Annotated in this window: 407 protein-coding genes, 9 tRNA genes, 1 other RNA gene, 9 pseudogenes and 1 riboswitch (2 of these 427 running past the window's edge); of the genes and pseudogenes, 203 read left to right on the top strand and 223 right to left on the bottom strand. The window is 71.9% G+C overall.

The genetic code is table 11. The annotated features are described in order from the left end of the window. Together OG737_RS07730 and OG737_RS07735 are read left to right on the top strand one after the other, a co-directional pair. Positions 1-1,435 carry the 3' portion of a multicopper oxidase family protein gene (locus OG737_RS07730; RefSeq protein WP_405921334.1) on the top strand. It extends 236 nt beyond the left edge of the window, so the window shows 1,435 of its 1,671 coding nt (coding positions 237-1,671); the start codon falls outside the window, past its left edge; the stop codon is at positions 1,433-1,435. Positions 1,436-1,512: 77 nt separating this feature from the next. Next, positions 1,513-3,267, top strand: a complete 1,755-nt coding sequence (locus tag OG737_RS07735; RefSeq protein WP_328925395.1) for an NAD+ synthase — start codon at positions 1,513-1,515, stop codon at positions 3,265-3,267. Between the two features lie 78 nt (positions 3,268-3,345). Here OG737_RS07735 and OG737_RS07740 read toward each other — a convergent pair whose 3' ends face one another. Then, positions 3,346-4,374, bottom strand: coding sequence for an endonuclease/exonuclease/phosphatase family protein (locus OG737_RS07740; RefSeq protein ID WP_405921335.1), 1,029 nt, complete (start codon positions 4,372-4,374; stop codon positions 3,346-3,348). Between the two features lie 292 nt (positions 4,375-4,666). Here OG737_RS07740 and panB point away from each other — a divergent pair, with 292 nt between their 5' ends. From panB to OG737_RS07755, 3 genes are all read left to right on the top strand, one after another. Further along, a complete protein-coding gene (gene panB / locus OG737_RS07745) occupies positions 4,667-5,536 on the top strand; it encodes a 3-methyl-2-oxobutanoate hydroxymethyltransferase (RefSeq protein WP_405921336.1) in 870 nt (289 codons plus the stop codon). 126 nt (positions 5,537-5,662) lie between these two features. Next, complete coding sequence (locus OG737_RS07750; protein WP_328925398.1) at positions 5,663-6,685, top strand: ATP-binding cassette domain-containing protein; 1,023 nt, start codon at positions 5,663-5,665, stop codon at positions 6,683-6,685. Next, positions 6,682-7,539: an ABC transporter permease gene (locus tag OG737_RS07755; RefSeq protein ID WP_405921337.1), complete on the top strand. Its 858-nt coding sequence runs from the start codon at positions 6,682-6,684 to the stop codon at positions 7,537-7,539. The genes OG737_RS07750 and OG737_RS07755 overlap by 4 nt, the downstream gene beginning before the upstream one ends. Positions 7,540-7,596: 57 nt before the next feature. On the opposite strand, the gene OG737_RS07760 is transcribed toward OG737_RS07755, so the two are convergent. Continuing rightward, entirely contained in the window at positions 7,597-10,929 is a 3,333-nt protein-coding gene (locus OG737_RS07760) for an AfsR/SARP family transcriptional regulator (protein ID WP_405921338.1), read from the bottom strand. A 73-nt stretch (positions 10,930-11,002) separates the two neighbouring features. On the opposite strand from OG737_RS07760, the gene OG737_RS07765 reads away from it, so the two are divergent. Next, on the top strand, positions 11,003-11,800 hold the full coding sequence (locus OG737_RS07765; RefSeq protein WP_328925401.1) for a site-2 protease family protein: 798 nt from the start codon (positions 11,003-11,005) through the stop codon (positions 11,798-11,800). On the opposite strand, the gene OG737_RS07770 is transcribed toward OG737_RS07765, so the two are convergent. Continuing rightward, positions 11,797-11,988, bottom strand: a complete 192-nt coding sequence (locus tag OG737_RS07770) for a hypothetical protein (protein WP_328925402.1) — start codon at positions 11,986-11,988, stop codon at positions 11,797-11,799. The genes OG737_RS07765 and OG737_RS07770 overlap by 4 nt on opposite strands. Positions 11,989-12,083: 95 nt before the next feature. After that, entirely contained in the window at positions 12,084-12,788 is a 705-nt protein-coding gene (gene npdG / locus OG737_RS07775; RefSeq protein WP_328925403.1) for an NADPH-dependent F420 reductase, read from the bottom strand. 86 nt (positions 12,789-12,874) lie between these two features. Here npdG and OG737_RS07780 point away from each other — a divergent pair, with 86 nt between their 5' ends. Further along, the gene (locus tag OG737_RS07780) at positions 12,875-13,561 is read left to right on the top strand and encodes a hypothetical protein (protein ID WP_328925404.1); all 687 of its coding nucleotides are present in this window, start codon (positions 12,875-12,877) and stop codon (positions 13,559-13,561) included. Between the two features lie 27 nt (positions 13,562-13,588). Here OG737_RS07780 and OG737_RS07785 read toward each other — a convergent pair whose 3' ends face one another. Further along, positions 13,589-13,825 carry a hypothetical protein gene (locus OG737_RS07785; protein WP_328925405.1) on the bottom strand — a complete coding sequence of 79 codons (237 nt, stop codon included), beginning with the start codon at positions 13,823-13,825 and terminating at the stop codon, positions 13,589-13,591. Between the two features lie 72 nt (positions 13,826-13,897). Between OG737_RS07785 and map the strand changes: the two genes are divergently transcribed. After that, the gene (gene map / locus OG737_RS07790; RefSeq protein WP_328925406.1) at positions 13,898-14,755 is read left to right on the top strand and encodes a type I methionyl aminopeptidase; all 858 of its coding nucleotides are present in this window, start codon (positions 13,898-13,900) and stop codon (positions 14,753-14,755) included. Positions 14,756-14,897: 142 nt separating this feature from the next. Beyond that, positions 14,898-15,545, top strand: a complete 648-nt coding sequence (locus OG737_RS07795) for a biliverdin-producing heme oxygenase (RefSeq protein ID WP_328925407.1) — start codon at positions 14,898-14,900, stop codon at positions 15,543-15,545. A 7-nt stretch (positions 15,546-15,552) separates the two neighbouring features. Here the strand turns inward: OG737_RS07795 and OG737_RS07800 are convergent, their stop codons facing one another. The 3 genes from OG737_RS07800 to OG737_RS07810 form a co-directional block, all read right to left on the bottom strand. Then, a complete protein-coding gene (locus tag OG737_RS07800; RefSeq protein ID WP_328930252.1) occupies positions 15,553-16,233 on the bottom strand; it encodes a PhzF family phenazine biosynthesis protein in 681 nt (226 codons plus the stop codon). Between the two features lie 40 nt (positions 16,234-16,273). Further along, positions 16,274-17,665: an HtaA domain-containing protein gene (locus tag OG737_RS07805; RefSeq protein ID WP_405680009.1), complete on the bottom strand. Its 1,392-nt coding sequence runs from the start codon at positions 17,663-17,665 to the stop codon at positions 16,274-16,276. Positions 17,666-17,744: 79 nt separating this feature from the next. Then, positions 17,745-19,124, bottom strand: coding sequence for an HtaA domain-containing protein (locus OG737_RS07810; protein WP_405680008.1), 1,380 nt, complete (start codon positions 19,122-19,124; stop codon positions 17,745-17,747). Between the two features lie 137 nt (positions 19,125-19,261). Between OG737_RS07810 and OG737_RS07815 the strand changes: the two genes are divergently transcribed. From OG737_RS07815 to efeU, 6 genes are all read left to right on the top strand, one after another. Continuing rightward, the gene (locus OG737_RS07815) at positions 19,262-20,278 is read left to right on the top strand and encodes an ABC transporter substrate-binding protein (RefSeq protein ID WP_328925410.1); all 1,017 of its coding nucleotides are present in this window, start codon (positions 19,262-19,264) and stop codon (positions 20,276-20,278) included. 1 nt (position 20,279) lies between these two features. Next, the gene (locus OG737_RS07820) at positions 20,280-21,377 is read left to right on the top strand and encodes a FecCD family ABC transporter permease (RefSeq protein ID WP_405680007.1); all 1,098 of its coding nucleotides are present in this window, start codon (positions 20,280-20,282) and stop codon (positions 21,375-21,377) included. Beyond that, positions 21,374-22,264, top strand: a complete 891-nt coding sequence (locus tag OG737_RS07825) for a heme ABC transporter ATP-binding protein (protein ID WP_328925412.1) — start codon at positions 21,374-21,376, stop codon at positions 22,262-22,264. Before OG737_RS07820 ends, OG737_RS07825 begins: the two co-directional genes overlap by 4 nt. A 177-nt stretch (positions 22,265-22,441) precedes the next feature. Beyond that, positions 22,442-23,596, top strand: coding sequence for an iron uptake system protein EfeO (gene efeO, locus OG737_RS07830; RefSeq protein WP_405680006.1), 1,155 nt, complete (start codon positions 22,442-22,444; stop codon positions 23,594-23,596). A gap of 31 nt (positions 23,597-23,627) precedes the next feature. Next, the gene (gene efeB / locus OG737_RS07835) at positions 23,628-24,917 is read left to right on the top strand and encodes an iron uptake transporter deferrochelatase/peroxidase subunit (protein ID WP_328925414.1); all 1,290 of its coding nucleotides are present in this window, start codon (positions 23,628-23,630) and stop codon (positions 24,915-24,917) included. 24 nt (positions 24,918-24,941) lie between these two features. Then, positions 24,942-25,790, top strand: a complete 849-nt coding sequence (gene efeU, locus OG737_RS07840; protein WP_328925415.1) for an iron uptake transporter permease EfeU — start codon at positions 24,942-24,944, stop codon at positions 25,788-25,790. 51 nt (positions 25,791-25,841) lie between these two features. On the opposite strand, the gene OG737_RS07845 is transcribed toward efeU, so the two are convergent. From OG737_RS07845 to OG737_RS07855, 3 genes are read right to left on the bottom strand one after another with little or no spacing between them, the layout of a single operon-like run. Next, complete coding sequence (locus OG737_RS07845) at positions 25,842-26,405, bottom strand: GNAT family N-acetyltransferase (RefSeq protein ID WP_405921339.1); 564 nt, start codon at positions 26,403-26,405, stop codon at positions 25,842-25,844. Next, on the bottom strand, positions 26,405-27,268 hold the full coding sequence (locus tag OG737_RS07850; protein WP_328925417.1) for a PhzF family phenazine biosynthesis isomerase: 864 nt from the start codon (positions 27,266-27,268) through the stop codon (positions 26,405-26,407). The genes OG737_RS07845 and OG737_RS07850 overlap by 1 nt, the downstream gene beginning before the upstream one ends. A gap of 44 nt (positions 27,269-27,312) precedes the next feature. Beyond that, positions 27,313-28,083, bottom strand: coding sequence for an SDR family oxidoreductase (locus tag OG737_RS07855; RefSeq protein WP_405921340.1), 771 nt, complete (start codon positions 28,081-28,083; stop codon positions 27,313-27,315). A 108-nt stretch (positions 28,084-28,191) separates the two neighbouring features. On the opposite strand from OG737_RS07855, the gene OG737_RS07860 reads away from it, so the two are divergent. The 3 genes from OG737_RS07860 (at position 28,192) to OG737_RS07870 (ending at position 31,731) form a co-directional block, all read left to right on the top strand. Beyond that, positions 28,192-29,499 carry a multidrug effflux MFS transporter gene (locus OG737_RS07860; protein ID WP_405921341.1) on the top strand — a complete coding sequence of 436 codons (1,308 nt, stop codon included), beginning with the start codon at positions 28,192-28,194 and terminating at the stop codon, positions 29,497-29,499. Between the two features lie 52 nt (positions 29,500-29,551). Further along, positions 29,552-30,634 carry an IS630 family transposase gene (locus OG737_RS07865; RefSeq protein WP_328930173.1) on the top strand — a complete coding sequence of 361 codons (1,083 nt, stop codon included), beginning with the start codon at positions 29,552-29,554 and terminating at the stop codon, positions 30,632-30,634. 86 nt (positions 30,635-30,720) lie between these two features. Then, a complete protein-coding gene (locus OG737_RS07870) occupies positions 30,721-31,731 on the top strand; it encodes a small ribosomal subunit Rsm22 family protein (RefSeq protein WP_328925420.1) in 1,011 nt (336 codons plus the stop codon). 38 nt (positions 31,732-31,769) lie between these two features. Here the strand turns inward: OG737_RS07870 and ddaH are convergent, their stop codons facing one another. Next, the gene (gene ddaH, locus OG737_RS07875; RefSeq protein WP_405680005.1) at positions 31,770-32,660 is read right to left on the bottom strand and encodes a dimethylargininase; all 891 of its coding nucleotides are present in this window, start codon (positions 32,658-32,660) and stop codon (positions 31,770-31,772) included. A 70-nt stretch (positions 32,661-32,730) separates the two neighbouring features. On the opposite strand from ddaH, the gene OG737_RS07880 reads away from it, so the two are divergent. Both OG737_RS07880 and OG737_RS07885 read left to right on the top strand, forming a co-directional pair. After that, a complete protein-coding gene (locus OG737_RS07880; protein WP_328925422.1) occupies positions 32,731-33,342 on the top strand; it encodes a TetR/AcrR family transcriptional regulator in 612 nt (203 codons plus the stop codon). A gap of 170 nt (positions 33,343-33,512) precedes the next feature. Further along, positions 33,513-34,262, top strand: a complete 750-nt coding sequence (locus tag OG737_RS07885; RefSeq protein ID WP_328925423.1) for a bifunctional DNA primase/polymerase — start codon at positions 33,513-33,515, stop codon at positions 34,260-34,262. A gap of 193 nt (positions 34,263-34,455) precedes the next feature. Here the strand turns inward: OG737_RS07885 and yaaA are convergent, their stop codons facing one another. Continuing rightward, positions 34,456-35,259 carry a peroxide stress protein YaaA gene (gene yaaA, locus OG737_RS07890; protein WP_405921342.1) on the bottom strand — a complete coding sequence of 268 codons (804 nt, stop codon included), beginning with the start codon at positions 35,257-35,259 and terminating at the stop codon, positions 34,456-34,458. A gap of 102 nt (positions 35,260-35,361) precedes the next feature. On the opposite strand from yaaA, the gene OG737_RS07895 reads away from it, so the two are divergent. Beyond that, a complete protein-coding gene (locus OG737_RS07895; RefSeq protein ID WP_405921343.1) occupies positions 35,362-36,804 on the top strand; it encodes an RNB domain-containing ribonuclease in 1,443 nt (480 codons plus the stop codon). Between the two features lie 226 nt (positions 36,805-37,030). Here OG737_RS07895 and OG737_RS07900 read toward each other — a convergent pair. Continuing rightward, positions 37,031-37,285: pseudogene (locus OG737_RS07900) on the bottom strand (MerR family transcriptional regulator); the annotation flags it as partial. 15 nt (positions 37,286-37,300) lie between these two features. On the opposite strand from OG737_RS07900, the gene rnpB reads away from it, so the two are divergent. Further along, positions 37,301-37,703: RNase P RNA component class A (rnpB, locus tag OG737_RS07905), an RNA gene on the top strand. Positions 37,704-37,810: 107 nt separating this feature from the next. Beyond that, positions 37,811-38,149 carry a hypothetical protein gene (locus OG737_RS07910; protein ID WP_328925426.1) on the top strand — a complete coding sequence of 113 codons (339 nt, stop codon included), beginning with the start codon at positions 37,811-37,813 and terminating at the stop codon, positions 38,147-38,149. Positions 38,150-38,215: 66 nt separating this feature from the next. On the opposite strand, the gene OG737_RS07915 is transcribed toward OG737_RS07910, so the two are convergent. The 3 genes from OG737_RS07915 to OG737_RS07925 are packed head-to-tail and all read right to left on the bottom strand — an operon-like array spanning position 38,216 to position 41,144. Continuing rightward, positions 38,216-39,538 carry a bifunctional RNase H/acid phosphatase gene (locus tag OG737_RS07915; protein WP_405921344.1) on the bottom strand — a complete coding sequence of 441 codons (1,323 nt, stop codon included), beginning with the start codon at positions 39,536-39,538 and terminating at the stop codon, positions 38,216-38,218. After that, on the bottom strand, positions 39,538-40,281 hold the full coding sequence (locus tag OG737_RS07920; RefSeq protein WP_328930255.1) for a C4-type zinc ribbon domain-containing protein: 744 nt from the start codon (positions 40,279-40,281) through the stop codon (positions 39,538-39,540). The genes OG737_RS07915 and OG737_RS07920 overlap by 1 nt, the downstream gene beginning before the upstream one ends. Beyond that, positions 40,278-41,144: a Nif3-like dinuclear metal center hexameric protein gene (locus tag OG737_RS07925; RefSeq protein ID WP_328925428.1), complete on the bottom strand. Its 867-nt coding sequence runs from the start codon at positions 41,142-41,144 to the stop codon at positions 40,278-40,280. Before OG737_RS07925 ends, OG737_RS07920 begins: the two co-directional genes overlap by 4 nt. Before the next feature lie 233 nt (positions 41,145-41,377). On the opposite strand from OG737_RS07925, the gene OG737_RS07930 reads away from it, so the two are divergent. Next, entirely contained in the window at positions 41,378-42,454 is a 1,077-nt protein-coding gene (locus OG737_RS07930; RefSeq protein ID WP_405921345.1) for a hypothetical protein, read from the top strand. A 135-nt stretch (positions 42,455-42,589) separates the two neighbouring features. Here the strand turns inward: OG737_RS07930 and OG737_RS07935 are convergent, their stop codons facing one another. From OG737_RS07935 to OG737_RS07945, 3 genes are all read right to left on the bottom strand, one after another. Beyond that, a complete protein-coding gene (locus OG737_RS07935) occupies positions 42,590-43,531 on the bottom strand; it encodes a 3-oxoacyl-ACP reductase (protein WP_405680002.1) in 942 nt (313 codons plus the stop codon). 33 nt (positions 43,532-43,564) lie between these two features. Then, positions 43,565-44,641 carry a Zn-dependent alcohol dehydrogenase gene (locus OG737_RS07940; protein WP_328925431.1) on the bottom strand — a complete coding sequence of 359 codons (1,077 nt, stop codon included), beginning with the start codon at positions 44,639-44,641 and terminating at the stop codon, positions 43,565-43,567. Positions 44,642-44,824: 183 nt separating this feature from the next. Continuing rightward, entirely contained in the window at positions 44,825-45,679 is an 855-nt protein-coding gene (locus tag OG737_RS07945) for a MaoC/PaaZ C-terminal domain-containing protein (RefSeq protein ID WP_405680001.1), read from the bottom strand. Positions 45,680-45,911: 232 nt separating this feature from the next. Here OG737_RS07945 and OG737_RS07950 point away from each other — a divergent pair, with 232 nt between their 5' ends. The 3 genes from OG737_RS07950 to OG737_RS07960 all read left to right on the top strand — a co-directional run bounded on the left by OG737_RS07950 (position 45,912) and on the right by OG737_RS07960 (position 47,389). Further along, complete coding sequence (locus OG737_RS07950) at positions 45,912-46,271, top strand: DNA-binding response regulator (RefSeq protein ID WP_328930256.1); 360 nt, start codon at positions 45,912-45,914, stop codon at positions 46,269-46,271. An 89-nt stretch (positions 46,272-46,360) separates the two neighbouring features. Then, a complete protein-coding gene (locus OG737_RS07955; protein ID WP_328925433.1) occupies positions 46,361-46,795 on the top strand; it encodes a VOC family protein in 435 nt (144 codons plus the stop codon). A 144-nt stretch (positions 46,796-46,939) separates the two neighbouring features. After that, positions 46,940-47,389, top strand: a complete 450-nt coding sequence (locus OG737_RS07960) for a hypothetical protein (protein ID WP_328925434.1) — start codon at positions 46,940-46,942, stop codon at positions 47,387-47,389. A gap of 15 nt (positions 47,390-47,404) precedes the next feature. Here OG737_RS07960 and OG737_RS07965 read toward each other — a convergent pair whose 3' ends face one another. Beyond that, the gene (locus tag OG737_RS07965; RefSeq protein WP_328925435.1) at positions 47,405-48,592 is read right to left on the bottom strand and encodes a lipid-transfer protein; all 1,188 of its coding nucleotides are present in this window, start codon (positions 48,590-48,592) and stop codon (positions 47,405-47,407) included. Between the two features lie 11 nt (positions 48,593-48,603). Next, entirely contained in the window at positions 48,604-50,736 is a 2,133-nt protein-coding gene (locus tag OG737_RS07970; RefSeq protein ID WP_405921346.1) for an acyl-CoA dehydrogenase, read from the bottom strand. 138 nt (positions 50,737-50,874) lie between these two features. On the opposite strand from OG737_RS07970, the gene OG737_RS07975 reads away from it, so the two are divergent. Continuing rightward, on the top strand, positions 50,875-53,184 hold the full coding sequence (locus OG737_RS07975) for an MDR family MFS transporter (protein WP_405921347.1): 2,310 nt from the start codon (positions 50,875-50,877) through the stop codon (positions 53,182-53,184). 20 nt (positions 53,185-53,204) lie between these two features. On the opposite strand, the gene OG737_RS07980 is transcribed toward OG737_RS07975, so the two are convergent. The 5 genes from OG737_RS07980 to OG737_RS08000 are packed head-to-tail and all read right to left on the bottom strand — an operon-like array spanning position 53,205 to position 59,034. Beyond that, positions 53,205-54,827 carry a serine/threonine-protein kinase gene (locus OG737_RS07980; RefSeq protein WP_405921348.1) on the bottom strand — a complete coding sequence of 541 codons (1,623 nt, stop codon included), beginning with the start codon at positions 54,825-54,827 and terminating at the stop codon, positions 53,205-53,207. A gap of 35 nt (positions 54,828-54,862) precedes the next feature. Next, positions 54,863-56,437 carry a serine/threonine-protein kinase gene (locus OG737_RS07985; protein WP_328925439.1) on the bottom strand — a complete coding sequence of 525 codons (1,575 nt, stop codon included), beginning with the start codon at positions 56,435-56,437 and terminating at the stop codon, positions 54,863-54,865. Next, the gene (locus OG737_RS07990) at positions 56,434-57,963 is read right to left on the bottom strand and encodes a serine/threonine-protein kinase (protein ID WP_405921349.1); all 1,530 of its coding nucleotides are present in this window, start codon (positions 57,961-57,963) and stop codon (positions 56,434-56,436) included. Before OG737_RS07990 ends, OG737_RS07985 begins: the two co-directional genes overlap by 4 nt. 2 nt (positions 57,964-57,965) lie before the next feature. Further along, positions 57,966-58,226 (bottom strand): DUF397 domain-containing protein, encoded by a 261-nt coding sequence (locus OG737_RS07995; RefSeq protein ID WP_328925441.1) that lies wholly within the window; start codon positions 58,224-58,226, stop codon positions 57,966-57,968. Continuing rightward, complete coding sequence (locus tag OG737_RS08000) at positions 58,186-59,034, bottom strand: helix-turn-helix transcriptional regulator (protein ID WP_328925442.1); 849 nt, start codon at positions 59,032-59,034, stop codon at positions 58,186-58,188. Before OG737_RS08000 ends, OG737_RS07995 begins: the two co-directional genes overlap by 41 nt. Before the next feature lie 84 nt (positions 59,035-59,118). On the opposite strand from OG737_RS08000, the gene OG737_RS08005 reads away from it, so the two are divergent. The 8 genes and pseudogenes from OG737_RS08005 (at position 59,119) to OG737_RS08040 (ending at position 67,361) form a co-directional block, all read left to right on the top strand. Then, positions 59,119-59,529, top strand: coding sequence for an ATP-binding protein (locus OG737_RS08005; protein ID WP_405921350.1), 411 nt, complete (start codon positions 59,119-59,121; stop codon positions 59,527-59,529). A 57-nt stretch (positions 59,530-59,586) separates the two neighbouring features. Beyond that, positions 59,587-59,988 (top strand): annotated as a pseudogene (locus OG737_RS08010) (DUF4259 domain-containing protein); the annotation flags it as partial. 93 nt (positions 59,989-60,081) lie between these two features. Beyond that, positions 60,082-60,627: pseudogene (locus OG737_RS08015) on the top strand (SMI1/KNR4 family protein); the annotation flags it as partial. Positions 60,628-60,686: 59 nt separating this feature from the next. Further along, complete coding sequence (locus OG737_RS08020) at positions 60,687-61,328, top strand: class I SAM-dependent methyltransferase (protein ID WP_405921351.1); 642 nt, start codon at positions 60,687-60,689, stop codon at positions 61,326-61,328. A 72-nt stretch (positions 61,329-61,400) separates the two neighbouring features. Then, positions 61,401-62,336 (top strand): N-acetylmuramoyl-L-alanine amidase, encoded by a 936-nt coding sequence (locus OG737_RS08025; RefSeq protein WP_328925445.1) that lies wholly within the window; start codon positions 61,401-61,403, stop codon positions 62,334-62,336. A gap of 150 nt (positions 62,337-62,486) precedes the next feature. Then, a complete protein-coding gene (locus OG737_RS08030; RefSeq protein WP_328925446.1) occupies positions 62,487-63,314 on the top strand; it encodes a hypothetical protein in 828 nt (275 codons plus the stop codon). Between the two features lie 113 nt (positions 63,315-63,427). Next, entirely contained in the window at positions 63,428-64,438 is a 1,011-nt protein-coding gene (locus tag OG737_RS08035; protein WP_328925447.1) for an LLM class F420-dependent oxidoreductase, read from the top strand. A gap of 175 nt (positions 64,439-64,613) precedes the next feature. Beyond that, the gene (locus OG737_RS08040) at positions 64,614-67,361 is read left to right on the top strand and encodes a PKD domain-containing protein (protein ID WP_405921352.1); all 2,748 of its coding nucleotides are present in this window, start codon (positions 64,614-64,616) and stop codon (positions 67,359-67,361) included. 78 nt (positions 67,362-67,439) lie between these two features. On the opposite strand, the gene OG737_RS08045 is transcribed toward OG737_RS08040, so the two are convergent. Beyond that, positions 67,440-67,832 (bottom strand): hypothetical protein, encoded by a 393-nt coding sequence (locus tag OG737_RS08045; RefSeq protein ID WP_328925449.1) that lies wholly within the window; start codon positions 67,830-67,832, stop codon positions 67,440-67,442. Positions 67,833-67,845: 13 nt separating this feature from the next. Then, on the bottom strand, positions 67,846-68,490 hold the full coding sequence (locus tag OG737_RS08050) for a hypothetical protein (protein ID WP_328925450.1): 645 nt from the start codon (positions 68,488-68,490) through the stop codon (positions 67,846-67,848). A 112-nt stretch (positions 68,491-68,602) separates the two neighbouring features. Between OG737_RS08050 and OG737_RS08055 the strand changes: the two genes are divergently transcribed. After that, positions 68,603-68,905, top strand: a complete 303-nt coding sequence (locus tag OG737_RS08055) for a hypothetical protein (RefSeq protein WP_328925451.1) — start codon at positions 68,603-68,605, stop codon at positions 68,903-68,905. A gap of 30 nt (positions 68,906-68,935) precedes the next feature. On the opposite strand, the gene OG737_RS08060 is transcribed toward OG737_RS08055, so the two are convergent. From OG737_RS08060 to OG737_RS08070, 3 genes are read right to left on the bottom strand one after another with little or no spacing between them, the layout of a single operon-like run. After that, positions 68,936-70,024 carry a prenyltransferase gene (locus tag OG737_RS08060; protein ID WP_328925452.1) on the bottom strand — a complete coding sequence of 363 codons (1,089 nt, stop codon included), beginning with the start codon at positions 70,022-70,024 and terminating at the stop codon, positions 68,936-68,938. Beyond that, a complete protein-coding gene (locus OG737_RS08065) occupies positions 70,021-70,764 on the bottom strand; it encodes a class I SAM-dependent methyltransferase (protein WP_328925453.1) in 744 nt (247 codons plus the stop codon). Before OG737_RS08065 ends, OG737_RS08060 begins: the two co-directional genes overlap by 4 nt. Before the next feature lie 58 nt (positions 70,765-70,822). Further along, positions 70,823-72,142 (bottom strand): glycosyltransferase family 4 protein, encoded by a 1,320-nt coding sequence (locus tag OG737_RS08070; protein WP_328925454.1) that lies wholly within the window; start codon positions 72,140-72,142, stop codon positions 70,823-70,825. 205 nt (positions 72,143-72,347) lie between these two features. Here OG737_RS08070 and OG737_RS08075 point away from each other — a divergent pair, with 205 nt between their 5' ends. Further along, positions 72,348-72,971, top strand: coding sequence for a TetR family transcriptional regulator (locus tag OG737_RS08075; RefSeq protein ID WP_328925455.1), 624 nt, complete (start codon positions 72,348-72,350; stop codon positions 72,969-72,971). A 54-nt stretch (positions 72,972-73,025) separates the two neighbouring features. On the opposite strand, the gene OG737_RS08080 is transcribed toward OG737_RS08075, so the two are convergent. From OG737_RS08080 to OG737_RS08095, 4 genes are all read right to left on the bottom strand, one after another. After that, complete coding sequence (locus OG737_RS08080; protein WP_405921353.1) at positions 73,026-74,204, bottom strand: acyltransferase family protein; 1,179 nt, start codon at positions 74,202-74,204, stop codon at positions 73,026-73,028. Positions 74,205-74,353: 149 nt separating this feature from the next. After that, positions 74,354-74,887, bottom strand: coding sequence for a hypothetical protein (locus OG737_RS08085; protein ID WP_405921354.1), 534 nt, complete (start codon positions 74,885-74,887; stop codon positions 74,354-74,356). An 87-nt stretch (positions 74,888-74,974) separates the two neighbouring features. Next, positions 74,975-75,208: a ferredoxin gene (locus tag OG737_RS08090; protein WP_405921355.1), complete on the bottom strand. Its 234-nt coding sequence runs from the start codon at positions 75,206-75,208 to the stop codon at positions 74,975-74,977. Next, the gene (locus tag OG737_RS08095; protein WP_328925459.1) at positions 75,208-76,671 is read right to left on the bottom strand and encodes an aldehyde dehydrogenase; all 1,464 of its coding nucleotides are present in this window, start codon (positions 76,669-76,671) and stop codon (positions 75,208-75,210) included. Before OG737_RS08095 ends, OG737_RS08090 begins: the two co-directional genes overlap by 1 nt. Before the next feature lie 186 nt (positions 76,672-76,857). Between OG737_RS08095 and OG737_RS08100 the strand changes: the two genes are divergently transcribed. From OG737_RS08100 to OG737_RS08130, 7 genes are all read left to right on the top strand, one after another. Next, the gene (locus tag OG737_RS08100; protein WP_328925460.1) at positions 76,858-77,919 is read left to right on the top strand and encodes an MBL fold metallo-hydrolase; all 1,062 of its coding nucleotides are present in this window, start codon (positions 76,858-76,860) and stop codon (positions 77,917-77,919) included. 79 nt (positions 77,920-77,998) lie between these two features. Continuing rightward, positions 77,999-78,079: riboswitch (cobalamin riboswitch) on the top strand. A 130-nt stretch (positions 78,080-78,209) separates the two neighbouring features. After that, positions 78,210-79,472, top strand: coding sequence for a prenyltransferase/squalene oxidase repeat-containing protein (locus OG737_RS08105; protein ID WP_328925461.1), 1,263 nt, complete (start codon positions 78,210-78,212; stop codon positions 79,470-79,472). Then, positions 79,472-80,155, top strand: coding sequence for an SCO2322 family protein (locus OG737_RS08110; protein ID WP_328925462.1), 684 nt, complete (start codon positions 79,472-79,474; stop codon positions 80,153-80,155). Before OG737_RS08105 ends, OG737_RS08110 begins: the two co-directional genes overlap by 1 nt. A gap of 257 nt (positions 80,156-80,412) precedes the next feature. Further along, positions 80,413-81,561 (top strand): energy-coupling factor transporter transmembrane protein EcfT, encoded by a 1,149-nt coding sequence (locus tag OG737_RS08115; RefSeq protein WP_405681426.1) that lies wholly within the window; start codon positions 80,413-80,415, stop codon positions 81,559-81,561. Beyond that, on the top strand, positions 81,558-83,354 hold the full coding sequence (locus OG737_RS08120) for an ATP-binding cassette domain-containing protein (RefSeq protein WP_328925464.1): 1,797 nt from the start codon (positions 81,558-81,560) through the stop codon (positions 83,352-83,354). Before OG737_RS08115 ends, OG737_RS08120 begins: the two co-directional genes overlap by 4 nt. 8 nt (positions 83,355-83,362) lie before the next feature. Then, entirely contained in the window at positions 83,363-84,325 is a 963-nt protein-coding gene (locus OG737_RS08125; RefSeq protein ID WP_328930258.1) for an ECF transporter S component, read from the top strand. Positions 84,326-84,638: 313 nt separating this feature from the next. After that, entirely contained in the window at positions 84,639-85,043 is a 405-nt protein-coding gene (locus OG737_RS08130) for a transglycosylase SLT domain-containing protein (protein WP_328925465.1), read from the top strand. Between the two features lie 162 nt (positions 85,044-85,205). Here OG737_RS08130 and OG737_RS08135 read toward each other — a convergent pair whose 3' ends face one another. Then, a complete protein-coding gene (locus tag OG737_RS08135; protein WP_328925466.1) occupies positions 85,206-86,375 on the bottom strand; it encodes a steroid 3-ketoacyl-CoA thiolase in 1,170 nt (389 codons plus the stop codon). A 241-nt stretch (positions 86,376-86,616) separates the two neighbouring features. Here OG737_RS08135 and OG737_RS08140 point away from each other — a divergent pair, with 241 nt between their 5' ends. Further along, complete coding sequence (locus OG737_RS08140) at positions 86,617-87,861, top strand: cytochrome P450 (RefSeq protein ID WP_328925467.1); 1,245 nt, start codon at positions 86,617-86,619, stop codon at positions 87,859-87,861. A gap of 172 nt (positions 87,862-88,033) precedes the next feature. Here OG737_RS08140 and OG737_RS08145 read toward each other — a convergent pair whose 3' ends face one another. Both OG737_RS08145 and OG737_RS08150 read right to left on the bottom strand, forming a co-directional pair. Beyond that, on the bottom strand, positions 88,034-88,537 hold the full coding sequence (locus OG737_RS08145; protein WP_328925468.1) for a hypothetical protein: 504 nt from the start codon (positions 88,535-88,537) through the stop codon (positions 88,034-88,036). Between the two features lie 58 nt (positions 88,538-88,595). Then, positions 88,596-90,632 carry a bifunctional glycosyltransferase 87/phosphatase PAP2 family protein gene (locus OG737_RS08150; RefSeq protein WP_405921356.1) on the bottom strand — a complete coding sequence of 679 codons (2,037 nt, stop codon included), beginning with the start codon at positions 90,630-90,632 and terminating at the stop codon, positions 88,596-88,598. Between the two features lie 403 nt (positions 90,633-91,035). Between OG737_RS08150 and OG737_RS08155 the strand changes: the two genes are divergently transcribed. Further along, positions 91,036-91,374, top strand: a complete 339-nt coding sequence (locus OG737_RS08155) for a hypothetical protein (protein ID WP_328925470.1) — start codon at positions 91,036-91,038, stop codon at positions 91,372-91,374. A gap of 264 nt (positions 91,375-91,638) precedes the next feature. After that, positions 91,639-91,968: an antibiotic biosynthesis monooxygenase gene (locus OG737_RS08160; RefSeq protein ID WP_328925471.1), complete on the top strand. Its 330-nt coding sequence runs from the start codon at positions 91,639-91,641 to the stop codon at positions 91,966-91,968. 124 nt (positions 91,969-92,092) lie between these two features. On the opposite strand, the gene OG737_RS08165 is transcribed toward OG737_RS08160, so the two are convergent. Continuing rightward, positions 92,093-92,488: a nuclear transport factor 2 family protein gene (locus OG737_RS08165; protein ID WP_328925472.1), complete on the bottom strand. Its 396-nt coding sequence runs from the start codon at positions 92,486-92,488 to the stop codon at positions 92,093-92,095. 107 nt (positions 92,489-92,595) lie between these two features. On the opposite strand from OG737_RS08165, the gene OG737_RS08170 reads away from it, so the two are divergent. Next, the gene (locus OG737_RS08170) at positions 92,596-93,126 is read left to right on the top strand and encodes a GNAT family N-acetyltransferase (RefSeq protein ID WP_405679994.1); all 531 of its coding nucleotides are present in this window, start codon (positions 92,596-92,598) and stop codon (positions 93,124-93,126) included. Between the two features lie 31 nt (positions 93,127-93,157). On the opposite strand, the gene OG737_RS08175 is transcribed toward OG737_RS08170, so the two are convergent. After that, a complete protein-coding gene (locus OG737_RS08175) occupies positions 93,158-95,230 on the bottom strand; it encodes an MDR family MFS transporter (RefSeq protein WP_328925474.1) in 2,073 nt (690 codons plus the stop codon). A 224-nt stretch (positions 95,231-95,454) separates the two neighbouring features. Here OG737_RS08175 and OG737_RS08180 point away from each other — a divergent pair, with 224 nt between their 5' ends. Beyond that, a complete protein-coding gene (locus OG737_RS08180; protein WP_405921357.1) occupies positions 95,455-96,297 on the top strand; it encodes a peptidoglycan-binding protein in 843 nt (280 codons plus the stop codon). Between the two features lie 151 nt (positions 96,298-96,448). Continuing rightward, positions 96,449-97,132, top strand: coding sequence for an HAD-IA family hydrolase (locus tag OG737_RS08185; protein WP_328925476.1), 684 nt, complete (start codon positions 96,449-96,451; stop codon positions 97,130-97,132). 175 nt (positions 97,133-97,307) lie between these two features. Here the strand turns inward: OG737_RS08185 and OG737_RS08190 are convergent, their stop codons facing one another. Continuing rightward, entirely contained in the window at positions 97,308-97,889 is a 582-nt protein-coding gene (locus OG737_RS08190; protein ID WP_328925477.1) for a TMEM165/GDT1 family protein, read from the bottom strand. A gap of 578 nt (positions 97,890-98,467) precedes the next feature. Between OG737_RS08190 and OG737_RS08195 the strand changes: the two genes are divergently transcribed. From OG737_RS08195 to OG737_RS08210, 4 genes are all read left to right on the top strand, one after another. Then, the gene (locus tag OG737_RS08195) at positions 98,468-99,112 is read left to right on the top strand and encodes an HNH endonuclease family protein (RefSeq protein WP_328930259.1); all 645 of its coding nucleotides are present in this window, start codon (positions 98,468-98,470) and stop codon (positions 99,110-99,112) included. 141 nt (positions 99,113-99,253) lie between these two features. Next, positions 99,254-100,915 (top strand): alkaline phosphatase D family protein, encoded by a 1,662-nt coding sequence (locus OG737_RS08200; protein WP_405921358.1) that lies wholly within the window; start codon positions 99,254-99,256, stop codon positions 100,913-100,915. A 131-nt stretch (positions 100,916-101,046) separates the two neighbouring features. Beyond that, positions 101,047-101,679, top strand: a complete 633-nt coding sequence (locus OG737_RS08205; protein ID WP_328925479.1) for a VTT domain-containing protein — start codon at positions 101,047-101,049, stop codon at positions 101,677-101,679. 179 nt (positions 101,680-101,858) lie between these two features. Next, entirely contained in the window at positions 101,859-102,413 is a 555-nt protein-coding gene (locus OG737_RS08210) for a hypothetical protein (RefSeq protein WP_328925480.1), read from the top strand. 34 nt (positions 102,414-102,447) lie between these two features. Here the strand turns inward: OG737_RS08210 and OG737_RS08215 are convergent, their stop codons facing one another. The 4 genes from OG737_RS08215 to OG737_RS08230 form a co-directional block, all read right to left on the bottom strand. After that, positions 102,448-102,681, bottom strand: coding sequence for a DUF2277 domain-containing protein (locus OG737_RS08215; protein ID WP_328925481.1), 234 nt, complete (start codon positions 102,679-102,681; stop codon positions 102,448-102,450). A 15-nt stretch (positions 102,682-102,696) separates the two neighbouring features. Further along, a complete protein-coding gene (locus OG737_RS08220) occupies positions 102,697-103,353 on the bottom strand; it encodes a TRADD-N-associated membrane domain-containing protein (RefSeq protein WP_328925482.1) in 657 nt (218 codons plus the stop codon). A 38-nt stretch (positions 103,354-103,391) separates the two neighbouring features. Then, positions 103,392-103,892, bottom strand: a complete 501-nt coding sequence (locus tag OG737_RS08225; protein WP_405921359.1) for a hypothetical protein — start codon at positions 103,890-103,892, stop codon at positions 103,392-103,394. Positions 103,893-104,543: 651 nt separating this feature from the next. Further along, on the bottom strand, positions 104,544-105,299 hold the full coding sequence (locus tag OG737_RS08230) for a GntR family transcriptional regulator (RefSeq protein ID WP_405921360.1): 756 nt from the start codon (positions 105,297-105,299) through the stop codon (positions 104,544-104,546). 79 nt (positions 105,300-105,378) lie between these two features. Between OG737_RS08230 and OG737_RS08235 the strand changes: the two genes are divergently transcribed. From OG737_RS08235 to OG737_RS08255, 5 genes are all read left to right on the top strand, one after another. Further along, positions 105,379-105,657 carry a hypothetical protein gene (locus OG737_RS08235; protein ID WP_405921361.1) on the top strand — a complete coding sequence of 93 codons (279 nt, stop codon included), beginning with the start codon at positions 105,379-105,381 and terminating at the stop codon, positions 105,655-105,657. A 251-nt stretch (positions 105,658-105,908) separates the two neighbouring features. Continuing rightward, positions 105,909-106,133 carry a hypothetical protein gene (locus OG737_RS08240; RefSeq protein ID WP_405921362.1) on the top strand — a complete coding sequence of 75 codons (225 nt, stop codon included), beginning with the start codon at positions 105,909-105,911 and terminating at the stop codon, positions 106,131-106,133. Further along, a complete protein-coding gene (locus tag OG737_RS08245; RefSeq protein WP_405921363.1) occupies positions 106,130-106,858 on the top strand; it encodes a GntR family transcriptional regulator in 729 nt (242 codons plus the stop codon). The genes OG737_RS08240 and OG737_RS08245 overlap by 4 nt, the downstream gene beginning before the upstream one ends. After that, positions 106,855-107,202, top strand: a complete 348-nt coding sequence (locus OG737_RS08250) for a hypothetical protein (RefSeq protein ID WP_405921364.1) — start codon at positions 106,855-106,857, stop codon at positions 107,200-107,202. Before OG737_RS08245 ends, OG737_RS08250 begins: the two co-directional genes overlap by 4 nt. 324 nt (positions 107,203-107,526) lie before the next feature. Beyond that, positions 107,527-109,254: an AIPR family protein gene (locus OG737_RS08255; RefSeq protein ID WP_405921365.1), complete on the top strand. Its 1,728-nt coding sequence runs from the start codon at positions 107,527-107,529 to the stop codon at positions 109,252-109,254. A gap of 350 nt (positions 109,255-109,604) precedes the next feature. Here the strand turns inward: OG737_RS08255 and OG737_RS08260 are convergent, their stop codons facing one another. Then, positions 109,605-110,072, bottom strand: coding sequence for an NUDIX hydrolase (locus OG737_RS08260; RefSeq protein ID WP_405921366.1), 468 nt, complete (start codon positions 110,070-110,072; stop codon positions 109,605-109,607). An 18-nt stretch (positions 110,073-110,090) separates the two neighbouring features. Here OG737_RS08260 and OG737_RS08265 point away from each other — a divergent pair, with 18 nt between their 5' ends. The 12 genes from OG737_RS08265 (at position 110,091) to OG737_RS08320 (ending at position 117,513) form a co-directional block, all read left to right on the top strand. After that, complete coding sequence (locus OG737_RS08265) at positions 110,091-110,870, top strand: GntR family transcriptional regulator (RefSeq protein WP_405921367.1); 780 nt, start codon at positions 110,091-110,093, stop codon at positions 110,868-110,870. Between the two features lie 139 nt (positions 110,871-111,009). Further along, positions 111,010-111,354: a hypothetical protein gene (locus OG737_RS08270; RefSeq protein ID WP_405921368.1), complete on the top strand. Its 345-nt coding sequence runs from the start codon at positions 111,010-111,012 to the stop codon at positions 111,352-111,354. 5 nt (positions 111,355-111,359) lie between these two features. After that, complete coding sequence (locus OG737_RS08275) at positions 111,360-112,712, top strand: FtsK/SpoIIIE domain-containing protein (RefSeq protein WP_405921369.1); 1,353 nt, start codon at positions 111,360-111,362, stop codon at positions 112,710-112,712. Positions 112,713-112,797: 85 nt separating this feature from the next. Next, the gene (locus OG737_RS08280) at positions 112,798-113,463 is read left to right on the top strand and encodes a DUF2637 domain-containing protein (protein WP_405921370.1); all 666 of its coding nucleotides are present in this window, start codon (positions 112,798-112,800) and stop codon (positions 113,461-113,463) included. A 12-nt stretch (positions 113,464-113,475) separates the two neighbouring features. Beyond that, complete coding sequence (locus OG737_RS08285) at positions 113,476-113,664, top strand: mobile element transfer protein (RefSeq protein ID WP_405921371.1); 189 nt, start codon at positions 113,476-113,478, stop codon at positions 113,662-113,664. Positions 113,665-113,683: 19 nt separating this feature from the next. Continuing rightward, the gene (locus tag OG737_RS08290; RefSeq protein ID WP_405921372.1) at positions 113,684-113,839 is read left to right on the top strand and encodes a hypothetical protein; all 156 of its coding nucleotides are present in this window, start codon (positions 113,684-113,686) and stop codon (positions 113,837-113,839) included. Between the two features lie 25 nt (positions 113,840-113,864). After that, positions 113,865-114,194, top strand: a complete 330-nt coding sequence (locus tag OG737_RS08295) for a SpdD-like protein (RefSeq protein WP_405921373.1) — start codon at positions 113,865-113,867, stop codon at positions 114,192-114,194. A 90-nt stretch (positions 114,195-114,284) separates the two neighbouring features. Then, positions 114,285-114,476: a hypothetical protein gene (locus OG737_RS08300; protein ID WP_405921374.1), complete on the top strand. Its 192-nt coding sequence runs from the start codon at positions 114,285-114,287 to the stop codon at positions 114,474-114,476. Positions 114,477-114,480: 4 nt separating this feature from the next. Next, entirely contained in the window at positions 114,481-114,798 is a 318-nt protein-coding gene (locus tag OG737_RS08305) for a hypothetical protein (protein WP_405921375.1), read from the top strand. After that, positions 114,795-116,174, top strand: a complete 1,380-nt coding sequence (gene repSA, locus OG737_RS08310; protein WP_405921376.1) for a replication initiator protein RepSA — start codon at positions 114,795-114,797, stop codon at positions 116,172-116,174. The genes OG737_RS08305 and repSA overlap by 4 nt, the downstream gene beginning before the upstream one ends. Continuing rightward, positions 116,171-116,359 carry a helix-turn-helix domain-containing protein gene (locus OG737_RS08315; protein WP_405921377.1) on the top strand — a complete coding sequence of 63 codons (189 nt, stop codon included), beginning with the start codon at positions 116,171-116,173 and terminating at the stop codon, positions 116,357-116,359. Before repSA ends, OG737_RS08315 begins: the two co-directional genes overlap by 4 nt. Next, a complete protein-coding gene (locus OG737_RS08320; RefSeq protein ID WP_405921378.1) occupies positions 116,359-117,513 on the top strand; it encodes a tyrosine-type recombinase/integrase in 1,155 nt (384 codons plus the stop codon). The genes OG737_RS08315 and OG737_RS08320 overlap by 1 nt, the downstream gene beginning before the upstream one ends. Positions 117,514-117,581: 68 nt before the next feature. Here OG737_RS08320 and OG737_RS08325 read toward each other — a convergent pair. Continuing rightward, positions 117,582-117,656: transfer RNA gene (locus tag OG737_RS08325), tRNA-Val, on the bottom strand. A 21-nt stretch (positions 117,657-117,677) separates the two neighbouring features. Here OG737_RS08325 and OG737_RS08330 point away from each other — a divergent pair. The 3 genes from OG737_RS08330 to OG737_RS08340 all read left to right on the top strand — a co-directional run bounded on the left by OG737_RS08330 (position 117,678) and on the right by OG737_RS08340 (position 120,049). Continuing rightward, positions 117,678-119,006 carry a hypothetical protein gene (locus OG737_RS08330; RefSeq protein WP_405679990.1) on the top strand — a complete coding sequence of 443 codons (1,329 nt, stop codon included), beginning with the start codon at positions 117,678-117,680 and terminating at the stop codon, positions 119,004-119,006. Between the two features lie 70 nt (positions 119,007-119,076). After that, positions 119,077-119,805: a DUF4383 domain-containing protein gene (locus OG737_RS08335; RefSeq protein ID WP_328925487.1), complete on the top strand. Its 729-nt coding sequence runs from the start codon at positions 119,077-119,079 to the stop codon at positions 119,803-119,805. 28 nt (positions 119,806-119,833) lie between these two features. Beyond that, the gene (locus tag OG737_RS08340) at positions 119,834-120,049 is read left to right on the top strand and encodes a zinc ribbon domain-containing protein (RefSeq protein ID WP_328925488.1); all 216 of its coding nucleotides are present in this window, start codon (positions 119,834-119,836) and stop codon (positions 120,047-120,049) included. On the opposite strand, the gene OG737_RS08345 is transcribed toward OG737_RS08340, so the two are convergent. Genes OG737_RS08345 through OG737_RS08360 form a run of 4 tightly spaced genes read right to left on the bottom strand, consistent with a single transcriptional unit; the run spans position 120,046 to position 125,271 of the window. Then, the gene (locus OG737_RS08345; RefSeq protein WP_328925489.1) at positions 120,046-120,714 is read right to left on the bottom strand and encodes an O-methyltransferase; all 669 of its coding nucleotides are present in this window, start codon (positions 120,712-120,714) and stop codon (positions 120,046-120,048) included. The genes OG737_RS08340 and OG737_RS08345 overlap by 4 nt on opposite strands. Next, positions 120,711-121,532, bottom strand: coding sequence for an HAD family hydrolase (locus OG737_RS08350; protein WP_328925490.1), 822 nt, complete (start codon positions 121,530-121,532; stop codon positions 120,711-120,713). The genes OG737_RS08345 and OG737_RS08350 overlap by 4 nt, the downstream gene beginning before the upstream one ends. Next, the gene (locus OG737_RS08355; protein WP_405921379.1) at positions 121,529-124,096 is read right to left on the bottom strand and encodes a phosphoribosyltransferase; all 2,568 of its coding nucleotides are present in this window, start codon (positions 124,094-124,096) and stop codon (positions 121,529-121,531) included. Before OG737_RS08355 ends, OG737_RS08350 begins: the two co-directional genes overlap by 4 nt. Before the next feature lie 8 nt (positions 124,097-124,104). After that, complete coding sequence (locus OG737_RS08360) at positions 124,105-125,271, bottom strand: HpcH/HpaI aldolase/citrate lyase family protein (protein ID WP_405921380.1); 1,167 nt, start codon at positions 125,269-125,271, stop codon at positions 124,105-124,107. 194 nt (positions 125,272-125,465) lie between these two features. On the opposite strand from OG737_RS08360, the gene OG737_RS08365 reads away from it, so the two are divergent. Continuing rightward, a complete protein-coding gene (locus OG737_RS08365; RefSeq protein WP_405921381.1) occupies positions 125,466-126,245 on the top strand; it encodes a TerD family protein in 780 nt (259 codons plus the stop codon). Between the two features lie 45 nt (positions 126,246-126,290). Here OG737_RS08365 and OG737_RS08370 read toward each other — a convergent pair whose 3' ends face one another. The 6 genes from OG737_RS08370 to OG737_RS08395 form a co-directional block, all read right to left on the bottom strand. After that, positions 126,291-127,031, bottom strand: coding sequence for a Tellurium resistance (locus OG737_RS08370; RefSeq protein ID WP_328925494.1), 741 nt, complete (start codon positions 127,029-127,031; stop codon positions 126,291-126,293). A gap of 115 nt (positions 127,032-127,146) precedes the next feature. Then, positions 127,147-128,262: a DUF475 domain-containing protein gene (locus OG737_RS08375; RefSeq protein ID WP_328925495.1), complete on the bottom strand. Its 1,116-nt coding sequence runs from the start codon at positions 128,260-128,262 to the stop codon at positions 127,147-127,149. Between the two features lie 25 nt (positions 128,263-128,287). Beyond that, a complete protein-coding gene (locus OG737_RS08380; RefSeq protein ID WP_328925496.1) occupies positions 128,288-128,863 on the bottom strand; it encodes a TerD family protein in 576 nt (191 codons plus the stop codon). 161 nt (positions 128,864-129,024) lie between these two features. Beyond that, a complete protein-coding gene (locus OG737_RS08385; protein ID WP_030711348.1) occupies positions 129,025-129,600 on the bottom strand; it encodes a TerD family protein in 576 nt (191 codons plus the stop codon). A gap of 167 nt (positions 129,601-129,767) precedes the next feature. Continuing rightward, positions 129,768-130,226, bottom strand: coding sequence for a peroxiredoxin (locus OG737_RS08390; protein ID WP_328925497.1), 459 nt, complete (start codon positions 130,224-130,226; stop codon positions 129,768-129,770). Positions 130,227-130,370: 144 nt separating this feature from the next. Further along, complete coding sequence (locus tag OG737_RS08395; RefSeq protein WP_328925498.1) at positions 130,371-130,799, bottom strand: DUF3052 domain-containing protein; 429 nt, start codon at positions 130,797-130,799, stop codon at positions 130,371-130,373. A gap of 440 nt (positions 130,800-131,239) precedes the next feature. On the opposite strand from OG737_RS08395, the gene aceE reads away from it, so the two are divergent. Next, positions 131,240-133,972 carry a pyruvate dehydrogenase (acetyl-transferring), homodimeric type gene (aceE, locus tag OG737_RS08400; protein ID WP_328925499.1) on the top strand — a complete coding sequence of 911 codons (2,733 nt, stop codon included), beginning with the start codon at positions 131,240-131,242 and terminating at the stop codon, positions 133,970-133,972. A 70-nt stretch (positions 133,973-134,042) separates the two neighbouring features. Next, on the top strand, positions 134,043-134,858 hold the full coding sequence (locus tag OG737_RS08405) for a potassium channel family protein (RefSeq protein ID WP_328925500.1): 816 nt from the start codon (positions 134,043-134,045) through the stop codon (positions 134,856-134,858). Here the strand turns inward: OG737_RS08405 and OG737_RS08410 are convergent. Further along, on the bottom strand, positions 134,839-135,219 hold the full coding sequence (locus OG737_RS08410) for a peptidase inhibitor family I36 protein (protein WP_328925501.1): 381 nt from the start codon (positions 135,217-135,219) through the stop codon (positions 134,839-134,841). The two genes, OG737_RS08405 and OG737_RS08410, sit on opposite strands and share 20 nt — an antisense overlap. A gap of 199 nt (positions 135,220-135,418) precedes the next feature. Further along, positions 135,419-137,026, bottom strand: coding sequence for an MFS transporter (locus OG737_RS08415; RefSeq protein WP_328925502.1), 1,608 nt, complete (start codon positions 137,024-137,026; stop codon positions 135,419-135,421). A gap of 137 nt (positions 137,027-137,163) precedes the next feature. Between OG737_RS08415 and OG737_RS08420 the strand changes: the two genes are divergently transcribed. The 3 genes from OG737_RS08420 to OG737_RS08430 all read left to right on the top strand — a co-directional run bounded on the left by OG737_RS08420 (position 137,164) and on the right by OG737_RS08430 (position 140,117). Then, complete coding sequence (locus OG737_RS08420; RefSeq protein WP_328925503.1) at positions 137,164-137,844, top strand: TetR family transcriptional regulator; 681 nt, start codon at positions 137,164-137,166, stop codon at positions 137,842-137,844. 119 nt (positions 137,845-137,963) lie between these two features. Next, the gene (locus OG737_RS08425) at positions 137,964-139,199 is read left to right on the top strand and encodes an alpha/beta hydrolase (RefSeq protein ID WP_405679988.1); all 1,236 of its coding nucleotides are present in this window, start codon (positions 137,964-137,966) and stop codon (positions 139,197-139,199) included. Positions 139,200-139,274: 75 nt separating this feature from the next. Then, on the top strand, positions 139,275-140,117 hold the full coding sequence (locus OG737_RS08430) for a DUF4429 domain-containing protein (RefSeq protein WP_328925504.1): 843 nt from the start codon (positions 139,275-139,277) through the stop codon (positions 140,115-140,117). A 15-nt stretch (positions 140,118-140,132) separates the two neighbouring features. Here OG737_RS08430 and OG737_RS08435 read toward each other — a convergent pair whose 3' ends face one another. Both OG737_RS08435 and OG737_RS08440 read right to left on the bottom strand, forming a co-directional pair. Next, positions 140,133-141,158: an aldo/keto reductase gene (locus OG737_RS08435; protein WP_328925505.1), complete on the bottom strand. Its 1,026-nt coding sequence runs from the start codon at positions 141,156-141,158 to the stop codon at positions 140,133-140,135. After that, on the bottom strand, positions 141,155-141,553 hold the full coding sequence (locus tag OG737_RS08440) for a MerR family transcriptional regulator (RefSeq protein WP_328925506.1): 399 nt from the start codon (positions 141,551-141,553) through the stop codon (positions 141,155-141,157). Before OG737_RS08440 ends, OG737_RS08435 begins: the two co-directional genes overlap by 4 nt. 79 nt (positions 141,554-141,632) lie before the next feature. Here OG737_RS08440 and OG737_RS08445 point away from each other — a divergent pair, with 79 nt between their 5' ends. After that, entirely contained in the window at positions 141,633-142,451 is an 819-nt protein-coding gene (locus OG737_RS08445; RefSeq protein ID WP_328930261.1) for a serine hydrolase domain-containing protein, read from the top strand. Here OG737_RS08445 and OG737_RS08450 read toward each other — a convergent pair. Then, positions 142,448-143,104 carry a pirin family protein gene (locus OG737_RS08450; protein WP_328925507.1) on the bottom strand — a complete coding sequence of 219 codons (657 nt, stop codon included), beginning with the start codon at positions 143,102-143,104 and terminating at the stop codon, positions 142,448-142,450. The genes OG737_RS08445 and OG737_RS08450 overlap by 4 nt on opposite strands. 92 nt (positions 143,105-143,196) lie before the next feature. Here OG737_RS08450 and OG737_RS08455 point away from each other — a divergent pair, with 92 nt between their 5' ends. The 5 genes from OG737_RS08455 to fabF all read left to right on the top strand — a co-directional run bounded on the left by OG737_RS08455 (position 143,197) and on the right by fabF (position 148,111). Further along, entirely contained in the window at positions 143,197-144,414 is a 1,218-nt protein-coding gene (locus OG737_RS08455) for a helix-turn-helix domain-containing protein (protein ID WP_328925508.1), read from the top strand. Between the two features lie 89 nt (positions 144,415-144,503). Continuing rightward, on the top strand, positions 144,504-145,436 hold the full coding sequence (locus OG737_RS08460; RefSeq protein WP_328925509.1) for an ACP S-malonyltransferase: 933 nt from the start codon (positions 144,504-144,506) through the stop codon (positions 145,434-145,436). Between the two features lie 19 nt (positions 145,437-145,455). Continuing rightward, positions 145,456-146,460: a ketoacyl-ACP synthase III gene (locus tag OG737_RS08465; protein ID WP_328925510.1), complete on the top strand. Its 1,005-nt coding sequence runs from the start codon at positions 145,456-145,458 to the stop codon at positions 146,458-146,460. A 57-nt stretch (positions 146,461-146,517) separates the two neighbouring features. Next, positions 146,518-146,766 (top strand): acyl carrier protein, encoded by a 249-nt coding sequence (locus OG737_RS08470; protein ID WP_328925511.1) that lies wholly within the window; start codon positions 146,518-146,520, stop codon positions 146,764-146,766. Positions 146,767-146,845: 79 nt separating this feature from the next. Next, positions 146,846-148,111: a beta-ketoacyl-ACP synthase II gene (gene fabF / locus OG737_RS08475; protein ID WP_328925512.1), complete on the top strand. Its 1,266-nt coding sequence runs from the start codon at positions 146,846-146,848 to the stop codon at positions 148,109-148,111. A 66-nt stretch (positions 148,112-148,177) separates the two neighbouring features. Here the strand turns inward: fabF and OG737_RS08480 are convergent, their stop codons facing one another. Next, entirely contained in the window at positions 148,178-148,672 is a 495-nt protein-coding gene (locus OG737_RS08480) for a DUF3145 domain-containing protein (protein ID WP_328925513.1), read from the bottom strand. A gap of 249 nt (positions 148,673-148,921) precedes the next feature. Between OG737_RS08480 and OG737_RS08485 the strand changes: the two genes are divergently transcribed. Next, positions 148,922-149,818: an SGNH/GDSL hydrolase family protein gene (locus OG737_RS08485; protein ID WP_328925514.1), complete on the top strand. Its 897-nt coding sequence runs from the start codon at positions 148,922-148,924 to the stop codon at positions 149,816-149,818. Between the two features lie 87 nt (positions 149,819-149,905). Here the strand turns inward: OG737_RS08485 and OG737_RS08490 are convergent, their stop codons facing one another. Next, on the bottom strand, positions 149,906-152,395 hold the full coding sequence (locus OG737_RS08490) for a glycoside hydrolase family 3 protein (RefSeq protein ID WP_405679987.1): 2,490 nt from the start codon (positions 152,393-152,395) through the stop codon (positions 149,906-149,908). A 154-nt stretch (positions 152,396-152,549) separates the two neighbouring features. Here OG737_RS08490 and OG737_RS08495 point away from each other — a divergent pair, with 154 nt between their 5' ends. Then, positions 152,550-153,128, top strand: a complete 579-nt coding sequence (locus OG737_RS08495; protein ID WP_328925516.1) for a TetR/AcrR family transcriptional regulator — start codon at positions 152,550-152,552, stop codon at positions 153,126-153,128. Between the two features lie 10 nt (positions 153,129-153,138). Next, positions 153,139-153,840, top strand: a pseudogene (locus tag OG737_RS08500) (carbon-nitrogen hydrolase family protein); the annotation flags it as partial. 29 nt (positions 153,841-153,869) lie between these two features. Here the strand turns inward: OG737_RS08500 and OG737_RS08505 are convergent. From OG737_RS08505 to OG737_RS08515, 3 genes are all read right to left on the bottom strand, one after another. Further along, positions 153,870-155,453, bottom strand: coding sequence for a DUF2142 domain-containing protein (locus OG737_RS08505; RefSeq protein WP_328925517.1), 1,584 nt, complete (start codon positions 155,451-155,453; stop codon positions 153,870-153,872). 13 nt (positions 155,454-155,466) lie between these two features. Further along, a complete protein-coding gene (locus OG737_RS08510; protein WP_328925518.1) occupies positions 155,467-157,125 on the bottom strand; it encodes a hypothetical protein in 1,659 nt (552 codons plus the stop codon). A 214-nt stretch (positions 157,126-157,339) separates the two neighbouring features. Then, positions 157,340-157,669: a helix-turn-helix domain-containing protein gene (locus tag OG737_RS08515; protein ID WP_328925519.1), complete on the bottom strand. Its 330-nt coding sequence runs from the start codon at positions 157,667-157,669 to the stop codon at positions 157,340-157,342. Between the two features lie 102 nt (positions 157,670-157,771). Between OG737_RS08515 and OG737_RS08520 the strand changes: the two genes are divergently transcribed. Then, positions 157,772-158,677: an NAD(P)-binding domain-containing protein gene (locus OG737_RS08520; protein ID WP_328925520.1), complete on the top strand. Its 906-nt coding sequence runs from the start codon at positions 157,772-157,774 to the stop codon at positions 158,675-158,677. Here OG737_RS08520 and OG737_RS08525 read toward each other — a convergent pair whose 3' ends face one another. From OG737_RS08525 to OG737_RS08535, 3 genes are all read right to left on the bottom strand, one after another. Then, a complete protein-coding gene (locus OG737_RS08525) occupies positions 158,678-159,544 on the bottom strand; it encodes an EI24 domain-containing protein (RefSeq protein ID WP_328925521.1) in 867 nt (288 codons plus the stop codon). Between the two features lie 67 nt (positions 159,545-159,611). Beyond that, positions 159,612-160,034 carry an organic hydroperoxide resistance protein gene (locus tag OG737_RS08530; RefSeq protein WP_328925522.1) on the bottom strand — a complete coding sequence of 141 codons (423 nt, stop codon included), beginning with the start codon at positions 160,032-160,034 and terminating at the stop codon, positions 159,612-159,614. Positions 160,035-160,098: 64 nt separating this feature from the next. Beyond that, positions 160,099-161,121 (bottom strand): NADP-dependent oxidoreductase, encoded by a 1,023-nt coding sequence (locus OG737_RS08535; protein ID WP_328925523.1) that lies wholly within the window; start codon positions 161,119-161,121, stop codon positions 160,099-160,101. Positions 161,122-161,216: 95 nt separating this feature from the next. Between OG737_RS08535 and OG737_RS08540 the strand changes: the two genes are divergently transcribed. After that, a complete protein-coding gene (locus OG737_RS08540; RefSeq protein ID WP_328925524.1) occupies positions 161,217-161,642 on the top strand; it encodes a MarR family transcriptional regulator in 426 nt (141 codons plus the stop codon). Positions 161,643-161,651: 9 nt separating this feature from the next. Here OG737_RS08540 and OG737_RS08545 read toward each other — a convergent pair whose 3' ends face one another. Next, positions 161,652-162,284: a hypothetical protein gene (locus OG737_RS08545; RefSeq protein ID WP_405921382.1), complete on the bottom strand. Its 633-nt coding sequence runs from the start codon at positions 162,282-162,284 to the stop codon at positions 161,652-161,654. A 159-nt stretch (positions 162,285-162,443) separates the two neighbouring features. Between OG737_RS08545 and OG737_RS08550 the strand changes: the two genes are divergently transcribed. Further along, positions 162,444-163,034 carry a hypothetical protein gene (locus tag OG737_RS08550; protein WP_328925526.1) on the top strand — a complete coding sequence of 197 codons (591 nt, stop codon included), beginning with the start codon at positions 162,444-162,446 and terminating at the stop codon, positions 163,032-163,034. A gap of 221 nt (positions 163,035-163,255) precedes the next feature. Here OG737_RS08550 and OG737_RS08555 read toward each other — a convergent pair whose 3' ends face one another. Beyond that, positions 163,256-163,702 (bottom strand): DUF1772 domain-containing protein, encoded by a 447-nt coding sequence (locus OG737_RS08555; protein WP_328925527.1) that lies wholly within the window; start codon positions 163,700-163,702, stop codon positions 163,256-163,258. Between the two features lie 91 nt (positions 163,703-163,793). On the opposite strand from OG737_RS08555, the gene OG737_RS08560 reads away from it, so the two are divergent. After that, positions 163,794-164,372 carry a TetR/AcrR family transcriptional regulator gene (locus tag OG737_RS08560; RefSeq protein ID WP_328925528.1) on the top strand — a complete coding sequence of 193 codons (579 nt, stop codon included), beginning with the start codon at positions 163,794-163,796 and terminating at the stop codon, positions 164,370-164,372. 217 nt (positions 164,373-164,589) lie between these two features. On the opposite strand, the gene OG737_RS08565 is transcribed toward OG737_RS08560, so the two are convergent. Continuing rightward, positions 164,590-165,300, bottom strand: coding sequence for a triacylglycerol lipase (locus OG737_RS08565; protein ID WP_328925529.1), 711 nt, complete (start codon positions 165,298-165,300; stop codon positions 164,590-164,592). Between the two features lie 209 nt (positions 165,301-165,509). Between OG737_RS08565 and OG737_RS08570 the strand changes: the two genes are divergently transcribed. Both OG737_RS08570 and OG737_RS08575 read left to right on the top strand, forming a co-directional pair. Further along, positions 165,510-166,547: a rod shape-determining protein gene (locus tag OG737_RS08570; RefSeq protein WP_328925530.1), complete on the top strand. Its 1,038-nt coding sequence runs from the start codon at positions 165,510-165,512 to the stop codon at positions 166,545-166,547. Next, positions 166,544-168,135, top strand: a pseudogene (locus OG737_RS08575) (GAF domain-containing protein). Before OG737_RS08570 ends, OG737_RS08575 begins: the two are co-directional and overlap by 4 nt. Positions 168,136-168,177: 42 nt before the next feature. Here OG737_RS08575 and OG737_RS08580 read toward each other — a convergent pair. Next, positions 168,178-168,618, bottom strand: a complete 441-nt coding sequence (locus OG737_RS08580; RefSeq protein WP_328925532.1) for an Lrp/AsnC family transcriptional regulator — start codon at positions 168,616-168,618, stop codon at positions 168,178-168,180. Positions 168,619-168,687: 69 nt separating this feature from the next. Here OG737_RS08580 and OG737_RS08585 point away from each other — a divergent pair, with 69 nt between their 5' ends. Together OG737_RS08585 and OG737_RS08590 are read left to right on the top strand one after the other, a co-directional pair. Continuing rightward, the gene (locus tag OG737_RS08585) at positions 168,688-169,347 is read left to right on the top strand and encodes a LysE family transporter (RefSeq protein WP_328925533.1); all 660 of its coding nucleotides are present in this window, start codon (positions 168,688-168,690) and stop codon (positions 169,345-169,347) included. A 20-nt stretch (positions 169,348-169,367) separates the two neighbouring features. Further along, entirely contained in the window at positions 169,368-170,723 is a 1,356-nt protein-coding gene (locus tag OG737_RS08590; RefSeq protein WP_328925534.1) for a carboxyl transferase domain-containing protein, read from the top strand. A 15-nt stretch (positions 170,724-170,738) separates the two neighbouring features. On the opposite strand, the gene OG737_RS08595 is transcribed toward OG737_RS08590, so the two are convergent. Beyond that, the gene (locus OG737_RS08595; RefSeq protein ID WP_328925535.1) at positions 170,739-171,566 is read right to left on the bottom strand and encodes an AraC family transcriptional regulator; all 828 of its coding nucleotides are present in this window, start codon (positions 171,564-171,566) and stop codon (positions 170,739-170,741) included. 48 nt (positions 171,567-171,614) lie between these two features. Here OG737_RS08595 and OG737_RS08600 point away from each other — a divergent pair, with 48 nt between their 5' ends. After that, a complete protein-coding gene (locus OG737_RS08600; protein ID WP_328925536.1) occupies positions 171,615-171,980 on the top strand; it encodes a cupin domain-containing protein in 366 nt (121 codons plus the stop codon). Positions 171,981-172,028: 48 nt separating this feature from the next. Here OG737_RS08600 and OG737_RS08605 read toward each other — a convergent pair whose 3' ends face one another. Beyond that, on the bottom strand, positions 172,029-173,291 hold the full coding sequence (locus tag OG737_RS08605; RefSeq protein ID WP_405921383.1) for an MFS transporter: 1,263 nt from the start codon (positions 173,289-173,291) through the stop codon (positions 172,029-172,031). Positions 173,292-173,505: 214 nt separating this feature from the next. Here OG737_RS08605 and OG737_RS08610 point away from each other — a divergent pair, with 214 nt between their 5' ends. Further along, complete coding sequence (locus OG737_RS08610; RefSeq protein ID WP_328925538.1) at positions 173,506-174,663, top strand: glutamate--cysteine ligase; 1,158 nt, start codon at positions 173,506-173,508, stop codon at positions 174,661-174,663. 76 nt (positions 174,664-174,739) lie between these two features. On the opposite strand, the gene OG737_RS08615 is transcribed toward OG737_RS08610, so the two are convergent. The 3 genes from OG737_RS08615 to OG737_RS08625 form a co-directional block, all read right to left on the bottom strand. Next, positions 174,740-174,813 (bottom strand) — tRNA-Ile (locus tag OG737_RS08615). Positions 174,814-175,001: 188 nt separating this feature from the next. Then, positions 175,002-175,077: transfer RNA gene (locus tag OG737_RS08620), tRNA-Asn, on the bottom strand. A 5-nt stretch (positions 175,078-175,082) separates the two neighbouring features. Next, positions 175,083-175,155: transfer RNA gene (locus tag OG737_RS08625), tRNA-Asn, on the bottom strand. A gap of 145 nt (positions 175,156-175,300) precedes the next feature. Here OG737_RS08625 and OG737_RS08630 point away from each other — a divergent pair. From OG737_RS08630 to OG737_RS08645, 4 genes are all read left to right on the top strand, one after another. Next, complete coding sequence (locus OG737_RS08630; RefSeq protein ID WP_405679986.1) at positions 175,301-175,600, top strand: YtxH domain-containing protein; 300 nt, start codon at positions 175,301-175,303, stop codon at positions 175,598-175,600. 49 nt (positions 175,601-175,649) lie between these two features. After that, the gene (locus OG737_RS08635; RefSeq protein ID WP_328925614.1) at positions 175,650-177,098 is read left to right on the top strand and encodes an FGGY family carbohydrate kinase; all 1,449 of its coding nucleotides are present in this window, start codon (positions 175,650-175,652) and stop codon (positions 177,096-177,098) included. A 197-nt stretch (positions 177,099-177,295) separates the two neighbouring features. Further along, positions 177,296-179,029 (top strand): ABC transporter ATP-binding protein, encoded by a 1,734-nt coding sequence (locus OG737_RS08640; RefSeq protein ID WP_328925615.1) that lies wholly within the window; start codon positions 177,296-177,298, stop codon positions 179,027-179,029. Continuing rightward, positions 179,026-180,948, top strand: a complete 1,923-nt coding sequence (locus OG737_RS08645; RefSeq protein ID WP_405679985.1) for an ABC transporter ATP-binding protein — start codon at positions 179,026-179,028, stop codon at positions 180,946-180,948. Before OG737_RS08640 ends, OG737_RS08645 begins: the two co-directional genes overlap by 4 nt. 90 nt (positions 180,949-181,038) lie before the next feature. Here OG737_RS08645 and OG737_RS08650 read toward each other — a convergent pair whose 3' ends face one another. The 4 genes from OG737_RS08650 to OG737_RS08665 all read right to left on the bottom strand — a co-directional run bounded on the left by OG737_RS08650 (position 181,039) and on the right by OG737_RS08665 (position 186,152). Next, positions 181,039-182,169, bottom strand: a complete 1,131-nt coding sequence (locus OG737_RS08650; RefSeq protein ID WP_328925617.1) for an RNA polymerase sigma factor — start codon at positions 182,167-182,169, stop codon at positions 181,039-181,041. 140 nt (positions 182,170-182,309) lie between these two features. After that, positions 182,310-184,397 carry a molybdopterin oxidoreductase family protein gene (locus tag OG737_RS08655; RefSeq protein WP_405679984.1) on the bottom strand — a complete coding sequence of 696 codons (2,088 nt, stop codon included), beginning with the start codon at positions 184,395-184,397 and terminating at the stop codon, positions 182,310-182,312. Positions 184,398-184,582: 185 nt separating this feature from the next. After that, positions 184,583-185,353: a glucose 1-dehydrogenase gene (locus OG737_RS08660; protein ID WP_405679983.1), complete on the bottom strand. Its 771-nt coding sequence runs from the start codon at positions 185,351-185,353 to the stop codon at positions 184,583-184,585. Positions 185,354-185,420: 67 nt separating this feature from the next. Continuing rightward, complete coding sequence (locus tag OG737_RS08665) at positions 185,421-186,152, bottom strand: vancomycin high temperature exclusion protein (RefSeq protein ID WP_405921384.1); 732 nt, start codon at positions 186,150-186,152, stop codon at positions 185,421-185,423. Between the two features lie 314 nt (positions 186,153-186,466). Here OG737_RS08665 and OG737_RS08670 point away from each other — a divergent pair, with 314 nt between their 5' ends. The 4 genes from OG737_RS08670 to dnaG all read left to right on the top strand — a co-directional run bounded on the left by OG737_RS08670 (position 186,467) and on the right by dnaG (position 191,855). Then, on the top strand, positions 186,467-187,186 hold the full coding sequence (locus OG737_RS08670) for a sirohydrochlorin chelatase (protein ID WP_405679981.1): 720 nt from the start codon (positions 186,467-186,469) through the stop codon (positions 187,184-187,186). A 36-nt stretch (positions 187,187-187,222) separates the two neighbouring features. Then, positions 187,223-188,539: a deoxyguanosinetriphosphate triphosphohydrolase gene (locus OG737_RS08675; protein ID WP_405679980.1), complete on the top strand. Its 1,317-nt coding sequence runs from the start codon at positions 187,223-187,225 to the stop codon at positions 188,537-188,539. Positions 188,540-188,632: 93 nt separating this feature from the next. After that, positions 188,633-189,907: an FAD-dependent oxidoreductase gene (locus OG737_RS08680; protein WP_328925621.1), complete on the top strand. Its 1,275-nt coding sequence runs from the start codon at positions 188,633-188,635 to the stop codon at positions 189,905-189,907. Between the two features lie 34 nt (positions 189,908-189,941). Beyond that, positions 189,942-191,855 (top strand): DNA primase, encoded by a 1,914-nt coding sequence (dnaG, locus tag OG737_RS08685; protein WP_328925622.1) that lies wholly within the window; start codon positions 189,942-189,944, stop codon positions 191,853-191,855. Between the two features lie 35 nt (positions 191,856-191,890). Here the strand turns inward: dnaG and OG737_RS08690 are convergent, their stop codons facing one another. Next, positions 191,891-192,352: a gamma-glutamylcyclotransferase family protein gene (locus tag OG737_RS08690; protein WP_328925623.1), complete on the bottom strand. Its 462-nt coding sequence runs from the start codon at positions 192,350-192,352 to the stop codon at positions 191,891-191,893. A 273-nt stretch (positions 192,353-192,625) separates the two neighbouring features. On the opposite strand from OG737_RS08690, the gene OG737_RS08695 reads away from it, so the two are divergent. Both OG737_RS08695 and OG737_RS08700 read left to right on the top strand, forming a co-directional pair. Next, positions 192,626-193,168 (top strand): hypothetical protein, encoded by a 543-nt coding sequence (locus OG737_RS08695; protein ID WP_328925624.1) that lies wholly within the window; start codon positions 192,626-192,628, stop codon positions 193,166-193,168. Positions 193,169-193,460: 292 nt separating this feature from the next. Then, a complete protein-coding gene (locus tag OG737_RS08700) occupies positions 193,461-194,048 on the top strand; it encodes a class F sortase (RefSeq protein WP_328925625.1) in 588 nt (195 codons plus the stop codon). Between the two features lie 207 nt (positions 194,049-194,255). On the opposite strand, the gene OG737_RS08705 is transcribed toward OG737_RS08700, so the two are convergent. After that, the gene (locus tag OG737_RS08705) at positions 194,256-195,032 is read right to left on the bottom strand and encodes a sulfite exporter TauE/SafE family protein (protein WP_405679979.1); all 777 of its coding nucleotides are present in this window, start codon (positions 195,030-195,032) and stop codon (positions 194,256-194,258) included. A gap of 295 nt (positions 195,033-195,327) precedes the next feature. After that, a pseudogene (locus OG737_RS08710) lies at positions 195,328-195,861 on the bottom strand (ferric reductase); the annotation flags it as partial. 223 nt (positions 195,862-196,084) lie between these two features. Between OG737_RS08710 and OG737_RS08715 the strand changes: the two are divergent. The 3 genes from OG737_RS08715 to nirD are packed head-to-tail and all read left to right on the top strand — an operon-like array spanning position 196,085 to position 200,167. After that, complete coding sequence (locus OG737_RS08715; RefSeq protein WP_328925627.1) at positions 196,085-197,314, top strand: FAD-dependent oxidoreductase; 1,230 nt, start codon at positions 196,085-196,087, stop codon at positions 197,312-197,314. A gap of 1 nt (position 197,315) precedes the next feature. Then, the gene (gene nirB / locus OG737_RS08720; RefSeq protein WP_405921385.1) at positions 197,316-199,838 is read left to right on the top strand and encodes a nitrite reductase large subunit NirB; all 2,523 of its coding nucleotides are present in this window, start codon (positions 197,316-197,318) and stop codon (positions 199,836-199,838) included. Then, positions 199,835-200,167, top strand: a complete 333-nt coding sequence (gene nirD, locus OG737_RS08725; protein ID WP_328925629.1) for a nitrite reductase small subunit NirD — start codon at positions 199,835-199,837, stop codon at positions 200,165-200,167. Before nirB ends, nirD begins: the two co-directional genes overlap by 4 nt. Positions 200,168-200,183: 16 nt before the next feature. Here nirD and OG737_RS08730 read toward each other — a convergent pair whose 3' ends face one another. Then, positions 200,184-200,591, bottom strand: a complete 408-nt coding sequence (locus OG737_RS08730; RefSeq protein WP_328925630.1) for a VOC family protein — start codon at positions 200,589-200,591, stop codon at positions 200,184-200,186. Positions 200,592-200,704: 113 nt separating this feature from the next. Then, positions 200,705-201,172 (bottom strand): group III truncated hemoglobin, encoded by a 468-nt coding sequence (locus tag OG737_RS08735; protein ID WP_328925631.1) that lies wholly within the window; start codon positions 201,170-201,172, stop codon positions 200,705-200,707. 161 nt (positions 201,173-201,333) lie between these two features. Here OG737_RS08735 and OG737_RS08740 point away from each other — a divergent pair, with 161 nt between their 5' ends. Continuing rightward, positions 201,334-202,494: an alkaline phosphatase PhoX gene (locus tag OG737_RS08740; protein ID WP_328925632.1), complete on the top strand. Its 1,161-nt coding sequence runs from the start codon at positions 201,334-201,336 to the stop codon at positions 202,492-202,494. Between the two features lie 69 nt (positions 202,495-202,563). On the opposite strand, the gene OG737_RS08745 is transcribed toward OG737_RS08740, so the two are convergent. The 3 genes from OG737_RS08745 to dusB form a co-directional block, all read right to left on the bottom strand. Continuing rightward, positions 202,564-203,616: a winged helix-turn-helix domain-containing protein gene (locus OG737_RS08745; protein WP_328925633.1), complete on the bottom strand. Its 1,053-nt coding sequence runs from the start codon at positions 203,614-203,616 to the stop codon at positions 202,564-202,566. Between the two features lie 386 nt (positions 203,617-204,002). Further along, positions 204,003-206,711 (bottom strand): pyruvate, phosphate dikinase, encoded by a 2,709-nt coding sequence (ppdK, locus tag OG737_RS08750; RefSeq protein ID WP_328925634.1) that lies wholly within the window; start codon positions 206,709-206,711, stop codon positions 204,003-204,005. Positions 206,712-207,074: 363 nt separating this feature from the next. Continuing rightward, positions 207,075-208,235 carry a tRNA dihydrouridine synthase DusB gene (gene dusB, locus OG737_RS08755; protein WP_328925635.1) on the bottom strand — a complete coding sequence of 387 codons (1,161 nt, stop codon included), beginning with the start codon at positions 208,233-208,235 and terminating at the stop codon, positions 207,075-207,077. A 34-nt stretch (positions 208,236-208,269) separates the two neighbouring features. On the opposite strand from dusB, the gene OG737_RS08760 reads away from it, so the two are divergent. From OG737_RS08760 to OG737_RS08770, 3 genes are all read left to right on the top strand, one after another. Continuing rightward, positions 208,270-209,724 (top strand): MFS transporter, encoded by a 1,455-nt coding sequence (locus tag OG737_RS08760; protein ID WP_405679976.1) that lies wholly within the window; start codon positions 208,270-208,272, stop codon positions 209,722-209,724. Positions 209,725-209,856: 132 nt separating this feature from the next. Then, a complete protein-coding gene (locus OG737_RS08765) occupies positions 209,857-210,417 on the top strand; it encodes a carboxymuconolactone decarboxylase family protein (RefSeq protein WP_405921386.1) in 561 nt (186 codons plus the stop codon). Then, the gene (locus tag OG737_RS08770) at positions 210,414-211,265 is read left to right on the top strand and encodes an RNA polymerase sigma-70 factor (protein WP_328925638.1); all 852 of its coding nucleotides are present in this window, start codon (positions 210,414-210,416) and stop codon (positions 211,263-211,265) included. The genes OG737_RS08765 and OG737_RS08770 overlap by 4 nt, the downstream gene beginning before the upstream one ends. Before the next feature lie 25 nt (positions 211,266-211,290). Here OG737_RS08770 and OG737_RS08775 read toward each other — a convergent pair whose 3' ends face one another. Next, entirely contained in the window at positions 211,291-211,746 is a 456-nt protein-coding gene (locus tag OG737_RS08775) for a MarR family winged helix-turn-helix transcriptional regulator (protein ID WP_328925639.1), read from the bottom strand. 79 nt (positions 211,747-211,825) lie between these two features. Here OG737_RS08775 and OG737_RS08780 point away from each other — a divergent pair, with 79 nt between their 5' ends. From OG737_RS08780 to OG737_RS08795, 4 genes are all read left to right on the top strand, one after another. Further along, positions 211,826-212,182, top strand: coding sequence for a DoxX family protein (locus tag OG737_RS08780; protein WP_328925640.1), 357 nt, complete (start codon positions 211,826-211,828; stop codon positions 212,180-212,182). Positions 212,183-212,248: 66 nt separating this feature from the next. After that, positions 212,249-213,277, top strand: coding sequence for an aldo/keto reductase (locus OG737_RS08785; RefSeq protein WP_328925641.1), 1,029 nt, complete (start codon positions 212,249-212,251; stop codon positions 213,275-213,277). Positions 213,278-213,297: 20 nt separating this feature from the next. Then, positions 213,298-213,891 carry a TetR family transcriptional regulator gene (locus tag OG737_RS08790; protein WP_328925642.1) on the top strand — a complete coding sequence of 198 codons (594 nt, stop codon included), beginning with the start codon at positions 213,298-213,300 and terminating at the stop codon, positions 213,889-213,891. 141 nt (positions 213,892-214,032) lie between these two features. Next, positions 214,033-214,737: a VC0807 family protein gene (locus OG737_RS08795; RefSeq protein WP_328925643.1), complete on the top strand. Its 705-nt coding sequence runs from the start codon at positions 214,033-214,035 to the stop codon at positions 214,735-214,737. 76 nt (positions 214,738-214,813) lie between these two features. Here OG737_RS08795 and OG737_RS08800 read toward each other — a convergent pair whose 3' ends face one another. Continuing rightward, positions 214,814-216,196 (bottom strand): glycine--tRNA ligase, encoded by a 1,383-nt coding sequence (locus tag OG737_RS08800; protein ID WP_328925644.1) that lies wholly within the window; start codon positions 216,194-216,196, stop codon positions 214,814-214,816. Between the two features lie 155 nt (positions 216,197-216,351). Here OG737_RS08800 and OG737_RS08805 point away from each other — a divergent pair, with 155 nt between their 5' ends. Genes OG737_RS08805 through OG737_RS08820 form a run of 4 tightly spaced genes read left to right on the top strand, consistent with a single transcriptional unit; the run spans position 216,352 to position 219,487 of the window. Beyond that, positions 216,352-217,317, top strand: a complete 966-nt coding sequence (locus tag OG737_RS08805; RefSeq protein ID WP_328925645.1) for a metal ABC transporter substrate-binding protein — start codon at positions 216,352-216,354, stop codon at positions 217,315-217,317. Positions 217,318-217,346: 29 nt separating this feature from the next. Continuing rightward, on the top strand, positions 217,347-218,138 hold the full coding sequence (locus OG737_RS08810) for a metal ABC transporter ATP-binding protein (protein ID WP_328925646.1): 792 nt from the start codon (positions 217,347-217,349) through the stop codon (positions 218,136-218,138). Continuing rightward, entirely contained in the window at positions 218,138-219,004 is an 867-nt protein-coding gene (locus OG737_RS08815) for a metal ABC transporter permease (RefSeq protein ID WP_328925647.1), read from the top strand. Before OG737_RS08810 ends, OG737_RS08815 begins: the two co-directional genes overlap by 1 nt. A gap of 51 nt (positions 219,005-219,055) precedes the next feature. Further along, positions 219,056-219,487, top strand: a complete 432-nt coding sequence (locus OG737_RS08820) for a transcriptional repressor (RefSeq protein ID WP_328925648.1) — start codon at positions 219,056-219,058, stop codon at positions 219,485-219,487. Here the strand turns inward: OG737_RS08820 and OG737_RS08825 are convergent. The 5 genes from OG737_RS08825 to OG737_RS08845 form a co-directional block, all read right to left on the bottom strand. After that, a complete protein-coding gene (locus OG737_RS08825) occupies positions 219,484-220,044 on the bottom strand; it encodes a YcxB family protein (protein ID WP_328925649.1) in 561 nt (186 codons plus the stop codon). The two genes, OG737_RS08820 and OG737_RS08825, sit on opposite strands and share 4 nt — an antisense overlap. A gap of 37 nt (positions 220,045-220,081) precedes the next feature. Then, positions 220,082-220,903, bottom strand: coding sequence for an isoprenyl transferase (locus OG737_RS08830; RefSeq protein WP_328925650.1), 822 nt, complete (start codon positions 220,901-220,903; stop codon positions 220,082-220,084). Positions 220,904-220,914: 11 nt separating this feature from the next. Next, positions 220,915-221,661, bottom strand: coding sequence for a DNA repair protein RecO (gene recO, locus OG737_RS08835; protein ID WP_030009060.1), 747 nt, complete (start codon positions 221,659-221,661; stop codon positions 220,915-220,917). Positions 221,662-221,773: 112 nt separating this feature from the next. Beyond that, positions 221,774-223,336, bottom strand: a complete 1,563-nt coding sequence (locus OG737_RS08840; RefSeq protein WP_328925651.1) for a nucleobase:cation symporter-2 family protein — start codon at positions 223,334-223,336, stop codon at positions 221,774-221,776. Positions 223,337-223,960: 624 nt separating this feature from the next. Next, positions 223,961-224,656, bottom strand: a complete 696-nt coding sequence (locus OG737_RS08845) for a TerB family tellurite resistance protein (RefSeq protein WP_405679970.1) — start codon at positions 224,654-224,656, stop codon at positions 223,961-223,963. A 186-nt stretch (positions 224,657-224,842) separates the two neighbouring features. Here OG737_RS08845 and OG737_RS08850 point away from each other — a divergent pair, with 186 nt between their 5' ends. Next, complete coding sequence (locus OG737_RS08850) at positions 224,843-225,601, top strand: SDR family NAD(P)-dependent oxidoreductase (protein ID WP_328925653.1); 759 nt, start codon at positions 224,843-224,845, stop codon at positions 225,599-225,601. 64 nt (positions 225,602-225,665) lie between these two features. Here the strand turns inward: OG737_RS08850 and leuA are convergent, their stop codons facing one another. Further along, a complete protein-coding gene (gene leuA / locus OG737_RS08855) occupies positions 225,666-227,435 on the bottom strand; it encodes a 2-isopropylmalate synthase (protein WP_328925654.1) in 1,770 nt (589 codons plus the stop codon). A gap of 365 nt (positions 227,436-227,800) precedes the next feature. Here leuA and OG737_RS08860 point away from each other — a divergent pair, with 365 nt between their 5' ends. From OG737_RS08860 to OG737_RS08875, 4 genes are all read left to right on the top strand, one after another. After that, positions 227,801-228,877 (top strand): M4 family metallopeptidase, encoded by a 1,077-nt coding sequence (locus OG737_RS08860; protein ID WP_328925655.1) that lies wholly within the window; start codon positions 227,801-227,803, stop codon positions 228,875-228,877. A 10-nt stretch (positions 228,878-228,887) separates the two neighbouring features. Beyond that, positions 228,888-229,157, top strand: coding sequence for a protealysin inhibitor emfourin (locus OG737_RS08865; RefSeq protein WP_328925656.1), 270 nt, complete (start codon positions 228,888-228,890; stop codon positions 229,155-229,157). 27 nt (positions 229,158-229,184) lie between these two features. Continuing rightward, positions 229,185-230,003, top strand: a complete 819-nt coding sequence (locus OG737_RS08870) for a GNAT family N-acetyltransferase (protein ID WP_328925657.1) — start codon at positions 229,185-229,187, stop codon at positions 230,001-230,003. Positions 230,004-230,124: 121 nt separating this feature from the next. Then, the gene (locus OG737_RS08875; protein ID WP_328925658.1) at positions 230,125-230,769 is read left to right on the top strand and encodes a class I SAM-dependent methyltransferase; all 645 of its coding nucleotides are present in this window, start codon (positions 230,125-230,127) and stop codon (positions 230,767-230,769) included. Positions 230,770-230,778: 9 nt separating this feature from the next. Here the strand turns inward: OG737_RS08875 and era are convergent, their stop codons facing one another. From era to OG737_RS08895, 4 genes and pseudogenes are all read right to left on the bottom strand, one after another. Next, positions 230,779-231,729 carry a GTPase Era gene (gene era, locus OG737_RS08880; protein ID WP_405681424.1) on the bottom strand — a complete coding sequence of 317 codons (951 nt, stop codon included), beginning with the start codon at positions 231,727-231,729 and terminating at the stop codon, positions 230,779-230,781. 501 nt (positions 231,730-232,230) lie between these two features. Beyond that, positions 232,231-232,668, bottom strand: a pseudogene (locus OG737_RS08885) (WxL protein peptidoglycan domain-containing protein); the annotation flags it as partial. Beyond that, positions 232,665-233,993: a beta-xylosidase gene (locus tag OG737_RS08890; protein WP_405921387.1), complete on the bottom strand. Its 1,329-nt coding sequence runs from the start codon at positions 233,991-233,993 to the stop codon at positions 232,665-232,667. The pseudogene OG737_RS08885 and the gene OG737_RS08890, both read right to left, overlap by 4 nt. A 114-nt stretch (positions 233,994-234,107) precedes the next feature. After that, positions 234,108-235,145, bottom strand: coding sequence for a helix-turn-helix domain-containing protein (locus OG737_RS08895; protein WP_328925659.1), 1,038 nt, complete (start codon positions 235,143-235,145; stop codon positions 234,108-234,110). 71 nt (positions 235,146-235,216) lie between these two features. Here OG737_RS08895 and OG737_RS08900 point away from each other — a divergent pair, with 71 nt between their 5' ends. Together OG737_RS08900 and OG737_RS08905 are read left to right on the top strand one after the other, a co-directional pair. Next, the gene (locus OG737_RS08900) at positions 235,217-236,521 is read left to right on the top strand and encodes an MFS transporter (RefSeq protein ID WP_405921388.1); all 1,305 of its coding nucleotides are present in this window, start codon (positions 235,217-235,219) and stop codon (positions 236,519-236,521) included. Continuing rightward, positions 236,518-237,174: a class I SAM-dependent methyltransferase gene (locus tag OG737_RS08905; protein WP_328925661.1), complete on the top strand. Its 657-nt coding sequence runs from the start codon at positions 236,518-236,520 to the stop codon at positions 237,172-237,174. Before OG737_RS08900 ends, OG737_RS08905 begins: the two co-directional genes overlap by 4 nt. Positions 237,175-237,334: 160 nt before the next feature. Here the strand turns inward: OG737_RS08905 and OG737_RS08910 are convergent, their stop codons facing one another. From OG737_RS08910 to hrcA, 12 genes are all read right to left on the bottom strand, one after another. After that, positions 237,335-237,691 carry a cytidine deaminase gene (locus OG737_RS08910; protein ID WP_405679966.1) on the bottom strand — a complete coding sequence of 119 codons (357 nt, stop codon included), beginning with the start codon at positions 237,689-237,691 and terminating at the stop codon, positions 237,335-237,337. 61 nt (positions 237,692-237,752) lie between these two features. After that, complete coding sequence (locus OG737_RS08915) at positions 237,753-238,115, bottom strand: MmcQ/YjbR family DNA-binding protein (RefSeq protein ID WP_328925663.1); 363 nt, start codon at positions 238,113-238,115, stop codon at positions 237,753-237,755. After that, positions 238,112-239,416 (bottom strand): hemolysin family protein, encoded by a 1,305-nt coding sequence (locus tag OG737_RS08920; protein WP_328925664.1) that lies wholly within the window; start codon positions 239,414-239,416, stop codon positions 238,112-238,114. Before OG737_RS08920 ends, OG737_RS08915 begins: the two co-directional genes overlap by 4 nt. Beyond that, a complete protein-coding gene (ybeY, locus tag OG737_RS08925) occupies positions 239,413-239,910 on the bottom strand; it encodes an rRNA maturation RNase YbeY (protein WP_053689049.1) in 498 nt (165 codons plus the stop codon). The genes OG737_RS08920 and ybeY overlap by 4 nt, the downstream gene beginning before the upstream one ends. A gap of 13 nt (positions 239,911-239,923) precedes the next feature. Further along, positions 239,924-240,967, bottom strand: coding sequence for a PhoH family protein (locus OG737_RS08930; protein WP_328925665.1), 1,044 nt, complete (start codon positions 240,965-240,967; stop codon positions 239,924-239,926). A gap of 126 nt (positions 240,968-241,093) precedes the next feature. Continuing rightward, positions 241,094-242,191, bottom strand: coding sequence for a PfkB family carbohydrate kinase (locus OG737_RS08935; RefSeq protein WP_328925666.1), 1,098 nt, complete (start codon positions 242,189-242,191; stop codon positions 241,094-241,096). 364 nt (positions 242,192-242,555) lie between these two features. Continuing rightward, entirely contained in the window at positions 242,556-243,467 is a 912-nt protein-coding gene (locus tag OG737_RS08940) for a ribonuclease Z (RefSeq protein ID WP_405921389.1), read from the bottom strand. Positions 243,468-243,470: 3 nt separating this feature from the next. Beyond that, on the bottom strand, positions 243,471-243,830 hold the full coding sequence (locus OG737_RS08945; protein ID WP_328925669.1) for a histidine triad nucleotide-binding protein: 360 nt from the start codon (positions 243,828-243,830) through the stop codon (positions 243,471-243,473). Between the two features lie 64 nt (positions 243,831-243,894). Beyond that, positions 243,895-244,638: a 16S rRNA (uracil(1498)-N(3))-methyltransferase gene (locus tag OG737_RS08950; RefSeq protein WP_328925670.1), complete on the bottom strand. Its 744-nt coding sequence runs from the start codon at positions 244,636-244,638 to the stop codon at positions 243,895-243,897. After that, a complete protein-coding gene (locus tag OG737_RS08955; protein ID WP_328925671.1) occupies positions 244,635-245,726 on the bottom strand; it encodes a nitronate monooxygenase in 1,092 nt (363 codons plus the stop codon). The genes OG737_RS08950 and OG737_RS08955 overlap by 4 nt, the downstream gene beginning before the upstream one ends. 156 nt (positions 245,727-245,882) lie before the next feature. Further along, positions 245,883-247,022, bottom strand: a complete 1,140-nt coding sequence (gene dnaJ, locus OG737_RS08960) for a molecular chaperone DnaJ (protein ID WP_328925672.1) — start codon at positions 247,020-247,022, stop codon at positions 245,883-245,885. Continuing rightward, on the bottom strand, positions 247,023-248,039 hold the full coding sequence (gene hrcA / locus OG737_RS08965) for a heat-inducible transcriptional repressor HrcA (RefSeq protein WP_328925673.1): 1,017 nt from the start codon (positions 248,037-248,039) through the stop codon (positions 247,023-247,025). A gap of 147 nt (positions 248,040-248,186) precedes the next feature. Between hrcA and OG737_RS08970 the strand changes: the two genes are divergently transcribed. From OG737_RS08970 to OG737_RS08980, 3 genes are all read left to right on the top strand, one after another. Next, entirely contained in the window at positions 248,187-248,912 is a 726-nt protein-coding gene (locus OG737_RS08970) for an MBL fold metallo-hydrolase (protein ID WP_405921390.1), read from the top strand. Between the two features lie 28 nt (positions 248,913-248,940). After that, entirely contained in the window at positions 248,941-249,741 is an 801-nt protein-coding gene (locus OG737_RS08975) for a DUF3097 domain-containing protein (RefSeq protein ID WP_328925675.1), read from the top strand. 82 nt (positions 249,742-249,823) lie between these two features. Then, complete coding sequence (locus tag OG737_RS08980) at positions 249,824-250,492, top strand: ADP-ribosyltransferase (protein ID WP_405679962.1); 669 nt, start codon at positions 249,824-249,826, stop codon at positions 250,490-250,492. A 30-nt stretch (positions 250,493-250,522) separates the two neighbouring features. Here the strand turns inward: OG737_RS08980 and hemW are convergent, their stop codons facing one another. The 3 genes from hemW to lepA form a co-directional block, all read right to left on the bottom strand. Then, positions 250,523-251,755: a radical SAM family heme chaperone HemW gene (hemW, locus tag OG737_RS08985; protein ID WP_328925677.1), complete on the bottom strand. Its 1,233-nt coding sequence runs from the start codon at positions 251,753-251,755 to the stop codon at positions 250,523-250,525. 45 nt (positions 251,756-251,800) lie between these two features. Beyond that, complete coding sequence (locus OG737_RS08990; protein ID WP_328925678.1) at positions 251,801-253,693, bottom strand: AMP-dependent synthetase/ligase; 1,893 nt, start codon at positions 253,691-253,693, stop codon at positions 251,801-251,803. A 202-nt stretch (positions 253,694-253,895) separates the two neighbouring features. Beyond that, positions 253,896-255,761 carry a translation elongation factor 4 gene (gene lepA / locus OG737_RS08995; RefSeq protein WP_328925679.1) on the bottom strand — a complete coding sequence of 622 codons (1,866 nt, stop codon included), beginning with the start codon at positions 255,759-255,761 and terminating at the stop codon, positions 253,896-253,898. Between the two features lie 282 nt (positions 255,762-256,043). Here lepA and rpsT point away from each other — a divergent pair, with 282 nt between their 5' ends. After that, the gene (rpsT, locus tag OG737_RS09000) at positions 256,044-256,310 is read left to right on the top strand and encodes a 30S ribosomal protein S20 (RefSeq protein ID WP_266788134.1); all 267 of its coding nucleotides are present in this window, start codon (positions 256,044-256,046) and stop codon (positions 256,308-256,310) included. Between the two features lie 192 nt (positions 256,311-256,502). On the opposite strand, the gene holA is transcribed toward rpsT, so the two are convergent. Beyond that, on the bottom strand, positions 256,503-257,495 hold the full coding sequence (holA, locus tag OG737_RS09005) for a DNA polymerase III subunit delta (protein WP_328925680.1): 993 nt from the start codon (positions 257,493-257,495) through the stop codon (positions 256,503-256,505). Between the two features lie 61 nt (positions 257,496-257,556). Here holA and OG737_RS09010 point away from each other — a divergent pair, with 61 nt between their 5' ends. Continuing rightward, positions 257,557-257,799 carry a hypothetical protein gene (locus OG737_RS09010; RefSeq protein WP_328925681.1) on the top strand — a complete coding sequence of 81 codons (243 nt, stop codon included), beginning with the start codon at positions 257,557-257,559 and terminating at the stop codon, positions 257,797-257,799. 20 nt (positions 257,800-257,819) lie between these two features. Here the strand turns inward: OG737_RS09010 and OG737_RS09015 are convergent, their stop codons facing one another. From OG737_RS09015 to OG737_RS09080, 14 genes and pseudogenes are all read right to left on the bottom strand, one after another. Then, positions 257,820-258,701 (bottom strand): YceI family protein, encoded by an 882-nt coding sequence (locus OG737_RS09015; protein ID WP_405679961.1) that lies wholly within the window; start codon positions 258,699-258,701, stop codon positions 257,820-257,822. Between the two features lie 136 nt (positions 258,702-258,837). Continuing rightward, positions 258,838-261,072 (bottom strand): annotated as a pseudogene (locus OG737_RS09020) (ComEC/Rec2 family competence protein); the annotation flags it as partial. Positions 261,073-261,218: 146 nt separating this feature from the next. Further along, positions 261,219-262,217: a helix-hairpin-helix domain-containing protein gene (locus OG737_RS09025; RefSeq protein WP_405921391.1), complete on the bottom strand. Its 999-nt coding sequence runs from the start codon at positions 262,215-262,217 to the stop codon at positions 261,219-261,221. Positions 262,218-262,363: 146 nt separating this feature from the next. Further along, positions 262,364-263,209 carry a DegV family protein gene (locus tag OG737_RS09030; protein ID WP_328925684.1) on the bottom strand — a complete coding sequence of 282 codons (846 nt, stop codon included), beginning with the start codon at positions 263,207-263,209 and terminating at the stop codon, positions 262,364-262,366. Between the two features lie 99 nt (positions 263,210-263,308). Then, positions 263,309-264,070 (bottom strand): hypothetical protein, encoded by a 762-nt coding sequence (locus tag OG737_RS09035; RefSeq protein ID WP_405921392.1) that lies wholly within the window; start codon positions 264,068-264,070, stop codon positions 263,309-263,311. A 142-nt stretch (positions 264,071-264,212) separates the two neighbouring features. Next, positions 264,213-267,083, bottom strand: a complete 2,871-nt coding sequence (gene leuS / locus OG737_RS09040; RefSeq protein ID WP_328925686.1) for a leucine--tRNA ligase — start codon at positions 267,081-267,083, stop codon at positions 264,213-264,215. 257 nt (positions 267,084-267,340) lie between these two features. Continuing rightward, positions 267,341-267,413 (bottom strand) — tRNA-Ala (locus OG737_RS09045). Between the two features lie 132 nt (positions 267,414-267,545). Further along, on the bottom strand, positions 267,546-267,779 hold the full coding sequence (locus OG737_RS09050; protein ID WP_008738908.1) for a hypothetical protein: 234 nt from the start codon (positions 267,777-267,779) through the stop codon (positions 267,546-267,548). A 144-nt stretch (positions 267,780-267,923) separates the two neighbouring features. Continuing rightward, a tRNA-Ala gene (locus OG737_RS09055) sits at positions 267,924-267,996 on the bottom strand. Between the two features lie 135 nt (positions 267,997-268,131). Further along, positions 268,132-268,788, bottom strand: a complete 657-nt coding sequence (locus OG737_RS09060) for a histidine phosphatase family protein (RefSeq protein WP_328930266.1) — start codon at positions 268,786-268,788, stop codon at positions 268,132-268,134. Beyond that, a complete protein-coding gene (gene rsfS, locus OG737_RS09065; protein ID WP_328925687.1) occupies positions 268,785-269,231 on the bottom strand; it encodes a ribosome silencing factor in 447 nt (148 codons plus the stop codon). The genes OG737_RS09060 and rsfS overlap by 4 nt, the downstream gene beginning before the upstream one ends. Before the next feature lie 129 nt (positions 269,232-269,360). Next, positions 269,361-271,037, bottom strand: a complete 1,677-nt coding sequence (locus OG737_RS09070) for an LCP family protein (RefSeq protein WP_328925688.1) — start codon at positions 271,035-271,037, stop codon at positions 269,361-269,363. A 24-nt stretch (positions 271,038-271,061) separates the two neighbouring features. Continuing rightward, positions 271,062-271,679 (bottom strand): nicotinate-nucleotide adenylyltransferase, encoded by a 618-nt coding sequence (gene nadD / locus OG737_RS09075; RefSeq protein WP_328925689.1) that lies wholly within the window; start codon positions 271,677-271,679, stop codon positions 271,062-271,064. 62 nt (positions 271,680-271,741) lie between these two features. Further along, positions 271,742-271,909 carry a hypothetical protein gene (locus OG737_RS09080; protein WP_328925690.1) on the bottom strand — a complete coding sequence of 56 codons (168 nt, stop codon included), beginning with the start codon at positions 271,907-271,909 and terminating at the stop codon, positions 271,742-271,744. 140 nt (positions 271,910-272,049) lie between these two features. Between OG737_RS09080 and OG737_RS09085 the strand changes: the two genes are divergently transcribed. Next, positions 272,050-273,138 (top strand): M48 family metallopeptidase, encoded by a 1,089-nt coding sequence (locus OG737_RS09085; RefSeq protein WP_328925691.1) that lies wholly within the window; start codon positions 272,050-272,052, stop codon positions 273,136-273,138. Here OG737_RS09085 and OG737_RS09090 read toward each other — a convergent pair. The 7 genes from OG737_RS09090 to OG737_RS09120 form a co-directional block, all read right to left on the bottom strand. After that, a complete protein-coding gene (locus OG737_RS09090) occupies positions 273,122-274,267 on the bottom strand; it encodes a hypothetical protein (protein WP_328925692.1) in 1,146 nt (381 codons plus the stop codon). The genes OG737_RS09085 and OG737_RS09090 overlap by 17 nt on opposite strands. A 68-nt stretch (positions 274,268-274,335) precedes the next feature. Then, positions 274,336-274,887, bottom strand: a complete 552-nt coding sequence (locus tag OG737_RS09095; protein WP_328925693.1) for a hypothetical protein — start codon at positions 274,885-274,887, stop codon at positions 274,336-274,338. 77 nt (positions 274,888-274,964) lie between these two features. After that, entirely contained in the window at positions 274,965-276,242 is a 1,278-nt protein-coding gene (locus OG737_RS09100) for a glutamate-5-semialdehyde dehydrogenase (protein ID WP_328925694.1), read from the bottom strand. A gap of 132 nt (positions 276,243-276,374) precedes the next feature. Next, on the bottom strand, positions 276,375-276,818 hold the full coding sequence (locus OG737_RS09105) for a hypothetical protein (protein WP_328925695.1): 444 nt from the start codon (positions 276,816-276,818) through the stop codon (positions 276,375-276,377). A gap of 60 nt (positions 276,819-276,878) precedes the next feature. After that, complete coding sequence (gene proB / locus OG737_RS09110) at positions 276,879-278,006, bottom strand: glutamate 5-kinase (protein WP_328925696.1); 1,128 nt, start codon at positions 278,004-278,006, stop codon at positions 276,879-276,881. Between the two features lie 76 nt (positions 278,007-278,082). Continuing rightward, on the bottom strand, positions 278,083-278,508 hold the full coding sequence (locus OG737_RS09115; protein ID WP_328925697.1) for a GtrA family protein: 426 nt from the start codon (positions 278,506-278,508) through the stop codon (positions 278,083-278,085). Next, positions 278,505-279,500, bottom strand: coding sequence for a glycosyltransferase family 2 protein (locus OG737_RS09120; RefSeq protein WP_405921393.1), 996 nt, complete (start codon positions 279,498-279,500; stop codon positions 278,505-278,507). The genes OG737_RS09115 and OG737_RS09120 overlap by 4 nt, the downstream gene beginning before the upstream one ends. Positions 279,501-279,677: 177 nt before the next feature. Here OG737_RS09120 and OG737_RS09125 point away from each other — a divergent pair, with 177 nt between their 5' ends. Next, entirely contained in the window at positions 279,678-282,548 is a 2,871-nt protein-coding gene (locus tag OG737_RS09125; RefSeq protein WP_405921394.1) for a CDP-glycerol glycerophosphotransferase family protein, read from the top strand. Further along, positions 282,545-283,717 (top strand): glycosyltransferase, encoded by a 1,173-nt coding sequence (locus tag OG737_RS09130; RefSeq protein ID WP_328925700.1) that lies wholly within the window; start codon positions 282,545-282,547, stop codon positions 283,715-283,717. The genes OG737_RS09125 and OG737_RS09130 overlap by 4 nt, the downstream gene beginning before the upstream one ends. Before the next feature lie 76 nt (positions 283,718-283,793). Here OG737_RS09130 and galE read toward each other — a convergent pair whose 3' ends face one another. The 18 genes from galE to OG737_RS09220 all read right to left on the bottom strand — a co-directional run bounded on the left by galE (position 283,794) and on the right by OG737_RS09220 (position 307,942). Further along, the gene (gene galE / locus OG737_RS09135) at positions 283,794-284,807 is read right to left on the bottom strand and encodes a UDP-glucose 4-epimerase GalE (RefSeq protein WP_328925701.1); all 1,014 of its coding nucleotides are present in this window, start codon (positions 284,805-284,807) and stop codon (positions 283,794-283,796) included. Positions 284,808-284,853: 46 nt separating this feature from the next. After that, positions 284,854-286,470, bottom strand: coding sequence for a glycosyltransferase family 2 protein (locus OG737_RS09140; protein ID WP_328925702.1), 1,617 nt, complete (start codon positions 286,468-286,470; stop codon positions 284,854-284,856). A gap of 70 nt (positions 286,471-286,540) precedes the next feature. Continuing rightward, positions 286,541-287,986: a GTPase ObgE gene (gene obgE, locus OG737_RS09145; protein ID WP_328925703.1), complete on the bottom strand. Its 1,446-nt coding sequence runs from the start codon at positions 287,984-287,986 to the stop codon at positions 286,541-286,543. 167 nt (positions 287,987-288,153) lie between these two features. Then, the gene (gene rpmA, locus OG737_RS09150) at positions 288,154-288,408 is read right to left on the bottom strand and encodes a 50S ribosomal protein L27 (RefSeq protein ID WP_048480572.1); all 255 of its coding nucleotides are present in this window, start codon (positions 288,406-288,408) and stop codon (positions 288,154-288,156) included. A 13-nt stretch (positions 288,409-288,421) separates the two neighbouring features. Continuing rightward, positions 288,422-288,742, bottom strand: a complete 321-nt coding sequence (gene rplU / locus OG737_RS09155; RefSeq protein WP_030715748.1) for a 50S ribosomal protein L21 — start codon at positions 288,740-288,742, stop codon at positions 288,422-288,424. Positions 288,743-289,046: 304 nt separating this feature from the next. Further along, positions 289,047-293,060, bottom strand: coding sequence for a ribonuclease E/G (locus tag OG737_RS09160; protein WP_405921395.1), 4,014 nt, complete (start codon positions 293,058-293,060; stop codon positions 289,047-289,049). A gap of 234 nt (positions 293,061-293,294) precedes the next feature. Beyond that, a complete protein-coding gene (locus OG737_RS09165) occupies positions 293,295-294,074 on the bottom strand; it encodes a TIGR03936 family radical SAM-associated protein (RefSeq protein WP_328925705.1) in 780 nt (259 codons plus the stop codon). Positions 294,075-294,201: 127 nt separating this feature from the next. After that, positions 294,202-295,353 (bottom strand): hypothetical protein, encoded by a 1,152-nt coding sequence (locus OG737_RS09170; RefSeq protein WP_405679958.1) that lies wholly within the window; start codon positions 295,351-295,353, stop codon positions 294,202-294,204. A gap of 96 nt (positions 295,354-295,449) precedes the next feature. Further along, on the bottom strand, positions 295,450-297,375 hold the full coding sequence (locus OG737_RS09175) for a TIGR03960 family B12-binding radical SAM protein (protein WP_328925707.1): 1,926 nt from the start codon (positions 297,373-297,375) through the stop codon (positions 295,450-295,452). A gap of 73 nt (positions 297,376-297,448) precedes the next feature. After that, a complete protein-coding gene (locus OG737_RS09180) occupies positions 297,449-298,972 on the bottom strand; it encodes a CHAD domain-containing protein (RefSeq protein ID WP_405921396.1) in 1,524 nt (507 codons plus the stop codon). Between the two features lie 49 nt (positions 298,973-299,021). Beyond that, positions 299,022-300,221 carry a rod shape-determining protein RodA gene (gene rodA / locus OG737_RS09185; RefSeq protein WP_328925709.1) on the bottom strand — a complete coding sequence of 400 codons (1,200 nt, stop codon included), beginning with the start codon at positions 300,219-300,221 and terminating at the stop codon, positions 299,022-299,024. Positions 300,222-300,235: 14 nt separating this feature from the next. Next, a complete protein-coding gene (mrdA, locus tag OG737_RS09190; protein ID WP_405679954.1) occupies positions 300,236-302,407 on the bottom strand; it encodes a penicillin-binding protein 2 in 2,172 nt (723 codons plus the stop codon). Positions 302,408-302,420: 13 nt separating this feature from the next. After that, the gene (mreD, locus tag OG737_RS09195) at positions 302,421-303,128 is read right to left on the bottom strand and encodes a rod shape-determining protein MreD (RefSeq protein WP_328925711.1); all 708 of its coding nucleotides are present in this window, start codon (positions 303,126-303,128) and stop codon (positions 302,421-302,423) included. Between the two features lie 13 nt (positions 303,129-303,141). Next, positions 303,142-304,089, bottom strand: a complete 948-nt coding sequence (gene mreC / locus OG737_RS09200; protein WP_328925712.1) for a rod shape-determining protein MreC — start codon at positions 304,087-304,089, stop codon at positions 303,142-303,144. Between the two features lie 135 nt (positions 304,090-304,224). Next, complete coding sequence (locus OG737_RS09205; RefSeq protein ID WP_008738981.1) at positions 304,225-305,244, bottom strand: rod shape-determining protein; 1,020 nt, start codon at positions 305,242-305,244, stop codon at positions 304,225-304,227. 319 nt (positions 305,245-305,563) lie between these two features. Beyond that, positions 305,564-305,974, bottom strand: coding sequence for a nucleoside-diphosphate kinase (gene ndk, locus OG737_RS09210; RefSeq protein WP_215140040.1), 411 nt, complete (start codon positions 305,972-305,974; stop codon positions 305,564-305,566). A 64-nt stretch (positions 305,975-306,038) separates the two neighbouring features. Beyond that, positions 306,039-306,407, bottom strand: a complete 369-nt coding sequence (locus OG737_RS09215) for a DUF4233 domain-containing protein (RefSeq protein WP_328925713.1) — start codon at positions 306,405-306,407, stop codon at positions 306,039-306,041. Between the two features lie 2 nt (positions 306,408-306,409). After that, a complete protein-coding gene (locus OG737_RS09220) occupies positions 306,410-307,942 on the bottom strand; it encodes a bifunctional folylpolyglutamate synthase/dihydrofolate synthase (RefSeq protein ID WP_405679950.1) in 1,533 nt (510 codons plus the stop codon). 117 nt (positions 307,943-308,059) lie between these two features. Between OG737_RS09220 and OG737_RS09225 the strand changes: the two genes are divergently transcribed. Then, entirely contained in the window at positions 308,060-308,785 is a 726-nt protein-coding gene (locus OG737_RS09225; RefSeq protein WP_405921397.1) for a rod shape-determining protein, read from the top strand. Positions 308,786-308,802: 17 nt separating this feature from the next. On the opposite strand, the gene OG737_RS09230 is transcribed toward OG737_RS09225, so the two are convergent. Further along, positions 308,803-309,966 carry an ATP-binding protein gene (locus tag OG737_RS09230; protein ID WP_328925716.1) on the bottom strand — a complete coding sequence of 388 codons (1,164 nt, stop codon included), beginning with the start codon at positions 309,964-309,966 and terminating at the stop codon, positions 308,803-308,805. A 242-nt stretch (positions 309,967-310,208) separates the two neighbouring features. On the opposite strand from OG737_RS09230, the gene OG737_RS09235 reads away from it, so the two are divergent. Continuing rightward, positions 310,209-311,396, top strand: coding sequence for an IS4 family transposase (locus tag OG737_RS09235; protein ID WP_405677048.1), 1,188 nt, complete (start codon positions 310,209-310,211; stop codon positions 311,394-311,396). Between the two features lie 209 nt (positions 311,397-311,605). Here OG737_RS09235 and OG737_RS09240 read toward each other — a convergent pair whose 3' ends face one another. Continuing rightward, positions 311,606-314,227: a valine--tRNA ligase gene (locus OG737_RS09240; RefSeq protein ID WP_328925717.1), complete on the bottom strand. Its 2,622-nt coding sequence runs from the start codon at positions 314,225-314,227 to the stop codon at positions 311,606-311,608. 98 nt (positions 314,228-314,325) lie between these two features. Between OG737_RS09240 and OG737_RS09245 the strand changes: the two genes are divergently transcribed. Together OG737_RS09245 and OG737_RS09250 are read left to right on the top strand one after the other, a co-directional pair. Continuing rightward, positions 314,326-315,027, top strand: a complete 702-nt coding sequence (locus tag OG737_RS09245; RefSeq protein WP_405921398.1) for a hypothetical protein — start codon at positions 314,326-314,328, stop codon at positions 315,025-315,027. A gap of 106 nt (positions 315,028-315,133) precedes the next feature. After that, positions 315,134-316,045, top strand: a complete 912-nt coding sequence (locus OG737_RS09250) for a hypothetical protein (protein WP_328925719.1) — start codon at positions 315,134-315,136, stop codon at positions 316,043-316,045. A gap of 55 nt (positions 316,046-316,100) precedes the next feature. On the opposite strand, the gene OG737_RS09255 is transcribed toward OG737_RS09250, so the two are convergent. The 6 genes from OG737_RS09255 to OG737_RS09280 all read right to left on the bottom strand — a co-directional run bounded on the left by OG737_RS09255 (position 316,101) and on the right by OG737_RS09280 (position 321,269). Continuing rightward, on the bottom strand, positions 316,101-316,373 hold the full coding sequence (locus OG737_RS09255) for a hypothetical protein (RefSeq protein WP_328925720.1): 273 nt from the start codon (positions 316,371-316,373) through the stop codon (positions 316,101-316,103). Positions 316,374-316,542: 169 nt separating this feature from the next. Beyond that, entirely contained in the window at positions 316,543-317,829 is a 1,287-nt protein-coding gene (clpX, locus tag OG737_RS09260) for an ATP-dependent Clp protease ATP-binding subunit ClpX (RefSeq protein ID WP_328925721.1), read from the bottom strand. A gap of 153 nt (positions 317,830-317,982) precedes the next feature. Then, positions 317,983-318,654 carry an ATP-dependent Clp protease proteolytic subunit gene (locus OG737_RS09265; protein WP_328925722.1) on the bottom strand — a complete coding sequence of 224 codons (672 nt, stop codon included), beginning with the start codon at positions 318,652-318,654 and terminating at the stop codon, positions 317,983-317,985. 67 nt (positions 318,655-318,721) lie between these two features. After that, positions 318,722-319,339: an ATP-dependent Clp protease proteolytic subunit gene (locus OG737_RS09270; RefSeq protein WP_328925723.1), complete on the bottom strand. Its 618-nt coding sequence runs from the start codon at positions 319,337-319,339 to the stop codon at positions 318,722-318,724. Positions 319,340-319,615: 276 nt separating this feature from the next. Beyond that, complete coding sequence (gene tig, locus OG737_RS09275) at positions 319,616-321,004, bottom strand: trigger factor (protein ID WP_328925724.1); 1,389 nt, start codon at positions 321,002-321,004, stop codon at positions 319,616-319,618. Positions 321,005-321,192: 188 nt separating this feature from the next. Then, positions 321,193-321,269, bottom strand: a tRNA-Pro gene (locus OG737_RS09280). Positions 321,270-321,437: 168 nt separating this feature from the next. On the opposite strand from OG737_RS09280, the gene OG737_RS09285 reads away from it, so the two are divergent. After that, positions 321,438-321,508 (top strand) — tRNA-Gly (locus OG737_RS09285). Positions 321,509-321,582: 74 nt separating this feature from the next. Here the strand turns inward: OG737_RS09285 and OG737_RS09290 are convergent. From OG737_RS09290 to OG737_RS09305, 4 genes are all read right to left on the bottom strand, one after another. Beyond that, on the bottom strand, positions 321,583-323,157 hold the full coding sequence (locus tag OG737_RS09290; RefSeq protein ID WP_405921399.1) for an FAD-binding oxidoreductase: 1,575 nt from the start codon (positions 323,155-323,157) through the stop codon (positions 321,583-321,585). 322 nt (positions 323,158-323,479) lie between these two features. Further along, a complete protein-coding gene (locus tag OG737_RS09295; protein WP_328925726.1) occupies positions 323,480-323,611 on the bottom strand; it encodes a hypothetical protein in 132 nt (43 codons plus the stop codon). Beyond that, on the bottom strand, positions 323,608-324,999 hold the full coding sequence (locus OG737_RS09300; protein WP_405679946.1) for a vanadium-dependent haloperoxidase: 1,392 nt from the start codon (positions 324,997-324,999) through the stop codon (positions 323,608-323,610). Before OG737_RS09300 ends, OG737_RS09295 begins: the two co-directional genes overlap by 4 nt. 377 nt (positions 325,000-325,376) lie before the next feature. Further along, positions 325,377-326,630 (bottom strand): hypothetical protein, encoded by a 1,254-nt coding sequence (locus tag OG737_RS09305; protein ID WP_405921400.1) that lies wholly within the window; start codon positions 326,628-326,630, stop codon positions 325,377-325,379. A 379-nt stretch (positions 326,631-327,009) separates the two neighbouring features. Here OG737_RS09305 and OG737_RS09310 point away from each other — a divergent pair, with 379 nt between their 5' ends. Further along, positions 327,010-327,510, top strand: coding sequence for a DUF4231 domain-containing protein (locus tag OG737_RS09310; protein WP_328925729.1), 501 nt, complete (start codon positions 327,010-327,012; stop codon positions 327,508-327,510). Here OG737_RS09310 and OG737_RS09315 read toward each other — a convergent pair. The 5 genes from OG737_RS09315 to OG737_RS09335 form a co-directional block, all read right to left on the bottom strand. Further along, a complete protein-coding gene (locus OG737_RS09315; RefSeq protein WP_150519620.1) occupies positions 327,507-327,701 on the bottom strand; it encodes a hypothetical protein in 195 nt (64 codons plus the stop codon). The two genes, OG737_RS09310 and OG737_RS09315, sit on opposite strands and share 4 nt — an antisense overlap. Positions 327,702-327,877: 176 nt before the next feature. Beyond that, complete coding sequence (locus OG737_RS09320) at positions 327,878-328,333, bottom strand: HD domain-containing protein (protein WP_405921401.1); 456 nt, start codon at positions 328,331-328,333, stop codon at positions 327,878-327,880. Beyond that, positions 328,330-329,718, bottom strand: coding sequence for a pyridoxal phosphate-dependent decarboxylase family protein (locus OG737_RS09325; protein WP_405679944.1), 1,389 nt, complete (start codon positions 329,716-329,718; stop codon positions 328,330-328,332). The genes OG737_RS09320 and OG737_RS09325 overlap by 4 nt, the downstream gene beginning before the upstream one ends. A gap of 154 nt (positions 329,719-329,872) precedes the next feature. After that, on the bottom strand, positions 329,873-330,694 hold the full coding sequence (locus OG737_RS09330; protein WP_405921402.1) for an ABC transporter ATP-binding protein: 822 nt from the start codon (positions 330,692-330,694) through the stop codon (positions 329,873-329,875). 113 nt (positions 330,695-330,807) lie between these two features. Continuing rightward, positions 330,808-331,950: a PP2C family protein-serine/threonine phosphatase gene (locus OG737_RS09335; protein WP_328925733.1), complete on the bottom strand. Its 1,143-nt coding sequence runs from the start codon at positions 331,948-331,950 to the stop codon at positions 330,808-330,810. A gap of 117 nt (positions 331,951-332,067) precedes the next feature. Here OG737_RS09335 and OG737_RS09340 point away from each other — a divergent pair, with 117 nt between their 5' ends. Then, positions 332,068-333,303, top strand: a complete 1,236-nt coding sequence (locus OG737_RS09340) for a GNAT family N-acetyltransferase (RefSeq protein ID WP_405679943.1) — start codon at positions 332,068-332,070, stop codon at positions 333,301-333,303. Here OG737_RS09340 and OG737_RS09345 read toward each other — a convergent pair. Then, complete coding sequence (locus OG737_RS09345) at positions 333,300-334,106, bottom strand: DNA-formamidopyrimidine glycosylase family protein (protein WP_328925735.1); 807 nt, start codon at positions 334,104-334,106, stop codon at positions 333,300-333,302. The two genes, OG737_RS09340 and OG737_RS09345, sit on opposite strands and share 4 nt — an antisense overlap. 67 nt (positions 334,107-334,173) lie before the next feature. Continuing rightward, positions 334,174-334,659 (bottom strand): ribose-5-phosphate isomerase, encoded by a 486-nt coding sequence (locus tag OG737_RS09350; RefSeq protein WP_328925736.1) that lies wholly within the window; start codon positions 334,657-334,659, stop codon positions 334,174-334,176. Between the two features lie 218 nt (positions 334,660-334,877). Here OG737_RS09350 and OG737_RS09355 point away from each other — a divergent pair, with 218 nt between their 5' ends. Next, positions 334,878-336,314 carry an amino acid permease gene (locus OG737_RS09355; RefSeq protein WP_328925737.1) on the top strand — a complete coding sequence of 479 codons (1,437 nt, stop codon included), beginning with the start codon at positions 334,878-334,880 and terminating at the stop codon, positions 336,312-336,314. Positions 336,315-336,394: 80 nt separating this feature from the next. Here OG737_RS09355 and OG737_RS09360 read toward each other — a convergent pair whose 3' ends face one another. Beyond that, complete coding sequence (locus OG737_RS09360) at positions 336,395-336,979, bottom strand: biotin transporter BioY (protein ID WP_328925738.1); 585 nt, start codon at positions 336,977-336,979, stop codon at positions 336,395-336,397. A gap of 285 nt (positions 336,980-337,264) precedes the next feature. Here OG737_RS09360 and OG737_RS09365 point away from each other — a divergent pair, with 285 nt between their 5' ends. Further along, positions 337,265-338,662, top strand: a complete 1,398-nt coding sequence (locus OG737_RS09365) for an amino acid permease (protein WP_405679942.1) — start codon at positions 337,265-337,267, stop codon at positions 338,660-338,662. A gap of 71 nt (positions 338,663-338,733) precedes the next feature. On the opposite strand, the gene OG737_RS09370 is transcribed toward OG737_RS09365, so the two are convergent. After that, positions 338,734-339,516 carry an SDR family oxidoreductase gene (locus OG737_RS09370; RefSeq protein WP_328925740.1) on the bottom strand — a complete coding sequence of 261 codons (783 nt, stop codon included), beginning with the start codon at positions 339,514-339,516 and terminating at the stop codon, positions 338,734-338,736. Between the two features lie 171 nt (positions 339,517-339,687). Between OG737_RS09370 and OG737_RS09375 the strand changes: the two genes are divergently transcribed. Both OG737_RS09375 and OG737_RS09380 read left to right on the top strand, forming a co-directional pair. Further along, a complete protein-coding gene (locus tag OG737_RS09375) occupies positions 339,688-341,097 on the top strand; it encodes an amino acid permease (RefSeq protein WP_405679941.1) in 1,410 nt (469 codons plus the stop codon). Positions 341,098-341,257: 160 nt separating this feature from the next. After that, positions 341,258-341,914: a superoxide dismutase gene (locus OG737_RS09380; RefSeq protein ID WP_328925742.1), complete on the top strand. Its 657-nt coding sequence runs from the start codon at positions 341,258-341,260 to the stop codon at positions 341,912-341,914. Positions 341,915-342,037: 123 nt separating this feature from the next. Here the strand turns inward: OG737_RS09380 and OG737_RS09385 are convergent, their stop codons facing one another. Continuing rightward, a complete protein-coding gene (locus tag OG737_RS09385) occupies positions 342,038-342,685 on the bottom strand; it encodes a DsbA family protein (RefSeq protein WP_328925743.1) in 648 nt (215 codons plus the stop codon). 141 nt (positions 342,686-342,826) lie between these two features. Here OG737_RS09385 and pepN (OG737_RS09390) point away from each other — a divergent pair, with 141 nt between their 5' ends. Both pepN (OG737_RS09390) and OG737_RS09395 read left to right on the top strand, forming a co-directional pair. Beyond that, positions 342,827-345,385, top strand: coding sequence for an aminopeptidase N (pepN, locus tag OG737_RS09390; protein ID WP_328925744.1), 2,559 nt, complete (start codon positions 342,827-342,829; stop codon positions 345,383-345,385). Positions 345,386-345,560: 175 nt separating this feature from the next. Then, positions 345,561-346,520 carry a hypothetical protein gene (locus OG737_RS09395; protein ID WP_328925745.1) on the top strand — a complete coding sequence of 320 codons (960 nt, stop codon included), beginning with the start codon at positions 345,561-345,563 and terminating at the stop codon, positions 346,518-346,520. Here the strand turns inward: OG737_RS09395 and OG737_RS09400 are convergent. After that, on the bottom strand, positions 346,496-347,404 hold the full coding sequence (locus OG737_RS09400) for a pyridoxamine 5'-phosphate oxidase family protein (protein WP_405921403.1): 909 nt from the start codon (positions 347,402-347,404) through the stop codon (positions 346,496-346,498). The genes OG737_RS09395 and OG737_RS09400 overlap by 25 nt on opposite strands. Then, entirely contained in the window at positions 347,404-347,862 is a 459-nt protein-coding gene (locus tag OG737_RS09405) for a VOC family protein (protein ID WP_328925747.1), read from the bottom strand. Before OG737_RS09405 ends, OG737_RS09400 begins: the two co-directional genes overlap by 1 nt. Before the next feature lie 134 nt (positions 347,863-347,996). Between OG737_RS09405 and OG737_RS09410 the strand changes: the two genes are divergently transcribed. The 3 genes from OG737_RS09410 (at position 347,997) to OG737_RS09420 (ending at position 353,500) form a co-directional block, all read left to right on the top strand. After that, on the top strand, positions 347,997-348,557 hold the full coding sequence (locus OG737_RS09410) for a CGNR zinc finger domain-containing protein (protein ID WP_405679938.1): 561 nt from the start codon (positions 347,997-347,999) through the stop codon (positions 348,555-348,557). A gap of 282 nt (positions 348,558-348,839) precedes the next feature. Further along, complete coding sequence (locus OG737_RS09415) at positions 348,840-352,163, top strand: S8 family serine peptidase (protein ID WP_328925749.1); 3,324 nt, start codon at positions 348,840-348,842, stop codon at positions 352,161-352,163. A gap of 308 nt (positions 352,164-352,471) precedes the next feature. After that, positions 352,472-353,500, top strand: a complete 1,029-nt coding sequence (locus OG737_RS09420) for an aspartate-semialdehyde dehydrogenase (RefSeq protein ID WP_328925750.1) — start codon at positions 352,472-352,474, stop codon at positions 353,498-353,500. Between the two features lie 54 nt (positions 353,501-353,554). Here the strand turns inward: OG737_RS09420 and OG737_RS09425 are convergent, their stop codons facing one another. Next, positions 353,555-354,055 (bottom strand): DUF1203 domain-containing protein, encoded by a 501-nt coding sequence (locus OG737_RS09425; protein WP_328925751.1) that lies wholly within the window; start codon positions 354,053-354,055, stop codon positions 353,555-353,557. 138 nt (positions 354,056-354,193) lie between these two features. On the opposite strand from OG737_RS09425, the gene pepN (OG737_RS09430) reads away from it, so the two are divergent. Then, positions 354,194-356,776, top strand: coding sequence for an aminopeptidase N (pepN, locus tag OG737_RS09430; protein ID WP_328925752.1), 2,583 nt, complete (start codon positions 354,194-354,196; stop codon positions 356,774-356,776). A gap of 199 nt (positions 356,777-356,975) precedes the next feature. Here pepN (OG737_RS09430) and OG737_RS09435 read toward each other — a convergent pair whose 3' ends face one another. From OG737_RS09435 to OG737_RS09450, 4 genes are all read right to left on the bottom strand, one after another. After that, a complete protein-coding gene (locus OG737_RS09435) occupies positions 356,976-357,878 on the bottom strand; it encodes a LysR family transcriptional regulator (RefSeq protein WP_328925753.1) in 903 nt (300 codons plus the stop codon). A gap of 10 nt (positions 357,879-357,888) precedes the next feature. Continuing rightward, positions 357,889-358,815 carry a DMT family transporter gene (locus OG737_RS09440; RefSeq protein ID WP_405921404.1) on the bottom strand — a complete coding sequence of 309 codons (927 nt, stop codon included), beginning with the start codon at positions 358,813-358,815 and terminating at the stop codon, positions 357,889-357,891. Between the two features lie 42 nt (positions 358,816-358,857). Then, the gene (locus OG737_RS09445) at positions 358,858-359,799 is read right to left on the bottom strand and encodes an EamA family transporter (RefSeq protein ID WP_328925755.1); all 942 of its coding nucleotides are present in this window, start codon (positions 359,797-359,799) and stop codon (positions 358,858-358,860) included. Positions 359,800-359,868: 69 nt separating this feature from the next. After that, positions 359,869-361,140: an MFS transporter gene (locus tag OG737_RS09450; protein ID WP_405921405.1), complete on the bottom strand. Its 1,272-nt coding sequence runs from the start codon at positions 361,138-361,140 to the stop codon at positions 359,869-359,871. A gap of 106 nt (positions 361,141-361,246) precedes the next feature. Between OG737_RS09450 and OG737_RS09455 the strand changes: the two genes are divergently transcribed. Beyond that, complete coding sequence (locus OG737_RS09455) at positions 361,247-361,747, top strand: MarR family transcriptional regulator (RefSeq protein WP_328925757.1); 501 nt, start codon at positions 361,247-361,249, stop codon at positions 361,745-361,747. A 104-nt stretch (positions 361,748-361,851) separates the two neighbouring features. Here OG737_RS09455 and OG737_RS09460 read toward each other — a convergent pair whose 3' ends face one another. Continuing rightward, positions 361,852-362,088: a hypothetical protein gene (locus tag OG737_RS09460; RefSeq protein WP_328925758.1), complete on the bottom strand. Its 237-nt coding sequence runs from the start codon at positions 362,086-362,088 to the stop codon at positions 361,852-361,854. Positions 362,089-362,195: 107 nt separating this feature from the next. Continuing rightward, on the bottom strand, positions 362,196-364,238 hold the full coding sequence (locus OG737_RS09465; protein WP_328925759.1) for a 4-alpha-glucanotransferase: 2,043 nt from the start codon (positions 364,236-364,238) through the stop codon (positions 362,196-362,198). Between the two features lie 262 nt (positions 364,239-364,500). Between OG737_RS09465 and OG737_RS09470 the strand changes: the two genes are divergently transcribed. Continuing rightward, on the top strand, positions 364,501-367,497 hold the full coding sequence (locus tag OG737_RS09470; protein WP_328925760.1) for a beta-N-acetylglucosaminidase domain-containing protein: 2,997 nt from the start codon (positions 364,501-364,503) through the stop codon (positions 367,495-367,497). A gap of 57 nt (positions 367,498-367,554) precedes the next feature. Here OG737_RS09470 and OG737_RS09475 read toward each other — a convergent pair whose 3' ends face one another. Then, complete coding sequence (locus tag OG737_RS09475; RefSeq protein WP_328925761.1) at positions 367,555-368,091, bottom strand: HNH endonuclease; 537 nt, start codon at positions 368,089-368,091, stop codon at positions 367,555-367,557. A 297-nt stretch (positions 368,092-368,388) separates the two neighbouring features. Here OG737_RS09475 and OG737_RS09480 point away from each other — a divergent pair, with 297 nt between their 5' ends. The 14 genes from OG737_RS09480 (at position 368,389) to OG737_RS09545 (ending at position 387,249) form a co-directional block, all read left to right on the top strand. Beyond that, positions 368,389-369,468: a mechanosensitive ion channel family protein gene (locus OG737_RS09480; protein WP_405921406.1), complete on the top strand. Its 1,080-nt coding sequence runs from the start codon at positions 368,389-368,391 to the stop codon at positions 369,466-369,468. 135 nt (positions 369,469-369,603) lie between these two features. After that, positions 369,604-370,821: an ROK family transcriptional regulator gene (locus OG737_RS09485; protein ID WP_328925762.1), complete on the top strand. Its 1,218-nt coding sequence runs from the start codon at positions 369,604-369,606 to the stop codon at positions 370,819-370,821. Positions 370,822-370,929: 108 nt separating this feature from the next. Further along, positions 370,930-372,264, top strand: coding sequence for an ABC transporter substrate-binding protein (locus tag OG737_RS09490; protein ID WP_328925763.1), 1,335 nt, complete (start codon positions 370,930-370,932; stop codon positions 372,262-372,264). Positions 372,265-372,269: 5 nt separating this feature from the next. Continuing rightward, a complete protein-coding gene (locus OG737_RS09495) occupies positions 372,270-373,220 on the top strand; it encodes a sugar ABC transporter permease (RefSeq protein ID WP_328925764.1) in 951 nt (316 codons plus the stop codon). Next, positions 373,217-374,056, top strand: coding sequence for a carbohydrate ABC transporter permease (locus OG737_RS09500; protein WP_328925765.1), 840 nt, complete (start codon positions 373,217-373,219; stop codon positions 374,054-374,056). Before OG737_RS09495 ends, OG737_RS09500 begins: the two co-directional genes overlap by 4 nt. Positions 374,057-374,113: 57 nt before the next feature. Then, the gene (locus OG737_RS09505; RefSeq protein WP_405921407.1) at positions 374,114-375,379 is read left to right on the top strand and encodes a 6-phospho-beta-glucosidase; all 1,266 of its coding nucleotides are present in this window, start codon (positions 374,114-374,116) and stop codon (positions 375,377-375,379) included. Continuing rightward, the gene (locus OG737_RS09510) at positions 375,370-376,368 is read left to right on the top strand and encodes an N-acetylglucosamine kinase (protein WP_405921408.1); all 999 of its coding nucleotides are present in this window, start codon (positions 375,370-375,372) and stop codon (positions 376,366-376,368) included. The genes OG737_RS09505 and OG737_RS09510 overlap by 10 nt, the downstream gene beginning before the upstream one ends. Before the next feature lie 253 nt (positions 376,369-376,621). Next, positions 376,622-377,962, top strand: coding sequence for a hypothetical protein (locus OG737_RS09515; RefSeq protein WP_328930268.1), 1,341 nt, complete (start codon positions 376,622-376,624; stop codon positions 377,960-377,962). 68 nt (positions 377,963-378,030) lie between these two features. Then, a complete protein-coding gene (locus OG737_RS09520) occupies positions 378,031-379,059 on the top strand; it encodes a glutamate ABC transporter substrate-binding protein (protein WP_328930269.1) in 1,029 nt (342 codons plus the stop codon). 128 nt (positions 379,060-379,187) lie between these two features. After that, a complete protein-coding gene (locus tag OG737_RS09525; protein ID WP_328930270.1) occupies positions 379,188-380,435 on the top strand; it encodes a hypothetical protein in 1,248 nt (415 codons plus the stop codon). Positions 380,436-380,440: 5 nt separating this feature from the next. Beyond that, entirely contained in the window at positions 380,441-383,236 is a 2,796-nt protein-coding gene (locus tag OG737_RS09530; RefSeq protein ID WP_405922406.1) for a tetratricopeptide repeat protein, read from the top strand. A 3-nt stretch (positions 383,237-383,239) separates the two neighbouring features. Further along, positions 383,240-384,790 carry a protein phosphatase 2C domain-containing protein gene (locus OG737_RS09535; RefSeq protein ID WP_405921409.1) on the top strand — a complete coding sequence of 517 codons (1,551 nt, stop codon included), beginning with the start codon at positions 383,240-383,242 and terminating at the stop codon, positions 384,788-384,790. Between the two features lie 36 nt (positions 384,791-384,826). After that, entirely contained in the window at positions 384,827-386,161 is a 1,335-nt protein-coding gene (locus OG737_RS09540) for a vWA domain-containing protein (protein ID WP_405921410.1), read from the top strand. Between the two features lie 47 nt (positions 386,162-386,208). After that, positions 386,209-387,249: an FHA domain-containing protein gene (locus OG737_RS09545; protein WP_328925771.1), complete on the top strand. Its 1,041-nt coding sequence runs from the start codon at positions 386,209-386,211 to the stop codon at positions 387,247-387,249. Between the two features lie 15 nt (positions 387,250-387,264). Here OG737_RS09545 and OG737_RS09550 read toward each other — a convergent pair whose 3' ends face one another. Continuing rightward, the gene (locus OG737_RS09550; protein WP_328925772.1) at positions 387,265-388,254 is read right to left on the bottom strand and encodes a methyltransferase domain-containing protein; all 990 of its coding nucleotides are present in this window, start codon (positions 388,252-388,254) and stop codon (positions 387,265-387,267) included. A 115-nt stretch (positions 388,255-388,369) separates the two neighbouring features. Here OG737_RS09550 and OG737_RS09555 point away from each other — a divergent pair, with 115 nt between their 5' ends. Continuing rightward, a complete protein-coding gene (locus tag OG737_RS09555; protein WP_328925773.1) occupies positions 388,370-388,774 on the top strand; it encodes a globin in 405 nt (134 codons plus the stop codon). Positions 388,775-388,811: 37 nt separating this feature from the next. Here the strand turns inward: OG737_RS09555 and OG737_RS09560 are convergent, their stop codons facing one another. The 8 genes from OG737_RS09560 to OG737_RS09595 all read right to left on the bottom strand — a co-directional run bounded on the left by OG737_RS09560 (position 388,812) and on the right by OG737_RS09595 (position 399,010). Continuing rightward, positions 388,812-389,540, bottom strand: coding sequence for a hypothetical protein (locus tag OG737_RS09560; protein ID WP_405921411.1), 729 nt, complete (start codon positions 389,538-389,540; stop codon positions 388,812-388,814). Next, on the bottom strand, positions 389,537-389,992 hold the full coding sequence (locus OG737_RS09565) for a thioesterase family protein (RefSeq protein ID WP_328925775.1): 456 nt from the start codon (positions 389,990-389,992) through the stop codon (positions 389,537-389,539). Before OG737_RS09565 ends, OG737_RS09560 begins: the two co-directional genes overlap by 4 nt. A gap of 10 nt (positions 389,993-390,002) precedes the next feature. Further along, a complete protein-coding gene (gene ettA, locus OG737_RS09570; RefSeq protein ID WP_328925776.1) occupies positions 390,003-391,667 on the bottom strand; it encodes an energy-dependent translational throttle protein EttA in 1,665 nt (554 codons plus the stop codon). Positions 391,668-392,104: 437 nt separating this feature from the next. After that, entirely contained in the window at positions 392,105-393,583 is a 1,479-nt protein-coding gene (locus OG737_RS09575; protein ID WP_328925777.1) for a phosphatase PAP2 family protein, read from the bottom strand. 33 nt (positions 393,584-393,616) lie between these two features. After that, on the bottom strand, positions 393,617-394,804 hold the full coding sequence (locus tag OG737_RS09580) for a thioester domain-containing protein (protein WP_328925778.1): 1,188 nt from the start codon (positions 394,802-394,804) through the stop codon (positions 393,617-393,619). Between the two features lie 176 nt (positions 394,805-394,980). Continuing rightward, a complete protein-coding gene (locus OG737_RS09585; RefSeq protein ID WP_328925779.1) occupies positions 394,981-395,388 on the bottom strand; it encodes a single-stranded DNA-binding protein in 408 nt (135 codons plus the stop codon). A 99-nt stretch (positions 395,389-395,487) separates the two neighbouring features. Further along, positions 395,488-397,353, bottom strand: a complete 1,866-nt coding sequence (locus OG737_RS09590) for a GTPase (RefSeq protein ID WP_405921412.1) — start codon at positions 397,351-397,353, stop codon at positions 395,488-395,490. A 4-nt stretch (positions 397,354-397,357) separates the two neighbouring features. Next, positions 397,358-399,010, bottom strand: a complete 1,653-nt coding sequence (locus tag OG737_RS09595; RefSeq protein WP_328930271.1) for a dynamin family protein — start codon at positions 399,008-399,010, stop codon at positions 397,358-397,360. Between the two features lie 332 nt (positions 399,011-399,342). On the opposite strand from OG737_RS09595, the gene OG737_RS09600 reads away from it, so the two are divergent. Beyond that, a tRNA-Arg gene (locus OG737_RS09600) sits at positions 399,343-399,415 on the top strand. A gap of 229 nt (positions 399,416-399,644) precedes the next feature. Here the strand turns inward: OG737_RS09600 and OG737_RS09605 are convergent. The 4 genes from OG737_RS09605 to OG737_RS09620 form a co-directional block, all read right to left on the bottom strand. Beyond that, positions 399,645-399,770 (bottom strand): hypothetical protein, encoded by a 126-nt coding sequence (locus tag OG737_RS09605; RefSeq protein WP_328925781.1) that lies wholly within the window; start codon positions 399,768-399,770, stop codon positions 399,645-399,647. A gap of 97 nt (positions 399,771-399,867) precedes the next feature. After that, positions 399,868-400,695 (bottom strand): AraC family transcriptional regulator, encoded by an 828-nt coding sequence (locus OG737_RS09610; protein WP_328925782.1) that lies wholly within the window; start codon positions 400,693-400,695, stop codon positions 399,868-399,870. A gap of 167 nt (positions 400,696-400,862) precedes the next feature. Beyond that, a complete protein-coding gene (locus OG737_RS09615; protein ID WP_405921413.1) occupies positions 400,863-401,321 on the bottom strand; it encodes a phospholipase in 459 nt (152 codons plus the stop codon). Between the two features lie 150 nt (positions 401,322-401,471). Further along, positions 401,472-402,263: an alpha/beta fold hydrolase gene (locus OG737_RS09620; protein ID WP_405921414.1), complete on the bottom strand. Its 792-nt coding sequence runs from the start codon at positions 402,261-402,263 to the stop codon at positions 401,472-401,474. A gap of 133 nt (positions 402,264-402,396) precedes the next feature. Between OG737_RS09620 and OG737_RS09625 the strand changes: the two genes are divergently transcribed. The 5 genes from OG737_RS09625 to OG737_RS09645 all read left to right on the top strand — a co-directional run bounded on the left by OG737_RS09625 (position 402,397) and on the right by OG737_RS09645 (position 407,562). After that, positions 402,397-403,095: a 4'-phosphopantetheinyl transferase family protein gene (locus OG737_RS09625; protein ID WP_405921415.1), complete on the top strand. Its 699-nt coding sequence runs from the start codon at positions 402,397-402,399 to the stop codon at positions 403,093-403,095. 182 nt (positions 403,096-403,277) lie between these two features. Then, positions 403,278-403,694 (top strand): GNAT family N-acetyltransferase, encoded by a 417-nt coding sequence (locus OG737_RS09630; RefSeq protein ID WP_405921416.1) that lies wholly within the window; start codon positions 403,278-403,280, stop codon positions 403,692-403,694. 78 nt (positions 403,695-403,772) lie between these two features. After that, positions 403,773-404,954, top strand: a complete 1,182-nt coding sequence (locus OG737_RS09635) for a S8 family peptidase (protein WP_405921417.1) — start codon at positions 403,773-403,775, stop codon at positions 404,952-404,954. 200 nt (positions 404,955-405,154) lie between these two features. Then, the gene (locus tag OG737_RS09640) at positions 405,155-406,450 is read left to right on the top strand and encodes a hypothetical protein (protein WP_405921418.1); all 1,296 of its coding nucleotides are present in this window, start codon (positions 405,155-405,157) and stop codon (positions 406,448-406,450) included. An 83-nt stretch (positions 406,451-406,533) separates the two neighbouring features. After that, positions 406,534-407,562 (top strand): WxL protein peptidoglycan domain-containing protein, encoded by a 1,029-nt coding sequence (locus OG737_RS09645; protein WP_405921419.1) that lies wholly within the window; start codon positions 406,534-406,536, stop codon positions 407,560-407,562. Positions 407,563-407,673: 111 nt separating this feature from the next. Here the strand turns inward: OG737_RS09645 and OG737_RS09650 are convergent, their stop codons facing one another. From OG737_RS09650 to iolC, 4 genes are read right to left on the bottom strand one after another with little or no spacing between them, the layout of a single operon-like run. Next, positions 407,674-409,173 carry a CoA-acylating methylmalonate-semialdehyde dehydrogenase gene (locus OG737_RS09650; protein ID WP_328925790.1) on the bottom strand — a complete coding sequence of 500 codons (1,500 nt, stop codon included), beginning with the start codon at positions 409,171-409,173 and terminating at the stop codon, positions 407,674-407,676. 12 nt (positions 409,174-409,185) lie between these two features. After that, the gene (gene iolD, locus OG737_RS09655) at positions 409,186-411,060 is read right to left on the bottom strand and encodes a 3D-(3,5/4)-trihydroxycyclohexane-1,2-dione acylhydrolase (decyclizing) (protein ID WP_405921420.1); all 1,875 of its coding nucleotides are present in this window, start codon (positions 411,058-411,060) and stop codon (positions 409,186-409,188) included. After that, positions 411,057-411,959 carry a 5-deoxy-glucuronate isomerase gene (gene iolB, locus OG737_RS09660; RefSeq protein ID WP_405922407.1) on the bottom strand — a complete coding sequence of 301 codons (903 nt, stop codon included), beginning with the start codon at positions 411,957-411,959 and terminating at the stop codon, positions 411,057-411,059. Before iolB ends, iolD begins: the two co-directional genes overlap by 4 nt. 7 nt (positions 411,960-411,966) lie before the next feature. Beyond that, a complete protein-coding gene (gene iolC / locus OG737_RS09665) occupies positions 411,967-412,926 on the bottom strand; it encodes a 5-dehydro-2-deoxygluconokinase (protein ID WP_328925792.1) in 960 nt (319 codons plus the stop codon). Positions 412,927-412,986: 60 nt separating this feature from the next. Here iolC and OG737_RS09670 point away from each other — a divergent pair, with 60 nt between their 5' ends. From OG737_RS09670 to OG737_RS09680, 3 genes are all read left to right on the top strand, one after another. Then, positions 412,987-413,901, top strand: a complete 915-nt coding sequence (locus OG737_RS09670) for a sugar phosphate isomerase/epimerase family protein (protein WP_405921421.1) — start codon at positions 412,987-412,989, stop codon at positions 413,899-413,901. A gap of 23 nt (positions 413,902-413,924) precedes the next feature. Continuing rightward, positions 413,925-414,935 carry a Gfo/Idh/MocA family oxidoreductase gene (locus OG737_RS09675; RefSeq protein WP_328925794.1) on the top strand — a complete coding sequence of 337 codons (1,011 nt, stop codon included), beginning with the start codon at positions 413,925-413,927 and terminating at the stop codon, positions 414,933-414,935. Positions 414,936-415,175: 240 nt separating this feature from the next. Then, positions 415,176-415,376: a MerR family transcriptional regulator gene (locus OG737_RS09680; RefSeq protein ID WP_328925795.1), complete on the top strand. Its 201-nt coding sequence runs from the start codon at positions 415,176-415,178 to the stop codon at positions 415,374-415,376. Between the two features lie 81 nt (positions 415,377-415,457). On the opposite strand, the gene OG737_RS09685 is transcribed toward OG737_RS09680, so the two are convergent. Next, positions 415,458-417,692, bottom strand: coding sequence for an MMPL family transporter (locus tag OG737_RS09685; protein WP_328925796.1), 2,235 nt, complete (start codon positions 417,690-417,692; stop codon positions 415,458-415,460). A 131-nt stretch (positions 417,693-417,823) separates the two neighbouring features. Between OG737_RS09685 and OG737_RS09690 the strand changes: the two genes are divergently transcribed. The 3 genes from OG737_RS09690 (at position 417,824) to OG737_RS09700 (ending at position 421,269) form a co-directional block, all read left to right on the top strand. Then, complete coding sequence (locus tag OG737_RS09690; RefSeq protein ID WP_328925797.1) at positions 417,824-418,483, top strand: TetR/AcrR family transcriptional regulator; 660 nt, start codon at positions 417,824-417,826, stop codon at positions 418,481-418,483. A 189-nt stretch (positions 418,484-418,672) separates the two neighbouring features. Further along, positions 418,673-418,906: a heavy-metal-associated domain-containing protein gene (locus OG737_RS09695; RefSeq protein WP_328925798.1), complete on the top strand. Its 234-nt coding sequence runs from the start codon at positions 418,673-418,675 to the stop codon at positions 418,904-418,906. Positions 418,907-418,995: 89 nt separating this feature from the next. After that, complete coding sequence (locus OG737_RS09700) at positions 418,996-421,269, top strand: heavy metal translocating P-type ATPase (RefSeq protein ID WP_328925799.1); 2,274 nt, start codon at positions 418,996-418,998, stop codon at positions 421,267-421,269. A 387-nt stretch (positions 421,270-421,656) separates the two neighbouring features. Here OG737_RS09700 and OG737_RS09705 read toward each other — a convergent pair whose 3' ends face one another. Together OG737_RS09705 and OG737_RS09710 are read right to left on the bottom strand one after the other, a co-directional pair. Continuing rightward, positions 421,657-422,946 carry a citrate synthase gene (locus OG737_RS09705; protein WP_030229520.1) on the bottom strand — a complete coding sequence of 430 codons (1,290 nt, stop codon included), beginning with the start codon at positions 422,944-422,946 and terminating at the stop codon, positions 421,657-421,659. Between the two features lie 182 nt (positions 422,947-423,128). After that, entirely contained in the window at positions 423,129-425,378 is a 2,250-nt protein-coding gene (locus OG737_RS09710; protein WP_328925800.1) for an ATP-dependent RecD-like DNA helicase, read from the bottom strand. Positions 425,379-425,746: 368 nt separating this feature from the next. Between OG737_RS09710 and OG737_RS09715 the strand changes: the two are divergent. Beyond that, positions 425,747-426,244, top strand: a pseudogene (locus OG737_RS09715) (GNAT family N-acetyltransferase); the annotation flags it as partial. Here OG737_RS09715 and OG737_RS09720 read toward each other — a convergent pair. Then, the gene (locus OG737_RS09720) at positions 426,195-427,130 is read right to left on the bottom strand and encodes an EamA family transporter (protein WP_328925801.1); all 936 of its coding nucleotides are present in this window, start codon (positions 427,128-427,130) and stop codon (positions 426,195-426,197) included. The pseudogene OG737_RS09715 and the gene OG737_RS09720 overlap by 50 nt on opposite strands. An 82-nt stretch (positions 427,131-427,212) precedes the next feature. Here OG737_RS09720 and OG737_RS09725 point away from each other — a divergent pair, with 82 nt between their 5' ends. Both OG737_RS09725 and OG737_RS09730 read left to right on the top strand, forming a co-directional pair. Then, complete coding sequence (locus OG737_RS09725; RefSeq protein ID WP_328925802.1) at positions 427,213-428,109, top strand: LysR substrate-binding domain-containing protein; 897 nt, start codon at positions 427,213-427,215, stop codon at positions 428,107-428,109. Positions 428,110-428,177: 68 nt separating this feature from the next. Continuing rightward, positions 428,178-429,989, top strand: coding sequence for a glycoside hydrolase family 3 protein (locus OG737_RS09730; RefSeq protein WP_405921422.1), 1,812 nt, complete (start codon positions 428,178-428,180; stop codon positions 429,987-429,989). A gap of 28 nt (positions 429,990-430,017) precedes the next feature. Here the strand turns inward: OG737_RS09730 and OG737_RS09735 are convergent, their stop codons facing one another. Continuing rightward, positions 430,018-431,451: a S28 family serine protease gene (locus OG737_RS09735; RefSeq protein WP_328925804.1), complete on the bottom strand. Its 1,434-nt coding sequence runs from the start codon at positions 431,449-431,451 to the stop codon at positions 430,018-430,020. A gap of 84 nt (positions 431,452-431,535) precedes the next feature. After that, entirely contained in the window at positions 431,536-431,952 is a 417-nt protein-coding gene (locus tag OG737_RS09740; protein WP_328925805.1) for a hypothetical protein, read from the bottom strand. Between the two features lie 260 nt (positions 431,953-432,212). Here OG737_RS09740 and OG737_RS09745 point away from each other — a divergent pair, with 260 nt between their 5' ends. Continuing rightward, a complete protein-coding gene (locus OG737_RS09745) occupies positions 432,213-432,767 on the top strand; it encodes an EF-hand domain-containing protein (protein ID WP_328925806.1) in 555 nt (184 codons plus the stop codon). A 12-nt stretch (positions 432,768-432,779) separates the two neighbouring features. Here OG737_RS09745 and OG737_RS09750 read toward each other — a convergent pair whose 3' ends face one another. Beyond that, positions 432,780-436,640, bottom strand: coding sequence for an ABC transporter ATP-binding protein (locus tag OG737_RS09750; protein ID WP_405921423.1), 3,861 nt, complete (start codon positions 436,638-436,640; stop codon positions 432,780-432,782). A 178-nt stretch (positions 436,641-436,818) separates the two neighbouring features. Next, a complete protein-coding gene (locus tag OG737_RS09755) occupies positions 436,819-437,580 on the bottom strand; it encodes a GntR family transcriptional regulator (protein WP_405921424.1) in 762 nt (253 codons plus the stop codon). A gap of 166 nt (positions 437,581-437,746) precedes the next feature. Between OG737_RS09755 and OG737_RS09760 the strand changes: the two genes are divergently transcribed. Both OG737_RS09760 and OG737_RS09765 read left to right on the top strand, forming a co-directional pair. Then, on the top strand, positions 437,747-438,175 hold the full coding sequence (locus OG737_RS09760; protein ID WP_328925809.1) for an ATP-binding protein: 429 nt from the start codon (positions 437,747-437,749) through the stop codon (positions 438,173-438,175). Continuing rightward, positions 438,169-438,441: a helix-turn-helix transcriptional regulator gene (locus OG737_RS09765; RefSeq protein ID WP_328925810.1), complete on the top strand. Its 273-nt coding sequence runs from the start codon at positions 438,169-438,171 to the stop codon at positions 438,439-438,441. Before OG737_RS09760 ends, OG737_RS09765 begins: the two co-directional genes overlap by 7 nt. Here OG737_RS09765 and OG737_RS09770 read toward each other — a convergent pair. Together OG737_RS09770 and speB are read right to left on the bottom strand one after the other, a co-directional pair. After that, a complete protein-coding gene (locus OG737_RS09770; RefSeq protein WP_328925811.1) occupies positions 438,407-440,080 on the bottom strand; it encodes a thiamine pyrophosphate-binding protein in 1,674 nt (557 codons plus the stop codon). The two genes, OG737_RS09765 and OG737_RS09770, sit on opposite strands and share 35 nt — an antisense overlap. Positions 440,081-440,118: 38 nt before the next feature. Then, on the bottom strand, positions 440,119-441,084 hold the full coding sequence (gene speB, locus OG737_RS09775; protein ID WP_328925812.1) for an agmatinase: 966 nt from the start codon (positions 441,082-441,084) through the stop codon (positions 440,119-440,121). A 102-nt stretch (positions 441,085-441,186) separates the two neighbouring features. Between speB and OG737_RS09780 the strand changes: the two genes are divergently transcribed. The 3 genes from OG737_RS09780 to tesB are packed head-to-tail and all read left to right on the top strand — an operon-like array spanning position 441,187 to position 444,718. Further along, positions 441,187-442,593, top strand: coding sequence for a helix-turn-helix domain-containing protein (locus OG737_RS09780; RefSeq protein ID WP_405921425.1), 1,407 nt, complete (start codon positions 441,187-441,189; stop codon positions 442,591-442,593). A gap of 55 nt (positions 442,594-442,648) precedes the next feature. Next, positions 442,649-443,806 (top strand): acyl-CoA dehydrogenase family protein, encoded by a 1,158-nt coding sequence (locus OG737_RS09785; RefSeq protein WP_328925814.1) that lies wholly within the window; start codon positions 442,649-442,651, stop codon positions 443,804-443,806. 27 nt (positions 443,807-443,833) lie between these two features. Further along, positions 443,834-444,718: an acyl-CoA thioesterase II gene (gene tesB / locus OG737_RS09790; protein ID WP_328925815.1), complete on the top strand. Its 885-nt coding sequence runs from the start codon at positions 443,834-443,836 to the stop codon at positions 444,716-444,718. Here tesB and OG737_RS09795 read toward each other — a convergent pair. The 5 genes from OG737_RS09795 to OG737_RS09815 form a co-directional block, all read right to left on the bottom strand. Continuing rightward, on the bottom strand, positions 444,715-445,320 hold the full coding sequence (locus tag OG737_RS09795; protein ID WP_328925816.1) for a hypothetical protein: 606 nt from the start codon (positions 445,318-445,320) through the stop codon (positions 444,715-444,717). The genes tesB and OG737_RS09795 overlap by 4 nt on opposite strands. Beyond that, complete coding sequence (locus OG737_RS09800) at positions 445,317-445,607, bottom strand: hypothetical protein (protein WP_328925817.1); 291 nt, start codon at positions 445,605-445,607, stop codon at positions 445,317-445,319. The genes OG737_RS09795 and OG737_RS09800 overlap by 4 nt, the downstream gene beginning before the upstream one ends. An 85-nt stretch (positions 445,608-445,692) precedes the next feature. After that, on the bottom strand, positions 445,693-446,544 hold the full coding sequence (locus OG737_RS09805) for a DUF4253 domain-containing protein (RefSeq protein WP_405921426.1): 852 nt from the start codon (positions 446,542-446,544) through the stop codon (positions 445,693-445,695). A gap of 55 nt (positions 446,545-446,599) precedes the next feature. Continuing rightward, positions 446,600-447,412, bottom strand: a complete 813-nt coding sequence (locus OG737_RS09810; protein ID WP_328925819.1) for a phosphatase — start codon at positions 447,410-447,412, stop codon at positions 446,600-446,602. A 56-nt stretch (positions 447,413-447,468) separates the two neighbouring features. Then, entirely contained in the window at positions 447,469-448,047 is a 579-nt protein-coding gene (locus OG737_RS09815) for a TetR/AcrR family transcriptional regulator (protein ID WP_328925820.1), read from the bottom strand. Between the two features lie 99 nt (positions 448,048-448,146). On the opposite strand from OG737_RS09815, the gene OG737_RS09820 reads away from it, so the two are divergent. The 8 genes from OG737_RS09820 to OG737_RS09855 all read left to right on the top strand — a co-directional run. Then, positions 448,147-449,763, top strand: coding sequence for a carboxyl transferase domain-containing protein (locus OG737_RS09820; protein ID WP_328925821.1), 1,617 nt, complete (start codon positions 448,147-448,149; stop codon positions 449,761-449,763). A 16-nt stretch (positions 449,764-449,779) separates the two neighbouring features. Beyond that, positions 449,780-451,894, top strand: coding sequence for an acetyl-CoA carboxylase biotin carboxylase subunit (locus tag OG737_RS09825; protein WP_328925822.1), 2,115 nt, complete (start codon positions 449,780-449,782; stop codon positions 451,892-451,894). After that, complete coding sequence (locus tag OG737_RS09830) at positions 451,891-452,823, top strand: hydroxymethylglutaryl-CoA lyase (protein WP_328925823.1); 933 nt, start codon at positions 451,891-451,893, stop codon at positions 452,821-452,823. The genes OG737_RS09825 and OG737_RS09830 overlap by 4 nt, the downstream gene beginning before the upstream one ends. A gap of 7 nt (positions 452,824-452,830) precedes the next feature. Further along, a complete protein-coding gene (locus tag OG737_RS09835) occupies positions 452,831-453,991 on the top strand; it encodes an acyl-CoA dehydrogenase family protein (RefSeq protein ID WP_328925824.1) in 1,161 nt (386 codons plus the stop codon). Positions 453,992-454,137: 146 nt separating this feature from the next. Next, a complete protein-coding gene (locus tag OG737_RS09840) occupies positions 454,138-455,175 on the top strand; it encodes an ABC transporter substrate-binding protein (protein WP_328925825.1) in 1,038 nt (345 codons plus the stop codon). 41 nt (positions 455,176-455,216) lie between these two features. Next, a complete protein-coding gene (locus tag OG737_RS09845) occupies positions 455,217-456,116 on the top strand; it encodes a siderophore-interacting protein (RefSeq protein WP_328925826.1) in 900 nt (299 codons plus the stop codon). Between the two features lie 142 nt (positions 456,117-456,258). Beyond that, a complete protein-coding gene (locus OG737_RS09850; protein ID WP_405921427.1) occupies positions 456,259-457,749 on the top strand; it encodes a pyridoxal phosphate-dependent decarboxylase family protein in 1,491 nt (496 codons plus the stop codon). After that, on the top strand, positions 457,733-459,006 hold the 5' portion of the coding sequence (locus tag OG737_RS09855) for a SidA/IucD/PvdA family monooxygenase (RefSeq protein ID WP_328925828.1). Its footprint extends 28 nt past the window's final position; only the first 1,274 of its 1,302 coding nucleotides appear in the window; it begins with the start codon at positions 457,733-457,735; its stop codon lies off the right edge, out of view. The genes OG737_RS09850 and OG737_RS09855 overlap by 17 nt, the downstream gene beginning before the upstream one ends.

Consider the following 459,006-nt stretch of genomic DNA (forward strand, 5'->3'; position numbering starts at 1 on the left):
GGCCGCTGGGCCGGTCACCGAGGTCAAGCTCACGGCCGCCGCCACCACGCTCGACCTCGGCGGCGGCCGCACCGTCCGCTCCTGGGCGTACGGGGACCGGCTCCCGGGCAAGGAGGTGCGGGTCACCGCCGGCGGCACCCTCGCCCTCACCCTGGCCAACAACCTCCCCGAGGCCACCTCCATGCACTGGCACGGCCTCTCGCTGCGCAACGACATGGACGGCGTCCCCGGGCTGACCCAGCGGGACATCGCCGCGGGCGGCTCGTTCGCGTACCGGTTCGCGGTCACGCACCCGGGGACGTACTGGTTCCATCCGCACACCGGTGTGCAGCAGGACCGCGGGCTGTACGCCCCGCTCATCGTCGAGGACCCGAAGGAGCCCCTCTCGTACGACAAGGAGTGGGTGGTGGTGCTGGACGACTGGATCGACGGGGTGGGCGGCGCCACCCCGGACGCCGTCCTCGCCGAGCTCCGCAAGCGCCGGCCCGAAGGCCATGCCCACGGCAAGGCCCGCACCCCGGGCACGCCCGCCGGTCCCTCCGCCTCCGCCGGTCCCTCCGCCCCCGCCACCCCGGCGGCCAAACCGGGTGCCACCGGCGTGCCCTCGCACCTGCTGGTGGGCGCCGACAGCGACATCCTCGGCGAGGAAGCGGGCGACGTCGCCTACCCGTACTACCTGGTCAACGGCAGGGTCGCGGACGACCCGTCGGTCTTCACCGCCCGCCCCGGCGACCGGATCCGGCTGCGCATCATCAACGCCGGCGGGGACACCGCCTTCCGCCTGGCCCTCGGCGGCCACGAACTGACGGTCACCCACACGGACGGCTTCCCGGTCGAACACGCGACGACGGGCTCGCTGCTGCTGGCCATGGGCGAGCGGTACGACGTCCTGGTCACCGCCGGGGACGGGGTGTTCCCGCTCACCGCGCTGGCCGAGGGAAAGGGGAAGTCGGCGCTCGCGGTACTGCGCACCGGCAGCGGTACGGCGCCCACCGCCGGGACCCGGCCGACCGAGCTGGACGGGCCCCCGCTGATGGCGGACGCGCTCAAGCCCGCCGAATCGGCCGCACTGGCACCGCGCGAGCCGGACCGCACGGTCCAGCTCAGACTGACCGGCTCCATGAGCCGGTACAACTGGGCCTTCGACGGCGCTCCCTACACACCCGACCAGCGGCACCCGGTGAAGGCGGGCGAGCGGGTCCGGCTGGAGTTCAGGAACGCGACGCCGATGTGGCACCCGCTGCACCTGCACGGGCACACCTTCGCCCTCGGCGGCGGGGCCGGCGGGGCCCGCAAGGACACCTCGATCCTGCTGCCCGGCGGGACGCTGACGGCCGATTTCGACGCGGACAATCCCGGCCTGTGGATGACGCACTGCCACAACGTCTACCACTCGGAATCCGGGATGATGACGGTGCTCGGCTACCAGCTCTAGGCCCGGAGAGGCCCGGACAGGCCCGGAAACAGGCCGGAGCCAGGACATCGCGTCAGAAAGACGATTAGACTGGGCCCGTGCCTCAACTTCGTCTCGCTCTGAATCAGATCGACTCGCACGTCGGCAACATCGCCGCCAACGCCGACTCGGTCGTCCACTGGACCCGGCACTCCGCCGAGCAGGGCGCCCACCTGGTGGCGTTCCCGGAGATGGTGCTGACCGGGTACCCCGTCGAGGACCTCGCCCTGCGCGGTTCCTTCGTCGAGGCCTCCCGCACCGCGCTGCGCGAGCTCGCGGAGCGGCTGGCGGCCGAGGGCTTCGGCGAGCTGCCGGTCGTCGTCGGCTACCTCGACCGCACCGAGAAGGCGGCGCCCCGGCTCGGCCGTCCGGCCGGCTCCCCGGAGAACGCGGCCGCCGTGCTGCACCGCGGCGAGGTCGTGCTGCGCTTCGCCAAGCACCACCTCCCCAACTACGGCGTGTTCGACGAGTTCCGGTACTTCGTGCCGGGCGGCACCCAGCCGGTGATCCGGGTGCGCGGCGTCGACGTGGCCCTGGCCATCTGCGAGGACCTCTGGCAGGAGGGCGGCCGGGTCCCGGCCACCCGCTCCGCCGGGGCCGGGCTGCTGATCTCGATCAACGCCTCCCCGTACGAGCGCAACAAGGACGACCTGCGCCTGGAACTCGTCCGGAAGCGGGCCCAGGAGGCCGGCTGCACCCTCGCCTACCTGGCCATGATCGGGGGCCAGGACGAGCTGGTCTTCGACGGCGACTCGATCGTCGTCGACGCCGACGGCGAGGTCATCGCCCGCGCCCCGCAGTTCTCCGAGGGCTGCGTGCTCGTGGACCTCGACCTGCCGGCCGCGCGGGCCGACGCCCCCGAGGGCGTGGTGGACGACGGGCTGCGCATCGACCGCGTGATCCTCTCCGAGGATCCCGTGGAGCCGTACGACGCGGTCGTCACGGGCGGCTACGCCGACCGCCTCGACGACGACGAGGAGATCTACGACGCGCTGGTCGTGGGCCTGCGTGCGTACGTCAAGAAGAACGGATTCCGCTCCGTCCTGATCGGGCTCTCCGGCGGCATCGACTCCGCGCTGGTCGCCGCGATCGCCTGCGACGCGATCGGCGCGCAGAACGTGTACGGCATCTCGATGCCCTCGAAGTACTCCTCGGACCACTCCAAGGGCGACGCGGCCGAACTCGCCGAGCGGACCGGCCTGAACTTCCGGACCGTGCCGATCGAGCCGATGTTCGACGCGTACATGGGATCGCTGGGCCTCACCGGCCTCGCCGAGGAGAACCTCCAGTCCCGGCTGCGCGGCACCATGCTGATGGCGGTCTCCAACCAGGAGGGCCACATCGTGCTGGCCCCGGGGAACAAGTCGGAGCTGGCCGTCGGCTACTCCACGCTGTACGGCGACTCGGTGGGCGCCTACGGCCCGATCAAGGACGTCTACAAGACGGACGTCTTCCGCCTCGCCCAGTACCGCAACCGGTCCGCGGCCGAGCGCGGCGAGATCCCGCCGATCCCGGAGAACTCGATCGTGAAGCCGCCGAGCGCCGAGCTGCGCCCCGGCCAGGTGGACACGGACTCGCTGCCGGACTACCCGGTGCTCGACGCGATCCTCGCGCTGTACGTGGACCGCGACCAGGGCATGGAGGAGATCGTCCTGGCCGGCTTCGACCGCGAGCTGGTGGCCAGGACCCTGCGGATGGTGGACACGGCGGAGTACAAGCGCCGCCAGTACCCGCCGGGCACGAAGATCTCCGCGAAGGGCTTCGGCAAGGACCGCCGGCTGCCCATCACGAACGGCTGGCGCGAGCAGGCGTAACGCGTCGGTGCGGAGGTCGGGCCGGGGCCTGGGCCTGAGCCGGGGCCCTGGCCCGACCTCGTACGAGACCTGCGTGAGCTACGGCTTGACCGTGACCCGGGCCGCGATCGGGAGGTGGTCGCTGCTCGTCCGCGGGAGGGTCCAGGAGGCCTCCGGGCTGATCCCGCGGACCATGATCTGGTCGATCCGGGCCATCGGGAACTGGGCCGGCCAGCTGAAGCCGAACCCGTCGCCCGCCGCGCCCTGCGTGGAGCGCATCTGCGAGGTCACCTCGGACAGGGCGCGGTCGTTCATGGTGCCGTTGAGGTCGCCGAGCAGGATGACCTTCTTCAGCGGTTCGCCGGCGAGGGCGGCGCCCAGCGCGTCGGCGCTGTTGTCGCGCTGGTTGGCGGTGAAACCGGCGTTCAGCTTGACCCGGACCGAGGGAAGGTGGGCGACGTACGCGGCGACCTGCCCGTACGGGGTGTCCACCGTGGCGCGCATGGCCCGGGTCCAGCCCAGCCTGATGTCGACCGGCCGGCTCGCGCTCAGCGGGAACTTGCTCCACACGCCGACCGTGCCCTCGACCGAGTGGTACTTGTACGTGCCCGCCAGGGCCTTCTCGTAGACGGGGACGGCGTCCCCCTTGAGTTCGGTCAGGGCCAGCACGTCGGCCCCGGACTTCGCCACGGACTCGGCGGTCAGGCGCGGGTCGGGGTTGTCGGCGTCCACGTTGTGGGTGGCGACCACGAGGTTGCCGCCGGAGCCGGATTTGTCGGTGACCAGGCCGCCGAACAGGTTCACCCAGACCCCGGCCGTCAGCAGTATCGCGATGAGCGCGGTCGCGGAGCGGCGGTACACGGCGGCGCCCAGCAGGACCGGGACGGCCACCCCCAGCCAGGGCAGGAAGGTCTCTGTGAGGCTGCCGAGGTTGCCCACGTCGTTGGGCAGCTCCGCGTGGAAGATCATGACGAGCGAGATGAGCACGGCGATCCCGGTCAGTACCAGCCCGCGCCGCCAGATGCCCCGGTCTCCTCGCAGTTCGGCCAGCCGGCGCCGGAAGCGGGATGCGGAGGGCTCGGGCTCCGAGCCGCCGTTCCCCTTTTCCGTCATGTACGCCTGTGCCATGCCCCTGCCCTCACTGCCGTGCTCGCGCTCCGTCGCCGCCCCTTGACCCTAGGCGATGTCCGAAGCCTTACGTGTCCTGCGTCACCGACCGTCTCCTGTCACGGTCGTACGTCCGGGAGGACGAACGACCGTACGCCACGGGTTCCGCTTGTCACGAAACGCGCACATTCGGCCGCACGCGTCGGGCGTGCTGCCCCCGCCACTTCCGTCGCGGGCCACGTGGATGCCACCATGGTGAGTGAGTCCGGGGACGCCGTGAGGGCGCCTCGAGATGACACAAGGAGCAGTTGCAATGACGCATGCCGTTTCGCCTGCCCGCGAACCCGCTTCGACGACCTCCCCCACCCTGTACGGAGGCACGGGCACCCGGCGCATCACCGTCCGCGACCTGACCCTCGCCAAGGAACGCGGCGAGAAGTGGCCCATGCTCACCGCCTACGACGCGATGACCGCGTCCGTCTTCGACGAGGCCGGCATCCCGGTCATCCTCGTCGGCGACTCGATGGGCAACTGTCACCTCGGCTACGACAGCACCGTCCCCGTGACGATGGACCAGATGACCATGCTGTCGGCGGCCGTCGTACGCGGCACCAGCCGCGCGCTCGTCATCGGCGACATGCCGTTCGGGTCGTACCAGGAAGGCGCCGTGCAGGCCCTGCGCAGCGCCACCCGCCTCGTCAAGGAAGCCGGCGTGGGAGCGGTGAAGCTGGAAGGCGGCGAGCGCTCGCTGCACCAGACCGAGCTGATCGTCCAGTCCGGCATCCCGGTCATGTCCCACCTGGGCCTGACCCCGCAGTCCGTCAACGCCATGGGCTACCGGGTGCAGGGCCGCGGCGACGAGGCCGCGCACCAGCTGCTCCGCGATGCCAAGGCCGCGCAGGACGCCGGCGCCTTCGCGGTGGTCCTGGAGCTGGTCCCGGCCGAGCTGGCCGCCGAGGTCACCCGGTCCCTGCACATCCCGACGGTCGGCATCGGCGCGGGCGCGGAGTGCGACGCGCAGGTGCTGGTGTGGACCGACATGATGGGACTGACCGGCGGCAAGATGCCGAAGTTCGTGAAGCAGTACGCGAACCTGCGCCAGACCATGAACGACGCGGCGAAGGCCTTCGCCGAGGACGTGGTCGGCGGAACCTTCCCGCAGCCGGAGCACGCGTTCCACTGAGGCCACCGGCACGTAGCTGACCAGTAGTTCCTGCAGCTAGTTCCGACAGCCCGCCGACACGATGTCGGCGGGCTGCCGGCTGCCTGTCGGTCGGCTGTCGGTGGTTTGTCAGTGGCGGCTGGTCCCATGGTGGACATGACGCGAAACGACAAGAACCCCCACGCCGTGGAAGTACGGGGGCTGGTCAAGCACTACGGCGAGACCAAGGCCCTCGACGGTGTCGACCTGGACGTCCGCGAGGGCACCGTCCTCGGGGTCCTCGGGCCCAACGGCGCCGGCAAGACCACCCTGGTGCGCTGCCTTTCCACCCTGATCGTCCCGGACTCCGGAACCGCGGTCGTCGCGGGCTACGACGTGGTCCGCCAGCCGCGGCAGCTGCGCCGGACCATAGGACTGACCGGCCAGTACGCCTCGGTCGACGAGAAGCTCTCCGGCTGGGAGAACCTCTACATGATCGGGCGGCTGCTCGACCTGTCCCGCAAGGACGCCCGTCGCCGCGCCGACGAGATGCTTGAGCGGTTCTCCCTGACCGAGGCGGCCAAGAAAGCCGCCATGAACTACTCCGGCGGCATGCGGCGCCGGCTCGACCTCGCCGCCTCGCTGATCGGCAACCCGGCCGTGCTCTACCTGGACGAGCCGACGACCGGCCTGGACCCCCGTACCCGCAACGAGGTGTGGGACGAGGTCCAGCGGCTGGTCGCCGAGGGAGCCACCGTCCTGCTTACCACCCAGTACATGGAGGAGGCCGAGCAGCTCGCCAACGAGCTGACGGTCATCGACCGCGGCAAGGTCATCGCCAACGGCAAGGTCGACGAGCTGAAGGCCCGCGTGGGCGGCCGCACCCTGAAGATCCGCCCCATGGACCCCTCGGACCTGCCGGGCATGGCCCGTGCGCTGTCGGAGGCCGGGCTGGACGGCGTGGCCGGCTCCCAGGCCGTGCCCGACGAGGGTGTGCTGCTGGTCCCGATCCTGACCGACGAACAGCTGACCGCCGTGGTCGGCCTGCTGGCCGCGCGCGGGTACGCCATCGCCGATCTCGGCACCTACCTGCCCAGCCTCGACGAGGTGTTCCTGGCCATCACCGGCCAGAAGCCGACCGTCGCCGAGGACTCCGTCCCCACCGAGAAGACCGAGGAGGTCGCGGCATGAGCACCGTAACCACGACGAAGCCCACTCCCACTCCCGCCACCTCCGCCACGGCCTCGGCGGCGGCGCACCACGGCGAGGGCCGGATCGGCCTGCGGGGCAACCTGCGGCACATCGGCGCGCTGGTGCGCCGCAACGCCCTGCAGATCAAGGCGGACCCGGAGTCGATGTTCGACGCCGTGCTCATGCCGATCATCTTCACCCTGCTCTTCGTGTTCGTCTTCGGCGGTGCGATCTCCGGCAAGGGCAACCAGGAGGCGTACGTCAACTACGTCATCCCGGGTCTGATGGCCATGATGGGCATGAACATCTCCATGGCGGTCGGCACCGGCGTCAACGACGACTTCAAGAAGGGGATCATGGACCGCTTCCGGTCCATGCCGATCGCCCGGTCCTCCGTGCTCCTCGCGAAGATCGTCGTCGAGGTCGGCCGGATGCTGGTCGCCATCGCGATCCTGCTCACCGTGGGCTTCATCCTGGGCCTGTCGATCAAGACCTCCGTGCTGGACCTGTTCTACGCCATCGGCCTGTCGGCCGTCTTCGGCGCCTCGCTGATGTGGATCTTCATCCTGCTCGGTCTCACCATGAAGACCGCGCAGGCCGTCCAGGGCATGGCGATGCTGGTCCTGATGCCGCTGCAGTTCGGCAGCTCGATCTTCGCCCCGCCGACCACCATGCCGGACTGGCTGCAGTCCTTCACGGACTACAACCCGCTGTCCAACCTCGCCGACGCGGCGCGCGCCCTGATCAACGGGACGCCCATCGGCAACTCCGTGTGGATGACCCTGGGCTGGTCCCTCGCCATCACGGCGGTCACCATGCCGCTCGCGGTGCGCAAGTTCCGCCAGAAGACCTGACCCGCGGACCGATCCGTTCCGGATCGCGTCCCGGACGGACACCGGCCGGGGGCCGGGTCAGATGAGGGCGGTGGCCTCCTCCAGGGTGAAGCCACCGCCTTCGGCGTACGCGCTCTCGTAGGCGGCGTCACCCAGCGCCGCCCGTGCCAGCTCCTGCCCGCGGGCGAAGTCCTCACGTTCCGTCGTCACCGGGAAGTGCGCGGGCGGCAGCAGCGCGGCGTAGGCGCCCAGCAGCCGGGCCGCGTCGTACTCCCGGCGCGGGCCGCCGAGCGAGACCAGTGAGAAGGCCGCGGTCAGCAGGTAGACCGCCGGCATCTGCGGGGCCACCATGCGCGCCATCGGGTCGGTGGCCGTCTCCATGGCATGGCGCAGCCTGCCCAGGGCCTCCTCGTACAGCCCCTGCCGGTTGTCCAGCCAGGCCATCGTGCCGAGCAGGAAGCTGTCGAAGATGGCGAACGCTCCGAAGGCGAACTCGTCGCGCAGGGCCTGGAGCTGGGCGCGGGCCTCGGGGATCCGTCCCGTGCGGCCGAGGATGCCCGCGAGGAACATCCGGGCGGCGGGCATGGCCTCGTTGCCGTACCGCTGCGCCTCGGCGGTGATCTCGGTGAGGATCTGCTCGGCGTCCTCGATCCGGCCGTCCTCGGTCAGTGTCCCGGCCATCCGTACGCGCAGCACCGTCACCTGGGCCATGGCGCCGAGGCGTTCGGCGTAGGCGATCGCCTCGCGGTAGTCGCGGGCGGACAGGGCGTACTCACCGCGTTTCTCCCGGGCCTCGGCGCGGGCGGACAGCGCCTCGGCGCAGCCCCAGGCGTCGCCGAGTTCCCGGAAGAGGGCGAAGCTCTCGTCGGCGTCGCGGGTGGCGTCGCCCGCCCAGTCGGCCCTGTTGGCGAGGATGTTGGCGCGGAGCTGGAGGGCCGAGGCGAGCTCCCAGCGGTAGCCGAGGTCGCGGGCCGCGACGACGGTCTCGTCGACGGCCCGCTGGAGCAGGCCGGGGTCGCCCGCGATCATGACGGCGTAGATCCACAGCGCGCCCGGTGTCCGGCAGGTCTGCGGAAGGCCGGGCCGGTAGGTCGCGAGCACGGCGTCGACCCGGGCGCGGGCCTCCGGGCTGTTCCAGGTTTCGCTGGTCTGGTCCCGGGCGGCCAGCTGGAGCAGGTGGAGGGCGCGCCAGGCCTCGGTGAGCAGTTCGCCGCTGTAGGGCGGGGGCGTGTCGACGAGCCGCTCGTACACCGGCTCCGCGGGGACGACGGGCGGCGCGAAGGGGTCGGGGCCGAGCGTGATGGCCGCGTCGCACCAGTGCCGGGCCTCGGAGCGCAGGTCGTGCATGTGCCAGTACCAGCCCAGGGAGTGGGTGAGGCACAGCACTTCGCCGACGTCGCGGGCGGTGACGGCATGGCGCAGGGCCGTACGGAGGTTCTCGTACTCGGTGGCGAGCCGGTCGGCGGCCGCGCGCTGGCCGTGGCCGCGGAGCAGCGGCTCGGTGGTGCGGGCGAGTTCGCGGTAGTGGACGAGGTGGCGGCGTTCGGTGGCCTCCCGGTCGCCGTCGGCCTCGGCGAGGCGCTCGGCGGCGTACTCGCCGACCGTCTCCAGCAGGCGGTAGCGCATGCCGGAGCCGTCGGGGCCGGGGGCGGCCACGACGAGGGACTTGTCGACGAGGGAGCCGAGCGTGTCGGCGACGTCGAGGCCGCCTTCGGCGCACACCGTCTCGGCGGCGGCCAGGTCGCAGCCGCCCGCGAAGACGGACAGCCGGCGCAGGACGACGCGCTCGGGCGCGTCGAGCAGGTCCCAGGACCAGTCGACGACGGCCCGCAGGGTCTGCTGCCGGGGCAGCAGGGTGCGGCTGCCGCCGGTCAGGAGCCGGAAGCGGTCGTCGAGCCGGTCGGCGATCTGACGCGGGGTGAGCAGCCGCAGCCGGGCGGCGGCCAGCTCGATGGCCAGCGGCATTCCGTCCAGCCGGCGGCAGATCTCGGCGGCCGCGGCCGGGTCTTCGGTCACGGTGAAACCGGCGCGGGCCGCGGCGCCGCGGTCGTCGAGGAGCCGCAGCGCGACCGCGTCGGGCAGCGGCTCCACCGGGCGCAGCATCTCCCCCGGTACGCCGAGGGGCTCGCGGCTGGTGGCCATGATCCGGACGCCGGGGCAGTGGGTGAGGAGCCGTTCGGCGAGTTCGGCGGCGGCGCCGATGACGTGCTCGCAGTTGTCGAGCAGCAGCAGGAGCCTTCGGCGGGCGCAGTGTTCGGCCAGGCGGTCGAGGGGGTCGTCCCCGGCGCGGTCGGTGAGTACCCGCATCTCCTCGGCGGCGGCGCCGCGCAGCTTGGTCTCGCGCGCGCCGAGCGCGGCGAGCGCGGCCTCGGCCACGTCCTCGGGGTCGTCGACGGGGGCGAGCTCGACGAGCCACACCCCGTCGGGCCAGCCGTCCGCGTCCTGTGCCTCGGCGGCCTCCTGGGACAGCCGGGTCTTGCCGGCTCCGCCGGGTCCGAGCAGCGTGACGAGCCGGGCCCGGGCGAGGTCGGCGCCGATGGCGCGGATGTCGTCCTCGCGCCCGACGAAGGTGGTGAGCCGGGCCCGCAGGTTGCCCTGCCCGGGCTGGGCCGGAGCCGGCGACCGGGGCTGGACTCCCGGCCGGGAGACGGCGGGTTCGGGCGCGGCCGCGGGTACGGATTCGGCGTCGGGTGCGGGGTTCAGGAGCTCGGCGTGCAGGGCGCGCAGGGCCGGGCCCGGGTCCGTGCCCAGGCGGGCGGCGAGGTCCAGGCGGACGGTGTCGTACGCGGCCAGGGCCTCCGCCGGGCGGCCCGCGTCGCGCAGGGCCCGGATGCGCAGGGCCTGCAGGGGCTCGTCCAGCGGCTGTCGGGCGCACAGCGCGGTCAGCTCGGGCAGCGCCTGCTCCGCCCCGCCCAGGGCCAGGGCCGCGGCGAGCCGGCCCCGGCGCGCGTCGCCCCGTACGGCGTCCCAGCGCGCGGACTCCGCGGCCGGGTCGGGGAGGTCCGCCAGGGCCGGCCCGCGCCACAGGGCGAGGGCCTCGTCGTACAGGGCCGCGGCCTTGGCCGCCTCGCCCGCCTCCAGGGCCTCGCCCCCGGCGCGGGCCAGCCGCTCGAAGCGGTACAGGTCGATGTCCTCGCGGTCGGCGGCCAGCAGGTAGCCGCCCTCCGCGGAACGCACGGCCTCGCGCCCCAGCGCCCGCCGCAACCGCCCGACCAGCGCCTGCAGGGCGGCCACCGCGTCGGCCGGCGGATCGCCGTCCCACACCTCGTCGACCAGCAGGTGCGCCGGGACCGCCCGCCCGGGGCGCAGCGCGAGCCCGGTCAGCAGCGCCCGCAGGCGCGCTCCGCCGACGGCGACGGGGGTCCCGTCGTCACGTATGGCCTGGGTAGTGCCGAGAATCGCGTAACGCACCGGCCCATTGTCCCCGGATCCGTGCCCGGCCCCGACCCCATTTGTGTCAGGGCCCCGGGATAGGTTTCGCCGCATGGGTCATCAGGGCAGCCGCGACGAGCGGCGCATCAGTTCCGTATTCCTCGGCATCGCGGCCGTCATGGCGGTCACCGGCTGGGCCGTGTGGACGGGGTACTCGACGAGCACCGGGCTCGCCGTGTTCCTCTTCGTGACCTCCGCGTGGGTCGTCTCCCTGTGCCTGCACGAGTACGCGCACGCCCGGACCGCCCTGCACGGCGGCGACCTGACGGTGGGCGCCAAGGGCTATCTGACGCTGAATCCCCTGAAGTACACGCACGCGCTGCTCAGCATCGTCCTGCCGGTGATCTTCGTGATCCTCGGCGGGCTGGGCCTGCCCGGCGGCGCGGTGTACATCGAACTCGACCGCGTCCAGGGCCGCTGGAAGCACAGCCTGATCTCGGCGGCGGGCCCGCTGACCAATGTGGCCTTCGCCCTGGTGTGCACGGCCCCGTTCTGGCTGGACGCCCTTGACGGCGTCCCGCCGGCGTTCCGCTTCGCCCTCGCCTTCCTCGCCCTGCTCCAGGTCTCGGCGGCGATCCTGAACTTCCTGCCGGTGCCGGGCCTCGACGGCTACGGGGTGATCGAGCCGTGGCTGTCGTACCGGGTGCGCCGCGAGGCGGCGCCGCTGGCGCCGTTCGGCCTGATCGCGGTCTTCGCGCTGCTGTGGATCCCGGAGGTCAACACGTTCTTCTTCGACGCGGTGAGCGGTGTGCTGTCCGGGCTCGGCGTGTCGGACCTGGACACCTACTGCGGCCGCGACCTCTACCGCTTCTGGGTGGAGACCGACGGCTTCTGCCAGGTCCCGTCCTAGTTGGCGCCGCGCGCGGCGGCGGCCTTCTCGGCCTTCGCCTTGCGGATGTAGTACCAGGCCATGTTGGACGTGAGGCCGGCCAGCAGCACCCAGACGATCCCGATGAAGCTGCCCTCCACGAAGGCTACGACGGCCGCGGCCACCGCGAGAACGCAGACGACAACGGCGAAGACGGCAAGGCGGGGCATGGGAAGAGCTCCTCGGGAACACTGAACGGGGTCGAGCCCCTCCAGTGTCCCCCATGCCCCGCAGTGGTCCCGTAAGGACGGCCGGGCGTCCTCGCTCAGACGTCCGTGACGCGCAGGCCCGCGTGGGCCTTGTAGCGGCGGTTGGTCGAGATCAGGTTGGCCACCAGGGATTCGACCTGGTGGGCGTTGCGAAGGCGGCCCGCGAAGACGCCTCGCATGCCCGGGATGCGGGCGGCCAGGGCCTGGACGGTGTCCGTGTCCGCGCGGGACTCACCGAGGACCATCACGTCGGTGTCGATCTCGTCGATCGACTCGTCCTGGAGGAGGACCGCCGAGAGGTGGTGGAAGGCGGCCGTGACGCGGGAGTCCGGGAGCAGGGCCGCGGCCTGCTGGGCCGCGCTGCCCTCCTCGACCTGGAGGGCGTAGGCGCCCTGCTTGTCGAAGCCCAGCGGGTTGACGCAGTCCACCACGAGCTTGCCCGCGAGGTCCTCGCGCAGCGCTTCGAGGGTCTTGGCGTGGCCCTCCCACGGCACGGCGATGATCACGATGTCACTGCGCCGCGCGCACTCGGCGTTGTCCGCGCCCTCCACGCCGAGGCCCAGTTCCTCCGCGGCGGTGTGCGCGCGGTCGGCGGCGCGGGAGCCGATGATCACCTTCTGGCCGGCCCGGGCGAGCCGGTATGCCAGGCCGCGGCCCTGGTCGCCGGTGCCGCCGAGGACGCCGACGACGAGGCCGGAGACGTCCGGGAGGTCCCAGGGGTCCTTGGCCGGCGGCTTCTGCGTGCTGTCTGAGGAAGTCATGGGGGCGAGCGTACTGCCGAGTACCGCAGAGCCGAAGAGGAGGGAAGTGCTCCCGTTTGTCCCGTGCGTGGTGCAGGATGCCCGTCATGGATGCCGTGAGAGTCGCGCTGCTGCGCGAGGTCCTCGCCGGTACGCAGTGGCCGGGAGCGGCGCGCCGCTTCGCCGGCTCGCTGCGGCGCTCGGTCGAACCGGGCGGCGGGAGCCTGCTGCTGGTGGGGACCGAGCAGTACGAGCCCTGGCACCTGGCGGCGCACCTGGTGGACGAGGCCGCCTGGTCCGGGCTGCCGGAGCTGGCGCCCACCCTCGTACGCCACCGCGTGCTGCCCGGGGAGCCGCCGCACCTGTCGGTGGGCCTGAGCCGGCTGGAGGCGGCCCGGCGCGGGCACGCACTGCTGGTGGTGGCGCCGGAGAAGCCCGGCGAGGGGCTGCTGGAGCGGGTGCACGACGCCCGGCGCGCGGGGGCGACCGTACTGTCCCTGGACGGCGGGGACCCGGATCTGGGCACGCTCGCGCACGACACCCTCTCGGTGGCGGAGGGCTGCGCGGTGGGGGCGCCTCCCTGGGGGTCCCCCCGGATGGGGGCACCCCCAGCAGTAGCTGGGGGAGAGTCCGGGGGAGGTAGCTGGGGGATGGATCTGGACACCCTGCAGCACCTGGTCAGCGCGGCGGCCGGGGAGAACAGCCTGCCGGCGCGGCGCGGGCCGCGCCGCTTCCGGGACCGGCTGGCGCGGCTGGCCGATCAGCTGACCGCCCCGCCGCCCAGCCGCTGGTAGGAGCCTCAGGCCCGGCGGCCTGCCGCCCTACGCGGTCGTGCCCTCGTCGTCCTCGCGGGTCTTGTCGTTCCACTTGGGGTCCGTCTGCCATTCGAGGTTGCGTTCCTCGGCCGTCTGCATCGCGTGGGCCGCCTCCTCGGGGGTCCCGTACGGACCGAACCGGTCCTTGGCGGGGCACTCGGGGCCTTCCTCGACCTTCTTGTGGACCAGGCAGTAGTACCACTCGCCCGGTTTGCCCACCTGGCGCTTCTTGAACAGGGCCATCGCTGTCGGGCTCCTCTCGATACCGGTCTCTGCCGCCATGCTGCCCCATCCCGCCTGGATACACTCGCTTGCATGTCTGGCCAGTCGCTGCTCGTACCAGGCGAGCTTTCTCCCGTCCGTTCCGTTCCCGGAAACATCCGCCGGCCCGAGTACGTGGGCAAGCCCGCGCCCACTCCGTACACCGGACCGGAGGTGCAGTCGGCCGAGACCATCGAGGCCATGCGCATCGCCGGCCGGATCGCCGCCCAGGCGATGGAAGAGGCCGCCAAGCTGATCGCTCCGGGGGTGACCACCGACGAACTCGACCGGGTCGCCCACGCGTACATGTGCGACCACGGCGCCTACCCCTCGACGCTCGGCTACCGGGGCTTCCCGAAGTCGCTGTGCTCCTCGGTCAACGAGGTCATCTGCCACGGCATCCCCGACTCCACCGTCCTGCGCGACGGCGACATCGTGAACCTCGACGTCACCGCGTACATCGGCGGGGTGCACGGTGACAACAACGCCACCTACCTGTGCGGGGAGGTGGACGAGGAGTCGCGGCTGCTGGTGGAGCGCACCCGCGAGGCCCTGAACCGGGCCGTCAAGGCCGTCAAGCCGGGCCGCCAGATCAACATCATCGGCCGGGTCATCGAGTCGTACGCGAAGCGTTTCGGCTACGGCGTGGTCCGGGACTTCACCGGCCACGGCATCAACTCGTCCTTCCACTCCGGCCTGATCATCCCGCACTACGACAGCCCGCACGCCACCACCGTCATCGAACCCGGGATGACCTTCACCATCGAACCGATGCTGACCCTGGGCACCCACGAGTACGACATGTGGGCGGACGGCTGGACGGTCGTCACGAAGGACCGCAAGCGCACCGCGCAGTTCGAGCACACGCTGGTGGTCACCGACACCGGCGCGGAGATCCTCACCTTGCCGTAGGCACCTCGCTGCAGGCGCTCCGGCGCAGGTGACTTTTTACCGACAGGGCGTCGGGAACCCATTGACTTAGGCATACCTAAGTAGGAAGATCGGACGTGGCGGCCGTGCCGTCACGTCTTCTTCTCTTCCCTGGAGGTCCGTCTTGGACGCCTTCTCTACGGTCATCCGCGTCGCTTCGCACGAGCAGCACACCGAGGCCGAGACGTCGACCTTCATGAGCGACCTGCTGGGCGGGCGGCTCGGGGTGGACGCGTACACGCGCTACACCGAGCAGCTGTGGTTCGTGTACCGGGCCCTGGAGGACGCGGCCGACTCGCTCAAGGACGACCCGGTGGCCGGCCCGTTCATCCGGCCCGAGCTGATGCGCGTCGCAGAGATCGAGCGCGACCTCGCGCACCTGCTGGGGCCCGGCTGGCGCGGACGCGTGGCGGCGCTGCCCGCGACCGAGGCCTACGCCGCCCGGGTGACCCGGTGCGCGGCCGAGTGGCCGGGCGGTTACGTCGCCCACCACTACACCCGCTACCTCGGCGACCTCTCCGGCGGCCAGATCATCCGCGACAAGGCGGAGCGCACCTGGGGCTTCGAACGCAAGGGCGACGGCGTCCGCTTCTACGTCTTCGCGGACATCTCCAACCCGGCGGCCTTCAAGCGGACCTACCGCGAGCTGCTGGACGCGATCGCCGCGGACGACCTGGAGAAGCAGCGCATCATCGACGAGTGCAAGCGCGCCTTCGACTTCAACGGCGCGGTCTTCCGCGAGCTGGGCGAGCGCTTCCCGCTCTCCGCCTAAGCGACGCTTAGCCCCCGACGCCGACGCCGATGCCGCTTCCGCTGCGGCCACCGATGCCGCCCGGGGCGAAGCGGACGCGGCCGCCGATCTCGACCGTGCCGTCGGGGCCGGGGGCGGTGAGGATCTGGGAGCCGGCGCCCTGGGTGATGTTCAGGGCGCGGTTCAGCTGGGCCGTCAGCAGGATCGCCGCCGAGCCTGTGGCCTCGTCCTCGGCGATGACCCCGTCGGCGCGGCGCGGGAAGCCGCGGGCCCGGACCCGTCCCGCGGCCTCGTCCTCCCAGGCCCACGCGTACAGCCAGCCCTCGCCCGGCGGCGGCGCCGGCAGCGCCTCGACGTCGGCGGGGCTCGCGTACTGCTCGGTGCGCTTGCCCTCGACCCACTCGGGGCGGGCCGTGATCCAGGTGAACTCCCCGTCGTCACGCGCCCATACGGATCCGGCCGGCGGCTGGAGCTCCTCGATGTCCAGCAGCCACGCGACCCCGACCAGCGGATGTCCCGCGAAGGACATCCGCGTGCCGGGCGTGCGGATGTCGACGACCCCGCGCTCGGGGTCGTCGACGAACACCGTCTCGCTGTAGCCGAGTTCGGCGGCCAGCGCCTGCCGCGACGCGTCGTCGGGGCAGGTCCGGCCGTCGCGGACGACACCGAGCAGGTTGCCGTACCGGCCGTCACCCGCGCAGAAGACCATCAAGACGTCGAGATCGTTCACGCGGGCATTCAAACACGGCTCAGCGCAGGTCCGTACGCCGCCTGCGCGCGAGGTACACCGCGCCCGCGCCGGCCGCGACCGCCGCGCCGGAGGCGCCGAGCAGGGCCGTGGCCGGGATTTCCGCGCCGGTGGCGGCGAGGCTGCCGCCGACGGTGGCCGCGGTGAGGCCCGTGCCGCCGGTGCCGCCGGTACCGGTCACCGGGAGCGTGGCGTCCTTGTCCACGGCCACGGAGAGGGTCAGCGGGTCGATCGCGTCCCCCGCCTTGTACAGGGAGCCGGTGGTGTCGTTGGCGAAGGAGGCCGCGCCCTCGGCGGTAAAGGCCGCCGGTATCGAACGCAGCGCCAGCACACCGCCGTTGGTCCTGTAGTCGCTCTTCGACAGGTCGAGCGTGGCGAAGGGAACGGCCGCCTTGGTGCCGGCGGCGTTCTTGACGTCCGCGTACAGGATCCCGGTGCGGCCGGTGGCGGCCACGCGGACGTTGCCGAAGGTCATGTCGATGCCGTGGGCCGCGTACTGGAAGCGCAGGCTGCCCTCGAAGGAGGCGTTCAACGTCTGCTTCCCGGCGTCGAGCTCGCCCGTGCCGAAGGCGAAGTCGAAGAGCTCGCCGTTGCGGGCGGCTCCACCCGCCGGGGTGACCGAGCCCGCGCCCAGCACGTACCTGCGGAAGGACTCCTTCACTCCCCACGTCAGTTTGGCGCTGAGGATCTTCTGCGCGCCGTCGGCCGGGGCGGTGGGCTGCTTGGTGGGGGCCGTCCCGGTGGGCGCCGGAACGGGCTTCGTCGGTGCCGGGCCGGTCGGCGCGGGGCTGCTCGGCGACGGGGCGGGCTTCTCGAACTCCAGCTTCGCGGTGAGCGGGTCGCCCGCCTTGTTCTCGTACGAAGCCGAACCGAGCGCGTCCGCGGTCTCCTTGGTGAGCCTGGTCGCCAGCTTGTCCATCGACTGGCCGCCGAAGGCCACCGTGGCGAGCGGTACGTCCTCGGCCGTCGCGCCGCCCTTGATGACGTCCGCGGTGAGCTTCTTCGTGCCGGTGTCGATACGGAAGTCCGAGAGCTTGACCTCGAAGCCGTGGCCGGCGGGCGGGGCGGGCGAGGAGAAGGTGACGCTTCCCTTGAAGGCCGCCTTCACCACGTGGCCGGCGGCCGGTTCGTACTGACCGGTCGGCTCGCCGAACCGCAGGCTGCCGTCCTCGTTCTGCTTGGCGCCGTCCGCCACGGTGATGGAGCCCTTGGCCATGCCGGTCACGTAGGCGCGGTAACTGGCGAGCACCCCCCAGTCGAGGGTGCCGCCGACGATCTTCATCGGTGGGACGGCCGGTGCGGCAGTGGCCGGCACGGCCAGGGCGGTGGCGCCGAGAGCGGCGGCGGTGAGGACTGCGGCCGCGGCGGCGACCGGACGGCGGAGGGACGACATCGCTGAGAACTCCTGGGCAGAGGAAGGGGGAAGAAGGGAAGAGGGGAGGAAGGAAGGGACGGGAAGGGCAGCCGCGCCGCTACGGGGCTTCGGCCGACGCGCGGCGCCCCCGGACCACGAGGAAGGCCGCACCGCCGGCCAGGACCAGTACGGCCACGGCCAGCGAGACGTACAGCCCGGTGTGCGAGGACTCCGAGGCCGCCTGCTGGGCGAGCAGCGGCGCGGACGACGGCGGCGTGGGCGTGGCCGCGGAGCCCAGGTCCGGCAGGGCCGGGAGGTTCGCGGTGGGGTCGAGGGCGACGGCGAGCGAGACGGGGTCCATCCCGGTGCCCGCCTTGTACATCGAGCCGAAGGCCTGGGAGCCGCCCTCGGTGAGGGTGGCGGGGGCTTCGGCGAGGGTGGCGAGCCCGCCCTCGGTCTTCAGGGACGCGGCGTCGAACTCCACCAGCGCGACGGCGTTCTTCGTCCCGTCGCCGGTGGTGACGTCGGCGGACAGCACGCCCTTGCCGTTCTCCACCGTGACCGCCACCTTGCCGAGCTTCAGGTCCAGGTGGGCGCCGGTGAAGTGGACCGTGCCGGCGAAGGCCGCATCCAGGGTGCCCTTCGCGCCGTCGTACGTGCCCTTGCCCTGCGGGAAGCGGAAGAGCGCGCCGCCGTCCTGGGCGCCCTCGGCGAGGGTCCACGCGCCCTGGCCGACCGAGCCGGTGACGTACTCGCGGAAAGTACGGCGCACCCCCCAGTCGACGGCGGCGTCGGTGAAGGCGCCCGGCGCCCGCGGGGTCCCGGCGGCCGTGGTGTCCGGCTGCGCGGTCGGCTGCTGCCGCGAAGGATCCGCCGCCGGTGCGGCCTTGACGTCGGCGGACAGCGAGACCGGGTCGAGCTGCGCGCCCGCCGCGTAGTAGCCGGCGAAGGCCTGAGCGCCCTGCTCAGTGAGGGTGGCCGGGAGGTTGGTGAGGGTGAGCGGGCTCGCGCCGCCCTTCATGTCGACGCCGCCGAGGCCGAGGGTGGCGAAGGGCACCTGGGACCGGCTGCTGACCTCGCCGGTGTCCTTCGCCTTGCTGGAGACGTCCACGTACAGAGTGCCCTTGCCGGCGCTGATCCTGACGGTGGGCCGGCTCACCGTCATGTCCAGCTCGTGGACGCCGTCGGGCTTCTGGTGGCCCTGGAAGGTCACCCCGCCCGAGTAGGAGGCCTCGAAGGCGCCGGAGGCGGGGTCGTAAGAGCCGGTCGCCGAGTGGAAGCGGAAGAGGCTGCCGCCGACCGTGGCGGCGCCGCCCTTCAGCTTGAAACCGCCTTTCGCCACCGGGCCGGTGACGTAACTCTGGAAGGACGATTTGACGCCCCAGTCCAGTCGGCCGCCCTGCACGGTGCCCGCCCGGGCGGCGGTGGCCGGGAGCAGGGCGCCCAGCAGGGCCGCCAACAGGGCGACGGCGAACGCGCGGACGGGTCTTGCCGACATGAATGTCCCCTCCAGGGCTGGCGAAGTAAGGTTAGGCTAACCTAAGTTATTGCCGAGTGGGTGAGGAACCCCCCGGTCTCCGGAACCTCTCCGGAACCTCTCCGAAACCCCAGTCGGACGATCAGGACGGTGCCTTCGTGCCTACGCCCGCCGCGTCACACCGCTTTCCCCGTCTCGCTCCCGCCGTGGCAGCACTGGCCCTGGCACTCGCGCTGACGGGCTGCGGAGGTACGGCCACCACCCCGGGCCCATCCGCCCGGACCGCCGCCGCGGACCGGGTGGAACCGCTCGCCCCGGCGCCGCTGCCCGCACTGCCGGTGACCGTGCCCTCGGCGGACGGGACCCAGGTGAGCGTCACTTCGGCGGACCGGGTCGTCCCGCTGACCGGCAGCCTCAGCGAGATCGTCCACACGCTCGGCCTCGGCGGGCAGGTCGTGGCCCGGGACATCACCGCCACCTTCGAACAGGCCGCGCACCTGCCGGTGGTGACCCGCGGCCACGACGTCTCCGCCGAGAGCGTGCTCTCGCTGCGGCCGACGCTGGTGCTGGCGGAGACCACCAGCGGTCCCGCCGAGGCGGTTCAGCAGATCCGCGACGCGGGCATCCCGGTGCTGGTCGTGGCCCCGGCCAAGTCCCTGGACGACGTGCCGAAGCGGATCGCGGCGGTGGCCGCCGCGCTCGGCGTCGAGGAGGCCGGGGAACGCCTGAACCGGCGCACGGCCGACCGGATCGCCGCCGCCCGCAAGGACGTTCCGGCCGGCTCCGGGACAAAGCCCCGGGTGGCCTTCCTCTACCTGCGCGGCACCGCCTCCGTCTACCTGCTGGGCGGTTCAGACTCCGGGGCCGCCTCGCTGCTGGAGGCGGCGGGCGCGGTCGACACCGGCAAGGAGTCCGGGCTCGGCAAGGACTTCACCCCGATCACCAGTGAGGCCCTGGCGGGCGCCGCCCCCGACGCGATCCTGGTGATGTCCAAGGGCCTCGAATCGGTCGGCGGCGTCGACGGCCTGGTGAAGATCCCGGGCGTCACCCAGACCCCGGCCGGCATGGACCGCCGGGTGGTCACGATCGACGACGGCGTCCTGCTGGGCTACGGCCCGCGCACGGACCAGGTGCTCGCCTCCCTGGTCGCCCAGCTCTACGGCAAGGGCGCCTGAGATGCCGACAGCCACCCCCGGCGCCACGGCCGGCGCGACGACGGCCGATCCCGCCGCAGCCGAACGGCCCCGCCGCCGCACGGCGTTCGCGCTCACCGCCGCGCTGGTCGCCTGCCTCGTCCTCCTCGCCCTGCTCTCCGCGGGAGTCGGCGCCTACCGGATCCCGCTCGGGGACGTACTCACCTCCGTCCAGCACCGCGCGGGCCTCGGCGGGGCGCCGCTCGACCGGGTCGGGGAGAGCGTGCTGTGGAACGTACGGCTGCCCCGCGTCGTGCTCGCGCTGCTCGTCGGCGGCAGCCTCGGCTGCGCGGGCGCCCTCATGCAGGGCGTGTTCGGCAACCCGCTCGCCGAGCCCGGCGTCATCGGGATCTCGGCCGGCGCGGCCGTCGGCGCGGTCGCCGCCATCGGGCTCGGACTCAGCTTCCTCGGCGACTGGACGGTCACGGTCTGCGCGTTCGCCGCCGGCCTGATCACCGTCGGCTCCGTCTACTTCCTCTCCCGCGACGGCGGCCGGACCGAGGTCGTCACCCTCATCCTCACCGGCATCGCCGTCAACGCCTTCGCCGGCGCCCTCATCGGCCTGTTCGTCTTCCTCGCGGACAGCGGCCAGGTCAACCAGATCACCTTCTGGCAGCTCGGCTCCCTCGCCCAGGCCACCTGGCCCAAGGTGCTCGCCGTACTCCCCTGTGCCGCCGCGGGCCTGCTGATCGCCCCCTTCCACTCCCGCCGGCTCGACCTGCTCGCACTCGGCGAACGGCCCGCCCGCCACCTCGGGATCGACGTCGAACGGCTGCGCCTGGCCGTCATCCTGGTCGTGGCGCTGCTCACCGCCGCCGCGGTCGCCGTGGCCGGCGTCATCACCTTCGTCGGACTGCTCGTCCCGCACCTGCTGCGCATGGCGGGCGGCCCCGGCCACCGCTTCCTGGTGCCCGGCAGCGCCCTCGCCGGGGCCGTCGTCCTGGTCGCGGGCGATCTGGCCGCCCGTACCGTCGCCCAGCCCGCCGAACTGCCGCTCGGCGTACTGACCGCGCTGCTCGGCAGCCCGTTCTTCTTCTGGCTGCTGCGCCGCACCCGCCGCAGGCAAGGAGGCTGGGCATGACCGGCGCACCGACCGGGCTGCTCTCCCGCAGCAGGCGCACCGTCCCGGCCCGGCCCGCCCCCGGCGCGGCCTTCGCCGAAGCCGTGGGACTGCGGGTCCGGCTCGGGCCGCGCGAGGTCCTCGCCGGCATCGACCTGACCGCCCGGGCCGGGGAGGTACTGGCCCTGGTGGGCCCGAACGGCGCGGGCAAGTCCACCCTGTTGGCAGCCCTCGCCGCCGACCTCCCCGCCGCCTCCGGAGAGGTACGGGTCGACGGCCGCGCGGTGGGCGACTGGAGCGCCCCCGATCTGGCGCTGCGCCGCTCGGTACTCCCCCAGTCGACCGAACTGTCCTTCCCGTTTCCCGTGGAGGACGTCGTACGGATGGGGCGCGCGCCCTGGGCCGGCACCCCCCTCGCCGACGCGGACGAGGAAGCAGTGGCCGCCGCCATGGCCGCCACCGAGGTCACCGGCTTCGCGGCGCGCCCCTTCTCCGCCCTCTCCGGCGGCGAGCGGGCCCGGGTCGCACTGGCCCGCGTACTGGCCCAGCGGGCCCCGCTGCTGCTGCTCGACGAGCCGACCGCCGCGCTCGACCTGCGCCACCAGGAACTCGTGCTGCGGATCTGCCGGGAGCGGGCCGCCGCCGGGGACGCGGTGGTGGTCGTCCTGCACGACCTGGGGCTGGCCGCCGCCTACGCGGACCGAGCCGCCGTCCTGCACGACGGGCGGATCGCCGCGGACGGACCGCCGGCCGGGGTGTTCGAGGACGGACTGCTCAGCCGCGTCTACCGGCAGCCGGTGGAAGTCATTCCGCATCCGCGCACCGGGACCCCGCTGGTGGTGCCCGTACGCGAGGTGGCGCGACGTTCGGCAGTACGGAACGGTCGCCCCGACTTGACTTGCGCTTGACCCGGCCTTGGGGCTGTCGTGAATCGTCCGTGACGGCCCCGTGTCCGCCGCCGGAAGGTGAGAGCTGAATCACTGCACGAGTGGGTATGGGTCAGGTAAGCCTCGGTTAAGTTAGGTCCGCCTCACTGGCCTCTCCCCCTTGGGACGGCCCACACGTCCGACGCCCAGGAGCCCCCTATGCGCCCCGCCCGCCTCACCGTCATCGCCGCCGCTTCCGTGGCAGCAGCCTTGACCGCCGTCACCGGCTGCTCCCAGAAGAGCGACGCGGGCGGCGACGGCGCGATCAAGGTGGCCGCCTCCGACAGCGCCTGCGAGGTGTCGAAGACGGAGTTCCCGGCGGGCAAGGTCCAGATCGACATCGAGAACAAGGGCTCCAAGGTCACCGAGGTCTACGTCCTCTTCCCGGACGCCCGCATCGTGACCGAGCGCGAGAACATCGGCCCCGGCACCAAGGCCTCCATCACCGCCGAGATCAAGGCGGGCGAGTACGAGGTCGTCTGCAAGCCCGGTATGAAGGGCGACGGCATCACCCAGAAGGTCAAGGCCACCGGCAAGGGCGCCGCCGCGGAGAAGCGCAGCCCCGAGGCCGACGCCGCGGTCGCCGCCTACCGCGCCTACGTGGTCGCGCAGGCCGAGGAGACCCTCCCCAAGGCGCAGGCCTTCGCGGACGCGGTCAAGGCCGGCGACCTCGAGGCCGCGAAGAAGGCGTACGCGCCCTCCCGCATCGGCTGGGAGCGCACCGAGCCGGTCGCCGAGTCCTTCGGTGACATCGACCCGAAGGTCGATGTCCGCGAGGACGGCCTGGAGGCCGGCCAGGACCCCGCGAAGGACTGGACGGGCTGGCACCGCCTGGAGAAGTCCCTGTGGGCCGACAACAAGATCGACGACGGTGACAAGAAGCTCGCCGACACCCTGATCACGGACCTGACCGACTGGCAGAAGAAGGTCGGCCAGGCGGAGATCACCCCCTCCTCGATCGCCAACGGCGCCAAGGAGCTCCTCGACGAGGTCGCCAGCGGCAAGGTCACGGGCGAGGAGGAGCGCTACTCCCACACCGACCTGGTCGACTTCAAGGCCAACGTCGAGGGCGCGGAGAAGGCGTACGCGGTCCTGAAGGCGATCGCCGCGAAGAACGACCCGGAGCTCGTCAAGCAGCTGGACACCCAGTTCGCCGCGATGAACACGCTGCTGGACAAGTACCGCGCCGACAAGGCCTCCTACGACTTCACCGCGTACGACAAGGTCACCGAGGCGGAGCGCAAGGAGCTCTCGGACGGCGTCAGCGCCCTCGGCGAGCCGCTCTCCAAGCTCGCCGCAGCGGTCACGAAGTAACGGTCAGGGACGAAGGAGGCGGGAGAACACGATGTCCGAGTCGGAATCGGCGGCGCAGCAGCAGCCGGAACAGCAGGACGCCGTCGAGTCGGCGGCCGCGCCCTCGCGGCGCGCCGTCCTGGGCTGGGGCGGTGCCGGGCTCGCGCTCGGCGCGGCCGCGGCCGGCGGGGCGGTGGCTGCCTTCGGCAGCGGGCCGGACCTGGTCTCGGCCTCCGCCGCCGGAGCGGCCGTGCCGTTCCACGGCGAGCACCAGGCCGGTATCGCCAGCGCCGTGCAGGACCGTCTGCACTTCGCGGCCTTCGACGTGAAGACGAAGGACCGCGAGGAGCTGATCAAGCTCCTCAAGGAGTGGACCGAGGCGGCCCGCCGCATGACGGCCGGCCTGCCGGTCGGCGAGGGCGGTTTCGGCGGCCTCCCCGAGGCTCCGCCGGACGACACCGGCGAGGCGCTCGGCCTGAAGGCCTCCCGCCTGACCCTGACCATCGGTTTCGGGCCGGGCCTGTTCGCCAAGAACCGGTTCGGACTGGAGGGCAAGCGCCCCGACGCGCTGGTCGACCTGGAGCTGTTCCCGGGCGACAACCTGGACGCGGCCCGCTCCGGCGGCGACCTCTGCGTCCAGGCCTGCGCCGACGACCCGCAGGTCGCCGTGCACGCGATCCGCCAGCTGGCCCGCATCGGCTTCGGCAAGACCGTGGTGCGCTGGTCGCAGCTGGGCTTCGGCAAGACCTCGTCGACCACGCCCGATGAGCAGACCCCGCGCAACATGATGGGCTTCAAGGACGGCACCCGGAACATCTCGGGCACCGACAAGGCGGCCCTGGAGAAGCACGTGTGGGTCGGCGCGGGCGACGGCAGCGAGTGGCTGACCGGCGGCTCGTACCTGGTGGCCCGCCGGATCCGGATGAACATCGAGATCTGGGACCGCACGCCCCTGCAGGAGCAGGAGGACATCTTCGGCCGCGACAAGGGCGAGGGCGCCCCGGTCGGCAAGTCCAAGGAGCGCGACGAGCCGTTCCTGAAGGCGATGAAGCCGGAGGCGCACGTCCGCCTCGCGCACCCGGACAGCAACAACGGTGCGACGATCCTGCGCCGCGGCTACTCCTTCACGGACGGCTCGGACGGTCTGGGCCGCCTCGACGCGGGCCTGTTCTTCCTCGCCTACCAGCGCGACGTCCGCAAGGGCTTCATCCCGATCCAGCGCCAGCTGGCGAAGTCCGACGTCCTCAACGAATACATCCAGCACGTGGGTTCGGCGATCTTCGCCGTCCCGCCGGGCGTCCGCGACAAGGACGACTGGTGGGGCCGGGCACTGTTCGCGTAAGCCAGTCGGAGAGAAGGAACCGCCGTGTTCGGCAACTATCTGATCGGCCTGCGCGAGGGGCTGGAGGCCAGCCTGGTCGTCTGCATCCTCGTCGCGTACCTGGTGAAGACCGAGCGCCGGGACGCCCTGCGTCCCGTGTGGCTCGGCATCGGGATCGCCTGCGCGCTCTCGCTCACCTTCGGCGCGATGCTCGAATTCGGCACCCAGGAGCTGACCTTCGAGGCGCAGGAGCTGCTCGGCGGCAGCCTGTCCATCATCTCGGTGGGCCTGGTGACGTGGATGGTCTTCTGGATGAAGCGCACCGCGCGGCATCTGAAGGCCGAGCTGCACGGCAAGCTCGACACGGCGCTCGCCATGGGCACCGGCGCGCTGGTCGCCACCGCCTTCCTGGCCGTCGGCCGTGAGGGCCTGGAGACCGCGCTCTTCGTGTGGGCGTCCGTACGCGCCAGCGGCGAGGGCTCTTCGGCGCCGCTGATCGGTGTGCTGCTGGGCATCGCGACGGCGATCGTGCTGGGCTACCTGTTCTACCGGGGCGCCCTCAAGATCAACCTGGCGAAGTTCTTCAAGTGGACCGGCGCCATGCTGGTGGTCGTGGCCGCGGGCGTGCTCGCCTACGGGGTCCACGACCTCCAGGAGGCCCGCTTCCTCGGCGGCCTCGGCGACAAGGCCTTCGACATCAGCGCCACCATCCCGCCGGACAGCTGGTACGGGACGCTCCTCAAGGGCGTCTTCAACTTCCAGCCGGACCCCACCGTCGTCCAGCTCACGGTGTGGGCGCTGTACCTGGTGCCCGTGCTGGCGCTGTTCTTCTTCGACCGTGGCCGCCCGGCTGCCCCGAAGGCGCAGCCCGCGGACGCCGCGCAGGCCGGCTGACCGGCGAGGTATGACCGGCCGACAGGCTGTGGTGACGGGCTCGCGCGCCGGTCACCACAGCCTGTCGGTGTTCCCGGGGTGCAGCGGGACGCGGACACCGGTGAAGGCGGCCCGGTCCCGCTCCGGGGTGTCCGTGAAGAAGGCCGCCACCACCTCCTTGTCGAAGCCCGGCTCGTCGGTGGCCAGCGGCTCCGCGGGGGTGCCGCCGACCAGGACCGTGCCGGGCAGCCGCGTGAAGCCGGCCGCCTCGTAGAACGGCGTCAGCGGCCGGTCGCAGCTGAACAGCGCCAGGTCGACGGCCGGGTCCGCCGCCAGCCCGGCGCGGGCCGCCGCGACCAGCCGGCCGCCGAGCCCGCGGCCGCGCAGCGCGGGCCGTGTCACGACCGCGCTCAGCCCGGCCGCGCGGTACGTGCGGCCCGCGACCTCGATCTCCTTGTACAGCAGCGCCAGCGAGGCGGCCACCGCGCCGTCACCGTCGACGAGCAGCAGGGCGCGCGGCGCCAGGGCCGGGTCGTGCCCGGGTGAAGCGCCCGGCCAGGCCGCCGCCTCCAGGGCCTCGACCTGGCCGCCGAGCTCTGCCGGGAGCGCGGTGACCTCGTACGCCAGCACCCTCATCAGGGGATCCGCACGCCCGTACCGCCGACGCGGACCCGCGGGTCCCCGGCGCGCAGCTCCACCGTGAGCTCCCCCGGCCGGCCCATGTCCGCGCCCTGGTGGAGGGTGAGCACCGCGTCCTCGGGGACCAGCCCGAGCTCGCGCGCGTACGCGCCGAAGGCGGCCGCGGCGGCCCCGGTCGCGGGGTCCTCGACGACTCCGCCGACCGGGAAGGGGTCCCGTACGTGGAACTCCGCCGGTCCGGCCCGGTGCACCAGCTGCACGGTGGTCAGGTCGAGGCGCCGCATCAGGGCCTCCAGGCGGGCGAAGTCGTACGCGAGGTCCGCGAGCCGGGCCCGGGTGGCGGCGCCGAGCACCAGGTGCCGGTTCCCGGCGTAGGCGATCCGGGGCGGGAACGCCGGGTCCAGGTCCGCCTCCGGCCAGTCCAGCGCGGCCAGCGCCTCGGCGAGGTCGGCCGGGGCGATGTCCTCGACGTGCGGCTCCACGCTGGTCAGCGTGGCCCGCAGCAGCCCGTCCTCGGCGGTGACGGAGACCGGGACCGTCCCCGCCCGCGTCGCGAGGACCAGGTCCCCGGGGCCGATCCGCTCCGCCAGCGCCACGGCGGTGGCCACGGTGGCGTGCCCGCAGAAGGGCACCTCCGCCTTCGGGCTGAAGTACCGCACGGTGAACGCCCGCCCGGGCTCGCCGCCGAGCCCCTCGGGCGGGGCCGTCAGGAAGGCCGTCTCGCTGTAGCCCAGCCCGGCGGCGATCTCCAGCATCCCGGCGTCGTCCAGCCCGGCGGCGTCGAGCACGACCCCGGCGGGGTTGCCGCCTTCCGGGTCCGGGGAGAAGGCGGTGTAGCGCAGTACTTCGGTGTCGGTCATGCGGTCATGATCGTCACCCCGCCCGGCTCTGGCAACGGGGTTGTTCAGCCGCGCCCGATGTACGGCATGGCCGTCGCCATCACCGTCGCGAACTGTACGTTCGCCTCCAGTGGGAGCTCCGCCATGTGGAGCACGGTGCGAGCCACGTCCGCGGCGTCCATCACCGGTTCGACCGCCAGCTGCCCGTTGGCCTGGAGGATGCCGGTCTGCATCCGCTCGGTCATCTCGGTCGCCGCGTTGCCGATGTCGATCTGGCCGCAGGCGATCCGGTACGGCCGCCCGTCCAGCGACAGGGACTTGGTCAGGCCCGTCATCGCGTGCTTGGTCGCGGTGTAGGCGACGGAGTTCGGGCGCGGCACGTGCGCCGAGATGGAGCCGTTGTTGATGATGCGGCCGCCCTGCGGGTCCTGCCGCTTCATCTGCCGGAAGGCGGCCTGCGCGCACAGGAAGGCGCCGGTCAGGTTGACGTCCACCACCGAGCGCCAGGCCTCGTAGGTGATGTCCTCCAGCGGGACGCCGCCCGGGCCGAAGGTGCCCGCGTTGTTGAAGAGCAGGTCGAGGCGCCCGTACCGGTCTCGTACGGCCTCGAACAGAGCATTGACCTCGTCCGGATCGCTGACGTCCGTCCGGACGCACAGGACGTCCGCGTTTCCGGCGGACTGCGCCGCCGCGGCGGCCGTCTCCTCCAAGGGCCCGGTCCGGCGGCCCGCCAACGCCACGGCCCAGCCGGCCGCGGCCAGGGTCAGGGCCACGGAACGGCCGATCCCGGAGCCGGCCCCGGTCACCACGGCGATCTTCTCGGCACTTTCGCTCATGGGCCCGCAGGCTACGTCACACAGGGCTGCGGGCCCCGGACGTTCCGATAGCTGAGAACATGGGTCGGTCAGGGGTGCATGAATCAGATAAGAGGACTGGAGTCCCGCATGTCGGAGAGAGCCCCCGCGACGGCACCCACACCCGAGCCGTCACCCGAATCGCCCTCCGCCTCCACCGCCGTCGCACCCCTGACGGCCGCACGCCGCACCGGGCTGCTCGTCACCTTCATACTCGGCGGGCTCACCGCCCTGCCCCCGCTGTCCATGGACATGTACCTCCCGGCCCTGCCGCAGGTCACCAGCGTCCTGCACAGCCCGGCCGCGACCGTCCAGCTCACCCTCACCGCCTGCCTCGCCGGCATGGCGCTGGGCCAGCTCGTCATCGGCCCGATGAGCGACAAGTGGGGGCGCCGCCGGCCCCTGCTCGTCGGCATGACCGTCTACGTCCTGGCCACCGCGATATGCGCCCTCGCGCCGACCACCGAGCTGCTGATCGGCTTCCGCCTGCTCCAGGGCCTGGCCGGGGCGGCCGCGATCGTCATCGCCCGTGCCGTCGTACGCGACCTGTACGACGGGGTCGAGATGGCCCGCTTCTTCTCCACCCTGATGCTCATATCCGGATCCGCACCGATCATCGCCCCGCTCATCGGCGGCCAGGTGCTCCGCGTCGCCGACTGGCGCGGGGTCTTCGTCGTCCTCACCGGCGTCGGCCTCGTGCTCACGCTGACGGTCTGGCGCGGCCTCGGCGAGACCCTGCCGCCCGAACGGCGGCAGACGGGCGGCGTCGGTGCCGCGCTGCGGACCATGCGCGGGCTGCTCGGCGACCGCGTCTTCACGGGCTACACCCTGACCGGCGGCTTCGCCTTCGCGGTGCTCTTCTCGTACATCTCCGCCTCGCCCTTCGTGGTGCAGGAGATCTACGGAGCCTCGCCCCAGGCCTTCGCCCTGCTCTTCGGCCTCAACTCCGTCGGCCTGATCACCGTCGGCCAGATCAACGGCAAGCTGCTCGTCGGCCGGGTCAGCATGGACAAGACCCTGTCCGTCGGGCTCGGGATCATCACGACCGCGGCGGTGGCGCTGCTGCTGATGTCGACCGGGGTGTTCGGCGAGGTGGGGCTGACCCCGATCGCCGCCGCGCTGTTCGTGCTGATGTCGGCGATGGGCGTGGTGCTGCCGAACACCAACGCGCAGGCGCTGATGCGGACCCCGCACGCGGCGGGATCGGCCTCCGCGCTCCTCGGCACGTCGTCGTTCCTGGTCGGTGCGGTCGCCTCGCCGCTGGTCGGGATCGCGGGCGAGGACACGGCGGTGCCGATGGCGCTGGTCCAGCTGGTGTGCGCGCTGCTGTCGGTGGGCTGCTTCCTGGGCCTGTGCCGGCCCTGGCAGAACCGCGACCCGCTGGCGTCCGCCGCCTAGTGTTCTGAGTCTTGAGTTCTGTTCAGATGTGTAGGGTTGGCCTATGGCGCGGATGGGGCGGCCGAAGGCCGAGTTGACGCTGTCGGACGAGGAACGGGTCGCACTGGAGGGGTGGGTGCGGCGTCGTTCCACGCCGCAGGCGTGGGCTTTGCGGTGCCGGATCATCCTGGCCTGCGCCGAGGGTGTCTCGAACAAGGACGTGGCCGTCCGTCTCGGATCAACGCCTCAGGCGGTCGGCCGTTGGCGGGCCCGTTTCGTGCAGTACCGGATCGCGGGCCTGGGAGACATGCCGCGTTCCGGCGGCCCCAGATCGGTGACGGACGAGCAGGTTGCCGCGGTGGTCACCAGGACCTTGGAGTCCAAGCCGAAGAACGCGACGCAGTGGTCGACGCGGTCGATGGCGAAGGAAATGGGCCTGTCCCAGTCCTCGGTCTCACGGATCTGGCGGGCGTTCGGCCTGCAGCCGCACCGCTCGGAGACCTTCAAGCTGTCGACCGACCCGTACTTCGTCGACAAGGTCCACGATGTCGTCGGCCTCTATCTGGACCCGCCCGAGCGGGCGCTGGTGTTCTGCGTGGATGAGAAGTCGCAGATCCAGGCCCTGGACCGGTCCCAGCCGGTGCTGCCGATGATGCCCGGGGTCCCGGAGCGGTCAACGCACGACTACGTCCGGGCCGGCACGACCACCCTGTTCGCCGCACTCAACGTGGCCACCGGCAAGGTGATCGGCTCCCTGCACCGCCGCCATCGGGCCGAGGAGTTCAAGAAGTTCCTGGTCAAGCTCGACAAGGAAGTGCCGGCAGGCCTGGACGTCCATCTGATCTGCGACAACTACGCCACCCACAAGACCCCGGACATCAAGAAGTGGCTGCTCGGCCACCCCCGGTTCCACCTGCACTTCACCCCGACCGGGTCGTCCTGGCTGAACCTGGTCGAGCGATGGTTCGCCGAACTCACCAACAAGCAGATACGGCGAGGCGTCCACAAGTCAGTCCAGGCCCTCGAGAAGGACATCCGTGACTGGATCGCCGCCTGGAACACCGACCCCAAGCCCTACGTCTGGACCAAGACCGCAGACGAGATCCTCGAACGCCTCGCCAGCTATCTGAACAGAATTCCCGACTCAGAAGACTAGGGCTCTCGGCCGGGGGCCTGCCGGTCCGGGCCGCTTCGGTCCGTACCCGGACGGGGCCACGCCGCCCGGCGCCGTAAACTCGGCGGGTGAACGCCTTTGCCCCCACCACCGCCGAGACCCTCCGCAGCGCGCTCGGCGGGCTGCTCGACGGACTCCCGCCCAAGCAGGCCTCGGCCGCCGTGGAGCGGCTCATCGCCAGCTACCGGGGGCAGACCCCGACCGACGCGCCCGTACTGCGCGACCGCTCCGACGTGGCGGCGTACGCGGCGTACCGCATGCCCGCCACCTTCGAGGCCGTCCGGGCGGCCCTGGACGGGCTCGCGGAGGCGGCGCCCGGCTGGGCGCCGGGCTCCCACGTGGACGTGGGCGGCGGCACCGGCGCGGCGACCTGGGCGGTCGACGCCACCTGGGACGGCCCTCGCGAAACCACGGTGCTGGACTGGGCGGAGCCGGCGCTGGCGCTCGGCAAGGAGCTGGCGGCCCGCGGCTCGGAGGTCCTGCGCGGGGCGGCGTGGCGGCGGGCCGTCATCGGCTCCGGGCTGGCCCTGCCCGACGCCGACCTGGTGACCGTCTCGTACGTGCTGGGCGAGCTGACCCCGCAGGCGCGGACGGCCGTCGTCGCCGAGGCGGCGCGGGCCGGCCAGGCCGTGGTGCTGATCGAGCCGGGCACACCGGAGGGGTACCTCCGTATCCGCGAGGCCCGCGACCAGCTGATCGCGGCGGGGCTGCAGGTCGCCGCGCCCTGCCCGCACGACGGGACCTGCCCGATCGAGGTCGGCAAGGACTGGTGCCACTTCTCGGCGCGGGTGAGCCGGTCCTCGCTGCACCGGAAGGTCAAGGGCGGCTCCCTCCCGTACGAGGACGAGAAGTTCAGCTACGTCGCCGCGACCCGCTTCCCGGTCGAGCCCGCCGCCTTCCGGATCACGCGGAAGCCGCAGATCCGGAAGGGGCTCGTCCAGTTGGAGCTGTGCGGCCCGCAGAGCGGTGACTCGGCGGGCCTGACCCGGGTCAACGTGACCAAGCGCCACGGCGACCTCTACAAGGCGGCGCGGGACGCCGACTGGGGCCAGGACTGGCCGCCGCCGCAGGAGCGCTAGGCCGGGCGCAGGACCGGGTCAGACCGAGTCAGGCCGCGTCAGGGCCGCAGCTCCTGGGTGCAGCACTTCACGCTGCCGCCGCCCTTGAGCAGCTCCCCCAGGTCCATCGGGACCGGCTCGAACCCCCGGTCCCGAAGGGGCGCCAGCAGGCCGGTCGCCGCCTGTGGGAGCAGGACGTGCCGGCCGTCCGAGACCGCGTTGAGGCCCAGGGCGGCCGCGTCGCGGCCGTCGGCGAGCAGCGCGTCGGGGAAGAGCCGTTTGAGCACGGCCTGGCTGCCCGGCGAGAACGCGGCCGGGTAGTACATGACCTCGTCCCCGTCGAGGACGGACAGGGCGGTGTCCAGGTGGTAGTAGCGCGGGTCCACCAGGTCGAGGCCGATGACGGGACGGCCGAAGAACTCCTGGGCCTCGTCGTGCGAGAGCGGGCTGGAGCGGAAGCCCCGGCCGGCCAGGATGTAGGTGGCGGTGACGGCGAAGTCGCCCTCACCCTCGTTGACGTGGGACGGCTCGTGGATGTCCTGGTAGCCGTGGCTGCGGAACCAGTCCAGGTGGATCTCGGCCTCGGCGGCCCGTTCCGGATAGGCGAAGCGGGCTCCGAGCACCCGGCCGTCGACGACGAGGGCACCGTTCGCCGCGAAGACCATGTCGGGCAGCTCGGGGTCCGGTACGAGGGTCTCGACGGTGTGGCCGAGGGCGCGGTAGCGGTCCCTCAGGTCTTCCCATTGGGCGTGTGCGAGGGGCAGGTCCACCGGTTTCGTGGGGTCCATCCACGGATTGATGGAATACGTGACCTTGAAGTGTGCGGGTGGGCACATCAGGTAGCGCCGGGGTGTGGCGTCTCTGCGCAAAGAAGGCTCCTCACGACTTGCACTCGACTTACACGTCTCACGACGAGTGTGGAGAGAATCGTCCCTCCTGAAGCGGGACAACGCAGTGAACTGATTGGGTGGTTTACCGGGCAAGAGGAAGACGAGACGTCTCGGTTGATAGTTTCAGGACATGACCAGGACCCCTGACGCCAGCCGCCGCAGCGACCGCTCCCGGCGGGCCATCCTCGACGCGGCACTCGCCCTGGTCGGGGAGGTCGGCTACAACAGGCTGACCATCGAGGCCATCGCGGCCCGCGCGGGGGTCGGCAAGCAGACCATCTACCGCTGGTGGCCGTCGAAGGCCGCCGTGCTGCTGGACGCCTCGCTGGCGCTCACCGGGGACGCGGAGGCGGCGGCCGAGTGGGCCGGCTTCCCGGACACCGGGGACCTCGCGGCCGACCTGAAGCACGTCCTGCGGGCGACGGTGGACCAGCTGCTCGACGAGAAGTACGCGGCCCCCACGCGCGCCCTGACGGCGGCCGGGGCGACCGACCCGGAGCTCGGCGCCCGCTTCACCGAGCGGCTGCTGGAGCCGCAGCTCGCCCTGTACGAGGCGCGGTTGCGCACGGCCCGGGAGGCCGGGCAGCTCGCGCCGGACACGGATCTGCGGCTGACGGTGGAGATGCTGGTCGGCCCGCTGACGTACCGCTGGCTGCTGCGGACGGCGCCGCTGACGCACGCCTACACCGACGCCCTCGTGGACCGGGTGTTGGGTGGGGTGGCCAACGTCACCGCCCGTTAACGGACCGGCAACCTACGGCCGATCGAGAATATATGCCCGAATTCTATGGGTATGTAGGGGGCGTCGGTTACCCATCCCCAACCCCCCGGTCACGAAGACCGGTCACCCGGGGCTCAGGATGGTGGGACCATGTGAAGGTCCGCCGGGGATACGGTGAGGTGAGGGGATCGATGGGGTCTGAGTCCGGCCGCGTCAAACGCGGCGAGCAGAGCAGGATTTCCCAGTGGCTGCGTCGGCGGCCGAAACCCGTCGCCGAGGACCCCGGACGAGAACGCGAGGCGCTGCTCCTGGCCGTCGCCGCGGCCGGTCTGCCGCTCGCCCCCGCCGCCCATCCCGCCGGCTACCGGTGTTCGTGCGACCGGATCGGCTGTCCGACGCCCGCACGGCACCCCCTCTCCTTCGCCTGGCAGACCCAGTCGACCACCGACCGCGCACAGGTCGAGCGGTGGGCGCGCAACCAGCCCCAGGCCAACTTCATCACCGCGACCGGCATGGTCCACGACGTGCTCGACGTCCCGCTGGAAGCCGGCACCGGCGCACTCGCCCGCCTGCTGGAGGCGGGCATCGAGGTCGGCCCGGTCGCCGAGTCGGGCGGCACGGGCGACCAGGCCCGGATGCTCTTCTTCACCGCCACCCGCGGCACGCCGGAGGACGAGGACGAGTGGTGGCCGTGCGAACTGGACTGCCATCCCGAGACCATGGACGAACACCCGGGCCTGCGCTGGCACTGCCGCGGCAGCTACGTCCTGGTCCCCCCGGCGGCCCTCCCCGGTGACCAGGCGGTCACCTGGATCCGCGGCATGGAACACCCCCTCCCGGACCCCCTCACCCTCCTGGAGACCCTGACGGACGCCTGCGCCACGTACGCGGGCACCTCGCCCCAGACCCCGGCGGCGGTCGCCTGGCCCTTGGGCCGCTAGCCCTGGCCGGGGCTCGGTCCAGGGCTGCGCCCAAGCCCGGCGGGGTGCGGCGCCGCTGCGCAAGCGCCCCCGGGCTGCGCCCGGGCGCCCTGGGGCTCCGCCCCAGACCCCGCGCCTCAAACGCCGGCGGGCCTGGTTTTGGGCTGAGCTGAGTTCGCAGGAGTCCGGGGGCGAAGCCACCGCCAACGGCGGGTCAGTGGTGGATCTGGGTGACGACCACGTCGAGGGACCAGGCCTTGCCCGCCTTCGCGGGGGCTTCGGCCTCGACCGTGTAGCCCAGGTCGCGCAGGGCCGTGACCAGCTCGGCGGGCGACGCCGGGACCGCACCGGCCAGCAGCAGGTCCCGGACCAGACGACCCTTCGTCGCCTTGTTGAAGTGGCTCACCACCGACCGCTTCTCCACTCCGTCCACCACCCGCGAATGCAGCACCCGCACGGTCGCCGTCCGCCCCGCCGTCTCCCCCTTCGGCTTCCACGCCGCCGCGTACGCAGCCGACCGCAGGTCCAGCACCAGCCCGTCCCCGGCAACAGCCGGCAGCACGTCCGCCATCGGCCCCCGCCAGTACGCGCCGAGCGCGCCGCGCCCCGGCAGCTTCACACCCATCGAGCAGCGGTACGAGGGAATCCGGTCGGTGATCCGCACCGCGCCCCACAGCCCCGAGAAGACGAGCAGCGCGTCCTCGGCGAGCTTCCGCGCGGCCGGGGTCAGGTCGGCCAGCGCCAGGGCGTCGTACAGCACCCCGGTGTAGATCTCCCCGGCCGGCCGGGCCGCCGCCGAGCGCAGCTCCACGTTCTTCGCGACCTCGCCGCGCAGCCCCTCGCTCAGGCCCAGCACCTCGCGCGCCTTCAGTTCGTCGGCGGCGCACAGCTCGACCAGTTCGTCCAGGACCTCCGCACGGGCCGGGGCCAGCCCCGGCAGCGACAGCGTCTGCGGCTTCAGCGGTGCGCCGGAGCCGCCGGCGGCCTTTCCTTCGGACGGCGGCAGCAGCACGAGCACGGTGGTTCTCCTTCGGTACGACACGGCGCAGGGGATGCGGCCCCGCAGCCAGGGTAGACGGCTCGCCATGCCGTCCGGGCCCGCCGCCCATACGCTCGATCCATGCCACGCCGTCTTATGCACATGACAGGCGCAGACGGGGCTGCCCTGCGGGCCGCGCTGCGTGAACTGCGGACGAAGCTGGACGTACCGGAGGAGTTCCCGGCCGAGGTGCTCGCCGAGGCCGGGCGGGCGGCCCGGGAACCCCGCCTGCCCGGGGCCGATGCCACCGACATCCCGTTCTTCACGATCGACCCCCCGTCCTCCATCGACCTCGACCAGGCCATGCACCTGGCGAAACGGTCCACCGGCGGCTTCCGGGTCCACTACGCCATCGCCGACGTCGCCGCCTTCGTCACCCCGGGCGGCCCGCTGGACGCCGAGGCCCACCGCCGCGTCACCACCCTCTACTTCCCCGACGGGAAGGTCCCGCTGCATCCGGCCGTGCTCTCGGAGGGCGCGGCCAGCCTGCTGCCCGACCAGCCCCGACCGGCGCTGCTGTGGCGCCTCGACCTCGACGCCGAGGGCCGGGTGGAGACCACCGATGTCCGTCGCGCCCTCGTACGCAGCCGCGCCAGGCTCGACTACGACGGCGTCCAGAAGGCCATCGACACCGGCACGGCGGAGGAGCCCCTCGCCCTCCTGAAGGACATCGGGCTGCTCCGCGAGGCCCTCGAAGTGGAGCGCGGCGGCATCTCGCTGAACGTGCCCGAGCAGGAGATCGTCGGGCACGGGGACTCGTACACCCTGGCCTACCGCGCCCCGCTGCCCGCGGACGGCTGGAACGCCCAGATCTCCCTCATGACCGGCATCGCCGCCGCCGATCTGATGCTGGCCGCCGGGACCGGCATCCTGCGCACCCTGCCCACCGCGCCCGACGGCGCCGTCGGCAGGCTCCGGCGGGCGGCGAAGGCCCTGCGGATCGACTGGCCGCACCACGTCCCGTACGCCGAACTCGTGCGCTCCCTCGATCCGCACCGTCCCGACCACGCGGCCTTCCTCCAGGAGTGCACGGCCCTTCTGCGCGGCGCCGGATACACCGTCTTCACCGGCGGCGAGGCCCCGGACCCGGCGCTCCACGCGGCGGTCGCGGCCCCGTACGCCCACTGCACGGCGCCGCTGCGCCGGCTGGTCGACCGATACTCGGGCGAGCTGTGCCTGGCGGCGGTGGCCGGGGCTGAGCCCCCGCGCTGGGCGGTGGCGGCGCTGGACGCGCTCCCCGAGGAGATGGCGGACGGCACCCGGCTCGCCAACAAGGCCGAGCGGGAGTGCGTGGACCTGGTCGAGGCCGCGCTGCTCAAGAACCGCGTCGGGGAGGTCTTCGAGGCGATGGTGATCGACGTCGACGACCGGGAGCCGAAGGTGGGCACGGTCCATCTGACCGACCCGGCGGTGGTCGGCCGCATCGTGTCCGCCTCGCGGGAGCTGCCGCTGGGCGAGCGCCTGCGGGTCCTGCTGGCGGAGGCGGACCCGGGCACGGCGAAGGTCCTGTTCGCCCCGGCCTGACCTGCCCCGGCGTCCTTCGCGGCGGCACGCGAGACCGTCGGGGCGCCTTCGCCAGCAGCGCGGCGAGCGCGGGCGAGAGCGGCTCGCCCTCCCCGGGCGCCGCGGCCAGCAGCGCCGCGAGCCGCCGCCGGCGCTCGCCGATCTCGGCCTCCTGGCGGGCCAGGTTGGCGTCGAGCTCTTCGAGTACGTCGGCCAGTTCGCGCCCGGCGTCGTCGGCGAGGACGTCCCGCACTTCGTCGAGGCTCAGCCCGAGCTCGGTGAGCCGCCGTACGCGGGCCAGCAGGACGGCGTCACGGACGCTATAGGCCCGGTAGCGGTTGGGTCGCCGCTCCGGCTCCGGGAGCAGCCCGACATCGTGGTAGTGCCGGATCGCCCGGGTGGTGACCCCGACCAACGCGGCGATCTCTCCGATCCGCATGCCCTCCAGTAGAAACCCTGCCGCTGCGGCAAGGTCAAGCCGCGTCGGCACAGCCGGTAGCATGGTCGCCACGGCAGACGAGTCGGCCGGGCGGCCGCGTCGGGATCTTGAGGATCCCGCCGAGGAACGTCCGGGCTCCACAGGGCAGGGTGGTGGGTAACGCCCACCCGGGGTGACCCGCGGGACAGTGCCACAGAAAACAGACCGCCGGGGGCTTCGGTCCCCGGTAAGGGTGAAACGGTGGTGTAAGAGACCACCAGCGCCTGAGGTGACTCAGGCGGCTAGGTAAACCCCACCCGGAGCAAGGTCAAGAGGATCCGTCTTCGGACGGGTCTGCGCGGACGCTTGAGGGCTGCTCGCCCGAGTTCGCGGGTAGACCGCACGAGGCCGGCGGCAACGCCGGTCCTAGATGGATGGCCGTCTCCCCGGCGACCGCGAGGTCACCGGGTGACAGAACCCGGCGTACAGGCCGGCTCGTCTGCCCTTTCCACTCCGTTCGGGGTGCCGCGAACGCCGGCGGCTGCCCGGATCTCGGCAGCTGACACGAATGCCCCTCGCAGGGGCACGTCATGGGGCACGCTCGCACCCATGACCGATCACCCCGCGGCCGCTGCCGCCGCTCTCATACGCGAACTCGCCGAAACGACCACCGACCCCCGCGAAGCCTACGGAAGCCCCGCCGAGATCGCCTCCGTGGCCGGAAGCCTGCTCGACCTGGCCCGTCACCTCGAAGACGCCTTACGCCACCTGGAGCGGCACATGCTCCGGCGTGACGACGACTGGGCCACCACGGACGGAGAACGGCCCGGCCGGTACGCGCGGGAGGCGAGCGGCGCGATCCAATCCGCCCAGGCCGAAGCCCGCAACATGGCCCGCGCCCTGGCCCGGTCGGTGGAAGCCCTCAGCCACCTGAAGCCCGCACCCTGATGAAGACGCGGTGAGAGAGGCCCCCGCCATCGGGCTATCGGGGCGGGGGCCCTTTCGGATGTGCGGCTAGCGCAGGTGGGACGTGTCGTTCAGCAGCCGTACCGAGGCGTTGCCGTCGGCGTAGTAGGCCACCGCCGACAGGGAGGCCGCCGAGAGTTCCATGCGGAACAGGGACTCCGGCGGGGCGCCCAGGGCGAGGCGGACCATGATCTTGACCGGGGTCACGTGGGTGACCAGCAGCACCGTACGGCCCGCGTGCGCGGCGAGCAGTCGGTCGCGGGTCGCCGAGATCCGGCGGGTGGCGGCCATGAAGCTCTCGCCGCCGCCCGTGGGGGCCGCCTTCGGGGAGTCCAGCCACCCCTGGAGGTCGTCGGGGAACCGCTCGCGCACCTCGGCGAAGGTCAGGCCCTCCCAGGCGCCGAAGTCCACCTCGCGCAGGCCCTCTTCGACGGTCACGTCGAGGCCGAGGCGGTCGGCGACGGCCTGCGCGGTCTCGCGGCAGCGGCGCAGCGGGGAGCTGATGACCGTCTGCACGGTGCCGCGCGCGGCGAGCGCCTCGGCCACGGCCGCGGCCTGGCGCCGCCCGGCAGGTGACAGCTCGGGGTCGGAGCCCCCGCTCCCGGAGAAGCGCTTCTGCGGGGTGAGGGCGGTCTCGCCGTGGCGCAGCAGCACGAAGGTGGCGGGGGTGCCCATGTCGGGCCCCCAGCCCGTGCCCGCGGCGGGGGCCGCCGTGGGGGCCTGTCCGGCGGCGCCGGGCCCGGGCTGCGCGAAGAGCGTGCCGGTGCCGCCCGCTTCGGCGGAGCCGGCCCGCGCGGGCGCGGCCTCGGCCGCGCGGGTGCCCGTACCGGAGCCGGAGGCAAGGGCGGCGCGCACGGCTGCGGCGCCCTTCGCCACGTCCCCCGGAACACCGCCGGAGGCTACGGCGCGCGCGGCGCCGTGGTCCAGGGCGGCGCTGGAGGCCGACGGCTCCCACTGCTTGCCGCGCTTGCCCGCGTCCATGGCCTCGTTGGCGAGCCGGTCCGCATGCTTGTTCTTCTCGCGTGGGATCCACTCGTACGTGACCTGGGAGCGGGGCAGGATCGTCGCCGCTTCCGCCGCGAGCGGCTTCATGTCCGGGTGCTTGATCTTCCAGCGGCCGGACATCTGCTCGACGACCAGCTTGGAGTCCATCCGGACCAGGACCTGCGCGTCCGACGCCAGTTCACGCGCCGCCTTGAGCCCGGCGATCAGGCCCTTGTACTCCGCCACGTTGTTCGTCGCGACGCCGATGTACTCCGCGCGCTCGGCCAGCGTCTCGCCCGTCGCCGGGTCGAGGACGACCGCGCCGTAGCCGGCGGGCCCCGGGTTGCCCCGGGAGCCGCCGTCCGCCTCCACGACAAAGCGCGGCATCAGATGCCCGAGTCGGCCGTACGGACCAGGATGCGGCCGCAGTTCTCGTGGCGCACGACCTGGTCGCGGGCCGCGGCCTTGATCTCGTTGACCTCGGCCATGTCGAGCTCCAGGCGGCAGCCCTCACAGCGGCGCTGGTACAGGCGCGCGGCACCGACCCCGCCCTGCTTGACGCGGATCTTCTCGTACAGCGCCATCAGGTCGGCCGGCATGGAGGCGACGATGACCTCGCGGTCCTTGGCGATCTTGGCGGCTTCGGCGTCGAGCTCGCCGGTGGCCGCGTCACGGCGCGCGATGGCGTCCGCCAGCTTGGTCTCCAGGCCGGCGACGCGGTCGGTGAGCTCGGTGACCCGCTCCTGCGCGGCCTCCAGGCGCTCCATGACCTCCAGGACCACGTCCTCCAGGTCGCCCTGCCGCTTGGCCAGGGAGACGACCTCGCTCTGCAGGTTCGCCAGGTCCCGGGCCGAAATGCCCACGCCGGAGTCCAGGCGCTGCTGGTCGCGGGCCGCGCGCTGGCGCACCTGGTCCACGTCCTGCTCGGCCTTGGTCTGCTCGCGCGCGGCGTCGCTGGCCTGCGTCTGGGCGGCGACGAGCAGGTCGCGCTGCTGGGTGAGGTCCTTGGTCAGCGAGTCGACCTCGGCGTGCTCGGGCAGCGACTTGCGCTTGTGGGCGAGCTGAGACAGCCGGACGTCCAGGGCCTGGACGTCGAGAAGTCGGATCTGGTCGGCGGGCTCGGCGTTCAGTTGGGGGCTCCTGAGATAGAAGAGGGAGGTGAGGAAACGTCGGACGGCGCGTGCGCCGTCCACGGGTCGGTGACCGTGCGCGAGACATGGGTACGCAGACCCCAGCCATGGCGCTCGGAAATCGCGTCGAGCTGTGCGGCGGCCTGCTCGCACCAGGGCCATTCGGTAGCCCAGTGGGCGGCGTCGACGAGGGCGAGCGGGCTCTGCTCGCGGGCCTCGGACACCGGGTGGTGGCGCAGGTCGGCGGTGAGGAAGACGTCCACGCCCGCCGCCCTGACCTGGTCGAAGAGGCTGTCGCCGGAGCCGCCGCTGACGGCGATGCGGCGGATCTGCGCGTCCGGGTCGCCGGCGACGCGGATGCCCTGGGCGGTCGCCGGCAGCGAGGCCGCGGCGCGGGCTGCGAACTCGCGCAGGGTCTCGGGGTGGTCCAGTTCGCAGATCCGGCCCAGGCCCCGGCGGCCGGCCGGGTCGGTGGCGTCGGGCACCAGCGGGCCGGTGATCCGCAGGTCCAGGGCGCCGGCGAGGGCGTCGGAGACACCGGGGTCGGCGGTGTCGGCGTTGGTGTGGGCGACGTGCAGCGCGATGTCGTTCTTGATCAGCGTGTGCACGACGCGGCCCTTGAAGGTGCCGGCCTCGACGGTGGTGGTGCCGCGCAGATAGAGGGGGTGGTGGGTGACGATCAGGTCGGCGCCCAGCTTCACCGCCTCGTCGGCGATCTCCTGTACGGGGTCCACGGCGAACAGCACCCGGGAGACCTCGGCTTCGGGGTCGCCGCAGACGGTGCCGACGGCATCCCACTGCTCGGCCCGCGAGGGGGGCCAGAGAGCGTCCAGCGCGGCGATGACTTCAGAGAGACGGGGCACGGGCCAAGGCTACCGTCCGGTGCGACCGTCCCCGCCAGGACGGGCCCCGCCCCGGCCCTGCTCCCGGCCCCACGACGGCCGGGGCGGGTGAGCGCCCGGATCTTGCACAGCACAACCGTCTCCTGAGCCAAAGACGAATCGCCGCCCGGCCACCCGTATGTGTGAAGCGGGCTTGGCCGCACTGTTCGTCAGGAACGGCGAAAACTAGCTTCGCCACCGGAGGTGAAGCACGGATGACTGTCTGTGCCATCGAAATGACGACCACGGCCCCGTTCACGATCGCCGCGGACGGGTCGTACGCCGCCCGCCTCGCAGGGAACGGCGAGGCGCTCTACGCGGAGCGCTGGACCCTGGCCGGGCCCGAGCCGTACGCGGTGCCGCTGCCGCTCGCGCAGCCCGAGGAGGCCGACAGCGAGCTGCTGCCCCTGACCGACGGGCGGGTGCTGATCCACCGGCGGGTGGCGGAGCGGCACGCCTTCGCCCTGCTGTACCCGACGGGCGCCGCTGCCGGGCCGCGCACCGGGGAGCTCCAGCTGGGGGCGGTGGAGCCGGAGGAAGGAAGGGACGTACGGGTCCGCCTGCTGCCCCCGTCCCCGGACGGCCGCGACGCCTTCGCCCTGGCCGTGACCGACGCCGGGACCACGGTGTGGCGGGTGGCCGGTGGCCGCTCCGGGCCGGAGCAGGTCGCCCGGATCCCGGGCCGCTGCTCCGGCGGCGTATGGCTGGACCGCGTGGGCCGGCTGCTGGCCCTGGACCGCGAGCTGGACGGCACCACCAAGGCCGTCGCCGTCGACCTGGTGCGCGGCGGCGAGGTCTCCCCGCTGCTCCAGATCACCGAGGCCAGCGACGACCGGCTGCTGCTGGCCGACCCGGACAGCGGCCTGCTGCTGATCCGATCGGACGCGCCGGGCGAACCGCGCCTGGGCTGGGGGGTGCTGGGCAGTTCGCTGCCGGTCCGCTTCCCGGAGTGTCTGCGGCTGGGGGACGCGCACCCGTTCGCCGTGCAGCCCGGCCAGGCGCTGATGCCGGAGACCAGCGGGGTGGCCCTGCGGCTGCCCGACGGCGGGATCGGGCTGTGGCGCCCCGCCGACCGGCACCTCTTCCGGCTCGGGGCGCCCGCGGGCTGGCTCGGCGGAACAGGCCTGTGGAGTCCGCAGGGCCGCCTGCACCTCCCGTACGCGACCCCCGAAGTCCCCTGCGGGATCGTCGGGATGAGCCTGCCGGTCTCCCCTCCCCCGCCGGTCCGCCTGGACCCCGTCCCACCGCCCCCGACGCGCCCCATCCCCCTCCAGCAGGCCCCGCTGCGATAGGCACGGGCGATGACCGGCGTGCACTACCGGGAGCCGGCCGATCTGCACGGGCCTCTGGGCTTCCTGTCGGCCCGCTGACCAGCGCGGCGGCGGGTCTGGGTGCACGACCCGGACCCGCCGCCGCAGCGCCGCGGATCAGCCGCGCTTGAGGCCCAGGACCTCCGTCGCGGCGAAGGTCTCGTTCGCCGGGCGGGAGTCGTAGTGCGGGGTCAGGACCTCGTCGAGCTCCTCGTAGGAGAAGGCCTCCTTGGTCGTGTCGAACTTCGCCGCCACCCTCGGGCGTTCCATCACGACCACGATCCCGCCGTGCACGACGAACAGCTGCCCGTTGGCCTTCGCGGCGGCCGGTGAGGCCAGGTAGCCGACGAGCGGGGAGACGTGCTCGGGGGCGAGGGCGTCCAGCTTGCCCTCCTCCGGGACCTGGAAGCCCGCGAAGACGTCCTCGGTCATCCGGGTGCGGGCGCGCGGGCAGATGGCGTTGGCCGTCACCCCGTACTTGGCGAGGGCCAGGGCGGTGGAGGTGGTCAGGCCCACGATGCCGCCCTTGGCCGCCGCGTAGTTCGGCTGGCCGGCCGAGCCGCCGAGGAAGGCCTCGGAGGAGGTGTTGACGATCCGGCCGTAGACCGGCCCGCCCGCCGCCTTCGACCGCTCGCGCCAGTGCACGGACGCGAAGTGCGTGGTGTTGAAGTGGCCCTTGAGGTGGACCCGGATCACCGAGTCCCACTCCTCCTCGGACATCGAGAAGACCATCCGGTCGCGCAGGATGCCCGCGTTGTTGACCAGGATGTCGAGCTTGCCGAAGCTGACCACCGCCAGGTCCACCAGCTCGCGCGCCTGCTCGAAGTCGGCCACGTCGCCCAGGTGCGCCACCGCCCGGCCGCCCGCGGCGCGGATCTCCGCGGCCACCTCCTGTGCCGGGGAGGCCGAGGCCTCCCCGGAGCCGTCCCGGCCGGGCTGCCCGAAGTCGTTGACGACCACGCTCGCGCCGAGCCGTGCGAGCTCGATCGCCTCGGCCCGGCCGAGGCCGCGGCCCGCGCCCGTGACGATGGCGCTGAGCCCCTCAAGTGGCAGTGACATCCGTACGGTTCCTCTCGCAGATCTCGGAGCGGGTCAGAGTTCGATGCAGGTGCGCAGGGCCACGCCCGTACGCATCTGGTCGAGTGCGTCGTTGATCTCGGCGAGCTGCACCCGGTGCGTGATCAGACCCGCCAGGTCCACCCGGCCGGCCCGCCACAGCGCGATGGTGCGCTCGTAGGAGCGGAGCACGTCCCCGCCGCCGTACATCGAGGGCAGGATCTTCTTCTCGTCGAAGAAGAGCGAGAACATGTCGATCTGGAAGTTGTCGTCCATGGCGCCCGCGCCGACGATGACCACGCTGCCGCCGCGCCGGGTCATCTTGTACGCGGTCTGCGCGGTGGCGGACTTGCCCACGACCTCGAAGACGTAGTCGAAGCCCTCGCCGCCGGTGATCCGGTTCTTGGCGTCGTCGAAGGCGTCCGGGGCGACCGCCTCGGAGGCGCCGAACCGCAGGGCGGCCTCGCGCCGCGACTCCACCGGGTCGACGGCGATGATCTGCGCCGCCCCCTGGACCTTGGCGCCCTGGATGACGGATATGCCGACGCCGCCGCAGCCGATGACGGCGACCGAGGAACCGGCCTCCACCTTGGCGGTGTTGATGGCCGCGCCGAGGCCGGTGGTGACGCCGCAGCCGATGAGCGCGGCGATGTCGAAGGGCACGTCGTCGGGGATCGGGACGGCGCACTTGGCGTCGACCACGAGTTCCTCGGCGAAGGTGCCGGTGGCGGCGAAGCCGAAGATGTCGCCTCCCGCGCGGCGGAAGTTGGGGGTGCCCGCGTTGACCAGGCTCTCCAGGCACAGGTGGCCCTGGCCGCGCTTGCAGGACGGGCAGTGGCCGCACGGCGGCAGCCAGCAGACGAGGACGCGGTCGCCGGGCTTGTGACCGGTGACCCCGTCGCCGACGTCGGAGATCACTCCGGAGCCCTCGTGGCCCGGGATGAAGGGGGCGGGCTGCGGCAGGACGCCGCTCATCGCGGAGAGGTCCGAGTGGCACAGGCCGGTGGCCTTGATCCGGATCTTCACCTTGCCGGGGCCGAGGCCCACGGCCTCCATGTCGTCGACCACTTCGAGCTTGTCCTGGCCGATCTCGCTCTGCAGTGCTGCGCGCACGGTGCGGCTCCTTTTGTGGATGAGGGGGTGTCCGGCGGATCAGGGTCGGATTGCCCGGGTCGTCTGGTGCCGTGCATTGCAAGGCGGAGGAGGGAGTCCATGCGGAGCATCGACGACCGACGACAACGCGGCAAGGTGCGGTGCCAGGCGGCCCGGGCCCGGCCGTGATCCGCCGGACACCCCCTACGCGTGTTCGACGACGGTGTCGGCGAGGACCGGCGCGTCGTCCCGTTCGACGGCGGTCACCGACACCAGGACGCGGCCGGGCTCCTGCCACATCCGGATGCGCAGCGTCTCGCCGGGGAAGACGATCCCGGCGAAGCGCGTGCGGTAGGCGCGGACCCGGGACACGTCCCCGCCGAGGGCCGTGTCGACGACGGCCTTGAGGGTCATCCCGTACGAGCACAGGCCGTGCAGGATCGGCTTGTCGAAGCCGGCCGTCTTGGCGAACTCGGGGTCGGCGTGCAGGGGGTTCCAGTCGCCGGAGAGGCGGTAGAGGAGCGCCTGCTCCTCGCGGATGGTTCTGTCCTCGACCCGGTCCGGCGCCCGGCCGGGCAGCTCCTCGCGGACGGAGGGCCCGCGCTCGCCGCCGAATCCGCCCTCTCCGCGTACGAAGATCTGCGCGTCGCTGGTCCACAGCGGCCCGTCGGCGTCCGCGACCTCGGAGCGCAGCACGATCACGGCCGCCTTGCCCTTGTCGTAGACGGCGGCGACCTTGGAGCTGGAGGTGGCCCGGCCCTTGACGGGGATGGGCCGGTGCAGCTCGATGGAGTGGCCGCCGTGCAGGACCGCGGCGAGGTTGACGTCGATCCCGGGTGCGGCGAGGCCGCCCAGCATGGCCATGCCGGCGCCGGCGACGGTCGCGAAGCTGGGCAGGACGTGGAGCTTGGACTCCAGGGTGTAGCGCAGCTCGTCGGGGTCGGTGGCCGGGAGGCCGGCGCCGAGGCCGAGGTGGTAGAGCTGGATGTCCTTGTGGTCCCAGCCGATGTCCCCCTGGCGGGGGTCGGCGGCGAGGGCCTTGGCGGCATCGATCGGCATGAGGATGCTGCTCCCTGTCGTTGAAGAGCCGGGCCGTGGAAGACCTCGGTGCGGCCGTCCGCACCGTCGGCCGCACCGAGGTCGCATACGGGACCGGCTGGTTCTAGAACGCGTTCTAGGTCCGGCCGGTGAGGGAATGTATAACGCACGCCCCGACAGTTGTGAAGACTCACGGGGGGACTGTCGGGAAGCCTCCTGACTCCATGTCAGATAGGCTTTCCCGGTGGACGAAATGCCCGTGGAACACCGTCCGGCCCGCGCGCTGCGCGTCCTGCTGGATCCCCCGAACCCGGCCCTGGCGCTCCAGCTCGGCCTCCAGCCGGACATCGAGGTCGTACGGGACACGCTGGCGCGGCCCGCGGTGGCGCTGGTGGAGGAGGCCGGCGCCGTTCCCGGACTGCTGGCGGAGGATCCGGAGTGCCGGGTGCTGGTCCTGGCGGGTTCGGCCCGCCCGGGCCTGCTGCCCGCGGCCCTCGCGGCGGGCGCGGCGGGGCTGGTCCTGCGCGACGGCCCGGTCGAGGACCTGGCCGATGCGATCCGCCGCGCCTCGATGGGCGAAACGGTGATCGACCCGGCCCTCGGTGCGCCCTGAAAATGCCGTTCTACAGGACCATCCGCCCGATCAACATGCCGCTCCTGAAAAGGAATTGAGCATCAGCGCCCCCCTGTTACGGTGACCTGATGGCAACGATCAAGCAGTTCCAGGTCACCTTCGACTGCGCGGAACCCGAGCGCGTCGCCCGTTTCTGGTGCGAGGTGTTGGGGTATGTCGTACCGCCGCTGCCGGAGGGATTTGCCACTTGGGACGACTTCGACCGCTCGCTGCCGCCCGAGCGTCAGGGCGCGGCGTTCGTCTGCATGGACCCCACAGGTGTGGGCCCGCGCATGTACTTCCAGCGCGTTCCCGAAGGCAAGGTCGCCAAGAACCGGGTGCACCTCGACGTGCGGGTCGGCACCGGGCTCGTGGGTGATGAGCGCCTCGCCGTACTTGAGGCCGAGTGCGCACGACTGGTCGCGCTCGGTGCGGTATGCGTGCAGGTACTGCGTGCCGATGGCGTCAACGAGTCGTGCATCCCGATGCTGGACATCGAGGGCAACGAGTTCTGCATCGACTGAGCCGACGCAAACCTCATTCCATCCCGCCGCTGAAAATGGCGGTGCGCCGTGAATCGCGACGTTCGACGGGGTGGTGTGCGCAATGCGCACACCACCCCGTCCTTTGCTTTACCATTGCGCGACCCATGAGACACCAGGTGACCCATGCCCACCGTAGAAGAGTCCCTCGCCCTCCTCATCAGGCAGGCCGCGATACGGGCCTGGAGCGAACCGCTCTCCCGCACGTACGCCGTCCTCCTCGCGTTCTGCGCGCTGTGGGCCATGACCGGCGGCGTCGGGCTGGGTGACGACGCGAGCTGGTATCCGCGTCACCTGGCGGTCATCCTGACGATGCCCTGGATCCTCGCCGTGCACCTCTTCCTCGTCGTCACCCAGCTCGACGCCTGGCTGCTGGGTTACAACTTCTACTTCGAATCGCCCGCCTGGCTGTTCGAGCCGCTCTGGGCGGCCTACTGCCTCGCCGCGGGGCTGTTCAACGCGGCCGCCCTCGCGCGCTTCTCCCGATCGGCCCGCTCTGCGGGCACCTCCCCCTGGGTGGTACCGGCCGCCGCCGTCTGCTTCTTCGCGGCCCTGCTCGGAATCTGGCACGCCTGAGCCGCCGCGCCCCGTCTACCTGCGCAGCAGCGTCACCACCGCCGCGCCGCCCAGGCCGATGTTGTGTGCCAGGCCGACCCGGGCGCCCGCGACCTGGCGGGGGCCCGCCTCGCCGCGGAGCTGCCAGACCAGCTCCGCCGCCTGCGCCAGACCGGTGGCACCGAGCGGGTGGCCCTTCGAGATCAGCCCGCCGGAGGGGTTGACCACCCAGCGCCCGCCGTACGTGGTCGCGCCCGACTCCACCAGCTTTCCGGCGGCGCCGTCCTCGCACATGCCCAGCGCCTCGTACGTCAGCAGCTCGTTCACCGAGAAGCAGTCGTGCAGCTCGATCACGTCGACGTCCTCGATGCCGAGCCCGGACGCTTCGTACACCTGCCGCCCCGCCGCCGCCGTCATCGGCTTGCCGACCACGTCGATGCACGAGCCCGACGAGAAGGACGCCTCCGTGTCCGTCGTCATCGACTGGGCGACGATCTCCACCGCCTTGTCGTGCAGCCCGTGCATCACCACGAACCGCTCCGACACGACGAGAGCCGCCGCCGCGCCGTCCGACGTCGGCGAGCACTGCAGTTTCGTCAGCGGCGAGTGGATCTCCTTGGCCGCCAGGATCTCCTCGACCGAGTACACGTCCTGGAACTGCGCGTTCGGGTTGTTCGCCGAGTGCCGGTGGTTCTTCGCGCCGACCGCCGCCAGCTGCGCGGCCGTGGTCCCGTACCGCTCCATGTGCTCGCGCGCCGCGTTCCCGAAGATCTGCGCGGTCGGCGGGGACATCTCGAAGCCGTGGCCCGCGGCCATGATCCCGTAGTGCCGGGCGACCGGCGACGTCTTGAAGTCACCACCGTCCGCGCCACCCCCCAGCGCACCGCGCTTCATCTTCTCGAAGCCGAGCGCCAGCACGCAGTCGCTGATGCCGCCCTGCACGAACTGCCGCGCCATCATCAGCGCCGTCGAGCCCGTCGCGCAGTTGTTGTTCACGTTGTAGACGGGGACCCCGCTCAGCCCCAGCTCGTACACGGCCCGCTGCCCGGCCGTGGAGGCCTGGAAGCAGTACCCCACCGGCACCTGCTCGACCAGGTCGTACCCCACCCCCGCGTCGGCCAGCGCCGCGGACCCGGCCTCCTTCGCCATGTCCCAGTACTGCCAGTCCCTCGACTCCGGCTTCTCGAACTTCGTCATGCCGACGCCCACGATGTACGACTTCATTGCGCTGACTCCTAGTCCCTGGGAAGGCCGAGGATCCGCTCGGCGACGACATTGAGCTGGACCTGCGTGGTGCCCCCGGCGATGGTCAGGCAGCGGGACATGAGCATCCCGTGCACCGCCCGCTCGCCCGCCCCCTCCCGTACCGCGCCCGCCGGTCCCAGCAGTTCGAGCGCGAGCTCGGCGGTCCGCTGCTGGTGCGGGGTCTGGACGAGTTTGCGTACGGACGCGCCCGCGCCCGGCTCCAGCCCCGAGACCTGCTGGAGCGTGGTGCGCAGCCCGATGCAGGCCAGCGCGTGCGCCTCGGCGGCCAGCGCGCCGATCCGCGCCCTGTACGTCCCGTCGAGGTCGGCGGAGCGGGCGAGGAGCGCCTCCAGGCCACTGTCGAAGCTCATCTGGTCGGCCATGTGGACCCGCTCGTTGCCGAGGGTGTTCCGGGCGACCTTCCACCCGCCGTCGGCGGCGCCGACCAGCGCGTCCGCCGGGAGCAGCGCGTCGTCGAACCAGACCTCGTTGAAGAGGGCCTCCCCGGTGATCTCCTTCAGCGGCCGGACGTCGATGCCGGGGGTGGTGCGCATGTCGACGACGAAGTAGCCGAGCCCCTTGTGCTTGGGCGCGTCCGGGTCGGTCCGGGCCAGCAGGATCCCGTAGTCGGCGCTGTGCGCGGAACTCGTCCACACCTTCTGCCCGTTGACCCTCCAGGAGCCGTCGGCGGTCCGCTCGGCCCTCGTCCGCAGCGAGGCCAGGTCGGAGCCCGCGCCCGGCTCGGAGAAGAGCTGGCACCAGGTGACGTCCCCGCGCAGGGTCGGCAGGACGTAGGCCTCCCGCTGTACGTCCGTCCCGTAGGCGATCAGCGAGGGCACGACCCAGGTGGCGATCGAGAGATCGGCGATCTTGACCCCTGCGGCCCGCAGCTCCTGCTGCACGACGAGCTGTTCGACGGGGCCGGCGCCGAGGCCGTAGGGGGGCGGGAGGTACGGGGCGGCGTAGCCGGTGGGCGCCAGGATCCGGCGAGCGGCCACCGGGTCGAGCCCGCGCGCGTCCTCGATGGCGGTACGGGCCTTCGCGCGGTACGCCTCGGCCCCGGCCGGGAGTTCCAGGCGCAGCTCCCGCCGCGCGCCCGCCGCCGCGAGCCGTACGGCCCGTACGCGGTGCCCGTCCCCGGGCCCCAGCAGCTGGCGGGCGACCAGGGCCCGGCGCAGGTGGACGTGGGCGTCGTGCTCCCAGGTGAAGCCGATCCCCCCGAGCACCTGGATGCAGTCCTTGGCGCACGTGTAGGCGGTGTCGAGCGCACTCCCGGCCGCGAGGGCGGCGACCAGCGACCGCACCTCCGCCGCCTCGCCCATCGCCTGGGCCGCGTCCCAGGCCAGCGCCCGGGCCTGCTCGAGCCGGACCAGCATGTCCGCGCACAGGTGCTTGACGGCCTGGAACTGCCCGATGGGCCGACCGAACTGCTCGCGCACCTTCGCGTACTCGGCGGCCGTGTGCAGCGCCCAGGCCGCGGTGCCGCAGGCGTCGGCGGCGAAGAGCGTGCAGGCCAGGTCGCGGACCAGGGTCGCGTCCAGCTCCAGCAGCCGGCCGGCCGGGACCGTGACCCCGCGCGCCCGCACCTCGGCGGTGGGGCGGGTCGGGTCGGCGCTCTCGTGCGTACGGATGTCCAGCGCGGCGGCGGCGACGGCGAACCAGCGGGTGCCGTGCGCGGCTTCGGCGGCGAGCAGGACGAGGTCGGCCTCGCCCGCGCCGAGCACCGGGGGCGCGAGCCCGTCGAGCAGGTGCCCGCCGCCCTCGACGGCGACGGCGGTCAGGGTGCCGGGTCCGAGCGCGACGGCCCCGACCCGGCCCGCGAGGGGCTCCGCCCCGGCCCGGTCCAGCAGCACGGAGGCCAGCGCGCTCGGCAGGAAGGCCCCGGGCAGAGCGGCCCGGCCCGCCTCCTCGACCACGACGGCCAGGTCGAGGAGGGTCCCGCCCTCAAGGTGCGGCTCCAGCAGCCCCTGAGCGGTCATCGCGTCCCAGTAGGCCGGCCGCACCCCCGTCTGCGGCGGGGTGTCGAGGAGCTTGCGCACCGCCTCGGGCGGCACGGCCCGCGCCACCCACCCGCGCACAGCCTCGGCCAACTCCCGCTGCTCTTGCGTGATTCCGATGCCCATGCGCGGCAGACTAGAACACGTTCCAATCTGACGGAAGGTCAGATCGCCGTGTTCTTTCATCGCGGGGTGGACGCGCACGCCGTCGCCGATCTCACCTGTTCCTCACCCTGTGCCGACGGCCTCGGCTAGATTCCTGATGTGGACCCGTTAACCGTCGATGACCCGACGCACGTAGGCCCCTACCGCCTCATCGCCCGCCTGGGCGCGGGCGGCATGGGCCTGGTCTACCTCGGCCGCTCAGAGGTCGGCCGCACGGTCGCGGTCAAGGTCGTGCAGCCCGAGTACGCGGCCCAGCCCGAGTTCCGCAGGCGCTTCGCCCGCGAGGTGGCGGCGGCCCGGCGGGTGGGCGGGAGCTGGACGGCGGACGTACTCGACGCGGACACGGACACCGAGGTCGAAGTGCCGTGGGTGGCCACCCAGTACATCGCCGGACCCGATCTGACCAGCGTCGTCGCCCGGGACTTCGGCCCGCTGCCCGAGCACTCGGTCCGCATTCTCGCCAACCGCCTCGCCCTCGCGCTGCAGGCCGTGCACGAGGCGGGCCTGATCCACCGCGACCTCAAACCGTCCAATGTCCTGGTGACGGTGGACGGACCCCGCGTCATCGACTTCGGCATCGCCCGGGCGATGGACAGCCTGACCGGCGACAGCCTGCACACCCGCACCGGCATGCTGATCGGCTCCCCCGGCTTCATGTCGCCCGAACAGGTCCGCGGCCTCGCACTCACCCCCTCCAGCGACGTCTTCTGCCTCGGCGCCACCCTCGTGTACGCCGCCACCGGACGCCTCCTCTTCGGCGCCACCGACACCGGCCTGAACGCCCACCTCTTCCGGATCGCCGAGGAGGAGCCCGACCTCACGGACGTGCCGGAGCCACTCCTCGACCTCGTACGCGCCTGCCTGGAGAAGGACCCGGCCAACCGGCCCACCCCGGCGCAGATCGCCGCCCGCACCGGCGGGGACGATGGAGGGATCTGGCTGCCGGGCGAGGTCCTGGCCCAGCTGGGGCGGCATGCCGCCCAGTTGCTGGACTACGTTCCCGCGGCGCGCCCCGAAGCCCCCGCTGCCATGCCCGTGACGGAGACCGCTCCCCGCGCCCCGGCCGCCCCTGCCTACACCCCGACCGCTCCGGCCGACGGCGTCCCCGACCCGTCGTCCCGCCGCCGGCGGGGCCTGGCGGTGGTCGCGCTGGCACAGCTGGCGGTGCTGCTCGCGGCGACGACCTGGAACCCCTTCACCCTCAGCCGTGATGTCGAGGACTTCTACGCCTTCGCGGTCCCCTTCGGCGCACTGCTGCTGCTCGGCGGGCACATCGCCGACCGCGTGGGGAGCAAACGGACGCTGGGCATTGGCCTGGTGGGGCTCGCGGCTGCCTGTGCGCTCGGCAGCTCGACCGGAGCCTCGCTCTTCGGGCCGCTGAACCTGGCCCGCACCCTGCAGGGCGGCTTCGGCGCACTGGTGACGGCGGCAGCGCTGACCCTGGTGGCCACCGGCTTCCCCGAACCGAAGGAACGGATCAGGGCCTTCGGGGTCTACGCCACGATCAGCATCGGCGGGCCGGTGCTGGGAATCGCGGCCGGCGGGCTGCCCCCGAGGCCGGTCCTGGCCGTCGTCGCGCTCCTCGCCCTGATCGCCCTGGCCGGAACGCGCGTCCTGCCGCACGACCGCCCGGACCGCACCGGCACCCGCTTCGACCTGCCCGGCGTGCTGCTCAGCGCCCTCGGGACCGCCGGCCTCGTCTACGGCTCCGTCAAAGCGTCGTCGGGCTGGGCCGACTCCGGGATCGTGACTCTGTTCGCGGGGGGCGTCGTCCTGCTCGCGGCCTTCCTGTGGTGGCAGAGCCGTTCGTCGAACCCGCTCCTTCCGCCGTACGTCCTGGGGGACCGCAGCAGGCTCGGCGGCTTCCTCACCATGCTCCTCGCCGGTGCGGGCGTCCTCGCCCTGCTGCCGGCCCTGGCCCGCATTCTGGTGGCGGTCCTCGGCTACTCCGCACCCCAGGCCGGACTGGCCATGTCACCCATGGCCGCCGCGATCGCCATCGGCTCCACCCAGGTCTCCCCCCGCCTGCTGCACCGCGGCGTGGCGCCCCGTGTCCTCATCGTGGCGGGCCTGGTGATCACGCCGCTCGGGGTGGCCCTGACCATCATCGGCGTCGATACCGGGGGCGGATACCCGGCCCTGCTCCCCTTCATGATCCTCGCCGGCCTGGGTGTCGGCCTGGCGTTCATGCCGATCTTCGCCACCGCGACCGCCGCCACCCTCCCCGAGCACGCGGGCGCGGCCTCGGCCGCCGTCGTCACGGCCCAGCTCGTGGGTCAGGGGATCGGCGGGGCGCTGGTCGGCAGCATCCACGCCCCGCCCTGGTGGGCGGTCGTCTGCCTGCTCCTCGCGGGCCTGACCGCCCGCCTCATGGTGACGGCCGAGGCCCCTGTTTCCCGCCGCGGTTAGACCGCCCGGACACGGCCGGATCAGCGGGTGGCGGATTTCAGCGCGGCGCGGGCGACCTCCTTCGCCTTCGTCTCGCAGTCGCCCTTGGCGTACGGCTTCGCGGAGAGGCCCACCCAGACGGAGAGGTTGCCCTCCCGGACGGAAAGGACACAGTTCCAGTCGGTCGTGGGGGAGCCCCAGTAGGCCTCGGTACCGAACCCGAGGCGGGGTGCCTCGCGCTGACCGGCGGCCTCCAGGCGGAAACGCTCCCGCTGGGTACCCGCGTTGGCAGTCGCTTCCCCGCCGAGAGTGAGGTCCCAGCGGACCTGCGCGGCCGGTGAGGCGGAGTTCCGGCGCCCCTCCCAGTTGCAGCCCGACTGCGCACGCTCGGCCGTCTCGGACCAGGTGTCGAAGGCCGACAGCTCCCCCACCAACGGCAGTTCCTTGTGGGCCACGTTGCAGCTGGGGACGGTCGTGTAGGCGAGGGGAGCCGTGACCCGGTCCCGTACGTACAGCGCGACGCCGGTACCGGCCACGAGGAGCACACCGGCCGCCGCCAGGGCCGCGATCCGGCGCGGACGTCGCCACGGGCTGCGCGGGCGAGCGTCCTCCGGCGCGACGGGCGGGGCAGTCGGGACGGGCGGGATCCGCGGGTCACTCGGCGGGGGCTCCTCCGTGTCCGCCGTGGCCGGTCCCTTCCGCGGTTCAGGTGCGGGTTCGGGTACCGGGGCCGGGGCGGTCGGCTCCAACGGCTCGGCCGGGCCGTGGCCGTCGAGCAGCCGGTCGATGTCCGCCCGCTGCGCGGCGATCATCCCGTACACGGCGGACGGCCACTGGCGGCCCGCCGGAGCCACCGGACCGATCAGCTCGCGCAGCCTCGCCGGGGACGGCCGGGCGGCCGGGTCCTTGGCCAGGCAGCTCGCGACGATCTCGCGCAGCCCCGCCGGAACGGCGCTCAGGTCGGGCTCGGCGTGCACCACGTCGTAGAGCGTCCGGAGGGTGGAGGACCCGGTGAACGGACTGCGGCCGGTCGCCGCCATGACCAGCACCGAGCCGAGCGAGAACACGTCACTGGCCGGTGTGAGCGGCTTGCCCTCGGCCTGCTCGGGCGACATGTACGAGGGCGAGCCGACGACCCACCCGGTCCGCGTCAGCCCGGTGTCCCCCTCGGCCTCCGGCTCCGTCGCCCGCGCGATGCCCAGGTCGATGACCCGTACGCCGTCCTCGGCGAGCAGCACGTTGGCGGGCTTGAGGTCCCGGTGCACCAGCCCCGCCCGGTGGATCTCCGCCAGGGCCGACGCCAGCCCGGCCGCGAGGCGCCGTACGACGTCCTCCGACAGCACCCCGGCCTGCTCGACGACGGCGCCCACGGACGGCCCGGGCACGAACACCGAGGCGAGCCAGGGCGTCGGGGCGTCCGCGTCGGCGTCGATCACCGCCGCCGTGTAGGCGCCGGACACCTTGCGCGAGGCGGCGACCTCACGCCGGAAACGGGCCCGGAAGCTCTCGTCGTCGGCGAAGTGCGCGAGCACCTGCTTGACGGCGACGAGCCGCCCGTCCGGCCCGGCCGCCAGCAGCACGCGCCCCATACCGCCCTGCCCCAGCACTCCGAGCACGTCGAACGGCCCCACGTGCTTCGGCCCCGAGGGCTCCAGGTCTTCCATCCCGCCCCGTCCCAATCTCTCCACTCGGCCCGCGCTCAGCGCGGGACGGCCGCCAGCGCGGCGCGGGCGACCTCCTTGGCCTCGGCCTCACAGGTCGCGGCGGGATGCTCCGCACCGCCGAGGGCCACCTCCACCACGAGGTTGCCGTCGCGCACGTGCAGCCGGCAGATTTCCGTTTCCAGCGCTTTCGGCCTCCACTCCGCTTGGTCCCCCACCCCGAGACCGGTCTCGGTGCGAGTGTGGCCGAAGCCGATCCGCAGGCGCTCCGTCCCGCTGTCCCCGCTGCGGCCGCTGCGCTCCAGTCTCCAATCGACGGAGGCGTACGGCGGCGGCTCGTTCTCGTGGGCCGCGTCGTAGGCCGGCAGCCACGCGCAGTGCGCAGACGCCCAGCTGGCCTCGTTGCTGTACGTGTCCTTCTTCTCGTTCCGGGCCGGCAGCGGGAGCTTCCCGGCCGCCTCCGCGCAGCGCGGCACGCTCAGGTACCGGTCCGCTTCGGCCGGCGGGCGCGGCGGCGGCTCCTCCTTCTCGCGCAGCAGGTACGTGGCTGCGGCCACGGCCGCCACGAGGGCCCCCGCCAACAGCAGCAGGCTCCTGCGGCGCAGGCGCATGCCGCGTGGCGCGTGCGCCCGTTCCGGGCGGACCGCGCGCGGGGCGGTGGCGGTCGCCGCGTCCGGGTCCGCGTCCGGGCCGGAAGGCGCATCCGCCGGCCGGGCCGTGCTGTCCGGGTCCCGGAGCAGCCGGTCGATCTCCTCCTGCTGTGCGGCGGCCATGCGGTCGACCGCGTGCGACCACTGCGTGCCGTCGGCCGTGCCGGTCAGGCCCAGGATCTCGGCCGGGGACGGCCGGGCTGCCGGGTCCTTGGCCAGGCACCGGGTGACCAGGCCGCGCAGGCCCGGCGGCAGGCCGAGGAGGTCGGGTTCGGTGTGCACGACGTTGTACAGGGTCAGCGCCACCGTCGGCGCCACGAAGGGGCTGCGCCCCGTCGCGGCCATGACCAGCACCGACCCCAGGGAGAACACGTCGCTCGCCGGGGTCAGTTCACCGCCCTCGGCCTGCTCGGGCGACATGAACGCGGGCGAGCCGATCACCGTGCCGGCCCGCGTCAGCTCGGTGACCTCGCCGGGCCGGGCCACCCGGGCGATGCCGAAGTCGATCACCCGTACCCCGTCCCGGGCGAGCAGCACGTTGTCGGGCTTGAGGTCCCGGTGCACCAGGCCCGCCCGGTGGATCTCCGCGAGGGCCGTCGCCAGCCCGGCGGCGAGCCGCCGTACGGTCTCCTCGGGCAGCGCCCCCGCGCTCTCCACCGCGGCCCCCAGCGCGGGCCCGGCCACGAACACCGAGGCCAGCCACGGAGCGGCCGCCTCCGCGTCGGCGTCGAGGACGGCCGCCGTGTAGGCGCCGGAGACCTTGCGCGAGGCGGCGACCTCACGCCGGAAACGGACGCGGAAGCCGTCGTCGTCGGCGAGGCGGGCGTGCACCTGCTTGACGGCGACGAGCCGCCCGTCCGGTGCGGCGCCGAGCAGCACGCGGCCCATGCCGCCCCGGCCGATCTCGGCGAGCAGCCGGTACGGCCCCGCCACGGCAGGATCCGACGCCCCCAGTGGTCTCATGATCCCCTCACCACGTCCACGGCCCGCCCGGCGAACTCCCGGGTGAAGGCCTCACATTCGCCGGGCGGGTAATGGGGCCCGTTCACCGAGACGACGACCGTCATGTTGACGTCCCGTACGCGCAGCTTGCAGCTCGGATCCGCCTCGAAGTCCGGCGGCTGCCACAGCCCCTCCTCGGCGAACCCGAGGGCGAGCTCGCGCCGGGTCTTGCCGCGGGCGTAGGAAGCCTCGTGGTACTTCTTCGCCTGCTCGGCCCCGGTGCCCTTGCCCTTCAAGCTCGTGAAGAACCGCCACTCGACCCGGATCTGGTCACCGGTCCGGGTTGCCCAGTTGCAGTCGACCTCCTCCGCGCCCGACGCCTGTTGCGGACTTCCCCCGCCTGCGGGTCCGAACCCGGACGGCACGCTCAGCTTGGAAACGGTCTGCTCACAGTGCGGGGGCGACGCCGGGTACACGTCCTTGCGCTGTGCCAGCGGTGTCGTGCCGGGCGTCGGCACGGGCTCGGGTACGACCTGGCGGTAGGCCTCCACGACGTAGGGCCGCCCCACGGTCAGCCCGATGGCGGCCACGGCCGCCAGGCCCGCCACGGCCGCGATCAGCGGCCGGGTCCGGCGGCGGCGCCACACGGGAACCGCTTCGGGAGCCGTTTCGGGACGCGTGGCCTGGCGCACCAGTGCGCCCATCACGACCAGCTGGTCGTGGATCAGCGTGTTCACCGCCTCCGGCCACGGCCGCGCCGACGGCTCGACGGGGCCGATCAGCGCGAGCAGCTCCTGCGGCGTCGGCCGGTCGGCCGGGTCCTTGGCCAGGCACGGCGCGATGATCCCGCGCAGGCCGGGCGGTACCTCGCTCAGGTCCGGTTCGGCGTGCACGACCTCGTGCAGGATCCGCGGCACCGAACTCCCGACGAACGGCGCCTTCCCCGTACAGGCCATGACGAGGGTCGCGCCGAGCGAGAACACGTCACTGGCCGGGGTGAGTTCCTGCCCCAGGACCTGCTCGGGCGACATGAACGAGGGCGACCCGATGAGCGAGCCGTCGTGCGTGATCCGCGTCTGGTCCCCCACCGCGCGCACGATGCCGAAGTCGATGACCCGTACGCCGTCCTCCGCGAGCAGCACGTTGGACGGTTTGAGGTCCCGGTGGATCAGCCCCGCCCGGTGTACGTCGGCCAGGGCGTGCGCGAGCCCGGCGGCCAGCCTGCGCACCGCCTCCTCGGGCAGCGGCCCGGCGGTCTCCACGGCCCGGCTCAGCGAGGGCCCCGGCACGAACTGCGAGGCGAGCCACGGCCTCTCCGCGTCGGGGTCGGCGTCGATCACGGCCGCGGTGTAGCCGCCGGCCACCCGCCGCGAGGCGTCCACCTCGCGGCGGAACCGGGCCCGGAACCCCTCGTCCTCGGCCAGCTCGGCATGCACCTGCTTGACCGCGACGTACCGCCCGTCCGGTGCCACCCCCAGCACCACCCGGCCCATCCCGCCCTGGCCGAGCACGGTGACCGTCCGGAACGGCCCTATGTGCCGCTCCACTCCTAGAGGACGCCGACGAACGCAGCGAAGGCGGCAGGACTCACGGTGAAGAAAGGGCCTTCGGGGTTCTTGGAGTCCCGGACGGCGACCCGGGTGGGCTGGGTGGCGACCTCGACGCAGTTCCCGCCCGTGTCCCCGCTGTACGAGGCCTTGCGCCAGGCGGTGGCGCCGAGGGGGGCGCACTCGACGCAGTCGCCGCCGGTGCCGCCGCTGTAGCTGGACTTACGCCACAGCGCTCCCGTCAGGTTCTGGTTGGTCCCCATAACGTTCCTCCCGTACGCGGGCGATCAGTGCCGCCGAGTCTTCCACGGAGAGGGCTGCGGCCTGCAAGTGATCGTATCGGTGCGCACAGTCCCTGACCGTGTCTGGATTGGCGGTCACGTTGGCCGAGCCATAGCTCTCGGCGTAGACAACGTCCGGGTCCCGTTCGAACCTCAGAACGTTGAACGACCCTACCGTCGCCGGATGTTCACCGGCACCGAATGGCAGCACCTGGATTCGAACCTCGCGCCGGTCGCGGAACCCCAACAAATGGAGGAGTTGGTTCCGCATAACCTCAGAGCCACCGAACGGCCTGTGCAGCACCGCCTCGTCCAGCACTACCCAGACCAGCGGCGGGCGTTCTCTGCTCAAAATTCGCTGCCGCTCGATCCTTGCGGCCACCGCTTCATCGAGCTTGTCCGACCAGCCTGCTCGAAGCACCGCACGTGCATAGTCCGGGGTCTGCAACAGGCCGTACACCAGCTGCGCCTGGAACGAGGAGATATAGGCAGCCCGCGCCTCCATCTCCGCGTACGCCTGGAACCAGTGCGGCAACTGACTCCGCAGCACCAGCCCCACCAGACGGGAGAACACCCCGCCCGTCCCCAGCGCCGCGTCCACCCGCTCCGAGAAGTCCCGCGTCGGGACCTTCCGTGCCGTCTCGATCTGCCCGATCAGCGAAGCCGTGCAGAAGACGATGCCGCCCAGCGCCCCCTGTTTCAGCCCCGCGTCCTCTCTCAGGCGGCGCAGTTCCGAGCCGTAGTAGTCCAGCGGCGATGCGCTGGGATCCAGATCGCGGATGTTGACCATGAGGCGGTCACCCCCAAGTCCACGCCGTGCGGCGTTCGTTTCGGTCCGTAGCCGAGCGTAACCACACCACCGCACGCTGGTGACATGAATCACGCAACTGACCTCTCCCCCGCGGAGACCGGCGACAGCTACCGCATGGGCTTCACCGTCGGTGCGCACTCGGCGCGGCACATGCGGCGCGTGCTGCGGGTGCTGCTGGCGAGCTGGGGTCACGGCGGGCTGGCCCACGCCGCCGAGCTGGCGCTGACCGAGCTGGTCGCCAACGTCGTGCGCCACGTCCCCGGCCGGGACTGCTCGGTGCTGATCCGGTGCCGTCGGGCGGGGGTGCGGGTGGAGGTGTCCGACGGCTGCTCCGCCCCGCCCCGGGTAACGCGCGGCGGCGCGGAACTCGCCGAGGACGGCCGGGGGCTGCTCCTGGTCGAGGCCGTCACCGACCGCTGGGGCACGACGCCGCTGCCCACGGGCAAGACGGTCTGGTTCGAGTGCGACGCGTAGGGGCGTGTCAGTGGCACCTGCCACGATCCGGGGACACGCGCACCACGAGGAGAGACCATGGGCACCTGGGACGTCGGCCCCTTCGACAACGACACCGCCGCGGACTTCTCCGGCGACTTGGACGACGCAGCCGAGAGCGAGCGGGCCGGCATCATCAGGAGCGCGCTCGCCCGCGTCCTCATCACCCACGACCACCTCGACCAGGACATCGCGGTGGAAGCGGTGGCCGCAGCGGCCCTCGTCGCCGGGCAATGCCCCGCCGGCGAGCCCGTCACCACCGCGTACGGCCCGGACCTGCCGCTCCCCGAGCTTCCCGTCGACCTGCGCGAACTCGCCGTCCGGGCCCTCGACCGTGTCGTCACCGAGCCGTCCGAACTGATGGAACTCTGGGGCGGGTCCGACAAGGAGCTCGACTGGCGCCGGACGCTCCGCTCCCTGCGGCAAGTCCTCGTGCCCGCCCAGCCGGTGCGGCAGTCATGGGCCCGGATCGACGCATGGATGCTGGCCCACGCCCCGGCCTCGTACGCCCTGCTCGCGCCGCCAGCCGATCCGGCCGAAATCGAGGCCGCCCAGGCAGAGATGGGACTGCGCTTCCCGGCCGACCTGGTGGAGTCGCTGGCCTGCCACGACGGGCTGACAGAGTGGGCCAACCTGCTGCCCGACCAGCCGCCCCAGTCGATCGCGGACATCCTGGACCACTGGCGGATGCGCGTGGAGGCAGCCGGTGACGACTCCGACTTCTGCGAGCCCGACGAGGAGAGCGGCGAGCCCTGGTGGCACCCGCAGTGGATTCCGTGGGCCCAGAGCCACAACACCGCGCAGGTCATCGACATGCGGGACGGGCCGCGCCAGGGCCGTCTGGGCACCGCAGCGACCAACGACACCGGGCACTTCGCCGCCGGTTGGCCGTCCCTGGCCTCCTACCTGACCGCGGTCGCGGACGCCCTCGACCACGGCGGCGAGGTCGACGGGGACGTGCCGTACCTCACCCCGCAACGCGAACTGTGGTGGTCCTGCCTCGGCGAAGCAGAGCTGAATGGCGAACCCCTGACCCCGGCTCCCCGCGCGCAGCCGCAGGTCACGGCCCCCCGGGCGTAGCGCCCTACCAGCCGGTAGGGCAGCATGGGCCGCCACACACGCTCACCGTCGGAGGAACCATGGCCACCCCCAAGCCGGAGACCCTCGCCGCCTTCGAGGCAGCCAAGGGGTTCATGCCCGTACGGGAGGGGCTCGCCCTGTACGAGGCCGCCGCCGCGGCCGGGGCGCTCGGGCTACCGCTGCTGGAGGTCGGGACCTACTGCGGGCGCTCGACGATCCTGCTGGCCGACGCGGCCCGCGAGGCCGGGGTCAGCGCGATCACCGTCGACCACCACCGGGGCAGCGAGGAGCAGCAGCCGGGCTGGGAGTACCACGACCCGACGGTCGTGGACCCGGAGATCGGTCTGATGGACACCCTGCCCACCTTCCGCCGCACCCTCCACAAGGCCGGGCTGGAGGACCACGTGATCGCGATCGTGGGGCGCTCCCCGCAGGTCGCGGCCGCCTGGGGCGGCCCGCTCGGCTTCGTCTTCATCGACGGCGGCCACACCGACGAGCACGCCACCGGCGACTACGAGGGCTGGGCCCCGCACGTCGCCCCGGGCGGCACGCTCGTCATCCACGACGTGTTCCCGGATCCGGCCGATGGCGGCCAGGCCCCGTACCGGATCTACCTGCGCGCCCTCGCCTCGGGCGCCTTCGAGGAGGTCTCGGTCACGGACTCCCTGCGCGTGCTGCGCCGCATCGGATCCGGCATTTAACCGACAATCGCACCACGCCCCCGGATGGCCCACTGCCCGAGCCCTCCGGGGCCCTGCGTCTAGCATCGCGGCGTGCGCAACGACGACAGCCCCCCGCCTCCCGAAGCCGCCGCGCCGACCGGGCCGGACCACCGGACCTGGTTCACGCGGCGCTCCACCCTCGTCATCGCGGTCGCCGCGCTGGCGCCGACCGCCCTGGCCGGCTGGGTCCTGACCCAGGTACTGACCGGGGCCGGGCCTGAGGGCCGCGACGCGAAGCCGACGGCCGCGTGGAGCGCCACCCCGGTCACGCCGGCCTCCTCCCCCGTCACGCCCTCCGCGGCGCCCGCCAAGGGAACGCTCACCGGCCGGACGGTCGTCATCGACCCCGGCCACAACACGGGCAACTTCAAGCACACCGACGAGATCGACCAGCAGGTGGACATCGGCACCGGCCGCAAGGAGTGCGACACCACCGGCACCACCACCAACTCCGGCTACATGGAGGCGGAGTTCACCCTCGACGTCTCGCTGCGCCTGCGGACCGCCCTGGAGGCCCAGGGCGCCAAGGTGGTGCTCACCCACGAGGCCGACCGCCCCTGGGGCCCCTGCATCAACGAGCGGGCCCGCATCGGCAACGAGGCCAAGGCCGACGCCGTCGTCTCCGTCCACGCCGACGGCGTCTCCGCCGGAAACCGCGGCTTCCACGTCATCCTGCCCGCCAAGGTCAAGGGCGGCGCCGCCGACACCGCGGCGATCGTCGAACCCTCCCGGCTGCTCGGCGAGCGGATCGCCGGGAACTTCGCCCGGACCACCGGATCGGCCCCCGCCAACTACCTTGGCTCCGGTACCGGATTGGTCGTCCGCGACGATCTCGGCGGACTGAACCTGTCAACGCGGCCCAAGGTGTTCATCGAATGCGGCAACATGCGTGACGCCAAGGACGCGGCGCAGCTGACGAGTCCGGAGTGGCGGCAGAAGGCGGCCCAGGGCATCGCGGACGGCATCGTAGGGTTCCTCGGGGGGTAAGTCCACGGGCAGTCCCGCCGGGACTGCTCGCAGCCCCGATCCTCTCGGCCGCGCGAGACCTCCGTACCATGGTGCCGCCCGCCCCGCTCCAGGCAAGCTCTGTGACCGCGGCACCACGAGACGACCGAGACCGAGAAGGACACCTAAGACGTGAACATCCGCTCCCTCACTCGAGGCGACGGCGTGGTGATCGGAGCAGCGGTGCTGCTGTTCATCGCCTCGTTCCTCGATTTCTACTCCACCACCGGTGGCGACCTGCCGAGCGCATGGGACACCGACTCCTACCGCCTGGTGCTCCCCAGCGTCTTCCTGCTCGGCTTCATCGCCGCCGGCCTGCTGGTCGCCGGCCGCTTCCAGCCCGAGACCCGCAAGGTCCTGGGCCTTCCGCTGGTGGCGTGGGGCACCGTGCTCGCCGTCTCGGCGGCCTGGTCCGCGCTGTGGGCCCTGATCACCTGCCCGAGCCAGCTCGACCTCGGCGCGGGCGCCATCCTCGCCTTCCTCGCCACCCTGGCCCTGGCCGGTGTGGCCGTGGCCGGCGCGAAGGTCCCGGCGCTGGCCGGCCAGCTGATGCCGGAGCCGCGGCCCGCCGCCGTTCCGCCGTTCGGGGGCCAGCCCCAGCCGGGCGCCGGGTACGGCTACCCGGGCGCCCAGCAGCAGCCGTACGGCACCACCCCGCAGCCGGTCCCGCCGTACGGCGGCACGCCCACCCCGGCCCCGGGCCCGGGCCCGCAGGACTCCGGCCAGCACACCCCGGCTCCGGCGCCCGCCCCGGCGGGCGACTTCACCCCGTTCTGGTTCGCCGTGCCGGTGGCCCGCCCCCTCTTCGCCGAGGACGGCTCCCCCACCCCGATCGCCGAACTCGCCCCGGGCACCTGGTACCTGGCGGTCGAGCAGCGCGACGCCGCCACCCTGATCGCCCAGACCCAGGACGGCCGGCGCGGCGTCCTGAACGACACCTCGGGCATCCAGCGCGGCTGATCCCCGTTCCCGCACGGCCGACGGCCCCCCGCCCTTCCGGGCGGGGGGCCGTTGCCCTACAGTCGCCTGACGCACCGTCAGAAATGGCTGCCGGCATCGCGGAGGGACCGTACATGCGCCTCGGACTCGCACTCGGCTACTGGGGCCGCGGCCCCCACGCGGACCACCTCGCCCTCGCCACCGAGGCGGAGAGCCTCGGCTACGACTCGGTGTGGACCGCCGAGGCCTGGGGCTCGGACGCCTTCACCCCGCTCACCTGGATCGCCGCGCACACCTCCCGGATCCGGCTCGGCACCGCCATCGCGCAGATGGCCGCGCGCACCCCCACCGCCACCGCCATGCACGCCCTCACCCTGGACCACCTCTCCGGCGGCCGGATGATGCTGGGTCTGGGCCTGTCCGGCCCGCAGGTGGTCGAGGGCTGGTACGGACGCCCCTTCCCCGCGAGCCCGCTGACCGCGACCCGCGAGTACGTCGACGTCATCCGGCAGGTACTGCGCCGCGAGGGACCGGTCGCGCTGGAGGGCCGCTTCCACCAGCACCCGTACCGGGGCGAGGACGGCACCGGCATCGGCAAACCGCTGAAGCCCATCACCCACCCGCTGCGCGCGGACCTGCCGGTCCTGCTGGGCGCCGAGGGGCCGAAGAACATCGCGCAGACGTCGCGGATCGCCGACGGCTGGCTCCCCCTGTACTGGTCGCCGACCCGCACCGACGTCTACCAGGCCTCGCTGGCCGAGCTCCCCGAAGGCTTCATGATCGCGCCGATGGCCCGCGCCAAGGTGTGCGACGACGTCGCCGAGGGGCTGTTTCCGGTCAAGGCGATGCTCGGCTTCTACATCGGCGGCATGGGCCACGCTGCCCGCAACTTCCACGCCGACCTGATGGCGCGGATGGGGTACGAGGAGGAGGCCCGCCGCATCCAGGAGCTGTTCCTCGCCGGACGCAGGGAGGAGGCGGTCCTCGCCGTCCCGGACGCGTTCGCCGACGAGATCTCGCTGATCGGCCCCCGGGAGCGGATCGCCGAACGCCTGGAGCTGTGGCGCAAGGGCCCGGTCACCGACCTTCTCGTCACCGCCCCCGACCCGCACACCCTGCGGGTGCTGGCGGAGCTCAACAACTAGGGCCCCGATGTGACTATGTGACGTGACAGCGGCTGTCCGAAAGTGGATGATGATCGTCGCCGCTACGGGTTTCGCGTGCGCCCGACTGCCGCCGGGGGGAACTGGCCGCACAACGGTCGCGAAGCGCCGCACCCGTGGCGACCCACGTCGTCCTCTGCCCCAAGGAACCCTCTTCGTGCGTCCCACTCGTGCGACCGTCCTGCTGACCGCGGGTCTCGTCTCCCTCCTCGGGCTGCCCGCCACCGCGGCCGCCACCGAAAATCCGACCACCCTCTACGTGGACCACACCACGGGCTCCGGCTGCTCGGACAGCGGCCCCGGTTCACAGGACACGCCCCTCTGCACGATCTCGGCCGCGGCCAAGGCCGTACAGCCGGGCCAGACCGTGCGCATCGTGCCGGGCAAGCCGTACGACGAGGCCGTCACCATCGACCGGTCCGGCCAGCCGGGCAAGCCGATCACCTTCGAAGGCGGCGTGACCGGGTCGTCCCAGTTCTGGCTGGCGGCGGGCAGGCCCCTGACCGTCAGCGGCGCCTCCCACGTCGTGGTCCGCGGGCTGGGCACCCAAGCCGGTCTCAGGGTCACCGGTTCCACCGATGTCGAGGTGGACCGGATGAACGCCCTCAAGAACCCCGGCGCCGTCACGGTCGACGGGGGAAGCACGGACGTGCGCCTCAGCCGCAGCCGGCTGGACTCGTCCGTCCGGATCGAGGGTGCGCAGGGCACCGTACTGAGCCGCAACGAGATCCACGGCTACGCCAACGCGGCGGTCACCGCGTACAACGCGCCCGGCACCGTCGTCACCAACAACACGGTCTACCTCTCCTGCGAGGCGGCCGTCTCCCTGGGTGAGGGCTCCACGGCCTCGGCCCTGTTCAACAACGTGATCCACACGGAGTCCGCGGCCGGGTGCCCGGCGCCCGATCCGCGCTACGGCATCGCCGTGGCGCAGGGCGCGGCCTCCGGCACCCGCGCCGACTACAACCTGGTCACCGGCCCCTTCAGCGATGCCCGGGTGGCCTACAAGTGGGCCGGCACCCCCTACCGGGACCAGGCGGCCTTCCACGCCGCGACCGGCCACGGCGCCCACGACATCCTGACCCCGTCCCGGATCAACGTCGGCCCGTGGGACGGATCCCCCACCGTCGACTCCGGCGACCCGACGGCGCCGGGCGTCCTGCCCACGGACTTCCTGGGGCGGCCCGTCGGGGACGACCCGCGCGTGCCCAACACCGGCAAGGACGGCGGGTACGTCGACCGCGGCTCCCGCGAGCTGCAGGACTACCTGCAGTCCGTCCGGGTGGAGCTCGAACAGGGCTGGGCCCCGGTCGGCACCACGGTGAAGGCGAACGCCGTCCCGAACAGCACCTGGGCCGCCGCGCTCAGCTACCGGTACGACTTCGGCGACGGCACCGCCCCGGTGGTCACCAAGGCCACCTCCGCCGAGCACGTGTACGGCGCGCCGTGCGAGTGCACGGTGAAGGTGACGGCCACCAACGTCGCCGGGCAGCAGGTCCAGGGCCAGCAGACGGCGAAGGTCACCCCGGCCGCTCCGCTGGCCACGGCCTTCACGGCCACGCCGGTCCTGCCGAGCGCGAACGCGCCCAGGGAGTTCGTCCCGCCGCTGTCCGTCGAGGCCGAGGCGCGGACCACCGCCGCGCCGTGGCCGGTCCAGCGGATGGACGTGGACTTCGGTGACGGCGCGAAGGAGAGCCGCAGCGCACTGGAGCCGGTCCGGCACGCCTACAAGCAGCCCGGCACCTACAAGGTGACGGTGACCCTCCAGGACATCAAGGGCGCCACCTCCACGGCCGAGCGGACCGTCCAGGTCGCCTACACCCCGGCCGGCTACGTCCCCCTCACCCCGACCCGCGTACTGGACACCCGTACCTCCGGCACTCCCGTCCAGGGCGGCACCGCCACCCCGGTCACCCTGCCGATCGTCTTCACCGGCTCGGGCCCGAACCACACGGCCGGCGCGTCCGCGGCGGTCCTGAACGTGACGGTCACCGGGGCCACCGAGGACACCCACCTCAGCGTCTGGCCCGCGGGCCAGCCCCGCCCGGTCACCTCGAACGTCAACGTCAAGGCGGGCGGGACCTCCTCCAACACCGTCACCGTGCCCATCGGCGCCGACGGCAAGGTCTCCGCGCAGCTCAACTCGGGCAAGGCCGCGCTGATCGTCGACTTCGTCGGCTACTACCAGCCGAACGCCGGGCAGCGCTTCACCCCGCTCGCCCCGGCCCGCCTCGTCGACACCCGCACCACGGGCGGCGCGCTGGGCGGTGGCCAGACCCGCACGGTGAAGGTCGCCGGTGTGGGCGGCATCCCCGCCGACGCCACCGCCGTCGCCCTCAACCTCACCGGCACCGGCGCGACCGAGCAGGCGCACGTCATCGCCTACCCGGACCCCGACCCGAACCGTCGGCCCACCACCTCCAACCTGAACGTGGAACCGGGCAAGGACAAGTCCAACCAGGCCATCGTCCCCGTCGGCTCGAACGGCACCATCACCCTCTACACCAACACCGGCTCCACCCACCTGATCCTCGACGCGGTCGGCTACTACGCCGAGGACGGCAAGGCCCTCTTCACCCCGGTCGTCCCCCAGCGCCTCGCCGACACCCGCACCACCGGAAAGCTCGCCCCCGGCGCCACCACCACCGTCGCCGGGATCCCGGCGAACGCGATCGGCGCGGCCCTGAACGTGACCGCCACCGACACCACCGGCCCCGGCTTCCTCACCCTCCACGGACACGGCGCCGCCCGCCCCGAGGCCAGCAGCCTCCAGACCCGCCCCGGCGACACCGTCCCCAACCACGTCACCACCCCGGTGGCCGACGGCCGCGTCAGCATCTCCAACAGCTACGGCGGCAGCACCCACGTGATCACCGACCTCTTCGGCTACTTCACCCAGGGCTGACCCCACCCGCAGCACACCGGAGCCCCGGCCACCGCGACTCGCGGCGACCGGGGCTCCCTGCTGCCTCAGGCGTCCTTCTCAGGCTTCGTCGGGAGTCTGCTTGATGGCGTCCAGCAGCTCGCGCAGGTCCAGCGCCATGACGGCGATCTCGATGCTCCCGCCGCCCCCGTAGGCGCAGGTGACGATCCGCGAGCCCGGGTTGATGGACATGCCCTCCTTCACGGAGGGGGCCCGTACCGCCGTGGCGCGGCCTCCGGGCAGCGGCACGGGCTCACCGCGCTGCGGGACCCAGCGCGCCGCCCCCGGGCCCGCGTACACCCGGCCGGGCCGCCAGCGGCCCTCGCCGGCCGGCTCGCGGGCCATGCCGGGAATCCCGGGCACGGGCCCGGCGGCCGTCCGCGCGAGGTGCTTGCGCCGCAGGAGCCAGCCGGCTCCGGCGGCGGCGAGGACGGCCACCACGATCTCGATCACCCGGCCATTGTCCCTATCCGCCCAGCTGGGAGACGCTCGGGACCTGGTCGGTCACCGTGGCGCCCGCGCTCTTGCCCGCATCCTTGACGCCGTCGATGACGCTGTCGAAGGAACTGATGTCGCCGTCACCCGCCTGACCCTTGCGGAGCTTGGTGCCGAGGCCCTTGAGGGACTCGATGCCCGCCGTCAGCGGTGCGATCGCCTTCGACAGCAGCGGGTCGCCCTTGGCGTTGTCGGCGGCCGCCTTCAGCCGGTTGTAGGCGAAGGCACCCGCGAGGCCGGCCTTGATGAGCGCGAACGTACGGCCCTTCGCGCCCTTCTTGAACTTGCCGGCGCGGTACGGCTTGATGATCCACTGGTACGTCGCCCCGGCCGCGAGCCCCGCGTTGGCGACGAAGCGCGCCTTGGCGAACTTCTGCTTCTCGGCGGAAGTGCTGGGCGAGGGCGTCGCGGCGGCCAGCTCGTCGGCTTCGACGGCGGCCGGTTCCGCGGCCGCGAGGGCCGCCAGCTCCCCCATCGACGCGGAGGAGAGCTCTTCGCTCCGGCTCCCGGCGCCACCACCGTCGCTGCCGCATGCGGTGGCGCCGGCCAGCAGCGCTGTGGACAGGACCACCGCCGTGAGGGCACGGCGGATTCGGACGGTCGTGGGTACGGGCACGGTTTCCTCCGGGGACTGAGGCGTCCCCCGCAGCCTCGCCCGCTCCCCACGGCTCCACCACTTGGGGGACCCGTTCGGGTTTGCGGCCCGCCCGCACGGCAAGACGCGTGACATGCCCACACACACCCGAGTACACGCCCGAGGAAGCAGTCAGGCAGGCCGGGCCGTCGCACTGGTGGCGGACGTGCTCGCCTTCGTGATCGTCCTGTGGATCCTGCTGTACCTGCTGGACGCCAACCGCGGCAACGAACTGGTGGAGTTCGTCCACGACACCGCGTCCTGGCTGGCCGGCTGGTCCTACGACCTCTTCACCTTCAGCCGCGAATGGGTCCAGGTCGTGGTCGGCTACGGCCTGGCCGCGGTGGTCTACGTCCTCGTCGGACACGCCGTCGCAGGCTGGCTCTACCGGCGTTAGGGCCGGTAGAGCCAGTGGCGCCGCCGCCGCTCAACCGCAGCAGTCGGGCTCCAGCCCGGCCGGGAGCGAGGTCCCGCCGAACACCTCGGTGGTGGCCTCGTCCCCGCCGAGCGCCGCGACGGCCAGCAGCAGGGACCCGGCCGTCCAGGTGGTCTGCTCGACCGGCCAGACGGCCTTGTCCTGGAACACGTACCCCGTCCAGTACATGCCGTTGTCGGCGCGCAGGTGCGTGATCGAGCGCAGGATCTCCAGCGCCCGGTCCGACTCCCCCGTCGCCCACAGCGCGAGCGCCAGCTCGCAGGACTCGCCGCCCGTCACCCACGGGTTCGGCAGGACGCAGCGCACGCCCAGGTCCGCGACGACGAACTCGTCCCAGCGCTCCTCGATGCGCGCCTTGGCCTCGGCGCCGGTCAGGGCGCCGCCGAGGACCGGGTAGTACCAGTCCATCGAGTAGTGGTTCTTGTCGAGGAACCGCTCGGGGTGGCGGCGAATGGCATGGCGCAGGGCGCCCGCCGCGAGCTCCCAGTCGGGCTGCGGCTCCTCGCGGTGCTCGGCGATGGCCAGCGCGCAGCGCAGGGCCTGGTGGATGGAGGAGGAGCCGGTCAGCAGGGCGTCCGTGACGGGCGTGCCGTCGGCCTCCCGCTTCCAGCCGATCTCGCCGCCGGGCTGCTGGAGCGAGAGCACGCACTCCACGGCCGCGTAGACCGCGGGCCACATCCGGTCGAGGAAGGCGTCGTCACCGGTGGACAGGTAGTGGTGCCAGACGCCGACGGCTATGTACGCCGTGAAGTTGCTCTCCCGGCTCGAGTCCTGCGGCTCGGCGGTGTCCACGCCGTCCGGCCGGTCGGCGTAGGCCGCGTACCAGGAGCCGTCCTGGTTCTGGTGGGCGGCGAGCCACTCGTACGCCTTCTCGGCGGCCGCGTGCTCCCCGGCCGCGTCCAGCGCCATCGCGGCCTCGGTGTGGTCCCACGGGTCGAGGTGGTGCCCGCGGAACCACGGTATGGCCCCGTCCGCCCGCTGCGCGGCGAGGATGCCGGCGACGGTCTCGGCGGCCTGCTCCGCGGTCAGGACGCCGTCCAGGACGAGGTGTTCGGGTGCGGTGCGCCCGGGCGAGGTCACTGTGCGGCGCCCGCGGCGTCGACGGGCAGGTGGGGCTTGGTCGCGTACGCCACGAAGCTCTTGCCGATGACCGGGTTGAGGGCCTGCTCCGCGAGCCGCGTGGCCAGCGGCTTCTTCATGATGTCCCAGACCAGGAGCTTGTGGTACGCCCGGACGGGCAGCGCCTTGTCGTTGTCGACGCCGAAGGCGCACTTGAGCCACCAGTACGGGGAGTGCAGCCCGTGCGCGTGGTGCGTGCCGTATGGCTTGAGGCCCGCGGCCTCCATCTTGCCGAGCAGCTCGTCCGCCTTGTAGATGCGGATGTGGCCGCCCTCGACCTCGTGGTAGGCGTCGGAGAGCGCCCAGCAGATCTTCTCGGGGCCGTAGCGCGGCACGGTGATGGCGATGCGGCCGCCGGGCTTGAGCACGCGGACCATCTCGGCGAGCACGCCCTTGTCGTCGGGGATGTGCTCCATCACCTCGGAGATGATGACGACGTCGAAGGACTCGTCGGGGAAGGGCAGTGCGAGCGCGTCGCCTTCCATGGCGGTGGCGGTGGCGCCGGCCGGGGCCTCGCCGGCCTCCTTCATGGCGGCGAACCACTTGGCGACCTCGCGGATCTCCTCGCCGTTGCGGTCGACGGCGACCACCTGGGCGCCTCTCCGGTAGCACTCGAAGGCGTGCCGGCCTGCGCCGCAGCCCAGATCGAGCACGCGGTCGCCTGCGGCGAGCGGGAACCGGGAGAAATCGACGGTCAGCACGGGGTCCTGCCTTCGCGGTCGCGGGGGTGTACGGGGGTGGTGTGGATGTGGCGGAAGGTCACCGAGGGCGGCGGGCACGGCCGGCGGCCGCCTGCTCGATGGCGGCCCGGTAGTGCGCGGCGGTGCCTTCGGCGGCCTTGGCCCAGGTGAAGCGGGTCAGGACCCGTTCGCGCCCGGCGGCGCCGAGGCGGGCCCGCAGCTGCGGGTCACCCAGCATCCGGCCCAGCGCGGCGGCCAGCGCGCCCGCGTCGCCCGGGGGCACCGCGAGGCAGGTCTCGCCGTCGGGGCCGGAGACTTCGGGGATCGCTCCGCCGGTGGTGGCGACGAGCGGGGTGCCGGTGGCCATGGCCTCGGCCGCCGGGAGCGAGAAGCCCTCGTAGAGGGAGGGCACGCAGGCGACCTGGGCGCTGCGGACGAGGTCGACGAGTTCGGCGTCGGTGATGCCCTTGACGAAGCGGACGGCGTCCTGGAGCCCGTACGACTCGATGGCGCGGGCGACCGGCCCCTTCTCGGCACGCTTGCCGACGACGACGAGGTGGGCGTCGGGCTGCTCGGTGCGCAGCTTCGCGAGCGCCTCGACGAGGTGGACGAGCCCCTTGAGCGGGACGTCGGCGCTGGAGGTGGTGACGATGCGGCCCGGTACCTCGGCGACGGAGGGGTCCGGGGACCACAGGTCGGTGTCGGCGCCGATGTGCACGACGTGGATGCGGCCGTCCTGGACGCCGAGGTGCTGGGCGATCTCCTGCTTGGAGGAGCCGGAGACGGTGAGCACGGAGGGGAGGCGCCGGGCGACGCGGCCCTGCATGCGCGTGAAGGCGTACCAACGCCGCACGGAGGCCCGCTTCATGCGGTCCTTGGCGGCGTCGAGGTCGAGCTGCCTGTCGACGGTGATGGGGTGGTGGATCGTGGTCACCAGGGGTGCGCCGAGATCCGCCAGCAGCCCGTATCCGAGGGTCTGGTTGTCGTGGATGACGTCGAACTCACCGGCGCGGGCGGCGAGGTGGCGCCGGGCCCGCAGGGAGAAGGTCAGCGGCTCGGGGAATCCGCCGGTCCACATGGTGGCGACCTCCAGCGCGTCGATCCAGTCCCGGTACTCGCCGCGCTTGGGAGTGCGGAAGGGATCGGGCTGCCGGTAGAGGTCGAGGCTCGGGAGTTCGGTGAGCGTGGCCCCCGTGTCGAGCACCGGATAGGGCTGCGCGCCGATGACCTCGACGGAGTGCCCCAGGCGTACGAGCTCGCGCGAGAGGTGGCGGACGTAGACGCCCTGGCCACCGCAGAACGGGTTCCCCTTATAGGTGAGGAGCGCGATGCGCAGCGGGCGGTCGCCGTCGGTGGCGGAACCCGGGAAAGGGCTCGTCACCATGGCCTCAGCGGTCACTCCTGGCCCCCTTCATCCCTGCACTTTCGCCGGAGCGTAACCGCTCGGATAATGTAGAACAAGTTTCAGACTTGATCCGTTGAGACCATTGAATCTACCGGCCGGAAACCACACCGTAAGAGGCGGAGCAGGTGATTCGCGCCACGGCTGCGGCGCCTGACATGCTGGCTCCGGATCAGCCCCGCAACGACTCGGAACGGGACACATGACAGCGGAAGCGAAGGCCGCCCACACCCCGGCGTCCCCTCCCCTGACGGAGCGCCAGGAGGCGCGCCGCCGCCGGATCCTGCACGCCAGTGCACAGCTGGCGAGCCGGGGCGGCTTCGATGCCGTCCAGATGCGCGAGGTCGCGGAATCGTCCAGCGTGGCGCTGGGCACCCTGTACCGGTACTTCCCGTCCAAGGTGCACCTGCTGGTGGCCACCATGCAGGACCAGCTCCAGCACATGCACACGACGCTGCGCAAGCACCCGCCGGCCGGCGACGACCCGGCGGCGCGGGTCGCGGAGACCCTGATGCGGGCCTTCCGGGCGCTCCAGCGGGAGCCGCACCTCGCGGACGCGATGGTGCGGGCGCTGACCTTCGCGGACCGCAGCGTGAGCCCCGAGGTGGACACGGTGTCCCGGCTGACCACGGCGATCATCCTGGACGCGATGGGCCTGGAGGCCCCGCCGACGGCGGAACAGCTCTCGGCGGTCCGGGTCATCGAGCACACCTGGCACTCGGCGCTGATCACCTGGCTGTCGGGCCGCGCCTCGATCGCCCAGGTCAAGATCGACATCGAGACGGTCTGCCGCCTGATCGACCTGACGGCCCCGGAAAAGGCCTGAAGCCACCGGTCCACCGGTCCTGGGTCATACCCGGGTCCGGGGCTCACCTGCCGCCTATGCGGCGAGCTTCTGCGGCTGCTCGGCCCGCGGGGCCATCAGGCGGCGCAGCAGCCGGGTGAGCGGCCGCTCCACCAGGCGGTGCAGCAGCCAGGCGATCAGCATCGCGCCCGCGATCACCCCGAGGAGGGTCGGCCAGGCGCCCCACTGCTCGTTCCACCGCCAGATCACCCGCACGCCCAGTGACTGGTGCACGAGGTAGAGCGGGTAGGAGATCGCGCCCGCGACCGGCAGCCAGCGCCACTGGATGCGGTCCAGTTTCCCGAGCGCGATCAGGCCCATGAGCAGGTACATCGCGGTGATCGCGGCCAGGCAGACCTTCCAGTCGATGCCGTGCCCCTCGTCCGCCATGATCGCCGGAAGGCGATGCTGCATCAGCAGCCAGGACAGCGCCAGGATGCCCAGGGTCTCGCCTTCGATCCGGCCCGCCCGGCGGACCAGGTGGAAGGCGATCCCGGCGATGAAGAACGACGCCCACTGGGGTACCAGGAGCTGGTCCAGCAACGGGATGCCCGACTTCGGCGCCAGGACCGAGCCCAGCGCCCAGACCCAGCAGAAGGCCGCGACCCGGCGGTAGCTGGTGCCGAGCAGGACGACCAGCGAGAAGAGCAGGTAGAAGCGCAGCTCGGCCCAGAGCGTCCAGTAGACGAGGTCCACGCCCTCCACACCGAGGGGTTCCTGCAGCATCGTGAGGTTGGTGAGCATCTGGCCGACGGTGACCTTCGGCTCGCCCGGAGTCCGCGGGCCCAGGCGGGCGGCCGCGGAGGAGAGCACGACCGCCGCCCAGTAGAGCGGGAACAGCCGCAGGATCCGGCCCTGCCAGAACTGCTGGAGCGACTTGCCCCAGCCGGACATGCAGATGACGAAACCGCTGATCATGAAGAAGAAGACCACGCCGAGCCAGCCGAAATCGGCGATCCGGTGCAGCGCGGGAAACAGCTCGGCCGCCGTCCGCTGCCAGGGGATCGTCCCGTAGCCGGCCAGGTAGTGGAAAAGGACCACCGACAGCGCCGCGAGCAGCCGCAGGCCGTCCAGCACCGCGATGCGCGGCGCCCGGACAGCCCCGCCGCCGCCCCTCGGCCGGACCCTCCCGTGACGGACGGGTTCGGGGGGCGGCTGCGTCGCCCCGGCGGGCGCCGGAACGCGGTCCCCGGCGAGGACGGACCTGTCGGACATGACACCTCTGGAATTCCTTCGGTGTCGCGGCACCGGTACGTCAACGGGGCATAAAGCCCCGCGATCGTATCGATGCCGCATGCACGCACACGAACCCGGGCGCTGCCGCCCGGCGCCCCCGCCCGGGTCGCCCCCCCCCACCGCCGTCCCTACGCGTCCGTCGTCCCCGGCGGATGCGCCCCGTCGAACGCCGCGTCGCAGGTCGCGTCGTGGTGCAGGGCCACGAGGGACAGGCGCTGGTCGTTGCGGGACTTGTAGTTGATGAGCACCAGCTCCCACGATCCGTTGGTCATGGCGAGCCCGTACGGGCGCTCCCTGTGGGCGGTGGTCGCCCAGCCGCGGGCGTTCAGGCCCACCACGACGTCCCGCAGCCTCTCCGGCGTGATCAGGTCGTGAGCGTCCCAGCTCACCGCGCACTCGGCGCCGAGGCCGAACTCCTCCTCGCGGTCCTTCCGCGACATGGGCCGTCCACCGGCTCTTGCCGAGGTGAGGACGGCCTCGAACTGCGCGTCCACCATCGGCCGCGACGGATCCGCTCCCGCCGGGGCGGGCGCGGGGGACGCAGACGCCTCCCGTACCCAGCCGTTCCCCGCGTCCTTGCCGAACTCCCGGTCGCTCAGCCCCGCGGCCACGAGGACGCCCGCCACCCCGGCCGACGCCGCCGCCCATTTGATCCTGCTCACGTCGCTTCCCCCCGCGAAGGCCCCGGGCCGGATCGCCCGGTGGCCCCGCAGAAGTGTCACACTCCGCCGTCGCGACCCTGAACGGATTTACTCCTCCGGCGGGAAGACCTGTTCGCCGGTCGCGGCCAGGGTGATCATGATGGCCTCGACCGGGCAGCCCTCCGCCGCCGTCAGGACCGGCTCGTTCGCGTCGGTTTCCGGGGTGCGCGGGTGCGACTGCCGGGCGGAGTCGAGGGCGAAGCCCTCCGGGGCGTGGTTCACGCACATGCCCGAGCCGATGCAGACCCCCCGGTCCACCTCGACCTGCCAGCGGTCGCCCATCAGGCACCCGCCTCGTAACCCGCCGGCAGGTGGATCATCTTGTGCTCCAGGTACTCGCCCAGGCCCTCGGGGCCGAACTCCCGGCCCACGCCGCTGTTCTTGTAGCCGCCGAACGGGCCGAGCATGTCCAGGCTGAAGGTGTTCACGTTGAAGGTGCCCGTCCGGACCTGCCGGCCGAAGTCGACGCCGTGCTCGACGTCGGCCGTCCAGACGCTGCCGCTCAGGCCGAACTCCGAGTCGTTGGCCACCCGTACCGCCTCCGCCTCGTCCCCGTACGGGATCAGGCAGACGACCGGGCCGAAGATCTCCTCGCGGGCGATCCGCATGGAGTTGTCCACGTCGCCGAAGAGGGTGGGCTCCACGTACCAGCCCCGCTCCAGGCCCGCCGGGCGGCCGCCGCCGGCCAGGACCTTGGCGCCCTCCTCCTGGCCGATGCGGATGTAGTCCAGGGAGCGCTGCTGCTGGCGCCGGGCCACGAGCGGGCCGAGCTGCGTCGCCGGGTCGAGCGGGTCGCCGACCACCAGGGAGCCGGCCGCCGCCGCGAGGGCCTCGGCCACCTCCTCGTAGCGGCTGCGCGGCGCGAGGACGCGGGTCTGGGCCACGCACGCCTGGCCGTTGTTCATCCAGGCCGCGGGCACGATCCCGGCGATGGTGGTGTCCAGATCGGCGTCGGGCAGGATCACGGCGGCCGACTTGCCGCCGAGTTCGAGGGTGACCCGGGTGAGGTTGCGCGCGGCGACCTCCATCACGCGCCTGCCCGCGGCGACCGAGCCGGTGAAGGCGACCTTGTCGATGCCGGGGTGGCCGACCAGGTACTCGCTGACCTCGCGGTCGGCGGGCAGGATCGACAGCACGCCCTCCGGCACCCCGGCCTCGCGCGCGATGTCGGCGAGGATGTACGAGTCGAGCGGGGACTCCGGGGAAGGCTTGAGGATCACCGTCGAGCCGGAGAGCAGCGCGGGCGCGAGCTTGGCGGCGGCCACGAACTGCGGCACGTTCCACGGGATGACGGCCGCGACGACCCCGACCGGCTCGCGGCGCACCAGGATCGGTCCGAGGACGCCCTGGCGGCGCTCCTCGTACGGGTAGGCGCGCGCGACGGTGATCGCGGCGTCGTAGACCATCATCGGGCCGAGCGCCTGGGCGAGGACGCTCCAGGAGTACGGGGATCCGTTCTGGGAGCTGATCGAACGGGCGATCTCCTCGTGCCGGACGGCTATGGCGTCCTTGATCCGGGAGACGACGGCGACGCGTTCGTCGAGCGACATCCGCGGCCAGGGACCCTCGTCGAACGCCTTGCGCGCGGCGGCGACCGCCCGGTCGACGTCGGCCTTCGAGGCGTGCGGGACGGAGCCGATGACCTGCTCGGTGTGGGGGGAGACGACCTGGATCGTGTCGGTGCCCAGCGGATCCGTCCACTCCCCGCCGATGAACAGTTGTCCGTGTTCCACGAGCTCGGTCATGGCTGATGCCTCCTGCGGCTTGGGGTCCCAGAACTGATACCAGTTCTAGTTACAGGAGTCCACGGCCGGGACAGAACAGCCCGGAAGATCCAACGACTAGTCAGAAAGGCCTGGAGGTGGTCGACTTGGGCTACTACTGAAACAAGTTCTCGTTCGGTTCGGGAGCAGTCGGGAGCAGGGGGTCTCATGTCACAGGACACGCCGCAGGACACGCCACAAGTGACCGACCACGGCGGAGGAGTGTGGGCGATCAAGGTCCCCATCCCCGACAACCCCCTCGGGCACACCCTCGTCCACGTCCTCGACACCGACCGCGGCCCGGTCCTCGTCGACACCGGCTGGGACGACCCCGAATCCTGGGACACCCTCGCCGCCGGCCTCGCCGCGCTCGGCATCGCCGTCGCCGACGTCCACGGCGTCGTCATCACCCACCACCACCCCGACCACCACGGCCTGTCCGGCCAGGTCCGCGCCGCGTCCGGAGCCTGGATCGCCATGCACGCCGCCGACACCGAGGTCGTCATACGGACCCGGTCCGCCGAACCGGGCGTCTGGTTCGACTACATGAGCGAGAAGCTCGCGGCCGCCGGAGCCCCCGAGGAGCACCTCGCCCCGCTCCGCGCCGCCCGCACGAGCGGCCGCATGCGGACCCTGCCCGGCCTGCACGCCGCCGTCCCCGACCGGGAGATCGTCCCCGCCGAGCTGCTCCCCCTCGCCGGACGCCGGCTGCGCGCGATCTGGACCCCCGGCCACACCCCCGGCCACGTCTGCCTGCACCTGGAGGAACAGCACCCGGCGAACCTCCCCGGCAACGGCCGCCTCTTCTCCGGCGACCACCTGCTGCCCGGGATCTCCCCCCACATCGGCCTGTACGAGGCCCCCGAGGACACCCGCGCCACCGACCCCCTCGGGGACTACCTCGACTCCCTCGAACGCATCGGGCGCCTGGGCCCGGCCGAGGTGCTCCCGGCCCACCAGCACGCCTTCACCGACGCCCCCGCCCGCGTACGGGAACTCCTCGACCACCACGAGGAACGACTCACGGGGCTGTGGGCGCTGCTCGCCGAACCGCTGACCCCGTGGGCACTGGCGGAGCGGATGGAGTGGAACCGGCCCTGGGAGCAGATCCCGTACGGCTCCCGCAACATCGCCGTCTCGGAGGCGGAGGCCCACCTGCGGCGACTGGTGAAGCAGGGCCGCGCGGAGGCGGTCCCGGGGACCGACCCCGTGACGTACCGGGCCCTGTAAGGGGCTCGGGTGGTCGACGCCCCCGGGCGGGAGGGTTACGGGCCGGTAGAGTGAACCCGTCGTCCACACCTCCGTACGGGGGGAAGCCGGTGCGATTCCGGCGCTGACCCGCAACCGTGACCCGCCCTCGGCACCGCTGGGGCGGGGAGCCGGAATGCCCCGTACCGGAAGTGCGCGGCTCGTGCCGCCGGGGCCTCCGGCGGCCGGCACCGTCGAGGTAAACGGAGCCGGAGCCCGGTGCCTGAGCGTGCCTGCCTCCAGTTCCCCAGCAGGAGAGGCACCCGCCCCCCATGATCGTCCGCCGCAGCGCCGCCGCGCTCGCCGCCTCCGCCGTGCTCTGCGTGGGCGCCGCCCCCGCAGCCCTCGCCGACACCGCGCCGCCCGCCTCCCCCTCCGCGCCGCCGGTCATCCCGTCCGGGCTCTACGGCAAGAACGACCCGACGTACGACGGCGTGTGGCGGCAGTCCTTCGCGCTGCTCGCCCAGCACACCGTCGGCGTCAAGCCCGCCGCGCAGGCCGTGGACTGGCTGACCGGCCAGAGTTGCGCGAACGGCTCCTTCCCCTCCTTCCGCGCGGACACCGCCAAGGCGTGCGACGCCTCGACGTACATCGACTCCAACGCCACCGCGGCCGCCGTGCAGGCGCTGGCCGCGCTCGGCGGCCACGACGAGACGGTGAAGAAGGCCGTCGGCTGGCTGAAGTCCGTACAGAACGAGGACGGCGGCTGGAGCAGCAACCCCGGCGGCGCCATGGACACCGGTACGGACGCCAACTCGACCGGCATCGTGATCAGCGCCCTGGTGGCGGCCGGGGAGAAGCCGGCCGAGGTCAAGTCGAAGGCGGGCAAGTCGGCGTACGAGGCGCTGCTCGCCTTCCGGCTGGGCTGCTCCGCCGAGCCCGCCGCCGACCGGGGCGCCTTCGCCTTCCAGCCGGTCGAAGGCAAGCTGCTCGCCAACGCCGATGCCACGGCCGCCGCCGCGCTGGCCGGCCTCGGCAAGAGCGCGGCCGTCGCGCCCGCCACCACGGACACCCCCGCGGCGGCACTGGCCTGCCCGGCGGACGCCGCCGACCCGGTGGCCGCCGCCCAGGGCGCGGCCGGCTACCTGGCCGAGGCCCTCAAGAAGGACGGCCACCTCACGGCCGTCACTCCGGGAGCGGACCAGCCGACCCCGGACACCGGCAACACCGCCGACGCGGTGATCGCCCTGGCCGCGGCCGGGCACAAGCAGTCGGCGGCGGGCGCGCTGGAATGGCTCAGGGCCAACTCGGCGCAGTGGTCGAAGGGCAGCCCGGCGGGTCTCGGCACGCTGATCCTGGCCGCACACGCGACGGGCACCGACCCGAAGTCCTTCGGCGGCACCGACCTGGTGGCGGCGCTGAACGCGACGGGCCCGGCCCCGCAGGGCGCGGACACCTCCGCGACCGGGGTGGACAGTGACAAGGACGAGCCCTCCGGCGGCCAGAACCTCTGGTGGATCGTCGGCGCGGGCGCCGCGGCCGGCATGGGCATCGGCATCCTGCTGAGCGGCCGCCGCAAGAAGAACCAGCTCTGATGCCCCGCCGCCGCCCTCCGCTCGCCCTGGCCCTCACCCTCGGGATCGTGCTGGCCGTGCTGGCCGCCACCCCGGCCCTGGCTTCGAGCTACCGCTACTGGTCGTTCTGGGACGGCGCGGGCGGCCGGTGGGCGTACGCCTCCATGGGCCCCTCGACGGCCCGTCCGGCGGACGGCTCGGTGCAGGGCTTCCGCTTCGCGGTGAGCAAGGACGCGGCGGCCGAGGCGGCGCAGCCGCGGGCGGCGGCGGACTTCACGGCGATCTGCGCGGCGACCCCGGCGGCCGAGGGGAGGAAGCGGGTGGCGCTGGTCATCGACTTCGGCGTCCCGGCGGACGCCCCGGCGGGCGACGCCCCGCCGCAGCCGGAGCCGCGCACGGCCTGCGCGCAGGTGGCCCCGGAGGCCACGGCGGCCGAGGCGCTGGCGGCGGTCGCCAAACCGCTGCGCTACAACAGCGCGGCGCTGTTGTGCGCGGTCTCGGGCTATCCGGGGCAGGGCTGCGGCGAGCCGATGCCGGACGCCCCGGCCGAGCCCGTGGCCGGCGGTGAGCCCGTGGCCGGCGGTGCGAAGGGTGACGGTGAGAAGAAGGACGGCGGCCCGTCGGCGGGCCTCCTGGCGGGCATCGCGGCGGTGGCCGCCCTGGCCGCGGCCGCCGTCTGGCAGTCCCGCCGCCGCACCCGATGACCTCCGACGACACGGTCATGCCGGACCCGCCGGAAGCCGGGCCGTCTCTCGGCGCGGGGCCGGCCCCGCGCACGCCCCGGCTCGCCGGGCCGCGTAACGGTGGGGCGGACGCCGGTGGCGCTCAGGCACCCACCGGAGCCACCCGCAGCCGGAGTGCGAGCCGCACGGGTGGTGCGGATGGGTACCGCGCCCGGCCGGAGGCCGGGCGCACCCCCACCGGAGCCGCACCCGGCGACGTGACCCCGGCCCGGCGGAGCCTGCCCTCGGCGCCGGATCCCGCGCACGGGCCCTCGTACGACCGCCGAAGGCGCTGGGAGGCACCCCGGGCCGACCGGGCCACGGCCCTGCACGCGGGAGCCTGGTGGCTCTGGGCCCTCGGCCTCGCCACAGCGGCCTCCCGCACCACGAACCCCCTGCTCCTCGGCCTGATCGTCGGCGTCGCCGGCTACGTGGTCGCGGCCCGCCGGACCTCCGCCCCCTGGGCCCGTTCCTACGGGGCCTTCCTCAAGCTGGGCCTCGTCGTCATCGGCCTGCGCCTCCTCTTCTCCATGCTCCTCGGCTCCCCCATCCCCGGCTCGCACGTCCTGTTCGTCCTCCCGGAGGTCCCCCTCCCGGCCTGGGCCCAGGGCATCCGCTTCGGCGGCAAGGTCACCGCCGAGCAGCTGGTCTTCGCCTTCTACGACGGCGCCAAGCTGGCCGCCCTGCTCGTCTGCGTGGGCGCCGCGAACGCCCTCGCCAACCCGGCCCGGCTCCTGAAGTCCCTCCCGGCCGCCCTCTACGAGGCGGGGGTCGCCGTCGTCGTCGCGATGACCTTCGCGCCGAACATGGTCGCCGACGTCGCCCGCCTGCGGACGGCCCGCCGGCTGCGCGGCCGCCCCACCGGCGGGGTGAGGGCCGTCCTCCAGATCGGCCTCCCGGTCCTCGAAGGCGCCCTCGAACGTTCCGTCGCCACGGCCGCGTCGATGGACGCGCGGGGGTACGGGCGCACCGCGCAGGTCCCGCCCGCCGTCCGGCACACGACCAACGTCCTCACCCTCGGCGGCCTGCTCGGCATGTGCGCGGGCACCTACGGACTGCTCGCCGCGCAGGGGGCCGCGTACGGACTCCCCGTGCTCGGCATCGGCCTGGCGATGGCCCTCGCCGGCCTGCGCCTCGGCGGGCGCCGGTCGGTGCGGACCCGCTACCGGCCCGACCGCTGGGGGACGCGCGCGTGGCTGGTCGCCGGGTCGGGCGCGGCCGTCGCCGCCCTCCTCGTCTACGCGGGCACCCGCGACCCCGAGGCCCTGAGCCCGGGTGTGGTCCCGCTGGTCGCGCCCTCGCTGCCGCTGTGGCCGGCGGCCGCGATCCTGATCGGCCTGCTGCCCGCGGTCGTGGCACCCGTACCGCCCAAGGAGGCGTCGTTGTGATCCGCTTCGAGCAGGTCTCGGTCACGTACGAGGGCGCGGCGGGCCCGTCCCTCCAGGGCGTCGACCTGGAGATCCCCGAGGGCGAGCTGACGCTGCTGGTCGGGCCGTCGGGGGTCGGCAAGTCCACCCTGCTGGGTGCGGTCTGCGGTCTGGTCCCGCACTTCACCGGGGGCACGCTCCGGGGCCGGGTGACGGTCGCGGGCCGTGACACCCGTACGCACAAGCCGCGGGAGCTCGCGGACGTGGTGGGTACGGTCGGCCAGGACCCCCTGGCGCACTTCGTGACGGATGTCGTCGAGGACGAGCTGGCCTACGGGATGGAGTCCCTTGGCCTGCCACCTGCGGTGATGCGCCGCCGAGTCGAGGAGACCCTCGACCTGCTGGGCCTGAACGAACTGCGCGACCGCCCCATCGCGACGTTGTCCGGCGGGCAGCAGCAGCGGGTCGCGATCGGCTCGGTCCTGACCCCGCACCCGAAGGTCCTGGTCCTGGACGAACCCACCTCGGCCCTCGACCCGGCGGCGGCGGAGGAGGTCCTGGCGGTCCTCCAGCGCCTGGTCCACGACCTCGGCACCACCGTCCTGATGGCGGAGCACCGGCTGGAGCGGGTGGTCCAGTACGCCGACCAGGTGCTGCTCCTTCCCTCGCCGGGCGCGGCCCCGGTCCTCGGCACCCCGGCGGAGATCATGGCCGTCTCCCCGGTCCACCCCCCGGTGGTCTCCCTGGGCCGCCTCGCGGGCTGGTCCCCGCTCCCCCTCTCGATCCGCGACGCCCGCCGCCTGTCCGCCCCGCTGAAATCCCGCCTGTCGGCTGCGGCCGGGGCGCAGGGCCCGGCCCCGGACCCCGGCGGCCGACGCGAGCCAGATCCAGCCCCGCCTGGGGGCGCCCCCGGACGGAGTCCGGGGGAGATCGATGCGCGGGGGTCCGGTGGCGGAGCCCCCAGCGGCGCAGCCTCCGGGCTGCTGACGCGCCTGCTCCGCCGGAGCAAGCCGGCCCCCGACCCCGATCCCGCCCCGGCGGCAGCCGACAAGGTCGCCGAGGCCCGCAACCTCGGTGTGCGCCGCGGCCGCGCCGAAGTCCTGCGGGGGATCGACCTCGCGGTGGCGGCCGGCGAAACCGTGGCCCTCATGGGCCGCAACGGCGCCGGCAAGTCCACCCTGCTCTCGGCCCTGGTCGGCACCCTCGCCCCCACCACCGGCCAGGTGACCGTCGGCGGCCGCACCCCCCACCGCACGGCCCCCGCCGAGATGGTCCGCCGCGTCGGCCTCGTCCCGCAGGAACCCCGCGACCTCCTCTACGCCGACACGGTGGCCGCCGAGTGCGCCGCCGCCGACTCCGACGCGGGCGCGGCCCCCGGTACCTGCCGGGACCTGGTCTGCGATCTGCTCCCGGACGTCCCCGACGACACCCATCCCCGCGATCTGTCCGAGGGCCAGCGCCTGGCCCTCGCCCTCGCGCTGGTCCTCACCGGCCGGCCCTCCCTGCTGCTCCTCGACGAGCCCACCCGCGGTCTGGACTACGCCGCCAAGGCCCGCCTGATCGAGATCCTCCGCGCGCTCGCCGCGCAGGGCCATGCCATCGTCCTGGCCACGCACGACGTGGAGCTCGCCGCCGAGCTCGCCCACCGCGTGGTCGTGCTGGCCGGCGGGGAGATCGTCGCGGACGGCCCGACCGCCGAGGTCGTCGTCTCCTCGCCCGCCTTCGCGCCGCAGGTGGCGAAGATCCTGGCGCCCGGCCACTGGCTCACGGTGGGCCAGGTCGCCGAAGCCCTGGCCGCGGCGGACACCCCGTGACCGGCCCCGTGACCCGCCCCGCGACCGGCCCCGTCGCCCGCACCGCGCCCGGCCCCGTGACCCGCCCCGTCCGGATCGGCCCGCGGGCCGCCGCCGCCCTGGTCCTCGTCACCCTCATCGGCATCGCGGCCTTCGGCTGGCCGCTCCTCGCCGACCGGCAGTCCGGTCTCGCGCATTCGCAGGACGCCCCCTGGCTCTTCGCCGCACTCCTGCCCCTGCTCGTCGCCGTCGTCGTCGCGACCATCGCCGACAACGGCATGGACGCCAAGGCGGTGGCGATGCTCGGCGTGCTCGCGGCCGTCGGAGCAGCGCTGCGGCCGCTGGGCGCGGGCACGGCCGGCCTGGAGCCCATGTTCTTCCTGATGGTGCTCAGCGGCCGCGTCCTCGGCCCCGGCTTCGGCTTCGTGCTCGGCTCGGTGACGATGTTCGCGTCGGCTCTGCTCACCGGGGGGGTCGGGCCGTGGATGCCGTTCCAGATGCTGGCCATGGGCTGGTTCTCGCTGGGCGCCGGGCTGCTGCCCGGCGCGATGGGGGTCCCCCCTGCTCGAGCGAAGCCGAGAGCTTGGGGGAGGATCCGGGGCCGGGCGGAGCTCCTGATGCTGGCGGCGTACGGCTTCGCGGGTTCGTTCGCGTACGGCACGGTCATGAACCTGCAGGGCTGGGTGATCCTTCAGGGCATGGGGCAGGGCATCTCCTTCCACCCCGGTGAGCCGGTGGCGGCGAACCTGACGCGCTTCGCCGCGTACTGCCTGGCGACGTCGGTGGGCTGGGACCTGGGCCGGGCCGCGCTCACCGTCGTACTGACGCTCACGCTCGGCGCCACACTGCTGAAGGCCCTGCGGCGGGCGACCCGGAAGGCGGCCTTCGACGCGCCCGTCGCCTTCGCATCGGGACCGGAAGCCGCCCCGACTGCAACCCTTGAAGGGATACGAACGGCCACAAAGGGTGAGATCCGGACCCCTCGGCGGTGACCCGCCCCATAGGGCCCACGTCACATACGAATCAGGATAGTAGCCTTTATCCAGGACATTTCACCCCCCTGATAGCGGCTCCCACCTGCAGGGATACCCGTCTCCCCCGAGGGCGGACGCCCCACCCCTGCTGCGAGGGCCACTAGTAAGCGGGCTCTTTGCCAGGGCTCCGGGGGGTCTGTAGAACTGGATGAGTCGCAAGGCGGCAGGGGTACTTCACCTCCCGCCGACGAACCCCTCTCCTCCGCGTGAGTGGCTCACGCATGTCTTCGGCATGCCGCGACTGCCCTTGTTCCCTTCGGAAGGTTCATCCGTGTCCAACGCTGTCATCCGCCGCATCGCCGCTTCCAAGAAGTCCCTCGCGGGTACCGTCGTCGCCCTGGGTGTCGCCGGTTCCATGCTGGCCGCGGTTCCCGCGCAGGCCGCCCCGACGGGTGCCAAGGCGATCGCTCAGCAGATGATCAAGGACCCGGCCCAGTTCGCCGCCTTCGACAAGATCGTCTCGCACGAGAGCGGTTGGGACTACACCGCGACCAACTCTTCCTCCGGCGCGTACGGCCTGGTCCAGGCTCTGCCGGCGTCGAAGATGTCCTCCGCGGGCTCGGACTGGAAGACCAACCCGGCCACCCAGATCAAGTGGGGCCTGGACTACATGAACTCCCGCTACGGCAGCCCGGTCGACGCCTGGAACTTCTGGCAGGCCAACCACTGGTACTAAGCCACCAGCGGACAGCAGACATACGAAGGCCCCGGTGGCCGGCCTCCCCAGGTCCGGCCACCGGGGCCTTCTGCATCCCATCCCACAGGGTTCAAAGGCGCCTGCACGCGAGGCCCGCAGTCGGTGTCACAGGCGGTGCCGCAGACGGTGCCACAGGCCGCTTCACAGGCGCTGGATGATCGTTCCGGTCGCCAGCGCGCCGCCGGCGCACATGGTGATCAGCGCGAATTCCTTGTCCCGGCGTTCCAGCTCGTGCAGCGCGGTGGTGATCAGCCGGGCGCCGGTGGCGCCGACGGGGTGGCCGAGCGCGATGCCGCCGCCGTTGACGTTGACCTTCTCCAGGTCCTGCTCGAAGACCTGGGCCCAGCTGAGGACGACCGAGGCAAACGCCTCGTTGATCTCGACCAGATCGATGTCCTTCAGGGACATCCCGGCCTTGCCGAGCACGGCCCGCGTCGCGTCGATCGGTCCGTCCAGGTGGTAGTGGGGGTCGGCGCCGACCAGGGTCTGGGCGACGATCCGGGCGCGCGGCCTGAGCTTGAGGGCGCGGGCCATCTTGCGCGAGGCCCACATCACGGCGGCGGCCCCGTCGGATATCTGCGAGGAGTTCCCGGCGGTGTGCACGGCGGTCGGCATGACCGGCTTGAGCCGGGCCAGGCCCTCCATGCTGGTGTCGCGCAGCCCTTCGTCGCGGTCGACGAGCCGCCACATGCCCTGTCCGGCGGCCTGCTCCTCCTCCGTCGTCGGCACCTGCACGGCGAAGGTCTCGCGCTTGAAGCGCTCCTCGGCCCATGCGGTGGCGGCCCGCTCCTGGGAGAGCACCCCGAGCCCGTCGACGTCCTCGCGGGTCAGGCCCCGGCGGCGGGCGATGCGCTCGGCGGCCTCGAACTGGTTCGGGAGGTCGACGTTCCACTCGTCCGGGAAGGGCTTGCCCGGGCCGTGCTTGGATCCGGAGCCCAGCGGTACGCGGCTCATGGCCTCGACGCCGCAGGCGATGCCGATGTCCATGACCCCGCCGGAGATCATGTTGGCGACCATGTGGTTGGCCTGCTGGGAGCTGCCGCACTGACAGTCCACGGTGGTCGCGGCGGTCTCGTACGGGAGCCCCATGGCGAGCCAGGCGTTGCGGGCGGGGTTCATCGACTGCTCGCCGGCGTGCGTGACGGTGCCGCCGACGATCTGCTCGACGCAGTCGGGCTGGATTCCGGTACGGGCCAGCAGTTCGCGGTAGGTCTCGCCGAGCAGGTAAGCGGGATGGAGGTTGGCGAGCGCGCCCCCGCGCTTGCCGATGGGGGTGCGTACAGCTTCGACGATGACGGGTTCCGCGGCCATGAGCTCGTCCTCTCCTGCACAGTGCCGGCGCGGCGGGCCGTCCCGGCGCCCCGCCCGAACTAGTACGCGTTCTACTTCTCCCCGCAGTCTTATGACCTCACACCCCGTCACGCAAGGGTCTTGCACGTGCCCTGCACGGATTCCACACGCAACAGTTGGCGCTCCGACCCTTGTCACTTCTAGAACTCGTTACTACCTTCAAGCCACCTTCTGATGGGCCGTCAGACTTTGGAGTCGCCCGATGTCATGCCCCGCGCTGCCCGAAGGCTTCGACGCCACCGACCCCGACCTGCTCCAAAGCCGGGTCCCGCTGCCGGAGTTCGCACGACTGCGGCAGACCGCACCCGTGTGGTGGTGTCCGCAGCGGCGGGGCATCACCGGCTTCGACGACGACGGCTACTGGGCCGTGACCCGGCACGCGGACGTCAAGTACGTCTCCACGCACCCGGAGCTCTTCTCCTCCACCACGAACACGGCGATCATCCGCTTCAACGAGCACATCCAGCGTGAGCAGATAGATGCCCAGCGGCTGATCATGCTGAACATGGATCCGCCGGAGCACACGCGCGTACGCCAGATCGTGCAGCGCGGCTTCACCCCGCGAGCCATCCGCGGCCTGGAGGAGGCCCTGCGCGACCGGGCCCGGAAGATCGTCACGGAGGCGGCGGCCGTCTCGGGCGACGGCAGCTTCGACTTCGTCACGCAGGTGGCGTGCGAGCTCCCGCTCCAGGCGATCGCGGAGCTGATCGGCGTACCGCAGAAGGACCGCGCCAAGATCTTCGACTGGTCGAACAAGATGATCGCCTACGACGACCCGGAGTACGCGATCACCGAGGCGGTCGGCGCCGAAGCGGCGATGGAGCTCATCGGCTACGCGATGAACCTGTCCGCCGAGCGCAAGGAGTGCCCGGCCAAGGACATCGTGACGCAGCTGGTGGCGGCCGAGGGCCAGGGCAACCTCGGCTCCGACGAGTTCGGCATGTTCGTGCTGCTGCTGGCGGTCGCGGGCAACGAGACCACGCGCAACGCCATCAGTCACGGCATGCACGCCTTCCTGACCCACCCCGACCAGTGGGAGCTGTACAAGGCGACGCGTCCGTCGACGGCGGCGGAGGAGATCGTGCGCTGGGCCACCCCGGTGGTGTCCTTCCAGCGCACCGCCACGCAGGACACGGAGCTGGGCGGCCAGAAGATCAAGGCGGGCGACCGGGTGGGGCTCTTCTACTCCTCCGCCAACCACGACCCCGAGGTCTTCGAGAACCCCGACGCCTTCGACATCACCCGCGACCCGAACCCCCACCTCGGCTTCGGCGGCGGCGGGCCGCACTTCTGCCTCGGCAAGTCCCTGGCCATCATGGAGATCGACCTGATCTTCAACGCCCTGGCCGACACCCTGCCCGGCCTCCGCCTGGCCGGCGAGGGCCCGCGCCGCCTGCGCGCGGCCTGGCTCAACGGCATCAAGGAGCTCCGGGTCAGCCACGGCTGACCCGTGACCCAGGACGGCAGGGGCCACGTCCCCCCACGCCCGGCCCCTGCCGTCCGCTGGTCCGCACCCGCTCGGGTGGCGGACCGGCCCGAGCGGGGCGATCCTGACTGACAGCGGCGATCCAGCCGAAGGGGCGCCGGGGCAGCTGTGCCCCGGCGCCCCTTCGGCCTGCTCAGGCCACCCGCTTGTCCGGGCGGACGCGCCGCCGGGTGTAGAACACGAACCCGGCGAACGCCACCACGGACACGATCGCGCCGGCCAGCGTCGCGCCCCGGAACCACGGCGCCTCCACGTCCATGACCCGCTGCCCGGCGTGCGCGGCGCCGCCCGCGCCCACCACCACGCTCAGCGTCCACAGGTTCGGCAGGGCGAGGACCACCGCCAGGGCGAGCCAGCCGGCCGTGGCCTTCCAGGGCCGCCGCGTGCGCAGGCCGATCCAGGCCACGATCAGGGGCAGCAGCGTGCAGGCGACGCCGAACACCAGCCCGAGCAGCAGCCCGGTGCCGAGACGGCCGCCGACGGCGGCCCCCACCCGCTGGGACCACCAGCGCGGGGCGGTCTCGGCCATGAGGAAGTAGGCCACGACCATCACGCCCAGCGCCAGGCCGCCGAACACCAGCCACTTGCGCCGATCGGGCCCGGCGGCCTGAGGGTTCCCCGTCCGCTGCGTGCTCATGATCCGATGCTTGCACCGACCCGCCCCGCCCGCAGCGCGACGGCGATCACGTCGGTACCTACCTCGCCCGGGCCGGCACGTCGAGCCGCCGCTCCCGGTCCTCGCCGCCCTCGGCGTCCTGGCCGGCCGTCCGCTGCCCGGGAAGGCTCGCACGCAGCCGGCGCGGCCCGGACAGCGCGTACACGAGCCCGAATCCGGAGGCCACGACGACCGCGCCGCCCACCGCGTCGAGCACCCAATGGTTGGCGGTGGCGACGATCGCGCACACCGTGATCAGCGGATGCAGCGCCCCCAGCAGCTTCTGCCAGCCCTTCGGCGCGAGCACCACGATCACGATCCCGCACCACAGCGACCAGCCGAAGTGCAGCGAGGGCATCGCCGCGTACTGGTTGGAGATCGCGGTCATGGCCCCGTACGACGGATTGGCCAGGTCCTGCGGTCCGTGGACGGTGTCGATGAAGCCGAGGCCGGGCATCAGCCGCGGCGGCGCGAGCGGGTAGAGCCAGAACCCTATGAGCGCCAGCACGGTGGCCAGCCCCAGCGAGGCCCGCGCCCAGCGGTAGTCGCCCGGCCGGCGCCAGTACAGGACGCCCAGGATCGTCAGCGGGACCACGAAGTGGAAGGAGGTGTAGTAGAAGTTGAAGAACGCCTCCAGCCAGGGCGCGTTCACGACGGCGTGGTTCACGGCGTGCTCGATGTCGATGCCCAGCGCCCGCTCGATGCCGTGGATCTGGCTGCCGTTGCCCTCGGCGAGCGAGCGGCTGGTGGGGGCCGCGGCCCTGATGTGCGAGTAGAGCGAGTAGCCGACCCGTATCAGCAGGAGTTCCAGCAGCAGGTTGGGGCGGGACAGCACGCGCCGCCAGAACGGCAGTAGCGGCACCCGCGACCACCGGGCGGCCGCGGGGCGCCCGTAGGCCGTCGGGACGGGTTCGCGCCAGTACGGCGACGAGCGCGGCAGGAACGGCACCGCGCAGGCCGCGGCCAGCGCGGCGAGGAGCAGCACGTTGTCGCGTACGGGGGCCAGCGCGGCCAGGTTCGGCAGCAGCACGTCGCTCGGCAGGGTCATGGCGAGGACCACGGCCACCGGCCATACGGGCCGGTCGGCGGCGCGCCGCCCGACCTTGCCCGCGACGGCGAGCAGCACCCACAGCAGCTGGTGGCGCCAGCCGGTCGGGGACACGGCGACGGCCACGCAGCCGGTGACGGCGACGGCGAGCAGCAGCTGCCCGTCGGCGGCGTAGCGGGCCGCGCGGCGCAGGCCGATCCAGGCGATGCCGGCCGCGAGGGCGACGTACAGGAGGATCTCGACGGGTCCGGTGAGACCGAGGCGCAGCAGCGCGCCGTGCAGGGACTGGTTGGCGAGGTGGTCGGGGGCGACGCCGAGACCGGTGCCCGCCAGGTGCTGGATCCAGTACGTCCAGGAGTCTCGGGGCATCGCCGCCCAGGTCAGGGCGGTGGCCCCGGCGAAGGTCACGGCGGCGGACCTGGCCGTGGCGCGGCGGCCGGTGAGCCACAGCAGCGGGGCGAAGAGCAGCAGCGCGGGCTGGAGGGCGGCGGCGAGGCCGACGAGGAAACCGGCCGGGCGTTCGCCGGGCACGCGGAAGACGGCCAGCAGCACCAGCAGCACGGGCAGGACGGCGGTCCGGCCGGGCGAGGCGGCCTCGCGGACGGGCAGCGAGACCATCATCAGGGCGGTCAGCACGGGCGCGGCCAGCAGGGCGGTGCGGCGCGGGACGGGGTCGGGCAGGCCGCGCGCGGCGACCAGGCCGATGGCGGCGACGAACAGCAGCGTCACGCAGATCCAGGCGAGCTCCAGCGACGGCGCGGCGAGGCCGAGGAGCGGCTTGAGTACCAGCCCGGCGAACGGCGTGCCGGTGAACTGTCCGGCGTCGTAGAGCGAGCCGGGCAGGCCGCCGGGGAGGTGGAAGCCGCTGAGCCACTCGCCCGGTGGGACGCGCAGCACGGCGGCGGCCTGTCTGACGGCGAGGGCGCCCGCCAGAGCCCACAGGAGGAGGCGTGCCGCCCCGAGCCTGCCGCTACCGCCTATGACTCCGGCATGTCCGTTCGCACCGCTGTGCTCTGCCGCGTTAGCCACGCCTCGCCGGCCTCCCGCCCTGTTGACCGCAACCCTGACTTTGCCTGGCTGCCGCGTTTCGTGCCCCGTTCCATTACCTGGACGACGATATCCCGCGCGGGATACCCAGGGTGGCCCGCACGGGCATCGCGAAGATCAACAAGCCTGGCGTGACGTGGCTGACGTAGTGAAGAGCGGTCCCCATGGCGTACCGCGCGTCGACGGAGCTCGACAAAAGTGGCAATGGGCTGGAAACCGGCACAAACTGGAAGCGTTTCGGGCAATCGGACCTTCAACGACCTCCCATCCATGGCCGCTTGGGCGGCATTTCGAGGTTGATGGTTGATGCGCCGACAGTGGGAGGCTCGAATAACTGCCCGAGCAACGGAATGAGCCCAGCACCCAACCCACTCAGGGAGCACCCATGAGCGCCGCGGAAAAGAAGTCGCTTCAATGTGAGCTGACAAGAGACCATTTCACGGCGGTCGCAACCATGCACGGCACCGAGGGGCGGCGAGTTACCGTCACGGGGCAGCTCTCCTGCCCGTCCATCGGCTTCACGTTGCACCTGGAAAAAGACGATCCGGGAATCAACCCGCAGCCGAACGAGCTTGTTCTCAAGGTGGTCGAGGAGAAGCCGGACGGCGTGGTGCCGCCGGTACTGACCGACACCGAAGTGTCTGGCTACTTCCCGGTCAAACCCGAGGTGGACACCGTCGTGATCCGAAATCTCGACATCACCGTTCCGGTTAAGGACGAATAGGCCGGATCACAACGGGGCCGCCCGCCCCGAAATCCTCGCACGGTCGACGTTTCCGCCGAGCACGGCGGCGCACCTCGGAGGGCGGGCCGGTCGCGGGCGGCGCAGTCCCCGCATCCGCCTCACGGCCCCAGCGCCCACCCACCCCGTAACACGCAGCCGCGTACACCTCATCGACGCCGACCAGCCCAACCGGATATAGGAGACTGCTCGCACGTGGTCAAGGCTAGGTGCGGTGCCCGGCCTGCGTTTCCTGAGAGGTGTCATGTGCCTAGCGTCGTAAAAATCAACGCGCTGACCGTCCCCGCCGAGCAGCGGGAGGTGCTGGAGCAGCGCTTCGCCTCGCGGGCGGGCGCCGTGGAGAGTTCGGACGGGTTCGAGTGGTTCGAGCTGCTGCGCCCCGTCGAGGGCACCGACCAGTACCTCGTCTACACGCGGTGGCGGTCCGAGGAGGACTTCCAGGCGTGGATGGAGGGACCGATGAAGGCCGCTCACCAGGGCGGGGCGGGTGGCGGCGAGCGGCCGAAGCCGGCTGCTTCCGGGTCCACGGTGTGGTCGTTCGAGGTCGTGCAGCAGGCGGCGCCGAAGAAGGCCTGACGCGGGAAGAAGACCTGACGCGGGCGGGAGGCCCGGGGCGCGCGCCCCGGGCCTCCGGCTCTCCACCCACCCCACGTTCCCTGCCTTTCCTGCCTTTCCTGTCCCCGCCTTCCCCGCCGGCTCCTCAGCTCCAGAAGGCGTCTTCCTCGTCGATGTCCGCGGTGCACTGGTCGATGTCGGTGATCTTGTTGCCGATGATGGTGAAGAAGAGGCCTTCGCGGATCTCGATCCCGCGGTCACCGCGGTCGCCGCGCGCCGTGTGGAAACTCATCACGTGCCCCCGCCCGTCCGCGAGCACCGATTCCAGGTGCACCTGGAAGGTGCCGTTCGTCTCCGCTCCGAGCCGGCGGTAGAGGTCGATGACGTTCTCCCGCCCCTTGTGGTGCCCGGAGATCGGGCTGCTGCCGGGCACGTGGTGGATGACGTCGGCCGTGAACAGCGAGCTCAGCGTCTCCATGTCGCCCTTGCCGAAGGCCTCGTAGCCGCGGCGGACCAGGGCACAGTCTGGATGCTCGGACATGTGTTTCACACCCTCCAGGTATGCGCGGTTTGCCCTTTTTCCTATCATCGGCCCGCCACTGTGGATATTCCACGCGGGAGATCCGCGGCGAACTCCACAATGACGCCATGACCACTCACAGCGCTCACACCACCGGCACCCGCACCCACGCCCGCACCCACGCCTGGACCGTCGCCCCCGAGCCGTTCACCACCGCCGACGCCACCGTCCTGCGGCGCGCGTACTACGCCGAGGTCGCCGGCCGGTACTGGAAGCGGACCGTCACCGAGGCCGAGATCGATCAGGGGCTCCTGGACTTCCCGGATGACGGCCTGGTCCCGCCGACGGGCCAGTTCGTGGTCGGCCGGCTGGACGGCGAGCCCCTGGCCTGCGGCGGGATACGCCTGCTCGACCCCGCCACCGCCGAGCTCACCAGGGTGTATGTCGACCGGCGCGCCCGCGGTACCGGCGGTGGGGCGGCCCTGCTCGAAGTCCTGGAGGCGGAGGCCCGCGCGCTGGGCGCCGACCGGGTCCGGCTGGACACCCGCTCGGACCTGGTGGAGGCCCGGGCACTGTACGCGCGGCACGGGTACGCGGAGATACCCGCGTACAACTCGGGCCCGTATGCGCAGCACTGGTTCGAGAAGCGCCTGGTCTGACCGGCTCCGGCCGGGCGGCGCTCCGCGGCGGTCAGTGCGCGGCGTGGTCCCTGCGCGAAGCGGCGTCGTAGGGCTCCTCGGCATCGGATCCGCAGAGCTCGGCGTTGATCTCGCGGACCAGCTCGACCAGGTCGGTCGGGCGGTCCGGACCCCACCAGTCACCGAGCAGTCCGGCGAGGGACTCCTCCCGGGCGGCGGCGAGCTCGGCCGCCGCCTCCCGCCCCTTGCCGGTCAGGACCAGCGCCAGCCCGTCCCGTACGGCGAGCCCGCGCTCCTCGGCCTGGCGGGCGGCGTCCGTGATGACCTTCAACGGCACGATGGTGCGGTCGGCGAGCATCGCGGGCTCCGCGGAGCCGTACTTGTTGATCCGCAGCAGCAGCCAGCTCGTGGCGGGCAGCAGGTCGTAGCCCGCCTGCTCGGTGATCTTCTCGTAGACGTGCCGGCGGCCCTCCCTCGTACCGAGGACCGACAGCGCGCGGGCGACCTCGTCGCGGGAGGAGCGCTCGACGGGGTTGGAGGCGAGGGTCTCGGTCACGTCGGGCGCGGTGACCGAGGCGCGGAGCTTGTCCTCCTTGAGGAACCAGGCCACCACGAAGGCGACGAGGACGACCGGCACGGCGTAGAGGAAGACGTCCGTGATGGCGGTGGCGTAGGCGTCGAGCACGCGGGGCTGCAGATCGGAGGGGAGCGCGCCGATGGCCCGCGGGTCGGCCTCCAGATCACCGACGCTCGCACCGGGCGGCAGCGTGACGCCCGCGAGTGAGGCGGCCAGCGTGGTGTCGAGCCGGTTGATGAAGATCGTGCCGAAGATGGCGACGCCGAAGGAGGCGCCGATGGAGCGGAAGAAGGTGGCACCGGAGGTGGCGACGCCGAGGTCGGCGTAGGTGACGGCGTTCTGCACCACCACGACGAGTACCTGCATGACCAGGCCGAGTCCCGTACCGAAGACGAAGAAGTAGAGGCTCGTCTCCCAGGTGGAGCTGGTGCGGTGCAGCTGGTGCAGGAGGAGCAGGCCGATGGCGGTGACGGCGGTGCCGGTGATGGGGAAGACCTTCCACCGGCCGGTGCGGCTGACGATCTGGCCGGAGGCGGTGGAGGAGATCAGCATGCCGAGGACCATCGGCAGCATGTGGACGCCGGACAGGGTCGGCGAGACGCCCTGGACGACCTGGAGGAAGGTCGGCAGGTAGACCAGCGCTCCGAACATGGCGAAGCCGACGATGAAGCTGATCACCGAGCAGAGGGTGAAGGTGCGGATGCGGAACAGTTTCAGCGGCAGGACGGGTTCGGCGGCCTTGCGCTCCACGAGTACGAAGGCGCCGAGCAGGATCACGCCGAGGACGGCGAGGCCGATGATCTGGGCCGAACCCCAGGCCCAGGTGGTGCCGCCGAGCGAGGCGACCAGCACGAGACAGGTGGCGACCGAGGCGATGAGGAAGGTGCCGAGGTAGTCGATCGTGTGCTTCGAGGGACGCGCCGGGATGTGCAGCGCGGCGGCGATGACGACGAGCGCGACGAGACCGATGGGGAGGTTGATGTAGAAGACCCAGCGCCAGGACAGCTGGTCGACGAACAGGCCGCCCAGAAGCGGGCCGAGCACGCTGGTCGCGCCGAAGACGCCGCCGAAGAGGCCCTGGTATTTGCCGCGTTCGCGGGGCGGGACGATGTCGCCGACGATCGCCATGGACAGCACGATGAGTCCGCCGCCGCCGAGGCCCTGCAGGGCGCGGAAGCCGATCAGTTGGGGCATGTTCTGGGCGAGGCCGCAGAGGGCGGAGCCGATGAGGAAGAGGACTATGGCGTACTGGTAGAGCTTCTTGCGCCCGTACTGGTCGCCGAGTTTGCCCCACAGGGGTGTGGCAGCGGTGGAGGCGAGCATGTAGGCGGTGACCACCCAGGACAGGTGGGCCATGCCGCCGAGCTCGCTGACGATGGTCGGCAGGGCGGTGGACACGATGGTCTGGTCGAGTGCGGCGATCAGCAGGCCCAGGAGCAGGGCGCTGATGGAGACGAGCACCTCACGGGAGGAGTGTTCGGCGGCGGGTCCGGAGCTCTTCGGGCCCGGACCGGGTCCCCCGGCTTCCGTGGTCACATCCTGAGCCATCGATACCTCCTCAGGCCGGATCAACATCTCCATCCTGCGTGGTGTGTCCGGTTATGGCCTCTCGGCAGGGGTTGGGGCGTGCCCGGCGGGTCTGCATAATCGCTGGCAGTGCCCAGGGAGGGATTCCAGTGAACGGTGAACACTGTCCAGATTGCGGTGCCCGCGGTGCCGCCTGCCGGTGTGCGCCGGGTGCGGGTTTCGACCCCCTGCGCATCCGCCCGTACGTGACGTTGCCCGACCCCCGCGAACCCGACGACGACGTGCCCGCGCCGCCGGTGGCGCGCATGGTGGTCCAGCCGCCGCAGCCGCCGCAGCCGCCGCAGGACGACACCCCGGCGTACGGGATACCCGTGGCGCCGGCGCACCAGCCATGGCCGGATGGCCCGGTGCCCGTGCCGGACCCGGCCGAGACGACACGTCTCCGGCAGGTCACGGCCCCCGGGCCCAGACCCGGCGGAGACGGAGGAGGGGGTGGGGGCGGGGGCCGGGAGAAGCGGACCGGCCCGGCCTTCCGACGCCTGCTGCCGCTCCTGATCGCATCCGCCGCGGTGGTCACCCTCGGTGGAACCGCCGTCGCACTGTGGGTGCTGCCGAGCTCCGCCGGGAGCGACACGGCGCTGCTGGACGCGAAGGCCTCGACGCCCGTGACGAGCCTGGCCCCGGCCGAGCCGTCCCCGACCCAGGCCACCCGGACGACCAGCCCGTCCCCCTCGGCCTCAGCATCGGCCTCACCGTCGCCGAGCGCCTCCAAGTCGGCGTCGCCGTCACCCTCGCCGAGCGCGTCCCGCTCGTCGACGCCCCCCTCCCCGACCCCGTCACCGACCCCGCCCCGCGCCCCCAGCCCGTCGCCGCCCCCGAAGGCGCCGACCCTGCGGTACGGGGACTCGGGCGGGGACGTGGAGAAACTGCAGCGGCTGCTGGCGGCACGTGGCCTGTACAGCGGCAAGTTCAACGGAAAGTTCGACTGGCGGGTGGAGAACGCCGTGTCGACTTTCCAGTACGAGAACAACATCGACGAGGAGTGGGGCGTCTACGGCCCTGCGACCCGCAAGGCGCTGGAGGGTTAGGGACGGGTTAGGGACGAGGCTCACACGACGCCCGGTGGCGCGGACCCATCCTCTTTTGTATCGTGGAGGAACAAAGTGGTTCCGCCTTCACTCCCTGACCGGTGGGCGGAACCACTTGTTCTCTTTTCCCGCCCCGTCTGGAGCACCGCCGATGCCGGCAAGCACCACCACCGCGCCCGTCGCCCTCACCGCCAAGGCCCTGCTCCTGGACATGGACGGCACCATCGTCAATTCCGACGCGGTGGTCGAGCGCTGCTGGCGCGACTGGGCGCTGTTCCACGGGCTGGACCCGGAGGAGGCCCTCAAGGTGGTCCACGGCCGCCAGGGCTACGCCACCATGGCCGTCCTGCTGCCTGACCGCCCGATGGAGGTCAACCACGCGGAGAACGCCGTGATGCTGGCCCGCGAGACCGCCGACACCGACGGCGTGGTCCCGGTCGCGGGCGCCCCGGAGTTCATGGCCGCGATCCAAGGCCTGCCGCACGCCCTGGTCACCTCCGCCGACGCGCGCCTCGCCACGGCCCGGATGACCGCCGCAGGCCTGCCGATGCCCGCGGTACGGGTCACGGCCGAGTCCGTCCAGGCCAGCAAGCCCGACCCCGAGGGCTTCCTCAAGGGCGCCGCCGCGCTGGGCGTGGACCCGGCCGACTGCATCGTGTTCGAGGACTCGGCCGCGGGCATAGCCGCGGGCCGGGCGGCGGGCATGCGCGTGATCGGCGTGGGCCCCCGCGCAGCCGCCCACACCCCCACGACCCACGTCCCGGACCTCACCACGCTCCACATCACGACCACCCCGGACGGCTCGATCCAGCTGAGGATCACAGCCGGGGCATAAGGGGCAAGGCTCCGCCGGACAGCACGTGCGGGCGGGGGCTTCGGGGGCGGGATGTCCGCTGGTCGGCATCGGGGACGCGGGGCGGTGGCTCCGGGGGGCCGGGGCCGCCCCCACCCCGCACACAGGCGCCGGCGTCAGCCCCCTCTCGCCCAGGTGGCCGACGAGCGCGCCCCGGTCACCCCGTGATCGCCTCGTACAGCGAGAACACGGCCAGCGCGCCCATCACCGCCGCCGCGACCTTGGTGATCAGCCGCAGCGGCACGTACTTCATCAGGGTGCGCCCGCCCAGGATGCCGATGCCCGCGACCGCCCACAGGGCGAGCACGGCGCCGATGCCGACGGACACCGGGTTGTCGTACCGGGCAGCCAGGTTGGCGGTCATGATCTGGGTCAGGTCACCGAACTCCGCCACCAGGATCAGCATGAATCCGGCGCCGGAGACCTTCCAGAAGGACTGGTCCGCGGGCGGCTTGACCTCCTCCTCCCCGTCGTCCTTCTTCAGGAGCAGCATGGCCGCGCCCGCGAGGAAGAGGACGCCGACGACGGCCTGGACGATCCGGTGCGGGAGCAGCGTGAGGACGCTTCCCGCGGCGATGGCGAGGGATACGTGCACGGCGAAGGCGGCGGCGACGCCGGCGAAGACGTACGAGGCGCGGTAGCGGGTGCCGAGCATCAGGCCGGCGAGGGCCGTCTTGTCGGGGAGTTCGGCGAGGAAGACGACGCCGAACGCGATCGCCGTGACGGTGAAGCTGAACACAGGGGTGAAACCTCAATCGGTCTGGCAGGACGCCATCGGGACCGAGAGACCTGGAATGTGTCAGGGGTCGCTTCGGCTCGGCGGCGCCCTGGCTTGCGCGTGCGCGTACGAAAATACGAACGCACCCGTGCATGAACAGGACACTGCGGCCGAAGGTCTCGCTGGCCGACCGCTGTCCGCGGCCTGCCTCCGGGCGCCGGCTGGGGTGACCCAGCAGTATGTCGACGGTCCGGCGAAGAGCTACTCCCCTTCTGCTCCATCAGGGTACGCGACGCCGACGCGCGCCCGGAATAAGACCTTGGTCCTGCTCTCGCCCCCACCCTCGGTCCCGCTCCCGCTCCCGCCCTGGCGGCCTCCCCAGCGCCTCACCCACCCCCGCCGGGACCCTCCACCCCCCACCGGAGCCTCAACTTCCGCTTGAGTGGGCTGTGTTGCGGCACTTGATGTGACGTGCTCATGTCGCCACGCTGTCACCTGGCGCCCATCCCGGCGAAACCTGGCGCCGCAACCATGGCCGCGCCCCTCCGGGGCCGCACGGCCCACATCCCCCCGCATCCAGGGAGCCCCTCATGGCACTCATACCTGCCGTCTACGCGCGTCGAATCGGCGTGTTCGCATCAGCGGTCGCCCTCGCTTCCCTCACCTCCCTCGTCAACGCCCCCACCGCCCAGGCCGCCCCGCCGGCCCCCATCAGCGCCGCGGCCGCCCGCTCGTACCTGGCGACCGTGACGCCGAGCGCCGAGGGATCCACCGCCGGCTACAGCCGGAGCCTCTTCCCGCACTGGAGCACCGTCTCCGGCACCTGCAACACCCGCGAGACCGTCCTCAAGCGGGACGGCGTGAACGTCGTCCAGGACTCCGCCTGTGCCGCCGTGAGCGGAAGCTGGTACTCCGAGTACGACGGCGCCACCTGGACCGCCGCCTCCGACCTCGACATCGACCACGTGGTCCCGCTCGCCGAGGCCTGGCGCTCCGGCGCCAGCTCCTGGACCACGTCCAAGCGCCAGCAGTTCGCCAACGACCTCACCCGCCCGCAGCTCATCGCGGTCACGGACAACGTCAACCAGGCCAAGGGCGACCTCGACCCCGGCAAGTGGCTGCCGCCGCGGACCGCCTACCGCTGCACGTACGCGCGCATGTGGGTCAACGTGAAGCAGTACTGGGGCCTGAGCATGGACTCCGGCGAGAAGACGGCCCTGGTCAACATCCTCAACGGCTGCTGAGACCGACGCCGGAGTGCCGCCGGGACCAGCGCCGTCCCGCTGCTGACGAAGTCGGCCGATCATCTCCCCCGCCAGGGGGAGGCGGGGCTCCCCCTCGCCGTCGTACCGTGATCACAGGCGCTACGGATGAGGGGGAGTTCCATGGCCGGACTGCGTCTGGGGCCGCTGCTTCGCTACGTCGACTGGGACACGGGCGGGTCCGCCACGATATGGGTCGAGGCGGACCGCCCCTGCACGGCCGAGGTGTTGTGCGCCGACGGGGCGGGCGGCAGCGTGCGTACCTTCCAGATCGCCGGGCACCACTACGCGCTGGTACCGGTGACCGGCCTGACCCCGGGGACGGCGACGGCGTACGAGGTGCTGCTGGACGGCGTGCGCGTGTGGCCGCTACCCGACAGCGGCTTCCCGCCGAGCACGATCACCGCCCCGGCCGTGGCCGGCTCCGGCCGGCCGGCGGCCGACGGGCTGCGCATCACCTTCGGTTCCTGCCGGCAGGCCGCGCCGCCCGCCGGACGGCACGGCCCCCACGGTCCGGACGCGCTCGACGCCCTCGCGGCGCGGCTGGCCGCCGACCCGGAGGCGGTGCGGCCGGACGTCCTGCTGCTGCTCGGCGACCAGGTGTATGCCGACGCCCTGTCCCAGGAGACCCGGCAGTGGCTCGCGGCCCGGCGGGATCTGCGGGAGGCGCCCGGCGCCCAGGTCGCGGACTACGAGGAGTACACCCGGCTCTATGACGAGTCCTGGCTCGACCCGGAGATCCGCTGGCTGCTGTCGACCGTGCCGAGCCTGCACATATTCGACGACCACGACGTCATCGACGACTGGAACACGAGCGCGGCCTGGCTGTCGGAGATGCGAGCGACGCCGTGGTGGCAGGAGCGGGTGCTCAGCGGGCTGATGTCGTACTGGGTGTACCAGCACCTGGGCAATCTCTCGCCCGCCGAACTGGCGGCCGACGGGCTCTACAAGGCGATACGGCAGGCCCCTGACGGCACGGATCTGCTGCGCTCCTTCGCGTCCGCGGCGGACGCCGACCCGGCCTCGGTGCGTTGGAGCTACCGGCGCGACTTCGGCGGGACCCGGCTGCTGATGGTGGACACCCGGGGCGCGCGCGTGCTGGCCGAGGACGGACGGGCGATGCTCGACCCGGCGGAGCAGAGCTGGCTGCGGGAGAACGCGCTCGCGGGGCACGGAGGTTACGACCATCTGCTGATCGGGTCCTCCCTGCCGTGGCTGATGCCGCATCTGATCCACGATGCGGAGACGTGGAATGCCGCGATGTGCCGAGGGGAGCGGGGGCCGCGGTGGGCGCGCATAGGCGAGGATCTGCGCCGTCGCAGCGATCTGGAGCACTGGGCGGCGTTCCCGGCCTCGTTCGCGGCGCTGACCGATCTCATCGAGGAGGTCGGGACGGGGCCGCGGGCGCCGGCGACGGTGTGCGTGCTGTCGGGGGACGTGCACCACGCGTATGTGGCCGAGCCGCACATACCCAGCACGGCTCGCGTGTTCCAACTGACGTGCTCGCCGGTGCACAACTCCATCCACACGGTGGTGAAGCTGGGCTTCCGGCTGGGCTGGTCGCGTACGGGGCGGTGGCTGGGGCGGGGCTTCTCCCGGCACGGGCGGACGGGGCGGCCGCCGCTCAGCTGGCGGCGTACGGGCGGGCCGTGGTTCGGGAACCAGCTGATGACGCTGGCGTTGGCGGGTCGGACGGCTCGGGTACGGCTGGATCAGGCGCACAAGAACCGTACGGGCGCCCGGTTGGTGAAGGTGCTGGACCGTGAGCTCACCGCGGCGGAGTAGGGGCTGCCCCGGGCATCCGGGGAGCGAACCGCGGGCGTACGCTGTATGGCTGTCAAGCCGCTCCTGCCGCTCCCCCGCGACGTCGCGGCGCTTCATGCCGCTGCACGTCCACCGGACTGGGGAGTCCCGCCTTGTTTGAGACTCTGGGGTCGCTGACCGCGAGCCCATGGATCTACGCCGTGGTGGCGGTGTCCGTCGTGCTCGACGTGTTCCTTCCGGTGCTGCCGAGCGGGGTTCTGGTGATCACCGCTGCGGCGGCCGCGGCGGCCGCCGGAGCGGCGGGGCCGGTGGCCGTGCCCGCGCAGGTGCCGGACATCCTGGCCCTGCTCGTGATCGCCACGACCGCCTCGGTGCTGGGGGACATGGCCGCGTACCGGCTGGCCCGGCGCGGCGGTGCCCGGCTGGACCGGGCCATCGCCCGCTCCCGTCGGCTGACACGGGCCCATGAGCGGCTCGGTACGGCTCTGGCCCGGGGCGGCGGCGCCCTGGTGGTGATCGCCCGTTTCGCGCCGGCCGGGCGCTCGGTGGTGTCCCTGGGAGCGGGCAAGACGCACCGCAAGGTGGCGGAGTTCCTGCCCTGGTCGGTCCTGGCGGGCATGGCCTGGGCGGGCTACAGCGTGTCGCTGGGCTACTTCGGTACCCAGTGGCTCGGTACCCAGTGGCTGGGGACGGCCGTCTCCGTCGTCGCCCTGTTCGCCGCGGGCGCGGTGGCCGCCTTCCTCGTCCGCCGCCCGGCCTCGCCGACGGCGGCGCCGGCAGCGTGAGCCGGTCCGGTCCTGCGGCGGCGTGCTCCCTCTGATGGAGCAGTGGCTCACCCGTTCACCCGGCCCCGATCGCCGTGCCCGGCCCGGGCTCCTAGCGTCCACAGCACGGTGCGCAACCGAATCCGCGTCACATCCGTGCCCTGGCCGCGCCGTTTCGAGGAGCCCGAGGAGTTCTCTCCATGCCCGCCAAGCCGCCTGTCACGCCACCCGTCTCCCCTCTCGCCCGACCGCTCGCGCGACCGCCCGCCCGGCGGTCCGCCGCGCCGCGCCGGCTGCTGGCCGTCGCGGCCGCGTCGCTCGCCATCGCCGCCGCCACTCCCGCCTCACTCGCCTACGCCGCCCCCACCGCCTCCGTCTCCCCCACCACGGTCGCACCGGGTGGCCGGGTCTCCCTCAACATCGCGGGCTGCGGCACCCAGACCGCCCGGGTCACCTCCAGCGCCTTCGGCGAGGCACGCCTGACCGCCGGCAGTGTGGATGCGAACAACCTCTTCGGCAACGCCACCGTCTACAACAATGCCGGTCAGGGCACGCACCGCGTCACCTTCGAGTGCGGCGGTCCGGGCGGTGAGCGCGTCACCGTCTCGCTGGCTGTCGCCCCGGGGGGCGCGCGCGGCGGGACGGGCGGCAGCATCGACTCGGTGAGCCCGGGTCAGATCGCCATGGGCGGCGCCCTCGTCATGGGCGCGCTCGGCGCCGGGGTGTGGGTGGTGCGGCGCCGCGCGGCCGCCTGACCTCCCGCGTCGCGGGAGGCCGTAGGTCCCCGGGTCAGGCGGTGGCGGTTGCGGTGGCCTGGCCCCGTACCTGCAGACCGTCGAGGAGCAGCCGGGTGGCCTCTGCGACGGCGTCCACGGACGCCTCGAACACCTCTCGGTTGTGCGCGGCGGGGACCCGGAACCCGGACACCTTGCGTACGTACTGCAGCGCGGCGGAGCGGATCTCCTCCTCGGTGGCCTTCTCGGGGATCGCGGGCGGGCGCAGGGTCTTAATGGAACGGCACATACTCCTACTATCCCGCTAGCGAGGCAGCTCCGCCCCGGACAATTTCATGATCAATCCGGCTTGGAGCCGGCCCCTGAGTTCCGGGTCCGTGACCTCGTCCAGCAGCCCTATGGCCTGCTGGGTCGTCTCGGCGGCCCGCCGGTCGTCGCGCAGCGAGGCGGTCTGGTCGGCCATGTGCCTGAGCGCGATGTCGGCCCGCCGGTGGAAGAGCTGCCCGACCAGGGTCGTGACCAGGCCGACCGAGCTGGTCACGACCCCGAGGTACAGCTCCCCGCCGCCTTCGGCCTTCCAGACGGCCAGCGCCACCCCGCAGAGGAGGATCGCCGCTCCGACCCCGGCGAACCGCTGGCTGGTCGCGAAGCTGCTCCGCGCCTGGGTCAGCCCGTAGGCGTAGTACTCCACGAGGATGGGTGTGAAGTCGTCGCGGCGGTCGCCGAGTTGTGCCGGTGGGTGCGGCCGGATGCCGCCGACGTCGTCGAACTTCGGGTGTCCCGGCCCGCCGACGGCTTCACCACCGGGCTCGGCCACCGGTTCGGCGACGTGCGCGAGCAACCGTGCCCGCTCCTCGTCCCGCTTGCGCTCGAAGCCCGCCCCGACCGCCCGCTCCAGCATCACCACCAGGACCGCGGCCACCGCCACGGCCACCCCACCCCACGCGAGCCACTCGCCCATCCCCCGACGATCCCACGGCCCGATCGTCCGGCCAAGACCTAGTAGCCCCAGCGCGGTTGGCTGCCGTCCTGGCGGCAGTAGATCAGGCGGCCGTTGCCCGCGTGCGTGGACCGGCCGAGGTCGGCCTTGCGGCAGAACTGGCCCGCGTTGTAGCAGTTCCCCGCGTTGGAGACGATCTCGCACGCGGGGTCCGCGGGCTCGGCCGGCGGACTCGTCGGAGCCTTGGTCGTGCGCTTGGGCGCCGGGGCGGTGCTGGGTGCCTTCTGGTCGGGGGTGTCCGACGGGCTCGGGACCGCGGTCGGAGAAGGTGACGGAGCGAGGGACGGAGACGGCGGCGGAGTCGGGCTCGGGGAGGCGTTAGTCGGCACCGCCGAGACCGAGGGGAGGGTCGGCGGCGCGGACACCGCCGGCCCCTCACCCCCGGCGGGCCCGCAGGCGACGGCAGCACCGGCCACCAACAGCGCGACCACCGCCCGCCGCACAACGCCCCCGGCCCGCCGAGTACGACCTCTGCCGCCCTCACCGTCACTGCTGCGCATCGCTGACATCGGAGACACGGATCAGTGCCCAGGCAGCATGGGATGCGAAAGACCCCCCGCCGTGATCGGCGAGGGGCCTTTTGACTGGTGGGCGCGGACGGTTTCGAACCGCCGACATCTGCTTTGTAAGCTCGCCCGGCCCCCACCCAGCACCCTCACGACCCAGGCCACAACGCCTCTACTCGACTGCTCGGCACTGTCAGCGTGCACGCACGTTGATGTCAGCTACGGATGTCAGCGGCCAGCCACCGACCAGGTCACTTCTTCTTCCGAAGCTTCTTCATCTTCGCTTCGGCTTCCTTCTTCTTCCGCTGCGCCACTCCGTAGCTCGACCAGCCTCCCTGGTGTAACTGACACCGAGAACTGTTCATGATCGCGGGCTTGGTACACCGACCCCCCTTGGCCGTCGGTGCCCCGCACCTGGGCTGCGTCACCTGACCTCCACTTGCTTGCAGCGACTACCGGACCCCGGGATGGTCTCGCCATTCACAGCCATCCAGGAGGCGCAGATAGCGCGGACAGAAGCACAGCCAGCACACGTCTACGGAGGGCCTGGGCGCATCGCGCGTTTCAGCAGGTCAGCCGTCTACCCTCGACTGATCGGTTCCCCGAGGAGATCCAGAGCGATGCAGGCTTCGACTGCACGCCGTGCTAGCGACTGATCGGGACCTCGTACACGATCTCGCACAGCGCGACAGGCACCACGATGTCCGCCGTCTCCACGGGCTGCCCCTGGTCGCTGTAGTACGTCCGCCGGATGTGGGTCACCAGGGCCGCCTTCTGGATCCCCAGGAGCGACGCCTCCTCGGTACTCGCCTGCCGCGGCTCCGGCTGCTCTACCGCGTGGCTGACCGTGATTCCGATCTCGGCCATGCGGTTGACGACGCCCGCCCCGGCGTGCGGCCCACCCTCGGGGAGGACGACGAGCGTGCCGGCGGTGAGCTCGTACGGCTCCCAACTCGTCGACAGCTGCACCGGCCGGCCGTCGGCGAGGAACTCGTAGACCGTGCGTACGCAGAGATCCCCTACGGCGATACCGAGACGCGTCGCGATCTCGGCCGGCGCGGGCACCTTGGCCTCCGTCCGGCTCTCCCAGTTCCCCTGCCTGCCCAAGGCCTGCATGTCCGCGCGGAAGGGAGAGCCGCCCGGCTGCTCGCGAGCCGAAGAACGGACCACTCGTACGCGCTGACGGGGCTCCGCGACGTACGTACCCGAACCCGCACGACCTTCCAGCACGCCTTGGGAGATCAGCAGCTCCTGCGCCCGTCGGACCACGTTCTCGCCGACGCCGCATTCCTCGGCGATCTGGGCGCGGGAGGGGAGCCGGTCTCCGGCCGTCCACACGTGCTCCGCGATCCGCTGCCGCAGTACGTCGGCGATGCGGAGATAAGGCGGCTGCTCAGGCATGTAGAAAATCTAGTCCACTAGCTCTAATCTAGTTAACTAGCTTTACTCAACGTGACCATTCGGCAACGGAGGCCCTCCTGTGCCCGCTTCGGAAGCAAGGGCCGAGGACCTCGCCGCCCGGTTGTCGGCCCTCGGGCTGACCACGTGTGTGGAGCGGAACGCCTCGTACACGTCGATCGAAGCGGAGCTGCCGGAAGCACTGCCCGCCGATTCGTGGCGGGAGGTCCTGGAAGTGGTGGCGGAGGCCGACCGATTCGGGCTTCTCGCCAGCAGCTTGACCGGCCGCACCCTTTGGGCCGCCGTACACAAAGCGGTCCCCGCGACGGGCGACGTCCGGGGACCTGGCCATCAGCGATAGGAGCTGATCAGCGTGCACAACCGTATGGGCCCCACCACCGCCCGCACCAGTGGGCTGTACCTCCCCTCACTCTCATATGCCACGCACGCGAGGACCACCTACCGGTCGAGCTCGTGCGCGATCGGCACACACCGCGAATGCGCCCAGTCGTCCCCCGCCACAGCACCGGTGGGTGTCCCCGTGACCTACGAGGCCTGCGACTGCTCCTGCCACACCACGGACGATGCGTCGGAACCGCAGCAGGTGAACCAGTGAGGGGATGGGCCCCCAGCGGCTCGTTAGCCGCCAACATCGAGATCACATCGGTCTGCGTGCAGCGCGGCGACATCATCCAGATCGGTGGCCAGCCGTGCCGGGTCACCGACCTCGTCCAGCTGCCCGCTGGTGCGAAGCGGCTGTCCTTCGAGTCGGGCGAGGTGCTGACAATGCACGCCCGAAGCCAACTCTTCGCCCTTCGGATGATGAGGAAGCGGTGATCCGGCCCGTGCCTTCCCGCCGTCACGCCATCGCCGATGATCTCCGGCACCAGATCGCCACAGGCCGCTTGAAGGCCGGGGAGCGTCTCCCCTCTGAGGCTCAACTCGCCGCCCGCTACACAGTCAGCACGCCAACGCTGCGGAACGCCCTCGCGCTCCTCCAGGGCGAAGGCCTCGTGGAGAAGATCCACGGCAGCGGCAATTTCGTCCGCCACCCCCTCCGCAGAATCACCTACGTCGGCGGCGGATGCCCACCGGGCGCACAGACCCCAACCGAGGAAGCTCTCCACACCACCGTCCGCACCACCCACCTCCGAGCACACGGCCACCTGACCGCCCTACTGAAGGTCTCGCCTCGCAGCCCCCTGACGGAATTCCTCTGCCTCAGTCACGAGGGCAAATCGCCGCACAGCCTCGCCCGCATCTACATCCCTCGTGACCTGGCGCCGGCCGACATCTCCGGAAGTGCGTTAACAGCACGACTGGCAGAGCTGCGCCCGCCGCTGGCCGAGGTCGAGGAGAAAGCCAGCGCCCGTCTCCCGACTGCGGATGAAGCGACGTTCCTCCGCATCAGCTCGACCCTGGCCGTTCTCTCGATCACGCGCGTGGCAACCGACACCACCGGCCGTGTCGTAGAGGCGGCTCTCCTGGTACTCCCTAGCGACCGTGCCGACGCAGTCTTCACCACCCGCCACACGACCGAAGCCAGAAGGACGGAAGGATGACACCTCACAGCGAGCTGCGACTCCTGCCGTGGTCGGGCCCGGACGGCAAACCCTGCTTCCTGAGCGCTGACGACAACGCCGGCTACCTGTCCCGCCTCGCCGACAACACCGAAGCGGTACAACTCGGCTTAGGAACGGAGCTCCTGGACCATGCGCTCCAAGTCCTCGCTGACAAGGAGGCCGACCCGGACGAACTCCGCCTCCTGGCAACGGACCTGTCCGGAGCCCTGCGAGACGCGGTCCGCGTAGCAACCAGCCGCGGCCACCGCCTACCGACACCAGCCCCCTCCACTCCCGAAGAACGCGGCGTCACCCCGCGTTCGCCGGCGGTCTCCGGCTACTAGCACCACACCCCATCGACAGCGAAGCCCCCAGGCGATCTCTGGGGGCTTCGCTGCTCATGTGTAACTGCGACTAACAAACGGCTCCGGAGGCACCGTGCGTCTGACGCGCTTCAGCAGGTCCTGGGACATCCACACCTCGCGCGAACCCGGCCGTCCACGAATGGACTGCGAGGCCGCAGACGGGCCGCTGCCAAGGCATGCGGGAACGTTGAGAGGGGTAGTGCTGTAGCCCAGCCCGGGACGTAGAGCAGAACTGCCCTCCGCGCCCTGCTGATCGCTAACCTGTCGAAGGTCGGCACCGACAGATCAACACCGGGGGAGTAGATGGATCGCGTCACCAAGGCCTATCTCAATGCATTTCGCGACGAGCAGTCGATCGAGCACCTCGGCGAGTCCCTCGCATTCGAGCTCTTCGCCGACTATTGCGTAATTTCCGACTCTTACGATGATGAATTCAACATCACCGATGTGCACACCGGTGGCGGCGATGACCTAGGAATCGACGGCATTGGGATAGTCGTCAACGGTAGCCTCGTGAACTCCATCGAAGACATGGAGGGACTACTCAAGATCAATGGGACGCTGGACGTAACCTTCTGCTTCATTCAGGCGAAAACAAGCTCTAATTTCGCGGGCGAGCAAATCACGACCTTCCTCGACGGTGTTGATGAATTTTTCGCGGAAGTTGCGACGCTCCCAATGAACGAAATGGTCAGCAACTCGCGCGCCCTCATGCAGAAGATCTACGACAATAGCCTGCGGTTCCGCCGCGCGAAGCCTCAATGTCGCCTTAGCTTCGTCACGACTGGCCAGTGGGTGGCCGACGAATACCTCACAAAGAAGATCGACAAAAGGGTCGCAGGGCTTAAAGCAACTGGGCTATTTTCGGAAGTGAGTTTCTTTCCGATGGGTGCCGACGAGTTGCATGCAGGCTACCTACGTAGCAAGAATAGCGTCACCACTGAATTCTCCTTCTCCAATAAAGTCCTCCTTCCTGATATTGCCGGCGTATCGGAATCCTATCTCGGTGTAATTTCCGGCCCGGAGTTTATTAAAATTCTATCCGACGGCTCCGGAAATATCCGAAAATCCCTCTTTAATGACAATGTTCGCGACTTCCAGGAATATAATTCCGTGAACGCCGACATCAAGCGAACTCTTGAGGAGGATTCCAGCAAGGGTAGGTTCGTCGTCCTGAATAACGGAGTCACCATTGTGGCTCGCGAGCTGACCACCACGCGGGACAAGGTTGCCATTAGCGACTACCAGATCGTCAACGGCTGCCAGACGAGTCACGTACTATTCGACCAAAAGGAGCACCTCAACGAGCAAGTTCAAGTCCCTCTGAAGATCGTCGCGACCCAGGATGAAGACGTAGTGAACTCCATCATTACAGCGACCAATCGTCAGACCCAGGTGACAAATGAAGACCTGTATGCGCTCGGTACGTTCGCCAAAAAACTGGAGGGGTTCCTGAGCTCATACAGTGATGATCAGCGACTCTATTACGAGCGACGCTCCAAGCAGTACAACGCAGTGTCCGGCATCAAGAAGGTTCGGATCGTAACCAAGTCGCAGCAGATTCGCGCCTTCGCGGCCATGTTCCTCGACGAGCCGCATCGAGCCATTAGCTACTACGCTGACCTTCAGACCCAGGTCGGCACGCGTATCTTCAATGATGGGCACAAGCTGGAGCCTTATTATGTCTCAGCTTACGCCCATTTTAAACTTGAGTTCCTTTTTCGCAGCGGGGGTGTCCCCGTAAAATACAAGCCAGCTCGATATCATCTACTGATGGCACTGCGCTACATTGCCGGGGGTGCAGACATGCCGGCGCTTGGAGCTAATAAGATAGAGCGATACTGCAACTCTATCTGCGAAATCCTCTGGGATAACGCGCAGGCCACTGCGGCGTTCATGCAGGCGGCCAAAGCCGTTGACTCCAGCCTGGGTGTCCCCAAACTCACTCTGGACGTCGCTAAGACCAGGACTTTCACCGACTCTCTCAAGCAATCACTTGGAGTCCAGGTGCGATCCGCCCCTCAATCTTGAGCACCTAGGTCGGCGGAGCGGCTTTGGCCGGTGTCCTGCCCGGGTTGGGGTCGAGCATGATCAGGGGGCCGTACGCTGGTTGGCAACTCGGTCAGCCCTTGGGCCTGACCGCAATGTGATCGAGTGGCCCCCTGGTCTTGCTCGACGCGGGCCCCGACCCGGGGAGGTGGGTAAAGCCGTGGAGCCGACCGCCCCAGCCACAGCGGGTTGTCCCACCCATCAACCCGAGCCGTAGGCGTGCGGGCCGGCGGCCGGGGTGGAGCGGGGCGGAGACAGGAGCGCAGGCCCGGGCGACGGGCCGCGCGCGCCGCGCTGTGCGCGGCGGGTGCCTTGATGAAGTAGGGAAACTCTCACCGCACCGTGAGCAGCTGGCGCCCGTCATGACTCCGAACGTGAGGCCCGTCCCCGTCCAGGGCATCCAGCAGTCGGATCGCATAGACATGGGACATCCGCTCGGACACTTCTGCGGGCGTGAGCCACTGGACTGCCGTGGTTTCGTCAGACGTGCGCTCGGTGCCGCTGGAAGGCTTGCACCTGAAGACCAGGGCCACGACGCCGACAACGACGTTCTTGTAGACCCCTGTGAGCTCGTCCACCTCGACGTGGATCCCGGTTTCCTCCAGGACTTCCCGGCGCACCCCGTCCTCCGGCGTCTCCGCCAGCTCCAGCACCCCACCCGGCAGCTCCCACGTCCCGTTGTCCGCGCGCCGGATCGCCAGCAGCCGCCCGTCATCCCGAACCACCACTCCCGCTACTGATACGGAGTGGCGTGGCGTTGACCGGGTCGACGGGGCACTGTTACTCATGTACATGAGCATAGGAGGAAGCGAAGGACCATGGGAACAGCTGTAGGAGGTGGCAAGGCCGTACCGCGGTACTTGCAGATCGCCGAGGACATCGTCCAGCAGATCCGCGCCGGCGCTTTGAAGCCTGGCGACCAGGTGCCGAGTGAAGCCGACATGGTCGAGCGCTACGGCGTCTCGGGCGGGACCATTCGCAAAGCCATGCTTGAGATCCGTGCCAGCGGCCTTGTGGACACGCGGCACGGCAAGGGTTCGTATGTGAAGGCACGTCCGCCCGTACGTCACCGGTCCTCGGACCGCTTCCGCCGGTCGCTCCGTCAGGGTGGGAAAGCCGCGTACCTGGCCGAGTCCGCGCAGTCCGGTGCGACCGCCAAGGTCAGTGTCATCTACATCGGGCCGATGGAGGCCCCGCAGGGGATCGCCGAGCGGCTCGGCGTCGACGTCGGAACCAAGGTGCTCGCACGTCGGCGCCTGTACTTCCGCAACGGCACGCCCGTCGAGACGGCGACGTCGTACCTGCCCTGGGACGTGGTGCGGGACATCCCGGAACTCTTCGAGGAGAACCCCGGCGGTGGTGGCATCTATGCCCGGCTGGAGGATCACGGCCACGTCTTCGCGGAGTTCGTAGAGACGTTGCAGGCCCGGCCGGCGGCCAAGGCGGAAGCGTCAGAGCTGGCTCTCAGCCCCGGTTCTCCGGTGGTTCACCTGCTGCGAGATGCCGTGACCGAGGAGGGGCGGGTCGTGGAGGTCTGCGACACCCTCATGGCGGCTGACCAGTTCGTCTTCGAGTACCGGATCCCGGCGGCCGACTGACGGTCGCTCAACTCCCCACAGCCCGCTGCGAGTTTTCCTTCGTAGCGGGTTGACTCATGTATAGGAGTCGGGCACTCTTCTTCATGTCACTCCTATACATGAGTGACGGAGTCCAGCATCTATAGAGGAGTGATCCCGCATGCGTCAGATCCCCGTAGATACGTCGGCCGCGCTGGTGATGGTGGCTGTGCCTCCGGCGCCGAAGATCAAGGACCGTCGCACCGGTGAGATCGCCGTCGACATCGAGACCGGCGCCCAGATGGTGACGGTGGACGTGCTGTTCGCCGCGAACGGTGAGGCCGAGGTCCTGTCCGTGGCTGTGCCCAAGCCGGGTGTGGCCGACGACCTGGTCATGGGCACGCCGGTGGCGCTGACCGGGCTGATGGCCCGGCCGTGGGAGAACGAGTTCAACGGTCAGAAGCGGCACGGGATCAGCTTCCGGGCCGCCGCCGTCACCGCCCTCGCCGCGCCGGTCAAGGGCTGACCCCGGTGTCGGGGGGACAGCTCGCCGCGCTGGTCGGCTTAGTCCTGGTCGCCGCCCTCGTCGGGTGGCTGAGGGGGAAGCGCCCGGTCTGGTACTGGCTCGGCTTCGGATGGTTGGCCACCGTGGTCCGGCTGGCATGGACGTACCGCTCGGTGATGGAGGCCTGCGGCCTGACCGAGCAGCCGTCCCGGTCCCGGGTGATCCTGGCGGCGGCGATGGACCGAGTACCCGCGCAGGCGGTCCCGAAGCTGCGTCGGATGCGGATCACCCGTTCCGGCCTGGTGCTCAGGGTCAAGATCCTGCCAGGTCAGGAAGTCCTCGACTTCGACGCCGCGACCGAGCGTCTGCGGCACTCCTGGCGGATGCACGGGGTGCACGTCAAAGCCCTGAAGCCCGGGTTTCTGGAAGTGCGGCTGATCGCCTACGACGTCCTGCGCCGGGTCACCATGCCGCGTAAGCTCCCGTCCGAACTGCTCAAGGTCCCGGTGGCGTTGCGGGCCGATGGTGCAACGCACGTACGGGACTTTCGTGCCAGCCCTCATGAACTGGTTATCGGGGCCACGGAGTCGGGGAAGTCGGTCTACCTGCGCGGGCTGGTCGCGGGCCTGGCGTCTCAGCGGGTCGCGTTGGTCGGGATCGACTGCAAGTGGGGTGTGGAGCTGGCCCCGTTTTCCCGCCGGCTGTCCGCCCTCGCTTACACCCCGGAGGACGCGACCGTTCTCCTCGACCTGCTCGTGGAGGAGATGACCAACCGCTACGAACTGATCCGGGCCTCGCAGCAGCTGGCCTCCGACATCCCGCCGGAGTCGATCACCTCGGACGTCTGGGGCCTGCCCGAGGACATCCGTCCGGTGCCGCTGGTGCTGATCGTGGACGAGGTCGCCGAACTGTTCCTGATCGCCAACAAGTCCGACGAGAAGCGGCGGGATCACATGGTCACGCAGCTCGTCCGGCTGGCTCAGCTCGGCCGTGCCGCCGCCATCTACCTGGAAGTCTGCGGCCAGCGCTTCGGCTCCGAACTCGGCACCGGCGCCACCGCCCTGCGCGCCCAGCTCACGGGCCGCGTCGCCCACCGCGTCAACGACGAAGCCTCCGCCAAGATGGCGCTCGGAGACATCAGCCTCCGTGCCGTGGGCGCCGCCACCTCCATCGCTGCCGAACGTCCCGGCACTGCCGTGATCGGCCTCGTCACCGGCGGCTGGGCCCGTATCCGGTCCCCGTTCGTCTCCCTCGACCAAGCCGCGGCCGCCTGCGCCGAACATGAGCACCTCACCCCGGGCATCCCGGCCCTGGACGCCTTCCGCCCGCACCACCCCGCTGCGGCCGCGATCCCGTCCCCGGCCAAACAGAGCGTCTGACCTCTCACCCCACCTGGTCGGCGCGACCACCTCGCGCCACGTCCCTACCCCTCCCATGCCCAAAACAGGAAGGAGGAGACCCGCGATGCGCCCCACGCTCCGACCGGACGCCGTCCTCGTACAGGCCGTGATCGCCGGTGCCCTGTCCTTCGCCCACCTCCACGACCTGGCCGAAGCCGCCGGACAGGACGGCTGGAAGGCCTGGGCCTACCCGATCAGCGTGGATCTGCTCCTCGTCGCCGCCTGGCGCCGACTCCGGCTCCTGCGGGATACCGGAGATCAGACCCGCTCGGCGTGGACCTGGTTCGCCGTCGCCCTGGCCGCGTCCCTCGGCGCCAACGTCGCCACCGCCGGCCTTCTCGACCTGAACACCGTCCCGGCTTGGCTGCGGATCCTCGTTGCCGGATGGCCCGCCCTCGCCTTCCTCGGCGGCACCCTCCTGGCACACGCCCCGGCAGAGCAGTCGCCTTCCACAGCTGTGGACGACGCCGAGTCCGCGCCCGTGTCCCTGGACATCGAGCCCGTGTCTGAGGCCGCTCCGCCGGTCACCGAGATCCCGGCTCCGGAGCCCGCCCCCGCGCTGCCCGCTGCTCCTGCGGTCGCTGTCCCGGATGCCCTCCTGGACTACGCCCGGAAGATCGCCGCCGATCACCACGCCCGGACCGGCGGCCCGATCGACCCCGACACGCTGCGCACCCGCCTGGGAGTCCCCGCCCCGATGGCCGACGCCATCGCCGCCCAACTCGCCTGAGGAGAACAGCCCATGCCCCGCTACCGCTTCCGCGACGTCCGCCGCATCGGCCCGGTCGAGGTCGGCACCTACACCGACCGCCACGGCCGCGAGGCCCACGCCGCCGCCTGCACCGCCCCGCGCTGCGACTGGTCCGCCGACTACTCCAGCCGCGCCGCCGCCGAACTCGCCGCCCAGTCCCACCGCTGCGCCGCCCGCTGACCTCTAGGGAGAACCCGCCATGGACGTACCGCTCTGGCTCTGCGTGATCGTCGTCGGCGCACTCGCCGTCAAGCTCATCCGCCCGCCCTGGTGGCTCGTCGCCGTACTCCTCCTCGGCGGCTACCTCCTCGCCAGCAGCCTCCTGGCACCCGCCATCGACGCCGCAATCAAGTAGCCCCACCGCGAAAGGAGAACCGCCCATGATCCGGCCCAAGATCCCGGTCAACCCGCTCCCGACCGGCTTCGTCACCCCGCTCGTCCACCCGACCACCGCCGTCGAGCCCCACCACACGGCCACCCCGGCCTGCGGCTGCGACCACACGCCGGCTCCCGCCACCTCGTCCCGGGTCCCGGCCGTCCGCCTCACCCCGGCCGGCCTTCTCACCGCCGTTGCCGCCGGAACGGGCGTCGTCCTCGTCGTCGGCGCGGTCCTGGTCTCCATGCTCCTGGCCGTCGCCATCACCGGCGCCTCGGTCGCCGTCTGCGCCGTCGTCCTGCGCTCCCTGCTCAACCAGCAGACCCGCCGCTGACCGGCCCCGGGACGGCCTCAACCGCCAAGCTTCCGCCGTCCCGGCGCCGCACTCCTGCCCGAACCAAACGATCCGGAAGGAAGCACCATCATGGCCCAGCACACCCACGCCCCCGGGCGCGTCTGCCCGAACTGCGGCGGCCACCCCTCCGTCGCCATCACCCTCGGCGGCCGCGACCGCACTGGCCACCTGCGCACGATCACCGCGTACTGCCCGGCCTGCCACGGCACCGGCATCCGGCTCACCATCCGCCGCACCGCGGCCGCCTCGGCCGGGCGGTGACCGCATGAACGACACCCTTGGTGGTCTGCTCTCCACCCAGGCTCCGATGCTCGCCGCACTCGCCCGCCTGGCCCAGACACACCCGGACTTGCCCGGTGCCTACCTCACCACCTCCGACATCACCCCCGGCGAAGCCCACGCGCTCCTCGACCACCCGAGCGACGTCGAAGCATGGCGCGAAGCCCTCCACATGGACAGCACCGACGTAGCGATCACTACCCGCAAGGACCAGACCAAGTTGGGGTTCACCGTGCCGCTCGGCTCGATCTCCCTGCACGTCTACGCACTCTTCCCGCTCGCCACTCAGGTGGTGACCGCGTGACCAACCTGCTCCAGGACCCGGCCACCCTCGGCGACATGCTGAGGGTGGCCTCGGCCCCTGACCACCACCGCTGGAAGGACCAGATCCTTCGCACCGGCGGCTGCTCCGACCCGATCCACATCACCGGCTGGACCGTCGCCAAGGACAAGACCACCGGCGAGACCCTGCACCGGTACTCCACTGAGAATGAACCCGGCGCACGCCTCCGCATCGCCTGCGGCAACCGGCGCGCCTCCCGCTGCCCCGCATGCGCCTGGACCTACGCGGGCGACACCTACCACCTGATCCGGGCAGGCCTCGCCGGAGACGACCACCGCGACATCCCCGCCACCGTCCGCGAACACCCCCGCGTCTTCGCCACCCTCACCGCCCCGTCCTTCGGCTCGGTCCACAATCGGCCCGCCAGCCGCCCGTGCCGGTGCGGCAAGCACCACCAGGAGGACGCCGCCGAACTCGGTACCGCACTCAACCGCGCCACATACGACTACGCGGCCGCCGCCCTCTTCAACAACATGGCCGGCGCCCTCTGGGACCGCTTCGCCAAGCGGCTCCGCCGAGAGATCGCCGCCTACGCCGGACTCTCCCAACGCGCCCTGAAGGAAGTCGCCCGGATCTCCTACGGCAAGGTCGCCGAGTTCCAGAAGCGCGGCGCCGTCCACTTCCACGCCGTCATCCGCATCGACGGACCCGACGGACCGGACAGCCCTCCGCCCGCCTGGGCCAGCACCGAACTGCTCGACGCCTCGATCCGGGCCGCCGTCGCCCACTCGTACACCTCTGTCAGCCTCCCCGCCACCGGAGACCAGCCCGCCCGCACCTTCCGGTGGGGCACACAGCTCGACGTACGCCCCATTAGGGCCTTCGGTGACGGCTCCGACATCACCGAGCAGGCAGTGGCTTCGTACGTCGCCAAGTACGCCACCAAAGCTGCCGAGAACACCGGCACCCTCGACCGCCGCATCGGCAACCGCGAAGCCCTGGTCCTCCTCGACGTTCCCGACCACACCGCCCGCCTGATCGAAGCCTGCCTCGACCTGGACCTGCTCTACCCGGACCGTCGCCTCGCCGCCTGGTCACACATGCTCGGATTCCGCGGCCACTTCTCCACCAAGTCCCGGCAGTACTCCACCACCCTCGGCGCCCTCCGCCAGACCCGTGCCGACTACCGCGCCGCCCAGGAACGCGAATCCCACGGCCTTGGCGACATCGAGCCGGACACCGTGCTCGTCCTCGCTTCCTGGCAATACGCGGGACATGGGCACTCCCCCGGTGAGTCCGTGCTCGCCGCCAGCATCGCCCGCGGCATCCAGCTCAATCGCCAGACCGCCCGCGAAGCCTTGCAAGACCAACTCGCCCTGGAAGGAGCAGCGTCGTGACCACCGCCGCCGCCGAACTGCTGACCGTGCCCGAGGTCATGCAGCGGCTCAAGTTGGGGCGCTCGACGGTCTACGACCTCATCCGATCGCGTCGGCTTGTGTCCATCACCATCGGCCGGGCTCGCCGGATCCCCGCCCACGCCGTCCGGGAGTTCATCGACCACGAGATCGAGGAGGCCGCCTGATGGCCACCCAGCGCAAGCGCAATCCCAACGGCGCGGGCACGATCACCCAGCGCAAGGACGGCCGATTCCAGGCCGCTGTCTACGTCCTCCAGCCCGACGGCACCCGGGCCCGGAAGTTCGCCTACGGCAAGACCTGGGCCGAGTGCGACGTGAAGCGCCGGGACCTGCTCGCCAAGGTGGACCAGGGCGTGCCCGTGCCCACGCGCTCCGCCAAGCTCTCCGAGTGGCTGCCGTACTGGCTGGACAACATCGTGAAGCCCCACCGCAAGCGCACAACCCATGCCAAGTACGAAGTGCACGTCCGGCTTTACCTCGTGCCCCTGCTCGGGTCGAAGCGGCTCGAATCGCTGAGCGTGGGCGACGTTCGGCGGGTCCTCGTACAGCTCCAGAAGAAGACCAGCGCCGCGACCGCCAAGGAGTCACATCGGGTACTGCGAACCGCTCTCACCGCGGCCGTCCGGGAGGAGCTGGTCACTCGGAACGTGGCAACACTGGTGGAGCCTCCGAAGGTTGAGGATCGGGAGCTGTCGCCGTGGACCCTCCAGGAGACGTTGGACTTCCTCGCCGCCGGCCGCAAGGACCCGCTGTTCGCCGCCTTCGTGCTGGCCATCGCGCTCGGCTTCCGGCGGGGCGAGATCGTCGGGCTTCGGTGGGAGAACGTGGACCTTGAGAAGCGGGAGATCCGGGTGCGGACTCAGCGGCAGCGCGTTGGCGGCGAGGCCTACGAGGACGGCCCCAAGGGCAAGCGGCGTCGGCAGACGCTTCCCCTGCCCGGGATCTGCGTCGCTCCCCTGCGTTGGCAGCGGATGAAGCAAGCGGAGATGCGGGCCAAGGCCGGGGAGAAGTGGGAGGAGACCGGGTACGTATTCACCACCCGGACTGGGCGGCCCATCGAGCCGCGGAATGTCTACCGGTCCTTCACCCGGGTGGCCAAGGACGCCGGTCTCAGGGTGATTCGGCTGCATGACGCGCGGCATGGGACGGCTACTCTGCTGACCGCCGCCGGCGTCCCGCCCCGCGTCGTGATGGAGATCCTCGGACACAGTCAGATCGCTGTCACGATGAACGTGTACGCGCACGTCGTGCAGGACACGCAGCGCGAGGCCATCGGGCACATGGACCGGCTGCTGAGGCAGCGGCCCGGCCGTCCCTGACCGCTCCCGTTGATGTCAGATGCAGATGTCAAAGGCCCCCCGCCATGATCGGCGGGGGGCCTTTGTACTGGTGGGCGCGGACGGTTTCGAACCGCCGACATCTGCTTTGTAAGAGCAGCGCTCTACCCCTGAGCTACGCACCCGTGGATGAGTGAACAGCCTACATGGCGAGCGCACCCCCCACGCAAACCCGTTCCCGTGAGGGAGAATGGTCCGGGGCATGGCGGACGCGGTACGGGAGAGGGATTGTGACAACAGCATCCCGGCGTTGGTTCGGTGGGCGGGACGAGAGTCGGCGGGCGGATGCGCAGGCGGCCAAGGATGCCGCCGCCGCGGCGTTCTACGAGCTGGACACCGCGCAGCGGGATCTGCGGATCTCGATCGAGACCATCGCCGCCGCGGACGGGTCGCCCGCCGCGCGGCAGGCGAGCGAGGGGTTCGCCGCGCTGGGGCAGCGGATCGACCAGGTCAGCCATGTGTACATCGAGGCCGTCGACGCGCACGACCTGGACCGGGTGGATCTTGAGGCCTCCGTCGCCACGCAGGCCCGGGAGCAGTTGACCCGGGCGCGCGATGAGCTGGTGCGGGCCAAAGGGGAGCTGGACCGGTTCGCGCAGGGGCTGCAGCCGCTGCTGGACAAGGCCGAGACGCAGCTCGCCCGGGTCGCGCCGGCCCGGGAGCGGGCCAAGGCCGCGCTGCTGGCGGCCAGCGACGCGCTGGACGCCGTACGGGCGAAGGGGATGCGGGCCGATGATCTGGCGGCGCGGCTGGCCGCGCTGGGCCCGGAGCTGACCAAGCTGAACCAGGGCGCGGCCCAGCACGGGGTGCAGGAGACCGTGCAGCGCGCCGACCGGATCCTGCGGGACGCCGAGGGCGTACGGGCGGAGGCGGCGCGGCTGCCGGAGCGGGCCGCGGAGATCGACCGGCGGCTGGTGAGCCTGCGGACGCGGGCCCAGGCGCTGCGCAACCGGGCGGACCGGGTGGATCCGGTCCTGAGCGAGCTGCGTCGCCGGTTCAGCGCGGCCTGCTGGCAGGACCTGCAGCACGTCCCTGACCAGGCGATACGGGATGTCGCGCTGGCGGAGGACCGGCTCGAGGAGGCTTCCCGGGCGCGGGACGAGCAGCGCTGGGCCGACGTAGGGGTGCTGATCGACGGGGTACGGGCTTCGCTGGAGGCCACGGACGAGGCGGTGTCGGCCGCGCAGGACCGGCTGACGCGGCTGGAGGAAGTGGCGCGGAACCCGCAGGCCGAGGTGGACCGGACCCGGTTCGCGATCCGGGATGCGCAGCGCCTCGCGATGGCGGGCCGCAGTGTGCCCGATCCGCGGCACGCGCGGCCGCTGGACGAGGCGGTGGCCCGGATGGAGCGGGCGCTGGCGGGGCTGGAGGGGCGGCACCCGGACTACTGGCATTTCCTGCAGGAGATGGAGGAGGTCCGGATGGCGGTGGGCCGGGTGGTGGCGGATATGCGGGGCCGGAGCGCCGCAGGCTGAGGCCGGGGTTGTCGGGGGGCAGGCATCGGCGGATGCTGGAGGGGCCGGAAACGGAGCAGAGGAGGGCGCAATGGCTGCCCACACGTCCCACAAGCCTCGTGCAGCCCGTGCACCCCAGGCACCGTCCGCACCGCAGGATTCCTACACGGCTCACGCGCTCTACGGGTGCACCGAGCCCCACGAGAACTACGCACCGTACGTGCCCCACGAGCCGTACGAGACCCACGAGCCGCCGGCCGGCCCCGGCAGGCTGCAGCGCCTTCTGCACCCGGTCAATGCCGAGCTCGACGAGCACCTGCCCGTCGACCACAAGCTCGGCAAGGTCTACCGGGTCGGCGCCGGCCTGACCGGACTGCTGCTGGTCGTCTTCGGCATCCTGGGGCTCATCGACGAGATCGGGTTCTTCGACACCGGCGGAGACACGGTGCTCGCGCTGAACACCAACGGCGCGCTGAGTGTCCTGTCGATCTGTATCGGGGTGCTGCTGTTCGTCGGGATGGTGATCGGCGGGACCTTCGCCTCCACCTTGAACATCGTGCTCGGGGTGCTGTTCATCCTGAGTGGATTCGTCAATCTCGCCCTGCTGGACACCGGTTTCAACTTCCTGGCCTTCGAGATCCAGAACGTGCTGTTCAGTTTCGTCGTCGGCGTGATGCTGATGTGGTTCGGGATGTACGGGCGGGTGGGCAGCGCGCTGCCGCACGACAATCCGTACTGGCGGGCCCGCCATCCCGAGCAGGCGGCCCGGGAGCAGCGGGCGGCGGCACAGACCGGGAGGCGGGTCCAGGCCCTGCCGTAATTCCTCCCGCCGCCGTTAACCTGGCCGCATGCCTCGATACGAATTCCGCTGCCGGACCTGCGACGACACCTTTGAGGTGAGCCGGCCGATGGCCGAGTCCTCCGCGCCCGCCGACTGCCCCGCCGGGCACGCCGACACCGTCAAGCTGCTCTCCGCCGTCGCCGTGGGCGGTACCAGCAGTGCCCCCGCGCCCGCCCGGGCGGGAGGCGGCGGGGGCTGCTGTGGTGGGGGCGGCTGCGGCTAAACGGTCTGGCGCTTGCGCGAGAGCGTCAGGCCGTCCGAGATCGCCAGCATCACGGACTCCATGCGGGAGTCGGCCGCGACGTGCTCGTTGAAGGCGCGGACACCGGCCGCCGAGCCGGTGGCCGACTCGTCGAGGACCGTGCCGTGGAACAGGGTGTTGTCCGTGACGATCAGGCCGCCCGGACGCAGCCTCGGCACGAGCTCCTCCCAGTACGCGATCTGGCTCTCCTTGTCCGCATCCACGTAGGCCATGTCGATGTGCGGCTCGGCGGGCATCGCTCGGAGCGTGTCCAGCGCCGGCGCGATGCGCAGCTCGATGCGGTCCGCGACGCCCGCCGCCGCCCAGGCCTCCCTGCCGTACGCCGTCCACTCCTCGGAGACGTCGCAGGCGATGAGACGGCCGTCCGCGGGCAGTGCCCGGGCCATCGACAGGGCCGAGAAGCCGGTGAAGGTGCCCACCTCCACGATGTGGCGGGCGCCCGTCAGCCGGACCAGGAAGGCCAGCAGCGGCCCCTGCTCCTGCGCCGACTGCATTCCGGCGACGTCCGGGAACTTGGCGTACGTCGTCTCCACCAGCCCCCGCTGGACCTCGTCCAGCGGGGGGTTGTGGTCGAGCATGTACCGGTAGAGATCGTCAGTGATCTTGGTGCTGTTGCCCTTGGTCATACGGCCAGTGTCGCAACCGCCCTGCCGAATGCGCGGACGATTTCCTCACCTGCCAGCACTCCGGCCGCGGACAGGGCCGTCACCGTCGGCGCCGTCCAGGCGGCGTCCGCCAGCTCGCCGTGGCCCGGGCGCCAGGCCGCGTCCGCCGCCAGCAGCAGGTCGGCGTCCAGGAGCGAGTCGCCGGCGGCGAGGGTGGCCGTGGCGCCGGTCCGGCGGGCCACCTCGTGCATCGCCGCGCTCTTGGTCAGCGGACGCGGCACGGCGTAGATCTTGCGGCCCTGGAGCGAGACCGTCCAGCCGCGCTCCTGCGACCACTCGGTCAGCGACTTGAGCCACTCGTCGGGCACCAGGGCACGCTCGACGACCAGGTACGCGAACAGGTCCTCCGCCACCCGTGCCTTGCGCAGCCACGCCGGGTCCGCCGTCGCCAGCAGATGGGCGTGCACCTCCTCCAGCGGCGCGCACTCCCGCGCCAGGCGCGCCGCGACCTGCCGCCGCCAGTCCCGGTCCGGGACCCCGTCGACCAGCAGCTGGCCGCCGTTCGCGCAGATCGCGTACGGGGCCGGGCGGCCGGGGAAGCGGATCCGCTGGTACTGCTTGCGGGTCCGCGTCGTCGTCGGGACGAAGACGACCGACGGGTCCGCCGTCAGCTCCGCCAGCAGTCCCGCCGCCGTCTCCGTCATGTAGGACAGCGGCTTGCTCTCGTGGACCTCGACGCACAGCAGCCGCGGGGCCTCCGGGTCGGGCATGGTCAGGCCGAGGGCCGCCGCCGAGTAGATGAGCGTACGGTCGAGATCACTGGCTACCAGGACAGTCACTTCGAGGCCACAGCCTTTCCGTCGGCGCCGGTGGCGCCGCGCGTGAATCGGGGGTGGATGAGTCCGACGCACGTGTAGGGCAGCCCGTCGACCTCCTCCACGGGGACACCGCGCTGCTCGGCGAGCAGCCGTACGTGGTCCAGGTCGGCGCCCGCGCCGCGCTGCGCGAGGATCTTCCACGGCACCCGGCGCAACAGCACCCGGGTGGTCTCGCCGACTCCGGGCTTGACCAGGTTCACGTCGTGGATGCCGTACTCCTCGCTGATCCGCTCCACCGCCTCCCAGCCCTCCCAGGCCGGCGTGCGGTCGGCCGCGAGCAGCTCCTTGACCTCGGCGGCGACGGCGTCGGCCACCTCGCCGAAGCGGGCGGCGACGGTGTCGACGAAGTCGACGGAGACGTCGGCTCCGGCGAGCTCGCGGTAGAACTTGGCACCGTGGAAGTCGGCGGGCCCGACCAGGTCGGACCTCAGCACCGTACGCGAGACGAGACCGGAGACGGTGGAGTTGAGGCAGGCGGACGGGATCAGGAAGTCCTCGCGGGTGCCGTACGTCCGCACGCACGAGCCGGGGTCGGCGAGGACCACGATCTCCGGGTTGAAGCCGGGGCCCCCTTCTTCCTGCTGATGGGCCGTGAGGGCGGCGGCCAGCTCGCGCGTGATGGCGCCCTTGCCGGTCCAGCCGTCGACGAAGACGACGTCGGCCGGGTCGTGGTGGGCGGCCAGCCAGCGCAGGGCGTTGGCGTCGATGCCGCGGCCGCGCACGATGGAGACGGCGTAGTGCGGGAGGTCCAGGCCGTGCCGGAGCTGGGCCCAGCGGCGCATGAGGACGCCGACGGGCGTTCCGGCGCGGGCCAGGGAGACCAGGACCGGGGACGGGGTGCGCTCGGCGAGGACGGTCTCGGTGACGGTGCCGACCGCTCGGGCGATGCGGGCCGCCGAGGCGGTCAGGGCGCTCTGGTAGAGGTCCTGGTACTGCGGGGAGGGCTGGTACTCGACGGGCAGCGATTCCGCGTAGTGGGCGCCGCCCGCCTGTATCGCCTCCTCGCGCTCCTCGGTCGGGGCCTCCAGCTCGGCGCCGGAGAGGTCCTGGAGCAGCCAGCCGACGTCCTCGGCGGCGTAGGAGGAGAAGGCGGGCCCGCGCAACGGCTCGCGCAACGGCCCGCGCGTAATCGTCTCGTGCGTGATCGTCTCGTGCGTGATCGGCTCGTCCGTGATCGGCTCGGTCATGATCGGCTCTTGCTCCTGCCGGTCGGGTACGTAGGAAGGTACGGCGGCCAGCAGGACGCGGCCGGTGTGCGGAGCCAGGCTCGCGAGCAGTCCCGACCGCAGCTCGGGGGTGTCCCCTGCAGAGTCGACGACGGCGACGACGGCGTCGAAACCGGCACCCGCGACGTTGTACGCGTACCGGTCTCCGGGGCCGTCGGCCGGGGCGTCGTGCGCGGGGAAGACCAGCCGGGTGCGGATGGCGTAGCCCGGGTCGTCCACGGCGAGGACGGGCGAGCGGGTGGTGGTGGAGAAGCGGACCTCGCGGGCCGCGCCCGCCTCCTCCAGGGCCTTGGCGAGGCGCAGCGGCGCGTACATCAGCTCCTCGTTGCCGAGTACGAGGACACGGCCGGGCCGCTCGCCGAGCGCGGCCGTGAGCCGGTCGGTCAGGGCCGGCAGGGCCGCGTCCAGCGCTTCGCGGTGCGCGGACGTGAATCCGTGGCGGCCGCCGTCCGGGACCCGGGCGGGCCAGCCGAGGTCGACGCGCTCGTGGTCCGGGCGCGGGCCGTCCGCCGGGGCCGGTGCCTGCGGGCGGGGCGCGATGCCGTCGGCGGCCGCCTCGTGCTCCTCGACCAGGGCCTGGCCCTCGGCCAGGACGCCGGGCGGGAGGGACACCGTGCCCGAGGCCAGGGCGACGAGGTCCACGCGGGCGCCCAGTTCGGCGGCGAAGGCGGTGAGCCGGTCGCGGTCGGCCGCGGAGCGCATGTCGACGAGGGCGACGACCACGTAGTGCGAGCGCGGGTGGCGGGTGTGGAGGTCGCGGATGGTGTTCAGCACGGTGTTGCCGGTGGAGAACTCGTCGTCGACGAGGACCAGCGGGCCGCTGCCGGCCAGCAGCGCGGGGTCCTCGGGGAGCAGCAGGTGTGAGGTGGCGTGCGAGTGGGCCTCCTCGAAGCCTCCCGCGGGCTCCACTCCGGGCACGGGCCGGCGGGTGGAGTGCAGGTAGGGGGCCGGGCCCAGGCCGTCCGCCACGCAGTGGCCGAGGCCGGTGGCGGTCTCGGCGTAGCCGAGGACCACCGCCGAGGCGGCCCCGTCCGCGCCGAGCAGGGCCCGGACCCGCTCGCCGAGCCCGTATCCGGCGGCGTAGACGGCCGCCGGGGACTGCGGGACGTGCTTGCCCAGGACCTGCGAGACCAGCAGGTGCGCCCGCTTGGGGTTGCGCCGCAGCGCCAGCCCGAGGAGTTCCGTCAGCCGCGGTCCCCCGGCTCCCCCCTCGGCGTCCCGCAGTCGCACCCCGAGCCGGTCCGCGACCCATGTTCCCGACCACACCGTGTCGATCGTCTTGCCTTCCCTCGTCGTCACCGGCCCGCTCACACCTGGAGCCCGGCCGTGAGCAGGTCGACGAAGCCGACCTCCTCCTTCGCCACACCGAAGGCCTCGGCGCGCTGCATGGTGCGCTCGGCCCAGGCCCGGTGGGGCTTCACCTCGTTCATTTTGTTCGTGTAGACGGAACGCATTACTCCGCCGCCGCCGCGCTCGGGGCGCAGGATGTCCTGGGCGTCGCTGAACTCCTCGTGGGAGACCACCGACAGCGCGTGGACGGGCGTGACGTGGGCGGGGTGGATGCACGTCTTGCCGAGCAGTCCGTTGGCCCGGTCGAGCTCGATCTCGCGCAGCAGCCCGTCCAGGTCGTGTTCGATCAGGGCGGTGCGCAGTTCCTCCACGCCTTCCGCCAGGAAGGGGCTGCGGCGCAGCTGGGGCTTGAAGAGGCGCTGCTGGCTGCGGAAGTACTCCCACACCGGGCCGGTGACGGTGAAGCCGGTGCCGTCGGCGCGGCTGAGGACGTTGACGACGTCCGCGATCACGCCGGCCACGATCTGGACGTCGTAGGCGGTCATGTCGGGGGTGCGGCGCAGGCCGTAGGCGGAGCAGAAGTCGGTGACGCCGAGCCGCAGGGCCAGGACCCGGTCGCGGTGGTCGTTGACGGTGCGGGAGATGCCGGCGAGGGTCTCGACGCGGGTTTCGAGGTGGAGGAGGTCCGGGGTCTCCAGGACGGGCATCGCGTACAGCCGGCCCTGGCCGTAGGCGGCCTCGGCCTGGGCGACGGCGTCCAGGAAGGGAGTGCCACTGCTCTCGTTGAACTTCGGAAGTACGAATCCGGCCAGTCGCCGGGCGGAGCCGCCCAGGCGACGCACCAGGTCGGGTATCTGCTCGGGCGTGCGGACGCGGATGAACAGGAGCGGGAGCTCGGCGGTGTCCGCGTCGAGCTCGGCGAACTGCCGGATGAGGTTCTCCTCGGCCGCGGCGACCTCGCCGTCACTGATGGAATCCTCCAGGCAGAGGACCATCGAGACGACTCCGCGGCCGGCCTGCTTGCGGATGTCCCGGGCGAGCTGGGGGCGCGTGGCGGGGCTGTAGAGCGTCGCCCCCAGGGCCGCGGCGAGGACGCGGGCGGGCGAGGCTCCGGTGAATTCCGCCGGTTCCTGGTGGAAGAGGTCCTTGCGGACAGTGGGCGATATGTGCCCGAAGTGACGCATGTGCTTCCCCCGTACTGCCTCGGCGGCCCAACTGGCGTGGCCGGTAATAGTACGTACTAACGTGAGTCAAGAGTTCCTCAAGCACATGAAGTTCAGGTAACCCTCTTGCACGATGCCCAGCTCTCGCGTTCGGGACAAGGCCCTACGGGGGGCCGCATTGTCCCGGTCCACCCCGGGAGGGCAGGATGACGTGCATGACGCACGCGATGCAGAAGGGCTCGAACATCCCGGTGGCCCCCGTGGCGGTCCGGGCTGTGCTCCGTTGGACGGCCGGCCCCGAGGTGCCGGACGTGGACGCCTCCGCCCTGCTCGTGGGCGCCGACGGCCGGGTGCGTTCGGACGAGGACTTCGTCTTCTACAACCAGCCGCGGCACCCCTCGGGGGCCGTCTGGCGACTCGGTAAGAAGCAGATCGGCGACGCGGTCACCGACGCCGTCCAGGCGGACCTGCGCACGGTGACCCCGGCGGTGGACCGGATCCTGGTGGTCGCCTCCGCCGAGGACGTCCCCTTCCAGCAGGTCCGCGACCTGCGGATCCTCCTGTACGACGCCACGGCGGCCGGCGGCTCCGAACCGCTGGCCTACTTCGACGTACGGCCCGAGACCGGTGCCGAGACGGCGCTGATCTGCGGTGAGCTGTACCGCCGGGGCGAGGGGTGGAAGTTCCGCGCCCTGGGCGAGGGCTACTCCGACGGGCTGGTCGGGCTGGCGACCGACCACGGGATCTCGGTCGACGAGAACGCCGCCGAGTCGGCGGCGGCCCCGGATGCCGGGCCCGCCGCCGGACCCGGCGCGGGGGCCACCTCCGAGCAGACGGCCGCGATGGCCCCGCCGGCACCGCCCACGCAGGCCCCGCCGCCGGTCCAGCCCGCCTATGGGTACCCGCAGCCGGTGTCCCCGGCCCCCGTGCCCGGTCCGGCCGCCGATCCGTCGTTCCGGCTGCCGGTGCAGGGCCCGCAGTTCATCCGCCGCTGACGCCACTGCCGACACCACTGCTGACGCCCCCGCCCGGGGCCCCGGTCAGGCCTTGGCGCTCTTGTAGCCCCGCCCCCACTGGAGCCCCCAGCCGTACAGCCGGTCCAGCTCGGCCTGGAACCCGTACACGAACTTCACCTCGCGCCGCACGACCAGCTCGCCCTTGACGCGCTCCACGGAGACCACCGCGCAGGAGCGGGCCTGCGGGTGCCGCTCCTCCAGGGGGATCTCGATCCGCGGCCCGGTCACCGGGAACAGGGTGACCAGGGCGTGGGTCCGGTCGAAGGCCGGGGTCTGGTCGTAGATGTAGACGAAGACCAGCAGCCGCTTGATCTCGTCGGCGTGGTCGAGATTGACGTAGAGCGTCTCGCCGGACGCCGAGCCGAACCGGTCGTCCCCGCTGAGCTTGACGTACGGCGGGTCGTTGATGTCGCCGAGCAGGTTGCCCAGCGGCTGGACGACTCCGCGGGTGCCGTCGGCCAGCTCGTAGAGGCAGCCCATGTCGAGGTCGACATTGACCATGCCCTGGGTGTGCGCCTGCACCATGTCGGGCTTGAACAGCTTGAACGGATGCCGGAAGAGCTGGCCGCTCTGGCCGGAGCTGCCGCCGATGTCCGAGGTGCGCATGCGCCAGGACAGGTTGACGCGCAGATTGCCGTGGACCGCCCCCTGTTTGGTGAGCGACACGGTCGAATGCCGCTTGGTCAGCTCGATCGCGTTCGACGAGGCGCTGCCCGATTGGAACTGCACGGCGCGGCTGCCCATGATGCCGTCGAAGAAGCCCATCCCTACCCCCCTTGATCCCTTGGTCCCCTGATACGTACGGAAGCGGGGCGGCCCGCCGGGTCCGTGGACCCCGTGGGCCGCCCCGCAGATGGAGCGTTCCGCATTACCGCCGCGGTCATGCCTCGGCGGCGGAACCCTCCAGTTCCAGGCGCTTGTTCCGGCGGACCGAGGACCAGAAGGACCAGGCGATCAGGATGACGCCGACGAGGCCGGTGATGACCTCGTTGATCTCGTACTGGATGGTGACGAGCAGGAGCACGGCGAGGGCGCCGATGGCGTAGTGCGCGCCGTGCTCCAGGTAGACGTAGTCGTCGAGGGTGCCCTGGCGGACCAGGTAGACGGTCAGCGACCGGACGTACATGGCACCGATACCGAGGCCGAGCGCCATGAGCACGATGTCGTTGGTGATGGCGAAGGCGCCGATGACTCCGTCGAAGGAGAAGGAGGCGTCGAGGACTTCGAGGTAGAGGAACATGAAGAACGCGGCCTTGCCGGCCATGGCGACGACCGAGACGGGCTTGCCGCTCTTCTTGGCCTCTTCCTCCGCCTCGTGTTCGGCTTCCTCCTCTTCCTCCAGCTTGTTCTCGAAGTAGCCGGAGAGGCCGCCGACGATCATGTAGGTGATCAGGCCCAGGATGCCGGAGACCAGGACGGTCTGCGCCTTGTCCACGTGGACGCCACCGTGCTGGTGGGCCTGGGTGGCGAAGGTCATCGAGGTGATGACCAGGACGATCAGGGCGATGCACGCCGACAGCATGTCGATCTTGCCGAGCTTGGCCAGCGGGCGCTCCAGCCAGGCCAGCCACTTGATGTCGCGGTCCTCGAAGATGAAGTCGAGGAAGATCATCAGCAGGAACATGCCGCCGAAGGCGGCGATGGACGGGTGGGCGTCCGTGACCAGCTGCTCGTACATCACCTTGTTGGAGAGGGCGAGGTCCACGGCCTCGATCGGACCGATCTTGGCACTGATGGCCACGATCACGACGGGGAAGACCAGTCGCATACCGAAGACGGCGATGAGCACACCGACAGTGAGGAAGATCTTCTGCCAGAAGGCGTTCATCTTCTTCAGGATTCCGGCGTTGACCACCGCATTGTCGAAGGACAGCGAGATCTCAAGGACCGACAGGATCGCGACGATCCCGAAAGCCTGCCACCCCCCGTAGAACACCGCTGCGACCAGACCGAGCGCAGTGATTGCGAACGACCAGCCGAAGGTTTTGAGAACCACTGGCACCCCATCGTCTTGTACGGCTTTACGAAACGTTGACCCCGAAGTCTAGAGCGATGCCCCTCAGGCCCGACGCGTACCCCTGCCCCACCGCACGGAACTTCCACTCGCCCCCGTACCGGTAGACCTCGCCGAAGATCATCGCGGTCTCGCTGGAGGCGTCCTCGGAGAGGTCGTAGCGGGCCAGTTCCTGGCCGTCCGCCTGGTTCACCACGCGAATGAAGGCGTTGCTGACCTGGCCGAAGCTCTGCCGGCGGGACTCCGCCTCGTGGATCGAGACCGGGAAGACGATCTTGTCGACCTCGGCCGGCACCTTGGTCAGGTCGATGATGATCGACTCGTCGTCGCCCTCACCCTCGCCGGTGAGGTTGTCCCCCGTGTGTTCGACGGAGCCGTCGGGGCTCTTCAGGTTGTTGTAGAAGACGAAGTACGCGTCCCCCAGGACCCGGCCGTCGCGGCACAGCAGCGCGCTGGCGTCGAGGTCGAAGTCCGCGCCCGTGGTCGAGCGCGCGTCCCATCCGAGGCCGATCAGGACCCGGGTGAGGTTCGGTGCGGCCTTGGAGAGGGAGACATTGCCCCCCTTGGCGAGTGTGACGCCCATGCTGTGGTCCTCCCCGGACGACGGTGTGGCGATGGTGGCGGTGTGGCGGGTGTGTGGCGGGTCCTGCCGTGCGCGGGCCGTGCGGCCCCCGGAAGGGCCGTAAAGCCCGTCCGGCGCCGTACACACAGTGCACGGCGCCGGACGGGTGATGACTCTCGGGGTCAGACGTTGACGCCGAAGTCCTGCGCGATGCCGCGCAGGCCCGAGGCGTAGCCCTGGCCGATGGCGCGGAACTTCCACTCCGCACCGTTGCGGTACAGCTCGCCGAAGACCATGGCGGTCTCGGTCGAGGCGTCCTCGGAGAGGTCGTAGCGGGCGAGCTCGCTGTTGTCGGCCTGGTTCACGACGCGGATGTACGCGTTGCGGACCTGGCCGAAGCTCTGCTGGCGGCTCTCGGCCTCGTAGATCGAGACGGGAAAGACGATCTTGGCGACATCGGCCGGGACACCGGCGAGGTTGACCTTGATCGCCTCGTCGTCGCCCTCGCCCTCACCGGTGGTGTTGTCACCGGTGTGCTCGACCGAGCCGTCGGGGCTCTTCAGGTTGTTGAAGAAGACGAAGTTCGCGTCGCTGGCGACCTTGCCCTGGTCGTTGGTCAGGATCGCGCTGGCGTCGAGGTCGAAGTCGACACCGGTGGTGGTGCGAGCGTCCCAGCCCAGACCGACGATGACCGCCGTCAGGTTAGGCGCGGCCTTGGTCAGCGAGACGTTGCCGCCCTTGCTGAGGCTGACTCCCACGGGTCCTCCATTGGGTTCATGTGTATGGGGCGGTGCCCCGTCGTGCTGGGGGCCCCTCCCAGCGCTGGCTGGGGGAGCTACCGGATCAACGTTTCGATCCTAGTGACGGGTTCCCGCCTGTACGCGATTTTCACAGCGAACTGCGGCCGACGAGCCGACGACGGGCCTCAGAGGCTGTCGAGGGCCTTGATGTACTCGTTCAGGTCACGCGCGTCGGGCAGTCCGTTGACGACAGTCCAGCGCACGACGCCGTCCTTGTCGATGATGAAGGTGCCGCGGACCGCGCACCCCTTCTCCTCGTCGAAGACGCCGTACGCGCGGGAGGTCTCCCCGTGCGGCCAGAAGTCCGACAGCAGCGGGTAGTCCAGGCTCTCCTGCTCGCCGAAGACCCGGAGGGTCGGCACGGAGTCGTTGGAGACGGCGAGGAGCTGGACGTCGTCGTTCTGGAAGCGCGGCAGCTGGTCGCGCAGCTCGCACAGCTCGCCGGTGCAGACGCCCGTGAAGGCGAACGGGTAGAAGAGCAGCACCACGGCCTTCTCCCCCCGGAAGTCGGAGAGCCGCACGGTGGCGCCGTGGTTGTCCTTGAGCTCGAAGTCGGGGGCCTTGTCGCCGACCTGGATCGCCATCTCTCGCGTCCCTTCGTTCCTGCATACCTGCGTTGGGCTGTTCGGGTGAGGCAAAGCCTATGCACGCCCCGGCCGCGAACGCACGCACCCCGCCGACCGGGGTCGACGGGGTGGCGATATGTCCGCTCGGCTGCGGGACGCGGCTCAGCGCTTGGACTTGACGGCGGTCTTGGGCGTCACGAGCTTGGTGGCGCCCCACTCCTTGCCCACCGGGAGACCCTTGGCCAGCGAAAGGCCGGCCGTCTCCGCGGCTTCCTTGATGTCGCTGGCCTCGACGTAGCCGGGGCGGCCCGTCTTGGGGGTCAGCAGCAGGATCAGTGCGCCGTCCTCGATCAGCTCGGTGGCATCGACCAGTACGTCCGCCAGGTCGCCGTCGTCCTCCCGGAACCACAGCAACACGGCGTCGGCGACGTCGTCGAAGTCCTCGTCGACGAGTTCGCCGACGAGCCCGTCCACGACGTCACGGAATTCCTGATCGACGTCGTCGTCGTAGCCGATCTCCTGGACCACCTGTTCGGACTGGAAACCCAGCCGGGCGGCCAGGTTCTCCGCGTGGTCCGCGGTCGCGCTCACGGGGTGCCTCCTGCTCATGTTCGGTGAATGTTCTTCGGCGGCGCGCGTACGCGCAGCATTGGACGTAGTCCACACGGGCGCGGCGGATCGCGCAAGTACCCGGCCGCCGAGACCGTCGAAACGGTGACGATTGCGGCCGTCTCGCCGCAACTTTCAGCCCCTCCGTATACACCTCGGGTGATTCATCCCACACCATTCCGGTTCATTCGTCATCGCTTCAGGACTTTCCTACCTGTTTGAGGGACGAACGGCCTCACGAAGGAGGTGACCGAGTTGGGCGTAAGGTTGCGATTTGGCCGCACCTGCCACCGACCCCCTCCTCAAGACTCCCTACCGTCTCCAGGGATTACCCAGTGGTAGAGATGACGATTTCGGCCGAGCGTAAGACCATGGGAGGCGGCGAACCCAAGGCACGACTCCCCCGACAGCGAAGGAACAGCGTGGCTTCCGCATCCGATCGCAATCCGATCATCATTGGCGGCCTGCCGAGTCAGGTCCCGGACTTCGATCCGGAGGAGACGCAGGAGTGGCTCGACTCCCTGGACGCCGCAGTCGACGAGCGGGGCCGTGAACGCGCCCGCTACCTGATGCTGCGGCTGATCGAGCGGGCCCGTGAGAAGCGCGTGGCCGTGCCCGAGATGCGCAGCACGGACTACGTCAACACGATCGCCACCAAGGACGAGCCGTTCTTCCCCGGCAACGAGGAGATCGAGCGCAAGGTCCTCAACGCCACCCGCTGGAACGCGGCCGTGATGGTCTCGCGCGCCCAGCGCCCGGGCATCGGGGTCGGCGGACACATCGCGACCTTCGCCTCCTCCGCCTCCCTCTACGACGTGGGCTTCAACCACTTCTTCCGGGGCAAGGACGAGGGCGACGGCGGCGACCAGATCTTCTTCCAGGGCCACGCGTCCCCCGGTATCTACGCCCGCGCCTACCTCCTGGACCGGCTCACCGAGCAGCAGCTCGACGCGTTCCGGCAGGAGAAGTCGAAGGCCCCGTACGGCCTTTCCAGCTACCCGCACCCGCGGCTGATGCCGGACTTCTGGGAGTTCCCGACCGTGTCGATGGGCCTCGGCCCGCTCGGTGCGATCTACCAGGCCCGGATGAACCGGTACATGGAGGCGCGCGGGATCGCGGACACCTCCAAGTCCCACGTATGGGCGTATCTCGGTGACGGCGAGATGGACGAGCCGGAGTCGCTCGGCCAGCTGTCCATCGCGGCGCGCGAGGGTCTGGACAACCTGACCTTCGTCGTGAACTGCAACCTCCAGCGCCTCGACGGCCCGGTGCGCGGCAACGGCAAGATCATCCAGGAACTGGAGTCGCAGTTCCGCGGCGCCGGCTGGAACGTCATCAAGCTGATCTGGGACCGCTCCTGGGACCCGCTGCTGGCCCAGGACCGTGACGGCATCCTGGTCAACAAGATGAACTCCACCCCGGACGGGCAGTTCCAGACGTACGCCACCGAGTCGGGTGCGTACATCCGTGAGCACTTCTTCGGCGGGGACCAGCGGCTGCGCGCGATGGTCGAGAACATGACCGACTACCAGATCCAGCACCTGGGCCGCGGCGGACACGACCACAAGAAGGTCTACGCGGCGTACGCGGCGGCCAAGGCCCACAAGGGCCAGCCGACGGTGATCCTGGCGCAGACGGTCAAGGGCTGGACGCTCGGCCCGAACTTCGAGGGCCGCAACGCGACGCACCAGATGAAGAAGCTGACGGTCGACGACCTCAAGCGCTTCCGCGACCGCCTGCACATCCCGATCACGGACGCGCAGCTGGAGAGCGGCGCCCCGCCGTACTACCACCCGGGCCCGAAGTCGCCCGAGATCCAGTACATGCACGACCAGCGCAGCGCGCTCGGCGGCTACGTGCCGACCCGCGTGGTGCGCGCGAAGCCGCTGGAGCTGCCGGGCGACGCGACCTACGCGGCCGCCAAGAAGGGCTCGGGCCAGCAGTCGATCGCCACCACGATGGCGTTCGTCCGCATCCTGAAGGACCTGATGCGGGACAAGGAGATCGGCAAGCGCTTCGTGCTGATCGCGCCCGACGAGTACCGCACCTTCGGTATGGACGCCTTCTTCCCGAGCGCCAAGATCTACAACCCGCTGGGCCAGCAGTACGAGGCGGTCGACCGCGACCTGCTGCTCGCGTACAAGGAGTCCCCAACCGGCCAGATGCTGCACGACGGCATCTCGGAGGCGGGCTGCACGGCCTCGCTGATCGCCGCGGGTTCGGCGTACGCGACGCACGGCGAGCCGCTGATCCCGGTCTACGTCTTCTACTCGATGTTCGGTTTCCAGCGCACGGGTGACCAGTTCTGGCAGATGGCCGATCAGCTGGCGCGCGGTTTCGTCCTCGGTGCGACCGCCGGCCGGACCACCCTGACGGGTGAGGGCCTGCAGCACGCCGACGGCCACTCCCAGCTGCTGGCCTCGACGAACCCGGGCTGCGTCGCGTACGACCCGGCCTACGGCTACGAGATCGCGCACATCGTCGAGGACGGTCTGCGGCGCATGTACGGGCCCGAGTCGGAGGACGTCTTCTACTACCTGACCGTCTACAACGAGCCGATCCAGCACCCGGCCGAGCCGGCGGACGTCGACGTGGACGGGATCCTGAGGGGCCTCCACCGGGTGTCGCGGGGCACGGAGGGCACCATCGGGGCGCAGCTCATGGCCTCGGGCGTGGCGGTGCCGTGGGCGCTGGAGGCGCAGCGGATCCTGGCCGCCGACTGGAACGTGCGGGCGGACGTCTGGTCGGCGACCTCCTGGAACGAGCTGCGCCGCGATGCCGTCGCGGTGGAGGAGCACAACCTGCTCCACCCGGAGGAGGAGCAGCGCGTCCCGTACGTGACGCGGAAGCTGTCGGGTGCGGAAGGTCCGTTCGTGGCGGTCTCCGACTGGATGCGGTCGGTCCCGGACCAGATCTCGCGGTGGGTGCCCGGCCCGTACACCTCGCTGGGCGCGGACGGCTTCGGCTTCGCCGACACCCGCGGCGCGGCCCGGCGCTTCTTCCACATCGACGCGCAGTCGGTGGTCCTGGCCACGCTCACCGAGCTCGCCAAGGCGGGCCGGATCGACCGTTCGGTGCTGAAGCAGGCCGTCGACCGCTACCAGCTGCTGGACGTCGCGGCGGCCGACCCGGGCGCGGCGGGCGGAGACGCGTAGCCGTCACCCTTCCGTGGGGGCGCTGGGACATCTGTCCCAGCGCCCCTTACGCGTTCTTTACGATGCTGGCATGAAGGAACCCTCCCGCCAGGCGCGCTGGGAGCGCCGTACACAGACGCCCCTGCTGGTACTCGCCCTGGCCTTCGCCGTCGCCTACGCCGTGCCCATCGTCGCGCCCGACGCGGATCCGTCGGTGCACCGGGCGTGCACGCACGCGGAGTGGGTGGTGTGGGGGGCCTTCGCCGTCGACTACCTGGTGCGGCTGGTGCTCGCGAGGGACCGCAGGGTCTTCGTACGGACGCACTGGCTGGACCTGGCCGCGGTGGTGCTGCCGCTGGTCCAGCCGTTGCGGCTGTTGCGGCTCGTCGCCACCTTGATGCTGGTGGGGCGCCGGGCCCGGATGGCTCCGCAGATCCGGCTGACGACCTATGTGGCCGGGGCGGTGGTGGGGCTGCTGATGTTCGGCTCTCTCGCGGTGCTGAGCGTGGAACGGGACGCCCCCGACGGGAACATCAAGAACCTGGGCGACGCGGTGTGGTGGTCCTTCACCACCATGACGACGGTCGGGTACGGCGACCACTCCCCCACGACCGGCCTCGGCCGGGTGCTGGCCGTCGGGCTGATGCTGTCCGGGATCGCCCTGCTCGGTGTGGTGACCGCCAACATCGCCGCCTGGTTCATCGCCCGCTTCGAGCGGGACGACCAGGCGGAGCGGCTTCATGTGGCGGCCCTTCGGGAACTGCAGGCGGAGGTACGGGCGCTGCGCGCGGAGGTCGCGACGCTGGGCGGCGGGGCGGCCGGACCGGCCGGGCCGGCTGATCCGACCGGTCCGGCCGAGCTGGCCGGGGCCCCGGCGCCGCGCGAGGCTACGTCTCCCACACCTTGAACGCCCTGACCTGGTACGGCGACTGCGGCAGCCAGACCCCGTCGCCCGGGTAGGTCTGGAACTCGCCGGTCTCGGCGCACTGCGCCGACTGGTAGGTGGTCACCGGGCGGCCGAGCCGGTTGGTGAGGGACTGGGCGCTGGTCCCCGCGGGCAGGGCGGTGCAGCTGTTGATGTCCAGGGTGCTCAGCTCGTGGGTGTTCCGGGTGCCCTTGAACTCCGGCTTCGCCCACAGGCACAGCTGTCCGGTCGCACAGGCCCCGAGGGTGGCCGGGCCGGCGGCGTGCGCCGCGCCGGAGGTGCTCGGGACGAGAGCGGCGAGGGCCAGGCCGGCGACGGCGAAAGTGGTGCTCCACGTACGCATGACGGGTCAACTCCTTGTGGACGAAACGTGCCCCGGACTGTTGCCGGAGCTCCGCCGACACCACGCTGACCTGCGCCGACGGCCGGGCGGAAGAGGCCTCGGGCAGGTCCACCCTGATAGGCGACAGCCCCGCCGGAACCGTCCGGCAGGGCTGTCGTACGTACGGAGTTGACGCCTCCGCGGGCGCTGGAGCCGGGCCTCAGACGTGCGCGGCGCCCACCCCCGCGGCGGCGTTCTCGCCGCGCTTGGTGAAGCAGGCGACGACGGCGGCGAGGACCGCGACCACGCCGGCGACGGTGAAGGCGGTGCTCATGCCGGACACGAAGGTGTCGTGCGCGACGTCGGCGATCGCCTGCGCGACGGGCTCCGGGGTGCCCGGCTGGACGGGGGCCATGCCGACCTGGACCCCCTTCTCCACGAGAGCCTGCTCCTGCGGGGCGAGCGGAGGCAGCCCGGCGGCGTGCCAGTTGTCCCCGAACGAGTTGCCGACGGCGCTGGCCATGACCGCGCCCAGGACGGCGGTGCCGAGGCTGCCGCCGACCTGCATGGCGGCCTGCTGGAGCCCGCCGGCCACGCCGGACAGCTCCAGCGGGGCGTTGCCGACGATGACCTCGGTGGCGCCGACCATGACGGGCGCGAGCCCGAGGCCGAGCAGGGCGAACCAGAGCGACATCGTGAGCGTGCCGGTGCCCGGGGTCAGCCGGGCCATCCCGAAGCAGGCGACGGCGGTGGCGACCATGCCCCCGACGAGCGGGATCCGCGGGCCGACCCAGGTGATGACGGCGCCGGCCAGCGGCGAACCGACGATCATCATGCCGGTCAGCGGAAGCAGGTGCAGACCGCTGTCGACCGGGCTCATGCCGTGCACGTTCTGCAGGTAGAAGGTGACGAAGAACAGGCCGCCCATGAAGGCGAAGGCCATCAGCACCATCAGCACGGTGCCCGCGGACAGCGGCAGCGAGCGGAACATGCCCAGCGGGATCAGCGGTTCCGCGACCTTCGTCTCCCAGACGGCGAAGAACGCGAAGCAGAGCACGGAGGCGGCGAGGAAGAACAGGGTCTTCCAGTCGCCCCAGCCCCACTCCCCGGCCTTGATCAGGGCCCAGATGAGGGAGAACATCGCGCCCGACAGCAGCAGGATGCCCAGGATGTCGAAGGAGCGGGGGGCGTTCGGAGCGCGGTGGTCGACGAGGATGAACAGGCCCAGGAGCAGCGCGACGACCCCGACGGGGACGTTGATGAAGAAGACGGACTGCCAGCTGCGGTGCTCGACGAGGAGGCCGCCGATGATGGGCCCGGCGGCCGTCGAGGCCCCGATGACCATGCCCCAGATGCCGATGGCCATGTTGAGCTTCTCGGCGGGGAAGGTGGCGCGCAGCAGGCCGAGCGCGGCGGGCATCAGCAGCGCGCCGAAGAGGCCCTGCGCGACACGGGCGGTGATGACGAGCTCGACGCCCTCGGACATGCCGATCACGGCGGAGGAGAGCCCGAAGCCGGCGATGCCTATGAGGAAGGTCTGGCGGTGGCCGAAGCGGTCGCCGAGCTTGCCCGCGGTGATCAGGGAGACCGCGAGGGCCAGCATGTACCCGTTGGTGATCCACTGGATGTCGGCGAGCGAGGCATCGAGGTCCGCCGCGATCGCGGGGTTGGCGACGGCGACGATCGTGCCGTCGAGGGCGACCATCATGACGCCGATCGCGACGGCGAAGAGGGTCAGCCAGGGGTGGCCGCGCAGGCCCGTACGGGCCGGTGCCGATCCTGGTTCCTTGGCGGGCACCTGCTCGTCGACGGTGATCTGACTAGTCATGCGAACAGGCTAGTGACAGCGACTGACAGTTCACAAACGGCTCAGTGGGACAGTCTTTGTCGCGTGGGTCACAGGTAACCTGACCGCTCACCCGGCGTCAGAAGAGCAGAAGAACATCGGAAAGGAGCCCCCCGGTGATGACCGACGAACGGCCGGCGCCGGCCGCACCGGTGGCGGCGGGCCTGCGCGAACGCAAGAAGCGGCGCACCCGGGACGCGCTGCTGCGCGCCGCCCTGCTGCTCTTCATCTCCCAGGGGTACGAGCGGACCACCGTCGACGAGATCACCGACGCCGTGGACGTGTCGCAGCGGACCTTCTTCCGCTACTTCGCGAACAAGGAGGAGGTCGCCTTCGCCGTCCAGGACCTGGTCGAGTCGCACTTCTTCGCCGAGCTGCAGGCCCGGCCGCCCTCCGAGGGCCCCTTCGCGGCGATGCGGGGCGCGGTGCTCGCCGCCTGGGACACCGTCGAGGAGGCCATCTCCGAGGTGGTCCCCGTCGACCTCTACATGCGCAGCTACCAGCTGATCGAGTCCACCCCGGCCCTCCTCGCCGTGCACCTGCGTCGCTCCACCGAGTTGGAGGAGCGGATCGCCCGGCTGATCGCCGCCCGCGAGGGACTGGACGTGGACGCCGATCCCCGGCCGCGGGTGGCCGTCGCCGCGTTCTCGGGTGTGATGCGAGTCACGGGCCGGCTGTGGGGGCAGGGCGAGGACACCAGCGTGGCCGCGATCCGGCGGATGACCGAGGCGTACCTGGACCAGATCGGCCCCGCCCTGGCTGCGGATTGGCGCCGTACGCCCGCCACGGGCCGGGACTGACCGGCGCTGCCGGGGCCTGCCGGGCAGCAGGGTGACCGGAGTTGTGGAGCGACCCGGTGGGCCGTGAGTCCCGTCACCCGGGGCGCCGTGGCCGGAAGGCGTCTCCTACGCTGGTCGCAGTGAAACTGTCAGGCCTTGCCCACCCCACCGCCCCCGGCGCCGACCCGCGCCCCGCCGCCCTGCGCACCCTGCTCGCGCTCGCGGTGGTCTTCGTCCTGCTGGCGACCACCGGCTGGACGGCCGTGCACCGCCCCGAGGGCGGCACCCCGCTGCGGGCCGCGAGCCTCGCCTCCTGGGCCGCGGCCCGGGTCGACGGCCGCCCGGTACCGCCCGCGGATGCCCCCGTACGGACGGTGGCCCGCTTCTTCGCCGGGCTCGACGACGCCCAGCGGGCCCGGCTCGCCGACGGCTACCCCTTCGTCGTGGGCAATCTCGGCGGGGTCCCCGCCGACACCCGCTACCGGGCCAACCGGATCGGCCTGGAGCAGGCTGTCCAGGTCGAGGAAGCCCGCGGCCGCGACGTCGCCCTGACCCCGGCGGACCGCGCCACGGCAGTCCGCCGCTCCCACCGCTTCGCCTCGCTCGCCGAGCCCCGCCGGCAGATCCTCACCTTCGACCCCACCGGCGACGGCCTCGTCGCCGAGGTCTTCGGCGACCTCGACGAGGCCCGCCGCGTCTCGGTGATCGTCCCCGGCGTCGACACCGACGCGCTCACCTTCGAGCGCACCCAGCGCCGTTTCACCGCCCCGGTCGGCATGGCCGAGTCCCTGTACCAGGCCCAGCGCGCGGCCGCGCCGGACAGCCGGACCGCGGTCATCGCCTGGGCCGGCTACACCGCTCCCACCGGGGTCGGCATGGACGCCGCCACCGGCCGGATGGCCGTCGACGGCGCCGCCCGGCTCAGGGCGCTGACCATGGCCCTGCCCGGGGACTCCCGCGTGGCGCTGTTCTGCCACAGCTACGGATCGGTGGTGTGCGGCGTCGCCGCGCACGAACTGCCCGCCCGCGTGACGGACGTCGTCGTGGCGGGCAGCCCCGGGATGCGCGCGGAGAACGTTGCCGGACTGCACACCTCGGCCCGGGTCTGGGCCACGCGGGACGAGGGCGACTGGATCGCGGACGTGCCGCACCTGGAGGTCGGCGGGCTGGGCCACGGTGCCGATCCGGTGTCCCCGGCGTTCGGCGCGCGGCTGCTGTCCTCGGCGACGGCCAAGAATCACACCGGCTATTTCACGCCAGGGACCGACTCGGTGGACAACTTCGCCAAAATCGGAACCGGCGCGTTCGCCTCCGTGGTCTGCGCGACCGGCGACGACGCGTGCCGCCGTGGAACTTCCGGAACAGAGACGGACTGACGCGCGTAGAGGAGCGGAAATCGGCCCTCGCGCCGAGGGGGACGTGCGGGGACCTCTCCCCTTACCATGTGCCGCATGGGTGACGTACTGGCCGGAAACCATGCCGTCTGGGAGTTCGACTCGGACTCGGTGCTCATCCGCTTCGCACGGGGGATAAGGACGCCGAGACTCTTTCACGCCCTCGGCTCGCGCCGGATCCCCGTGGAAGCGGTGTCCGGGGTGACCGTGACTGCCGGGAAGCGGGACACGGTGGTGCTGCGCGCCCGCCCTCGGCCGGGCGCCGATCCACTGATGGAGGCCGCGGCCGGGCAGCTGAAGGAGTCCTGCGACCCGTACCGGCTCGTGCTGCCGGGCGAGCGGGCCCCGCGCGCCGCCGCCTTCGCCGAAGCCCTGCGCCTGCGGCTCGGGCCGGACGCCGCCGAGCCGGCCGACCGCTTCCTGGTCGACGTACCCGGCCCGCCGCGGCACCTGAAGGCATACGACGCGCGGGTGGGCTTCGACGGCTCGGCGGTCGCCTTCCACTGGTCCCGTACGGGCGCCACCTCCACCAAGTGGAAGGCGGGCGACCAGCGTTACCCCCTCTCGGCCGTGACCGGCGTGGAGTGGAGGTCCCCGGACGGATCCGGCGGGCACCTGCGGCTGCTGCTGCGGGAGCGGGACACCGCCGCCGACCCCCGGCCGGACCACGACCTCGCGGCCGCCGTCTTCGGCGTGGGGTACGGGGCGGCGCACGAGTCGCTGCCGTTCGCCGCGGCGGTCCTCGCCGCCGTGCGGGGCCGCGCCGCGGTGTCCGCGGTCCCCCGGGCCCGCTCCGGCGACGACCGTCTGCGGCACCTGAGCGAGCTGTACTCGGAGGGGCTGCTCACGGACGCCGAGTACACGGCACTGCGGGATCGTTTCGCCGCCGATTCCCGGTAGGCCGGGCCAGGGCGGTCAGGCTTCGCGGGCCGCCGAGGTGAAGGTCATGTCCGGGTAGCGGTCGCCCGCGACCTGCGAGGCGATCGGCTCCAGCAGGGCCAGTTCCGCGTCCGACAGGGTGATCCGGGCCGCCGCGACGTTCTCGCGGACGCGGACCGCCTTGCGGGTGCCCGGGATCGGGACGACGGTCAGCCCGTGCACCCGCGCCCGCTGCTGCACCCAGGCCAGGGCGATCTGCGCCGGGCTCGCCCCGCGCGCCTCGGCGATCGCCCGGACCGGTGCCAGCAGAGCCGCGTTGGCCTGCGCGTTGTCACCGGAGAACCGCGGCTGGTGGCGCCGGAAGTCGTCCTGCGACAGCTCCACGGACGCGTCCGCGAAGGCCCCGGTCAAGAAGCCCCGGCCCAGCGGCGAATACGGCACGAAGGCCACGCCCAGCTCGGCCGCCGCACCCACCGCGCTGCGCTCCACGTCCCTGCTGAACAGCGACCACTCCGACTGCAGCGCCGCGATCGGGTGCACGGCGTGCGCCTCGCGCAGTTCCGCGCCGGTGACCTCGCTGAGCCCGAGGTGGCGCACCTTCCCCTCCCGCACCAGCTCCGCCATGGCGCCCACCGACTCGGCGAACGGCACGGCCGGGTCGCGCCGGTGCATGTAGTAGAGGTCGATGACGTCCACACCGAGCCGGCGCAGGCTGTCCTCCACCGCCCGGCGGATGTACGGGCGGTCGTTGCGCACGCCCCGGTAGTGCGGGTCGTCGCTCCGCTCTATGGCGAACTTCGTCGCCAGGGTGATCTCGTCCCGGTGCGCGGCCACGAACGGAGCGAGGAACTCCTCGTTCCGGCCCTGCCCGTAGGTGTCCGCGGTGTCGAAGAGGGTGACCCCGGCGGCCAGCGCCGCGTCGAGGGTCTCGCGGGCCGCCACCTCGTCGGTGTCCCCGTAGAACTCGCTCATGCCCATGCAGCCGAGGCCCTGGACGCCGACCAGCGGGCCGCCCTTGCCGAGTTCGGCCTGCGCGAGGGTGGTGCCGTCGTACTCCGTCATGACTGTGCCTTCCCCGCGATCTCTTTCATCGCATAAAGATCGATCTTGTAGTCCAGTACGGCCAGCGCGTCCGTCAGCTCCGACAGCCTCGCCCGCACGTCGCGCCGCGTCCGCTCCAGCAGCTCGCGGCGCTCGTCGACCGTGTGCTCGCCCTCGCGCACCAGTTCGGCGTAGCGGACCATGTCCGCCACCGACATCCCGGTGGCGCGCAGCTTGCCGACGAAGGCCAGCCAGTTCAGGTCCCCGTCGCTGAAGCGCCGCTGTCCCGAGTGGGAGCGGTCCACGTGCGGCATCAGGCCGATCCGCTCGTACCAGCGCAGCGTGTGCTGGGTCAGCCCGGTCCGGGCCTCGACCTCGCTGATCGTGTACCGCGTCTGCATCAGGCTCTGGTCCATGGCCTCCACGCTAAAACCCTTGAGCGCACTCCAAGCAAGTAGGCTCGGCCGCATGGAGAGCTTGGAGGCCGTGAACAGCATGGAAAGCCTGCGGATCATCGAGAGCTGGCCGGTGCCGACCGCCGCGGCGGCCGCCGTACGCGCCGACGGGAGCCTGGCCGGTTCCCACGGGCCGGTCGACCACCGCTTCGCCCTGGCCTCGGTCACCAAGCCGCTCGCCGCGTACGCGGCCCTCGTCGCGTACGAGGAGGGTGCGATCGAGCTGGACGAGCCGGCCGGACCCGAGGGCTCGACGGTCCGTCACCTCCTCGCGCACACCAGCGGGCTGGCCTTCGACGAGCACCGGGTGACCGCCCCGCCCGGGCAGCGCCGGCTGTACTCGAACGCCGGTTTCGAGGTGCTCGGCGACCACATCACCAAGGCCACCGGCATCCCGTTCACCGAGTACGTGCACCAGGCGGTGTTCGAGCCGCTGGGCATGACGGCGACCACCCTGGAGGGCTCGCCCGCCAAGGACGGCGTCTCGACCGTCCGCGACCTCGTGCGGTTCGCCGCCGAACTGCAGGCGCCCCGGCTGCTCGACGTCCGCACGGTCGCCGCGGCCACGTCCGTGGTCCACCCCGGCCTCAAGGGCGTCCTGCCGGGGTACGGGCACCAGGCGCCCAACGACTGGGGGCTCGGCCTGGAGATCCGCGACGGCAAGTCCCCGCACTGGACGGGCGGCTCCTCCTCGCCGCGCACCTTCGGCCACTTCGGCCAGGCCGGCACCTTCCTGTGGGTGGACCCGGACGCGCGCGCCGCGTGCGTGGCCCTGACGGACCGCGCCTTCGGTCCGTGGGCCGTCGAGGCCTGGCCCCCGTTCACCGACGCGGTCCTGGCCGAGCTCGCCGCCCGCTAAGCGGGAAGCTCCCAGATCAGCAGCTCGCCCGGGGACCCGGCGACGATCTCCAGGTCCCGCTCGCCGGTGATCCGGACCGAGTCCCCCGGGCCGAGTTCCTCGCCGTCCAGGCGCAGGTCCCCGCGCACCACGTGCAGGTACACCCGGCCCGCCGCCGGTACGGGGACCCGCTCGCCCGCGCCCGGGCGCCGCACGTGCAGCACGGCGCCGGCCCCGGGCACCTCGCAGGGTGCGGCGTCGCTGACGTCCCGGATCACCTCGTACGAGGGCTCCCCGCCCGCGGCGAGCGGCGCCAGCCACATCTGCACGAAGCGGAGCCGCCCGGTGCCGTCGTTGCGCTCCACGTGCCGCGCCCCGGATCCGGCGCTGAGCCGCTGTATGTCCCCCGGCCGGACCACGCCCTTCTCGCCGGTGCTGTCCTGATGGGTGAGCTCGCCTTCGACCACCCAGGTGACGATCTCGGTGTGGCTGTGCGGGTGCTCGTCGAAGCCGGCGCCCGGGGCGAGGGTCTCCTCGTTGCAGGCCAGGACCGGTCCGAAGCGCAGGTTGTCCGGGTCGTAGAAGGACCCGAAGGAGAAGGCGTGCCGGGTCGTGATCCCGGCGGCCGGGTCCCCGCCCTCGTACCGGTCGGCGCCGCGGCGTACATCAATCATGGGGGCCACCGTAGCCCCAGCCACGGGAGGGGGCCCGGCCCGGACACGGGACCGGACTCCGCACAGCGTTCCCGATAAGGCAGTCTTGTCCCGTGCCCCAACCCGAACGTGAGCATTCCCCCGCGACACACACCGCGCATCCCGCGCCCGTCCATCCGCATACCGCGACGCTGCGCCGACTGGAGAAGTCCTCCGGCCGGCTCGCCGCCAACGCGATCGCGCGGATGGACGAGACCCTGCCGTGGTACCGGGCGATGCCCCCGGAGAACCGGTCCTGGATCGGCCTGGTCGCACAGGCCGGTATCGCCGCGTTCACGGAGTGGTTCCGGCACCCGGAGACCCCGCAGGCGATCTCCACCGACGTGTTCGGGACGGCTCCGCGCGAGCTGACCCGGGCGATCACCCTGCGCCAGACCGTCGAGATGGTCCGCACCACGATCGAGGTCATGGAGGCCGCGATCGACGAGGTGGCGGCCCCGGGCGACGAGCAGATCCTGCGCGAGGCGCTGCTGGTGTACGCCCGGGAGATCGCCTTCGCGACGGCCCAGGTGTACGCGCAGGCCGCCGAGGCGCGCGGGGCGTGGGACGCGCGGCTGGAGTCGCTGGTCGTCAACGCGGTGCTGTCCGGCGAGGCCGACGAGGGCGCGCTGTCGCGGGCGGCGGCGCTGGGCTGGAACTCCCCGGAGCACGTGTGCGTGGTGCTGGGCACCGCGCCGGAGGGGGACAGCGAGCTGACGGTCGAAGCGATCCGGCGCGCAGCCCGCCACCACAAGCTCCAGGTCCTCACCGGTGTGCTCGGGGACCGCCTGGTGGTCATCGCGGGCGGCAGCGACAACCCGATGCAGGTCGCGAAGTCGCTGATCGGACCGTTCGCGGCCGGCCCGGTGGTGGCCGGCCCGGTGGTGCCCGACCTGCTGAACGCGACGAAGTCGGCGCAGGCCGCCGCGGCCGGGCTGAAGGCCTGTACGGCGTGGCAGGACGCTCCGCGCCCGGTCCTGGCGGACGATCTCCTGCCGGAGCGCGCGATCGCCTCGGATCCCTCCGCCCGGGAGCAGCTGGTGGAGGAGATCTACAGACCGCTTGAAGAAGCGGGCTCAGCTTTGCTTGAGACGCTGAGCGTGTACCTGGAGCAGGCGAGCAGCCTCGAAGGGGCTGCTCGGATGCTGTTCGTGCACCCCAACACGGTGCGCTACCGGCTGCGACGTGTGACCGACGTCACCGGCTGGTCACCCTCTGATGTCCGTTCGGCGTTCACTCTGCGGATCGCCCTGATTCTCGGGCGTCTAGCCGACGGCGATCCTCAGTCCTAGACTTTTGTCGGACATCAACAATTACCCCGACGGTTCTTGGTCCCTGTCCCCACGGGCGGCAGGGTCCATCCACAAGAGAGAGTGTGAGGGTGCTCGTACTCGTCGCTCCCGGCCAAGGCGCTCAGACGCCCGGCTTCCTGACTCCCTGGCTCGACCTTCCCGGTGCCGCTGACCGCGTCGCCGCATGGTCGGACGCCATCGGGCTCGACCTTGCCCACTACGGCACGAAGGCCGACGCGGACGAGATCCGCGACACGGCCGTGGCCCAGCCGCTGCTGGTCGCCGCGGGTCTGCTGTCCGCCGACGCACTGGCCACTTCCCATGGACACGGCCGTTCGGCCTTCGGCGCCGTCGCCGGCCACAGCGTCGGCGAGATCACCGCCGCCGCGTACGCCGGTGTGCTCGACCACGCCGACGCGCTGTCGTTCGTCCGTACCCGCGGTCTGGGCATGGCCGAGGCCGCCGCTGTCACCGAGACCGGCATGGCCGCGGTCCTCGGCGGCGATCGTGACGTGGTCGTCGCACACCTGGAGAAGCTGGGTCTGACACCCGCCAACATCAACGGCGCGGGCCAGATCGTGGCCGCCGGCACCATGGAGCAGATCGCTGCCCTGGAGGCCGACAAGCCCGAAGGCTCCATGAAGGTCGTCGCCCTCAAGGTCGCGGGCGCCTTCCACACGCACCACATGGCCCCCGCGGTCGCCACGCTGGAGAAGGCCGCCGAGGCCCTCTCCCCGGCGGACCCGGCGCTGAAGTACGTCTCGAACAAGGACGGCCTCGTCGTCACCACGGGCGCCGACGTCGTCGCCCGCCTGGTCGGCCAGGTCGCGAACCCGGTCCGCTGGGACCTGTGCATGGAGACGTTCGCGGAGCTGGGTGTCACGGGGATCATCGAGCTGTGCCCCGGCGGCACTCTGACGGGTCTGGCCAAGCGCGCGCTGAAGGGCGTACCGAGCGTGGCCCTGAAGACCCCGGACGATCTCGACAAGGCCGCGGCGCTCGTCGCCGAGCAGACGGCCTGAGAGAAGGAGCCCACACAGCATGTCCAAGATCAAGCCGGCCAAGGGCTCCCCGTACGCCCGCATCCTCGGTGTCGGCGGCTACCGCCCGACCCGTGTGGTGCCCAACGAGGTCATCCTCGAGACGATCGACTCGTCCGACGAGTGGATCCGCTCCCGCTCGGGCATCGCGACCCGGCACTGGGCCTCGCCCCAGGAGACCGTCGCCGCGATGTCGGTGGAGGCCTCGGGGAAGGCACTGGCCGACGCCGGTGTCTCCCCCGAGCAGATCGGTGCCGTGATCGTCTCGACGGTCTCGCACTTCAAGCAGACCCCGGCCGTCGCGACCGAGATCGCGCACCGGATCGGCGCGGTCAAGCCCGCCGCCTTCGACATCTCCGCGGGCTGTGCCGGCTTCGGCTACGGCCTAACCCTGGCCAAGGGCATGGTGGTGGAGGGGTCGGCGGAGTACGTGCTCGTCATCGGCGTGGAGCGGCTCTCGGACCTGACCGACCTTGAGGACCGCGCGACGGCCTTCCTGTTCGGTGACGGCGCCGGCGCCGTGGTCGTCGGCCCCTCGGACGAGGCGGCCATCGGCCCCACGGTGTGGGGTTCGGAGGGCGACAAGTCCGAGACCATCAAGCAGACCGTGCCGTGGGACGAGTACCGGAGCAAGGACAGCGCCGAGAAGTTCCCGGCCATCACGCAGGAGGGTCAGGCGGTGTTCCGCTGGGCCGTCTTCGAGATGGCCAAGGTGGCCCAGCAGGCTCTCGACGCCGCCGGGATCACCGCCGACGACCTGGACGTCTTCATTCCGCACCAGGCAAACATGCGGATCATCGACTCGATGGTGAAGACTCTGAAGCTGCCGGAGCACGTCACGGTCGCCCGTGACGTGGAGACGACCGGCAACACCTCGGCCGCCTCGATCCCGCTCGCTATGGAGCGGCTCCTGGCGACCGGAGCGGCGAAGAGCGGCGACACCGCGCTCGTCATCGGCTTCGGGGCGGGACTCGTCTACGCCGCGACGGTCGTTACTCTCCCCTAGGACCGGGAACCACATTCCGGTCCTGCTTTACCCCGTTACCCAGAGAAGGAGCGCCACATGGCCGCCACGCAGGAAGAGATCGTCGCCGGTCTCGCGGACATCGTCAACGAGATCGCCGGCATCCCCGTCGAGGACGTCGAGATCGACAAGTCCTTCACGGACGACCTGGACGTCGACTCCCTGTCCATGGTCGAGGTCGTCGTCGCCGCCGAAGAGCGCTTCGACGTCAAGATCCCGGACGAGGACGTCAAGAACCTCAAGACGGTCGGCGACGCCGCGAGCTACATCCTGAAGCACCAGGCCTGAGCCTGACGAGCGTTTGTCGCCACCTGGCGGTGGCGCCGTGACAATTCAGCACCCCCTGAGACGTGGAGAAAGAATTCCTGTGAGCCCGACCAATCGCACCGTGGTCGTCACCGGTATCGGCGCAACCACTCCGCTGGGTGGCGACAGCGCTTCGACCTGGGAAGGTCTGCTCGCCGGCCGTTCCGGCGTAAAGCCTCTCGAGGGCGAGCGGTTCGCCGAACTCCCGGTCCGTATCGCCGCACCGGCCGCCGTGGACCCGAGCGAGGTCCTGCCCCGGCCGCTGGCCCGCAAGCTCGACCGCTCGGCGCAGTTCGCCCTCATCGCGGCCCGCGAGGCCTGGGCCGACGCCGGCTACACCGCCCCCGCGGGCGAGGACGCCGGTATCGCGCCCGAGCGCCTCGGCACCGTCATCGCCTCCGGCATCGGCGGCGTGACGACCCTGCTCGACCAGTACGACGTGCTGAAGGAGAAGGGTGTGCGCCGGGTCTCCCCGCACACCGTCCCGATGCTCATGCCGAACGGCCCGTCGGCCAACGTGGGCCTGGAGGTCAACGCCCAGGCGGGCGTGCATACTCCGGTCAGCGCCTGCGCGTCCGGCGCCGAGGCCATCGGCTACGCCGTCGAGATGATCCGTACCGGCCGTGCCGACGTGGTCGTCGCCGGCGGCACCGAGGCGGCGATCCACCCGCTGCCGATCGCGGCGTTCGCCAACATGATGGCGATGTCCAAGAACAACGAGAGCCCGACCACGGCCTCCCGCCCGTACGACAAGGCCCGCGACGGCTTCGTCCTCGGCGAGGGCGCCGGTGTCGTGGTCCTGGAGTCCGCCGAGCACGCCGCCGCGCGCGGTGCCCGGGTCTACTGCGAGGTGCTGGGCCAGGGCCTGTCCGCGGACAGCCACCACATCGCGCAGCCCGAGCCGACCGGCCGCGGTGTCGCGGCCGCGGTGCAGAACCTGCTCGACAACACGGGTCTCGACCCGGCCGAGCTGGTCCACCTGAACGCGCACGCCACCTCCACCCCGCAGGGTGACACGGCCGAGCTGAAGGCCCTGCGCAAGGTGCTGGGCGACGACCTCGACCACATCGCGATCTCCGCGACCAAGTCGATGACCGGTCACCTGCTGGGCGGCGCGGGCGGTATCGAGACCGTCGCGACCGTGCTGGCGCTGCACAACCGGCTGGCCCCGCCGACGATCAACCTCGACGACATCGACGACGACATCGACGCGGACATCGTGCGCGGCGAGCCGCGCAAGCTGCCGGCCGACGGCCCCATCTCGGCGATCAACAACTCGTTCGGCTTCGGCGGACACAACGTGACCCTCGCGTTCCGCACCGTCTGACCCCGTACGCACGAAAGGGCCCCGCCCGGCATCTGCCGGGCGGGGCCCTTCGCGTGTACGGGCCGCTCAGACGACCTGGTGGAGCCAGCGCACCGGGGCGCCCTCGCCCGCGTAGCGGAAGGGCTCCAGTTCGTCATCCCAGGGCTTGCCGAGCAGTTTGGCGATCTCCGCCTCCAGGTCGGTCTCGCCCTGTGCGGACCGGGCGAGGGCGGCGCGCAGCCGGTCCTCCGGGATGAGGATGTCGCCGTGCATTCCGGTGACGGCGTGGAAGATGCCGAGCTCCGGGGTGGAGCTGTAGCGCTCCCCCTCGGCGGTCGGACAGGGTTCCGCGGTCACCTCGAAGCGCAGCAGGTGCCAGCCGCGCAGCGCGGAGGCGAGTTTCGAGGCGGTGCCCGCTTCGGCCTGCCAGGAGAACTCGGCTCTCCAGGTGCCCGGGGAGGCGGGCTGCCTGATCCAGTCGAGGTTCACCCGCACCCCGAGCACGCCCGCCACAGCCCATTCCACGTGCGGGCAGAGCGCGCGCGGTGCGGAATGCACGTACAGAACTCCACGTGTCGTCACCGGGACCTCCAGTGTGGGACGAGGTCGGGAATAAACTCCAGAAAACGGACAGTATGTGACGTGATGTAATGTAACGGAAATTATTTGACATTGCGCAACGGGACCTGCGGCCGAAACGCCACGGGAAAAAGCTACCGTGCGTCAGAGGTCATGGTGTGACGTACGGTCGCTCCAAGGCCCGTAAACACAGAGCTTTCACTCAGCAGGACCCCCCGAACGATGCGGGGGCGTCGAAGGGGAGACCATCCGATGCGCACCACCGCTCCGCGCCGCCGCGCGCGCCGGACCCTCGCGGGCGCGGGAGCGGCGGCCGTCCTGCTGGCCGGAGCGGTGACGGGGTGCGGGCCGAGCGGCTCGGGCGACGAGGGCGAGCGCGGGGCCCAGGCCGCGCCGCGCTGGAACACGGCGCCCACCTCGATCGCGGCGGTGGGCGACTCCATCACCCGTGGTTTCGACGCCTGTTCGGTGCTCGCGGACTGCCCGGAGGTCTCCTGGGTCACGGGCAACGACCCCGCGGTCCACTCCCTGGCCGCGCGGCTGCTCGGGGAGGCGCAGGCACCCGTCCACAGCTGGAACCACGCGGTGACGGGCTCGCGCATGGCGGACCTGCCGGGGCAGCTGGCAGAGGCCGCCGGACACAAGCCCGACCTGGTCACGGTGATGGTGGGCTCGAACGACGCCTGCCGGCCCGCGGCTTCGTCGATGACCCCGGTGGCGGAGTTCCGGGCCAGTTTCGAGCAGGCCCTCGCGTCGCTGCGGGCCGCGTCCCCCGCCACCCAGGTGTACGTCTCCAGCGTGCCGGACCTCCAACGGCTGTGGGAGCAGGGCAAGGACGACCCGATGGTGCGGAAGATCTGGAGCCTGGGCATCTGCCAGTCGATGCTCGCCGATCCGCTGTCGGCGGCCTCGGGGGCGACGGCCCGGCGCGAGCGGGTGCGGGCACGGGTGGTCGAGTACAACGAGGTGCTCCGCGAGGTGTGCGCCAAGGACGCGCTGTGCCGCTACGACGGCGGTGCGGTCTTCCAGTACCCCTTCGCGGCGGACCAGTTGAGCCGCTGGGACTGGTTCCATCCGGGCAAGGACGGGCAGGCGCGGCTGGCGGAACTGGCCCACCGCCAGGTGACGGCGGCCGAACCGCCGCGTTGACGCCGGTGGGCAGGGGGCGGGCGTCAGGACCCGCCCCCTGCCCGGTTTTTGGGGGTATTTTCCGGCCATTCCTGTTGTTACGGTGTGTTACGGGATGTCGAGCGTGGCCGACAGCCGCGTATCGCCGTGCGAGTGGCTCGCGCGGACCTCGTAGGTGCCGCCGATCCGCTGCCAGCCGCGGGTCTCCTCGTCCCAGATCTCGAAGGCCCGGGCGGGCAGGGCGATCTCGGTCTCGACGCTCTCGCCGGGGCCCGCCTCGACGCCCGCGAAGGCGGCCAGCCAGCTCGCCGGGCGCTCCACCGTCGCGCTCCGCGCGCCGTCGGACCCGGTCACCACGGGCGCCAGGTAGATCTGAACGACCTCGCGGCCGGGCCGGCTGCCCGTGTTGGTGACGCGGACCCGGGCCGTGGTGCCGGTGACCTCCAGGGACTCGTACGCCCAGTCGGTGTAGCCGAGGCCGTGGCCGAAGGGGAAGGCCGGAGTGATGGACCCGGCCTCGTACGCCCGGTAGCCGATGAAGAGCCCCTCGCGGTACTCCAGGCGCCCCTCGGTGGGCACGACCTCGGTGACGGGCGCATCGGCGAGCCGGGCCGGCCAGGTCGTGGGCAGCCGGCCGCCGGGCTCCGCGTCCCCGAGGAGTACGTCGGCCAGCGCGGCCCCGCCCTCCTGCCCGGGGAACCATGTCAGCAGTACGGCGGCCACCTCCTCGCGCCACGGGAGCTCGACCGGGGAGCCGGCGTTGACGACGACCACGGTGTTCGGGTTGGCGGCGGCGACCGCGCGGACCAGGTCGTCCTGACGGCCCGGCAGGGTGAGGTCTCGGCGGTCGAAGCCCTCGGACTCCACGCGCTCGGTGGTGGCGACGACCACGACGGCGGTGTCGGCGGCGCGGGCGGCCGCCACGGCCTCGGCGATCAGCTCCTCCGGGTCGCGCCGCGGACCGAGGTGGAGCAGCGAGAACATGATCGCCTTGAGCGGCATCGCGGTCATGTCGGGGACCTGGTAGGTCAACGACACCTCCACCGGCTCCCCCTCGGTGAGGGTGAGCCGGGCGCGCTCGCTGGGGGCGCCGAAGAAGGCCTCGAACGGGTCGGCCTCATCGCCCATCTCCTGGACGCCGTGCCACAAGGTCTCGCCGCCGACGGCGAGGGTGAAGGCCCCCAGCCCCCGGGTGCCGAAGGCGTGCTCACCGCTCTCCCGCGGCACGAACGTCCCGGTGACTTCGATGGTGGCCATCGTCTCGTACGCGGCGCCCGCGGGCAGGTCCTCGCCGATCCACTGGACCTGGCCGGACGGGAGGCTGCCTTCGCCGAGGACGGCGCCGGAGGCGTCGCGGCAGACGGCGCGGAGCTCGAAGCCCTGCCCGGCGGGGGTCAGTTCGTCGGAGGGGTCGGCGCCGAGGGCGTAGGTGGGCGGTACCCCTGACCGGTCGCGGAGGGCGGCGGTGAGGCCGTCGAGCGGGGAGACGACCCGCTCGGGGAAGACGGTGGCGGAGCCGCCGCCGAGGACGCGGGCATCACGGGCGGCGGCGCCGATCAGGGCGACGGTGCGGCCTGCGGCCGCGTCGAGCGGCAGCACCGGGTTTTCGTCGAGCGCGGCCTCGTTGCGGACGAGGACGAAGCCGCGGGCGGCGAGCTCGCGGGCCAGCGCCTGGCCGTCGATGGCCTCCGGGGCCTCGGCGACGACCGCGGGGGCACCTTCCAGGACGCCGACGCGGGCGGCGAGCCGCAGCACGTTGCGTACGGCCGCGTCGACGGCGGACTCGGGAACCTCGCCGGCGCGGACGGCCTCGGCGAGGGCGCTTCCGTAGACGGTCTGCGGGCCGGGCATGGCCACGTCGAGGCCGCCCTCGATGTCGCCGGTGGTGGCGCGGGCGGCCATCCAGTCAGAGACGTTGTACCCGTCGAAGCCCCATTCGCCGCGCAGGACTTCGTTCACCAGGTACCGGTGCTCGGTCATGGTCGTGCCGTTGACCTGGTTGTAGGCGGTCATGATGCCCCAGGGATGGGCATTGGCGACGATGGCCTCGAAGGGCGCCAGGTACAGCTCGCGCAGCGGGCGCGGGGCGATGACGCTGTCGACGGTGAAGCGCTCGGTCTCGGCGTCGTTGCCGACGAAGTGCTTGACGGTGGTGCCGACCCCGCCGTCCTGGACGCCGTTCACATAGCCGGTGCCGATGGCGCCGGTGAGGTAGGGGTCCTCGGAGTAGCACTCGAAGTGGCGGCCGCCGAGCGGGGAGCGGTGCAGGTTGACGGTGGGCGCGAGGAGGACGTGGACGCCCTTTCGGCGGGCCTCCTGGGCGAGGAGGCGGCCGGCGCGGCGGGCGAGCGCGGGGTCCCAGGCCGCGGCGAGCGCGGTCGGGGAGGGCAGCGCGATGGACGGGTCGTCGGCGGTCCAGCGCACGCCGCGCACCCCGATGGGGCCGTCGGACATGACCAGGGACTGAAGCCCGATCTCGGGGAGGGCGGGCAGGGACCACATGTCCTGGCCGGCCAGCAGGCGGGCCTTGGTGTCGAGATCCAGCTTGCCCAGCGCCGCCTCGACGGCGTTCTCGCGGGCCTGATCGGCATCGGTCACAGCCGTGCCTCCTCATTGGGTGCGGTGCGGGTGCGGTGCGGTGCCCCCATCGTGGACCGGATACCTGGCAAGCGGTAGGGTTCGTAATCTCTTCGTGATACACGAATGGCGTACGGTCCTGCTGGCAGCTGTGAACGGAAGGGGTGCCGGGGCGATGGTCAGGGCAAGGAGCGAGGAGCGTCGCGGGGAGATCGTCCGCGCGGCCCTCGAAGTGATCGCGGAGCGCGGCTACCGCGGCGCGTCGCTGGGCGCGGTCGCCGAGCGCGTGGGCCTGACCCAGCAGGGGCTGCTGCACTACTTCCCGACCAAGGAGGCCCTGCTGGTCGCGGTGCTGGAGGAGCGCGACCGCTGGGACACGGGCGGCGGCTCGCGCGCCTCGGCCGGCAGCTGGCGCCTGGACCTGCTGGCCTCGCTGGTGGAGTACAACGCCATGCGCCCGGGCATCGTGCAGACCTTCTCGGCGCTGCTGGGCGAGAGCGTCACCGAAGGGCACCCGGCGCGGGAGTTCTTCACCGAGCGCTACGCCCAGGTCCGCGGCGAGATGGCGGCGATGCTGCGCGCCGAGTTCGGCGAGCGCCTCCCCTCGGGCCTCACCCCGGAGCAGGCGGCCCCGCTGCTGGCGGCCGTCAGCGACGGCCTCCAGTACCAGTGGCTCCTCGCCCCCGAATCGGTGGACATGCCCGCCGCGTTCCGCGCTTTCCTCACCCTGCTGAGGGGCCCGGACGCCCCTTAGGCTGAGCCGGGTGAAGATCGCCGCAGCGCAGCTGACCTGCGTACCCGCCGACGTCCGCGCCAATGCCGCGCAGGCCGCCGGCCTCGCCGTCCTGGCCCGTGAACAGGGCGCCGAGCTGGTGGTGTTCCCCGAGTTCACGCTCACCGGCTACGAACTGGACACGCTGGCAGCCGACCCGGGCCTGTGGACGGGCGCCGACGATCCCCGGCTGGACCCCTTGCGTTCCGCCGGCATCGCCACCGCGGTCAATGTCGCCCTGCCGACCGGCGGCGCGCGGCCCGCCATCGCGACGCTGGTGCACGACGCGGACGGCGCGCACGTGACCACGTACGCCAAGCAGCACCTCTACCGGCACGAGCAGGGCGTCTTCCGGCCCGGCGAGCACGACGGGCGCTTCGAACTCGGCGGGATCCGCTTCTCGTTGGGCGTCTGTTACGACAACCATTTCCCGGAGCTGACCGGCCGCGCCGCGGCCGACGGCTGCCGCGTCCACGTCGCGAGCTCCCTCTACGGGACGGGCGACGGGATCCACGAGCGCGCCACCGTCCACCCGGGGATCGCGAAGGAGCACGGCCTGTACGTCGTCCTCGCCAACCACGTCGGCCCGGCGGGCCCGTGGACCGGGTGCGGCGGCGCGGCCGTATGGGGCCCGGACGGTGCGCTGCTGGCCGAGGCGGACGCCTGTACGCCGTCCGTGGTGACCGTCGAGGTCGCGGTGGCCGGGTCTGACGACCCCGGCCGTCAGGCGGGCTCGGGCACCCGGGAGTGGCGCCCGGGGTGCGGGGTGTCCCGGTCCGGGGGCTGCGGCGCGACGGGCCTCCGGTCCGACACCAGGGCCGGCACCACGAGCGCCGCGGCCGCGACCGTGTACACACCGACCCACACGGCCCAGCCGCCCGGCGGGGCCCAGTGGGCGTGGGTCGCCACCCACGAGCCGCTGGTCCCGACCGCGAAGCGGCGCAGCGTCCAGTAGAACGCCGCCACGTCGGCCGCCGTGAGGGCGACGACGGAGAACCCGGCCAGCCGGCGCCAGGGGAATCCCCGGTCCGGGGAGCGCGTGGCGCAGATCAGCACGCTCATCAGCGGCAGTCCGACCGCGAAGGGCAGGAGGTAGCGGCCCTGCCACACCATGCCGATCCGCTCCGCCTGCGAGGCCTGGGCGATCACCGGCACCATCACGACGGCCGCCGTCATGCCGAGCACCGCGACCACTTCGCGCCCACGGCCGTACGCCAGCGCCAGCGCGGCGAACGTCGCGATCACACCGAACCAGAACAGCCAGGTGAGAGCGGGCGCGGGCGTGTCCAGCCAGCCGAAGAACCCGATCATCTGGTGGATGTAGTCGTTGGTGAAGCCGAGGGTGTGCTTCGCGGCCACCGCCGTGGTCAGGTCCTCCGGGATGTCTATCGCCGAGTTGTCCGGGTGCGTCGCCGCCCAGAGCAGCGCACCGGCCGCGGCCAGCCCCAGCAGGGCCGTCCACAGCCAGAGGGCCTTGCGGCGCAGCACCGACCCGATCAGGCCGCGGCCCGCCAGCAGCAGGCTGAAGACCACCGCCCCCGCGAACCAGATCAGCCCGAGCGGCCGGATGTTTATCAGCACCAGGCCGGCGGTGCCCAGCCTGGCCAGCCGGCGGTTCAGCAGCCGCGGGTCCGGGGAGAGCACGATCGACAGCATCGCCGTCCACACCAGGATCCCCGCGGCGATCTCGCCGCCGCTGGGGTTGACCATGCCGCCCATGTACAGCGTCATCGGCGTGGCCGCGGCCAGTACGCCCAGCACCGCCAGCGAGCGCCGCCGCCACTCGGCGGCCGTGACCAGCGCGCTGGCCAGCATGGCCGAGCAGAGCAGCGCCGACACGAAGCGCATGAGGTACAGCCCCTTGGGGCCGTCGACCAGCAGGCTCGGCCAGCCCGTCGCCAGGTAGTAGGCCGGGTGGTAGCGGCCGGCCGCGGTGGTGGCCTGCGTGATCTTCTCGGAGTTCCCGAGCGAGGGTGCGCAGGACGCGGGCGTCCGCTGCTTCCACGAGTAGCACTCGTGGAGCGTGGGGAGGTCCTTGTACCACTCCGGGACCTGCACGCCGGTCTCGGCGAACTGCCCCTCGATGCCCGCCACCACGTGCGGGACCATCACCTTGGGTCCGCCGATCTGCCCCCTGGCGACGGCCGCCGCGCGGATGAAGTGCGCGTGCTCGTCGGGAGAACTCGCGAGCGGGCTGGCGGCGGACCAGGAGCCCGTGAGCGCGAAGAACAGCGCGAAGGCGACCAGCCACAACCGCTTGGGGCTCCTGGCCGACCAGTCGGCCAGCCGCGTCAGTGCGGAGATCATCGGTTTCCTCGAGTCATCGGATGAAGCTCAGCCAGCTCTGGTCGCCGTCCTTGGAGCAGGTACCGCCCGGGGCGAACTTCGGGCAGCTCCCGTCCCGCTCCGTGATCGTGTGCGACACCCACGGCAGGATCCGGTAGGTGCCGTCCTTGGCCGGCATGTACCGGTCGGCCATCGAGGAGGAGACCGTACCGAGGAGCAGCAGGAGGGCGCACAGGGCCCCGATCACCGCTCCTTCGCGTCCCGGGAAGCCGGTACGGGACGTGCCGTCGCCCTCTGCCGTACGCCGGGCGGCGGCCATCCGCTGCGAGACCAGGTGGGCGACGAGCGCGCACAGCAGCAGCCCGCAGTAGAGCAGCTGGTTGTTGGTCCGGGTGTACAGCTGGACGGTCTGCGTCTCGTACATATGCGCGGCGATGTACATCCGCATCACCCACGCGCTGATGAACATGGCGGCGACGGTGACCACCATCGGCCTGCGGATGCCCAGCCAGATCGCGGCACCGAGGCAGAGGAAGGTGACCAGGGCGAAGAGCCCGACCCCGCCGTACTCGCCCGGCGGCGGCCAGTCGCCCACCTTGCCGGGCATGTCCGTGCGCCACATCAGGTAGTAGGCCGGGTCGGTGAAGTTGTCGAAGCGGAAGTTGTAGTCCTTGGTGGTCTGCCCCTCGGTCAGCATGACCGCCAGGTAGCGCCCGGCGACCACGAGGAAGGCCCCCAGGGTGGCGCCGAGGAACGCCGCGCCCTTGAGGCGGCCGGTCCGCCACGGGAAGTACAGCAGCGCGGCGAACAGCACACCCGCCGCGCTCCACAGGAACCAGCCCGAGTACGTGAGGAACAGCAGGCCGAGCAGTGCGCCGAAGCCGGCGCCCTTGAGCAGCAGGGGCCGCCAGCCGTCGGTCCCGCTGCGGCGCAGCGACACCACCATCGCCACGAGCACGGGCACCAGCAGGACGAGGACCGTCTGGCTGTACGGCTTGTACGCGTCGATCAGCGCGAAGGCCGGCGCCACGCCGAAGGCGAGCGCGCGGACCGGGCTGAGCAGCATGCGCCAGCAGAGGTAGACCAGCGGACCGAAGGCGGCGGCGCCGAGGATCTGGAGGTCCTTGAAGGCGTACGCGGTGTTGCCGCCGCGGAACCACTCGGCGTAGTAGCCGAGGGTGTAGAGGGGAGCCGGCGGGTAGACCGGCGAGCCCGAGGGCCGGCCGTTGGCGACCGCCTGGGCCCACTCGACGATGCGGCCGCTGTCGCCGTTGAGGCCGAACATCGGCCACGGCGTGCCGTGGAGTGCGACGACGGCGCCGGCCGCGACGAAGCCGCTGGCCAGACCCGCGATGGCGGCGGCGGCGATCCGGGCGGCCAGGTCGAAGTGGCGGCCCCGGCGCAGCCGCATCGCGAGCCCCACCGCGGCGATGAACAGCAGGCCGACCAGCGCGAACCGCAGCTGGATCGCGGCGAGGCCGCTGACCTGCGCGATCCGGTCCAGCGGGTTGAGCCTGAAGCCGCGGGCCAGCACCGGGAGGACGAGCGCCGCCGCGAAGGCGACGGCCGCTTCGAGGAGCAGGAGCGTGCCCCGGGAGCGCAGCGTGCCCGAGACCGCCGGTATCGGGCGGGCGGGCGCGGCCGGTCCGCCCGTGGGCAGCACGGACACCGGGCCCGCGGTACTGACTGTCACTGCTGTGTCCCTACTGCTGGTCGGTCCTCGGCCCGACGGCCGGTCGTTGCTGGGGCAAGCCTCTGCCCGGCTCCGGACGCCCGTGCCGAAGCTCCGGGCGGGGCGGACTCAAGGGCGGTGAGCGACAGCCTTGGCACTTGCCGCCATGCATACTACGGGCCCCGCCTGGGAACAGCGGGGCTCGGGAAGGGACCGCCGGCGGCCGGACCGGGGCCTACGCCGAATCCGGGAGAAGGTGCCTGGCGCCCCATTTCCCGAGGTCTTCCAGGGCCGCGTTCAGCTCCTCCCCCAGCGGGGTCAGGGAGTACTCGACGCGCGGCGGGACCTCGTCGTAGACCTCGCGGTGCACGATGCCGTCCGTCTCCAGCTCGCGCAGCTGGGCGGCGAGCACCTTCTCCGAGACGCCCGGGACGAGACGGCGCAGTTCACCGAAGCGCCGGGGGCGCTGCTCCAGCCCCCACAGGAGCGAGACCTTCCACTTTCCGTCGATCACGGACATCGCCGCGGCGATCCCGCAGTGCTCCGCACCGGGCCTCCGTGCCACCGCCACCGCACATCCTTCCCACCTGCTCGCTCACCTTGGGGTAACCACCCACTCCAAAGTGCGTACTTGAGCGCCTCATGGCCTGCCACCAGGCTAAACGCCATGACTGACAACACACCGCAGATTTCGCCCGCCCCGTTCGTCCCCCTCACCCTGCTCGGCCTCGGCGACATGGGCACCGCCCTGGCCCGCACCTGGCTCGCCGCCGGGCATCCCCTCACCGTCTGGAACCGCACCGCCGCCAAGGCCGAGGCCCTGGCCGCCGAGGGGGCCGTCGTCGCCGCGAGCCCCGCCGAGGCAGTGGCCGCGAACCGGCTCGTCGTGGTCTGCCTGCTGGACGACGCCTCCGTCGGCTCGGCCCTGGACGGCGCCGACCTGACCGGCAAGGACCTGGTCAACCTCACCACCGGCACCCCGGCCGAGGGCCGCGCACGGGCCTCCTGGGCCGAGGCGCGCGGGGCCCGGTTCGCGGACGGCGGGATCATGGCGACGCCGACGATGATCGGCGCCCCTGAGGCCGGGGGATATGTCTTCTACAGCGGCTCGCGCGGGCTCTTCGACACGCACCGGGCGGCCCTGGAGGTCCCGGCCGGGGCCCGCTTCGTCGGCGAGGACCCCGGGCACGCCGCGCTGCACGACGTGGCACTGCTCAGCGCGATGACGGGGCTGTTCGCCGGGATCTCGCACGCCTACGCGCTGATCGAGGGCGAGGACATCGCCCCGAAGGACCTGTCCCCGCTGCTGTCCGAGTGGCTCGGCGCGATGGGCTTCTTCGTCGGCAACGCCGCCGAGCGGCTGACCTCGCGGGACTTCACCACCGGGGTGGTGTCCAACCTGGCCATGCAGGTCGCCGCCAGCGGCACCCTGCTGCGCACCGCCGAGGACCAGGGGGTCAGCGCCGAGCTGATCTCCCCGTACCTGGACCTGATGCGGCGCCGGCTGACCGCCGACCCGGCCGCCCACGGCGGGGAGGACACGGTCGGTGCGATCACCCTGCTCAGGCGCTAGTCACGAGTAGGCGGGCGGCGGCGGACCGAAACTCTCCCAGCTACCGCTGGGAGGTACCCCACCGGCCGTGGTCGCGGCGTCATCCCCCGTGGTGTCGGCCACGGTCCCGGCGTCGGCCCCGGGAGCCTCGTCGGCCCCCGTCAGGTCCCGCACCATCAGCGTGGCCCCCGCCACGGCGCCCGGCATCAGGAACACGGCGACCAGCGGCACCAGGAACGCCAGCACCAGCGGCACGCCGAAGCCCAGCACCAGCATCCGTCGCGACCGCAGCAGCACCAGCCGCTCGGCCAGGTCCACCCGGCGCCGCTGGAGGGCGACAGAGGTGAGCTCCTGGGTCAGGAAGTACCCGGAGACGCAGAAGCCGAGCACCGGCACCACGGTCTGCCCGATCACCGGGATGAATCCGAGGGCGAAGAGCAGGATCCCGTACAGCACCACCCGGCCGAGCACCTTCACGCTGTCCCGGGCCGAGATCCACAGCTCCTGCCAGAGCGGGAGCCCGGACTCGGGGACCTCGCCGCCCTCGCTCCGGTCGACCTGCTCCGAGAGGGACTCGTAGAAGGGCTGGCCGATCAGCAGGGTCACGGCGGTGAAGGTGATGACCGCGAGGAAGAGTCCGAGGCCGAAGACCAGGGCGGTCAGGAAGCCCCGGAAGAGCGCGAGCCACGGGGACCCCCAGCCGTCGGCGAAGGGAGTGGCCCAGGCAGTGAGGTCGTCGGCGCCGTAGCCGAGCCCGACCAGCGCTCCGGCGTACAGGACGAGGGAGACCAGCCCGGGCAGCAGCCCGAATCCCAGCCATCGTCCGTGCCGCAGCACCCACCGCTGTCCGGCCAGCAGATACCGGAAACCCCCCGCAAGATCACGCATGGCGTCAGTCTACGGCGAAGGCCGCACCCCCGATCGGGGGTACGGCCTTCGCTCAGGCTGCGGCGGATCAGACGGCGAGCTCGACCGTGATGTTGCCGCGGGTCGCCTTGGAGTACGGGCAGACCTCGTGGGCCTTCTCGATGAGGTCCTTGGCGGTGGCGGCGTCCACGTTCGGGATCACGGCGGAGATCTTGACGATCAGGCCGAAGCCCTCGTCGTTCTTGCCGATGCCGACCTCGGCCGTGACGGTGGAGCCGGAGATGTCGGCGTTCACGTTCTTGGCGACGACACCCAGGGCGCCCTGGAAGCAGGCGCTGTAGCCGGCGGCGAACAGCTGCTCCGGGTTGGTGCCGGCGCCGCTGCCGCCGAGCTCCTTCGGCGGGTTCACGACGACGTCGAGCTGGCCGTCGTTGGTGGCGACGCGACCGTCACGGCCGTTCTCGGCGGTGGCGACAGCGGTGTACGCGACATCGGAGTACTGGATGGACATGTAAAGAGATCCTCCTGGTAATCGCCGCGACTCGCGCCCACGGTCACGACGGTGTGGGGTGAGCCTAGCCGGTGAAAGAAACGATCATCTTTCCGGTGTTCTCGCCGCGCAGCATGCCGAGGAAGGCGGACGTCGCGTTCTCGACGCCCTCGACGACCGTCTCGTCGTACCGCAGTTCCCCGGAACGCAGCCATCCGGCGACGTCCTGGACGAACTGCTGCTGAAGGCCGGCGTGGTCGTTGACGAGGATGCCCTGCAGGCGCAGCCGCTTGCCGATGACCATCATCAGGTTGCGCGGACCGGGGGTGGGCACGGTGTCGTTGTATCCGGCGATCGCGCCGCACAGGGTGGCCCGGCCGCCCACCTTCATCGAGGAGATCGCGGCCTCCAGGTGGTCGCCGCCGACGTTGTCGAAGTAGACGTCGATGCCCTCGGGGGCGGCGGCGGGGAGCTGCTCGGCGACGGGGCCGTTCTTGTAGTTGAAGGCGGCGTCGAAGCCGTACTTCTCCGTGAGGAGGGTCACCTTCTCGTCCGAGCCGGCCGAGCCGATCACCCGCGAGGCGCCCTTGATCTTGGCGAACTGGCCGACGAGGCTGCCGACCGCACCGGCCGCGCCGGAGACGAAGACGGAGTCGCCCTCCTTGAAGGAGGCGACCTCGAAGAGGCCGGCGTAGGCGGTCAGGCCCGGCATGCCGAGCACGCCGAGGTAGGCGGAGAGCGGGGCGAGGGAGGCGTCCACCTTGGTGGCGAACTTCGCGTCGAGCTCCGCGTACTCGCGCCAGCCCAGGTGGTGCAGGACGTGGTCGCCGACGGCGAAGCCCTCGGCGGCGGAGGCGACGACCTCGCCGACCGCGCCGCCCTGCATCGGCTCGTCGAGCTGGAAGGGCGGGATGTAGGACTTCACGTCGTTCATCCGGCCGCGCATGTACGGGTCCACGGACATGTGGAGGTTGCGCACGAGGATCTGGCCGGCGGCGGGCTCGGCGGACACGGGCACCTCGCGCAGGGCGAAGTCCTCGGCGACGGGCCAGCCCTGCGGGCGACGGACGAGGTGCCACTCGCGGCTGACGGCGGGGATCTGAGACATGCGGCGCTCCTGGTAAGAACGAAATTGCTTCACTAGGTGAAACAACCATGCGCCTGGATATTTCATGTTGTCAAGTAAATGGGTACTCTGGATCCATGCCCAGTCGTCGCGTAGACCCAGTGACCGTCGAGGTCGTCGAACTCATCGGCGACGTCGTGACCCGGTACCACATGGAGTACGAGCATGCGGCCGCCAGCCACCAGCTGACCGGCGCGCAGGCCAAAGTGCTGAACCTGCTCTCCCTGGAGCCCATGCCGATGCGCCGCATCGCTCAGAAGCTGAGGTGCGAGCCCTCGAACGTGACCGGCATAGTCGACCGGCTGGAGACGCGCGGCCTGGTCGAGCGCCGCCCGGACCCCGCCGATCGCCGCGTGAAGCTGGCCGCCCCCACGGAGGAGGGCCTGCAGACGGCGGAGCGGCTGCGCGAGTCGCTGGACTTCGCGCGCGAGCCGCTGGCCGGCCTGTCCGCAGAAGAGCGGACGGCGCTGCGGGACCTGCTCAGGCGGATGCTCGGCGGCTGACCGCGGCCCCTACCAGCACTTCCAGCCCAGGAAGCCGCAGTCCTCGGGCGGCGTCGGCGTGGGCGCGGGCGGTGTCGGGGTGGATGTCGGCGGCTGCGGGCCGCCGGTGGCGCTCTGCGACGGCTTCCCCGACGTGGTCGGCTTCACCCCGGGGCGGGAAGTACCGGACGCCGACCGCGACGTCGAGGGCGCGGGGGCGGAGGACACCGGCGCCGGCTGCGCGGCACCCGCGGAAGGCGCTCCGCTGCCGCTCTTCTTCGCAGGCCCGGCGGCGGCCTTCGCGGTGGCCTTCCCCGACGGGCCCGCGGGCGCGCCGGACGTCGGCAGGTCCGGCAGCGGCTCGGGCTGCTGCGGACCGGCGTCATCGGTGAGCACCACCGTGGCGGCCCGGTCGGTGCTCTGGCCGTCGGTGGCCATGGTGGCCACCCCCACCGAGCCGGCGGTCGCCAGCAGCAGTCCGAGCCCGACGGCCAGCACGGTCCGGCGGTGCTTGCGCTGCGTGCTGCGGCGGCGGGCACCGGCTCTGCGCTCGTTCGGTACGGAGAGCACGACGAGCGAGTCCGCGTACACACCGGCCAGCGTGGGCTGCGGCGCGGGCTCGTCCGGCGCGGTCGTGGGCGCGGCGGCGGGCGCGGCGGGCATGAGGTACTCGGCCGGGGTTCCGCACCCGGCGCATGCCAGCGCGCCGTTGAGGTGCCTCCGACAGGCGGGGCAGTAGTTCATAGCGCCCGCAGGCTACGTGGTCCCCGGCAACATACGGATCCCGGGAACGTAAGGATCCTGTGTGGAATCGTGGGCTCCATGACAGCGAACCCGACTCCGGGTGCCCGGGGACCCTTCGGTCCGGCCGCCTTCCAGCTGGTGCTGCTGCGCAGGATGGCGGACTTCCAGCCGGACCTCGCCGACGAGGCCCGCAGGCGGCTCGGCGCCTCGCTCGCGGAGCAGCGGGAGGCGAACAAGCGCTGGCAGGCGATGGTCCGCTCACCCCGCTCCCGCGGCGCCCTCGCCCGCTACCGCTCGGTGCTCGGCCCGCCGCAGTCCGCGCAGCCGCGCAGGATCGGGGACCTGGAGTGCGAGGCCCTGCTGTGGCCGGTGCCGCTCTGGCCGGACCTGCGCTTCGAGGTGCTGGCCGCGCCGGACGGGGCGGTGTGGAACGAGTGGCTGGTACGGGCCCCGGGCGCGCGGGGGCCCGTACTGGAGTCGGCGGACGACCTGCGGCCCTGGTCGGCGACGGTGGACGAGGTGGCGCGCGCCTTCGCCCCGGCGCGGCCGCTGGAGGGCACCGCGCCGACCCGCTGGCGTCTGGCGTTCGCCGCGGCGGCGAAGCCGTGCGTGGCCGAGTTCACGTACGGCCTGCTCCAGCGGGTCTCCTTCGGGGAACCCGGGATCTAGGGGCCTCGCCGGGCTTCGGCTGCGTACCTCGGTGATCTGGATCAAAGACCTCAGCCGAACCGGAGCCGGGAGCCGCGCAGGTCATCGAGGGGAGTGGTGTGCCGGGATCGCAGTTGCGCGCTCTGAGCGGCAGCCGCATTCCCGGATGCCGGGATTTCGGTGGCCCGCCGCCGCCCGGGGAGCGGGACTGTGCGCCGCGGGCGCGGTGTCGGCCCGCGGGGTCAGATGAGGGCGGCGACCAGCAGGGCGAAGGCGGCGATGATGACGGCGACGCGGACGTAGTGGAAGCGGTCCCAGCGGTTCATCTGCTGCTCCCAGTCGGCGGGCCGGTTGTCAGGGGTCCACGTCTTGCTCCGGTTGTTGATCGGGACGAGCAGCAGGATCGACATGATCACGCTGAGGATCAGCAGCGCGCCAGCGGTGACGACGAGGCCGGTGCCGTGGTGGTGCCATCCGGCGACGGCCCAGACCGCGACGAGGATGAGCGAGGTGATGTACCAGACCGGCATCACGGCGCCGAGCATCCGGCCCCCGTGGGCGCGGCCGAGTTGGCCGCTGTCGCCGGGGAGTGCGTCGAGTATCCGGTTGATGACGAAGGCGACGGAGAACTCCACCCCCACCATCACGCCGACCACCACGGTGGTGAACACCTCGAGTGCGTTGAGCATGACGGCTCCTCCTGGGATCTAGCGTTGCTAGTTGATGAGGCAACGCTAGACCTACTGCCGCTCGATTGTCTAGCGATGCTAGGATCGAATCATGTCGGTACAGGAACGCAAGCAGCGGGAACGGGCGGACCGCGAGCGCCTCATCGTGGCGACGGCCCGCGAACTCGCCGAGCAGCAGGGCTGGGACGCGGTCACCACCCGCCGGCTCGCCGAGCGCATCGAATACAGCCAGCCCGTCCTCTACAGCCATTTCCGCGGCAAGCGCGAGATCATCGGCGCCGTCGCCCTGGAGGGTGCCGCCGAGATGGCCGCGGCGCTGCGGGCCGCGACCTCCGCCGCGGACGGCCCCCGCACCCGGGTCACCGCCCTCGCCCGCGCCTACCTCGGCTTCGCCGAACGCAACCCGGCGGTCTACGACGCCATGTTCGAGCTCGACGGCGGCCTGGCGTTCGCACACGAGGACACCCCCGAGCCGCTGAAGGACGCCTTCGCCGCGCTGCTGGAGAGCCTCGGCGAGGTCGCCGGGGACGGCGTCCACCCGGGGCTGTTCACCGAGGTGTTCTGGGCGTCCCTGCACGGCCTGGCGACTCTGACCCGGGCGGGACGGCTGCCTCCCGGGGACGCCGAACGGAGGGTGGAGCTGCTGGTGGACCGGCTCGCCATGATCTGACACGCCATCCCGGCGGGCACGCAGCCGGGGCTCTCGGGCCCCGCCGCTACCTGCCTGCGGCATCGCTTCCGGTCACTCGCGCCCACACGGCGAGCCGCAGACCGCCGGGCCCCGTACCCCGGACGGGCACCCGCCCCGCACGCCGCGATGCTCATCGATCACGACCCGACACGGCCCTCAGCGGCCTCGGGGAAGTAGGGCACGTCCCCGGGGCCGCTTAGGAGGCGAGGAAGGACCGGACGCCCGCCGAGGTGGCGTCGTCGCCGAGCAGGTCGTTGTGCTTCAGGCAGCCGACCGGCGTGTTGGCCGCCCCGGTCAGCGGGACGCTGTCGTCCGGGTTGACGATCTCGTCGCAGTTCGACCAGAAGGTCGCGTACTTCACCGTACCCGGGGTCTCGTCCCCGGCGTTCAGGTTCTTCACCACGTACGAGCCGGGGGTCATGTCCCGGCACGCCTGGTCCCACAGCGCGCAGGCCCACGCGGTGGAGGTGCCCCGGTTGGGCCCGGCCAGCGAGACCCAGTGGCCCACGGTGGCCGCGCCGCCGCCGAACTTCACGTACCAGCGGCTCACCAGGGAGCCGAAGGAGTGCGCGACGACGTCGACCCTGGCGGCGCCGGTCTGCCGGCGGACCTCCTCGACGTACGCGCCGAGCCGCCCGGCGAGGACCTCGTTGACCGACTGGTGGGTGTCGTACCCCCAGGAGAAGAGTTCCGAGTCGGTGTACCCGGCGGCGCGCAGGTCGCCGCGCAGGGCTCCCCAGACGCCCGGATCGGCGTTGTAACCGTGTACGAAGACCACCGGATTGCGCGATGATGCCTGGTCAGAGGCGTGGCCCACCCCCCGGTCGGCGGCATGGGAGGGGAAGGGCGCCAGCAGCGCCAGGCAGAGCGTCAGGAGTGCGAGCGCTCTCTGGCGGGCCGTCAGCATCGGGTCCCCTTTACCTTGTTACGCGCGGGTAGCGCGTGCGGTGCGCGCATGGTGCTGCCTGTCGGTACAGAAATCCACCCCCATGCACGCGCGAGGCACCCCCGGCCGGAGCAGCCCAACGGGCGGTTAGGGCCAAATGTCCGAGATGATATGAGAAGTGACCGGCATTCCGCCGGTCCTCTTGCGTCAGCGCTCTCGGAGGATCTGCCGTGACCGTCAGTCTTGAGCAGTTGCGCCGCTGCCACGTCGCCGTCGACCTGGGAGCCGCCAGGACCCGCGTGTACGTCAAGGGCGCCGGCCTCGTCGTCGACGAGCCCAGCGTCGCCGCGGTGAACACACGGACCGGCGCGCTCATCGCCGTCGGGACCTTCGCCGAGCGGATGACCGGCCGCACGCCCGACTACATCCGGGTCGTACGCCCCGTCTCCGGCGGCACAGTCGTCGACATCGAGATGGCCCAGCGGATGCTGCGCCACCTGCTCGGCGAGAAGCTGCGGCGCGCCCTGCGCCGCAAGCCCCGGCTGCGGGCCGCCGCCTGCACCCCGCACGACGCGGACCCGCTGGCCCAGCGGGCGACCGTGGAAACCCTCGTCGGGCTCGGCGCCCGCCGCGTCGAACTCGTCGACACCCTGATCGCGGCGGCCGTCGGCTGCGGCCTGCCCGTGGAGCAGCCGACCGCGACGATGATCATGGTGTGCGGGGCGGCGGCCACCCAGGTGGCCGTCCTCTCCCTCGGCTCGATCGTCACGGCCCAGCGGATCCCGGTCGGCGGCGAGGCCATCGACCACGCCGTGGTCCAGCACCTGCGCCACGCGCACGAGCTGATGCTGCCGAGCCAGGCGGTCCGGCCGCTCCAGCTGGCCCTGCACGGCAACGGCATCACCGCCGAGGGGCCGGCCTCCACCCTCATCCACGGCCGCGACGTGGCCACCGGGCTGGCCCGTTCCGTCCACGTGGACACGGCGGCGGTGCGCGACGCCATCCACACCCCGCTCACCGCCGTCCTCGACGGCATCGGCAAGGTGCTGCGGGACTGCCCGCCGGACCTGGTCGCGGACCTGACGGACCGGGGGATCATGATGGTGGGCGGCAGCGCCCTGCTGCCCGGCCTCGACCAGATGCTCCGCGACTCCACCGGGATGCCCGTCGCCATCGCGGAACGGCCGGACGTGTGCGCCGTACTGGGTCTCGGCGCGATGCTGGAAGGGAAGATCGCCCCCATGGTCCTCAACCCGCTGGCCGAATGACGAACGCCGGGACGGAGCCCGACGAGAAATCCCCGGAGGAGTCCGAAGAGGAGCCCGGCGAGTCGCCGGCGAGCCTCCCGGTGCTGCTGGAGGCGGTGCTCGGCGTCGGCTCCGAGCTGGAACTCAACACCACCCTCCAGCACATCGTGGACTCGGCGACCGAGCTCTGCGCGGCACGGTACGGAGCGCTCGGGGTCATCGACCCCGAGCGCGTCCGGCTGACCGCCCTCTTCACCACCGGGATCACCGAGGCCGAGCGGGCGGCCATCCCCCGGCTGCCCGACGTGCGCTCCGGCGTGTTCGGCGCGCTCGTGACCGATCCCCGGCCGCTGATGCTGGACGATCTGACGGCGGACCCGCGCTCGGCGGGGTTCCCGCCGGGCCACCCTCCGATGCACAGCTTCCTCGGCATACCGATCCGGGTGCACACCGAGGTCTTCGGCAACCTCTACCTCACCGAGAAGCGGGGCGGCGGCCCCTTCACCGACGAGGACCTCGCCCTGTTGCGCGTCCTCGCCTCGCAGGCGGGGATGGCGATCGGCAACGCCCGGCTCTTCGAGACCGCGCGCCGCCGGGAGCGCTGGATCGAGGGCGCCGCCGCCGTGACCACCACCCTGCTGGCCGGGCGCCCGGCGGCGGACGCGCTGATGTGCGTGGCCGAACGGGCCCGGCTGCTGGCGGACGCGGCGGCCGGGGTGGTGCTCCAGCCGACCCGCGAGGGCGGCATGGAGATCGTCGCCACGGGGACCCGGGCGACCTGGTGGGGACGGCGATCGCCCCCGGTTCGCCGGTGCTGGAACAACTACTCGGCGGCGAACCCGTCTTCATAGAGGACTCGGCCACCGATCCCCGGATGACCACGCACGTCCGGGAGCGGTTCGGGCCCAGCATGATGCTCCCGCTCCAGAGCGGCGGCCAGCTGATCGGCACCCTCGCCCTGCCGCGCGCCCGGGGCGGTCCCCCGTACGACGCCGTGGACCGGCTGCTGGCCTCGCAGTTCGCCTCCCAGGCGGCGCTGGCCCTCGTGCTCGCCGACGCGCAGCACGACCGGGAGCAGCTCGCGGTGTACGAGGACCGCGACCGCATCGCCCGCGACCTGCACGACCTGGTGGTCCAGCGGCTGTTCGCCACCGAGATGATGCTGGAGAGCACCCGGCGGCGCTCCTCAGCCGCGCCGTCGGGCGACACGGTGGGCGACGAGCTGAGCCGCGCCGTCGACGAGCTGGACTCCACCATCCAGGAGGTCCGCACCGCGATCTTCGCCCTGCAGCAGCCGCCGACCGACGCCCCGACGAGCTTCCGCGGGCGGGTCCTGCGCGAGACGGGCGGCGCGGCGGTGCTGCTCGGCTTCCAGCCCTCGGTGCACTTCACCGGAGCGGTGGACGCGCTGCTGCCGGAGCCCGCGGCGGACGAACTGCTGGCCGCCCTGCGCGGCGCGCTGGCCGCGGCGCACCGGCGCGGCGAGGTCACCTCCATCGAGGTGGAGGTGGACGCGACGCCGTACCGGGTCCGCCTGACCGTGGCGGACGACGGCCGCACGGAGTCGGGGACGCGGGGGACGGCGCTGACCTGGGAGTCGGCGCTGTAGCCCTGGCGGGCCGGCCGGGGCCGGGCCGGCTCCGGCGGGGTCCTACGGTCGGCCCGGCCGGTTGGCGGCGCGCAGCGCGATGCGGGTGCTGGACTGCGCCACCCCGGCCTCCCGCTTCAGGCGGCGGAGCAGGCCGTCGAGCGCGGCGGGGTCGGCAGCCCGGGCCCGTACGAGGTAGTCGTGCTCGCCCGTCACGTGCACGACCTCGGTGACTCCCGGGAGCTTGGCGACCTGCCGCTCGAACTCCTCGTTCGTCGTGTCCTGGCGCAGGATGACGTCGATGAAGACGACGAGCCCGCCGCGGGTGTCGGCGGCAGGGTCGACCACGATGGTGAACCCCCGGATCACACCGTCCCGGCGCATCCGGCGCACCCGGTCGGCCGCCGCGTTGGCACTGAGGCCGACCCGGACGCCGAGGTCGCGGTACGAGATCCGCGCATCCTGCTGCAGAATGCCGAGGATTTCCCTGTCGAGGCGGTCCATGCCGCGATTCTCGCAGCCGGAGCCGATATCGGTGCCCGTCCCGCGGCCCGGGGGCCGGACCCTCCCCCCATGAGCGAACTGACGACACCGGCCCTGGCGGGCGCGGTCGCGGGCCTGGGCGTGGCGATGCCGATGGGTGCGATGAGCGTGCTGCTGCTCCAGGAGGCGATGCGCCACCGCCGGGCGGCGGTGGCGGCCGCCGCGGGCATCGCGGCGGTCGACCTCGGGTACGCCGCGCTGGCCACCGCCCTGGGCCCGTGGGTGGCCTCCCACATCTCCCCGGTCGAGGCCTGGGTCCGGCTGGCCTCGGCCGCGATCCTCCTGGCCATCGCCGCCCGCGGCATCGCCGCGTCCCGCCGCCGCCCCGGACTGGCACCCCCACCACCGCGCGATCCGTCGGCCCGTGCCACCGGGCCGGGAGCCGGAACCGGCCCCCGGCCGGCCAAGGCCTTCGCGCGGTATGTCGGCCTCACCGCCCTCAACCCCACCACCGCCCTCTACTTCGCCGCCCTCACCACCGCGCAGGGCGCCGCGCTGCGCACCGGCCCGGCCGGAGCCGCCTTCCTCCTCGGCGTCGGCGCCGCCTCGCTCCTGTGGCAGCAGGCCCTCGTCGCACTCGGCGCACTCGCCGGGAGCAGGATCTCCGACGGCGCCCGCGCGTGGACCTTCCGACTCGGCTACGGCCTCGTCGCCGCCTATGCGATCAAGATCGCCCTTCCCCTTCCGTGAACAACCCCTAGGGTGAGCCCGTGACGACGACCCGCCTCTCGGCCCGCGCGGCCATCGCCTCCGTGACAGACCCCGGCAGCTTCACCGAACTCCCCGCCCCGCGACGGGAGTCACCGGCCGACGGCCCCCTGGCCTGGACCGGCTACGACGACTCCCGCGCCCGCGCCCGCGCGCACACCGGCGAGCAGGAGTCCGTCGTCACCGGCACCGCCCTCATCGGCGGCCTCGAAGCCACCGTGATCTCCTTCGAGTTCGGCTTCCTCGGCGGTTCGCTGGGCGAGCGCACCGGAGACCGGCTCGAAGCCGCGTACAGCCACGCTCGCGAGCACCGCCTCCCCCTCGTCTCCCTCATCGCCACCGGCGGCTCCCGCATGCAGGAGGGGATGCTCGCGCTGACCCAGCTCCAGCGCGTGGCCCGCCAGTGCGTCCTGACCCGCGCCGCCGGGCTGCCCCAGATCGCCGTCCTGCGCGATCCGACCACCGGCGGCGGCTGGGCCACGCTCGGTGCCGGGGCCGACGTCGTCCTCGCGCTGCCCGGAGCCCAGGTCGGCTTCGCCGGGTCCCGGGTGCGGCCCGCGGACGCGGACCCGGCGGCCTACTGCGCCGAGGGGCAGTACGCCGCCGGGCACGTGGACGCCGTCGTCCCCCCGGCCGAGCTCCCCGGGGTCCTGTCCGACTGGCTCCGCGTCCTGACCGCGCCCCGCGCCGACGCCCCCGCCCCGCCCCCGGCCGCGCTCGACGACGTACCGCCTCCGGCGACCGGCTGGGACGCGGTCCGCCAGGCCCGTCATCCGGACCGCCCGCGCGCCGGGGCGTACCTGGACGCGTACTTCGGCCTCCGCCTCTCCGTCTCCGGGGACCGGGTGGGCGGCACCGACCCCGGGATGCTGTGCGGATTCGGGCTGCGGGAGGGCCGGGCCGTGGCGTACGCCGCCCAGTGCGGCACCGCCACCCGCCCGGCGGGATACCGTACGGCCGCCCGCGTCGTCCGCCTCGCGGACCGGCTCGGCATCCCCGTGCTCACCCTGGTGGACACCCCGGGTGCGGCCAACGACGCCGCCGCCGAACACGAGGGCGCGGGCGCGGCCATCGCGGACACCTTCGCGGCACTGGCCGCGGCCGCGGTCCCCGTCACGACCCTGCTGATCGGCGAGGGCGGCTCGGGCGGCGCCCTCGCGCTGGCCGCGCCGGGCAACACCTGGGTCACCCCGGACAGCTACTTCTCGGTGATCGCCCCGGAACTGGCGGCGGCCATCCTCAAGCGCCCCCCGGCGGCCGCCCCCGCCACGGCGGACCAACTCCGCATCCGCCCCCAGGACCTGGTGGCGCTGGGCGTCGCCCGCGGCATCGTCGCCCCGGAAGGCCAGGCCCTGTAGACCCGGCGCGGGTGCTCACCCCCGGCCCGACCGGGCGTAGCGCGCCGGGCTGATCCCGACGTGCCTCCCGAAGTGCCGGGTCAGATGGGCCTGGTCGTAGAAGCCCGCCGCCGTGGCCGCCTCGGCCGGCCGCGCCCCCGCCAGCAGCAGCCGCCGCGCCAACGCCACCCGCTGCCCCGTGAGGTACGCGTGCGGCGGCAGCCCGTACGCCGCCGTGAAGCTGCGGATCAGGTGCGTGGGGTGGCAGCGGTTACCGGAAGCCCGCCCCAGCTCCGCCGAGGCCTCCTCCAGCGTGATCCCCTCGGCCACCCGCTCGTCGAGCAGCTCGCGCAGCCGTACGGCGACACCCGCGCCCGGCGGCCCGCCCGCCGGTGCCTCACGCCCGGTCAGCCTCCGGTGCAGCCGCTCCCGTACGAAGGCCAGCCGCGCCTGCGACTCGAAGGACTCCCGTTCCCCCAGCGCCACGTGCAGCCGGTGCACGCGGTCCCGCAGCGCCGGGTCGAGCAGCAGCGGGGTGTCGACGGCGGCTCCGGTCAGCCGCTCCGGCAGCACCGAGGTGTCCAGGTACAGGACGCGCTTGCGGAAGCCGGCCTCCGTCACGGTCCGTCCGTCGTGGACGACGCCGGGCGGCAGCAGGACCACCGCGTCCGACACCCCGACGCCGTGCCGCTCCCGGTCCAGCGCGAAGTCGACCCGCCCGCCGTCCAGGATCATCAGCGCCCAGGTGTCGTGCACGTGCGCCGGGTACGCGTGGTCGGTGAACCGGGCGTGGAAGACCTCGGCGATGCCCGGCACTGTCGGCTGCCAGGCGGAAACGGTGCTGCGCGGACGTATCGCGGCCATGTCAGGAACGTACAAGACCGCCCGCGGGCACCCCGGCAGGCTGTCCGCATGACAACGCCGCAGAAGGTCGACATCGCCGAGAAGCTGGCCGGTTTCAGCGAGCGGTGGGCCCCGCGCCGCATCGCCCGCGTCAACGACTACGAGGTCAAGGCCGCCAAGATCCAGGGTGAGTTCGTCTGGCACACGCACGAGGACACCGACGAGCTCTTCCTCGTGGTCAGCGGCACCGTGACGATCCGGCTCCGCGACGGGGACGTCGTGCTGGGCCCCGGCCAGATGTACGTCGTCCCCCGCGGGGTGGAGCACTGCCCGGCGGCGGACGAGGAGGCGGAGATCCTGCTGTTCGAACCCACCGGAACCACCAACACCGGCAGCACGGGCGGCGACCGCACCCGGGAACCGGTGGACGCGTAAGGCCCCGGGCGCAGGACACCGGGCCGCGGGCGTCCTGCGCCCGGCGTCCTACGCCTGCGGCGAGCGTGCGTCGTAGCGGGCGAACGCCCGCCAGCGGAGCGCGAGCAGGGCCAGCACGGCCACGCAGGCGAGGCCGCCGCCCGTGATCGCCACGGCCGGGGAGGTCAGGTCCGCGGTGGTCCCGGCGAGGAAGTCCCCGAGCCGGGGTCCGCCCGCGACGACCACGATGAAGACGCCCTGGAGGCGTCCGCGCATGTCGTCCGGGGTGGCGGCCTGGAGCATGGTGGTGCGGAACACCATGGAGATGGTGTCCGCGCACCCGGCCAGGGCCAGGAAGAACAGACCGAGCCACAGGTTCCGGGTGAGCCCGAAGACGGCGATGGCCAGGCCCCACGCGGCGACGGCCACGAGGATGGCCAGCCCGTGTCGGCGGACGCGGCCCTGCCAGCCGGAGAACAGCCCGCCCAGCAGCGCCCCGACGGCGGGCGCGGCCACCAGCAGGCCGACCGTCTTCGCGTCGCCGCCGTACCAGAGCACGGCGATGGCCGGGAACAGCGCCTTCGGCTGCGCCAGCACCATGGCGGCCATGTCGGAGAAGAAGGTCATCCGGATGTTGGGCCGGGTCCCGAGGAAGCGCAGACCGTCGGCGACGGAGGCCCTGCCGCGCGTCCCCTCGGCGCGGTCGGGCTTCATCGACGGCAGCCGCCACATCGCGTAGAGGGCGGCCGTGAAGGTCACGACATCGATGAGGTAGGCCGCCTGGTACCCCCACCAGCCGACGATCAGCCCGCCCAGCATCGGGCCGGCCATCATCCCGGACGTCATGGTCACGGAGTTCAGCGCGTTGGCGGCGGGCAGCTGCCCGGACGGCAGCAGCCGCGGGATCATGGCGGACCGGGCCGGTCCGGAGAGCGCCCCGCACACCGCCTGGAGCGCGACGACGGCGTACAGGAACCACACCCGGTGGTAGCCGAGCAGCGCGGCCGCGGCGAGCGCGGCCGACAGCCCGGCGGCGCCCAGAGAGCTGTAGAGGCCGAGCTTGCGCCGGTCCACGGTGTCGGCGATGGCTCCGCCGTAGAGCCCGAAGGTGACGAGCGGGACGAGCGAGAAGAGTCCGACGAGCCCGACGGAGAAGCTGGACCGCGTGATGTCGTAGACCTGGAGCGAGATCGCGAGGGCGGTCATCGCCTGGCCGAGCCAGGAGACCGTGCCGCCGATCCACAGCCGCCGGTAGTCAAGGGACGTGCGGAGCGGGGTGAGGTCGGCGAATATTCGCCGCTGCGGGCGGTCGGGCACGGCGGTACGGGTCACAGCGGATGATAACCAGGGGGCGCTGCGGCCCTCTGGTCATTTTTCCGGCGTTCGCACACCGGCAACAGTCACCCCACCCGGACCCCGGGCCCCACACCGGGGCGCCCCTTGCCGCTAACTCGCCACTATCACCGGACTTTTGACCGAATCGGCGTACGCTCCCCGCCTCGCGTTCGGCTCATGATGAAAAGACTCGTATGTCCAGGGAGGCGTAGTGATCGAACCTGGCAACAGCACCACGAGCACCGGCAGCGCGCAGAACACGGTGCGCCCCGCCGTTCCCCTCACCGTCGGTATCGAGGAGGAGTTCCTCCTCGTCGACGCCCGCACCTTCCGGGTGGTCCCCGCCGCCCCGCTCGTCCTCGCCACGGCCGGCGGGGTGCCGGGCGAGATACACCCCGAGGGCACCCGCTACCAGGTGGAGATCTCCACCCCGATCGCCCACTCGGCGGCCTCGCTGCGCGAAGAGCTCGCCACCCTGCGGCGCACCCTCGGGCGGGCGGCCCGCGCCCACGGCTGCCGCCTGCTGGCCGCACCCTCGCCGGTCGTGGCCGTCGAGGGGCCGCTGCACCTGACCGACGACGAGCCGCGCCAGCGCGAGCAGCACCGCCGCTTCGGCTCGCTCACCGACACCCTCGTGAGCTGCGGCCGCCACGTCCACATCGGCACGCTCGACGTGGACACGGCGGTGGCGGTGTCCAACCGGGTCAGACCGTGGCTGCCGACGCTGATCGCGCTGGCCGCCAACTCGCCTTTCTGGGGCGGCCGTGACACCGGCCACGCCAGCTGGCGGGCGATGGCCTGGTCGGGCTGGCCCTCGGCGGGGCTGCCCCCGCACTTCACGTCCACGGCCCACTTCCGGCTCTCGGTACAGACCCTGCTCGGCTCCGGGGCGGCCCTGGACACCAAGATGGTCTATTGGGACGTCCGCCCGTCAGGTCACTGGCCGACGCTCGAGGTCAGGGCGCCGGACATGTCCCCGGACATCGACACGGCCGTCCTCCAGGGCGAGCTGGTCCGCGCCCTGGTGACCACGGCCTTGCAGGAGATCGCGGAGCAGCGGCCCGAGCCGGCCCTGCGGGACGACGTACTGCGCCTGGCGCGCTGGCGGGCGGCCCACGACGGCCTGGAGGGCTTCGGCCTCGACCCGTACACGGGCGCCGAACTTCCGGCGGCCGATCTCGCGGAGGCCCTGCTGGACCTGGTCGCCCCGGCGCTGGCCGCCGCCGGCGACCTCGACCACGCGGCCAAGACCCTGGGCGCCCTCCTCCGGGACGGCTCGGGCGCCCACCGCCAACGCGCTGCCTTCGCGCGCCGCCAGGACCTGGCGGACGTACTGCGCTACCTCACGGACGAAACGGAGAACTTCTAGCCGGGCACCGGATCCCCGGATCCCCTGGAAACGCCAAAGCCGCAGGTGCAATCGTTTCTGTACCTGCGGCTCGCGGTGGGGCGGGTGGGACTCGAACCCACGGCCGACGGATTATGAGTCCGCTGCTCTAACCGGCTGAGCTACCGCCCCTTCACGGCGTGGCGCGTACATGTGTGCGCGCCGTCTGCCGCAGCATAGCCGCTCATACGATCTCCTGCCTCGGATGCCTCGCATGATCGGCTTCGCCTGTTCAGAGAGACCGCGCTGAGGGCTGCCCGGTTCCGTTCGGAGGCGACAAAAAAGACGAAGAGGACCCACGAGGGGCCCTCTTCGTCTCTTGGCTCCCCCGGCTGGACTCGAACCAGCAACCCTCCGGTTAACAGCCGAATGCTCTGCCAATTGAGCTACAGGGGACCGCGCTCCCCCGACTGGACTCGAACCAGTAACCTGCCGGTTAACAGCCGGCTGCTCTGCCAATTGAGCTACAGGGGATTGCTGCGGTGCATCGAACAGCCCACCTCCGGCCTTGCCGGGGGGCGAGCGCCCGTTGCGAGTCATAGATTAGCGCAAGCAGGGGGGTGCTCCGCCAATCGGTATCGACAGCAGGCCGGGCACCACACGACGAAGGGTGGCAGGCATGCGGTACAAGGTCACGTTCGTGGTCGGACTGACCCTCGGGTACGTGCTCGGAACCCGGGCCGGGCGCGAGCGCTACGAATCCATGAAGAAGTCCCTGCGGGAGTTCACGCAGAACCCCGCGGTGCGCAACGCCGCCGAGACCGCCGGGCACACCGGGCGCGAGTACGCCGGCAAGGCCTTCTCCGCGGTGAGCGAGAAGGTCGGTGACGCCGTACCGGTCTCCCTGTCCGGCCGGGTACGGGGACGGCGCGACCGGGTCGGCGGCGTCGACGACGACTGGGGCACCAGCAACACCTGAGGTGTCCGAGGCGGATGAGTCCGGCCCGGCGTGCGGCAGAATTCTCCGTATGGGGATAGTCGCCGGGCTGGACAGCTCTTCAGCCTTCACTCGCATAGTCGTCTGCGACACCGAAACGGGTGCCGTGCTGCGCCAGGGGTACGCACCCCATCCACAGCCCGCCGGGGAACCCGAAGGCGCCAATCCCCACGAGACCGATCCGCAGGCCTGGCTGCTCTCGCTGGGCGAGGCCGCCGGCGGCGGGCTCCTCGAAGGGGTCCAGGCCATAGGGGTCTCCGCCCAGCAGCACGGGCTGCTGCCGCTGGACACGCAGGGCGGGCTGGTGCGCCCCGCCCTGGTCGGCAACGACAAGCGCGGGCAGGTGGCCGCCGCCGACCTCATCGACGCCCTCGGGGGGCGGCACGCCTGGGCCGAGGCGGTGGGCTCGGTCCCGCACTCCGCGCAGCCCCTGGCGAAGCTGGCCTGGCTGGCCCGCACCGAGCCCGAGGCCGCCCGCCGGGTGGCCGTCGTGATGTCCCCGCACGACTGGCTCGTCTGGCAGCTGCTGGGCCGGCCGGTCCGCCGGACCACCGACCGGGGCGGCGCCTCCGGTACCGGGTACTGGTCGGCCGCCACCAGCTCCTGGCGTCCCGACCTCGTCGAGCTGGCGCTCGGGCACCAGGCGCTGCTGCCCGAGGTGCTCGGCCCGGCCGACACCGCCGGGACCACGCCCGAGGGGCTGTTGATATCGGCCGGCACCGGCGAGACGATGGCCGCCGCCCTCGGGCTGGGGCTCGGCCCCGGCGACGCGGTGGTCTCGCTCGGGGCGTCCGGTTCGGTGATGGCGGTGCACCACGAGGCGCTGTCGGAGCCGGGCGGTCTGATCACCTCCCTGGCCGACGCCAGTGGCATGCACCTGCCGGTGGTGAACACCTCCAACGCCGTACGGGCGCTGCGCGGCACCGCCGAGCTGCTGGGCACCGACCTGGAGGGGCTGTCCGAGCTCGCGCTGAAGTCGACGCCGGGCGCGCACGGCCTCGTACTCCTGCCGTACCTGGAAGGTGAGCGGACGCCGAACCTGCCGCACACCGCCGGCACCCTGTCCGGGCTGCGCCGGGACTCGATGAAGCCGGAGCACCTGGCCCGGGCCGCTTTCGAGGGCATGCTCTGCGGGCTGGTGGACGCCCTCGACGTGCTGCGCTCGCGCGGGGTCGAGATCCGCCGGGTGTTCCTGCTGGGCGCGGCGGCCGAACTGCCCGCCGTACAGGCCGCGGCCCCCGGGCTGTTCGGGACGCAGATCGTCGTACCGGCGCCCGCCGACTACGCGGCGCTGGGCGCGGCGCGCCAGGCGGCGTGGGCGCTCGGAGTGGCGCAGGGCACGCTGGCCCCGCACACCCCGCCGGTGTGGCCCGCCCCGGCGGCGCAGGTGTTCGAGCCGGGCGAGGAGTTCCCGGCGTGGCAGGCGGTGCGCCAGCAGTACATTGCGACGAGGGAGCAGATCCACCCCGGCGCGTTCTAGGCCCTGCCGTCGCGGGGCGGACGGAAATTCGACGGCAGGCCCTCGGGCCTGCCGGTCCGCCGTACGACGGCTCGGTCCCGGGTCGCAGGGCGGCCTACTCCTTTTGACCGGCCTTTGCGAAAAGCGGTGGGGATCGGGCCGCCCGTTGGCAGAAGATGGGGTGAATCCCCCTCGATCTTGCCGACCGGAGCCTGCGCGTGCTCATACGACTTCTGCGGACCCATCTGGGTCAGTACCAAAAACCCATCGCCCTGCTGGTCCTGCTGCAGCTGCTGCAGACCAGCGCGACCCTCTATCTGCCCACCCTCAACGCGGACATCATCGACACCGGTGTCGTCAACGGCGACACCGGCTACATCCTGCGCTTCGGTGCGCTGATGCTCGGTGTCTCCCTCGTCCAGCTCGTCTGCAACGTCGGCGCCGTCTACTACGGAGCCCGCACGGCGGCGGCCTTCGGGCGGGACGTGCGCGCCGCCGTCTTCGACCGTGTCCAGAGCTTCTCCGCGCGGGAGCTCGGCCAGTTCGGGGCCCCGTCCCTGATCACCCGTTCGACGAACGACGTCCAGCAGATCCAGATGCTGGTCCTGATGACCTTCACCCTGATGGTCTCGGCGCCGATCATGTGCGTGGGCGGGATCGTCATGGCGCTGTCGCTCGACGTGAAGCTGTCGGGCGTCCTGCTCGCCGTCGTTCCCGTGCTCGGTCTGTCGGTCGGCGCCATCGTCCTCAAGACGCGGCCGCTGTTCCGCCTGATGCAGGCCCGCCTGGACACCGTGAACCGGGTGCTGCGCGAGCAGATCACCGGCAACCGGGTGATCCGCGCCTTCGTCCGCGACACGTACGAGAAGGATCGTTTCCGGGAGGCCAACGAGGACCTCACCGGGGTCTCGCTGGCCGCCGGCAAGCTCCTCGCCCTGATGTTCCCCACGGTCATCGTGGTCGTGAACATCTCCAGCGTCGCCGTCATCTGGTTCGGCGCGATGCGCGTCGACAGCAACGGCATGGAGATCGGCCAGCTGACGGCCTTCCTCGCCTACCTGCTGCAGATCGTCATGGCCGTGATGATGGCCACCTTCATGTTCATGATGGTGCCGCGCGCCGAGGTCTGCGCCGAGCGCGTCCAGGAGGTCCTGGACACCCGTTCCAGCGTGGTCCCGCCGGCCGACCCGGTCCGCGAGCTCGCCCGGCGCGGGCTCCTCGAACTGCGCGGCGCCGACTTCCGCTACCCGGGCGCCGAGGCCCCGGTGCTGCGCGGGGTGGACCTGGTGGCCCGCCCCGGCGAGACCACCGCGGTGATCGGCTCCACCGGAAGCGGCAAGTCCACCCTGCTGGGCCTGGTCCCGCGGCTGTTCGACGCGACCGGCGGCGATGTGCTGGTCGACGGCGAGGACGTACGCCGGCTCGAACCGGAACTGCTCGCCAGGACGGTCGGCATGGTCCCGCAGAAGCCGTACCTCTTCTCCGGAACCGTCGCCTCCAACCTGCGCTACGGCCGCCCGGACGCGAGCGACGAAGAGCTGTGGCGGGCCTTGGAGGTGGCCCAGGCGAAGGACTTCGTGTCCGAGCTGGAGGGTGGCCTGGAGGCTCCCATCGCCCAGGGCGGAACCAATGTCTCCGGCGGCCAGCGCCAGCGTCTGGCCATCGCCCGCGCCCTGGTGCAGCGCCCGGAGATCTATCTGTTCGACGACTCCTTCTCGGCCCTGGACTACGCGACGGACGCGGCGCTGCGCGCGGCACTCGCCCGCGAGACCGAGGACGCGACCGTGGTGATCGTCGCCCAGCGGGTCTCCACGATCCGCGACGCCGACCGGATCATCGTCCTGGACGAGGGCCAGGTGGTGGGCGAGGGGCGCCACCACGAGCTGATGGCCGGCAACGAGACCTACCGGGAGATCGTGCTCTCCCAGCTGACGGAGGCGGAGGCCGCATGAGCGGGCCCGGAGGACGGATGATGGCGGGGCCGGCCCAGCGGTCCATGGATTTCAAGGGTTCGGGGAAGCGGCTGCTGCGTCAGCTCGCACAGGACCGGGTCAAGCTGTGGGGCATGGTCGCGGCCGTCGTCGGCAGCGTCGGCTGCGCGGTCGTCGGTCCGAAGATCCTCGGCCAGGCCACCGACCTGGTCTTCGCGGGGATCGTCGGCCGGCAGATGCCGGCCGGGCTCACCAAGCAGCAGGCGCTGGACGGGCTGCGCGACAGGGGCCAGGGCGGCATGGCGGACATGCTGTCCGGCACCGACTTCACCCCGGGCGAGGGCATCGACTTCGGTGCCGTCGGGGTCGTCGCCCTCTGGGCGCTGGTGGTCTTCGTCCTCGCGGGCCTGCTCATGCTGGTCGCCACGAGGCTGTCGAACCACGTGATGAACGGCACCGTCTACCGGATGCGCGAGGAGCTCCAGGCGAAGCTGTCGCGGCTGCCGCTGTCGTACTTCGACCAGCAGAAGCGAGGTGAGGTGCTCAGCCGGGCCACCAACGACATAGACAACATCGGCCAGACGCTGCAGCAGACGATGGGCCAGTTGCTGAACTCGCTGCTGACCATCGTCGGCGTGCTGGTGATGATGTTCTGGATCTCGCCGCTGCTGGCGCTGGTCGCGCTGGGGACCGTACCGGTCTCCGTCTTCGTCGCGGCGAAGATCGGCAAGAAGTCGCAGCCGCAGTTCGTGGCGCAGTGGAAATCGACCGGTGCGCTGAACGCCCACATCGAGGAGATGTACTCGGGCCACACGCTGGTCAAGGTCTTCGGCCGGCAGAAGGAGTCCGCGGCCGTCTTCGCCGAGCAGAACGAGGCGCTGTACCGGGCCTCCTTCAAGGCGCAGCTGGTCAGCGGCATCATGCAGCCGGTGATGCTGTTCATCTCGAACATCAACTACGTGCTGATAGCCGTCGTCGGCGGGCTCCGGGTCGCCTCGGGCACCCTGTCGATCGGTGATGTGCAGGCCTTCATCCAGTACTCGCGGCAGTTCTCGATGCCGCTGACCCAGGTCGCCTCGATGGCGAACCTCGTGCAGTCCGGTATCGCCTCGGCGGAGCGGGTCTACGAGCTGCTCGACGCGGAGGAGCAGGAGCCGGACGCCGAGGTTCCGGAGTGCCCGGAGGAGCTGCGCGGCCAGGTCACGCTCGACAAGGTGGCCTTCCGCTACGAGCCGGACAAGCCGCTGATCGAGAACCTCTCGCTGTCGGTCGAGCCGGGCCAGACGGTCGCGATCGTCGGCCCGACGGGCGCCGGCAAGACGACGCTCGTCAACCTGCTGATGCGGTTCTACGAGGTCACGGGCGGCGAGATCGCCCTGGACGGCGTGGACATCGCGAAGATGACGCGCGAGGAGCTGCGCGGCGGCATCGGCATGGTGCTGCAGGACACCTGGCTGTTCGGCGGCACCATCGCGGACAACATCGCCTACGGCGCCTCGCGCGAGGTCACGCGCGCCGAGATCGAGGAGGCGGCGCGTGCGGCCCACGCGGACCGCTTCATCCGCACCCTCCCGGACGGCTACGACACCGTGCTGGACGACGAGGGCGCGGGCGTCAGCGCCGGCGAGAAGCAGCTGATCACCATCGCCCGGGCGTTCCTGTCGGACCCGGTGATCCTGGTGCTCGACGAGGCGACGAGCTCGGTCGACACCCGTACCGAGGTGCTGATCCAGAAGGCGATGGCGCGCTTGGCGCACGGCCGTACGTCGTTCGTGATCGCGCACCGGCTGTCCACGATCCGCGACGCGGACGTGATCCTGGTGATGGAGAGCGGCTCGATCGTGGAGCAGGGCACGCACGAGGAGCTGCTGGCATCCGGCGGCGCCTACGCGCGGCTGTACGCGGCGCAGTTCGCCCAGGCGGTCGCCGAGGTCGACTAGGCCGGTCGGTGTGGGTGGTGATCGGGGGCGCCCTTCGGGGCGCCCCCTTTCGCGTTTATGCCCCGGCCTTTCCGCCCCGGTCCTCGCCCCTCAGTCCAGGTAGCCGCGGAGCTGGTCGGCGAAGGCGTGGTCGCGCAGTTTGCTGAGGGTCTTGGACTCGATCTGGCGGATCCGCTCGCGCGTCACGCCGAAGATCCGGCCGATCTCCTCCAGGGTGCGCGGGCGCCCGTCGGCGAGCCCGTACCGTAGCTGGACGACCTTCCGCTCGCGCTCGCCGAGGGTCGACAGCACGGCTTCCAGGTGCTCGCGCAGCAGGAAGAACGCGGCGGACTCCACGGGCGAGGCGGCGTCGCCGTCCTCGATGAGGTCCCCGAGCGCGACGTCGTCCTCCTCACCGACCGGGGCGTGCAGCGAGACCGGTTCCTGGGCGAGGCGGAGCACCTCCAGGACCCGCTCCGGGGTCAGCTCCAGGTGGGCGGCGACCTCCTCGGCGGTGGGCTCGTACCCGCGCTCCTGGAGCATGCGGCGCTGTACGCGCACGACGCGGTTGATCAGCTCCACGACGTGGACGGGCACCCGGATGGTCCGGGCCTGGTCGGCGAGGGCCCGGGACATCGCCTGCCGGATCCACCAGGTGGCGTAGGTGGAGAACTTGTACCCGCGGGCGTAGTCGAACTTCTCGACGGCCCGGATGAGCCCGAGGTTCCCCTCCTGCACGAGGTCGAGCATGGTGAGCCCGCGTCCCACGTACCGCTTCGCGACGGAGACGACGAGCCGCAGGTTCGACTCGATCAGCCGACGTTTGGCCATGCGCCCCATGACGACGAGTTTGTCGAGGTCCAGGGCGAGCTGGGAGTCGAGGTCCGGGGTGCTGCCCAGTTTCTCCTCGGCGAACAGTCCGGCTTCGACGCGCCGCGCGAGGTCCACCTCCTCGGCTGCGGTCAGCAGCGGGATCCTGCCTATCTCGCGCAGGTACTGCCGGAACAGATCGGCGGACGGGCCCGCCCCACCGTCCGCCGAGGTCCGTTTGCGCTGCGGGGGCACCGGCTCGATCAGCTCAAGTACCTCGGGCTCTTCGTGCTCTTCGTCCACGGCTTCGGCCTCTGCGGGTTCCGAGGACTCGCTCACGTTCACGGTCACGGTCAGGATCCGGGTCTGCACGGGGGCGACCTCCAGGGCTCCGAGGACGGGGGCACCGCACTTCAGTGTGGGGTACGACACACCACTGCCACGAGGGGCGTGCGAACACTTTCTGCGTCCGGTGCGTGACCGGATGGTTACCCCCCGGCGGGAACGCCGAAGCGGATCGGACTCATGTCCGATCCGCTTCTCGTCCAGGCCCGGCCTCCGGGGCGGGAATCCTAGGTGGCCGGTTCGACGCGGACCGCGCACACCTTGAACTCCGGCATCCGGGAGACCGGGTCTAGCGCCGGGTTGGTCAGGGTGTTGGCACGGCCCTCGCCCGGCCAGTGGAACGGCATGAAGACGGTGTCCGCGCGGATGGCGTCGGTGATGCGGGCCGGGGCCACGGCGCGGCCGCGGCGGGAGATCACCGCAAGGGGGCTGCCGTCGACGGCGCCGATGCGGGCGGCGAGGCGGGGGTGGAGCTCCACGAAGGGGCCGGGGGCGGCCTCGTTGAGCTCCGCGACGCGGCGGGTCTGGGCGCCGGACTGGTACTGGGCGACCACGCGCCCGGTGGTGAGCAGCAGCGGGTATTCGGCGTCGGGGACCTCGCCGGCGCCCCGGTGGACGACGGGGACGAAGCGGGCCCGGCCGTCCTCGGTGGCGAAGCGGTCGAGGAACAGGCGGGGCGTGCCCGGGCTTTCCTCCGGGCAGGGCCAGAAGACGCCCTGTTCGGCTTCGATGCGGGCGTAGGTGATGCCCGAGTAGTCCGCCGGGCCGCCGGCCGAGGCACGGCGCAGTTCGTCGAAGACCTCCTCGGGGGCGGTGGGGAAGCCCTTCTCGACGCCGAGGCGGCCGGCGAGGCCGTGCAGTACCTCGAGGTCGGTGCGGACTCCCGGCGGCGGGGTGAGGGCCCGGCGGCGGAGCAGGACGCGGCCCTCCAGGTTGGTGGTGGTGCCGGTCTCCTCCGCCCACTGGGTGACCGGGAGGACCACGTCCGCGAGGGCGGCGGTCTCGGAGAGGACCACGTCGGCCACGGCGAGGAAGTCCAGGGAGCGGATGCGGTCCTCGATGTGGGAGGCGTGCGGGGCCGACACCACCGGGTTGGAGCCCATCAGGAGCAGGGCCCGGACGTCCGTGCCGAGGGCGTCGAGCAGTTCGTACGCGCTGCGGCCGGGGCCGGGGAGGTCGGCGGGGTCGACGCCCCAGACCCCGGCCACGTGTGCCCGGGCCGCCGGGTCGGTCAGCTTCCGGTAGCCGGGGAGCTGGTCGGCCTTCTGGCCGTGCTCGCGGCCGCCCTGGCCGTTGCCCTGGCCGGTGAGGCAGCCGTAGCCGGAGAGCGGGCGGCCGGCCCGGCCGGTGGCGAGGCACAGGTTGATCCAGGCGCCGACGGTGTCGGTGCCCTTGGACTGCTGCTCGGGGCCGCGGGCGGTGAGGACCATCGCGGAGGAGGGGGCGCAGAACATGGCGACCGCCTCGCGCAGCTTGGGCACGGGAACGCCGGTGACACGTTCCACCAGCTCGGGCCAGTGGGCCATCGCGGCGGCCCGGGCCTCCTCCCAGCCGGTGGTGCGGCTCTCGATGAACTCCTCGTCCGTACGCCCTTCCGCCACCACGAGGTGCAGCATGCCGAGGGCGAGCGCGAGGTCGGTGCCGGGGCGCGGGGCCAGGTGCAGGTCGGCCTGTTCGGCGGTGCGCGTGCGGCGGGGGTCGATGACGATCAGGGTGCCGCCGTTGGCCTTGAGTTCGGTGAGGTAGCGCAGGGCGGGCGGCATGGTTTCGGCCAGGTTGGAGCCGACGAGGATCACGCAGCCGGTGCGGGGGATGTCCTCCAGCGGGAAGGGCAGGCCCCGGTCGAGCCCGAAGGCCCGCTGGTGCGCGGCGGCGGCCGAGGACATGCAGAAGCGGCCGTTGTAGTCGATCTGCGAGGTGCGCAGGGCCACGCGGGCGAACTTGCCGAGCGCGTACGCCTTCTCGTTGGTGAGCCCGCCGCCGCCGAAGACGCCGACCGCGTCCGGGCCGTGCGCGCGGCCCGTGCGGGCGAGGCCCTCGGCGACGGCGTCGAGAGCCTCCTCCCAGGTGGCCGGTTCGAGCTGCCCGGCGTGGGTGCGGACGAGCGGACCGGTCAGGCGCACCCGGGAGGAGAGCACGGCGGGGGCGGTGCGGCCCTTGCCGCACAGCGCGCCCCGGTTGACGGGGAAGTCCGGCCGCTCCTCCACCGTCACACCGGCGCCGTCCACGACGCCCGGTGCGGAGCGGAGGTTCATGCCGCACTGCAGCGCGCAGTACGGGCAGTGCGTGGCGGTGACGGAGTCCGAGGTGTGCATGACGCCAGCGTGCGTCGTCGGTGTTACGCCGGCAGCCGCCCCGCGTTACGGGTCGGGGTGCTCTGCCTCAGCGCCGCCCGGCGCCTGCGGTGAGGCCCGGCGCTGCGGTGGCCGGCCCGGCCGCCGGGTCGGGGAAGACGTCACGCGGGAGGGGCGCGTGTTTTCTTCCACCGGCCGGACCGGGATCACTGGCCGGTCATGTGCTTCGCCGTGAGGCCCGCGGTCCAGCCGCCGTCGACCGCGAGTTCGGCGCCCGTCATGTACCCGGCGGCGTCCGAGAGCAGGAACGCGACGGCGGCGGCGATCTCCTCGGGGACTCCGACGCGGCCCATCGGGGTACCGGGGAAGTTGCCCTCGCCCGCCTGGATGCCGACGGGGGCGGTCATCGGGGTCAGCGTCATGCCGGGGTGTACGGAGTTGACGCGGATCTTCGCCTCGGCGAGCTCGACCGCGCCGATCTTCGACAGGCCGCGCACGCCCCACTTGGAGGCTCCGTACCCGGCGGTGAGGGCCAGTCCCGTCAGGCCGGCGGCGGAGGAGATGTTGACGATGGAACCGCCGCCGTTCGCCCGCAGCAGCGGGATCGCGGTCTTGATACCGATGAACACACCGACCAGGTTGATCTCCACGACCTGGCGGAAGTGATCGACGCTCTCGTGCTCCAGGAACTGGCCGGTGGCTATGCCGGCATTGTTCACGAGGCCGTCGAGGCGGCCGAACTCGGCGACCGCGTACTCCAGCGCCGCCTGCCAGTCGGCCTCGCTCGTCACGTCGTGCCTGAGGAAGCGCGCCGAGCCGCCGAGCTTCGCGGCCGTCTGCGCGCCCTCCGCCTCCAGCACGTCGGTGATCAGGACTTTGCCGCCACCGTCCACGACGGCCTGTGCCGTCGCCGCGCCCAGGCCGCGGGCTCCACCGGTGACGACGACGACCTTGCCGCCCAGATCCACAACAGCCACGTTCCACACCTCTGACGCTCGGACCGACAGACCGGCATATGACTAATCGGCATAAGCCGACGCCGCGTCAGTCTGTCAGAGCGCCCAGGGCCCGCGACACCCCTTGTTCCTTCGGCCCCATGAAGTGCGGCGCGGGCTTGAAGACCGCGTCCAGCGCCGCCTTGCCGGCCGCGAACACCTCGCGGGTCCCGCCGTAGTACCAGGTGGAGTCGTGCTCGTCGTCCACGCCGACGCCGTACGACTCCAGGCCCGCCACCTGGCACAGGGCGACGGCCCTGCGTATGTGGAAGCCCTGGCTGATCAGCACGGCACGCTTGACCCCGAATATCTCCTTGGCCCTCACGCACGAGTCCCACGTGTCGAAGCCGGCGAAGTCGCTGACGATCTGCCCGTCCGGAACCCCGTGCTTGGCCAGATACGTGCGCATCGCGTCGGGCTCGTCGTACTCCTGACGGCTGTTGTCCCCGGTGACCAGCACGACCTTGACCTTGCCCGCGCGGTACAGCTCGGCGGCCGCGTCGAGCCGTCTGGCCAGATAGGGCGTGGGCTGCCCGTTCCACAGGCCCGCCCCGAACACCACGGCCACCTCGGCGGCCGGCGCGTCGGCCGTGGTCCGCAGCCGGTCCGCGGCCGCCGCGTGCGTCCACGCCGAGGGCAGCAGCGCCAGCACGCAGCCCGCCATGACCACCCGCACGGCCCGCCGCCGACCCGGCACACCGAGCGGGAGCCTCGGCCGCCTCCCCGCCGCCGCCGCTGCCGCCGCTGCCGCCGCCGACCGCACGCGCTCCGTGACCTTCATGATCGCCCCCCATGCACCACACGTTCCACACATCGTTCGCACGGATTGACGAGCGAGCCCCGTCCTCCAGTTCCGCCCTCCCCGCCATTCACTCGCACGGATGACCGAGCGGGTGGGTGAGCAACAGGAAAACACCCGTCATCCCGGCGCAACGCGGCGGCAACCTCCGGCGCGCAGGATCGGTTCATGACGGAGCCGGTGCACCCTCCCGACATCCTGCCCCTCCCCTTCGACAGCGCGGCCGAGCTGCTCAGCCTCATCACCATCCAGCTGGGCACACAGCTCAGCACCTTGCGCCGACCCGGAGTCCGCCCATGCAGCCCACCCTCGTCGCCGTCGCGCACGGCAGCCGCGACCCCCGCGCCGCGCACACCGCCCGCGCCCTCCTCGACCGTGTCCGCGAACTCCGGCCCCGCCTCGACGTCCGGCTCGGCCACATCGAGCTGAGCGAGCCGCTCCTCGACGACGTGCTGCGGGAGCTGCGCGGCGAGGCGGTCCTCGTCCCGCTGCTCCTCGGCCGCGGGTACCACGTCAAGCGCGACCTTCCGGCGGCCGCCGCCCGCGCCCCGCACCTGCGCGTCGCCTTCGCCCCGCCGCTGGGCCCGCATCCGCTACTCGTCGAGGCCCTCTACGAACGGCTGCTGGAGGCCGGCTGGACCCCCGGCGACGCCGTGGTCCTCGCCGCCGCCGGTTCCCGCGACCCCGACTCGGCGGCCGACACCCGCAGCACCGCCGACCTGCTCGCGGAACGCCTCGGCGGCGTCCCGGTGGTCCCGGCCTACGCCTCGGCCGCCGGGCCGAGCGCACCCGACGCGGTCCGGGCACTGGCCGCCCGCGGCCACCACCGGACGGCCGTGGCCTCGTACTTCGCCGCTCCCGGCCGGTTCGCCACCCAGACCGCCGCGGCCTCGCCCGCCCTCGCCGCGGCCCCGCTGGGCGACCACCCGGCCCTCGCCCGGCTGTTGCTGCACCGCTACGACCAGGCCCTGGCGCTGCCCCGCGGCGTCTTGCGGCCGGAACTCGTCTCCGCCTGATCCCGGTTTGTCGGAGGTTCCGGTTACCGTCGATTCATGGAAGGCACCACGCACGCCACCGCAGACGACCTCTACGACGCAGCCGACACCGAGCGCTGGGCCGCCGAGCCCGACAAACGGCCCGGCCGGACCGCCTTCCAGCGCGACCGGGCCCGCGTACTGCATTCGGCCGCCCTGCGCCGCCTCGCCGGAAAGACCCAGGTGGTCACCCCGGGCACCCGCTCGTACGACTGGGACGCGAGCCCCCGTACGCGCCTCACGCACTCCCTGGAGTGCGCCCAGGTCGGCCGGGAGCTCGGCGCCGCGCTCGGCTGCGACCCCGACCTCGTCGAGGCCGCCTGCCTCTCCCACGACATGGGCCACCCGCCGTTCGGCCACAACGGCGAGGAGGCGCTCAACGAGTTCGCCAAGGACTGCGGCGGATTCGAGGGCAACGCCCAGTCGCTGCGCCTGCTGACCCGCCTGGAGCCCAAGCGCTTCGTTCCCGACCCGGCCGGCGGCGAACTCGTCAGCGTCGGCCTCAACCTCACCCGGGCCTGCCTGGACGCAGCGACCAAGTACCCGTGGGCGCGCGGGGGCCACCCCACCGACCCCGGCTCGGTGAAGTTCGGCGCCTACGAGGATGACCTGCCGGTCTTCGCATGGCTGCGCCGCGGCGCGCCCGCCGACCGCAAATGCTTCGAAGCCCAGGTCATGGACTGGGCGGACGACGTCGCGTACTCCGTCCACGACTTCGAGGACGGGCTGCACGCGGGCCACCTCGACCCCAACCTGCTCTTCTCCGAGCCCGAGCGCACCGCGATCTGGCGGGTCGCCATCGGCCGTTACGTGCCCGCCGACACCGAGCCGGAGGAACTGCGGGACGCGCTCGACCGTTTGATGGAGCAGGAGTGGTGGCCGCACGGGTACGACGGCTCGGCCGTCGCCCAGGCCCGCCTGAAGGACGCGACCAGCCAGCTCATCGGCCGGTTCTGCCTGGCCGCCGAGGGCGCCACCCGCGAGGCGTACGGTTCCGGCCGTCTCACCCGGTACGGCGCCGAACTCGTGGTCCCCCGCGAGGCGCGCAACGAGTGCGCGGTCCTCAAGGCGGTCGCCGATCTGTACGTCATGCAGCGCGACGAGCAGGAGCGGATCCGGGCCGATCAGCGCATCGTCCTGGCCGAACTCGCAGAAGCGCTCAGCGCCCGCGCCCCCGAGGGCCTGGACCCGCAGTTCCGGGCCATCTTTGACGCGGCGGCGGACGACAAGGCCAGAAAGCGGGCGGTCGTCGACCAGATCGCGTGCCTCACGGACGCGGCCGCACGCTCCCTGCACGCACGCCTCACCCGGCGTGCCCGACGCGCCGAAGGGTGAGCTGATCGGGCCACTCCCCCTTCACGCGGCAGGCTCGGTGCGGGACGCTCGCATGTGGTCGCATGTGGCGGAGAGGTTATGAGGAGGCATCAGGTGGTCGACGCACACCGGACATTCGTCATCGTCGGCGCGGGGCTGGCCGGGGCAAAAGCGGCCGAAACGCTGCGTTCCGAGGGGTTCACGGGGCGGGTGATCCTGATCGGCGACGAGCGCGACCATCCCTACGAACGGCCCCCGCTGTCGAAGGGGTACCTGATGGGCAAGGACGACCGCGACAGCGTCTTCGTCCACGAGCCGTCCTGGTACGCGGCGTCCGATGTCGAGCTGCACCTCGGCCAGCCCGCGGTCCACCTGGACCGGGACGCCAAGAGGGTGGTCCTGGTCGACGGCACGGCGCTGCCCTACGACAAGCTGCTGCTGGCCACCGGCGCCGAGCCGCGCCGCCTGGACATCCCGGGCACGGGCCTGGCCGGGGTGCACCACCTGCGCCGGCTCGCGCACGCCGAGCGGCTGCGGGGCGTCCTGGCCTCCCTGGGCCGGGACAACGGCCACCTGCTGATCGCGGGCGCCGGGTGGATCGGCCTGGAGGTCGCCGCCGCGGCCCGCGGGTACGGCGCGGAGGTCACCGTCGTCGAGCCGGAGGCCACGCCGCTGCACGCGGTGCTCGGCCCGGAGATCGGCCGGCTCTTCGGGGACCTGCACGCCGAGCACGGGGTGCGGTTCCACTTCGGGGCCAGGCTGACCGAGATCGTGGGCCACGACGGCATGGTGCTGGCCGCCCGTACGGACGACGGGGAGGAGCACCCGGCGCACGCGGTGCTCGCCGCGATCGGGGCCGCGCCGCGGACGGCGCTCGCCGAGACCTCCGGGCTGACCCTGGTGGACCGGGAACACGGCGGCGGGATCGCCGTGGACGCGTCGCTGCGCACCTCCGATCCGGACGTCTTCGCGGTCGGGGACGTGGCGGCCGCCCACCACCCGGTGCTCGGGACCCGGCTGCGGGTCGAGCACTGGGCCAACGCGCTCAACGGCGGTCCGGCCGCCGCGCGGGCGATGCTGGGGCAGGAGGTCAGTTACGACCGGGTGCCGTACTTCTTCTCCGACCAGTACGACGTGGGCCTGGAGTACTCGGGGTACGCGCCGCCGGGCGGCTACGACCAGGTGCTGATCCGCGGGGACGTGGTGAAGCGGGAGTTCATCGCCTTCTGGCTCTCCGAGGGCCGGGTACTGGCCGGTATGAACGTCAATGTGTGGGATGTCACCGAGCAGATCCAGGCCCTGATCAGGTCGAAGGCGCCCGTGGACCGCGAGGCACTGGCCGACCCCTCGGTTCCGCTCGCGTCGCTGATCAAGGCGGAGGGGGCCTGACGGGTTTGTCGGCGTCCGGCCGTAGACTTCACGCGTGGCAGGACGGATCAACGACGACGACGTGAAGGCGGTACGGGACGCGGTCCCGATCGACGCCGTGGTCTCCGACTACCTCCAGCTGCGCAACGCGGGCGGCGGCAACCTCAAGGGCCTGTGCCCCTTCCACGACGAGAAGTCCCCGTCCTTCCAGGTCAGCCCCAGCAAGGGTCTCTACCACTGCTTCGGCTGCCAGGCGGGCGGGGACACCCTCGACTTCATCATGAAGATCGACCACCTCTCCTTCTCCGAGGCGGTCGAGCGCCTGGCCGGCCAGGCCGGCATCACCCTGCGGTACGAGGAGGGCGGCTACACCGCCGGCACCAGCGGCCGCGGTGAGCGCATCCGCCTGGTCGAGGCGCACAAGGCCGCCGCCCAGTTCTACGTCGACCAGCTGGACAGTCCCGAGGCGGAGATCGGCCGCAAGTTCCTGGCCGGGCGCGGCTTCGACCAGGCGGCCGCCACGCACTTCAGCGTGGGCTACAGCCCGGCCGGCTGGGACCACCTGACCCGCTTCCTGCGCGGCAAGGGCTTCAGCGACAAGGAGCTGATCACCTCCGGGCTCGCCCAGGACAGCCGGAGCGGCAAGCCCATCGACCGCTTCCGCGGCCGGCTGATGTGGCCCATCCGCGACATCAGCGGCGAGGTGGTGGGCTTCGGCGCGCGCAAGTTGCGCGACGACGACAACGGCCCCAAGTACCTGAACACGCCAGAGACCGCGATCTACAAGAAGTCCCAGGTGCTCTACGGCATCGACCTGGCGAAGAAGGAGATCGCGAAGACCTCGCGCGCCGTCGTGGTCGAGGGCTACACCGACGTGATGGCCTGCCATCTGGCCGGGGTCACCACCGCGATCGCGACCTGCGGCACGGCCTTCGGCGGGGATCACATCAAGATCCTCCGCCGGCTGCTGATGGACAACGCGACCGCCGAGGTGATCTTCACCTTCGACGGTGACGCGGCCGGGCAGAAGGCGGCGCTGCGGGCCTTCGAGGACGACCAGAAGTTCGCCGCCGAGACCTCGATCGCGATCACCCCGGGCGGCATGGACCCCTGCGACCTGCGCCTCGCGGAGGGGGACGCCGCCGTGTCCGGGCTGGTGGAGTCCCGCACTCCGCTCTTCGAGTTCGCGCTGCGGCACATCGTCGCCCGGCACAACCTGGAGAACCCGGCGGGCCGGGCGGCCGCGCTGGACGAGGCCGCACCGGTCGTCGCCAACATCAAGAACATCGCGATCCAGCACGAGTCCGCGGTCCAGCTCGCGGGCATGCTGGGGATCCGCGACGAGCAGTTCGTGGTCAAGCGCGTCGCGCAGCTGGCGCGCTGGGCCCGCGAGCGCGGCGGACAGGGCGAGGCCCGGCCGCAGCGGGGCGGCGCCCGCCCGTCGTACGAGGCCACCCCCGCGCCCGCCGCCCAGCAGACCGGCGGCGGCCCCGCCCTGAACCTGCGCAGCCCGGCCCACCGCACCGAGCGCGAGCTGCTGAAGCTGGCCCTCCAGCGCCCGGCCCTGGTCTCCCCCGCCTTCGACGCGTACGGGATGGACGAGTTCACCGCCCCGCCCTACGCGGCCGTGCGCCAGGCCATCCAGGACGCGGGCGGCGCCTCGCTCGGCACCGAGGACTACCTCGCCCGCGTGCGTGACGCCGCCCCGAACGACACCGTCCGCGCGCTCGTCACGGAGCTGGCGGTCGAGGCCATCCACGCCAAGACGGTGGACGAGATCTACGCGGGGGTCCAGCTGGTCCAGGTGCGGCTGCGCGCCGTCGACCGCCGGGTCCACGAGATCCAGGGCACGCTGTCCCGGCTGGGCCCGCAGGCCCCGCCGGAGCAACTGGCCGCGGTCCAGGAGGAGCTGTGGGTGCTCCAGCAGTACGGCCAGCGGCTGCGCAACCGGGGCGCCGAGGGCCTGTAGGCCGGCCGAGTGCCTGTAAGGCGGGCCACGGGTCGCTAGGACGACGGGCCCTGGATCCGCTTCAGCCAGTCGCCGCCCGGTATCCCGGTGCCGGACTCCCGCAGGTCGCGGGCGACCAGCGGGGACGCCAGGTAGACCCAGGCGAGCACCCGGGTTCCGTCGGGGCGCAGCGCCTCACGGGCGATCCGGTCGTAGACGTTCCCCGGGCGGCCCGGGCCTGCGTACTCCTCCAGCCGGTCCAGCGCGGCCAGCAGTTCCTCGTACGCGCCCGGCTCCGCGGTGACCAGCTCCCCGGCGACGGCCGAACCGGGGTCCTCGACCGCGAAGGGGTAGCCGGGACCGTCGTAGAGAGCCACGTCCGCAAGGGTGGCGGGCTCCTCCGAGAGGGTGCGGCCGCGCAGGAACAGGTCGTGGTTGACCTCGCCCGGGCGCAGGGTCCCGTATACGAAGAACGGGAGCGGAGCGGTCGGATCTTGTGGCCGAACGACCGATGTCACGGGGCCCTCCCTGGGGTGCGGCGGAATACTCCGCAGGTGGGACGAAGGTCCCGACTCGGCTGCGTACCCCCACCGTACGCACCGCTGTTGCACGACCTCCCGTCACCCGGACGGCGCGGGCGGCCCGAATGGCGGTGATAGCTGCTTGACCTGTGGAAACAACGTCACGGCGGAGCGTCCACAGGCGGACCTGACGGGACATCAGCAGGCGCACGGCGGGCGGGCCGGGTTACCTCGGAACCACGACCCCGTGTCTCCAGGGAGAGTGTCCCCATGCGCCGACGTACCGCCCACGCGCTGACCGCCGCCACGCTGACCTGCGCCGCTTTCGCCGGCCCGGTCGCCGGTGCGGTCGCCGCCGCGGATCTCGGCATGGGGAGCTTCGCGCCCGGCGACTTCGCCGCGCTGGAGGTGTGGCCCAAGTCCGCCGCTCCCGGCACCACGGTCACCGTGAACACCAGTGCCTGCGGGCACGGCAGCCACGCCGAGGGTGATGCCACCACGGTGGGCGGCGGCCGGTTCAAGCTGGCCCCCGGCACCCGCAAGGAGGTGGTAGTCGGGCAGTTCCAGGTCGCCCACGGCACCCGTCCCGGCAGCTACGGCATCGGGGTGACCTGCGCGAACGGCAAGTTCGCCACCGGCGACCTGGTCGTCACCGAACGCGGCCCGCAGGGCCACGTCCAGACCGGGGTGGGCGGTGGCACGACCACCGCCACCGACCCCGCCAAGATCGCGGCGGGAGCGGCAGTGCTGGCCGCGACCGCCGTCGGCGGTACCTGGCTCCTGCGTCGCCGGGCGAGCGGCACGCGGAGCTGACGGACGCCCACCGCGGCTCCGGCCGCGGTCCGACCGGTACCGTCCCCCGTCGCCCGCCCCGCGAGGTCCCCCCGTCGCGGGGCCGGGCGACGGCCAGTCACCCCGAAACGGAAGCCGAGGGATACGGATGGGTGGCGATTTCGGAGGAATCCGGGGCCGCGACCGGCAGCCCTGGCCGACGCCCGGCCCCAGGAACGACCCCAGGGCCCCCAGGGCCTGCGACCGCCCTGGACCGGGTACGGCCTCCCCTGGCCGATCCGGCCGCATCCTCACCGCCCGCCAAGGGGGCCTCGTGGCCATCGCCGCCTGTGTCGGCATCTGGCTCGTGACGAGCGGTTCCCGAGAGCCCGTCGGCCCGCCGCTGCCCTCCCCCGCCGAGGCCCTGACCGCCTCCACCGCCTGGGGTCCCGGTCTCGCGCCGCTGACCGGATCCCCGCCCACCCGGATCCGGATCCCCTCCATCCGGGTCGACGCCCCGTTGACCGGGCTCGGCCTGCAGCCGGGCGGCAGCCTCGAAGTGCCCCCGCCGGACCGGAGCGATCTGGCCGGCTGGTACCGCGACGGCACCACACCGGGCGCCGTCGGCACCGCCGTCATCGCCGGGCACGTGGACGACGCCGCCGGGCCGGGGGTCTTCTACCACCTGGGGGCGCTGCGCCGCGGGGCCGCCGTCGAGATCCCGCGCGCGGACGGCCGTACCGCCGTGTTCACGGTCCACGCGGTCGAGGTCTACGACGCCAAGGGCTTCCCCGACACCCGCGTCTACGGGCCTTCGGCGCGCGCCGAGCTGCGGGTGATCACCTGCGGCGGCGACTTCTCACCGCGCACCGGCTACCGCGGCAACGTGGTCGTCTTCGCCCACCTCACCGGGACGTACTAAGCGGCCTCGGGAAGTGGGGTGCGTTTCCGCGTCGTCCGGTGCGGTGCATCGCAAGGCGGAGCAGTGCCCTTGTACTGGACGCACTCGGGCACTGCGACAACGCGACGAGGTGCCGTGCCTGGGGGCACCTCCCAGCGGTAGCCGGGGGAGCGGCACGGGGACGTGCCCTACGTCCCCGAGGCCGCTTAGCGGACGTACCGAGGCGTGTCAGCCCCACTGCTCGAAGCCGAGCTTGATCACCAGCGCGCCCACCACCGTCAGCAGCACGCCGCGGACGAAGCCACTGCCCTTCTTGAGCGCCATGCCCGCGCCGATCATGGCGCCGGCCAGGTTGAACACCGCCATCAGCGCGGCCAGCTGCCACAGCACCATGCCCTGGTACGCGAACATCGCGAGCGCCCCGGCGTTCGTGCACACGTTGACGATCTTGGCGGTCGCGGAGGCGGTGACCAGGTCGAGGTGGAGCAGCGCGGTGAGCGCGAGCACCAGGAAGGTGCCCGTGCCCGGCCCGATGAGGCCGTCGTAGAAGCCGATGCCGAGCCCGGCGAGGCCGATCGTGAGCAGCACCCGCTGCCGGCTGACGGGCGAGGCGCTCGGGGCGGTGCCGAAGGCGGGCCGGAAGAGCACGAAGCCCGCGACGACCACGAGCACCGCCATGATCAGCGGGCGGAGCGCGTCCTTGCTGATGCCCCCGGCGAGCGCGGCGCCGCCCATCGAGCCGGCGAGCGCCGCGAGGCCGATGCGGACGGCGAGCTTCACGTTCACCGGGGCCTTGCGGAGGTAGGTCACGGCCGCGCCCGTGGTACCGACGATGGCGACGGCCTTGTTGGTACCGAGGACGGTGGCCGGGTGGGCGCTGGGCAGGCCGAGGAGCAGGGCGGGCAGGAGCAGCAGGCCGCCACCGCCCACGACCGCGTCGATCCAGCCCGCGGCGGCTGCGGCCACGCACAGCACGATGATCATGGTTGTCGATATGTCAGGCACGGTCATGACCCTATGGAGCAGTTGGCTGCATGAGCCATCAATCCCCGGAAACTTGCGCAAAGGTTGAGCTTTGTCTGGCCGGCGCCCGCGGGTCCACGACCGCCGTCAGCACGCTCGCGGCCAGCACACTGGCGATCCCCAGCCCGGCGCCCAGCCGCAGGGGGGAGGGTTTGCGGTGGCGAGCCGCGGCCCGGCGCGTGACGGCGGGCGCGGGTGCGGGTGCGGGTGCCGGTGCGGGCACGGACAGGGCGATGTGCAGCGGGTGACGCACGGCGGGGCGGGTCCTCTCGGAAGGTCAGAAGCTGAAGCACTCGGAATGGATGCGTCCGGCCGGCACCCCGGCCCGCAGCAGCGCGGCCCGGGCCGCCTCGGCCATGCCAGGCGGCCCGCACAGGTACACGTCGTGCTCGGCCAGGCCCGGCACCAGCGCGGCCAATGCCTGCGGGGCGAGCGGATCGTAGGCGCCGCCGGAGGACCCGAGCAGGTAGTGCAGCCCGGCCTGCCGCTCGGCGGCGATCGCCTCCAGCTCGGAGCGCAGTACGAGGTGCTCCTCGGCCCCGGCCCGGTAGAGCAGGGTGATGTCCCCGGGGCCGCCGGGCAGCGTCTCGAACAGGGCCCGCATCGGCGTGATCCCGACCCCGCCCGCGATCAGCAGCACCTTGGGCCGCGTCCGGCGGGCGGCGGTGAGCGCCCCGAACGGCCCGGTGGCCAGGACCCGCGCGCCGGGGCGCAGTCGGCGGATCCGGCGGGAGTGGCCGCCGAGCCCCTTGACGGTGATGCGCAGGGTGTTCCCGCGGACCGGCGCGGACAGCGAGAACGGCAGGGCGGTGAGCAGGACCACCACCCCCGCCCCGCCCAGCATCCCGCCCCTGACCCGCACCGCCGCATCTCGCATGCGGGCCACGCTAGGGGCCCGTACGGCGCCGGTGGTGATCCTTAAGTCGGCCTTGAGGAAAGCCTCACGGGCGCTTAACCCGGGTGCTGAGGTGGGCGTTCCCCCTGGGTAACAGCAGCGATCCGGCGGGGAAACAGCGGTCGCGCACGCTCGGGGCATGACATCGGAGCAGCGTGTGGTGGTGATCGGCGGCGGCCTCGCGGGCCTGCGGCTCGCTGCGCGGCTGGGCGGGAGCGCGGAGGTGACCGTTCTCGGCGAGGAGTCGCACGTCCCGTACAACCGGGTACTGCTCGCCGAGGTGCTGGCGGGCCGGTACGCGCCGGAGGTGGCCGCCCTCCCGGCGCCCGGCCCGGCGCTGCGGCGGGGCGTCCGGGCGGTTCGCGTCGACCGGGCCGACCGCCTGGTGCACTGCGACGACGGCGCGGCGCTGGCGTACGACACCCTGGTACTGGCGACCGGGTCCAACCCGGTACTCCCTCCGCTGCGCGGCCTGTTCGATCCCGGGGGGCGGGATCTGCCCGAAGGGGTCCACGCGTTCCGCACGATGGACGACTGCCTCGCCCTGTCGGCGGCCGTACGCCCCGGGGTGCGGGCGGTGGTGATCGGCGGGGGCCTGCTGGGCGTCTCGGCGGCCCGCGCGCTCGCCGCGCGGGGTGCGCAGGTGGTCCTGGCCCAGCAGGCGGAGCGCCTGATGGAGCGGCAGCTGGACGCGGGCGCCTCGGCCTTGCTGGACGCCCACCTGACCGGTCTCGGCGTGGAGATCCACACGGAGTGCCGGGTCCGCGGCCTGACCACGCAACCCGCGGCGTCGGCGCCGGGGCTGCGGAAGGTCACCGGGGTCGAGCTCGCCGACGGCTACCGGCTCGACGCCGACCTCGTCGTGCTCGCCTGCGGCGTCCGGCCCCGCACCGGCCTCGCCCAGGCCGCCGGCCTCGACGTCCTCACGGGCATCGTGGTCGACGGCCTGCTCCGCACCAGCGACCCCCGCATCCACGCCATCGGCGACTGCGCCGAGCACGCCGGCCGGGTGTACGGCCTGGCCGGCCCGGCGCTGGAGCAGGCCGACGCCCTCGCCGCCACCCTCACCGGCTCCCCCACGGAATACACCGGCACCCGCGCCCTGACCCGCCTCACCCTCGGCGGAGCCGACGCGCACTTCGACCTCGCCGCCTTCGGCGAACCGAACCCCCGCCCCGGCGACGACGTGGTCCGCCTCGCCGACGCCACCCGCCGGACCTACCGGACGGTCGTCGTCCGCGGCGACCGCCTCGTCGGCGGGGTGCTGCTCGGCGAGCTCTCCACCGTGGGCGCCCTCGCCCGCACCTGGGAGGGCGACGAATCACCGCACGACCTGTTCCACCTGCTCACCGACGACGGAGGCCACTGACATGACCGAGCCCCTGCCCGCGATCGTGCTCATCGGGCACGGCATGGTCGGCCAGCGCTACCTGGAGGCCCTGGCCGAACGCGGCGCGACCCGGACCCACCGGATCACCGTGCTCTGCGAGGAGCCCCGGCCCGCCTACGACCGCGTACACCTGACCTCGTACTTCTCCGGAAGCACCGCCGAGGACCTGTCCATGACGCCCCCCGGCTTCATGGCCGAGCACGGCATCGCGCTCCACCTCGACGACCCCGCCGAGCACATCGACCGGGCGGCCCGCACGGTGACCTCCCGGTCCGGGCAGGTGTTCCCGTACGACGTCCTGGTCCTGGCCACCGGCAGCTACCCCTTCGTGCCGCCCGTCCCCGGCAAGGACGCCCCCGGCTGCTTCGTCTACCGCACCATCGAGGACCTCCTCGCCATCGAGGAGTACGCGAAGGACCACACCAGCGGCGCGGTCGTCGGTGGCGGACTCCTCGGGCTCGAAGCCGCCGGCGCCCTCCAGGGGCTCGGCCTCGCCACCCGCGTCGTCGAGTTCGCCCCGCGCCTGATGCCCGTACAGGTCGACGAAGGCGGCGGCGCCGCCCTCCTGCGCACCATCGAGTCCATGGGCCTCACCGTGCACACCGGTGTCGGCACCCAGGAGGTGCTGACCGGCGAGGACGGCCGGGTCAGCGGGATGCGGCTCTCCGACGGCTCCACCGTCGACACCGGCCTCGTCGTCTTCTCCGCCGGAGTCCGCCCCCGCGACCAGCTGGCCCGCGACGCGGGACTGGACGTCGGCGAGCGCGGCGGCATCGCGGTCGACGCCCGCTGCCGCACCTCGGACCCGCACGTCTACGCCGTCGGCGAGTGCGCCCTCGCCTGCGACGGCCGGGTCTACGGGCTGGTCGCCCCCGGCTACGAGATGGCCGAGACGGCCGCCGAGGACCTGCTGGGCCGCGAGAAGGAGTTCACCGGAGCCGACCTCTCCACCAAGCTCAAGCTGCTCGGCGTGGACGTGGCGTCCTTCGGCGACGCCCACGGGGCCACCGAGGGCAGCCTGGACGTCGTCTGGTCCGACTCCCGCTCCGGCGTCTACAAGAAGCTGGTCGTCTCCCCCGACGGGATCCTCCTCGGCGGCGTCCTGGTCGGCGACGCGGACTCGTACGGCCTGCTGCGCCCGCTCACCGGCAGCGTCCCGCCCGTCGCCCCCGAGCAGCTGGTCCTGCCGGCCGGTGTCGGCGCGCCCGTCGCGCTCGGCCCGTCCTCGCTCCCCGACCACGCGGTGATCTGCTCCTGCCACAACGTCACCAAGAAGGCCATCACCGCCTTCACCACCCTCCCCGAGGTCAAGAAGTGCACCAAGGCGGGCACCGGCTGCGGCGGGTGCCTCAAGGTGATCGGGCAGCTGCTGCCCGCCGCCGCCGACAAGGGGCTGTGCGGCTGCTTCCCCTTCACCCGTGCCGAGCTCTACGAGATCGTCCGCACCCGCCGCCTGACCTCGTACCAGGAGCTCCTCGACGGCCACGGCCGCCCCGAGGCCCGCGGCGGTAACGGCTGCGAGGTGTGCAAGCCCGCCGTCGGCTCGGTCATCGCCTCGCTCGCCGCGACCCTCGGCGCGAGCGGCTACGTCCTGGACGGGGAGCAGGCCGCCCTCCAGGACACCAACGACCATTTCCTCGCGAACATGCAGCGCAACGGCTCGTACTCGGTCGTCCCCCGCATCCCCGGCGGCGAGATCACCCCCGACAAGCTGATCGTGATCGGCGAGGTGGCCCGCGACTTCGGCCTCTACACGAAGATCACCGGCGGTCAGCGGATCGACCTCTTCGGCGCGAGCGTGGACCAGCTCCCCCGGATCTGGGCGCGGCTCGTCGACGCCGGATTCGAGTCCGGGCACGCGTACGGGAAGGCCCTGCGGACGGTGAAGTCCTGCGTGGGACAGACCTGGTGCCGGTACGGAGTGCAGGACAGCGTACGGATGGCCATCGACCTGGAGCTGCGCTACCGGGGGCTGCGCGCCCCGCACAAGCTCAAGTCGGCGGTCTCCGGCTGCACCCGCGAGTGCGCGGAGGCGCAGAGCAAGGACTTCGGGGTCATCGCGACGGCGAGCGGCTGGAACCTCTACGTGGGCGGCAACGGCGGGGCCACCCCGCGCCACGCCGACCTCCTGGCCCAGGACCTGTCGGACGCGGAACTGATCCGGCTGATCGACCGGTTCCTGATGTTCTACATCCGCACCGCCGACCGGCTGGAGCGGACCTCCAGCTGGCTGGAGCGGCTGGAGGGGGGACTGGACCACCTGCGGGACGTGATCGTGCACGACTCGCTCGGGCTGTGCGCGGAGCTGGAGTCCCTGATGGCCGACCACGTGGCGCACTACCGGGACGAGTGGGCCGAGACGCTGGAGGACCCGGAGCGGCTGCGCCGGTTCGTGTCCTTCGTCAACGCGCCCGGCGCCCCCGACCCGACCGTGAAGTTCGTCCCCGAGCGCGACCAGGTCAAGCCCGACCTGGCCGTCCTGACGATCGGAGGAGTCCGATGACCGTGGAACTGCAGGTGGCGGAGGGCTGGCTGACGGTGTGCGAGCTGTCCGCGCTCACCCCCGGGCGCGGGGTGGCGGCCCTGCTGCCCGACGGGAGCCAGGCCGCCGTGTTCGTCGACCGCGCGGGGCGTGCGTACGCCATCGGCAACCAGGACCCCTTCACCGGGGCGCACGTCCTCTCGCGGGGACTGCTGGGAACCGTGGCGGGCCGGCCCTTCGTGGCCTCGCCGCTGCTGAAGCAGCGCTTCGACCTGGAGTCGGGGCGCTGCCTGGACGACGAGGAGGTGGCGGTCCGGACCTACCCGGTGCGGACCGCCGCGACCTCCTGACCACGGGGCCGGGCGCTCAGCCCTGGACCATGGCCGGGTCCATCCACATGATCTCCCAGGTGTGGCCGTCGAGGTCGTCGAAGGCCCGGCCGTACATGACGCCGTGGTCCTGGGCCGGGCGGGGCTCGGTGGCCCCGGCCGCCAGGGCCCCGTCGACCAGCTCGTCCACCGCGGCGCGGCTTTCGGCGCTCAGACAGAGCAGGACCTCGGAGGTCTTGGTGGCGTCCGCGATCTCCTTGTGGGTGAAGTCCTTGTAGCGGGCCTCGGTCAGCAGCATGGCCACGATGGTGTCGCTGATGACCATGGAGGCGCAGTTCTCGTCGGTGAACTGGGCGTTGAAGGAGTAGCCCAGCTTGCCCCAGAAGGCCTTGCTGGCGCCCAGGTCCTTGACGGGCAGGTTGACGAAGATCATGGTCGCGGACATCTCGGTCTCTCTTCTCTCGTGTGCACTTCGGCGCTTTCGAGAGTGAGACCGTGGCGGCCCGGGAAACTCATCGCTTCCGCGCGAGTTTTTTTGACTTCGTCAGAAACCGCAGGTCAGGCCGCTGCCGAGCGCAGCTTCAGGGCCGCCAGCGGTACGAAGCCGGCCGCGCCCTCGCCGCGCAGCAACTCCGCGTCCGTACCGGCCAGCCGCTTGTGGAGGGCCAGCGCGATCCGCTCGCCCAGCTCCTTGGCGCGCTCGGCGTTCGGCCCGTGGTGCCGGCCGTCGATCGTCGCGCGCCACAGCTGCACCCAGCGGCCGAAGTCCGCGGCGGTCATCGCCCGGGCGGAGTGCAGGGCGCCGTGCGGGGCGAAGGCGTCGCGCCGGTAGTCGGCGGTGCGGAAGAGGGCCCGCTCCCAGAAGTCGGTGATCCGGGGCAGGTGGGCCTCCAGGTCCGTGCCCGCGATCTCCGTGAAGAAGGGCCCGATCCGCGCATCCGCGAAGGCGGCCGTGTAGAAGCGGCGCAGCACGACGTCGAGGTCGGCGCGGCCCGAGATGTCCCCGGCGGCGGCGAATTGGCTCATCGTTCCACCATCCTTCCCCACGGCGCTCTTCTCCAGGGGCGAAAGTCCCGCTGTACGTCACGAGGAATTGATGTCGCGTCAATTCGGTGCCCCTAGGTTCCCCGGTGCGAGCGACTCCGCGCCCGACCGGCCGCGGGGCCTTCCTCCCCCCAGGAGTGACCGTGGAACGTCGTACCTTCCTGCGCGGCGCGGTGATCGGTTCGTCGGCCGCCGCCTTCGGCGGCACCTTGATGCACGGGGCCGCCTACGCCGCCCCCGCCCAGCCCGGTGCCGGGCCCTACGGCGCGCTCGGCGCGGCGGACGCCAACGGCATCCAGCTGCCCGCCGGCTTCAGCAGCCGGGTGATCGCCCGCTCCGGCCAGAACGTCGGACCCACCACCTACAAGTGGCACAGCGCCCCGGACGGCGGCGCGTGCTTCGCGGACGGCACGGGCTGGATCTACGTGTCGAACTCGGAGATCAACCCCTCCGGCGGCGTGAGCGCGGTGAAGTTCGACTCCTCGGGCACCATCACCGGCTCCTACCGGATCCTCTCCAACACGCGGCAGAACTGCGCGGGCGGCAAGACCCCGTGGAACACCTGGCTGTCCTGCGAGGAGGTCAGCCTCGGCTACGTCTACGAGACCGACCCCTACGGCGTGAACGCGGCGGTGCAGCGCCCCGCGATGGGCCGCTTCAAGCACGAGGCGGCCGCCGCCGACCCGGTGCGCCAGGTGATCTACCTGACCGAGGACGAGACCAGCGGCTGCTTCTACCGCTTCATCCCGGCCACCTGGGGCAATCTCGCCTCCGGCACCCTCCAGGTGCTCGTCGCCGGGACCGCCACCTCCGGGTCCTTCACCTGGCAGAACGTGCCGGACCCGGACGGCTCCCCGACCACCACCCGCACCCAGGTCTCCGGCTCCAAGAAGTTCAACGGCGGCGAGGGCTGCCACTACGCCAACGACACGGTCTGGTTCACCACCAAGGGCGACAACCGGGTCTGGCAGCTCAACCTGGCGAGCAGCACGTACGAGCTGGCCTACGACGACTCGCTCGTACCCGGCGGCGCGGCCCCGCTGACGGGCGTGGACAACGTCACCGGGTCCTCGTACGGCGACCTGTACGTCGCCGAGGACGGCGGCAACATGGAGATCTGCCTGATCACGCCGGACGACGTGGTCGCCCCCTTCCTGCGGATCACCGGCCAGTCCTCCTCGGAGATCACCGGCCCGGCGTTCTCCCCCGACGGCAGCCGCCTCTTCTTCAGCAGCCAGCGCGGTACGAGCGGAAGCTCGACCGGCGGCATCACCTACGAGGTGACGGGCCCGTTCCGTACCTGACGGGTACCCGCGGATCCGCATCCGTCCCGTGCGGCCCCGGCCCTTCACCGGGCCGGGGCCGCACGTGCCTCAGGAGGCCACGGCCCCGCCCCGGAGCAGCGCGGCGCCCAGCGGGGTCACCGTGTGCAGCACCGCGTTCCCGTGGCGGAGCGTGGTGACCAGCCCCGCCTCGCGCATCACGCAGGCGTGCTGGCTGGCGGAGGCCAGTGAGACCCCGGCCCGGCGGGCCAGTTCGCTGGTGGTGGCGCCGTCGCCTATGGCCCGCAGCACCACCGAGCGGGTGTGCCCGACGAGCTTGCCCAGGGTGCGCTGGCGGTGCTCCTCCACGGGCCGGGCCGACTCGCCGCCCGCGGGCGCCGAGGCCAGGTGCGCGGCGGCCGGATAGACCAGCACCGGCGGCAGCTCCGGGTCGTGCAGGGTCACCGCGGTGCGCCGGCAGAAGAAGGACGGCTGGAGCAGCAGCCCCCGCCCGCGCAGCCGTACGTCCCGGTCCACGGGGTAGTCGCACTCCAGCACCGGGGCACGCCAGCGCAGCATCGGCGGCAGCGAGGCCAGCAGTTCGTCCGCGCCCCCGTCCAGCAGGGCCCGGCCGCGCGCGGCCCGCTCGGCCTCGATCTGGGCCTGGATGTGCGTCCAGTACGGCTCCACGGCCGCCCGGTGGTATCCGCGCAGCTCGCCGAGCAGCCTCGGCAGCTGCTCGGTGCCGCCGTCCATGAACTCCCGCAACCGCCGCGGGACCGTGGTGTCGGGGCCCCCGCTCACGGCGGAGGGCATCCCGAAGGCCGCCCCGAGGCCCGTTCCCGCGCCCAGCAGCGCCAGCTCGCGGCGCATCCGCTCGGGGCGGATGGCACGCAGGGCGTCGAGGCCCAGGTCCCACCCGTACTGCCCCTCCACAGGGGTCAGGAAATCGGGGAAATAGCCGCGACTCGGTATGAGCGCACCGATCAAGCGTGTTTCACTATTCAACCTGCTCCGGGTTTCCGTACGCCATTCACCGAACAACCGGGCATCACGCCGGTCTCTTAAGCGGTGAAAGCTGAGAATCGTCTCCCACAACGCATCGGGACGCCCTGCCATCCGTACGCGTGCCAGGTCCACTCCAGTGAAATGGATACGCAGCACCGAACCCCCACCTGTGCAACCGCAATCCCCCCGCCCCATGAGTATGCATGCAGTCACACGTGGTCACCACGCCCTTTCGGCCACAGTTGAAACCCCTTTCGGCAGGGGCGTGACAACCGAAATCCTGTACTCCGCCGGGCACACTCCGATGCGACCGAAACGCTCCGCGAAGGCCGTGGGGGGCTTTGCGGGGCCTGGCGGTCGGTCGCACCGGGAAGCGCCGACGTGCCCGGCAGAATGACAGCGGCGGTGGACGGGTGGGGATCCGTCCACCGCCTGCTGGCGTAAAGATTTGTTGAACAGCAAAAAATAGGCGCGCCCGCCCCCAGGGCGTCAGGGAACCCGGGGGCAGGCGCGGTCTGTGAGGCCCTTCTCAGGGCCGGGGATCAGCGGCTGTCGCTGCCCTTCGCCTCGGCGGCCGCGCGACCGGCCTCCAGGCGCGCCACCGGAATCCGGAAGGGCGAGCAGGAGACGTAGTCGAGGCCGACCTCGTGGAAGAAGTGGACCGACTCGGGGTCGCCGCCGTGCTCGCCGCAGACGCCGAGCTTGAGGTCGGGGCGGGTGGCCCGGCCGGCCTCGACGGCGCTGCGGACCAGCGTGCCGACGCCGTCCTTGTCGATGGTCTCGAAGGGCGAGACCCCGAAGATCCCCTTCTCCAGGTACGCGGTGAAGAAGCTGGCCTCGACGTCGTCGCGGGAGAAGCCCCACACCGTCTGGGTCAGGTCGTTCGTGCCGAAGGAGAAGAACTGCGCGGCCTCGGCGATCTGGTCGGCCGTCAGGGCGGCGCGCGGCAGCTCGATCATCGTGCCGATGGTCAGCTTGAGGCTGGTGCCGGTGGCGGCCTCGACCTCGGCGATGACCCGGTCGGCCTCCTCGCGGACGATCTCCAGCTCCTGGACGGTGCCCACGAGCGGAACCATGATCTCGGCGCGCGGGTCGCCCTTGGCGTTCTTGCGCTCGGCGGCGGCCTCGGCGATCGCCCGTACCTGCATGGCGAACAGACCGGGGATGACCAGGCCGAGGCGGACACCGCGCAGACCCAACATCGGGTTCTGCTCGTGCAGCTTGTGCACGGCCTGGAGCAGGCGCAGGTCGTTCTCGTTGGCGTCCTTGCGGGACTCGGCGAGGGCGACGCGCACCGACAGCTCGGTGATGTCGGGCAGGAACTCGTGCAGCGGCGGGTCGAGCAGGCGGACGGTGACGGGCAGGCCGTCCATCGCCTCGAACAGCTCGACGAAGTCCTTCTTCTGCAGCGGCAGGAGGGCACTGAGTGCCTCGTCGCGCTCGCCGTCGGTGTCCGCAAGGATCAGGCGCTCGACCATCTCGCGGCGCTCTCCGAGGAACATGTGCTCGGTGCGGCACAGGCCGATGCCCTGGGCGCCGAAGCGGCGGGCGCGCAGTGCGTCCTCGGCGTTGTCGGCGTTGGCGCGCACCCGCAGGCGGCGGACGCGGTCCGCGTACGCCATGATCCGGTGGACGGCCTGGACCAGCTCGTTGGCGTCGTCGGCACCGGCGTGCATCCGGCCCTCGAAGTACTCGACGACCGGGGACGGTACGACGGGTACCTCACCGAGGTAGACCTTGCCGGTGGAGCCGTCGATCGAGACGACGTCGCCCTCTTCGATGACCGTCTCGCCGACCGTCAGGCGGCGGCGCTTGGTGTCGACGTCGAGCTCCTCGGCGCCGCAGACACAGGTCTTGCCCATGCCGCGGGCGACGACGGCCGCGTGCGAAGTCTTGCCGCCGCGCGAGGTCAGGATGCCCTCGGAGGCGATCATGCCGTCCAGGTCGTCCGGGTTGGTCTCGCGGCGGATCAGGATGACCTTCTCGCCGGAGCGGGACCACTTGACGGCCGTGTACGAGTCGAAGACGGCCTTGCCGACCGCCGCGCCCGGGGAGGCGGCGATGCCGCGGCCCAGCAGCGTGGTGTTCGCGTTCTCGTCGAAGCGCGGGAACATCAGCTGCGCGAGCTGGTGGCCGGTGACGCGCTGGAGGGCCTCGGCCTCGTCGATCAGGCCCTGGTCCACGAGCTGGGTGGCGATGCGGAAGGCGGCACCGGCGGTGCGCTTGCCCACGCGGGTCTGCAGCATCCACAGCTGGCCGCGCTCGATGGTGAACTCGATGTCGCAGAGATCCTTGTAGTGGGTCTCCAGCGTCTCCATGATCGTCATGAGCTGGTCGTACGAGGCCTTGTCGATGGCCTCCAGGTCCGCGAGCGGCACGGTGTTGCGGATACCCGCGACCACGTCCTCGCCCTGGGCGTTCTGGAGGTAGTCGCCGTAGACGCCCTGGTGGCCGCTGGCGGGGTCGCGGGTGAAGGCGACGCCGGTGCCGGAGTCGGGGCCGAGGTTGCCGAAGACCATGGAGCAGATGTTGACGGCGGTGCCCAGGTCGCCGGGGATGCGCTCCTGGCGGCGGTAGAGCTTGGCGCGGTCGGTGTTCCAGGAGTTGAAGACCGCCTCGACGGCGAGGTCCATCTGCTCGCGGGCGGCCTGCGGGAACTCGCGGCCGGCTTCCTTCGCCACGATCTTCTTGAAGACCTTGACCAGCTTCTTCAGGTCGGCGGCGTCGAGGTCGGTGTCGACGGTGACCTTCTTGGCGGCCTTGGCCTCGTCGAGGGCGTCCTCGAAGAGCTCGCCCTCGACGCCGAGGACGGTCTTGCCGAACATCTGGATGAGGCGGCGGTACGAGTCCCACGCGAAGCGCTCGTCACCGGACTGCGAGGCGAGACCGGTGACGGACTCGTCGGAGAGGCCGATGTTGAGGACGGTGTCCATCATGCCGGGCATCGAGAACTTGGCACCGGAGCGCACGGAGACCAGCAGCGGGTCGTCCGACTGGCCGAGCTTCTTGCCCATCTTCGCCTCGAGGGCCGCGAGGTGGGCGCTGACCTCGTCGCGCAGTTCGGCCGGGGCCGAGCCGCTTTCGAGGTAGACCTTGCAGGCCTCGGTGGTGATGGTGAAGCCGGGAGGGACGGGGAGACCAAGGTTGGTCATCTCGGCGAGGTTGGCTCCCTTGCCGCCGAGGAGGTCCTTGAGGTCCCGGTTGCCCTCGGTGAAGTCGTAGACGAACTTCTGATCTTTGTTTTCCGACACGGGTCTCGACTCCTCGAGGCTCGGTGGCTGCCCTGACGGCCAGGAACATACCCAGATCGAAGGCTTCTGGGTACGTCCACTTGGTCGTCATGTGGCTGTAACCACCCGTGCGCCAGCAGATCGAAAGTAACTCATGGGTAATCAGAACGGACCAAGAGCCTTCACATCCCGAAGGCCGAAGGGCGTTTGAGGCTTGATCACGCTCGGATGAGCGATCATCGATCTATTTGCGTTCAAGTATTGAACGCACAAAGGGTGGCACCCAGTGCCACCCTTTGAAAGTCTTACCCGTGATCTTCGCGCTCATCTGAGCGAAACCTCTCCCATGCGTGGCGTATATCACGCGACACGGAGGGCGATTTGTCAGCCTCCGGAAGTGTCCAGTTCGGCTTCCTCGCTGATGCCCGCGCAGTCGTACGGGTCCTTCAGCCAGCCGTCCGGCAGGACAACTCGGTTGTTTCCGGACGTCCGACCCCGCGGACCGTCCGCGCTCTCCGGCCAGGCTTGATCCAGATCAAGCTCGCTCAGATGAGCGTCCAGTTCGGCCAGGGAGGAGGTGACCGCAAGCTTCTTGCGCATCTCGGACCCGACGGAGAACCCCTTGAGGTACCAAGCCACGTGCTTACGGAAGTCGATCACCCCGCGCGCCTCGTCGCCGATCCACTCCCCGAGCAGTTGCGCGTGGCGGTGCATGGTGCCCGCGACCTCGCGCAGCGTGGGCTTGTGGAAGTCCTCGGGGCGGCCCTCGAAGGCCGCCACCAGGTCGTTGAACAGCCACGGGCGGCCCAGGCAGCCGCGCCCCACGACCACGCCGTCGCAGCCGGTCTCGCGGACCATGCGCAGTGCGTCCTCGGCGCACCAGATGTCGCCGTTGCCGAGCACCGGGATCTCCGGCACGTGCTCCTTGAGCCGCGCGATGGCGTCCCAGTCGGCGGTGCCGCCGTAGTGCTGGGCGGTGGTGCGTCCGTGCAGGGCGATCGCGGTGACGCCCTCCTCGACGGCGATCCGGCCGGCGTCGAGGTAGGTGAGGTGGTCGTCGTTGATGCCCTTGCGCATCTTCATGGTCACCGGCAGGTCGCCGGCGCCGGCGACGGCCTCGCGGAGGATCGCGCGCAGCAGGTTCCGCTTGTACGGGAGGGCCGAGCCACCGCCCTTGCGGGTGACCTTGGGGACCGGGCAGCCGAAATTGAGGTCGATGTGGTCGGCGCGGTCCTCTTCGACGATCATGCGGACCGCCTTGCCGACCGTCGCGGGGTCGACTCCGTACAGCTGGATCGAGCGGGGCTTCTCGGTCTCGTCGAAGTGGATCAGCTGCATGGTCTTCTCGTTGCGCTCGACCAGGGCGCGGGTCGTGATCATCTCGCTCACGAACAGCCCCTTGCCGCCCGAGAACTCCCGGCAGAGGGTACGGAACGGGGCATTGGTGATGCCGGCCATGGGCGCGAGCACCACCGGGGGCTGCACGGTGTGCGGGCCGATCGCGAGAGGCGGAGGGAGCGTGGTCATCCGCCCATTGTCCCGCATGCCGGGGCGGTGGTGCAGACGTACGATCGGCGGCATGATCGAGCCGAGTCAGCCGAATCAGCCGAGTCGCAAACAGCGCATGATCGTCCTGGCTGTCTGCTGCATGAGTCTGCTGATCGTCAGCCTCGACAACACCGTCCTGAACGTCGCGCTGCCGTCCATGCGCGAGGATCTGGACGCCTCGGTCGCGGGGATGCAGTGGACGATCGACGCCTACACCCTGGTCCTCGCCTCGCTGCTGATGCTCGCGGGCTCCACCGCCGACCGGATCGGCCGCCGCAGGGTGTTCGTCGCCGGTCTGGTGCTCTTCACCGCCGGATCCCTGCTGTGCTCGCTCGCGCCCAGCCTCGAATGGCTGATCGCGTACCGGATGGTCCAGGCCGTCGGCGGCGCGATGCTGAACCCGGTGGCGATGTCGATCATCACCAACACCTTCACCGATCCCGCCCAGCGGGCGCGGGCGATCGGCGTGTGGGGGGCGGTCGCGGGCGTCTCCATGGCGGCGGGTCCCCTCATCGGCGGTCTGCTGGTGGACTCCGTGGGCTGGCGCTCGATCTTCTGGGTGAACCTGCCGATCGGGCTGGCGGCCCTCGTACTGACCCTGCGCCACGTCCCCGAGTCCCGCGCGGCGCGGGCCCGGCGCCCTGACCCGGTGGGCCAGCTGCTGGTCATGGCGCTGCTGGGCACGCTGACGTACGGCATCATCGAGGCGCCGTCGGCGGGCTGGCGCTCGCCGCTGATCATGGGCTGCGCCCTGGCGGCCTTCGCCTCGCTGGTGGGGCTGCTGATCTACGAGCCCCGGCGCGAGGAGCCGCTGATCGATTTCCGGTTCTTCCGGAGCGCGCCCTTCAGCGGGGCCACGGTCATCGCCGTGAGCGCCTTCTCCGGGATGGCCGGGTTCCTCTTCCTGAACACCCTGTACCTGCAGGACGTACGGGGGCTGGACGCGCTGCACGCCGGGCTCTACATGCTGCCGATGGCCGCGCTGACCATGCTCGTCGCACCGATTTCGGGCCGGCTGGTGGGCAGCCGGGGGCCGCGGCTTCCGCTGCTCGTCGCGGGGGTCGCGATGGCCGCGAGCGGGCTGCTCTTCGCCGCGTTCCAGGCCGAGACGTCCACCCCGCTCATGTTCACCGGGTACGTGCTCTTCGGCCTCGGCTTCGGCATGGTGAACGCGCCGATCACCAATACGGCGGTGTCCGGGATGCCTCGATCCCAGGCGGGCGTCGCGGCCGCCATCGCCTCCACCAGCCGGCAGACGGGCAGCACGCTGGGCGTCGCGATCGTCGGCGCCGTCCTGGCGGCCGGGCTGGCTAACGGCTCCGACTTCGCCGGGGCGACGGGCCCGGCGTGGTGGATCATCACGGCCTGCGGCCTGCTGGTCCTGGGGGTGGGCGCGGCGACGAGCGGCCCCTGGGCCCGCGCGACGGCGGCCCGCACGGCCCGCACCCTGGACCCTTCGACCCCCCGCACCCGGGCGGACGCCTGACCCGAGCCGAAGGCATGACTCGGGGGGACGCCTGACCCGGGCGACCGCCCGGCAACGGGCTCCGATGTCACATGCTCGGCAGCTGTCCTGTCCTACCTCCAGACGCATCCACCGGAAGCCTGGAGGCCCGAAATGACCGCCCGCATCTCGCTCACCCCGCCCCGCACCCTGCTGAACCGCATCGGGTCCTGGTACTCCCGACGGACGTACGGCAAGGTGCTCGAACCCGGGCTCGCGATCGGCCACAACCAGAAGGTCCTGCTCGCCTACGTCAAGCTGGAGCGCTCCGTCGCCAAGTGGAACGCGCTCGAACCGGCCCTGAGGCATCTCGCCGTGATGGCCACCGCGGCCCGGATCAACTGCTCCTGGTGCATGGACTTCGGCCACTGGGAAGGCAGCGGACTCGGCCTGCCGCTCGACAAGATCTCCCAGGTGCCGCAGTGGCGGGACCACCGCGAGGCCTTCACCGAGCTGGAACTCCAGGTCATGGAGTACGCCGAGGCCATGACCGAGACCGAGCCCGCCGTCACCGACGGACTCGCCGAGGCGCTGCTGGGACGGCTGGGCGAGGCCGCCTTCGTGGAACTCACCGCCACGGTCGCCCTAGAGAACTTGCGCTCCCGGATGAACAGCGCCTTCGGCCTGACCAGCCAGGGCTTCTCCGAGGCCTGCGCGGTACCGTCCCTTACGTGATCGAGATCGCCGTCTTCGAACAGCACCGGCCGATGCTCTTCGGCATCGCCTACCGGATGCTCGGCAGCGTCGCGGATGCCGAGGACCTGGTCCAGGACACCTGGCTCCGCTGCAGCCAGGCGTCCGCCCAGGTCGCCAGCCCGGGCGGCTACCTGGCCCGTACGATCACCAACCTCGCGCTCAACCGGCTGAGTTCTGCGGCCGTCAAGCGGGAGCAGTACGTCGGCCCCTGGCTGCCCGAGCCGCTGGTCACCGTGCCGGACGCCACCGGGGACGTGGAGCTGGCCGAGTCGGTCTCGCTCGCCATGCTGGTGGTTCTGGAGAGCCTCTCACCGCTGGAGCGGGCGGTCTTCGTACTCAAGGAGGTCTTCGGCTTCTCGTATCGGGAGATCGCCGAGACGCTCGACCGCACCGAGACCTCGGTACGCCAGGTCGGCTCCCGGGCCAAGTCGCACGTCCAGGCACGCCGGCCGCGCCACGAGGCCCCGGCCGAGGTGAGGCGCCACGTCACCGACGAGTTCCTCGCCGCGTGCCTCGGGGGTGACCTGAACCGCATGCTGGAACTGCTCGCCCCCGACGTCACCGCGTGGAACGACGGCGGCGGGAAGGTCAAGGCGGCCCTGCGCCCGCTGCACGGCGCCGAGAACGTTGCCCGCTTCCTCGCAGCCGTGCTCGCCCAGCCGATGGAGGCCCCGCGCGTCGTGGCCGTCGACGTCAATGGCCGGCCGGGCCTGCTGCTCACCACGGCCGGACGGCCGGACACCGTCGCCTGCGTGGAGGTCGAGGACGGCCGGATCACCGAGATCCGGGTCATCCGCAACCCCGACAAGCTCCGCCACCTGGCCTGACCCGACGCCCAGGGACGGGGCAGGGCTACTCCTGGCAGTCGAAGTCGTCCGCGCGGGTGTCGATCCGCGCCAGCAGGGCGCGCAGCGCGTCCTGGTCACCGGCCGACAGGCCTGCGAACAGGCCCTGCTCGACCTCGTCGAGCGCCGCGTTCGTCCTGCCCAGTGCCGTCGATCCCGCGACGGTGATGGCCACGTTGTGGCGACGGCGGTCCGCCGGGTCCCGCCGGCGTTCGGCCAGGCCGTCGCCCTCCAGGTCGTTCAGGATCCCGACGAGCACGCTCGGGTCCACCTCCAGCCGCTCGGCCAGCGCCCGCTGGCTGATGGGGCCGTCCTCCAAGTGCATCAGCGTCATCGCGTGCCGCGGCGTGAGCCCCGCCGTGCTGAGCGCCTTCTTCATCCGGGCCTGGGTGACCGATCCGTGCCAGGCCAGCAGCAGGCCCAGCCGCTGCGGTGGGTGCGATGTGTCCTGGTCTGCCGTCATGGTCCACATCGTAGCAATCAAGAAATGATTATATTTGCAATATCATTGAGAATGTTCAATGATTCTGAATAATCAACCCTTGGAGATCCCCATGTTCATCGCCTACGCCGTCGTCGGCGGCCTCCTCGCCCTCGTCCTGACCGCCTCCGCCACCTTCACGCTGCAGCGCAACGACCAGATCGTCGCCAGCATGCGCAAGGTCCAGGTCCCGGACTCCTGGTTGCCACGCCTGGCCGCCCTCAAGGCGGCCGGCGCGATCGGCCTGGTCGCGGGCCTGTGGGTCACCCCCCTCGGTGTCGCCGCCGCCATCGGCGTGACCCTCTACTTCGCCGGTGCGGTCATCGCCCATCTCCGCGCCAAGGACTACGAGCTCGCCCCGGCCGCCGTCCTGACCGCGGTCTCGGCCGCTGCCCTGGCCCTGCGGGTCCTTTCGTAGCCGTCACCTTCACGCTGACGAGTGACAGATATTGAAATCTGTCACTCGTCATGTCATTCTCGTTTCATGACCACGAACGAGAACACCACCGCAACCACCCGCACCCTCGGGGCCACCGGGCCGTCCGTCTTCCCGCTCGGCCTCGGCTGCATGGGGATGTCAGCGCTGTACGGGGAGGCCGACCGCCCGGAGTCCGTCGCCACCATCCACGCCGCCCTGGACGCCGGCGTCACGCTGCTCGACACCGGCGACTTCTACGGCATGGGCCACAACGAACTACTGATCAACGAAGCCCTCCGCACCGCGCCCGCAGCGGCTCGCGAGCGGGCGCTGACCAGCGTCAAGTTCGGCGCTTTGCGCACGGTCGAGGGCGGCTTCACCGGCTACGACGGCCGGCCGGAGGCCGTCAAGAACTTCCTGGCCTACTCGCTCCAGCGGCTCGGCCGGGACCACATCGACATCTACCGGATCGCCCGCGTGGACCCGGACGTCCCGATCGAGGAGACCATCGGGGCCATCGCCGAGGCCGTCGAGGCGGGGCACGTGCGCCACATCGGCCTCTCCGAGGTCGGCGCGGACACGCTGCGCCGGGCCGCCGCCGTGGCCCCGATCGCCGACCTCCAGATCGAGTACTCGCTCATCTCCCGCGGCATCGAGGACGAGATCCTGCCGACCGCCCGCGAGCTCGGCATAGGCATCACGGCGTACGGAGTACTGTCCCGCGGCCTGATCAGCGGCCACTTCACCCGGGACCGCAAGCTGAGCCCGCACGACTTCCGCGGCATGAGTCCGCGCTTCCAGGGTGACAACCTCGACCGGAACCTCGGTCTGGTCGACGCCCTGCGCAAGGTCGCCGAGGGCAAGGGCGTGAGCGTGGCCCAGACCGCCATCGCATGGGTGCTCTCCCGCGGCGAGGACATCGTGCCGCTGGTGGGTGCCCGGCGCCGGGACCGGCTGGCCGAGGCACTGGGTGCCATGGAGATATCGCTCAGCGCCGCCGACCTGGCCGCGATCGAGGAGGCCGTGCCCGCGGGCGCCGCGGCCGGGGACCGTTACCCGGCGGCCCAGATGGCCCACCTCGACAGCGAGCACTGAGCTGGCGGTACGGTCGTCCCATGTCCCCCGCAGCTGCCGAGCCCCTGACACCCGAGCGCATCCTCGAAACCACCGAGGAGGTACTGCGCCGCTTCGGCCCGACCAAGGCGACCGTGGTGGACGTGGCCCGCGCGCTGGGCGTCAGCCACGGCAGCGTGTACCGGCACTTCCCGTCGAAGGCGGCGCTGCGCGAGGCCGTCACGGACCGCTGGCTCGCCAAGAGCGTCGTCATGCTGGAGGCAATCACCGCGGCGCCCGCCGAGAGTGCCCCTTCCAAGCTGGAGGCGTGGCTGGAGGCGCTGTTCGAGGCCAAGCGCCACAAGGCCGGTGACGATCCGGAGCTGTTCGCCACCTACACCGTGCTGCTCGCCGAGAACAGCGGGATCGTGGAGACCCACCTGGCCGAGCTGATCGGCCAGCTGGCCCGGATCATCGCCGAGGGCGTCGCGGCGGGCACGCTCGCCGCCGAGGACGTACCGGCCGCCGCCCGCGCGGTCTTCGACGCCACCGGCCGCTTTCACGACCCGCAGTACGCGGCCGACTGGCTCTCGCCCACGATCTTCACGGAGTTCGAAGCGGTCACCGCGCTGGTCGTCCGGGGTCTGCGCGCCTGACGCGCAGCCCGGCCCGGCTCATCCGGAATCCTTCAGTCCGGACAGCTTGATGATCATTTTGGGCGTGTTCGCCTTGTACATGCCACCCCGATGTCCTTACGGTCCCCTTACGCACTCATCAGGCACGTTCCAGGGGGAACCTTGTCCGCCCAAGTAGCACGACCCGCACCTCCCGCCCGCTCGGGAGCCGCAACCGCCCTCGGCTGGATCCTGACCATCGGCCTCAATGTCGTGGCGCCGATCATCACGTACAACACCCTCGTCGACGACCACGGCTGGAGCGAGTTCTCGGCGCTCCTCCTCAGCAGCGCCTGGCCGGTGCTCGACACCGCCATCAGCGTGGCCTGGCGGCGCAAGCTCGACGAGTTCGCCATCGTCACCCTGGTGTTCATCGTGATCACGGCCGTCGTCTCGCTGATCGGCGCGCACTCGGCCCGCGCCCTGCTCATCAAGGACTCGGGCGTGACCGGGCTGTTCGGGCTGCTCTGCCTGGCCACGCTGCTCGCACCGCGCCCGTTGATGTTCTACTTCAGCCGTAAGTTCGCCACCGACGGCACCCCGGAGAGCACGGCCTGGTGGAACGGCCTGTGGCAGTACGAGGGCTTCCGGACCACGCTGACCCGGATGACCCTGGTCTGGGGCGTCGCGTACGTCACCGAGGCTGTAGTCCGCATCGCCCTGGCGTACGTGCTGAGCACCAAGACCATGGTGACCCTCAGCCCGATCATGATCTACGGGGTGCTCGGCGCTCTGGGCGTGTGGACCGCCCTGTACGGCAAGCGGTCCCAGGCGGAGGGCGAGCGCCGCGCTGCCGCCGCGGCGGCGGCCGAGGCCTCGGCCGCCTGAGACGGAGCACACGCAAAGACCGGTGGCCCGGTGCGCAACGAGCGCACCGGGCCACCGGCCTTCCGAGCGGCGGAACCTAGCAGCCGAGCAGGCGGCTGCCGAGGTAGCTCTGGATCTGGTCCAGGGAGACGCGCTCCTGCTTCATGGTGTCGCGCTCGCGCACGGTCACCGCGTTGTCGTCCAGGGTGTCGAAGTCGACGGTGACGCAGAACGGCGTACCGATCTCGTCCTGGCGGCGGTAACGGCGGCCGATGGCGCCCGCGTCGTCGAACTCGATGTTCCAGTTCTTGCGCAGGTCGGCGGCGAGGCCCTTGGCCTTCGGCGACAGCTGCGGGTTGCGGGACAGCGGCAGGACGGCGACCTTGATCGGAGCCAGGCGCGGGTCGAGGCGCATCACGGTGCGCTTCTCCATGACGCCCTTGGCGTTGGGGGCCTCGTCCTCGATGTACGCGTCGAGCATGAAGGCGAGCATGGCGCGGTTCACACCGGCCGCCGGCTCGATGACGTACGGGGTGTAGCGCTCACCGGCCTCCTGGTCGAAGTAGGTGAGGTCCTGGCCGGAGGCGGCGGAGTGGGCCTTGAGGTCGAAGTCGGTGCGGTTGGCCACGCCTTCGAGCTCGGAGAACTCGTTGCCGCCGAAGTTGAAGCGGTACTCGATGTCGGCGGTGCGCTTCGAGTAGTGGGACAGCTTCTCCTTCGGGTGCTCGTACCAGCGGATGTTCTCCTCGCGGATGCCGAGGTCGCGGTACCAGTTCCACCGCTCGGCCATCCAGTACTCCTGCCACTGCTCGTCCTCGCCCGGCTTGACGAAGAACTCCATCTCCATCTGCTCGAACTCGCGCGTGCGGAAGATGAAGTTGCCCGGAGTGATCTCGTTCCGGAAGGACTTGCCCATCTGCGCGATGCCGAACGGGGGCTTCTTGCGCGAGGTGGTCTGCACCATGGCGAAGTTGGTGAAGATGCCCTGGGCGGTCTCGGGGCGCAGGTACGCCTTGGAGGCGGTGTCCTGGCTCGGGCCGAGGTGGGTCTCCAGCATGCCGGAGAACTGCTTGGGCTCGGTGAACTGGCCCTTCACACCGCAGTGGGGGCAGTTGATGTCGGCGAGGCCGTTCTCGGGCAGACGGCCGTGCTTGGCCTCGTACGCCTCTTCAAGGTGGTCCGCGCGGTGGCGCTTGTGACAGGCGGTGCACTCGGTCAGCGGGTCCGAGAAGGTGGCGACGTGGCCGGAGGCCACCCAGACCTCGGGGGCCAGGATCACGGACGAGTCGAGGCCGACGATGTCCTCACGCCCGGTGACCATCGCCTTCCACCACTGGCGCTTGATGTTCTCCTTGAGCTCGACACCCAGCGGACCGTAGTCCCAGGCAGCCCTGGAACCGCCGTAGATGTCACTGCACGGGAAAACGAAGCCACGGCGCTTGCTCAGGCTGACGATGGTGTCGATCTTGTCGGCGGCCACGGTGCTCTCTTCATTACGAGGACGAACGGCGAAGTCTTTAGGTTACCGGCGCCCGCACCCCCGCTTTCAAGTCGGTTCCCCTTCCGCAGCCCGGGCCCTGGGCCCTCCACCTGGGTTTTTGACAATCGTTTCCATCTTTGATGAAAATGGATGTCATGAACGTACGACGCCTCATACCCGCTGCCGCCCTCGCCGGAGCCGTCGCCCTCGGCGCCACGGCCCTCACCGCCTGTTCCGGAGCGAGTGCCGCGGGCAGCAAGGACGGCAAGCTCGCCGTGACGGCGTCGTTCTACCCGATGCAGTTCCTCGCCGAGCAGATCGGCAAGGACCACGTGAAGGTCGACACCCTGACCAAGCCGGGTGTCGAACCGCACGACCTGGAGATCACCCCGAGGCAGACCGGCCGGATGGGCGAGGCCGACGTGATCCTCTACGTCAAGTCCCTCCAGCCCGCCGTCGACAAGGCAATCGTCCAGTCCGGCGTGAAGAACGTCGTCGACGCCGCGACCCTGACCACGCTCGAAGTCCACGCCGCGTCCGGCCACGACCACGAGGGCGAGGCGGGCGAGGCGGGTCACGACCACAGCCACGGCGAGGCCGGCGCGGACCCGCACATCTGGCTCGACCCCGCCAAGTACGCGGAGGTCGCCAAGGGCGTCGGCGCGGCCCTGGAGAAGGCCGACCCCGGCCACGCAGCCGACTACAAGAAGAACACCGACGCGCTGGTGGGCAGGCTGACCGGGCTCGACACCGAGTTCAAGGACGGCCTGAAGGACACGGCCACCAGGACCTTCATCACCACCCACTCCGCCTTCGGCTACCTCGCCGAGCGCTACGGCCTGGACCAGGAGGGCATCTCCGGCGTCGACCCCGAGGCCGAGCCGAGCCCGGCCCGGGTCAAGGAGATCCAGGAGATCGCGAAGAAGGAGAATGTCACCACCGTGTTCTTCGAGACCCTGGCCAGCGACAAGACGGCCAAGACCCTCGCGACGGACACCGGCCTGACGACCGACGTCCTCGACCCGCTCGAGGGAATCACCGCCAAGTCCCAGGGCGCTGACTACTTCGAGGTCATGCGGTCCAACCTGAAGAACCTCCAGAAGGCACTCGGTAGCAAGTGATGACAGCAGCAGCAACGGAGGCGCGAGCCATGCAGTCCACGCCCCGACAGGCAGATGACCAGGCCGTCATATCCCTGCGCGGGGCCACGGCCTCGCTCGGCTCGCGCCCCGTGCTGCGCGGGATCGACCTCACCGTCCACCGCGGCGAGGTCGTCGCGCTGCTCGGCGCGAACGGCTCCGGCAAGTCCACGGCCGTGCGCGCCGTCGTCGGCCAGGTCCCGCTCACCGACGGCGCCCTGTCCCTCTTCGGAACGGACTTCAAGCGCTTCAAGGACTGGTCGCGCATCGGATACGTCCCGCAGCGCACCACCGCCGCCAGCGGCGTCCCCGCCACCGTCCGCGAGGTCGTTTCCTCCGGCCGGCTGGCCCGTACCCGCTTCGGCATCCTGCGCAAGGCCGACAAGGCCGCCGTGGAGCGCGCCCTAGCCCTCGTGGACATGGACACGCACGGCGACGCCTCCGTCAACGCCCTTTCCGGCGGCCAGCACCAGCGCGTCCTGATCGCCCGGGCGCTCGCCGTCGAGCCGGAACTCCTGATCATGGACGAGCCGATGGCCGGCGTAGACCTCGGCAACCAGGAGGTCCTCGCGAACGCCCTGCGCGAGCAGGTCGCCGCCGGCTCCACCGTCCTCCTCGTCCTGCACGAGCTGGGCCCGCTGGAGCCGCTGATCGAGCGCGCCGTCGTCCTGCGCGACGGCTGCGTGGTCCACGACGGCCCGCCCCCGGAGGCCGTCGGCCAGCACGCCCTGCCCGGCCACGACCACGTACACCCCCACGCGGCGCACGACGCCGAGCCCCTGCGGAGCGGACTGCTGAGCTGATGGACCTCCTCGACTACGCCTTCATGCAGCGGGCCCTGATCGCGGCCTTCCTCGTCGGGATCACGGCGCCCGCGATCGGTACGTACCTCGTCCAGCGCCGCCAGGCCGTCATGGGCGACGGCATCGGCCACGTGGCCATGACCGGTGTCGCCCTCGGCTTCCTGCTCAACACCAGCCCGGTGTGGATGGCCACCCTGGTCGCCGTCGTCGGCGCGGTGGGCATGGAGCTCATCCGCTCCCGCGGCAAGACCAGCGGCGACATCGCGCTCGCCATGCTCTTCTACGGCGGCCTGGCCGGCGGTGTCTTGATCATCAACATGGCCGGCGGCTCCACCGCCAACCTGAGCAGCTACCTCTTCGGCGGCATCGCCACCGTCGCGCCGCAGGACGTCACGGCTGCGGTGATCCTCGCCGCCTTCGTCATCACCGTCACCATCGGACTGCGCCGCCAGCTGTTCGCCATCAGCCAGGACGAGGAGTTCGCCCGGGTCACCGGCCTGCCGGTACGCGCACTGAACCTCCTGATGGCCGTCACGGCCGCCGTCACCGTCACGGTGGCCATGCGCATCGTGGGCCTGCTGCTGGTCAGCGCGATGATGGTGATCCCCGTCGCGGCAGCCCAGCGCGTGACCCGCGGGTTCGTCGCGACCCTGTCCCTCGCGATGGCGATCGGCGTGGTGGTCTCCCTGACGGGCGTGACCGCCACGTACTACCTCGACGCGCCCTCGGGGGCGACGATCGTGCTGCTCGCCATCGCCGTCTTCACGGTGATGGCGGCCGTGTCGACGCCACTGGCCAGGCGCCGGGCGAAAGCGGCCCGGATCGCCGCCGAAGAGGTCTGTACGCGGGACGATGTGAAGGTCTGACCGGACCGGCCGCCTGGCACAATGGCGGCAGGCCGATACGAGGAGGAACCGGTGGCGACTGCGCCTGGCGAGACGAATACCGCGCCAGTACGAGGACGATCCACCCGGCAGCGCGCCGCCGTGGCGGCGGCCCTGGACGAGGTGGACGAGTTCCGCAGCGCCCAGGAGCTCCACGACATGCTCAAGCACCGTGGCGACTCCGTGGGCCTGACCACCGTCTACCGCACCCTCCAGTCGCTCGCGGACGCCGGCGAGGTCGACGTGCTGCGCACGAGCGACGGCGAGTCCGTCTACCGGCGCTGCTCGACCGGGGACCACCACCACCACCTGGTCTGCCGCAAGTGCGGCAAGGCGGTGGAGGTGGAGGGCCCGGCCGTGGAGAAGTGGGCGGAGTCCATCGCGGCCGAGCACGGCTACGTGAACGTGGCCCACACGGTGGAGATCTTCGGCACCTGCGCGGAGTGCGCGGCCGCCGCCTCCTAGAGTCGCTTCAGGTTCCGGTCGAGGATCGCCCGCAGGCGGTCGACGTCGGCCGGGTCCTGGACACCCCGCTTGGGCAGGACCGTCATGGCCACCGCCCCCTTGTCGTCACTGAGCATGACGAACGCCTCGGCCGTCTCCGCGTACCTCGGCTGCGCCGCCCAGCCGATTCGCGTCCGGGAGGCGGCCGTCGTCACCTCGACTCCGGCCGCGTCCACGACGGTACGGGCCTCCCCCGCCTTCTCCAGCAGTCCGCCGAAGGCGCGCGCCTGGAGCCGCGGGCCGAACAGCACGAAGGCCCACAGCACCGTCCCGCCGACGAGGAGGCCCGCCGGTCTCCCCGCCGCGCTCTGCGCATCCACCAGCGCCAGCAGGCCGAGCCCCAGCAACAGCGTCCCGGCGAAGACGAACATCCCCCGCCGACGGCGCCCCTGGGCCGTGCGCGCGTCCCGGACGCGCAGCGCCTGCGCGAGGTCCGCCTTGGTCGTCCGGTAGACGAGCTCGACCGCCTGCCCGTCCTGCCGGGCCGCCTGCGCGTTCATGTCCATATCCATGTCCATGACAGCGGAGCCTATCGCCGGGACGCGCGGCCGCCCGTCAGCCGGTGGGGGCGTCGGGCTGGTTCGGGACGGCCCCGCCGAAGCGGCGGTCGCGCTGGGCGTACTCCAGGCAGGCCCGCCACAGGTCGCGGCGGTCGAAGTCCGGCCACAGCACGTCCTGGTAGACCATCTCGGCGTAGGCGCTCTGCCAGATCAGGTAGTTGGAGGTCCGCTGCTCGCCGCTCGGGCGCAGGAACAGGTCCACGTCCGGCATGTCCGGGTAGTAGATGTACTTCGCGAAGGTCTTCTCGTTCACCTTCGACGGGTCCAGCTTCCCGGCGGCGACATCGCGGGCGATGGCCTGCGCCGCGTCCGCGATCTCCGCGCGGCCGCCGTAGTTGACGCAGAAGTACAGGGTCATCGCGTCGTTGTCGACGGTCTGCTCCTGGGCGACCTGGAGCTCCTGGACGACCGACTTCCACATCTTCGGCATGCGGCCGACCCAGCGGATGCGGATGCCCAGCTCGTTCATCTCGTCGCGGCGGCGCCGGATGACATCGCGGTTGAAGTTCATGAGGAAGCGCACCTCGTCGGGCGAGCGCTTCCAGTTCTCCGTCGAGAAGGCGTAGAGGGAGAGGTTCTTGACGCCCATCTCCAGGCAGCCCTTGAGCACGTCGAGGACGACGCCCTCGCCGACCTTGTGGCCCTCCGTGCGCGGCAGGCCGCGCTCCTTGGCCCAGCGGCCGTTGCCATCCATGACGATGGCCACGTGGTTCGGGACCAGCTCGCCGGGGATCTTCGGCGGGACCGCACCGGACGGGTGCGGCTCGGGAACCTTGTACTCGCGGCGAGAGCGTCCCAGAATCCCGCGTCGTGCCATGTGCCCAGCTCCTATTTCTCGACGTATCGCAGGGAGCGTAGCCCGCGCTCCAGATGCCAGTGCAAATAGGCCGAGACCAGCCCGCTGCCCTCCCGCACGTGACGCGCCTCGCACGCGTCGGCATGCCCCCAGTCGCCCGTCAGCAGCGCGCTGAGGAGGGCGATGGCCTCCGACGAGGGTACGACGCTGCCGGGCACACGGCAGTCCCCGCATATCACCCCGCCCGCGGCGACGGAGAAATGCCGGTTGGGACCGTGGATCCCGCACTTCGCGCAGTCCTCGAAGCTGGGCGCGTAGCCGTTGACGGCGAGGGAGCGCAGCAGGAAGGCGTCGAGGATGAGGTGCGGTTCGTGTTCGCCCCGCGAGAGCGTGCGCAGGGCGCCGACGAGCAGCAGGTACTGCTGTACGGCGGGCTCGCCCTCGTTCTCGGTGAAGCGCTCGGCGGTCTCCAGCATGGCGGTGCCGGCGGTGTAGCGGGCGTAGTCGGTGACGATGCCGTTGCCGTAGGGGGCGATGATCTCGGTCTGGGTGCAGAGCGGCAGGCTGCGGCCGATCAGCTCGCTGCCGCGGGCGAAGAACTGCACGTCGGCGTGGGAGAAAGGTTCCAGCCCGGCACCGAATTTGGACTTCGTACGCCGCACCCCGCGGGCGACGGCCCGTACCCGGCCGTGGCCTCGGGTCAGCAGCGTGATGATGCGGTCCGCCTCACCCAGCTTCTGGGTGCGCAGCACGATGCCGTCGTCGCGGAACAGACTCATGCGCCCATTGTCGCCTGTACGGGGGGCCGTACGGGGACACCTCCGGGACGGCGACGGCCCCTCGTCCGGACGGGGGGAAGTCCGGGCGAGGGGCGATCACCCCTTGGGAGGGTCAGGGGGCCGGCGTTCCCGCGTCGTCGGCCTTCTCCGCCCCGGCCGGGGCGGCGGCGGCCTGGGCGGGCACCGCCGCGGCGACCGGCTCGGCAGCGGCGACCGGCTCAGCAGCGGCGGACTCCTCCGGCTCGGCCGGAACCTCGGCGGCGACGGCGTCGGCATCGGCATCGGCGGACTCAGGGGCGGCCGGGACAGCCGGGGCCTCGGCCTTCGTCAGCCCGTTGAAGATCAGGTTGAGGACGATGGCGGCCGTGGCACCGAGGGTGACACCGCTGTTGAGCAGCGAGGACAGGTCCGCGTTCATGTGCTTGGTGAAGAAGACGGGCACGGTCGCGGGGAGCAGGGCGAAGGCGAGGGAGACGCCCACGATCAGCGCGTTCTTCTCCTCCTTGAGGTCGACCTTGCCCAGGGTCTGGATACCGGCCAGGGCGACCATGCCGAACATCACGGTCGCGGCGCCACCGAGGACCCCGTGCGGGACGGCGGCGACGATCGCCGCGGCCTTGGGCAGCAGACCCAGGATGATCATGAAGACGCCGGCGGCGACGACCACGAACCGGCTCTTGACCTTCGTCATCCGCACCAGGCCGACGTTCTCGGCGAAGGCCACGTACGGGAAGGAGTTCAGGACACCGCCGAGGGCGGTCGCCGCGCCGTCGGCACGCAGGGCGCGGGCCACGGTCTCGCTGTCGACCTCCTTGCCCACGATGTCGCCGACCGCGTACGTGTCACCCGTCGTCTCGACCATCGTGATCAGCATGACGATCAGCATGAGGACGATCGGGAACCACTCGAACTTCGGGACGCCGAAGTGGAAGGGGGTGGTGACCCCGATCCAGGCGGAGTTGCCGACGTCGCCGAACTTCGCGTCGCCGAGGAGGAACGCGGTCGCGGTGCCGCCGACCAGGCCGAGCAGGATGGAGATGCTGGAGAGGAACGGCTTGCCGATCCTCATCAGGACGAGGATGAAGAGCATCGTGCCGCCGGCGTACGCGAAGTTCTTCGGGTCGCCGAAGTCCGGGCTGCCGAGGCCGCCGGCCGCGTCGTTGAGGCCGACCGGGATCAGGACAATGCCCAGCACGGTGATCACGGTGCCCGTGACGACCGGCGGGAAGAGCCGCATGACCGTCCGGAACGCCTTGGCGGGCAGCCAGGCGAAGGCGAAGGTCGCGATGCCGGCGGTGATGACCGCGCCGTAGATGACCAGCAGCGCGGCGGTCCCGCCGCCCGCGCCGAGGCCGATGGCGATCATCGGGGAGACGGCCGTGAAGGTCACGCCCTGGATGAGCGGCAGCCGCGCGCCGATCCGGCCGATGCCCCAGGCCTGGATGATGGAGGCGATACCGCAGGTGAACAGGTCCGCGTTGATCAGGTAGACCAGCTGCTCAGGGCTCAGCTTCAGCGCGTTGCCCACGATGATCGGAACGATCACCGCACCGGCGTAGAAGGCGAGTACGTGCTGGAAGCCGTACAGCGCGAGCTTGGGGAGGGGGAGCACCTCGTCGACCGGGTGCGTGCTCTGCTCTCCGTCGACGGAAAGCCGGGCGGCGACACGTGCCATCTCTGCCTTGCCCTTCAAAGAGGTGAGGTAAGTGAGAGGAGATCTGGTTATCCCTGGCCGGAGTGGGTCGCTAACCCGTTGATCCGCCAGGGTTGTCAGTGCGTTCACGTGAATCGAAGCCCCGCTGTGTTACGGGCGTCGTCTCGTCGTGTGACCGGAATTGAACGCCTGTGGGAGGCCTCACAGATATCGTCGACGTCTACAAATTGTTGACGATCAGCGATCTTCGATCTGTCGGTTTCTCCAGTGGTGGAGACCTCGGCGCTGGAGTATGCGGAACACCGCCCGAAAGCATGCATGACCACCGCGCAGTTGCGAAGCGCCGCGGCAACTCCCCACGCCACGGCCCGTTGTGCACTTCGGGCCCGCAAAGCAGCAGTCCCCGCTCCTGCCGTCCAAGGGGTGGGACGCGTGGTGTCCCGAGCGGGCGTCACCCGGCCCGTACGGCCGCCCGGAGGGTACGAATCCGGTCGCACGAGGCCGGATCGTTACGTCCGGCGGAGCCGTTTCGGGCGGCTTTGGCGAGCCCGCCCGTACAGGAGGCGAGCCCGCCCGTACACGAGCCGGGGCCCGGCGGATGTCCGCCGGGCCCCGGGGAGTGCCTGTCCGGTCGCGCTCACGCGCTCAGGGCGCCCGTACCGCCGACAGCAGCCGGACCACCTCGTCCGTGTCGATGCGCAGCGCGGCGCCCACGGTGGAAAGCACCTCGCGCTCCGCGGGGGTGTACGGACCGTCCGCGAGCGCGATACGGGCACCCTGCAGCAGGATCGACTCACGGCCCGGGCCCGCCAGGTGCGGGGCCAGCGGCTCCAGGGCCTCGTGGAGCTCTATCGACAGCGCGGCCCCGCAGCATTCCGGGACGTCGTACAGCCCGAGCCGCCCCTGGTCGGTGGACAGCGCCTCCACGAGGGACTCCAGCTGCTCCTCCGCGCAGTCCTGGAAGCCCGCGGCCCGTACGGCGCTCACCGCGGTCTCCAGCGCGCTGCGCGAGGCCGTCCCGCCCGCGGCGAGCACGGCCAGCGCCACGGTGTGCACCGCGTCGCGCAGCATCGCGGTGAAGCGGGTGGTGGTGAGGTGGTCCAGGACGTCGGTGTCGAAGCGCTCGCGGCAGCCCTGGCACTCGACGACGGGCCCGGCGGAGCCGCGCGGCAGCAGCGGCACGCCGACGACGGTGAACCGGCGGCGCCCGGTGCGCCTGCGGTAGTTGCGGTCTCCACCACAGGCGGGGCAGAAGAATTCCCCGTCGCCCACGGTGCTCCAGGTGGTACGGATGCCCCAGACCGTCAGCTTCCGGCCGTCCCCACCCCGAACTGGCAGCACGTCGCACCTCCGTAACTCCCCCGTGGTCCCTCGGACACGGGCGGGGCCCCACCGGCAACGTCGCCGGGTTGGCGTGATGTTAGCCACATCGGTGAGGATGCGTCAGTCGTGTGACAAGACAACATGTCGCGGGACCCGGACTTGGCCGATCTGCGCCCCCCGCGAGCGCCCCCTATGGTCTGCGGCATGAATCAGAAGTCCTGCCTGGTGACCGGTGCCGCGAGCGGGATCGGCCGGGCCACCGCCGTGCTGCTCGCCCGCTCGGGTGCCCTGGTGACCGCCGCCGACGTCAACGGCCCCGGGGTCGAGGCCCTGCGCACGGAATTGGCCGACGAGGGGCACGCCGTCACCGCGGTCGCCGGTGACGTCGCCGATCCGGAGGCCAACCGCGCGATGATCGCCGCCGCGGTCGGGGCCTACGGGCGCCTTGACGTCGCCGTGGCGAACGCCGGGGTGCTCCCCCTTTCGGATGTACGGGAGACCAGTCCTGACGACTGGGACCACGTCATGGCCGTCGACGGCCGGGGGATGTTCCTGACCTGCAAGTACGCCATCGAGGCGATGACCGCGCAGCCGCGGCCCGGCGGGGCGCTGGTCTGCGTGTCCTCGATCTCGGGGGTGGCCGGGCAGGCCCGGCAGGCGGCGTACGGGCCGGCGAAGTTCGTGGCGTCGGGGCTGACCAAGCACCTCGCGGTGGAGTGGGCGGCGCGCGGGATCCGGGTCAACGCGGTGGCCCCGGGGACCATCCGTACGGAGCGGGTGCTGGCGCTGAAGGACGAGCCGGGAGGGCCGGAGTACCTCGAGGAGATGGCGGGGGCCCACCCGATGGGCCGGCTCGGCGAGCCGGAGGAGGTCGCCCGGGTCATCGCCTTCCTGGCGTCCGACGCGGCTTCGTTCGTGACGGGCGTGGTCCTGCCGGTGGACGGCGGCTACCTGGCCCGGTGAGGCGCCGGGAAACGGCGGAACCCCGCCCCTCCGGGTGGAGGGACGGGGTTCACGTACGAGCGGGTCAGCGGCCCGCGCGGTTGACGGCGGAGATGACCGCCTTCAGGGAGGCGCGGGTGGTGTTGGCGTCGGTGCCGATGCCCCACAGGACGCGGCCGTCGATCGCGCACTCGATGTACGAGGCGGCCACGGCGGAGGCGCCCTCGCTCATGGTGTGCTCGGTGTAGTCCAGCAGGCGGGCGTCGACGCCGATGCCGGCCAGCGCGTCGAAGAAGGCCGAGATCGGGCCGTTGCCGGTGCCGGTCAGGACCGTCTCGACGCCGTCGACGACCGCCTCGACGGTCAGCGTGTCCGTGCCGTCCTTGTCGGTGGCGGTCGAGCCCGAGCGCAGCTGGATGCGTCCCCACGGGTTCTCGGGGTTGGGCAGGTACTCGTCGGAGAAGACGTCCCAGATCGCCTTCGGGGTGACCTCGCCGCCCTCGGAGTCGGTCTTGGCCTGGATGATCCGCGAGAACTCGATCTGCATGCGGCGCGGCAGGTCCAGCTTGTGGTCGTTCTTCAGGACGTACGCGATGCCGCCCTTGCCGGACTGCGAGTTGACCCGGATGACGGCCTCGTAGGAGCGGCCGACGTCCTTCGGGTCGATGGGCAGGTACGGGACGGCCCACTCGATGTCGTCGACGGTGACGCCCGGGCCCTGGGCGGCCGCGTCGGCCTCCATGGCGTCGAAGCCCTTCTTGATGGCGTCCTGGTGGGAGCCGGAGAAGGCGGTGTAGACCAGGTCGCCCGCGTAGGGGTGGCGCGGGTGGACCTCCATCTGGTTGCAGTACTCGCTGGTGCGACGGATCTCGTCGATCTGCGAGAAGTCGATCTGCGGGTCGATGCCCTGGGAGAACAGGTTCATGCCCAGGGTGATCAGGTCGACGTTGCCGGTGCGCTCTCCCTGGCCGAACAGGCAGCCCTCGATGCGGTCGGCGCCGGCCATCAGGGCCAGCTCGGCGGCGGCGACGGCGGTGCCGCGGTCGTTGTGCGGGTGCACGGAGATGCAGATGTGCTCGCGGCGGGTCAGGTTGCGGGCCATCCACTCGAAGCGGTCCGCGTGCGTGGACGGCGTCGAGCGCTCCACGGTCGCGGGCAGGTTCAGGATGATCTCGCGGCCCTCGGACGGCTGCCAGACGTCGCAGACGGCCTCGCAGACCTCCAGGGCGAAGTCCAGCTCGGTGTCGGTGAAGATCTCCGGGCTGTACTGGTAGCCGAAGACGGTCTCGGGGCCCAGCAGCTTCTCGGCGTACTCCATGACCAGGCGGGTGCCGTCGACGGCGATCTGCTTGATCTGCTCCTTGGAGCCGCGGAAGACGACCCGGCGGAAGGTCGGGGCGGTCGCGTTGTACAGGTGCACGGTGGCGCGCTTGGCGCCGACCAGGGACTCCACGGTCCGCTCGATCAGGTCCTCGCGGGCCTGGGTCAGTACGGAGATGGTGACGTCGTCCGGGATCGCGCCCTCTTCGATGATGGAGCGGACGAAGGCGAAGTCCGTCTCGCCTGAGGACGGGAAGCCGACCTCGATCTCCTTGTAGCCCATGCGCACCAGCAGGTCGAACATCTCGCGCTTGCGGGCGGGGGTCATCGGGTCGATCAGCGACTGGTTGCCGTCACGCAGGTCGGTGGACAGCCAGCGGGGAGCCTTGGTGACGCGGGCGTCCGGCCAGGTGCGGTCGGGGATGTCCACCTGCTCGTACTGGCCGTACTTGTGGATGGGCATCCCGGAGGGCTTCTGGGTGTGGGTCGCGTTGGTGATGGGCGTGGGGCGACCGACAAAAGTGTGCTGACTCATGGCGTTGGGCTCCTCGCGTGTCCGCGTGTAGTTCGCTGGGACGGCCGACAACGGTCGCAAAACCGCAACACCAAACTCCGCGGGGAGGGGGTCGGCCTACGACTACAGACCCTCGCCGCGGCAGCTAAGGAGAAGCAGCCCGATACGCATGATGGGCCGAGCCTAGCCGAGCCGCGCCGTAAAGCGAGGACCTGTTTCAGTATGCAAGACCCGCCTGTCCGATTTGTACCTAATGTGAGCTACGCCTCTCCCCATCCCCCCGAGTCAGGCCGATCCGTCAACCGGGCGCCACGGATTTCAGACAAGTGAATGAATCATGGTCGCAGGTAGTGACACGACGATGACCCACTGCCACATTGCCGGGCATGGATGCCTCCCACGCTCACCACCGCCACCCCGTCTTCTGCACCGTCGTGCCGCCCCACCTGCTCGACAAGGCCGCCCGGTCCGCCGACTCGCGGCGCGCCGATCTCGCACAGCGCACGCTGGAACGCGACTCCATGCTGCGCACCCGGCGCAGGGTCACCGCCGTCCGCGGGATCGTGCCCACGCTGGGGGCGCCCGCCTCCGACGAACCGGACCGGACCATTTACGACGCCCAGCACCGCACCCGGCTGCCCGGGAAGAAGGTGCGCTCGGAGGGCGGCCCGGCGGGCAAGGACGCCACCGTCAACCGTGCGTACGCGGGGCTCGGGGCCACCTTCGAACTGTTCCTGCAGGGCTTCGGGCGGCGCTCGATCGACGACGCCGGGCTGGCGCTGGACGCGACCGTCCACTACGACGAGGACTACAACAACGCCTTCTGGGACGGGCAGCAGATGGTCTTCGGCGACGGGGACGGGGACCTCTTCCTCGACTTCACGGTGTCGGTGGACGTCATCGGGCACGAGCTGACCCACGGGGTCACCCAGTACTCGGCGAACCTGGAATACCACCAGCAGTCGGGCGCCTTGAACGAGTCGATGTCGGACGTCTTCGGCTCGCTGATCAAGCAGCACTCGCTGGAGCAGACCGCCGACCAGGCCGACTGGCTGATCGGATCCGGGCTGCTGGGACCGAACGTCACCGGGGTCGCGCTGCGGTCGATGAAGGCACCGGGGACGGCGTACGACGACGACGAGCTCGGCAAGGACCCGCAGCCGGCGACCATGGACGGCTACGTGACCACCTCGCGCGACAACGGCGGGGTCCACATCAACTCCGGCATCCCCAACCACGCCTTCTACATCGTGGCGACCGAGCTGGGCGGCAAGGCCTGGGAGCGGGCCGGCCAGATCTGGTACGACACCCTCACGGGCGGGCAGCTGGCCTCCGACGCGGACTTCGCGGACTTCGCCCGGCTGTCGACCGCCGCGGCCGTCGCCCGGTACGGGAACGGGGGCGCGGAACACCAGGCGCTCCAGAAGGCGTGGTCGGCGGTGGGCGTCCCGCTGGCGGGGTAGAAGGCCACGCATGCGGATTCAGGTGGTACGGACGGGCGGCTTCGCGGGCATCGAGCGCCGGGTCGAGGTGGACACCTCGGGACTGGAGGACGAGGCCGAGTGGCAGGCACTGGCCCAGCTCGCGCTGCGGCCAGGTCCGCCGGGGCACGCGGCGGGCCGGATCCGGGACGGGTTCTCGTACCGGATCACGGTGGACGGGCGGACGGTGTCCTGCCAGGAGCCGAACCTGTCGGACGCGCAACGGGCCCTGATCACGCGCGTCCTGAAAGAAGGTGCCTGAGACCTGCCGCTTTGCTTGGATGACCGGATGACCGACCACATGATCGATTCACTGCTGTCCGAGCTGGAGCGGTACTACGACACGGTGCCGCGGGTGGGCGGGGCGCGGGCCGAGGACTTCGGGCCGCTGACCCTGTTCGTCCAGGAGGGCGACGGCTGGCAGTACTACGCGCGGCCCGCGCTCGGCGGCCCCGGCGCGACCGCGGCGGACGTGGAGCGGGTACTGGCCCGGCAGCGGGAGCTGAACGTACCCGAGGCCTTCGAGTGGGTGGCCGAAACCAGCCCCTCGCTGCGGGCCGCGGTGGAGGCGGCGGGGCTGCATGTCCATGCACACCCGCTCATGGTCCTCGACCCGTCCGCCGTACCGGGCCCCGCGCATCCGGAGGTCCGCCTCCTCGGAGCCGACGACCCGCTGCTGACGGCGGCGGTGACGGTCCCGGCCCTGGCCTTCGCCGCTCCGGGCACGGCGATGGGCGAGGCGGGCCCCGCGGAGCTGGCGGCGGCGATGGCCGACCCCGACGCGGGGGCGCGCCGGGCGCGGGTGTCGCAGATGCTCGCGTCGGGCCGTACCGGCATGGCGGCGGCCGTGCGGGACGGCGTGGTCCTGTGCTCCGGCCAGTACAACCCGGTCGGGGACGTCGCCGAGGTGGTGGGCGTCGGCTGCCTCCCGTCCGCCCGCCGGCAGGGCCTGGCCCTCGGGGTCACGGCGGCCCTGGTCGCGCAGGCACTGGAGCGGGGCGCCCGTACGGTCTTCCTCTCCGCCGGGGACGAGGACGTGGCCCGTGTCTACGGCCGCATCGGATTCCGCCGCGTGGCGACGGCCCTGATCGCCGAGCCCCCGGCCTGAGGGCTGCCCTGACGGGTTCTGCTGGTGACGGTTTTGCCGGAACGGCAACGGTATTTGCCCGCCGGGGCGGTACCGCCGCAGCATCGGCCGTACCGGCAGACCCGTACAGGAAGAGGCCACCATGTCCCACCACCAGCACCAGGATCACGCCGCGGGCGAGGAGTTCTGGGACGCCCGTTACAGCGAGAGCGACCGCATCTGGAGCGGCCGGGCCAATGCCGTCCTGGTCCGCGAGGTCGCGGACCTCACCCCCGGCCGGGCCCTGGACCTCGGCTGCGGCGAGGGCGCCGACGCGGTGTGGCTGGCCCGGCAGGGCTGGCACGTCACCGGGACCGACATCTCCGGGGTGGCCCTGGAGCGGGCGGCCCGGCACGCCGGCGAGGCGGAGCTCACCGGCCGCGTCGAGTGGCAGCGGCACGACCTCGGCGAGTCCTTCCCCGCCGGGGAGTTCGACCTGGTCTCCGCGTGCTTCCTGCATTCGTACGGGGACTTCCCCCGCGAGCGGATCCTGCGGACGGCCGCCGCGGCCGTGGCCCCCGGCGGGATCCTGCTGATCGCGGGCCACGCGGGCGGGCCCTCGTGGGACCCGGACAAGCACGCGGAGATGGGCTTCCCGACCCCGGACGAGGTCCTGGCGCAGCTGGAACTGCCCGAGGGCGACTGGGAGGTCCTGCTCGCGGCGGAACACGTGCAGGACCTGACCGCACCCGACGGCCGTCCCGGGACCCGCCCGGACAACGCGCTGAAGGTGAGGCGGCTGCGCTAGGGCCTGGAGTCAGAAGCCCAGCTTGCGCAGCTGCTTGGGGTCCCGCTGCCAGTCCTTGGCGACCTTCACGTGGAGGTCGAGGAAGACCGGGGTCCCGAGCAGCGCCTCGATGTGCTTGCGCGACTTCATCCCGACCTCCTTCAGCCGGGCGCCCTTCGGGCCGATGATGATGCCCTTCTGGCTGGGCCGCTCGATGTACACGTTGGCGTGGATGTCGAGCAGCGGCCGGTCGGCCGGGCGGTTCTCGCGCGGGATCATCTCCTCGACGACCACGGCGATGGAGTGCGGGAGCTCGTCCCGTACGCCCTCCAGCGCGGCCTCGCGGATCAGCTCCGCGACCATGACCATCTCGGGCTCGTCGGTGAGGTCGCCCTCCGGGTACAGCGGCGGGCTCTCCGGCAGCATCGGCGCGATCAGGTCGGCCAGCAGCTGGACCTGGCTGTCGCCGACGGCCGAGACGGGCACGATCTCGGCCCACTCGAAGCCGAGCTCCGCGGCGAGCTGGTTGATGGCGAGGAGCTGCTCGGCCAGCTGCTTGGACTCGACCAGGTCGGTCTTGGTCACGATGGCGATCTTGGGGGTCTTCTTGATCCCCGCGAGTTCCTTCGCGATGAACTTGTCGCCGGGGCCGAGCTTCTGGTCGGCCGGCAGGCAGAACCCGATGACGTCGACCTCGGCCCAGGTGGACCGTACGACGTCGTTGAGGCGCTCGCCGAGCAGGGTGCGCGGCTTGTGCAGGCCGGGCGTGTCGACCAGGACGAGCTGGGCGTCGGGGCGGTGCACGATGCCGCGGACGGTGTGGCGGGTGGTCTGCGGCCGGTTGGAGGTGATCGCGACCTTGGTGCCCACGAGTGCGTTGGTGAGGGTCGACTTCCCCGCGTTGGGGCGGCCGACGAAGCAGGCGAAGCCCGCACGGTGCGGGGCGGTGGACTCGGGGGAACGATCGCTCATACGGGCCATTCTCCCCGATGCCGCTCCCAGCGCCGACCAGCCCATGGCCGCGAGGACGCCGGCGGCCGCCAGGAGGCTGCCGAGACGGGGGTGGGTGGCGTAGGCGGCACGGCTCTGAGCTGTGGTTCCGTCGGCCGTGGCCCGTACCGTCACGTCGGCCCATTCCGCCGCGGGCGGACCGTCCCAGGGGGCGCTGAGCCGGGCTTCCTGACCGGGCAGCAGTTCGCCGGGCAGTCCGGTGAGGCCGCGGGCGAGCAGCGGCCGGCCGAGGGCTCCGGTGGCGGTGAGGGCGGCCCGGGGGCGCAGCGTGACGTTGCCGAGGTTGTGGAGCGTGTACGAGACCTCCGCGCCGGCGCCGTGACGCCGGACGGAGACGTCCCGGACGGCGAGGGCCGGGGCGGTGGGGCCGGTCACGCGCAGGTACAGGCGGGCGGCGACGGCCTGCTGCACGCCGATCCCCCGGGCCGTGGTGGCGGCGGGCCGGTCCTCCAGGGCCACGATGGCGCCGGGGTGGTCGCCCGGTTCCGCCCGTTCGGGGACGGCGAGGGTGAAGGCGACGCTGACGGACCCCCCGGCCGGTACGGTGACCCGCTCCCGGTCGAGCGTGACCCAGGCGGCCGTGGCCAGGCGCGGCTCGTCGGGGCCGCGGAGCGCGAAGCCGCCGTCCCGGGCTGTGTTGTAGGCGTCGGCGGCGTAGAGCCGGAAGGTACGGGGCCGGTCGGAGCGGTTGGTGACGGTCACGGTGTCGGCGGCCGACCGGCCGGGTGCGGCGGCGAGGTAGAAGTAGGGCCGCTGACCGACGGCGTTGGCGGCGGGCAGCACGGACCACTGGCCGTTGTCGGCGCCCGCGGCCGTCCCGGCGGGCCCGAGCAGCAGCACGGCGGCGAGCAGTGCGGTGAGCACGGCGGCGGGGACGGCCCCGCGCGACGGCACCCGGACCGTCGTCACGACAGGGTCAGCGTCAGGACCGCCGTGTACGCGCCCGGCGGGGTGTACGGGGGCACGTGGAGGGTGACCGCGGCGTCGACCGTGAAGGTGCCGCCGACCAGGGGGCCGTCGGGCGTGGAGGCCAGGACCGCGCCGTCCGGGCCGACCGTGCCCACGCTGCCCGCGGTGCACGGGCTGGGGCTGCCCGCCGCGGCGGCGCACGTCGGGGTCCAGGAGAGGGAGCCGCCCGGGATGCGCAGACCGCCGGGCCCGGTGAAGTCGGTGACCTTGCCGATCAGGGACCAGCCGGCCGGGCCGCCGCGGGCGTCCTTGACGGTGACGGTGCCGATCCGGCCGGGGGCACCGCCGCCGTCGCCGTAGGGCACCGCGCCCAGGGTGATGGCCTCGCCCGCCTGGGTCATGGCGAGGGTGCCGGGCTCGACGGTGGCGGTGATCTCCTGGGTGCCGGGCGGCGGCGGAGTGACCCCGATGACGGTGTACGCCGCCGGACCCGAGCCCAGCCGCGCGGACCAGGCCGTCCCCTCGTAGGCGACGACCGCGGTGGTGGCCTTGTCGGTGACCGGCAGCTCGGCCAGGGCCACCCCGAGCTCGTCGGCGGTGGCGACGGCCCGGTCGGCGGTCTCGGCGGCGCCCGCGCGCCCGGCCACCGTCACGGTCGCACCCGGGGTGAAACCGGCGGCGGTGACCTTGAGCCGGGCTCCCGGAGCGCCGGCGGGCGCGGCGAGGAAGACGCTGCGCAGGTTGGCCGTGGGCAGCGGCGTCGCGGTGAGGCGTACGGAGACGGGGGCCTCGGCGGCCGGGCACACGGTGTCGAGGTCCACCGGGTGGCTGGTGTGCAGGGTGTAGCCGCCGGGGGCCAGGGTGATCTCGCCGGGCGCGGTGACGGTGAAGGTGCCGGTCATGGTGAGGGCGGGCAGGGCCGCGCCGGGGTTGGCGGGGCTGGCGGGGCTGGCGGGGACGTCGCGTCGGCCGCCGACCACGGTGACCTCGCCGCTCTGGGCGCCCGCCAGCAGGACCCGGCCCGTCGGGGTCGGCGCGTCGGCGGGGAGTCCGGCGCCGGCCGGGCTCCGGTCCGGGTCCGCCACGGCCGGGGTGGCGATCACCTGGTAGGTCACGGTGACGGTGTCGCCGACCTGTGGAGCCGGGTTGTCGACGGTGATCCGGGCGGTGGTCGGCCCGTCGGCGGGCGGGAGTCCGGCTTCCTGGGGCGGAAGGCAGTGGGTCGGGAAGTTCACCTGGCCCGGGACCTGGCCCGGGGGCGTTTCGTCGACGGCGGCGGCGGGTGCGCTCAGCGCTCCCCCGGCCGCTGCCGCGAGCGCGGCCATGCCGACGGCTGCCGACCATCTCCTGCTCCTGCTGCGCGCGCCTGTTCGCACTGCCCGCCCCCTGCGTTCCGTCGCCCCGACAGGGGGCCATTCACGAGCGGGCGGCAGGAGAAGTCAATGCACGGACCCGGCATCAACTGATGGCCCATCAGGAGATGGCGGCGTGCTGGTGCAGGCGGCCGCGCGGAAGGTGCGCCGGTAGGCCGTCGGGCTCACCCCCAGCGCCGCCTGCACGTGCTTGCGCAGCGACTGCGCCGTCCCGAAGCCCGCCTCCCGCGCCACCTGCTCCATCGGCAGCTCCGTCTCCTCCAGCAGCCGCCGGGCCCGCTCCACCCGCTGCCCCACGATCCACTGGCCCGGGCTGACTCCCGACTCCTCCCGGAAGCGGCGCGTGAAGGTCCGTACGGACATGGCCTCCTTCCGGGCCAGGTCGGTGAGGCGCAGCGGTTCGTGCAGCCGGTCCATCACCCACGCGCGGGCGGCCGTGGTGCTGGCCAGCTGCGGCTGCGGCACCGGGCGCTCGATGAACTGCGCCTGCCCGCCGTCCCGGTGGGGCGGTACGACGGTCCGCCGGGCCACGTCGTTCGCGACGGCAGCGCCGTGGTCACGGCGCACGATGTACAGGCACAGGTCGATCCCGGCGGCGACGCCGGCAGAGGTCAGCACGTCCCCGTCGTCGGTGTAGAGCACGCCCGCATCGACCCGGACGGCCGGGAAGAGGCGCTGGAAGTGGTCGGCGGAGGCCCAGTGGGTGGTGGCCCGGCGGCCGTCCAGGTAGCCCGCGGCGGCCAGGACGTAGCCGCCGGTGCAGATGGAGACGAGCCGGGTGCCGGGCCGGATGTACGCGAGGGCCGCGGCGAGTTCACCGGTCAGCCGGCCGTGCTCGTGGACCGGCCCCAGCTCGTAGGAGGCCGGCACCACCACGGTGTCGGCGGTGGCCAGCAGCTCCGGGCCGTGCTCGACCTGGATCGCGAAGTCGGCGTCCGTGCGCACCGGTCCGGGGGCGAGGCCGCAGGTCAGGATCTCGTAGAGCGGCCGCCCGGCCGGATCCTTCGCACGCCCGAAGATCCTGTGCGGGATGCCGAGCTCGAAGGGCAGCAGCCCGGCGAGGGCGAGGACGACGACGCGGTGGGTCCGGGGTTGCGGCTCCATGGCCCGATCATATCGAAGCATGACAGCCGGGCCACTGTCGTCAGGGGTACGGCGGGCCGGAAGCTGTCGGCGTGACGCAGACAGCCCCCACCTCCACGGCCTCCACGGCCCCCCTGCAGGCCCCGCCGCAGCCCGGACGCATCCACCGCGCCTGGTTCGTCGCGGCGGTCTCCTTCGTGACGATCATCGGCGCCGCGGGCTTCGCCTCCCTCCCCGGACTGCTCATCGAGCCGCTGCACGAGGAGTTCGACTGGTCGCGCGGCACGATCGGCCTCGCCGTCTCCGTGAACCTCGCGCTGTACGGGCTGACCGCGCCGTTCGCGGCCGCCCTGATGGACCGATTCGGCATCCGCAAGGTCGTCGCGGGCGCGCTGACGGTCATCGCGGGCGGCTCGGCCGCCACCGTGTGGATGACCGCCTCATGGCAGCTGGTGCTGTTCTGGGGCGTGCTGGTGGGTCTGGGCAGCGGCTCGATGGCCATGGCCTTCGCGGCGACGGTGACCAACCGGTGGTTCACGGCGCGGCGCGGCCTGGTCACCGGGATCCTGACGGCGGCCGGGGCCTCCGGGCAGCTGGTCTTCCTTCCGCTGCTGTCCTGGCTGGTGGAGCACCACGGCTGGCGCCCGGCGACGGTGACCGTCTCCCTCACCGCCCTGTGCGTGGTCCCGTTCGTGTGGCTGCTGTTGCGCGACCACCCGGCGGACGTAGACCTGGCTCCGTACGGGGGCACGTACGCGCAGAAGCCCGCCCCGGTGCCGGGAGCCGCGCGCCGGGCGGTCACCGTCCTGGTCAAGGCAGCCCGGACCGGCCCCTTCTGGCTGCTCGCGGGTACCTTCGCGATCTGCGGCGCCTCCACGAACGGCCTGGTCAGGACCCACTTCGTACCGGCGGCCCACGACCACGGCATGCCGGTGACGGCGGCGGCCGGACTGCTGGCGGTGATCGGCGTGTTCGACGTGGTCGGCACGGTGGCGTCCGGCTGGTTCACGGACCGTTTCGAGGCGCGCCGGCTCCTGGCGGTCTACTACGCCCTGCGCGGGGTCTCGCTGCTCTTCCTGCCGATGCTGCTGGCCCCGTCGGTCCACCCGCCGATGGTCTTCTTCATCGTCTTCTACGGTCTGGACTGGGTCGCGACCGTCCCGCCGACCATCGCCCTGTGCCGTGAGCAGTACGGGGACGACAGCGCGATCGTCTTCGGCTGGGTGCTGGCCTCGCACCAGGTGGGGGCGGCGGTCGTGGCCTTCCTGGGCGGCCTGGCGCGGGACGTCTTCGGCTCGTACGACGTCGTCTGGTACGCCTCGGGCGCGCTGTGCGCGATGGCCGCGCTGATGGCGATGGTGATCCGCCGCCGCACAAATGATCCACTCACCGTGTGAATCCACTGACGCAGCGCGCCTTCGAGGCGATCGGCCGGTTCAACGCCGCCCACCCCTGGGACCACAACGCCCACTACCACCGCTGGATCCTGCGGCAGCTGCCCGGTCGGTTCGGCCGGGCGCTGGACGTCGGCTCGGGCAGCGGCGACCTGGCCAGGCTCCTGGCCACCCGGGCCGGGGCGGTGCACGCGGTCGACGCCGATGCGGCGATCGTCGCCCGGGCGCGGGAACTGACCGCTCCGGGCGTCCCGGTGGCGTTCGCCGTGGGGGACGCGCTGACGGACGTGCCGCCGGGTCCGTACGACGTCGTCACCTGCGTCGCCACGATCCACCATCTGCCGTTCGGCGATGCCCTGCGCCACTTCCGCCGACACCTGGCCCCGGGCGGAACCCTGGTGGTCGTCGGTCTCGCGCGGGCGCAGACCCCGGGCGACCACCTGCTCGGCGCCGCCGCGATTCCGCTGAACGCCGCCCTGGGGTGGATCAAGAACAAGGGCCGTACGGCTCCCCGGCCGCCCTCGATGACGGCCCCGACGCGCCCGGCGGACATGGGGTTCCGGGCCGTCGTCAGCGAGACCGAGGCCGTGCTGCCGGGCGCGCGGCTGCGCCGGAGGCTGTTCTGGCGGTACACGCTGGTCTGGCGCGAAGGCTGACAGGAGGGCGGGCACACGGCCGGTACGAAGTCCTGCACGCCGGCCGGTACGAAGTCCTGCACGCCGGCCGGTACGAAGTCCTGCACGCCGGCCGGTACGCAGGCGGGCACGCGGGCCGGGTCGAAGGCCCGCGCCGTCGAAGGCCCGCGCCGCCTCCGGATCAGCCGCCCGCCGGGGTGGCGGACCTGAGGGTGCCGTCCGGGGCGGCCAGGAGGACCGGGGTGGCCGGGCCACCGAGGTCGCGGACCGCCGCGCGGTCGGCGTCGGCCACCGACTCCGCCGAGCTGACCACGGCCGCCGCCTCCAGGGACTCGGCCCCGCTCGCCACCGCCATCGCGACCGCGGTCTGCAGCGCGCTCAGCTTCAGGGAGTCGAGCTCCACCGTCCCGGCGACGTAGGTGCGGCCCGTCTCGTCCCGCACCGCCGCCCCCTCGGGCACGCCGTTGCGGGCCCGGGCGCTGCGTGCCAGGGTGATGATCTTGCTGTCCTCGGGGTCGATCCCGGTGCTGTCGGTCATGGTCGAAAGCATAGGGAGCGTCCCGGCGGGGCCGTGCAACGCCCCCGCCGGGACTGGCCGGTCACGGCCGGTCGAGCCGCAGCCGTTCCGCCTTCGGCAGGCCCGCGACCACCAGGTCGTACGAGTCCTCCACCAACTCCCGGACCATCTCGTCCGGCAGCGCGCCCGGCCCGCCCGCGGTCACCGTGTTCCAGTGCCGCTTGTTCATGTGATAGCCCGGCACGACCGCCGCGTGCTCCTCGCGCAGCCGCACCGCCAGTTCCGGCTCGCACTTGAGGTTCACCTTCAGCGGCTCGGCGTCCAGCGACGTGAGCGCGAACACCTTGCCCAGCACCTTGAACACCGAGGTCTCCGGGGTGAAGGGGAACTCCTCCACCGCCGCGTTGAAACTCAGGCAGAACTCCCGCAGCTGCGCCGGGGTCATTCCCCCTCCTCCCCCGCGGCGTCGGCCGCGGCCACCGGTTCCACCAACACCGTCACGATCTTGTTCCGCCGCCCGGCCGGGGACTCGGCCGTCAGCCGCAGCGGCCGCCCGTCCGGCAGCTCCACCAGGGCCGAGGCGCCCGCGATCGGCACCCGGCCCAGCGCCTTCGCCAGCAGTCCGCCGACCGTCTCCACGTCCTCGTCGTCGAACGCCTCGACCTTGAACAGCTCACCGAGGTCGGTGATGTCCAGGCGGGCCGTGACCCGGTAGCGGTCCTCACCGAGGTCCTCGACCGGCGGGAGCTCCCGGTCGTACTCGTCGGTGATCTCGCCGACGATCTCCTCCAGGATGTCCTCGATCGTGACGATGCCGGCGGTGCCGCCGTACTCGTCGATGACCACGGCCACGTGGTTGCGCACCTGCTGCATCTCGCGCAGCAGATCGCCCGCGTTCTTGGTGTCCGGCACGAAGACCGCCGACCGCATGACCGTGGAGACCAGGTCGGACTCGGCCTCCCGGCTGATGTGGGTCTTGCGGACGAGGTCCTTCAGGTAGACGATCCCGACTATGTCGTCCTCGTTCTCCCCGGTCACAGGGATGCGCGAGAAGCCCGACCGCAGTGCGAGGGTGGTCGCCTGACGGACCGTCTTGTACCGCTCGATGCAGACCAGGTCGGTGCGCGGCACCATCACCTCGCGCACCAGGGTGTCGCCGAGCTCGAAGACCTGGTGCACCATCCGGCGCTCGTCGTCCTCGATCAGCGATTCCTTCTCCGCGAGGTCCACCATCGCGCGCAGCTCGGCCTCGGAGGCGAACGGCCCCTTGCGGAAGCCCTTGCCGGGCGTGAGCGCGTTGCCGATGAGGATCAGCAGCTGCGGGATCGGGCCCATCACCCGGGCGAGCGGCACGAGGACGTACGCGGCCGCCGTCGCGGTGTTCAGGGGGTGCTGGCGGCCGATCGTACGCGGGGACACCCCGACGGCGACGAAGGAGACCAGCACCATCACGGCGATGGCCACGAGCAGCGCGGTCCAGGTATCGCCGAACTCGTCGAGGCAGACGTAAGTCACGAGGACCCCCGCCGCCATCTCGCAGGTGACCCGGACCAGCAGCGCCACATTGAGGTAGCGGGTGGGGTCGCCGGCCACCTGGGCGAGCTTCTCGCTGCCGCGCCTGCCCTCCCGTACGGCCTGCTCGGCGCGGAAGCTGGAGATGCGGGCGATCCCGGACTCGGCGCACGCCGCGAACCAGGCCACCACCACCAGCAGGACCGCGCCGGTGATCAGCTGGGGGGCGTTCACGAGACGGTGGGCGCCGGGGACGGGCCCGTCATGCCGCGCTCACCGCGCCAGCCGTCGACGATGGCCGCCTGCAGGCCGAACATCTCGGCCTTCTCGTCCGGCTCCTCGTGGTCGTAACCGAGCAGGTGCAGCACCCCGTGGACGGTCAGGAGCTGGAGCTCCTCGTCCATGGAGTGCTGCGTCGGGGCTTCCTCGCCCTGCTTCTTGGCGACCTCGGGGCAGAGCACGATGTCACCGAGGAGCCCCTGCGGGGGCTCCTCGTCGTCCTTCGCCGGCGGACGGAGCTCGTCCATCGGGAAGGACATGACGTCGGTGGGTCCGGGCAGGTCCATCCACTGGATGTGGAGCTGCTCCATCGCGTCCTCGTCGATGACGATGACGGAGAGCTCGGAGAGCGGGTGGATCCGCATCCGGGTGAGCGCGTAGCGGGCGATGTCGAGGATCGCCCGCTCGTCGACCTCGGTTCCGGACTCGTTGTTGACGTCGATCGACATGGTGCGCTGAGTTCTACTTCCCGTGTTGGCCGTTCCGGCCGTCCTGGCCGTCCTCGTACTTCTCGTACGCGTCGACGATACGGCCGACCAGCTTGTGCCGGACGACATCCTCGGACGTGAGCCGCGAGAAGTGGATGTCCGGAACCCCTTCGAGGATCGACTGCACCTGGCGCAGACCGCTCCTGGTGCCGCCCGGCAGCAGGTCGACCTGGGTGATGTCACCGGTGATGACGATCTTCGAGTCGAAACCGAGCCGGGTCAGGAACATCTTCATCTGTTCCGGAGTCGTGTTCTGCGCCTCGTCGAGGACGACGAACGCCTCGTTCAGGGTGCGGCCGCGCATGTACGCCAGGGGCGCCACCTCGATGGTCCCGGCGGCCATCAGCCGGGGGATCGAGTCCGGGTCGATCATGTCGTGCAGCGCGTCGTAGAGCGGACGCAGGTACGGGTCGATCTTGTCGAAGAGCGTGCCCGGCAGGAAGCCGAGCCGCTCCCCCGCCTCGACGGCCGGCCGGGTCAGGATGATCCGGCTGACCTGCTTGGACTGCAGGGCCTGGACCGCCTTGGCCATGGCGAGGTAGGTCTTGCCGGTACCGGCGGGGCCGATGCCGAAGACGATCGTGTTCTTGTCGATCGCGTCGACGTACCGCTTCTGGTTGAGGGTCTTGGGCCGGATGGTGCGGCCGCGGCTGGAGAGGATGTTCTGGGTGAGCACCTCGGCGGGCGTCTCCTCCCCTCCTTCCACGCCGCTGCCATTGGCCCGGAGCATGGCGATCGAGCGTTCCACTGCGTCCTCCGTCATCGGCTGCCCGGTGCGGAGCACCAGCATCATCTCGTCGAACAGGCGCTGGATCAGAGCGACTTCCGTCGCGTTCCCGACAGCGCTGACCTGATTGCCCCGCACGTGGATGTCGGCCTTGGGGAAGGCCCTCTCGATCACGCGCAACAGGGCGTCACCCGAGCCGAGCACCGTCACCATCGGGTGCGTGGCCGGAACGGTGAAGTGGGCTCGCGCCTGGCCCGGCGCTGGGATCTGGGCTGTGGGTGTCTGAGTCATGGGCCGGCACTGTGGCCTGCGCATACCTCCCGCTGAGGGGCCGCGCCGATCGACGACCTCCGGAGTACCAAGCGTACGTCGCCCCCGGGCCTTCACCGAGGGGTTTTCCCCGCCGGTCCCGGCCGGTTACGCGGAGTGCCGGAAGCCGATCGTCGGCACCGCCCTGCGCCGCGCCGCCGGGGTCGAGCCGGGCGGGATCAGGTCGTCCAGGAAGCCGTACCGGCCGCGCAGCCCGTCCGGGGCGGCCCGCCACCAGTGGGCCACCTCCGGCCAGCCGGGGGCCGACAGGGAGCCGCCGAACTCCTGGACCGACAGGGCCGCCGTCAGCCCGGCGAAGGCCAGCCGGTCCGCCAGTGGCCAGCCCGCGAGGGTGCCGGTGACGAAGCCCGCCACGTACACGTCCCCCGCCCCGGTCGGGTCCAGCTCGTCCACCGCGATCCCCGGGACCCGCGCGGTCTCGCCGGTGCGCCCGTCCACCGCGTACGAGCCCTCCGCGCCCATCGTCACCACGGCGATCGGCACCTTCTCCGCCAGCGCCCGGGCCGCCGCGCGCGGGCAGTCGGTCCGCGTGTACCGCATGGCCTCGCCCGCGTTCGGCAGGAAGGCCTCGCAGTGCTCCAGGTCGGCCAGGGCCCCCAGCTCCCAGCGGCCGCTCTCGTCCCAGCCCACGTCCGCGAAGACCCGCGAGCCGCGCCGCGCCGCCTCGCCGATCCACTCCGCGCCCCGGCCGGGCCCCAGTGAGGCCACGGCCGCCCGGGCCCGCGGCGGGCACTGCGGGAAGGGGCCGGGGCCCGCCGGGGGAGGTGCCTCGTGGCCGTGCGAGACCATCGTGCGCTCGCCCTCGTACGCCATCGAGACGGTGACGGGGCTGTGCCAGCCGGGGATGGTCCGCGACATGGAGAGGTCGATGCCCTCGCCCTGTTCGAGGGCGTCCCAGCAGTACTCCCCGTAGTGGTCGTCGCCGAAGGCCGCGGCGAGCGAGGTGCGCAGGCCGAGGCGGGCGAGGGCCGTGGCCATGTTGGCGACGCCGCCCGGGCTGGAGCCCATGCCGCGCGCCCAGGACTCCGTACCGCGCACCGGGGCCGAGTCGAGGCCCGTGAAGATGATGTCGAGGAAGACCGTTCCGGTCAGGAAGACGTCGCAGCCCGGCTCCTGGGGGTCACGCAGCGGACCGAGCGGGTCCACTGCTGCTGCGCGGATGTCGTCGCTGTCCCGACTGGTCACGGTGTACTCCCCGTTGTTCTTGAAGGGCCGTTTCTGCACGAGGGTTTGCGGTGGAAAGCTGCCAGCCCTTCCCGCTTCGGGTAGACCTGAAACCCAGTGTGGCGCAGATCACCACCGACATGACCTTATCCCCGGCTCCCGCCACTTGAGAGGCATGGGCCCCGCTCTTCCCGCGGCGGGGCCGATGACCGCCGTCGCGCTGCGCGTCCGCGACGGTCCTGGCGGGCGGCGCGGGGGTGCGCGGGGCGGGGGTCGGCGGTGCGGATCCGGAGGTCGCGGAGATCTCCGTCCGTCGGCTCCCCCGCCGCGCGCGCGACCGCGTCCAGCTGCCGCGCGGGCGCGGCGGGATCCGAAAAGAGGCGGGCTAGGTGCGCTTGGGCAGCGGCACCCGTACCAGGTCCGCAGCCACCGTCAGTTCGCCCTCGAACCCCGCCTCGCGGGCCTGGCGTTCGAACACGGACGGATCGGTGTACCGCTGCGAGAAGTGCGTCAGCACGAGGTGCCTCACGCCCCCGTCCCGCGCCGCCCGCGCCGCCTGCCCGGCCGTGAGGTGTCCGTGGTCGGCGGCCAGCTGCGCGTCCTCGTCGAGGAAGGTCGACTCGATGACCAGCATGTCGCAGCCTTCGGCGAGCGCCTCCACGCCCTCGCACAGCCGGGTGTCCATGACGAACGCGAACCGCTGCCCCGGCTTCGGCTCGCTGACCTCCTCCAGCGTGACCCCGTCCAGCCGCCCCTCGCGCTGGATCCGGCCGACGTCCGGCCCCTTGATCCCGTGCCGCGCGAGCAGCTCCGGCACCATGCGGCGCCCGTCGGGCTCCGTGATCCGGTAGCCGAAGGACTCCACCGGGTGCGAGAGCCGCCGCGCCTCCAGGACGTACGAGGTCCCGCGCGCCAGCGTCAGCGTCCCGTCCCCGGCCACCGGTTCCTCGTCGATCAGGACGGTCTCCCGGTAGGCCGTGGCGTACCGCAGCCGGTCGAAGAACTTCTGCCCCGAGGCCGGGTAGTGGGCGGTGACGGCGTGCGGGACCCGGTCGAGGTTGATCCGCTGGATCACCCCGGCGAGGCCGAGGCTGTGGTCACCGTGGAAGTGGGTGACGCAGATCCGGTTGATGTCGTGCGCGGCCACCCCTGCGCGCAGCATCTGGCGCTGGGTGCCCTCGCCCGGGTCGAAGAGGATGCCCTCGCCGTCCCAGCGCAGCAGGTAGCCGTTGTGGTTGCGGTGGCGGGTGGGCACCTGACTGGCGGTGCCCAGCACCACGAACTCGCGTACGGACACGGTCTATCCGGGGGGCCACTGGAGGCCGCGGCCTCCGAGGACGTGCAGGTGGGCGTGGAAGACGGTCTGGCCGGCGCCGGCGCCGGTGTTGAACACGACCCGGTAGCCGTGGTCGTCGATCTTCTCCTCGGCGGCGATCCGCCCGGCCTCGGTCAGTATGTCGGCGACGACGGCCGGCTCGGCGGCAGCGAGGGAGGCCGCGTCGGGGTAGTGCACCTTGGGGATGACGAGCACGTGCGTGGGTGCCTGCGGGTTGATGTCCCGGAAGGCGACGGTCGTCTCCGTCTCCCGGACCACGGTCGCCGGGATGTTCCCCGCGACGATCTTGCAGAACAGGCAGTCGGCCTGCGGTTCCCCGGCCATCGCTTCGCCTCCGTGTCGTTGATCGCTCCGGGCATCGTATCCCCGGAGCGATCGAGGCGAACGGCTAGGCCCAGCGCCCCGTACGGGCGAGCAGGACCGCCGTCGCGGCCGTGCCGGCCGTGGAGGTCCGCAGGACGGAGCGGCCCAGGCGGTAGGGGTGGGCCCCCGCCTCGGCGAAGACGGCCAGTTCCTCCGGGGAGACCCCGCCCTCGGGGCCGACGACCAGCACGATCGACCCGGCCGCCGGGAGCTCGGCCGCGGCCAGCGCCCCGGAAGGGGTGTCGCGGTCCTCGTGGAGGACCATCGCGAGGTCGGCCCCGGCCAGCAGCGCCGCCACCTGCTTGGTGGACATGGCCTCGGACACCTCCGGGAAGCGGACCCGGCGGGACTGCTTGCCCGCTTCCCGTGCCGTGGCCCGCCACTTGGCCAGGGACTTGGCCCCGCGGTCGCCGCGCCACTGCGTGATGCAGCGCGAGGCCTGCCACGGCACGATCGCGTCGACGCCCGTCTCGGTCATGGTCTCCACGGCCAGCTCGCCGCGGTCCCCCTTGGGCAGGGCCTGGACCACCGTGATGCGGACCGCCGGCTCGGCCTCCAGCCCGGCCGAGGACACCGCCAGGACCAGGCGGTCCTTGCCCTCGGCGGCCTTCACGACCGCCTCCGCCCAGCCGCCCCGGCCGTCCGTGAGGACCACCGCCTCACCCGGGTTCAGCCGTTTCACGGACACCGCGTGCCGGCCCTCAGGGCCGTCCAGGACGAACTCCGGTCCCGACGGGACCTCTTCGACCACGAACACCGGGGCGGTCATGACGCACTCCTCATCTGCCTTGCCTTCAACGTGCTCTGCGCCTCGGCCAGTTCGGCCGCCAGCACCTCCACCAGTTCCCCGGCCGGCAGCGTCCGCGCCAGCCGGTGCCCCTGGCCCGCCCACAGCGCCATGCCCTGCGGGTCCCCGGCCGCCGCGGCCGCCTTGCGCAGCCCCGAGGTCAGGTGGTGGATCTGCGGATAGGCGGCGGGGGCGTACGGTCCGTGCTCGCGCATGAACCGGTTCACGAGCCCCCTGGCCGGCCTCCCGGAGAAGGCCCGGGTCAGCTCGGTCCGGACGAACAGCGGGTCGGTCAGCGCCTTCTTGTGCAGCGGGTCCGCCCCCGACTCCGGACAGGCCAGGAAGGCCGTCCCGAGCTGTGCCGCCTCCGCGCCCGCCGCCAGCAGCGCGGCGATCTGCGAGCCCCGCATCAGGCCGCCCGCCGCGATGATCGGGAGGGCCACGGCCTCCCGTACCTGCGCCACGAGCGCGAGCAGGCCCACCGCCGCCGTGCCGTCGGCCTGCGGGTCGTCCCTGTGGGTGCCCTGGTGGCCGCCGGCCTCCACCCCCTGCACGCAGACGGCGTCGGCTCCGGCCTCCTGCGCGGCGCGGGCCTCCTCGACCGAGGTCGCGGTGACGACGGTGTACGTACGGGCCTTGCGCAGCGAGGCGAGGACCGCCGGGGCGGGGCAGCCGAAGGTGAAGGAGACGACCGGAACGGGGTCCTCCCGCAGAATGGCGAGCTTCGCGTCATAGCCGTCGTCGCTGGTACCGATGATGTCCTCGTCGGCGAGCGAGATCTCGTACCAGCTCGCCTCTCCGGCCAGCTGCCCGCGGTACGCCTCGACCGCGGCCGGGTCCACGTAACCGGTCTGCGGCATGAAGAGGTTCACCCCGAACGGGCGCCGGGTGAGCGCGCGTACCTGCTTGATCTCCTGGTACATGCCGTCGGCGGTCTTGTAGCCACCGGCCAGGAAGCCCAGCCCGCCCGCCTCGCACACGGCGGCGACGAGCGGCGGACAGGAGGCGCCGCCCGCCATGGGTGCCTGCACGATCGGGTAGGGGGAGAGACCGTTCGGTGCGGTGGACATGGACTGCATCGTGCCATGTCCCGCCCAGGGGGCCGAATCACGGCATTCGCCTGGCATAGTCCGCTTCCTGGCGTGGCCGGGAAGCGGCCTCGCGGGGAATGCGGCGAGCCCGGCCGGGGCATCCCCGGGCCGGGCTCGTCGATGAGGTCAGGACGGTCAGCGACCGTTGAAGGCGTCCTTCAACCTGCTGAACAGACCCTGCTGCCCCGGCGCGAACTGGCCGGTCGGCCGCTCCTCGCCGCGCAGCTTCGCCAGCTGCCGCAGCAGGTCCTCCTGCTGCGGGTCCAGCTTGCCCGGGGTGGTGACCTCGACGTGCACGATCAGGTCGCCGCGCCCGCCACCCCGCAGGTGGGTGACGCCGCGCCCGTGCAGCGGGATCGCCTGGCCGGACTGGGTGCCGGGCCGGATGTCGATCTCCTCCAGGCCGTCCAGCGTCTCCAGCGGGCACTTGGTGCCCAGCGCGGCCGCCGTCATCGGGATGGTGACCGTGCAGTGCAGGTCGTCCCCGCGCCGCTGGAAGGTCGGGTGCGGCAGCTCGTGGATCTCCACGTACAGGTCGCCGGCGGGGCCGCCGCCGGGGCCGACCTCGCCCTCGCCCGCGAGCTGGATGCGGGTGCCGTTCTCGACGCCCGCCGGGATCTTGACCGTGAGACTGCGGCGGGAGCGGACCCGGCCGTCGCCCGCGCACTCGGGACACGGGGTCGGGACCACGGTGCCGAAGCCCTGGCACTGCGGGCAGGGGCGCGAGGTCATGACCTGGCCCAGGAAGGACCGGGTGACCTGCGAGACCTCACCGCGGCCGCGGCACATGTCACACGTCTGCGCCGAGGTGCCGGGGGCGGCACCCTCGCCGGAGCAGGTGGTGCAGACGACGGCCGTGTCGACCTGGATGTCCTTGGTGGTCCCGAAGGCCGCCTCGTCCAGCTCCAGGTCGAGGCGGATCATGGCGTCCTGGCCGCGGCGGGTACGCGAGCGCGGGCCGCGCTGCGAGGCCTGGCCGAAGAAGGCGTCCATGATGTCGGAGAAGTTGCCGAAGCCGCCCGCTCCGAATCCGCCCGCGCCACCGCCGCCGCCCGAAGAGGACAGCGGGTCGCCGCCGAGGTCGTAGACCTGCTTCTTCTGCGGGTCCGAGAGCACCTCGTAAGCCGCGTTGATCTCCTTGAAGCGCTCCTGCGTCTTCGGGTCCGGATTCACATCCGGGTGAAGTTCACGCGCGAGGCGCCGGAAGGCCTTCTTGATCTCGTCCTGCGATGCGTCGCGGCGCACGCCGAGAACGGCGTAGTAGTCCGTGGCCACTTACGACTCCGCCAGGATCTGTCCGACGTAACGTGCCACTGCGCGTACCGCTCCCATCGTTCCGGGGTAGTCCATGCGGGTCGGTCCGACCACGCCGAGTTTGGCGACAGTTTCGCCGCCCGAACCGTAACCGACCGAGACGACGGACGTGGAGTTCAGTCCCTCGTAAGCATTCTCATGCCCGATCCGTACGGCCATTCCCGACTCGTTGGCCTCGCCCAGCAGCTTGAGGAGCACGACCTGCTCCTCCAGCGCTTCGAGCACCGGCCTGATCGTCAGGGGAAAATCGTGTCCGAAGCGGGTGAGATTGGCGGTACCGCCGATCATCAGCCGCTCCTCGGCTTCCTCGACCAGGGTTTCGAGGAGCGTCGCGAGCACGGTGGAGACCGTGGCCCGGTCCTCGGCCTCGAAGGATTCGGGGAGGTCCTGGACGAGCGGGGGTACGTCGGTGAACCGGCGGCCGACGACCCTGCTGTTGAGGCGGGCCCGCAGGTCGGCGAGCGAGGTCTCGCCGAAGGGGGTCGCGCAGTCGATGAGCCGCTGCTCGACGCGGCCCGTGTCGGTGATCAGTACGAGCATCAGCCGGGCCGGGGCCAGCGACAGGAGCTCGACGTGGCGCACGGTGGAGCGCGTCAGCGAGGGGTACTGGACGACCGCGACCTGGCGGGTGAGCTGCGCGAGCAGCCGCACCGTCCGGCCGACCACGTCGTCGAGGTCGACGGCGCCGTCGAGGAAGTTCTGGATGGCCCGACGCTCGGGCGACGACAGCGGCTTGACCCCCGCCAGCTTGTCGACGAAGAGCCGGTACCCCTTGTCGGTGGGGATCCGGCCGGCGCTGGTGTGGGGCTGGGCGATGTAGCCCTCGTCCTCCAGCACGGCCATGTCGTTGCGCACGGTGGCGGGCGAGACCCCGAGCCGGTGGCGCTCGGTGAGCGCCTTGGAGCCGACCGGCTCCTCCGTCCCGACGTAGTCCTGGACGATGGCGCGCAGCACTTCGAGTCTGCGTTCGCTGAGCATCGCGCACACCTCCAGCTGTGGTCCGTTGCCTTGTTCGCTGCTTGTTGACTGGCACTCTGGGCGTTCGAGTGCCAGAGAACCCCCGCTCAGTGTACGGCCGGGTAGTAAGACCCTGGCAAGGGAGGCCTGCCAGGGTAGCGTCGCGGCATGGACGTGCGTTGGGAAGAGGCGGGCTGGGAACGGCTGACCGGGCGGACCGGCCGGCGGCGGCTTCCGGTGTGGGACTGCACGGTGGGACTGGTGGTGGGGGACGATTCCGTCCTCCTCGTCGACCCCGGTTCGTGCCTGCGGGAGGGCGCTCAGCTGCGGGCCGAGGCGGAGCGGCTGACGGGCCGGCACGTGACTCATATCGCATTCACGCACGGCCATTTCGATCACGTGCTGGGCGGGGCGGCCTTCCCCGGGGCCGAGGTGTTCGGGGCGGTCGGGCTGGACTCGCTGCTCACCACGGGCCGCGAGGAGCTGCGCGAGTCCGCCGTACGGCACGGACTGGCGCAGGCCGAGGCCGCGGAGGCCGTGGAGCTGCTGGTGCTGCCCCGGCACGGCGTGTCGGGCGAGTGGACGCTGGAGCTGGGCGGGGTGCAGGTGCTGCTGGCGAACGTGGGGCCCGGGCACAGCCGGCACGACCTGGCCGTCTTCGTGCCCGGCGAGCGCGAGACGGTCTTCTGCGGGGACCTGGTCGAGGAGTCGGGCGAACCGCAGGCCGGCGACGACTCGGTGCCGGCGCAGTGGCCGGCGGCCGTGGACCGGCTGCTGTCGCTGGGCGGGGACGACGCGCTGTACGTACCGGGTCACGGAGCGGTGGTCTCCGCGGACTTCGTCCGTGCGCAACGCGCCACACTGGCCGCCCGTTTCGGCGTGTCGGAGGCATGACGGCCGCGGCTCTCCTACTGTCGGCCGGATGCGCGAGTACTCCCCCGACCTGACCCCGCAGTGGAAGCGCCCCAAGGCCGTGCCGGAGGTGGCGGCGGAACCCGATCTGGTGGTCGAGGTGGCCGGTACGGATTTCTGCGGCGCGGTGGTGGCCTGCGAGGCGGGCACGGTGACTCTGGAGGACCGGTTCGGCAAGCGGCGGGTGTTCCCGATGGAGCCGAGCGGGTTCCTGCTGGAGGGGGCGGTCGTCACCCTGGTCCGCCCGTCCCGCGCCCCGGCGGCCCCGGCCCGCACCGCGTCCGGGTCGATCGCCGTACCCGGCGCCCGGGCGCGGGTGGCGCGGGCGGGCCGGATCTACGTCGAGGGCCGGCACGACGCCGAGCTGGTGGAGCGGGTCTGGGGTGACGACCTGCGGATCGAGGGCGTGGTGGTGGAGTACCTGGAGGGCATCGACGACCTCCCGGCCGTCGTGGCGGAGTTCGGCCCGGCCCCGGACGCCCGGCTGGGGGTCCTGGTGGACCACCTGGTGCCGGGGTCGAAGGAGTCCCGTATCGCGGCGTCCGTGACCTCGCCGGACGTGCTGGTCGTGGGCCACCCGTACGTGGACGTGTGGCAGGCGGTGAAGCCGTCCGCGCTGGGCATCGCCGCGTGGCCGGTCATCCCCCGGGGCCAGGACTGGAAGACGGGCATCTGCCGGTCGCTCGGCTGGCCGGAGAACACCGGGGCCGCCTGGCAGCACATCCTGTCCAGGGTGACCTCGTACCGCGACCTGGAGCCGGCCCTGCTGGGCCGCGTCGAGGAACTGATCGACTTCGTGACGGCCCCGTAGCCCCGTCACCCGTGCGGCGGACACGCTCACCTTCGGGTGACGGTGCGTGGTCGGCCGCGGAGGGCGCGCAAGGGTGCTCTTCATGATCACCTTTGCTTTGCGGCAGCGCGTCGTGCTCATCGCGACCGTGCTCGCCGCCGCCCTCCTGCCGTCCGCTTCCGTCTCCGCCTCGGCCGCCTCGGCTCCCACGCACGCCACACAGGCCGCGCACGCCACACAGGCCGCGCACGCCGCGCACGCCGCTCCGGCGAACTCCTGCCCGCGCGTGGACGACCACCTCTTCGCCGCCGCGGACCAGCGGGCCGACCTGTCCCGCATCACCCCGACCCCGTCCTGGCGCACCAACTGCAAGCAGCTCTACCGCGCGGACGGCCGCCCGCCGTCGATCGTGTTCGCCGAGGGCTTCCACCCCAAGGCCACGGTGGACGGGCAGTACGACATCGAGCAATACGTCCTGGTCAACCAGCCCTCCCCGTACGTCTCGACGACCTACGACCACGACCTGTACAAGACGTGGTGGAAGAGCGGCTGGAACTACTACATCGACGCCCCCGGCGGGGTGGACGTGAACAAGACCATCGGCGACACCCACAAGTGGGCCTCGCAGGTCGAGGTCGCCTTCCCCGGCGGCATCGAGCGCTCGTTCATCGTCGGGGTCTGCCCGGTCGACAAGACGACCAAGACGGAGATCATGAACGAGTGCCAGGACAACCCGTACTACCAGCCCTGGCGGGAGAACTACCCGGGCTGACCCGCCGCCCCGGCTCGCGCGGTGGTTCCGTCAGTCCACCAGGTCCCGGACCACCGCGTCGGCCAGCAGCCGCCCCCGCAGGGTCAGCACGGCCCGCCCGGCCTCGTAGGGACCCGGGTCCAGCAGCCCATCGGCCAGGGCGCGGCGGGACGCGGCCAGCCCGGCCGGCGCGAGCAGCGAGAGCGGGACCCCTTCGACCAGCCGGAGCTCCAGCAGGATCCGCTCCACCCGCCGGTCCTCCTCGGACAGCAGCTCGCGGCCCGCGCCCGGGGAGCGGCCCTCGGCCAGCGCCGCCGCGTAGGCGCCGGGGTGCTTCACGTTCCACCAGCGGACCCCGCCGACGTGGGAGTGGGCGCCGGGTCCCGCGCCCCACCAGTCGGCGCCGCGCCAGTACAGCTCGTTGTGCAGACACCGGCCGGCCTCGGTCGTGGCCCAGTTCGACACCTCGTACCAGGAATACCCCGCCCCGGCCATCACCGCGTCCGCGATCAGGTACCGGTCCGCGTGGACGTCGTCGTCCGTCATCGGGACCTCGCCCCGGCGGATCCGCCGCGCCAGCTGGGTGCCTTCCTCCACGATCAGCGCGTACGCCGAGATGTGGTCCGGCCCGGCCCCGAGCGCGGCGGAGAGCGACGCCCGCCAGTCGTCGTCGGACTCCCCGGGCGTCCCGTAGATCAGGTCGAGGTTGACGTGCTCGAAGCCCGCTTCCCGCGCCTCCGCGACGCAGGCCTCGGGGCGGCCCGGGGTGTGCGTGCGGTCCAGCACCTTCAGGACGTGCTGCCTGGCGCTCTGCATGCCGAAGGAGATCCGGTTGAAGCCGCCGGCCCGCAGCTCGGCCAGGTACTGCGGATTCACCGACTCCGGATTGGCCTCGGTGGTGATCTCCGCGTCCTCGGCCAGACCGAACTCGTCCCGGATCGCCGCGAGCATCCGTACGAGGTCCCCGGCGGGCAGCAGCGTCGGGGTGCCGCCGCCCACGAAGACGGTGCGGACGGCCCGGGGGTCGTCGCCGAGCACCTTGCGGGCGAGACGGACCTCGTCGATCAGGGTGTCGGCGTAGTTCTCCCGGGAGGCGAGCACGCCGCCGGTACCCCGCAGCTCGGTGGCCGTGTAGGTGTTGAAGTCGCAGTACCCGCAGCGCGTGGCGCAGTACGGAACGTGCAGGTAGAAGCCGAGCGGCCGCTCGCCCGCGCCCGCCAGGGCGTGCGACGGCAGCGAGCCGTCTTCGGGCATGGGTTCACCGTCGGGCAGTGCGGAAGGCATGCGCCCATTGTCCCGCACTGCCCCAAGGTCGTTTCCCGCCTCGGGCTACGCCTCGCGGGCGCCCTCGTACATCTCGTCGATCAGGTGCTTGAACTCACGCTCGACGACCGGGCGCTTCAGCTTGAGGCTGGGCGTCAGGTCACCGTGCTCGACGTCGAGGTCGCGCGGCAGGAGCCGGAACTTCTTGATCGTCTGCCACTTCTGCAGGCCCTCGTTCAGGGTCTGGATGTACGTCTCGATCAGACGGGTGGTCTCCGCCGCGGCCAGCACCTGCGCGTACGTCTTGCCCTCCAGCCCGTTCTCGGCCGCCCACGTGAGGATGGACGGCTCGTCGAGCGCGACCAGGGCGGTGCAGAAGTTCCGGTCGGCGCCGTGCACGACGATGGTCGACACGTAGGGGCAGATCGCCTTGAACTGGCCTTCGATCTCCGCGGGGGCGACGTACTTGCCGTTCGAGGTCTTGATCAGGTCCTTCTTGCGGTCCGTGATGCGCAGGTAGCCGTCGGGCGACAGCTCGCCGATGTCTCCCGTGTGCAGCCAGCCGTCGGACTCCAGGACCTCGTCGGTCTTGTCCGGCTGCCCGTGGTAGCCCTGCATGATGCCGGGACCGCGCAGCAGCACCTCGCCGTCGTCGGCGATGCGGACCTCGGTGCCGGGGAGCGGCTTGCCGACGGTGCCGGTGCGGTAGGCCTCGCCCGGGTTGACGAAGGAGGCCGCGCTCGACTCGGTGAGGCCGTAGCCCTCCAGGATGTGGATGCCGGCGCCGGAGAAGAAGTAGCCGATGTCGGGCGCGAGGGCGGAGGCGCCGGAGACGGCGGCGCGCAGCTTGCCGCCGAAGGCCTCGCGGAGCTTGGAGTAGACGAGCGCGTCGGCGATCTTGTGCTTGGTGGTGAGGGCGAAGGGGGCGGTCGCCTGCCCGGTGCGCCGGAAGTTGTCCTGGGTGACCTTGGCGTACTCGCGTGCGACGCCGACCGACCACTGGAAGATCTTGTACTTGGCTCCGCCGCCGGCTCGCGCCTTGGCGGCCACGCCGTTGTAGACCTTCTCGAAGATGCGCGGGACGGCCGCCATGTACGTCGGCTGCACGACCGGCAAGTTCTCGATGATCTTGTCGATCCGGCCGTCGATGGCGGTGACGTGCCCGACCTCGATCTGGCCGGAGGTCAGTACCTTGCCGAAGACGTGGGCCAGCGGCAGCCACAGGTACTGGACGTCGTCCGAGTGGATCATGCCGGTGGCGACGGTGGCCTTGGCCATGTACGACCAGTTGTCGTGCGGCAGCCGGACGCCCTTGGGGCGGCCGGTGGTGCCGGAGGTGTAGATGAGGGTGGCGAGCTGGTCGGCGGTGATGGCCGAGATCCGCTCCTTGACCGCCTCGGGGTGCTTGGCGAGGTACTCCTTGCCGCGCGCCTCCAGATCGGCGAGCGAGAGCACCCAGCCCTCGGGGTCACCTTCGGCGGCGACCGCGTCGGCGGCCTCCACGACCACCACGTGGGCGAGTTTCGGCAGGTCGGCGCGGCGCTCACGCGCCTTCGCCAGCTGCTTCGCGTCCTCGGCGATGAGTACCCGGCTCTCGGAGTCCGAGAGGATGAACGCCGATTCCTCCGCGTTGGTGCTGGGGTAGATCGTGGTGACCGCGCCGCCGGCGCACATCACGCCGAGGTCGGCGAGGATCCACTCGACCCGGGTGTTGGAGGCGAGCGCGACGCGCTCCTCCGAGCCCAGGCCGAGGTCGATCAGCCCGGCCGCGACGGCGAAGACCCGCTCGGCCGCCTGGCCCCAGCTGAGCGACTTCCAGTCGTCGGGGCCGCCGGTACCGGCGGCGGCCGGCACCGGGTACCGATAGGCCTCTCCATCCGGCGTGGCCGAGACACGCTCAAGGAAGAGGGCCGCCACGGTGGGCGGGCGGTTCTCGATCAAGGTCTGTGTGTCGCTCACGGACGTCCTCCGGACCACGCGGCAGGGCCTGTCATTCAGGGCGGTGACTCAGGGCTTGTAACTGGCGAGTAACCATCGAGCAGTGATCAGACTAGGGGCCCTCCGCCTGGTGCGTAAGAGCCTCCGAGCGGCCGATTCATAACGAAACAGGCCCCCGCGCATCCGCGCGGGGGCCTGTTTCGTACACAACGGTGCTGCGGGGCTACTTCTTCTTGCCGCCGGACTCGTCGCTGGACAGCACGGCGATGAAGGCCTCCTGCGGGACCTCCACGGAGCCGACCATCTTCATCCGCTTCTTGCCTTCCTTCTGCTTCTCCAGCAGCTTCCGCTTACGGGAGATGTCACCGCCGTAGCACTTGGCGAGGACGTCCTTGCGGATGGCGCGGATGGTCTCGCGGGCGATGACGCGGGAGCCGATCGCGGCCTGGATCGGCACCTCGAAGGCCTGCCGCGGGATGAGCTCGCGCAGCTTGGCGACCAGGCGCACGCCGTAGGCGTAGGCGGCGTCCTTGTGCGTGACGGCGGAGAAGGCGTCGACCTTGTCGCCGTGCAGCAGGATGTCGACCTTGACCAGGCTGCCGGACTGCTCGCCCGTGGGTTCGTAGTCGAGAGAGGCGTAGCCGCGCGTCTTGGACTTCAGCTGGTCGAAGAAGTCGAAGACGATCTCCGCGAGCGGGAGGGTGTAGCGGATCTCGACCCGGTCCTCGGAGAGGTAGTCCATGCCGAGCAGGGTGCCGCGGCGGGTCTGGCAGAGCTCCATGATCGCGCCGATGAACTCGGTGGGCGCGAGCACGGTGGCGCGGACGACCGGCTCGAACACGTCCGAGATCTTGCCCTCGGGGAACTCGCTCGGGTTGGTGACGGTGACTTCCTTGCCGTCCTCCATGACCACCCGGTAGACCACGTTGGGCGCGGTCGCGATCAGGTCGAGGCCGAACTCGCGCTCCAGGCGCTCGCGGACCACGTCCAGGTGGAGCAGGCCGAGGAAGCCGACGCGGAAGCCGAAGCCGAGCGCCGCCGAGGTCTCCGGCTCGTAGACGAGCGCGGCGTCGTTGAGCTGGAGCTTGTCCAGCGCCTCGCGCAGGTCCGGGTAGTCCGAGCCGTCGAGCGGGTACAGACCGGAGAAGACCATCGGGCGCGGGTCCTTGTAGCCGCCGAGGGCCTCGGTGGCGCCGTTGTGCAGGCTGGTGATGGTGTCACCGACCTTGGACTGGCGGACGTCCTTCACGCCGGTGATGATGTAGCCCACCTCGCCGACGCCGATGCCGTCGGACGGGGTCATCTCCGGGGAGGAGACACCGATCTCCAGCAGCTCGTGGGTGGCGCCGGTGGACATCATCCGGATGCGCTCGCGCTTGTTGAGCTGCCCGTCGACCACACGGACGTAGGTGACCACGCCACGGTACGAGTCGTAGACCGAGTCGAAGATCATGGCGCGGGCCGGGGCGTCCTTGACGCCGACCGGGGCCGGGACCGTGGCGACGACCTTGTCGAGCAGCGCCTCGACGCCGAGACCGGTCTTGGCCGAGACGCGCAGCACGTCCTCGGGCTGGCAGCCGATCAGGTTCGCGAGCTCCTCGGCGAACTTCTCCGGCTGGGCGGCCGGCAGATCGATCTTGTTCAGGACGGGGACGATCGCGAGGTCGTTCTCCATCGCCAGGTACAGGTTGGCGAGGGTCTGCGCCTCGATGCCCTGGGCGGCGTCCACCAGGAGGACCGTGCCCTCGCACGCGGCGAGGGAGCGGGAGACCTCGTAGGTGAAGTCGACGTGCCCGGGGGTGTCGATCATGTTGAGGATGTGGGTGTTGCCCTGACCCTCGCCCGTGGTGGGCGCCCAGGGCAGCCGGACCGCCTGGGACTTGATCGTGATGCCGCGCTCACGCTCGATGTCCATGCGGTCGAGGTACTGGGCGCGCATCTGCCGCTGGTCGACCACACCGGTGATCTGGAGCATCCGGTCGGCAAGGGTCGACTTGCCGTGGTCGATGTGCGCGATGATGCAGAAGTTGCGGATCAGCGCCGAGTCGGTACGGCTCGGCTCGGGCACGTGGCTGGGGATCGCGGGCACGCAGTGTCCTGATTCTCGGTCGCAGTCGGAAGCGTTTGCGGAGCGTCGGTCGGAGCGAAAGTCCGGCTCCCGTCGCTCTCGGCGGCGCGATGTCGGATCTATACGCAGACTCCCATGGTCCCATGGACGGGGCAGTGCGCTCGGTTTGGGCCGCCCGGAGCGCGCCTGGTAGCCTGGGCAGCTGTGTCTCGTATGCCCTCTCAGTTGGGGGTCCCCCCGGACGGAGTCTGGGGGAGGGACACAATCCGAAGATCAAATCTCTGAACCTGAAAAGGCTCTTTCGTGGCGAACATCAAGTCCCAGATCAAGCGGAACAAGACGAACGAGAAGGCGCGCCTGCGCAACAAGGCCGTCAAGTCTTCGCTCAAGACCGCGATCCGCAAGGCCCGCGAGGCCGTCCTCGCCGGTGACGTCGAGAAGGCCACCGTGGCTTCCCGCGCCGCCGCGCGTGCGCTCGACAAGGCTGTCTCGAAGGGTGTCATCCACAAGAACGCCGCCGCCAACAAGAAGTCGGCGCTGGCCTCCAAGGTTGCCACCCTCCAGGGCTGAGCTCTGATGTGATCGCCGGAACGGACCCAGCGGGCCCTCTCTCCCGCTCCTGACCGGCACCCCGCGCCGCACACGAAGCGTTCGCCACGCGGGTGCGGCGCAACCAAAGCAGTGACCGAAGGCCCCGGCCGCCACCCTTCCCCAGGGTGACGGCCGGGGCCTTCGTGCTACCGGGACCTGTCCGGACAGGCTCTAGCGGCGCTGGGGGCGGGCCGCGCGGGCCACCGCGACGACCGCCTTCTCCAGGGCGTACTCGGGGTCGTCACCGCCCCCCTTGACGCCCGCGTCGGCGGCGGCCACGGCACGCAGGGCGTCCGCGACGCCGTCCGCCGACCAGCCGCGCATCTGCTGGCGGACCCGGTCGATCTTCCAGGGCGGCATCCCCAGGTCCCGGGCGAGGTCGCCCGGGCGGGCTCCGCGCGGGGCGGAGGCCAGCTTGCCGATCGCGCGCACGGCCTGGGCCAGGGCGCTGGTGATCAGGACCGGCGCCACCCCCGTGGACAGGGACCACCGCAGGGCTTCGAGAGCTTCGGCCGCCCGCCCCTCGACCGCCCGGTCGGCGACGGTGAAGCTGGAGGCCTCGGCCCGGCCCGTGTAGTAGCGGCCGACCACGGCCTCGTCGATGGTTCCCTCGACGTCCGCGCACAGCTGCGCCGCCGCGCTCGCCAGCTCCCGCAGGTCGCTGCCGATCGCGTCGACCAGGGTCTGGCACGCCTCCGGGGTCGCGGAGCGGCCCAGCGTGCGGAACTCTCCGCGTACGAACGAGAGCCGGTCCGCGGGCTTCGTCATCTTCGGGCAGGCGATCTCCCGCGCACCCGCCTTGCGGGCCGCGTCCAGCAGGCCCTTGCCCTTGGCTCCGCCCGCGTGGAGGAGCACGAGGATGATCTCCTCGTAGGGCGCGTCGAGGTACGCCTTCACCTCCTTGACCGAGTCCGCGGACAGGTCCTGGGCGCCCCGTACGACCAGGACCTTGCGCTCGGAGAAGAGCGAGGGGCTCGTCAGCTCGGCCAGCGTGCCGGGCTGGAGCTGGTCGGAGGTGAGGTCGCGGACGTCGGTGTCGGCGTCGGCGGCGCGGGCGGCCGCCACCACCTCCCGCACGGCACGGTCGAGGAGCAGGTCCTCCTGCCCCACCGCGAGGGTGAGCGGGGCAAGCGGATCGTCGGTGGAGTTCTTCCTGGTGGCCATCGGCTCCAGCATCCCACGCCGCACTGACAGCCCTCTTCGCCGCGTGCCCGAGAATGGTCGCGTGAACGTGCGACATGTACTCGTCCTGCCCGACCGCGACGCCGCCGAGGAGGTGGCGCAGGAGGCCGTCGACCGCTTCGGCCTCCCCGAGGAGCCGCAGTTGGTCCGCGACGCGCTGGCCGGCGAGGACGACGCCGAGGACGCCCAGTGGCTGGTGGTCGTCGAGGATCCGCGGGAACGGCTCGACACCACCTCGCTGGACGCCCTCGCGGCCGAGTACGAGGGCTGGCTGGAAGCCCCCTAGTACCTGGAGTACTCGAGAGCTCAGGCCTTGTGGACGATCTGTACGTCCAGGGTCACTTCCACGCTCGACCCGATCGCCGCGATCCCGTGCGCCAGCACCGACTGCCAGTTCAAGGTGAAGTCCTCGCGGTGCAGTTCGGTCGTGGCCCGGCAGGCCGCCCGCGGCTCGCCCTCCAGCCCCGTACCCAGGCCCAGGTACTGGGTGTCCAGGGTGACGGAGCGGCTCACCCCGTGGAGGGTGAGGGCGCCCGCGACGGTCCAGCGGCTGCCGCTGCGGTGGATGAACCGTTCGCTGTAGAACTCCACGGTCGGGTGGCGGGCCGAGTCCAGGAAGTCGCCGGACCTCAGGTGGTCGTCGCGCATCCGGACCCCGGTGTCGATGCTCGCCGCGTCGATGATCACGTGCATGGAGGAGTCCTCCATGCGCTCGGCTATCCGTACCGCGCCGGCGAACGTGTTGAACCGTCCGCCGATCCGGGCGAAGCCGATGTGCCGGGCCGTGAAGACGATGGACGAGTGCGTCGGGTCGAGCTCCCAGTGGCCGGGCTGCGGCAGCAGCGGCGGCTCCACGGCGTCGAGGATGATCTCCCCGGTACCGGGTTGTGCCGGGTCCCCCACGAGCGTCGCCCCGTGGAACGGCGCGTACCCCTCGGCGGTGACGGAGAGCCGGTACTCGCCCTCGGGTACGGCCGCCGTGAACCCGCCGTACGGGTCCGTCTCGCCGCTGACGATCCGTCGGCCGATCGGGTCGGTCACCTCGAACGCGGCCTGCCGGACCGGCTGGTGGACCGTGTCGAGAACCCGGCAGCTGAGCAGCCGCGCCGTCGGCGGCAGTGTCAGTGTCGCGGATGTGTGTGGGCTGGAACTTCCGGCCGTCTCCATCCCCCGTCGGCGACCGAACATGGCTGATGCACCCCCGTGCTGTGTGGATCTGGACCGCTCTGGCGAAGACGCATTCGATCATGCTGTCGGGTTGTGGGCAAACAGAACGGCCCTGCCCGGTATGGGCGTGTCGGCTCCGCCGTCGGCCAGCCGGGAACGCACGCATCCGGGGGCCACTGCCGGTGACGGCGATGGAGCCGTCGGTGTCGGTGCGCAGTACGGTCGCCCCCATCGCCCGCAGCTGGGCGAGCGTACCGGGCGCGGGGTGCCCGTAGCGGTTGCCCGCGCCGACCGGGACGAGGGCGATCCGGGGTCTCACCTGGGCGTACAGCACCGGATCCTGGTGGGCGGAGCCGTGGTGCGCGACCTTGAGGACATCCACCGGACCCAGTTCCGGATGGTCCCTCAAGAGGCCCTGCTGCGCGGCCGGTTCGAGATCGCCGAGCAGGAGCAGGGTCAGCCCCGCGCCACGCACCAGCAGGGCGACGCTCGCGTCGTTGGGCCCCTCCGGCGGAGCCCCGGCAGCAGGTGGCCAGAGCACCTGCCACTCCAGCGGTCCGGCCCGTCGGCGCTCCCCCGCCACCGCCCGTACGACGGGTACGCCGGCGCCCGCCGCGGTCCGGTGGACGAACTGCGCCTGCCCCGGCGGCTCTTCCAGCGCGGTGGTCTGAATCACACCCACCGACCGGCCCCGCAGCACCCCGGACAGGCCCGCCACGTGGTCGGAGTGAAAGTGCGTCAGCAGGAGCATCGGCACCCGGATCACACCCAGGGAACGCAGGCAGGCGTCCACCGGGCCGGGATCCGGTCCGGCGTCCACGACCACGGCCTCGCCCGGTCCGACGGCGAGCACCGCGGCGTCCCCCTGGCCCACCGCGCACTGCACGTAACTCCAGTCGGGCGGAGGCCAGCCGGAGAGGGTACGGGTGAGCTGCGGCGGCCGCAGTACGGCCAGGAGCAGCAACACCGCCAGGGCCGAGCAGACCAGGCGCCGGCGCCCGACCCGGGCGCCGAGCACGATGACGGCCAGGGTGGCGGCGGCCAGCAGCAGCCCTCCGGTGAGCCCGCCCGGCCAGGCCAGCTCAGCTCCCGGCAGCCCCGCCCCGGCCCGGGCCACGGCGGCGATCCACCCGGCGGGCACCCCCGCGCACCAGGCGAGCACCTTCGCGGCGGACATCCACAGCGGGGCCACCGCGAGCGCCGCGAAGCCGAGCACCGTCGCCGGACCGGCCGCCAGCTCGGCCAGCAGGTTGCAGGGCACCGCCACCAGGCTGACGCGGGCGGCGAGCACGGCGACCACGGGCGCGCACACCGCCTGCGCGGCCGCGGCGGCCCCGAGCGCCTCGGCGAGCCGGGGCCGCATCCCGCGCCGGGTCAGGGCCTCGCTCCACCGGGGGGCGAGGGTGAGCAGGGCGCCCGTGGCCAGGACGGAGAGCAGGAAGCCGTAGCTGCGGGCCAGCCACGGGTCGTAGAGGACCAGCAGCAGCACGGCGGCCCCCAGGGCCGGGATCAGGGATCTGCGCCGCCCGGTGGCGATGGCCAGCAGGGTCACCGCCCCGCAGGCGGCGGCCCGCAGCACGCTCGGCTCCGGCCGGCACACCACCACGAACGCCAGCGTCAGGCCCGCCCCGCACAGGGCGGTCGCCCGCAGCGAGAGCCCGATCCGAGGCGCCAGCCCGCGCCGCTCTGCCTGCTGCGCGCGGGCCGGGGGCCCGATGAGCAGGAACAGCACCACGGTCAGGTTGGACCCGGACACGGCCAACAGGTGCAGCAGATCGGTGGCCCGGAACGCCTCCTGAAGATCGGTGGGCACCCGGGAGGTGTCCCCGACGACCAGCCCCGGCAGCAGGGCCCTGGCATCCGGCGCGAGCCCGCCGGTGGCCTCGCGCAGCCCGGCCCGCAGCCGCCCGGCGAGCCGCTGTGCGGTGTCCGGGCCGCCCGTCACCCCGGGCGGTGTGTCGGCGGCCGGCCGCAGCAGCGCCACGGCCCGCTCCCCACCGCGCGCCGGGGCCAGCCGGGCGACCACCGACACCCGGGTGGAGGGCTGCAGCCGGGCCCAGCCCGGATGCCCGGCCAGCACCCGCACCGGGGTCTCGACCCGGGTCCGTGCCCCGTCCGGCCCGGTCACCCCGGTCACCAGCGCGTCCAGCACCACCACCGGCGGCCCGCTGCCACTGCCGCTCCCGCTCCCGGCGACCCGTGGATCGGAGCCGACGGTCAGCTCCACGAGGACACGGGCATGGTCCCGGGCCAGATCCGCCACCGGCCCGGCTCGCGCCTCGGCCCGCTGGAGCCCCGCCACCCCGGCTCCGGCACAGGCGCACAGCAAGGCCGCCGCCAGCGCCGGAGCGGCCCTCCACAGCCGCCCGGGACGCCTGCACGCGGCCAGCATCAGCAGCCCCGCCACGGCCAGGCCCACGGCCACCCCGGCGGCGGTCCGGCCGGCGGGCGCGTCCAGGGCGAGGGCGGCCGCCGCCCAGGCGGCCAGGGCCGGTCCCACCAGCCGCAGGTCCGCCGCTCCCGGGGCCTCGGGGCGGTTCACGGCCGCACCAGGGTGCGCAGGTCGGCGAAGCGCCGTTCCCCGATGCCGTTGACCTGCCGGAGCTCCTCCACGGAACGGAAGCCACCTCTGGCGGTGCGGAAGTCCACGATGTGCTGGGCCAGCACCGGCCCGACTCCCGGCAGACCGTCCAGCTGCTCGACGGTGGCCGAGCCGAGGCTGAGCGGGCCCCGGCCCGGCCCGCCTCCGCCCCCGCCCGCGACCTCCGGAGGCTGCGCCGGGGCGCCCACCAGCACCTGCTCGCCGTCCACCAGCACGCGGGCCCGGTTCAGGCCCGTGGTGTCCGTACCGGGCCGCACTCCCCCCGCGGCGGACAGCGCGTCCTCGACGCGCGAACCGGCGGGCAGCCGCCGTACGCCCGGGTCCCGGACCTTGCCGCTGACGTCGACGACGATCCGCGCCGGGCCGCCTCCGGAGCCCCCCGCCGGTGCCGGTACCGGCGCCGTGGCCGCGGCCGGTACCGCCCCTTGGGCGACCACGGCGGGCGCGGTCACCGCCCGCGGCCGGGCCGACCAGTACTGCTGCCCTGCAAAGCCGACAGCGACGACCAGCACCACCCCGACGGCGGCCACCGTGCGCGGCTCCACCCCGCAGCGGGCTTGGAACCACACCGGCAGCCGCTCCCGCAGGGCCAGGCTCCGCGCCGGACCGGGAGCGGCTGGCCCGGGAGCAGCCGGCTCGGCAGTCTCCTCAGGCGGCGCCCCCGGCGGAGCCCCGCGATCCGCCTCGGCCACCGACGGTGGCGAGGCCGTCGCCAGGGGCTGCGGAGAGGCCGTCGGCGGACTGCTGCCGCCCAGCAGGGCTTCGGCCCGCCGCCGCACCGCCTCGGGATCCGCGTGCGGAGCCCGGTGGTCACGGCGCACGCCATGGCCACCGCGGCGGCGCAGACGGCTGTCGGAGAAACGGGGCCGGCCCGGGCCGCTGGTGGCGCCCGAGCGGCGGGAGGACGGATGCGAGGTACGCGCTCGAAGAGTCATGACACGACCGTAGGGGCGAATCCCGAAGCCCGTTCGGAGGGCTCAATTCCGGTGGACAGCAACCCCGTTGTGGATATCCAGGTCACTCGTTCCGGTGATCAGCACGGCGAGTGATCGGCGTGTCGAGTGATCAACGCGGCGGATGATCAGCGCGGCGAGACGACCGCGGCCAGCAGCCCCGGCCCGGTGTGCGCCCCGATCACCGCGCCCACCTCGCTGACATGCAGTTCGACCAGGCCCGGGATGCGCTCCCGCAGCCGCTGGGCGAGCTTCTCGGCCCGCTCGGGGGCCGCCAGATGGTGCACCGCGACATCGACGCTGCCCGACCCGGCGCGCTCGACGGCCAGCTCCTCCAGCCGGGCGATGGCCTTGGAGGCCGTACGCACCTTCTCCAGCATCTCGATCCGCCCGCCGTCCAGGGTCAGTAGCGGCTTCACCGCCAGGGCGGAGCCGAGCAGGGCTTGGGCGGCCCCGATCCGCCCGCCGCGGCGGAGGTAGTCGAGGGTGTCGACGTAGAAGTACGCGGACATGTCCGCCGCGCGCTTCTCGGCGGCGGCCACGGCATCGTCGACGGAACCGCCCGCCTCCGCCACCTCGGCGGCGGCCAGCGCGCAGAAACCGAGGGCCATCGCGACCATGCCGGTGTCCACGACCCGCACGGGCACGGGAGCGGTCCTCGCGGCCACCACGGCGGCGTCGTAGGTACCGGAGAACTCGGCGGACAGGTGCAGGCTGACGATGCCGCTCGCACCGGCGTCCGCGGCCGCCCGGTAGGCCCGGACGAACTCCTCCGGGCTGGGGCGTGAGGTAGTGACCGAGCGGCGCTTCTGCAGGGCCAGAGCGAGGCTGCGCGCCGAGATCTCGGTGCCCTCCTCCAGCGCTTCACCGCCGAGTACCACGGTGAGCGGTACGGAGGTGATTCCGTGCCGCGCCATGGCCGGTTGGGGCAGGTAGGCCGTGGAATCGGTGACGATGGCGACATGGCGGGACATGAGCCGGAGGTTACCGCCAGTCGGGGTGGGTCGGCAGCCTGGGCTCCCCGTCGGGCCCGCCGCCGGGCTCCCGTCGGCGTGCCGGGCCCACGGGGCGCGTCAGGTCGTGCTCTCCGGGCGCGGCGTCTTCTGCCAGGGGTACGGAGTCGTCGGCGCGGCCTGGTTCAGCGCCGCCGGCCGGGGCTCCGCGCCCCACCCGCCCGCATCCCGAGCCTGCCCCGGGCCCGCCGCCGGGCCCGCCGCGGGCCCTGCCGTCCCCGGCGTCTGCGCCGCGTCCCACTCCGCGGCCGCCGCCGTCAGATCGTCCACCGACTCACGGGACCAGTCCCGCAGCGCACCGGACTCGACCTCGATCTGCTCCGACAGGGCGGACAGGTCGTCGGAGGCGAACCGCCGGGCACGGTCTCGCGCGGCCCACCGCAGCGAGTCCGCCGCCTGCGTGATCTTGGCCGTGCGCTCCCGCAAGCCGGGCAGGCCCTCGGCGATCCGCTGCCGGTCCGGCTCCTGCTCCAGCCGCTTCAGCTCGGCGTCCAGCTCGTGCCCGTGCTCGCTCAGCCGCTCGAACAGCCCGATGGACTCCTTCAGCGAGGCATCCGTCCGGACCCCGGCGTACAGCGCCTCCTGCGTGGCCCGCATCGACGTCCGCAGATCGAGCCGCAGCTGCGCCAGCGCCCCCGCGACCCCGACCTGGCCGAAGCTCTTCGCCCTCAGGGTGGTGTCCTCCACCGTCCGGCGGGCTTGCGTGATCGTACGGTCCACACCGCGCTTGGCCGCCCGCACCACCTTGGTGGTGACATACACACCCAGGCCCAGGAAGGCGAAAAGCACCATCAGCGCGAAGATGATCAACGCGGCCTCCATGAGTGTCCCTTCCCCAGTTCCCGCAGCTCTTTTTCCGTCCCCTCCACCGTAAACGCCACGGGCAGGTCGGGGGTTCCAATCGAACCCCCAACCTGCCCGTACGGGATGTCCCCCATGCCTGTCCCCTCAAGGACGGGCGACGTCAGATGACGATGTTCACCAGCTTCGGGGCGCGCACGATGACCTTGCGGATCTCCGCACCGCCCAGCGCCGCGACCACACCCTCATCGGTGACGGCCAGCTGCTCCAGCTCCGCGTCCGAGATCGTCGGCGGCACCTCCAGGCGCGCCTTGACCTTGCCCTTGACCTGCACCACGCACGTCACGCTCTCGTCCACGACGTACGCCGGGTCCGCGACCGGGAAGTCCTGGTGGACCACCGAGTCGCTGTGGCCCAGGCGGTGCCACAGCTCCTCCGCGATGTGCGGGGCCAGCGGGGCGACCAGCCGCACGAGCGCCTCGGCGACCAGGCGCTCCAGCGGCCGCCCGGCCTTCGTCAGGGCGTTGTTCAGCTCGGTGATCTTCGCGATGGCCGTGTTGAAACGCAGCCCCGCCATGTCCGAGCCGGCCCCGTCGACGGCCTTGTGCAGCGCGCGCAGCGTGTCCTCGCCCGGCTCCCCGTCGACGACGGTGACCTGGCCGGTCTCCTCGTCCACGATGTTGCGCCACAGGCGCTGCAGCAGCCGGTACTGGCCGACCACGGCCCGGGTGTCCCACGGGCGCGAGACGTCCAGCGGACCCATCGCCATCTCGTACAGGCGCAGGGTGTCCGCGCCGTACTCCTCGCAGATCTCGTCGGGCGTGACGGCGTTCTTCAGGGACTTGCCCATCTTGCCCAGCTCGCGCTTGACCGGCTCGCCCTCGAAGAAGAACTTGCCGTCCCGCTCCTCGACCTCCGTCGCGGAGACCGGGAAGCCGCGCTCGTCGCGGTACACGTACGCCTGGATCATGCCCTGGTTGTACAGCTTGTGGAACGGCTCGACCGAGGAGACGTGCCCCAGGTCGAACAGCACCTTCGACCAGAAGCGGGCGTACAGCAGGTGCAGCACCGCGTGCTCGGCGCCGCCCACGTACAGGTCGACGCCGCCGTGCGGCTGACCCTCGCGCGGGCCCATCCAGTACTGCTCGATCGCCGGGTCGACCAGCGCCTCGGAGTTGTTCGGGTCCAGGTAGCGCAGCTCGTACCAGCAGGAACCGGCCCAGTTCGGCATGGTGTTGGTCTCGCGCCGGTAGCGCTTGACGCCCTCGCCGCGGCCCAGGTCCAGTTCGACCTCGACCCAGTCCGCCTTGCGGGACAGCGGGGTCTCCGGCTTCGAGGCGGCGTCGTCGGGCTCGAAGGTGCGCGGCGAGTAGTCCTCGACCTCCGGCAGCTCCAGCGGCAGCATCGACTCGGGCAGCGGGTGCGCGACGCCGTCCTCGTCGTAGACGATCGGGAAGGGCTCGCCCCAGTAGCGCTGACGGCTGAACAGCCAGTCGCGCAGCCGGAAGTTGACGGTGCCCTCACCGATGCCGCGCTCGGCCAGCCAGTCGGTGATCGCGGCCTTGGCCTCGACGACGCCCAGGCCGTCCAGCGCGATGCCCTCGCCGGTGGAGTTGACCAGCGCGGCGTCGTACGAGACGAACGCGTCGTCCCACTCCGCCGGGTCGGTGCCCCGCCCGTCGCCGGGCTGTACGACGCAGCGCATCGGCAGCTCGAAGGCGCGCGCGAACTCGAAGTCGCGGCTGTCGTGCGCCGGAACGGCCATGATCGCGCCGGTGCCGTAGCCCATCAGCACGTAGTCGGCGATGAAGACCGGGACCTTCGCGCCGCTGACCGGGTTGGTCGCGTACTCACCGGTGAAGACGCCGGTCTTGTCCTTGGCCTCGGCCTGGCGCTCGACGTCCGACTTCGAGGCGGCCTGCTTGCGGTACGCCGTGACGGCGTCGGCCGGCGTGGCGTGCCCGCCGGTCCACACGTCGTGCGTGCCCTCGGGCCAGGCGGCCGGGATGAACTTGTCCACCAGCGGGTGCTCGGGCGCCAGCACCATGTAGGTGGCGCCGAACAGGGTGTCCGGGCGGGTGGTGAAGACGGTGACCGCCTGGTCGCCCAGCGGGAAGTCGACGCGCGCGCCCTCGCTGCGGCCGATCCAGTTCCGCTGCTGCAGCTTGATGGCCTCGGGCCAGTCCAGCGCGTCCAGGTCGTCCAGCAGCCGGTCCGCGTACGCGGTGATGCGCATGTTCCACTGGCTCAGCTTGGCCTTGAAGACCGGGAAGTTGCCGCGCTCGGACCGGCCGTCCGCGGTGACCTCTTCGTTGGCCAGTACGGTGCCCAGCCCGGGGCACCAGTTGACGGGCGCGTCCGAGGAGTACGCCAGCCGGTACTCGTTCAGTACGTCGGCCCGCTCGCCCGCGGTCAGCTGCGCCCACGCGCGGCCTCCGGGGACCTCACGGGTACCGTCCTCGAACTCGGCGACCAGCTCGGCGACCGGCCGGGCCTTCTTCGCGTCCGCGTCGTACCAGGAGTTGTAGATCTGCAGGAAGATCCACTGCGTCCACTTGTAGTAGTCCGGGTCGATCGTCGCGAAGGAGCGGCGCTTGTCGTGGCCCAGGCCCAGCCGGCGCAGCTGGAGCTTCATGTTCTCGATGTTCGCCTCGGTCGACACGCGCGGGTGCGTGCCGGTCTGCACGGCGTACTGCTCGGCCGGCAGGCCGAAGGCGTCGAAGCCCAGGGTGTGCAGGACGTTGTGGCCGGTCATCCGCTGATGGCGGGCGAAGACGTCGGTGGCGATGTATCCGAGCGGGTGGCCGACGTGCAGGCCCGCACCGGAGGGGTACGGGAACATGTCCATGATGAACTTCTTGGGCCGTGCGACCACCGCGGGGTCCCCGGCCAGGTCACCGGTCGGGTTCGGGGCCTCGTACGTGCCCTGCGCGTCCCATACGTCCTGCCAGCGTGCCTCGATGTCGGCGGCCATGGCAGCCGTGTAACGGTGCCCCTCGGCCGCCTCGGGGGCCGGGGTGTTCGTCTCGCTCATGATTTCTGAAGCTCCATCGATCGTCTCTGCCGTCTCTGCCTGCCCAAACGAAAAAACCCCTCGCACAGGAGGGGACGCCGCGCCGATGCCGACCGTCTCGAAGGGTCGGTACTGATCAGCGCGGCTCGGTAAGCAGAAGGCGTACGGCACGCATGGCGTCAGGGTACCGCAGCAGTCCCGGCCGACGCTCGGCCGTTCCGAACGGTGGGCACAACGAGAAGCGGGCCACCCGATCCGGGTGGCCCGCTTCTTCACTGTGGAGCTAAGGAGAATTGAACTCCTGACCTCCTGCATGCCATGCAGGCGCTCTACCAACTGAGCTATAGCCCCTTGTCTTGCCTGCCGCTTCGGGCTTCCGTTTCCGGTTCCCCTTGGCGACGTCCCAAACATTACACGGTCATGGCCCTGGTCCAAAAATCGGTTTCCGTCGACCGCAGGCCATGTCCGATTTAACCTATTCCGTCACGCTCTTGCGAACTGATAGAACCGCTTGAGCGTGCAGTGCTCGTCGAGCAGCCGGCCGTAGATCGGCTCCCCCTCCAGCTCACGGTACGTCTCGATCGGGTCGCCTTTTATGATCAGCGCCCGCGCGCATTCCTCGCACCAGTACTGGTAGTCGGGGTTGACCGGGTCCATGTCCCGCACGATCGGCGTGCCGTTGTTGCACCAGTCGCACCTGCGCCGGTGTGCACCCATCCGTCAGCGACTCCCTCCCGCATCGGGCCGTCGTCTCCCCCCTCCGGCTTTCCGATTCTGCCATGCCGGTGCGGGCCAGGTCAGCAAACGCAAAAGGGGCAAAAACAAGGATCCCGCCCCCTGTTGGGGACGGGATCCTGATTGTGGAGCTAAGGAGAATTGAACTCCTGACCTCCTGCATGCCATGCAGGCGCTCTACCAACTGAGCTATAGCCCCGCTCTCCGCTGCGCTCCCCCCGTCTCCGGTGTTCCGCGCTGCGAACAAGAAGAACTCTAGCCTGTGACCAGCCGGAAAGTGAAATCCGGGTGGCAGCCCCGGCGGGGACCGCCGAACGACCAGCGCAGGAGCCGCTCAGTCGTCGTCGCCGAGCACCGGTTCCGGCAGCGTGCCGGCATTGTGCTCCAGCAGACGCCAGCCGCGCGCGCCCTCACCGAGGACGGACCAGCAGCAGTTGGAGAGCCCGCCCAGGCCCTCCCAGTAGTACGACTCCAGGCCCAGCAGGCGGCCGATGGTCGTACGGATGGTGCCGCCGTGGCTGACGACGACGAGCGTTCCGCTCTCCGGCAGCCGGCCGGCGTGCTCCATCACCACGGGCGCGGCGCGGTCGGCGACCTCGGTCTCCAGCTCGCCGCCACCCCGGCGGACCGGCTCGCCGCGCTTCCACGCCGCGTACTGCTCGCCGTACTTCCCCAGGATCTCGTCGTGCGTGAGGCCTTGCCACTCACCGGCGTAGGTCTCGCGCAGCGCCGCGTCGTGCGCCACGGGCAGCCCCGTGACGGCGGCCAGCTCCGCGGCCGTGGCGGCGGCACGCCGGAGGTCGGAGGCCACGATGGCGTCCGGCTTCAGCGAGGCGAGCAGCCGCGCGGAGCGGCGCGCCTGCGCCACTCCGGTCTCGGTCAGCTCGATGTCCGTGGAGCCCTGGAAGCGCCGCTCCAGGTTCCACGAGGTCTGGCCGTGCCGCCAGAGGACGATCTTCCTGCTGGACTTCCCCGAGGTGGTCGTACTCAGAACAGATCACCGTCCAGATCGTCGTCGCCGGCCGCCTCACGCAGCTTGGCGTGCTCCTCGGCCTTGCCGATGGTGAGCTTGGCGTCCTCGGGAAGCTCGATCTCGGGGCAGTCCTTCCACAGGCGCTCCAGCGCGTAGAAGACCCGCTCCTCGCTGTGCTGGACGTGGACGACGATGTCGACGTAGTCGAGCAGGATCCAGCGGGCGTCGCGGTCGCCCTCGCGGCGCACCGGCTTGGCGCCGAGCTCCTTGAGCAGGCGCTCCTCGATCTCGTCCACGATCGACTTGACCTGGCGGTCGTTGGGCGCGGAGGCGAGCAGGAAGGCGTCGGTGATCGACAGCACGTCGCTGACGTCGTACGCGATGATGTCGTGCGCGAGCCGGTCGGCCGCGGCCTGGGCGGCGGTGGTGATGAGCTCGATGGAGCGGTCCGTGGCGGTCACTGGCCATGCTTTCGGGTTGGCGGGCAGATCCATACAAGGGTCTCATGTACCGCCGTCACCGCCCGCGCGGAATGTTCCGCGCGGGCGAAGCCACATGTCAGAGCCGGGTCAGGGCGCCCCGACAACGCCTCAGGACGCCTTGAAGTCCTTGCCGAGGATCACCACGACGTCCGCGTTCACCACGTTCTCCGCCTTCTTCACGACGGTCTCCGGCAGCCCCAGCGTCTTGGCGACCTCGATCGCCCGGTCCCGCTGGGAGTCGTCCTGGTACGTGATCTGCGAGGCCGCCGCGGTCTTGTCCGCCTTGCCGCCGTCGACGAAGTCGTAGCCGCCGTTGAGCAGCGCCGCCCGCGCCGCGACCTGCGTCTTCTCGTCGCCGGTCGCGTCCTTGAGGCCGACGCGCGGGGCCGCGCCGGGCTGCGCCGCGCCGACGGAGCCGCCGAGGACCTCCTTGACGACCTTCTTCGTGGCGTCGTCCGTCAGGCCGCCGTCCGGCTTCACCCCCAGGACGTCGGTGCGGTACGCGCCCACCTTGGCGTGCGCGCCGAGCCGGGACAGCAGGGCACCGAGCGTCTGCGCGTTCAAGGCCGGGTCGAGGATCTGGCCCATGCTCTCGACCGTGAGCGCGGCCGCCTTCGGGTCGCTCGGGACCTTGCGCAGGACCGCGTACAGCACCTTGCCCATGCGCTCCAGCTGCTTGGCCTCCGGTTCGCCCTGGGCGCGGTACGTGGCGTAGGCGACGGCCATCGGCCCGCTCAGGCTCTGCTTCTGGCCCTGCCCCACGGCCGGGGCCTTGGCCGCGTCGTCGGCCGGGACGGCGGTGTCGGTGTCGACCTCGATCCCGCCGACGAGCTCGACCAGGTTCTCCAGGAAGGGCGTGTCCAGGCGCCAGGTGCCGCCGATGTGCGTGCCGAGCACCGAGTCGAGTGCCTCGCGGGTGCCGAGGCCGCCTGCCTCGACCGCCTTGCCGAGGCCGGTGGCGGTCCCGTCGGCGCCGGACACGCCGAGGGTGTTGGGCAGTAGGACGGTGGCGCCCTGCTGGGCGGTGACGTTGTCGACGAGCAGCGCCGAGGAGGTGCCGCCCTTCTTGGTGTTGTGCAGGTGGACGACGATCATGTCGCGCTTCTGTGCCCCGGCGTCGGCGGCCGCGGGGGCCTTGCCGCGCCCGGGAGCGTCGAGGAAGGGCAGCTTGCCCGCGTACCAGAGGTAGCCCATGCCGCCGACGACGAACAGGGCGAGGACGACGATCAGCGCCACCACCCGGTTGCGGCCGCGGCGGCGGGCCTCCTCGCGGCGCTCGGTCCGGCTCTCGGTGAACTTGAGCCAGTCGATGACGTCCTCGGAGTCCTCGTCAGGCTGGTCGATGAAGGCGAACATCTCGGTGCGGTAGTCCCGGCCCGCCTCGCGCTCGCGCTCGGGCTCGGCCTCGGGCCGCCGCGGTTCGGGGACCTGCGGCGTCCGCAGCCGCTCGGCCTCCGGCTCCGGTGCCATCTGCTCCGGGGACATCTGCTGCGGGATCCACTGCTGGGTCTGCTGCGTGTCGTACCCGTAGCCGGGGGCGGCGGGAGGCTGGGAGTACTGCTGCTGCCCGTATTCCTGGGCAGGCTGTTCGTAGTACTGCTGCTGCGGCTGTTGGCCGTAACCCTGCGCCTGGGCCTGGTAGTCGTAGCCGTACTGCTGCTGCCCGTACTCGGGGGCGGGCTGCGCGGGCGCCTGGCTGTACACCGGCCGCCCGTACGCGTCGTAGCCGACGAGCTGCTGCTCGTGGGCGGCGTACGGGTCGTACGGCTCCTGTCGGTCGTTCACCGCGGGGCCCCTCTCTCCGGAAGCTCAGGCTCCCCGGTACAGCTCACGCTTGTCGATGTAGCGCACCACGCCGTCCGGCACCAAGTACCAGACAGGATCACCCTTGGCGACCCGGGCACGGCAGTCCGTGGACGAAATGGCCAGGGCGGGCACCTCGACGAGGGAGACGCCGCCCTTGGGCAGCCCGTCGTCGGTGAGCACGTGGCCCGGCCGGGTGACCCCGATGAAATGGGCGAGCGAGAAGAGCTCGTCGGCGTTCCGCCAGGTCAGGATCTGGGCGAGCGCGTCGGCGCCGGTGATGAAGAACAGGTCGGCGTCGTCGTTCAGCGCCTTCAGGTCGCGCAGGGTGTCGATCGTGTACGTCGGCCCGCCGCGGTCGATGTCGATGCGGCTCACCGAGAACTGCGGGTTCGAGGCGGTGGCGATGACCGTCATCAGGTAGCGGTCCTCGGCGGGCGACACGGCCCGCTGCGACTTCTGCCACGGCTCGCCGGTCGGCACGAACACCACTTCGTCGAGGTGGAACAGGGCGGCCACCTCACTGGCGGCCACCAGGTGTCCGTGGTGGATCGGGTCGAATGTGCCGCCCATCACGCCGAGCCGGCGCTTGACCGGACCGGTAGGCATCTCCTGCTCTCCCATGAGCGCAGAGCCTACTGGCCCGGCGGTACCGGCGGCCTCGGCGAGAGTGCTAAATCACGGGCCTAGCGGTCGCGGTTCAGGCGGGTGGTGATCCACAGCATCAGGCACAGGACGAGGAACGCGCCGCCGCCGGTCACGTAGGGGTTGAGGCTGTCGTGGTTGCCGCCGTGCTGCTCGGCCCCCTCCGAGGCGAGGACGACCAGGTTGTGGGCGGTGGAGGAGAGGCTCATCAGGCAGGTACCTATCGAGTCGGGGAGCGGGCGGAGACTTCGCTCACATCGTATGCGGGGGCCTGGGGCACGCTCACGCCGACTCAGGCGTTGGAGAGGATAGACGCAAGTCCGGTCAGGCCGATCCAGGGGAGGGCGCTATGACGCAGACAGGATTCGAGAAGGTGCCGGCGCGGGACCGCAAGAGGTTTCCCGGCATCTCCTCACGCGCGTACGAGCATCCGGCGGACCGCTCGGCGCTGGTCGCGCTGCGCAAGCTGAGCGGCTTCGACACGGTGTTCAAGGCCCTGAGCGGGCTGCTTCCGGAGCGCAGTCTGCGGCTGCTGTTCCTGTCCGACACGGTGCGGGTGGGCGAGACGCAGTTCCCGCACCTGCACGAGATGCTCCGCGACGCCTGTTACATCCTGGACCTGGAGAAGGTCCCGCAGATGTACGTGCAGCAGGACCCGAAGCCCAATGCCATGTGCATCGGGCTGGACGAGCCGATCATCGTGGTGACGACGGGCCTGGTCGAGCTGCTCGACGAGGAGGAGATGCGGGCGGTGGTGGGCCACGAGGTGGGCCACGCGCTGTCGGGGCACTCCGTGTACCGCACGGTCCTGCTGTTCCTGACGAGTCTGGCGCTGAAGGTGGCGTGGATCCCGCTGGGCAACGTGGCGATCACCGCGATCGTGACGGCGCTGCGGGAGTGGTTCCGCAAGTCCGAGCTCTCCGCCGACCGGGCCGGGCTGCTGGTGGGGCAGGACGTGCAGGCCTCGATGCGCGGGCTGATGAAGATCGCGGGCGGCAACCACCTCCACGAGATGAATGTGGACGCCTTCCTGGCCCAGGCCGAGGAGTACGAGGCGAGCGGCGATCTGCGCGACTCCGTGCTGAAGATCCTGAACATGCTGCCCCGGACGCACCCCTTCACCACGGTGCGGGCGGCCGAGCTGAAGAAGTGGTCGGAGAACCGCGACTTCCAGCGGATCATGGACGGCCACTACCCGCGACGGGACGAGGACAAGGACACCTCGGTGACCGATTCCTTCCGGCAGTCCGCAGCGCACTACGCCGACTCGGTGCGTACCAGCAAGGATCCGCTGATGAAGCTGGTGGGCGACATCGCGGGTGGCGCGGGCGACCTGGGCGGCAAGCTCCGCGACAAGTTCACCGGCGCCGGTACGGGCGCCGGTACGGGTTCCGCCGGCGGCCCGGACGGCAAGGGCGGGGCTACGGAGCAGGGCTGACCGGGGTCGCCACGGGGCCCTCGGGCTGCGCGAGGACGCCGCACAGTCCGGCGGTGCGCCTCGAACGGCCGGTGGCGTAAGGGTCGCTCGCGGCGGGGCCCACGGTGGTCGGGCCGGCTCCGGCGAGGAGCGGGCGGAAGCCTGCGGCCGGGTCGCTGGAACATGCCTGCGGTCCGGCCATCACGTAGGCAGAGACCAGCTCCGCCCGCCGGGCGCCCAGGTCCTCCCGGTCGAAGCGCAGCCGCAGCTCGCGCCGGATCGTGAAGAGCGAGGCGCCGTCCGCAGCGGCCGGGGCTCCGGTGGTGGGGCGTACGGCGTACACGAAGGTGTGATCGGTGGTCACCTCCAGCAAGTCGGGGGTGACCTCCTCGAAGGCGAGCAGGCCGCTCACGCGGACCCGGGAGTCGGCCACGACGGCGGTGCCCGGGTCGAAGCGGACCAGCCAGCCGGTGGCCGCGTGGCGGCCGTCGCCGGAGGGCGTGGTCATGCTGCGGTCGAACTGGGCGAGCTGGTCGGGGTCGAGCAGGACCCGCACCGGCCGGGAGGCGGTGCCGGCCAGGACGTCGGGGTCCAGCGAGGACTGCACCAGGTAATCCTTGGCGATGGACAGCGCGGTGACGACCTGGGCGTCGGTGAAGTGGTGCGTGCGGCGCACGGCCGGCAGGGTGATTCCGGCCGCCCCGACGCGGTAGTCGGCGGCGGGGCTGTTCGCGTACAGGTCGGAGGGCCGCCCGCCGGGCACGGTGGAGCTGGGCGCGAGCGGGACGACGGTGCTGTTGAACGGCTCGGCGGGACCGCCGGGCGGTGGCACGTACGGGTTGCGCAGCCCCAGGTAGACGGCGGCGGCGAAGGCCGTGGCGATGAGCAGCACGAGCAGCATGCCCTGCCGGGCACCACGGCCGGGGGTGCCGGTCCGGGAGCCGGGGCCGCCGGTCGACCAGAGGGAGCGGCTGCGGACGGCCCGGGCGTGCTCGCCCATGCGTTCCTGGGCGGAGTACTCCTGAAGGCGGGCAGCCCGGACGAAGTCCTCGTCGAACACGACCGAGCGGTATTCGTCCGACCGGAACTCGTCGTCACCGCCGCCGATGCCGTCGGGGGTGCCGTTGGGTGGATCTCCTGGTACGGCCATCGCTTCTCCCCGCTGTCCCCGCTTCAGAGAAGCCCCCAGCTCCTGGGTATGCGAGTGGGGTCGTACCTTCAGGGTTGGCGGTGGGAGGGGTACGTAAACGCACCGATGCCGGTGACTTCCTTCCGTGGGGTGCTGGCGGGCGCCGGGGCGGGGTCCGTCTCGCCCGCGGCGCTGCGGTAGACGGCGCTGAAGGCGAGGGCGACCATGCCGAGGCCCATCACGAAGGCGAGCACCCAGGCGACGGGACGGAGCCACGGCGAGCGGCCGCGGTAGGGGCGCAGACTGCCGCCGTAGGCCCCGTACGGGCCGTCGGCACTGCCGCTGCCTCGCTCGTACGCCCAGCCGTCGTCGTGGCCGTACCCCTCGGGGTGGCCGTATCCGTAGCTGTCGTAGTCGTCGTCGCCCGTCCATCCGCCGGCGACCGCGCGGGCGGCTTCGGCCTCCGCGCGTGCCCGGTCGGCCGCCCGCTGGCGCTCGGCGGCGCTCGGTTCATGGATCTCGGCGTTCCGGACGAAGTCCTCGTCGAACACCACGGAGGCGAAGTCCTTGTCCGCGCCTCCGCGGTCGTCGTCGGGCTCCCCGTCGTCCGGGAACGGCTTGCCCCCCACGTCGTCCGGCACAGGACCAGGGTAGACCTGGGGGGCTGCTTTGGGCAGGGCGTATGCCGAAATCCGGCCACCCCGTGTTCAGCCCTCGGTTACCGGATGTGACCGTCGCCGGTGACGATGTACTTGGTGGAGGTCAGTTCGGGCAGGCCCATCGGGCCCCGGGCGTGCAGTTTCTGGGTCGAGATCCCGATCTCGGCGCCGAAACCGAACTGGCCACCGTCCGTGAACCGGGTGGATGCGTTCACGGCAACCGTGGTCGAGTCGACCAGCTGGGTGAAGCGCCGGGCGGCGGCCTGCGAGGTGGTGACGATGGCCTCGGTGTGGCCGGATGTCCAGCGGCGGATGTGGGCGACGGCGTCGTCGAGGGAGTCCACGACACCGGCGGCGATGTCGTAGGAGAGGTACTCGGCGGCCCAGTCCTCGTCCGTGGCGGGCAGGGCGGTGGCCTTGGTGCCCTCGGCGGCGGCGAGCACCCGGGCGTCGCCGTGGACGGTCACACCGGCGTCGGCGAGGGCGTCGAGGGCGCGCGGCAGGAAGGCGTCGGCGATGTCGCGGTGGACGAGGAGGGTCTCGGCCGAGTTGCAGACGGAGGGCCGCTGGGCCTTGGAGTTGACGAGGATGTCCACAGCCATGTCCAGGTCGGCCTGGGCGTCGACATAGACGTGGCAGTTGCCGGTACCGGTCTCGATGACCGGGACGGTGGACTCCTCGACCACGGTCCTGATGAGGGAGGCTCCGCCGCGCGGGATGAGCACGTCGACGAGGCCGCGGGCGCGCATCAGCTCGCGGACGGAGTCGCGGGACTCGCCGGGGACGAGCTGGATCGCGTCGGCGGGCAGGCCGGCGCTTTCGACGGCGTCCCGCAGGATGGCGACGAGGGCGGTGTTGGAGGCGTAGGCGGAGGAGGAGCCGCGCAGGAGGACCGCGTTGCCGGACTTCAGGCAGAGGGCGGCGGCGTCGACGGTGACGTTGGGGCGTGCCTCGTAGATGATGCCGACGACGCCGAGCGGGACGCGGATCTGGCGGAGGTCGATGCCGTTGGGGAGGGTGCTGCCGCGAACGACTTCGCCGACGGGGTCGGGGAGGGCGGCGACGTCCCGTACGTCGGAGGCGATGGCGGCGACCCGCTCGGGGGTGAGGGTGAGGCGGTCGATGACGGTCTCGCTGGTGCCGGCGGCACGGGCCTTGCCGGTGTCGACGGCGTTGGCCTCGATGATCTCGGCCGTACGGGCCTCCAGCGCGTCGGCGATCGCCAGCAGGGCCGTGTCCTTGGCGGACCGCGGGAGGGGAGCGATGACGGCGGCGGCCGTACGGGCGGCGCGGGCCGTTGCGAGGACGGGCGAGGTGGCGGCATCGAGCGAGGTCATGCCGCCCAGGGTAATCCCCGGCCGTGGCCGTGCCGACGGGGTTCCACCCCGCGAGACGGCCTCCGCGGCCTGCCGCTGTGCGGGCCGCGGCGGTGCGGACGGCACGGGCGGCACGGCGGCGGGGCGGCGCGGTCAGTAGGGGTGCACTCCGACGGGGTGGGCCGGGGGCGGGCCGTAGCCTTCGGCCACCCGCTGGTGGTAGGTGGCGCGGTCGATGACCTCCAGGCCGACGATCTCCCACGGCGGGAGCTGCGCCGAGGAGCGGTGTTCGCCCCACAGGCGCAGGGCGACGGCCGCCGCGTCGTGGAGGTCGCGCGCCTCCTCCCAGTAGCGGATCTCCGCATGGTCGTCGGCGTACCGGCTGGTCAGCAGGAAGGGGTGGTCGTGGGCCAGTTGTTCCAGCCCTCGCCGGACCTCGGACAGCGACGCCGGTTTGCCGGAGACGCTCAGGGTCACGTGCCACAGGCGGGAATCCGTGGCCCGGTCGTCCCGTCCCTCTTCGCCGCCGTCACCGTCGCCCGGCCCGACGCTGGTCAGCGCTCGCCTCACCAGTCGCCTCCTGTCTCCGCCGCGCATGTCGCCCGCCCCTCACAGTTGACCAGTCCACGGGCCCCCGCGCGGCGGTTTTACCTAACCTCAGCCCTGGAGCAGCACCAGATCGTCCCGGTGGACGACCTCTCGTTCGTACGCGGATCCCAGTTCCCGCGCGAGCTCTCGGGTGGAGCGGCCGAGGAGCTGGGGGAGCTCCTTGGCGTCGAAGTTGACCAGGCCCCGGGCGACCGCCCGGCCGTCGGTGGCCCGCAGTTCGACGGGGTCCCCGGCGACGAAGTCGCCCTCGACCGCCGCGATGCCCGCCGGCAGCAGCGAGCTTCCGCGCTCCGTGACGGCGCGCACCGCCCCGTCGTCGAGTACGAGGTGTCCCTGCGGGGTCGACGCGTGCTGGAGCCAGAGCAGCCGGTCCGCCGAGCGGCGACCGGTGGAGTGGAAGAACGTGCCGGTACCCCGGCCGGCCAGGGCGTCCGCGGCCTGGCTCGCGGAGGTCAGTACGACCGGGATCCCGGCGGCCGCCGCGATCCGCGCCGCCTCGACCTTGGTGACCATGCCGCCGGTGCCCACGCCCGCCTTGCCCGCGCTGCCGATGGTGACGTGCGCGATGTCCTCCGGGCCGCGGACCTCCTCGATGCGGGTGGTGCCGGGCAGCGACGGGTCGCCGTCGTAGAGGCCGTCCACGTCGGAGAGGAGGACGAGGAGGTCCGCGCGGACGAGGTGGGCGACCAGGGCCGCCAGGCGGTCGTTGTCGCCGAAGCGGATCTCGTCCGTGGCGACGGTGTCGTTCTCGTTGACGACGGGGAGGGCCCCCATCTCCAGGAGCTGGTCCAGGGTGCGGTACGCGTTGCGGTAGTGGGCGCGGCGGCTGGTGTCGTCGGTGGTCAGGAGCACCTGGCCGACGCGGACGCCGTACCGGGCGAAGGAGGCCGTGTACCGGGCGACGAGCAGTCCCTGTCCGACGCTGGCGGCGGCCTGCTGCCGGGCCAGGTCCTTGGGGCGGCGGCGCAGGCCGAGCGGGGAGAGTCCGGCGGCGATGGCTCCGCTGGAGACGAGGACGATCTCCTTCTCACCGCCGCTGCGGGCCTTGGCCAGGACGTCCACCAGCGCGTCCACGCGGTCGGCGTCGAGTCCGCCGGCCGCGGTGGTCAGGGAGGAGGAGCCGACCTTGACCACGATCCTGCGGGCGTCCACGACACCTTGCCTAGCCGCTGACACGTCTGTCCCCTTGCCCCTTGCCGAAATGCCTGCCACCTCAATCTACGGGGTGGTGGACAGCGGCCGCTCAGGGGTTTCAGACCGTGGACGAGGTCCTGGTCCGCTCCTGCTCCGCGGCCCGGGCGGCCCCGGGGACGAGGATCTTGCGGGAGAGCAGGAAGGTGAACGGGATGGCCACGACCGCCGCGACCAGCGGGGCGATCCGGGTGTCCATCCCGGCCCAGGTCACCAGGGCGTAGAGACCCGCCGACTGGATGACGTAGTTCGTGACGTTGGTCAGCGGAAAAAGAAGGAACTTCTTCCACGTCGGCCGGGTCCGGTAGGTGAAGTAGGTGTTCATGAAGAACGAGCCGACCATCGCCAGCACGAAGGCGAGGGAGTAGGCGGCGAAGTACGGCATCCACGGGTGCAGGAGCAGGTAGATGCCGAAGAAGGTGGCGGTGTTGACCCCGCCCACGAGGGCGAAGCGGACGATCTGGCCGAGCTGGTCCTTGCGGCTCATCGCGTGCTGCGCTCCGAGATCGTGGGCTCCGCCACTCGCGGCGCCCGGGCGGTGCGCGGGAGCGGGTCGGCGCCGTGTGCTTCCTTCACCAGGAAGTGCGGGCGGCGCTTGGTCTCGTAGTAGATGCGGCCGATGTACTCGCCGATCAGGCCCAGCATGATCATCTGTACGCCGCCGATGCCGGCGATCATCGCGACCAGGGTGACGTAACCGGGCGAGTCGACACCGTGGGTCATCGCCTTGATCGTGATCCACAGGGCGTACAGGCCGGTCAGCGCGACCAGCGACACGCCGAGCCAGATCCCGATCCGCAGCGGCCTGTTGTTGAAGGAGATCAGGCCGTCCATGCCGTAGTTCAGCAGGGAGCCGAACTTCCACTTCGTCTCGCCGGCCTCGCGCTGCGCGTTCTGGTAGTCGAAGTGGACCGTGTCGAAGCCGATCCAGGAGAACAGGCCCTTGGAGAAGCGGTTGTACTCCGGCAGCGACAGCAGCGCGTCCACGGCCGGGCGCGAGAGCATGCGGAAGTCGCCGACCCCGTCGGCGAGCTCGACGTCGACCCAGCGGTTCACGCCGCGGTAGTACAGCCGGCTGAGCGCGGAGCGGAGCTTCTTGTCTCCCTCGCGCGTGCGGCGGGCGATGATCTGGTCGTGACCCTGCCGGTAGAGGTCGAGCATGGTCGCGATGAGCTCCGGCGGGTGCTGCAGGTCCGCGTCCATGATCACGACGGCGTCGCCGGTGGCCTCGCGCAGACCGGCGAGCATGCCGGCCTCCTTGCCGAAGTTGCGGCTGAAGGAGACGTACCGGGTCTCCTTCCCGTGCTCGGCGGCGATCTTGCGCAGCTTGTCGAGGGTGCCGTCGCGGCTGCCGTCATCGACGTAGCAGACCTCGTACTCGACGGGCAGGGTGTCCAGGACCCTGCGGATCTCGACGTCGAAGCTGTCGATGACGGCCTCTTCGTTGTAGCAAGGGACAACTACGGACAGCTTCGTCATGAACACTTCCTGCTGGGTCCGAACGGGTGATTGTCGGCGACCGGACCCGCCACTCACCTCTTCCTTAGAAGTATGCACGGCGAGAGTGGGCCTGCCGGAGTCGAGGGCGGCACGCGGTAGCGTGGACGAGATAAGCGGAATGAGCTGAACGAAACGCAACGAAACGAAGGGATCGAGGTGCACGTGCCCGACGTCTCCGTGGTCGTCATCGTCTACAACGACGCAGAGCGTCTGTCGACAGCAGTCCAGTCGGTTTTGGACCAGGCCCTGCACGGGGTCGAAGTCGTGATCGTCGACGACTGCAGCAAGGACCGCTCGTACGCGGTCGCCCAGGAACTGGAGTCCGCGCACCCGGGGAGAGTGCGTGCCTTCCGGCTGCCCGAGAACAGCGGCGGCTGCGGCGCGCCCCGCAACCACGGCATCCAGCAGGCCACCGGCAAGTACGTCATGTTCCTGGACAGCGACGACGTACTGGAGCGCAACGCCTGCCGGAACATGCTGGACGCCGCCGAGCGCACCGGCTCCGACCTGGTATCGGGCATGTGCGTGCGCGTGCACCTCGACAACCGGTGGGGCAAGACCACCGAGTGGTACCCCTGGATCTACTCGCGCACGCGCACGCTGGAGTCGATCACCGACTTCCCCGACCTGCTGGTCTACGACACCCTCTCCACGAACAAGTGCTACCGGCGCGAGTTCCTGCTGGAGCAGGGCCTGGAGTTCCCGGTCGGCATCCACTACGAGGACCTGCTGTTCTCCGCCCAGGCGTACGTGGCCGCCCGCCGTATCACGCTGATCCCGAACCGCGTCTACTTCTGGAACGTGGTCGAGAAGTCCGCGGCGAAGTCGATCAGCAACCGGCGCCACGAGATCGCGAACTTCGTCCACCGGATGGAGATCCACCGGCGCGTCGACCAGCTGCTCGCGGCCAAGGGCCACACGGACATCAAGTCCGCGAAGGACGCCAAGTTCCTCAAGCACGACCTGGTCCTGCACCTGCGCGACCTGCCGCTGCTGAGCGACGAGTACCGCCAGGAGTTCGCCCGCCTCGCCAACGGCTACCTCGCGGGCATCGACCCGGCCGCGTACGAGAACGTCACCTACCTCCAGGCCATCTGCGCCTACCTGCTCGGCAAGGAGGACTGGGACAACCTGCTCCCGGCCGCCGACGCCATGACCAACAAGGGCCGGCTCTCCTCCTCCCTCGCGGAGCGCGACGGGCGCGTCTACTGGTGCGGGCAGCATCTCGACGACGCCGAGGCCCGCCGGATACTGGACGTCACCGAGCAGGGCTTCCACACCGCCCCGCTCGCCTCCCTCCAGCTGGGCAACCGCCTGACCTCGTACGAGGACGACGGGCGCGGCACCGTCACGCTGTCCGGCGCCGTCGTGAACCCGCTGGGCCGGATCCCGGCCGACGCGGAACTGAAGGCCTCGCTCGAATTCCGGGCCCGCCGGCAGATCGGCGTGCGCTCGTTCAGCTTCCCGGTGACGACCGTGCGCCACGCCGGTGACACGATCGAGTGGACCGGTACCGCCGACGTCGGCAGCACCGTCCGCCCCCTCGGCATCATCGACGCCGTCTGGGACGTCCGGCTGAAGCTGACCGCAGGGAACGACCGGGTCACCACCCGGGTGTCGGTCGGCGGTGTCGACCTGGAGTCGGCGGCCCGCCTGCGCGTGCGGCCCCGGCTGACCCGGCTGGTCTCCGACCGCTTCGAGCCGGAGGTCACCAAGAAGGGCAACCTCTCCTACGTCCTGACCGCCGAGAGCGCCGCCGCCGTCCGCACCCAGAGCCTGATCAACAACGCCATACAGGGCAGGACGGCGGGCGTGGTCAAGCGGGGCCTGCGCAAGGCCCTGCGGGTCCGCCGGAGCATGGGCTCCGGCGAGCAGAAGGTGAAGCTCTACCACGAGGTCTTCTCGAAGCTGCCGATCAAGAAGGGCACGGTCGTCTTCGAGAGCCACATGGGCAAGCAGTACAGCGACAGCCCGAAGGCGATCTACGAGGAGCTGGTCCGCCAGGGCGCCCCGTTCGAGGCGATCTGGTCGTACGCGGGTGCCAAGCCCACCGGCTTCCCCAAGGAGGCCACCCTGGTGCGGCGCTGGAGCTGGCCGTACCTGCGCGCCCTGGCCCAGGCCGAGTACTGGGTCGACAACCAGGGCTTTCCGCTGGCCCTCGCCAAGCGCCCGGGAACCACGTACATCCAGACCTGGCACGGCTCCGCGCTCAAGCGCATGGGCTTCCACGAGCCCCGCACCAAGGCGCAGGGCCGCGCGGGCCAGAAGCGCTTCCAGGCGGCCGTCGACCGCTTCGACCACTTCCTGATCCGGTCCGAGCACGACACCCGCACCCTCGCCAAGGGCTTCCGGCTGCGCGACGAGGTGCTGCTGCGCACCGGCTACCCGCGCAACGACGCCCTCGTCGAGGCGCAGCGCGCCGAGGCGGACAGCGGTGAGCGGGTACGCGGCCCCCTGGCGGCCGAACTCGGCATCGACCCGGACAAGAAGGTGCTGCTGTACGCGCCGACCTTCCGGGCCGGCGCGGACGGCGCGGTCGAGGGGTTCAGCTTCCCGTTCGACGTGGAGGAGTTCGCCGACCGGCTCGGCGACCGCTTCACGCTGCTGGTGCGGACCCACTACCTCAACAGCGTCTCGCTGCCGCCGTCGGTCGCGGGCCGGGTCATCGACGTGTCCCGGCACCACGACATCACCCCGCTGCTGGCCCTCGCCGACGGACTGATCACCGACTACTCGTCCGTGATGTTCGACTACGCGGTCCTGGACCGGCCGATGGTGTTCTTCGCGTACGACTACGAGAAGTACGCCAACGACATCCGCGGTACGTACTTCGACCTGAAGGAGAAGGCCCCGGGCCCGGTGGTGGCGACGGCGGACGAACTCCTGCAGGCCCTCGCCGCCTTCGAGGAGGCGGACGCCAAGTACGCGGAGGCGCGGCAGCGCTTCCTCACCGAATTCGGCGAGTACGACCGCGGGGACGCCGCCCGCCAGATCGTCGAGAAGTTCTTCACCAGGAGCGGCAAGTGAGCCAGCAGACCGCCACCCCGGGCGGCCGTGACATCTTCCTCGTCTCCAACAACGTCGACGAGCTCGGCGGCGTGACCACCTGGTCGCACCAGATGGCCCGGCTGTTCACCGAGCGCGGGCACCGGGTGCACATCGTCGGCATCGCCCCGGTCGCCGAGGAGGTCCGGCAGAAGCTCCCGCAGGACCTGCCATACGAGATGACCACGCTGTACGACGCCCACCCGCCGGCCGCGCGCCGGCTGCACGGGATCAAGGGCCGGCTGAACGCGCCCGAGCGGCGCCGCCAGGCGGCCCGGCGGGCGGGCATGCGGGCCAAGGCGGAGCGGCTGAGCGAGCTGCTGCGCGCCGCGCGCCCGGGCGGTGTCGTGATCGTCACCCAGGTCTGGGCGATGGAGTGGGTGGCGCTCGCCGACACCAAGGGACTCAGCGTCATCGGCATGAGCCACGAGTCCTTCCAGGCCAGCCAGAAGTCCACCCGCGGTGAGCGGGTCCGCCGCCACTACCCCGAGGTCGACCGGCTGCTGGTGCTGACGGCCGAGGACGCGGACCTGTGGATCCGGGCGGGCATGGAGAACGTCGGGAGCATGCCGAACCCGCTGCCCTTCATGCCGGACTCCCCCGCCCCGCGCACGGAGAAGGTCGTCGCGAGCGTCGGCCGCCTCGCCTTCGAGAAGGGCGTGGACCTGCTGCTCGACGCGTGGGCCGACGCCGCCCCGCACCACCCCGATTGGGTACTGCGGATCTACGGGGCGGGCCTGGAGGAGCCGACGCTGCGGGCGCACTGCACCTCGCTGGGGCTGGACGACTCCGTGGAGTGGATGGGCAGCACCGACGACGTGCTGGGCGCGCTGCGCGGGGCCTCGGTCTTCGCTCAGGCCTCGCGGGCCGAGGGCTTCCCGATCACGCTGCTGGAGGCGATGGCGGCGGGCGTGCCGGTGGCCGCCTTCGACTGCGCGCCGGGCGTACGGGAGATCGTCGAGCACGGTGAGGACGGGCTGCTGGCCCGGCTCGGCAACACGATGGAGCTGGCCGGGCACCTGGACGCGCTGATGTCGGACCGCGAGCTGCGCGACCGGCTCGGCGACACCGCCTTCCAGTCGGTCAAGCGGTACTCCAGCGCCGAGATCACCGACCGGTGGGAAGTCCTGTTCTCCTTCCTGGAGCGCTGAACACCCCACGGCACACGACGAAGCCGCCCGCCCCGGACACCTCCGGGCGGGCGGCTTCGTCGTGTGCCGCCCACGATCAGGGCTTGTGAACGTCCTTGTGCGCGATCTTGTGAGCAGCCTTGTTGGCTTCCCAGCCGGCCCACGCGGAGGTGACCATCTCTCGGACGTCGTGCCGGGCCTTCCAGCCCAGCTCGGCGGTGATCTTGTCGGCCGAGGCCACGACCTTCGCCGGGTCGCCTGCGCGGCGCGGGACGATCACCGGCGGGATGTCGTGCCCGGTGTGGGTGTTCAGGAGCTCGACCATCTCGGCGACCGAGACGCCTTCGCCGCGCCCGATGTTGACGGTGAGGTCCTTGTAGTCCCCGGCAGCCGCCCACTCGGCGAGCTTGCGGGCCGCCGCCACGTGGGCCTCCGCGAGGTCCTCGACGTGGATGTAGTCGCGGATGCAGGTGCCGTCCGGGGTCGGGTAGTCGTTGCCGAAGATCTTGGCGCCCTGGCCCGCGTCGTAGCGCTCGAAGACCATCGGGACCAGGTTGAAGACGCCGGTGTCGGCGAGCTCGGGGGTCGCGGCACCCGCCACGTTGAAGTAGCGCAGGCAGGCGGTGGCGATGCCGTGCGCCTTGCCGGCGGCGCGGATCAGCCACTCGCCGGCCAGCTTGGTCTCGCCGTACGGGCTCAGCGGCGCGCACCGGGTGTCCTCGGTGACCAGGTCCACGTCGGGCATGCCGTAGACGGAGGCGGAGGAGGAGAAGAGGACGTTGCGGATGCCCGCTTCGGCCACGGCCTGGAGCAGGACCGTCAGGCCCTGCACGTTCTCGTGGTAGTAGTACAGCGGCTTCTCGACGGACTCGCCGACCTGCTTCTTGCCCGCGAGGTGCACCACGCCGGTGATCTTGTGCTCGCGGAAGGTCTTCTCCAGGATCAGCCGGTCCAGGACCGAGCCGACCACCAGCGGTACGCCCTCGGGGACGCGATCCTCGTTGCCCGTGGAGAGGTCGTCGAGGACGACCACCTTCTCCCCCGCGAGCAGCATCGCCCGGACGACGTGCGCGCCGATGTATCCGGCGCCACCGGTGATCAGAAACGTCATGTGTATCTCCCTGGTCCTGTCCGATTTCGGTGTGAAAAGAGGGCCTTCAGCCCGTCCCGCGGCCTGCCCGAGCCCGGTGGAGGCGGTTGCGTACGAGGTAGAGCGCGCCCTCGGCGCCGGGCGCCAGGCGCAGCGCGAGGGCGCCGGCCCCCGTGCGGTACGGCTGCGCCAGCAGCACACCGTACCGGCTGCTGGGCAACGCCCGGCGGCGGAGCAGCCGGCCCCGGGGGCGCAGGGAGGTGAACGCGGAGGTGCCGTCGGCGCACTGCACGCCCACCGCGACGTTCCACGCCTGCATCCGGCGCAGCCCCTGCCGACGGCCCGTGACGGCCAGGTCGGCGAGGCGGAAGGGCAGCAGCGCGACCCACCCGCCCTTCTGGTCGGGGCGCAGTTCCACCGGCTGGGCCAGGACCGGGTCGCCGCCGGCCCGGGGCAGGAAGCGCAGCTGCGCGGTGAGCGGACCGGCCTCGGCGAGGCGCCCGTACAGGTCGTGCACGTGGATCCGGACGGCGCCCCGGCCGGCCGGCTCGGCGTCGACGGTGACGGGCAGTTCGGCCGTCGGCAGCGTGGCCAGGCCGTCGAGCTCGACCGGGAGCGCCTCGCTCCACACCGGCGTCCCGTCGGCGGCGGCCGCGTACGGGGGCAGCAGGCGCGGCGGCTCCGCGGCCAGCCGGGTGAGCCGCTCGATGTCGGCGGGCGGGGTCGCGGTGGCACGCAGCAACGCGACGATCCAGCGGGCGTGGGCCGCGGCGGACGCGATGTCGGCCTCGGCGAAGGTGTCGACGTACTCGCGGGTCAGCGTCCACCATGCGGCCTGGTACTCGGGGTCCCTGCCGAGCTCGCGCAGGTACATGCGCAGGTCGTACTCCAGGAACTTCACCTGGCAGGCGCTGCCCAGCACCGGGGAGGCGGCGGCGAGGGTCCTGGAGGCCGTGCGGTGGGCCTCGATGCGGGAGCGCCAGTTCGAGACGTCCTTGCGGTCCAGGGAGATCGACACCTGGGCCGCGCTGCGGCGCACGTGCCAGACGTAGACGAGGTCACCGATGACGGCGATCCGCGGGGCGGCGGCCAGGACCCGGGCGGTGAAGGCGAAGTCCTCGTAGACGAACCGGCCGTCGGGGAAGCGCAGGCCGTGCTTCTCCAGGAAGGCTCGGTCGTACAGCTTGTTGACGCAGAGGGTGTCCCGGACCAGCTCCGGGTGGTCCGCCGGCCGCTCGATGACGTCGCCGGGGGTGTAGAGCCCCGGCATCCACGGCACGTCGTGGTGCTGGGGCAGCTCGCGCCGCACGGCGGCGCCGACGGTGACCTGGGCGCGGTGCTCCTCCGCAGCGCGCACCAGGGCCTCGGCCGCGCTCGTCGGCAGGATGTCGTCGCTGTCGAGGAAGAGGACGTACGGGGCGGTCGCCACGGCGATCCCGTCGTTGCGCGGGGTGCCGCACCCTCCGCTGTTCTCCGTGCGGTGCACGACCTTGAGGCGGGGGTGTACGGCTGCCAGCTCGTCCAGCACCCGCGCGGTGCCGTCGGACGAGGCGTCGTTCACGGCGATGACCTCGGCGACCACCGGGCCCTGGGCGAGTGCCGAGGAGACGGCCTCGCCCACGAGCCCGGCGTCGTTGTACGCGATCACCACGACGGAAACGGTGGGGAGGTTGGTGCTGTTCACCCGAAGGATCCTAGGCGACCCGCGTAAGGACGCCTTCAATGCCGCCCGGGTGCCCTGCGGGGGAACGGGACTAGAACGGCCGGAACTCGTCGTACTCCTGCTGCGCCGAGTCGCCGCGCTTGGCTTCCTTCTCCTTGCGGCGCTGCGTGGCCGGGCGCGGAGCCTCCATGCGGTGGTCCTCGCCGCGGCGGCCCAGCATCTCGGCGCCGGCCATCATGGTCGGCTCCCAGTCGAAGACGACCGCGTTCTCGTCGGAGCCGATGGCCACGCCGTCGCCGGCCCGGGCGCCGGCCTTCCTCAGCGCGTCCTCGACGCCGAGGCGGTTGAGGCGGTCGGCGAGGTAGCCGACGGCCTCGTCGTTGTTGAAGTCGGTCTGGCGGACCCAGCGCTCCGGCTTCTCACCGCGCACGTTGTAGACGTCCTCGGCCTCGTCGTAGGTGACCGTGAAGCCGGCGTCGTCCACGGCCTTCGGGCGGATGACGATACGGGTCGCCTCCTCCTTCGGCTTGCGGGCACGGGCCTTGGCGATGCCCTCGGCGAGGAAGTAGGAGAGCTCCTTCAGCCCGGTACGGGCGACCGCGGAGACCTCGAAGACCTTGTAGCCGCGGGCCTCCAGGTCCGGGCGGACCATGTCGGCGAGCTCCTGGCCGTCCGGGATGTCGACCTTGTTCAGGACGACGAGGCGCGGGCGCTTCTCCAGGCCGCCGCCGTAGAGCTTGAGCTCCTCCTCGATGACGTCGAGGTCGGCGATGGGGTCGCGGTCGGACTCCAGCGTGGCGGTGTCCAGGACGTGCACGAGGACCGAGCAGCGCTCGACGTGGCGCAGGAACTCCAGACCCAGGCCGCGGCCCTGGCTGGCGCCGGGGATCAGGCCCGGGACGTCGGCGATCGTGTAGACGGTCGAGCCGGCCGTGACGACGCCCAGGTTCGGGACGAGGGTGGTGAAGGGGTAGTCCGCGATCTTCGGCTTGGCGGAGGAGAGCACCGAGATCAGCGAGGACTTGCCGGCGCTCGGGAAGCCGACGAGCGCCACGTCGGCGACGGTCTTGAGCTCCAGGACGATGTCGCCGGTGGTGCCGGGGACGCCGAGGAGCGCGAAGCCGGGGGCCTTGCGGCGGGCGGAGGAGAGCGCGGCGTTGCCGAGGCCGCCGCGGCCGCCCTCGGCGGCGACGTAGGTGGTGCCCTGGCCGACGAGGTCGGCGAGGACGTTGCCCTCCTTGTCGAGGACGACGGTGCCGTCCGGCACGGGCAGGACCAGGTCCTGGCCGTCCTTGCCGGAGCGGTTGCCGCCCTCGCCGGGCTTGCCGTTGGTGGCCTTGCGGTGGGGGCTGTGGTGGTAGTCCAGCAGGGTGGTGATCGCCTGCTCCACCACCAGGATGACGTCGCCGCCACGGCCGCCGTTGCCGCCGTCGGGGCCGCCGAGCGGCTTGAACTTCTCCCGGTGAACGGAGGCGCAGCCGTGGCCTCCGTTACCCGCGGCGACATGCAGCTCGACGCGGTCCACGAAGGTGGTCATGGTTGTTCCTCCAGTTACATGCGGGAATGTCCCGGGCAGGCCTTGCTGCCCATTAAACGTCTGTACGTACCAACACGCCGAGGGCGGACCTCTCTTCCCGGCTTGCGCCGGAAAGAGCTGAGATCCGCCCTCGGGAAGTTACGAACGCTTGATCAGCAGAAGCTGGATCAGGCGGCCGGAACGATGTTGACGACCTTGCGGCCACGGTGCGTGCCGAACTCGACGGCACCGGCCTGCAGCGCGAACAGCGTGTCGTCGCCACCGCGACCGACACCCGAACCCGGGTGGAAGTGGGTGCCGCGCTGGCGGACGAGGATCTCACCAGCGGAGACGACCTGACCGCCGAAGCGCTTCACGCCGAGCCGCTGGGCATTGGAGTCGCGCCCGTTCCGGGTGGACGATGCGCCCTTCTTGTGTGCCATGTCTCAGTCCCTCTTACTTCGCAGCCGCGGGGATACCGGTGACCTTGATCGCCGTGTACTGCTGGCGGTGACCCTGGCGACGGCGGTAGCCGGTCTTGTTCTTGTAGCGCAGGATGTCGATCTTGGCGCCCTTGTGGTGGTCCACGATCTCGGCCGTGACCTTGATGCCGGCCAGGACCCACGGGTCGCTGGTCACGGCGTCGCCGTCGACAACGAGCAGGGTCGAGAGCTCGACCGTGTCGCCAACCTTGGCAGTGGAAATCTTGTCAACCTCAACGATGTCGCCGACAGCAACCTTGTGCTGGCGGCCACCGCTGCGCACGATGGCGTACACGCGGATCTCTCTCTCACTCGGGGCGGATGCTCCTGAAGCCAGCCGCTCAGGAGGACTCCGTCTTCCGACGGGCCCACGCTGATCCGGAATGGACGAGCGGCCTCTCCCATGCCGACGCTTGCGCGTACGAAGCGGGAGGAAGGTGCTCAGGAGCGCGGCGCGCGCTGAACGCTAATCGTTCAAAACACGCCGACGGTCTAGGTTACGGGGCCGGTCCCAAGGGGTCAAACCGGCACCCGCACGGCCGTGGGCCCCGCCTCGCGGCGGGGCCCACGGTCATGCTGCTCTTCTTCGGACGCGTCGATCAGGCTTCGGTCGGAGCCGAGACGGAGGGCAGCGTCTGCTGCTCGGCCGCCGCGGTCTTCTTCGTCGCCCGCTTCGTCGCGGTCTTCTTGGTCGTGGCCGCCTTCTTGGCCACGGTCTTCTTGGCCGCCGTCGCCTTCTTGGCGGTGGTGGCCTTCTTCGCCGCGGTCGCCTTCTTGGCCGGAGCCTTCCGGGCGGCCTTCTTGGCCGGAGCGGCCTCCTCGGCCTCGGCCGGGGCCTGCGGCTCCGGCTCCGGCTCGCTCACCGGGGCCTCCACGACCACCACGGCGGCCTCCGCCGCGCCTGCCGGGGAACCGGCGGGCGCGGTGGCCTTACGGGTGGCACGGCGGCGCGGACGGGCCGGAGCGGCCTCCGCCACCGGGGCCTCCTCGGCCACGGCGACGACCGGCTCGGGCTCGGGCTCGGGCTCGGCGACGAGCGGCTCGGGCTCCGCCACGACGACCGGCTCCGGGGCCACCTCGGCCGCGGGGGCCGGGGCACCCGCCGGGGCGGTGGCCTTACGGGTCGCACGGCGACGGGTGCGGCCCTTGGGGGCCTCCTCGACGGGGGCGGCCTCCACCGTTTCCGCGGCCTCCGCGGCCTCCACGGCCGGCTCCAGGACCGTGTCGGCCGGCTCGGTGACCGGCTCGGCGACGACCTCGGCGACGGCCTCGGCCGCGGGGGCCGGTGCCTGCGCCGGAGCGGTCGCACCGCGCGGGGCGCCCGCCGGAGCGGTCGCCTTGCGGGTGGCACGGCGACGGTTGCGGCGGCCGCTCAGGCCCGCCGCGGCCTCCGCCTCGGCGGGGCTGCTGTACAGCTCCTCGTCCGCGACGAACTCGGGCTCGGGCAGCGCCTGCGGCGCGGCGGCCTCGGCGGCCACCTCGGCCTCGGACTCGAACTCCACCTCGACCGTCTCGACCTCGTGGTCGTGCTGGTCGAACTCCGCCTTGCCACCGCGGCGCTTGGAACGCTTGCCGTTGCCGCCGCCGCCGATCGCGGTCGGCTGCTCCATGTGCACGATGACACCGCGGCCGTTGCAGTGGACGCAGGTCTCGGAGAAGGACTCCAGCAGACCCTGGCCCACCCGCTTGCGGGTCATCTGGACCAGGCCCAGCGAGGTGACCTCGGCCACCTGGTGCTTGGTCCGGTCACGGCCCAGGCACTCCAGCATGCGCCGCAGGACCAGGTCGCGGTTGGACTCCAGGACCATGTCGATGAAGTCGATGACGACGATGCCGCCCAGGTCGCGCAGCCGCAGCTGGCGCACGATCTCCTCGGCCGCCTCCAGGTTGTTCCTGGTGACGGTCTCTTCGAGGTTGCCGCCCTGACCGGTGAACTTGCCGGTGTTGACGTCGATGACGATCATCGCTTCGGTCTTGTCGATCACGAGCGAGCCGCCCGAGGGCAGCCACACCTTGCGGTCGAGCGCCTTGGCGAGCTGCTCGTCGATCCGGTACGTCGCGAAGACGTCGACCTCGGAGGTCCAGCGGGACAGCCGGTCGGTCAGGTCCGGGGCCACGTGGTTCACGTAGCCGTGGATGGTCTCCCAGGCGCCGTCACCGCTGACGATGACCTTCGAGAAGTCCTCGTTGAAGATGTCGCGCACGACACGGACGGTCATGTCCGGCTCGCCGTACAGCAGGCTCGGCGAAGAGGTCGAGATCTGCTTCGACTTCTTCTGGATGTCCTCCCACTGGGCCTGCAGACGCTCGACGTCGCGGCGCAGCTCGTCCTCGCTCGCACCCTCGGCGGCGGTGCGCACGATGACGCCCGCGTCCTCGGGGACGATCTTCTTGAGGATGGTCTTCAGACGCGCGCGCTCGGTGTCGGGCAGCTTGCGGCTGATGCCGGTCATCGAGCCCTCGGGCACGTAGACCAGGTAGCGGCCGGGCAGCGAGACCTGGCTGGTCAGGCGGGCGCCCTTGTGGCCGATCGGGTCCTTGGTGACCTGCACCAGGACCGACTGGCCGGACTTGAGGGCGGACTCGATGCGGCGCGGCCCGTTGGCCATGCCGAGCGCCTCGAAGTTGACCTCACCGGCGTACAGGACCGCGTTGCGGCCCTTGCCGATGTCGATGAAGGCGGCCTCCATGGACGGCAGCACGTTCTGGACCTTGCCCAGGTAGACGTTGCCGACGTACGAGGTGGCCTCTTCCTTGTTGACGTAGTGCTCGACGAGCACGTTGTCCTCGAGGACGCCGATCTGGGTGCGCTCGCCGGACTGGCGGACGACCATGACTCGCTCGACGGCCTCACGGCGGGCCAGGAACTCGGCCTCGGTGATGATCGGGACGCGGCGGCGGCCCTGCTCGCGGCCCTCGCGGCGGCGCTGCTTCTTCGCCTCCAGGCGGGTCGAGCCCTTGATGGACTGGACCTCGTCTGTGCCCGAACCGGGTTCGGCCTTCTCGCGGGCCGGGCGCGGCTCGCGGACCTTGACGACGGTGCGTACGCCGTCCTCCTCGCCCGCCTCGGCGGCCTCGGCAGCGGTTTCGCCACTGCGGCGACGGCGACGGCGGCGACGGCGGCTGGAGCTGGAGCCGAGGGCCTCGTCGGCCTCGTCGAACTCGGCGGCCTCTTCTTCGCCCTCGGCCTCCTGCTCGGCGGCCTCGGCCTCTTCCTCGGCCTCTTCCTCGGCGGCCTCGTCGAGGTCGGCGGACTCGCCACGACGGCGACGACGGCCACCGCGACGGCGACGGCGCGAGGGACGCTCGCCCGACTCGTCGCCCTCCTCGAACTCGGCGGACTCCTCTTCGAGCTCAGCCTCGGGCTCCTCCTCGGCGAGTACCTCGGGGAGGGAGACCGGCGCGGACTCGGCGACCGGGGCGGCCTCGGCGGCGCCGCGCCCACGACGACGGCGGCGGCCGGCGGGCTGCGGGGCGGAGGTCTGGACGACCTCGGCCGCGGCCTCCGTCTCCTCCTCCTCGATCTCTTCGGCCGGGGCGGCGGCGCGGGCGGCCGCGGCGGCCATGGCCGCGGTCTCGGGCGTCTGGAACATCGGCTCGGCGAAGACCGGGGCCTGGAAGACGGCCACGGCGGGGCGCGCGGCACGGCGGGCACGGGCCGGGGCCGCGGGCTGGGCGCTCTCGGCGGGCTGGGCGGCGGGCTGCGCGGGGGCGGCCGGAGCGGTGGAACGGGTGGCGCGGCGGCGGCCGCCGCGCTTCGGGGAGTCCAGGGCGTCGGCCACGGTGAAGGCGCGGGCGGCGGCCTTGGGGGCCTCCTCGGCCACGGCGGGAGCCTCGTCCTCGACGGGGGCGGTGGCGGCCGGGGCGGCGACGGCGCGGGTGGCACGGCGGCGGGCACGCGGAGCCGGAGCGGCCGGAGCCTCCTCGGCCTCCTCGACCACGGCGGCCGGGGCCTCCGCGACCGGAGCCGGGGCGGCTTCGACGACCGGAGCCGGGGCGGCCTCGGCGGCCGGGGCGGCGACGGCGCGGGTCGCACGGCGGCGGGCACGCGGAGCCGGAGCGGCCGGAGCCTCCTCGACCTCCTCGACCTCCTCGGCCACGGGCTCGGCCGGGGCGGCCACGGCCTCGGGCGCGGCGACGGCGCGGGTCGCACGGCGGCGGGCACGCGGGGCGGGAGCGGCCGGAGCCTCCTCCTCGGCCACGGGCGCGGCCTCGGCGACCGGAGCCTCGGGGGCTGCGACGGCGCGGGTGGCACGGCGGCGGGCACGCGGAGCGGGAGCGGCGGGCTCCTCGGCGACGGCGGCGGGGGTCTCCACGACCGGGGCGGCCGGGGCGGCGGCCTCGGCGACAGCCTCGGCGGCAGCGGTCTCGGGGGCGGCCACGGCGCGGGTCGCGCGGCGGCGGGTACGGGCGGGGGCGGCGGCCGGAGCGGCCTCCTCCACGGGGGCGGCCGGGGCGGCCTCCGCCACCGGGGTCGCCTCTGCGGCGGCGGCGCCGGGCGGCCCGGCGGGCCGGGAGGCGGCGCGGCGGCGCCTGCGCGGAGGCAGGTTGTCGCTCGGGCTGCCGTTGTCGGCGTTACCGGCGGTGGTGGTGTCGTTTTCGTTGTTGAGCATTGCGGGCGGTTCTCCCGTCACGCTCCCGGGCGCCGCGGCTGACTTCCGGTCCGGCACGGCTCCGCGTAATGAGCGCGGAACCGGCCTCCGGGGCGCGTTCGCCACACGGGAGCTCAGTTCATGGCCGCCGGTTCCGTACGTGTTGTCCGTACGGCCTGGCGGAAGTCTTCAGGTCAGTGCGCGGCCCGACCCAGGTGGCTCCCGAGTGCCAGGGCTGCGCGACGACGACGTTCCTTACGCGGCGGGACCTTCCGGCGCCTTCGCGTCGGCGGCTACGGCGGCCGTGGGTGGAGCGGCCGTATCAGCCTCGCGGTCGGGCGCGAGCGGGTCGGTCACCGTGCCGGACTCCTCGTCGAAGAGCCCCTGCGCCAGCCTGGTCACCGCTGAGGGGACCGGCGGCGCCAGGTCGGCCACAGCTCGGAGACCGGACAGGACGTCGTCGGGTCGCACGGCAGGTGTCAGATGCCGAACAACCAGCCGCAGTATCGCACAGGCATTGTCCAGGGGCCTATCAGCCTGGGCGGGAAGGGCCTCCAGAGTGACGACGGCGCCGCGCGTGTCGAAGGTCCGCATTCCGTTCTTGGTGCGGCGCTGCACCTCCACGGTCTCGGCGGCGAGGAAGGCCGCCACGGCCCGCTCGGCCTCGGCGGGCTCCACGCCGTCCAGGCGCAGCTCCCACACGGAGGCGGTGAGCCGGTCCGCGAGGCCCGAGGTGCGGGCCTCCACGGCGTCGATGATGTCGAGCCCGGCCGGCATCGACTCGTCGAGCAGCTCGCGGAGCTTCTCGGGGTCGCGGGGCGCGGCGAGGGCGATCTCCAGGTATTCGGCCTCGCTGCCGGTCCCGGTCGGGGCGGCGTTCGCGTACGAGACGCGGGGGTGCGGGGTGAAGCCGGCCGAGTACGCCATCGGCACCTCGGCCCGGCGCAGGGCCCGCTCGAAGGCGCGCTGGAAATCGCGGTGGCTGGTGAACCGGAGGCGGCCGCGCTTGGTGTAGCGCAGTCGGATGCGCTGCACCACCGGTGCGGGAGGCGGGCCTTCGGGCTGTCGCTTGCCCAGTGGTTCTTCTCCTTGTGCGGGGCTCCGCGGCTCGCGCGTCGCCCTGAGCGTCTGTGGGACCTGCCGGCCACGCCCTGCCTCCGGCTCACCCCTGCCGTTCGTGCAGGGAGATCTCGGGAGCGGGCGTGTTGCCTGCGGCTGTCGTACTACCCAGAGTACGCGCCCGTGACCTCGCCGGTTCCCGGGGCGGAGGACCGAAGAGCGCCTGCCGTACGGAGGCCCGCGCCTCCCGCACCGCGAGCCGCGAGCTGCGCCACACCTCTCGGACGAGGTGTCCGGCGGGAGTGAGCACCTGGCGGCGGACCCAGGCGGCGGGCCGGGCGACCAGGCCCCGCCACAGCCACAGGAGTCCGCGGCCGACGGCCCGGCTGACGCGGCCGGCGAGGTGCCAGACGGCGGCGGCGAAGTGTCCGAGGGGTGTGAGCACGTACCGGTACAGGCCCCGTGCGGCCCAGGCGACGCCCTGCCCGAGCGGGGTCAGGACAAAGCGGTACGTCCCGGCCGCGACCGGGACGACGGCGTACCGCCACAGGGCGACCCACGGCCAGACGAACAGGGCCTTCGCCAGCCAGCCCAGCGCGGCCCCGGTGCCGCGGGCCAGCCGGGCCAGGCCGCGGCCGGCCGGGACCAGGACGTACCGGTACAGCCCCTGGGCCAGCCAGGCGATGCCCCGGGCCGACGGCAGCAGCAGGTACCGGTACACGGCGGTGAGCGTCCAGACGACCGCGCCGCCGGCCGGCCGCAGCAGGTACCGGTACAGCGCGGCGGCTCCCGGGACGACCGCGTACCGCCACAGCGCCACCCAAGGCCACACGAACAGGGCCTTCGCCAGCCATCCGACCGCCTGCCCCAGGGGGACGAGGACCCAGCGCCACAGGGCGGCGCCCGCGGGCGCGAGGACGTGATCCCACAGCGCGGCCCACGGCCAGTAGAAGACGGCGAGGGCCAGCCACTTCAGGACCGTTCCCGTCCAGCGGGCCAGCCAGGCCAGTCCGCGCCCGAGCGGCGTCAGGACGTACCGGTCGAGCCGGGTGAACAGCCAGGCCACCGCGTCGCCGGCCGGGCGCAGGGCGTGGCGGTGCACGCCGCGCGCCACCAGGACCAGCAGGTCCCAGGCCATCCGCAGCGGGAGCACGATCACCACGGCCAGGATCCGCACCGGGATCCGGACGAGCGCGAAGACGCAGCCCTCGCCGCCGGGTTCCGGCTCGTGCCGGCCGTGTTTCTCCAGGTCCATACCTACGACGACGCAGCACGGGCCCGAGCCGTTGCACGTGAGATGCCCCCCACCGTTCCCGGTGAGGGGCATCTCGCGGGCTGCGTCAGCCCGAGGTCACTTCACGACCGACAGCGGCAGCAGCTTCTTGCCGGTCGGGCCGATCTGAATGTCCAAGTCGAGCTGCGGACAGACACCGCAGTCGAAGCACGGGGTCCAGCGGCAGTCGTCGACCTCGGTCTCGTCGAGGGCGTCCTGCCAGTCCTCCCAGAGCCAGTCCTTGTCGAGACCGGAGTCCAGGTGGTCCCAGGGCAGGACCTCCTCGTACGTGCGCTCACGGGTCGTGTACCAGGCCACGTCCACGCCGTACGCGGGCAGCGTCTTCTCCGCCGCTTCCATCCAGCGGTCGTAGGAGAAGTGCTCGCGCCAGCCGTCGAAGCGGCCGCCGGACTCGTACACGGCGCGGATGACGTCGCCGATGCGGCGGTCACCGCGCGAGAGCAGGCCCTCGACGATGCCCGGCTTGCCGTCGTGGTAGCGGAAGCCGATGGAGCGGCCGTACTTCTTGTCGCCGCGGATCTTGTCGCGGAGCTTGCCCAGGCGGGCGTCCGTCTCCTCGGCCGACAGCTGCGGCGCCCACTGGAACGGGGTGTGCGGCTTCGGCACGAAACCGCCGATGGACACCGTGCACCGGATGTCGTTCTGGCCGGAGACCTCGCGCCCCTTGGCGATGACGTTGACCGCCATGTCGCCGATCTGGAGCACGTCCTCGTCGGTCTCGGTCGGCAGGCCGCACATGAAGTACAGCTTCACCTGGCGCCAGCCGTTGCCGTACGCCGTGGAGACGGTCCGGATCAGGTCCTCTTCCGAGACCATCTTGTTGATGACCTTGCGCATGCGCTCGGAGCCGCCCTCGGGGGCGAAGGTCAGCCCGGAGCGGCGGCCGTTGCGGGTCAGCTCGTTGGCCAGGTCCACGTTGAACGCGTCCACACGGGTCGACGGCAGGGACAGGCCCACCTTGTCGTCCGTGTAGCGGTCCGCGAGGCCCTTGGCGATGTCCGCGATCTCGGTGTGGTCCGCGGAGGACAGCGACAGGAGGCCGACCTCCTCGAAGCCCGTGGCCTTCAGCCCGCGCTCCACCATCTCGCCGATGCCGGTGATGCTTCGCTCCCGCACGGGGCGCGTGATCATGCCGGCCTGGCAGAAACGGCAGCCTCGGGTGCAGCCCCGGAAGATCTCCACAGACATCCGCTCGTGGACGGTCTCGGCGAGCGGGACCAGCGGCTGCTTGGGGTAGGGCCACTCGTCGAGGTCCATGACGGTGTGCTTGGACACGCGCCACGGCACGCCGGAGCGGTTGGGCACCACACGGCCGATGCGGCCGTCCGGCAGGTACTCGACGTCGTAGAAACCGGGGACGTAGACGTTGCCGGTCTTGGCGAGACGGAGGAGGACCTCCTCGCGCCCGCCCGGCCGGCCCTCCGCCTTCCACGTGCGGATGATCTCGGTCATGTCGAGGACGGCCTGCTCGCCGTCGCCGATGACCGCGCAGTCGATGAACTCCGCGATCGGCTCGGGGTTGAAGGCCGCGTGGCCGCCCGCGAGGACGATCGGGTGGTCGACCGTGCGGTTCCTGGCCTCGAGCGGGATGCCCGCGAGGTCGAGCGCCGTGAGCATGTTCGTGTAGCCCAGCTCCGTGGAGAAGGACAGGCCGAACACGTCGAAGGCGGAGACCGGGCGGTGGCTGTCCACGGTGAATTGCGGCACGTTGTGCTCGCGCATCAGTTCTTCGAGGTCGGGCCACACGCTGTAGGTGCGCTCGGCGAGCACGCCCTCGCGCTCGTTGAGCACCTCGTAGAGGATCATGACGCCCTGGTTGGGCAGCCCGACTTCGTACGCGTCCGGGTACATCAGCGCCCAGCGGACGTCGCAGCTCTCCCACGGCTTCACCGTGGAGTTGAGCTCACCACCGACGTACTGGATGGGCTTCTGCACGTGCGGAAGCAGGGCCTCAAGCTGAGGGAAGACCGACTCGGTCATCACGCGACTTTCGTGAAGCGGGCAAGGGGGCAGCTCTCAAGCGTACCCCCAGGCTCAGGCGCCTCCACCCACATGATCATCCCAGTGCGGCCCTCAGCCCATGTCCGGAGGCCTTCGCCCAGATGTCCGGAAGCTCCTGTTCGCGCCGTGCGGCCAGGGCCTCCTCGTGGGCATAGAGCACGCCCCAGGTGAAGGCGGACTCCCCCGCGCCCGCCGCCTGGACGGCGAGGCCGTGCAGGGCGTCGCGGGCGACCACGCTGTCCTGGTGGTCACCGAGCAGGGTCTGGACCGACTTCATCGCCTTGGCCAGGCGTTTCGCCGGTTTGCCGAGCGCGGGCGTGGCCGCCTCCGCCGCGTACCGGGCGCGCTTGGCGGCCTTGCGGGCCTCGTGCAGGGCCAGGTCGCGCTCGTGGCCCTCGGCGAGGGCGAGCGCCGTGTCGACCCGGCCGGCGAGGCGCTCGAAGTCGCGCAGCACGGCCTTCGGCAGGACGCGCTCCGCCCGGCCGCGGGCGGCCTTGCGCAGCGGGGGCGCGTCCAGCATGACGTCGAGGGAGTCCAGCAGGGCGAGGTAGCGCGCGCTGTCGAGCGCGGCCAGGGCCCGGCGGCGGGATCCGGAGCGGCGGGTGGCGTTCCACGTCCGCAGCCGGCCGCGGACCGGGCCGAGCAGCAGGGTGCGCGGCAGTTCGTCGAGGCGGGCCTGGATCCGCTCCAGCAGGACCTCCTGGTCGCGGTCGACGCCGAGTTCGGCGGCGAGCCAGCGCAGTTCCTCGCCGATCGGGTCGGTGACGGTCCGGTCCAGCACCTTGCGGTACGTCTTGAAGGCGCTGCGCAGGCGGCGGGAGGCGACCCGCATCTGGTGGACGGAGTCCGGCAGGCCCCGCCGCACCGCCGGGTCCTGGGCGATCAGGGCGCCGAGCTGTTCGCGCAGGTACGCCAGGACGTACGCGCCCGCCGTACCGTCGGAGCCCCCGCCCCCGGGCCGGGCCGGGGGCGCCGTGCCGGTCTCGGCCAGCGCCCGGGCGAGCTTCGAGGGGGCGGCGGAGACCTTCAGCCCGGCCTTGCGGAACGTCTTCTCGACCGCGTCGAGCAGCCCGGGGTCGACCCCGTCGGCGAGCTCCACCTCGACCTCGGTCCAGTCGGCGGTGGCCTCGCCCCGCTCGGCCCGTACCGTGTCGGTGCTCAGTTCCGCGAGCACGGCTCCGTCGGCGTCCAGGAGATGGCTGACCCGGCGCGAGGAGAGGAGCCTGACCTGCGGCTCCAGCGCGGCGCCGCGTACCCGGGAGCGGAGCAGGGCGGCCAGCGGGCGCGGGACGGTGTCGTCGCCGAGCGGGGCCCCGATCTCGTCGCGCACTCCCGGGGAGACGGGCAGTTTGAGGTGCCAGCCGGCGTCGGCCCCGCCCGTTCTGCGCCGCAGGGTGAGACCGTCGGCCGCGAGCCGCTGGTCGGGGGTGTCGTAGTAGACGGCGTCGAGGTCGACGGTGCCCTGGTCGGAGACGGCCGCGATCGCGGCCGTGCCCGTCAGGTCCGGCACCCCGTGCCGGGCCGACTTCGACTGAGTGAACTCGAATTTCCGCTCGATCTCGCGTTTCGTGTCCGCCATAGACCGAACTTAGTCCTGAACGGATCACGGCGGCAGGGTGAACGGAGCATCAGGCCGACAATGGTCGCTGCACCTTGATCGACTGCAGTAGTCCGACCGCGATCCACACCGCGAACATCGATGACCCGCCGTACGACACGAACGGCAGCGGAAGGCCGGCCACCGGCATGATCCCGAGGTTCATCCCGATGTTCTCGAAGGACTGGAAGGCGAACCACGCGATGATCCCGGCGCACACGATCGTCCCGTAGAGCTCGGTGGTCTCCCGCGCGATCATGCAGGCCCGCCACAGGATGATGCCGAGCAGCAGCAGGATCAGTCCGGCCCCGACGAAGCCGAGCTCCTCGCCCGCCACGGTGAAGACGAAGTCCGTCTGCTGCTCCGGCACGAACTGGCCGGTGGTCTGTGAGCCCTTGAAGAGGCCGGAGCCGGTCAGACCGCCGGAGCCGATCGCGATGCGCGCCTGGTTGGTGTTGTAGCCGACGCCCGCGGGGTCGAGCTCGGGGTTGGCGAAGGCCGCGAAGCGGTTGATCTGGTACTCGTCCAGGACGCCGAGCTGCCATATCAGGACGGCCCCGCCCACGCCCGAGCCGATCAGGCCCAGCACCCAGCGGTTGGAGGCGCCCGAGCCCAGCAGCACGCCGAGCACGATGACGACCATGACCATGACGGACCCGAGGTCGGGCATCAGCATGACGATGCCCATCGGGGCGGCGGCCAAGCAGAGCGCCTTGACGACCGTGCGGTGGTCCGGGTGGGTGAGGTCGCCCGCGTCCACCCTGGTGGCCAGCAGGATCGCCATGACCAGGATGATCGTGATCTTCACGAACTCGGAGGGCTGGAGGGAGAATCCGCCGCCGATCACGATCCACGCGTGGGCGCCGTTGATGGTGGCGCCGAGCGGGGTGAGCACGGCGAGGATGAGCACGAGCGAGAGCCCGTAGAGGACCGGCACCGCTCCGCGCAGGGTGCGGTGGCCGAGCCAGACGGTGCCGATCATCAGCACCAGGCCGATGCCGGTGTTCAGGGCGTGCCGGGCCAGGAAGTAGTACGGGTCGCCCTGGTTCAGCTGGGTCCTGTTACGGGTCGCCGACCACACCAGCAGGGAGCCGATGAAGGACAGGGCGAGCGCGGAGAGGAGTATCGGCCAGTCGAGCCGGCGCACCACCGAGTCGCGGGCGGTGAGTTTGGCCATCGCCCCGCGCTCGGGCGCGTACCGGGAGACGGAGAACTTGTTGGCGGTCTGCATGTCGGTTTCGGTCCTCAGTCCTGCCGCGCGGAGGGCGGCCCGGCGAGCACGGGCGGCGCCGGCTCCTCCGGGGACGGCGGCACGTACGGCCTGATCTCGGGGGAGTCGATGGAGCCGTCGGGGCGGATCTTGGGCAGTTTGGCCTCGGGCTGGAGCAGCAGGGCCTTCTTCAGGTCCTGCTTGCCCTCCATGTCGAGGCCGTAGATGGCGTTGTAGAGGGCGCGGACCGCCGGGCCGCAGGCCCCGGAGCCGGTGCCGCCCTGGGAGATCGTCATGACGATCGCGAAGTCGTCGGTGTACGTCGCAAGCCACGACGTGGTCTGCTTGCCGTACACCTGGGCGGTGCCGGTCTTGGCCCGCATCGGGATCTTGTCCAGCGGCCACCCCCCGAACCGCCAGGCGGCGGTGCCGCCGGGCTCGACGACCATCCGCAGGCCCCTGTCGAGGTTGCCGATGGTCTCGGCGTCGACCGGCAGCCTGCCGTGGGGCTTGGGCTTGATCATATCGATGCGCTTGCCGTCGGGGCTGATCACGGCCTTGCCGACCGTGGGGTCGTAGAGGGTGCCGCCGTTGCTGATGGCGGAGTAGGCGGTGGCCATCTGGATGGGGGTGACGAGGACGTCGCCCTGGCCGATGGCGAAGTTGATGCTGTCGAACGCCTTCAGCTGGTTGCCTTCGAGGCAGCTCTCGTAGGCGATCTGCTCGACGTAGGTGCCGCCCTTCTTGCCCTGCTTGCACCAGGCGTCCTTGTTGGCCGCCCAGAAGTTCTTCTTCCAGCGGCGGTCGGGGATGCGGCCGGTCACCTCGTTCGGCAGGTCGATCCCGGTCTCGGAGCCGAGTCCGAATTCACGGGCGGTCCGGTAGAACCAGTCGTGGGCGTCCTTCTTGGGCGTGAGGCCGCCGTCGCGCTGCCACTCCTTGTGCCCGAGGGCGTAGAAGACGGTGTTGCAGGAGAACTTGAGGGCCTCGGCGAGGGTGATGGGGCCGTGCCCCTTGGACTCGAAGTTCGCGAAGCTCCGGCCGCCCATGTTGTAGGACGCGCTGCAGTTGTACTTGTCGTCGAAGGCGTAGCCGGCCCGGACGGCCGCGCTCGCCGAGACCACCTTGAAGATGGAGCCCGCGGGAGCCTGGCCCTGGATGGCCCGGTTGAGCAGCGGGTAGTTGGAGTTCTTGCTGGTGAGGTTGGCGTAGTCCTTGCCGGAGATGCCGCCGACCCAGGCGTTGGGGTCGTAGTCGGGCTGGGAGGCCATCGCGACGACGCGGCCGGTCTTGGTCTCCATGACGACGACGGCGCCCGAGTCGGCCTCGTACTTGCGGCCGGTGATGTTGTCGGTCTCCTGACGGACGGTCTTCATCGCCTGCTGGAGCTCGTACTCGGCGACGGACTGGACCCGTGCGTCGATGCTGGTGATGAGGGTGGATCCGGGCACGCCCGGGTCGGCCTCGGTCTGGTGCATGACCCGGCCGAGGTTGTCGACCTCGTACGAGGTGACGGCCGCCTTGCCGCGCAACTGCTTGTCATAGGTGCGTTCGATTCCGGAGCGGCCGACCTGGTCGGAGCGCAGATGCGGAGAGTCCGTGTCCTTGGCCTTCTGGATCTCCTCGTCGGTGACCGGCGAGAGGTAGCCGAGCACCTGTGAGGTACGGGCCCCGGCGGGTGCCGGGTAGCGGCGGACGGCGGTGGGCTCCGCGGTGATGCCGGGGAATTCCTCGGGGCGTTCGCGCAGCTGCAGCGCCTGCTGCGTCGTGGCTTCGAGGGTGATGGGAATCGGCTGGTACGGGGAGCCGTTCCAGCAGGGCTTCGGGGTCTGGGAGTCGCAGAGCCGGACCTTTTCCATGACCTCCTTGGCGGTCATGTCCAGGACGTCGGCGAGGCGCGTCATGACGCCCTTGCCCCGGTCCTTCATCTTCATCAGCGCCGTGCGGCTGGCGGAGACGACCAGGCGGGTCTCGTTGTCGGCGAGCGGCACGCCCCGGGCATCGAGGACCGACCCGCGCACAGCGGGCCGGACGACCCGCTGGACGTGGTTGCTCTTCGCCTCGTGGTAGTACTCCTCGCCGTTGCGGATCTGGAGGTACCAGAGGCGCCCGCCGAGGGTGACCAGCATCGAGAGGACGAGTACCTGGATGATGACGAGCCGGATCTGCACCCGGGAGGTGCGGCCGGTCTCCGGAACGTTGGTCACGCCTGCTCCTCCCTCACAGCTTCTTGATGCTCTTCACACCCTTGAACGGCTTGACGCCCTTTATGCGGACGGCCTTGTTGGCCCGGGACCGGGCGGTCTTCAGACGCAGGCCTCCGCGCTGGCTGCCGATGCGCAGGCCGGTACCGCCGGCCAGCCAGCCGGAGGAGACGTCGGCGGCCTTGCCGGCGGGGCCGCCGCCGGCCTCGACGGCCATCGGGTCGTTCTCGGCACGCCGGGCCAGCGCCATGATGAACGGCACGGTGAACGGCGCGAGCAGCAGGTCGTAGAGGGTGGCGGTGAACAGCAGCCCGGTCAGGCCCACGTGGCGGGCGGCCGTGTCGCCGACGAGCGCGCCCACGCTCGCGTAGAGCAGGGTGGAGCCGATCGCGGCGGCGACGACGGTGAGCATCGGGCCCCAGGCGGAACGGAACCGCCCGTTGTCGGGGCGGACCAGGCCGGCCACGTAGCCGATGACGCACAGGACGAGTGCGTACCGTCCGGCGGCGTGGTCGGCGGGCGGTGCCAGGTCGGCGAGGAGGCCGGCGGAGAAGCCGATGAGGGCGCCGCTGACGTGCCCGTACACGAGCGCGAGGGCGACGACGGTGAGCAGCACCAGGTCGGGCACGGCGCCGGGCAGTTGGAGCCGGCCGAGAACGGTGACCTGGATGACGAGCGCGACCACGACGAGGGTGGCCGAGAGCAGGATCCGGTTGAAGCGCATGGTCGGTCTGCTCCTAGTCGTCGGCCGGCTTGCCGGGCACACTGGCGGACCCCGAGGGCGTGACCGTGACGGTGACCGTGGGGGTGGGCTTGGGGGCCTCGGGCTTGGGCGGCAGGACGGCGTCGCGCGGGTCCTCGCGCGGCGGCATCACGACGACGCCGACGATGTCCAGGCGCGAGAAGCCGACGAACGGGCGTACCCAGACCGTGCGGGTCAGGTCGCCGCGCGAGGGATCGACCTTGACGACCTCGCCGATCGGCACGCCGGGCACGAAGGGCTTGTTGCCGCGCGAGCCGAAGGTGACCAGGCGGTCCCCGGGGCTGACCTTGGCCTTGCCGTTGAGCATCTGGACGGACAGCGCGCGGTCGCCCTGGCCGGTGGCGAAGCCGAGTTCGCCGGTCTTCTCCAGGCGGGTCCCGACGGTGAAGTCCGGGTCGTTGGCGAGGACGACGGTGGCGGTGTCCGGGCCGACGGTGCTGACCCGGCCGACGAGTCCGTCGCCGTTCAGGACGGTCATGTCGCGCTCGATGCCGTCCTTGCTGCCGGCGTCGATGGTGACGGTCCAGGAGAAGCCCTGGGCCGCTCCTATGGCGATGACCTCGGCGCCCTTGATGCCGTACTGTCCGGCGCCGGCCCGCTTGAGCATCTCGTCGAGCTCGTGGATGCGGCTGCGGGTCTGGTCGTCGCTGCCCAGTTTCGCCTTCAGGGCCGCGTTCTGCTGCTCCAGCACGGCGATGCGGTTGTGGCGCTCGCCGGAGTCCCGTACCGCCCCTATGGCGTTGGCGACCGGGTCGACGGCGGTCGCCACGCCCTTCTCGACCGGGCCGAAGACCGCTGCCGCGGCCTGTCGGGCACCGTCGACCGGAGACTCCTCGCCTGCCCTGATGTCCACCGTGATCAATGCGAACGCGATGGCGATCAGAAGCACCAGGAGCAGCCGGCTTTCTCGTGTGTCCCTCACGTGCGGCGGCCGTGCCTTCCTCGTCGGAATGTTGTTTTGCCTGTATATCAACGATCCGCCGCACGGGCTCGGTAGCACCCGTACGGCGGATCCTTGTGTGTTCCGCATGGTCCCTCCGGCTCGGAGGGGTGTGTGTCAGCGACGGGGCTGGGCGTCCAGGACCTGCTGCAGTGCCTCGAACTCCTCGACGCACTTGCCCGATCCGAGGGCGACGGAGTCGAGCGGGTCCTCGGCGATGTGGATGGGCATGCCCGTCTCACGGCGCAGCCGCTCGTCGAGGCCGCGCAGCAGGGCGCCGCCGCCGGTCAGGACGATGCCGCGGTCCATGATGTCGCCGGAGAGTTCCGGCGGGCACTTGTCGAGGGTGGTCTTGACGGCGTCGACGATGGCGTTGACGGGCTCCTCGATCGCCTTGCGGACCTCGGCGGCCGAGATGACGACCGTCTTGGGCAGGCCGGAGACCAGGTCTCGGCCGCGGATCTCGGTGTGCTCGTCCTTGTCGAGGTCGTACGCCGACCCGATGGTGATCTTGATCTGCTCGGCGGTGCGCTCGCCGAGGAGGAGCGAGTACTCCTTCTTGATGTGCTGGATGATCGCGTTGTCCAGCTCGTCACCGGCAACCCGGATGGACTGTGCCGTGACGATTCCGCCGAGGGAGATGACGGCGACCTCGGTGGTGCCGCCGCCGATGTCCACGACCATGTTTCCGGTGGCCTCGTGGACGGGCAGGCCCGAGCCGATGGCGGCGGCCATGGGCTCTTCGATGATGTGCACCTGACGGGCGCCGGCCTGCGTGGACGCCTCGATCACGGCGCGGCGCTCGACTCCGGTGATGCCGGAGGGAACGCAGACCACGACACGCGGACGGGCCAGGTAGCGGCGCTTGTGGATCTTGAGGATGAAGTACCGGAGCATACGCTCGGTGATCTCGAAGTCGGCGATGACGCCGTCCTTGAGGGGCCGTACGGCGACGATGTTGCCGGGCGTGCGCCCGATCATCTTCTTCGCCTCGGAGCCGACCGCCAGAATGCCACCGGTGTTCGTGTTGATGGCGACCACGGACGGCTCGTTCAGGACGATCCCCCGGCCCCTCACGTACACCAGCGTGTTGGCGGTCCCGAGGTCGATCGCCATGTCACGGCCGATGAACGACATGTTGTTCCCCTTGTTCCCCATGAGGAGCGTCTGGCCTTCCAGTTGATAGCGGCTGCTGTCAGGTCGGCGAGGTGGGTGTGTGGGTGGAGGCCCCATCGTAGTGCCGGGAGTACGGACACCGCGCGACGGGACTCCGGCAATCCCGCCGGAATGGATACCCGCCCCCTCAGTGGTGACGACGTGTACTGCCCAGGCGTTCCCGGTATCGGCCGGAAATACCGCAGGGCGACCGAAATTACTTCGGTCGCCCCAGGTCATGAGCGCTATTCGGCTGATGTCGCGTCAGGAAGTGTGATCGCGGAGTTATCGAAGCGCGGGGTCAGAGCGCCGGGAAGAACAGCTTCAGCTCGCGCTCGGCGGACTCCTCGGAGTCCGAGGCGTGGATCAGGTTCTCCCGGACGATGGTGCCGAAGTCGCCCCGGATGGAGCCGGGCGCCGCGGCGATCGGGTCGGTCGGGCCCGCCAGCTGGCGGACGCCCTCGATCGCGCGTTCCCCTTCGACGACCAGGGCGACGATCGGGCCGCTGGCCATGAAGCCCATGAGGGGCTCGTAGAACGGCTTGCCCTTGTGCTCGCCGTAGTGCGCCTCCAGGGTCTCCTGGTCCAGCGTGCGCAGCTCCAGCGCGGGGATGGTCCAGCCGGCCTTCCGCTCGATACGGCCGATGATCTCGCCGACCAGACCGCGACGGACGGCGTCGGGCTTCAGCAGGACGAGGGTGCGCTGGGTCATGTTGCGGCTCCTTGCGGCATACGGGTGCGGTAGGACGAATCTACAGGGCCATCAAGGTGACCCGTCACGCAGCGTCAGGCGCCCCGGGGGCCGCCGCGGCCTCCTGGGTGGCCGCCCAGCGGGCCTTGACCGCGTCGATCTTTCGGCCGTAGTGCACCGAGCACCACCACAGGGCGGCGAAGACCGCACCGAGGAAGAACATCGTCGGGACGACGAACCCGCTCGCGATCAGGCCGATCTGCAGGGCCCAGCCCAGCTGTACCGCCCCGGGACGCGAGAGCATCCCGCACAGCAGCACCGACAGCAGCATGCTGACCCCGCACACCGTCCAGACCGCCGCCTGGGTCAGGTCCGGGTCCTTCATGGCCACCAGGCCCGCGAAGCCGATCACGAAGAACTCGCCGATCAGCGTGCTCGCACACAGCGTGCGCATCCTCAGCCCCTCTTCAGCAGCAGGCGGGCCTCGCCCACCGTGATCACGGAACCGGTCACCAGGACCCCGGCCCCTCCGTACTCGGCCTCTTCCTCCGCCAGGGTGATCGCCGCCTCCAGGGCGTCGTCCAGCCGCGGCTCGACCTGCACCCGGTCCACGCCGAAGACCTCGACCGCGACGGCCGCAAGCTCGTCGGCGCCCATCGAGCGGTGACTGGAGTTCTCCGTCACCACCACCTCGGCGAAGATCGGCTCGAAGGCCTCCAGCACCCCCCGGACGTCCTTGCCCTCGCTCGCGGCCACGACGCCGATCAGCCGGCTGAAGCCGAACGACTCGGTGACCGCCGCCGCGGTGACCGCCGCGCCCGCCGGGTTGTGCGCCGCGTCCAGGACCACCGTCGGGCTGCGCCGCACGACCTCCATGCGGCCCGGCGAGGTCACCGAGGCGAAGGCCTTCCGTACGGTGTCCGGGTCCAGCACGCGTGCGTGCTCCTGGCCGATCCCGAAGAAGGCCTCGACCGCCGCCAGCGCCACCGCCGCGTTGTGCGCCATGTACGCGCCGTACAGCGGCAGGAAGATGCCGTCGTACTCGCCGCCCACACCGCGCAACGTCAGCTGCTGCCCGCCGACCGCGACCTCGCGCGAGACCACGCCGAACTCCATGCCCTCGCGGGCCACGGTCGCGTCGACCTCGACGGCCTTCTTCAGCAGCGCCTGCGCCGCGTCCACCGGCTGCTGCGCCAGGATCACGGTGGCGCCCTGCTTGATGACGCCGCCCTTCTCCAGGGCGATCTCGCCGGGCGTGGAGCCGAGCCGGTCGGTGTGGTCCAGGCTGATCGGGGTGATCACGGCGACCGAGGCGTCGATGACGTTGGTCGCGTCCCAGGTGCCGCCCATGCCGACCTCGATCACGGCCGCGTCGACGGGAGCGTCCGCGAAGGCCGCGTACGCCATCCCGGTGAGCACCTCGAAGAACGACAGCCGGTACTCCTGCGCGGCGTCGACCATCTCCACGTACGGCTTGACGTCCTGGTACGTCTCGATGAACCGCTCGGCGGTGATCGGCGCCCCGTCGAGGCTGATCCGCTCGGTGACCGACTGCACGTGCGGGCTGGTGTAGCGGCCGGTGCGCAGCTCGAAGGCGTTCAGCAGGGCCTCGATCATGCGGGCCGTGCTGGTCTTGCCGTTCGTGCCGGTGACGTGGATGGAGGGGTACGCGTGCTGCGGCTCTCCCAGGACGTCCATCAGCGCGGCGATCCGCGACACGGACGGCTCCAGCTTGGTCTCGCCCCAGCGGGTGGCGAGCTCCTGCTCCACCTCCTGCAGCGCCTTGGCGACCTCCGGGTCGGCGGGCAGGGCGGGCACCGGGTCACCCTGGGGCGGTCCGGCCTGGGCGCGCAGGGTGCGGCTGCCGGCCTCGATCACCGCCAGGTCGGGGTCGCGGTCGGACTCCTCCGCGATGATCTGGTCGAATTCGTCGGATCCATCGAAGGGGCTGTCGTGACTCTCGGGGCTCTCGGGCTGCTGCTCACTCACGGAACCCAGTCTACGGACGAGGACCCGCGGGACTTTCGGCCCGGGCATTCCGGGACGTTCGGCGGGCGGGCGACGAGATCGTTATGCAAGCCTTGCGGGCAGGAGATTGGGGAACAAATGCCGCAGGCCAGCACCAACAAGACAGCTTCCAGCCGCGACATAGGGATGGACCTGGGCACCGCCAACACCCTCGTCTACGCACGGGGCCACGGAATCGTCCTCAATGAGCCGTCCGTGGTCGCCGTGAAGGCGGGCACGACCACCGCGCTGGCCGTCATCGGCGGCGGCACCTCCGAGGTCGCCGTCATCTCGCTGGGAGGCATCGTCACGTCCCGGTCGCTGCGCGTCGGCGGGGACCGGCTCGACGCGGCGATCATGGACTACGTCCGCAAGGAGCACTCCCTGCTCATCGGCGAGCGCACCGCCGAGGACGTCAAGGTGGGCATCGGATCCGCCTGGCCGGTGCCGGACCGGCCGGAGCTGGAGACGCTCGCCTTCACCGTGCGCGGCCGCGAAAAGGTCGGCGGCATGCCGAAGACGCTCTCCTTGGCCGCGACGGAGGTACGGGCCGCGCTCGACGAGCCCGTCGAGGCGATCATCGCCGCCGTGCGCACCACGCTGGAGGAATGCCCGCCGGAACTGTCCGGCGACGTGATGGAGCACGGCATCGTCCTGACCGGCGGCGGCGCGCTGCTGCCCGGGCTCGACCTGCGGATGACCTCGGCGACCGGCATCCCGGTCTTCGTGGCCGACAGCCCGCTGGACTGCGTGGCCCTGGGCTCGGGCCGCTGCGTCGAGGACCTGGACACGCCGGGCGCCCTGCCGGCCCCGGCGAAGGCCTAGGCGACGCTTAGCCGCGCTTAGCCGGCCACGGCCTCGCCGCGGGGCAGGGTCGCGACGACCTCGTACGAGTCCTCCGTGCGCCTCGCCGTCAGCTCTCCGCCCAGGCTGCGCACGCGCTCGGACATGCTCGCCGTGCCCGAGCCCGCCGAGACCGGGGCCCGGCCCGGGGTCCGGGCGGGCAGGGTGTTGCTGACGGCGATGCGCAGCCGGGGGCCGTCCGCCGTGACCGACACGTCGATGGTCTCGCCGTGCGCGTGCTTGGCGGCGTTCGTCAGGCACTCCTGCACCACCCGGTAGACCGCCGCCTGCCGCAGCGGCGACAGCGCGTGCGCGTCCGGATCCAGGGCCAGCCGTACCGGCGAACCGGCCCGCCCGCTCTCCTCCGCCAGCGCCGGCAGCCCCTCGACCCCCGGGGTCGAGGCCCGCTCCCCCCGCTGCACGATGATCTCGTTGAGCACCAGGTGGGCCCGGCGCGCGGTGTCGGCCAGCTCCTCGAAGTCCGGCCCGTACGAGGTCTCGCGCGCCCGCGTCGACAGCACCTCGGAGCGCACCGTGAGCAGGGTCAGCTCCCGCCCGACGAAGTCGTGCACGTCGCGGGCGACGGAGGTGCGCTCCTGCTGGACCGCCTGGAGCACGGCCGACTCGGCCCGCCGGGCGGTGAGCTCCGACACCAGGTCGTGCCGGTAGGCGGCGATGCCCACGGCGGCCGCGAGCACGCCGATGGGCACGATCAGGCTGAGGAAGGAGCTCAGGCTCTCCACCCTGGGCTCGGGCCAGCCCGGCACGCTGAACACCAGCAGCGCGAAAGCCACGTACCCGAGCGTGGCGAGGATCCCGGCCCGGCGGCCCCGGTAGCGGCCGACCGAGTAGAGGGCGAACTGGATCAGGGTGAGCTCGTGCAGCCAGCCGATGAACAGCAGCGCGGCGAGGTACGAGACCCAGGGCGCCCGGCGCCGCACCAGCAGGGTCGAACAGCCGGCGGCGAGCACGACGGCGGCGAGCGGCCCGTTGAGCGAGTTGTCGGCGGCGGCGAGGCCGGGAAGGTCCAGCGCCATCAGGGCGAGGCAGCTGAGGGCCGTGAGCACGTCCAGCGCCCGCGGTGAGCCGGCCCACCCCTCGCTGAGCCGGCGGCCGTGGGCCGCGGCCCGGTGGAACGCCGAGGCGACGGGCTTGACGTGCATGCCCTCCATCATCCGTGCACAGCGCCACGGATCGGATCCACAGGGACCGGATATCGAGTGATTTAGGGCACTTCAGACAAGCCGGAAGTTCCTGCGACACCGCCCCCCGCGCGGGGAAGGCATACGGGGAAGGCCCCCACATCGACCGACGGTGTGGGGGCCTTCACTCGCTTGCGGCGGCTAGCCGCAATGCCGTTGACATTGATCTGGATCGGTGAGACGACGTCATCGGGGGTGGTGGCATGGCGTCGTCTCTGCCGGATCTGGCCGGGGTGGGTGTGCTGACCCGGATGTATCCGCCGTGGCTGGTGGACGAGGTCGTGGCCCAGTGCGACCGGACGGAGAAGCGTCGGCGGCTGTTGCCGGCCCGGCTGGTGGTGTACTTCCTGCTGGCGATGGCATTGTTCTCGCCCGCGCCGTATCTGGAGGTCATGCGGCACCTTGCTGAGGGCCTGCGGTGGGCGGGGCTGTGGGGGTCGTGGCATCCACCGAGCAAGGCTGCCATCTTCCGGGCGCGTGGACGGCTCGGGGTCGAACCGATGGCCGCGCTGTTCGACAGATGCGCCCGACCGCTGGGCACGCCCGCGATGCCCGGGGTGTTCTGGAGGGGCTGGCGGCTGATGGCCATCGACGGCACCCGTTTCGATGTCGCCGACAGTGCGGCGAACGCCGCTGAGTTCGGCCGCCCTGGGACCGGCCGCGGGGAAGGCACCGGCGGATATCCGCAGGTCCAGGTCGTCGCTCTGGTCGAATGCGGCACCCACGCCGTCGTCGATGCGGTGCTCGGCGGCTGGCATGACGGCGAGGTCCGCCTCGCCGAGGACCTGGAACGCTCACTGACCGAGGACATGCTCGTCCTGGGCGACCGCAACCTGCCCTCGACCCGGTTATGGCGAGCCCTGACCAGCAGCGGCGCTGACCTGTGCTTCCGCGCCAAGACCAACCGCCGCCTGCCCGTCCTGCAAACACTGCCCGACGGGTCCTGGCTCACCGTGATCCAGGCCGGAGACGACAAGAAGGCCGGCCGCGAGCCGGTGGCGGTCCGCGTGATCCGCTACCGCCTGGACGACCCGGGACGACCCGGCGAGGACCAGTACGTGCTGCTGACCTCGGTCCTGGACCCGGTCCGGGCCCCGGCCGCTGACCTGGCCGCGCTCTACCCGCAACGCTGGGAGTGCGAGAGCGTCCTGGACGAGATCAAGACCCATCAGCGCGGCGCCAAGACCGTTGTCCTGGCCAGCAAGACGCCCACCGGCGTCCGCCAGGAGATCTATGCCCACCTGCTGGTGCACCACGCCCTGCGCGCGCTGATGGCCGAAGCGGCGGCCGGTGGTCCCGAGCCGGTCGACTGTGACCGGCTCTCCTTCACCACCGCCCTGCGGGCGGCCCGCCGCACCGTGACCATCCTGCCCGGCTCTTTTTCCCCCTGACCACCTGCACAGGGCCTGGCGGCATTTCCGCGCCGAGGTCACCGAGCGGCTCCTGCCCCCGAGGCGACTGCGCAGCCAGCCCCGGGTCGTCAAACGCAAGATGTCGAACTACAAGGCCAAGGCCAGTCGCCACCGCGACTGGCCCCAGCCAACCCGGCCCTCACACGACGCCATCGTGATCCAACCGCCATAAAGCAACGGCATTGCGGCTAGCCGGCCGGCAGCGCGTCCAGCTGGGCCCGGAGCCGCGCGATGTCGGCCTCGGCCTTGGCGAGACGGCCCTTGATCTTGTCCACGACGTTGTCGGGGGCCTTGGCGATGAACGCCTCGTTCCCGAGCTTCGCCTCGGCCTGCTGCTTCTCCTTCTCGGCTGCGCCGAGGTCCTTGGAGAGGCGCTTGCGCTCGGCGGCCACGTCGATGGTGCCCGACAGGTCGAGCGCGACGGTCGCGCCGGCGACCGGCAGGGTCGCGGTGGCGCTGAAGGAGTCGCCCTCGGGCTGGAGGCGCAGCAGCTGGCGGATGGCGCCCTCGTGGGCGGCCAGCGCCGTACCGGTCAGGTCCAGGCGGGCCGGGACCTTCTGGCCGTCCTGGAGACCCTGCTCCTTGCGGAACCGGCGGACCTCGGTGACGACGGCCTTGACGAGGTCGATCTCGGCCTCGGCCGCCTCGTCGCGGAAGCCGCTGTCGCTCGGCCAGTCGGCGATCACCAGGGACTCGCGGCCGGTCAGCGTGGTCCACAGCGTCTCGGTGACGAACGGGACCACCGGGTGCAGCAGCCGCAGCATGACGTCGAGGACCTCGCCGAGGACCCGGCCGGAGACCTGGGCCTGCTCGCCGCCCGCGAAGAAGGTCGTCTTCGAGAGCTCGACGTACCAGCTGAAGACCTCGTCCCACGCGAAGTGGTACAGCGCGTCCGACAGCTTCGAGAACTGGTAGTCCTCGTAGAACGCGTCGACCTCGGCCACGGTCTTGTTGAGCTGGGACAGGATCCAGCGGTCGGTGGCCGACAGCTGCTCGACCGGCGGCAGCTCGCCCTCGATCGTCGCGCCGTTCATCAGCGCGAAGCGCGTGGCGTTCCAGATCTTGTTGGCGAAGTTGCGGGAGGCCTGGACCCAGTCCTCGCCGATCGGGACGTCGACGCCCGGGTTGGCGCCGCGGGCCAGGGTGAAGCGGACCGCGTCCGAACCGTAGGTGTCCATCCAGTCCAGCGGGTTGACCGCGTTGCCGAAGGACTTCGACATCTTCTTGCCGAACTGGTCGCGGACCATGCCGTGCAGGGCGATGGTGTGGAACGGCGGGGTGCCGTCCATCGCGTACAGGCCGAACATCATCATCCGGGCGACCCAGAAGAAGAGGATGTCGTAGCCGGTGACCAGGACGGAGTTCGGGTAGAACTTCGCCAGGCTCTCGGTCTGCTGCGGCCAGCCCATGGTGGAGAACGGCCACAGACCGGAGGAGAACCAGGTGTCCAGGACGTCCGTGTCCTGGGTCCAGCCCTCGCCGCTCGGCGGCTGCTCGTCGGGGCCGACGCAGACGACCTCGCCGTTCGGGCCGTACCAGACCGGGATGCGGTGACCCCACCACAGCTGGCGCGAGATGCACCAGTCGTGCAGGTTGTCGACCCAGTCGAAGTACCGCTTCTCCATCTCCTGCGGGTGGATCTTGACCTTGCCGTCGCGGACCGCGTCACCGGCGGCCTTCGCCAGCGGGCCGACCTTGACCCACCACTGCATGGACAGGCGCGGCTCGATGGTGGTCTTGCAGCGCGAGCAGTGGCCGACGGAGTGGGTGTACGGACGCTTCTCCGCGACGATCCGGCCGTCGGCGCGCAGCGCGGCGACGATGGCGGAGCGGGCCTCCAGCCGGTCCAGGCCCTGGAAGGGGCCGTGGGCCGTGATGATGGCGTGCTCGTCCAGGACGGCGAGGTTCGGCAGGTTGTGGCGCTGGCCGATCTCGAAGTCGTTCGGGTCGTGCGCCGGGGTCACCTTGACGGCGCCCGTGCCGAACGCGGGGTCGACGTGCTCGTCGGCGACGACCGGGATCCGGCGGCCGGTCAGCGGCAGTTCGATCTCGGTGCCGACGAGGTGCTTGTAGCGCTCGTCCTCCGGGTGGACGGCGACGGCGGTGTCACCGAGCATCGTCTCGGCGCGGGTGGTCGCGACGACGATGGACGCGTCGCCCTCGCCGTAGCGGATCGAGACGAGCTCGCCCTCGTCGTCCTGGTACTCCACCTCGATGTCGGAAATCGCGGTGAGGCAGCGCGGACACCAGTTGATGATGCGCTCGGCGCGGTAGATCAGCTCGTCGTCGTAGAGCTTCTTGAAGATCGTCTGGACGGCCTGCGAGAGGCCCTCGTCCATGGTGAAGCGCTCGCGCGACCAGTCGACGCCGTCGCCGAGGCGGCGCATCTGGCCGGAGATCTGACCACCGGACTCGGCCTTCCACTGCCAGACGCGCTCGACGAAGGCCTCACGGCCCAAGTCGTGGCGGGACTTGCCCTCCTTGGCGAGCTCGCGCTCGACGACGTTCTGGGTGGCGATGCCCGCGTGGTCCATGCCGGGCTGCCACAGCGTCTCGAAGCCCTGCATGCGCTTGCGGCGGGTCAGGGCGTCGATCAGCGTGTGCTCGAAGGCGTGGCCCAGGTGGAGCGAGCCCGTGACGTTCGGCGGCGGGATGACGACGGTGTACGGCGGCTTCTCGCTCTTCGCGTCGGCCTCGAAATACCCACGTTCTACCCAGCGCTCGTAGAGCTTCCCCTCTACCTCGGCCGGCGCGTACTGGGTCGGCAGTTCGGAGTTGGGGCTGCTGGGTGTCTGCGTGTTCTCGGTCACGAGCCAAAGGATACGGGCGGTCCCACCTCCGTTACGAATCGATACCGCAGAGCGGCCGCCCGTTGACCTTGGCCGCGGCGGACCCGTCTCATGCGGGCATGAACGAGATCAGCCGGCAGACCTTCCCGGCGCAGCCCGGACAGCCTGCCCAACCTGCGCCACCCGTGCCACCCGTGCCACCCGTGCCACCCGTGCCGCCCGCGCCGCCGAAGAGCAAGCGCGCCCTCAAGACCGTCGGGACGGTGCTGGGCATCGCCGCGGGCGTCGTCATCGGCAAGCTCGCCGTGGCCGCGCTCCTCGGCGGGACCGACGGCCCCGCGGACGCTGGCCGCTACAAGCTCGTGCCGCCCGCCACCTTCCAGAGCCTGAGCCTGCAGGACTCCGGACCGCGGGTCGACGCGATCAAGCAGGGCCAGAACCAGTCGGGCCCCGCGAAGCCGGGCACGACGAGGGTGGCCGTCGTGTACGCCGACCAGGCGGGCACCGCTCAACTGGTGGTCAGCGGCGCGGCGGGCAGCTTCCACGACAAGGACCCCGGCGCCGAACTCACCAATGCCCTGAAGGGGATGGGCCTCAAGGAGGCGGAGATCACGACGCACGAGGCCGGGAACCCGGCGGGCGGCGCGATGCGCTGCGGCACGGTCGTGATAGCCGAAGGTTCGATGCCGATGTGCATGTGGGCGGACCACAGCTCCCTGGTGACGGTCACCGTCCCCATCGAGAACAAGCCGGTGACCATCGACGCGCTCGCGACGCGCGCCCGTGAGCTGCGGGCCGTGATGGAAGTGTCCGCGCCGTAGTAGTTCCGTAACGCCTGGGACCCCGGAGCCCGGCCGCGATCGATCTTCCGCAAGGATGTGAGCCACATAAGAAGTTCCTAAAGAAGTTCCTAAGGGGGACGCAGGGATGAGCTACAACCAGCCAGGGCCTTACGGTCAGCAGCCGCAGCAGCCCGGACCGTACGGGCAGCAGCCCCCGCCGCCGGGCCCGTACGGGCAGCCCGCGCCCCAGCCGGGCTACGGCTACCCGCAGCAGCAGCCGGGCGTCCCCCCGCAGGGCTACCCCCAGCAGCCGCCGACGCCCGCGTACGGCTACCCGCAGCAGCAGGCCCCGTACGGTGGGCAGCCGCCGAAGAAGTCCAAGGCGGGCGTCATCATCGGGGTGGTCGTCGCGGTCGCGGTCATCGCGGGCGCCGGCTGGTACTTCACGAAGGGCGGCGGCGCAGGCGGCTCGGTCGCTTCCGACACCAAGGGCTACAAGCTGGTCGCTCCGGAGTCGGTCGACGACTTCAAGAAGGATCCGAAGTACCAGGACAAGCCCATTACCGACAAGGACAAGACGGAGGCGGAGGCCGTCGGCATCAAGAACCCCACCAAGGTGGGGCAGCAGTACCAGTCCGGCGACCCGAGCAACCCGCTGTCGGCCAAGGCCCTGAACTTCTCCGGCCTCTACGGCGAGATCGCGGACCCCGAGAAGACGGTGGACGCCTACTTCGCCACGGCCAAGCTCAACGCCGGCAAGGACAAGTCCATGTCGGTGGAGCTGATCGGGAGCCCCCAGGCGGTGACGCCGTCGGGGTTCAAGGGAGCCGTGATGAAGTGCCAGGAGATGAAGTTCACCTCGACGAGCACGAGCACCACGGCCAAGGGCCCGAAGCAGTTCACGCTGCCGGTCTGCATCTGGGGCGACTACAGCACCTTGGCCATGGTCAGCGCGACCGACCTGGCCTCCGTGATGGCGGGCAAGACGGGCTACACCCTGGAGCAGACCTCCGAGCTGGCGGCGAAGCTCTACAACACGGCCCGCGTCAAGTCCTGATCAGGAGGGCGGTCGGCGCAGGGCGACGCGCCCCGCGCCGACCTGTCCCACATTCTCACGCCAGCTGGTAGCACGCCGTGGAAGCGTCATCGGCCTTCACTCCAAGGTCCACCAATGCCCGCAGACAGGCAAGGCGGTTGAATCCATTGGGATCCCATGTGGCGCCGACATCGCACGCATCCTGCACCCTCGGACCCACGGTGTAACCCAAGTTGCGCATGTAGACCTGACAGTCAGCCGACGAGGCCGACGCGGGTGAGGCCGCCACGATCGGCAGTGCAGCCGCAGCAAATGTGGCCGCCAGAACGCCGAGCGTACGCTTCTTCATTCTCTCGTCCCTCCGTAGAAGAATTTCCCGAGATGAAGTTGATCAAGGGGGACGTCCCCACGCCAGATGGTCTAGAACAATTGACCGATTGCTGCGCATCGGAGTCCTGAACGCGCGAAGGGGGCGCCCCCGACCGGGAGCGCCCCCTTCGCGTACGTTCTGTCGTCGGCTACGCCGACTTCTCCTGCGGGCCCTGGTCCTTCGGGACGATCCGCGGGACCAGCGTCGGGTTGACGTTGGAGCGGACGACCTCGGCGGTGATGACCACGCGGGCCACGTCCTTGCGGGACGGGACCTCGTACATCACCGACATCAGGACCTCCTCCATGATGGCGCGCAGGCCGCGCGCGCCCGTCTGGCGGAGGATCGCCTGGTCCGCGATGGCTTCGAGGGCCTCGCGCTCGAAGTCCAGCTCGACACCGTCGAGTTCGAACAACCGCTGGTACTGCTTCACCAGGGCGTTACGCGGCTCGATGAGGATCTGGAGCAGGGCCTCGCGGTCCAGGTTGTGCACGGAGGTGATGACGGGGAGGCGGCCGATGAACTCGGGGATCATCCCGAACTTCACCAGGTCCTCCGGCATGACCTCCTGGAACTGGTTGCTCGCCTCGATCTCGCGCTTCGAGCGGATCGTCGCCGCGAAGCCGATGCCCTTGGCGCCCGCACGCGACTCGATGATCTTCTCCAGGCCGGCGAAGGCGCCGCCCACGATGAAGAGCACGTTCGTCGTGTCGATCTGGATGAACTCCTGGTGCGGGTGCTTGCGGCCGCCCTGCGGCGGGACGGAGGCCGTCGTGCCTTCCAGGATCTTCAGGAGGGCCTGCTGCACGCCCTCGCCGCTCACATCGCGGGTGATCGACGGGTTCTCGCTCTTGCGGGCGACCTTGTCGATCTCGTCGATGTAGATGATCCCGGTCTCGGCCTTCTTGACGTCGTAGTCGGCGGCCTGGATCAGCTTGAGCAGGATGTTCTCGACGTCCTCGCCGACGTACCCGGCCTCCGTCAGCGCCGTCGCGTCGGCGATGGCGAACGGGACGTTGAGCATGCGCGCGAGCGTCTGGGCCAGCAGGGTCTTGCCCGAGCCCGTGGGGCCCAGCAGCAGGATGTTGGACTTCGCGAGCTCGATCGCGTCGTCCCGGCCCTGCGCGCCGCCGTTCTCGCCGGCCTGGACCCGCTTGTAGTGGTTGTAGACCGCGACGGAGAGCGCCTTCTTCGCCGGCTCCTGGCCGACGACGTAGCTCTCCAGGAACTCGTAGATCTCACGGGGCTTGGGGAGTTCCTCCCACCGGACCTCGGAGGTCTCCGCGAGTTCCTCTTCGATGATCTCGTTGCAGAGGTCGATGCACTCGTCGCAGATGTACACACCGGGTCCTGCGATGAGCTTCTTCACCTGCTTCTGGCTCTTTCCGCAGAACGAGCACTTGAGCAGGTCGCCGCCGTCACCGATGCGTGCCACGAGGTGCTTCCCCTTCGCCTGGGAGACGCCTGGTTCAGCGCTCCTGGTGCCTCATATCCGACGGTACCTTGCCGGGGGCCCCGAACGGGGCCCCCTTGACGTGGTTCACATCGCCGAATTCGACGGCGTGTCCACGCCAATTGGCGGCAAGGATCAGTGCGAGCTCTTGCGGGTGGAAACGACCTGGTCGATCAGGCCGTACGCGAGAGCGTCCTCCGCAGTGAGAATCTTGTCGCGCTCGATGTCGTCGCGGATCTTCTCGATCGGCGTCGTCGAGTGCTTGGCCAGCATGGTCTCCAGCTGGTCGCGCATGCGCAGGATCTCGTTGGCCGCGATCTCCAGGTCGGAGAGCTGCTCGCGGCCGGTGCCGCCGGAGGGCTGGTGGATCAGCACACGGGCGTTCGGCAGGGCCATGCGCTTGCCGGGGGTGCCGGCGGCGAGCAGGACCGCGGCGGCGGAGGCCGCCTGGCCCATGCAGACCGTCGAGATGTCCGGCTTCACGAACTGCATCGTGTCGTAGATCGCCGTCAGCGCGGTGAAGGAGCCACCGGGGCTGTTGATGTAGATCGAGATGTCGCGGTCCGGGTCCATCGACTCCAGGCACAGCAGCTGCGCCATGACGTCGTTGGCGGAGGCGTCGTCGATCTGCACGCCGAGGAAGATGATGCGCTCCTCGAAGAGCTTCGCGTACGGGTCGTACTCGCGCACGCCCTGCGAGGTGCGCTCGACGAAGCGCGGGATGACGTAGCGGTTGTCCACCTGAGCGCCGGTGTAGAGGCCGCTCGCGGGAGAGAGGTTGTTCATGTGCATCTGGGTGTTCACCATCCTGGTGGCGTTCTGCGGGCTGAGGCTTGCCTGTGCGGGCGGGCGTACGCGAGGTCGCGCGCCGGGATCAGGCCCCGGTGCCGCCGCCGCCCGGCACGTTGGACGCGGCCGAGATGATCTCGTCGATGAGGCCGTACTCCTTGGCCTCCTCGGAGGTGAACCAGCGGTCGCGGTCGCCGTCGCGGATGATCGCCTCGACGGACTGGCCCGAGTGGAACGCGGTGATCTCGGCCATGCGCTGCTTGGTGCGCAGCAGGTACTGGGCCTGGATCTTGATGTCGGACGCGGTGCCGCCGATGCCGGCGGAACCCTGGTGCATCAGGATGTCGGTGTTCGGCAGGGCGAAGCGCTTGCCCTTGGCGCCACCGGTGAGCAGGAACTGGCCCATGGAGGCCGCCATGCCCATACCGATGGTGACGACGTCGTTCGGGATGTACTGCATGGTGTCGTAGACCGCCATGCCCGCCGTCACGGAGCCACCCGGGCTGTTGATGTACAGGTAGATGTCCTTCTCCGGTTCGGCGGCCAGGAGGAGGAGCTGCGCGGTGATCTTGTTGGCGATCTCGTCGTCGACCTGCTGGCCGAGGAAGATGATGCGCTCGCCGAGCAGCCGGTTGTAGACATGGTCGCCGAGGCCGCCACCGATGGACGGCTCACCCGCGGCGTAAGGCATCAGATTCGTCACGTATCCACCTGCTCGTCTCCGACGGCCATGTGCCGTCTCAGCGTCTCGTTCTGGGGCGCGGTCCGGCCGGTGCGGACAAGTCCGCCGGCATCCGGGTACTCACGTGCCCTCGTATTCATGGACCCTAACGCGCAGGTCGGACAACGCCATCCCGCTTCCCGAACTGTTCGCTCGGAGCGCAAGCTCCCAGGGCCTTCCGGGGCCTGTGCAGAAGGGCCCGGACGCGGCTGCGTCCGGGCCCTTCTCGGCACTGCTCAGTGGGCTTGGCCCGGGGTGTTACTTGGCCTCTTCGGCCTTGTCCTCGGAGTCACCCTCGACGGCGGCCTCGACCGTCTCGACGGCCTGCTCCTCGTCCTCGTCGGAGAGGTCGACGACCTCACCGTTGGTGTCGACGACCTTGGAGGCCTCGACGACGACCGCGAGGGCCTTGCCGCGGGCGACCTCGCCGACCAGCATCGGGACCTGGCCACCCTCGACGACGGCCTGGGCGAACTGGTCGGGGGACATGCCGGAGGAAGCGGCGCGGCGCATGAGGTGCTCGGTGAGCTCCTCCTGGTCGACGCCCAGCTTCTCCTTGTTGACCAGCGCGTCGAGGACGAACTGGGTCTTGATGCCCTTGATGGCCTGCTCGGAGGTCTCGGCGTCGAACTCCTCGACCGTCTTGCCCTGGAACTCCAGGTACTTCTCGATGGTCAGACCCATCTGGCCGAGCTGGTGGTGCTCCAGGTTGTGCTTGCGGGTCTGGACCTCGTCCGCGAGGAGCTTCTCGGGGATCGGCACCTCGACGAGCTCCAGCAGCTTCTCCAGGACGCGCTCCTGGGCCTGCGTGGCCTGGTCGTACTGCTTCATGTTCTCGAGGCGCTTGCGGCTGTCCGCCTTGAGGTCCTCGAGGGTGTCGAACTCGCTCGCCATCTGCGCGAACTCGTCGTCCAGCTCGGGAAGCTCACGGGCGGAGACCTTGGTGACCTTGACGGTGACCTCGGCGTCCTTGCCCTCGGCGGAGCCGCCCTTCAGCTGGGAGGTGAAGGTGGCCTCGCCACCGGCCTCCAGGCCCTTGACGGCCTCGTCGATGCCTTCGAGCAGCTCGCCCGAGCCGATGGTGTAGGACACGTCGGAAGCGACGCCGTCCTCCAGCACCTCACCGTCGACCTTGGCCTCCAGGTCGATCGTGACGACGTCGCCGTCCTGGGCGGCGCGCTCGACGTCCTTGGTGGACGCGAAGCGGCCGCGCAGCTGCTCGACCGACTTCTCGATCTCCTCGTCGGAGACCTCGATGGCGTCGACCTCGACCTCGATGCCGGAGTAGTCCGGGATCTCGATCTCGGGGCGGACGTCGACCTCGGCGGTGAAGGCCAGCAGCTCGCCGTCCTTCAGCTCCGTGATGTCGACCTCGGGCTGGCCCAGCGGGTTCAGGTCGGCCTCGTTGACCGCCTCGGTGTAGAACTTCGGGAGGGCGTCGTTGACGGCCTCCTCCAGCACCGCACCGCGGCCGAAGCGCTGGTCGATGACGCGGGCCGGGATCTTGCCCTTGCGGAAGCCCTTCACCGTGACCTGCTGGTTGATCTTCTTGTACGCCGCGTCGAGGCTGTCCTTGAGCTCCTCGAAGGGCACCTCAACAGTGAGCCGAACCCGAGTCGGGTTCAGGGTCTCCACGGCGCTCTTCACGGTTCGGTCTCCTTGTGGCTGACTGCTGGGGGTTCTGCCGTCACGCTGCGATTCAGCGGTTCAGCGGACTTCGGCCCGGTACATCAGACACACGGGCACGCAGCTTGCATAGTAACCGCAAGCGGCAATCAGCCCACAACGCGATCTTGTGGAGACCCCTTCTACGGACTCGGAGGGGACACTGCTGCTGGTCGGGGTGGCCGGATTCGAACCGACGACCTTCCGCTCCCAAAGCGGACGCGCTACCAAGCTGCGCCACACCCCGTCGGTGCGACACGTAGGGTACATGCCCGGAGACCCTCTGATGCGCTGGGTTTCCCGACCGGTTTCCGGCAGGTCCTCGCCGCGGGCGCGAATGTGGTGTGCGTTCCCCTGGCTCGACCCGCTAGGATGCTGTCCGTGCCGCGGTCCCCGGACCTGCGGCGCGCGCGTTGCGGGCGTAGCTCAATGGTAGAGCCCTAGTCTTCCAAACTAGCTACGCGGGTTCGATTCCCGTCGCCCGCTCTGAATGACGAAGGGCCAGGTCAGAGGACGTTTCCTCCGCCTGGCCCTCAGTCGTTCCCACGCGCCGTTCGGGCTCAGCGCGTGCCGATCGCCTGCTGGTAGTCGAAGAAGCCGGTCGGGTCGTATTTCCGCTTCACGTCGACCAGACGGGGGTAGTTCGTGCCGTAGTAGGCCTCCCGCCAGTTCTTCAGCGTCGGATCGGGGAAGTTCTGGTACGCCTGTTCGGGGGCCTTGCCGGGGAAGATGTCGTCGTAGAACTGCTGGACCCAGCGGAGGTTGGCTTTGGCGACGCTGGGGAGGTCGTAGTCCGCCCACGAGGTCTCGGCGGCGAAGACGAAGAGGTCGTCTCGGTGTACGAACGCGGTCGCGTTCGGCGGTACCTGGTTGATCTCACCTCCGAGGGCGAACATCGCGAACCCGGCTCCGTCCTCGTTGCCGCTGCCGGGCCAGTCCAGCAGGCGCTCGGCTGCCGCGCTGACCTGCTGATCGGTCAAGAGAGTGCGGGAGTCCAGGATCGCCGATTTGGTGGCGAAGCGTTCGATCGGTGTGGTGGCGCTCAGCAGTACGCTCGCCTCACCGGGCGTGACCTGACGAACGGACGCGCTGTTGCGGGCGCGTTCCTCGCTCGTGCCGATCTCGAGCAGCGGTTCGAGGATGGCCCGCAGTTCGCGGACAGTGCCGTAGAACTGGCCGATGGCGTTGACGTTGGCGTTCGCACGGATCTGCGCCTTGGTCCTCCCGTCGGTACCGATGCCCAGACGCAGATGGAACCGCCTGTCGCCCACGGTGTCCTGGGCGATGCGCTGCGCGGCGGCGACCGCCGGCAGTACGGAGTCCAGGCTCCATCGGAGCTGGTAGAAGCCCACGGTGCCCTCGAACTGCTCGTACTGGAAGGTGAACGAGGTGTGGACACCGAAGTTGTTGCCGGCTCCGCCGCGGCAGGCCCAGAACAGGTCGGGGTGCGCATCCTCGCTGGCCTTGACCGTGCGTCCGTCGGCGAGGACGACGGTCGTGGAAACGAGCCGGTCGCAGGTCAGGCCGAACATCTTGTCGCTGAACCCGATACCGCCGCCGAGCACCAGCCCCGCGACCCCGACGCTGGGGCAGCGACCGGTCGGCACGAACATGCCGTCGTCCTCCAACAGCGGATGCAGGTCGCCATTGGTGACGCCGGCCCCTACGGTGATGGTACCGGCGTCGTGCACGACCCTCATCGGCCCGTAGGTCCGAGGGCGGGCTCGGCCCGGCGTCGGAGTGGAGACGATGCTCTTCATGCGGGCCATGTTCAGCAGCAGGCCCGTGGTGGTCGAATACCCGGCGTAGTTGTGTCCCAGCCCCGAGCGCGGCACGGCGGGCATCTCTACCGAGCGAGCCCAGCGGATCGCTTCGGACACGTCCTCGGCGGTCGCGCAGGCAACGATGCCGGCAGGCTGAATTCCGTCGTACCTGTGGTTGTACGGCAAGGCCAGCGACGGGTATACGGGGCCATGCGGCCGGTAGAGGGTGGCCCCGGGCGACAGCGCATCAGCCAGCCGCTTCCAGTCCCGGCCGTCGACCGCCCCTGCCGCCTGAGCTGACGCAGCCGCACTCTCCGGTGCCTGCAGCCCCAGCGCGCCGCCGATGCCGCCCAGCACACCCGCCCGCAGCACGTCCCGCCTGTCGATCACGACGACCTACCCTCACACAGCGGTCGCAGACTCCCCTGCGATCCCATCGGCCAGTCCATTGATCGTCGACCGGCGCCATCCCCGTCGAAGGCCCACTCGCCGGACCCGCCACACGAAAGGACGAGGGACGCACTGCCAAACAGCTCAGACCCACACCCAGGGCCGTTGCCCGCACGGCGCGGATCGCCTGGATGCCGGCGCCTTCACCGCCGCTGCGAACGTGCCGTCAGCGCCTTCACCAGGTGGGCTGGGCAAAGGCGCTGACGGCTTTTCGGGCATCCAGAGGATGAGTGGACCCGCGCGGTCAGGCTTCGAGCCGACGGGGGACGGCGCTCGGGCGCCGTCCCCCCGGGTCCGGGATGCGGTGGTCGAGGGTGATCATGCCGGCGCCGAGCAGTTCGGCGATCCGGGTGATCGAGCGGCCGGGCCGTTTCACCGGTGATCCGGACGGCCGTGATGTGTCGGCTGCAGCGCGTTGGCGAACACGTAGTCCGCGACGTTGGTACCGATCTCCCTCCCGTCCTCGGCGTCCCAGCGGAAGTGCGCGCCCAGCCAGAGTCGGCTGAACTCGCCCTCCTCGGCGACCTGGCTGAAGCTGTTCATCTGGCGGTACGCCACGAGGGTGTGCGGGTCCTCGGAGTGCGCGGTGAACGAGGCGTCGTCACGGTCGAAGAAGTGCTGCATCGCAGTTGCCCACGCAGCCGTGAAGTTGGCGTGCCCGGAGGTCCAGGCGGGGAAGCACGGGGTCCACGGTGCCCCCGAGCGGTCTGAGGTGAGGGGCTGCCAGTCCGCGTTCGCGCCGCCCGTCGCCTGGACCGCGGACACCGGGCGCCACTCATTGATCGGGGAGTCGTACTTGCTGTCCCAGGCCGCGATCCCGGCATCCGCCAACGACAGCGCCGACAGCGCGAACAAGTGGGTGGTCTCGTACGTGTCGAGCTTGAACTTCTTGGCGACGGTCCCGGTCAGCTCGAGCAGTTGCCCCGGGGGGTGGTAGGTGCCGTTCAGGTCGTGGTCCCAGAACCAGCCGACGACGGTCTGATCGTAGGTGCGCTCGGTGGAGTCGACGGCACCGACCCGTCGCACCTCGTCGACCTGGCGCGCGTACTCCGGGCTGGCCAACATTTCGTCGTAGGACGTGAAGCCCCGCAGGGTCGGAGGCCGGAACTGCGAGCCGGAGCGGAGCACGAACGGCTTCACCTTGCCCCAGTTCGGGGTCACCGCGTCGCTCGGCTCCTTGCAGGCCCCTTCGTCAGGCGTCGCCTCTTCGCCCGTCGGCCGCCAGGCTCCAGGGGTGGTGGTGTCACCGTCGTAGACATCCGGGTTGTCCGAGCCGTCGTCCGCCCGGGCTCTGTTGATCTGCCTCACCACGCGGTCGACCACGAGGCGGTCGAGGGGGTCGTAGGAGTGGGGGGAGCGACCGGTTCGGGCCTCGTACCGGGCGTCGATGTAGGCCTGATCGCCCGGGTACAGCTCGGAAATCATTCGGTACGCCGTGCGGTCGATCAGCCGCTCTTCTTCGTTCGGATGCGGCCGCGACGATCTGTCGGCGTACTTCACCGGCTTGCTGAGGTACGGCTGGTACTTCAGCGTTCCGTACGTGTATTGATAGGCGCTCTCGGCGTTGTAGATCGCCGCGAAGACCATCGCCCCGGACCGGGAGAGTTTGCCGGGCGAGGCGTCCGAGCCCCGCGCATTGCGGAACGTCTGCAGCAGGACCTTGTTCCAGTACTGCGTCGGATCGTCCTCGTGCCGTGCCACGGCGGCGGCCTGCGGCGCACCGGCCGCCACCGGACTCAGCCCGGCGAGCAGGGCACCGGCCACGACAGCGGCCCGTAGCCGTCCCAGGCGCCTGCCGGCTCGGTACTTCAGGCGTGGGAGCACAGGCTCCGTGGACGACCGACGGCCATGATCGCGTTCGAGGGGCACGGCTTTCCTTTCGACGTCGCTGATCAGCAACGGCAGGGTAATGTCGGATATGCCGCGAATAAGGTGACCCACGCCGATCCGTAGATGCTCTTGCATTCATTCGGAGTCATGCGGAATTGCCCATATGGACGTGATCGACAGCCAGTCGAGCTGTGACGGCCCAGGCGATTCCCGTCGCCCGCTCTGAGTACTGAAGGGCCAGGTCAGAGGAGAATTCCTCAGCCTGGCCCTTCGTCATTCCCGTACGAGCCCGCTCAGCGCGTCGGCGCTCTTCAGACGCAGCCGGGTACGGTGCTGGGGCTACCACAGTTGTTGGGCTGGTTGCCGGCGACGAGACTGGCCACCCGCGTCACCGTGCCGCTGGCGTTGAAGATGCCGCCACCGTCCGCACCCGTTCCCAGCGCCCGGTTGTCGGTCACCGGGCTGCTGGTGAGAGCCACCGTGCCGGAGGACGTGTTGAAGATGCCGCCACCGCGGGAGTTCGTGCCGTTGGCGGTGTTTCCGGTGACCGGGCTGCTGGTGAGCTGCACCGCGCCGGAAATGTTGAAGACGCCGCCGCCCTGTGCGTTGTTACCGGTGATGGTGTTGCCCGTGACCAGGCTTCCGTTCAGCTTCAAGGTTCCGGCTTGCGCGATGCCGCCGCCCTGCGCGTTGTTGCCGGTGACGTCGTTGCCGGTGACGTCGTTGCCGGTGACCGGGGTGCTGTTCAGCGTGACCGCCGTGCCGACGGCGGCGGCGATCCCGCCGGCCAGGGAGGTTGCGTGGTTGCCGGTGATCCTGCTTCCGTTGACGGTCGCCGTGCCGGAACCTCCGAACGGGCTGACGAATACGGCTCCGCCGGCCCCCGCCGTGTTGTTGGAGAGCGTGCTCCAGTTGACGCTCACCGTGCCGTTGTCGTTGTCGACGGCCCCACCAAAGGTGTCGGCGATGTTGGCGGTGAGCCTGGTGCTGTTCAGCGTCAGTGCGGGACCGGCGCCATTGAGCCAGATGGCACCGCCCCGGCCGTTGCCGAGGCTGGAGGACGCGTGACCGTTGCTGAGGGTCAGGGCATTGAGAGTGAGGTTTCCATTGGGGCCGTCGATTTCAAAGAAACGGAAATTGGCCGCGGTTACGGCTCGGGTGATGGTGTCGCCCACTCCGTTGATCGTGACGTTGCTCGTGATGACCGGCAGTCCGTTGTCGTCGTTGGGTGGTGTGGCGTCGGCAAGGGTGTAGGTGCAGCCGGGTCTGAGGTTGACCGTGCCGCCCACTGTGGCGACAGCGCCGATCGCGGCTTGCAGGTCGCTCTCGCTGCAGCTGGTCACGTTCACGATCAGCGCCCGGCCGGCGGCACGGGTGGTTCTGCCTTCCTCGGCGGAGGGAATGCCGAGCATCGGGCTGGCAGGCGCCGCGGCCGGCTGCGACACGCCGAGTAGGTCCGGACCCGGCGTGTCAGCTTGTGCGGTAGCGGGCGGCGTGACGACGCCGAAAGCGGCGAGGGTGAGTCCCATGAAAATGGGGGCGGTACGAGAGATGCTCAGACGCATCGGGGCTCCTTCGGGCGGATCGCGCATGTCGTTCCGGAAAGCAATGCCGAAACATCAACAGAAATAATTAATGTCGGATTAATTAGCGGGAAGACAACACGCCCAGCTACGACCAGAATTCAGCCGAGAGGCCCTCGCCTGAATGGCCGCCGGTGACGCGGAGGTGTCCTTGCTCTCGCGCTCTGTCGGCGGAGGTGCGCAAACCGCCGACGCAGATACCCCCGGGGGCCCCAGCGGGCCGCGTCCCCCGCGCGTCCTGGCGGGAGGTCATCGGCGGGGCGGATCGGAGGACGATTCCCCGATCCGGCCCTGAGGCGTTTTCAGGTCTTTGCAGGGTTTTCGATTGACGCCGCGCGCGTTCGCCGGTGTACTCCCACGCATGCCGGATGCGGAAGCGACCCAGCAGTACCTGGAGACGAGGCTGTCCCAGTATCAGAAGTGGTACGACCGGAAAGCCGTCAGGATGAAGGCCATGCATCTCAGGATGCGGACCGTCTCCGTGGTCGGCGGCGCACTGGTCCCCGTGCTCGTGAACATCGACCTGCCGTTCGCCAGGATCACCGCCACGGTGCTCAGCCTGGTCGTCGTCGGCTCCGTGTCGCTGGAGAGCGTGTACCGGTACCGCGAGATGTGGAAGAACTACAGGTCGACGGAGCAACTCCTCGGCCACGAGCGGGTCTACTTCGAGACCGGGGTGGGGCCGTACGCCGGCCTCTCGGACACCGAGTCCTTCGCGAGGCTGGTGTCACGGGTGGAGAAGGCCATCGCCAACGAGAACTCCGCCACCTTGAACGTCATGACCCTGGGCGGTCAGGTGAACGCCGACCTCCAGGCCCAGTACGTCATCCCCGAAGCCCGGCAGGAACGCCGGGACCTCTAGAGCTTGATGTTCGCGATCATCGTCGCGAGGGAGTTGAGGAAACGGTTCACGTCGTCGGCGATCGAGCTGGACGCCAGGAAGAAGCCGAAGAGGGCCGCGACGATGGCGGGTCCTGCCTTGATGTGGTTGCCGCGGATCAGCACCACCAGGATGACCGCCAACAGAACCACCACTGACAGCGAAATGGCCACTACTGATCACACCTTCGGTCGTCCCCTGGTCGGCCCGGGGCGCACGGCCACGCACACCCCCACATGGACCATCCTCCCACCAACGGGCCCCACCTATCCGCCCCGTGACGAATCACCATCGTTCCGTTTCCGCCAACCACACGTGCACAAGGCATATTTCGGGCACGGGGCGGGGGTTACGGGGCGGTGAGGCCGAGCAGGGAGCGGACATGGGCGTACTTCGCGGCCAGCCGCTCGCGCGTGGGACCGTCCAGTACGGAGAGCCGAACGGGATCGGCGTTGTGCGCGAGGTCGGCCTCCTTGACCAGGAGGGCGCCGGAGGTGGCGAGGATCCGGGCCGTGTACTGCTCCACCGGTTCGCCGGGGTGTTTGGTGACGGCGAGGACGATGTCCTTCACGGACTGCGGGAGGGCGGCGGAATCCAGCCAGGTGAGGCTGAGGGCGTCGTCCTCGATCGCGTCGTGGAGCCAGGCCGCCGCCTGCTGCTCGGGACTGCCGCCGCGCACGCGGACTCCCTCGGCCACGGCCGCGAGGTGCTCCGCATACGGCCGGCCGGCCTTGTCGGTCTGCCCCTCGTGCGCGGTGCGGGCGAGGGCCTCGACCTCGATGAGGGTCAGGGGGCTGCTCGTCATGCGATCTCCCTTGCCGCTGCCTTGAGGGTCTGCGCGACCCGGTGCACATCCGCCTGTGTGGTACGCCAGTTGGAGAACGCGGCGCGCAGGGCGGGGGTTCCCCCGTAGACGGTCGGAGTGACGAAGACCTCGTCGGCCACGGCCTCGCGCAGGGCGGCGAGCCGGGCCTGGGTGGGGTCGGCGGCCAGGGTGAAGCAGACGACGTTGAGCCGGACCGGGGCGAGCAGGGTGAAGGCGGCGTCCTGGGAGAGGCGCTCCCCGAGGGCGCGGGCGCAAGCGATGTCCCGCTCGACGATCTCCCGGTGGCCCTGGCGGCCGTACGCGCGGAGCGTGAACCAGGCGGCGAGGGCGCGCAGCCGGTGGGAGTTCTCCGGGGTGAGGTGGACCAGGTCGGGGAAGTCGCCGAGGGGGCCGAGGTAGGCGGCGGCGTTCTGGAACACGCGGGCCTGGAGGTCCTGCCGGCGGGTGAACTGGACGGCGCTGTCGTAGGGGACGTTGAGCCACTTGTGCAGGTCGACGCAGAGGGAGTCGGAGGCGTCGAGGCCGTCCGCGAGGTGGGCGTGGTCCGGGGAGAGGGCCGCGAAGGCGCCGAAAGCGGCATCGGTGTGCAGCCAGAAGTCGTGGCGCTCGCGCAGGGACGCGACGGCCCGGAGGTCGTCGAAGTCGACCGTGTTGACCGTGCCCGCGTTGGCGACGACCACGGCCGGGCCGGGCGTGTCGGTCAGGGCCCGCTCCAGTGCGGCCGGGTCGACGGCCTCGCGGCCGGGCAGGGTCGGGACCTTGACGAGGGAACCCCGGCCGAGGCCGAGGACCGACAGGGCCTTGGCGATGGAGGAGTGCGGGGCGCCGGAGAGCACGCGGACGGGGCCGAGGGCGGCGACGCCGTCCTCGGCCGGGGCGACGCCGAGGCGTTCCCCGAGCCATTCGCGGGCTATGGCGAGGCCGGTGGTGTTGGACATCGTGGCGCCGCTGACGAAGGTGCCGGTGTGGGCGTCGGAGAGGTGGAAGAGCTCGCGGAGCCAGCCGACGGTCTCGCGCTCGAGGTCCTGGCCCGCGCCGTCGAGGGCCGAGTTGGAGTTCTGGTCGTAGGCGGCGGTCAGCCAGTCCCCGGCGAGGGCGGCGGGGGTGGCGCCGCCGGTGACGAAGCCGAGGTAGCGGGGCCCGGCGGAGGCCGACAGCCGGGGCTCCCAGCGGTCCTGGAACGCGGCGAGGGCCGCTTCCGTGCCGGCGCCGTGCTCCGGGAGGGGCTCGGGGCCGTCCGGCTTTCCGGCGGGCGGTACGACGGGACGCGCGTCCAGGGCGGACAGCGCGTCGGCGGCGGCGCGACGGGTGATGTCGAGGAGGTCGGGGAGCCGGGCGAGGTCGGCGGCGAGCGTGCGGTCCATGGAAGCACGTTAGGCGCAGCCGGGGTGGCGGGGGCGGGCCAATCCGGGGTGATTGGCCCGCCCCTGACCGCCCGCCCCTGACCGGCCGCCCCTGACCGCCCGCGCTGACCGCCCGCCCTGACCGGCCCGTCCCCAACGGCCGGCGCAGGCCGGGTCAGGCCGCCGCTCCGGCGTGCGCCGGGGCCGGGCGGGCGGTGAGCGCCGTCATCCGGGCGGCGATGGCAGCGGCGGAGCCGTGCGCCAGCCGGTCCGCGATCAGGCCGTCGGCGAGGAAGAGCACCTGGTCGGCGTGGGCCGCGGCGACCGGGTCGTGGGTGACCATCACGACGGTGGCGCGCAGGGAGTCGACGGCGGTCCGGAGCAGTCCGAGCACCTCGGCCGCGGTGGTGGTGTCGAGGGCGCCGGTGGGTTCGTCGGCGAAGACCACGTCGGGGCGGGTGACGAGGGCGCGGGCGATGGCGACACGCTGCTGCTGGCCGCCGGAGAGCTCTGCGGGGCGGCGCCGGCCCTTGCCCTCCAGGCCGACGCGGGTGAGCAGGTCGGCCGCCCGGTCCCGGTCGTGGCCGGTGGAGCGGCCTGTGGCGAGCCGCGTCGGGAGCAGCACGTTCTGTTCGACGGTGAGGGAGGGCAGCAGGTTGAAGGCCTGGAAGACGAAGCCGAGGCGGCTGCGGCGCAGTTCGGTGAGCTCGTTCTCGTCCATGCCGGTGATCTCGGTTCCGCCGAGGCGGACGGAGCCCTCGGTGCGCACGTCGAGTCCTGCGGCGCACTGGAGGAAGGTGGACTTGCCGGAGCCGGAGGGGCCCATCACGGCGGTGAAGCTGCCGCGCGGCAGGCTCAGGTCGATCCCGCGCAGCGCGTGCACGGCGCCGGCCCCGTTCCCGTACTGGCGCCGTACGCCGCGCAGCTCCACGGCGGCCGAGGTGCCGGGCCCCTCGGCCGTCTCGTCGTGCCGCCGCTTGGTTCGCCGGATCCCCATGGTGTGCAGCCTTCCGTGACGTCGCTGTTCGTGGTGCCGACGCTACGGATCATGGCGGGGCGGCGGCCATGACGGCGCCCGGCGGAACGGGGGTGGGGCAAACCCCACCCCGGTCAGGGGGAGCGGCGGATCAGCAGCAGCGCGCGGTCGTCGTTGACGTCCTTGGCGACCTTTTCGATCAGGTGCCAGGCGGCGCCCTCCCAGCCGGCGGCGACGTAGCGGTCGGCTTCGCCGGTGAGGCGGTCCATGCCCTCGCTGATGTCGCGGTCGGCCGTCTCGACCAGGCCGTCGGTGAAGAGCATCAGGACGTCGCCGCGGCGGAGGTTCCCGCGGGCGGGGGTGAACTCGGCGCCGTCGTAGACGCCGAGCAGCGGGCCCTCACCGGTCTTCTCCTGCCAGCGGCCGGTGCCCGCGGAGAGCTGGAGGGCGGGGAGGTGGCCGGCGGAGAGGAGTTCGTAGTCGCCGGTCGCCAGGTCCAGGACGAGGTGGATGGAGGTGGCGAAGCCCTCGTCCCAGTCCTGGCGGAGCAGGTAGCCGTTGGCGGCGGGCAGGAAGCCGTGCGGTGGCAGCGCGCCGAGCAGGCCGCCGAAGGCGCCGGACAGCAGCAGGGCCCGGGAGCCCGCCTCCATTCCTTTGCCGGAGACGTCGGTCAGGACGATCTCCAGGGTCCGGCCGCCGTTGGTGCGTGCCGCGACGACGAAGTCACCGGAGAACGACTGGCCGCCGGCCGGGCGCAGCGCCATCTCGCGGTGCCAGCCGCGGGGCAGGGCGGGCAGCTTGCTCTGGACGCGGATCCGTTCGCGCAGGTCGAAGAGCATGGTGCCGCCGCGCCGCCAGGGCACGCCGACCCGGCTGCGGAACTGGGCGATGACCAGCCCGAAGAAGCCGCAGGCCGCGACGACGAGGACGGTACCGGGGGTGACCCGCGCCGGGCCCTGGGTGTAGGGGCCGAGCACCAGGGCCTCGACGATCAGCGCGGCCGCGGAGGCGGCGTACAGCGCGAGGAGGCTGGCGGGGCGCAGCAGCAGGCCGCCGGCCACGATCGGCAGGACGAGCGCCGACGGCGAGAACCAGACGGGCAGCATCAGGGTGCCGCAGGCGATGGCGGGGACGGTGGCCAGCAGGCCGGCGAAGGCGAGCCAGTCCGAGGCGTCGCCGCGGAAGTAGTCGACGGCTGATTTGCGCAGGGCGGTGCGCGCCCGGCGCGACAGCATGCGCATCCGGGCCATGAGGGATTCCACGCGTGCTCCGGCCATTGCTTCGGGACCTTATCCATCCCGGCTGTGGATGCGCAGGGGTACCCCTGGACCTGAGGTCCGACGGCGCCCGAAAACAGGTCGACTGCAACGGAATGCCCTGATAGGGATGAGCGTATGGCTCTTGAGATGCGCGTATTACAGGCCGATGAGTGGGATGTCTGGTACGACCACCTGGAACTGGCCTTCGGCGGTGTGCCCGATTCCCCGCAGGAGCGACCGCTGTACAAGTCGCTGACGGAGACGGAACGTTCGCTTGGTGTCTGGGACGGCGCCACGTGCGTGGGCTCGGCCGGATCCTTCGCTTTCCGCCTCTCCGTGCCGGGCGGGGCGATCGTCCCGGCGGCCGGCGTGACGACGGTGGGCGTCTCCCCCACCCACCGGCGGCGCGGGGTGCTCAGGTCCCTGATGCGCCGGCAGCTGGACGACATCCGGGCGGGTGGCGAACCGCTCGCCGTGCTGACGGCCTCGGATCCGGCGATCTACGGGCGCTTCGGCTACGGCACGGCGACGTACGCCCTGGGCGTGGACATCGACACGACGCGGGTACGGCTCACCGTGCCGCCGGGGACGGACGAGGTGCGGCTGCGCCTGGTCGACCCGGAGGGCGCGCTGGCCGACTGCGAGCGGGTCTACGCGGCGCTGGTCCCCCTGCGCCCCGGGATGCCGGCCCGGCAGCCGGGCTGGGAGCGGCACGCACTGCTGGACGGGCCCGCGCTGCGCGGCGGCGGGTCGGCACTCAAGTGCGTGGTGGCGGAAGGGGAGGACGGCGAGGTGGTGGGGTACGCCCGCTACCGGGTCAAGCCCGACTGGGACCACACCGGCTCGGACGGCAAGGTCGAGGTCGCCGACCTCGACGCGCTGGTCCCGGCTGCGTACGCGGCGCTGTGGCGCTACCTCTTCGAGATCGACCTGACGTGGGCGGTACGGGCGAAGTCCCGGCCGCTCGACGACCCGCTGCTGCACCTGGTCAGCGACGTCCGGCGGTCGCGGACGCGTCTGCGGGACTCGCTGCACGTACGGCTCGTCGACCTGCCGGCCGCGCTGGAGGCGCGGACGTACGGGGCCCCGGCGGACGTGGTCCTGGACCTCGAGGACGCGTTCTGCCCGTGGAACGGGGGCCGGTGGCGGCTGACCGCCGACGGGAAGGGCGCCGCCTCCTGCACGCGGACCGAGGAGCCGGCGGAGCTGGCGCTGTCGGTCCGGGAGCTGGGATCGGCGTACCTCGGCGGGATCACCCTCACCTCACTGGCGGCGGCGGGCCTGGTGCGCGAGCTGCGCGGGGGCGCCCTGGCCGAGGCCTCGCGGGCCTTCGCGGGGGACGTGGCCCCCTGGCTCCCGCACGGCTTCTAGCGGGACTGGCAGCCCGGGCACCAGAAGAGGTTGCGGGCGGCGAGACCGGCGGTGCGGACCTCGCCCCCGCAGATGTGGCAGGGCATGTTCGCCCTCCGGTAGACGTACACCTCGCCGCCGTGGTCGTCCACCCGCGGCGGGCGGCCCATGGCCTCGGGCAGGTGCTCGTCGCGGACGGTGTCGATCCGGTTGTTCCGCACGCCCTCGCGCATGAGCGCGGCGAGGTCCGCCCACATGGCGTCCCACTCGGCGCGCGTGAGGTCCTTGCCCAGGCGGTACGGGTCGATGCCGTGCCGGAAGAGGACCTCGGCGCGGTAGACGTTGCCGACGCCCGCGACGATCTTCTGGTCCATCAGCAGGGCCGCGATCGTGGTGCGGGAGCGGGAGATCCGCTTCCAGGCCCGGTCCGGGTCGTCGGCGGGCCGCAGCGGGTCGGGGCCGAGCCGGTCGTGTATCGCCTTCTTCTCGCCCTCGCCGATCAGCGCGCAGGCGGTGGGCCCGCGCAGGTCGGCGTAGTGCTCCTCGTTCAGCAGGCGCAGCCGGACCGTGTCGGTCGCGGGCGGCGCCGGGGCGGGGCCGAAGCCGAGCTTGCCGAAGAGGCCGAGGTGGATGTGGATCCAGGCGTCGCCCAGCTCCAGGAAGAGGTGCTTGCCGTGCGCCTCCGCGCTCTCCAGCTCGCGCCCGTCGAGCAGGGCCGCGCTCTCCTCGAAGCGGCCCTGCGGGCTGCTGACCCGGACCGGGCGGGCGGCGAACCGCTCGGTGTGGTCCTGGGCGAGGCGGTGGATCGTATGCCCCTCGGGCACGGCACTGCTCCTACGTCTGGAAACGGCCGTGCCGCCGGGGACTCCGGCGGCACGGCGAAGCGGAAGATCAGCCCTGCGGGTGGTGGGCCGGGATCGGGGGCAGCTCGCCGGTCTGCTCGTAGGCGGAGAGCATCTCGATGCGGCGCGTGTGGCGCTCCTCGTCGGAGTACGGGGTCGCCAGGAAGGCCTCGATGAAGCTGACGGCCTCGTCCTGCGTGTGCATCCGGCCGCCGACGGAGATCACGTTGGCGTTGTTGTGCTCACGGCCGAGCTTCGCGGTGTCGACGCTCCAGGCGAGGATGGCGCGGACGCCCTTGACCTTGTTCGCGGCGATCTGCTCGCCGTTGCCGGAGCCGCCGATCACGATGCCGAGGCTGTCGGCGTCCGCGGCGGTCTTCTCCGCGGCGCGGAGGCAGAACGGCGGGTAGTCGTCCACCGCGTCGTAGATGTGGGGCCCACAGTCGACGGGCTCGTGGCCGTTGTTCTTGAGCCAGTCCACCAAGTGGTTCTTGAGCTCAAAGCCGGCATGGTCGGATCCGAGGTACACGCGCATGGGACGAGTGTGGCACGAACGGGCCCGGCAGCCCGCAGGGGGTGTCGCGTAAGTCACTTCTAAAGCTCAAGTAAACCCAAAGAACGCAGATGGGACAGGGGGGACCGCGGTTCTGGACGTTCGTCCCTACGCAACGATCCGGATTGGGGTCTTCCGCCCTGCGTTCATCTCAGGTTTGAATGCCGGGGCTCGCAACCCGAGAACCTAAGGATCCGTCCATGAGCTCCACGACGACCCTTCAGAAGGAAGGCAACCCCACCGGAAACAACGGTGAAGGTCAGCCCTCCGACGGTCTGAAGGCCGGTCTCAAGAACCGCCACCTGTCCATGATCGCCATCGGCGGTGTCATCGGCGCCGGCCTCTTCGTCGGCTCCGGTGGCGGCATCGCCAAGGCCGGCCCCGCCATCCTGATCTCCTACGCGCTGGTCGGCGCGATGGTCGTCTTCGTGATGCGGATGCTGGGCGAGATGGCCGCCGCCAGCCCGAACTCGGGCTCCTTCTCCGCCTACGCCGACCGCGCGCTCGGCCGCTGGGCCGGCTTCTCCATCGGCTGGCTGTACTGGTTCTTCTGGGTCGTCGTCCTGGCCGTGGAGGCCACCGCCGGTGCCTCGATCCTCGAAGGCTGGATCCCGGCCGTCCCGCAGTGGGCCTGGGCCCTGATCGTGATGGCGGTCCTGACCGCCACCAACCTCGGCTCCGTCGCCTCCTACGGTGAGTTCGAGTTCTGGTTCGCGGGCATCAAGGTCGTCGCCATCGGCGCCTTCGTGATCATCGGCATGCTGGCCGTCTTCGGTGTGCTGCCGGGCTCCGACAACCCGGGTGCGGGCTTCGCCCACCTGACCGACGCCGGCGGTTTCTTCCCGAACGGCTACGGCGCCGTCCTCACCGGCGTGCTGATGGTCGTCTTTTCCTTCATGGGCAGCGAGATCGTCACCCTCGCCGCCGGCGAGTCGGAGAACCCCCGCAAGGCGGTCACCCAGGCCACCAACTCCGTCATCTGGCGCATCGGCGTCTTCTACCTCGGCTCGATCTTCATCGTGCTGACGCTGCTCCCGTGGAACGACAAGTCGATCACCGAGAAGGGCTCGTACGTCGCCGCCCTCGACTCGATCGGCATCGCGCACGCCGGCACGATCATGGAGGTCATCGTCCTGACCGCCGTGCTGTCCTGCCTGAACTCGGGTCTCTACACCGCCTCCCGCATGGCCTTCTCGCTCGGTGAGCGCGGCGACGCCCCGAAGGCGTTCGCCAAGGTCAACTCCCGGGGCGTCCCGGTGGCCGCGATCCTGGGCTCCACGGTCTTCGGCTTCGTCGCCGTCTACTTCAACTACGCCTTCAAGGACACGGTCTTCAACTTCCTGCTGAACTCCTCGGGTGCCATCGCGCTCTTCGTCTGGCTGGTGATCTGCTTCACCCAGCTGCGGATGCGCGGGATCCTGGTCCGCGAGGCCCCGGAGAAGCTGACCGTGAAGATGTGGCTGTTCCCGTGGCTGACCTGGGCCACCGCCGCACTGATCATGTTCGTGATCGGCTACATGTTCGTGGACGACGCCAACCGCGAGGTGGTCACCCTGTCCACCCTGGTCGCCGGTGCGGTCGTGGCCGTCGGCGTGGTGCTGGACTTCCGCCGCAAGCGGGCCGCGCTGCAGGGCTGACCCCTGGTCGCGTACGTACGCCGGAGCCCGGCCCGCCTCACAGGCGGGCCGGGCTCCGGCGCGTCGGGGAACCGAACCGCTCAGCCGCGGCGGCCCGCCAGCTTCCAGGCGGACGGCAGGGCGCCCATCGCCAGGGCGGCCTTGAGCGCGTCGCCGATCAGGAACGGGGTCAGGCCCGCCGCGACGGCGGCGCTCAGGGACATGCCGGTGGCGGCCATCAGGTACGGCACGCCCACCGCGTAGATCACCGCGGAGCCGAGCACCATCGTGGCCGCCGTACGGGCCACCGAGCGGTCGGCGCCGCGCTGCGCGAGGGCTCCGACGAGGGTCGCGGCGAGCAGCATGCCGAGCACGTAGCCGAAGGAGGCGCCGCCCGCCCCGGAGGTGCCGTCCGCGAACCACGGCACGCCGGCCGCGCCGAGGAGGGCGTACAGGCCGAGCGAGAGGAAGCCGCGGCGGGCACCGAACGCGGTGCCGACGAGCAGCGCCGCGAAGGTCTGGCCCGTGACCGGGACCGGGGAGCCGGGGACCGGCACGGCGATCTGCGCGGCGAGCCCGGTGAGCGCGGCTCCGCCGACGACGAGCGCGAGGTCGCGGACGCGGCTCGCGGGCAGCAGATCGGCGAGGACGGCGCCGGGCCGGAAGGAGACGGAAGCGGTGCTCATCGGGGGCTCCGGAAGATCGTGGTGACTGGACGATCACCGACGTTAGTCCGCGGGCCGACGCCGTCCCACCGCCGCCCGACACAAAGGCATACTCCCCGGTTTGGTGGAGACCACACAAAGACCCCGACCCACACCCTCGTCGGCGTGATCCGCGTCACGGGGCAGATCCAACAGCACGTCCGTTTTGCACGGAAGGCCGCCGCTCAGTGAGACTGTAGGGTCCCGCCAATCCTGATGCGGAGTCCCCACCGCCGCTGGGCCGAACGAGAGTACGAGCACCCCCTCATGCGCGACAGCCTGCCCGAAGCTCCTCCCCTGACGGGCGACCTGCCCGCGGAACCCCTCAGCCACAGCCTCAAGCAGCGCCACCTGACCATGCTGGGCCTCGGCGGCGTGATCGGCGCCGGGCTCTTCGTCGGCTCCGGCGCCGGCATCGGCATCGCCGGTCCGGCGATCATCTGCTCCTACCTGCTCGCGGGCGTGCTCGCGATGCTGGTGATGCGCGCGCTCGGCGAGATGTCGGCCGCGATGCCCGCGTCCGGCTCCTTCTCGGTCTACGCGGAGAAGGCCCTGGGCCGCTGGGCCGGCTTCTCGGCGGGCTGGCTGTACTGGTTCCTGCTGGTCGTGGTGCTCGCGGTGGAGGCGACCGGCGCCGCGAAGATCGCGAACGGCTGGGTGCCCTCGGTCGACCAGTGGGTCTGGGTACTGATCTTCATGGTGGTCTTCACCGTGGCAAACCTGACCGCCGTGCGGAACTTCGGCGAGTTCGAGTTCTGGTTCGCCGCCCTCAAGGTCGGCGCGATCGTGCTGTTCCTGATCCTCGGCACCCTCGCGATCTTCGGCGTGCTCCCGGACACCGACCCGGTCGGCACGGCCAACCTCACCGGCCACGGCGGCTTCTTCCCGGCCGGCATCGCCGGGGTCGTCGCCGGCATGCTCGCGGTCATCTTCGCCTTCGGCGGCCTGGAGGTCGTCACCATCGCGGCCGCCGAGTCCGACGACCCCGCCCGCTCCGTGGCCCGCGCCGTGCGCAGCGCGGTGTGGCGCATCCTCTTCTTCTACGTCGGCTCGATGCTGGTCATCGTGACCCTGCTGCCGTGGGACTCGCTGAAGCCGGGGATGAGCCCGTACGTGGCCGTCCTCGACTCCATCGGCATCCCGGCGGCCGGCCAGATCATGAACATCGTGGTGTTCGTGGCGCTGCTGTCGGCGCTGAACGCGAACCTGTACGGGTCCTCGCGCATGGTGTTCTCGCTGGCCGAGCGCGGCGAGGCGCCGAGGGCGCTGCTGAAGGTCTCGGGCGGCGGGGTGCCGCTGCGCGCGGTGTTCGCCTCGGTGGCCTTCGGCTTCGTGTCGGTGGTCCTGAACCTGCTGTGGCCGGACACGATCTTCCTCTACATGCTCAACGCGGTCGGCGCGGTGCTGCTGTTCGTGTGGGCCCTGATCGCCGTCTCGCAGCTCAAGCTGCGCCGTGTGATCGAGCGGGACATGCCCGAGCGCCTGACGCTGCCGATGTGGCTGTTCCCGTACGCGACGTGGGCGGCGCTGCTGGGTATGGCGGCGGTGCTGGTCCTGATGCTGTTCGACGACTCGGCCCGGCCGCAGCTGCTGTGGTCCTCGGGCGCCGCCGCCCTCGTCCTCGTGGTGGCGTGGGTGCGGGAGATCCGGGCCCGCAGGGCCTGAAACCGGACCCGGCCCACGGGGCCGATGACGGCCAGGACCCCCGCGCCGCCGCGCGGGGGTCCTGGCCGTTGTCAGGTGCGCAGGTAGGAGGCCCCGTTGACGTCGAGGACCGTGCCCGAGCTCCAGACCGCGCCGGGGGAGGCCAGGTAGAGCACGGCGGAGGCGATCTCCCGCGGGTCCGCGACACGGCCGAAGGGGCTCTGCGCCCGGATGTCCGCGCCCTCGGGCCCCTCCAGCCGGCCGGCGACGCGCTCGGTGGCGACGAATCCGGGGGCCACGGAAGCGACGGCGATGCCGTGCGGGGCGAGGGAGACGGCGAGCGACTGGCCCAGGGCGTGCAGCGCGGCCTTGGTCGCGCCGTAGGCGGGGTGGTCGGGTTCGCCGCGGAAGGCGCCGCGCGAGCCGACGTTGACGATGCGTCCCTCGCGTCCCGCGTCGATCATGCGGCGGGCGACGCGGTGGGTCAGGTTGGCGGCGCCGAAGAGGTTCACCTCGGCGGTCCGCCGCCAGGCCTGCTGCCAGTCCTCGTAGGAGGTTTCGGGCAGCGGGTGGGCGAGCATCACGGCGGCGTTGTTGACCAGGACGTCCACGCCGCCGAGCGCCTCGTCCGCCCCGGCCGCCAGGGCCTCGACCCCGGCCGGGTCGGCGAGGTCCGCGGCGAGCAGTACGTGGCCCTCCCCCTCCAGCGAGGCGAGGGTCTCCTCCGCATCCGCCCGCCGGGCGGAGCAGTGCACGGCGACCCGGTCGCCCTGCCGGGCGAAGGCGGCCGCGATCGCCCGGCCGATGCCCCGGGAGGCGCCGGTGACGAGTACGCCCCGGCCGGTGTCGGGAAGCGGTGTCACGGTCCGGTCCATCGGTGGCCCCCTCGATCCGGTGTCTGCGGCGTCGCCGTGAGCGTACGGGCGTGATCACGAACCGTGAAGCCGACGTCCGGATATCGGACAGAAAACGTCCGGTGATCGGACACTCGGCAGAGTGGGGCACCTCGTCCCCTCTCCCCGCACACCGGACAGGCACACCCCTCGATGAGTCACAGCACCAGCACCCTGACACCCCCGGAAACACAGCGGACCGACGCCGGACCACCCCTCGGCAACGGACTCAAGCAGCGCCACCTCTCGATGATCGCCCTCGGCGGTGTCATCGGCGCCGGACTCTTCGTCGGCTCCGGCGCCGGCATCGCCGCCGCCGGTCCCTCGATCGTGCTCGCGTACGCCGCGTCCGGGCTGCTCGTGATGTTCGTGATGCGGATGCTCGGCGAGATGTCCGCCGCCAACCCCGCCTCCGGCTCCTTCTCCGTTCACGCGGAGCGGGCGGTCGGCCCCTGGGCCGGATTCACCGTCGGCTGGATGTTCTGGACACTGCTGTGCGTGGGGGTGGCCATCGAGGCCATCGGCGCGGCGAACATCATGACCGGCTGGTTCCCGGGCACCCCCTCCTGGATGTGGGTGCTGGTCTTCATGGCGGTCTTCTGCGGGTCCAACCTGGCCGCCGTATCGAACTTCGGCGAGTTCGAGTTCTGGTTCTCCGCCCTCAAGATCGGAGCCATCGGGCTCTTCCTGGGCCTGGGCGTGCTGGCCGTCCTGGGCCTGCTGCCCGGTACCGGCTCCCCCGGCGCCGCGAACCTGCTGCACCACGACGGCGGCTTCCTCCCCAACGGGATGGACGGCCTGCTGGTCGGACTGCTGGCCTCGGTCGTCGCGTACGGCGGGCTGGAGACGGTGACCATCGCGGCCGCCGAGTCCGAGGACCCCGTGGGGGGCGTGGCCAGGGCCGTGAAGACGACCATGTGGCGGATCGCGATCGTCTACGTCGGCTCCATGCTCGTGATCGTCACGCTGCTCCCGTGGAACGACCCGGCGGTCACCGCCGACGGCCCGTACGCCGCCACCCTGGACAAGCTGGGCATCCCGGCGGCCGGCCAGATCATGAACGTGGTCATCCTGATCGCCCTGCTCTCCGCGATGAACGCCAACATCTACGGCTCCTCGCGCATGGCCTACTCCCTCGTCTCCCGCGGCCAGGGGCCCAAGGCCCTGGGCAAGCTCGCCGGCCGTGTGCCGCGCCGGGCGGTGCTCGCCTCCTCCGGCTTCGGCTTCGTCACCGTGCTGCTGTCCTACTGGTACCCGGACACCCTGTTCGCGTGGCTGCTGAACATGGTCGGCGGAGTCATCCTCGTCGTCTGGGGCTTCATCGCCGTCTCCCAGTTCGTGCTGCGCCGCCGGCTGGAGCGCGAGACCCCCGGGAAGCTGGTCGTGCGGATGTGGGGCTTCCCGTACCTGACCTGGGTGGCGCTGGCCGGGGTGGCCGGGGTGCTGGTCCTGATGGCCCTGGGCGAGGACACGCGGGTCCAGGTGATCTTCACCGGCGGGCTCACCGCCGCCCTCGCGGTGACCGGATACGTGATGCAGCGCCGGGCCGCGGCTGCCCGCTGACACCCGCTCGGCCAAAGGTCGGCCCCGTGCGTCCGCACGGGGCCGACCTGCGTTGTACAGAGGTATCCCTTACATGTGAGGTGGAATAGATACTGCTAGCGTGCAGTTGCGCATTGATTGCAATAAGCAGTTGGCACGCCGAGGGGACCGGATAACACGCATGGCCATCTACACGCTTCCTGAGCTTCCGTACGACTACGCGGCGCTGGAGCCGGTGATCAACCCGCAGATCATCGAGCTGCACCACGACAAGCACCACGCGGCTTACGTCGCGGGCGCCAACACCACGCTGGAGCAGCTGGCGGAGGCACGCGACAAGGAGAACTGGGGTGCGCTGAACGGCCTGGAGAAGAACCTCGCCTTCCACCTCTCCGGCCACATCCTGCACAGCATCTACTGGCACAACATGGCCAGCCCGAAGACCGGCGAGGGCGGCGGCGTCCCCGACGAGAAGGACGGCCTGGGCGAGCTTCCGGCCGCGATCACCGAGTCCTTCGGCTCCTTCGCGAAGTTCAAGAAGCAGCTCACCTTCGCCTCCTCCGCGACGCAGGGCTCCGGCTGGGGCGTTCTCGCGTACGAACCGGTCAGCGGCCGCCTGGTCGTCGAGCAGGTCTACGACCACCAGGGCAACGTGGGCGTCGCCAGCACGCCGATCCTGGTCTTCGACGCCTGGGAGCACGCCTTCTACCTGCAGTACAAGAACCAGAAGGTGGACTTCATCGAGGCGATGTGGAACGTCGTCAACTGGCAGGACGTGGCCGGGCGCTACGCCGACGCCAAGGCGAACACCCCGCTGCTGATCCCCGCCAAGGGCTGATCGCGCCACCACAAGCCCGTCCGCCTCGTGATCGTCTTCTCAGCCTTCACGTGCGGGCGTGTCGAACGGAAGACCCCCGTGAGGACGTGACTCACGGGGGTCTTCTGTGTGTACCGGCAGGGCCTACTCGAAAGACGGGCCCTTGGTGCGGGTGCGCTTGATCTCGTAGAAGCCCGGGGTGGAGGCGACGAGCAGCGTGCCGTCCCACAGCCGGGCGGCCGCCTCGCCGCGCGGGGTCGGCGTGACGACCGGGCCGAAGAAGGCCACGTCGTCGCCGTCAGAGCCGGGCACCGAGATCACCGGGGTGCCGACCTCCTGGCCGACCCGGTCGATGCCGTTGTTGTGGGAGGCGCGCAGCACCTCGTCGTACTCGTCGGAATCGGCGTAGGCGAGCAGCTCGGCCGGCAGGCCGACCTCCTCCAGCGCGGCGGCTATGACCTCGCGGGTCGGGCCCAGGTCCTCGTTGTGGATGCGGGTGCCGAGCGCGGTGTACAGCTTGCCGGTGATCTCGTCACCGTGCTTCTGCTGAGCCGCTGTCACCACGCGCACCGGAGCCCAGCCCTTGGGGCCGAGCAGTTCGCGGTAGGACTCGGGCAGCTCGTCGAGCTTGTTCTCGTTGAGGACGGCCAGGCTCATCACGTGCCAGCGGACCTCGACGTCGCGGACCTTCTCGACCTCCAGCATCCAGCGCGACGTCATCCAGGCCCAAGGACAGAGCGGGTCGAACCAGAAGTCGACCGGGGTCCTCTCGCGCACCTGGGTGTCGGTCATGTCTCTCCTCAGTCCTGAGTCCTCAACCTGAAAGAAGGCGTCACCGGCGCGCCTTCTTTCGTCCCCAACCGGTCAGGAGTCGCACACATTCCCCATGCGAGGATTCTTCACAAGAACGCGATCACGCACGAAGGAGTGCAGGTGCCCGGAGAGAATCTGTCCCGCGACGAGGCCCGCGAGCGTGCCGGACTGCTGTCCGTCGACGGGTACGAGGTGGTCCTCGACATCAGGTCCGCCGTGGACGAGGCCGAACCGGCCGACGGCCCCCGGACCTTCCGCTCGGTGACCACCATCCGTTTCCGGGCCGCCGTGGCCGGCGCCTCCACCTTCGCGGACCTGATCGCCCCCTCGGTGAACTCCGTGACCCTCAACGGGCGCGCGCTGGACGCGGCCGCCGTCTTCGACGGGTCGCGGATCGCCCTGGACGGCCTGGCCGCCGAGAACGTGCTGGTGGTGGACGCGAACTGCGCGTACAGCCGGACCGGCGAGGGCATGCACCGCTTCGTGGACCCGGAAGACGGCGAGGTCTACCTCTACACCCAGTACGAGCCGGCGGACGCCCGCCGGGTGTACGCGAACTTCGAGCAGCCGGACCTGAAGGCGCCGTACCGCTTCGAGGTGGCCGCGCCCGAGGGCTGGCAGGTGTGGAGCAACGGCGCGGAGGAGTCCCGGGAGGGCGGGGTCTGGCGGTTCGCCGAGACCCAGCCGATCTCGACGTACATCACGTGCGTGGTGGCGGGCCCGTACCACTACGTGACGGACACCTACACCCGCGGGGACCTGACCATCCCGCTCGGCGCGATGTGCCGCAAGGGGCTGGCCAGGCACTTCGACGCGGACGACGTCTTCCTGGTCACCAAGCAGGGCTTCGACCTCTTCCACGAGCTGTTCGACTACCCGTACCCGTTCGGCAAGTACGACCAGGCCTTCGTGCCGGAGTACAACCTGGGCGCGATGGAGAACCCGGGGATGGTGACCTTCCGGGAGGAGTACATCTTCCGCGGCAAGGTCACGCAGGCCTCGTACGAGCGGCGCGCGAACGTGATCCTGCACGAGATGGCGCACATGTGGTTCGGCGACCTCGTCACCATGAAGTGGTGGGACGACCTGTGGCTCAAGGAGTCCTTCGCGGACTTCATGGGCTCCTTCGGGCTGGTCGAGGCGACCCGCTTCGACCAGGCGTGGGTCACCTTCGCCAACAGCCGCAAGGCGTGGGCCTACCGCGCCGACCAGCTGCCGTCCACGCACCCGATCACGGCCGACATCCGTGACCTGGAGGACGCGAAGCTGAACTTCGACGGGATCACGTACGCCAAGGGCGCGGCGGTCCTCAAGCAGCTGGTCGCCTACGTGGGGCGGGAGGCGTTCCTGGAGGGCGCGCGGCGCTACTTCAAGGCCAACGCGTACGGGAACACCACGCTGGACGACCTGCTGTCGGTGCTCGCGGAGGTCTCCGGGCGGGACATGGCCGAGTGGTCGCGGGCCTGGCTGCAGACGGCGGGGGTGAACGTGCTGACCCCGGTGGTGACCTGTGACGCGGGCGGACGCGTGACCGAGCTCGCGGTGGTGCAGGAGGGCGAGGAGCTTCGGCCGCACCGGGTCGCCGTCGGCCTGTACCGGCTGGAGTCCGACGGCACACTGGTCCGCTACGCGCGGGCCGGGACGGACGTGTCGGGCGTGCGGACCGTGGTCGCGGAGCTGGCGGGCGAGGAGCGGCCCGACCTGGTCCTGGTCAACGACGAGGACCTCACGTACTGCAAGATCCGCTTCGACGAGACCTCGCTGGCCACGCTGCGGGCGCACCTGGGCGACCTCACGGACCCCCTCGCCCGGGCGCTGAGCTGGTCGGCGCTGTGGAACCTGACGCGGGACGGGCTGATGCCCGCGCGTGACTTCGTCTCGCTGCTGCTCGCGCACGCGGGACGGGAGACGGACGTCGGCGTGCTGCAGATGCTGCACGCGCAGGCGCTGAGCGCGGTCAAGCACTACGCGGCGCCGGACTGGCGCGAGCAGGGCGGCCGGGAGCTGGCGGCGGGCGCGCTGCACGAGCTGCGGCTTGCGGAGCCGGGGTCGGAGCACCAGCTGACGTGGGCCCGCTTCTTCGCCGCGAGCGCGGCGACGGAGGGCGACTTCCAGCTGCTGCTGGGGCTGCTGGACGGCTCGGCGCGGATCGACGGGCTGGAGGTGGACCAGGAGCTGCGCTGGGACTTCCTGCTGCCGCTGACCGCGCACGGCGCGGTCGACGAGGGCGTGCTCACCGCCGAACTGGCGCGGGACGACACGGCTTCGGGCAAGCGGCACGAGGTCCGGTGCCTGGCGGCGCGCCCGTCGGCGGCCGTGAAGGACCAGGCGTGGGCGGCGGTCGTCGAGTCGGACGCGCTGTCGAACGCGCTGGTGGAGGCGACGATCGCGGGTATGCAGCAGTCCTCGCAGCGGGGTCTGCTGGCGGCCTACACGGAGCGCTACTTCGAGGTGATCGAGCGGGTGTGGGCGGACCGGTCGATCCAGATCGCCATGGACGTGGTGAAGGGGCTGTACCCCGCCCTCCAGGACTCCGGGTCCACCGTGTCGGCGACGGACGCCTGGCTGTCCTCCCACCCGGACGCGGCCCCCGCGCTGCGCCGTCTGGTCCTCGAGTCCCGGGACGACCTGGCCAGGGCGCTGGGCGGCCAGGCCTGCGACGCGGCAGCCGGCAAGTAGCCCGCGGCGCCGTTGTCGGGGGCACTGCCCCCGACAACGGCGGCGCGCCGGGTCCCCCGGTCGGCGCAGCCCATCGGCAGTCGAACGCCCGTACTTTAGCCCCGGCTTGTCCCGATTTGCCGACGGGCGTGTAACAGGGGTTAGCGGGACCGCGGCCTGAGGGAATCACCGCGTCATGAACCACAACGCACCCCTCCCCCTCACCCACCTCACCGGCAGCCGCCCCCGCGTGCTGACCCTGGCCCAGCTGCGCGAGCACGGCGTCACCGCCTCCGACGCCGCCGGGCGGCCCTGGCAGCAGATCCTGCCCGGGGTGTTCCTGCTCCACCCGGGCCCCGCGACCAGCGAGGAGCGGCTGCACGCCGCGCTGCTCTACGCGGGACGGCGCGGCGGCGAGGCCATGATCACCGGGCTGGCGGCGCTCGCGCTGTACCGGTTCGCCTCCACGCCCCCGCTGCTCTCCCTCTCCCACATCGACGTGCTCGTGCCCGGCACCCGGCGGCTGCGCTCCACCGGGGACGTGCGCATCGTCCGCTCGCACGCCGCGCCGCGCCCCCAGGAGGTGACCGGACTGCCGGTGGCCCCCGCCGCGCGGGCCGTGGCCGACGCCGTCGCCCAGCTCTCCGACGCCGGCACCGTACGCCGTCTGCTCAGCGAGGCCGTGCGCGGCGGACACTGCGAACCGGCCGCCGTCGTACGGGAGCTGACGCTGGCCCGGCTACTGAACCGCCCGCACGTCGTCGACGCCGTCGAGTCGCTCCTCGCGGAGGGCCGGGCCATGGCCGAGGACCGGCTCTACCACCTCGTACGGGGCTACGACCTGCCCGAGCCCGTGTGGAACGTGGACCTGCGGCTGCCCGGCGGCCCGCACCTCGGCGGGGTCGACGCGTACTGGCCCGAGCACTCCGTCGCCGTCGAGATCGACACCCGCGCCCCGCGTCAGGGCGAGGACGAGCAGTGGTCCGAGTGCGTGCGCAAGCGGGAGACGCTGGAGCGGCTCGGGGTGACCGTCATCCACATCACCCCGCGCAAGCTCTGCGACTGGCCGGAGCAGCAGGCCGCGGTCGTCCGGACCGCCCTGACGGCGTCCGGCGACCGCGAGCCCGCCGCCTATCTGGTGGTGCTCCCCCGGTGAGGCGGCAGCGGCGGATTGGCCGGGGAGTACTCCGGGGCGCTCCACCGCAGCCGCCCCGGATGCACGCTCTCCACCACCGATTCCACATGGAAGCGCACGCGCCGCTCCCCGTCGGCCCCGAACTCGGTCCGAGCCCGGCCGCTGAGCTGGAGCAGAGCGCCACTCTCCCAGTCCGGGAAGAGCAGCCCGGCCCGCGGATCGGCCGCCAGGTTGCCCAGCGTCAGGAACATGGCGTTGCCCGCATAGTCCGGCCAGGCCAGCTCCACCGGCGAGAGCACCTCCACGAAGCCCGGCAGCCCGCCCCGGTGACTGGCGTCGGCGCCGTCCGCCTCCGCCGTGGTGGCCACGAAGAAGGTGTCGGCCGCCCGGACCGCCCGCTGCTGGTCCGGGGTGAGGGTCCGCCCGTGCCGCACGACACCGGCTCCCTCGGCCACCAGGTCCAGCGGCTGCCTCTTCTGCAGGTACTTGGGGCAGTTGGCGAACACCTGCTCGGCCTGGACGGCGAAGCCGCGCGCGGTGACTTCGAGGGTCCCGTTCAGCCGCATCCGGCGCCGGGTGCGCGGGTCGAGCGCGATGGTGCCGACCCGGGTCCCGGCGGTGGCGAGCGCCTCCGCGAGCGGGTCGCCGGCCGGTAGTCCGCCGGCGACCGTGATCCGGTCCGGCCCGGTGGCCCGTACGAACCCCGGCGCGCCGGTGAGCAGCGAGGCCCACATCCGCCCCGCACCGTCGGCGGCCCCGACGACCAGGTGGGGCTGGAGCTCCAGGAAGGCCGCGGCGACGTCCCGGATGCCGGTGCCGATCGAGCGGCCCACGTGCTCGGCGAGGTCCCGTACGCCGACCTTTTCCTGCACGGCCAGCGAGCCCCAGTGATATGCCCCGCCCATTAGAAGAATCCGCAGGTCGGAGCCCCCGATGTGGGGGCTTCAGCGCCCTCGGCGCCGGTCGGTACGGAGATCTCCAGGCGAGTGCCGTCGGGGTCGTGGAAGAAGATGCCGCCGGAAGCCGCCCCTTCGCCGTGGGCCACGACCCCCTCGTACGCGAACTCCACGCCCAGCGACCGCAGCCGCTCCTCGTACTGCCGTACCTCCTCGATGGCGCCGGCCGAGAGCGCCAGGTGGTGCAGGCCGGCCGAGGCCGGGGCGAACGCGCCGCGGGCCTGCTGCCACAGGGTGAGGACGAGTTCTCCGTCCTGGCCGATGAAGGCGAAGCGGCGCTCTTCCTCCTTGCCCTCCCCCAGCACCTGGAAGCCGAGGGCGTCCCGGTAGAAGGCGAGCGAGCGGTCCAGATCGGTGACGTTCAGACCCACGTGGCCGGTGCGGAGCTTGCTGATGACGGACGTCATGGCGGTTCCTTCCCCAAGGCTGTTTAAACCGGATGGCTCTAACCTTCTAAATCGATATTAAGGGTTAGAGCGGAGGGCGTCAACCGGTCACGTACCCTTGAGGGGTTAGCAGGAGTACGAGAGGGGTCGGAGACATGGCGGCGGCGGATCCACGACCCCTGACCGGAGAGCCGGTCGCCCTCGACCTGCTGAACACCCGCTGGATCGCGGACGGCGAACCCCTGGACCTCTTCGCGGGCGCCACCGGCCTCACCCGGGTCGAAGGGCTCGCGGTCTGGCTGGAGAGCACCGGCCTCGCCGGCCGCTTCCGCGCGGACGCGGCGACGCTCGTCCACCTGCTGACCGCCCGCGAGGCGCTGGCCCGCGCGGCGGCGGACCCGGCCGACGCGAGCGCGCGCGCCCTGGTCGACGCGGTACTGGAGCACGGCCGGATCCGGGCCACCCTGACCGCCGAAGGGCCGGGCGAGCGGACCGAGTTCGACGATCCGACCTGGGGTCCGGCCTGGACGGCCGCCCGGAACTACCTGGAACTGCTGGGCCACGCACCCGACCGGATCCGCAAGTGCGCCTCCGAATCGTGCGTCCTGCACTTTCACGACACCTCGCGCAACGGCACCCGGCGCTGGTGCTCGATGGCCGCCTGCGGAAACCGGGCCAAAGCCTCCCGCCACTACGCGCGCACGCGCGAGCGCTGAAACCCCGGAAGTTGTCACACTCGACCCCCGGTCGATCCCTGACAGAGCCCTGGTCCAGTCCTGACATGCAGTCGGGAAGTCGACAAATACACTCATCAGCCACTGGGTTCATCCAGTTCTGCCCCGGTACGGCCTCGCTGGCGGATATCCCGCACTGGCGAGAGTCCGCCATGACAGGTCTCGGTCAAGACAAGGCTCCCCAAAGAGCTGTCGCGTGAGGAAAGCTGACCGGTCATCCGGCACCGAAATCCGGACCGTTTCTTTCACTTACCAGGGATGCTGATGACCCTCGAATCCCCCAGCTCCATACCCGGGGCCAGACGCGCGGCGCGCGTCGCGGCCGCGGCCGGCCTGGTCGCCGCTCTCGCGGCCACCGGCGCCGCGCCCGTCTTCGCCGCCTCGGGCGCCGACAAGCCCGGCACCAACCCGGCCGTGAAGTCCGCCGATCAGAAGATCGGTTCGGCCGACGCAGAGCTGCTCCAGGAGGCGAAGGCCAAGGGTGACGCGACTGTCACCGTCATGGTCGCGACCGCCCCCGGCCAGACCAAGCAGGTGGCCGACCAGCTCGACGCCGTCCAGGGCGCCTCGGTGGGCCGGACGTACGACAAGCTCGGCTACGTGCGCGCCACCCTGCCCACCGGCAAGGCGGAGGCCGCGCTGAAGGCGGCGGCCAAGCTGTCCTCGGTGCACGGCATCGACCTGCGGCACGAGATCCAGCTGCCGGACCCGCGCCCCGACACCCACGGCGAGTCGGGCGCGGTCAAGAAGACCGCGGCCGAGACGTACGCGGCGCCGGACAAGAACACCCCGGCGAAGAACCCGTACAACCCGTCCTTCGAGACGGGCGCGGTCGACTTCGTCGCGAAGAACCCGCAGGCCGACGGCCGCGGCGTGACCATCGGCATCCTGGACTCGGGCGTCGACGTCAGCCACCCGGCCCTCCAGAAGACCACCACCGGCGAGCGCAAGATCGTCGACTGGGTGACCGCGACCGACCCGATCGCCGACGGCGACGCCACCTGGCGCGCCCAGATCACCCCGGTCACGTCCACCGGCGGCACCTTCACCGCGGGCGGCCAGAGCTGGAAGGCCCCGGAGGGCAGCTTCCAGTGGAGCCGCTTCAGCGAGTCGATCACCGCCAACGGTGACATGAAGGGCGACGTCAACCGGGACGGGGACACCACCGACCGGTTCGGCATGCTCTACGACGTCGCCGCCGGCACCGTCCGCGTCGACACCGACCAGGACGGCGACTTCACGAACAACGAGCCGATGAAGCCGTACAAGGACGGCTACCAGATCGGCTGGTTCGGCACGGACAACCCGGCGACCGACGTCGCCGAGCGCATCCCGTTCGTGATCGAGATCCGCAAGGACGTCCCGATGGACCCGCTGGGCGGTGACTGGGTCGGCAAGAAGGCCGACTTCGTCAACGTCGGCATCATCGAGTCCGAGCACGGCACGCACGTCGCCGGCATCACCGCCGCGAACAGCCTGTTCGGCGGCAAGATGAACGGCGAGGCGCCCGGCGCGAAGATCGTCTCCTCGCGCGCCTGCACCTGGTCCGGCGGCTGCACCAACATCGCGCTGACCGAGGGCATGATCGACCTCGTCGTCAACCGCGGCGTCGACATCATCAACATGTCGATCGGCGGCCTCCCGGCGCTGAACGACGGCAACAACGCGCGCTCCGAGCTCTACACGAACCTCATCGACACCTACGGTGTCCAGCTCGTCATCTCGGCGGGCAACGAGGGCCCCGGTGTCAACACCATCGGCGACCCCGGCCTCGCGGACAAGGTCATCTCCGTGGGTGCCGCCGTCTCCAAGGAGACCTGGGCCGCCAACTACGGCTCCGGCGTGACCAAGAAGTACAACATGTTCCCCTTCTCCTCGCGCGGTCCGCGTGAGGACGGCGGGTTCACCCCGACCATCACCGCCCCCGGCGCCTCGATCAACACGATCCAGACCTGGCTGCCCGGCGCCCCGGTGAAGGAGGCCGGCTACAACCTGCCGGCCGGTTACGGCATGCTCCAGGGCACCTCGATGTCCTCGCCGCAGGCGGCGGGCGCCAGCGCCCTGCTGATCTCGGCCGCCAAGCAGCAGAAGATCGCGCTGACCCCGGCGTCCCTGCGCACCGCGCTCACCAGCAGCGCGAAGAAGATCGAGGACGTCCCGGCGCACGCCCAGGGCTCGGGCCTCATCAACGTCATCGGCGCGTGGGAGTCCATCCAGCGCGGCGCGAAGGCCAACGACTTCACGGTCAAGGCGCCGGTCGACACCGCGATCGACCAGTTCCTGAAGAACCCGGGCTTCGGCACCGGCCTGTACGACCGCGAGGGCGGCCTCAAGGTCGGCCAGAAGAAGGTCTACAACGTCGTCGTCACCCGCACCACGGGCGTCAAGTACGGCACCCGGCACAACCTGAGCTGGCGCAACAACGACGGCACCTTCAAGGTCATCGGCGGCTACGACTACGTCACCCTGCCGCTGAACAAGCCCGTCACCATCAAGGTCGAGGCCAACGCCAAGTCGGGCGGCGTCCACAGCGGCATCCTGCAGCTGGACGACGAGACCACCGAGGGCATCGACAAGCAGATCCTGACGACCGTCGTCGCGGCGACCCCGCTGGCGACCCCGTCCTTCGCCCTGTCGGACACCTCCTCCGTGCAGCGCAACAGCCACAAGTCGTACTTCGTGACCGTCCCGGCGGGCGCGAAGACCCTTGAGGTCGCCCTCGGCGGTCTCGCGGCGGGCAGCCAGACGCGCTTCATCTCGATCCACCCGTACGGCGTGGGCGTCGAGGACAGCGCGACGACCCAGTGCTACCCGAACTACGACAACCCGGCGAACAAGTGCCGCCCCGACCTGCGCTCGTACGCCGACCCGCAGCCGGGCGTCTGGGAGATCGAGGTCGAGTCGCGCCGTACGTCGCCGCTGCTCGACAACCCGTTCAAGCTGGACGTCTCCGTGCTCGGCGCGGCCTTCAACCCCGAGGTCGCGGAACTGGCCGAGGTCAAGGTGGGCACCCCGGCGCCGGTCCAGTGGGCCATCAGGAACGAGGCTTCGGCCATCTCCGGCGGCAAGCTCCAGGGCGGCCAGCTGGGCTCCGCGAAGGTCGCCGTGCCGACCATCGCGACCGGTGAGACCCAGACCAGCGAGGTCACGATCGGCGCGGGCGTCTCCCGCCTCGACATCTCGATCGGCAAGGTCTCCGACACCGCCGCCGACCTCGACCTCGAGGTCTACAAGGACGGCGTCAAGGTCGGCTCCTCCGCCGACGGCGACTCCGAGGAGGCCGTGAGCCTGGCCGACCCGGCCGCAGGTACCTACACCGTCAAGGTGATCGGCTACGCGATCCCGTCCGGCTCCACCACGTACGACTACCGCGACGTGTACTTCTCGGACGCCCTGGGCAACGTCCTGGTCGACGACAGCGCCGCGGTGAACCTCGCCAACGGCGCCACCGCGACCGTCTCGGCGAACGTGCAGGTCAACGGCGCGGCCCCCGAAGGCCGGCGACTGTTCGGCCAGGTCCACCTGCTCAACGCCCGCGGCACCGCCGCCGGCACCGGCTACGTGAAGATCGAGAAGGTCAACCCGTAACGGCGACCGCCTGAAGGAGGGGCCGGTGCTCGCGACGAGCACCGGCCCCTTCGCGTTGCCCGCCGCCGGATGTTCCCCCTACGGTCCGCCGCGCCCGGATACCGGACATTCCGGATCGGCTGCCAACCCGCTCCGACCTGGTGAAACGGGCCTGCCAGGGTCGTGCGACACTCCCCTCCACACAGCCGTCGCGGGGTTCACATTCCGGACACCGTCCGTTCCTCGGACAATGGATTGGACAAGGCTCGTGGGGTCGAACGCATGATGGTTCCACGCGCGCCCGCGTCGTACGTACCAAAGGAGTCACCGTGAGGGTCGGAATCGTCGGAGCCACCGGACAGGTCGGCGGAGTCATGCGCGGCATCCTCGCCGAGCGGAAGTTCCCGGTGGACGAGCTGCGGCTGTTCGCCTCGGCCCGTTCCGCGGGCTCCACCCTCGAATGGGAGGGCCGGGAGATCACCATCGAGGACGCGTCCACGGCCGACTACTCCGGCCTGGACATCGTGCTCTTCTCCGCGGGCGGCGCCACCTCCAGGGTCCTCGCCGAGAAGGTCGCCTCGCAGGGCGCCGTCGTGATCGACAACTCCTCCGCCTGGCGCGGCCACCCCGAGGTCCCCCTCGTCGTCTCCGAGGTCAACCCGCACGCGGTTCGCAACCGCCCCAAGGGCATCATCGCGAACCCGAACTGCACGACCATGGCCGCGATGCCGGTGCTGCGCCCGCTCCACGAAGAGGCCGGCCTGTCCGCGATGATCGCGACCACCTACCAGGCCGTGTCGGGCTCGGGCCTGGCCGGTGTCGCCGAGCTCAAGGGCCAGGCCTGCGCGGTCTCCGAGGCCGCCGACCAGCTGACCTTCGACGGCGGCGCGGTGGACTTCCCGGAGCCGGCCGTCTACAAGCGGCCCATCGCCTTCAACGTCGTCCCGCTCGCGGGCTCGATCGTGGACGACGGGTCCTTCGAGACCGACGAGGAGCAGAAGCTCCGCAACGAGTCCCGCAAGATCCTGGAGATCCCGGAGCTCAAGGTCTCGGGCACCTGCGTGCGCGTGCCGGTCTTCTCCGGCCACTCCCTCCAGATCAACGCCCGGTTCGACCGCCCGATCAGCGTCGAGCGCGCCTACGAGCTGCTGAAGGACGCTCCGGGCGTCGAGCTGTCGGAGATCCCGACCCCGCTCCAGGCCGCCGGCAAGGACGCCTCGTACGTGGGCCGCATCCGCTCCGACGAGACGGTCGACAACGGCCTCGCGCTGTTCCTCTCGAACGACAACCTGCGCAAGGGCGCGGCCCTGAACGCGGTCCAGATCGCCGAGCTCGTCGCCGAGGAGCTCCGCGGCTGATCCCGGTCGTACGGCTGAGGGGCGGCACCGTGACGGTGCCGCCCCTCAGCCGTGTCAGGGCCTGCGCACCTCGAAGAGGAAGCAGCCGAACTCGACGGCCCGCACGTGCACGAGGGCCACCTCGGGATCGGCGAACGCCTCGTCGAGGGCGCGGTCGACGACGCCGTCCGGCTCCTCGCCGAGTTCCAGCACCCGGCCCCCGAGGATGTGCCCCCGGGCGCTGTACCGCCGGGCGGTGCGCCGCACGCCCGGCCCGGCGAACGGATACGCTCCGCCGCCCGCCGGACCGCCGCAGTCCTCCGCGTGGATGAAGACGGGCCCCTGCTCGTCGTACGCGCCCGGGTCCGCGCCGGCCGCGGCGGCCCAGCGCCGCAGTGGTGCGTACGAGACGAGCGCGATCCGCTCACCGGCGGCACTCGGCCGCAGGCAGCACCTCAGCGGCGCGCCGCCCTCCTCGTCGGTGTACGGGACGCGGCCGCGCCCCGCGTCGTCACGTGCCCGGAGCTCCGCGAGCGCCGCCGCCCCGATGGGCCTTGCCTTATGTCCGATGCTCATGCCCACCAGGGTCCCCGCGGGCGGCGGCCCTGTCCGGCAGGTTTCCGACCTCGCGTTCGCCCGTGGATTACTCCGCCACGGTGGCCCGGGCCTCGTGGAAAGATGACGGACACCGTCACCATCGAAGGAGATGAACGCGTGCCAGGCACGAATCTCACCCGTGAAGAGGCTCAGCAGCGGGCAAAGCTGCTGACCGTCGACTCCTACGAGATCGAACTCGATCTCAGCGGCGCGCAGGAGGGCGGCACGTACCCGTCCGTGACCACCGTGCGCTTCCAGTCGGCCGAGGCCGGGGCCGAGACCTTCATCGACCTGGTCGCCCCGGCCGTGCACGAGGTCGTCCTGAACGGCAAGGCGCTGGACGTCGCCGCCGTCTTCCGGGACTCCCGCATCGCGCTGGCGGGTCTCGCCGCCGGATCGAACGAGCTCCGGGTCGTCGCGGACTGCGCGTACACCAACACCGGCGAGGGCCTGCACCGCTTCGTCGACCCGGTCGACCAGCAGGCCTACCTGTACACCCAGTTCGAGGTGCCGGACGCGCGGCGGGTCTTCGCCAGCTTCGAGCAGCCCGACCTGAAGGCCACGTTCCAGTTCACCGTGACGGCCCCCGAGGGCTGGACGGTCATCTCGAACTCGCCGACGCCGGAGCCCAAGGACCGGGTGTGGGCCTTCGAGCCGACCCCGCGCATCTCCTCGTACATCACCGCGCTGATCGTCGGCCCGTACCACGCCGTGCACAGCTCCTACGAGGGCCGGGACGGTCAGTCCGTGCCGCTCGGCATCTACTGCCGCCCCTCGCTCGCCGAGTTCCTCGACGCGGACGAGATCTTCGACGTGACGCGGCAGGGCTTCGACTGGTTCCAGGAGAAGTTCGCGTACGACTACCCGTTCGCCAAGTACGACCAGCTCTTCGTGCCGGAGTTCAACGCGGGCGCCATGGAGAACGCGGGCGCGGTCACCATCCGCGACCAGTACGTCTTCCGCTCGAAGGTGACGGACGCGTCGTACGAGCTGCGCGCGGAGACCATCCTGCACGAGCTCGCCCACATGTGGTTCGGCGACCTCGTGACCATGGAGTGGTGGAACGACCTGTGGCTGAACGAGTCGTTCGCCACCTACACCTCGATCGCCTGCCAGGCCTACGCGGAGGGCTCGAAGTGGCCGCACGCGTGGACCACCTTCGCCAACTCCATGAAGACCTGGGCGTACCGGCAGGACCAGCTGCCGTCCACCCACCCGATCATGGCGGACATCCGTGACCTGGACGACGTCCTGGTCAACTTCGACGGCATCACGTACGCCAAGGGCGCCTCGGTGCTCAAGCAGCTCGTCGCCTACGTCGGCATCGAGCCCTTCTTCAAGGGCGTGCAGGCGTACTTCAAGGCGCACGCGTTCGGGAACACGCGCCTGTCCGACCTGCTCGGCGCCCTGGAGGAGACCTCCGGCCGCGACCTGACCGCCTGGTCGCAGGCGTGGCTGGAGACCGCCGGCATCAACATCCTGCGGCCGGAGATCACCACCGACGCCGCCGGTGTCATCACCGCCTTCGCCGTCCGCCAGGAGGCCCCGGCCCTGCCGGCGGGTGCGAAGGGCGAGCCGGTCCTGCGCCCGCACCGGATCGCGATCGGCCTGTACGAGCTCCAGGACGGCCGCCTCGTGCGCACCGACCGGATCGAGCTGGACATCGACGGCGCGCTGACGGCGGTGCCGGAGCTCGTGGGCCGCACCCGGCCGGCCGTCGTGCTGCTCAACGACGACGACCTGTCGTACGCGAAGGTCCGCCTGGACGAGGCCTCCCTCGCCAACGTCACCGCGCACCTCGGCGACTTCACCGAGTCCCTGCCGCGCGCGCTGTGCTGGGCGTCGGCCTGGGACATGACGCGCGACGGCGAGCTCGCCACCCGCGACTACCTGGCGCTGGTCCTCACGGGCATCGCCAAGGAGTCCGACATCGGCGTCGTCCAGTCGCTGCACCGTCAGGTGAAGCTCGCCGTCGACCTGTACGCCGACCCGGCGTGGCGCGAAGAGGGCCTGGCGACCTGGACCGAGGCCACGCTGGAGCACCTGCGCGCGGCCGAGCCGGGCAGCGACCACCAGCTGGCGTGGGCTCGTGCCTTCGCGGCCACGGCCCGCACCGAGGGCCAGCTGACCTACCTTTCGGCGCTGCTGGACGGCGCGGCCGAGATCGAGGGCCTGGTCGTCGACACCGAGCTGCGCTGGGCGTTCCTGGAGCGCCTCGCCGCGACGGGTGTCGCCGGTGAGGCGGCCATCGCGGCCGAGGTGGAGCGGGACTCCACGGCGGCGGGCGAGCGCCACGCGGCGACCGCCCGGGCCGCGCTCCCGACGGCGGAGGCCAAGGCCGGGGCGTGGGCCTCGGTGGTGGAGTCCGCCGACCTGCCGAACGCGGTGCAGGAGGCCGTGATCGGCGGCTTCGTCCAGAGCGACCAGCGCGAGCTGCTGGCCCCGTACGCCGAGAAGTACTTCGCGGCGGTCAAGGGGGTCTGGGAGACCCGCAGCCACGAGATCGCCCAGCAGATCGCGGTGGGCCTGTACCCGTCCCTGCTGGTCTCCCAGGAGACCCTGGACGCCACGGACGCCTGGCTGGCCTCGGCCGAGCCGAACGCGGCCCTGCGCCGCCTGGTCTCGGAGTCCCGCTCGGGCGTCGAGCGTGCGCTGAAGGCCCAGGCGGCCGACGCGGCCGCCGCTGCCGCTCAGGTCTAGGGGCCCCGAACCCCCGCGCCTCAAACGCCGGCGAGGCTGGAAGATCCAGCCCGCCCGGCGTTTGAGGGCACGGGCGCGGAGCGCACGTACGGGGTCCGGGGCGGAGCCGCGGGGAAACGGCGAAAGGGCGGAGCGGGGAGACGGCTCCGCGCAGCGGCGGCCCGCACCCCGCGGTCGGGGTCCGGCGGGCGCGCAGGCGTCACCGCCGGGCCGACGCCGCCTCGCGCAGGGCCGTCAGGACGTGGGCCAGCGCGGGAGCGGACTCGGCGCCGCGCCGGACCGCCGCGATCACGTGCCGGGTCGGGCGGTCACCGGCGAGCACCCGTACCACTGCCCCCGAGGCACGGCTCGACACCATGCGGGGGACCAGCGCCACGCCCATCCCCGCCTCGACCATGGCCAGGATCGCGGTCCAGCCGGACGCCGAGTGCGCCTGCTCCGGGACGAAGCCCGCGGCCTCGCAGGCACCCCGGGCGATCTCCGACCAGGGGTCGCTGCCCCCGTAGATCCAGGGGTCGCCGGACAGGTCCGCCAGCCGCAGCTCCGGCGCGGCCGCCAGCGGATGGCCCGGCGGGAGCGCCACGTCCAGCGGGTCCTCCAGGAGCGGCACCCGGGTGAACCGGGGATCCCGGGCGGTCGGTGCGTGGGCCGCCAGTGACAGCGCCACGTCCACGGCTCCGGCCGACAGCAGCTCGTACGACTCCGCCGCCTCCGTCTCCCGCACCCGGATCTCCACCCCGGGGTGCGACCGCCGCAGCGCCGCCACCGCCGGAACGACGAGCGCCGGCACTGCGGTGGAGAAGGCGCCGACCCGCACCTCCCCCGCGTCCCCGGCGAGATAGTCGGCCAGTTCCGCGTCGGCCCGCTCCAGCTGCGCGAACACCGCCTCCACGTGCCGCAGTACGAGATGCGCGGCGTCGGTGAGACGGACCCTGCGGCCCTGCGCCTCCAGCAGCACCACCCCCAGCTGGCGGGCGAGGTTCGTCAGCTGCTGCGAAACGGCCGAGGGCGTCATGTGCAGCGCCTCGGCCGTCGCGGTCACGGTCCCCTGTTCGGCGAGGGTCCGCAGGATCCGCAGCTTCTTGATGTCCCACTCGGTCATGGGCCCGAACCTACCGCCGGGCACCCAGGCCCACTCCGCCCAGGATCAGCGCCATGCAGAGCAGCTGCGCCGGTCCGGTCGCCTCGCCGAGGAGCAGGAAGCCGAGGATCGCCACGCAGACCGGCTGGAGGTAGTAGACGACTCCGGCACGGGCCGCTCCGATGATCGAGATGGCCTTGTTCCAGGCGAAGAAGGCGACCGCCGAGGAGAACACGCCGACGTACAGGAGGGGTCCGACCGTTCCGGCGGTGAGCTCGAACCCGCCCTGGACGGAGAGGGAGACGGCGTAGACCGGTGCCAGCATCAGCGCGCCGAGCACGAAGGTGGTGATCAGGAAGGCCAGGCCGCCCAGTTCGGCGGGCTTGCGCTTGAGCAGTGCGCTGTACGTGGCGAAGGAGAGGGCGGCGGCGAACATCCACAGGTCTCCGGCACCGAAGTCGAAGCCGAGGGAGCCGTCGCCGACCAGCAGCAGCACGCCGAGGGCGGCGAGCAGCAGGCCCAAGGTGCGCCGGGCGCCGAGCCGTTCGCCGCCGAGGCGGGCGTAGAGCGCCATGACGACCGGCGAAGCGGCCATGATCATGCCCATGTTGGAGGCGGAGGTGGTCAGGCCGGCCTGGTGCACGAGGGTGTTGTAGAGGGCGACGCCGAACAGGGCGGCGAGGGCGATGAAGCCGAGGTGCTTGACGATCAGGGCCCGCTGCTGCCAGGCCTGACGGGCGGCGAAGGGGGCGACCGCGAGGGTGGCGATGATCCAGCGCCAGAAGACCGCCTGGACGGGCGGAACGCTGTCGGCCATCCCCCGGGTGGCGACGAAGCTGCCGGACCAGACGACCGTCGCGAGCAGGGCGAGGAGTACGCCGAGTCCGGCGGCCCCCTTCTTCCCCGGCGCTGCCGGCTTGCCTTGCGAAACGGCGCGGACGCGGTCCATGACGGCCACTGTGTGTTTCCCCCTCGGGGTCGTTGTCCGTTGTCGAGGGGACTACCGTCGCACCCGCTCATCGCCCAGGTCCATCGAAATGTTTCGATCGATCTGTTCAGCTGAACTGAAAGATTCCGCCTTCCCGGCCGTACGGGCGGCAGCGAGCTGACCGGCGACGGTGGCTCCGAAGGCGATCGCCATGCCCACCAGCTGTACCGGGGTCAGCGCCTGCCCGAGGGCGGCCCAGCCGATGACGGCGGCGGTGAGCGGGGAGAGCGGCGAGAGCAGGGTGACCGAGGTGGCGCTGAGCTGCCCGATGCCGCGGAACCAGAGCCAGTACGCGATACCGGTGTTGATCAGCATCATGTAGCCGTAGCCGAGGAAGGCCTTGCCGTCGAGCACGGGCGGCGCCCCTTCGACGAGCGCGGCGACCGGGATGATGACCAGACCGCCCGCGACGAGCTGCCATCCGGCCACGGCCAGCGGGCCCACGCCCTCGGGGCGGCCCCAGCGCTTGGCCATGACCGTGCCCGCGCCCATGGAGGCGGAGGAGATCACGCCGGCGACGATGCCGACGAGGTCGAGTCTGGCCTCGGCGGTGAGGACGACCATGCTCACGCCGAACGCCCCCGCGACGGCGGCGAGTACGGTGCGCAGTCTCGCCCGTTCCCCGAGGACGAGGGCGGCGAGTCCTATGACGAACAGCGGGCCGACGGAGCCGAGCACGGCCGCGACCCCGCCGGGCAGGCGGTAGGCGGAGAGGAACAGCAGTGGGAAGAAGGCGCCGATGTTGAGGGTGCCGAGGACGGCGGACCTCCACCACCACCGGCCCTGGGGCAGGGTGCGGGCCAGGGCGGTCAGCAGCAGTCCGGCGGGCAGGGCCCGCATCACCCCGGTGAACAGGGGCCGGTCGGGCGGGAGCAGCTCGGTGGCCACGAAGTAGGTCGAACCCCAGGAGACGGGGGCGAGGGCGGTCAGGGCGACGGTGGCGAAACGCTTCATGGTGATGGCTCCTCGATCGGGTGAGGAAGAGGGGAGGGAGGAAGGAGAAGGAGGAACGGCGGGAGCGGCTCAGGCGGCGGCGTGCGCCGGCACGCGCGGGGCGGCGGCCGGCGGCTGCGCGTACACGGCCCCGGCGGGCAGGTGCCGTTCCAGCCGGAGCAGCGCGAGGGCGGCGCCGAGCGCGGCGACGGTCAGGACGGCCCAGGGCAGGCGGCCGTCGACCGAGAGCAGCGCGGTGAAGAGGGAGGGCGCCAGGGCGCCGGCCAGCGAGTAGGACAGCTGGTAGGTGGCCAGGTAGCGGCCGCGGACGGCTTCGGGTGCCGCGGAGACCGACAGGGCGCCCCCGGAGGGGCTGTGCACCAGTTCGCCGACGGTGTAGACGACGACGATGAACAGCAGGGCGACGAGTGTGACGCCCTGGCCGGGGCGGAGCGTCCCGAGCACGATCTGCCCGACGAAGGCGGCGGCGAAGAGCAGTGCGCCGAGGGCCGCGGAGCGGGTGCGGCGGGCGCCGGAGCGGCGGACCCGGCCCGCGATCAGGACGCCGACACCCGCGCACAGGACGGTGTTGACGGTGAACGCGGCTCCGGTGAGGGAGTCGGGGGCCGTCAGCCAGGTGGAGAGGTAGAGCGGGAAGAGCACGGAGAGGGCGGAGTACCCCAGCGCGGTGAGGAAGTTGGCGGCGGTGAGCCCGAGGAAGGGCCGGTCCCGCAGCACCGTCCGGTAGCCGGCGGGCGCCCGCCCCGGGGCGCCGGCCGCGGCCGCGCGCACCGGGCGGACCCGGCCGACGAGCAGTCCGGCGAGGGCGAAGGCCAGGGAGTTGGCCCAGGCGGTGTACGTGAATCCGCCGGTGCCCCACAGCGCCAGCACCCCGGACACGAGCAGGGCGCCCGCGCCCATCCCGGCGTTCTGCAGGGCCCGGGTGGAGGCCTGGAGCCGGTCGCGGGCGGCGCCGTGCGCGACCTCCCCGATCAGGGACTGCTGGACGACGCCGAAGGACCGGTCGGCGAGGGCGGTGACGAGGGCGACCGCGGCGAAGGCGGGCAGGGAGCCCGCGAGGGGATAGAGGGCGAAGCCGAGCGCCCGTATCCCGTAGAGCACCAGGTTGACGTTCTTGGCGCCGAACCGGTCGACGGCCGTGCCGGCCAGCGGCATGAAGGCCAGCCCGGCCACCCCGGTGACGGTCATGACCAGGCCGACCAGGGTGAAGGAGAGCCCCGTCACGTGGTGGAAGAAGACCAGCGAGAACGGGACGTACATGCCGATCCCGACCGAGCTGATCCCGATGCCGAGGAGCAGGGACCGCTCCCCCGCCACCCGTACCTCGCCGACTGCCTTCATGTCGTCCCCCCACCAGAATCGCTTGCTTGAAAGTAGCTTAGCCTTAAGCTACTTTTCGTCAAGCTACTTTCTTGCGAACGACCGATCGGAGCCGGATACTCCAGCCATGAAGGACGAGAAGGACGAGAAGGACGCCGTCGACGCGATCATCGGGCAGTGGGCCGTGGTGCGCCCCGACCTGGAAACGGCCCCCATGGCCGTCTTCGGCCGCATCTACCGGATCGCCAGGGCCATGGGCGACGCGATGGAGGAGGCCTACGGCCGCTACGGCGTCTCGCGCGGGGAGTTCGACGTCGTCGGTACGCTGCGCCGCTCCGGGGCGCCGTACACGCTCTCGCCCCGCCAGCTGTCGGCCACGCTCATGCTCACCACGGGCGGCATGACCGGGCGTCTGGACAAGCTGGAGAAGGCCGGGCTGCTCTGCCGCAAGCCCGATCCCCACGACCGGCGCGGGCTCCAGGTCACGATCACCGACCGGGGCCTCGCCCTCATCGACGAGGCCGTCTCCGCCGGCCTGGAGGTACAGCGCGCCGCGCTCACCGGCCTCAGCGACGAGGAGGTCAAGGTGCTCACCGGCCTGCTCCGCAAGCTGATGGCCGGGGTCTGAGGACACGACAAGGCGCCGAGGGTCGCCACACGGCCGATCGTGTCGGTCGTGCGGACCCCCGGCGCCCGGAAGTCATGCGGTCCGGCCCGCCGGGCCGGACCGGGTCAGCCTTGCTGCTGCTTGTGCGACTTGTCGAGGACCATCACGAGGCCCGTGATGACCAGGAAGAGCACGATCGGCAGGGCCACGTACAGGCCGAGCGTCTGGCCGATGCTCAGGCCCGTGCCCGGGTCGTCGCCGTCGTCACGGGTCAGCGCCAGGGCGGGAGACGTCATCAGCAGCATCATCAGCGTCGTTCCGGCCGTGACGGCGCCGGCGCGCAGAGCGTTCTTCTTGTCCACGGTGCAAACGTAGCGAACAGCCGAACGGGCCGCGCGCCCGGGGGTGCCGTACGGGGTCACCCGTCCTCGCCGCCCCTCTTTCCCGCCCCTCCTCCCCGCCCTCCTCGTCACCCCTCCTCGGCGAGCCCCTTCCGTACCGCGCTCAGCAGGGCGTTCGCCCGTGGCGAGGCGGTCAGCTCCTCCAGGGTCAGCGGGCGCCCCGTGGCATCGGCGACCGGGAGCCGCCAATTGGGGTACTGGTCCCAGGTGCCCGGCAGGTTCTGCGGCCGCCGGTCCCCCACCGCGTCCGGCAGCCAGACGCCGACCAGCCGCGCGGGCGTGCGCAGCAGGAAGGCGTACAGGGCCCGTACGGCGGCCTCCTCGCCCTTGGCGTCCAGGCCGAGGTGGTCCAGTACGGCCAGCCACTCGGCGGTGTCGGCGGCGTCCTCGGCCCGTTCCAGCCCGACCTCGCGGGTCAGCAGCCCGAGCCGGTGGCGCAGTTCCACGTGGCTGCCGGCGAGCTTGGCGGCCGTGGGCGGGAGATCGTGGGTGGTGGCGGTGGCCAGGCAGTCGGCCCGCCAGTCCCGCGGGGCGAGGGGGTTCCCGCCGCCGGCCCAGTCCCGCTCGAACCAGAGCACCGAGGTCCCGAGCACCCCGCGCCGTGCCAGCGCCCGGCGCACCCGCGGCTCCACCGTGCCCAGGTCCTCGCCGATGACCAGGGCCCCGGCGCGATGGGCCTCCAGCACCAGGATCGCCAGCATGGCCTCGCCGTCGTAGCCGACGTACGTGCCTTCGGCGGGCGTGCTCCCCTCCGGGATCCACCAGAGCCGGAACAGGCCCATGACGTGGTCGATCCGCAGGGCGCCCGCGTACCGGAACACCCCGCGCAGCAGGGCCCGGAAGGGTGCGAAACCGGTGGCCGCCAGCCGGTCCGGGCGCCATGGGGGCAGGCCCCAGTCCTGGCCGCGCGCGTTGAAGGCGTCCGGCGGGGCCCCGACGGAGATGCCTCGGGCGTGGAAGGGTCCGGTACGGGCGTCCGAGCCGTCGGGATGCACCCCGACGGCCAGGTCGTGCACGATGCCGACGGCCATGCCGGCCTCCCGGGCGGCCTGCTGGGCGGCGGCGAGCTGAGTGTCGGTCAGCCAGACCAGCCAGCGGTGGAAGTCGAGCCGCTGACCGGGGTCCTCGCCGGCCGCCGCCGCGCACCACGCGGCGTGCTTGTCCAGCGGCGGACCCTGCCCGGCGCGGAACTCGCCGTAGGCGGCCTCCCGTTCGGGCGTGCGCGGGACGGCGTACAGCAGCTCCAGGGCGGCCCGCTTGAGCGCCCAGACGGCGTCCCGGTCGATCAGCGCGCCCTTCTCCAGCACCTCGCGGCGCAGCTCACCGCCCCGGGCGGCGAGTTCGGCGAGGGCCCCGCGGTCGGGGCAGCGGGCGTACTCGGGCACGTCCTCGACGCGCAGGTGGACCGGGTCGGGGAAGCGGCGGGAGGAGGGCCGGTAGGGGGACGGGTCGGTCGGGGTGCCGGGCACGGCCGCGTGCAGCGGGTTGACCTGGATGAAGCCGGCGCCGTGGGTGTGTCCGGCCCACCGCGCGAGGTCGGCGAGGTCGCCCAGGTCGCCCATGCCCCAGGAGCGCTCCGAGAGGAGGGAGTAGAGCTGGACGAGCAGCCCGTGGGTGCGCTCGGGCGCGGCGGGGGCCCGGTCCGGGGCCGCGATCAGGGTGGCTTCGGCGGTGCGGCCGTCGGGCAGGGTGGCGGTCATGCCGTGGACGCCCAGGGGCAGCCCGTCGGGCAGCGGCTCCCCGGGGCCGGTCAGCCACTCGGCGGCCGCGTGCGGCGCCTCGTCCGGTACGCCCCGTGCCTCGTCCGGTGCCTCGTCCGGTACCTCCTGCGGCTCCAGGCGGATCCGGGTACCGGGCGGCAGGGCGGCCAGCGCGGACGGCGGCGGTTCGCCCGCCCAGCACACCAGCACGGACGGGAGCAGCCGGGTCTCGGCCTCCCGCTGCGCGTCGGCGAGGTGCCGGCGGACGTCCTCGGGGGTGTCGGTGGCCATGCCGAGCAGCCCGAGCACGGTGGCGACCGTGGCCCGCGGGACCTGGACGGTGACGTCCGCGGCGGGCTGGTAGGCGGTGGCGATGCCGTGCAGGGCCGCGAGCCGGGCCAGGTCGTCCATCTACGGGCACTCCTTCGTGCGTGATGGTGGGTCAGAAGGTTGTACAGCTGCGGTGTTCACCGCTCCTAGCCGAGTGGGCGCTCCGCGACCCCGTTCACCCAAACGAGATACCCGAGGGCCGACCGGCCATCCCTCGCCGCCGTGGTCCGCCCGCTGTGGCCGAATCCACAAAACGACTTCTCGGATTGACACATGAGCCGCACGGGTGGTGGGCTCGGGCTCATTCGTACGGGTGGGGGACGTCTCGCGACGAGGAGACTCTGTGCAGCTGAGGGGCAGCAAGCGGGCGACGGCTGCCGTCGCGGTGCTCGGCACACTGCTGGGCGGAGCCGTGGCGTCCTCGCCTCCGGGGGCCGTTTCGGCGCCGTCAGTACCGTCCACACCGGGCGGCTCCGGTACAGCGGCCAAGGAGGCGGCTGCCGCCTCCGCCCCCGGACCCCTCCTCGACCCGGGAGCCGACACCCCGCGCACCGCGGCCGAGGGCCCGGCCGTGTGGCCGCGGCCGCAGTCGATGGCCGCCGACCCGGCGCGCGAGGTGCCGCTGGGCGCGGAGGCCGTGCTGGTGGCCCCGTCCGACGCGGATCCGCACGCGGTCCAGGTGGTCCGGGACGCCCTGCGCGCGGCGGGCGTGCGGACCGTGCACGAGCGGGCCCCCGGGGCGCCGCTACCCGAGCGGGGCACCGTGGTACGGCTCCAGGGCCCCGACGCGCAGGAGGCACTGCGGGCGCTGGGCGCGGCCGAAGCCCGCGATCTGCCGGAGGGGGGCTACCGGCTGGCGGTGGGCAAGCCCGGCGGCCGGGACACGATCGCACTGGCCGGCGTAGGGGAGGACGGGCTGTTCCACGCGGCGCAGACGCTGCGTCAGCTGCTCGCGGCGGGCGGCGGGAAGGCGCCCGGCGTGCTGGTTCGGGACTGGCCCACGGCGCCCGTGCGCGGGATCGCCGAGGCGTTCTACGGGCAGCCCTGGACGCAGGAGCAACGGCTGGCGCAGCTGGACTTCATGGGCCGCACCAAGCAGAACCGGCTGCTGCTCGCGCCCGGTGACGACGTGTACCGGACGACGGCCTGGCGCCAGGAGTACCCCGCGGAGCAGCAGGAGGAGTTCCGGGCGCTGGCCGAACGGGCCCGCGCCAACCGGGTCGTCCTGGGCTGGGCGGTGACCCCCGGCCAGTCGATGTGCCTGTCCTCCGTGGGCGACCGGGCGGCGCTCGCGCGCAAGCTGGACGCGATGTGGGAGCTGGGCTTCCGGGCCTTCCAGGTGCAGTTCCAGGACATCAGCTACACCGAGTGGGGCTGCAAGGCGGACCGGGAGCGGTTCGGGAAGGGCCCGGCCGCGGCCGCGAAGGCGCACGCGGAGGTCGCGGCCGAGCTGGCGGCGCACCTGGCCGCACGGCATCCGGGGGCGGCGCCGCTGTCGCTGCTGCCGACGGAGTTCTACCAGGAGGGCGCCACCGCCTACCGGACCGCCCTGTCCGCCGCGTTGGACCCGCGGGTGGAGGTGGCCTGGACGGGCGTGGGCGTGGTGCCCCGCACGATCACCGGCAGGGAGCTGGCCGGGGCGCGCTCGGCGCTGGGCCACCCGCTGGTCACCATGGACAACTACCCGGTGAACGACTGGGATCCGGGCCGGATCTTCCTCGGACCGTACGCGGGACGCGATCCGGCGGTCGCGGGCGGCTCGGCGGCGCTGCTGACCAACGCGATGCCGCAGGGCACGCTGTCGCGCATCCCGGTCTTCACGGCGGCGGACTTCGCCTGGAATCCGCGCGGCTACCGGCCCGGGGAGTCCTGGGCGGCGGCGGTGCGCGAGCTGTCCGGCCCCGACCCCCGCACGCGCGAGGCGGTCGCGGCGCTGGCCGGGAACACGGCCTCGTCCGGTCTGAAGATGGAGGAGTCCGCGTACCTGAAACCGCTCGTCGAACAGTTCTGGAAGGCGCGGGCGGCGGGCGACCCGGCGGCCGGCACCGAACTGCGCAAGGCGTTCACGGTCCTTCGCGAGGCCCCCGGCCGACTGCCGGCCCTCTCGGACGAGGCGGGGCCCTGGCTGGAGCGGCTGTCGCGCTACGGAGCGGCGGGCGAGCTGGCGGTCGACGTCCTGCGGGCCCAGGCCCGCGGCGACGGCGCGGCCGCCTGGCAGGCCACGCAGGCGCTGGCGCGCGCCCGGCAGGCACTGGCCGAGACGGGCCCGGCCACGGTGGACAAGGCCGTCCTGGAGCCCTTCCTGGCGAAGGCGACGGCCGAGGCGGACGCGTGGACCGGGGCCGGCCGTCAGACGGGCGAGGTGACGAAGGACGCGGGCGCCTGGACCGTACGGCTGGACGGGCAGCGCCCGGTGGTGGCGGTGACGGTGACGACCGATCCGTTCCCGGCCGGGGTCCGGGGCGCGGCGGTGGAGGCCCACGTACCGGGCGAGGGCTGGCGCAAGGTCGGCGACGCCGCGCCGTCGGGCTGGACCCAGGTGGACACGGCGGGGCTGCGCGCCGACGCGGTACGGCTGTCCTGGGCCGGGACCGCGCCCACCGTGCACCGGGTGGTCCCCTGGCTCGGGGACGGCCCCCGGGCCGGCTTCGAGCTGAAGGACGGGGGCGCGGTCGACGCCGAGATCGGCGGGGCCGCGCGGCCGCTCTCGGCGGAGCTGTCCGCGCTGGGACCGGGCGAGGTCCGCGGACGGCTGTCCGCGCGGCCGCCGCAGGGCATCGAGGTCCGGCTGCCGCAGAACGCCGTGGCGCCGCGCGGCGGGCGGGTGACGATCCCGTTCGAGGTCGCGGTCGCGCGGGACGTGCCGCCCGGCACCTACCAGGTGCCGGTGGTCTTCGACGGGGAGGCACGCACGTTGACGGTACGGGCGGTGCTCCGCACCGGCGGGCCGGACCTGCTGCGCACGGCGCGGGCGAGTTCTTCGGCGAACGAGACGCCCGCGTTCCCGGCCTCGGCGGCCGTGGACGGCTCCTCGGCCACACGCTGGTCCTCGCCGCCGGTGGACGGCGCGTGGTGGCAGGCGGAGCTCCCGGCCCCGGCCCGGATCGGCCGCCTGGACCTCCACTGGCAGGACGCCCATCCCTCGTCCTACCGTGTGGAGACCTCGGTGGACGGGCTGACCTGGCGGCCGGCCGCCACCGTGGCGGCGTCGGCGGGCGGCCGTGAATCCTTGCGCCTGGACGCCCCCGGGACCCGCTTCGTGCGCGTCACGTGCGACACCCGCGCGACGCGCTACGGCTGCTCGCTCTGGTCGGCGGAGGCCTACGCGGTCACCCCGTAGCCCTGCGGGCCCGGCGTCCTGGGGCTCGGCCCCAGGACGCGGGGTCAGGACGCGGGGTCAGGACGCCGCGACGCCGATGCGGTCCAGGGCGTCCTCGGCCCCGTACGGCTGGAGGTACGGCATCCACCGCGGATCCCGGTGCCCCGTCCCGATGATGCGCCAGGCCAGGCCCGACGGAGGCGCCGGCTGGTGGCGCAGGCGCCAGCCGAGTTCCAGCAGGTGCCGGTCGGCCTTGACGTGGTTGCAGCGGCGGCACGCGGCGACGACGTTGTCCCACGCGTGCTGGCCGCCCCGGCTGCGGGGGATGACGTGGTCGACGCTGGTGGCGACGGCGCCGCAGTACATGCAGCGACCGCCGTCCCGGGCGAACAGGGCGCGCCGGGTGAGCGGAACGGGCCCCCGGTAGGGGACCCGCACGAAGCGCTTGAGCCGGACCACGCTGGGCGCGGGGACGGCTCTGGTCGCGCTGTGCAGATAGGCGCCGGATTCCTCCAGGGAGACCGCTTTGTTCTCCAGGACGAGGACGAGCGCGCGGCGGAGCGGTACGACGCCGAGCGGCTCGTACGACGCATTGAGGACCAGGACGTGCGGCACGGACTGCCTCCTTGTACGCCGGCGGCGCGTGGCTCGCGCCGGGACGATCTGCTCTCCAGTCTCTCCTTACGGCTGGTCGAAGCGCCACCACGAGCCCGTAACGGGTCCGAGGTGTTTTCAACCACACCCACGTCATCCCCACGTGAGTCTGGTCTCTCCCTCGAACACCGACCCCCTAACCAAATACGGCGACAGGAATGCCCCGTTAGTGTGGTTGGTCTGCCCGCACTCCCCGGATCCCGTCCGGGGTACACCCCGAGTCCCGCGGGCGGACCGCTACACCTGGAGGTTCCCGCCGTGCCCTGGCCTGCCGCCCTGCTGCCCCTGGCAACAGACACCCCGGACGCGACCACGACGCTCAAGGAGACGCACGAGAGCGTCACCGAAGCCGCGAGCTTCATCGAGGAGAACTGGGCCACCTGGCTGAGCATCGGACTGCGCATCCTCCTCATCGTCGTGATAGCGGCGGCGCTGCGCTCGGTGGTCCGCAAGGCGCTGACCAAGCTCATAAACCGGATGAACACCAGCGCCGAGGCGGTCGAGGGCACGGCGCTCGGCGGGCTGCTGGTCAACGCCGAGCGGCGCCGCCAGCGTTCGGAGGCGATCGGTTCGGTACTGCGTTCGGTCGCCTCGTTCCTGATCCTCGGCACGGCCGCGCTGATGGTGCTGGCCGCACTGAAGATCGATCTGGCCCCGCTGCTGGCGAGTGCCGGTGTGGCCGGTGTGGCGATCGGTTTCGGTGCCCGGAACCTGGTGACGGACTTCCTCTCCGGCGTGTTCATGATCATGGAGGACCAGTACGGCGTCGGCGACAAGATCGACGCGGGCGTGGCCTCGGGCGAGGTCATAGAGGTCGGCCTGCGCGTGACCAAGCTGCGGGGGGACAACGGCGAGATCTGGTACGTGCGCAACGGCGAGATCAAGCGGATCGGCAACCTCAGCCAGGGCTGGGCGACCGCGGGCGTGGACGTCCACGTCAAGCCGACGGAGAGCCTGACCCGGATCCGCGAGGTGGTCCAGGAGGTCGCCGACACCCTGGCGAAGGAGTCCCCTTGGGACGAGCGCCTGTGGGGTCCGGTGGAGGTGCTGGGCCTGGACGAGGTGCTGCTCGCCTCGATGACGGTGAAGGTGTCGGCGAAGACGATGCCCGGCAAGCAGTTCGCGGTGGAGCGGGAGCTGCGCTGGCGGATCAAGGAGGCCTTCGACGCGGCGGGCATCCGGATCATCGGCGGTCCGCCGGTCGCGGAGGCGGACGAGGAGGAGGCGGACCCCGCGACCGCCGTCGCCGCGCCGTCCGCCCTGGCGAACCCGGCTTCCCCGCAGTCGCTGGCCACCGCCCCGATCCCGCCGCAGAACGGCCCGCGGATCACCAAGTAACCCCCGAAGGCGCTCCCCGCTGCCCCGCAGGCCATTCACCGGAATGTCAGCCTGCGGGGCAGCGGCATTGACACGGCGCGAACACCAATAGGAAACTTACTTAACAGTTGACCTCGGTGAGGGAGAGAGCGCACCATGCCCGCCGCCACGCCCGGAACGCCCAGCCTCTTGCGCGCCATGAACGACCGGGCCGCTCTTGAGCTGCTGCTGACGCACGGCCCGCTGTCCCGGACCAGGATCGGGCACCTGACAGGGCTGTCCAAGCCCACCGCCTCCCAGCTCCTGGCCCGCCTGGAGGCCGCCGGGCTCGTCGTGGCCACCGGCACCGACGGCGGCCGCCCCGGCCCCAGCGCCCAGCTCTACGCCGTCAATCCCCGGGCCGCGTACGTCGGCGGGCTCGACGTCACGCCGGGCCGCGTACTGGCGGCCGTCGCCGACCTCACCGGCACGGTGACCGGCACGCACGAGGTCCCGTACACGGAGGGCAAGGACGCCGTCGAACAGGTCGTCGAAGCCCTCGGCGGAGCCGTCAAGGCCGCCGGACTGCACCTGTCCGACCTGCACCGGGCGGTCATCGCCACCCCGGGCGCCTTCGACCCGCAGACCGGCCGGCTGCGCTACGCCAGCCACCTTCCCGGCTGGCACTCCCCCACCCTCCTCGGCGAGCTGGCGGCGGCCCTGCCGATGCCGGTCGAGTACGAGAACGACGTCAACCTCGCCGCCGTCGCCGAGCAGCGCCTCGGCGCGGCGCGCGGCCACGAGGACTTCGTCCTGCTCTGGAACGAGGAGGGCCTCGGCGCCGCCCTGGTGCTGGGCGGCCGGCTGCACCGCGGCTGGACCGGCGGCGCCGGCGAGGTGGGCTTCCTGCCCGTGCCGGGCCACCCCCTGGTCCGGCAGGTCACGCGGGCCAACACCGGCGGCTACCAGGAACTGGCCGGCGCCCAGGTGGTACCCGGGCTCGCCGCGGAACTGGGCGTCGAGGCCCCACCGCTCCCCGCCTCCGAGGGCTCGCACAGCCCGGAGGTGGCCGCCGCCGTCGCGCTGCTCGGGCAGGCCGCGGCCACGCCCGAGGGGGCGCACCTGCGCTTCCTCCAGGCGTACGCCACCCTGCTCGCCACCGGTCTCGCCTCGCTCGTCGCCGTGCTGGACCCGGAGATCGTCGTGCTGTCCGGGGCCGTGATCGCCGCCGGCGGCGACTCCCTCCGCGGCCTGCTGGAGGCCGAGCTCGCCGAACTGGCACCGTCCCGGCCCCGCCTGGTCTCCGGCGAGGTACCGAAGGGGCCGGTGCTGCGCGGTGCGCTGGAGAACGCGCTGGCCGCCACCCGCGACGAGGTGTTCGACACCTCCCGCTGAACCGTCCCTCCCGCTGCACCCGTCCCTCCCGCAACACCCACCCCCACAGGCCCACACCCCTCACTGGCACCCCACAGGAAGTTCCTCCCTCAGAGAGCGAGCCCCGCCATGCCCAGAACCGGACGCCTGACCACCACCGCGGCCGTCCTCGCCGCGATATCCGTCCTCGCCACCGCCTGTACGGGCCAGAGCGGCACCGAGGCCGCCGACGACCCGGCCAAGGACGTCACCCTCAACTTCTGGCACGGCTGGTCCGCGCCGAGCGAGACCAAGGCGATCGAGGAGAACATCGCCCGGTTCGAGAAGGCGCACCCGAACATCAAGGTCCAGGTCACGGGCAACATGACCGACGACAAGATCAACCAGGCGCTGCGCGCGGGCGGGGACAAGGCCCCCGACGTGGTCTCCTCCTTCACCACCGACAGCGTCGGCAAGTTCTGCAACTCCCGCGCCTTCGCCGACCTGGGCCCCTTCCTCAAGAAGTCCGGCGTGGACAAGGCGAAGGTCTTCCCCAAGACCCTGCTGGAATACACCCAGTTCAACGGCAACCAGTGCACGCTGCCGCTGCTGCACGACGCGTACGGCCTCGTCTACAACAAGACCGCCTTCACGGCCGCCGGCATCAGCGAACCCCCCAAGACGTGGAGCGAGTTCACCGAGGTCGCGCAGAAGCTGACGAAGCCGAAGGGGGATTCGTACGAGCAGGTCGGCCTGATGCCCACCTTCCACGGCTACGAGACGACCCCCATGCGGCTGGCCGCCCAGTGGAGCCCCTCCTACTTCGGCGCCGACGGCAAGTCCAACCTGGCCAAGGACCCGGCCTTCACGAAGATGCTGACCGCACAGAAGGACCTGGTCGGCAAACTCGGCGGCTACGAGAAGCTGGAGAGGTTCCGCAACACCTTCGGTGACGAGTGGAGCGCCGAACACCCCTTCCACACCGGCCAGGTGGCCATGCAGATCGACGGCGAATGGCGGGCCTCGATGGCGAAGGAGGCCGGTGTCCCGTTCGAGATCGGCACCGCGCCGCTGCCCGTCCCCGACGACCAGGCCGCCGACTACGGCAAGGGCTACCTCTCCGGCACGATCATGGGCATCGCCGCGGGCAGCAAGAAGCAGAACGCCGCCTGGGAACTGGTGAAGTACATGACGACCGACACCGAGGCGGTGGTGGCCTTCGCCAACGCCATCCACAACGTCCCGTCCACCCTGGCGGCCCTGGAGTCCCCGAACCTCCAGGTGTCCCCGGAGTTCAAGACCTTCCTCGACATAGCCCGGCACCCGAAGTCCAGCACCACCCCGGCCCAGGCCGACGGCGGCACCTACCAGCTGACCTTCCAGGACCTCGCCTACGGGGTCGAGAAGGGCGATGTCACCGACATCCCGGCTGGTCTCGCCAAGACCGACCAGCAGATCGACACGGACATCGCGAAGGCCAAGTAGCCCCGATGCCCTCCACGACCACTCACACCCTGCGGACGAAGCACCGGCGCTCCGCGCTGCGGACCGCGGCCTTCATGTCCCCCTGGCTCATCGGCTTCGGCGTCTTCTTCGCCTATCCGCTGCTGTCCACCGTGTACTTCTCCTTCACCCGGTACGACGGCTTCCGGCCGCCCGTCTTCAACGGCCTGGACAACTGGGGCTACGTCTTCTCCGACTACCCGCTGTTCTGGCCGGCGATGCGCAACACCCTGTGGCTGGTCGTGGTGATGGTCTCCTGCCGCGTCCTCTTCGGCCTCGGCATCGGCCTGCTCATCACGAAGATCAAGACGGGCGCAGGGATCTTCCGGACCCTCTTCTACCTGCCCTACCTGGCCCCGCCGGTCGCCGCGACCCTGGCCTTCGTCTTCCTGCTCAACCCCGGCACCGGCCCCGTCAACAGCCTGCTGGACGCGGCCGGGCTGCCCACTCCCGGCTGGTTCACCGACGCCGGCTGGTCCAAACCCGCGCTGACCGCCCTCGCGCTGTGGGGGGTGGGCGACCTGATGGTCATCTTCATGGCCGCGCTGCTCGACGTACCGAAGGAGCAGTACGAGGCCGCCGAGCTGGACGGGGCCGGGGCCTGGGCCCGCTTCCGGCACATCACCCTGCCGAACATCTCGCCGATCATCCTGTTCGCGGTGGTCACCGGGGTCATCCAGGCCATGCAGTACTACACCCAGCCGCTGGTGGCGGGGAAGGTGGCGGCCGGGGTGATCGGCGGCTCGGGCCAGCAGTTCGAGCCCGGCTACCCCGACAAGTCGACCCTGACCCTGCCCCAGCTCGTCTACAACCTCGGCTTCCAGCGCTTCGACTACGGCACCGCGTGCGTCGTCGCACTGGTCCTGTTCGCCCTCTCCATGGCCTTCACCGCGCTCCTGATGCGCCGCCGTGGCGGACTGATCGGAGCGGGTGAATGAGCACGCGCGTCAACAAGCCCGTACTGCACTGGATCGCCGTCCACTCCCTGGGCGTGGCGGCCGCCCTGTTCTTCGTCCTCCCCTTCGTGTTCCTGCTGCTCACCTCCCTGATGAACGACCGGCAGGCGCTGACCAGCGACCTGTGGCCGGACACCTGGGAGTGGGACAACTACGCCCAGGTGTGGAACACGCCGGGCTTCCTGACCTGGTGGCGCAACACCCTTCTGTACGCCGGACTCGGCACCCTGTTGACCGTGGTCTCCTCCGTGCCCGTCGCGTACGCGCTCGCCAAGTTCCGCTTCCGCGGGCGGCGGCTCTCCCTGCTGCTGGTGATCGCGATGATGATGCTGCCGCCACAGGTGGTGGTCATCCCGATGTACCTCTTCTGGGCCAAGCAGCTCGACCTGTCGGGCACCCTGTGGCCGCTGATCATCCCGATGGCGTTCGGCGACGCCTTCACCATCTTCCTGCTCCGCCAGTTCCTGCTGACCATCCCCGGCGAATACCTGGACGCGGCACGTGTCGACGGCTGCGGCGAGGTGCGCACCCTGCTGCGGGTCGTGCTGCCCATGGCGAAGCCCGGGATAGCCGCGGCGGCGCTGTTCCAGTTCTTCTGCGCCTGGAACGACTACTTCGGCCCGCAGATCTACGCCTCCGACAACCCGGCCGCCTGGACCCTCAGTTACGGACTGGAGTCCTTCAAGGGGGCGCACCACACCAACTGGAACCTGACCATGGCCGCGACCGTACTGGTCATGGCGCCCGTGATCGTCCTCTTCTTCCTCGCCCAGAAGGCGTTCGTCGAGGGAGTCACCCTGACCGGGGTGAAGGGCTAGCGACGTCCGCGGCGGCTCAGCTGCCCGCGCGTCCGTCGGACACACAAGGAGACCGACATGAAACTCGCAGTGGTGGGTGGCGGTTCCACCTACACCCCCGAGCTGATCGACGGCTTCGCGCGGCTGCGCGACACCCTGCCGATCGAGGAACTGGTGCTGATCGACCCCGCCGCCGAGCGGCTGGAGCTGATCGGCGGCCTGGCCCGCCGGATCTTCGCCCGGCAGGGGCACCCCGGCCTGATCACGACCACCTCCGACCTCGACGCGGGAGTCGACGGCGCCGACGCCGTCCTGCTCCAGCTGCGCGTCGGCGGGCAGGCCGCCCGCCTCCAGGACGAGACCTGGCCGCTGGAGTGCGGCTGCGTCGGGCAGGAGACCACCGGCGCGGGCGGGCTCGCCAAGGCGCTGCGCACCGTCCCGGTGGTCCTCGGCATCGCCGAGCGGGTCCGGCGGGCCAACCCCGATGCCTGGATCATCGACTTCACCAACCCGGTCGGCATCGTCACCCGGGCGCTGCTCCAGGCCGGTCACAAGGCGGTCGGCCTGTGCAACGTCGCCATCGGCCTCCAGCGGAAGTTCGCGGCCCTGCTGGACCTGGCACCGGCCGACATCCACCTGGACCACGTGGGGCTCAACCACCTCACCTGGGAGCTGGGCGTGCGCAGGGGCGGCCCGGGCGGCGAGGACCTGCTGCCGCGGCTGCTCGCCGAGCACGGCGACGCCGTCGCCGCCGACCTCCGCCTGCCGCGCGCCGTGCTGGACCGGCTGGGCGTCGTACCGTCGTACTACCTGCGGTACTTCTACGCGCACGACGAGGTCGTACGCGAGCTCGCGACCAAGCCCTCGCGGGCCGCCGAGGTCGCCGCGATGGAGCGGGAGCTGCTCGCCCTGTACGGGGACCCCGCGCTCGACGAGAAGCCGGCGCTGCTGGCCAAGCGGGGCGGCGCCTTCTACTCCGAGGCGGCCGTGGACCTGGCGGCCTCGCTGCTGGGCGACGGCGGACCGGCCGTCCAGGTGGTCAACACGCTCAACAACGGGACGCTGCCGTTCCTGCCGGACGACGCGGTCGTCGAGGTACAGGCACGGGTCGACGGCTCCGGTCCGGTACCGCTGGCCGTGCCGCGGCCGGACCCGCTGCACGCCGGCCTGATCGCGCACGTGACAGCGTACGAGGACCTCGCGCTGGACGCGGCGTTGCGCGGCGGCCGCGACCGGGTCTTCCGGGCGCTGCTGGCCCACCCGCTGGTCGGCCAGTTCGACCGTGCCGAGGGGCTGACGGACCGGCTCCTCGCGCACAACAAGGAGCACCTCGCATGGGCGTGACCCTCCCGGCCCTCCCTTCCGTACTGGCGATCGACGCGGGCAACAGCAAGACGGACGTGGCGCTCCTCGGTCCGGACGGCTCGGTGCTGTGCTCCGGGCAGGCCGGGGGCTTCCAGCCGTTCCGGACGGGTGTGCCCGCGGCCGTCGACGTGCTGGCCGAGGCGATGGCGGCGGCCGGGCTGCGGTTCGGCGCGGACCGCGGACCGGGCGCCCTGCACGTGTCGGCCTGTCTGGCCAACGCCGACTTCCCGGTGGAGGAACGGGAGCTGGCGCGCGAGATCCGGAGCCGGAACTGGGGCCGCGCGACGGCGGTGCACAACGACACCTTCGCGCTGCTGCGCGCCGGGCTGGCCGCGGACGCCGAGCCGTGCGGCGTCGCGGTGGTGTGCGGGGCGGGCATCAACTGCGTCGGGATGACCCCGGACGGGCGGACGGCGCGCTTCCCCGCGGTCGGCCGGATCTCCGGCGACTGGGGCGGCGGAGGCGGACTGGCCGAGGAGGCCCTGTGGTTCGCGGCCCGCGCCGAGGACGGGCGGGGCGAGGCGACGGATCTGGCCCGGGCGCTGCCCGCGCACTTCGGCCTCGACACGGTGTACGCGCTGATCGAGGAGATGCACCTGGACCGCATCCCGGGCACGCGACGGCACGAGCTGACCCCGCTGCTGTTCGCGGTGGCGGCCGCCGGGGACCCGGTGGCGCTGTCGCTGGTGCACCGGCAGGCGGACGAGATCGTGGCCATGGCAGCGGTGGCGCTGGGCCGCCTGGGCCTGCTGGAGCGGGAGGTCCCGGTGGTGCTGGGCGGCGGTGTGCTGACCGCCCGGCACCCGCAGCTGGACGAGCGGATCGCGGCGGGTCTCTCCGCACGGGCCCCGCGCGCGAGGATGTCGGTCGTGACGGCCCCTCCGGTACTGGGCGCCGGACTGCTCGGGCTGGACGCGCTCGGGGCCCCGCCGTCCGCCCACGGCAAACTCCGTGCCCATTTCGGGTGAACCTGCCCCGGGGGGCGTCCTGTCTGGAACCGTGGCGGTCGTAAGGACGTATTGACGGTGAAGGGGTGGCGGGGGCGGATCACCCGGGAAGCAGCACCGGGTGCTGTGGCCCGCCGTCGCTACGTCCATACTGCTGCGGAGCAAGGACAGGACGAGCAGGGACAGGACCGAGGGGGAGGTCACGGTGGCCATGACATCACGCGCGCCCGCGCCGGGGGGCGGTCTCGCCGTGCCGCCCGCCGGGCCGCAGGCGATGCCGCCGGGTGCCCCACCGGGGCGGGGCACCGCCTGGGCCGAGGGCGTGGAGCGGCTGCGCGCCGCAGCGACGACCGAGCCCGGCCGGCTGCGGATCATCGGTGCCGCGCTGGCCGCCCTGGTCCTGCTGTTCGGCGCGGTCGCCCTCTGGGAGATCTCCGGCCGGTCCGCCGCCGCCGACGACGTCGTGGGCCGCAGCCAGCCGCTGAGCGCGGACGCCGCGAGCATCTACCGATCCCTCGCGGACGCCGACACCGCCTCGTCCAGCGGCTTCCTGCTGGGTGCCACGGACGAGCGCGAAGTCCGCCAGCGGTACGAGAAGGACATAGCCAACGCCTCCAGGCTGCTGGTGAGCGCGGCCGCCAATACCGGGGGCAGCGATGACGGGCGCGCCCAGATCACCCTGCTGAGCGAGCAGCTGCCGCGGTACACCGGCCTGGTCGAACAGGCCCGGGCCGCGAACCGGCAGGGCCTGCCGCTGGGCGGCGCCTATCTCCGGTACGCGAACGAGCAGATGACCACCCAGCTGCTGCCGGCCGCGCAGCGGCTGTACGAGGCGGAGACGGGCCGGCTCTACACGGACTACGACGACGCCCGGTCCTGGCCGCTGGCCTCGCTCGCCGCGGGCCTGGTCGCGCTCGCCGCCCTGGCATGGGCGCAGCGGCGCAACTACCGGCGTACGAACAGGGTCTTCAACCACGGTCTGCTGGCGGCGACCGCCGCGTCCCTGGTGGTGCTGCTGTGGCTGGCCGTGGGGCACGCCGTGGCGCGCTCCTCGCTGAGTGAGGCCCGCACGCAGGGGCAGGAGTCCCTGAAGGTGCTCAACGACGCGCGGATCGCCTCCCTCCAGGCTCGGGCGGGCGAGAACCTCACCCTGATCGCGCGGGGCGCCGTACTGGCCGAGGACAAGAAGTCCGACAAGTACGACGTGGACTTCACGACCAACATGAAGGAGCTGGACGCCGGGCTCGCGACCGCGCTGCGGCTGGCCGACGACGAGGCCGGCCGGGCGCCGGTGACCCGTGCCGCGGACGGCGTGAAGCAGTGGAAGCAGCGGCACACGGCGGCCCGGGAGGCGGACTTGAAGGGCGACTACGAGGCCGCGCTGCCCCAGGTCGTCGGCGACAAGGACCACAAGGACAGCAGCGGGGCCGCCTTCGACGTCGTGGACGCCTCCCTGGAGCAGGCGGTGGCCCACGAGCAGCAGGAGTTCACCGGGGCGGCCCGGGGCGGGCTCGGCGCTCTGGGCGGCCTGCTGGCCGGCACGGCGGTCCTCGTGGTCGCCGGCGCGGCGGCGGCGCTGCTCGGCATCGGGCGCAGGCTTTCGGAGTACAGGTGAGAGCGATGCGGATACGAGCGATGCGAGCCGCCGAACGTCACGGGAACGGCGGGACCGCCGGGAGCGAGATGTCCGGGGTGTCCCGGGCGTCCGGAGTGCGGCGGCTGGCGGGCCGGCTGCGCGGCTGGGGCGGGGTGACCGCGATGGCCGCCGCCTGCGCCGTGACGGCGGGGGCCGTGCTGCTGCCGCTGGCCCGGGCGACTCCGGACGCCGGCCGCCCGCCGGCGCTCCGCGAGCCCGCCTCGGTGGCGGTGGCCCCGGCCGCGCCCTGGGTGCTCACCGACACCTGCCCGGACCCGGAGGCCAGCCTGCGCCCGTCCGGTCTGGACGGCGTGGCGATCGCCCGGATCAAGGCGGCCGGCAAACTCGTCGCGGGCGTGGACCAGAACAGCTTCCGCTGGGGCTACCGCAACCAGGCCAAGGAGGGCGGCGGCCTCGACGGCTTCGACATCGACCTCGTGAAGGCCATCGCGCAGGACATCCTGGGCGACCCGAACGCGGTCATCTACCGGGCCATCCCCACCAGCCAGCGCGTTCCGGCGCTCCAGGAGGGGCGCGTCGACATCGTCGTGCGGACCATGACCATCAACTGCAAGCGGCTGGAGGACGTCGCCTTCTCGACGGCCTACTTCGAGGCCGGGCAGCAGGTGCTGGCCACCAAGGGTTCGCCCATCACCGGGTACGACACCTCCCTGAAGGACAAGCGGATCTGCTTCGCCTCCGGTTCCACGGCTGAGGCGGCGCTGAAGTCGCAGTCGTACGGCTCGGTGCCGGTCGCCGTGCCCAACCAGCTGGACTGCCTGGTCCGCCTCCAGCTGGGCGAGGTGGACGGCATCATCACGGACAACGCCCTCGCGGCCGGCCAGGCCGCGCAGGACCCCTCGGTGCAGCTGGTCGGCTCGCCCTTCACCCGTGAGTTCTACGGTGTGGCGATGAACAAGGACGCCTCCGACCTGGTCCGCCGGGTCAACAAGGTGCTGGAGGGCTACCGTGCGGGCGGCAATGACAGCCCCTGGATGAGGTCGTACCTCAAGCACCTGGCGCCCGTGCTGCCCGGCGTGACCGGACCGCCCGCGCCCAAGTACCGGGACGGCTGAGGCCGGTGGCGGGCAGAGGACCGGAGGCGGAGCAGGACACCGGGCAGGACACCGGGCCGGGCACCCGGCCGGTCACGGAGGCGGAAGCGGAAGCGGAGGCACAGTCGTTGGAGGCGTGGCCGGCAGTGATGGACCGGGACGGCGTCGACCGCGCGCTGGCCCGGCTGGGCGCGGAGCACGAGGCCGTCGAGACCTCCCTGCTCGCCCTCCAGGACCACGCGGGGCGCCGGCTGCTGGAAGGCGCCGGGCTGACCGGGATCACCAAGGAGCGGTGGGCGGCCGCCGACGCGGACATCACCCGGCTGTGGCGGTACTTCGACGCCTACAGCGGGGCCCTGAGCGCCGCCCGGGAGGTCCGGGAGCGGCGCCGCTGGCCGAACCGCGAGGACCTGGTCGAGCTGACCGAGCGGCTGCGCGGACCCGGCGTGCTGATCGCCGGCGCCGCCGAGGAGGGCGTCGCGCTGGCGGAGCGGCTCTCGCTCGCCGAGCTGGTGGCCCGGATGAACGAGCTGTACGCGAGCTCGCTGGACGTGGTGGTCGCGGCCGACGCGGTGTGGTCGGCGCTGCCCGCGCGGATCGACCTGCTCGCCGCCGAGCTGCACCGCACCCGCTCCCTGGCCCACTCGGTGGGGGTGCGCCCGGGTGAACACCCCTCGGGCGACGACCTGGAGGCCATCACCGCCGAGCTGGCGGAGCTGCGCGCGCAGGTGATCGCCGACCCGCTGGCGTTCTGGGTGCCGGCGGCGGGCAGCTCCGCGCCCGGCGGCGGCCGGCCCGACACCGGGCGCTACGACCGCGCCGCGCTCGCGCTGGAGGACGTACGCCGGGAGGTCGAGGCCGTGCTGGACGTCCGGCAGGACGCCGAGCAGCGGCTGATCAGCCTGCGGGACGTGCTCTCGCGGGCCGACCGGACGCTCGCGGAGGCGCGGACCGCGCGCGGCGAGGTGCTGGCGAAGATCGCCGCGTCGGAGGTGCCCGCGGTGAGCGGCCCGCCGACGGCGCTGCAGGAGCAGCTCGCGGCGGCGGCCGAGCACCGGCGCCGGTCCCGCTGGCACCGGCTCTCCCCGCTGCTCGAATCGCTGGAGGAGCGGGCCGAGGAGGAACTCCGCAGGGCCCGTGAATCGTTGACAGCGGTGACGGCGCCCCTCGCGGTACGGGCCGAACTGCGCGGGCGGCTCGACGCGTACAAGGCGAAGGTCGCCCGGCACGGGCTGGCGGAGGACCCGCTGCTGATGGAGCGGTACGACACGGCCCGGCGGATGCTGTGGAGCGCGCCCTGCGACCTGCGGGTCGCCGAGCAGGCCGTTCTGCGCTACCAGCAGTCGGCGGCCGAGGCGTTGCAGGGCACGGGGGCTCCCGGAAAGGACGGCGCATGAGCCTGATAGGAACGGCGTGCGTTCGCCCCGGCTGCCCGGGGACGTACGAGGACATGGGTGGCGGCGAGCTGTACTGCGACACCTGCGGGCTGGCGCCCGTCGGCTCCGTCGCGGCGGGTGCCGACGAACTGGTGTCGCCGCCGACGGGGATGACGAGCGCCGCGCGCGGCTCCCTGGGGTCCGCCGGGTCCCGGGGGTCGTTCGGCTCACACGGGTCTCAAGGATCTCAGGGGTCTCAGGGCTCGCACGGTTCGGCGCGGTCCTCGGCCTCGGCGCGCTCGTCGCGTTCGTCGGGGTCCCGCCGCTCGGTGTCGGGGCGGCTCTCGCGCTCGCTGTCGGGCAGCGCCTCCACCCGGTCGGTGTCGGTGCGCAGTTCCGGCTCGGCGCCCTCGTCCTCGGGGCGCGGGCGCCTCGGGGCCGGGCTGGTCAACGTACCGGAGGTACCACGTCCGGATCCTTCGGCCGCGGTCCTGGAGAACCCGGAGGTGCCGGAGCGCAAGCGGTTCTGCTCGCGCTCGGACTGCGGCGCCCCGGTGGGACGGGCCCGGGGCGAGCGGCCGGGCCGTACGGAGGGGTTCTGCACCAAGTGCGGGCACCCGTACTCCTTCGTGCCCAAGCTCCGCGCGGGCGATGTGGTGCACGGCCAGTACGAGGTGGCCGGCTGCCTCGCGCACGGCGGGCTGGGCTGGGTGTACCTCGCGGTGGACCGGGCTGTCTCGGACCGGTGGGTGGTGCTCAAGGGCCTGCTGGACACCGGGGACCAGGACGCGATGGAGGCCGCGATCTCCGAGCGGCGCTTCCTCGCGGAGATCGAGCACTCCAACATCGTGCGGATCTACAACTTCGTGGAGCACCTGGACCAGCGGACCGGTTCGCTGGACGGGTACATCGTCATGGAGTACGTGGGCGGCAAATCCCTGAAGGAGATCGCGAACGAGCGGCGCCGGCCGGACGGCCGACGTGATCCGCTACCGGTGGAACAGGCGTGCGCGTACGGCATCGAGGCCCTGGAGGCACTCGGCCACCTGCACAGCAGAAACCTTCTGTACTGCGACTTCAAGGTCGACAACGCGATCCAGCAGCAGGACCAGCTGAAGCTGATCGACATGGGCGCGGTGCGGCGGATGGACGACGAACAGTCGGCCATCTACGGCACGGTGGGCTACCAGGCCCCGGAGGTCGCGGAGCTGGGTCCCTCGGTCGCCTCCGACCTGTACACGGTGGCGCGCACGCTGGCCGTGCTGACCTTCGACTTCCAGGGCTACACCAACGTGTTCGTGGACTCGCTCCCGGACCCGGAGCACATCGAGGTGTTCGGGCGGTACGAGTCCTTCTACCGGCTGCTCGTACGGGCCACCGACCCGGATCCGGGGCGGCGGTTCTCGTCCGCGCAGGAGATGGCTGACCAGCTGACGGGCGTGCTGCGGGAGGTGGTCGCCCTCCAGACGGGCCGGCCGCGGCCGCAGTTGTCCACGCTCTTCGGCCCGGAGCTGCGCGTTGCGGACACCCGGCTGTTCACCGACGCGCCGGGGGCCGCGGTCTCCCGGCTGGGCGAGCGGGTCGTGGTCTCCCGGCGGAGCAGGCTGTTCGGCGCCGGCCGCGCCCTGGCCGCGGCGGCTCCCGTGGCCGGGCCGTCGGCAGGCGCCGCCCCGCTCGCGGCCGGCGCACCCGGCCCGTGGCCCCAGCCTCCCCTCGGCGGGACCCCGCCCGGCGCGGCGTCCGTGCCCTCGCTGGGGACCACGGCCACGCATGTGACGGGTGCGCCGGTGCCCGGACCGCGGTCGGCGTCCGAGAGACCGGGGACACCGCCGAATCCGCCCGATCCGGCCGGGGCCCCGGGGGCCGCACCCGTAGCCGTGTCCCCGCCGCCCGCGGGAGCGACGACGCTCGACGCCCGTGAGACCGCGCTGGCGCTGCCCGTACCGCTCGTGGACGCCTCCGACCCCAACGCCGGTTTCCTCGCCGGCTTGCTGGCCACCGCGCCCGGCGACCTCCTGGGCGCCCTCGGCTCGGCGCCCGCCGATTCGGCCGAGCTGCGGCTGCGGGAGCTGCGGGCCCGGCTGGAGCTGGGCGAGCCGGCCGCGGCCGGCCGCGCCCTGGCCGAGCTGGAGGCCCGGCATCCGGACGACTGGCGGGTGGTGTGGGCCCGCGGGACCGCCTCGCTGGCCACCGGGGAGGACGAGATCGCGGCCCTGTCCTTCGACGCGATCTACGACGCCTTCCCGGGCGAGCCCGCGCCGAAGCTGGCCCTCGGGCTGTGCGCGGAGGTCCTGGGCCAGCTGGACAACGCGGCCGAGTACTACCGCCTCGTCTGGATCACCGACCCCGGATTCGTGAGCGCGGCCTTCGGGCTGGCCCGGGTCCAGCTGGCCGCCGGTGACCGGGACGGAGCCGTGCGCACCCTGGAGTCCGTACCGGAGGCCTCCATCCACTACACCGCCGCGCGGGTGGCGGCCGTACGCGCACGTCTGCGCGACCGGTCCCCTCAGGAGCCCCTGCTGGAGGATCTGACGGCCGCCGCCGACCAGGTGGAGGCGCTGCGGCGGTTCGGGCTGGACCCGGAGCGCCACGAGCGGCTCACGACGGAAGTTCTGGGCTCGGCCCTCGACTGGGTACTGTCGGGTTGTCGGGGTTCCGACCCCGCAAGGACCTCGCTGCTCGGCAGTCAACTGGACGAACGGGGCCTGCGCTTCGGCCTGGAGCGCTCGTACCGCGTACTCGCACGGCTGGCGCAGCGGGGCGAGGAGAGGATCGAACTGGTGGAGCGGGCAAACCGTTTCCGTCCCCGGACGTGGGTGTGATTGATGTCGATGCATCGGCTGTCGGGCTGCCCCAGCTGCGCGGAACCGCTGGAGGAGGGTGACCGTTTCTGCGGAGTCTGCGGCTACGCCGTCACCGCACCTCCCCCGGCTGCGTCCGCGGACCATCCGACGATCCCCCTGCCGACGGCGCCACCGGTCGCCGCCGCCGGACCCGCCCCCGGGCCCGCCCCGGGGTGGGGCAGCGCGGCCGCGGCCGCGCCGACCCTGGTCGACGGCCCGGCCGACTGGACCACGCCCGCGCCGGAGCCGGAGCCGGAGCCGCGCCCGGCCGCGCCCGCGGTGCCCGCCGCCGCGCCGGCCGGCCGGTACGACCTGCCCGGCGGCCCCGGCACACCGCCCGAGGGGACGCCGTGGGGGGCGGGCGAAGGCCCGCACCACACCGGCACCCCGTCGGAGGGCGTCCCGTGGAGTTCGGCCGAGCACACGCACGGCGCCGCGCCGGAGGGGCCGCAGGCCCGGTACGACACGCCCGGCGGCGCCGGCACGCCCCCGGAGGAGAGCCCGCGGGGCGCCGGGCCCGAGCACGAAGCCCCGTACGGCACCGCGCCGGGACAGGCGGACGGGGGCAAGACCTGCGTCGCCTGCCGCTCGGGTTACGTGGACACCGACGGGTACTGCGAGCACTGCGGACACGCCCAGCCCCGGGAGCGGGACCACCTCGAAGAGGAGCTCGGGAGCGTCGCCGCCGTCAGCGACCGCGGGCTGCGCCACCACCGCAACGAGGACTCGTTCGCGGTCGCCGCCACCGCCCTGCCCGACGGCTCCGCCGCCACCGTGGCCATCGTCTGCGACGGCGTCTCCTCCGCGAGCCGCCCCGACGAGGCCTCGGCGGCCGCGGCCGCCGCCGCCAACGAGGCCCTCCTCGACGCGCTCCCGCGCGGCGCCCATCCCCAGGAGGCCATGCACGACGCGATCCTGGCCGCGGCCGCCGCGGTCAACGCGCTGGCACCGCCGACCCCCGGCGCGCAGAACGCCCCCGCCTGCACCCTGGTCGGCGCCGTCGTCAGCGGCGGCCTGCTGACCATCGGCTGGGTGGGCGACAGCCGCGCGTACTGGGTCCCCGACGACCGTGCCGCCCTGCCCCGTCGGCTCACCGAGGACGACTCCTGGGCCGCCCAGATGGTCGCGGCCGGGCTGATGGGCGAGGCCGAGGCCTACGCCGACGTCCGCGCCCACGCCATCACCGGCTGGCTCGGGGCCGACGCGTACGACCTCGAACCGCACACCGCCATCTTCAAGCCGGACCACCCCGGTGTGGTCGTCGTCTGCACCGACGGCCTGTGGAACTACGCCGAGTCCGCGCGGGAGATGGCCCAGGTGCTGCCCGCGGACGCCGCCGTCCGGCCCTTGCACAGCGCACAAGTCCTGGTGGGGCATGCCCTCGACGGGGGCGGACACGACAACATCACCGTGGCCGTGGTGCCGTTCGCCGCCGCGCCCGCCGCGGAGAGCGGACCGGAACCGAAGCCTGGCGCGGAACCGGAACCGGGCCCGGAGAGACAAACGGAACCGGAAGTGCGCCCTCAGGCCTGACCCGCCTGCCCGAGCCAGCCCCTAGGAGTCCCACCGATGGCGAACTTCGCCAAGCCCAGCGCCCCGCGCTTCAGCGTGGAGGTGTACCAGAACGAGTTCCTCCCGCAGGGCGGGCGGGACGTCCACGCCATCGTCACGGTCACCTCCACCGGCGGTGCCACCGCCACCCGCGCGACGGCCGCCCAGGGCACGGCGGCCGTCGTGATCATGGTCGACTGCTCGGGCTCCATGGAGTACCCGCCGGAGAAGATGCGCGGCGCCCGCGAGGCCACGGCCGCGGCCGTCGACACCCTGCGCGACGGCACCTCCTTCGCCGTGATCGCCGGCACGCACGTGGCCAAGGAGGTCTACCCGGGTCAGGGCCGCCTCGCCGTCGCCGACCCGGTCACCCGCGCCCAGGCCAAGGAGGCGCTGCGCGGCCTCAGCTCCGGCGGCGGCACCGCCATCGGCACCTGGCTGCGCCTCGCCGACGGACTGCTGCGCCAGGCGCCCGCCGCCATACGGCACGGCATCCTGCTCACCGACGGCCGCAACGAGCACGAGGACCCGGCCGTGCTGCGCGCCACCCTCGACGCGTGCGCGGGCCGCTTCACCTGCGACGCCCGCGGGGTGGGCACCGACTGGGAGGTCAAGGAGGTCACCGGCATCGCGAGCGCGCTGCTCGGCTCCGCCGACATCGTGGCCGATCCGGCCCACCTCGCCGAGGACTTCACGCGCATGATGGAGAACGTCATGGGCAAGGAGGTCGCGGACGTCGCGCTGCGCCTGTGGACCCCGGTCGGGGCGGAGATCCAGTACGTCAAGCAGGTGGCGCCGGCCGTCCATGACCTGACCGACCGCCGCACCGAGGCGGGCCCGCGCGCCGGCGACTACCCGACGGGCTCCTGGGGCGACGAGTCCCGCGACTACCACGTGTGCGTGCGCGTCCCGAATGCGTCCGTGGGTCAGGAGATGCTCGCCGCCCGCGCCACGCTCGTCCTGCCGGGCGCGGCGGGCACGCCGGGGCAGAGCCCGCTCGTCCTCGCGCAGGGGCTGGTGCGCGCGGTGTGGACGGACGACCTGGCCGCCTCCACCGCGATCAACCCGCAGGTGGCCCACTACACCGGGCAGGCGGAACTCGCGCAGGCCATCCAGCAGGGACTGGAAGCCCGGAAACTGGGCGATGTGGACGGGGCCACGGCCAAACTCGGGCGCGCCGTGCAGCTGGCCAGTGCCTCCGGAAACGCCGACACCGCGAAACTCCTCGCGAAGGTGGTGGATGTCGTGGATGCCGCGGCGGGTACTGTGCGCCTGAAAGCGAAGGTTGCGGACGCCGACGAGATGACCCTCGAAACGCGTTCGACGCAGACCGTCCGAGTGAAGAAGTCCTGAGAACACCTGACGCGATGACGCAGGGAGAAGAAGGGGGAAGCGCCGCCATGCCGACCTGCCCGAACGGGCACCAGTCCGCCTCCGACGACTGGTGCGAGGTCTGCGGCCACCGCATGGCTGCCCCGGAGGGTCCCCCTCCGGCTCCCTCCTACGGCTACGGCTTCCCCCCGACCGCCGGTGAGCCGACCGCCCAGGCGGAGCTCTGCCCGCAGTGCCGGACCCCGCGCGAGGCCATGGCCCCGTTCTGCGAAGAGTGCCGGTACAACTTCCTGACGCGTACGGCGACTTCGTACACCCCTCTCGCCCCTGACCCGGGGCCCCAGGGGACCGGCGCCGCGCCGCAGTCGGCACCCCCGTCCGCGCCGCCGTCCGCGCCTCAGCCGCCCGTGCCGACGCCCGGGGCGTACTCCCAGGACCACTTCGAGTACCAGGGCTCGCGGCCGTCCCGGGTCAACCGGCCGGCCGAGCCGCTCCAGCGCGAGGACGACTGGCTGCTGCCGCCTCCCGCGCACGAGCCGCAGCAGGAGTACCAGCAGCCCGCGCAGCCCCAGTACCAGCAGCAGCCCCCGGCGCCGCCGCAGCAGCGCGAGTACCAGCAGGAATACCAGCAGCACCAGCCCCCGCAGCCGCAGCAGTACCAGCAGCAGCCTCCGCCACAGCAGCAGTCCTACCCGTCCCAGAGCGGCTCCTGGACCGCGACGATCGGCCCCGACCGCTCGTACTTCATGGCGATGATGCAGCGCAGCGGCCCCGAGGCGGCCGGGCTCAACCTGCCCGCGTACTCCCCGGAGCAGCACCTGCCGCTCTCCGGCGGCCAGATCACCATCGGCCGCCGCCGCGCCTCCACGGGCGAGTCCCCCGACATCGACCTGTCGGTGCCCCCGGAGGACCCGGGCGTCTCCCACCAGCACGCGGTCCTCGTCCAGCAGCCCGACCTCAGCTGGGCGGTGGTGGACCAGAACTCCACCAACGGCACCACCATCAACGGCGGCGAGGAGCCGATCCAGCCCTACGTCCCGGTCCCGCTCACCGACGGCGACCGTGTCCACGTGGGCGCCTGGACCACGATCACCATCCGCCGGGGCTGATTCCGCCGGACTGATTCACCCCTCCCCCAGGGGCCACGAGTAGGGCCCCTGGGGGTCGTCGAGCCATGACCACTGGCCCTCGGCGGTGACGGTGACCCCGAAGCGCTCCCGGGCCGGGCGGCCCTCGCGCCGCCACAGGTCCAGGGCCTCCCGGGGATGCAGGACGCCCGCGGTCAGCACGAGCATGAACTGGAAGCGCTCGTTCTCCACCAGCTCGTACGGGAGCCCGTACGGCACCCCGGCCGACGGCTGCGGCGCCGCCGTGGCCCCGCGCAGCGGAACGAAGTACGCCGGGTTGTGCAGGAAGCGGCCCTCGGCGAAGTCGGCGTCCCTGACCGTGAGCGCGATCAGCCCGGTCGACAGCGGGGCCAGGATCCGCGCCCCGGGCCGGCACTGGGCCGGCCAGGTGTGCGGGACGAGCGGCAGCGTGCAGGTCACCATGATCCGGTCGAACGGGGCCCGGGCGGGACAGCCGCGCGCCCCGTCGCCCGTGACCACCACCGGGTGGTAGCCGAGCTCGGCCAGGTGGGCACGCGCGGACTCGGTGATCTCCTCGTCGAGGTCCACGGTGGTGACGAGGTCGTCGCCGAGCCGGTGGCACAGCAGGGCGGCGTTGTAGCCGGTGCCCGCGCCGATCTCCAGCACGTTGTCGCCGTCGCGCACGTCCAGCGCCCGGAGCATCTTCGCCATCAGCGAGGGCTGGCTGCTGGAGGAGACCAGCTCGCCGTCGCGCAGCCGGGTCGCGAGCGGGGTGTCCTCGTAGACCCCGCGCAGCCAGCGGGCCCGGCGTTCGGGGTCGGGGTCCTCGGCCCAGAGCCGTTCGTGGCCGGCGCCGCGGCTGGTCCAGAAGTAGGGGACGAAGACGTGCCGGGGAACGGCGGCGAACGCCGCCCGCCAGGCCGGGTCGTCCAGCACCCCGGCCGCCGTCAGCTCGCGCACCTGTGCGGCGTGCGCGGTTTCGCGCAGGTCCCGTACGCGGGTGGTGCGAGAGGTGTGTGCGCCCATGACTCAACTGTCCTGCGGGCCGCCCTCGGGTGCGACCTCGCGGAGTCCGCGCGGGCGCGGTGCAGGGGGTCCTAGGACCCCGGTCCTCCGTCCGGGCGTCTGAGACGATGGTCGGGTGAACGAGATTCCGCGGGGCACGCTTCAGGAGCAGACCTTCTACGAGCAGGTGGGCGGCGAGGAGACCTTCCGCCGCCTGGTCCGGCGCTTCTACCAGGGGGTCGCGGAGGACCCGCTGCTGCGCCCGATGTACCCGGAGGAGGACCTGGGCCCGGCCGAGGAGCGGTTCACGCTGTTCCTGATCCAGTACTGGGGCGGCCCGACCACCTACAGCGAGCACCGCGGCCATCCGCGCCTGCGGATGCGGCACGCCCCGTTCCAGGTGGACGCGGCGGCGCACGACGCGTGGCTGAGCCACATGCGGGTCGCGGTGGACGAGCTGGGCCTGGCGCCGGAGCACGAGGCCCAGCTGTGGAAGTACCTCACGTACGCCGCCGCGTCGATGATCAACACGGCGGGTTAGCCGGGCCGGGGATTCAGCCCCGGGATTCAGCCGGAGATCAGCCCGAGGTCCGGACCGGGCGGACCTGGAGGGCGCCCAGGCCGCCGCCCAGGCCGGGGCTGCGCATGGCGACGGAGCCGTACGGGGTACGCAGCCGCAGCCAGCTCCCGGCGGCGAGCAGGGCCACCGGGTCGGGGGCGGTCTCCGTACGCGGGGTGGCGGCGGGCACGGTGGCCCGTACCGGCCGCAGGAAGCCCAGGGACTGCGCGGCGTGCACGGCGCGCAGCGGGAGCTCGGTGTCGCCCAGCGTCCGCGACCAGATCTCACGGCCGATGTGGTCGCGCTCGGACCGGGTCCGGTGCTGTTCGGGCAGGGCCTCGTCGCGGGCCCGGAACTCGGCGACGGCACCCGCCACGGCCGCCCCCATCTCCTGGGGCCCGGGCAGCCCGGGCAGCTGCCGCCAGCCGCCGCGCGGCGGGAGCACCCCGGTCCACGGCGGGCCGGTGACCGGCCGCGGCACCGTGGCCGCGGCCGAGGTCTCGTCCACGGATTCCAGGAGCTCACCGGCGGAGACCGTCAAGTCGAGCGGCGCCTCGACGGGCGAGGCGAGCCGCACCGTGCGGATGGCCAGGACCTCGAAGGACGGCGGCCGTCCGAAGACGGCGAGCGCGCCGCCGCCGGCCTGAAGGCGGACGGCGGCGGCGCGGTCGTAGTGCACCAGCCGGCCCAGGAAGGCGGCGAGGTCCGCCGCCTCCCCGGAGTCGGCGAAGTGCAGCCGTTCGTTCATGCCGCGAGGCGTCCTTCCGAGCCGACGGGCTCGTCGAGGTACTTCTCGAGGAAGTGCTTCTCCTCGGCCGTGATGCGGCGGGGCCGCCCCTCGGCGAGGTTGTAGGGCACGACCACGGTCGAGGCGCGCACGTAGATCCTCTCGGGCGCGTCCTCGGTCGCCTCGTCCTTGACCTCGTAGCCGATGGTCAGGGACGCGGCGCCTATCCGGGTCACCCAGGACTCGATGAGCACCGGCTCGTGACGGTGCACGAGGGGCAGCTTGTAGTCGATCTCGTGGCGGGCCACGACGGACCCGCCCGTGAAGGACTCGCTGCCCTCCCCCGGCGCCAGCCGGAACATGAAGTCGATCCTCGCCTCCTCCAGGTAGCGGAGGAAGACCACGTTGTTCACGTGTCCGAAGGAGTCCATGTCCGACCAGCGCAGGGGGCACCGGTAGTGGTGTCTGGCCATGGTGCGGACCTCAGCCTCGGGTGAGCTTCTTGTAGGTGGCACGGTGCGGACGGGTCGCGTCCGCACCGAGGCGCTCGACCTTGTTCTTCTCGTACGACTCGAAGTTGCCCTCGAACCAGTACCACTTGGACTCGCCCTCGTACGCGAGGATGTGCGTGGCGACCCGGTCCAGGAACCAGCGGTCGTGGGAGATGACCACGGCCGCGCCGGGGAACTCCAGCAGCGCGTTCTCGAGCGAGGACAGGGTCTCGACGTCGAGGTCGTTGGTGGGCTCGTCGAGGAGCAGCAGGTTGCCGCCCTCCTTGAGCGTCAGCGCCAGGTTGAGGCGGTTGCGCTCACCACCGGACAGGACGCCGGCCGGCTTCTGCTGGTCCGGACCCTTGAAGCCGAAGGCGCTGACGTACGCGCGGGACGGCATCTCGACCTGGCCGACGTTGATGTAGTCCAGCTCGTCCGACACGACCGCCCAGAGGGTCTTCTTGGGGTCGATGTTGGCGCGGCTCTGGTCGACGTACGAGATCTTGACGGTCTCGCCGATCTTGACGGTGCCGGAGTCCGGCGCCTCCAGGCCCTGGATCATCTTGAAGAGCGTGGTCTTGCCGGCGCCGTTCGGGCCGATGATGCCGACGATGCCGTTGCGCGGCAGCGTGAAGGACAGGTCGTCGATGAGGACCTTGTCGCCGAACGCCTTCGAGAGGTTGTTGACCTCGACCACGATCGAGCCCAGACGCGGGCCCGGCGGGATCTGGATCTCCTCGAAGTCGAGCTTGCGCATCTTGTCCGCCTCGGCCGCCATCTCCTCGTAGCGGGCGAGACGGGCCTTGGACTTGGTCTGGCGGCCCTTGGCGTTGGAGCGGACCCACTCCAGCTCTTCCTTGAGGCGCTTCTGGCGCTTCTCGTCCTTGCGGCCCTCGACCTTGAGGCGGGTGGCCTTCTTCTCCAGGTAGGTGGAGTAGTTGCCCTCGTAGGGGTGGGCACGGCCGCGGTCGAGCTCGAGGATCCACTCGGCGACGTTGTTCAGGAAGTACCGGTCGTGGGTCACGGCCACGACGGCGCCCTTGTACTGCGAGAGGTGCTGCTCCAGCCAGTTCACCGACTCGGCGTCGAGGTGGTTGGTGGGCTCGTCGAGGAGGAGCAGGTCCGGGGCCTCGATCAGCAGCTTGCAGAGCGCCACGCGGCGCTTCTCGCCACCGGAGAGGTTGACGACGGGCCAGTCGCCGGGCGGGCAGCCCAGGGCGTCCATGGCCTGCTCCAGCTGGGCGTCGAGGTCCCAGGCGTTGGCGTGGTCCAGGACTTCCTGGAGCTTGCCCATCTCGTCCATGAGCGCGTCGGTGTAGTCGGTCGCCATCTCCTCGGCGACCTCGTTGAAGCGCTTGAGCTTGCTCATGATCTCGGCGGCGCCGTCCTGGACGTTCTCCAGGACGGTCTTCGACTCGTCGAGCTTGGGCTCCTGCATGAGGATGCCGACGGTGAAGCCGGGCGACAGGAAGGCGTCGCCGTTGGACGGCTGCTCCAGGCCCGCCATGATCTTCAGAACGGTGGACTTACCGGCACCGTTCGGGCCGACCACACCGATCTTCGCGCCGGGCAGGAAGTTCAAGGAGACGTCATCAAGAATCACCTTGTCGCCGTGCGCCTTGCGCGTCTTGCGCATGGTGTAGATGTACTCAGCCAAGAGAAACCGTCCGGCAGATCGATGGGCAGGCAGATACACCCCATCTTGCCAGCCGTCCACCCTCCCGGGGAAACGCGTAAGGTCGGGGCCCCTGAGCTGGGGCGTGGCCGTAGGCCGACCTCACGCTCCGGTCATGAAGGCCGGTCGAGCACGCAAGGGGCGGGGCATCGGGCGGGGCGGGCACTTTCCCGTGGAGCCGCCCGGGGCGACGGACGGCACGGCAGGATTCCCCTGAAGGCGACGGGAACGAGCGGCCGGGGGCTCCATGGGGAACACGATGCTGGCACTGGCGGTGGCACTGGTCGGCGTCATGGGCACCGCGATGCGGGCCGACCTCGGCGTGGACGCGTAGGCCCTGCCCTCTGTCCTGTTCCCCGCTCGGCCCCGTCCCGTCCGGTCCGGTCCCGTTCGGTCCGCTCCCGTTCGGTCCGGTCAGGTCACGTCCGCGGCCGGTAGACGGTGAGCGCGTCGGGGAGCTCGTCGAGGACCAGGGCCGTCGGCGACTCGGCGTACTCGCCGTCGTAGGCGAGGGGGGTGCCCGCCGGGATGTCCCCGATCCGCAGGCTGCGCAGCCGGGTCGCGGTGTGGACCGGGGAGCGGGTCAGCGGGCCCGCGAAGGCGGCGGCCAGCAGGCGGGGGCCGGGACGGCCGCCGCCGTAGACGAGCCGGACGTCGAGCAGGCCCTCGCCGAGGCTGTCGCGGCGCCGGGGGGTGGGGCCGGTCCCGTGATAGGTGCCGTTGCCCGCGAAGAGCAGCCAGACGCTCCGGGGCCTCCCGGCCAGCCGGAGCCGCACGGGCCGCTCGGCGCGCAGTACCTGCCAGGCCGCCAGCAGCGCGGCGGCGGCTCCGCCGATGCGCGGGCCCCAGCGCAGCCGGTGGCGCAGCAGCTCCGGGTAGGCGCCGATGCTGAAGTTGTTCAGGAAATAGCCCGACCGGCCCTCCGGTCCGGGGGTGAAGCGGCCCACGCCGATGCGGACGGCGTGGCCCGAGGCCAGGGCGCGGCAGGTGTCCTCGGGTCCGCCGAGGCCCAGGTCCATGGCGAAGTGGTTGAGGGTGCCGCCGGGGAACACCGCCAGCGGAAGCCCGGCCCGCAGGGCGGCGGAAGCGGCCGCGTTGACGGTGCCGTCTCCGCCGCAGACGCCGAGGACGGTGGCGCGGGAGGCCGCCTCGTCCAGCCGGGCGGCCAGGTCCGGGCCCTCGCACTCGATCACCTCGGCCTTGGGGAGCCGGGTGCGCAGTACGTCGAGCCCGGCGGTCGCGGCCGTCCCCGATCCGGTGTTGACCACCAGGGTGAGCCCCTCCCCGTCGGGCAGCGCGGGCACGCCGACGGCGGTCCGCTCGTCGCCCGGCACGATCCTGGCCTCCTGGGCGTCCCTCGCGAGCCGGTCCACGACGAAGCCCGCCGCCACGCCCAGCGCGGCCCCCGCGAGCACGTCGGAGGGGTAGTGCACCCCGGTGTACACGCGGGAGAAGGCCACGGACGCGGCCACCGGCGCCAGCACGGCGCCCCAGCCCGGGGACTCCAGCGCCAGCCCGGCGGTGAAGGCGAAGGCCGACGCCGAGTGCCCGGACGGGAACGAGGTGGTCTGCGGCTGCGTGGCCAGCTGCCGCACCGCGGGTACGCCGTCCAGCAGCGGCCGCGGGCGGCGTACGGACCATTTGGCGACGGTGTTGATGGTCGCGGACGCCAGCGCCAGCGAGGCGGCTCCGCGCACGGCGGCCTTACGGGCCCGGGCAGATCCGAAGACGGCGAGCGCGGCGGCGGCCCCGCCCCACAGCATCCCGTGGTTCGCGGCCCGCCCCAGCCGCGGCAGTACCCGGTCCGCCCCGTGCCAGTGCCGCCGGGCCACCATGTCGAACAGCGCGCGATCCCACCGCACCACCGTGCCCTGCCAGGTCAGTTCTTGATCCACCATTGTCTGCCCCTACCCCGGGGCGTGGATCCGAAATCAGGCCTGGCCGTCCTCCCCCTCGTCCAGCGGGCGCTTGCGGAGCAGGAGGACCACCAGGCCGCCCAGGACCACCAGGCCCACCGCCAGGGAGGCGATGACCGGGGTGGCCGCCGAACTGCCGCTGGTGGCCAGCCGCTCCTCGTCCGGGGAGTCCGGCGTGGCCTGGGCGGCGGCGGACTGGACGCCCTGCTGCCCGGCGGGCGTGACCGCGTTCCCGCCGGCCGTGGCGGCCGTCCCGACGACCGGGGGCTCCGGCCAGACCGCCGTGGCCGTGGCGGCGGCCGCGGACTCGCTGGAGCCCGCCACGATCAGCGCCCGGGCGGGCACCCCGCTGGTGAACAACCGCCCGACCGGCACCTTGGTCGCGCCGTGGACGGTGACCGAGGCCGTCCCGTCAGGGGTGCCCGCGGGCACCTCGAAGTACAGCCGGCTGCCGTTGACGGCGGACTCCATCGGCCGCCCCTCGGCGTCCACCACCCGCACCCCCATCGCGACGGCCGCCGCGTCAGGGACGACCGACACGCTCCGCGCCCCGGTCCGCACGGTCACCGGGCCGAGCCGGGTGCCCACCGCCCCGGACACGCCGCCCGGGTCCAGCCCCAGCGAGGCGGGCGGCTCCGGCAGCTGTCCGGCCTGCCGCTGCAGATAGTCGGCCAGCTTCTCCGCCGCCGGGTCCGCGGCCTCCACCTGCACCCCGTCCGCCAGCCGCCAGATCGCGACCTGGGTCCCGGCCGCCGCGCTCTCCGCGGTGAGCGCCCCGGCCCCGGCCACCTTGGCGAGCCCGGCCAGATCGTTCAGCTGGGGATAGGAGTGCTCCAGGACCCAGCGGATCCGGCCCGCCTCCCGGTTCCCGGCCAGCGGGCTGCCGGCCCAGCCACTCTCGGTGTACCGGGCCTGCGGCTGCGCGTTGCCCGCGACGCCGACCCCGTACGTCTGGAGCATCCCGCCGCCGTCGACCCGCATCTCGTAGAGGCCGGCCGGGATCTGCCGGACCGATCCGTCCCCGGAGCGGAGGACCGCCTGCCCGTAGGTCTTCAGCCCGTCCAGCACGGCGCTCGCACCCTCCGGCGCCCGGGAAGCCGCGGGGTCGGAATCGGCGGCCGCTTGGGCGCCGGGCGCGGCGGCGAGGGCCGCGGCCAGCAGGGCCACCGCCAGCGGGCGGCGCGCGGAGCCCCGTACCGACACGGCGCCGGAAGCAGAGCGACCGCAAGGACGAGCCGAAACCGGAGCGGAAACCGGAGCGGAAGCAGGAACGGAAGCAGGAACGGAGGATGCGGGAACGGCAATCGACACAGTCTTCCCCTTCGGGCCAAAGACCCAGGTGCCCGTGAGTACCGGGGAATCCTATCCGGCTCGAACACTCAGACCACCGCCGCCTTTTGATTACCCATCAGCGGCGTATCGGTCTTGACCACGCGGCGGAACGCGGCCGTCCCCCGGTTGAGGTCGTGCCCGACGGCCGTGGCGTCGATCTCCGCCGAGACCCACCGCTGGCCCTCCCCGTCGGGCGGGTCCTCCCGCACCCGCAGCCGGCCGTGCACCACGAGCGGTTCGCCGACCGACACCGAACCGGCCAGGTTCACCGCGAGGGTGCGCCGCGCCCACACCGTGTAGAAGCTGGTGGACCCGTCGGTCCAGGCTTCCTTGCGCCGGTCGAAGTACCTCGGCGTCACGGCGAAACGGAACCTCGCCGACGGGCCGCCCACCGTCTCCTTGTAGTCGATCTGCGTCGCCACGTACCCCACGAGCGTCACCTGGGTGTCGTTCATCCCGGCCGCCCTCCCCCGTGATTCGCACCCGCACGGACCGTCCGCACGGGGTACGCACCATGCTGGGGCCGCCCGCGGATCCCCGCTCCGGCCTGTGGACTACTGGCGGGTTGTGGACAACCGCGTCCCCCCTGCGGCGACGGCGGCGTACTGCTCCCGCACCTCCCGGTAGCGCAGCAGCTCGGCCGCCACCGGCTCCAGCACCCGGGCCCGCCCGCACCCGGCCGCCGCCTGCCGCAGCTTCTGCTCCGCGTCCTGCCCGTACCTGCGCGCCGGGCCGCGGGCCGCGATCGAGCAGGCCCATTCCACCAGCGGCCCGCCGACGATGCCCGCCACCATCAGCAGCACCGGCGGCATCAGCTGCGGCTCCAGGACCCCGACGATCTGCCCGACCAGCCACAGGCCCCCGAAGATCTGCAGCAGCGTCATCGCCGCCTGCCCCAGCACCGCCGCCGGCCACCACGCGGGCCGCGGCGGTTTGACGGTGGGCACCGCGACCGCCGCGCCGAGGGTCACCGCCAGCTCGTCCAGCGCCTCCGGGAGCCGTTCGGCGCCGCGCACCGCCGTCTCCCGTACCGCCTGCGCCCACGGCTCGGGCAGGCCCGCGACCGCCTCGTCGGCGACCGCCCGCACGGCCAGCTCCACCTTCTGGCGCGCGGTCACCTCCTCCTCGACGGGCGCCTCGGGAACCGGCGCGCCCCGCCCGCCGATCGCCGCGAGGGCGGCCAGGCCCGCCAGCGTGCGCGGCGCGCGGCGGCTCTCGTACCACCGCCACAGCCGCAGCCACGGTGTCCCGCACGCCTTTCCGGCATTGCGCCGCCAGGCCCGCTCGGCCGCGATCCCTGCCGCATAGGCGCCGACCGCCTCGGCGAGCCGGTCCTCGAACTCGGCGCGAGCCGCCTCCCCGATCTCCGGCCCCAAGTGCCCGGCCGCCACGTACAGCGGCCGCAGGCGCACCGCCGCGCGGTCGACGTCGGCGGAAATCCGCCGGGTCGCGGCGCCCTTCTCCTGGGTGAACTGTCCGAGGAGCTCGCGCAGTTCCCCGACGCCTTCACCCGTCAGCGCGGAAAGTCCGAGCACCGTGGCCCCCGGCTCCCCGTGCTCGCCCAGTGCGATCCCGTCCTCGTCCAGCAGCCGCCGCAGGTCGTCCAGTACGAGGTCGGCGGATTCCCCGGGCAGCCGGTCCACCTGGTTGAGCACGACGAAGGTCACCTCCGCGTGCCCGGCCAGCGGTCGCAGGTACCGCTCGTGCAGCACCGCGTCCGCGTACTTCTCCGGGTCCACGACCCACACCACCGCGTCGACCAGCGCCAGTACGCGGTCCACGTGGTCGCGGTGCGCGCCGACCGCCGAGTCGAGGTCGGGCAGATCGACGAGGACCATCCCGCGCAGTGCCTCCGCCTCCGAGGTCTCGCGGGGCCGGCGCCGCAGCCGCCCGGGGATCTCCAGCCGGTCCAGCAGCCCGGCGGCCCCGTCCGACCAGCTACAGGCGATGGGGGCGGCGGTGGTCGGCCGGCGCAGCCCGGTCTCGGAGATCTGCACCCCCGCGAGTGAATTGAACAGTGTGGACTTGCCGCTTCCGGTGGCCCCGGCGATCGCGACGACCGTGTGCTGCGGTGACAGCCCGCGCCGCGCGGCCGCTTCGTCCAGCACCCGGCCCGCCTCGGCGAGGGTCTTGCCGTCGAGCCGGGTCCGGGACAGCCCGACCAGCTGGCGCAGCGCGTCCAGGCGCGCGCGCAGGGCCCGCCCCTCGGGGCTGAGCGGGGGCGCGGACGCCTTGCCGCCGTCGCTGCCCGCGCCGGAGACCGCCCGGACGAGCGCCTCGTCGCCCTCGTCGCCTTCCTCGCCCTCGTTGCCCTCGCCGTCGCCCTCGGCGCCCTCGGCCGCCTCGACGGCCTTGGGGCGCGAGCGCGCGATGAGTCCGTCGTCCCAGCGGTCGTCGGTGCGGTCGGTCAGAGCGGTCACCGCGTCACCTCTCCTTCTGCAGTACGGACAGCGCGGCAATCAGCTCGGCCTGTGGTTCCGGGGTCACTTCAAGCGCCTCCAGCGGTGCGAGCCGACGGTCGCGTTCGGCGCGCAGCACCTGGTCGAGGTGGTCGCCGACCAGCTCCGCGCCCCGGTCGCGCAGCCGCAGGGCCGCCTGCGCGCCGACCCGTTCGGCGAGCTTCTCCCCTGCGGGCCGGGCCCGCTTGCCACCGAGGAGGGCGGCGACGAGCAGCGCCGCGACGGCGTCGGGGTCGGGGGCGGGCTGCCGGTCGAGCTGCGCGACCTCCTCCTCGGCGAGTTCCTCCAGCACGCGCCGCCAGCGCCGTACGGCCATGCCGATACGTTCCCCCGCCTCCCTGTCGGGCGTGGGCAGGGGTACGGCGCCTGCGGCGGGCTCGCGCCGCCAGGACTCGGCGATCCGCTCGTCGGCGGCGGCGACGGCGCACTGGAGCAGCGAGGCGAGGGATTCGGCGAGCGAGTCGAGGAGTTCGTCGGCGGTCGTGTCGAGGGGGTAGCCGCGCCACCGGGTCAGCGCGTCCCCGGCGAGCACGGCGCCCTGGTCGAGACGGTTGCGGACGCGCTTGCCCTCCCTCTTGTACGCCTGCTCCACGGCCGTGGTCAGCCGTACGGCGGCGGCGTACTGGGCGGCGACGGCGGAGGCGAGTTCGGGCATCCGGCGGCCGAGCGAGTCGAGCGCGCCGAGCGCGGTCCGCCCGACGGCGTACTGCCGGGCGGCGGGGTCCTGGGCGTGGTGGGCGAGCCAAGCGGCCAGCGGCGCGACGGCGCTGCCCGGGAGCAGCCCGCCGCCGCCGGCGGATTCGGGGAGTTCGGGCACGGTGAAGCGCGGTACGTCGCCCAGCCCGGCCCGGGTGAGCAGGGCCCCATACTGCCGGGAGACCTCGGCGAGCACCTGGTGCGGGACCCGGTCGAGGACGGTGATGAGGGTGGCCTTGTACTGCTTGGCGGTGCGCAGCAGGTGCCAGGGGACGGCGTCGGCGTACCGCGAGGCGGTAGTGACCATCACCCAGACGTCGGCGGCGCAGATGAGTTCGGCGGCGAGTGTCCGGTTCTCGACCACGAGGGAGTCGATGTCGGGGGCGTCGAGGATGGCGAGTCCGCGCGGGAGGGTGGAGACGGTCTCGATCCTCATCTCGCGGGTGGCGTGGCTGCGGCCGTGGCCGTTCGGGTGGCCGCGGCGATGGGCGTTCGGGTGGCCGCGGTCGCGGGGCCCGGTCTTGGCGGCGGAAGGCGGCTCCTCCTCGCCGTGCGGCACCCAGACCCGCATGAGGTCGGGCAACACCCGCATCCCGGCGAACCAGTGGTGATCATCCGGATGGCAGACGAGCACCGGCGTACGCGTGGTGGGGCGCAGTACCCCCGCCTCGCTGACCTGCCGTCCGACGAGTGAGTTGACGAGGGTGGACTTGCCGGCCCCGGTGGACCCGCCGACGACGGCGAGCATCGGCGCCTCGGGCGCCTTCAGCCGGGGTACGAGGTAGTCATCGAGCTGTGCGAGCAGCTCGGCTCTGGTCTGGCGGGCGCGCGGAGCGCCGGGCAGGGGCAGCGGCAGACGCACGGACGCGACCCGGTCGCGCAGGGCGGACAGGGCATCGAGCAGCTGAGGCCGAACATCCAAGGTCACCACATGCGAAGAATGCCCAATTTGGGACCATTTTTGAAGCTTATACGTCCCCTGCGCGCCGACCGCTACCCCAGTGGGACATCCTGGACACGACGGACGAGTGGGGCGCAGGCATAACGAGTGCACAACACCAGGGGCGCCGCGGCGCAAAAGCGATGCGAGAATCGCACCTGCCTGCGATTATCGGGACCGCTTCACCGAACCTCCACATCGTGGCACGCGGGTGAAGCAACCGGGACAAGGCGACCGGAGCCCTATCCTTGACCCGGCACGGACCACAGTCCCACCCCCACCAGGGGCTCCAGGCCCACCACGGCCACCTTCCGGCCCCCGTAGCTCAGTGGATAGAGCAGGTGCCTTCTAAGCACTTGGCCGCAGGTTCGAGTCCTGCCGGGGGCACTCTTTCCGCACCACCCCGAGCCCTCCCTCCGCGGAGGGCTTTCGTGCAGGTCAGAGCAGCTTATCGGGGCACCCGTAGCGGCGGGGTAAGGGTCCTCGGCGCGCCGAGGAGACACGCCGGAGGGCGGGTCCCCGGTCCGGGGCCCGCCCTCCGCGTTCGTCCTTTATCACCTCTGACCGCCCCGTGTCGCGGCGCTGCCCCGGCCATGCACCTGTTTCGGACGAGGCGTCAGCGGCCGGTCGTGCCGCCGCCGCTCTCCCGGCGCCTGCGGTTGCGCCGGCCGAGGGCTCCCGCCAAACCGATCAAGGCGCCTGTGAGCGCGCCGCCCACGAGGATGCGCAGCAGGTCTTCCATCGAGTACTCCCCCTCTGGGCCGGGTCGCCGATCGACCACGAACGGGGACACTAGCGACGTGCGGGCGGCCTGGCTTGGACAAATCTGACCTCGCCCGTCACAGGGTGAGGGCGCCCTCCGCCACACGGGCGGCGGACATCCGGCCGGGGGTGGTCCCGGCCAGGGCGCGGAACTCGCGGTTGAGATGAGCCTGGTCGTAGAAGCCGCAGACAGCGGTCACGTCGGTGAGATTCGCGCCCTCGCGGGTGAGCAGCCCTACGGCCCGGTGGAAACGCAGTACCCGGGCGGACATCTTGGGCGCCAGGCCGATCTGTTCGGTGAACCGTCGGACCAGGTAGCCCTGGCTCCAGCCCACTTCGGCCGCGATCCGGCCGACCGGGATCGCCCCGCCGGCGCGGGACAGCAGGTGCCAGGCGTGGCTCACCTCGGGCGCGGGACGCGGGCCGCGCCCGATGCGGGCCGACAGGGCGTTGTCCAGCAGGTCGAAACGGGCTCCCCAGTCGCCGGTGGCCGCCAGTTGTTCCACCAGCACTCCGGCCTCGGGTCCAAGGACGTCGCGGAGCTCGACCACCCTGTTGGTCAACTCGCTCATCGGCACGGCGAACAGCCGGAAGGCACCCAGTGGGGTCAACTCGAGCCGGATCGCCTCCTGGCCACCGGGGTGGTCGCACACCCGGGGCCCGTCCTCCAGACCCGCGACCAGCGAGCCGGTCACCTGGCTGTCCGGGCTCGCCTCCCCCAGCCGTCGGACCTGGGCGAACGGCTCCCCCAGGCTGATCACCACGACGGCCCGGCCGGTGGGAACCAGCCGCACCCGGTACGGCGAGGCCGCCGCCTCCCAGTAGCCGGCATAGCTGTGCACGAACGGGCGCAACTGGGGAGGCCACGGCCGGGTCACCCGCCACCGGTCACCCACGCGAGTCATCTCGACTCCCGGACCGGCCACGCCCGAGATTCCGGCCATCGGTACGTCCCTCCCCGAATGGATCGACACCTCGAACGATAGGGCCCGGCCGTTCGATCGGACGAGGAGCGCTCCTCACGGCCGAAGCCGTACGCCCCTTGGGCGCGGGCCGTGCCGGGCGCGTGCGGCTAGGAGATCCCGAGGACCCGGACCGCCTGGTAGTACGTCCACGCCGTGCTGTCGCAGGAGCCTTTGCGGGTGCCCGAGTAGTGCGCGCAGACCCTCTTCAGGTCCTCGTGGAAGGCGAGGTCCAGCCGGGACTTGGCAGCCGGAAACAGCCCTGCCGCCCGGTGGTTGCGGTAGCCGAAGTCGTGCCGTGCGCAGGCCATCCGGAAGGGGAAGCCGAAGGGGTTGTCGGGGGAGCTGGTGCAGTAGTCGGTCGACCAGTCGAAGCCGTACGCCGCCCAGCCGGCCCGGTTCTCGCGCGCCGTCGCCCAGGCCTCGTAGCTCGCCTCGCTGGTCTGCGTCCAGGTGCTGAGCACCAGGGGCTTGTCCGCGGGGGCTGCCGATGCCGGGGTGGCGACGGCGAGGACGGCGGCCATCGCGGCTGCGGCGAAGGCGGGGAGGGGGGTGAGGCGGCGGCGCATGGCATTCCTCCTGGAGCGGGCGGCGGACGGCGCCCGGACTCCCCGTGCGGCCACGGACCGCGCACCGTCGCCCTGCGCCGCCCTCTCAACGACGGACGGGGCCGCTCCGTATCGCCTGCCGCCACCGCCGGGCGGCACTCCGCCCGTCCGTCAAAGAGCCCCGGCCCCGGCCCCGGCCCGCGCCAGCACCCGGGCGGCCGCCTCGGCGAAGCCTTCCGGGTTGTCCAGCATGATGTTGTGCCCGCAGCCGGGGACGGCCAGTACGGCGACACCCGCCGCCCGCAGCGCGTCGGCTCCCGCAAGCGGGCCGTCCGCCTCGGGCAGCAGGAAGCCGCGCGGAATCCTGAGGCCCAGCAGGAGCTCGCGCATGGTGGGCTCGGTGCCCGCGACCAGGTGGACGGCGCTGCGGTGCAGGGCGGTCCGGCCGGCCAGCCGCATCGTGGACCACCAGTGCGCCCCGACACGGTCGCGCACCTCGGCCCACCCGCCCGCCAGGAACTCCTCCTCGGTGTAGGAGGAGATCCCGCTGCTCCCGGACGTACCGGGTACGCGGGGCAGCGGATCCAGGTTGGCGTCGACGAGCACCAGCCGGGAGACCAGGCGGGGGTGCCGGGCGGCGAGCACGATGGCGACGGATCCGCCCATGCTGTGCGCGATCAGCTCCGCGCCGTGCGCCCCGGCCTCGGTGAGGGCGGCCGCCAGCGCGTCGGCATGCGCCTCAAGGGTGTAGGAGAAGTCCTCGGGCCGGTCGCTGTGCCCGTGGCCCAGCAGGTCGACCAGCAGGGAACGGCGCCCCGCCAGCAGCGGATGGACGGCGCTCGCCGCGAAGTACGCGGGCGAGCTGGCCCCGAGCCCGTGCACGTAGACCCGGGCCGGTTCCTCCCCCGGCAGTTCCACCCAGCGGATCCGGTCGCCGTTCGCGGTGACGGCAGCGCTTCGCACGATGTACTCCCCCGTGTGTTTCCCCGTACTTCCCGGCACTTGCCGGTACTTGCCGGTCTTGCCGGTACTTCCCGTGGGGCCGAGGATAGCCAGCCCCCGACGGGCGCATCCCGGCTCGTCTACCCTCGGTCAGGTGATCGAGTACATGAACCAGCTCGGCGGCGACGCACCGCGGACCGGCACGGCCCCCGAGGGCGCGGCCGTCGCGGTGTGGTCCCTGGACACCTCGCTGGAGTCGGTCGGCGGGCACGAGGTCGCCGCGGCGGTGGCGCTGCTGGACGCCGGCGAACAGGAGCGCGCCGGGAAGCTGTTGCGGCCCGCGGACCGGCAGCGGTACCTCGCCTCGCACCTGGCGCTGCGCGTGCTGCTCGGCAGCTACCTGGGGCAGGCTCCGGAGCAGGTCCTGCTGGTCCGGGAGGAGTGCCCCTGCTGCGGAGGCCCGCACGGGCGGCCCGCCGTGGCCGGCGGCGCGGTCCACTTCTCCCTCTCGCACAGCGGCGACGTGGCCTACCTGGCCTTCGCCGGGGTGCCGGTCGGCGTCGACGTGGAGGAGACACCGGGCCCCGACGCGGTGGCCGACGTCATGCCCCTGCTGCACCCGGCGGAGGTCGCCGAGCTGACCGCGCTCCCGGAGCCGGCCCGCAGGCCCGCCCTCGCCCGTGTCTGGAGCCGCAAGGAGGCCTGCCTCAAGGCCGAAGGCACGGGCCTGGCCCGCGGCGTGACCGAACCGTACGTCGGCTCCGCCGCCGCCCCGGCCTCCGTACCGGGCTGGACGCTACGGGACCTCCCGGCCCCCGCGGGCTACGCGGCGGCCGTGGCCGTGCGGGCCTGAGGGCTCGCACCCGCCCGGCGCGCGCCGCGGCCACAGCCGTCGGGGCAGGCCCGGCGGCCGCCTCGGCCGGGTCCCGCCCCGGGTCCCGCCCCGGGTCCTGCCCCGGGTCCTGCCCCGGGCGCCGCCCGCCACGCCGCGTCGAAATCCGCGTCCGCGCATGCCGTCCCGGCATCATCGTCGCCATGGACATCCGCCGGGCCCGTACCACCGCCGAACTCACCGCCGCCGAGTCCCTCTTCGACGGGCCCGCCCGCGCGGAGTGGTGCGAGCGCTTCCTCGCCGCGCCGTGGCACCTGATGCTCATCGCGTACGTGGACGGAGTACCGGCCGGCATGGTCTCCGGCGTCGAGATGAGCCACCCCGACAAGGGCACCGAGATGTGCCTGTACGAGCTCTCCGTGGACGAGGGCTACCGGCGCCGCGGGATCGGCCGCGCCCTGGCCCTGGCGCTCGCCGACGAGGCCCGGGCACGCGGCTGTTACGGCATGTGGGTGGGGGTCGACACGGACAACGAGGCGGCCCTGGCCACGTACGCCTCCGCCGGAGCCCGCGACGAGGGCGTCTTCGCCATGCGCGGCTGGCCCCTGGACGCGAAGTAGCTCCCGCGGCGGCGTGTCGTGCGCCCAGTCGGCGCACCCTCCGCGCGCCTGCGCCGCCCGTCGCCGAGCATCGGCCACATGACCGCATTCGCCGCCCTCCTCCCGGCCGCCGCCGCCCTCCTCGTGGCGGCCACCACGGCCACCGCCCTGCCGCCGTCCCCCGACACCACCGCCACTGCCACTGCCACTGCCACCGCCCCGTACGTCGTCGTCCTGAAGGACACCACCTCCCGCGCCCCGGCCCACGCCCTGGCCGGCGAGGCGGCGCAGGCCGGTGACCACGTCGGCGCCGTCTACGACACCGTCCTGAGCGGCTTCGCCGTCCGCACCACCGCCGCCAGGGCGGCCGCCCTGGCCGCCGACCCCCGGGTGGCCAACGTGGAGCCGGACGCGGAGTTCCACATCACCGACACCCAGCCGCAGGCGCCCTGGCCGCTGGACCGGATCGACCAGCGCGAACTCCCGCTCGACGGCTCGTACTCGTACGCGACCAGGGCCGAGGGCGTCACCGTCTACGTGGTGGACACCGGGATCAACACCGCCCACCAGGAGTTCGGCGGCCGTGCCCGGACCGGCTACAACGGGGTGTTCTTCGAAACCTCCCGCGACTGCAACGGCCACGGCACGCACGTCGCGGCGACCGTGGGCGGAAGGACGTACGGCGTCGCGAAGGGGGCCTCCCTCGTCGCGGTGAAGGTGGCCGACTGCCGTGGCGACGGACGGCTGTCGGCCATGGTCGGCGGGATCGAGTGGATGGTGAAGAACGCCGCCAGGTCGCCCGCCACCCCGGCGGTGGCGAACCTGAGCATGGGCGGCGCCCCCAGCCACGCCCTCGACACCGCGGTCGCGCGGGCCGTCGCCGCCGGGATCACCGTCACCGTGGCCGCCGGCAACGAGGGCGAGGACGCCTGCGCCGTATCCCCGGCCCGCGTCCCGCAGGCCGTCACGGTCGGCGCGACCGACGCCGCGGACCGGCGCGCGCCGTTCTCCAACCACGGCCGCTGCGTGGACCTCTCGGCTCCCGGCGTGTCCGTCACCTCGGCCTGGAAGGGCTCCGCCACCGCCACCGCGCGGGCCTCCGGCACCTCGATGGCGGCCCCGCACGTGGCCGGAGTCGCGGCGCTCGTCCTCGCCGACGGCACGGCGAAGACCCCGTCGCAGGTGTCGCAGACGCTGGTACGCAGCGCCGTGCCCGACCGGATCACCGCGCTCCCTCCCGGCACCCCGAACCTCCTGCTGCACACCCCGAGCGACCGCTAACGGCGGTCACCGACCAGTCGGTATCCGATGTGCCAGCAGACCCGTTCTGATGGCACATCAATTTCTGTGTGCTTCGGGCGAAAACAAGTCATTGACTTCTCATCACCGCGACGCGTCAATGTCGGCCACCGCACCGGCTCGGCCTCCCCCACACAGCGGGTGGGGGGAGGGGTTCGTCATGACGAAGGAGTCGCGACCCAGTGAGTACCAAAACGCTTCGACGAAGAGTGCTGGCCGGGGCGGGAGCCCTTTCCCTGGCCCTGACGGGTGGTGTGGTGGGCCTGGCAGGCTCCGCCCAGGCCGCGACGAAGACCACCGCGGTGTTCGAGAACTGCGACGCCCCGGCGCCGCAGCCGGACGGTTCGGGCAACCAGAACTACACGATCACACTGCCCGACGGCGCCAAGGCCGGCGACGTCGTCCCGATCACGATCGACCCGGGTGCGAGCCCCCTGGTCCCCGGCTTCTCCGTCACGACGGTGAACACCTCCAAGATCACCCTCAAGGTCGGGACGACCACCCAGGTGGTCACCAGCCCGCCCGAGACCGTCACCGTCGTGGCCGGGCAGCCGCTCGACCCGAAGGCGTTCTCCGGAACCATCAAGATCCCCGACGGCACCGAGGGCACCACGGTCGACGTCGCACTCGACCTGGCGGTGACCGACGCGGACCTCTCCGGGTCGGTCTTCACCACCACGTGCACCCCGGCGCCGCGCCCCAGCGCCTCCCTCGGATCGGTCGCCGTCGAAGCCCTGCCCAAGGACCCGGTCACCACCAAGCTGACGCCCAACAGCGGCCCGGCGGGCACCGCCGTCGTCGTCACCGGTGCCAACTTCCCGGCCGGCCCCGTCACCTGTTCCGCCCTGCTCGGGGGCGTGGCGACCGGTGACACCGGGACGGGCACGGCGGCCGCGTCAGGCGCCGCCACCTGCAACATCACGGTCACCAAGAAGGCCGACACGATCAAGATCGACGGTTCGGTCACCCCGTACAAGGCCTTCGTGTTCCTGGAGGAGCAGGCGGGCGTCAAGAATCCGGTCGACGTCGAGGTCCTGCCCGGACCGCTGGCCCTCGGCCCGAAGGACGGCCAGCCGGCCGTCAGCTTCGGTGCGGTGACCATCAACGGCAAGGCCCAGTCGGTGGTCGGCGTCTTCAACGCCGCGACCGTCCAGGACTTCCGCGGCGGCTCGCTCGGCTGGGACGTGACGGCGACCCGTACGCCGTTCCTGAACCAGGCGACCGGCCACTCGATGGCGAAGGCGCAGATCGGCATCCAGCCGTCCTGCACCGTGACCAACCCGGACAGCCCGAGCACCTGCACCGCGGGCGCGCCCGGCGCGATCTCCGGGACCCCGATGAAGGTGGCCTCGCAAGGCCCCGGCGGGGACGAGCTGACCGGTGGTGAGTTCGCCGTCGGCGGAGCCGGGATGATCCAGCTCCCGCCGTTCATGTTCGCCGACACCTACCAGACGGTCGTGACCTTCTCGATCGCCTGACCGGCCCCCGGGCCCCAGGGTGGTGCGGCGCTCCGGCGCCGCACCACCCCTTCCCCGTTTCCGTGCCGACTGGAGAACCGCCCATGCGCACCCGCACCTCTCTGTACGGTCTGCTCGTCGGCCTGTTGCTGCTGGGCGCGGGCCTGCTCCCGGCCGCGACCGCTTCGGCGGCGGACAACGGCACCTGGGGCGTCTTCCCCACGCCCCCGGCCGGTGCGGCGATGACCGACCGCGCGTACTTCTTCCACCAGGGCGCGGCCGGGACCACCGTCCAGGACAGCGCGACGATCCTCAACTCCTCCGACAAGGAGCTGACGTTCCAGGTCTTCGCCACCGACGCCGTGAACACTCCGGTGGGCGGCGCCTTCGCCCTGCTGCCGGTGGAGACCGGGCCCAAGGACGTCGGCGCGTGGATCGCGCTGCCGCCGGAGACCGCGACCACGGTGACCGTGCCGCCCAAGGGCCGCAAGGACGTCCCCTTCACGGTGAAGGTCCCCGCGGACGCGACGCCCGGCGACCACGTCGGCGGGATCGTCGCCCTGAACACCGCCGTGGAGGGCGTGCAGCAGGAGGGCAAGGTCCAGGTGGGGGTGAAGCGCTCGGTGGGCGCCCGGCTGTACTTCCGGGTGCCGGGCCCGCTGACGCCGGGGCTGAGCGTGGAGGACGTGAAGGTCAGCCGGTCGGCACCGCTGCTGCCCTGGGTCCGCGACGCCCGCGCCACGATCTCGTACGCCCTGGTCAACCGGGGCAACGTGGTCGTCGAGCCGAAGGTGACGGTCACGGCCGAGGGGCTGTTCGGGCGTCAGGTGCTGAACCGGCCGGCCCGTGAGCTGAAGCTGGTGCTGCTGCCGGGCCAGCGGGTCGAGCTGACCGAACCGTGGCCGGACGCACCGCAGTCGGACTGGGTGACCGTGACGATAGCCGCCGGGGCGAGCGCCCATCCCGAGCTCGTCTCGGAGTCCGGAACGGACTTCGTCGCCGTGCCGTGGCCGGCGGTGGGCGCGGCCTTGGTGCTCGCGGGAGCCGGCATCGCCTTCCGGGTGGTGCGGCGCCGGCGCCGCACGGTCCCGGAACACACCGGGTCCGCACCGGACTTGGCCCGTTCGCTGTGACCGGTCGGGGTATCGCCAGGGAGGGTCACAGCGAGGGTCACGGCGAGCGCTGAAACGGACTCGCCCCCCGCGGTGAGGGTTGCGGGGGGCGAGCGGACCTACGGGCGCGGGTCAGTGGTTGCGGGGGAAGCCCAGGTCCACGCCCGCGGGCGCGTCCGCGGGGTCCGGCCAGCGGGTCGTGACGACCTTGCCGCGCGTGTAGAAGTGGATGCCGTCGTTGCCGTAGATGTGGTGGTCGCCGAAGAGCGAGTCCTTCCAGCCACCGAAGGAGTGGTAGCCCACCGGGACCGGGATCGGCACGTTGACGCCGACCATGCCCGCCTCGATCTCCAGCTGGAAGCGGCGGGCGGCGCCGCCGTCGCGGGTGAAGATCGCGGTGCCGTTGCCAAACGGCGAGGCGTTGATGAGGGCCACGCCCTCCTCGTAGGTCTCGGCGCGCAGCACGCACAGGACCGGGCCGAAGATCTCGTCGCGGTAGGCGTCGGAGTCGGTCTTCACGTTGTCGAGCAGCGACAGGCCGATCCAGTGGCCGTTCTCGAAGCCGCCCACCGTGTACCCAGTGCCGTCCAGGACCACGTCGGCGCCCTGGGCGGCCGCGCCCTTCACGTACGAGGCGACCTTGTCGCGGTGGGCGGCGCTGATCAGCGGGCCCATCTCGGAGGTCGGGTCGTTGCCGGGGCCGATCTTGATCTTCTCGGCGCGCTCGCGGATCTTCTCCACCAGCTCGTCGCCGATGGAGCCGACGGCCACGACGGCGGAGATCGCCATGCAGCGCTCGCCCGCCGAGCCGTAGGCGGCGGAGACCGCCGCGTCGGCGGCCGCGTCCAGGTCGGCGTCCGGGAGCACCAGCATGTGGTTCTTGGCGCCGCCGAGCGCCTGGACGCGCTTGCCGTTGGCGGAGGCGGTGGTGTGGATGTGCCGGGCGATCGGGGTCGATCCGACGAAGGAGACGGCCGCGATGCCGGGGTGCGCGAGGAGCGCGTCCACGGCCACCTTGTCGCCGTGCACGACGTTCAGCACGCCCGCCGGCAGACCCGCCTCGCTCATCAGCTCGGCGAGCTTGTTGGCGGCGGAGGGGTCCTTCTCGCTCGGCTTGAGGATGAAGGTGTTTCCGCAGGCCACGGCCAACGGGAACATCCACATCGGCACCATCGCCGGGAAGTTGAACGGGGTGATGCCCGCGACCACGCCCAGCGGCTGGCGGATGGCGGAGACGTCGACGCGGCTGGAGACCGAGGTCGACAGCTCGCCCTTGAGCTGGGTGGTGATCCCGCAGGCCAGCTCGACGATCTCCAGGCCGCGCGCGACCTCGCCCAGCGCGTCCGAGTGGACCTTGCCGTGCTCGGCGGTGATCAGCTCGGCGATGGCGTCGCGGTTGGCGTCCAGCAGGGCGCGGTAGGCGAACAGCACCTTGGTGCGGGCGGCCAGCGAGGACTGGCCCCAGGTCAGGTACGCCTCCTTGGCGACCTCTACGGCAGCGTCGACCTCGGCGGCCGAGGCGAGCGCGACCTGGGTGGTGACCTCGCCGGTGGCCGGGTCGGTGACCGGGCCGTAATTGCCCGACGCGCCCTCGACGGTCTTGCCACCGATCCAGTGGTTGACGGTCTTCATGCCTTTGCTCCTTCACAGATGGCGACGTCGCTGCGCGGCTTGCCGGTCGTACTCTTCACGGGCCTGGGCCGCCGCCTTGCGGGTCGCGGTCTCGGCCACAGGAACATCCCACCACGCCTGTGCGGGGGGCGGGCCCGACACAGTGTCGGGCGTTCGGGTCTGTACGTAGACACATGTGGGACATGTTGCCGAGCGGGCCTCGGCGAGAGCTTCCCGCAGGTCACGCACGGTGCGGGCGCGGATCACGGCCATCCCGAGGGAGGCCGCGTTGGCCGCGAGGTCCACCGGGAGGGGCTCTCCCGTGTACGAGCCGTCCGGCGCGCGGAAGCGGTACGCGGTGCCGAAGCCCTCGCCGCCCACGGCCCCGGAAAGGCCTCCGATCGACGCGTAGCCGTGGTTGTCGAGGATCACCAGCCTGAGCGGGACACCCTCCTGTACGGCCGTGACGATCTCGGTCGGGTTCATCAGGTACGTGCCGTCGCCCACCAGCGCCCACACGGGGCGGCCCGGCGCGGCGAGGGCGACCCCGATCGCGGCCGGGATCTCGTATCCCATGCAGGAGTACCCGTACTCGACGTGGTACTGGTCCGCCGAGCGGGCCCGCCACAGTTTGTGCAGGTCGCCGGGGAGGGAGCCGGCCGCGTTGATCAGGATGTCGGTGTCGTCGGCGAGGGCGTCGAGCAGGCCCAGCACCTGCGCCTGGGTGGGCGGCAGGTCCTCGTCGGGGGCGGACACGGCGTAGGCCTGGTCGACGCGGGCCTCCCAGCGGCCCCTGCCCTGACGGTACGCCGTCTCGTACGCGGGATCCACGCGGTGGCCGGACAGCGCGAGGCGCAGTTCGTCGAGGCCTTCGCGCGCGTCGGCGACCAGGGGCAGGGCGGCGAGTTTGTGGGCGTCGTACGGGTCGAGGTTGAGGCCGATGAACCGGACGGCCGGATGCCGGAAGAGGGTCGCGGAGGCGGTGGTGAAGTCGGTCAGCCGGGTCCCGGCGGCGATGACGAGATCGGCCTCCCGGGCCAGGGCATCGGCGACGACGGTCCCCGTGTGGCCGATCCCGCCCAGGTCGGCGGGGTGGTCGTACGGCAGGACGCCCTTGCCGGCCTGGGTGACCGCGACCGGGATCCCGGTGGCCTCGGCGAGGGCGGCGAGGGCCGCCTGGGCCGCGCTGTGCCGGATCCCGCCGCCCGCGACGATCAGCGGCCGGGCACAGCCCCGTACCGCTTCGGCCGCCACGGCGAGCTCGTGGCGGTCGGGCCGGGGCCGGCGCACCCCCCAGACGCGCTCGGCGAAGAACTCCTCGGGCCAGTCGTACGCCTCCGCCTGCACGTCCTGCGGCAGCGCGAGGGTGACGGCGCCGGTCTGCACGGGGTCGGTGAGCACGCGCATCGCCTGGAGGGCGGCCGGGATCAGGGCCTCGGGGCGGGTGATCCGGTCGAAGTGGCGGGAGACGGGCCGCAGGGCGTCGTTGACGGAGACGTCCCCGGCGTAGGGCACCTCCAGCTGCTGGAGCACGGGGTCGGCGGGCCGGGTGGCGAAGGTGTCCCCGGGCAGCAGGAGCACCGGGATCCGGTTGATCGTGGCGAGGGCGGCGCCGGTGACGAGGTTGGTGGCGCCGGGCCCGATGGAGGTGGTGACGGCGTGCGCGGAGAGCCGCCCGCTCTGCCGGGCGTACCCGACGGCCGCGTGCACCATGGCCTGTTCGTTGCGGCCCTGGAGGAAGGGCATGGCGTCCGGGCCGGTCTCCAGGAGGGCCTGCCCCAGCCCGGCGACGTTCCCGTGTCCGAAGATCCCCCAGGTGGCCGCGATCAGCCGGCGGTGCTGTCCGTCGCGCTCGGTGTACTGCCGGGCGAGGAAGGTGACGAGGGCCTGGGCGACGGTGAGTCTCATCGGGGTGCCTCCGCCTCGGTGAAGGGCAGCCGGGGGTCGACGTCCTGGCCGTCCCAGGTGGACCGGATCCAGCCGTGGTCGGGGTGGTCGCGGATCAGCCACTCCCGCGTCGCGCCCGGACCGGCCATCACGTTGAGGTAGTACATGTCGTGGCCGGGGGCGGCGATGGACGGGCCGTGCCAGCCGTCGGGGATGAGCACGGCGTCCCCGGTGCGCACCTCGGTGAGGATGTCGGTCTTCCCGGCCGGGGAGGGGCTGACGCGCTGGTAGCCGAGCCCGGGGACGTCCCCGTGCGGGGCGATCTCGAAGTAGTAGATCTCCTCCAGCCGGGACTCCTCGCCGGGGTGGTGCTCGTCGTGCTTGTGGGGCGGGTACGAGGACCAGTTCCCGCCGGGGGTGAGGACCTCCACGGCGATGAGCCGGTCGCAGTCGAATCCGGCGGGGCCGGCGGCGGCGAAGTTGTTGACCTGACGGGAGCACTGCCCGGTGCCGCGCAGTTCGACGGGCACGGCCTTTGCCGGTCCGTACCGGGCGGGCAGCCGGTTGTCGCACCGGGCCCCCGCGAGGGCGAACCGCCCGCCGTCCCTCGATGTGACCTCCGCGTGCGCGTCCCGGGGCACGTACGCGAAATCGGTGGGGCCGCCGAAAACCCCGTTTCGTCCGCGGAGTTCGAACGCCTGCGGCTCCGCTGCGGGGGCTCCGCCGATGACCCCCGTTTCACCGCCGCCCGGCGGAAAATCCAGCCCCGCCGGCGTTTGAGGCGCGGGTCCGGGCAGAGCCCGGCAGCGGACCTCGCACCCGCCCGACAGCGGGAGCACGATCCACTCGCACTCCCCCGCCTCGAACCCGTACGCCTCCCCCGGCTCAAGGGCGAGTACCCGCAGCCGAGTCCATTCCATCCCCCACTCAGACACCACCGGCACGCCCCAGCACCTCCTCCACCTCGTGAGAGAACGGCATCGCGGTCGAACACGCCAGCCGCGACGCCACGATCGCCCCGGCCGCGTTCGCGAAACGCATGACCCGCTCCAGCTTCCATCCGGCGAGCAGCCCGTGGCACAGCGCGCCCCCGAACGCATCGCCCGCGCCGAGCCCGTTGACGACCTCCACCGGCACCGGCGGGACCTCGGCCACCGTCCCGTCGCGGTGGACCGCCAGCACGCCCTCCGGGCCCCGCTTGACCACCGCCAGTTCCACCCCGGCCGCGAGCAGCGCCCGCGCCGCCGCGTACGGGTCCCACTCGCCGGTGGCGATCGCGCACTCCTCGGTGTTACCGACGGCCACCGTCGCCCCGGCCAGCGCCCGCTCGTAGTACGGGCCGGGTTTCTCGCGCCACAGCATCGGCCGCCAGTCCAGGTCGAAGACCGTGGTCCCGGACTTCGCCCGGGCGTCCAGCGCCGCCAGGGTGGCGGCGCGGCTCGGCTCCTCGCTCAGGCCGGTGCCGGTCATCCAGAACACCCTGGCCTCCCGTACCGCCTCCAGGTCCAGCTCCTCCGCCGCGATCTCCAGATCGGGGGCCTTCGGCAGCCGGTAGAAGTACAGCGGGAAGCGGTCGGGCGGGAAGATCTCGCAGAACGTGATCGGTGTGGGGAGCCCGGCGACCTCCGTCGCCCACCGGTCGTCCACCCCGAACCCCCGCAGTTCGGCGCGCAGATACGCGCCGAACGGGTCCGCGCCGGTGCGGGTGATCACCGCCACCCGCCGCCCCAGCCGGGCGGCGGCGACGGCCACGTTGGCCGGGGAGCCGCCCAGGAACTTGCCGAAGGTCTCGGCCTCGGCCAGTGGTACGCCGGTCGTCAGCGGGTAGAGATCCACCCCGATCCGCCCCATCGTGATCAGGTCGAACCCGATCGGATCGCCGGTCACGTCCACTCCTCCCACTCGTCCTCACCGTCCCTTCGAGCCTCGCACCCTAAGGTGGCCGCTATGACGTCCTCCCCGCCCGCGTTGACCCGTATCCGCGTCGGTTCGGCTCCGGACTCCTGGGGTGTCTGGTTTCCCGACGACCCCCGCCAGACGCCCTGGGAGCGGTTCCTCGACGAGGTCGCCGACGCCGGGTACGAGTGGATCGAGCTCGGCCCCTACGGCTATCTGCCCACCGATCCCGCACGACTCGCCGAGGAGACGGCCAAGCGCGGGCTGCGGGTCTCGGCCGGAACGGTCTTCACCGGACTCCATCACGGGCCGGCCGTATGGGAGGACACCTGGGAGCACGTGTCGCGGATCGCGGCGCTCACCCAGGCCATGGGCGCGGCCCATCTCGTGGTCATCCCCTCCTTCTGGCGGGACGACAAGACCGGCGAGGTGCTGGAGGACCGCGTCCTCACCCCCGGTCAATGGCGTGAACTGGCCTCCCAGACCGAGCGGCTGGGCCGGGAGGTCCAGGACCGGTACGGGCTGCGGATCGTGGTGCACCCGCACGCCGACACGCACATCGACACCCCTTCGAACGTGGCGCGCTTCCTCGACGCCACCGACCCGGGCCTGGTCTCGCTGTGCCTGGACACCGGACATTACGCGTACTGCGGGGGCGACAGCGTCCGGGCGATCGAGACCTTCGGCGAGCGGATCGGCTACCTCCACCTCAAGCAGGTGGACCCGCGGATCCTCGCCGAAGCCGTCGCGGAGCAGCTGCCCTTCGGACCGGCGGTGGGCCGCGGGGTGATGTGCGAACCGCCGTCCGGGGTGCCGCCGCTGGAACCGGTGCTGGCGGCGGCCCAGCGGCTCGGCGTGGACCTGTTCGCCATCGTGGAACAGGACATGTACCCCTGCGAGCCCGACCGGCCGCTGCCGATCGCCCGCCGCACCCGCGCCTACCTGCGCTCCTGTGGCGCCCGCTGACCCTTCCCGGGAGGAACACGAACATGAGCACGCTCGGTATCGCCGTCATCGGCACGGGGAAGATGGGCGCCGACCACGTCCGCAGGATCGGCCGGACCGTCGGCGGGGCCCGGGTGGTGGCCGTGGCCGACCCGGACGGGGACCGGGTCAAAGAGGTCGCGGGCGCCCTGGACGGCGCCGGCGCGCACACCGACCCGGCGGCCGCGATAGCGGCGCCCGGGGTGGACGCCGTACTGATCGCCTCTCCCGGGCCCGCCCACGAGGAGGCCATCGGGCTGGCCCTGGAGCGCGGACTGCCGGTGCTGTGCGAGAAGCCGCTCACCCCGGACCCGGCGGGGGCGGTGCGCGTCATGGAGGCCGAACGGCGTCTGGGGCGGCGCCTGGTGCAGGTGGGGTTCATGCGCCGGTACGACGCCGAGTACGGGCGGCTGAAGGAGCTGCTGGACGCGGGCGGGATCGGGCGGCCGCTCTTCCTGCACTGCCGGCACCGCAACGCCGCCTCGCCGTCCTTCTTCACCAGCGACATGCTGATCAGCGACTCGGTGGTGCACGAAGTGGACGCGGCCCGCTGGCTGCTGGGGCAGGAGATCACGGCGGTCACCGTGCTCTCCCCCACTGCGTCCTCGGCGGCTCCCGAGGGGCTGCGCGATCCCCGGCTGGTGCTGCTGGAAACGTCCGGCGGAGCCGTCGTCGACGTGGAGATCTTCGTCAACTGCGGCTTCGGCTACCAGGTGCAGTGCGAGGCGGTCGGCGAGCGGGGCAGCGCCCGGATCGGCGACGGCCACGCGATGGTGGTGCAGTCGGCGGGCCGGTGGGGCGGCGAGATCGACCAGGACTTCACGGTGCGCTTCGCCGACGCCTACGACCGGCAGCTGCGCAGCTGGGTGACCGCGGCCGCGCGGGGCACGGTGGCCGGACCGGACGCGTGGGACGGCTACACGGCGGCCGCCGTCTCGGAGGCGGGCCTCGCGGCCGCGCGCACCGGCGTACGGACCCTGGTGGAGCTGGTGGAGCGGCCGGCCCTCTACCGCTGAGCCCGTCTGCCCGCCTTCCTGCCTGGCGAGCCCTGTGCCGCTTCTGTCACAGGGGTCGCCTTTGTGTCACACATGTCCGCATTACGCGGGCTTTCCGTCACAGGCGCCCTACAGCCCCTCCCCTGCCCTCACCCGGCGTCGTTCCCCGGGCACAACCCGAGTGATCGTCACTGTCCACACCCCGGCTCCCCCGACGGCCTTCCGGCCGACCCCGCGGCGTGGACAAGGAGGTGTCGTGCAATGAGCGACCGACAGCTGTGGTCGTACAAGGAGATCGCTGCCCACATCCGGGTCCAGCCGGACACCGTGCGCTCCTACCGCAAGCACGGACTGCTCCCCCCGCCCGACCATGTGGAGGGCGGCAAGCCCTATTGGTACGCCGAAACGATCCGCACCTGGGTGGCCCGCCGCCCCGGCAACCGAGGCCGCCACGAGGACTGACCCCGCTCACTGACCCCGCTCACCCCTCATTCCTCACTCGGGGGGACGGGGCCCACCCGGGCCCCGTCCCCCAGGGCCCCGCTAGGCGGCCCCGGCAGGCACCCGCTCCGGCTCGGCGGTCACTTCCGCCGGCGGCAGCGACTCCCCCTCGCTCAGCCCGAACCTCTCGTGCAGCCTGCGCAGCGGGCCCGGCGCCCACCAGGTGGCCTTCCCGGTCAGTTTCATGACCGCCGGGACCAGGAGGCTGCGCACGACCATGGCGTCCATCAGCACCGCCAGCGCGATCCCGAGGCCCAGCATCTTGGTGTTGGTCACCCGCGAGGTACCGATGGCCACCATCACCACGGCCAGGATCACGGCCGCCGCGGTGATCAGCCCGCCGGTGCGGGCCAGTCCGGTGCGCACGGCCCCCTCGTGGTCCCCGGTCCGGTCGTACTCCTCCTTGATCCGGGATATGAGGAACACCCCGTAGTCCATGGAGAGTCCGAAGGCGATGCAGAACATCAGCACCGGCAGGGTGGTCTCTATGTCCCCGGTGGAGGTGAAGGAGAGCAGTCCGGAGAGGTGCCCCTCCTGGAAGACCCACACCACCGCCCCGAACATCGCGGTCAGGCTCAGCGCGTTGAGGAGCACCGCCTGGACCGGTATCAGAAGGCTCCCGGTGAGCAGGAACACCAGCAGGAGCGTGGCGAGCACCACCAGGGCCAGCGCGGCGGGCAGAGCGTCCGCGATGGCCTTCTGGGCGTCGACGAGCCTCGCCGCCTGCCCCGTCACCGAGGTCCGGAAGCCGGCCTCGACCTGCCTCACCTCGCCGACCAGGTCCTGGGCCTGCGGCCCGACCGTCTCGCCCTCGGCGGTCACCGAGAAGTACGCGTACCGCGCCCCGGCCCCGGCGCTCACCGGCCCGTCGACACGGACCACGCCGGGCAGGACGGCCAGGCGGTCCCGGTAGGCGGCGAGCTCGGCGGGCCCGGCCTCCCCCTCGGCGAGCACGGTGAGCCCGCCGCCGGGGCTGCCCGGGAAGCCGTCCCGGATGTGCTGCTGGACCACGTGCGACTCCGCGGTCTTCGGCAGCTGCCGGTCGTCCACGGTGCCGAACTTCACGCCGAGGAAGGGCAGTCCGAGGAGCAGCAGCCCCGCCGTGGTGGCCACCGCGAACACCGGGGCCCGGCGCATCACCAGCGCGGCCGCCCGCCCCCAGCCCCGGCCCGGTTCCGCTGTGGCGTCGGCCGCGGGACCCCGGCGCCACAGCCGGCGCAGGTCCAGGGAGTTGACCCGCTCGCCCAGCAGCACCAGGGCCGCCGGCAGCAGGATGAGCGCGGCCGCCGCCGCGAGCAGGACCACCGCGACCCCGGCGTAGGCGAAGGAGCGCAGGAAGTACATCGGGAAGAACATCATCGCCGAGAGGGAGACCGCGACGGTCAGCGCGGAGAACAGCACGGTGCGCCCCGCGGTGCGCAGGGTGGCTCCGACGGCGGCCACCGGATCCCGTCCGCCGGCGAGTTCCTCGCGGAACCTGCGGACGATGAACAGGGCGTAGTCGATGGCGAGTCCGAGACCGAGCGCCGTGGTCAGGTTCTGGGCGAAGACGGAGACGTCGGTGACCTCGGTCAGGCCGCGCAGCACCGCGTTGGTGCCGAGGATGGCCACGATGCCGACACCGAGCGGCAGCAGGGCCGCGACGGCGCTGCCGAAGACGAGGATGAGCAGGACGAGGGTGACGGGCAGCGCGATCAGCTCGGCGCGCAGCAGATCCTCCTGGATGGTCGAGGTCACCTCACGCTGGACCGCCGCGGGCCCGCCGAGGGAGACGCTCACCGGCCCGTGTTCGCCCCGGTAGCGCGGGGCGATCCGCTCCAGCACCTCGGTGGCGGCCTTCTGGTCGCCCAGCACCCTGGCCGCGATCAGGGCCTGCCGGCCGTCCTGCGAGCGCAGCGCGGGCAGCCCGGTGCGCCAGTACGAGCCGACTCCGGCGACCCCCTGCTCCGCGGCGAGCTGTGCGGCCAGCCGCTCCGCCTCGGCGGCGACGGCGGGATCGTCCACCCCGGCGGTCCCCGCGCCGGCGTCCACGAGCAGCAGCAGATTGGGCTGGGAGGCCGGGAACTCGCGCTCCAGGGCCGCGGCGGCATAGGTGGACTGGGCGCCCGGGTCCTCCCAGCCGCCGCTGCCCATCCGGTCGGCGACACCGCCGCCCGCGAACACGGCCAGTGCCGTGACCAGCAGGGCGAGCAGCAGCGAGAGCCGCGGCCGGGCCGTGACGAACCGGGTCCACCCGCCGCTCTCCCCGGGCGACGGCGGATTCTTGACTTCGGACATGACTCGGTGTCCCCTTCACCGTGATTGCCAGGCCAAATAGACTGGCAAACACGAGCAGTCGCTCGCGTTTCCTCAGAATGCGAGCGACCACTCGCGTTTGTCAATCACCCACGGGAAGCAAGGGATGGGGCATGCCGGGAACTCCCAAGGGCAAAACAACTGAGAGCGGTGAAAAAGCCACCACTCCACGCCGCCGACAGGCGCGCGGTGAGCGACGGATCTCCCAGCTGCTGTCGGCCGCCGCCGGAGTGTTCTGCCGCACCGGGTACGCCGCGGCCAGCACCAACGCCATCGCCCGCGAGGCCGGCGTGTCACCGGGCACGCTCTACCAGTTCTTCCCGAACAAGGAGGCCATCGCGGTCGAGCTCGGCGGCCAGCTGCTGCAGCGCGCGCACGAGATGCACGGACAGGCCTTCCTGCCCGAGAACCTGGACCGCCCCCTGCCCGAGCTGCTGGACGCCGTCCTGGACCCGGTCATCGCCTTCAACTGCGAGAACCCCGCCTTCTGGGCGCTCATGCACGGCTCCGGCATCCCGGGCATCGCACAGGAGCACGAGGAGCTGCACTCCGGCCTGCTCGCCCGCGTCGAAGGGGTTCTGCGCACCTTCTGCCCCGAGGCCGGGCCCGCCGACCTCACCCGCACCGCGAACATGATCCTGGGCATCTTCAAGGCGTCCCTGGACCTGATCCTGGCGCACGAGGGCGCCGAGCGCGCCGCGTACGTCGCGGAGCTGAAGATCGTCCTGCTGCGCTACCTGGAGCCGGTGATCACCCCGACCCACCCCCACTGACCGCGAAGGCTCCCGGACGGTCCATATCACCCAATTGCATACGGTTCATCCGGCTCGGCCACCCCGAGAGAGCAGGCGCGGCTACTCGCATACATACCCCCTAGGGGTATAGTCTCGGAGTGTCGGGAGGACGGTGGAGCGACTCGCCGTTCCCCGGCGACCGCACGCACCCTCGAAGAGGAGAACGACATGACCGCCGAGACGGACACCCAGACCACCACCGTCTACCGGGTGACCGGCATGACCTGCGGGCACTGCGAGGGCGCGGTGACCACCGAACTCTCCGCCCTGCCGGGCGTCAGCTCGGTCAAGGCCGTCGCCGCGACCGGCGAGGTCACCGTGACCTCCGCCGCCCCGCTGGCCGAGGAGGACGTACGCGCCGCCGTGGACGAGGCGGGCTACGAGTTCGCCGGCCAGGCCTGAGCGCCCCCTCTTCGGCAGCACCCCGCCGGGGCGTGCCGGCCAGCTCATACTGGTTCCGTACGCCCCGGCCCTCCCCCTGGAGCCGGAACATGACCAGCACAGTGCACGACGGACCCATAACGGCGGTCGAGCTCACGATCGGCGGGATGACTTGCGCCTCCTGCGCGGCCCGCATCGAGAAGAAGCTGAACCGGATGGACGGGGTCACCGCCACGGTGAACTTCGCCACCGAGAAGGCGAAGGTCTCGTACGCGGGTGACGTACGGGTCGCCGACCTCATCGCGACCGTCGTGAAGACCGGATACACCGCCGAGGAGCCCCCGCCGCCGGAACCGGAACCGGACCTCGGCGCCCCGGACGACGCGGCGCCGACCGTACGGGACCCCGAGCTGGCCGCGCTGCGCCAGCGGCTGCTGGTCTCCGCCGCCCTCGCCCTCCCCGTCGTCCTGCTCTCCATGGTCCCGGCCCTCCAGTTCGACAACTGGCAGTGGCTCTCGCTGACCCTCGCCGCCCCCGTCGTCGTCTGGGGCGCCCTCCCCTTCCACAGGGCCGCCTGGACCAACGCCCGGCACGGCGCCGCCACCATGGACACCCTGGTCTCGATCGGCACGCTGGCCGCCTTCGCCTGGTCGCTGTGGGCCTTGTTCTTCGGTCACGCCGGCATGCCGGGCATGCGGCACGGATTCGACTTCACCCCCGGAACGGCAGCGACGGGCACCGACGGCTCCTCCGCCATCTACCTGGAGGTCGCGGCCGGGGTCGTCAGCTTCATCCTGCTCGGCCGCTACCTGGAGGCCCGCTCCAAGCGGAAGGCCGGCGCCGCGCTGAAGGCCCTGCTCGAACTCGGCGCCAAGGACGTCGCCGTGCTGCGCGAGGGCCGGGAGGTCCGCGTCCCGGTGGGCGCGCTCGCGGTCGGCGACCGGTTCGTCGTCCGCCCCGGCGAGAAGATCGCCACCGACGGCACCGTCGTCGAGGGGAGCTCCGCCGTGGACGCGTCCATGCTGACCGGCGAATCCGTCCCCGTCGAGGTCACGGTCGGCGACTTCGTCACCGGCGCCACCGTCAACGCCGCCGGGCGCCTGGTCGTCGAGGCCACCCGGATCGGCGCCGACACCCAGCTCGCCCGGATGGCCAAGCTGGTCGAGGACGCGCAGAACGGCAAGGCCGAGGTGCAGCGGCTCGCCGACCGGCTCTCCGCCGTCTTCGTGCCCGTCGTCCTGCTGCTCGCGCTGGGCACCTGGGTCGCCTGGCTGCTGATCACCGACGACCCCACCGCCGCGTTCACGGCCGCCGTGGCCGTACTGATCATCGCCTGCCCGTGCGCCCTCGGCCTGGCCACGCCGACCGCGCTCATGGTCGGCACCGGCCGGGGCGCGCAGCTCGGCATCCTGATCAAGGGCCCCGAGGTGCTCGAATCCACCCGGCGCGTGGACACCGTCGTCCTGGACAAGACCGGGACCGTCACCACCGGCCGGATGACCCTCGCCGGCGTCTTCACCGCGGCAGGCACCGACGAGCGCGAGCTGCTGCGCCTCGCCGGATCCCTGGAGCACTCCTCGGAACACCCGATCGCCCGGGCCGTCGCCGTCGCGGCGGCCGACAGGGCCGGCGGCCTGCCGGTCCCCGAGAGCTTCGAGAACGTGGCCGGGCTCGGCGTCCAGGGCGTCGTCGACGGACACGCCGTCCTGGTGGGCCGCGAGCAGCTGCTGGCGGACTGGTCGATCGCCCTGCCGGCCGAACTCGCGCAGGCCAAGTCGGCCGCCGAGGCGGCGGGCGGCACCGCCGTCCTGGTGGCCTGGGACGGTGCGGCGCGCGGGGTGCTGACCGTGGCCGACGCGGTCAAGGAGACCAGCGCCGAGGCCGTCGCCCGACTGCGGGCACTGGGCCTGACCCCGGTCCTGCTGACCGGCGACAACAAGGCCGTCGCCGAGACGGTGGCCCGCGAGGTCGGCATCGACCAGGTGATCGCCGAGGTGCTCCCGCAGGACAAGGTGGACGTCGTACGCCGCCTCCAGGCCGAGGGCCGTACGGTCGCGATGGTCGGCGACGGGGTCAACGACGCGGCCGCGCTCGCCCAGGCCGATCTGGGCCTGGCCATGGGCACCGGCACGGACGCGGCCATCGAGGCGGGCGACCTGACCCTCGTACGGGGAGACCTGCGGGTGGCGGCGGACGCGATCCGGCTGTCCCGCCGGACCCTGGCCACCATCAAGGGCAACCTGTTCTGGGCCTTCGGCTACAACGTGGCGGCCCTGCCGCTGGCAGCCGCCGGGCTGCTCAACCCGATGATCGCGGGGGCCGCGATGGCCTTCTCATCCGTCTTCGTGGTGACCAACAGCCTCCGGTTGAGGTCCTTCCGCTAGCGGTTCGCCTTCGCATCGAGCACACAGGTTCTTCACACGAGACGCAGATCACAGTGATCGCAACGTAACCATTCGGGGTCGTCACGGGTCTAATGGGGCGATGCCAGGAACGTCTTGGGGGACGTTCCGCGGAGGTCTTGGGGGACGTCCGGGGGCATCAGCCGGCCGGGACGCGTGCCCGCGGGAAGCTTTGAGCGGCCCTCCCGACCCGATACGGGTCCCGGCAGACACCGACACCCCGGTTCGGGTCCCGTGGGGGGAATCCGTTCCGGGGACAGGAAAGCGCCCCGACCGTCGACCCGTGGGGGGATCGGCGGCGGGGCGCTTTTCGCAAGCGTCGGCCCGGCCGGCCACGAAGGGCCGGCCGACCGGGTGGGAAGCCTCGGGTCAGCGGGCCTCGACCGGTACGAAGTCGCGAAGGACCTCGCCGGTGTAGATCTGGCGCGGGCGGCCGATGCGGGAACCCGGCTCCTTGATCATCTCGTGCCACTGGGCGATCCAGCCGGGAAGGCGGCCGAGCGCGAAGAGCACGGTGAACATCTCGGTCGGGAATCCCATGGCCCGGTAGATCAGGCCGGTGTAGAAGTCCACGTTCGGGTAGAGGTTGCGCGAGACGAAGTACTCGTCGGCCAGCGCGTGCTCTTCCAGCTTGAGCGCGATGTCGAGCAGCTCGTCGCTCTTGCCGAGCGCCGAGAGGACATCGTGCGCCGCCGCCTTGATGATCTTCGCCCGGGGGTCGAAGCTCTTGTAGACGCGGTGCCCGAAGCCCATCAGGCGGACGCCGTCTTCCTTGTTCTTCACCTTGCGGATGAAGGCGTCGACGTCGCCGCCGTCGTTCTTGATGCCTTCGAGCATCTCCAGAACGGACTGGTTGGCGCCACCGTGCAGCGGACCCCACAGGGCCGAGATGCCGGCGGAGATCGAGGCGAACATGTTCGCCTGCGAGGAGCCGACCAGGCGCACGGTGGAGGTCGAGCAGTTCTGCTCGTGGTCCGCGTGCAGGATCAGCAGCTTGTCGAGCGCCGAGACCACGACCGGGTCCAGGTCGTACTCCTGGGCCGGCACGGAGAAGGTCATGCGCAGGAAGTTCTCGACGTAGCCGAGGTCGTTGCGCGGGTAGACCACCGGGTGGCCGACCGACTTCTTGTACGCGTAGGCCGCGATCGTCGGGAGCTTGGCCAGCAGCCGGATCGTCGAGAGGTGGCGCTGCTTCTCGTCGAACGGGTTGTGGCTGTCCTGGTAGAACGTCGACAGCGCGCTGACCACGGAGGACAGCATCGCCATCGGGTGCGCGTCGCGCGGGAAGCCGTCGTAGAAGCGCTTCACGTCTTCGTGCAGCAGCGTGTGCTGGGTGATCTCGTTGCGGAAAGACGCGAGCTGGTCGACGGTCGGCAGCTCACCGTTGATCAGCAGGTACGCGACCTCGATGAAGGTCGAACGCTCGGCGAGCTGCTCGATCGGGTAGCCGCGGTAGCGCAGGATGCCCTGCTCACCGTCGAGGTAGGTAATCGCGGACTTGTAGGCCGCGGTGTTGCCGTAGCCACTGTCCAAGGTGACGAGCCCGGTCTGGGCCCGCAGCTTCGAGATGTCGAAGCCCTGGTCACCGACGGTGCTCTCGACCACCGGGTAGGTGTATTCACCGTCCGCGTACCGGAGTACTACAGAGTTGTCGCTCACGTCATCCCTCACCGACGTAGTGCCTCTTCTTCGAGGTGCCCTGACTGCCTCTACCTTCCCCCATTTGGCGCAGGAGAGTGCACTCGGGGTCGGCGTTTGGTCCATTTGACGGCACTGAGTGCCTTCAACCCGCTCATCCTGCCCCTCCCCGCCGGTTGTCGGAACCCCAAATGATCGATCATTTAGGTGATGTTTCCCACCGGTATCCGGCCGGACAGTCTGGGAGCGACCGCCGTGTACCTCCTGCCTGCGGAAACCGTACGCACAGCCTGACCGAGGGCCTTGCGGGACCCGACGAGGACGACCAGTTTCTTCGCCCTGGTCACCGCCGTGTAGAGGAGATTTCGCTGGAGCATCATCCAAGCGCCGGTGGTGACCGGGATCACCACCGCGGGATATTCACTCCCCTGGGAGCGGTGAATGGTGACGGCGTACGCGTGGGCCAGCTCGTCGAGCTCCGTGAACTCGTAGCCGATCTCCTCGTCCTCCTCCGTCCGCACCGTCAGGCGCTGTTCGTCCAGGTCGAGGCCGGTGACCACGCCGACCGTGCCGTTGAAGACACCGTTGGCCCCCTTCTCGTAGTTGTTCCGGATCTGGGTGACCTTGTCGCCCACCCGGAACACCCGTCCGCCGAAGCGCTTCTCCGGCAGGTTCGGCCGGGCCGGCGTAATGGCCTGCTGGAGCAGGCCGTTGAGGTTTCCGGCACCCGCCGGACCGCGGTGCATGGGCGCGAGCACCTGGATGTCCCGGCGCGGGTCGAGCCCGAACCGTGCCGGAATCCTTCGCGCCGCGACGTCCACGGCGAGCACCCCGGCCGCCTCCGTGTCCTCCTCGGGGAAGAGGAAGAAGTCCGGCAGCCCGTCCGTGATGGGCGGCACTCCGGTGTTGATCCGGTGGGCGTTGGTGACCACGCCCGACTGCTGGGCCTGCCGGAAGATCCGGGTCAGCCGGACCGCGGGCACCGGGCCGCCCTCGGCCAGCAGGTCGCGCAGCACCTCGCCCGCGCCGACCGAGGGCAGCTGGTCCACGTCTCCCACGAGCAGCAGGTGTGCACCCGGTGCCACGGCCTTGACCAGCTTGTTGGCCAGCAGCAGGTCCAGCATCGAGGCCTCGTCGACGACGACCAGGTCGGCATCCAGCGGCCGCTCCCGGTCGTAGGCGGCGTCCCCGCCCGGCTTGAGCTCCAGCAGCCGGTGCACCGTGGAGGCCTCCGCCCCGGTGAGCTCGGCCAGCCGCTTCGCCGCCCGGCCGGTGGGGGCGGCGAGCACCACCTTGGCCTTCTTGGCCCGGGCCAGCTCGACGATGGAGCGCACGGTGAAGGACTTCCCGCAGCCGGGCCCGCCGGTGAGGACGGCGACCCGGCGGGTCAGCGCCAGCTTGACCGCGTCCCGCTGCTCGGGGGCGAGCTCGGCCCCGGTCCGCCCGGCGAGCCAGCCCAGCGCCTTGTCCCAGTCCACGTCCTGGAAGCCGGGCATCCGGTCGTCCTCGGCGTACAGGAGCCGGCGCACCTGCCCGACCAGCGAGAGCTCGGCCCGGTGGAAGGGCACCAGATACACGGCGGTCAGCGGATCCGGACCGCCCTGGGGATCGGGGACGGGCTCCCGCACGACGCCCTCCGGATCGGCGGCGAGCTCGGCCAGGCAGTCGATCACGAGCCCGGTGTCCACCTGGAGCAGCTTGACCCCGTCGGCGATGAGCCGGTCCTCGGGCAGGAAGCAGTGGCCCTGGTCGGTGGACTGGGACAGGGCGTACTGGAGCCCGGCCTTGACCCGCTCGGGGCTGTCGTGCGGGATCCCGACGGCCTGGGCGATGCGGTCGGCGGTGAGGAACCCGATGCCCCACACGTCGGCGGCGAGCCGGTAGGGCTGGTTCTTCACCACGGAGATGGAGGCGTCGGCGTACTTCTTGTAGATGCGCACCGCGATGGAGGTGGAGACGCCGACGCCCTGGAGGAAGACCATGACTTCCTTGATGGCCTTCTGCTCCTCCCAGGCCTCGCCGATCAGCCTGGTCCGCTTGGGGCCGAGCCCGGGCACCTCGATGAGCCGCTTGGGCTCGTCCTCGATGACGTCGAGGGTGTCGAGGCCGAAGTGCTCCACGATCCGGTCGGCGATCTTCGGGCCGATGCCCTTGATCAGACCGGAGCCCAGGTAGCGGCGGATGCCCTGGATGGTCGCGGGCAGGAGTGTGGAGTAGTTCTCCACCGTGAACTGCCGGCCGTACTGCGGGTGGGAGCCCCAGCGGCCCTCCATGCGCAGGGATTCGCCGGGCTGGGCGCCGAGCAGCGAGCCGACGACGGTGAGCAGGTCACCGCTGCCCCGGCCGGTGTCGACGCGGGCGACCGTGTACCCGCTCTCCTCGTTGGCGTAGGTGATGCGTTCGAGCACCCCCTCGACCACAGCCTGTTGTACCGCCGCCCCGTTGGTTGCCATGGCACGAAGCTACCGTCCGGCGCCGACAACGCGTCAGGCCTGTGGACGGCACCGGAAGCCTGTGGGCGGCACCAGAAAGGGGTCCAGCCTCGCGGCCGGACCCCCATCACGGTTACCCCTCCCGTGTCGGACTTCCCGATCCCCCCAGATCCCCTCCCGGAAGTACCGACGCACCATACGACCCGCGATTCCCCCGGAGGGTTGCACCCGGATCCACAGCTTTGCCTTTCCGTTACCCAATGCCTACTCAAAGTGCCGGTGAACCGGCACAGAAGCCGTGTTTCAGGCACGAGGGAAGTGAGTCGATGACGACGACGGCGTGGCCCGCGGCAGCCTCGGCCCCCTAGAGTTGGCCCATGGCTCAGAGCGTGCGGCTACGGGACCCGCAGCCGGGGGACCTGGGGTGGATCGTGCAGCGCCACGGCGCGCTGTACGCCGCCGAGTACGGCTGGAACACCGGCTTCGAGGGCCTGGTGGCCCGGATCGTCGCGGAGTTCGCCGAGGACCACGACCCATACCTGGAGCGCGTCTGGATCGCCGAGCTGGACGGGCGTCCGGTCGGCTCGGTGATGTGCGTCCGCGAGGACGGCGCGCCCGGGACCGCCCGGCTGCGGCTGCTCCTGGTCGACCCGGAGGAACGCGGCCGCGGCCTCGGATCCCTGCTGGTCGACACGGTCGTCGGCTTCGCCCGCTCGGTCGGCTACCGCGAGCTCGCGCTGTCGGCCGACGACGTGCTGGCCGAAGCCCGCGCGCTCTGCCTGCGGGCCGGCTTCACCCTGGTCGCCGAGCGCCCGCACCGCTCGTACGGCGTCACCCTCACGGGGCAGGACTGGCGACTGCCGCTGCAGGAGGGCTCCCCGCGCTGACGCCCGAACCGACCCCCGTACGGTTCGAGGCGCGCGCGGGGGCCAGCGAGGTGAGGGCCACCCCGCCGACCAGGAGTACGGCCGCCAGCCAGCGCAGGCCCGAGACGGACTCCCCCAGCACCAGGGCCGCCGAGGACATCCCGAACACCGGGACCAGCAGCGAGAACGGCGCCACCGAGGAGGCCGGGTAGTGGCGCAGCAGGTAGCCCCAGGCCCCGAAGCCGAAGACGGTGGACACCCAGGCCACGTAGCCGATGACGGCGGCCCCGGACCAGTCCAGGGCGCGCAGCGCGGCCAGGTCCCGCTCGGGCCCCTCCAGCAGCAGGGAGAGCGCGAACAGCGGCAGCACCGGGACCGTGCACACCCACACCATGAAGTTCAGCGCGTCGGGCGGCGAGGCCCTGCGGGTCAGGACGTTGGAGACGCCCCAGCAGGCGGCGGCCGCGACGACCAGCGTGAAGCCGAGCACCGGTCCGGACGTGCCCCCGTCCACGGCGGCCACCCCGATCCCGGCGAGCGCCACGGCCATGCCGAGCAGCCGTACCCGGCCGGGCCGTTCGCGCAGCACGACGGCGGCGAGAACGGCGGTGAAGACGGCCTGGACCTGCAGGACGAGGGAGGACAGCCCGGCCGGCATCCCGGCGGCCATCCCGGTGAAGAGCAGGCCGAACTTGGCGATGCCGAGGGCCACGCCCACCCCGATGATCCACTTCCAGGCGACCTTGGGACGGCCGACGAAGAACACGGCGGGCAGCGCGGCGACGAGGAAGCGCAGGGCGGACAGGAGCAGCGGCGGGAAGTGGCCGAGTCCGATCTGGATGACGACGAAGTTGAAGCCCCAGACGGCGGCGACGAGCACGGCGAGTGCGGTGTGTACGGGACGCATGTTCCGAGCATCGGCGCCCTGATCGTGTAGCACCAGCGCAGATCTCTTCCGGGATGGATGAAGCATTGCTTACGCTTGGCGCATGCTCGACCTGTCCCGGCTGCGCGCCCTGCACGCCGTCTCCGTCCACGGCTCGGTCGCCGGCGCCGCGGCCGCCCTCGGCTACACCCCTTCGGCGGTCTCGCAGCAGATCTCCAAGCTGGAGCGGGAGACCCGCACCACCCTGCTGGAGCGGCGCGGGCGCGGGGTCGCCCTCACCGAGGAGGCCCGCCATCTGGCCGACACGGCCCAGGAGTTGCTGGCGATCGTGGAGCGCGCCGAGACCACCCTGGAGGAGCGGCGCGGGCAGCCGAGCGGGCTGCTGACGGTGGCCGCGTTCGCCTCCGCGGCGCGCGGGCTGCTGCCGGGGGTGCTGGCCGATCTGGCCCGCCGCCATCCGGCCCTCGACGTCCGGCTCACCGAGGTGGACCCGCACCTGTCGGTGGACCTGGTGGCCCGCGGCGTCACCGACCTGGCGGTGGCCCACGACTGGGACATCGCGCCGCTGCCGGCCCCCGAAGGGGTCGAGCACGCGGTGATCGGGGACGACCCCTGCGACCTGGTCGTGCCGAGCGGGCATCCGTTCACCGAGCGCTCCGTCATCCACCGCTCCGACCTCGGCGGCCAGCGCTGGGTGTGCCAGCCGCCCGGGCGGGTCTGCCACGACTGGCTGATGCGGACCCTGCGCACGGCCGGATTCGAGCCCGACATCGCGCACGTGGCGGAGGAGAACCACACCATCGTCGCCCTGGTCGCGGCAGGGCTCGGGGTGGCGGTGGTGCCCCGGCTGGGCACCGGCGCGCTGCCGCCGGGCGCGGTGGCCGTGCCGCTGGAGCCCGGCCCCGTACGCCGGTTGTACGCGCTGTGGCGGACCGGGGCAGCCCGCCGCCCCGCGATCACCGAGGCCGTACGGACCGTGCAGGAGCACTGGACCCCGTAGCGAGTCATCCGGGGGATTTCCGAGTGTCCGGAGCCCGCGGGGCGCGGGGCGGCAGTAGGGTCCGGCGGGTGCCGTACCACGCTTCCCGCCGGACCCTGCTCGCCGCGGCCGCTCTGACCGCCGTCACGGCCTCCGGGGCCTCCCCCGCCGCGGCCGACGCCGCGGCGGCCCGCCGGGCCCCGGGCGCGCTCCCGCCCGGCCGCCCACCCGACGCGGCGCTGCGCCGCCTGGTGGACCGGATGAGCCTCGCCGAGAAGGTCGGGCAGCTCTTCGTCTCCCGGGCGTACGGGCATTCGGCGACCGACCCCGACCCGGCGGACGCGGCGAAGAACCAGGAGCTGTTCGGGGTGCGCACGGCGGCCGAGCTGGTCTCCCGCTACCACCTGGGCGGGATCATCTACTTCGCCTGGGCGCACAACACCCGCACCCCGCACCAGATCGCCGCGCTGTCGGCCGGTCTCCAGGAGGCCGCGCTCGCCGCCGGTCGCGGGATCCCGCTGCTGCTCTCCACCGACCAGGAGCACGGCGCCGTCGCCCGCATCGGCAGGCCCGCGACGCTGTTCCCGGGGGCGATGGCGCTCGGCGCGCAGCACAACGCGACCGGTTCCGCCGCCGGTGCCCGCCGGGCCGCGCGCATCGCGGGGGCCGAGCTGGCGGCCATGGGCATCCGGCAGGACTACGCGCCGGTGGCCGACGTGAATGTGAACCCGGCGAATCCGGTCATCGGCGTACGGTCCTTCGGCGCCGACCCGGGCGCGGTGGCGGAGCTGGTCGCCGCCCAGGTCCGCGGCTACCAGCGGGCCGGGGTCGCGGCCACCGCCAAGCACTTCCCGGGCCACGGGGACACGGAGACCGACAGCCATGTCGGGCTGCCGGTGATGCGGCACACCCGCGCCGACTGGGAGGAGCTGGACGAGCCGCCCTTCCGGGCCGCCGTGGAGGCGGGCGTGGACGCGGTCATGACGGCGCACATCGTCTTCCCGGCCCTCGACCCCTCGGGGGACCCGGCGACCCTCTCCCGGCCGATCGTGACCGGGATCCTGCGCGAACGCCTGGGGTTCCGGGGGGTGGTGGTCACCGACGCGCTCGACATGGCGGGGGTCCGCCAGAAGTACGGGAACGAGCGGGTGCCGGTACTCGCACTGAAGGCGGGCTGCGACCAGCTGCTGAACCCGCCGGACCTGGGCCTCGCGTACCGCAGCGTGCTGGCGGCCGTGGAGGCGGGCGAGCTGACGCAGGAGCGGATCGACGAGTCGGTGCTGCGGATCCTGGAACTGAAGGCGCGCCGGGGCCTGTTCGACGAGGCCGGCGCCCGGTCCGGGGAGGTGGACGCGGTGGTCGGCGTCCCGGAGCACCTGGCGGCGGCCGACGAGATCGCGGGCGCCACGACGACGCTGCTGGCCAATCCGGCCGGGCTGCTGCCGCTGGACGCGTCGGCCGGGCCCCGGCTGCTGGTCACCGGGACGGACCCGGTCTCCCCCAGCGGCACCACGGGTCCCCCCACCGCCGTCCTGGCCAAGGAGCTGACCGCACTCGGCTGCCGGGCCACGGCCCTGCCGCCCGCCCGAGCGGCGGCCGCGGCGCCCGGTCACGCGGCGGTGGTGGTGTGCACGTACAACGTCCCCGAGGGGGACGATCCGCAGCGCACCCTGGTGGCCGGCCTGCTGGCCACCGGCGTCCCGGTGATCGCGGTGGCGATCCGCAACCCGTACGACTCGGCGCGGCTGCCGGCCTGCGCGGCGGAGGTGGCGACGTACTCCTGGGGCGATGCGGAGATGCGGGCGGCGGCCCGGGCGCTCACCGGGGCGGTGCGGCCGGCCGGCCGCCTCCCGGTGCCGGTCCCGGGCCGCTACCCGCTGGGCCACGGGCTGACCTACTAGGCGTCAGCCCGCGGCCCGGCAGGGCACGTTACGGCCGCAGCTGCGGCTCGCGCTCCAGGTCGCGCTGGTCGAGCTGTGCGTCCGGCGCCGCCAGCGGCGTCGCCCTCCCCGCGTCGGCGAGCGCGGCGGCCGGGGCCACCCCCGCCCACTGGAGGATCTTCGCGGTCGCGAGGGCCTTCTCTTCGTCCATGAGCTTGGCGACGTTCGCACCGTGGTTGGCGCCCGGCGCGATCATCACGTAGCTGTCACGCACCCCGTAGCCGAGGTGGAACGGTTCGGCGCCCCACGGGTCGTTCTGCCCGTACACGAACAGCATCTGGTTGGCGTTCTTGCGGACCCAGTTGTCCACGTCCCGCATGGCCGCCGGCTGGAAGGTCATGGGGATGTCGCGGGGCACGAAGGTGCGCGGCGGCTGGTAGCCGTAGCGGCTCAGGCCGGCCAGGTGCGGCTGCTTGATGTCCGGGGAGCCGAGCTGCGTGCCCGCTTGGTAGTAGTACGGGGTGTACGTCTCCAGACCCTGGTCGGCGTAGGCGGAGAAGCCGGAGATCGCGTCGACGGTGTCCCAGATCTCCTGGTCGCTCGCGGCCCTGGCGTCCGGGATGGAGGCGCAGTCGGAGAGCAGGCTGTACTGCCAGAAGGCCCACACGTAGTCGAGCACGACGGCCTCGTAGGCCTTGTCGAGGCTGCCGACCGTGGTGAAGGTCCAGCCGTTCTCGGCGGCGGCCGTCGCGTACTTGGCCTCCAGCGGCTCGCGGCGTACGAGCGCCTCGCGCTGCACCGCGTTCAGCTTGTCGCGGCACTCCTTGGTGCCGACCTTGGCGAAGAACCGGTCGTAGGCCGAGTCCTCGTTGTTGACGACGTCGTTGGGCGCGACGTACGCGACGACGCCGTCCATGTCGCGCGGGTAGAAGCGCTCGAAGTACGTCGCCGTCATACCGCCCTTGCTGCCGCCCGTGGCCAGCCAGTTCTTGGTGTAGATCTTCTTCAGGGCGGTGAAGATGCGGTGCTGGTCGCTGGCGGCCTGCCAGATGTCCAGGTTCGCCCAGTTGGCCGGGTCGGGCCGCGAGGGCGTGAAGAATCGATACTCCAGCGACACCTGGTTGCCGTCGACGATGGTCGTCGGCTCACTGCGGCGCGGGCTGGTGTTGACGTTGTAGCCGGAGGTGTAGAACACCGTCGGCCGCGAGACGTCCTTGTGCAGAAGGGTCAGGCGCTGCTTGAAGGTGCCCTTCGACGGCTGCCGGTGGTCGACCGGCTGCTCGTAGTTCAGTACGAAGAAGCGGTAGCCGGGGTACGGCTTCTCCTCGATCAGGCTCATCCCGGGAATGCCGAGGATCTGGTCCTTGATGTCCGTGGCGGCCGCCGGCCCTGCGGCGGTGGCCGCTTGTGCCGTGAAGCCGGCCGCACCCATGGTGCCGATCAGCACCACGAGCGACAGCAGCCATCCGAGCGTCTTGCGCATTCACCCTCCCCTTGAGTTCACTTCGGTCGCCGTGAACCTAGCGGGGTGAACGCGCTGCTGAACAGACCTAGTTGGGCCGGTCGTTCAGCACAGGATCCAGCCGGAATCGGCAGATCCGGCCCCCACGCTCCCCTTTACATACACACAGCGGCCGATCGCACCCACGGTGACAGGCCCGGCATAACGGGTGAATCGCCCGATATCGCGGATCGCGGCCCCGCCGCGCGGCTGGATGCTCACCGCCATCCCCCGCCGCTCGCCGGGGACACGGGCCACGGCCACCGCGCACGCCTGGGTGTGGGTCTTGTACACGCGCACCTCGCCCGCCGCGATCGGCAGCGTCCTGGCCAGGCGGCCCGCACATCCGCCGCTTTCGGCGTGCGCGCCACCCCCGCCGCCTCCCCCGCCGGCCCGCTCGGTCCGGACGGGCGGCGCCGCCGCCTGCGCGGGCGGCGCCGCGAACAGCCCGCCGACGCAGAGCCACAGTGCCGCCGCGAACACCCCGAGGGGCGCTGCCCATCGGCCGCGCCCCGTCCACCCGTCCAACACCCTGTCCCCCGCTCGGTCGTACGTACCGCGTGCGTACGCACGTACGACGCCCAGACTCCCCGGAAGGTTGCGGCCGGCAAGGGTCCGCGACCACCTACCTCGTACGGGTGCATCCACAACACCCCAGCGGGAGGGCGCGAGTTCACGACCCCGCCACGAATTACGCTAGGTGATCGATTCACTCCTCAACGTAGCCGTGAGAGGCAGTTGCCATGACGAACGACCTGCTCGACCGCAAGCTGGAGCGCGCCTTCACCCACTTCGACGCCGACGGGAGCGGTGTGATCGACGCCGACGACGTCATCGCCCTCGGAGCCCGCCTCCTGGCCGCCCTCGGAGAGCAGCCCGACTCGCGGAAGGCAGAGCTGGTGATGAGCAGCCTGGCCGACTTCTGGCAGGACCTCTTCACCGAGCTGGACACCGACCGGGACGGCAAGGTCACGCCCGAGGAGTACAAGGCGGGCATGACGCGCCTGTACGCGCAGGGCGGGCCCGCCTACGACCGGTCGTTCCGGCCGATGGTGACGGCGATCCTGACGGTCGTCGACAAGGACGACGACCAGCGCATCAGCCCCGAGGAGTTCCACAAGGCCCAGGAGGCCTTCAACCCGGAGCTGCGCCCCGCCGACGCCGAGGCGCTGTTCCGGCGGATCGACAAGGACGGCGACGGCACGCTGACCGTGGACGAACTCGTCGCCGCCGTCCGCGAGTACTACATCGGCACCGACGAGGACGCCCCGGGCAATCTGCTCTTCGGCGAACTCTGACCCGTTCGGCCGTCAGGCCGCGGCGCGCTCGTCCTCCCCGGCGAAGGTGCGCCACAGCTCGGCGTACCGGCCGCCGCGCGCCAGGAGTTCGGTGTGCGTACCGTCCTCCACGACCCGGCCGCGGTCCATGACCACGACCCGGTCGGCGCGGGCGGCGGTGGTCAGCCGGTGGGCCACCACCAGGGTGGTCCGCTTGCCGGCGAGCCGGTCGGTGGCCAGGTTGACCTGGGCCTCGGTGGCCAGGTCCAGGGCGGCCGTGGCTTCGTCGAGCAGCAGCACGTCGGGGTCGACGAGTTCGGCCCGGGCCAGCGCGATCAGCTGGCGCTGGCCGGCGGAGAGGTTGCGTCCGCGTTCGGCGACGGTGTGCAGGTAGCCGCCGTCCAGCGTGGCGATCATGTCGTGGGCGCCGACCGCGCGGGCGGCGGCCTCCACCTCGGCGTCGCTCGCACCGGGCCGCCCGTAGGCGATGGCGTCGCGGACGGTCCCGGGGAAGAGGTAGGACTCCTGGGGGACCACACCGAGGCGGTGGCGGTACGCCGTCAGGTCGAGCTCCCGCAGATCGGTGCCGTCGGCGGTGATCCGGCCCGAGGTCGGATCGTAGAACCGGGCCACCATCTTGACCAGCGTCGACTTGCCGGCTCCGGTCTCGCCCACGAAGGCAACGGTCTGCCCGGCGGCTATGCGCAGGTCTATTCCGGCCAGCGCCTCGCCCGTCTCGCCCCGCTCCTCGGCGGTGCCGTACTGGAAGCGGACGCCCTCGAAGGCGATCTCCCCGCGCAGCCCGGAGACCTCGCGGGGCCGCTCCGGGCGGGGTGTGGTGGTGGGCTCGCGCAGCAGCCCCTGGATGCGGCCGAGGGAGACGGTGGCCTGCTGGTAGCCGTCGAAGACCTGGGAGAGCTGCTGGACCGGGGCGAAGAACAGGTCGATATAGAGCAGGTACGCGACCAGCGCGCCGGTGGTGAGGGTCCCGGCCTCGACCCGGCCCGCGCCGACGATCAGCACGGCGGCCGCGGCGCCCGAGGACAGCAGCTGGACGAAGGGGAAGTAGACGGATATCAGCCACTGGCCCCGGACCCGGGCCTCGCGGTACGAGTCGCTGCGCTCCGCGAAGCGGCGGGCGCCGGAGCCCTCGCGGCGGAAGGCCTGGACGATGCGGAGCCCGGCGACGGACTCCTGGAGGTCGGCGTTGACCAGGCTGACCCGGTCGCGGGCGAGCTCGTACGCGGCGACCGACTTGCGGCGGAAGACGGCGGTGCCGATCACGAGCACCGGGAGGGTGGCGAAGACGATCAGCGCGAGTTCGACGTCGAGGACGAGGAGGGCGATCAGGATGCCGAAGAAGGTGAAGACGGAGACGACGGCGGTGACGAGGCCGGTCTGCAGGAAGCTGGACAGGGCGTCCACGTCGGTGGTCATCCGGGTCATGATCTTGCCGGTCAGCTCGCGCTCGTAGTAGTCGAGACCGAGGCGCTGGAGCTGGGCGAAGATCTTGACGCGGAGTGCGTAGAGCACGCGCTCGCCGGTGCGGCCCGTCATCCGGGTCTCGGCGAACTGCGCGGCCCACTGGGCGAGGACGACCCCGAGCGCGAGGACCGCGGCGGCCCACACCGCGCCGAGGGCGGCCTTCTCCACGCCCTGGTCGATGCCGTGCCGGATCAGGATCGGCAGGAGCAGACCGGAGCCGGCGTCGACGGCGACGAGGGCGAGGCTGATGGCGAGCGGAGCCCAGAACCCGCGGAGCAGGCGGCGCAGGCCGTAGCTCTCCTCGGGGGCCGTGGCGCGGTCCTCGTCCACGTCGGGCTGGTCGTCGGCCGGCGGCAGGGCCGCCACCTGGGCGAGGAGTTCGGGGGTCGCCGGCATCCCGGCGACGGCGCCGGCCATGGAGTGCCCGGCTCCGGGCGCGCCGGTGCCGGCGGCGGGGGCGGAGCCTTCGGGCTTGTCGGCGTTGTCGGGGGCCTCGCGGCGCCGCCAGAGCTCGGGGGTGATCCCGGCCGCGACGCGGCGCTTGGCGTTGACGGGCTCGGAGTCGATCTCGGCTTCGAGCTCGATGTCGCGTTCGAGGTGGTCTTCGAGATCGCGCTCGAACTCGGCCATCACCGGGGCGTCCGGGGTCCGCGGCGAGCCGGCGCCGAGCGCGTCGGGGTCGGTGAGCAGCCTGCGGAAGAGGGGGGAGCGGCGCTCCAGCTCCTCGTACGTCCCGATGTCGGCAAGCCGCCCGTGGTCGAGTACGGCGATCCGGTCGGCCAGCCCGAGCGTGGAGCGGCGGTGGGCGATCAGCAGGGTGGTCCGGCCGGCCATGACGCCGCGCAGGGCCTCGTGGATCTCGTGCTCGACGCGGGCGTCCACGGCGGAGGTGGCGTCGTCGAGGAGGAGCAGCCGGGGGTCGGTGAGGATGGCCCGGGCGAGCGCGATGCGCTGGCGCTGGCCGCCGGAAAGGGTGAGCCCCTGCTCGCCGACCTTGGTGTCGTACCCGGCGGGCAGGGCCTCGATGAAGCCTTCGGCCTGGGCGGCGCGGGCGGCGGCGCGGATCTGTTCGTCGGTCGCGCCGGGGTGCCCGTAGGCGATGTTGGAGCGGATGGTGTCGGAGAAGAGGAAGGAGTCCTCGGGCACGAGCCCGATGGCGCCGCGCAGCGACTCGTACGTCAGCTCGCGCACGTCGTGGCCGCCGACGCGGACCGTGCCGCCGTCGGTGTCGTAGAAGCGCGGCATCAGGAGCGAGACGGTGGACTTCCCGCTGCCGGAGGACCCGACCAGGGCGACGGTCTCCCCCTCCGCGACGGAGAGCGAGAAACCGTCGAGGACGGGCCGCGCGGGGTCGTAGCCGAAGCGGACGTCGTCGAACTCGACGGTGGCCGGCGCGTCGGCGGGCAGCTCGCGGTCGCCGTCCTGGATCTCGGGCTCGGTGTCGATGAGCTCGAAGACCCGCTCGACGCCGGCGCGGGCCTGCTGGCCGACGGTGAGCACCATGGCGAGCATGCGGACGGGGCCGACGAGCTGGGCGAGGTAGGTGGAGAAGGCGACGAAGGTGCCGAGGGTGACCTGCCCGTTGGTCGCCATCCAGCCGCCGAGGGCCAGCATGGCGACCTGCCCGAGGGCCGGGACGGCCTGGAGGGCGGGGGTGTAGCGGGAGTTGAGCCGGATGGTGCGCATCCGGCCGGCGAACAGCCGCCGGCCGGCGGCGCGCAGCTTGGAGGTCTCCTGCTCCTCCTGCCCGAAGCCCTTGACGACGCGGACGCCGGTCACGGCGCCGTCGACGACGGTCGCGACGGCGGCGGCCTGGCCCTGCGCGTACCAGGTGGCGGGGAAGAGCTTCTTGCGGCTGCGCTTGGCGATGAACCAGAGGGCGGGGGCCATCAGCAGCGCGACGAGGGTCAGCAGCGGCGAGAGCGCCAGCATGATCCCGAGGGATATCCCGAACAGCAGGAAGTTCCCGATGGTCATCGGGAGCATGAAGAGCAGGCCCTGGATGAGCTGGAGGTCGCTGGTGGCCCGCCCCACCACCTGCCCGGTGGACAGTTCGTCCTGCCGCCGCCCGTCGAGGCGGGCGATGGTGTCGTACATGTCGGTGCGCAGGTCATGCTGGACGTCGAGGGCGAGCCGCCCGCCGTAGTACCGGCGTATGTAGGTGAGTACGTACACGAGCAGGGCCGCGCCTATGAGCATCCCGGCCCAGGGACCCATGGGCTTGGTCCCGTCCCCGATGACGTCGTCGATGATCACCTTGGTGACCAGCGGCACGAGCGCCATGACGGCCATGCCGCCGAGCGAGGACCCGAGCGCGAGCAGCACGTTGACCTTGTACCGCCAGGTGTAGGCGGTCAGCCGCCTGGCCCAGCCCTGTTTCTCCCCAGCCGCCGTCTCTGCCGCCGCCACGTGGTGCCTCCCCGTTCGCCTGTCCTACCGGAAGCCCCAACGCCCCGACCGGCGGATTTCATCCCGCCGCAACAATCGCACCGCAGTCCGCGCCGGGCACGGGGGCTTGATCCGATCAGGGGACTACCGCCCGCTGGACAACCACCGGAAGCCGGGTCGCGACGGCCGACGGGGAGGCCTACTGGGCGTCGAACTCGTACTCCAGGACGTACGCGGAGGCGTCGAGGACCATCTCGTTGACCTCGACCACCCGCCCGTCGGCGGCGAAGGCGGTACGGCACACCAGCACGACCGGCGTCCCGGCGGCCAGCCCGAGCTGCGCGGCCTCGTCAGGGCCCGGCATCCGCGACCGGACCTCCTCGCGGAACCGGGCGGGCCCGACGCCGAGCTCCGCGAGGCGGGCGTAGATGCCGCCGGGGCCGGTGTCGGGCTCGGTGATGGGCGTGCCGGCCACGAGAACGGCATCGAGGTACGAGCTCGCGAGCATCACCGGCTTCCCGTCGAGCAGGAACCTGCGACGCCGCACGTATACGGGCGCCCCGCCCGCGAGCCCGAGCACGCCGGCGACCGCATCGGGCACGGTCTCCTCGAAGACGCCGAGCAGCTCGACGACGGGTTCCCGGTCCTCCGTGTCGGCGACCCAGATGGACCGCCCCTCACCCCAGACTTCGGCGGCCAGCCGCTGAATCCCGCGCCGCCGGATCCGCCGGAACTCCCGTACGAAGACCACGGCTCCCTTACGCGCTTCGGTCAGCCCTTCGGACTGGAGCACGCCGAGCGCCTGCCGCGCGGTCATCCGGGCGACCCCGTACCTACTCATCAGGTCGTTCTCACCGGGCAGCCGGTCCCCGGGCCCGTACTCGCCTGCCTCGATGGCGGCCTTCAGTGCGGCAGCGATGCGCTGGTACTTGGGCTGCCGTACGGCGCCGTCACTCGGCATGCGGTCCTCCCTGATCATCTCTAGTCATCCTAGGCACCCCCTCGCGCCGATGAGACGGCACGCTCGTCCAACCCGTGACACACGCCCAACATCTCTAGAGAATCGACTTGACCGCCTGCCCGGTGAGCCGCTTCACTTGAGGAGATATCTCTAGAGAGGTGACTTCATGGCGCTGGTTCACGCCGATGAGATCTTCTGGCTGCTGCCCTGCAGCCACCGCACTCCGGGACACGCCCGCGCGCTGCTCCGCAAGCAGCTCGCCGAGTGGGATGCCGGCGCAGACCCCGCCGAAGCGGCCGAGCTGCTGCTCTCCGAGCTGGTCACCAACGCCGTACGGCACTCCCGCGCGCCCCATGGCCGGGACATCGGGGTCCGCCTCGCGCGGTACGACGGGGTGCTGCGTGTGGAGGTGGCCGACGCGGGCCCCGCCGTCAAGCTCACGCCACAGGTCGTGGCGGACTGGGACGAGCGGGGGCGCGGGCTCGCCATCGTCGCGGCACTGGCCGAGCGCTGGGGCTGCTGCCCCCGGCGCCACGGGATCGGGAAGGCCGTCTGGGCAGAGATCCGCTGGATGCAGGAGGCACCCGCATGCTGAGGTTTCGGGAGGAAGTCCGGCTCGCCTTCGCGATCGGCCAGGCCGTCTACGACCGGCGCAACGAGCTCGGGATCTCGCAGGGCGAACTGGCGCGGCGGGCCGGGATGACGCAGCCGGAAGTGTCCAGGCTGGAACTCGGCGCCACCACGGCGGCCGTGCCGCTGCTGGCACGGCTGGCACGGGCCATGGACTCCGAGCTGAGCTTCAGGCTCGTCGGCGAGAGCGCCGAGATCACGTTCCGAGATGGGTCGCGGCGAACATCTTGAGGGTGGTGGGGAGGACCAGGACCGAGGGGCCCGGGGTGGCGAGGGACGTGGCCAGGTCTTCGCGGAGGGTGTCCGCGGTGGTGAGGGCGGCCGGGACGCCGAAGGAGGCCGCCAGGGCGACGAAGTCGGGGCGGGTCAGCTCCGTGCCGGTCTCGCAGCCGTACTCGCGCAGGATGCCGTAGCCGCCGTCGTCCACGATCAGCCAGGTGACGTCCAGGTCGTGCTGCTTCGCCGTGGCCAGGTCCGCGATCGAGTACATCGCGCCGCCGTCGCCGGAGACGGCCAGGACCGGGGTGCCCGGCTCCGCCGCGCACGCGCCGAGGGCCGCCGGGAAGGCGTAGCCGAGGCCGCCCGCGCCCTGGGCCGAGTGCATGGTGTTCGGGTGCTTCGCGTCGAAGGCCGACCACGCCCAGTAGGACAGGATCGTCATGTCCCAGAAGGACGGGGAGCGAGGCGGCAGGGCCGCGCGGACGGAGGTCAGGAGTTCCTGTTCCCGCGCGACGTCCTGACCGGACAGGCGGTCCGCGACGGCCGACAGGACCATGCGGACGCGGTCCGGGGCGTACGGGTCCTCGCGCTCGGCCACCGTCTCCAGCAGGGCCTGGAGCCCCAGGCGGGCGTCGGCGTGGATGCCCAGTCCCGCGTGGTTGGACTCCAGCTTGCCGAGGTCGGCCTCGATCTGGATGACCCGGCCCGTGGGGAAGAAGGTGTGGTAGTTCGAGGACAGTTCGCCCAGACCGGAGCCGACGACGAGGAGGACGTCCGCGTCCTCCAGGAAGTCGGTCATGTAGCGGTCCTCCAGCCAGGACTGGAGGGAGAGCGGGTGCGTCCAGGGGAAGGCGCCCTTGCCTCCGAAGGTGGTGACCACCGGGGCGCCCAGGCGTTCCGCCAGCTGCTTCAGCTTGCCCGCCGCGTCCGAGCGGATGACACCGCCGCCCGCGATGATCACCGGGCGGGAGGCCCGCGACAGCCAGTGTGCCGCCAGCGCCGTCAGCTCCGGGCGCGGGGCGAGTTCGTGCGGGGTCGCGTCCACGCCCGTGACCTGCGGAACGAGGGTCTCGGCCCGCAGGACGTCCTCCGGGATCTCCACCCAGACCGGGCCGTGCGGGGCGGACAGCGCCGACTCCCAGGCCGCCGCGACCGCCGACGGGATCTGGGAGGGGGTACGGGCCACGTGCACCGACTTCACCACGTCCCTGAAGGACGCGGACTGGTCGCGCAGCTCGTGCAGGTACCCCTGCCGGCCCCCGCCCAGGCCCGCCACGGGCACCTGGGAGGAGACGGCGATGACGGGCGCGGACGCGGCCGCCGCCTCCGCCAGCGCGGGCAGGGCCATCAGCGCCCCCGGGCCCGTCGACAGCAGTAGCGGCACGGCCTCGCCCGTGATCCGGCCGTACGCGTCGGCGGCGAAGCCCGCGTTGTTCTCCGTGCGGAGGGTGATCAGGCGCAGGTCCGAGCGGCCGACCGCGTCGAAGACGGCCAGCGCGTGCTGCCCGGGCAGGCCGAAGACGGTGGTCGCGCCGAGGGAGCGCAGCGTTTCCACGACCAGGTCCCCGCCCGTGCGGCCTGGCGGCGGCGCCAGGGCGGCGGCCGTCTGGGCCTCGGTGGGACGGAGTACCAGGTCGTGGTCGTGCGTCACGCTCTTAGTTGCCCTTCGCCTTCGCCGCCGCACTGTGCTTATCGGCGCTGCGTGCCCGCAGCGACTTGACGGCTCATGATCGTGGTGAGCTCGTACGCGGTGTGCGAGGCCGCGACCGAGGTGATCTCCGCGTGATCGTACGCCGGGGCGACCTCGACGACGTCGGCGGAAACGAGGTTGCAGGAGGACAGACCGCGGATGATCTCCAGCAGCTCGCGGGAGGTCATGCCGCCCGCCTCCGGGGTGCCGGTGCCGGGCGCGTGCGCCGGGTCCAGTACGTCGATGTCGATGGAGATGTACAGCGGGCGGTCGCCGATGCGCTGGCGCAGCTGGTCGGCCACCTCGTCGGCGCCGCGCCGGTAGACGTCGGCGGAGGTCACGATTCCGAAGCCCATCTTGGCGTCGTCGTCCAGGTCCTGCTTGCCGTACAGCGGGCCGCGGGTACCGACGTGGGACAGCGCCTCGGTGTCGAGGATGCCCTCCTCGACGGCGCGGCGGAACGGGGTGCCGTGGGTGTACTCGGCGCCGAAGTAGGTGTCCCAGGTGTCCAGGTGCGCGTCGAAGTGGAGCAGCGCGACCGGGCCGTGCTTCTTGGCGACCGAACGGAGCAGCGGGAGGGCGATGGTGTGGTCGCCGCCGAGGGTCATCAGGCGGGAGCCGGAGCCCAGCAGCTCGTCGGCCGCGGCCTCGACCGTCTCGACGGCCTCGTTGATGTTGAAGGGGTTCACGGCGATGTCGCCGGCGTCCGCGACCTGCGCGAGGGCGAAGGGGGAGGCGTCCTGGGCCGGGTTGTACGGGCGCAGCAGGCGCGAGGCCTCGCGGATCGCGTTGCCGCCGAAGCGGGCGCCGGGACGGTAGGAGACGCCGGAGTCGAAGGGCACGCCGACGACGGCGACGTCGGCGGAGCCGACCTCGTCGAGGCGCGGCAGCCGGGCGAAGGTCGCCGGGCCCGCGTAGCGCGGGATGCGGGAGGAGTCGACGGGTCCGCGCGGCTGCGTGCTCATGGGGGGTGCCCTTCTGAAGGTCCTACAAGTGCGGTCCTTCGAGCGTAAGCCGGTGCCCACAGGACGGCGAAGTGTACGTTCTATCCATAGACAGCCCCTGACATGTACGGAGTATCCATGGAGGCCCCGCTCACTCCTCCGGTCCCCCTCGGCGCGCTGCTCCCCGCCCGGGAGCTGGGCCTGCGCCACCTCGCGGGGCCCGTCGAGGCGGATGTGCACGGGGTGCACGCCTCCGAGATGGCGGACCCGTCGCCCTACCTGCTGGGCGGCGAGCTGCTCCTGACGGCGGGGGCGGCGCTCACCGACGCCGAGGCGTACGTCGCGCGGCTCTCCGAGGCCGGGGTGGCGGCGCTCGGCTTCGGCGTGGCCCCGGTGCACGAGGAGGTGCCGCCGGGGCTCGCCGAGGCCTGCGACCGGTACGGGCTGCCGTTGCTGGAGGTGCCGCCGGGGACCCCGTTCACCGCGGTGGCCCGTGCGGTCTGGCGGCTGATGGCGGAGGCCCGTACGCGGGAGCTGCGCCGCGTCACCGAGGCCCAGCAGTCACTGGCCGCCGCGGCCGCCCGGCCCGACCCGGTCCCGGCGGTGCTGTCCCGGCTGGCGGCGAGCCTGGGGGGCCACGTCGTCCTGCTCCCGGCCGGCCCGTCGGCGGGGCGGTCGGCGGGGCGCGCGCTGCCGCCCGAGACCGCCGAGGCCCTGTCCGCCCTGCTGGCCCGCGTCGGCCCGCCCGGCGGCGCGGCCACCGCCACGGACTCCGCGGCGGGCTGGAGCCTGACCGCCTACGCCCTCGGCGACGGCCCCGTCCTCGGCGTGGCCCGCCCCGACCGCACCCCCGGCGACCACGCCGTCACCGCCATCGCGGCCGTGCTGCTGACGCTGCTCACCGCGGACCGGCCCGAGGGGGACGCGGCGGCCGCCCTCACCCGGCTCCTGCTGGACGGGGACCCCGCCGGGGCCCTGGCTCCCGGGCCCTGGCACGTCGTGCACGCCCGCGGCTCCGGTGACCCCCACGCCCTGGCGGCCGCGCTGGGCACCGTACTGCTGGATCCGCGCGGGGACCGCGTACGGCTGCTCACCGACCGGGAGCCGGCCCCGCAGCCCGGATGGCGGCTGGGGGTGAGCGCCCCGGCCGGCCCGGCCGGGCTGGCGACCGCGACGGCCCAGGCCGGGCGGGCCCTGGACCGCGCGGAGGCGGCCCGCACCCCGCTGGCCCGGCACACGGGCGGGGGCCTGGCCGCCCTCGTCGACCCGGCGGAGGCCCGCGCCCACGCCGAGTCCCTGCTCTCCCCGCTCGGCCCGGCGCACCGCGAGACCCTGCGCGCCTGGCTCGCCCACCACGGCAGCTGGGACCGCACGGCGGCCGCCCTCGGGGTCCACCGCAACACCGTCCGCCAGCGCGTGGCCCGCGCCGCCGGCCTGCTGGCCCTGGACCTCGACGACCCCGACGCCCGGATGGAACTGTGGTTTGCGCTACGCGCTCTGGACAGCACCGATAACTCGCCGGTAACTTAATCTGAGCAAGCGCTTAGCCATGGCGGCGGACCGCCGCGACCGAAGGGAGCCGGCCGTGCGCCGTACCGTATTCAACGAGGACCACGAGGCGTTCCGCGAGACCATCCGCGCCTTCATCGAGGCCGAGGTCGTCCCCGTCTACGACGAGTGGTTCCAGGCCGGCCAGGCGCCGCGCGACTTCTACTACAAGCTCGGCGAGCTGGGCGTCTTCGGCATCAACGTGCCCGAGGAGTTCGGCGGCGCGGGCCTGGACACGCACAAGTTCGAGGCCGTCCTGTACGAAGAGACCTCCCGCGCGGGCGTGAACTTCGGCGGCTCCGGCGTGCACGTGCTGCTCGCCCTCCCCTACATCAAGATGCTCGCCAACGACGAGCAGAAGAAGCGTTACCTCGAGAAGTTCGTCACCGGCGAGGAGATGTGGGCGCTCGCCATGACCGAGCCGGGCACCGGCTCCGACGTCGCGGGCATGAAGACCACCGCCAAGCTCTCCGAGGACGGCACCCACTACGTCCTCAACGGCGCCAAGACCTTCATCACCGGCGGCGTCCACGCCGACCGCGTGATCGTCTGCGCCCGCACCTCCGCCCCCTCGGCCGAGGACCGCCGCTTCGGCATCTCCCTGTTCGCCGTGGACACCAAGTCCGAGGGCTACTCCATAGGCCGCAAGCTGGACAAGCTCGGCCTGCGCACCTCCGACACCGCCGAGCTGGCGTTCGTCGACGTGAAGGTCCCGGTCGAGGACCTCCTCGGCGAGGAGAACAAGGGCTTCTACTACCTCGGCGCCAACCTGCCCTCCGAGCGCTGGGGCATCGCCTTCGGCGCGTACGCGCAGGCCAAGGCCGCCATCCGGTTCGCCCAGCAGTACGTGACCGAGCGCACCGTCTTCGGCAAGCCGGTCGCGCACTTCCAGAACACCAAGTTCGAGCTGGCCGCCTGCCAGGCCGAGGTGGACGCCGCCGAGGCGGTCGCCGACCGCGCCCTGGAGGCCCTGGACGCCGGTGAGCTGACGGCGGCCGAGGCCGCGTCCGCGAAGCTGTTCTGCACCGAGGTCGCGCACCGCGTCATCGACAAGTGCCTCCAGCTGCACGGCGGCTACGGCTACATGAACGAGTACCCGATCGCCCGCCTGTACGCCGACAACCGCGTGAACCGCATCTACGGCGGCACCAGCGAGGTCATGAAGTCCATCATCGCCAAGTCCATGGGTCTCTGAGGAAGTTCGGGCACTTAGCCTTCACCCATGAACGAGGCACTGACGACGCTCCTCGATCTGCTCGACCTCGAGCAGATCGAGGAGAACATCTTCCGCGGTACCAGCAGGCCTTCCCTGGTACCGCGCGTCTTCGGCGGTCAGGTCGCGGCCCAGGCACTGGTCGCGGCCGGGCGGACCGTCCCGGCGGACCGCACCGCGCACTCCCTGCACTCGTACTTCCTGCGCACCGGGGACACCGGCGCGCCCATCGTGTACTCCGTGGACCGGATCCGCGACGGGCGCTCCTTCACCACGCGCCGGGTCGTCGCCGTCCAGCACGGGCAGCCGATCTTCCACCTCTCCGCGTCGTTCCAGAAGTACGAGGACGGCCTCGACCACCAGGTCGCGATGCCGCCCGCCCCCGACCCGGAGTCCCTGCCCACGGCGGCCGAGTCCCTGCCCGCGTACCGGGAGATCTTCCGCGACCCGGGCACGGTGGAGCGGCTGATCGAGACCCGGGAGGCGGTGGACCTGCGGTACGCCACGACCCCGCCCTGGGGCAGCATCGGCGAGCCGGTGGAGCCGCGCTCGCAGGTGTGGTTCCGCACGGCCGGGAAGCTGGACAGCACCGACCCCCTGCTGCACACCTGCCTGGCCACCTATGTCTCCGACATGACCCTGCTGGACTCGGTGCTGCTCGCCCACGGGCGCGGCGGCTGGGCGGTCGGCGACGTGGTCGGCGCCTCGCTGGACCACGCGATGTGGTTCCACCGGCCGTTCCGCGCGGACGAGTGGCTGCTGTACGACCAGGAGTCGCCCTCGGCGGCCGCCGGCCGGGGCCTCGGCCAGGCCCGCATCTGGACCCAGGACGGACGCCTGGCCGTCACGGTCATCCAGGAAGGCGTGGTCCGCGTCCCGCGCGACCGGGCCTAGGCGCCGGGGTTGCCGGGGTCGACGGGGTTGACGGGCCGCTTGTAGTACCGCCACGGGAACCATCCCGCGCCGACCGGAATCCAGCCTTCTGATTCCATCCGCCGGTGTCGCGCGAGGGAGGGGAGCGTCACCCGGCAGTGCTCCCAGGGGTGGCCGGACGCCTCCACCTCGTGGAAGAAGGGGCCGTAGCCGACCATGTGCCAGCCGTCGCGGCCGGCTTCCTCCAGGGCGGCCATCTCGTTGAACGCGGTCAACCCGCTGAGGGTGCGGCGCTTCGGGGCGTTCGGTCCCCCGGCGGCCGGCGCCGACGGGCCCGCGGCCTTGCCCGCGAAGCGCTGCTGGGCGGCCTGGCGGCTCACTCCCAGGACGCGGCCCACCGTGTCCCAGCTGTGGCCGGCGGCCCGGGCGCCCTGGACGGCCTCGCGCAGCAGCCGGCTCGCCTCCTCGGCGCCGACGCGCGAGGCGTCCACCAGGCGCAGGTACCCGAAGGCGTCGTGTTCGAGCGATTCGGCCAGCCCCTCGGGGGCGCCGAGTACGGCTGCGGCGATCCCTTCGCGGATCCGGTCCATCTCCACCGGGTGGAGCAGCGGTTCGTTGCTCATCGGCTCAGTCCGGCAAGGGGTTCGAGGGCGTCGAGGACTGCCTCGTCACGGCGCATCCGTTCGGCGGCGGCGTCGTTGCGGGCCGCGGCCCGGGCGGTCAGGCCGGCCGTGCAGGCGATGAGTGCGAGGCCCACGAGGATCAGGGCGACGGTGGCGGAAGTGCCGAACCGGTCGCCGGACATCACCGTCACGGCCGGCAGGCTCACGGCCAGCGGCAGCACGGCAGCCATGGATGTGGTGGCGGGAAAGAGGTCCCGGTGCCGGGCCTTCGACTTCAAGATCAACATGCGTCAAGGAAACCTTGACGCGGCCGAGTTGTCAAGAATTCCTTGACGCCCGTGTCCCGTACGCGGTCTCAGTCGGCGGGCCGCCTCAGTCCCACCAGAAGCCCCAGTGGGCGGCGCCGGTGACGGCCTCGTCCGTGTAGGCGCGGAGGGTGCCGGAGCCCTGCCAGATGTTGTCGGGCGCGAAGGCGAAGTGCTCCGCCGCGACGGGGAGCGACCGGACGAGCGTGCGAGGCGGGGCCGCGACCGACACGTGGAGTTCGTCGAAGCCGAGGGCGACGACGCGGGCGCCGAAGCGGTCCTCCCAGGAGCGCAGGACCGCGCTCATGAGGGCGGTGTCGTTCTCGTAGTTGGTCGGACCGCCCCAGCCCAGCGCGGTGGGAACGTCGGCCCCGCGGCCGGCGGGCACCAGTGCGAGCCGGGGGCTCGGCAGGAAGCCGTCCCCGATCAGCTCGTCCGCGAGCTCGCAGGCCGCGGCCTGCGGATCCGGCCCGCCCTCCGGCCCGGATTCCGCGAGCCCCGGCCAGCCCCTGCCGAAGGGCGCGATGATCTCCTCGCCCTCCGCGCCCTCCTCCGGGTCCGGAACCACCCTGGACCAGAACTCGCGGAGCACCGGCTCGACGTGGTGGTCGTCGGGGTCGGACATCCGCTCCGGCACGAACTCCCTGTCCTGCCACCATCGTTCGAGCCCGCGACGGCCCTGGAACAGCACCGCCTGCAGCCCGGCGGCGGCGAGGGCCGGGCTGCGGGCCGCGGCGAGCGCGCCGACACCCACGGCCTCGTCGGAGACCCACAGCAGCGGCTCGGGCGCCCTGCCCCACCTGCGCCGACCGGGCCTGTCGATCACCGTGCCCGGCGGCACATCGAGCCCCAGGGACCGGCCTTGGGGATCGCCGGCCAGTACGGACAATGGATCGCGCGGCTTCGCGGGCTTCGACATGGGCCGAACCTAGCCGCCAGCACTGACAGTCGAGCCCAGGGCTACGAGCCCGGGACTACGAGTCCAGCAGGCCCGCCGCGTCCAGCAGGTAGGCGACCATCGGGTCGTAGTGGCGCGGGTCGCGGACGTGGTCGTCCAGCGGGATCGCCACCTGGAGGGTGCCCTCGGCCTCGCCGAGGAAGAGCGCCGGGTCGTTGCAGTCCGCGTAGCCCACCGCGTCCAGGCCGCGCTGCGCCGCGCAGCCCGCCCAGCCGTGGTCGGCGACGACCAGGTCCGGCTGCGGACGGCCCGCCGCCGTGAGCCCGTCCAGGATCGCGGCCATCGGCTCCGGCGAATGGGTGTGCCACAGCGTCGCGCCCCGCTCCAGCACGGCGACGTCGGCGAACTGCCACACCGAGCCCTCGTCGGCCGTCAGGCCGGAGGGGATGACGACGATCTCGCACCCGGCCGCCCGCAGGGCCGCCGCCGTGGCCCGGTGGACGTCCAGCAGCCCGCCCGGGTGCCCGGTGGCCAGCAGCACGCTCTGCCGGTCCAGCGCCGCCTTGCGCAGCCTCGCCGCCAGCCGGTCCAGGCCCGCCACGGTCAGCTCGGGGTCGATGGTGTCCTGGCCGAAGCGGAGCTCCGGGTCGTCCACGACCCCGCACCGCTCGGCCATCACCGCCAGGACGTCCTGCTCGTCGGTCCAGCGGTCACCCAGCTCCAGGCCGAGCCAGTAGTGCCGGTCGCCGTTGGCGAGCTTGCGGTAGTGGGAGAGGTTGTTCTCGCGCGGGGTCGCGACCTGCCCCGCGATCCGGGTGGCGACCAGGTGGTCGATGAGTTCTGCGCGGCTGGGTACGGGCGTCTCTATCGGCTTCGGCATACGGGCCATTCTGCCGCCGCCCAGGCGGAAGCGTCCCGTCCATCCCGGCCCGCGGACGCCCCGGCTCACGCCGACAGCGCCCCGAACGCCCCGTGCGCGAGCCGCCGGAGCAGGGACTCCGTCGCCTCCCGCCCCAGGGCCGCCAGGTGCGGGGTGGAGTTCAGCAGGCCGAAGACGGCGTGCACGGAGACCCGCACCTGTGCCTCGCCCACCTCCGGATGCAGTTCCCGTACGACCGCCACCCACAGCTCCACGTACTGCCGCTGCAGCTGCCGTACGAGCTTGCGGTCGGTGTCCCGCAGCCGGTCGAGCTCCCGGTCGTGCAGGGTGATCAGCGCCCGGTCGTCCAGCGCGAAGTCGATGTGCCCGTCGATGAGGGAGGACAGGACCAGGGCGGAATCGCCCTCCGCCTCCTCCACCCGGCGGCGGCCGCCGGTCAGCAGACGCTCGCTGATGCCGACCAGCAGCTCGGCGAGCATGGCGTCCTTGCCCGCGAAGTGCCGGTAGAGGCCGGGGCCGCTGATGCCCACCGCGGCCCCTATCTCGTCGACGCCGACGCCGTGGAATCCGCGCGCGGCGAAGAGGCGTGCGGCCTCACTGAGGATCTGCTCGCGACGGGTCGGGGCGGCCGCTCTGGTGCTCATGGGAAACCATTCTAGACAGGGCCGTTAGCGGTCGTTAACCTAAGCCGTACATGCGTTAACGCTCATTAACAGCGTGCACCGAGCAAGGGAGCTCGACCGATGCAGCAGGCACCAGTGCTGACGAGCGCCGCGGACCCGGCGTCCGAGGCCTGGCGGACCAACGAGGCCGCCCACCGCGAGCTCACCGAGGGGCTGCGGGCCCGGCTCGACGCGGCCCGGCTCGGCGGCGGCGAGAAGGCCCGCGCCCGCCACACCGCCCGCGGGAAGCTCCTCCCGCGCGACCGCGTCGACACCCTCCTCGACCCCGGATCCCCCTTCCTGGAGCTGGCCCCGCTGGCCGCCGAGGGCATGTACGGGGGCGCGGCCCCCGCCGCCGGGGTGATCGCGGGCATCGGCCGGGTCAGCGGCCGCGAGTGCGTGATCGTCGCGAACGACGCCACCGTCAAGGGCGGCACGTACTACCCGATGACCGTCAAGAAGCACCTCCGCGCCCAGGAGGTGGCCCTGGAGAACCGTCTCCCCTGCCTCTACCTGGTCGACTCCGGTGGCGCCTTCCTCCCCATGCAGGACGAGGTCTTCCCCGACCGGGAGCACTTCGGCCGCATCTTCTACAACCAGGCGCGCATGTCGGGGGCCGGCATCCCGCAGATCGCCGCCGTCCTCGGCTCCTGCACGGCGGGCGGCGCGTACGTCCCGGCCATGAGCGACGAGGCCGTCATCGTCCGCAACCAGGGCACGATCTTCCTCGGCGGCCCGCCGCTGGTGAAGGCCGCCACCGGCGAGGTCGTCACGGCGGAGGAGCTGGGCGGCGGCGAGGTCCACTCCCGGGTCTCGGGCGTGACCGACCACCTCGCGGAGGACGACGCGCACGCGCTGCGGATCGTACGGAACATCGTGGCGACCCTGCCCGAGCGCGGGGCCCTGCCCTGGTCGGTCGAGGCTCCCGAGGAGCCGAAGGTGGACCCGTACGGCCTGTACGGCGCGGTCCCCGTCGACTCGCGCACCCCCTACGACGCCCGCGAGATCATCGCCCGGATCGTGGACGGCTCCCGCTTCCAGGAGTTCAAGTCCGAGTTCGGCCAGACGCTCGTCACCGGCTTCGCCCGGATCCACGGCCACCCGGTCGGCATCATCGCCAACAACGGCATCCTGTTCGCCGAATCCGCCCAGAAGGGCGCGCACTTCATCGAGCTGTGCGACCAGCGCGGGATCCCGCTGCTCTTCCTCCAGAACATTTCGGGCTTCATGGTCGGCCGGGACTACGAGGCGGGCGGCATCGCCAAGCACGGCGCCAAGATGGTGACCGCGGTCGCCTGCACCCGGGTGCCGAAGCTGACGGTGGTGGTCGGCGGCTCGTACGGCGCGGGCAACTACTCGATGTGCGGGCGGGCGTACTCGCCGCGGTTCCTGTGGATGTGGCCGAACGCCAAGATCTCGGTGATGGGCGGCGAGCAGGCCGCCTCCGTCCTGGCGACGGTCAAGCGCGACCAGATCGAGGGCGCGGGCCAGGAGTGGCCGGCCGAGGACGAGGAGGCCTTCAAGGCCCCGGTCCGCGCGCAGTACGAGGAACAGGGCAACGCCTACTACGCCACGGCCCGGCTGTGGGACGACGGGGTCATCGACCCGATGGAGACCCGGCAGGTGCTGGGACTGGCCCTGACCGCGTGCGCGAACGCCCCGCTGGGCGACTCCGCTTTCGGCATCTTCCGTATGTGACGTGAGGACCTCTTCGATGTTCAGCACTGTTCTGGTCGCGAACCGCGGCGAGATCGCGGTCCGGGTCATCCGCACCCTGCGGGAGCTCGGCATCCGCTCCGTGGCCGTCTTCAGCGACGCCGACGCGGACGCCCGCCACGTACGGGAGGCCGACACGGCCGTCCGCATCGGCCCGGCGGCGGCCGCCGAGAGCTACCTGTCGGTGGAGCGGCTGCTGGATGCCGCGAAGCGGACGGGCGCCGAGGCCGTGCACCCGGGCTACGGCTTCCTCGCCGAGAACGCGGCCTTCGCCCAGGCCTGCGCGGACGCCGGACTGGCCTTCATCGGGCCGCCCGCCTCCGCCATCTCCCTCATGGGCGACAAGATCCGGGCCAAGGAGACGGTGAAGGCGGCGGGCGTGCCCGTGGTCCCCGGCTCCTCCGGCAGCGGCCTGACCGACGCCGAACTGGTCGCGGCCGCCTCGGAGATCGGCATGCCGGTGCTGCTGAAGCCCTCGGCGGGCGGCGGCGGCAAGGGCATGCGGCTCGTACGCGACGAGGCGGTGCTGGCCGAGGAGATCGCGGCGGCCCGCCGCGAGGCCCGCTCGTCCTTCGGCGACGACACCCTCCTGGTCGAGCGGTGGGTGGACCGGCCCCGGCACATCGAGATCCAGGTGCTGGCGGACTCCCACGGGAACGTGGTCCACCTGGGCGAGCGCGAGTGCTCGCTCCAGCGCCGCCACCAGAAGGTCATCGAAGAAGCCCCCTCGGTCCTGCTCGACGAGAAGACCCGCGCGGCGATGGGCGCGGCGGCCGTCGACGCGGCCCGCTCCTGCGGGTACGTCGGCGCGGGCACGGTGGAGTTCATCGTCCCGGGCGGGGACCCCTCCTCGTACTTCTTCATGGAGATGAACACGCGCCTCCAGGTCGAGCACCCGGTGACGGAGCTGATCACCGGCCTGGACCTGGTGGAGCAGCAGCTGCGCGTGGCCGCGGGGGCTCCTCTCGGGTTCGACCAGTCCGACGTGACGCTGACCGGCCACGCCATCGAGGCCCGTGTCTGCGCGGAGGACCCCGCCCGGGGGTTCCTGCCGTCCGGCGGTACGGTCCTGGCGCTGTCCGAGCCGGACGGCGGCCCGGTCCGTACGGACTCCGGGCTGACGGCGGGCGTGCCGGTCGGGTCGACGTACGACCCGATGCTGTCGAAGGTCATCGTCCACGGGCCGGACCGGGCCAGTGCCCTGCGCATGCTGCGGGCCGCCCTCGCCGACACGGTGATCCTGGGTGTCCAGACCAACGCGGGGTTCCTGCGTCGTCTGCTCGCGCACCCGGACGTGGTGTCGGGCGAACTGGACACGGGCCTGGTCGAGCGCGACCTCCCGTCCCTCCTCCCGGACGGCGTCCCGGCCGAGGTGTACGCAGCGGCTGCGCTGCTGTCTGGCCCCCACCCCGCCCCTTCCCGAACCTGGGGCTCCGCCCCAGACCCCGGTCCTCAAACGCCGGACGGGCTGGGTAGGTGGGTCGACCCGTTCGATGCCGTCAACGGCTGGCGCCTCGGCGGGACTCCGGCGTGGACCGTGCACCGCTTCCGCCTCCCCGGCCAGGATCCCGTGGAGGTCCGCACTCGGCCGTCGGGCTCCGGGACCGAGCTCGTCCTGGCCGACTCCGGCACCGATCCAGCCTCGCCGGCGTTTGAGGCGCGGGGTCTGGGGCAGAGCCCCAGCGCACCGGCGCGCGCCCGGATCGTCACCCGCACACCGGACCACCTCACCATCGAGCTGGACGGCGTCACGCACACCTTCAGCCACGCCACCTCCCCGGAGGGGACCTGGCTGGGCCGCGACGCGGACTCCTGGCACGTGCAGGCCCACGACCCGGTGGCCGCCGCCCTGAGCGGGAGCGGCCACGCGGGGGCCGACACCCTGGCCGCCCCCATGCCCGGCACCGTCACCGTCGTCAAGGTGGCCGTCGGCGACAAGGTGGTGGCCGGGCAGAGCCTCCTCGTCGTCGAGGCCATGAAGATGGAGCACGTCATCTCCGCCCCGCACGCCGGGACCGTCACCGAGCTCGACGTCACCCCCGGCACCACCGTCGCCATGGACCAGGTCCTGGCCGTGGTCACCCCGGAACCGGAAGAGGAGGCGGCCGCATGAACCGTCTGCCCATGACCGTCCCGGCCCCCGGCCTCCCGGCCCGGGTCCGGATCCACGAGGTCGGCGCCCGCGACGGGCTGCAGAACGAGAAGACGGCCGTCCCCACCGCCGTCAAGGCCGAGTTCATCCACCGGCTCGCCGCGGCCGGCCTCACCACCGTCGAGGCCACCAGCTTCGTCCACCCCAAGTGGGTGCCGCAGCTCGCCGACGCCGAGGAACTGTTCCCGCTCCTCGGCGACGTGCAGGCGGCCCTGCCCGTCCTCGTCCCCAACGAGCGCGGGCTCGACCGCGCCCTCGCCCTCGGTGCCACCCGCATCGCCGTCTTCGGATCGGCCACCGAGACCTTCGCCTCCCGCAACCTCAACCGGACCGTCGCCGAGTCCCTCGCCATGTTCGAGCCCGTCGTGGCCCGCGCGAAGGAGGGCAAGGCGCACGTCCGCGGCTACCTCTCGATGTGCTTCGGCGACCCCTGGGAGGGCCCGGTCCCGGTCCACCAGGTCGTCTCCGTGGCCACGTCCCTGCTCGACCTCGGCTGCGACGAGCTCAGCCTCGGCGACACGATCGGCGTCGCGACCCCCGGCCACGTCCAGGCACTGCTCAGCGGCCTGAACGAGGCGGGCGTCGCCACCGACCGCATCGGCGTGCACTTCCACGACACCTACGGCCAGGCCCTCTCCAACACCCTCGCCGCGCTCCAGCACGGCGTGACCACGGTCGACGCCTCGGCCGGCGGCCTCGGCGGATGCCCGTACGCGAAGAGCGCCACCGGCAACCTCGCCACCGAGGACCTGGTGTGGATGCTCGACGGTCTCGGCATCGAGACCGGGGTCGATCTGGCCGCCCTCACCGCCACGAGCGTGTGGATGGCCGAACAGCTGGGGCGCCCCAGCCCCTCCCGTACCGTCCGCGCCCTCTCCCACAAGGAGTAGTCACATCATGTCCCTCGACCACCGGCTCACCCCTGAGCACGAGGAACTCCGCCGCACCGTCGAGGAGTTCGCGCACGACGTCGTCGCGCCCAAGATCGGCGACCTGTACGAGCGCCACGAGTTCCCGTACGAGATCGTCCGCGAGATGGGCCGCATGGGCCTGTTCGGCCTGCCCTTCCCCGAGGAGTACGGCGGCATGGGCGGCGACTACCTCGCCCTCGGCATCGCCCTGGAGGAACTGGCGCGCGTCGACTCCTCGGTCGCCATCACCCTGGAGGCCGGCGTCTCCCTCGGCGCCATGCCGATCTACCTCTTCGGCTCGGAGGAGCAGAAGCGGGAGTGGCTGCCGAAGATGTGCTCCGGCGAGATCCTGGGCGCCTTCGGCCTGACCGAGCCCGGCGCGGGCAGCGACGCGGGCGGCACCCGCACCACCGCCGTGCGCGAGGGCGACGAGTGGGTCATCAACGGCTCCAAGTGCTTCATCACCAACTCCGGTACGGACATCACCGGTCTGGTCACCGTCACCGCCGTGACGGGCCGCAAGGCGGACGGCCGCCCCGAGATCTCCTCGATCATCGTCCCGTCCGGCACGCCGGGCTTCACGGTGGCCGCGCCGTACTCGAAGGTCGGCTGGAACTCCTCGGACACCCGTGAGCTGTCCTTCGACGGCGTACGGGTCCCGCTCGCCAACCTGGTGGGCGAAGAGGGGCGCGGCTACGCCCAGTTCCTCCGGATCCTCGACGAGGGCCGCATCGCCATCTCGGCGCTGGCCACCGGGCTCGCCCAGGGCTGCGTGGACGAGTCGGTGAAGTACGCCAGGGAGCGGCACGCCTTCGGCAAGGCGATCGGCGACAACCAGGCCATCCAGTTCAAGCTGGCCGACATGGAGATGCGCGCGCACATGGCCCGCGTCGGCTGGCGCGACGCGGCCTCCCGGCTGGTGGCCGGGGAGCCGTTCAAGAAGGAGGCGGCGATCGCGAAGCTGTACTCCTCCACGGTCGCCGTCGACAACGCCCGCGAGGCCACTCAGATCCACGGCGGCTACGGGTTCATGAACGAGTACCCCGTGGCCCGGATGTGGCGGGATTCCAAGATCCTGGAGATCGGCGAGGGCACGAGCGAGGTCCAGCGCATGCTGATCGCGCGTGAACTGGGCTTCTCCGCCTAGCCGCAGGACTCGTACGGACGCAGGACAGCACGGAGGGGGCCCTGAAAGTTAGGGCCCCCTTACCGCTTTCGGCCAAGGTTAGGCTAACCTTCCTTCCGAACGGCCCGGTGGCTGGCCGCCCTGCACGCACGAAAGCGGACATCGACATGCCCAAGTCCCGAACCTCCTCCCTGACCCGCCGCGGATTCGTCGCGGCCGGCGGCGCCCTCGGCCTCGTCGCGGCGCTCGCCGCGTGCGGAGGCACCGACTCGGCGAAGGGTGACGGCGGCAAGGACAAGGGCGCCGCGGCTTCGGGCCCCTGGTCGTTCAAGGACGACCTCGGCAAGGACGTCAGCACCAAGTCCACGCCGAAGAACGTCGTCGCGTTCACCGGCACCGCCGCCGCGCTGTACGACTACGGCGTCCCGGTCAAGGGCGTGTTCGGCCCGACCAAGACCGCCGACGGCAAGCCCGACGTCCAGGCCGGCTCGATGGACATCTCCAAGGTCGAGATCCTCGGCAACGTCTACGACGAGTTCAACGTCGAGAAGTACGCGGCCCTCCAGCCCGACCTGCTGGTCACCAACACCTGGGACGGCACGTACTGGTACGTCCCGGAGGCCTCCAAGGACAAGATCCTGAAGCTGGCCCCGGCCGCCGCGATCAAGGTGGGCGGCGACGTCACCCTCGACAAGGCGCTGGAGCGCACCGCGGACCTCGCCAAGTCCCTCGGCGCCGACATGAACGCCAAGAACACCGTCGACGCGAAGGCCCGCTTCGAGGCCGCCGCCGCGAAGCTGCGCGAGGCCACCAAGGCCAACCCGGGCGTCAAGGTGCTCGTCGGGTCCGGCTCCGCCGACCTCTTCTACGTCTCGACCCCGGACACCTCGGCCGACCTGAAGTACTTCAAGTCCCTCGGCGTCGAGTTCGTCACCCCGGAGAAGCTGGACGAGGGCGGCTTCTTCGAGAGCCTCAGCTGGGAGAACGCCGGCAAGTACAAGGCCGACGTCGTCCTGCTCGACAACCGCACCGGCACCCTGCAGCCGACGGACCTGAAGGCGAAGGCCACGTGGGCCGAGCTCCCCGCCGTCAAGGCCGGCCAGGTCACCCCGCGCGTCACCGAGCCGATCTACTCGTACGACAAGTGCGCCCAGATCCTGGAGGACCTCACGAAGGCCGTCCAGAGCGCCAAGAAGGTCAGCTGACCACCCTTCACTCCGGCTGAATCCCAGGGGGGACTCTCCGCATGACCGCCACCGCGTCCGACGCCCCGGCCGTAGCGCACTTCCGGTTCTTCGCGCTCGACGTGCTCCGCACGCGCCGCCTCGGCCACTCGTTCCTGAGGGTCACGTTCGGCGGCGAGTCCCTCGCGGACTTCCGCTCGGGCGGCTTCGACCAGAGCCTGTCGCTCTTCCTGCCGGCGGGCGACCAGGAGCACACGGTGCTCCCGTCCACGGACGAGGACACCTGGTTCGCCGCCTGGCGCGGAATGCCGGACGGGGAACGCCCGGTGATGCGCTCCTACACCGTGCGCGAGCAGCGCCGTACGGCCGGGGGCGTGGACGAGGTCGACATCGACTTCGTCCTGCACGGGGACGCGTCCCCCGCCTCCCGCTGGGCGGGACGGGCGGTCACCGGCCGCCGGATCATGGCGATCGGCCCGGCCGTCGCGGAGAACAAGTCCGTACGGTTCCAGCCGCCGGCCGGCGGCGACGCGATCTGGATGTACGCCGACGAGACGGCCCTCCCGGCCGCCGCCGCCATCCTGGACCGGCTGCCCGCGGGCACCCGGGTCCGGGCGTGGCTGGAGGTCCCGCACGAGGACGACCGGCTGCCGCTGGACACCCTCGCCGAGGCGGACATCACCTGGATCGTGCGCGGCAGCGCGGGCCGGGAGCGGACCGAGCAGCTGCTGAGCGTGCTGCGGGCCGAGGAACCGCGCCCCGCCGAAGCGCCGTACGTATGGCTGGCGGGCGAGTCCGGCACGATCCGGGCCGTGCGCCGGCACTTCGTGCAGGAACGATCTGTCGATCGCCGCGCGGTGCGTTTCACCGGCTACTGGCGACTCGGCGCGAGCGAGGAGCAGCTCCTCGCCGAGGCGTACGCGGGCCAGGCCCCGAGCGAGGACCCGGCTTCCGAGCTGTAGTCAATTCCCGTACGTCACAACGCAGTTGGAGATGGGCCCCGGCTTTCGGCCGGGGCCCATCTCCATTTGGCCTAATACTTAGGTTAGGCTAACCTAAGCCATGCCACCCCACCCCCCGCTCTGCCTGCCCGGAGGAAAGTTGATGCGCTCGCATCTGCTGAACGAGACGACCGCGGACCTCTACCGGCGTTCCGTCACCGAGGGAGTCGAACGCGTCGCGGCCAAACTCGCGAGCACGCAGCGGCCCCACACCGGCATCTCCGTCGACGAACTCGCCCCGGTCATCGACGGGATCGACCTCGACAAGCCGCTCGAAGACCCGGCCGCCGCCCTCGACGAGCTGGAGGACGTCTACCTGCGCGACGCGGTCTACTTCCACCACCCGCGCTACCTGGGCCACCTCAACTGCCCGGTCGTCATCCCCGCGGTGCTCGGCGAGGCGGTCCTGTCGGCCGTCAACTCCTCCCTCGACACCTGGGACCAGTCCATCGGCGGCACGCTCATCGAGCGCCGTCTCATCGACTGGACCGCCCGGCGCATCGGCCTCGGCCCCGGCGCCGACGGCGTCTTCACCTCCGGCGGCAGCCAGTCCAACTTCCACGCGCTGCTCCTCGCCCGTGACGAGGCCTGCCGCATCGTCATGAAGAAGGCGCTGGACGAGGGCCGCGAGCTCACCAAGGCCGAACTCCTCCCGAAACTGCGCATCTTCACCTCCGAGGCCAGCCACTTCAGCGTGAAGAAGTCGGCCGCCATGCTCGGACTCGGCTACGAGGCCGTCATCGCCGTCCCCGTCGACCGCAGCCGCCGCATGGACACCGCGGTGCTCGCCCTGGAGCTGGAGGAGTGCGCCGCCGAAGGCCTCTTCCCGATGGCCGTCGTCGCCACCGCAGGCACCACCGACTTCGGGTCCATCGACCCGCTCCCCGAGATCGCCCGCCTGGCCGCCGAGCACTGCGCGTGGATGCACGTGGACGCCGCGTACGGCTGCGGACTGCTGGTCTCCCCCACCCGCCGGCACCTCCTCGACGGCATCGAGCGCGCCGACTCGGTCACGGTCGACTACCACAAGTCCTTCTTCCAGCCCGTCAGTTCCAGCGCCGTGCTGGTCCGCGACCGCGACACCCTGAGGCACGCCACGTACCACGCGGACTACCTCAACCCGCGCCGGATGGCCGAGGAGCACATCCCCAACCAGGTGGACAAGTCCATCCAGACCACGCGCCGCTTCGACGCGCTCAAGCTCTGGATGACCCTGCGCGTCATGGGCGCCGACGGCGTCGGCTCGCTCTTCGACGAGGTCGTCGACCTGGCCGCCGCCGGCTGGGACCTCATCGACGCCGACCCGCGCTTCGAGGTCGTCGTAAGGCCCCAGATCTCCACCCTCGTCTTCCGCTACGTCCCGGCGGGCGAGGTCCGGGGGGACCTGGTCGACGAGGCCAACCTGCACGCCCGCAAGGCCCTGTTCGCCTCCGGCGAGGCCGTCGTCGCGGGCACCAAGGTGGACGGGGACCAGTACCTGAAGTTCACCCTCCTCAACCCTCAGACCACGACGGCCGACATCACGGCCGTCCTCGACCTTCTCGCCGCACACGCCGAGCAGTTCCTGGGAGAATCCCTTGCCGTCCACCACTGAGCCCCACGACTTCATCGGCATCGGCTTGGGTCCCTTCAATCTGGGACTCGCCTGCCTGACGGCGCCGATCGACGAACTCGACGGCCTGTTCATCGAGTCGAAGCCGCACTTCGAGTGGCACGCCGGAATGTTCCTGGACGGCGCCCACCTGCAGACGCCGTTCATGTCGGACCTGGTCACCCTCGCCGACCCGACGTCGCCCTTCTCCTTCCTGAACTACCTGAAGGACCAGGACCGGCTGTACTCCTTCTACATCCGGGAGAACTTCTACCCGCTGCGGGCCGAGTACAACGACTACTGCCGCTGGGCCGCCGACCGGCTCGACAACGTCCTGTACTCCACCTCCGTCACCGAGGTCACCTACGACGAGCGGGCCGGCCTGTACGAGGTCCGCACGGACCGGGGCGAGACCCACCTGGCCCGCCGCCTGGTCCTCGGTACCGGCACCACGCCCTTCGTCCCGGAGGCCTGCGCCCGCCTCGGCGGGGACTTCCTGCACAACTCCGCCTACATGCGACACAAAGCGGAGCTGCAGAAGAAGAAGTCGATCACCCTGGTCGGCTCCGGCCAGAGCGCGGCCGAGATCTACTACGACCTGCTGGCCGAGATCGACGTGTACGGCTACCAGCTCAACTGGGTCACGCGCTCACCGCGGTTCTTCCCGCTGGAGTACACGAAGCTGACGCTGGAGATGACCTCCCCCGAGTACGTGGACTACTTCCACGCCCTCCCCGAGGACACCCGCTACCGGCTGGAGACCCAGCAGAAGAACCTCTTCAAGGGCATCGACGGCGACCTGATCAACGCCATTTTCGACCTGCTCTACCAGAAGAAGATCAGCATGCCGGGCGCCGTCCCGACCACCCTGCTGACCAACACCTCGCTGAACAGCACGGCCTACGACACCACCACGGGCACGTACACCCTGGGCCTGCGCCAGGAGGAGCAGGAGCGGGACTTCACCCTCGCGACCGAGGGCCTGGTCCTGGCCACCGGCTACAAGTACACCGTCCCGGAGTTCCTCGCCCCCCTGCGCGACCGGCTGAACTTCGACGGCCGCGGCCGCCTCGACGCCGCCCGCAACTACAGCGTCGACACCACCGGGCGCGAGGTCTACCTGCAGAACGGCGCGACCCACAACCACTCCCTCACCTCGCCCGACCTGGGCATGGCCGCGTACCGCAACGCGTACATCATCGGTGAGCTCCTCGGCCGCGAGCACTACAAGGTCGAGAAGTCCATCGCGTTCCAGCAGTT

It is taken from the genome of Streptomyces sp. NBC_00122 (genome assembly GCF_045160845.1).
Classification (GTDB): domain Bacteria; phylum Actinomycetota; class Actinomycetes; order Streptomycetales; family Streptomycetaceae; genus Streptomyces.

Bases quoted from the DNA above. Each gene is read 5' to 3' on its own strand.
- OG737_RS08255 (WP_405921365.1), top strand. From the start codon at position 107,527: ATGGATCGCGTCACCAAGGCCTATCTCAATGCATTTCGCGACGAGCAG.
- OG737_RS09380 (WP_328925742.1), top strand. From the start codon at position 341,258: ATGGCCATCTACACGCTTCCTGAGCTTCCGTACGACTACGCGGCGCTG.
- OG737_RS08675 (WP_405679980.1), top strand. From the start codon at position 187,223: ATGGAAGGCACCACGCACGCCACCGCAGACGACCTCTACGACGCAGCC.
- OG737_RS09585 (WP_328925779.1), bottom strand. From the start codon at position 395,388: ATGAACGACACCCAGGTGACGCTCGTGGGGTACGTGGCGACGCAGATC.
- OG737_RS08090 (WP_405921355.1), bottom strand. From the start codon at position 75,208: ATGGGCGACCGCTGGCAGGTCGAGGTGGACCGGGGGGTCTGCATCGGC.
- OG737_RS08715 (WP_328925627.1), top strand. From the start codon at position 196,085: ATGACATCGGAGCAGCGTGTGGTGGTGATCGGCGGCGGCCTCGCGGGC.
- OG737_RS09255 (WP_328925720.1), bottom strand. From the start codon at position 316,373: ATGAAGAAGCGTACGCTCGGCGTTCTGGCGGCCACATTTGCTGCGGCT.
- OG737_RS09120 (WP_405921393.1), bottom strand. From the start codon at position 279,500: ATGACGAAGCTGTCCGTAGTTGTCCCTTGCTACAACGAAGAGGCCGTC.
- OG737_RS07755 (WP_405921337.1), top strand. From the start codon at position 6,682: ATGAGCACCGTAACCACGACGAAGCCCACTCCCACTCCCGCCACCTCC.
- OG737_RS08790 (WP_328925642.1), top strand. From the start codon at position 213,298: ATGTCCCCCGCAGCTGCCGAGCCCCTGACACCCGAGCGCATCCTCGAA.
- OG737_RS07860 (WP_405921341.1), top strand. From the start codon at position 28,192: ATGTCGGAGAGAGCCCCCGCGACGGCACCCACACCCGAGCCGTCACCC.
- OG737_RS09545 (WP_328925771.1), top strand. From the start codon at position 386,209: ATGCCGACCTGCCCGAACGGGCACCAGTCCGCCTCCGACGACTGGTGC.
- OG737_RS09820 (WP_328925821.1), top strand. From the start codon at position 448,147: ATGCAGCAGGCACCAGTGCTGACGAGCGCCGCGGACCCGGCGTCCGAG.
- OG737_RS08095 (WP_328925459.1), bottom strand. From the start codon at position 76,671: ATGACCGAGCTCGTGGAACACGGACAACTGTTCATCGGCGGGGAGTGG.
- OG737_RS07780 (WP_328925404.1), top strand. From the start codon at position 12,875: ATGGATGCCGTGAGAGTCGCGCTGCTGCGCGAGGTCCTCGCCGGTACG.
- OG737_RS08600 (WP_328925536.1), top strand. From the start codon at position 171,615: ATGACAACGCCGCAGAAGGTCGACATCGCCGAGAAGCTGGCCGGTTTC.
- OG737_RS08430 (WP_328925504.1), top strand. From the start codon at position 139,275: ATGGGTGACGTACTGGCCGGAAACCATGCCGTCTGGGAGTTCGACTCG.
- OG737_RS08860 (WP_328925655.1), top strand. From the start codon at position 227,801: ATGGATGCCTCCCACGCTCACCACCGCCACCCCGTCTTCTGCACCGTC.
- OG737_RS08465 (WP_328925510.1), top strand. From the start codon at position 145,456: ATGTCCAAGATCAAGCCGGCCAAGGGCTCCCCGTACGCCCGCATCCTC.
- OG737_RS08830 (WP_328925650.1), bottom strand. From the start codon at position 220,903: ATGGCACGACGCGGGATTCTGGGACGCTCTCGCCGCGAGTACAAGGTT.
- OG737_RS07950 (WP_328930256.1), top strand. From the start codon at position 45,912: ATGCCCGTGGAACACCGTCCGGCCCGCGCGCTGCGCGTCCTGCTGGAT.
- OG737_RS09490 (WP_328925763.1), top strand. From the start codon at position 370,930: ATGCCCAGAACCGGACGCCTGACCACCACCGCGGCCGTCCTCGCCGCG.
- OG737_RS07910 (WP_328925426.1), top strand. From the start codon at position 37,811: ATGACCGATCACCCCGCGGCCGCTGCCGCCGCTCTCATACGCGAACTC.
- ybeY (WP_053689049.1), bottom strand. From the start codon at position 239,910: ATGTCGATCGACGTCAACAACGAGTCCGGAACCGAGGTCGACGAGCGG.
- OG737_RS08810 (WP_328925646.1), top strand. From the start codon at position 217,347: ATGCAGTCCACGCCCCGACAGGCAGATGACCAGGCCGTCATATCCCTG.
- OG737_RS08950 (WP_328925670.1), bottom strand. From the start codon at position 244,638: ATGACCGCCCCGGTGTTCGTGGTCGAAGAGGTCCCGTCGGGACCGGAG.
- OG737_RS08875 (WP_328925658.1), top strand. From the start codon at position 230,125: ATGTCCCACCACCAGCACCAGGATCACGCCGCGGGCGAGGAGTTCTGG.
- OG737_RS09415 (WP_328925749.1), top strand. From the start codon at position 348,840: ATGACCCTCGAATCCCCCAGCTCCATACCCGGGGCCAGACGCGCGGCG.
- OG737_RS09085 (WP_328925691.1), top strand. From the start codon at position 272,050: ATGACGCAGACAGGATTCGAGAAGGTGCCGGCGCGGGACCGCAAGAGG.
- OG737_RS09835 (WP_328925824.1), top strand. From the start codon at position 452,831: ATGTCCCTCGACCACCGGCTCACCCCTGAGCACGAGGAACTCCGCCGC.
- OG737_RS09830 (WP_328925823.1), top strand. From the start codon at position 451,891: ATGAACCGTCTGCCCATGACCGTCCCGGCCCCCGGCCTCCCGGCCCGG.
- OG737_RS07970 (WP_405921346.1), bottom strand. From the start codon at position 50,736: ATGGGCATCGGAATCACGCAAGAGCAGCGGGAGTTGGCCGAGGCTGTG.
- OG737_RS09765 (WP_328925810.1), top strand. From the start codon at position 438,169: ATGCTGAGGTTTCGGGAGGAAGTCCGGCTCGCCTTCGCGATCGGCCAG.
- OG737_RS09435 (WP_328925753.1), bottom strand. From the start codon at position 357,878: ATGACCGAGTGGGACATCAAGAAGCTGCGGATCCTGCGGACCCTCGCC.
- OG737_RS07865 (WP_328930173.1), top strand. From the start codon at position 29,552: ATGGGGCGGCCGAAGGCCGAGTTGACGCTGTCGGACGAGGAACGGGTC.
- OG737_RS09800 (WP_328925817.1), bottom strand. From the start codon at position 445,607: ATGTTGATCTTGAAGTCGAAGGCCCGGCACCGGGACCTCTTTCCCGCC.
- OG737_RS08735 (WP_328925631.1), bottom strand. From the start codon at position 201,172: ATGAGCCAATTCGCCGCCGCCGGGGACATCTCGGGCCGCGCCGACCTC.
- OG737_RS09850 (WP_405921427.1), top strand. From the start codon at position 456,259: ATGCGCTCGCATCTGCTGAACGAGACGACCGCGGACCTCTACCGGCGT.
- OG737_RS09605 (WP_328925781.1), bottom strand. From the start codon at position 399,770: ATGGAAGACCTGCTGCGCATCCTCGTGGGCGGCGCGCTCACAGGCGCC.
- efeO (WP_405680006.1), top strand. From the start codon at position 22,442: ATGCGCCCCGCCCGCCTCACCGTCATCGCCGCCGCTTCCGTGGCAGCA.
- OG737_RS09645 (WP_405921419.1), top strand. From the start codon at position 406,534: ATGCGCACCCGCACCTCTCTGTACGGTCTGCTCGTCGGCCTGTTGCTG.
- OG737_RS08005 (WP_405921350.1), top strand. From the start codon at position 59,119: ATGAATCACGCAACTGACCTCTCCCCCGCGGAGACCGGCGACAGCTAC.
- OG737_RS08975 (WP_328925675.1), top strand. From the start codon at position 248,941: ATGCGCGAGTACTCCCCCGACCTGACCCCGCAGTGGAAGCGCCCCAAG.
- OG737_RS09695 (WP_328925798.1), top strand. From the start codon at position 418,673: ATGACCGCCGAGACGGACACCCAGACCACCACCGTCTACCGGGTGACC.
- OG737_RS08155 (WP_328925470.1), top strand. From the start codon at position 91,036: ATGAGCGCCGCGGAAAAGAAGTCGCTTCAATGTGAGCTGACAAGAGAC.
- OG737_RS09485 (WP_328925762.1), top strand. From the start codon at position 369,604: ATGCCCGCCGCCACGCCCGGAACGCCCAGCCTCTTGCGCGCCATGAAC.
- OG737_RS09180 (WP_405921396.1), bottom strand. From the start codon at position 298,972: ATGGCGGACACGAAACGCGAGATCGAGCGGAAATTCGAGTTCACTCAG.
- OG737_RS08850 (WP_328925653.1), top strand. From the start codon at position 224,843: ATGAATCAGAAGTCCTGCCTGGTGACCGGTGCCGCGAGCGGGATCGGC.
- OG737_RS08805 (WP_328925645.1), top strand. From the start codon at position 216,352: ATGAACGTACGACGCCTCATACCCGCTGCCGCCCTCGCCGGAGCCGTC.
- OG737_RS08630 (WP_405679986.1), top strand. From the start codon at position 175,301: ATGCGGTACAAGGTCACGTTCGTGGTCGGACTGACCCTCGGGTACGTG.
- OG737_RS07880 (WP_328925422.1), top strand. From the start codon at position 32,731: ATGACCAGGACCCCTGACGCCAGCCGCCGCAGCGACCGCTCCCGGCGG.
- OG737_RS09400 (WP_405921403.1), bottom strand. From the start codon at position 347,404: ATGGGCGGGGCATATCACTGGGGCTCGCTGGCCGTGCAGGAAAAGGTC.
- OG737_RS07740 (WP_405921335.1), bottom strand. From the start codon at position 4,374: ATGGCACAGGCGTACATGACGGAAAAGGGGAACGGCGGCTCGGAGCCC.
- tesB (WP_328925815.1), top strand. From the start codon at position 443,834: ATGAACGAGGCACTGACGACGCTCCTCGATCTGCTCGACCTCGAGCAG.
- OG737_RS09445 (WP_328925755.1), bottom strand. From the start codon at position 359,799: ATGAAGCGTTTCGCCACCGTCGCCCTGACCGCCCTCGCCCCCGTCTCC.
- OG737_RS08775 (WP_328925639.1), bottom strand. From the start codon at position 211,746: ATGACGGCAGACCAGGACACATCGCACCCACCGCAGCGGCTGGGCCTG.
- OG737_RS09235 (WP_405677048.1), top strand. From the start codon at position 310,209: ATGGCGTCGTCTCTGCCGGATCTGGCCGGGGTGGGTGTGCTGACCCGG.
- OG737_RS08110 (WP_328925462.1), top strand. From the start codon at position 79,472: ATGCCCCGCCGCCGCCCTCCGCTCGCCCTGGCCCTCACCCTCGGGATC.
- OG737_RS09805 (WP_405921426.1), bottom strand. From the start codon at position 446,544: ATGTCGAAGCCCGCGAAGCCGCGCGATCCATTGTCCGTACTGGCCGGC.
- OG737_RS08535 (WP_328925523.1), bottom strand. From the start codon at position 161,121: ATGTCTCAGATCCCCGCCGTCAGCCGCGAGTGGCACCTCGTCCGTCGC.
- OG737_RS08955 (WP_328925671.1), bottom strand. From the start codon at position 245,726: ATGTCCACCGCACCGAACGGTCTCTCCCCCTACCCGATCGTGCAGGCA.
- OG737_RS08525 (WP_328925521.1), bottom strand. From the start codon at position 159,544: ATGCGTGATCTTGCGGGGGGTTTCCGGTATCTGCTGGCCGGACAGCGG.
- OG737_RS07980 (WP_405921348.1), bottom strand. From the start codon at position 54,827: ATGGAAGACCTGGAGCCCTCGGGGCCGAAGCACGTGGGGCCGTTCGAC.
- OG737_RS07750 (WP_328925398.1), top strand. From the start codon at position 5,663: ATGGTGGACATGACGCGAAACGACAAGAACCCCCACGCCGTGGAAGTA.
- OG737_RS09610 (WP_328925782.1), bottom strand. From the start codon at position 400,695: ATGACTCGCGTGGGTGACCGGTGGCGGGTGACCCGGCCGTGGCCTCCC.
- mreD (WP_328925711.1), bottom strand. From the start codon at position 303,128: ATGCGCTTCAACCGGATCCTGCTCTCGGCCACCCTCGTCGTGGTCGCG.
- OG737_RS08645 (WP_405679985.1), top strand. From the start codon at position 179,026: ATGAGCGGGCCCGGAGGACGGATGATGGCGGGGCCGGCCCAGCGGTCC.
- OG737_RS07930 (WP_405921345.1), top strand. From the start codon at position 41,378: ATGACTGTCTGTGCCATCGAAATGACGACCACGGCCCCGTTCACGATC.
- iolB (WP_405922407.1), bottom strand. From the start codon at position 411,959: ATGGAATGGACTCGGCTGCGGGTACTCGCCCTTGAGCCGGGGGAGGCG.
- OG737_RS07895 (WP_405921343.1), top strand. From the start codon at position 35,362: ATGCCACGCCGTCTTATGCACATGACAGGCGCAGACGGGGCTGCCCTG.
- OG737_RS09050 (WP_008738908.1), bottom strand. From the start codon at position 267,779: ATGGGTGCACACCGGCGCAGGTGCGACTGGTGCAACAACGGCACGCCG.
- OG737_RS08145 (WP_328925468.1), bottom strand. From the start codon at position 88,537: ATGAGCACGCAGCGGACGGGGAACCCTCAGGCCGCCGGGCCCGATCGG.
- OG737_RS08550 (WP_328925526.1), top strand. From the start codon at position 162,444: ATGACAGCGAACCCGACTCCGGGTGCCCGGGGACCCTTCGGTCCGGCC.
- ndk (WP_215140040.1), bottom strand. From the start codon at position 305,974: ATGACCCAGCGCACCCTCGTCCTGCTGAAGCCCGACGCCGTCCGTCGC.
- OG737_RS08170 (WP_405679994.1), top strand. From the start codon at position 92,596: ATGACCACTCACAGCGCTCACACCACCGGCACCCGCACCCACGCCCGC.
- era (WP_405681424.1), bottom strand. From the start codon at position 231,729: ATGGCCCGTATGAGCGATCGTTCCCCCGAGTCCACCGCCCCGCACCGT.
- OG737_RS08360 (WP_405921380.1), bottom strand. From the start codon at position 125,271: ATGCGTCACTTCGGGCACATATCGCCCACTGTCCGCAAGGACCTCTTC.
- OG737_RS09735 (WP_328925804.1), bottom strand. From the start codon at position 431,451: ATGCGCAAGACGCTCGGATGGCTGCTGTCGCTCGTGGTGCTGATCGGC.
- OG737_RS08555 (WP_328925527.1), bottom strand. From the start codon at position 163,702: ATGCTCAACGCACTCGAGGTGTTCACCACCGTGGTGGTCGGCGTGATG.
- OG737_RS07935 (WP_405680002.1), bottom strand. From the start codon at position 43,531: ATGTCACTGCCACTTGAGGGGCTCAGCGCCATCGTCACGGGCGCGGGC.
- obgE (WP_328925703.1), bottom strand. From the start codon at position 287,986: ATGACCACCTTCGTGGACCGCGTCGAGCTGCATGTCGCCGCGGGTAAC.
- OG737_RS09030 (WP_328925684.1), bottom strand. From the start codon at position 263,209: ATGTCCCGCCATGTCGCCATCGTCACCGATTCCACGGCCTACCTGCCC.
- galE (WP_328925701.1), bottom strand. From the start codon at position 284,807: ATGACGTTTCTGATCACCGGTGGCGCCGGATACATCGGCGCGCACGTC.
- OG737_RS09760 (WP_328925809.1), top strand. From the start codon at position 437,747: ATGGCGCTGGTTCACGCCGATGAGATCTTCTGGCTGCTGCCCTGCAGC.
- OG737_RS08665 (WP_405921384.1), bottom strand. From the start codon at position 186,152: ATGAAGGTCACGGAGCGCGTGCGGTCGGCGGCGGCAGCGGCGGCAGCG.
- OG737_RS09745 (WP_328925806.1), top strand. From the start codon at position 432,213: ATGACGAACGACCTGCTCGACCGCAAGCTGGAGCGCGCCTTCACCCAC.
- OG737_RS08285 (WP_405921371.1), top strand. From the start codon at position 113,476: ATGCCCCGCTACCGCTTCCGCGACGTCCGCCGCATCGGCCCGGTCGAG.
- OG737_RS08405 (WP_328925500.1), top strand. From the start codon at position 134,043: ATGAAGGAACCCTCCCGCCAGGCGCGCTGGGAGCGCCGTACACAGACG.
- OG737_RS09305 (WP_405921400.1), bottom strand. From the start codon at position 326,630: ATGCGTCTGAGCATCTCTCGTACCGCCCCCATTTTCATGGGACTCACC.
- OG737_RS08670 (WP_405679981.1), top strand. From the start codon at position 186,467: ATGCAGCCCACCCTCGTCGCCGTCGCGCACGGCAGCCGCGACCCCCGC.
- OG737_RS08945 (WP_328925669.1), bottom strand. From the start codon at position 243,830: ATGGCCGGGGAACCGCAGGCCGACTGCCTGTTCTGCAAGATCGTCGCG.
- OG737_RS08280 (WP_405921370.1), top strand. From the start codon at position 112,798: ATGCGCCCCACGCTCCGACCGGACGCCGTCCTCGTACAGGCCGTGATC.
- OG737_RS08635 (WP_328925614.1), top strand. From the start codon at position 175,650: ATGGGGATAGTCGCCGGGCTGGACAGCTCTTCAGCCTTCACTCGCATA.
- OG737_RS08530 (WP_328925522.1), bottom strand. From the start codon at position 160,034: ATGTCCATCCAGTACTCCGATGTCGCGTACACCGCTGTCGCCACCGCC.
- OG737_RS09355 (WP_328925737.1), top strand. From the start codon at position 334,878: ATGAGCTCCACGACGACCCTTCAGAAGGAAGGCAACCCCACCGGAAAC.
- OG737_RS09455 (WP_328925757.1), top strand. From the start codon at position 361,247: ATGAAGGACGAGAAGGACGAGAAGGACGCCGTCGACGCGATCATCGGG.
- OG737_RS09245 (WP_405921398.1), top strand. From the start codon at position 314,326: ATGAACGAGATCAGCCGGCAGACCTTCCCGGCGCAGCCCGGACAGCCT.
- OG737_RS08105 (WP_328925461.1), top strand. From the start codon at position 78,210: ATGATCGTCCGCCGCAGCGCCGCCGCGCTCGCCGCCTCCGCCGTGCTC.
- OG737_RS08055 (WP_328925451.1), top strand. From the start codon at position 68,603: ATGCCCACACACACCCGAGTACACGCCCGAGGAAGCAGTCAGGCAGGC.
- OG737_RS07885 (WP_328925423.1), top strand. From the start codon at position 33,513: ATGGGGTCTGAGTCCGGCCGCGTCAAACGCGGCGAGCAGAGCAGGATT.
- rodA (WP_328925709.1), bottom strand. From the start codon at position 300,221: ATGCAGACCGCCAACAAGTTCTCCGTCTCCCGGTACGCGCCCGAGCGC.
- OG737_RS09560 (WP_405921411.1), bottom strand. From the start codon at position 389,540: ATGAACGAACGGCTGCACTTCGCCGACTCCGGGGAGGCGGCGGACCTC.
- OG737_RS09675 (WP_328925794.1), top strand. From the start codon at position 413,925: ATGAGCACGCTCGGTATCGCCGTCATCGGCACGGGGAAGATGGGCGCC.
- OG737_RS08505 (WP_328925517.1), bottom strand. From the start codon at position 155,453: ATGATCTCCGCACTGACGCGGCTGGCCGACTGGTCGGCCAGGAGCCCC.
- OG737_RS09495 (WP_328925764.1), top strand. From the start codon at position 372,270: ATGCCCTCCACGACCACTCACACCCTGCGGACGAAGCACCGGCGCTCC.
- OG737_RS09100 (WP_328925694.1), bottom strand. From the start codon at position 276,242: ATGACCTCGCTCGATGCCGCCACCTCGCCCGTCCTCGCAACGGCCCGC.
- OG737_RS08910 (WP_405679966.1), bottom strand. From the start codon at position 237,691: ATGACCGACAGCACCGGGATCGACCCCGAGGACAGCAAGATCATCACC.
- OG737_RS09550 (WP_328925772.1), bottom strand. From the start codon at position 388,254: ATGGGCGCACACACCTCTCGCACCACCCGCGTACGGGACCTGCGCGAA.
- OG737_RS09080 (WP_328925690.1), bottom strand. From the start codon at position 271,909: ATGAGCCTCTCCTCCACCGCCCACAACCTGGTCGTCCTCGCCTCGGAG.
- OG737_RS09575 (WP_328925777.1), bottom strand. From the start codon at position 393,583: ATGGTGGATCAAGAACTGACCTGGCAGGGCACGGTGGTGCGGTGGGAT.
- OG737_RS08495 (WP_328925516.1), top strand. From the start codon at position 152,550: ATGGTCAGGGCAAGGAGCGAGGAGCGTCGCGGGGAGATCGTCCGCGCG.
- OG737_RS08265 (WP_405921367.1), top strand. From the start codon at position 110,091: ATGGGAACAGCTGTAGGAGGTGGCAAGGCCGTACCGCGGTACTTGCAG.
- OG737_RS07985 (WP_328925439.1), bottom strand. From the start codon at position 56,437: ATGAGACCACTGGGGGCGTCGGATCCTGCCGTGGCGGGGCCGTACCGG.
- OG737_RS09325 (WP_405679944.1), bottom strand. From the start codon at position 329,718: ATGGACCGCACGCTCGCCGCCGACCTCGCCCGGCTCCCCGACCTCCTC.
- OG737_RS09215 (WP_328925713.1), bottom strand. From the start codon at position 306,407: ATGCGCACGCTGTGTGCGAGCACGCTGATCGGCGAGTTCTTCGTGATC.
- OG737_RS08485 (WP_328925514.1), top strand. From the start codon at position 148,922: ATGCGCACCACCGCTCCGCGCCGCCGCGCGCGCCGGACCCTCGCGGGC.
- OG737_RS09025 (WP_405921391.1), bottom strand. From the start codon at position 262,217: ATGACTCTTCGAGCGCGTACCTCGCATCCGTCCTCCCGCCGCTCGGGC.
- OG737_RS08450 (WP_328925507.1), bottom strand. From the start codon at position 143,104: ATGATTGATGTACGCCGCGGCGCCGACCGGTACGAGGGCGGGGACCCG.
- OG737_RS08260 (WP_405921366.1), bottom strand. From the start codon at position 110,072: ATGCTCATGTACATGAGTAACAGTGCCCCGTCGACCCGGTCAACGCCA.
- OG737_RS09505 (WP_405921407.1), top strand. From the start codon at position 374,114: ATGAAACTCGCAGTGGTGGGTGGCGGTTCCACCTACACCCCCGAGCTG.
- OG737_RS07845 (WP_405921339.1), bottom strand. From the start codon at position 26,405: ATGAGGGTGCTGGCGTACGAGGTCACCGCGCTCCCGGCAGAGCTCGGC.
- OG737_RS09565 (WP_328925775.1), bottom strand. From the start codon at position 389,992: ATGGCCAGACACCACTACCGGTGCCCCCTGCGCTGGTCGGACATGGAC.
- efeB (WP_328925414.1), top strand. From the start codon at position 23,628: ATGTCCGAGTCGGAATCGGCGGCGCAGCAGCAGCCGGAACAGCAGGAC.
- OG737_RS08080 (WP_405921353.1), bottom strand. From the start codon at position 74,204: ATGTCCGACAGGTCCGTCCTCGCCGGGGACCGCGTTCCGGCGCCCGCC.
- nadD (WP_328925689.1), bottom strand. From the start codon at position 271,679: ATGGGAGAGCAGGAGATGCCTACCGGTCCGGTCAAGCGCCGGCTCGGC.
- OG737_RS09540 (WP_405921410.1), top strand. From the start codon at position 384,827: ATGGCGAACTTCGCCAAGCCCAGCGCCCCGCGCTTCAGCGTGGAGGTG.
- OG737_RS08580 (WP_328925532.1), bottom strand. From the start codon at position 168,618: ATGGACCGCCTCGACAGGGAAATCCTCGGCATTCTGCAGCAGGATGCG.
- npdG (WP_328925403.1), bottom strand. From the start codon at position 12,788: ATGACTTCCTCAGACAGCACGCAGAAGCCGCCGGCCAAGGACCCCTGG.
- OG737_RS08560 (WP_328925528.1), top strand. From the start codon at position 163,794: ATGTCGGTACAGGAACGCAAGCAGCGGGAACGGGCGGACCGCGAGCGC.
- OG737_RS09810 (WP_328925819.1), bottom strand. From the start codon at position 447,412: ATGGCCCGTATGCCGAAGCCGATAGAGACGCCCGTACCCAGCCGCGCA.
- OG737_RS07995 (WP_328925441.1), bottom strand. From the start codon at position 58,226: ATGGGGACCAACCAGAACCTGACGGGAGCGCTGTGGCGTAAGTCCAGC.
- OG737_RS08135 (WP_328925466.1), bottom strand. From the start codon at position 86,375: ATGGCCGCGGAACCCGTCATCGTCGAAGCTGTACGCACCCCCATCGGC.
- OG737_RS08210 (WP_328925480.1), top strand. From the start codon at position 101,859: ATGCCCGCCAAGCCGCCTGTCACGCCACCCGTCTCCCCTCTCGCCCGA.
- OG737_RS07800 (WP_328930252.1), bottom strand. From the start codon at position 16,233: ATGGTCTTCTGCGCGGGTGACGGCCGGTACGGCAACCTGCTCGGTGTC.
- OG737_RS08930 (WP_328925665.1), bottom strand. From the start codon at position 240,967: ATGACTCAGACACCCACAGCCCAGATCCCAGCGCCGGGCCAGGCGCGA.
- OG737_RS07785 (WP_328925405.1), bottom strand. From the start codon at position 13,825: ATGGCCCTGTTCAAGAAGCGCCAGGTGGGCAAACCGGGCGAGTGGTAC.
- OG737_RS09310 (WP_328925729.1), top strand. From the start codon at position 327,010: ATGCCGGATGCGGAAGCGACCCAGCAGTACCTGGAGACGAGGCTGTCC.
- OG737_RS09815 (WP_328925820.1), bottom strand. From the start codon at position 448,047: ATGAGCACCAGAGCGGCCGCCCCGACCCGTCGCGAGCAGATCCTCAGT.
- OG737_RS09395 (WP_328925745.1), top strand. From the start codon at position 345,561: ATGAACCACAACGCACCCCTCCCCCTCACCCACCTCACCGGCAGCCGC.
- hrcA (WP_328925673.1), bottom strand. From the start codon at position 248,039: ATGCTCAGCGAACGCAGACTCGAAGTGCTGCGCGCCATCGTCCAGGAC.
- OG737_RS09685 (WP_328925796.1), bottom strand. From the start codon at position 417,692: ATGTCCGAAGTCAAGAATCCGCCGTCGCCCGGGGAGAGCGGCGGGTGG.
- OG737_RS08200 (WP_405921358.1), top strand. From the start codon at position 99,254: ATGGCCGGACTGCGTCTGGGGCCGCTGCTTCGCTACGTCGACTGGGAC.
- OG737_RS08140 (WP_328925467.1), top strand. From the start codon at position 86,617: ATGTCATGCCCCGCGCTGCCCGAAGGCTTCGACGCCACCGACCCCGAC.
- OG737_RS07825 (WP_328925412.1), top strand. From the start codon at position 21,374: ATGACCGGCGCACCGACCGGGCTGCTCTCCCGCAGCAGGCGCACCGTC.
- OG737_RS09780 (WP_405921425.1), top strand. From the start codon at position 441,187: ATGTACGGAGTATCCATGGAGGCCCCGCTCACTCCTCCGGTCCCCCTC.
- OG737_RS08870 (WP_328925657.1), top strand. From the start codon at position 229,185: ATGACCGACCACATGATCGATTCACTGCTGTCCGAGCTGGAGCGGTAC.
- OG737_RS09510 (WP_405921408.1), top strand. From the start codon at position 375,370: ATGGGCGTGACCCTCCCGGCCCTCCCTTCCGTACTGGCGATCGACGCG.
- OG737_RS08335 (WP_328925487.1), top strand. From the start codon at position 119,077: ATGGCTGCCCACACGTCCCACAAGCCTCGTGCAGCCCGTGCACCCCAG.
- OG737_RS08365 (WP_405921381.1), top strand. From the start codon at position 125,466: ATGACGCACGCGATGCAGAAGGGCTCGAACATCCCGGTGGCCCCCGTG.
- OG737_RS09410 (WP_405679938.1), top strand. From the start codon at position 347,997: ATGGCGGCGGCGGATCCACGACCCCTGACCGGAGAGCCGGTCGCCCTC.
- OG737_RS08470 (WP_328925511.1), top strand. From the start codon at position 146,518: ATGGCCGCCACGCAGGAAGAGATCGTCGCCGGTCTCGCGGACATCGTC.
- OG737_RS09525 (WP_328930270.1), top strand. From the start codon at position 379,188: ATGGACCGGGACGGCGTCGACCGCGCGCTGGCCCGGCTGGGCGCGGAG.
- OG737_RS07765 (WP_328925401.1), top strand. From the start codon at position 11,003: ATGGGTCATCAGGGCAGCCGCGACGAGCGGCGCATCAGTTCCGTATTC.
- OG737_RS08100 (WP_328925460.1), top strand. From the start codon at position 76,858: ATGTCACAGGACACGCCGCAGGACACGCCACAAGTGACCGACCACGGC.
- OG737_RS08390 (WP_328925497.1), bottom strand. From the start codon at position 130,226: ATGGCGATCCAGGTCGGCGACAAGGCCCCCGACTTCGAGCTCAAGGAC.
- OG737_RS07955 (WP_328925433.1), top strand. From the start codon at position 46,361: ATGGCAACGATCAAGCAGTTCCAGGTCACCTTCGACTGCGCGGAACCC.
- OG737_RS09115 (WP_328925697.1), bottom strand. From the start codon at position 278,508: ATGAGCCGCAAGGACCAGCTCGGCCAGATCGTCCGCTTCGCCCTCGTG.
- OG737_RS08075 (WP_328925455.1), top strand. From the start codon at position 72,348: ATGACAGCGGAAGCGAAGGCCGCCCACACCCCGGCGTCCCCTCCCCTG.
- OG737_RS08380 (WP_328925496.1), bottom strand. From the start codon at position 128,863: ATGGGCGTCACACTCGCCAAGGGGGGCAATGTCTCCCTCTCCAAGGCC.
- dusB (WP_328925635.1), bottom strand. From the start codon at position 208,235: ATGCGGGACAATGGGCGGATGACCACGCTCCCTCCGCCTCTCGCGATC.
- OG737_RS08305 (WP_405921375.1), top strand. From the start codon at position 114,481: ATGAACGACACCCTTGGTGGTCTGCTCTCCACCCAGGCTCCGATGCTC.
- OG737_RS08915 (WP_328925663.1), bottom strand. From the start codon at position 238,115: ATGACCCCGGCGCAGCTGCGGGAGTTCTGCCTGAGTTTCAACGCGGCG.
- OG737_RS08175 (WP_328925474.1), bottom strand. From the start codon at position 95,230: ATGGCTCAGGATGTGACCACGGAAGCCGGGGGACCCGGTCCGGGCCCG.
- OG737_RS09615 (WP_405921413.1), bottom strand. From the start codon at position 401,321: ATGCGCCGCCGCCTCACCCCCCTCCCCGCCTTCGCCGCAGCCGCGATG.
- OG737_RS08215 (WP_328925481.1), bottom strand. From the start codon at position 102,681: ATGTGCCGTTCCATTAAGACCCTGCGCCCGCCCGCGATCCCCGAGAAG.
- OG737_RS08330 (WP_405679990.1), top strand. From the start codon at position 117,678: ATGGCGAGCGCACCCCCCACGCAAACCCGTTCCCGTGAGGGAGAATGG.
- OG737_RS09825 (WP_328925822.1), top strand. From the start codon at position 449,780: ATGTTCAGCACTGTTCTGGTCGCGAACCGCGGCGAGATCGCGGTCCGG.
- OG737_RS08545 (WP_405921382.1), bottom strand. From the start codon at position 162,284: ATGCCCGCCGCGCCCGCCGCCGCGCCCACGACCGCGCCGGACGAGCCC.
- OG737_RS08300 (WP_405921374.1), top strand. From the start codon at position 114,285: ATGGCCCAGCACACCCACGCCCCCGGGCGCGTCTGCCCGAACTGCGGC.
- OG737_RS07770 (WP_328925402.1), bottom strand. From the start codon at position 11,988: ATGCCCCGCCTTGCCGTCTTCGCCGTTGTCGTCTGCGTTCTCGCGGTG.
- holA (WP_328925680.1), bottom strand. From the start codon at position 257,495: ATGGCCACCAGGAAGAACTCCACCGACGATCCGCTTGCCCCGCTCACC.
- nirD (WP_328925629.1), top strand. From the start codon at position 199,835: ATGACCGTGGAACTGCAGGTGGCGGAGGGCTGGCTGACGGTGTGCGAG.
- map (WP_328925406.1), top strand. From the start codon at position 13,898: ATGTCTGGCCAGTCGCTGCTCGTACCAGGCGAGCTTTCTCCCGTCCGT.
- OG737_RS07915 (WP_405921344.1), bottom strand. From the start codon at position 39,538: ATGCCGCGCTTTGTCGTGGAGGCGGACGGCGGCTCCCGGGGCAACCCG.
- OG737_RS08765 (WP_405921386.1), top strand. From the start codon at position 209,857: ATGACCGCCCGCATCTCGCTCACCCCGCCCCGCACCCTGCTGAACCGC.
- OG737_RS08565 (WP_328925529.1), bottom strand. From the start codon at position 165,300: ATGCTGACGGCCCGCCAGAGAGCGCTCGCACTCCTGACGCTCTGCCTG.
- OG737_RS08595 (WP_328925535.1), bottom strand. From the start codon at position 171,566: ATGGCCGCGATACGTCCGCGCAGCACCGTTTCCGCCTGGCAGCCGACA.
- OG737_RS09360 (WP_328925738.1), bottom strand. From the start codon at position 336,979: ATGAGCACCGCTTCCGTCTCCTTCCGGCCCGGCGCCGTCCTCGCCGAT.
- OG737_RS08980 (WP_405679962.1), top strand. From the start codon at position 249,824: ATGATCACCTTTGCTTTGCGGCAGCGCGTCGTGCTCATCGCGACCGTG.
- OG737_RS07965 (WP_328925435.1), bottom strand. From the start codon at position 48,592: ATGAAGTCGTACATCGTGGGCGTCGGCATGACGAAGTTCGAGAAGCCG.
- hemW (WP_328925677.1), bottom strand. From the start codon at position 251,755: ATGCCTTCCGCACTGCCCGACGGTGAACCCATGCCCGAAGACGGCTCG.
- OG737_RS08540 (WP_328925524.1), top strand. From the start codon at position 161,217: ATGCCCAGTCGTCGCGTAGACCCAGTGACCGTCGAGGTCGTCGAACTC.
- OG737_RS09230 (WP_328925716.1), bottom strand. From the start codon at position 309,966: ATGCACGTCAAGCCCGTCGCCTCGGCGTTCCACCGGGCCGCGGCCCAC.
- OG737_RS09465 (WP_328925759.1), bottom strand. From the start codon at position 364,238: ATGGACGACCTGGCCCGGCTCGCGGCCCTGCACGGCATCGCCACCGCC.
- panB (WP_405921336.1), top strand. From the start codon at position 4,667: ATGACGCATGCCGTTTCGCCTGCCCGCGAACCCGCTTCGACGACCTCC.
- OG737_RS07805 (WP_405680009.1), bottom strand. From the start codon at position 17,665: ATGTCGTCCCTCCGCCGTCCGGTCGCCGCCGCGGCCGCAGTCCTCACC.
- OG737_RS09670 (WP_405921421.1), top strand. From the start codon at position 412,987: ATGACGTCCTCCCCGCCCGCGTTGACCCGTATCCGCGTCGGTTCGGCT.
- OG737_RS09840 (WP_328925825.1), top strand. From the start codon at position 454,138: ATGCCCAAGTCCCGAACCTCCTCCCTGACCCGCCGCGGATTCGTCGCG.
- OG737_RS08270 (WP_405921368.1), top strand. From the start codon at position 111,010: ATGCGTCAGATCCCCGTAGATACGTCGGCCGCGCTGGTGATGGTGGCT.
- OG737_RS08220 (WP_328925482.1), bottom strand. From the start codon at position 103,353: ATGGGCGAGTGGCTCGCGTGGGGTGGGGTGGCCGTGGCGGTGGCCGCG.
- OG737_RS09375 (WP_405679941.1), top strand. From the start codon at position 339,688: ATGAGTCACAGCACCAGCACCCTGACACCCCCGGAAACACAGCGGACC.
- OG737_RS08760 (WP_405679976.1), top strand. From the start codon at position 208,270: ATGATCGAGCCGAGTCAGCCGAATCAGCCGAGTCGCAAACAGCGCATG.
- OG737_RS07855 (WP_405921340.1), bottom strand. From the start codon at position 28,083: ATGAGCGAAAGTGCCGAGAAGATCGCCGTGGTGACCGGGGCCGGCTCC.
- OG737_RS07850 (WP_328925417.1), bottom strand. From the start codon at position 27,268: ATGACCGACACCGAAGTACTGCGCTACACCGCCTTCTCCCCGGACCCG.
- OG737_RS09500 (WP_328925765.1), top strand. From the start codon at position 373,217: ATGAGCACGCGCGTCAACAAGCCCGTACTGCACTGGATCGCCGTCCAC.
- OG737_RS09630 (WP_405921416.1), top strand. From the start codon at position 403,278: ATGGACATCCGCCGGGCCCGTACCACCGCCGAACTCACCGCCGCCGAG.
- OG737_RS09520 (WP_328930269.1), top strand. From the start codon at position 378,031: ATGTCCGGGGTGTCCCGGGCGTCCGGAGTGCGGCGGCTGGCGGGCCGG.
- OG737_RS09090 (WP_328925692.1), bottom strand. From the start codon at position 274,267: ATGGCCGTACCAGGAGATCCACCCAACGGCACCCCCGACGGCATCGGC.
- leuS (WP_328925686.1), bottom strand. From the start codon at position 267,083: ATGAGCGAGACGAACACCCCGGCCCCCGAGGCGGCCGAGGGGCACCGT.
- OG737_RS08295 (WP_405921373.1), top strand. From the start codon at position 113,865: ATGATCCGGCCCAAGATCCCGGTCAACCCGCTCCCGACCGGCTTCGTC.
- OG737_RS09845 (WP_328925826.1), top strand. From the start codon at position 455,217: ATGACCGCCACCGCGTCCGACGCCCCGGCCGTAGCGCACTTCCGGTTC.
- OG737_RS09535 (WP_405921409.1), top strand. From the start codon at position 383,240: ATGTCGATGCATCGGCTGTCGGGCTGCCCCAGCTGCGCGGAACCGCTG.
- OG737_RS08250 (WP_405921364.1), top strand. From the start codon at position 106,855: ATGACACCTCACAGCGAGCTGCGACTCCTGCCGTGGTCGGGCCCGGAC.
- OG737_RS09795 (WP_328925816.1), bottom strand. From the start codon at position 445,320: ATGAGCAACGAACCGCTGCTCCACCCGGTGGAGATGGACCGGATCCGC.
- OG737_RS08000 (WP_328925442.1), bottom strand. From the start codon at position 59,034: ATGGTCAACATCCGCGATCTGGATCCCAGCGCATCGCCGCTGGACTAC.
- OG737_RS09755 (WP_405921424.1), bottom strand. From the start codon at position 437,580: ATGCCGAGTGACGGCGCCGTACGGCAGCCCAAGTACCAGCGCATCGCT.
- OG737_RS08445 (WP_328930261.1), top strand. From the start codon at position 141,633: ATGGAAAGCCTGCGGATCATCGAGAGCTGGCCGGTGCCGACCGCCGCG.
- OG737_RS08410 (WP_328925501.1), bottom strand. From the start codon at position 135,219: ATGCGTACGTGGAGCACCACTTTCGCCGTCGCCGGCCTGGCCCTCGCC.
- OG737_RS08035 (WP_328925447.1), top strand. From the start codon at position 63,428: ATGCGCCTCGGACTCGCACTCGGCTACTGGGGCCGCGGCCCCCACGCG.
- OG737_RS07810 (WP_405680008.1), bottom strand. From the start codon at position 19,124: ATGTCGGCAAGACCCGTCCGCGCGTTCGCCGTCGCCCTGTTGGCGGCC.
- OG737_RS08825 (WP_328925649.1), bottom strand. From the start codon at position 220,044: ATGGACATGGATATGGACATGAACGCGCAGGCGGCCCGGCAGGACGGG.
- OG737_RS09725 (WP_328925802.1), top strand. From the start codon at position 427,213: ATGCTCGACCTGTCCCGGCTGCGCGCCCTGCACGCCGTCTCCGTCCAC.
- OG737_RS08020 (WP_405921351.1), top strand. From the start codon at position 60,687: ATGGCCACCCCCAAGCCGGAGACCCTCGCCGCCTTCGAGGCAGCCAAG.
- speB (WP_328925812.1), bottom strand. From the start codon at position 441,084: ATGAGCACGCAGCCGCGCGGACCCGTCGACTCCTCCCGCATCCCGCGC.
- nirB (WP_405921385.1), top strand. From the start codon at position 197,316: ATGACCGAGCCCCTGCCCGCGATCGTGCTCATCGGGCACGGCATGGTC.
- OG737_RS09340 (WP_405679943.1), top strand. From the start codon at position 332,068: ATGGCTCTTGAGATGCGCGTATTACAGGCCGATGAGTGGGATGTCTGG.
- recO (WP_030009060.1), bottom strand. From the start codon at position 221,661: ATGAGTCTGTTCCGCGACGACGGCATCGTGCTGCGCACCCAGAAGCTG.
- OG737_RS09425 (WP_328925751.1), bottom strand. From the start codon at position 354,055: ATGAGCATCGGACATAAGGCAAGGCCCATCGGGGCGGCGGCGCTCGCG.
- OG737_RS08695 (WP_328925624.1), top strand. From the start codon at position 192,626: ATGCGCCGACGTACCGCCCACGCGCTGACCGCCGCCACGCTGACCTGC.
- OG737_RS09105 (WP_328925695.1), bottom strand. From the start codon at position 276,818: ATGCGCGGCGGAGACAGGAGGCGACTGGTGAGGCGAGCGCTGACCAGC.
- OG737_RS09250 (WP_328925719.1), top strand. From the start codon at position 315,134: ATGAGCTACAACCAGCCAGGGCCTTACGGTCAGCAGCCGCAGCAGCCC.
- OG737_RS09385 (WP_328925743.1), bottom strand. From the start codon at position 342,685: ATGACCGACACCCAGGTGCGCGAGAGGACCCCGGTCGACTTCTGGTTC.
- OG737_RS08345 (WP_328925489.1), bottom strand. From the start codon at position 120,714: ATGACCAAGGGCAACAGCACCAAGATCACTGACGATCTCTACCGGTAC.
- OG737_RS09350 (WP_328925736.1), bottom strand. From the start codon at position 334,659: ATGCGCGTGTACCTCGGATCCGACCATGCCGGCTTTGAGCTCAAGAAC.
- OG737_RS09225 (WP_405921397.1), top strand. From the start codon at position 308,060: ATGCCGCAGGCCAGCACCAACAAGACAGCTTCCAGCCGCGACATAGGG.
- OG737_RS08340 (WP_328925488.1), top strand. From the start codon at position 119,834: ATGCCTCGATACGAATTCCGCTGCCGGACCTGCGACGACACCTTTGAG.
- OG737_RS09205 (WP_008738981.1), bottom strand. From the start codon at position 305,244: ATGTCGTTCATCGGCCGTGACATGGCGATCGACCTCGGGACCGCCAAC.
- OG737_RS09650 (WP_328925790.1), bottom strand. From the start codon at position 409,173: ATGAAGACCGTCAACCACTGGATCGGTGGCAAGACCGTCGAGGGCGCG.
- OG737_RS08230 (WP_405921360.1), bottom strand. From the start codon at position 105,299: ATGCCTGAGCAGCCGCCTTATCTCCGCATCGCCGACGTACTGCGGCAG.
- OG737_RS09720 (WP_328925801.1), bottom strand. From the start codon at position 427,130: ATGCGTCCCGTACACACCGCACTCGCCGTGCTCGTCGCCGCCGTCTGG.
- OG737_RS08815 (WP_328925647.1), top strand. From the start codon at position 218,138: ATGGACCTCCTCGACTACGCCTTCATGCAGCGGGCCCTGATCGCGGCC.
- OG737_RS09450 (WP_405921405.1), bottom strand. From the start codon at position 361,140: ATGAAGGCAGTCGGCGAGGTACGGGTGGCGGGGGAGCGGTCCCTGCTC.
- OG737_RS08585 (WP_328925533.1), top strand. From the start codon at position 168,688: ATGAGCGAACTGACGACACCGGCCCTGGCGGGCGCGGTCGCGGGCCTG.
- OG737_RS09160 (WP_405921395.1), bottom strand. From the start codon at position 293,060: ATGCTCAACAACGAAAACGACACCACCACCGCCGGTAACGCCGACAAC.
- OG737_RS08185 (WP_328925476.1), top strand. From the start codon at position 96,449: ATGCCGGCAAGCACCACCACCGCGCCCGTCGCCCTCACCGCCAAGGCC.
- OG737_RS08840 (WP_328925651.1), bottom strand. From the start codon at position 223,336: ATGGCACGTGTCGCCGCCCGGCTTTCCGTCGACGGAGAGCAGAGCACG.
- OG737_RS08785 (WP_328925641.1), top strand. From the start codon at position 212,249: ATGACCACGAACGAGAACACCACCGCAACCACCCGCACCCTCGGGGCC.
- OG737_RS08420 (WP_328925503.1), top strand. From the start codon at position 137,164: ATGACCGACGAACGGCCGGCGCCGGCCGCACCGGTGGCGGCGGGCCTG.
- OG737_RS08435 (WP_328925505.1), bottom strand. From the start codon at position 141,158: ATGACGGAGTACGACGGCACCACCCTCGCGCAGGCCGAACTCGGCAAG.
- OG737_RS07820 (WP_405680007.1), top strand. From the start codon at position 20,280: ATGCCGACAGCCACCCCCGGCGCCACGGCCGGCGCGACGACGGCCGAT.
- OG737_RS08415 (WP_328925502.1), bottom strand. From the start codon at position 137,026: ATGACTAGTCAGATCACCGTCGACGAGCAGGTGCCCGCCAAGGAACCA.
- OG737_RS08290 (WP_405921372.1), top strand. From the start codon at position 113,684: ATGGACGTACCGCTCTGGCTCTGCGTGATCGTCGTCGGCGCACTCGCC.
- leuA (WP_328925654.1), bottom strand. From the start codon at position 227,435: ATGAGTCAGCACACTTTTGTCGGTCGCCCCACGCCCATCACCAACGCG.
- OG737_RS09035 (WP_405921392.1), bottom strand. From the start codon at position 264,070: ATGGAGGCCGCGTTGATCATCTTCGCGCTGATGGTGCTTTTCGCCTTC.
- OG737_RS08970 (WP_405921390.1), top strand. From the start codon at position 248,187: ATGGACGTGCGTTGGGAAGAGGCGGGCTGGGAACGGCTGACCGGGCGG.
- OG737_RS07945 (WP_405680001.1), bottom strand. From the start codon at position 45,679: ATGCCGATCGATGCCGCCAAGGCCCTCGCCGCCGACCCCCGCCAGGGG.
- OG737_RS09320 (WP_405921401.1), bottom strand. From the start codon at position 328,333: ATGACGAGCAGCCCCCTGACCCTCATCGAGGTCGAGGCCCTCGCCCGC.
- OG737_RS08320 (WP_405921378.1), top strand. From the start codon at position 116,359: ATGGCCACCCAGCGCAAGCGCAATCCCAACGGCGCGGGCACGATCACC.
- OG737_RS08895 (WP_328925659.1), bottom strand. From the start codon at position 235,145: ATGGAGCCGCAACCCCGGACCCACCGCGTCGTCGTCCTCGCCCTCGCC.
- OG737_RS09335 (WP_328925733.1), bottom strand. From the start codon at position 331,950: ATGGCCGGAGCACGCGTGGAATCCCTCATGGCCCGGATGCGCATGCTG.
- OG737_RS09405 (WP_328925747.1), bottom strand. From the start codon at position 347,862: ATGACGTCCGTCATCAGCAAGCTCCGCACCGGCCACGTGGGTCTGAAC.
- iolD (WP_405921420.1), bottom strand. From the start codon at position 411,060: ATGAGACTCACCGTCGCCCAGGCCCTCGTCACCTTCCTCGCCCGGCAG.
- OG737_RS09700 (WP_328925799.1), top strand. From the start codon at position 418,996: ATGACCAGCACAGTGCACGACGGACCCATAACGGCGGTCGAGCTCACG.
- OG737_RS08225 (WP_405921359.1), bottom strand. From the start codon at position 103,892: ATGCGCAGCAGTGACGGTGAGGGCGGCAGAGGTCGTACTCGGCGGGCC.
- OG737_RS09370 (WP_328925740.1), bottom strand. From the start codon at position 339,516: ATGGACCGGACCGTGACACCGCTTCCCGACACCGGCCGGGGCGTACTC.
- OG737_RS09170 (WP_405679958.1), bottom strand. From the start codon at position 295,353: ATGGACCTGGAGAAACACGGCCGGCACGAGCCGGAACCCGGCGGCGAG.
- rpmA (WP_048480572.1), bottom strand. From the start codon at position 288,408: ATGGCACACAAGAAGGGCGCATCGTCCACCCGGAACGGGCGCGACTCC.
- OG737_RS09710 (WP_328925800.1), bottom strand. From the start codon at position 425,378: ATGGCAACCAACGGGGCGGCGGTACAACAGGCTGTGGTCGAGGGGGTG.
- OG737_RS09365 (WP_405679942.1), top strand. From the start codon at position 337,265: ATGCGCGACAGCCTGCCCGAAGCTCCTCCCCTGACGGGCGACCTGCCC.
- OG737_RS09635 (WP_405921417.1), top strand. From the start codon at position 403,773: ATGACCGCATTCGCCGCCCTCCTCCCGGCCGCCGCCGCCCTCCTCGTG.
- OG737_RS09515 (WP_328930268.1), top strand. From the start codon at position 376,622: ATGCCGCCGGGTGCCCCACCGGGGCGGGGCACCGCCTGGGCCGAGGGC.
- OG737_RS08730 (WP_328925630.1), bottom strand. From the start codon at position 200,591: ATGTCCGCGACCATGATCTTCGTCAACCTGCCCGTCAAGGACCTGGGC.
- OG737_RS09015 (WP_405679961.1), bottom strand. From the start codon at position 258,701: ATGTTCGGTCGCCGACGGGGGATGGAGACGGCCGGAAGTTCCAGCCCA.
- OG737_RS09265 (WP_328925722.1), bottom strand. From the start codon at position 318,654: ATGGTGAACACCCAGATGCACATGAACAACCTCTCTCCCGCGAGCGGC.
- OG737_RS08165 (WP_328925472.1), bottom strand. From the start codon at position 92,488: ATGTCCGAGCATCCAGACTGTGCCCTGGTCCGCCGCGGCTACGAGGCC.
- OG737_RS08865 (WP_328925656.1), top strand. From the start codon at position 228,888: ATGCGGATTCAGGTGGTACGGACGGGCGGCTTCGCGGGCATCGAGCGC.
- OG737_RS09330 (WP_405921402.1), bottom strand. From the start codon at position 330,694: ATGGGGATCCGGCGAACCAAGCGGCGGCACGACGAGACGGCCGAGGGG.
- OG737_RS09690 (WP_328925797.1), top strand. From the start codon at position 417,824: ATGCCGGGAACTCCCAAGGGCAAAACAACTGAGAGCGGTGAAAAAGCC.
- OG737_RS09680 (WP_328925795.1), top strand. From the start codon at position 415,176: ATGAGCGACCGACAGCTGTGGTCGTACAAGGAGATCGCTGCCCACATC.
- OG737_RS07960 (WP_328925434.1), top strand. From the start codon at position 46,940: ATGCCCACCGTAGAAGAGTCCCTCGCCCTCCTCATCAGGCAGGCCGCG.
- OG737_RS08370 (WP_328925494.1), bottom strand. From the start codon at position 127,031: ATGGGCTTCTTCGACGGCATCATGGGCAGCCGCGCCGTGCAGTTCCAA.
- OG737_RS08520 (WP_328925520.1), top strand. From the start codon at position 157,772: ATGACTGACAACACACCGCAGATTTCGCCCGCCCCGTTCGTCCCCCTC.
- OG737_RS08440 (WP_328925506.1), bottom strand. From the start codon at position 141,553: ATGGACCAGAGCCTGATGCAGACGCGGTACACGATCAGCGAGGTCGAG.
- OG737_RS08655 (WP_405679984.1), bottom strand. From the start codon at position 184,397: ATGCACACCTCGGACTCCGTCACCGCCACGCACTGCCCGTACTGCGCG.
- OG737_RS08890 (WP_405921387.1), bottom strand. From the start codon at position 233,993: ATGGCCGCGCTCGCGGCAGCGGCCGGGGGAGCGCTGAGCGCACCCGCC.